Here is a 461373-nt window from a genome sequence, read left to right as displayed (position 1 = left end):
TTCTTTTCCGCTTCCTCTGCCCGCAGCACCTTGGCCAGCCACATCGGCGGCTTGCCCTGAAGCATTTCGACCAGCCGCTTCAGTTGCTCCTGGATAGGGCTGCCCGGCGGAACCTTCACCGGCATAATCTTCCGGCGTGTTACCCGCGCAGCGGCCGAAGCTCCGATCTGCATGATGAAGATCAGGGTACAGTCGCCTACGGAATCCAGGCGGCTGTCGATTTTGCCTGCTTCATCCTGGTTCGGCACAGCTGACAGCCTGCGCAGCTCCACCAGCTCGGCTCCTGCTTTCGTTACATTATATACAGCGAACATCGGACTCTGTCCGAAATGCGCATTCACACGGCTTCCATCATCTGTGGTGAACGCTACTTTCACGGCTGCCTGCCTCCCTTTGCATGAACAGATTCCCTGCCTTATTACTCCATTCCATCGCTCCCCGGTACCCTACGGAGACGGACATGTAAGCCCCAAGCTCATTCCAGACCGGGAACCCGGCCGGCATGAAGGCGGCACCCGTCCGCTGCGCCCCGGCGATCCCGTGGGAATTGCTGATCCACAGATCCGCCCCCTTGCCCAGCACCTCGGCATCATCCAAATCGCCCACCCATACCTCGCGCTCCATTCCGGCAATGAGCGGGGTCTCGAACGAAGTGATCAGCGCCTTCTGCTCTACGCCCAGCTCCTCCAGCCACCCCGAGACCGAATGCAGATGATCCGGTTCCAATGCGGCAACCACCGACATTCCGGCAAATTGAAAATGGGCGTCCAGCATGCTGTCCAGGAGATTCTCCCGCTGCCAGCAATACCGCAGCGGCACCGGCTCCCCGCTGATCTGATGCAGGAAATGCAGTAGTTCATCGGTCGCCTTAAGCCCCATTGCCCCTTCGAATACCTTATACGGAGTGCCTATGGCATTATGCAGCCGTCTGGCCGGACGTTCCATGCTGCCGCCCACGGCAATCGTCAGCCCGGACTGCAGGCTCTGGAGCATAGAGTCCAGCGGAACCCCGCCGCGCGTCAGCGGCGAGAAGCCGGTAAGCAGATGGCCGGACAAGGAGGTCGAGATATCCGGCAGCGCGATCACCTCGAAGCCGAAGGAGGAGATGATCTCCTTCAGTTCCATCACATCGGCCGGGGTTAAGAACGAGCCGGGCAGCAGGGTAATCTGCCGGGCATTCACGCTTCTTTGCCCCCGGTGTCCTACTTGCTGGATCATCTCGTCAATCATGGCCTCCACCGTAGAGCTGAAGCCCGATTCCAGCGATCCGCGAAAATCAGGCAGCACAACCGAGAAGGCGAGACCTCCGCGCAAATTCCGCTCTCTTTTATACGACTTAAGCATATTCTGATAATCCACACCGGCTACATCGGTCAATTCCGTCCCAATGATGCCGATAATATCCGGGCGGTGCTTGCTCAGCACCAGATTCAGCGCCTCCTCCAGATTGCGGTTGGCATCGAAGATGACATCCATCTCCTGCAGCGCCGAGGTCTGCACAGCAATCGGTTCCCGGAAATGACGGGTCAGGAGCGCCTTCGGAAAAGCGGAGCAGCCCTGGGAGCCGTGAATCAGCGGCATGGCCCGGTAGCAGCCCTGCAAGGCCAGTACGGCACCCAGCGACTGCCCGATCTTCATCGGGTTGACCGAGGCGGGCTTTTTTCTCCGGTTAACGGTCATAGGGCGGCGCCTCCTTATCCCAGGGAGCAGGGCTTGCCGCCAGCTTCCAGATCGGGTTCGCAAGCGAATAGGTCAGCTCTTTGGCCAGCCGCAACAGCCCTTCATATCCGGCATACGCTTTGTGGCGCTCCTGATTAATATCAATGAAGGGAATCTGCTCTTTCATCGCCACATACATATTGCGGCCGCCGGCAATCATAATATCCGCCTTGCGCTCTCTTACCGTCTTGATAATCCGGCTGGCCCCGCCCTCGGGAATGTATTCTGTATCATCGCCCACACGGTCGGCAATCCGCCGCACATCCTCCTCCGTGCTTTTGTTCGTGCCTACCCCGACGACCTGAACGCCCAGCTCCTTCAGGGCCGAGATGACGGACCAGCTTTTGACCCCGCCCGTATAGAGTACGGCCCGCTTCCCCCTCAGCAGCTTGCGGTAAGGCCGCAGCTCCTGGCTTAAGCGGGCCTCCTCCCGCTCGGTGAGCCGGTCCACACGCCGCTCCATCTCCCGGTCATTCATCAGATAGGCCATCTGGCGCAGCGAATAGGTCGTCTCCTTCGCACCATAGAACGAGCCTTCGAAATACGGGATGCTGTATCTTGACTCCATCTCCTTGGCAAGGCCCAGCAGCGCCCGGCTGCAGACCACCATATTCACTCTCGCCCGGTGTGCCCATGTAATCTCCTTATAGCGGGCATCCCCCGTAATCCGCGAGGTTACAGCGATCCCGGCGCTGTTCATCAGCTTCTCAATATCCCACATCTCACCGGCGATATTGTACTCCCCGATCAGATTCACCCCTAGATCCGTCTCCGGCTCCGGTTCTCCCGTCCCGATGACATACTGCAGCAGCGCATCCCCCGCCAGCCGGTTCCCTAGATTCTTACTCCCGACGAAGCCGGGACTGTTCACCGGGATCACAGGAATCCCGATCCGGTCCGCCGCCTCCTTGCAGACCGCATCCATATCTTCGCCAGTCAGTGCGGTCACGCAGGTTGAATATACAAATATTGCCGGAGGCGCAAAGCGCCCGGCAATATAATCAATGCTGTCCTTCAATTTCTTCTCGCCGCCAAAAATAATATCAGAATCCGTAAGATCCGTAGCGAAGCCGTATTGGGACAGGGAGGGGCCGCTGGACAACGTGCCTCTGCTCTCCCAGCTGTTTCCCGCGCAGGCAATCGGTCCATGAACCAGATGTGCAGCATCCATAATCGGCAGCAGCGTGATCTGGGCTCCGTCGAAGGAGCAGCCTCCAGCAGCTTCGCCCGGCTTGGGCCTCGGACAGGGCTTCGCCTTAGGCGCTATGCTCCCGCAAGCCTGGGAATCAAATTCATCTTGCCGTAAAGGGTCCATTGGCTCTTCATCTCCTTCGCTTAAGATGCTGGAATTCACGCCAGGCTTACGCGCAGTTAGCGCACCAGCTCAAAATTAAAGCCGGAGTTATGATCATCAAGCTGCTGCAGAATCGTGTTCACGATCAGACTGAGCAGATTGAGTGTTCCCTGATACCCGATAATCGGATAACGGTGCATGTGATGGCGGTCGAAGATCGGGAAGCCGACCCGCACCAGCGGTACCTCCGCATCCTTGGCGGCAAATTTCAGATGGGAGCTGCCAATCGCCAGATCCACCTTGTCATTCAGCAGCAGCGAACGCATATGCCACAGGTCTTTGCCGACATGCACAGTAGCCTCGGTGCCATACGGGCTTGCCGCCAGCAGCGCTTCGGCTTCGTCCTTGAACTTCACTTCATTGAAGTCCACATCACCGTTCGAGCAGATAATGTGCACCGGCTCCATCCCGGTCTCCAGGCAGAAGCCGATCAGGCCAATAAGCAGATCCGGGTCGCCTACCAGCGCTACCCGCTTGCCATGCAGGTAAGGGTGACTGTCCATCAGCGCATCCACGATACGGCCGCGTTCTTCCGTGAGCATTGCTGGAACCGGGAGGCCGGTCAGCTCGCTGATCGTAGCCAGCAGCGTATCTGTGCCCTTAATGCCCAGCGGTGTGGATAACGCTGCCAGCTGCTGGTTCCAGGTGCCGCTGATATATTCCTGGGTCTTCTTCAGCGTATACTTTTGCAGGGACAGGGTTGCAAGCGCATTGGCTGCCTGCGGAACATCCGCAAGCTTGGTGCCGCCGTAGTAGTATTCATACTCACCGGTTGCCGGTGAATCGTAGTTCCCGCTGTGGTCTCCAAGTATGGTGTACTTGGTATCGAAGGCTCCCAGAATCTTACGCAGCTCTGCAAAGTTGCCGGTGTACGGCTCAAAGCCCAGCATCACATTCAGCTTCTCTACGCTCTCCGCGCCGCTTCCGGGCTTGCCTCTGGTACCCGAACGGGTGTAGAGGTAGCTCAGGATCCCCTTGATCATGGCATCGTAGCCAGTGATATGTGAGCCGACGAAGCTTGGCGTGTTGCAGTAGGCCACCGGATATTCCTCACTGATCACCCCTTTAATGCGGGCATTGCCGATAAAAGAGTTCAGGTCATCCCCGATGACCTCAGCCATACAGGTGGTACAGATTGCAACCATCTCCGGTTTGTACAAGGCGACACTGTTCTCCAGACCGTCAATCAGGTTATTCATCCCGCCGAATACAGCTGCATCCTCTGTCATGGACGTGGATACGGACGGCGTAGGCTCCTTGAAGTGGCGGCTGAGATGGCTGCGGAAGTAGGCGTTGCAGCCCTGCGACCCGTGTACGAACGGCAGCGTCTTCTCGAATCCGAGTGCGGCCATGACTGAACCCAGCGGCTGGCACGCTTTATGCGGATTGATCACCACATTCTGGCGGCTGAAATTCTTCTCCATATATTCGGCGGACTTGGAGTAAGCGAGTGCTTCGGCGGTCTCCTGCTCGCTGCAGGGCGCTTCGAACTGCTTCTTGTTCTTCCGCTGCTGCACATAACGCTCTTCCTTGAACAAGCTGGTATTATCTTTAATATTCAGTTTATCCCTGCTCATACGCCCGCCTCCTCCGGCTTCCTTGTGCCTTGTCTGCCCACCAGATCCCATACCGGGCTGTTCACGGTCATATCCATATCCTTAGCGAACACCTTAAAGCCGTCAAAGCCGTGATACGGGCCACTGTAATCCCATGAATGCATCTGGCGGAACGGCACACCCATTTTGTGATAGACATATTTCTCCTTCACGCCTGAGCCCACCAGATCAATGTTCATCTTCTTCGTGAGCTCTTCCAGCTCATAAGCTGTAGGATCATCCATGACAATGGTTCCCTCGGCAAGCATCGGGAGCATCTTCTCATAGTCATCCTTGTGGGCGAATTCATAGCCGGAGGCTACGATATCCATCCCCAGATCTTCATAAGCTCCGATGGTGTGGCGGGAACGCAGGCCCCCGATCATCAGCATGACGGTCTTATTCTCCAGGCGCGGTCTGTATTTGCGGATCACCGCATCCATAATCGGCTTGTATCTGGCGATCATCTGCTCGCAGTTCTCCTGAATCGTGTCATCGAAAAGCGCTGCAATCGCCCGCAGGCTCTCATACGTCTTCGTAGGTCCGAAGAAATTGTATTCCAGCCAAGGGATGCCATAGGCCTTCTCCATATGATCCACCATATAGTTCATGGAACGGTGGCAGTGGATCAGGTTCAGCTTCGCCTTGTGGGCCACCTCAAGCTCATTTAGAGAGCCGTCGCCGGACCACTGGGCAATAACGCGCAGGCCCATCTCTTCCAGCAGGATGCGGGAGGCCCAGGCGTCGCCGCCAATATTATAGTCACCTATGATATTCACATCGTAGGGGCCGGTCTCCGCCAGCTCGGCACGGCCCATCACGAAGTCACGGATCGCATCGTTCGCAATATGATGGCCCAGCGACTGGCTGACCCCGCGGAAGCCCTCGCAGCGTACCGGAACAATCGGCATTTCCAGCTCCTTGGACATCTTCTTCGACACCGCTTCGATATCATCGCCGATCAGCCCGACCGGACATTCCGACTGGACAGAGATCCCCTTAGCCAGCGGGAACATCTCGGTAATCTCGCGCATAATGACGGCCAGCTTCTTATCCCCGCCGAACACAATATCCGTCTCCTGAAAATCACTGGTAATCTGCATCGCCGTAAAGTTATCGATGCCAAGCGTCCCATTCGCAAAGTTACGGCGTGAGCCCCAGCTATACTGTCCGCAGCCGACCGGACCGTGACTGATATGGACCATATCCTTGATCGGACCCCAGACCACCCCTTTGGAGCCGGCATAGGCGCAGCCGCGCGGGGTCATGACACCCGGACGGGATTTGATATTGGACTTCACCGCACAGGTGCTGCAATCAATAGCCTTTTCATCCGCCACCTGAAAATGCTTCTCGCGGTCCTTCCGCGCCTTTTTGGGATAGGCTTCCAGAATCTCCTCAACCAGCTTCTGATTCTCTTCAATACTCAGTCCCATGGTTTGACCCTCCTTTTTCTCTTCGCCTCAGAGCTTATTGCCCGGAAGCCTGCAGCTTCTTGATCGCAGCTTCTTCATCTTCAATGATGCCGAATTCCATCAGCAGCTCTTCCAGCTCTTCCATCGAGATCGGGGTAGGGATCGTCAGCATTTTGTTATTGAGGATTTTCTCGGCCAGTATTTCATATTCTTTCGCCTGCTGGTGCTCAGGATTATATTGGGCTACGGTCATTCTGCGCAGCTCGGCATGCTGAACGATGTTGTCGCGGGGAACAAAGTGAATCATCTGCGTGTTCAGGCGGCGGGCCAGCTCCATGATCAGCTCATCCTCACGGTCTGTATTCCGGCTGTTACAGATCAGGCCGCCGAGTCTTACGCCGCCGCTGGTCGCATATTTCAGGATACCGCGGGCGATATTGTTGGCTGCGTACATCGCCATCATCTCGCCGGAGCAGACGATATAGATCTCCTGGGCCTTGCCCTCACGGATCGGCATGGCGAATCCGCCGCATACCACGTCACCCAGTACGTCATAGGAGACGAAATCCAGATCCTGATAGGCGCCCTCCTGCTCCAGGAAGTTAATCGCAGTGATAATCCCGCGCCCTGCGCAGCCTACCCCCGGTTCCGGCCCGCCGCACTCTACGTTGATAATGTCGCCGAATCCTGTCTGCAGCACATCCTCAAGCTCCAGATCCTCTACGGAGCCAAGCTCAGCCGCCAGCTCCAGCACGGAGTTCTGGGCTTTGGTATTCAGGATCAGACGGGTGGAATCCGCCTTCGGGTCACAGCCTACGATCATGACTCTTTGTTCAAATTTGGTGGCCAGCTGAGCCAGGGTGTTTTGTGAAGTTGTCGATTTGCCGATACCGCCTTTACCGTAGAAAGCTATTTGTCTCATTGTTCATCATCCCTTCGAAATGTTTATATTTTCAAAATAAGAGCTGTACTTCACACTTTCGAGAATGGCTTCCTGAATGCCGCCTTTGCGGACAAGAGGCAGGACACCGATTTTGTTCAGGCTGGCCCTTGGGGCCTCGCCGATGCCGGAGCAGAGAAGAATGCGGCAGTCACTTAGAATCGATATAATTTCTTGCAGCGTAGCTGCTTTGTCACCGTTACAATCGGCCTTCCCATGGCAGTAGGCCTGGATCTTGCGGACACCCAGGAGCAGTACATCCGTTCCGTCGGTATCGTAGACCAGGAACTCAGTGGCATGACCGAAATGCTGATTCACCTTGTCGCCGCCTCTGGTGGCAACCGCAACCCGTGTCTTCGGCCCTCCGGCCTGAATGCGTCTGGCCTGTTTGGCTGAGACACGCTCGCGGATCTTGGTATCCAGCTCACTCTGGAACATCGCCCGGGCTTCTTCATTAATGACCGGCTCGGCCTCCATCGCTTCCAGCGGAAAATCGGGATTGCGGTCCTGGCCCAGCAGCCCGATCGCATCGGCCCGGCATTGCCGGCAGTGACGCATAACCTTCATCCCCCCGCGGCCCAGCTGCTCCTGCAAATTAAGCAATTCCTTCGGACGGGGCGCCTTGCGGCCATCCGCTTCATACTGGCTGCCCGGTGCGATAATAAGCGGTGTTACATTGTGCAGTGTAGCCCCGAGCTCTTTTACCCGCGCTGACACGGCAGTCAGATGATGATCGTTAACCCCCGGAATCATAATGGAATTCACTTTCACCAGAATCCCCAGCTTGGCCAGCATTTCAAGTCCCAGTAATTGACGGCTGATCAGCAGCCCGGCTGCCTCTCTGCCTTCGTACCGGACCCCTTCATCGAACACCCACGGATAAATCGCCTGGCCGACATCAGGGTCGATCGCGTTGATGGTGATCGTGACATGACGGATGCCCAGCTCCATAATCTCATCCACATGCCGGTACAGCGTAAGTCCGTTAGTGCTGAGACAGAGGGAGACATCAGGCACATGTTTCCTGACCCGGGCGAAGGTATCGAAGGTCTGCTCCGGGTTCGCCAGCGGATCTCCCGGTCCGGCTACACCCACTACCGAGAGCTGCATCAGTTGGGCCGCAACTCCCCGTACCTTGCGTTCCGCCTGCTCCGGAGTAAGCACCTCACTAACCACGCCCGGCCTGCTCTCATTTACACAGTCGAACTTGCGGTTACAGTAATTGCACTGGATGTTACAGGCGGGAGCAACCGGGATGTGCATCCGGGCATAAAACCGGTGAGCCTCCTCGCTGTAGCAAGGGTGGCGGCTAATTTCCTCCTCCGCTTCACTTGATAGACATGACGGCTGCATCATTTCCCACCTCCTAAAAGCTAAAAGTTTTATGGTTCAAATAGCCTTTGTTTTGGTTAATGTTATTTTAGTTAACATTTACTTAACTTGGCCGCTTTAATTAGTCTCATCATATTTTCATTACGGGGGATCGTCAATTAGTCAGACGTTCATTTCGTCCTTTATTTCCTTTTGTTTGCAGTTTCGCCATATCATATGTCAACTTATATAACTCATACTTATCATGTTTCCGTTTTCAGGCCTGTCACTTTCTAATGATATGTGTTCTCACAAAAACATTGACAATGTCTCTTAACTCGGATATGATACGTTTAGCCAGAAACGAATACTATAAAATTTCATATAATCCCGTAAAGGGGAGTAGCTGTTAGATAAAATCGTCAATACGAGAATATGAGGATATTCTCCGGTTTTATCGGCAATAGATTATTGTTAGCGAGACCTTTACCAACCAGGTTACCTTTATTCCAAAGGCTAATCTGTTTGGTAAAGGTCTTTTTTATATATATTTTTGGTTAAACTAATGGTATCACCGTTAGTTTCGCAAAAAGCAGCTAAACCCACTTGAGGAGGAAACAGCAATGGATTGGGGATTATTATTAGAATACGGATGGGTATTGCTCGTTCTCGTAGCACTGGAAGGGCTGCTTGCCGCAGACAACGCACTTGTACTCGCGATTATGGTTAAGCATCTTCCTGATGAGGAACGTAAGAAGGCATTGTTCTACGGATTGGCCGGAGCGTTTGTGTTCCGGTTCGGATCACTGTTCGTCATCTCCTATCTGGTAGACATCTGGCAGGTACAAGCCATCGGTGCGCTTTATCTGTTATTTATCGCGGGGAATCACATCTTCCGAAAAGTGTTATTCGCTAAGCCGGTCACGGAAGACGCCGCTGAAAGCGGAAGCCCTGGAGCTGTAAATAAGAAGAAAGCCAGCTTCTGGTTCACCGTACTTAAGGTCGAAGTAGCAGATATTGCCTTTGCTGTAGACTCCATCCTTGCAGCCGTAGCCCTGGCCGTTGCTCTTCCGGCAAGTGGTATCCGCAACATCGGCGGCCTCGACGGCGGACAGTTCCTTGTAATCTTTGCGGGCGGCTTCATTGGTCTCGTTATTATGCGGTTCGCTGCTTCCTTCTTCGTTAAGCTGCTTCACACCCGTCCGGGTCTTGAGGTTGCTGCCTTCTTCATCGTCGGCTGGGTAGGGGTTAAGCTCGCAGTCATCACACTGGCCCACCCTGCTCTGGGTGTATTGTCCGAAGACTTCGCACACAGCACCTGGTGGAAACTGACCTTCTATGTAGTTCTGATCATCATTGCAGCTACAGGCTGGTTCATGAGCAGTGTCAAGACCGAAGAGAATGTCGGCGAGAACCCGGTCAAGGAAGTTGATAAGCAGCTCGGTAAATAATCCGGGAAAGATCTTAAGCGCTTCTGTTATGCTTTAAACATACCAAAAAGCCCGTTTCCTCCATTTGGGGAAGCGGGCTTTATTGTGTTGAATGGTTATACTCTGCGGCTATCTCCGCCACTTCATGAATCTGTAATCCAGCACATCCACCAGCAGGAACAGCACGAATCCCACCAGACTGAACAGCATAATTCCGGCATACATCTCAGGGTAGTCCAGCCGCAGCCAGGCATCCATGATAAAGAAGCCCATACCATGCTCCGTACCGTAGATTTCGGTGAAAAAGAGTACTGAAATCGCTGTGCCCAGCGAAATACGAATCGTACTGAGGATCACCGACAACGCGCCGGGAAGCGTCACATTCCAGAATTTCTGCATCGTGCTGGCACCAATACTCGTCAGCACATCATAAGTACTCTCGGGGATGGCCTTCACACCATCACGTACCGAGATAATGACCTGAAACAGCAGGATCAGCATAATCATCAGCACCTTGGAGGTTTCTCCCAGGCCGAAGAAGAGCATGACCACAGGCAGCAGCGCAATTTTGGGAATCGGATAGGTCAGATAGACGACCGGGTCCAGTACCCGGTTCCAGAAAGGAGAGCGGCCCATCAGCAGACCGGCCAGCAAACCGAGCAGCAGAGCCAGCAGCACACCTTCAGTGATCCGCATCAGACTGTAGCCGATATTCAGCGCCACATCATGGGCCCCCAGCTGAAACATTGCCTTATAAACCGCGCCGGGGCTGGGCAGAATCGCGTGATTCATGAGCAGATAAGCGATATACCAGAGCGCATTCATTCCGGCAAAAACGAGCAGCAGGCGCAGCAGGTGAACAAAACGCCGTCGTTTTACCATTTCTCCATCATTACCTTTCGGATTCTCTTGGACTGCATAAAGTACTCCTCGCTCTCCCGCTTCTCGGAATGCTTCATTGCAAATACAGCAGCGTTATCGAGAATCTCCGGCGGCTCCTGCTGCCTGGGCAGCAGGATGATAATCTTCTGTCCCAGAAGAATCGCCTCCTCCACATCGTGGGTGACGAACAGCGTGGTCGCCGGATGCGCCTGCCAGTTGTCGATAAAAATCTGCTGCAGCCCTTCCCGTGTAATGGCATCCAGCGCCGAGAACGGCTCATCCAGCAGCAGAAGGGTCGGCAGAATGGCAAAGGCGCGGGCAATGGCCACCCGCTGCTGCTGACCGCCGCTCAGCGAGAGCGGAAACCGTCCGGCGAGCTGCGCAATTCCCATGGATTCAAGCCAATGCATAATTTGACGGTCCTGCTCCCGCCGATTGTGGCCTTCCCCGCCCGGACGGGCGATCCGCATCGCAATCCGGATGTTGTCACGGACCGTCTTCCAGGGCAGCAGGCCATAATTCTGCGGCACCAGCCCGATCAGCGTCTCCTTTTCATGGACAGATCTGCCATTGAAGAGCAGTTCCCCTTTGTAACCGGGCAGCAATCCGGCAATCGCCCGCAGCAGCGTGGATTTTCCGCTGCCCGAGGGACCGATCACCGTATAAATCCCGTGCTCCGGCAGGGTCAGGTTCATTTCACCCAGGGCCAGCTGCCCGTTCTGATAAGCTACATGCAGCTGATGAATGCGGAGACCGCTATTTTTTAAACTGGACATCGGAGATCACATCTTCAGCCGATAGCGTTTTGGTCAACAGTCCTTTTTCACGGGCCCAGGCAAAAGCAGCCTCCACTTCCTTCACATCCACCTGGTTCGCAGGCAGATACTCCGGCACCTTAATCTCATTCTTCAGCGTATCGGGATAGCCCACTTCCTTAATAATCAGGTCGATATATTCCGATTGGTCATGCGTCTTCATATAATCAACAGCCTCATCATAGGCGGCGTACATATCGCGGATTCCCTGACCCTTGGAATCGATGGCACTCTGCGGAAAAGCCAGCACAAACGGATTGATTCCCGCACTGTGGGTGGAGCTGAGAACGCGCAGACCGGCAGTACGGCCCATGGTTACAAAAGGCTCCGGCAAAACAGCCGCATCCGCCTTATGATTCTTAAGCAGCTCCAGACGCGTTGGAATCTGCGGCACTTCCGTTACGGTAATATCGGCTTCCGTCAGGCCGGCCTGCTTCAGCATCATGGCGACGGTGTACTGGGTTGAGGTATTTTTGGACAGGATGACGGTCTTCCCCTTCAGATCCTTTACCTCTTTCACTTCATCATTTCCGGTCAGCAGGTCGAATTCACCTGTGGTCGTACTGGTGATTTTGACATCGAGTCCTGCTTCATTATAGATCGAGATCGCCACCAGATCCGCACTGAGGCCATCTACCTTACCCGCCTGAAAAGCCACATCACGATCCTTCGCGCTCTTGAAGGTCTGGATATCCAGGTTCACATGATGCTTCTGATCAAATCCCTGCTCATGGGCAATAATAAAAGGAATCGCATCGATGGATGGCAGCAGTCCCAGTGATATCGTAACAGCCTCAGCAGGTGCAGCTACAGCAGCTCCAGTATTAGTATCTTTGGCATTTCCTGCCTGTTTTGCGCTACCGCATCCGGCAGCTACTACACTGACAGCAGCAGTCAGCACAACTAGCTTCATAAGGTGTTTCCAGTTTCTTGTCTTCATGAATCCTAATTCCCCCATCTCTTATCGGTTACGCTTCATGCGAATTTATTCACATACATAGTACACCCATTGTCCTATTTTGTATATTTATAAATTTAAGTATCAGTCTTCTAATGTCCAATATGTTCATGGAATTCTTTTGACAGCAGCACCCAATAATGACGCAAATATGCTATAATAACCTGTACCTATTCCGCAGGTATCCCCTCTTCAAGCAGCAGTCCTATTCCAACCCTATCTAAGGAGCTGTGCCCTATGAGCGATGTAATTCTCCAGCAGATTCTTGCCGAGCTGCAAGGAGTAAAGTCCGAAATTAACGGAATGAAATTTGAAATTGCAGGAATCAAATCTGAAATCACTGGAATGAAGTCCGAAATCGCAGGAATGAAGTCTGAAATCACTGGAATCAAGTCTGAAATTGCAGGAATCAAGTCCGATCTTAACAATCTTCAGTCAGAATTCGCTACATTCAAGTCTGAAATTGCTGCCGAGCTGGTGATCATCAAGGCCGACATTGAGAGCATCAAGGAAGATACGAAGCTAATTCCGCTTATTCAACAAGCGGTGTCTGAAGTCAACGCTGAAGTCGTTGCTGGCCGGGATTCTCTGGAGCGGATTGACCGGAGCCTGCGCGGACATGACGCAACACTGGATATACTGGCCCGGCGTTCTATAGATCAGGAAGCTGAATTGAAACGTTTAGCTGCTTCTGCATAACACCCTGCCCCGAAGCGACCGCCCTCCCGGCTGCCGCTTTTTTGTTGCCTCCATACAGTCCATCCTTCAAGGACATTGCTCTCTTATACAAACACAAACCCAGTAATCACGACATTATTCCTTATTTATTTGTCTTTTACAGGCGGACATCACATTGATTTATTAATTATCTATGCTATAATGAAAGCGTAACCAGGATAGATGTCCCAGAGGTTTATTACCGTATTTCATCGCCAAGGAGGATGAATGCAATGCTGGCAGGAATTAAGGAACTGAAGAATTGGGTAACCGGAATGTGGCAGCCGGGGATGGCTTCCGGAGAAGAAGATTACCGGAGAATGGAATACAGCGCACACCGCCATCTGCACACACCGCCAACACCAAGCCCGCTTACTTATGAGCAGGAATCGCGCATCAAGACCGTCAAATTTCACTAATCTCCAGTTAGATGTATATATAGAACACCCTTCACCTATCAGGTTAAGGCCGCTAAGGAACGGGAGCATCCCGGTTCTAGCGGCCTTTTATTTGTTGCACTAGATTCATTATCTCGCCAACCACCGCAGGATCGTCTGTGCTGCTTCCAGATAGCGCTGTCCTACGAGCAGGCCGGTATGGGTGGTGCTCCAAAGACCTGCATAGGCTGCGCGGAAATACGCTGCATTGGCTCTGCCCCGGCGCTCATCCTCATCACTGTTAACCGCATGGATCGCCAGACAAGGGCAAGTAATGGACCCGCTGTCTACAGATACCCCTGCTGCTCCGAAATGATAAGAAAAAGTTCGAAACGCCTTGGCGGACTCCATCGTCAGGTATTTGCGCTGAAACGCTATGTCTTCTGCCGTCTCATCCAGGCTGGTCTCCTCTTCGCGGACCGGAGCGGGCACTACATTACCTGGTACCGTTCTGACGATATCTGTATACGGCACCTCCTCATGAACCTCCCTGCATAGACTTGAATCCATCAGCACAAGCCCGGCCAGCCCGGCTGTCTCCGCCACCTTCTGGCTGAGGATCCCGCCCATACTGAACCCGATCAGGACAGGAGCAGCTCCGCATTCAGTCTGAATCAACTGCACTATCTCATGGATATCCTCCAGATAATCTTCAAAGGTAATCTGTGTCATATCCAGTACCCTGCTCCGGTAATGACTTCTCAGATTCATCACATAACACATCCAGCCTTCACGGATGAAATGGGGAAGGTACTTGCTCCACATCCAGCTTCCGGTATACGCACCGTGTACAAACAGCAGGGGTACCTTATCTTCCTGTTCTTGGTTTTCCAAAGACTCTTCTCCCTTGTAAATCTCCAGATACAGATCATGCTCACCGACATATCTCTCTGTATGCAGCAGTAACTCATCAGTGTAGTCTCTCATTGTAATGTCCTTTCCATAATTAGTTTGACATCAAACTATCATACAAATTTTTTAGAAATTATGATTGATTTTCATTAAAATCGTCAGCAAAGTCTTCTGCTCTTCTTCCGTGATATCGCGGTAGAACTGCTTCAGCATGGCAGAAGAGACCGATTCAAATACCGGCTCCAGCTCCTTCCCCTTCCCGGTTAGAGTAACATATACGTACCGGGTGTCCTCCTGATCCCTCTCCTTCATGACCAGCCCAAGCCGCACCAGCTTATCCACAAGTGCCGTAACTGTAGATTTGTCCTTATGAATTTTGGTGGAGAGCTCTGCCATAGTCAGTCTGTGTTTATGAAGCAGCGCATAGATAATATCCCCATGCGAAGTGCCGATCCCGTCTACTCCCTGCTTCACCATCTCTTGGATAATGAACCGGTTAACCTTCTCTCTGATCCTGGAGATCAGTGAAATAACGTCTCTAGTTTCCATACAAGGATTATAGTTTGATATCAAACCATTGTCAATCACATGGAACTCCATTGGAGCCGTCAAAAATATGGGGATGGATCACCCTAGCTATTCGTAAGACGCTGATTCCGGCGCAGCATTCTCTAAAAGCACTATAGCCTCACCCTGCTGCTGTCTCATTCTGATATTGGCCCTGCCCCATGAACACATGACATCGATGATTTCATTGGCTGTAATTCCATATTCCGTTATATAATATTCCACTTTGGGCGGCATCTGCTGATAGACCTGTCTGCCGATCATTCCGTCCTTCTCAAGTTCGCGAAGCTGCTGGATCAGGACCTTTTGCGAGATACCTGGGATATTGCGCTGCAATTCGCTTGTCCTTTTCTCGCCCGACATTAAATTACATATGATCAACGATTTCCATTTGCCGCCGAGAATTTCAAGCGTTGCTTCTATGCCTAAACGATATTGCTTCATACCTGCCACCTCATTCACACCGAATTAACTTTAGCTTATCGCATCTCATGATTTCTATCATGCCACAGATCCCGCAGAAGGCCAATGCACACCTGGAGGTAACCTGGTTACTTCATTGTGTGTATTTACATTTTCAGGAACTTACAAAATAATAGAAACAGCTGCACAACACAAATTATACACCGGAAAGGTGATCCATAATGACAACCCTGATAATTTTGGCACACCCCGATATAGAGGCTTCAAGAGTGAACCGGAGATGGAGACAAGAGCTGCTGCTGCATCCGGAGGACGTTATTGTCCACGAGCTTTACAAAGAGTACCCGGACTGGAGCATCGATGTTCCGCGGGAGCAGCGTTTATTGGAGGCGCACGACCTGATTATTTTCCAATTCCCCTTATACTGGTACAGCTACCCGCCTTTATTAAAAAAATGGCTGGACGATGTATTCACTCACGGCTGGGCTTACGGCTCAAACGGGAACAAGCTGAACGGGAAAAAGCTGGGCATAGCTATGACCATCGGTGATAAAAAGGAAAACTACCTGCCGGCAGGGTCCGTTTCTTTTACAGTAGATGAGATCATCGCCCCGTTCCAGGCCAGTGCCATCCATGTCGGCGCAACCGCCCTGCCGTACTTCGCCGTGTTCGGCGCTTCCTTCCAGGCGAGTGATGATGATATTAATCAAAGTGCCGTGGATTATTTGCGATATGTCAAACAAGATACAGGTCAATTTCTTCTATAGCAATGACTTCAACTTCATTACAGTAAAATTTAAATCGGCCCTCCTCTTCAAAATCTCCCACATGAAATCTATACGAGTCCCAGCCTCTATCGGAAATATCTAAAATCTGAAACAAACTCAATTGAACTGCCGCTCCTCCAGAAGCTAGCTGAAGGTTGCCTACATTGGTGAATTGAAGGGTGACCTTGTAGGTTGGTGCTCCCGTACGAATTAAAATAAAGTCTATCCGAAGCATGGGAATGTTATGTTCATCAAACAAATTCACTGTATCTATTTCAATCCAATATCTGAAATCCGTAATGAACTTAAAATCGTAAAAAGTGAAACGGTCTATCAGGCTGGTTACCAAGTCCAGTTTTTTTATATTCCGAGTCACACCTGTCCCTCCATTTCAATGGTCTGCAGATTTCGGCAATTGTCTTTGTTGCTCTTACCTAATCTTTATCGAAGCGATGACTGTCCAGGCTTGAAAAATAGACCAAATGATGCCTCCTTACCCGGACGGCAGTCACTTGGTCTATTCCTGTTTATTTTTCAAAATAATCATCCGAAACGATGATTCCATTTACTGAGAAAAGTTTGTTGAACGGATTATTTTGCTCAGAGACCTGTGTGGCAAACTCGCCTCCAAAATGCCCCATTTTGAACATATCGCGTAGTAACTTGGATTTCTGTGAGGTGGTACTTTGAGCAGCACCGTAATATTCACAGATGTTATGCACAGAGACGTAAGGCTCAAAGCTTTTATCAAATAAAAAGTTAATCGTGCCAATGGCGTGAATAATGCCTGCTGCCCAGATTTCCAGCTTTCCGCTCATAAAGGGAACTGTCCGTTTTCGTCCAAGCTTCTCTACCATTTTGCAGCACAGCTGTTCATAATCCTCATCCAGATATTCCTGGCAGAACCCCCGCACCAGTTGCAGCAGCTGTTCTTTCTTCTCTAACATCTTCGGATCTTTCATTCTCGGCCTCCCTATGTACAAATTTCGCATCACTACTATATCTTGGCAGCTATATTATCAGTGCGAACGCAACTCCATCTTTTGCATATCTACGATAAAACCATAAGTCTGCAAGATGTCTAGTCCAAGCAATCCTTTGTGAGACTTCGGAAGTATTCCCACATCAATCTCCACATCTTTAATTATAAATGCATCAATTTCAATTCGATCCATCACTTTAGTGTAAAAAGGTACCGTTCCCCCAACACCATATGCTTCATAAACAGGGTCTCCGTTTTCATAAGTTACACCTATCTCTTCGAGTACATCAGGACTAAACACAGTATGCGAGGAACCCGTATCAATAATAATATCTTTAATTTGCAGTGTTCTCCCTTGGTAGTATACGGAAATATCTATTGTCAGGAGTTGTCCATCATAAGCTATCTTCATGACCGCCGCCTCACTCTCATCAATGGGTCTCTGCGCAGATGAATAACGCACTCCTCATTGGCAGTGTGATAGACAAGATTGCCAGGTTCGGCGCTGAAAAATTCCTGGTTGGCGTTCTTCTCAGATACTGCACGAACAGGAGCTACTTCCGTTATAATTTTCTTATCATCTTCCTCACGATAGTCAAGAATGGAAAGCAAAACAAATTGGTCAGGAAACAATTCTCTTACTTGCTGCCATTTCATTCTTTCACACCTCCCGGGTAGCCATCGATAAAAAAGTGGTTCTAATGAATTCATTTTATCATAGTTTGAAATCAAATTGAGAGTTGGCAAACAACAAAAAACCTCCCCTCACCCGAAAGGGTAAAGGAAGGCTTAAACACATCACCTCTGAAGCACGGCAGCTAAATTCTCAGCTCTCCAAGCCTATTCAGTTAGGAATACCTGTTGCGAACGGCCTATACGTCAGCTGTACAGTGTTGTGCTGCTAAGATTACCTTCTCAGCTTCCAGAGTCAGCCGGTAGCCGTTCTTGCCCTCCCGGACAGCAAGTCCCCAGGCCTCGGCTGCTCTCCAGGCGGGATCACTCCCCAGCCGGACCTCGAAGGCCTGACAGGCTTCGGCCCGCCTGCGCAATTCTTCGCCTGCCCCGGGTTCAGCCGTTCCGGCAATCTTCTGCCGCAAGGCTCTCCACAGCTCTACATCCGCCAGGGCTCTGTGCAGCCAGGGGCCTGCTTCCGTCTGGAACTTGGAATTCTCCATTTCAAGCAGCCGGCAGGAGACGCTCTCCAGGCGGTCGAAATACGCGTCAAGCCAGCGGATATCTCTGCTGTGCACAGCCTCTTTCAGTTCCTCATATCCTCCGCTATAGAGCTGGCTGTTCAGATTCTGGCTACAGAAGAACATCATGTCGTCTGCCAGTTCTCCGGCGAATTCCCGGACCGACAGCTCCCAGGACAGCTCCGGCATATAACGCTCACTGTTCCACATATAGTCGGCCATGGTGTTCAGTGTAATCTTGGAGCATTCCCACTGCACCATCGGATTCGCTACCACGGCCTGATGTCCGGTCTGGTCAAGCCGGGAATAACGCCCGCGAACCGGGTCCAGAAACAGCCGGTCATAGTCGGCATCATTGACAGGGATGTTGTCCCACAGCCACAGCTCATGTCCGTAATGGCTGTAATTCTCCTGTGCCTGTCTGCTCCCGACCTGCCGGGCAAAGACGGCAGAGCCGGTCCAGAATACCTTGATGTCCGAATGCAGCTTCTCGCGGATATCCCGCTTATATTCGGTATCCCAGGAGGACCAATACTCAGAAGGGCACATTACCAGAGTAACCTTCTGCAATTGACGGCTTAGATAGTCATAGACACGGTTAGCCACATAGGCATGCGCCACTCCGGACCGTTCCAGGTAATGAAGGTTCTCCCCGGACAAGGCGTAGTCGATGTCGTCCATCAGCAGGGAGAAATGCCGGACACCAATAGCGATCATCGCGCTCAGCTTCGCCTCCAGACTGGCAAAATCATCTTCACTGCGAAACTGCAGATCGTTCCCCGGACTAATGCAATAATAGAAGTCCACCAGCTGCGTATCACATTCCTGCTTCAGCTCACGAATCTGCTCGAACAGATTCTCAGGATAAGGCTCACGCCATAGCTCGCGGTGATAGGGATCATCCTTGGGAGCGTGCATGAAGGTATTCATCCGGTGAGCTGCCAGATAGCGCACCGCATCCATCCGGTCCTCCCAGCTCCACGGCGTGCCATAGAAGCCTTCAATAATGCCGCGGACTGGAAAAGAGGGCTCATCATGAATAGTCGCCACAGGCAACCGGCACTTGCCTTCATCTACGCTCAGCAGCCGGTGCAGAGCATCCATTCCATACCGTAGTCCCCTCTTATTGGAGGCAGCTATCGTAACTGTGCCGTCCTTACGGATATCCAGCAGATAGCCATCCGCCTTAAGCGATCCCTCGTATTCCAGCTCCAGCTTGATATTGCCAGGGTCGGGTGTTTCCTCATTTTCTCCAGGCGGCTCAAGGATCACAATCGGGCCTTCGGCGGCAAGCGGCCACTCCCACTTCTGGATCAAGGAAAATTTTGAAGTCAGCCCGATTCTCAGCTGCTGCCCTTCCAGCACCAGCTCCTCACCCTGATCGTAGTAGTCCCGGAAGTAATACTGCCGTTCTCGTAACGGCATAGTCATAGTCATACTCACGCCCCCTTTAGCCTTCATAGCAAGTTAACTCTATTTCCCGGCTATTAGGCTTAATCCGTAACCTTCACGTTTCCGAACACAGCCTTGTTCCGCGAGTCATTCCCGGGATTGCTGAGGGCAATCCCGATATATACTTTGTGTTTCATCGGGATCTGAATGGTTCCGACCGTCTGCCAGCTGCTCCCGTTTGCCGAAATCGACCCTTTGAACGTATTTCCGGTTCTCGTCAGCTTCAGCCATTTCGGAGCCGAAGCAGCCGCAGTATGGTCAGCCATACTGCCTGCGGTTTCTGTACGATACTGGAAGGTGGCCCCATTCGAGGGGGTAAGCATCATATCCGCGTGCTTGGAAGTATGGCTCAGCGACTCCCGGATCATAATGCCGGCCTTGGCCCAGCCGTCCAGCCAGCTGGTGGACTGCACCTTAACCACGATCTCCGCATTGCCGCTCACGGGCTGATAGATATAATTCAGCTGATCCCCATTGCCCCAAATATCCGTAGAACTGCTGCTGAGTGTAAATTGCTTATTGGAAGCATTGTAGGTGGCGTTCCCCGGCATGGAGCCGATATTCCGCGCCTTCCATACTGCAGGCAGCTGGGCCGGATAATCTTGCTCTACCGGAGCCGTCCAGCCTGGCGTCGGCCAGGTCTCACGTTCATGGATGTTCGCCAGCTCCGCTTCCGGCCAGGCCCCGTAGGCAAAGAACGACAGGCGCTTCACGCCCGGATAATTCTCGCGGATTCCCTTGTAGACCTCCTGATATTGATCATCGGTCCAGTCATTATCCAGCGTGGCTACAATGTCCACATCACTGCCGCTGATCCGGTCGCTGGTATCCTTCAAGATACCGTAGGAGGTGCTGTATACCCAATCACTGTTGAATTCCCAGTCATCGAAGTACGCCATCGGTGCGACAAAGTCGATCTCGTCCTTGAACTTGGCTACATTCTGTCCAACCTCTGTAAATTCCGGAGGCAGAATAAACACACCAAGCTGCACATCCGGATTCGCGGATTCGGAAATGTCCTCACGGATATCGCCTACATACTGTCCGATTTGTTCGGTTCTCCATTCATTCCACTGCTGGCGCTGCGGCGAATCCGTATCGAAGTCAATGCTGAGCGGCGAATACCCGAACTCCGCCTGATACTTCGCAACCGTGTAATCACTGACATCCATGTTGTAATTGTCGAAGCGGATCCAGTCCAGCACAACGCCGTCCACATCATAATTCTCGATTACTTCCTGAATAATAGAACGCTCATACTGCTGCACTTCATGGTGAATCGGATTAACGAAATATTCGTTACCGTTAGAGCCCGTAAACGGAGTCTGAACCCCGTTCACCAGTGACTGCATCTGCCATTCATCATGAGCGAGGAAGGCCTGCTGGTCATGGAACTGGGGAATCCAGGCATGAACCTTGATGCCTGCGGCATGGGCTGCCGTGATGACAGCCTGCAGGGCATCGAAATTCTGGTAGCCTTGGGCAATGGGAGCGATATCACTCTGATAAAATACACTGCCGGACGGAACCTCATCATCTTCATCCTGCTTTACATTCATGCTGATGACATCGACCCCGTAGCTGGTGGACAGCGCAATGAAATTCTGGACATCCGTCATGTTCTTGAACTGGTTCACGGTCCGTACAATCACTTCCGTCTCAAATGGGGGATTGCTCTGCTCCTCGGCCTGAGCCGGAAGTGGAAGGGAACCCCCCGCTGCCGAAGAAACCAACACGATGCCTAATGCTGCCATGAACCTCGATCTCAATCCAAATGCCATAATATCGCCTCCATATCATAGTCTTATTGAACTCAGTGCTTCCTATATATCAAGAATTATTTCGTAGCGTTAATTTTCTTTACATTCTCCTGCCATTTTTCGGTTCTGAACTCTAGCAGCTTATCCAGCCCGGCTTTTGCGGTATTCTTTCTGGCGGTATCCAGTGCCGCAAGCACCTCTTCATCCGACTTGGCCTGAACCATCTGAGCATAAGCAAGGGTATAGATATCCGCGACATTCTGGGCGATAATGCCGGTCTCCGTATCCGGAAGCGGATCGGTATTTACGAATTGTGTAATGTCCAGCGCGGTTTTCCAGGTCACTGTGGACTGGGCCACGGTCTCCCATGATTTCTGGTTCGCGGAGAGCAGCGCCTCGAGACTCATTTTGGCCGTATCAATGAAAGTCGTATTCCCGGCCCAGTTAAAGTCCTCGAATTTCCGCATCGTATCCGTGCGCTCGTTAGCAGGCGTCGTCTTGTATTTCTCGTTCGGAATCGGCGCTCCATCCGCATCCTCTTCATCCCAGTACAAGCCCTTAGGGCCGAAGAACAGCACCTTCTGTCCCTCCGGACCCGTAATCCAGTCAAAATAAGCGAAGATCGCCTCCGGGTCCTTGGCTTGTTTGGTAATGACACTGACGTTCCAGCCCAGCGTCTCAAAGCCGCTTACAAATACTTTATTCTTATCAACTCCGGCTTTGTGGACCGGCCAGATAATCTCATAACCGCTGTCCGGATTGCTTGCTGTCAATGCCCGGTGTCCCTCGGCTCCATACGTAGTAATATTGGATTCGACCATGACTGCTACCCGGCCGGTATTGACCTTCTCCTTGACCGCATCCTGGGTTTGCTGCAGCGCATCCTGCGTAATCAGCCGTTCACGGTACAGCTTGTTGATGTACAGCACCATCTCCTCGTAAGCGGGATCATCCAGGATAGAGTTCAGCTTATCGCCATCCGGATAACCCATGAGTGTAACGAACTTGCTGGTGGAATTCTCCTTGAAACCGCCATACATAATTTCCAGACCTGCGCCCTTCTCCCCCACCTCCAGAGGAACTACGTCAGGATACTTTGCTTGCACCGTGTGCAAATATTGATACAGGTCATCAAAGGTCTCCAGCGCCGGCCGGCCGAGTGCGTTATAGATATCCTTATTCACCATCCATCCGCCGTTGCCGAATTGCCCGGAGGTATACCAGTTCGGGATTTGATAGATTTTCCCGTCATCGGAACGGAGCAGATTCAGTGTCGATTCCTTCACATATTTCTTGAAGTTCGGATATTTCTCATAGTAATCATCCAGTGCAACGAGCTGCCCGGCCTGCACCAGCCGTTCTACCGAAGATCCCCGGTCCGTAAAAATAACATCCGGCAAATCGCCGCCGACGATCATCGTGTTGAGCTTTTCTCCGGCCGCTCCTCCGGATTGGATCGGTTCAACCGTAACCTTGCGGTTCTCCTGAATCCACTTCGTCGCCTCGTTCTCCCCCCATGGTGATGTCGTGAGCCAGTCGTAGTTGCCATAGAAGCTGAAGGTGACAGGCTTGATCCCGCTGCCGTCATCTGTAGCGGCCCCGGTATTCAGATTGTTCTGTGAATTGTCAGAATTCCCCCCTCCACTGCAGGCAGCAAGCAGAAGCACTAGCGAAGTCAGCAACAGAGCTACCCATTTCAGGCGTTTGCGCATTCTTTTTCCTTCTTTCTACGTAAGATGGGGACTGCTATTCTTTCAATGAACCGACCATTACGCCCTTCACAAAGTACTTCTGGAGAAAAGGGTAGGTCAGGATAATCGGAATAGTAGCGATCATCATCGTAGCCATAGTCAGTGACTTCGTGGTAATCGTCCGATTCCGGTTCATATGATCGAGCGCAATTGCATTCGAGGAACCAATCTGGGTCATGATGTTGGAGTTCATTACCTGCCGCAGCAGCGTCTGTATAGGCAGCAGACGATCCTCGGTAATGTAGATCGCTCCCGTAAACCAGTCGTTCCAGTAACTGACTGCGGTGAATAAGGCTATCGTAGCCAGCACCGGGCCGGAGACGGGAATCACGATCCGGAAGAAAATACCGTAGTTGCTGCAGCCGTCGATTTTGGCGGATTCCTCCAGTCCCTCAGGCAGAGCATTGAAGAAGGTGCGGATGACAATCATGTTCCAGACGCTGATGATGCCGGGAATAATCAAAACCCAGAAGGTATCCAGCATCCCCAATGAACGAATCAGTAAATAACTGGGGATAAGGCCGCCGCTGAAGAACATCGTAATCATGAAGAACACCATATATTGTTTGCGGAAAACCAGAGACTTTTTGGACATACCATAGGCTAACAAAGCTGTGAAAAAAACGGATAATGCTGTGCCGCTGAGCGTTCTAAGAATGGTGATCAAAAAAGAATTCAGCAGGCGGTCATCCTGAAACACAATATAATAATTCTCCAGGGTAAATGCTCTCGGCCACAGGGTTACACCGCCGAGCGCCGTATCGCTCCCCAGATTAAAAGAAATGACGAGCGCATTCCAAAACGGGTACAGCATGAGTAGCGCCAGCAGTGCCAATAGGATATAAATACTCCGCTGCATCACTTTATCGCCCAGGCTTAGTCTCATTGTTCGGCCCTCCTAAAAGGTTTATGGAGCATTGTTGTGGTATCTACCAGAGACTTACATCTGCCCGGCGGGCGATTTTGTTGGCTGTCACCAGCAGAATGACACTAATTACCGCTTTGAACAGCCCTACCGCTGTCGCATAAGAGAATCTGGCATTTAATATCCCGACGCGGTACACATAGGTGTCGATCACATCGGAGTAAGGCCTGAGGATTGGATTGGTTGCAAGCAGCAGAATATCCTCGAAGCCCGCACTGAGCAGACCGCCGATGGCAAGAATCATAAAGATGACGATAATGGGGGTAATGCTGGGGAGTGTAATCAGGTGAATTTGCTTGAACCGGCTTGCTCCGTCTATGGATGCAGCCTCATACAGGGTCGGATCAATGCCGGCAATCGCAGCCAGATAGACAATACTTCCGAATCCGACTTCCTTCCACACATTTACACTTACCAGAATAGACCAGAAGTATTTGGGTACCGCAAGGAAGTTAACCGGCTCCTGGACCAGATTGAACCGCTCCAGCAGATAGTTCACCGTTCCGTTATCAACGGATAACAGCGAAAATACGAAACCGGATACAATAACCCAGGACAGGAAATAAGGTAAGTAGCTGACGGTCTGGATCACGCGCTTGAAGCCCATATGCCCGACTTCATTCAGCATCAGCGCAAGCAGTATCGGGGCAGGAAAAGAGATAATCAATTTTAACAGGCTAATTACAAGGGTGTTACGCATCACATTCCAGAACTCCGGCGCCTCGAAGAACATTCTGAATTGCATCCATCCCACCCAGGGGCTATTCATCATGCCGCCGAAAATATCGTATTGCTGGAACGCCATAACCACGCCATACATCGGAATGTAACTGAAAATGAATACAAAGATAATTCCCGGCCAAACCATAGACTGCAAATCCAATTGACTGTTAAATTTCTTCCACCTGCTCGGTTTCCCGGCCGTATTCATCCGCTTGACCTCCTCTGGACGATTCTATTGAAATAACGGCAAAAACGGTTTGTTCTTCTCCAGCATTTCATCCAGCAGCTGTTCAGCTACGGTGACCGAAGGCATGAGCGGATGATGAACCATCGCCTGCAAGGCCACATCCCGGTCTCCGTGCACAGCCGCCTCGATCGTAAGACTCTCGTATTGCTTGACCGCAGCCAGCAGGCCTCTGACAGACTGGGGCACCTTGCGCAGCGGAATCGGCAGCGGCCCCTGCTTGGTGACCATACAGTTCACCTCAATCGAGGCATCGTCCGGCAGGAAATCAATAATCCCGTTATTTCTTACATTCAGCGTCTGGATATCGCGGGAATCATTATGGATAGAGCGCATCAGCAGCACTGCCGCCTCCGAGTAATAGGCTCCGCCGCGCTGTTCCAGCTGCTTCGGCTTCTCCTTCAGCTCTACGTTCCGGTACAGCTCGAATAGCTCCTCCTCCACCTTCTTCACAACTTCAGCGCGTGATCCGGCCGTTGCCGCTGCTTCCTTCTGTTCCGCCAGCATCGCGTCCGTCATATAGTAATAGCTCAGATAATAGGAAGGGATAGCTTTCAGACCGTTCAGAAACCGGTAGTCCCAGGAATCAAACGGCACATTGCTTGCCTTATAGCTCTCGGGGTAATCAATAAGCTCCTGCAGCTTGCTCTTCCCGTCAATCACGACATCGGATACCCAGTGCAGATGGTTGATGCCGACAAACTCCGCATAGATCTTCTGCATGGGAAGCCCGAAGAATTCGGAGAGCCACTTCTGAAATCCGATCGGCGAGTTGCACAGGCCCACGCTTCTAACCGATGAATATTTGTGAACAGCTTCAGTCACCATCCCGGCCGGATTCGTAAAATTCAGCAGCCAGGCATCCGGGGCCAGCTCCTCGATATCCCTGCAAATGTCCAGAATAACCGGGATGGTCCGCAGGCCCTTCATCATTCCTCCGGGACCGGTCGTCTCTTGACCGATGACACCGTACTCAAGCGGAATCAATTCGTCCCATTTGCGTGCTTCAAGCATCCCTACCCGGATCTGCGTGCAGACGAAGTCCGCTCCGGCAATGGCCTCCCGGCGGTCAAGCGTCTCTGCAACGGTAATCGGCAGTCCGGACTCGGCAATCATCCGCTTGCTCAGTTCCGTAATCGTATGTAACTTCTCTCTTCCTTCTTCAATATCCACCAGCCATATTTCGCGGACAGGAAGCTCCTGGTGGTGCAGGATGATCCCTTCAATTAATTCAGGCGTATACGATGACCCCGCTCCGATAACAACCAGCTTCAATGTTTCCCCCATGATAATTGCTCCTCCTTACCCTGTGATAGATGATCAAGAACCTCCTGATTCACATGCAACCCGCTGCTTTCCATCGCCAGAACGACCGATCCTACAACCGGCTCCCGGGTTAAAATCCTTAATGTGCCGTCCGGGGCCGCCTGCTTCACTCTTCGCTCAATGGCCCGGCGGATAATGCCCGCACGGTCTCCCTTGGTCAGCAGGCTGCCTGCAAGCACGATGTCGAAGGACTCCTCCTCCATGGCCAACCGGCGGATAGCCGAGGCAGCCGCCAGACCCAGCTCATCCCCTTGCTTGACCAGCAGCCCGGTGGCCACCGGGTCCCCTTCCTCTGCCGCCTGAAACAGCAGCTCCGCAATTTGGGGAGGCAGGTCTCTGAAATGATCGAGGTAATCCTCTCGTAGATGCGGGACATTGGAATAGCCCAGCAACTGAGTTAAGCGTTCGCTTAAGACCGTCTTCTGTTCTCTTCCGTCATCCGCCCTGAGGACGCTGCGGAAAACCTCCATACTTAAGTCATAGCCGCCGCCGAAATCCCCGAACCGGTAGCCAAAGCCGCCGCATTGATAGGTAGCACCCGCCGGATTTTTGCCGCTGCAGTTCACGCCTGATCCGCAAATCAGCACGATCCCGTAATTCTTCTCTGTCCCTGAACGCAAGGCATTCCAGGTATCGCAGGAAATCTCCGTCCGGGGAAGGCCGAGGCGGCCGATGATGGGCCGTAAAATTCTAAAATCGGCCTCTCTGTCCGCTCCCGCCAAGCCGAACCAGGAGTAATCCAGCTGATCCCTGGTCAGTCCAGAGGCCTTAATGGCTTCCGATACAGCCTGCTGTAAGCTGTTCTCTGCCTGCTCACGGTCCAGTTGATGATTCCCGTTCCCGCCCTTGCCTACGCCGAGAAGCTTCCCCTGTTCATCTGCAATCATTGCGTAGGTCTTGCTGCCCCCTGCATCCACTCCCAAAAAATACTTCACAGATCATTCACTCCTAAATTTCAAGTTAATCGAACAGAAGCGGTAGATTCACGGATGAGAAGCTGAGGAGCAAGCTTCGTTACCGCAGGCGGCATCACCTCCCCATTGATCATTTTCAGCAGTAAGTCTACGCCGATATTGCCCATCTGCGCCTCCGGCTGTCTGACCGTCGTGAGCCGCGGGTAGAATTCACCTACGAACTGCTGATCATCAAAGCCGACGACTGAGATATCCTGAGGCACCAGAATCCCTTCCTCGCGCAGCGCTTGAACAACCCCGAGGGCAATAAAGTCGTCTCCCGAAAAAATGGCTGTAGGCAGCTTATCTTCACGAATCCATCGCTTGGCCACCTCATAACCGCTGCTTACCGTAAAGCCGCAATATTCCGTGCTAAAGGGCGTTAGTCCCGCTTCATCCAGCGCTTGGACATATCCCCGTTTGCGCTCCGTTACACTCAGGAACTCCGAAGGGCCGCCGATATAAGCGATCTGAGTGTGTCCAAGACTAATCAAGTGCCTTGTCGCTTCGTACCCTCCCTGGTAGTTATCCACGAGGACACTGGGAACATCCTCATGCTGGAACTGGTTATCGAGCAGAACAACCGGAATGTTCTTACGCTTCAGCTCCTCCACATATTCCTTCTCCTCCAGCGGAGACAACAGGATAATCCCGTCCACGCGGTCCTTCTGGAACAGGAAGTTCACCCCATCATCGTCATTCTCGGCGATGGACAGGGCCAGGAAGTACCCCTGCTCTGCCAGCTTCCGGTTCACTACGCGAATCACCCGGTCATAGAAAGAATCGTTAAAGTTGTTAATCGACATCCCGATGACTCCGGTCTTGCCGCGCACCAGACTCCGCGCCGCTGAATTGGGCTGATAATTTAATTCCTCTATCGCATTCAGCACTTTCTGGCGGTTGCCTTCACGTACAGAGGGTGAATTGTTAAGGACTCTGGATACGGTCACCACCGAGAGCCCCGACTTTTTGGCTACATCATGAATGTTCATTTAAGTATCTATGCCTCCACGTTCGAAAGTTTAAACGATTTAACTTTTAGAGAAATAAAAAAGATTTACTCAGTATGCTACAACTTACAGCATGACTGAAAAATCGGACATTGTACGTCAGCTTTGCATTTACCAAAAGCTTTAAAACCCTTTATAAAGTTTAAAGGTTTATACTTTACACAGATTTTACAACCAATTCCCCTATCCGTCAATCCATAAAATGCAGCCGGACTTGACTTAATATTTCGGGAGATTGGATCGCCGGGACTAGCTAAGAACAAAAAACCTCCCCTCACCCCGATGGGTAAAGGAAGGCTTAAACGCATCACCTCTGAAGCATGGCAGCTATATTTTCAGCTCCCCAAGCTTGATCAGCTCGACAACCGCTTGCGAACGGCCTTTTACGTTTAATTTTTGCATTACGTTTGAGATGTGGTTGCGGACGGTTTTTTCGCTGATGAATAACAGTCCGGCAATATCCCGTGTAGTTTTGTCCTGCACAAGAAGCTCGAATACTTCGCGTTCACGATGCGTCAGCAAAAATTTGCTATGATGTTCGTTGCCCTTCAATGGTGTCACCCCTCCTTGCCCTGGGTTTGTTTGGTATAACAAGGTAAAGGGATACAGTCAAAACATACTATGTGGAGGGGCAGTTAATGGTGCTGTCGCAGCATTAAATTGGGCGGGGGCAGGCGCGGAGCATGGACAAACCCGGTACTTCTGACCGGAATGCACACAAAAAACGGCTGCTGCTCCTTAGTCATCAAGGCGGCATCCGTCAGGCAATGTCTATAGAAACCACGCTGCTAAAGGGTTGCTCAGGAAAAAAATATTGCTGAACATCCTTCCTGCCCGCAGCGTGAAATGGCTAACGTTACCGGTCCGTCACGCCCTTGCGGTCACGCCGGTTTCTCCGGTAAGGCTTGTTGCACCCCCAGTGTAAAGTATGAAATGGATTCCATAGCAAGCTTTTTATCAGCCGAAAAGCTGTTCATTTCTATGTTAGAATAATGAAATAACAGTCTCACACAGGAGGCGCAGAGAAGCGTGGCTAATATTAAAGAAATCGCCCGGATGGCCGGAGTGTCTGTAACGACCGTCTCACGGGTGCTAAATAATCATCCGTATGTCAGCAAGGACAAAAGAGCCGCTGTACTGCGAACGATTGAGCAGCTCGACTATACCCGCAATATGAACGCCGTTCATCTGATTACCGGACGTACCGGTGCGGTGGCGGTGATTCTGCCGTATATTCATGCTTTTTATTTCTCGATTATTATGAATGGACTTGCCCACGAGGCGCTGCTCTCGCAATACCGGCTGATTCTGTGCCAGAGCAATTACCTGGAGGAAGAAGAAATCAAAGTGCTGGAGATGCTGCGCCATAAAGAGATTGACGGTGTCGTGATTGTATCTACTGCGCTGAAGCCGGACATCATCGAGGAGTATACGGCCTACGGTCCAGTTGTCACTTGCCAGGACAACGGAGAGCGGCGCTTCTCTTCTGTCTATATTGAGCATTATGCGGCTTTCAAGGAAGGGCTGGAGTACTTGACCGGCAAAGGCTACCGCTCCATCGGATATTGCGAAGGAAGGAGTAACGGCAGCAGCGCCGTGATCCGGCAGGCTGCTTACCGCGAATTCATTGCTGAGCATAAGCTGGCTTTTGAAGAGGAATGGATGATCTATGACTGTACAACGGAGGAAGACGGCGCAGCCGTTGCACAATCCCTGCTGAAGATGCCACAGCGGCCGGAAGCCATGATTATTACGGGAGACCATGTAGCTGCCGGGCTGATTATTGAAGCGCGCAGAGCCGGCCTCAGCATCCCTGGGGATCTCGCAGTTATGGGCTTCGATAACCAGCCGATTGGACGTCTGCTTCAAATCACCACCATGGACAACCACCTGTATGAGATGGGGGCCGCCGCCTTCCGCATTATCCATGAGCAGATTCACTCGGAGCACCCGAAGCCGGTCTACCGCAAGCTGGACTACCGGATTATTGAGCGGTCCACGGTGTAGTATAGATCAGCCGGAAATTCATATATACGAACTGCGTCTTCCGCCTGTCGGGAGGCTTTTTTTGCATTTTATTTGTGCGAATTAGCATGGATATGATAAATATCACTTTTTTATTGACAGCTAATAGACAGAGATTTATGATAAGTCCATCATTGATAACGATTATCATTTTCACAAATGAAAAGGGGTATCCATACAGATGAAAATAGGCTATGCAGTACCTGCGGGTCTGCTTGCAGCGTCCCTTCTGTTTGCCGGATGTGCGGGCAAGGACAACAGTAATAACGATGGCAACAATGGCAACAGTGGTAACAACTCAGGGAATAATGCTGCAGCCCAGGCAGGCAGCGGGGCAGAAAGTGTAGCGAAGGCCGGAGGTGAGACGAATGCAGATTTCACCACTGCCATCGACGAATACCGCAAATATGTCATTGAACAATGCGACGAGTTCGTTAAACAGACCGAGGGGTTCACGGATGCCGTCAAGGCGGGCAAGCTGGATGAAGCCAAGGCGCTGTATGCTCCGGCACGCATGCATTATGAGCGGATCGAGCCGATCGCCGAAGCGCTTGGGGATCTGGACCCGAACATTGATGCCCGTGAGAATGATGTAGATGCTGCGGACTGGCGCGGCTTCCATAAGATTGAACAGGCTCTCTGGCAGAACAATACAACGGAGGGCATGACGGATGTCGCGGACCGTCTGCTGAAGGATGCGCAGCTGCTGCGCGCCAAGGTAGAAACTGCCGGAATCGATGCCAATCTGCTCGTTACCGGGGCTGTTGAGCTGCTGAATGAGGTCTCCTCCTCCAAAGTAACGGGGGAAGAGGAGCGTTATTCCCATACGGATTTGTATGATTTTGTGGCGAATGTGGAGGGGGCACAGAAAATCTATGAGCTGCTGAAGCCGGAGCTGGCCAAAAAAGACCCGGCCCTTGAGCAAACCATCGGCGAACGGTTCACCGCCTTAATGAATGAGCTGGCGCCGTTCAAATCGGGGGAGGGCTACGTCTCTTACGAAACGCTCAAACCGGAGGAGGTCCGCAGGTTAAGCCAGAATCTTGACGCCTTGGCTGAGCCGCTATCCAACATGGGAACGATTCTGGGAGTGTGACGATATGAACAAGAAAGATAAGAATTCCCGGAGTCAAGCTGACGCGGATCATGGCATTCCTGCGCCGGAGACCCAGCTGTTCAACACCAAATTAAGCCGCCGCGATATGCTGCGGCTTACCGGTGCCTCGGGTCTCGGGCTGCTGCTCGGCGGAGGCGGTGTGGGCGGCATTATGGCTGCACGCCAGGCAGCAGGACGGGCGGTCCCGGCCGCCGCAGCCTCCGGGCAGAATGAAGAACAGGCGGATACGATCCCCTTCTACGGTAAGCACCAGGCGGGGATTCTTACCCCTGCGCAGAATTATCTATGCTTCGCTTCATTTGATCTGACGACTGCCAGGATCAGTGACGTGCAGAAGCTTATGCAAGCCTGGACTGCCGCCGCCGCTGCCCTGACCTCGGGCACGATGATCGGCACAGCGAACGACAAGCCCAATCTTCCGCCTACCGACACCGGCGAGGCGGATGGGCTCACCCCTTCCAAGTGTACGCTTACCTTCGGGGCAGGTCCGGCCTTGTTCGACAGCCGCTTCGGCCTCTCCGGCAAACGGCCCGCCTCCTTCACCGAGCTCCCGGCATTCACAGGGGACAGCTTGGAGCCGCAGTGGTGCGGCGGCGATCTCTGTGTGCAGGCCTGCGCGGACGATATGCAGGTGGCGTTCCATGCCATCCGCAATCTGGCCCGCATCGCCCGGGGCACGGCGGTGCTGCGCTGGACACAGGAAGGCTTCCAGCGCAGCGGCAGCGCCGATCCGTCAGGCGGCACCCCGCGTAATCTGCTCGGCTTCAAGGACGGCACGGGGAATCCGGACGTCACCGATGAGACGCAGATGCGAAATATCGTCTGGAGCGGCAGCGCCGATGGCCCGGCCTGGATGAACGGGGGCACGTATCTTGCGCTGCGCCGCGTCCGTTTCCGTATTGAGGTCTGGGACCGCTCCTCGCTGAGCGATCAGGAGGCCACCTTCGGGCGGCACCGGCAGAGCGGCGCACCGATTGGAGCCGGGGATGAATTCGCCGAGCTGGATCTGGAAGCAGCCGATGCTGCCGGCAAGCCGCTCATCCCGCCGGACTCCCATTCCGCTCTCGCCCACGGAGACGGCTCGGTCCAAATGCTGCGGCGCTCCTACTCCTATTCCAGCGGCATGGATCTTAAGACCGGACAGCTCGATGCCGGTCTGGTATTCATCAGCTTCCAAAAGGACCTGATGAAGCAGTTCGTCAGCATCCAGCAGCGCCTCGCCAAAAATGACCGGCTGAATGAATATATGGTTCACACCGGCAGCGCCGTCTTCGCCTGCTTCCCGGGTGTACGCGAAGGCGGCTATATCGGGGAGCTGCTGCTCGAGGGATGAAATGCCTAGGCTGTGACCGGTGACGCTGAGGAAGCAGGAGCTATGGGGATTGCGAGGCCGGAAGCGTAGCGGCCATTCGGGGACCGGAGAGGACGGAAAGGTAGCTGATCGTTACGGACTGAGAGGCCTTTATTTTCTCTTTTCGAGCATATTCAGCTACTTGAGCGGACTGCACGGCGCTTATTTCCGCTACAGCGGGCGTTTTCCTCCCAATTATTTGTACATAAGCTCCACTGAGTCCGTTTAACTTGCAGAAACGTTAATATTACTAAAATAAGCGCAGCTGAGTCCGTTGCAAGTGACCCCTCCTCGCTAAACTTGAAGGGAATGATCCCGATGATGATCACGGTTACACAGAGTCCATGGCGGCAGTTCAGGGCAGCGCTGCTGCTCCTCTGCCTGCTTGTGCTGCTGCCCGGCGCGCCGGCTTCTGCGTCAGGCGCGCCGGCTTCTGCGTCAGGCGCGCCGCTGGATGAGCTGCTGCCGCCTGTAGGCAGCGCGCTGGTCGAGGCCGGCCAGAGCCGCTGGGCGGAGGCGGCGGCCGATGTTGATTCGTTCGCGGCGCTGTGGCGCAGCGCGAACGAGAGCACACCGGACCCGGCACTCGCCGGTCCGGCTGCTGAAGTGGACGCCGCGCTGGCCGCCGCGGCGGAAGCCTTGGCGGGCGGCGGCGGAGCGCCCGCCAAGGCGGCCCTGTCCACGCTCGCCCGCAGCGTGGACGCGTTCGTCACCGCCGCCGCAGGCGAAGGCGGCGGTGACACGGGCGCCGCCGGACACGCAGCGGCGGCGAAGCTGCTGCCCGCGGCAGAGCGCACGCGGGATGCGGCGCGGAGCGCCGACTGGGCCGCGGCGGCGGAAGCCTACCGCGCCGTGGTGAACGGCTGGACGCCAGTGGAACGCGGCATCCGGGCGGACAATCCCGCCGTCTACGGCTTGCTGGAGACGAAGATGAGCCTGCTGCGCATTGCGCTGCAGGCAGAGCCGGTCCGCGGGGAGGCCGCGCAGGCGGAATCGGAAGCGCTGGTAACGCTGCTGTCCGGTTACAGCGAAGGCCAGGCCGTTGATACCGGTGGCGTGCCAGCGGAGCCGGCTTCCATTGAGGGGCTGATCAGCTATCTGAAGCAAGCTTCCACCGCCGCCCAGGCTGGTGACAGTGCGGCAGCCGCAGATGCAATGCAGCAATTCATCGCTGCCTGGCCTTCGGCCGAAGGCCAGGTTCAGCTGGCCTCACCCAAGGTCTATGCCAGCATCGAGAACGAGAGCACCGCCGTCACCGGTTATCTGCTCTCCAGCCCTCCGAAGCTGGACCAAGCGCTATCGCTGATGGACACAATGCTCTCTGAGCTGACGCCGCTGTCCGGGGAACGGACATATACCGCGTGGGATGCGGCACTCATTCTGCTGCGCGAGGGGCTGGAGGCGATTCTTGTACTCGCCGCTCTCCTTGCCTACCTGCGCCGGGAAGCAGAACCGGCGGCCCGCCGCTGGGTCTGGTCCGGCGCAGCGGCAGGTCTGGCCGCAAGCATCGGCCTCGCCGTATTGCTGACCTATTCCCTCTCCCAAGCCGCCTCCGGCGGAGCGCGTGAGCTGATCGAAGGCATCACCGGCCTCGTCGCTGTGGTCATGATGCTCACCGTCGGCCGCTGGCTGCACGGCAAATCCAGCACGGCAGCCTGGAACAAGTATGTGGACCGCCAGATGCAAGGTGCCCTGGCCAAAGGCAATCTGTGGTACCTGTTCTTCATCGCTGCGCTGGCCATTCTGCGCGAAGGGGCGGAGACTACGATTTTCTATGCTGGGATGGCACCGGCCATTGACACCTCTCAGCTGCTGCTCGGGATTGGCAGTGCACTGGTGGTCCTGATTATCCTCGGCTATGCCATGATTGCACTGAGCGCCAGATTGCCGGTTGCCGCCTTCTTCCGCGCTGCTACAGTGCTGATCTACTATCTGGTGTTCCGCTTCCTCGGTGAGAGCCTTCACGCCTTGCAGATCGCCGGCAAGCTGCCTGCCCATAACGGGCAAAGTCTGCCTTCCATCGGCTGGCTTGGCATGTATCCGACCTGGGAGACCACAATCCCGCAATTGCTCATTCTCGTCTTCATTCTATGGGAACTGCTGCGCGGCAGACGTCCTGCCAACAGGACAAAGGCTGCAAACGGGATCACGAAGTAAACATAATAGTAGAGCGCCAGACCTAAAGAAGTTGATGCAGTTCAACCATGCAGTGCTTTATGGCGTGTAGTTCCAAGTAGACATTCAGGGATAGTTGCATAATGTACACTTAAAAACAGCGAAAAAGAAGGCTTGCCTCTTATAGCTGTAATCTGTACAACTAAATCTGCCCCAACGGGTGGAAACTCGGGAAAGCGGGGGATTTTAATTGTACCAAATACAGCTAAACGTATGCTGGGGAGAAAACCAGACGTTTTAGTTGTACGAAATACAATTATGGCTATCGCCTATGAGTAGGTACGGTACTCGGGGCGTTGCAAAAATAACGGTTTTCACTAATTTAAATCTGATACTGTACTAGTTATGTAAAAGCTGCCATCTGTGCGTGTGCTCCTCAAACACGCAGATTGCAGCTTTTTGTATCTCCTGCCACTTGTCAAACCTTGCGGGATGCATTTTTCACAGTGAACTAATTGACAATGATCCTCATACAGGGATGTCCAAAGAGTTTTTGCTACGGTTCTAAAGTTTAATGAGCGCGATCTCCATCTCCTTAATTCAACCACAGACCAACCCCAAACCAAACTGCCTATTGCAACCTTCCGTAATTTGTTTTATTCTGATTATGAAAATATTTTTCTTTAATAACGTATTAATTGTGTAAAATAATTTCATAATCGCTACATTAGGCAAAGCTAAGTATATCCATACTACATGTCCATTTCTGAATTTTCATTCTATACGTAGAGAAAGCTACATGAATCTGAATCTATAGAAAAGAAGGTGAACGTTTGTCTCCCATTCTGCATGCTCTGGAGCATGGCAAGCCCAAGCTGTCGCAAATGGAACGCAAGCTGGCTGAACGCATTCTGGCCTCGCCCGGGGAAATTGTCCATATGGGCATCACGGAGCTGGCGGAGGAATGCGGCATCAGCACGGCGACGATTACGCGGTTCTGCAAAGCGCTGCACTTCAAGGGATATCCCGATTTCAAGCTCAAGCTGGCGGCTGAGCTGGCGCATAGCGATGGCTCGCCGGAGACCGGCAGCTCCTCTTATCAGGACATCGTGGCTGGTAATCCGCTGCCATTCATTGTAGAGGCGATGCAGGCTAACCACCTGGCCTCGATCCGGGACACTACCTCGCTGCTGGATCTGGGACGGCTGCAGCAGGTGATTGATCTGCTGTGCCGGGCGCGGCGGGTCGATCTGTACGGAATGGCCACCTCGTCCATCGTGGCCCAGGATTTCTATCAGAAGCTGATCCGCATCGGCGTGAACTGCACCGCTTTTGCCGATTCCCATATGCAGATTACTTCCGCTTCCTCACTCTCTTCCGGCGATGTGGCCTTCGCAGTCTCTTATTCGGGGGAAACCCCGGAGACGGTGGATGCCTTAACCTGTGCGGCCGCAAGCGGCGCAGCCACGGTGTCGTTAACCTCATACGGAAGCAGTACTCTCGCTACACTCGCTGATATTCCGCTGTTCTCCTCGTCTCTTGAGCAGGGCATGCGGCGCGGCGATATGGCGTCAAGAATCGCACAGCTGCATATTATCGATATTCTGTTCACCGGCATGGTCAGTACCCGGTTCGGGGATTTCATCCCGAGGCTTGAGCAGTCCTACAGGAACGTCCAACATTACCGTCATAAACGGGGAGGTCAAATCTAATGAATATTTTGAAATTTCAGCATGAAGAAGATTTCGCAGCTACAGGAGCCAACCTGATCGCCAGTCTGCTGCAGAGCAATCCCAGAGCCGTTCTGGGACTGGCTACCGGAAGCTCACCTGTCGGGGTATATGAGAAGCTGGTGGAGATGCACCGCAAAGGCAATGTCAGCTTCGCCAAAGCCTCGTCCTATAACCTGGACGAATATGTCGGGCTCCCTGTGGATCATCCGCAGAGCTATCGCAGCTTCATGAATGAGCATCTGTTCAACCATATTGATATCGACCTGGCACGCACCCATGTGCCTAACGGAAATGCTCCCGATCTCGAGGCCGAATGCCGTGCGTATGACAAGCTGCTGGAGGATAACGGTCCGGTGGATCTGCAGATCCTCGGCATCGGCAGCAACGGCCATATTGGCTTCAATGAGCCGGACGCCAGCCTGAGCAGCGGGACGCATGTGGTTGACCTGCTGGAAGAGACCCGGGAGGCCAATGCCCGCTTCTTCGAGCGTGTAGAGGATGTGCCGCGTCAGGCGGTAACAATGGGCATCGGCGGAATTCTTAAGGCGAAGCAGATTGTACTGCTTGTCCGCGGGGAAGAGAAGGCGGAAGCGGTTAAAAATGCGCTGGAAGGCCCAATCACTACCCAGTGTCCCGCCTCGCTGCTGCAGAGCCATCCGAATGTGGTCGTCCTGCTGGATGAAGGAGCTGCCAAATGGCTGAAATAAACAGTAAGGGCGGAGAACTGTTGTACGGCAGAGTGCTGACTCCTGACGGAATCATCGAGATGGGTGTAGTTGCCGTAGCGGAAGGCTTGATCCAATATGCCGGAGAAGCTTCCTGGCTGCCCGCAGCCTATGAGAGCTGGCAGACAATCACCCGGGAGCCGCAAGGTCTGCTGATTCCCGGATTCGTCGATGTGCATGTGCACGGCGGAGCCGGACATGACTTCATGTACAGCGATGCAGATGCTCTTGACGACATCACTCGGTTCCATGCCTCACACGGAACGACCTCTATGCTTGCTACAACCATGACGGCTGCCAAGGCAGATATCGATCAGGTGTTGGCTGAGGTGGACTCCTACCGCGCCCGTGAAGGCGGCATGCCTTATGCAAGGCTGGTAGGCGCGCATCTGGAGGGACCGTTCATCAGCGTAAGATGGCCTGGAGCGCAGAATCCTGAGCACATTGTTCCGGCTAATATAGAATGGCTGGAGGAATGGGAGGAAAAGTATCCGGGATTGATCCGTCAGGTCACCCTGGCCCCTGAGCGCGAAGCTGCCCTGGAAGCTATCCAGTGGCTGCGCAAGCATGGCATTACGGCTGCGCTCGGCCACACAGATGCCACATTCGAGCAAGTGATTACCGCTGCCGATGCCGGGCTGAACCAGGCGGTGCACATGTTCAATGCCATGACGCCGCTGCATCACCGCAAGCCGGGAACGGCCGGTGCCGTCCTGTTCGATCCCCGGATCAGAGCCGAGGTTATTGCCGACGGCATCCATGTTCATCCGGCAGCCATCAGCCTCATTACCCGGCTCAAAAACAATCATAATCTGCTGCTGATTACAGATGCCATGTCAGCAACCGGACTCAGCGATGGAGAATATGCCATCGGTGATCTGCCTGTGATCGTCAAGGACGGCATAGCCACGCTGAAGGAGCACCCCGAAGCGCTGGCCGGCAGCACACTGACGATGATAAGCGGATTCCGTTATCTGGTTCAGGAGGTTGGTCTCAGCCTGCTGGAAGCCTCACAGGCTGCCAGCCTTAATCCGGCGCTGTCACTCGGCATGCAGCGGTCTATCGGAACGCTTGAGGCAGGGAAGCGCGGCGATATTCTGCAGCTGGATCAAGACCTGAACCTGCGCGGTGTATGGATCGGCGGACGCAAGCTGGAGGCCTAATCCGGATAAGGTACAGCTTCGTATCCGTATAAACGCAGGCAATGCAGCCCTCTCACCCGGCTTTCCGGGTGCGGTGGCTGCATTGTTTGCGTCTATCTCTATTCACTGGTGCCCGTCACTTGAATAAGCCTCATATCCCTCTGGAATACTATCTACATTCAAGGCACAATGCTGTAGCGCTGCTTACTGTCCGCTGCGCGCAGGGAAAATCCGTTCCGCCATGATGCGGAATTCATTCGCGAAGCCTCTGAGCGGATGTCCGGCACGGAATTCCCGGGCATAATAATCGGCCCGTTCCACGAAATCCGGGTTCGCCGAGACATAGACATTGCTGACGTATGTGTTGCCTTTTTTAACCTCTGCGGCGATTTTGCTCTTGATCTCCCCGGGAAGCGTGTCTGTATCATCCCCCATATTGCTTCTGGTCATCAGCCCGTTATTGCCGTTCCCCGGATAATCTTCGGGAGCCGCCATACCTGTACCGCCAATGGTTCCAGTGCCAGTCATACTTCCCGGAATGCCCGCCATGGAGCCGCCTGTACCCGTCATTCCGGGAACACCAGCAGCCGTCCCTCTTCCGGTAGCCGTCCTGCTGGTGGTATTCCGGGTGTGAACACCGCCCGAAGTATTCTCCAGCATAACAGCGACATAAGCGCTTCTGCCAACCATAATGACATTAGCCGAACGGACTTCCGGCATCGCCGCAACACGGTCAGCCAATTCCTTGCTGATCTCCATGCTGCCGAAGTCATCGTCACGGTTCATGTCCCTTGCGGAGTTCACGTGGATTCGCCCGTCTGTCCCCCGTACACTTTTCGTCTGCATATTACCGCTATCTGCCGAATGGCCGGCACCGCAGCCAGTTAAACTCATGGCGCCGAGCAGCAAGGCTGCAGACACGGACAAGCCGAATTTCGATCGCAACATTCCTTCATCCCCTATCACAGAATAATGTAGTGTAGTGTGACAACCCTTAGCATGGCTCCTCCGCTGCCCGGTTATCCAGAAAGGATTTGGCAGAGCTGCCCCCACAGTCACATGTAAGAGAACTCCGGCGTATCTTATATAACAGCAGACTGTGTTTCTCCGCAGGCAGTTCAGATCAGGAGGGGTAAGCTTGAAAATACTATTTACGTTTTATGTACCGAGCGGCGGGGTTGAGACCCTGAACAGACTGCGGTGTGAGAGCCTTCAGAAGAACGGCATCGAATGCCATGTGCTCTATCTCATGCCGGGGTCCGGCACCGACAATAGTGTAAGCTTCCCGGTATTTATCACGAACCAGGATGAAGAGATCAGAACTGTACTGAATACCCATCATTATGACGCCATTATCGTAACCTCCGATTATCTGCTGCTGGAACGCCTACGCCGGTTGGGGTATGGCGGCATCCTGATCTACGAGTCCCAGGGTCTGGGAACACGAAGCGAAGCCCGCAATGTGATTATAGATTCCGTGCCATATCTGCAAGCCTTCTGCAATGCCGTGCTGATTCCCCCCACCGATCATTTACTGGAGCTGTTTATCGAGATCTGCCCTTGGCTGCAGCGCTATGTTATTCCGAATATTGTTGATGTGCAGGCCTTCCAGCATGTCCCCGGCGAAGCGCCCGTTGATCCGGTTATCGCCTGGGTCGGGCGGCTGGAACCTAACAAAAACTGGAGTGAATACCTGAAGGTTGCCCAGCAAGTCCGGCGGTTCAAGCCTAATCTTCATCTGTGGATGTTCCATGATCCCGCTCTTGCTACTGAAGGCCAAAGGGAGCAATTTGACAAAGAACTGCTGTCCCTTGGCCTGAATGACCGGCTGAATGTGTTCACGAATATACCTAACCAGATGATGCCTGTCTACTATTCATCGATTGCTGCTTCAGGAGGCTTCCTGCTGTCCAGCTCTGTCACAGAAGGCTTCGGATATGCCGTAGCCGAGGCTGTCTGCTGCTCCTGTCCTGTACTCAGTACGGATTCCGACGGGGTCAGATCCTTCATCACCCATAATATTACCGGCAAATTCTATCCGCTTGGCAATGTGGAGGCAGCTGTGAACGAAGGCCTGGAGCTGATGAATAACATTCCGCTGCGTGAAGCCATTTGCTATCAGGGCCGCCAGCATATGGTTACGCATTTCGGATTCGATCAGTATGCGCATTCCTTCCGCGAGATGATGAATTCCTTCTCTATCTTCTAACTATTGCAAGCTTCATATCCCCTGTCTTCCGGCAAAAAAACCTTCCCCCCCCAGCATCAGCCGGGGGGGGGAAGGTTTCTCTGTGTATGGCATTCTGCCCTGAGGCATTACGTGCCTTGTCTGGACACCATCTCAAACAGCTCAGCCTGGAAAATCTGCACGCTTCTCTCCCAGGTAAACTGTAAGGAATCCTGCTCTCCTCTGGCAGCCAGACGCCGGCGAAGCTCCCGGTCCTTAATGAGCGTCACGATATCCGCAGCAAGACGGTTCTCATGCCGATACGACATCAGGCAGTTCTGCCCGTGTGCGCAGTATTCGAGGTTCCCTCCTGAATATACGGTGACCAGCGCCGCACCGCAGCGCATCGCCTCCAGCCCCGGCAACGAACCGGCGTCATTGGTACTTGCGCTGACAAAAATATCTGTCTCATTATAGTGATAAGCCAGCTCATTGTCATTGCCGGGTGTCCTAAGCTGATAGCGCCCGGAGTTAAGCAAGTCCTGCAGACTCCTGGAAGCGGCATATTCCGCAGGGGGAGTCATAATATAGATCTCCACCTCAGGATGAAGCCGCTTGACCATGTCGAGCTGCTGAATCAGGTAATCCTGTTCCCGGTGACCGGAGAATCCGCCCTCGGGACGCCGCATAATGGCCGATACGATCAGCGGCCGGTTAGGGTTGTCGCGAAAATGCGTATTATGAAAATCCGGATCAACGCCGACCGGAACAATTCTGCCTTTAATGCCGTGATTGATCCGTATGACCTCCTGCTGCCAGCGCGACAGTACAAGCAGGTTGCGGGTAATGCCGTAGGAGGCGAACGACTGATTATTATCCGGCAGGAAATTCGGCTCATAGCATAAGGCCAGCCGGATATGCAGCCCTTTGCCCTGCCGGCTGGCACGCTCGGCAACCGGAACGGTTGTATAATAATTGGAGATAATGACATCCCCGTAGGGAAAATGATCTTCTGTAAGTACCGGGGCGGGCACAGGGATAATCGGACATTTCATCTCATACTCCACAATACCCAGGCTGGGCATAAGAACAACGACCTCATGGCCAATTTCAGCCAGACGGTTAGCCAGCTCGGTGATCATCCGCTGCGCGCCACCCCTGGATAAGGTCAGAACCGGAAAGGTCAGTTTCAATTCCTTCTCTCCTTTCTGAGCAGCTGTGTTAAATTGCCCCTGTGCATGAACTGCACCATTGCAATTTCCCGGTTCTGCGCTTCGTTGTGCAGGACCGAGCCCATCTCACTGTGAACACGGTAATCCAGCAGCGGCTCTTCTATATAAGACCATTCATAATGAGGCAGAATCCGCAGCCACATATCATAATCCTGTGTATACAGGAGACTCTCATTAAACCTGCCGACTTTGGAGAGAATCTCCATATCAAACAGCACCGTGCTGCCGTTCACCGGACAGCTGGACATCATGGTCTGTATGAGGGCCGGCCTGCTGCAGGCCGGCATTCGGACAATGTCCTGAATCCGTTGCCCGTGCTCATTAATATAGTAGTAAGCCGTATGATTGAAGGAGGTTCCTGAGCTGCGGAGAGCTTCTATTTGCTGTCTGATTTTATCAGGATGGAACAGATCGTCCGCGCTTAACCAGGCAAAATAAGCTCCGCTTGCTGCCTCTATTCCCTTATTGAGCGCCGAGCCGGTGCCTCCGTTGGTTTTGCGGACATATACAATCCGGCTTCTATAGGGATCAAGCTTCTCCGTATGGAGCGTTGAACCGTCATCCACCACGATCAGCTCGATATCCATGTAGCTCTGGGCCAGCACGCTTTCGACCGCCAGATGCACGTAGGGACAATTATAGAACGGAATCACCACCGAGACCTTGGTCTTCTGGTTCATGCCCCGGCCTCCTCCCTAAGTTCATTTATACTGTCTTGCAGGCGAGCAGGGCATCCAGCGGCGCATGATTCTCACCGAAGGCTTCCCGGAATGAAGGATTCTCCGCATGGTGAAAGCCCTTCAGTACGGTTACAGCGTAGCCCAGCTTCAGAAAATCCTCAGGCTCCCAGCCGCTCCAGTGTTTCTGGTAATACTCTCCATGCAGATTGAAATGGTCCTTGCCCTCCTGCGGGAAGAAGCCCCGCGGTGTAAATACGATGACACGGTTCGCAGCGATAAGCTCCGCCTTACGCAGCAGCTCCATGCCCTCACTCATCGAGAAATGCTCCAGAGAATCGATCAGAGTGACCGCAGAGAAGGTTCCCGGCAGGAACAGCTTATCGATATGGCCAGCATCGGCATGAACCGGAATGATATGGGGAGCCTTGTATTTACGGTGCAGCAGATAAGGCCTGTGGATATCCAGCCCCAGCACCACACCGGCTTCATACCGCTCCAGCAGCGTACCGGTACCGCTGCCGATATCCAGTATACTCTCGGAGAATTTCAGCTGCTCCAGCAGGACCGGCAGGAAGTCTTTCACTTCGATTTCCCCGTACATATGCTCTCCCTCCTAAGCGTTAGTTGCCTGACCTTGGGCTGTGCTGCCGTGCCGGCTGTGCGCTCCGGCATCTAGCCGCCCATGGAAGCAATCAAGGCGCTTAACGGAGCGTGATAACGGGCACTGGTTGCTGCAGCTTCGGCCATGATGACATCGTAGTGTCTGAGCGTGCCCATCCCCTCATGCCGGCGGTACGCCGTCAAGGACTGGTTCAGCATCACCGGCGCATAACCGTTCAGAATGGCCCGGTACCACAGATCATAATCATGGGTATACGGCAGCGCTTCATCGAACATCCCGATGGCTCCGAAGATCTCCCGCTTGAACATCACCGTACAGCCGTTGATGGGATTGCCGTACAGGAAGCAGCGCAGATATTCAAGCTGGTTCGGAAACACAGCCGCAGCATTCAGCTCCGTAGCCTGCGAGTTTCCGTTAATGTAGTTGAAGTTGGTATACGAGATTAGTAAACGATTCTGTTCCATGAACAGAACCTGATTATTGATCTTGTCACGATAGAACATATCATCCGAGCTAAGCCAGACTACATAATCTCCAGTGGCATGGGCAATACCGTGGTTAAGAGCCGAGGCGGTACCTCCGTTGGCTTTGCCCAGATAGTGAATGTACGGCTTATAGGGGGCGATTCGCTCAGCATGCATTGTGGAGCCGTCATCCACTACGATAATCTCATAAGGCTGCCAGGATTGGCTCATGGCGCTCTGCAGCGCCTGCTCAATATAAGGGCAATTGTAAAAAGGAATAACTACGGATACTCTGGGCTTCATAACAACCTTCCTTCCTTACCGGCCCTAGTATAGCCGATAATATCCGCCAGCGAACGGTCCAGCGCAATCTCCGGCATCCAGCCGGAAATAACAGCATAGTCCCCCGATTCTTCAGGCGGTACCTTACTATCAGCAGATTCAAATGAAGGCTTCGCCGGAACGGCAGGTGTCGGGGAAGGATTGCCCCGACTGCGCTCCTCCTGCGGGCCCCAGTCCATCGCAACCGGAGCTGCGGCATGGGCCAGCAGCTTCGCCGCAACCTTCCCCAGCTCCCGCTCTGTCCCGGAATCAATGCGGTAGATCCTTCCTGTCTCGCCTGAATCCAGAATGAAGCCATAGGCCCTGACCGCATCACGCACATCCAGAAAGTCACGCAGCGCATGGCGCGAGGAGAGCCGAAACGCCGCAGGTGCAGCCGATCCGGTTACAGCGGCTGCTTCACTGCGCACAATATGCTGTGCCAGCAGGGAACAGAAGCCGGTGGACGGACCCGGACCAATCAGGTTCGAGGGCTCCGCCATCAGCACCGGCTGTGCAAACAGCGTTCCCCAGGCCAGCGATACCAGCTCCTCCAGCGTCTTGCTAAGGCTGTAGGGGTGGGGCGGGTCTGCCGCACCCGGTCTATACTTAAGCCGGGAGCCGGCCACCAGAATACGGCTGGCCGGCTGGACACGCAGCGCCTCAAGCAAATATAGAGTAGCCATTACATTGGTTTCCATGTAGAGCAGCGGGTCCCGCCAGGACTCCGGGACCGAATTCTTGCCTGCCAGGTGCAGCACCTGATCCGGCTTCACCGCTCCAATCATTGCCGCCACAGCCCTGCGGTCCCCCAGGTCACAGACGTACTGCTGAACGCCTTCCGGAAACAACTCCGCAGCTGGCTTGCGGCGGACTACAGCAGTCACCTCCGCTCCTCCGGCGGCAAAGTAGGCCACGGCATGCCTGCCCGTAAAGCCGGAAGCTCCGGTAATAAGGAGACGCCGCCCGCTCATGTCAGCAGCTCTGAGCTGCGCATAAAGTCGGCAAGCTCGCTAAGCATCCGGGGATAGGAAGGCAGCTCAATCGTGACATCGCTTCTCGTACTGATCAGCGTCCGGTCCTGAACCGGCGTCTGCTCCGGGATGATCTCAACATCCTCTTTATGAAATGCGGTCTGCATCATCTGCAGCAGCTGATATTTGCTTACGGGCTGCGGGTGGGCCAGATGAATCAGCCCGGAGAGATCCGAGTCCAGCAGGGAATCAATGGCTTTGGCCAGCTCCAGGGTGGTGACTCCATTCCACATCACGCATTCATATCCGGTTACCCGGCCTTTCTGGGCCAGGAACCATTCCATGAGGCCGATTCCGCCGGAGCGGATCTCGGGCCCGATAATGGAGGTACGGATGGTGAGATGTCCGGGATCACGCACTTCTCCAAGACTCTTGGTGAGGGCGTAGACCGAGGTTCCATCCGCGGCATCCTCCTCCGTATATCCGCCGCGTGTTCCTTCGAACACGCAGTCGGAGCTGATATGGATGAGCCGGGCATGAATCTGGTCCGCTGCCCGCCGCAGGCGGTGGGGCAGAAATCCGTTGACATGATACGCGCCGATCCGGTCCGCTTCGGCGAATTGATTGAGTACCCCCATCGCATTAATAATGCAATGGGGGGAGACGATTTCAACCAGCTTCTCTACGCCGGCAATGTCGTCGGCGTCTACATACAACCCTCCAAGATCCTTCTTATCCCGGGTTGTATGGAAGATGTGGTGCTTGCCCTGGCGGCGAAAATACTCCGCCAGCATATGACCTGCCATACCATTTCCGCCGAGAATCAGGAGCTTCACTGGAGGAACCCTCCCCGGATCAGGATATCCTTGATTTCAGCCTGCTCCATCAGATGATTCTCCGAGCTGAAGCTGCTGAAGGACACATGGGGGTAATGACGGTAATGCTCCTTCAGCTCCGGCATATCGAGCGTGGGCAGAATAACCAGGTACTGCTCATCGTAGACAACCGTAGTCAGGCTCTCGAAATCGCTCATCAGGATCTCATGGATTTTCTCACCCGGGCGGATGCCGGTCTCGATCATACTGACATCCGTCCGGCCGGAAGCTTCGATCAGCACATCGGCCAGATCCACGATCCGGCAGGTCGGCATGGTCATGACGAAGATCTCGCCGCCGATACTGACATCGGAGGCCTTGAACAGCAGGGTAATCGCATCGCGCAGGGTGAAAAAGAACCGGGTCATGTTCATATCCGTTATCCTTACCTGTCCCTTGTCCTTGATCTGCTTCATGAACAGATGGACCACGCTGCCGTTCGTCCCCAGCACATTGCCTCCGCGCACGGTGACAAACTTGGTGCCTGAGCCGATCAGATTGGCATAGACAAACAGCTTCTCGCCGATGGCCTTGGTCATGCCGTAGAAGTTCGACGGATTAGCCGCCTTGTCGGTAGAGATATAGATCGCCTTCTCCACATTGTTGGCAATCGCAGCTTCAATGACATTCTGTGTGCCGACCACATTCGTCTTGAGCGCCTCATACGGCTGGTCCTCGCAGACAGGCACATGCTTGAGCGCGGCCAGATGAAAGACATAATCCACACCGCGGCAGGCAGCTACCAGCGCATCCTTGTCACGGATATCGCCAATGATGAAGCTGAGATGCTTATCTTCAAATTCACGGCTCATGGCTACCTGTGCAGACTCACTGCGGGAGAATACGATAATTTCTTTGGGATGCTGCGGCAGCAGCTGCCGGATCAGCTCATGCCCCCAGGAACCGGTACCGCCTGTAACCAGAATCCGTTTATTATTGAACATGCAGGTTCCCTCCAAGCAGAAATTTAACTACCTTTACCGAGACACCTTGGGCAAGATACCCTTCCGGCGCCTCCCAATCGGGCTTAAGCGACGTCATCAGCACGGTGCAGCGCAGGATGCTGTTCTGTTCTACCCCGGACACTACATTACTTCCGCAATCTACGGTCTCCGGGCGTTCTGTCGTCCTGCGTATGGTCACCGTAGGCACTCCCATCAGGCAACATTCTTCTTGAACGGTGCCGCTGTCGGTAATGGCGCACAGGGCATAACGTTCGAGATGAACAAAGTCAAAAAATCCGAAGGGTTCGTGAAACTCCACCAGCGGGTTCATACTTAGCGGGAACTCCTCCGTAAGCTTGGAGCGTGTACGGGGATGGATGCTGCAGATCAGGCGGAGTCCCAAATGCTCAGCCACCAGGTTCAGCCCGGACATAATCTGGAGCAGCGACTCCGGATCATCGACATTCTCGGCCCGGTGGGCTGTCACCAGCAGATACCGGCCGGCTTCCAGCTTCAGCCGGGACAGGATGTCACTGGCCGCGATCTGCTCGTCGTAATGCGTAATCACTTCATGGATGGGATTTCCGGTTAACACGATACGCTGGCTGGGGAACCCTTCGCTGAGCAGATGTCTCTTACTCTGCTGGGTATACGGCATATTTATGGTGGAGACGGCATCTATGACACGGCGGTTTTTCTCCTCCGGCACTTTCAGATCGTAACAGCGGTTGCCTGCTTCCATATGCACCACAGGGATGCCCATCCGCTCGGCCAGAATGGCACACAGCGCACTATTGGTATCACCCAGCAGCAGTACGCGGTCCGGCTTCTCCTGAAGCAGGATGCTCTCCAGGCTGCCGAACATGGCGGCCAGCTGGCCCCCGAGCCCGGCCTGCTTATCCTGCAGCACGTAGTCCGGTGCGCGGAGTCCAAGCTCCGCGAAGAATACCCCGCTGAGGCTGGCCGTGAAATTCTGTCCGGTATGCACCAGCACATGCCGCTCCGCATGCCGGTCCAGCAGCGGAATGATGACACTAAGGCGGATGATCTCGGGCCGGGTGCCCAAAATCGTCATGATCTTCATGGGTTCACTCCCCTTTGATTATGGCCTGCCCTCAGGAACCGGGCAGGCTGCTCAGGATGCCTTACGCCGCCGCTTGCTCCGGCGGCTTCCGGCCTGGCCCGCGCGGCGCTTCTTGCCGCCGCTGGCCCGACGGCGCGCGGAGCCTGCCGCGCGCTTCTTACGGCGCGGGCGCGTTCCCGCCGCGCCGCTCCGGGACTTGGCGCGGCGCAGCCTGCCGCGCCGCAGCTTCGCGGCCCGCAGCCGTGCGGCGCGGCGCCCGGTCTTGCCCCGCGTCGGCTGTGCCGCGGGGGCGCTCTTCCCGCCCGCCGGCGCAGCTGCGGGCGGGGCTTCCGGGCCGCCGATGAGCTGCGGCGGCTGGAGGCAGTAGCGGAGATGCCACCTCTCCGCTAAGCCTTGCAGCCGGGCGCGGTAAGCCGCCGGGCCGTAGACGGCCTCGATGCGCTCCCGCGCCTGCCGGCCAATGCCGGCCGCCATCGCCTGGTCGGCCAGCAGCGCGTTCACCCGCCCGGCCAGCGCATCCATGTCTCCCGCAGGCACGAGCAGCTCGCCGCAGCCTGCGGCGTCCAGAATCTCCCGCAGGCCGCCGGAATCATAAGCGACAACCGGCTTGCTGAAGGCATAGCCCTCCAGGGCCGTCATGCCGAAGCCTTCCCGGATCAGGCTGGGGACAACAAGCAGATCCATCGCGCAGTAAGCGGCCGGCAGACATTCTTCGTACCCGACAAACCGGAAGCGTGAGGTCAGACCCTCCAGCTTCACCTTGCGGACACAGCGCTCATAGTAGCTTTTATCCCCGGGAGTCCCCACTACAAGGTAGCGGGTAGCCGGATGCTGCTCATGCACCAGAACCGCCATCTTGACGAAATGCTCCAGCCCCTTCTCTTTATTAATGAAGGAAGAGACATAGCCGATCAGCGGGTCCCCCGGGGCGATCTTCAGCTCACTCCGCCGTTCCCCGCGCAGCTTGCTCCAGGCCTCGAACATCAAATCCGCGTCGCTCCATGACGGAGGAAGCTGGGTCACCTTGCTATCGCGGATCTCCTCGGGGAAGCACGCTGCCGCTGTCTGTGAAATCGCCAGAATCTCATCGCTGTTGTTGTGGATCAGCTCTACGCTGACCGGGGTGAACTCGTTGTCTGTAATGGTCTCCGAAATCTTCCAGATCACGGGTATGCCCATTGACTTCGCCGCGATTGGCGGCAGGGCATGCACACAGGTGCTGGTGATCACGAAGGACGGACGAAGCTCCGCAAGCCAGTGAGTCAGCTCATGATATTCCCGGCCCTCCTGCAGCTTGCGGATATCTGCCGGAAGACCGGCATAGGGAGTGTACACTCCATAGACCAGCGGAATAGACATCAGCCGGACTTGAAGGCCGTAGCTCCGGGCCAGCTGTGTCAGCTTCCCGTCCTGCGGGGCTACGAGGATACAATTGAAGTAAGGAGACAGCTCCCGGCTGAAGAATAACAGCAGCTTCTCCGCACCCGTAATACTGCGCGTGTTGGAGACATGGGAAAAGAGGACGATCGTCGCTTTGTCGGCCATGGTGTCTCGGCGCTCCCCTGCGAAGGGCTGTGGAGCAGCCATTCACCTCCTAATTTTGAATGCACACAATCTACTATCACTCAGCAGTGCTCCTACTTGGGACGGGTATATTAGCTGACAGGCTAACATCTCTGCCCGGTACTCCAGTATATTGAGGGGGCACAGCTGCCGGCACGACACCTGTCCCCTGTGATACGCACATTTGCTGACAGCCTGTTCTACGATTGCCCTGCTGGCTACCCGTAAATAATATTGAGCAGCTGACTAAGACGTCTGGTATACGTATGATCCCTGAGCGTCCGCTCGAAGGCGCGGAGGGACATCTCCCGGCGCTCTTCCTCATGCGTCAGATAGTACTGGATTTTGTCCATCAGCTCGCGAGAGCTGGAGAAGGTGTCGATCTCTTCGCCCACCTTGTAGAAGGAGCCGAGATCGTCACGGGCATCGCTGAGCTGCAGCGTGCCGCTGGCAGCAATCTCGAACGTACGCGGATTCGGCGATACGGCTGGAATATACAGTGCGTTGTTGTTGACTGCATCGTCAATGTGCGAGCGGTGAAGGTTAATCACAATCTTCGAACCGCTGTAGGCTACAGCCGTCTCCTGGGGGGACATCCATTTGCCGATCTCAATCCGGTCGCCATAGAGCGGCGCTTCCGGCAACCGGTCCCACCAGATTCCGTTAATGACCGTGTTATAGCTCATCAGCTCCGGCATAATATCGCGGAAGAAATTAATCCGGTTCCAGTAGGCAGACCCGATGAAGCTGACATCCCGGCTGACCGGCGAACGTCCGGTAGTCGGACGGTAATGCTCACGGTGTGCGGCAAAGGGCAGATAGTGGACCTCCGTGCAGCCAAGGCCGCGGTAGATCTCTACGCAATTACGCTCCAGTGTGAATACATAGTCATAGTGAGCCACAATCTTCATTGTGAAATCGGTGTAATACGGATCATCGGTCAGCCAGATCGCGGTCTTAATTCCCTGGCCCCGCAGAATAGCCACCTGCTCCAGCGGTAAATCCAGACCATCCAGTACCAGCACGAGGTCGGGACGCTGGGCAGAAGCCAGCTCCACCAGATTCTGCCGCACATCAGTAATCGTGACCTGAACCGTTAACCGCTGCAGCGCGAAGAGCACGGCATCATCCAGCGGTGAATACGGATAGCCCTTGCCTGAAGCCACGTACATCACATGGATATTCCTTACCGGCTGCGGCTCCTCCGGGCGTCCGTCCAGAACGGCCAGACGTCCCCGCAGATATCCTTCGTCATAGCCTCCCTTGAAGCCGGTCAGACGTCCCCGCAGCTTCTCTTCCTCCGCAGGGGTTCTCGGCAACGGCGGGGCAGGCATAATAAATTCGTTGTTCATGAGTATTCGCTCCTTTTGATCCATAATGAAATTCACCCTCTTGAAGTAAGAACACCCAGTAAATGAGGCAGACGCGAAGTAAAGGTATGCCGGCGCAGCGTGGTCTGCAGTCCCCGCAGCGCATACTGCCGGCGCTCCTTGTCGTGCTTCAGGTAATAATCAATTTTGCGCTTCAGCTCATCGGCAGAAGCGAAGGTCTCCAGATCCCGGCCCGGCTTGTAGTGAATATCCAGATCCTGCCGGATATCGGTCAGCTGCATCGTCCCGCAGGCGCTGACCTCATAGGTCCGGGGATTAATGGAGAGGGACGGAAGCTGGAACGTATTCCGGTTATCCATCCCTCCCTCCCAGGGCCGGTGGATATTAATGACCAGCTTCGCGCCGCTGTAATAATTGGCTGTCTCCTCCGGCGGGATGAAGCCCTCGCGGATGTACGGGGACAGCTCCTCGAAGTGGGCCAGCCGCTCCCAGAACCCGCCGGCGATCAGCACCTTCTTTCCACGCAGGAAGGGGACCAGTTCATCGAACAGCTCCGTACGGTTGCGGAAGGCGTTGCCGATGAACACGACATCATAGTGATATTGCGGTCCGGTGTGGCGCGGGTAGAACATCTGGGGGTTGACGCACAGCGGAAGGTAATGCACAGATGCCGTCCCCAGCGAACGGTAGAATTCCACACAGCCCAGTTCATGCGTGAACACATAATCGTAATGCCGGCAGATGACGGATGTGTCCTCGGTGAAATAAGGATCATCCACAAACCAGATCGCCGCCGGGATACCCAGCTGTCTTATTGCCGTAATTTGTTCCAGATGATTCTCCGGAAATACATGCAGCCCGTTCATCACCAGCACCGCCTCAGGCAATTCGCGCGATGCCACCTCCAGCATAGTTTCCGGAGGACAGATGATCAGCTCGCTTACCAGCAGCCGCAGCGCTTCTGCGACTCCCGCATCGATGGCCTGAAACCCTTGGGGAACATACATCAGTTTTAACGGCTGGCGTTCTCCCACTTCAGGAGTATTCAGGCGCTTCACGGCTTCGCACAGGCCGAGATGGTACCCTTGCAGATAGCCATCCCGGTAATCCCGTGGAAGCCCGCCTCTCTTTTTTGTTTTCACGGCCTTCACCCTGCCCCGTTATATTCTCAAGACAGTAGTACTATATGCGGAGTCAGCATCCGCCTCATGGACATCTGTCTGTATCACGCCGAAATTGGCATATGCCCCCCGGTCTTTCGCCCGCTTGGCCCGAACCTCTGCAGAATTCATCCACTCTTGTCCATGCAGAGCACGGCCTGCACACCGAAGCCTATTCTAGTACTTTGCGGGGACCCCATAACAGCCCCACAAAGTGAGGCCACACTCTGAAGCTTACTCAAGTACTTTGCGGGGGCCCCAAGAATCATCTACAATTAGGGAAAACCTACTGAGGAGGCACTAAGATATGAGTTCAATCTATGGTCCTATGCTGTATCTGCGCCATGTCGAGCTGCTGCGCGAGGCGGTCCCTTCCTTCGGAAGCTATCCGTTTCATCTGCCGGTGGTAAGAACCTTGGAACGGCTTGCTTTTCAGAAGCAGGTCACTTTTCTTGTAGGGGAGAACGGTAGCGGGAAGTCTACCTTGCTGGAGGGCCTTGCTGCTGCCTGGGGATTCAATCCGGAAGGAGGGACGCTGAATTTCTCATTCAATACCCATGCCTCGCATTCAAGCCTGTATGAATACCTGCGGATTGCCAGAGGCGTACGGCGGCCGAAGGACGGCTTTTTCCTGCGTGCGGAGAGTTATTACAATGTGGCTTCTTATATCGATGAGCTGGATGAGGAGCCGGGGGCGGGGAACCGGATTAAGGACTCTTATGGAGGGAGCTCGCTGCATGAGCAGTCGCATGGAGAATCCTTCTTCTCCACGTTCGTTCACCGCTTCAGCGGACAGGGCCTTTATATCCTGGATGAGCCCGAGGCGGCCTTGTCTCCTGTACGGCAAATGTCTCTGCTGGCGCGGATGCATGAGCTGGCTGAGCAGAATTCCCAGTTCATCATCGCCACCCACTCCCCAATTCTGATGTCCTATCCGGGTGCGGAGATTCTCCTGCTGGAGGGAGAGAGCATTACGCCTGTTGCGCTGGAAGACACGGAGCATTATACGGTCACCCGCGCCTTCATGACCGACCGGCAGAAGATGCTCCGCGAGCTGCTGGGAGATTAAAAAAGACACCTCAAGGCGTTGAACGCCCGAGATGTCTCTTGAATTGGCATAGCTGCTCTGTATTTCTCTAATAAAGCTGATCATCCTTCTCCGTATTACAATCACTGTATTCGTTCAGAAGCGCATCCAGCTTCACCGATTGGCGGAGTACCCGGACATCCTGCATCCCGTACTCCAAGGCCAGTTTGTTCAGTTCCTGTCTTGCCTGTTCGATCTTATTCTTGTATTCGTCATTCCCCATAGCGGCCCCCTTATAGGATGAGGCTGTATCAAGCCATTTCCACTCTTTTACTAAAGTTCCAAACACATTGTATTCTATAATCCGCTAGGGGTCAATTAAGGGTTTGACATGATAAGTTATTTCAGCAGCTTCGTCAGCTTATGCAGCGTCCAGCCCAGCATCGCTACCGCCATCATATCGAAGCAGACATTGAACAGGAACAGATGCTTGCCGATATCCGCGCGCCCGTCACCGAGGATCGGAACCAGGAACGAGAACAGCCCGATCAGTCCCAGCAGCATCATCAATTCTCCGGCAATCCGCCCTGCCGCCTCCCGCGTACGGAAGTATTGATAGAGCAGTCCGGCGTAATACACCAGGTAGAAAATCGCCAGGAATCCGAGGGAATGGGGCAGATGCTTGTTCTTGAGCTCGCTCCACCCGCTGTACATTCCCGCTACCGCGCCTGCAGGCTTGCCTTCGCTTTTCTCATAGCTTCCGAGATAGTAGGGACGGATGGACATGCTGTTAGCAGCCGCATACTTCATATTCTCTATTAACCGGCCGGGATGCTTCATATAAAAGAATAGCACATCCTTATGCGATACACGGTCATAGAAATCCGGGCCCAGCGATGGATCATCCTGCTTGATTGCCGTATCCCCCTGGAAATAATTCGTCCCCGCCAGTACCTCGAGGCGCTCCGGCAGCCCCAGGTCGCGCAGATCCCCGCGCACATCCGGTGACTCATTCAGAATGCCGAAGAACACCGTCTGGTACAGGTTGATATGCTTAAGCTCCTTCGGCGCAGTCACATACAGGACCACTGATACCAGCGCCGTGGCCATCCCTAAGCTAAGCGCCAGCTTGCGCCAGCTGCCTGTTCCATTCAGCGTACGCAGACGCAGGAAGATCAGCGCGAAGGCGAGGCCGACGGGGGCATTCTGGATTTTGGAGCAGACCAGAAATAGCACGGCAATGAAAAATAATACCAGCCCTTTCGAGGACGGCTGCTCCTGCCCGGTAAGCCTCAGACCCAGGGCGAATGTGAGCAGCATGAAGACCATCGATACGGGTTCGCCGAACAGGGAGTTGAAATAAGCCAGATAGCCGATATCGTAGAATACAAACAACATTCCCGCACCCAGCAGCAGACCTGTGGCATAGGAGCTCTTCGCACCCAGCTTGACGATCATCCACGTGGCAGCCAGCAGCAGCACTGCATATACAATTGCCAGAAGACGGATATCGAAGTAGCTGCCGTGAAATAAACCCGCAAGCAGCCTTGGCACCAGCACCAGCAAAATTTGCGAGGACGGATAGAAGCCCTTGAACAGATCATCATAAGCAAACTTAGAATGACTGTAGCTGAAGAAGCGGTCGGCATAGTCCTCCCCGGCATCAAAATAATTCAGTCCGACCGTATTCATCATCCGCAGGAAATCGCCGTTATCGGCAACGCCTGTGAAGGGCCGCACGAACAGCAGATAGAGGATCAGCACAGCGCCGGCCAGCGAGATGAGGTACTCGGGTTTCCATAGTCTTTTCATAACATTCTCCTAACGCTGCGGAAGCAGCTTCACATATTCATCAGATAAGCCCATCAGCTTCAGGATATAGTCGTAATCGCTCTGATAGGCACTGAAATCCTTCACCGGCTCATGCGTATCCAGCGAGACCGCCTCACCGTCCGAGAAGCTCTTACCGGGCACAAACAACACTTCATCATTAAAAAACGAGCCTGTCGGCAAATAATAGCGCATGCCCACCACGTTGCGGTCCACATTCAGCAAATCATGCCCGAACGCCGTGAACTCTTCGTCCTTCAGCGATACCCCGAGCAGATTGGCTACCGTCGGCAGCACATCCAGCTGTCCGCCGGTCCGCTCCACAACCTGTCCCTGCTTCATACCGGGCACGTGGATCACGAGCGGAATGTTGAACCGGCTGATCCGGTCATCATACTTGATGCCCAGCGCGTCCTCCACCTGCTCCGCCGGGACGTCCTTCGGCTGCAGGCCGAAATGGTCACCGTACAGCACCAGCACAGTATCCTCCCACATCCCCTGCTGCTTCAATCCGTCAATCAGCGTGCCTATCGCATAATCCGTATAGTTCACCGCGCTCAGATAATCGCCCAGCATCGTGCCCTGAAGCTTGTCCGGTACCTGAAGACGACGGAAGCTGTCCGGCACCTTGAACGGATGATGGCTGGAGGCTGTCACCAGCTGGGCGTAGAAAGGCGTTCCCTTCTGATGCAGCACCGACAGCTTCTCCACGGCAGTAGCATAGAGCTGCTCATCGGAAGCCCCGAACGAATTGAAATGGTCATTCTTGAAGGAGCCTTTGTCATAGTAGCCGTTGAAGCCAAGCGCCGGATATAGCTCATTCCGGTTCCAGAAGCCCACCTTATTCACATGGAACGTGTACGCCTCATACCCCTTATCCCGCAAAAGCCGCGGCAGTCCCGGCAGCTCCCGGTCCCCGAAGCCTGTGGACATGGCCAGCGAAGCAATCGGATAGATCGAGGTGTTGCTCATGAATTCCGCATCCGAGGTATTGCCCGGACCTACCTGCTGGTACACATGCGGGAAGTAGAAGCCCTCTGCGGCCAGTCCATTCAGCACCGGAGTCAGCTCCTGACCCTCCAGTGACTGGTGCAGCGGGAAATTCTGGAACGCCTCCAGTTGGATGATGATGACGTTTTTCCCTTTTTGCGATCCGAAATGCTCTGGCAGTCCGCTTGTCACAGCCTTGTATGGATAGGTAGCCTCCAGTGCCTGCACCTTGGCTATCGTCTCCTGAATATCACCGGTCCCGATGAGGCCGTTATCCTCCCGGGCCTTGATCGCTGCCACCACCTCATAATTCAGGAATCCGGCCGTCTCCGCCTGGACCAGCTCATTGGTAATTCCCCGGGCCGAATGAATCGAATACGCCGACAGCGAGCCGCCTCCAATGATTGCCACCAGCAGCACCACCAGATAGATGCTCCGGGTTCTGCGAGCAGGCTGGCTGACTCGCTGCCACCGTGCAGGCCCCCTCTTCCATCTGCGGAACAGCGAATAGACCATCACTATGATTAGATCGGCAAAAAACAGATAATCAACCCACTCAATCGTAGATTCCACACTCTCTTTGACCTGAAACACCTGGTTCAGCTCATAGAGCGCCAGATAGGTAGGCACCGAGCCGAAGTGATTGAAGTACACACTGGCCGCGAAGAGCAGCAGCGACAATAGCCCATTGAAGCTCCAGAAGACCCCTTTTCTCATCCGCCGGGGCGTAATTATAGCCAGCAGACCGAGCAGCAGGAGTACCGGCGCCAGATCCGCAGCGATCCACTCCCAGGCAATCCGGTCAAAGAACAGCCCTCTCAGCAGCAGCAGCTTCAGCCACAGCAGTCCCGCCACGATATAGAAATGAGCCTGCGCAGACGCAGGTTTGCCCTCTCTCATTGCAATCCCCTCTTACTCTCTTCATTAATAGTGGTGTAAAAACAATTCCTTATTTCTGTAAAAAGCTCACGTTGCTCTAGTATAGCAATACTTGTAGAGGGAATCAAAAGAGGGCCACCCTATTAAACAACTGAGCGGGAGAAAAGGTTCATTAAGGTCATTATCCTTACCGGGACAAAAAAAGCAGAGGCGCAAAGTCCCCTGCAAGTCTACAGTTTGAATCTAAGATGCTTCTGGGCCAGGCCGCAATCATGCCTCCGGTTACTATAGTCAGTTTGACTGGAACAACTGGCGTTGGAGCCCCTACCGCTCAGGATAGCCGCGCGCTGCCCAGCAGTCTTTTAATGGAAAGGTTCGCTTCATGAAGCACGACTTCCTTGTCGATGGTCTTCAGCAGCCCTGTGTGCATGAGAATCTCACCGTCAACCATCGTTGTCTCCACATCGGCACGGGTGGCCGAGTAGACAATCCGTGAGATCGGGTCCACATCATAGGAGGGGAAGGTATGGAAATTATAGAGATTAAGGATAGCCAGATCTGCCTTCTTGCCGACCTCGATGCTGCCAATCTGATCCTCCATCCCCACCGCCTTCGCGCCTCCGATGGTCGCCATCCGAAAGACGCTCCGGGCATCCATCGTAACCGGGCCATGCGCAGGCTTCTGGATGACTGCTGCCAGACGCATCTCGTTGAACATATCCAGGTTATTGTTGCAGGGCGCGCCGTCTGCACCCAGGCTGAGGTGAATATGGTCATGTAACATACCAGGCGTATCGGCAATGCCGGAGGCCAGCTTGAGGTTCGAGCCCGGGCAGTGGCTGACATGAACACCGCGGTCCCGCAGAATCCGCTTCTCCTGCTCATCCAGCCAGACACAGTGAGCCAGAATCAGACGTTCGTTAGCCAGCCCCAGGTGATCCAGATAGACGACATTGCGCATACCGGTCATCGCCTGCACAAGCTCGATCTCGCCCAGATTCTCAGAAGCATGGGTATGCACCTTCACCCCGTAACGGGCCGAGAGGCTCTGCACCTCCCGCAGCAGCGGCTCCGTACAAGAAATGACAAACCGCGGAGAAAAAGCATACTGAATCCGGCCATTCGCATATCCGTTCCATTTCTCCAGCAGATCCACACTCTCCTGCAGCGAAGCCGCCGTCTCCTCCTGCAGAGCCGCCGGTGCCTCAGGGTTCTTCCGGTCCATCATGACCTTCCCTGACAAGGCGCGGATACCGCTCTTCGCAATCGCCTGGAAGGCATAATCCGTATGATGTACCGTCTCCATATCCACGATGGTCGTTGTGCCGCTGGTGATTAATTCCCCAATGCCGAGCATGGCAGAATAGTACAGTGACTCCTCGTCATGCGCCGCCTCCAGCGGCCAGATCCGCTTGCGCAGCCAGTCCATCAGCTCCAGATCATCCCCTTTGCCGCGGAACAGCGTCTGGCACAGATGAATATGCGTCTGGATGAAGCCGGGAATAACCGTCCGGTTCTTAGCGTCTATGACAAGTTCATCCCCAATCCCTTCAAGACCGGTGCCGATTTCCACAATCAGATCGCCCTTGATACGGATATCGCCATATATAATGTCCTCCTGCTTGTTCATCGTAATAATCTCCGCATGCTTGATCAGGATATTCGCCATTGTCTTTTCCCCCTAGTCTTGTTGATGTCCGGCTGCCTGTAACACAAAAAGGCCACAAAAATATGCCTCAGCATATTTTCGTAGCCAGAAATTTACGGTTCCCGGTAGAGACCCTTAAACCAATTATTAAGGATATACGAAAAGGACTATTCCATTGCTTATGAATAATCCCATCATAGTCCAAAGACAACTTACCTGTCAATAAGAGTTATTAAAGTTAACACAAACATTCAATAAAGTGAGTTCAGGGCATGAGTAAACATTTAAATCACAGAAATTCAGCCTTCAATGTAATGTTAACTCACTTAAGCAGAAATCATCTCTCCATATTATCTGGCAGCACCTTCTCAAACACCGGAAAAGCAGCGGTACGGCCGGGAAAACAAATCTCGCCTCTCTGCGAATATCCGAGCGAAGGATACAGCTTAAGCACCCTGTCATTCTTCGCATATGTATCAAGCCGGATGCTTCTATAGCCGCTGCTGCGGGCGAATTCCTCAGCAAAGGCGATCAGCCGCCGGGCAATCCCTCTCCCCTGAATCTCGGGATGTACCGCAAGCCGGTGCATGATCAGATGCGGCCCCTGCTGCTGTTCCCATTCAATGCCTGCATACTGCTCCGCCTGGTTCTCATCCAGCACAAGAATCCCGGCAATCGCCTCATGCTCCAGGCAGACAAATAAGGTTCCCTTACCGATATCTTCACTAATGACTTGTCGGTTAGGGTACCCTTCATCCCATTGATCGCTTCCGCCTGCCTGCATAACTTGTACACATTTGGCAATCAGATTCATGATCTCCTGGATTTCCTCACTCCGCGCTCTTCGTATCTCATTCCCTATCATGTGTGTTCCCCGCTTTCCTGCCTGAATAGTGACACCGGTAAAGATTCTGTTAAGAAGTCTACCATATCCGGCCGGAAATTCCGAGAGCCCGTCTTATCCCAAAGTTCCCCATGTGCTATAGGGGCGGCGCAATATGCGCCAGCCCCTATATAACCGCAGCCCTGGTCCGCTGCTGTTCCTGCGGCTCTGTCAGCCAAGCTCCAGCTTATGCCCGTCCTCGAAGCCCTTGGCGAAACCGGCGTCGAACCCCACGTTGTATGCTTCGGTGTAGCCCTGCTGATAGGCGTCTCCCGGCGGCAGTTCCGGCGGGACGCCCAGATCCGGGGGGAGCGGAATCACCTGCGGCACCAATGGTGTTTCGATTGCCGGTATGACCTGCACAGCGCGCACCCTGCGCAACCGGCGGCGGAGCCTTCTTTTTTTGCGCAGCAGCAGGGATTTCTTCCCCAGCTTACCGGGCAGACCCTTGCGCGATTTGCGTCCGGGACCTTTGCGTATCCGTGTCTTCCGCGACAGCAGCGGTCTGCGTCTCTTGCCCTTGCCCTTGCCCTTGCCCGTGGAACCAAGCTTGCCCAGTCTCTTTCTCTTCATCATCTACGCCTCCTGTACTTCATCTACTTCTGGCGGTCCCCTCTGAGCAGACCTTGCTCAGCCAGGGGGCTGCAGGCACTCCTTCTTTGGGCTCATGCAGCGAAATACCGGATATCATCCGGCACATCGAACTCTGGTATCCGCTAAGAATCCTGATATTGTCGCTCAGCTTGCGGGCTGTCAGCTCCGATTGCCCCGTCACTTCAGCAATACTCTCGAGGATGGCTGCAAGCGCTGCCTGGCTGCGGGCGATCGAGCGGATCATCTCCAGCTTGACGGCATGTTCGGAGAGCAGCCCGCCGCTCATTTGCTGTCGTCCCCGAAGCTGAAGCCCTCGCCATCCCCGCCGAAATCGCCGCCCTCGTCTTCCCCGCTGCCCAGCACCGCCTTCAGGTTGCTGTACAGCCCGTTCTCCAGCTTCGTCAGTCCCTCTACCATTTCCACGATTACCTCGTGAATAGAGATGGATTCCTTCAACTGGTCTTCGTGGGAGTCGAACGCTCTAGCGTGGATGTGATGATGGGTCCACTGCTTCACTTTTTCCGCTTCCACCGCTTTGGCCTCGAGAATCATCGCGATGTTCCACTGGATGGCAGCGGTCGACTCCAGCATTTGCAGATATGCCTTTTCTCTGCTCATCCTCCGCCTCCTTGCTCAAGTTACACGACGTTTTTCTACTCTTCTTCCTGACCGTTTAATTCCTTGATTACCCTGCCTACTCCCTCAGCCATCGCCTCTTCGAGATCAGCAAGTGCATTGAGATAAGCAATGATATTTTTGTTGACTTGGCCTGAGCTTTCCACCAGCCCACTGAATCCGCCGAAATCAGGGTCCGCATCCGGCAGATCGTGAACTATTTGCGACATACGGACGGCTACGTGGCGTTCGGCGTCGAGAATCCGTGCCATTTGTTCGTGCGTATGGGCCATGTGCTGCAGGACTTTTGTAATTTTACTCTGCACCTTCATGTCTCCTTTGCTCAAACGCCCTGCTACAGCATATGCGGCATCCGCCTTGACGGTGCCGGAGAAGCGCCGCAAGTTGGGCTGGGACATGCCGCAAGATGACCATTAATTTCAATGTTCGAATCCCCGTGTCCGCTTCCGCTTCAAGGTACGGAGAAGGCTGCAAACTGGAGCATATTATTGACAAGGAACAGGACGGCAGACTATGCTTGGCTGAAAATACTTCCTAATGGTGTATGTCCGCATCTATGTACCCGGATTAGAACTGGAGGCAATCTATGAAACTTACAGGTGAACACCTGGACCTATCTCCTCTAAGCGCACCCGAGCTGGCGTTAGCCTTAGAGAATTACGCCGGGCTGGAGCAGGCGCTGGGCCTGAACGTGACGGCAACCGCAACCCTGCTGGACGATGAAGAGATGCGCTATGCGCTGCGGGTCAGGCATGCCAAGGTACTACAGGATGAAGAGAACTACTGCTGGCTGACCATGTGGGCCATCATCCACCGGGAGCAGCAGCAGCTCATCGGCTTCCTGATTCTCAAAGGCCGCCCGAACGAGCAAGGGGAGGTCATCGTAGGTTATGTCCTGGACGAGAGATATCGGGGCCAAGGCTATGCCACAGAAGCGCTGCGGCAGATCACCGCCTGGATCTTCAGCCATCCCGGCGCACGCTGGGTCACTGCAGATACCGAGAAGGACAACCTCGCCTCCCACCGCGTCCTGCAGCACCTGGATGCAGAGCTGTACCGCGAGACCGAGGATTTGTTCTGGTGGCGAATCGCCCGGCCAGCCAGTGACTGATGGCGATATACTGAAGACGTTTAGCTGAGGGCGTTGAGCTGAAGGTTGCTAGCTGGGGCGATATGCTGCGAACGATATGCTGCGAACGATATGCTGGTGGCTGCATGCTTGGGCAATAAGTAGAGACGTTTAGCTGAGACTGCTAGCTGGTGACGATAAGTTGAAGACGTTAAGCTGAGGCTGTAAGCTGGCGGCGATGAGTTGAAGACGTTAAGCTGAGGCTGCATGCTGGCGGCGATGAGCTGGCCGCTGCACTTCCCATCGGGGCAGCTCGAACGACTTTGGATCCCTGCGCCCGCTGGCGGCGGGTTCAGGGGCATTTGTGCCTCATTTCCGCCCAACCCCGAATTTTGCCCGATTCAAGGGTATTAGTGCTCCTCATTTCCGGCCAGCGCCAACTTTCTCCGGATTCAAGTGTATTTGTGCTCTTCATTTCCGCCGAACGCCAACTTTCTCCGGATTCAAGTGTATTTGTACACTTCATTCCAGCTTCCAGCCCACTTCCAGCGAATTCAGAGGGATTTATCCCTTTTATTCCAGCCGACAGCCCATTCCCGGCAAATTCAGAGGGATTTATCCCTTTTATTTCAGCCGCCAGCCCACTTCTAGCGAATTCAGAGGGATTTATCCCTTTCATTCCAGCCGCCAGCCCATTCCCGGCAAATTCAGAGGGATTTATCCCTCTAGTTACCTTTGACCACTCAAGTTTCCTGCCATCCTCAATCTCTTCCTATGTAGACCAACTAATTACTATTCCCTTCCCCCTTCTCTCTACCTCGCCTTCCCCACCTCTCCGCCGCCCTACATTAATCGCCCCCACCAAGCGGAAACGGCTTTGCCTTCCTTTTAATGGACAGTACCGTTTCGGCGAGAAATAGAAGGATAAGTTATCGTGTGAAGCATATAAATTCTTCTATTCCCAAAAAAACGCCGCCCCTCAGGGCAGCGTATCTCTCAGCTTATCTCCGGCTTCGCGCAGAGACTGGAAGGTTCCCGCGTCGCTCCACCAGCCTTGCAGCACATCGTAGCTCAGCTTGCGCTCGGCAGCATACAGGTTGTTCACATCGGTAATCTCCAGCTCGCCTCTTCTGGAAGGTGAAATCCGGCGGATGATATCGAATACTGCTTCATCGTACATATATATGCCTGTAACACAGAATTTTGTCTTCGGCTGCTCCGGCTTCTCTTCAATGTAAGCAATCAGGGAGGCATCGGCGCTGTCAAACACCGGAACCCCGTATCTGCGCGCATCCTCAACAGGCTTCAGGAGCACCTTCGCGGTCCCCGCCGGCTGCTGCAGATAACTCTTCACGTAAGGCTCCAGACTATCCTTGAACAGATTATCCCCCAGCAGCACGACAAACCGTTCTCCCGGCAGGATGAATCCTTCCGCCAGCTCCAGCGCTTCCGCGATGCCGCCTGCCGCCTCCTGGATTTTGTAAGTCAGCGATACGCCGAATTCCGCGCCGCTGCCCAAAAAGTCAGTGTACTGTCCTGCGGACTGTTTGCTGATGACCAGGAGAATATCGGTGATCCCCCCCTGGCGCAGCCGCTCAATCCCGTAGCACACCATAGGGTATTTGCCGACCGGAAGCAAATGTTTGTTCATCAGCCGGGTGAGCGGGTATAGCCTTGTTCCTGTTCCGCCAGCCAGTATGACTCCTTTCACTTACGTTCCTCCTCTTTCTCTACGTCTTTTACCTTCAGCCAGCGGCCTCAGATGAACTGCGACGGGTCCACTTGCCATTTCTCTATAAAAAACCTGCGGTTGCGCTCCACCAGCTCCTGCAATGAGGCGGAATAGACCTCCTTGAAGCTGGCGCTGCCTTCATGATGAACCAGGCAATCTCCGGCAATAAGCAGCCGGTATCCCTGCAGCCGGGCACGGTAGCAGTAATCGTCATCCTCATAATGGCCCGGCGAGAATCGTTCATCGAGCAGGCCGATCGCGTCCATAAGCTGTCTTTTGAATAAAAAGCACAGACCTACAAGCCTTCGGGTCTCCACCCACTTCGCTGCATCGGGAATATTGGCCCGGAGCGCCTCGGCATGGAAGCCTGCAATATCGGTATAGCCGGTCTGCACCTGCTGCCGTCCGCTGGCATAATTCGTCACCGGTCCGACAATTCCTATATCGGGGGCACTGTACAAGGCGCTCTTCAGATTATCCAGCCAGCCTTGCGACACAATGACGTCATTGTTCAGCAGCAGCAGTTCCTCCCCCGCAGCCAGCTGCAGCCCGATATTGCAGGCCAGCGGAAAACCGCGGTTCTCCGGGAGGGAAATGAACGTCAGCTTGCTGGCGCGGCAGTAAGCTTCGGTACCATCATCTGAGGCATTGTCCACTACAATAATCTCATAGGGGGACCGGGTATGCGCTCTGATCGATTCGACGCAGGAACGCAGCAGCCCAAGCCTGTTATACGTAGGAATAATAATGCTCGTCAGTGTCATAGCGCGTTTCTCCAGGCAGCAATCTGCCGGCGGTGCTCCAGCAAATTCTCGGCCGGCAGCTGCCCGCTGCTCTGCTGGTGGGCAATTACGCAGACCAGGGCTTCCGCGTGATCACCGGCAATCAGCTGCTCCATGGCATTGCCGGCTCCCGTGTTCCCCTGGCGCAGCCGGTTATGCTTGATCACATTCACCCCTCCGGCCTTCTCCACCCGCAGCCCGGCCATAATGGAGAGCGCCAGCGCCCGAGGCGGAACCATCAGCTCGCGGTAGCCGATTCTCTCCAGCGCCCGGCGGGATAAGGCATGCGGAACAGCCGTCATGGAGCTTGCTCCAAGTTCAGGGCGTCCCAGAACCTGATTCAGGTAGAGCTTGCAGCGGGTAACCGCATCACTTAGCCCGAAGGGGGGCAGGAGCGGATCAAGGTCATTGAGCGCCACATCCACCCCCCGGTCCACCGCAGCCACAAAAGAGGACAGCTGCCCGGCGGAGATCACCATATCCCCGTCCAGAAACAACAGGATATCTCCCCGGCTGAGCTTGGCGCCAAGAGAACGCCCTACATCATGTCCGGCAGATTCCGGAATGTACACTATACTCGCCTGAGCGCATAGCCGGGTCCGCTGAAAGCTGCGGTCATTACATCCATTGAGCACAACAATAATTTCTTGCGGCTTCAGGCGTTCCACCTGCTCCAACAGCTTCGGCAACGTCTGCTCCTCATTCCTGGCCGAGATAATTACCGACAGCGAACCCTGCGATGCCGGCAGGGTCAGATCCCTCCGCCCGGAAGCGGTCTTCCGCTTGGAGCGGGAGAGGCCAGGGCCCGCCGCCGCAGGCTTGTTGCGGCGCTTCGCGGACCGCCGCTTAGCCGCGCCTCCACGCACTACTGCGCTGCGTCTGGCGGCGCGCCCTGTAGAGCTGCTGCTTCCAGGCGCAGTACGCCCCGCTGAAGACCGGCCGCTGACGGATACTTCCCGCGCTCCCATCATCTCACCATCTCCCTTCGCCGGATGCCGTCCCCGAAGCCTGCCCGGCCGCCCTTGCGTTCCAGCACCATTGCTACGGCATCCAGGTGGTCTCTGAGGATAGCCTCCTGCAGAAGATCACTGCCGCTGCGCTTCCGGCGGACCGCATTCATCCTGCCCACAGGCACGTTATGCACTGCCTTCACCACCAGGCCCTCCAGCACCGCCTGCGCATGTGCGAGCGGCGGCCTCGACAGCAGACTGCTGCCCAGGACATCCAGCGCCCTGCGGCTAATCGCATGAGGAACGGCGGTCAAGGAGCAGCCCTTCAGCTCAGACCTTCCGAGCAGAAGATTCAGCACATGCTTGGATAACACCACCGGATGCGGAAATCTGCTGCGGACCGGGCCGGAATAATCATTCAAGGCCAGATCCGCTCCGCCGCTGACCGCGGTCACGAAGGGACGCAGCTGCGGGGCGGGGATCACCAGATCCCCGTCTGTGAACAGCAGAACCGCTCCCTTCGCCGCCGCCGCGCCTACGCTTCGCCCGACATCGTGTCCGAGCGGCTGTTCATACACAATTACGTTAGCTCCGCAGGAGCGCGCAATATCTGCGGTCTGATCCGCAGAACCGTTAACAATCACAATAACCTCACAGCGGGGATGAACGCCTCTGGCTCCGGCAATCACTGCGGCAATCGTCGCCGCCTCATTCATGGCCGGAATAATAACCGACACCTCAGGCTGCGGATGATTCACCGCAGGCGGCAGTGCAGCAGGCCGTACCGGCCTTGCCACCGGCCGCCGTGCTGTCCGGGTTGCCCGCCGCCCCGTGCGGCGGGCAGATGCTCCTTTTCTTTTCATGCTCATCCACCTTCCTTCACAGGGCTGCTCCCGGGCTGAGGGTTACACCATAGTCTATGTATCCCGCCACTCCCGGTAACGGCAAGTGTCTCCCTGAGCGCAGATAATTGGACAAATGCCGCTATGCGCCTCCGCCCGGCTGCCTTGCTTGTCCAATCAGCAGATTCATTCCGCCACCCGCCCCGGAAGAAATCGAAGGGAACCAGCTATCTCAGCAGCAAGCAATAGTAGGATAATGTATAGCGTCATGCCTATAAATGCTGGCGTAATCATGCACAAAATCACCCTGCGGGTGAACGATGCTAATGCCTCTCTCACCAGCCGTTTTTAAGGAGCAGTAATGTTGCACTTTTTTCAGGATTTCTCTATACCTTTTACGGGTTGAAGTACATTGTTGCATTATTTGCACAAATTTCGGTGTTTAGGGCAAGTTAGCGCTGAATTTGTTGCAGTTCGTGCAGGATTTCAGCATTGACCGCTTCTTTGGAGCAGTATTGTTGCATTATTTGCAGGATTCCTCTTAAAATGTTACTGCTTGTGATGTATGGGGCCTTCCCTCCGCACAGCGGCACAAAAGGCGCAACCCACGGCTGCGCCCCATGTACAATCTATTGTGCCCTGGATCAATCAATCAAAAGCACGATGCTCCACAGCAGGTTTGACCAGCGGAGTGCCGAGCGCGATCCACGACAGCACGCCATAGAAATGCTGGGTCTCGCGCAGCCGTACCACCTCAATCGTCGCTCCTCCGCCCGTTCTGTTCTTAAGCGAGGCATGGAAGTACGGCTGGTTAGCCATGGCAACCAGCACATAGCCGGTATGGCCGAAGCTCTCGTCAAAAGAAACCGTCACCTCCACACTATCCGCCTCACCATTGAACATGAACGCCGTCATCCCGAACTGCTGCAAAACATCGCGATTCCCGACACTCTGCACCGGATGGAAGGACAGATGCTCCGCATTGACTGATCCGGGCGCCAGATGATCCCCGTTCACTGCACCCTGAGCAATATGATGGCTCTGGATGCTGTCTTCTTCCAGATGCCGGGACTGGACGGCAAAGGGAGCGATTTTGGCAGCCTTCACCGCCTCATCCTGCAGTTCAGAGCTTCCTACCGCACCTTCAGCCAGATGGCCGGTGCCGACGCTGTGAATCGCAAGCTTCGCTCCGTTGACACTATGGTCCGGGAGCAGCTCTGAGGTCAGCGCATCCTCGGCCAGATGCTCCAGGCCGATGCTGCCAGGACGGATATGGCGCCCGTCAACGATTCCGGGAGACAGATGGCCCCCGTAGATGCTGCCCGGAGCCAGATGATTAGGCCCCACCGCTCCTGGCGCCAGCTTGCTGCCGTCTATGCTGCCTTCTCCCAGCAGCTCAGAGGTCAACGTGCCCTCGGCCAGATGCTCCCGCTGGATGCTGCCCTCACGCAGATGGCCGCTATCCACTGAATCAGGCGCCAGATGATCCCCGCTCACCGCACCCTGAGCAATGTGGTAGCTCTGCACGCTGTCCTCTTCAAGATGCCGGGACTGGATGGCGAAGGAAGCGATTTTGGAACCATCCACTGCCTCATCCTGAAGCTCTGAGCTTCCCACTGCGCCTTCCGCCAAATGCCTGGTTCCAATGCTGTGAGGAGCAACCTTCCCCCCTGTAATACTGCCATCTTGCAATAGCTCGGAAGTCCGCGCATTCTCGGCCAGATGCTCCAGGCCAATGCTGCCGCCTCGGATATGACGCCCGTCAACGGTTCCGGGAGCCAGATGGCCTCCGTAGACGCTGACCGGTGCCAGATGGTTAGATCCGACAGCTCCTTGCGCCAGCTTGCTGCCGTCTATGCTGCCTTCTCCCAGCAGCTCTGAGGTCAGCGTGCCCTCGGCCAGATGCTCCCGCTGGATGCTGCCCGCACGCAGATGGCTGCTATCCACTGAATCAGGCGCCAGATGATCTCTGTTCACTGCACCCTGAGCAATATGATGGCTCTGGATGCTGTCTTCTTCCAGATGCCGGGACTTGATGGCAAAGGAAGAGATTTTAGAGCCATCCACCGCTTCATCCTGAAGCTCGGAGCTTCCCACTGACCCTTCTGCCAGATGCCTGGTTCCAATGCTGTGAGGAGCAAGCTTCTCCCCTGTAATACTGCCGTCCTGCAAAAGCTCGGAGGTCCGGGCATCCTGTGCCAGATGCTCCAGGCTGATGCTGCCGGGACGGATATGACAGCTATCCACAGCTTCTGGCGCCAGGTGACCTCCGTAGATGCTGCCGGAAGCCAAATGGATAGAGCCCACAGAACCTGCGGCCAGCTTGCTTCCACTAATACTGCCATCCGGCAGCAGCTCCGCACTTCTGGTTTCCTCCGCGAGATGCGCCAGCCGGATAATTCCAGGCCCCAAATGGCGATCCCGGATTACTCCGCCTGCAAGATGTTCTGCGTTCACGCTCTGCGGCTGGAGATGCTGCGAACCCACTGCGCCTTCAACCAGCTTGCTTCCACCTATACTGCCATCCGGCAGCAGCTCTGCACTTCTGGTTTCCTCCGCAAGATGCGCCAGCCGGATAATTCCTGAGCCCAAGTGATGCTCCTGGATGGATCTACCGGCAAGATGTTCTGCGTCCACGCTCTGCGGCTGGAGATGCTGCGAATCCACTGCGCCTTCGGCCAGCTTGCTTCCACCTATACTGCCATCCGGCAGCAGGTCCGCACTTCTCGTTTCCTCTGCCAGATGCGCCAGCCGGATAATTCCTGAGTCCAAATGACGCTCCTGAATTACTCTGTCTGCAAGATGATCTGCGTCCACGCTCTGCGGCTGGAGATGCTGCGAATCCACTGAACCTTCAGCCAGCTTGCTTCCACCTATACTGCCATCCGGCAGCAGGTCCGCACTTCTCGTCTCCTCTGCCAGATGCGCCAGCCGGATAATTCCTGAGCCCAAATGACGCTCTTGAATCACTCCGCCCGCAAGATGCTCTGCATCCACGCTCTGCGGCTGGAGATGCTGCGAATCCACTGCGCCTTCGGCCAGCTTGCTTCCGCCTATACTGCCATCCGGCAGCAGGTCCGCGCCCCGCGTATCGGAAGCCAAATGACTGAGCTGAATGCTGCCGGCGCGGATATGCCGGCTGCTTACTGCATCCGCAGCCAGGTGGCCGCCATACACACTGCCTGCAGCCAAATGGAAGGCCCCTACCACTCCCGCCCCCAGCTTGCTGCCTGCGATGCTGCCATCCGGCAGAAGATCCGCGCTGCGCGTCTCTTTGGCCAGATGGGCCAGCGTAATCTCTCCGGCACCGATATGCCGGGCTTCCACCGCTCCCTGCGCCAAATGAACGGCCTGAACACTCGCTTCAGCCAAGTGAACCGACTCTACAGCACCCGCTGCCAGCTTCTCTGCGCCAATGCTTCCGTCGGGCAGTAGGTCCGCACTGCGGACCTCATCTGCCAGATGCGCCAGGCTAATGCCGCCATCCGCGAGATGCCGCCCTTCCACTGAGGCCTCAGCCAGCTCGCTTCCGCCTACACTGCCAGGAGTGAGATGACGGGAAGCTACAGCCCCCTCGGCCAGCTTGGTGCCGCTGATGCTGCCATCCTGAATCTGGATCGATGAGACAGAGCTTGAAATAAGATGTCCGTTGCCGATCGACATCGGCCGGATATGTGCTCCGCCCACGCTGCCAGCCGCCAAATGTCTGCCTTGCACAGACGTATCCTTAAGCGAATCCGGGCCGACCGCGCCTGCCGACAGATGCTCAGTCTGCACTGCTGAGGCTGCCAGCTTCTCCGCGCTTACACTGCCGTCCGCCAGCTTAATTGAAGTGACGGCCAGATCACCGAGTTTATCCGTTGAGACACTCTCCGGCGATAGCTTCAGCGAAGTGACTGCATAGTCGGCCAAATGATGCGGCTGTACAATCGCAGCAGTGAGATGGGCCTCCTTGACGGCACCGGAGGACAGCTTATCTGCCGTTACCGAACCGGATTGCAGCGCGGATGAAGTCACACTGCTGTCTCCCAGATGCCGGCGTTCTATGGCACCGGATGCCAGATGACCAGCATCTACAGCCTCCTCCTGCAGCACCCGTCCGCTGATGCTGCCATCCGCCAGGTGCTTCTCCTCCACGGCGCAGACCGCAATATGCTCTCCGCTGACCGCTTCTTTTGCCAGAATCGTCCCCCCGACCGCGCCCGTGGCCAGCTTGGCGGTAATGATGCTGCCGTCCGCCAGCTTGGCTGCAGTAATACTCTGGGGGCTAATATGCTCTCCTGTAACGGATTCATACCCCAGTTGTTCTTCCGTAACTGCTCCTTTGGCCAGATGGCCGGTCAGGACGGAATGCTCCTGCAGCTGGACTGAGCCTACAGACTCTGCGGCCAGATGAGAATGATCCACGGCCTCGCGCTGCAAATGTGCCGATGTGACAGCCTGCGCGGCAATCTGTGCGCTGCGCACTGCGGATTTCGCAATATGGCGCGTCATCACGGCTTCGTCAGCCAGCTTATGGGCCAGAATGCTCTGATCCGCAATTTTGGAAGAGGTAACCGCCTGCTCAATCAGCTGTGTAGTCCCTACCGCACCGTCCGTCAGCTTCACAAAAGAAATGCTGCGGTCTGCCAGATGACGGCTGCCGATTTCACCTTCGGCAATATGGTCGGCATGGATGCTCTCCGGGTTAATGTGCTGGCTGCGGATAGCCTTCGCCGCGATCTGCCGGGACCCGGTTGCCCCGTCTGCGAGATGCCCGCTCTCAATAATACCGGGCTGCAGCTGCTCCTTGCCGATCAGGCGCGCCGCCAGCTGCTCCCGTCCAATGGCGCCCGGTGCCAGATGCTTGGCAGTAATGACGCCTTCCCCCACATGCCGGCTCTCGATCACCGCATCACCCAGCTTGACACCGCTGATCTCGCCATCGGCGATTTTGTCGGCAGACACCGCTTCGTCAGCCAGCTTAGAGCGGTCAATACTGCCGTTACTGAGATGGCGGCTGTCAATGCTGCTGCTGAGAATCTTCTCACCAGTGACCGCCCCATCGTCCAGCAGCTCCGCTGTGATAATGAACTCACTGAGATGTCTGCTGCTAATGGCACCGTCGGCAATATGTCCTCCGCTGATCATCCGGTCTGCCAGCTTCTCCGGGCCGACGCTGCCATCCTTCAGCTTCTCGCCGCCGATGGAGTGATCCAGCAGCTTGCCCCCGCTGACACTGCTCTCCGCCAGATGCTCACCGGTAATGGACTCCGGCGCTATCTTCGAGGAGGTAACCGACCGGTCCGCAAGGTTGATGCTCTGCACCGCATAGTCCTGCAGCCAGGGTGTGCCGATGATGCCATGCTTTAGTCTGGACCCGTCAATGGTCCGTGGAGCAATCTTGGCACCGGTGACGGCGCCATCGGACAGATCATCGGTGTATACGGGCTGCAGGCGTTCTTTTTCCGGTGGAGCTGTTACCTCCGCTTCTGGCAGGGCAACAGTGCCTTCCTGCTGGCGCCCCTCTTCCGTCACGGCTTCCTGTTTCCCCTCCGGTGCAAGCACAATCTGCTGGAGTGGCGCGGTCACTTCCAGCATCTCCACCCCGCTCACCTGCAGGGCAAGGTCTTCTCCCTCTGCCACTTCCGTCCATTCCAGTTCCTGGTTTTTTTGTGTTTTGGGACTGCTGTCTAGCATGCTAAGTTCAGTCGTATCGGGATTATCCACGTAATAGAGCGGTCTTTTGGAACTGCGCTGCTGTTTTCGTTTGGGACTCTTCACTAGCAGTCTCCTCCTTCCATCTGTTGTATCTTCTAGGCATCATATGCAGCAGCATGGGCGGATGACACCCTTCCCCTTGCCAGTAATCCAATCTTCTCCTTTCAAAAAAGGGCATCTGCCGCCGCGCATCCGTCCAACCCTTACAGGCACGTACATACATACAATGACAGGAGACATAAAAACAGCCGGGAAGTACTTCAAGATAACAGGAGGAACGAACATGGGGCAAAAGCTCGTTGGGATACTGCTAAATGCCGCTATGCACGGGGGCGTTCCCCGGTTAAAAACCGGACAGGAATCTCTGGCCAACTACGAAGAGGCCGCCGCCGCATACGGATTAACCCCTTGCTTTGTGAAGCTGTCCGACATCGACGTGGCGTCCGGCTTCAGCAGTGTCTATATGAAGAAAGGTCCGCAAGGCTACCGCAGACAAATCGTCCCTACGCCGGAGGTCATCCACAACCGGGCAATCTATGATCCCCGCAGCACCGGCGTCGAGCGCCTGCTCCGGCAGGGAATTCAGGTCTATAACAGCTGCAACCGCTACGGCAAGGATCAGATTCACGGCCTGCTGGAGCGCAGCCGCGAACTGCAAGCTTATCTGCCGGTCACTGCAAGCGGACTCTCCGGTCTGAGGGAGATGATGGGCCGCTACCCGGATCTGATCCTCAAGCCTTGCCGGGGCAGCGTGGGTAACGGTGTGATGCGGCTCACCCGCAGCGGCGAAGGGCGCTGGCTCTGGAGCTACTCTCTCTCTGGCTCAAGACGCAAGGTTAGCAGAGCCGTTAACCCGGACGCCCTTCCCCGGGTCCTCCGCGCCCGGCTCTCTTCTGTGCCCTATCTGGTCCAGGAACGGATTCCGCTGGCTGAGATTAACGGACGCCCCTTTGACCTGCGTGTCACGGTACAGCGGGGCTGGGGCGGAGCGTGGCAGGTCACCGGCCTTTTCGCCAAGCTGGCTGCGCCCGGCGGCTTTGTATCGAACATTGCCAGAGGGGGCGAAGCCCTGAAGTCCTCTTTTGCCCTGGAGCAGGCATTCCCTGGAGAAGAGGCAGCCAGAATCCGTATGTCCGTCCTCTCCCTCAGTCTCGCCATCGCCCGTGAGCTGGAGAAGAGTCTGCCGGGGCTGGCCGATATCGGTCTGGACATCGGTGTCACGAAGCACGGACATCTGTATTTCATTGAATGCAACGGGCGCGACCAGCGTTACGGCTTCCAGAAGGCCGGACTGCGCGGGGTATGGAAAGACAGCTACCGCCAGCCTATGGGCTATGCCAGATATCTGTACGAAGAAGCATTAAGAATGAACTCTTATTGATTTGTCTCCTATTCTATGTCAATATAATGCAGAGCGGGTGGAGTCCCTTTGGCACGGGATAACACTGCTGCATGATGGAAGGGAGATGGGCATGGTTAAACAATTGCTGCGGCTGATGACCGAGCTATCCTCGCACAGATGGCTTTCCAGGTTGATGGGGGCTTTATCCCACAGCAGACTCAGCCGCCTTATGATTCCGGTATTTATTCGTTCCTATCAGATTCCTGCCGCCGAGGCGGAGAAGGCTGCCGGAGAATACCGTACACTGAATGAATTCTTCAGCCGCCGCCTGAAGCCGGGGACGCGCCCGGTGGCCAGCGGTGAGCATGCCGTAGCCAGTCCCGTGGACGCGATGATTACGGCAATGGGCGAAATCAACTGCGGCACGATAATGAATGTGAAGGGGCAGGATTATACGCTGGAGGATTTGCTTAATCACTCGCCACACCTCGAACTGTACAAGAAAGGCTATTATTTCGTCCTCTACTTAAGCCCTACCGATTATCACCGGATTCACTCCCCGTTAACCGGACAGCTCCGGGAGAGCGATTATATCCGCGGACGGGCTTACCCCGTGAATGATTTCGGCATGCGCCATATGAAGAGTGTCCTGAGCCGTAACGAACGGCTGATTACTTATATAGCCGGCAGCTATGGCGAGACCGCCGTGGTCAAGGTAGGCGCAATGAATGTGAGCAGTATCCGCTACACCGATGAGACGGCCAGAGAATGGCAGCGCGGCGACGACCTGGCATATTTCGAATTCGGTTCCACGGTAGTCCTGCTGATGGAGAGCGGCACCTTCACCCCTCGCCCCGGGCTTGCCCCGGATACGAAGGTGAAGATGGGCGAGCTGCTGGGAGAGATGCGGCGGCCGGTGTAAGAACAGGCGCTTCCAGCCTGCATAACGATGCTTAATCTATAGAATAACCCCCGCCTAAGGACACGAAGCCGTGTACCTTGGGCGGGGGTTATTTGGACTGTAATGAGGCTTCCAGGTGGGCGCATGCTTGCGTCCGCCGGAGCTTTTTAACGGATAAAGGTGTACCTTACGCGCTCCGATTTCCGGAAGTAGGCTGTCCATAACGCACAGGTGAATAATGCTCTAATCAGATAACGCACTGCTGAACGCAGCGCCGCTCCGGTTACTCCGTAACCTTGCTCTGGTTCGCCACCTCGCGGGCCTTCTGCTGCACCTCTTCCGGTTCGCCTAGATAGAAGCGGCTGATTGGCTTCACATCGTCGTCGAGCTTGTAGACCAGCGGAACGCCGGTCGGGATATTGAGATCCAGCAGTGCGGTCTCGTCGATATCCTCCATGTACTTGATCAGGGCCCGCAGTGTGTTGCCGTGCGCCGAGATCAGAACCCGCTCCTTCTTGCGGATCAGCGGTACAATCCGGTTGGTCCAGAAATCTCCAACCCGGTGCACGGTATCCTCCAGGCTCTCGCCGCGCGGGATGTCACCCGGACGCACTTCCTTGTAGCGGATATCATGTCTGGCATAACGCGGATCATCCGGCTCCAGCATCGGAGGGCGGACCGAGAGGCTGCGCCGCCAGATATGGAGCTGCTCCTCACCGTATTTAAGGGCCGTTTCACTTTTGCTGAGGCCCTGCAATGCACCGTAATGGCGCTCATTCAGCTTCCAGGATTTCTGCACAGGAATCCACAGCAGGTCCATCTCATCCAGCACATAGTTCAGCGTCTTGATCGAACGCTTCAGCACCGAGGCGAACGCCAGATCGAAGGTGTATCCGTTCTCCTTCAGCAGCCGGCCCGCTTTCTTGGCCTCCTCCACGCCCTTATCCGTCAGATCGGGATCACTCCAGCCCGTAAACAGATTCTGCCGGTTGTATTCACTCTCGCCATGCCGTATCAGAACGATTTCGTACATAAGTATTCTCCTTCTCCCGTGTATGATTGGCTTCTCTTGCTTCTATTCTGTCACAGCGCAGTGTGCGCTTCAACTTCAGGCCTGCCTTGCGGACTGGGAAGCCGCTATTTCAGCTATTCTGCCTGATCACGGAGGGCAAGCGGACTCAGATGCTCTTAAGTTAGCCCATACGCCTCTATTTCAGCCCCAATCAGTCAGATAACGGCCTCTGAGTCCGCAGCGGGGGGAATAAGTGACTTTTTCGCAAAATAAGGTCCGCACAGTCCGCATAGCGCACATGGTACACTTATCACACATAGCACACGTAGCACATAGCACACATAGCACACGTAGCACATAGCACACATAGCACACGTAGCACATAGCACACATAGCACACATAGCACACATAGCACACGTAGCATACATAGCACATCAAGCACCCAAAGCATACCCAGCATATCTAGCACCCGAGGTACCTATACCACACTCAGCACGATGCTCCCCCGCCGCTTCAGCGGATCTCTGACGGGCTCTTCCCGGTATGCTGCTTGAACTGGCGGCTGAAAAAGAAGATGTCCCTGTAGCCGAGCGCATCCGCCACCTCCGTGACGTTCATGCCCGCATACAGCAGCAGATGCTGAGCCCGTTCAATCCGTGCGCGGATCACATAGGACTGGACCGAGGAGCCGGTGATCTCCTTGAACTTGATCGAGAAGTAACGCGGGGACAGCCCCGCCCGGGCGGCCAGATCCTCTACCCGGTGCGCTGCTCCGGGATGCTGGCTGACATAGTTGGCGACCTCGTGGATCACCTCCGCCAGCTGGTTGCTGACATGGCGCTCGACCGGCCTTGCCTGATCCTGCCGCAGCAGATGAATCATGAGCTGCTTCAGAATCAGACGGCCCTCCTCCTCCGCAGCATAGGTCTGCACCAGGAACAGCCGGACATAGCGGGCCAGCAGATGCTCGAATTCCACCGTCTCGCTCAGCTCATGGTAGAACGCAGGCACCTCGGTCACCTCTTCGGTAACATCGAAGTGAATATATGTAAGCACAAGCGGCTTTTGCGGATTATGTGTGGCGCTGGTATAATCCCCCGGGCGGAACAGGAAGCAGCTTCCCTTCCCTACCTGATAGGGCACTCCACCGCGCACAACAGTCCCCTCCCCGCTCCAGACGTAGAATAAATCGTAATTTTGCAGCGGCTTCTCTCTTTTTTGCCACTTCCAGCCCGGTTCACAGACAATCTTCGCCAGAGCCGGGAGGATTACAAAAGAGGATGGCGATGCATGCAGCATATGATTCCCTCCTATAGATATAGCGTAAGCTTACTTTTCATAATACCTTGTCCGGTTCCCATTTGTACATCTTCCGGGCTACGTATGGGGACGGGACGCCGCTTCGTTTCCAAAACTATTTATGAAAACGCAGCATTCCTAAGTGACGGCGGCAATCCGCGGTGTTATAATGTTAGGCAATGTTAGCGTATATATCCCAGAAGAATACCGGAAGGATGAAACTGATGAATCCACTGGCTGGACAATTGAATGACAGCATCAAGGCAGGCAATGAACATGTATACGATATGCTCTCAAGTCTCGGTAAAGCGATTTATTTTCCCAAAGAGGGTATTCTGAGCCAATCTGCAGAGGCCACGGCTCATGCCAAAAAGTATAACGCCACCATCGGGATTGCTACCGAGAACGGGTTGCCGATGCACCTTGGCGTGATCCAGGATAAGCTCTCCGCTTACAGTCCCAAAGACCTCTACGGCTACGCACCTCCAGCAGGTAAGCCTGAGCTTCGCTCCGTCTGGCGGGAGAAGATGCTGCGGGAGAATCCGTCGCTTGAAGGCAAGTCTTTCAGTAATCCAGTCGTCACGAATGCGCTGACCCACGGGCTTAGCATCGTTGCCGATCTGTTCGCAGAGCAAGGGGATGCCGTCATTTATCCGGACAAAAACTGGGAGAACTACGAGCTGACCTTCGGCATCCGCCGCCAGACTGAAACCGTAAATTACCCGCTCTTCACGGAGGATATGAGCTTCAACAGCGAAGGGCTGCTGGATGCCCTGCTGGCCCAGAAGGACCGCGGCAAAGCCATCGTCCTCCTTAATTTCCCGAATAATCCAACCGGATATACGCCAGGCCTTGCAGAAGGCGAGGCCATTGTTGCCGCTATCCTGCGTGCTGCCGAAGAAGGCGTTAATGTGGTAGTGGTCAGCGATGATGCTTATTTCGGACTCTTTTTCGAGGATTCACTCAAAGAATCTCTATTCGGCAAGCTGGCGAATCTGCACCCGCGCGTACTGGCGGTCAAGATTGACGGAGCCACCAAAGAAGAATTCGTCTGGGGCTTCCGCGTCGGCTTCATCACCTACGCTTCGGAGAACAAAGAGCTGCTGGCAGCCCTGGAGCAAAAAACACTGGGCATTATCCGCGCCACTATCTCCAGCGGAGCACATCCATCGCAGACCTTTGTCCTGGACGCGCTGAAGGCGCCGGAATTCGCCGCACAAAAGGAAGAGAAGTTCCAGATCATGAAAGGCCGGGCCAACAAAGTGAAGGCGCTGCTGGACAGCGGTAAATACGGCGATGATGTATGGACGTATTATCCGTTCAACTCCGGGTACTTCATGTGCCTGAAGCTCTTTACCGTCTCTGCGGAAGATCTGCGGCTTCACCTGATCCACACCTACGGCCTGGGCACCATCGCCCTTGGCGAGAGCGACCTGCGCATTGCCTTCTCCTGTATCGAGGAGGATCAGCTGGAAGATCTGTTCGATCTGGTCTATGCGGGCATCCGTGATTTGGAGAAGGCCTGATCATCCGCCTTTGCATACCTGCATCAGTCCCGGAATGCCGGGGCTGATTTTTTTGCCCGGTGCTACGGCATTGGCCTATACACGTTCTGCCCTCCGCACATACAATACGATGTACTCAAGTACAACAACTCACACGCGAAAGGGGAATGAACATGAGCGAAGAAGTTAGAGGCGGATACGGATACGGCGGCGGGTTCACAAGCACTGGAGCGATTCTGGTTCTCTTTATCCTGCTGGTCATCATCAGCCGTTCACTCTTTGTCTAACAGGGAGTGAGTCCCCTGGAGGGAGCTGCGTGCTCTCTCCGATCCACGTGTTATAGCATTCCCTGCCACACCTGATATGAAGAGGGAATTCCCTTTTATACATTCTTATCTTCTGAAAATGGCCTCAGACTCCGCATCCGCGAGAGTCTGAGGCCATTTGTGTTAAGCATACCCGTTTGCGGGTACGCCTTGTCGGCTGCGGCAATCTGTTCTACAGGTCATCTTCATCCACACGCGCTTCCTTGCGGGTGGAGCTTACCTTGAACAGATACGCCAGCAGGAATCCGCAGGCGAAGGTGCCCAGCACTTCCAGCGGGCGCTGCCCGGCCTGAAGCAGGAGCGGCAATCCGGTCAGCAGCGCCAGGACCAGATGGACCCGGAATACAAACTGGATCGTTCCCTTGCCCTTGCTGCCCTCCGGCAGCGGGTAGACGGTCAGCCAGAACGATTCGCTGTGCAGCTTGCGCAGCGCCGTCAGCTGAATGCCCATCAGGAAGAGGAAGAATACATAGATGCCGATGCCGAGATAGCTGGCTTGCATCATCCACACCAGGAACAGGTCCAGCACAGCCATCCGCAGGACGATGCCGAAGACATCACCCCGGGCGAAGCTTTTGGTCAGGAGGAACCGGTAGGCGGAATCCCGCTGCCAGCTCAGACCGCTGCCCCAACGTGACAGATAACGGCGGGCATAGACCCGCTGCTCGCGTCCCGGCACATCGACGAACCAGCCGAGGACCATTAGCGCCCGGGTCCCCTGGTTCTTCTCCATGGTGATCAGGCGTTCCCACGGAACAGCGTGCCGGCCGGGAACGGCCAGCGCGGCCGCATAGGCTGCGGCCAGAATCAGGATGAAGATCAGGGCGCGCATGGATGGCTGCCATAACCAGGCGCCAACCATCAGAGCGCCGACTGCCCAGCGCAACAGGTTATAGCCTGCGGCAGCAGGGCGGGAGAGCATCGCCGTCTCCCGCCATAACCCGTAGCTGGATAACAGCTTGACCAGAATCAGCACCAGCAGGGTAGCCAGCAGACCTCGCGGTGACTCCTCGGTGCGTATGTACAGCGGCCATAATGTAATGAGGATAAAGGCCAGTCGCAGAATCTTCCACACATTGCCGCTGATCCAGGACGGGGCGAAATACTCTCTCATCCGGTGGCCCTGCGGCAGCAGGAAGATCGTATCCGGGGTCTGCAGATACGTCCGGAAGCTGCTGTGTACCGCTGCAAGCACCAGCAGGACGAACATAATCCAGCGGATCGGTAGGCCAGGCGGAATATCGCGCAGCAGCGCTGTGTACCAGGCGGAGAAGATGATCAGCACCAGCAGGAACACCATGGCGACACCGCTCTGAATGATATACCCCATATAAGGGACCAGGCTTCCTGTGAACCGGCTGCGCCGCTGCCGGCGCAGCTCCTTCAAATCCATATCATTTCCCTCCTTGAACCAGCTCGTAGAACAGCTGCTCCAAATTCAAGCCCTGCCGCCCGGCCTTCGCGGTCATCTCGGCGAGGGTTCCCTCCGCAATCACCTTGCCGCCGTGCAGCACAATGAACCGGTCACAATAGTTCTCAATCGTAGAGAGAATATGCGAGCTGAGCAGAATTGAAGCTCCCGACTTCTTCAGGTCCAGCATGAAATCCAGCAGGGAGCGGATACCCAGCGGGTCGAGGCCGAGGAACGGCTCGTCGATGACATACAGGGCCGGACGCGCTACGAATGCGCACATAATCATCACCTTCTGCTTCATGCCCTTGGACAGATGAGAGGACAAGGTATCCATCTTGTCCTCCATATTGAAGAGTGCAGCCAGCTGGCTGGTGCGTGATTCATAATCACTGCGCTCCACGCCATACGCTCTGGCAGTGAATTCCACATGCTCACGAACCGTCATTTCCTCATAGAGCAGAGGAGATTCCGGCACGAAGGACAGCGCACTGTGGTAGCTCTCAGGATCGCTGCTGCGCGTCTTCCCTTGTACCGTAATCTCACCCTTATGCGGGGACATTAGTCCCAGGATATGCTTCATCGTGGTGCTCTTGCCTGCACCGTTCAGTCCGATTAACCCAACCATCTCACCGGGCTGCACCTGCAGGCCAATGTCATGCAGCACCGGCTTGTTCAGGCTGTAGCCTCCGCTGAGGCCCGTAATTTCCAATACGGGAGCTGTATTCATTGACCGTCACCTCTCGGGGTTTTGTTCTTGAGCCATTTCGGGGCTCCCTTATTCTTGCGGTTCTGCTCCCGCTCCGCCTGGCTGCGGGCCTTGCCCCCGGGCCCCGCCGCGCTGCGCGTGCCGGCGCTCACTCCCGGCCGGTGCTGCCCGCGCCGCACCGTAACCCCACTACCTCCAGCCGCTGCGCCCGGCTGGCCTGCCGGCGCTTCGCCGCCGCTCCCTCCGGCTGCTGTTCCAGCCGCCTCGCTGCGCACCTGCGGCTTGCCGGTGCGCGGCGCTGCAGTTCCGCCGCGCGGTTCAGCCCCTTCGCGGCGCTCCTTCGCGCCGCCGCTGCGCAGCTCAGCGCGTCCGCCTTCCGCCAGCGCCTTGCCGAAGGCCATCTCCCGCTCGTCCAGCTGGATATCCAGCTCGCGGGCGAATTTGCGCATGATGAACGTCTGCTGCTCCGTAACGATCGTTACGGATAAGCCGCGTTTACCCATGCGCCCGGTCCGTCCGGCACGGTGGACATAGTGCTCGGAGTCAAAGGCCGGATCGAAGCTGACGACAAGCGTCAGATTCTCAATGTCCAGGCCCCGCGCTGCTACGTCACTGGCGACCAGCACCTTGAGTTTGCCGTCCCGGAAGCGGGTCAGCACGTTTGCGCGCGTCACCTTGTCCGCATCTCCATAGAGCGCAGCAGCCGGAAGCCCCAGATGGTTCAGCTTCGCAGTCACTTCAGCGATGTCGTCCGTAGCGTTCACGAACACAATGGCCCGGTCCGGCTTGTAGTGGCGGATGACCCGGCGCAGCATATCGATCTTGTTCCGCTCCTCGCACACCACATAGTGATGCTCCAGGCTCGCTGCGGTCATCATCTCCGGTTCAATGCCCACCTCCGCCGGATTCTTCATTTCCCGGTTTGCCAGCAGACGGGTCTCCGGTCCAATGGTGGCTGACAGCATGACCAGCTGCCGCGTACGCAGCGCACTACTGACGATCTTCGTCACTTCGCCCGCACCGCTAAGCTGGAACATCTGATCTGCCTCATCGAGAATAATCGTGCTCACCTCGTGCATCTTGAGCTTGCGCAGCCCGATCAGCTCACGTATGCGTCCCGGGGTGCCTACCACCAGATGCGGATGCTCACGCAGCTTGTCAATCTGGCGCTTGATCGCCGCTCCGCCAATCAGCCCCATGGCCCGGATGCCCCGGTGTGCCCCGTAGCGCTCCGCTTCACGGAGAATTTGCATCGCCAGCTCCTGGGTTGGGGCCAGCACCAGCTTTTGCAACGATTTCGAGTCCGGGTTAATCCCTTGCAGCAGCGGCAGCAGATAAGCCAGTGTCTTGCCTGTTCCTGTCTGGGATGCGGCCAGAACATCTCTTCCTTCCAGCAGAAGCGGAATCGTCTGCTCCTGTACAGGGGATGGTTCAGTAATGCCGAACTCAGACAATCGGGCAGCAAGGTCCTCCTGGATGCCGATAGCCACAAAAGAAGCTTTATTCATAATAGGGTTTCATCCTTTTCACTTAAGATAATATGTTCATTATATGCCAAAAAGGCCTCTCCACCAAATGGAAGGCCATAAAATCTAAGTTGGGGCCGTATTTAACACGGTCATACCAACCTGTATACCAAAGGGGGACAAGCCGTTCACGCCACAGACGGTAATTATGATCTATACTTATCTGGTCATTTTCTGTTCATCAGGTTATAGGTCAGCTTGTCTGCCAGCCGCGGGAACAGGCCATAGAGCCGGATGCCGAAGCCTGCCAGACCGGGCAGATCCACTTCCTCTTTGCCCTTGTCCATCAGCTTGACGATCTTCGCGGACACATGCTGCGGCGTCATCATGATCCGGCTTACGCTTCGTTCATAATTGCCTGAAGGGTCGGCGGTCTTGAAGAATTCGGTGGCGATTGGTCCGGGGTTCACAGCCGAGACAATAATACCGCTCTTACGCAGCTCCTGGCGGAGCGCATTGGTGAAGCCGAGAACAGCATGTTTGGTGGCCGTGTAGGACACTGAGCGTGCGGTTCCGATTTTGCCGGCCATGGAAGCCACATTCACAATCTGACCGCTGCCGCGTGTAAGCATATGAGGAACGACAGCCTTGGTGCAGCGTACAATTCCCATATAATTGACATTCATCATGTCAGCGAACTCTTCAGACTCCATCTCTGTAAAAGCCGCAAACTTGCCGTAACCGGCATTATTGAGCAGAATATCAATTCTGCCGTATTGCTCCAGGATCTCCGCAAAGGTATGCTTAACTGCCGTTTCATCGGTCACATCACAGACGAACAGCCCATGCTCCCCCTGAATGCCCGCCGCAACAGCCTGCAGCTTGTCCTTGGACCGGGCTAACAGAACAGGAACCGCACCATGCCCGCTAAGCATCTGCGCCGTAAGCGCGCCAATCCCGCTGGAAGCGCCTGTAATTACCACAATTTTGCCTTGTAATGCCATGGAATAGATTCAACTCCCGATTATCCGCCTAAGAGATCATAACCTGAATATCAAGCTCGCCGATCCCTTCCATCACAAGAGGAATACTCAGCGCTTTGCGCGGCAGAACAGACATGCTCTCGGACTTCATCAGCTTCGGCGGGGTAATGTCTACCGACACCCCTTGATTGGAGAGAATAGTACTGGCATTGCCGCTGATCATATTGCCCAGCTCGGAAATGGCGCTCTGGCCCATCTCATCCATCTCTGTTATCACATAACCGCCCATCATGGCCGACACCATCTTAAGTGCTACCGGTTCGGCAATCCCGAAGATAATATTCCCGCTGAGCTGACCTGTCATTCCCACTTGAATCCATATATGATTATCGATCAGTTCAATATCCTTAATCCCCAGCATACCGGTGGACGGCGAGACTTGGATCACCTGTTCAATTACAATGCGCGCAGACTCTAAAAACGGATTGATTACTTCTGCTTTCATGAAAGTGCTGTCCCCCTCGACCAGTCTTTAGTCATATACCAAAAGTCCTAAGCAATAAAATTTATTATACTTCATATATCGGCATTATTCACCAAAAATTAATGGTCTTGTCGAATGATTTCTGAAGATAGTTTGGAGCGCAACATTGCCCTCCCGGGAGGAATCTCCTATAATTTAATCAATAAACGTAAGATCTGCGGCGTCATACCCTCCGAGTGCAGCACTCACAGCGACCCTTGTACCTATCTACTTTGTCAGAATCCGCGGCTTACAGACTCTAATTCTGGAAGCCGGCATGTGCGCATATGCCCTCCGGAAAGCTGCGGCTTTCCCTGTTTGTACAAATATACGGCGGCACCATCCGGTAGCCATAAGGGGGACAGTCCATGAATATCAGCCAGCTCGAAACATTGATCACCATCTCCAAAACCATGAGCTTCCGCAAGGCGGGCGAGCTGCTCAACCTGACACAGCCGGCGGTCTCGGCCCAGATCAAAAGCCTGGAGGAAGAGTTCAAGACCCAGCTTGTTGACCGGAACCAGCCGGTGACGCTGACGGACAGGGGCAAGGTCTTCCTCGCCCACGCGGAACAGATTGTCGGAATCGTAGATGAGCTTAAGCAGCGCCTTGCCGATCTCGAAGAGAATCCTCAAGGGCATATTATTCTCGGTACGACCACCTCCATCGCCATCCAGATTCTCCCCCGGGTGCTCTCCTACTTCCAGGATCAGTTCCCTCATATCAAAACCTCGATCTCATCGATGTCCTCCTCCCAGATCTACCAGCAAGTCGAGAACGGGATTGTGGATGTCGGCATCGGCTATCTGATCGGCCGCAATCCGGGGATGACGACCTCGGTCCTGTATTATGATACTTTTGAACTGGTTGTTTCGCCCCGCCATCCGCTGGCCCAGGTCAAAACAGCCGGGATCGAGGCACTGGGCACCATCCCGCTCATCCTGCTCTCACCGGATACGGTCGGCCGGAAATTTGTCGATGAGGTGCTGGCGAGGCACGGTATTCAGCCGCTGGTAATTATGGAGCTGACCAGCAGTGAGGAAGTGAAGCGGATGGTCGAGCTTGATCTGGGAGCGGCGGTCATCTCCAAGCAATCTGTCACTGCCGAGGTCAGAAGCGGCACTCTGCGGATCGTCCCGATCATCGAGCTTGAGGTTACCCATCCTGTAGGTGTTATTACCAAATCCGGCAAGTATGTCAACTCTGCGATGAGACAGTTCCTGAGCGACCTTAAGGGAATGCCCGAGACCCAGTTCATCGGCTCAGAGTAACCTGCACCCTATTTCGCCATATTGGCCTAAGGAGATGTTCCCATTATGAAGTTCGACCTGCATACCCATCATTTCCGCTGCGGCCATGCTGACGGCACGATCCGGGATTATATTGAAGCCGCAATAGCGGCGGGGCTGGATGTCATCGGTATTTCCGATCATTCACCTTACTTCGGAAGCCCGTCCGAGCAGGCTTTTCCGCGCATTGCCATGGCCAAGTCCGAGCTGGTCCACTATGTAGAGGAAGTATTGTCGCTGCAAAAAGAATACGAAGGCCGCATTGATGTCCTGCTCGGCATGGAATCCGACTTCTTCCCGGAGCATGCGGAGCTGTACCGCAAGACCTACGCCGCATACCCGTTCGATTATGTGATCGGCTCCGTGCATCATGTGGAGGAGATCAGTATCTTCAACCAGGGCCGCTGGAAGGGACTTGACCCCGCGCAGAGGCTTGCCTCCAAAAGCAAGTACTACCGGCTGATTGCCGAATCCGCACGCAGCGGCATCTTCCAGATTCTCGGCCATATCGATGCCATGAAGGGGAACTATCCGCCGTTCTCCGAGATCGCTGCCCCCAAGGAGATTGACGAAGCCTTGCGCGTAATAGGCGAATGCGGCCCGGCCATCGAGATCAACACCTCCGGCGGCACCAAGCTGTGCGGCGGCTGGTACCCTTCCGATGAGATTCTGGAGCGGGCCCTGCACTTCGGCGTGGAGGTCAGCTTCGGCTCCGATGCCCATCTCCCTGCCCGCGTTGCCGACCAGCGCAATCAGGTGGCTGCGCGGCTGAAGGAGATTGGATTCGAATACTGGGTCTATTACAAGCGGCGAGAGAAGGTTAAGGTTGCGTTGTAGGCAGTGTAATGCAAAAACCTCGCTTTGCAAGAAATCTGGCAAGACGAGGTTTTTTATTGGCTTGAAGCGCTACCGTTAGAGCTCCTCCTCATACAACCAGCACCGCGCAAACAGGCAGCGTAACGGGACACTCCCCGTCACGCTGCCTGCTGCTGCGGTGCTTTTTTGCGCTGTACAGCTAATACTGTGCTTATTCCTTATTCAGATTCTCACAGGTGAAGCCCTGCTGCTTCAGCGTACGCTGCGAGTCCCCATACTGCGGATTCAGCACGTAGAAGCGGGAAATTATGCTGGTCCAGCTTCGCTCCGTCAGCCCCTGGGACTTGAGCAGCTCCCGGTGCGTCTCATTATATTCTTCGATCAAGTGTTGCTGATCCGGGTTATAGACTTCATCATGATATACAGCCGCTATAGGCAGGCGTGAACTCTTCGGCTGTTCTCCCGCCGGATAGCCAATGCAGAGGCCGACCACAGGGAATACATACGTTGGCAACTGAAGCAGTTCAATCACCCCTGCCGTGTTGCGCCGCACGCCCCCAATCGGGATAATCCCCAGCCCCAGCGACTCGGCAGCAGCTACTGCGTTCGATAGTGCAATGCCGACATCCGTAGCCCCAACGAGCAGCGCATCTATATCCGCAGCCGTTTCAAACGGCTGGCCTTCCAGCTCTGCCGCAAGCTTGGCCCGGTGAAAGTCCATGCAGAACACCAGGAATACCGGTGCTTCCGCCACATGCTTCTGGTTACCGCTCAGCGCCGACAGCTGCTGCCTGCGTTCCTCACTGCGTACCGCAATTATCGATACCTGCTGGCCATTCACCCACGACGGTGCCGCCTGGGCAGCTTCAATAATCGTCTTCAGCTTCCAAGGCTCCACCTCCTGCCCGCTGTAGTTACGGAATGAACGGTGGTTCATAAGTAATCTAATCACATCATTCAAAAGTTCATTTCCTCCCCCATCTATACTTGTCTTATCCATGTACCATTTACACTATCATAGCTCAATCCCCTTGGAGACTGCCAGTACAACAATGTTTGATGCCACAAGTATGGTCGCTACGAATTCAGGGGCACTAATGCTCCTCATTCGGCCCCTTAGTCAACTATTTACGAATTCAGGTGCACTAATGCTCCTCATTCAGCCACTTAGCCGACTATTTACGAATTCAAGTGCACTAATGCTCCTCATTCGGCCACTTAGCCGACTATTTACGAATTCAAGTGCACTAATGCTCCTCATTCGGCCACTTAGCCAACTATTTACGAATTCAGGTGTACTAATGCTCCTCATTCGGCCACTTAGGTAGCGTCAAGAAGTTTGTGTAAATGAGTAGAAGTATCTCCCCGGGGTTACGGGTTGGGGGTGTAGTGTTTCTGGGGGAGGGGGAACCCCGACCCCCAGAAACTGGATTCATTAGTTACTCTTCTTCGGCTGTCGGCAACGAAGGGTAGCGGGCTTCATAGAGCTGGCTGAGCTTCTTTTTCACCGTGTCCACCCCAAAGCCAGGGGTAACTCGCTGCCCAAACCTTTCGTTGTAGCCTAACATCTCCAGATACACGATTTTTTCTGCCGCATCCATGTTGGTCAGACTATTCATCGGCTTCAGGCGTTTACGGATTTCCTTGTTCATTCGCTCGATGGGATTGGACGTGTAAATCGCTTTTCGCATCGGTTCCGGGTACTTGTAGAACGTCAGTAACGTCGAAAGCTGCTCCTCCCAAGACCGCATTTCCTTCGGGTATAACGCATTCCACTTCGCTTTCACCGTGTCAAAGTTCGCCCGGGCCACGACCTCATCCGGTGCATCATACACGGTCTTCAGGGCTTTAATTACATCGGTTTTGTGCTCCACCCGGATTTTGGGTAACGTGGCTCGTACTTTGTGCACCACACAATGCTGCACATCCGCCTGCGGGTAGGTTTCTTTAAAGGCCGCATCTAGCCCCGGCAGTCCATCAAATACACCCAGCAGCACTTCCTGGGCCCCGCGTGCGTACAGATCTTTGAGCACCTCCCGCCAGCCATTCGAGCTCTCTTGACCCCCCACGTAGAACCCCAGGATTTGACGCTGACCTTCTTCGTCGATTCCCATGGCAAAATAGACGACTTCACCCCGGACCGTGCCCCGTTTCAGCTTCACGTACAGCCCATCCAGGTAAATCACAGAGTAGCGCTTGCTCAGCGGACGTTTCTGCCACTGGTGAATGTCCTCCAGCACCGTAGCGGTGATGTTACTGATGGTGGTGGGCGAGTAATGGCTGCCGAACATGCTTTCAATAAACCGGGCCACATCTCGGGTACCCATGCCGGATTTATACATCTGGATCACCGCCTCTTCCAGCCAGCCCTCCCGCCGCTGGTACGGTTCAAACATCTGAGTTTGAAAGAGACCCTGGCGGTCCCGGGGAACCTGAAGATCCTCAATATGGCCGTATCTCGTGTGCAGATCCCGTGTATAGTATCCGTTACGGCTATTGCTGGCACCGGCTTCTTCACTCGCCATAAACCCTTGGATTTCGGCACGCAGGAGCGATTCCATATTCTCTTTCATGAAGTCTTTAACAAGTTTTTCAAATAGATTATTTAGCATATGTTCGGGTACAATAGTCATCGAGTAGGGCTCCTTCTTGGTGTTGTGGTAAACCCGAGGATACCCTACTTTTTTGTTGCCTGGCTAGGCTCCAAATTGTGGTACACAACTTACTTTACGCCATCGCCACTTAGCCAACTATTTACGAATTCAGGTGTACTAATGCCAATGTCATTAAGATAAGTTCAAAGATAAGTTTGGAATTAATAAAGAGAATCCAAAACGGTATGGGGAAACGTCCTATGCCGTTTGTTTTTGGTGTAAGGAAGGAAAAAAGCGCATAGCAAACAAAGCGGATGGAAGATCCACTTAAAAAAATGTTCATGCGAACCGAATTATGCTACTCTGTAGACGAAGCTAATGGCGGATTTGCTACGTATTCTGCGTGTATTCCTTTGCCCAGGACGGGTGAGACGAATCGGCAAAATATTTTTGCGAATCAAAGCTTCCACATCAGGCGGGGGTCCATCGCCCTTGGAGCGCAGGAAATGTCTACAGACGTGAACGGCCACCGTGAAGTTGACTTGGTAGAGGTGCCGTTTATCCTTTTGGGAAATGACTACGTGCGAGGTAATCATTTCAGCGAAATTGTAGAGGATCATTCTTGCGAATATCTCTTGGGTAATGGACTCTTGCTTCTTTGCGTGAAAATGGGTCAGACCGATGGTGTATTTTAAGGCCCGGAAAGAGGTCTCAATCCCCCATCGCAGGTGATACAGTTCCCGGAGTTCATCCGGTGAGAATTCAGCAGCCGGTAGATTGGTAATGACGGTTTCATAATCGCCACTGGGCAGGAGGAAACGAACCACCCGAAAGGAAATCGGGTAAAACAGGTTCTTTTGCATGTCCAGAAAATCAAAGCTAGAGGTGGCCGGAAGAATTTTATAGATTTCGGGGTGATCCCTGAACGCTTTCGTTCGTTTTTTAGTCAGCGTCAGGTGAATCTCCTGATCAAACGCCCCTTCAAAGGTCAAGTGCAAGCCCGAAAGAATGCCATTCGAATGCAAATCCTTGACCCGTATGACGTACTTCCATCCTTTCCGTTCCAGATGCGCGAACGTATTGTAGCTTTCCAATCCTCGATCCGCCAACACAATGACGTTCCCCTGAATAGGGGACCGATCCACCATCGTGGACAGCGCCCTTCCTTCGTTGCGCAGCTTTCGAGGTTGAAGGATGGCGTCCACGTAAAGCCGGTTACAGAGGTCATAAGCAGCGTTCAAGTGCAGAAGGTTAAAGCCTTTCGAGTGGGGCTGACTTTGAGAATAGGTCAACGGGTCCGCAGGATCTGTTGCAATATGCAGATCGGAACCGTCAATGGCCAATAATCGATAGCCTCGATAATCCTTGAATTCCGTATGGGACGCGGTAAAGGTGTGAAACAAAGATTCGACCGCAGACGGCAAAATTTTATTTCTTTGCTGAACAAAAGCAGAAGAAGTTGCGGTGTTAACGTCATAGCCCTGCGATTCCAACAGTTCCTTATAGAGGCTGTTGCCGCCCATAAAGATCAGGGTTTGCATAACCATTTCAAAGGGTAGTTTTTTCGTTCGGGTAAAATCCTTTCCCGGGTTTCTGACGTAAGGCGCGGGGGCAGCCGCCATCTCACGGATGAGAGATGTCAGTCTGTCTTTCAGCGAATTTGCATAAGCATTCATTGGCGTAACCTCCTCGTTTTTTCAAGGGGCTTCGCCACACGTTTTCTACGGATTGTCAAGATTTTTTTGTGCAAAAAAAGAGCAGGCTATCTTTTCGATAACCTGCCTTTTTCTTGTTTTTGGCTCTATATCTTAACTTAATGACATTGGTACTAATGCTCCTCATTCGGCCACTTAGCCGACTATTTACGAATTCAAGTGCACTTATGCTCCTCATTTGGCCACTTAGCCGACTTCCAGCTGATTCAAAGGGATTTATCCTTCTCATTTCCTCATCCAGCCCACTTCCTGCCAATCCAAAGGGATTTATCCCTCTTATTTCACCGTTCAGCCAACTTCCAGCTGATTCAAAGGGATTTATCCCTCTCATCTCCCCGTCCAACCGACTTCCACCAGAAATAAAGGGATTTATCCCTCTCATCGGGAGCCCATGTCAGCACACGCCCAAAAAAAATGGACCCGAATCATCGGGTCCCAACAGCAGTTATATTTTCAAAAGGGGGTCATGTACTTAGTTTAACCGCTGACTGTTAGAGTTTGATAACGGCATTATTTCATTTGTATGACAAAGTGAATACTTTCATTACATCGCCCGAGCCGTCCGCCATCGGCAGGGTCCGCTCCAGGGACAGGCCGTTCCTCAGCATGACCTGAGCGGATCGGTAATTATCCCCCCGGCAGCGCCCCTCGACCTTCCTCAGGCCAAGTTCCCTGAAACCGTAGGCCAGCAGCAATCCCAGTGCCTCGGTCGCATACCCGCGACCCCACCATAACGGATTCAGCATATAGCCCAGCACCGCCTGGCCCTCCTGCCGGTTCCAGTTCTGCAGGGAGACTGAACCGATCAGCTCCGGCTGGCCTAAGATATAGATTCCTGCATGCAGCGCGCCGGGATCATAGCCGTGCAGCATCCGGCTCACCAGCTTATCCAGCACACCCTGCCGGGAAGTCGATGCATGGCGCAGCTGAATATGCGGCTGTACCTCCGGGTGGGAGAGCAGCGACTTCAGCAGCGCTCCGTCGCCGGACGCCATATTCTTCAGTTCTACCATAGAGCCTTGCAGTGACATCCCCATGATCATCTCATAAGTGCTCATGAACTTCTCCCTCTTCTTCCCCCGCCTATGGTGTCCCTCTCTTGCAGTCCGGCTACCCCCGGCGCAGAGTCAGCACAGTAAGCTCCGGGCGGCACAGGAAGCGCAACGGCATCAATGTCTCGCCGAACCCCCTGTTCACATACACTGGCATGGCCTTATTCTCTGTATAATACAAGCCGTCTATGTATTTCTGAGATCCGTAGGGCGTGAACGGCGCGCCGACCAGCGGCAGGCGAATCTGACCGCCGTGGCTATGCCCCGAGAGCTGAAGGTGAAACGGGTACGCTTCCGCCACCTCGGCGTAATCCGGCTCATGCATCAGCAGTACCGTGAAGATGCCGTCCGGAATATCCCGCACAGCTGCCTCCGGGTCCGGCTTGCCGTGCAGCATATCATCCAGTCCTGCTACAGCAATCGTCGCTCCGCCTTGCTTGATCAGATAGGACTCGTTCCGCAGGACGCGGAATCCGGCCTCCGTCAGCAGACGGGTCAGCAGCTCCGTATTCTTGTAATCATGATTCCCGAGGATGGCATACTTCCCAAGCGGAGCCTGTAGCTCTGCCAGCAAGGGGACTGAGTCGGTCAGATCCTCGGCATAGCTGTCTACGATATCCCCGGTGAAGCAGATCAGATCCGGCTGCTCTTCCTTGATATGCTTCGTCAGCCGGGCCAGATCCTTCGCATCCTTGTTGAAGCCCAGATGCACATCGCTGAAATGAACCAGCCGGGTCCCGGCGAACGCGGACGGCAGCTCCGCAAGCGGCAGCTCCCGGCGGGTCACCTCTAACCAGTTCGGCTCCCCTTGCCAGGCATAGCCGCCGGCGAGGAGACCCGCCCCTACCACCGCCCCTGCCCCCCGGGCCAGGAACTGGCGGCGGGTCATCTTGCGGCCGCTTCGGCCTTCCGGCAGCGGGGGGCCCGTTCCTGCGCCGTCTGGCGCAGCGGGAACTGTACGCCCGGGAGAGCGCCCGAACGGCTTTTTGCTCATAGGGAGATTCTCCTTTCCATCATGAAATTTATTGGGTTCATATTGCTTATTATTTCTGCCTGAAATCCTGCGTTCCCTGCTCCTCCAGCTCCTCTTCCTTATCCTCTACGGCTTCATCCACCTTATCATCAATATCTACTTCAATGGCCGCCTCAATCTCTTCCTCCGTGGTATTTCCCCCAAGAATCTTGCGGAACAAGCCCAGCATGGACAGCGCATAAGCGACCGTAATGAAGCTGAAGCAGATCTGCATAACTACAACCAGCCTTGAGGTATTATCTATGGGAGCTATATCCCCGTAACCGACTGTCGTAAAAGTAGCCACGCTGAAATAGAGGAATGTAATCAACTGGCTAAGCAGATCCTGGCCCAAGCCTTCTCCCTGGAACGAGGACTGTCCAAACAGCTTATAAATCGATGTATATACGACTGTAAAAAAAACAATGCAGGTGAACGCAGCGGTGCTGATCCGGACCAGCGTCTGCTGCAGCCTGACTTCCTTGCTGTTGGAATCCCTGATTTCATGGAAAATAAACAGAATATAGAACAGGACTGAAGCCAGGACAAAAAACAGAATCAGTCCGCGCAGTCCCCGGTTGCCGGGCACAATCGTCCCCAGATCGATCAGGTTCAGCAGATCCTCCACCGAGATCAGCGCATAGATCAGAATAGGAGCGAGCAGCACGCCTCTGCCCATCCAGTTCAGCTTCATCCGGCCAAACCTCAGTACCAGGAATACAATGACAATGATATTGAAGGCCCAGATCCACCATGCCATAGCCTTTACGCTCCTGTTCTAAGCTCCCGGCTTCCCGCCGGGAAGGTCCTCATCCGGTCCTGCCGGCACCCGCAAAGCAGCGGCTTGCCCGGACTTATACTACCCCTTAGTGTGCTGACCGGCTCCAGTCTTAGCCCGCGAGTCCTCCTCTGGTCCGCTAATGACCCTGATCCGGCATTCTTCCTCAGGAGCTTCGCGGTAGGCGCGGGCAATTCCCTTATCCTTAATGTCCGCCCGGCTGACCCGCCGCTGCTTGAAGCTTACTTCAACCTCCTGTGTGAACGGGAACGGAGTCAGGGTCAGCGTCGCACTGTCCTGCCACTCCGCCTCAATGGCACGGCCGGAGGTGAAGCTGAATTCCTCGCTGCCGGAGAAGCCGTCTACGAACCAGGGATGCTTCTCGGATTCGGCGCTGCCCGGCCTACTAAGCGCCAAGAACAGCGACAGATCATCGCAGAATTGCAGCAGTCTGGCGTCATAATACAGCTCGCCTTCTTCAAGCGGCTTGCTCTGCTCCAGCTCCCGGTGGATACGGGCGCGGCGGTCCGCTTCACCCTCCAGATATTCCGTCAGCTCCGGGCACTCCTCACCCGACACCTCAATCAGGCGTTCAAAATGCGAGCTGCACAGCAGCGCCCCGTATGGCGTCTTCGCTTCCACCTCATCGATTCCCCGTCTATAAAAGGTCAGCTTCGGCACAACCGGGAAATCGAGGAAGCTGTAAGGCAGCCCCTCCGCATCATTCCAGAACGGTGTCTCATCCAGATCAATCCAGCCCCGGTCATGGTTGCTTACTGCCCACAGTACCTCAGCCCGGCGGCCTTCGGCGGGTGTATGCTCTTCCTTGAACCACTTCGCAAATTCTCCTGCCAGCAGCCCGTGCTCATGCTGCTTCGTCATTACAAGCGTTCCATCCTGTTCACGGCAAATCACAGTCATTCCTCCCCGTTATCCGCTGTCAGGCGGCAATCTCCAAAATATAAGAATTTATAGGTTTTACGCTATAAATTATCCTTCTATTTCTCGCTGAAACGATACCGTCCTTAAAAGGACGGCAAAGCCGTTTCCACTTGGCTATGTAGATTATAACATATTCACCTATATTTATTGGAACCTGCACACGTATGGCTATTCTATGCAGCTACAGGCTCTTCATTACAGGCTGTCTACACATGTACCCTTTTTCCAGCCGACCAGAAACATCCGTACCTGTTATTATGCCAGGCGCAGCCAAACAGGCCACTCAGGAATGACACCTGAATGGCCTGCTACGATTCTCACTATAGAGAAATGGGCTGCACTGCCTCAGACACCCAGCCAGCGCTTGAACATATGCTTCGTTGTCTGCTTGTTGATCTCGGCAATGGAGGTCGTGAGCGGAATGCCCTTCGGGCAGGCCCGCACACAGTTCTGCGAGTTACCGCAGCCGTCGATGCCGCCGTCATCCATGAGCGCATCCAGGCGCTCTTCAGCATTCATCTCTCCTGTAGGGTGAGCGTTGAACAGGCGCACCTGGGAGATGGCTGCCGGCCCGATGAAGTCAGTCTTCTCATTGACATTCGGACAAGCCTCCAGACAGACGCCGCAAGTCATGCATTTAGACAGCTCATACGCCCACTGGCGTTTCTTCTCCGGCATACGCGGTCCCGGACCGAGATCATACGTGCCGTCAATCGGAATCCAGGCCTTGACCCGCTTCAGGGCATTGAACATCCGACTGCGGTCAATCACCAGGTCGCGGACGACCGGGAAGGTCTTCATCGGCTCAATGCGCACCGGCTGCTCCAGATTGTCGATCAGCGCTGCGCAGGCCTGACGGGGCTTGCCGTTGATCACCATGGAGCAAGCACCGCAGACCTCCTCCAGACAGTTGGATTCCCAGCATACAGGAACTGTATTATCGCCTTTCGCGTTCACCGGATTACGCTGAATCTCCATCAGTGCGCTGATCACGTTCATCCCCGGGCGGTAGGCAAGCTCGAACTCCTCCGTATAGGGGCTGGTCTCCGGTTCATCCTGGCGGGTAATAATAAATTTCACATTTTTGGGAGCTGCTGCTGTTTCCGCCATGTCAGTTACCTCCTAGAAAATTTGGTTAGTCTAACCGGTCAGTCCTTCGAGTAATCCCGCACGCGCGGAGGAATCAGTGATACATCGACTTCCTCGTAGGAGATCTGCGGGCCGTCAGCCGTCCAGGCCGCTTTGGTGGTCTTGAGGAATTCCTCATCATTACGTGTCGGGAACTCCGGCTTGTAATGTGCGCCCCGGCTCTCATTGCGCAGGAGAGCTCCGAGCGTCATCGCCTCCGACAGCTCCAGCATGTTCCACAGCTGGCGGGTGAAGGCCACGCCCTGGTTACTCCAGCGCGAAGTGTCGCTCATATTGATATTCTTGTAGCGTTCCTTCAGCTCTTTGATTTTGCCGATCGTCGCTTCCAGCTTCTTGTTCTCACGCACCACGGTCATGTTCGCCGTCATCCATTCGCCAAGCTCCTTATGGATCACGTAAGCATTCTCTGTGCCAGTCATCCCCAGCAGCGACTCATATTTATCGGTCTGCGTCTTGTGGAAGCTGTCGAACACCGTGGAGGAGATATCCTGCACCGATTTCTTAAGGCCCTTGATGTATTCCACAGCCTTCGGACCGGAGACCATCCCGCCATAAATGGCAGAGACCAGGGAATTCGCTCCCAGACGGTTGGCCCCGTGGTATTGATATTCACATTCCCCTGCCGCGAACAAGCCGGGAATATTCGTCATTTGATTATAGTCGACCCACATGCCGCCCATCGAATAATGCACAGCCGGGAAGATTTTCATCGGAATCTTGCGGGGATCATCCCCCATGAACTTCTCGTAGATCTCAATAATGCCGCCCAGCTTAACGTCAAGCTCCTTCGGGTCCTTATGCGACAGATCCAGGTAGACCATGTTCTCGCCGTTAATGCCCAGCCCCTGATCCACACACACATTGAAAATCTCACGGGTAGCAATATCGCGCGGCACCAGGTTACCGTACGAAGGATATTTCTCTTCAAGGAAGTACCACGGCTTACCGTCCTTATAGGTCCAGATCCGCCCGCCTTCACCGCGCGCCGATTCCGACATCAGCCGCAGCTTGTCATCGCCGGGAATCGCCGTCGGGTGAATCTGAATGAATTCCCCGTTCGCATAATGCACACCCTGTTGATACACGGCGCTTGCTGCGGTTCCTGTGTTGATGACCGAATTCGTGGTTTTGCCGAAAATAATCCCCGGACCGCCGCTGGCCAGAATGACCGCGTCCGCCGGGAAGGTCTGAATCTCCATCGTCTTGAGATTCTGGGCGCTGATACCGCGGCAGACCCGCTCGTCATCCAGAATCACCGAGAGGAATTCCCAGTTCTCGCTCTTGGTAACCAGGCCTTCCGCCTCCCAGCGGCGCACCTGCTCATCCAGTGCATAGAGCAGCTGCTGACCGGTAGTCGCACCCGCGAAGGCTGTACGGTGGCGCTTCGTTCCGCCGAACCGGCGGAAGTCAAGCAGCCCCTCCGGCGTACGGTTGAACATTACGCCCATCCGGTCCATTAGGTGAATAATGCCGGGTGCCGCTTCGCACATGGCCTTCACCGGAGGCTGGTTGGCCAGGAAGTCTCCGCCATATACGGTATCGTCGAAATGCTCCCAGGGCGAGTCGCCCTCGCCCTTGGTATTCACGGCGCCATTGATGCCGCCTTGCGCGCAGACGGAATGTGATCTTTTGACAGGGACCAGTGAGAATAGATGTACATGCGCGCCGGATTCAGCGGCCTTAATGGTAGCCATCAGGCCGGCCAGACCGCCGCCCACGATGATGATATCGGCTGATGCCATGATTGTTCCCCTCCTAAAAGTTTTGTGAGCGTGTCAGCAGCACAAGTTAACCGCTTCCACGCACCTCTATATTCTTAAATAAAACTGCGCACTGACTGCATCGCCGTAGCGGCAGTTTGGAATTCATCGTTACGGAAGGTAACCAGCGACAGGACGAACATGAAAGTAACGATAACGAAAATACCTAGGCAAAGTACGGACGATACTCTCTGCGAACGCGGACCCACCGTGATTCCCCAGCTGATCAGGAACGACCATAGACCGTTAGAGAAGTGGAAGCAGGCAGCCACGATTCCGACAATATAGAGAGTCATCAGCAGCGGCTGGGTCACAATGTTATGCATCACTCCGCCTAGCTGATCATGCTCCACCTTGCCGAGCGCTACCTGGACGCGGGTGTCCCACAGATGCCAGACAATGAAGATGAAGGTGACGACTCCGCTGATCCGCTGCAGCGTATAACGCCAGTTGCGCTCAAGATTATAGCGGTTCAGGTTCGGCTTGGACTGGTACGCGATGTACAGGCCGTAGACTCCATGGTACAGCAGCGGCAGCCAGATGCCGAACAATTCCAGGAAGAAGACAAGCGGCAGGCTGTTCAGCCACAGCACACTGTCTGTGAAACCAGAAGCGCCACCCTCTACTGCTGCGAAGTTCGTCAGCATGTGCTCAAGGAAGAATGCCCCGAGCGGGATAACGCCGAGCAAGGAATGAATCTTTCTGGAATAAAATCCTCTCATGCAAAGTGTCCCCTTTCCATATAAAACAGCGTTTTCACAAGTCTTTTTAAAGAGCATACACCGCCGGGAGTACAGTTGAAACAGGGCAGCGGCAGGCTTGATTTACCGGCTAATAGTCTGTTTTCACCACTATCCATTGTTTTCCCGGACTTTGCTGAATAATTCACAATATGTGAATATCTTGTGTCACTTTTCATGTTACTCTTTTTTTGCTTATAAGGGAATTGCAATCTAATTATTAATCGTTATACAATAATTGCATAAGAATATTTTTAATATGATAATAATTATCATTTAGCTTCATTAATAACTTACAATTTAGGGTTGCCTTCCTGCTCATCAGGAGAACCTTGGATCCTCGGCTATACTTTTTATCACAGTTGGATGGGAATTTGGGAGAGAGGAGCACTTTGAAATGTATGATGATTTAGATGCGTTTGCTGCGGTGGTGGAGCACTCCAGCCTGAACCGGGCCTCGCGCCAGCTCAACCTGTCCCAACCTGCCCTCTCCCGCAAAATCTCCAAGCTGGAGGAGCGGCTCGGCGTCGCCCTGTTCAACCGCTTCGGCAAGCGCCTGGAGCTTACAGAGGTTGGCCGGCTTACCTACACCTATGCGCTGGAGCAGCGGCAGCAGCGTTCCAAGTTCCTGGAAGCGTTATCGAAGTTCAAGGAGGGCGAGCCGCAGCTCGTAACCCTGGGCGCCAGCCTGACCACATTGCAGACCACCCTGCCTCCCCTCGTAAAAGCGTACACCGAGAAATATCCGGCAGCCGAGCTGAAGCTCATCACCGGGAAGACACATGAGATGGTTACCGCTGTCAGCGAAGGCAAATGCGATGTCGCCATTATCGCCTCCCAGGTCCGGGAGCCGGGGCTGCGCTGCATCCCGCTGTTCGAGGACCAGCTCCGGCTGGTCGTCTCCGAGCAGCATCCGCTGACCCTGACGACGCGGCTCACCATGGAGCATCTCTCCCGGCTGCCGATGATTCTTTTCTCCAAGGGAACCTGGTACCGCCGGACGACAGATGATCTGTTCCAGCGCTGCGGGGTTGATCCCGATGTACGGATGGAGATCGATTCCTTCGAGGCCATCGTCCGTCTGCTGCCCACCATCAAAGCTGCGGCCCTGCTGCCGAATTCGTATCTGCGCCCGGAGCTGCTGAACGGCGGGGGGCTGGTCTCCCTGCACATCAAGGAGCTGGAGCAGACGCAGCGGACCACTTGCCTCATCTACCAGAGCAGCGGCGGACTCAGTACGGCAGCGCGCTGCCTGGTACAGGTGACGGAGGATGTCTTCCTGAACAGCCGCGAGTAGCGGCGGGGAACACAGCAATCACCCGGCAAGCCTCCGTAATGCTACGGATCGGCCTGCCGGGTGAGGATACTGCCGGGTAATTCTTTTGCTATACTAAGCCAGGCTTACACCGAATTAACGGAACTTGCCTGCATCAATTGCCGCCTGCTTCTCATCCAGAATCTCCTGGTAGCCTGCCTCCAGATACGTCTTCTTGGCGGCTTCATACGTAGCATCGAATTCTGCCTCCGGAGCGAGCACCACCTTCACGTACAGCTCCTGGAACAGCGTATTCAGATCCGCCTTGTATTCGTTCACCTTCTCCAGCACCACATTGAACAGGGCATCCGGTGTACGGAATTCGGCAACCTCGTCATAATACTTCACCAGATCATCCGCCAGCGGCTCATAACCGGCCGGTGCCCAGTTGCGCAGGTTGGCCTTGCGGGTCTTGGCTTCATCCGGGTACTGGGCAATTTCCGTCACCAGACCCCAATAGTCCTTGTTATTGTTCTGTGCCAGCACCGCTTCGCCCTTATAATCCGGGTTCTTCAGCGCAATGCCGTCTGCGTCAAGCGTATAGTTCTCCCCTTCGATCCCGTTCTGGAACTTGAACAGGTTCTCCGGCTGGCTGAGCCATTCCAGATACATCCACACGGCTGCGCGTTCTTCCGGCGTGGATTCATAGTTAATTCCCATAATGAAGCCGAACGGCCAGTAAGCGCGTCCCTGAGGCTTATTGCCTTCCGGAACTCCCGCATACGGAGGCACTACGGCAAATTCAGCATCCGGATTATTCTGCAGCGTAGCCGCAAAGACATCGGTGTTGTTCGCCAGATAGAAGCCGAAGTTGCCGGTTTTGCCTGCCACGAATTCAGCCTTAATCTTCGGTTCATCGTTGCGCAGATAGAATTCCTTATCAATCAGGCCATTGTTATACTGATAATTGAGGTTACGCAGGTAAGCCTCAGTCTCCTCTGTAGTCAGATCGGCCACGCTGAGATCGGAATACAGCGCACGATATTTCGCATCCACCGGCCATTTACGGAACGGATAGTTGAAGTTGAAGAAGTTCTGCAGCAGGTTGCCACCGCTCACCCCGAGCCCGGCTTCTTTCCATTTGGCCAGCATCTCGTTATACTTCTCCAGCGAGGTCAGATCCTCAACCTTCATGCCTACCTTTTCCACCCAGTCCTTGCGGATAATGTTGACGAAGTTGTCGGCTTCAGGACGCGCAGCGAAGAAGAAGGTCTTCTGATCATCCACGGTACCATACTGTTCAATCGTCTCACCCATACTTTTCCAGTAGGTCGGCGCATAATTCTGAATCTCTGCATAGTCGAGCGGCTGCATCACATCCTCACCATAATAAGTAAGCGCTTGCGGCATATCATAGTGGAAAATAATATCCGGAGCCTTGTGCGAAGCCAGCAGCTGTTCGAAATCCGTTACTTCCTTGGAGCGGGTGATCGGCACATAATTAACCTCAATATTATATTTGTCGCCGAACTCCGCCTGCACCCAGCGGGTATAGTAGTTATCGGACACGTTCCAGCCTTCATAGGCACGCTCATAGACCGGAATGTCGAGCGAGACTTTTTTCTCGAAGCCCTTGGAATAATCAGGATAGGCTCCTTCGGCTTGGTTCGTAGCAGCGGCTGTCTCGGCCGGCTTACTGCTGGATTCGGCTGTATCCTTGGTGTTATTTCCCCCGGAACACCCGGCCAGCAGGCCGGCCGTCATGACGGATGCCATCATTAACGAATACACGCTTCTTTTACTCATTGCAATTCCCCCATTTTTTGAATTTTCGTGATTCCAAAGAATGACTATATACCAGGGACGCAGGATTACTCCTTGACGGCTCCGAGCATAACACCTTGAACGAAGTATTTCTGGACGAACGGATACACACAGAGGATAGGCAAGGTAGCGAATACAACGACTGACGCCTTCAGAACTTCGGGATTGCTGAGCTGCACCTGGCTGGCCTCCAGCTGGAAGCTTTCACTTGCCTGAATGACCAGATAATACAGCTTGAGCTGAAGCGGCCGGAGCGAGGTCTCATGCTTGATATAGAACAATGCGTCCTGATAAGCATTCCAGCGTCCCACTGCATAGAAGAGAGCGAGTGTCGCCATAATCGGCTTGGATAACGGCAGCACAATGCTGAACAGAATCCGGAAATGCCCGGCACCGTCGATCCGCGCAGACTCTTCCAGACTTACGGGAATCCCGTGCGTTAGAGAAGTCTTCATAATCAGCAGATTGAAGGCACTGAAGGAGAGGGGCAGCACCAGTGACCAGATGGTATCCATCAGCCCCAGATTATTGATGTTCATATAGTCGGGGATAATGCCCCCGCTGAAGTACATGGTGAACAGGAAGATGAAGGTGATCACCCTGCGGCCCTTGAACTGGGTTCGGGACAGCGGATAGGCGGCGCAGATGGTCAGGATCATGCCCAGAATGGTGAACAGCACCGTCACGATGACCGAGATATACAGGGAACGGAGGATGCTGGCATCCGCGAAGATTTTGTTATACGCTTCAATGGTGAAGCCCTGCGGCCACAGAAAGACCTTGTTGGCAATGACGAAGGAGTCAGAGCTCAGCGATTTCGATACGACATGAATGAACGGCAGCAGGCAGATCAATGAGATGATAATAATGACGAGGCGGATCAGCGTTTCCCAGATATCGATACGTGCTTTATGGGGGGCGGCAGTGCCTCCGGCAATTGCTTTCATGGTTCCTCTCCTTTCTACAAAATCCCATCCTCACCAAGCTTCTTGGCTACGCGGTCTGCGGAAATAACCAGAATAATCCCGATGACGGACTGGAATAATCCGATGGCGGTCGCCCGGCTGAAATTTCCGCTCTCAATCCCCCAGCGGTACACCAGAACGGGAATGGTGGTGGTGTACTCCGTGGTGGCCTTATTCTGCAGCGCATAGATACGCTCGAAGGAGCCGTCCATTACTTTGCCCAGCGCCATAATCAAGAGCGTCACAATCGTTGCCCGGATCGATGGAAGGGTGATATTCCATACCTTTCTCCAGCGCCCTGCCCCGTCCACCGTAGCCGCTTCATACATCTCAGGGTTGATGCCGCTCATCGCCGCCAGGTAGATAATCGTGCCCCAGCCCATGCTCTGCCAGACCCCGATCACGAGATAGCTAATGAGCCAATTCGTATCCTGCTGCAGGAACGGAATCCGGGTGCCTCCCATCAGCTCTATGAGGTTATTGACAACGCCGCCCCCCTCACTGAGGAGCTGATACGCGATGGCTCCGATAATGACCCAGGAGAGGAAATGGGGCAAATACAGCACCGTCTGATTGATTCTTTTGAACCGTACACTCTTGATCTCGTTCAGCAGCAGAGCCAGCACAATCGGCATCGTGAAGCTGAAGCACAGGTCAAGCACGTTCAGCAGCAGAGTGTTGCGGACAGCCCGGATGAAATCAGGCTTGGCGAACAGGTCCTGGAAGACCTGCAGCCCGGCCCATTCACTGCCCCAGAAACCTCTGGCAATCTTATAGTCCTTGAAGGCGATTACAAGTCCGGTCATGGGCAAATATTTGAATACGATGACAAAAGCCAGCGGAAGCATCACCAGCAGATAGAGCTGCCAATCCCGCTGTAAATAATAGCTGAACCCCTGTTTCCTTCTTAATAAAGGACTGTGATTCGTTTGTGAAGCGCTTGCAGCTTTCAACATATTCACCTCCTGCCTTGAATTCTTCTTGCCGGCTTCCGGCTCGTGTTCTCCGGCCTGGCTCCTATGCTACCGCCTTCGCCGGGGCTTGAATATCATGAGTATTGATGATCACCTATCACAATTGATTCACAAATGATTGTTGCCCGGCGCACAAAGCTTCAGGCCATGGTGAATAATCAAAACTGATAGGCATTCCCAAAATTAATAAAGCGCTTTCAATTAGTAGAGCAGGTACAAGTCGGATAGAAAGGCATGGCGAGGGATGGGGCCGGGGGAGATTAGCGGGGGATTACTCCTCATTCGCTCGTTTAGCCAACTTTCTCGGGATTCAGGTGCACTAGTGCTCCTCATTCGCTCGTTTAGCCAACTTTCTCGGGATTCAGGTGCACTAGTGCTCCTCATTTACTCGTTTAGCCAACTTTCTTGGGATTCAGGTGCACTTGTGCTCTTCATTTACTCGTTTTAGCCAACTTTCTCGGGATTCAGGTGCACTAGTGCTCTTCATTTGCTCGTTTAGCCAACTTTCTCGGGATTCAGGTGCACTAGTGCCAATGTCATTAAGATAAGTTCAAAGATAAGTTTGGAATTAATAAAGAGAATCCAAAACGGTATGGGGAAACGTCCTATGCCGTTTGTTTTTGGTGTAAGGAAGGAAAAAAGCGCATAGCAAACAAAGCGGATGGAAGATCCACTTAAAAAAATGTTCATGCGAACCGAATTATGCTACTCTGTAGACGAAGCTAATGGCGGATTTGCTACGTATTCTGCGTGTATTCCTTTGCCCAGGACGGGTGAGACGAATCGGCAAAATATTTTTGCGAATCAAAGCTTCCACATCAGGCGGGGGTCCATCGCCCTTGGAGCGCAGGAAATGTCTACAGACGTGAACGGCCACCGTGAAGTTGACTTGGTAGAGGTGCCGTTTATCCTTTTGGGAAATGACTACGTGCGAGGTAATCATTTCAGCGAAATTGTAGAGGATCATTCTTGCGAATATCTCTTGGGTAATGGACTCTTGCTTCTTTGCGTGAAAATGGGTCAGACCGATGGTGTATTTTAAGGCCCGGAAAGAGGTCTCAATCCCCCATCGCAGGTGATACAGTTCCCGGAGTTCATCCGGTGAGAATTCAGCAGCCGGTAGATTGGTAATGACGGTTTCATAATCGCCACTGGGCAGGAGGAAACGAACCACCCGAAAGGAAATCGGGTAAAACAGGTTCTTTTGCATGTCCAGAAAATCAAAGCTAGAGGTGGCCGGAAGAATTTTATAGATTTCGGGGTGATCCCTGAACGCTTTCGTTCGTTTTTTAGTCAGCGTCAGGTGAATCTCCTGATCAAACGCCCCTTCAAAGGTCAAGTGCAAGCCCGAAAGAATGCCATTCGAATGCAAATCCTTGACCCGTATGACGTACTTCCATCCTTTCCGTTCCAGATGCGCGAACGTATTGTAGCTTTCCAATCCTCGATCCGCCAACACAATGACGTTCCCCTGAATAGGGGACCGATCCACCATCGTGGACAGCGCCCTTCCTTCGTTGCGCAGCTTTCGAGGTTGAAGGATGGCGTCCACGTAAAGCCGGTTACAGAGGTCATAAGCAGCGTTCAAGTGCAGAAGGTTAAAGCCTTTCGAGTGGGGCTGACTTTGAGAATAGGTCAACGGGTCCGCAGGATCTGTTGCAATATGCAGATCGGAACCGTCAATGGCCAATAATCGATAGCCTCGATAATCCTTGAATTCCGTATGGGACGCGGTAAAGGTGTGAAACAAAGATTCGACCGCAGACGGCAAAATTTTATTTCTTTGCTGAACAAAAGCAGAAGAAGTTGCGGTGTTAACGTCATAGCCCTGCGATTCCAACAGTTCCTTATAGAGGCTGTTGCCGCCCATAAAGATCAGGGTTTGCATAACCATTTCAAAGGGTAGTTTTTTCGTTCGGGTAAAATCCTTTCCCGGGTTTCTGACGTAAGGCGCGGGGGCAGCCGCCATCTCACGGATGAGAGATGTCAGTCTGTCTTTCAGCGAATTTGCATAAGCATTCATTGGCGTAACCTCCTCGTTTTTTCAAGGGGCTTCGCCACACGTTTTCTACGGATTGTCAAGATTTTTTTGTGCAAAAAAAGAGCAGGCTATCTTTTCGATAACCTGCCTTTTTCTTGTTTTTGGCTCTATATCTTAACTTAATGACATTGGCACTAGTGCTCTTCATTTGCTCGTTTAGCCAACTTTCTCGGGATTCAGGTGCAATTGTGCTCTTCATTCGCTCGTTTAGCCAACTTTCTCGGGATTCAGGTGCACTTGTGCTCCTCAACCCGCCCATTTTCGGCTCCATCAGAGGGATTTTCCCCTTTCTTTCCCGCCGCCTACCCACTTTCCGCAGACAAGCCGAAACAACACGGTTCCTGAAAGGAGTTACCGTTCCGCCGGGGAGGGCTTTTATGGGCTTTTATAGGCTTTTATAGGCTTTTATGAACATCTATGAGCTCCTAGCTTCTAAGAACTCTTGCTCTTAGCCGATTTGTAGCCGCTCGGCGGCATGCCTTCATACTTGCGGAAAAAGCGGTTGAAGCTCTGCACATTGGCGTAACCAACCTCTGCGGCAATCTGCTTGATCGTCAGCCCCGAATCCAGCAGCAGCTCCTTGGCCTGCTCGATCCTTAGCTGGTTCACGAAATCAATCATGCTGCTGCCGGTCTGCTCATAGACAAGCTTGCGCATATAAGAGTAGCTGATGCCAATCTGCTTAGCCATGTCCTCGAAGACAATCTCTTCGCGGTAGTGCTGCTTCAGGTACTCCATGATCCGCTGCGTATAATTGGTCTCATGGGTGCTGCGGTCCAGGCTCTGTACAATCTCACAGTAAAAATCATACAGGTACTCCTCCAGCTCATCCAGCGTATCCATCGCGGCGAGAATCGAATACACGTTGCCCCGGCCCATAATCATCCTTCCGGTTCCGAGGTGGTTCTCCCGGAGATGCTTGATCGTCGCGCCCATCAGCTGATGATAGATAAACATAATATTATCGTAGGAGATATGTTCCTCTGCAGAGATCTGGCTGCGGATGCTCTGCAGCTCCTTGAAGATTCCCACCAGGTCGCCGGCATCCAGGAAATTCAGAATTCGCCGCTCGCTGCTCTCAGAGTCCACATACTTGCGGCTGTTATCCTCCCCGTCATGCCAGTACATGATGCTTCCGGCCCCCTTGATCATCCTGCGCTTAATCACCTCCATCGCCTCGAACAGCCGCAGCGCCACCCTCTCCGGAGCATCCGTCCGCTCACTCACCCCAATCGTGACCGAATGCTCCAGCAGTTCAAGAGACTGATCGCGGATCTCCTCCAGCGCCTGATGAATCAGAGTACTATGCGCCTCCCCCTCCTCCGGGGCAAAGTTCAGTACAATCACTGTGCAGCCCTCATTATGGTAGACACAGCGGGCCACCACCCCCTCAGCGAAAACATTCTCATACTTGGCACTCAGCAAATACCGGTGATAACTGCGCGTCTCCACATTGGTATGGCCCACGTATCTTCTATATTGGTCGATGGAGACCACCACCACTCTGTAACAGGCATGCGGAAAAACCTCCGTAATCCGCGGCGGAATCTCACCGCGCAGCAGACGGTGCACGGCCAAACTGCGGGTATCCTGTTCGCGCTCCTGCAGCAGCTGGAACAGACTCTCTTCCTCCTCCTGCATCCGTTTGAAGGCCAGATCCAGGAAGGCCAGCTCATTCTTGTTCACTACGCCCAGATCCAGCTTCGAGCGCATCGTCTGCACCAATTGCCTCAGGGGCCTGGATAGCCATGTGGCAAGGAAGATTGCCAGCAGCGTCCCCAGTACAATGATCGCCCCCGTCAGCAGAATAATATTTCCCTGCATCTCCCGGGACTTGGTCATTAGCTCATCCATGGAGCTCCAGCTGACATTCCACCACCCGGACAAGGAGGAGCGGCTCCAGGCATACACCGTCCGTTTGCCCTCCAGCTTGCGGAAGGTGTAGCCTTCACTGGCTTCCTGATTCAGAATCTCCTGTAAGAACGGCAGCTTACGGCTGTCGGAGAGCAGCATGGACCGGTCATTGAAGGAGATCACCGTACCCGCAGCGTCCAGCAGCAGGTAGTTGCTCTCACCCACCTCGGTAGCATGCAGATATTTGCCGATCTGGCTCTCCTTCATGTTGACGACAATCACTCCCCGGGTGGTGGTGGACAGGCGGTTGAGCGGGTACACATAAGACACCACATTCTCGCCCGACGCAAGCTTACGGGGCACCCATACCCCGCTGATCCCCCTGCGCCCCTTAAGCGCTTCTGTGATCCATCCGATAGGCTCATAGCGGGCAAGCGTCGTGATGCTGCTGTCGGTAGAGAAGACATAATCGGAATCCTCCAGGACAAAGAATGAAGAGTACACACCATCCACCCGGCGGTTCAGGTTCAGCAGCTCCTTGGTCACGGACAGCGCCAGACTTACATTGTTATAGTTGGCGTTAATCTCATCGTAGGTCTCGAAGCTGCGGATGCGGTCAAAAATATTCGTCGCCGCCAGACGCGATGTATCCTGGGCCAGATTGGCCAGCGCGTTCTCGTTCAGCCTGCGGTTGGCATTAAGCCCGGCCAGCGTGGATTCCCCGATAGCCGCTTCAGAATTCTGTATAATCTGTGACCCGCTGTACCAGGTCAGGACTGCTGTAGGAATAGCCATAATGCAGAATAGAATCAACGCCAGCTGCAGGATCATCGGTGTTTTTTTCATCACATATCCCCCTAAGCATTTCTATGTTACCGCTTACAATATTTTTATTTTATCATTTCAGGATACATTTTACATATGTGTATAGGAAAATTTTTCAACCCCCGCGCGGCATGTTACAGGCTGATGTGCAGGCGTTCTAATGTGCGGCTGCAGGCTTACGCCGAAACAGCAAAAACGCCTGGATGCATTGCCATCCGGGCGTTTGTAGCTTTCTTTTATCGGGATAGGCTGGCTGGCAGGAAGTCCTTACTCCGCATTCACCGCTTCATCCTCGAACTCCTCGATGCTGTCGTTGGAGCCGATTACCACCATGATGTCTCCCTGATGCACATGATCATGCGCTGTCGGGGCAACGATGATGCCATCCTCGCGGTTCAGGGCAATGATGCTGCAGCCGTATTTGGCGCGGGTGTTCAGCTCGGAGAGGCTTTTACCGTTCATGCAGGCGGGCACCGTCAGCTCAACGACCTTGTAATCCTTGGAGATCTCGATATAATCGAGCAGATTCGGCGTCACCAGCTGATGAGCCACGCGGATACCCATATCCCGCTCCGGGAAAATCACCCGGTCTACCCCCAGCTTCGACAGCGCGCGGCCATGCAGAATGGAGATGGCTTTGCCGACCACCTGCTTGACGCCCAGCTCCTTCAGCAGAATCGCGGCCAGAATACTCCGCTCCATATTATCGCCGATCGCCACAATGCCGCAGTCAAAGTTACGCACCCCGAGGGAGCGCATAATCCCTTCATCCGTAGCATCCGCCATGACTGCATGCGTCAGCCGTCCGGTCATCTCCTCCACCCGCTCCTCCTGGTGGTCAATGCCAAGCACCTCGTAGCCCATAGACATCAGCTCCAGCGCCAGACTTGAGCCGAAGCGGCCCAGGCCGATTACAACAAACTGCTGTGGTTTCATGACTTGATTCCCCTATCCAATTATCATTTTGCCTTCCGGATATTTATATAATGGTTTACCCTGTCTCGGACCGAGCGCATACGCCAGCGTCAGCAGTCCCAGCCGTCCGGCGAACATCGTCAGGCAGATCAGGATCTTGCCGACCTGTGTCAGCTCCGGGGTCAGTCCCAGACTCAGTCCGACATTGGCAAACGCTGAGATCGTCTCGAACAGAATCATCAGATACGGCAGCCCCTCGGTAGTCGAGAGCATCATCGAGACCGTAACGATCAGCAGCAGCGCCAGCAGTGTAATGGTCAGTGCCTTGAACACGCGCTCCTGAGCCAGCCGGTAACGGAAGAGCACGATGTCTTCGCGGCCGCGCAGCATGGAGATGACAGCTCCGATCATCAGCGTGAAGGTTGTGGTTTTAATGCCGCCGCCGGTAGAACCGGGGGAAGCCCCGATGAACATCAGAATCACGATGAAGAATTGGGTCGCCTGACGCAATCCCGTGATATCCAGCGTGTTGGCCCCTGCCGTACGCGGTGACACCGATTGGAACAGGGAGGCCCATAGCTTGCTCCCGAGGTTCAGCGGTCCCAGGGTCCGCGAATTGGTGAACTCGAAGATGAAGATGACCACCATTCCGGTCACAATCAGTCCGGCTGTCATCGACAGCACCACCTTGCTGTGGAGCGACAGCCGGCGTGTGCGGCGGTATTCGGCCAGGTCGGAGATGACGATGAAGCCGATTCCCCCGGAGATGATCAGGAACATAACGACCAGGTTAATGACTGGGTCTCCGACATAGCTGATTAAGCTATGATCATGCCCGCCGAACAGATCGAATCCGGCGTTATTGAACATCGACACCGCGTGGAACACCCCGTAGTAGACCGCGCGGCCCAGCGGCATATCCACCGCCCAGCGGATAGACAGGAGAAGCGCTCCCGCAGCTTCAATGACCAGGGAATAGAGCAGCACCTTGCGGATCAGCCGCACAATCCCTTCCATCGAGCTCTGATTCATGGCTTCCTGAAGAATCAGCCGGTCACGCAGTGAGATTCTGCGCCTGAACACCAGCGCAAACAGCGTGGCCATCGTCATGAACCCGAGCCCGCCAATCTGGATCAGCACCAGAATGACCGCTTGTCCGAATCCCGTAAGATGGGTACCGGTATCCACTACAGCCAGTCCGGTCACACAGGCGGCAGAGGTGGCCGTGAACAGCGCGTCCATGAAGCGGAGCGGCTGCCCGGGTACGCTGGATACCGGAAGCATAAGCAGCAACGTGCCGATGAAGATAACCGCAGCAAAACTCAGCACCAGGATTTGCGGAGGAGCCAGCTTCAGGAATCGGAAGCCGGTGATCTTGGAAGACGGTGACGCCAAACTTCTCATCCTTTCAGGGTTCCATATTAGAAGTTACGAATCGGTCAGTATCAGATAAGCATACAAAATTATATACGTTATTGCCTAACTTCACAAAGACTCATTTTGATAAGAAGACAAAAATAACAAGCCTTTAAGCATAAGCCGGGACTTCTTCACGTAAAAGGATAATAAGGCATTTCTTTGTACCTGCCCGGCATGTAATACTATAATGGATGGATGAGAGCATTTTATTTCAAGGAGGCGTTCCATGAATCCCGTCGGCCAGCCCCTGCATCAGCGGCCCCTTACTACCAAACTTATCCTTGCCGGAATTCTCGGACTCATTCTATTTGTCATGTTCCAGATCGCTCCCCAGCTTCTCTCCAGTTCAGACGGGGATACAGCCATTCTCAGCAAAAGCGAAATCCGGGAGAAGGCCGCCGCCTTCGCCGCCGGGCAGCTCGGCTATGAAGCCGCAGCCGGAGATGAATGGGTGATCCTGTACAAGACGGACTCTTCCTTCTACGGCTATATGTCCCGTGAGAAGCTGCTTCCGGACTATTCCAAGAATAAGCTGGACCAGCGTTATCCGTTCGATGTGTACCATGCGGTGCTCTATACGTCCGGAGAGGCGGCAGCCCGGCTGGCAGTCGATCTCAATATGTATACAGGCAAGCCTGTGGCTTTTGCTGTTGGCGCCGATGCCGATGCTGCGTCCGGGCTGAATTACGGGGAGCGGCCCACGGCGGCGGCAACCAAACGTACCGATCCTGCCAATCCTGTAAGCAGCATACCGGAGCTGAGCCTGGAGGCAAAAGAGAGGCTCGCCCTTCCCTGGCTGAAGCTATGGGGGGCCCATCCTGCCAAGCTGAAGATTGAGGCTAACCTTGAGGGATACGGGCTTGTCTATTCCGACAACTCCGTCACCATAGGTGAATTACCGCTTAAGTACCAATTCAATTATCTGAACGGCGAGGTCTCGTACTTCCGTGCAGGATTCTCGGCTCCTGCCTGGCATGATACTTATGTGGACGGGCAGACCTCGCTTGCCAAGAAGCTCACCTTGTTCGGCTACGGCCTGCCTACCCTGCTGCTCGGCATCCTGGCGATGATCTACGGCATTCTGCGCAGGAAGCATACTTCCTGGAAACGCGGAATTTTCCTGAGCTCCGTCCATTTCCTGATCATGATGGTCAGCAGCTACAATGTGGTATCCGAATCCGGCAGCGGCGGCGCTGAGGCAAGAGTTACAGCAGTAGTCATGTTCATCATCTACGTTCTGTACAGTCTGCTGATGTCGCTCCTGCTCTACTTCTCTCTGGTCGGAGGGGACGGCTTGTGGCGCTCTGAGGAGAAGCTGAATCCTTGGCCCCGGGCCTCCGAGCCCGGCTACGGCCACTATGTACTGAAGAGTATTCAGGCTGGTTATATCTGGGCCTTCATCCTGCTTGGCGTACAGACCGTCATGTTCATTATTCTGTCCTATACGCTGGATAACTGGTCCACCACTGACGCCAGCCAGTCGCCTTACAATATGAAATATGCCTGGCTGCTGCCGATTGTAGCCTGGCTGGCCGGGCTCTCGGAAGAGGCGGTCTACCGTCTGTTCGGTATCCGAATGCTGAAGAAGCTGGTCAAGAATACGCTCATCGCTTCACTGATCACGACCCTGATCTGGGCACTCGGACATACGCTCTACCCGATCTATCCCGTCATCTCACGGCCGATTGAGCTGACGGTCATCGGTCTTCTGTTCAGCTATATTTTCATCCGGTACGGGTTCATCGCGGTGATGTTCAGCCATGTGGTATTCGACAGCATCCTGATGGGCGCGACACTGATCTTCATGCAGGATAAGGTGAATATCGGCGCCGGCATCGTGACCATCATCCTGCCGTTCATCGTCGGTTATCTGGTGTATCGCTTCAACCCTCCACGGGAGCCGAAGCAGGCCGAACCGAATCCTACTCCATAAACACCAGAAGCGGCTGCGCCTCCTCCTCCGGGATAGCGCAGCCGCTTCTGTATTGTTATGCTGTCCAGACTGACTTGTGCATTCTGTGCATTAATAGACGGACAATTCCCATAAAGAGTAGCCATATTGTGTGCCGCGCTGCGTCCCGTTCACTTTCACGTACCGCGCACTGACCGGGGTGAAGCTGATATCGTCGATGTCCCCATCCCCGGTTGTTGTGGAATAGGCCGTTGTCCAGTTCGTGCCGTCTGCTGACGTCTCGATTGTGTAGGCTTTGGCATACGCGCCCTCCCAGTTCAGCAGCACACGGCTGACCGTTTGGGCAGAACCCAGATCCACCTGAATCCACTGCGGATCACTGAAGTCCGACTCCCAGCGGGTGCCAAGATCTCCGTCCACAGCACCGGCTGCGGGCTGCTTCGGATTCTCCGAAGCGGTCACCGCCTTGTTCAGCGCAAGGTTCACAGTTGGCGTTGTGCCGCCGGAAATCACCTGCTGCACCGAAGCATCATTATATCCGGCCGCAGTGACTGTAATCGTGTAAGTTTTCCCTGCAGGGAACAGCGCAGGGTTCAGGGTGATTGTACCGGCTGCCACGGTAACATTCGCTGCCGCTGCTGCCACTCCATCCACCCTCACCGCAGTAATTGCATTTCTCCAGGCCGCATTCTCCGTGAACGTCAGCTCAATCGGCTGGCCTGCTGCGTTCCCGGTGGTATCGGCTGTCAGGGCAGGCGGAGTAAGCGGTGTTACAGCGCTGCCGCTGCCGTACACTTCCAGTTCCCATAAGGAATACCCGTACGGCGTACCGCGCTCTGTGCCATTAACCTTCACATACCGCGCGCTGACCGGGGTGAAGCTAATGTCATCGATGTCCCCGTCTCCGGTTGTTGCCGAATAGACCGTTGCCCAGTTCGCTCCGTCTGCCGACGTCTGGATCGAGTAGGCTTTGGCGTACGCGCCCTCCCAGTTCAGCAGCACACGGCTGACCGTCTGGGCAGAGCCCAGATCCACCTGAATCCACTGCGGATCGCTGAAGTCTGATTCCCAGCGGGTGCCCGGGTTCCCGTCCACAGCTGCGGCAGCGGGCTGCTTCGGATTCTCCGAGGCAGTCACCGCCTTGTTCAGCGCAAGGTTCCCTGTCGGCGTTGTGCTGCCGGTAATCACCTGCTGCACCGAAGTATCGGTATATCCGTCTGCCGTCACTGTAACCGTGTAAGTTTTTGCCGTGGGGAACAGCGCGGTGTTCAGCGTGATTTTACCGGCTTCCACAGTATAATTCGCTGCCGTTGCTGTCACTCCATCCACCTTCACTGCAGTGATTGCATTTCTCCAGGCCGCATTGTCCGTGAACGTCAGCTCAATCGGCTGGCCGGCTGCGTTCTGAGTGGTATCGGCTGTCATGGCAGGCGGAGTAAGCAGCGTATCCGTGGTGACCTTCGTCGGGTCCACCTTCACCAGCTTCTTGGCTTCGACTACAGCCGAGCCTGTCACTCCTCCGCTGTTGCGGAACGTAACGGTTATGGCCGCATTCGTCGGATTCCAGACCAGCGCGCGGTAGGCGGAACCTTTTTTATATACCGTTGCACTGTAGCCGTTCTCCGCCCAAATGTCCTTGGTGCGTGATCCAAGTGTGGCCATATTGTGCACGAACCAGTACGTGTTGTACAATTCGTTCTGCTGCGGCAGTGCCGGATTCCATTTATTCAGCACCGCCTGCGGATCGCTCAGCGCCTGGATCGGCCAGACAATATGGTACCAGTCCGGTTCCGGCCCGCCGTTATCGGCCACGAAGCCGCTGTATAATCCAGCCGCCTTAGCCGTATCGAACCCGTAGCTGGTTAAATATTCTGCTGTAGGCAGCCAGTGGATGCCATAGACATACACCGGATTCCCGTTGAAAAAGGTGCCGAAGAAATTCGAGCTTCCGTAAATCTGGCCCACCGTTTTATGCGTATAGCCCGGCAGCCAGTTATCCTGGTCGTAGTTGAACCAGTACTGCTGTACTGCTCTAAGCTCCGTCGTGAAGCCCATAATGGACGCATCGCGGAAGGCTGTATTGCCGGTCAGCGTGCTCCACATATATTGGCCGACCCAGCCGAACAGCGATTCCCCTGCTGCTTCCTGGTTATTGCCGCTGTCATTGTCCGCATACCCGCCGGCCCATGAATGACCTTCATACGGGTCGAAGTTGCGGAAGTACGGGTACTTCGGGTCTGTCTTCGACGGATTGGCATAATCCCGGATCAGCTCATCGACCATTCCGCTGAATTTATTTCTGAAGTCGGTATCATAGGTGGCGAGCACAGCCGATGCAAAAACATAATAGCCATACGTGAAATGATGGTCCGTGATGCCGGAGTTCGCGCCGAACTCGCTGTTTTTATAGATCAATGTTCCCCAGTCAGAGTTGTAGTCGAAATAATAATCGGTTTCCCCCGAGGTGTACGTATACCAGTCTGTAAGCACCGTCTTCATCCGGGAGAGGAACAGATTCTTGTAGCTCTCATTGCCGATCTGATCGGCGATCAGCACACCCATGGCCAGCGGATGCAGCTTCTTGCCCTGCCAGTACGCATCGGCCTGCATCAGATTGGTGGCAGTGTCCGTATCCAGCAACGCCAGGTAATTCAGCAGATCCTGACGGGAATAGGTAGAATCGCCCGGCTCGGTGAACTGCGGCACAATGCCGTGGAATTTATCCGTAGTGGCGAACGAATTGCCCTCTGTCACCTTCATCGTTCCGCGGATGGACGGGAAGGAGACAGCGGTCAGCGGTGTTGTGGTCACCTTCCACTGGTGGGGAAGCTGGGCCATCAGCGTGGTATTCGGGAAGCCTGAACGCTTGAGTTCTGTTACCGCATTGAAGGTAGTTGTGACATCTGAGGTCGTCTCGTTGAAGGTATAGGCCACCTTCGTGTCCGTCACGAAGGCATAGCCGTGCTGGTAGAAATAATTCAGATTGGACGGTGCCGGAAAAGCCGACAGGGACAGGTAATTCTGGCCTCCTCCCAGCTGAATTTTGAGCTTGGCGCCGACCCGCTTGAAGGTTGTACCGGCCGGAGCATACAGCCCATAGTGTCTGGTTACCATTTCAGGCGTTGGCGCCCCGTTGGAATTGGTAACCGCAATGCCGATATGGTCTGCAGTCACGGTGTCGCCGTCTGCAGCCAGAATCGTAGTATTGCTGTCATTAAAGAAGCGGGCCCCGGCGGGCAGATACACTTCAGGACTGGACGGATCACTGAACTGCGAGTAGAGGTAAGGCGAGCCTTTGACGAACGTTGTCTTCAGCTTCTCCGCAGCGCCATCGCTTAACACCGCAGTCGCCGACCAGTCGCCGTAACCGGTAATCCGGTTCGACATCCCCGAAGTATTAATGTTGCCGGCCATCAGGAACAGGTCCGGGCTTCCCGCCGCTTCCTGCGCCTTGCCGTCGGCGCTTAAGTAGCCTGCACCCGGATTCAGAATGCTGAGGCCCTGCTTGGTATATTTCGATTTGAGCGGAAGCGTGATAATGCCGTTGCCGAGCTGATTGATCATAATGGACTGCCACCAGTCATTGGAAGGCAGCGGCGCAGTCAGCGCATCTGATTTGTACAGCGGATATTTAGGCTGGGGAACCGAGAGGTCATTCGCGGCATGGCTGCCTTGGCCTACGGGTACTGTGGTCAGTGTAGGCAAGGCCGGAATGTTATAGACCGGCTTGGGATCGCCTGCCACATAATCATAGGCTTGGAATTCAAAGATCGAGTACCCGAAGGAGGTGGCTCTGCTGATACCCTTCATCCGCAGATAGCGGCCGCTGGCATAGACCGGCAGATTAAGTGTGCCACCGTCGCCGTGAAGCTCGCGGTATACCGTAGTCCATGTGCTTCCGTCATTGGAAACCTGAATATCATAGATCCGGCCGGCAGCGGCCTCCCAATTAATGACCACCCGGCCCAGCGTACGTACGCTGCCCAGATCAACGCTCAGCCATTCATTATCGGTCGCGTTGGAAGACCAGCGTGTGTTCAGGTTGCCGTCTACCGCCAGTGCCGGCAGGGTAGAGCCGACAGGGAGATAGTCGGCCACCTGATAGGATGAAGCCGTCGCGGGCTTGTTCAAGGCCACATTCGGACCCAAAACTACCGGAGGAGGATTAACGCCGCCAGTGCCATAAACCTCAAACTCATAGAGGGAAATGCCGTATTGCGTCAGGTTCCGCTCTGTGGCGAATACCCGGACATAACGGCCGGTCCCGCTGAGTGTAATGTCATCCACACCGCCGTCTCCAGTAGTTGTGGAATAGATATCACTCCAATTCAATTCATCTGCGGATACCTGGATCTTGTAAGACTTGGCGTAAGCCCCTTCCCAGCGGAGCACAACGCGGTCTACCGTTGCAGTTGCCCCGAGATCCACATAAATCCAGTTCGGGTCCGTCCCCCATGAACTGCTCCACCGGGAACCTGTATTGCCGTCCACCGCCAGATCCGGGGTATTATTGCCCTCCGTGCCCGATGCATACGCGGGCCGGTCTGTGGAGAGCAGATAAGAGTCCGCGGCATATGCCCGTCCGGGCGGAAGAACCTGCACGAGACTCAGCAGCATGACGATGCTTAGAATAAGAGCGGTCCCGCTGATTCCCCTCTTGCGTCTTACAGATTTTGAATATACCATTCCCTTTATCCTCCTCTTTACGATTGGATTGCAGCTCTTCAGCCTGTAAACCTGACTTTTTCCGGAGTCCATTTCCCGGAGTCTGCATCAGCCCCTTACCCTGGTTCTGAAAGTCCACAGCTTTCACACAAGCGCTTTCATAGATTCATAATAAGCGTACCCCTTACCGAAACCGGTTGCAATTGGTAAAAGCGACGATTTATGCATAATATGAAGATTTACCTAATTGTGCAGCGACAGATTACGGAAATTCACCCCATTTGCGCATTATGTTCGGTTTTCCGCACACATTGGCCTTCCGGGAATGTAGCGGGATTTCTGAGAATACCATCCATTCCTGACCACAACCAAAGAAGCCGGCCCACATGGGGCCGGCTTCTGTTCCGTTACCGTTCACATCTATTTTAGATTGACGGCTCCTCATCCTTCAGCGCCTCCAGAATCTGACCGGCCAGCTTCTCGCCGATGGACAGCACCTTGAAATCCTCAATGGAGGCTTCCTTGATCTTCTTGAGTGACCCGAAATGCTTCAGCAGCAGCTTCCGGCGCTTATCCCCGATGCCCGGAATCGAATCGAGCTTCGAGGTGACCATTGACTTGCCGCGCTGCTCCCGGTGGAACGTGATCGCGAAGCGGTGAACCTCATCCTGGATACGCTGCAGCAGGTAGAACTCCTGGCTGTCTCTGGCGAGCGAGACCGGCTCGGCGGAGTCGCCGACCAGCAGCTGGGCGGTTCTGTGCTTGTCATCCTTGACCAGACCGCAGACGGGAATGAATAACCCCAGCTCATTCTGCAGAATATCGATCGCCGAAGAGATCTGGCCTTTGCCTCCATCGACTACGATCAGATCCGGCTGCGGCAGATTCTCCTTCAGCACCCGTTCATAACGCCGCCGGATCACCTCGCGCATCGTCTCATAATCATCCGGCCCCTGTACGGTGCGGACCTTATACTTACGGTACTCTTTGCGGGCAGGCTTGCCGTCGATGAAGACTACCATGGCCGAGACCGGATTGGCCCCCTGGATATTCGAGTTATCGAACGCTTCGATCCGGTTCAGCGAGTCCAGCCCCAGGCTCTGCCCCAGACTGCTGGCCGCCCCGGAGGTGCGCTCCTCGTCCCGCTCGATCAGGCGGAACTTCTCATTCAGCGCGACCCGGCTGTTCTGGCAGGCCATGCCGATCATCTGCTTCTTCAGCCCGCGCTGCGGCACCAGCACCTTAATGCCCAGCCATTCCTGCAGGGCGGCTGCGCCTCCGGCCGCATCTACGGTCCCTTCGGCAGCCGCCTCCTGCTCTGCCTGCTCCTGCACAGCTTCGGCAGCCGTGGAGAGATCAGCCGCAAGCATCTGACCAGCGGCGTCCAGCTCGCGCAACTCCTCTCCGGCCTCCGTCTCGTCCTCTGCGCCCAAGGCAGCCATCAGCGCCTGTCCGCTCGGCATTCCTACAGCCTCCGGTCCGCCGCTTCCCTGACCAGCGGCGCTGCCTGCTTCCGGCGGAAGCATTCCGGCGCTGGCCATATCCGGCAGCAGGATTTCCTGCGGCAGCGCGGGATTGTCGCTGTAATACTGCGTCACATAAGACATGAAGTCACTGTACGCCTCCCCGTAGAACGGAAAAGCCGACGAGTGGCGCTGAATCATTTTCCCCTGCCGCATGTACAGGATCTGCACACACATCCAGCCCTTGTCTACCGCATAGCCGAAGACGTCGCGGTCCTTGGTATCGGCTGTATTGATCTTCTGCTTCTCCATCACGGCATCGATGTGCTGAATCTGGTCGCGCAGCTCCTTGGCCCGCTCGAAATACAGCTCCTCGGCCGCCTCCTGCATCTTCTTCTGCAGATCCTTCTTCACCGCATCATGTCCGCCCCCGAGGAAGGAAGAGATATTCTGAATAATCTCCTCATAGGCCGACTTCGGCACTTCCTTCTCGCATGGCGCGAGGCACTGGCCCATGTGATAGTACAGGCAGACCTCCTTCGGCATCACCCCGCATTTGCGCAGCGGATACATCCGGTCGAGCAGCTTCTTGGTCTGCTGGGCGGCGTAGCTGTTCGGATACGGACCGAAATATTTAGCTTTATCTTTCAGCACCCGGCGGGTAACCTCCAGGCGCGGATGGGCTTCGTTGGTGATTTTCAGATAAGGAAAGGTCTTGTCATCCTTCAGCAGCACGTTGTAGCGCGGCATATGCTTCTTGATCAGGTTGCACTCCAGAATGAGTGCTTCCATGTTGCTCGACGTCACGATATATTCGAAATCAACAATATTGGCGACCAGCCGCTGCGTCTTCCCGTTGTGGCTGCCGGTAAAATAAGAGCGTACACGGTTCTTCAGTACTTTGGCCTTGCCGACATAGATGATCGTACCCTCTTGATTCTTCATCAGATAGCAGCCGGGCAGATCAGGCAGCAGCGCAAGCTTGTTGCGGATATTATCCATATAATCCATAAGTTCTCCCCCACCTGTTACTACACGGTTATAAGGTAAGTTTAGAATAGAATGTACTACACATTCAAGCCTTAATATAGAACATCCGTTTCTATAGGACAGACAAAGCGCCTTCGATAATCCGAAGGCGCTTTGTCTGAAAGGCCGCATGGCCCTGGTTACAGCAGGTTATAATCCATTATTGATGCTTGGCTACGATATTCTTAAGGGAGTCCTTGGAGTTCAGTCCTACGACTTTGTCCACAGGCTGGCCGTCTTTGAAGAAGATCAGAGTAGGAATACTCATTACTCCAAAACGGGAAGCTGTCTCAGGATTCTCATCAACATTCAATTTAGCGATCTTCACATCGTCACCCAGCTCGGTGGACAATTCCTCGAGAATTGGGGCAAGCATTTTGCAAGGGCCGCACCAAGGTGCCCAGAAATCTACTACTACAGTACCTTGACCTTCCACTTCATTCACGAAGGATTGGTCAGACACGTTCACGATAGCCATGATATTGTTCCTCCTTAAGATAAGTTTTGTGAGCTTAAGCTGTACGAAATAACTTCCGCTTCTATAGCCTGAGCCAAGTCCGCAGAATTTACTCCGAGATCATAGCGGGATAAAATGCTTCATGTAATATGATAACCAGATTATCATTTACCGACACATTCACAGTATAACATAAATACAATGCATTTGTTATATATTTCGAGAAATTATATTGCATAAAATTAATTTGTCTTTTAACGGTTTAGACTTTGTCCCTGAGATTCAGCTTCATCGTCCACGAGGTACCGGCTGTCCCGACATACTCGAAGCCGAGCTTGTGATATAACCGGACGGCCGCCTGATTCTCCGGATCAACACTGAGCGAAAGTGACGGGTATCCATCGGATACGGCTTGCTGTATGATGCCCTTCATAAGCCTGATTCCCAATCCCTGCTGCCTGTAGTCAGACCGAATAGCAACGCCTAATTCCGGGGTTGTAGCATCCACAAATCCGTAGCCCTGGTTCGTCTCGTCAAACAGCCTGTACCAGGCAGCACCTGCGGGCTGATTATCCACCAGTGCGATTACCGCCCTGTCGCCTTGTCTCCCCCAATGTTCGTTGTACTTCGCAATCCCCGGGGAATTCAGCAGCTCACTTCTGGGAGGCTTACCTTGTTCAATATGAATGGACTCATAATGCATATCCATAAGAAAATCATACTCCTGCGGTTCCATAGGTCTTATATTTAGCATAGAATCACCCTTTTGGCATACGATCTTATCTTTACAACTTCCCTGCATCTTCGTATACTTGAAGAAAGCGCATTAATTGTCAATGACTTCTCTCACATGTATAACTGTAACCCACTTCATGCAGTCATGCAACAGCAAGGAGGAAGAAGCGAATGGACGTCAATGTCAACGCACAGGTCCGTGACCCGCGGGAGCATATCAATGAGGAGCCCCGCAACGATCTCGGTGATCTGATGGCTGGTTTCTTCGGGATGACCGGCTTCATGACCGTGGTCTTCTTCGGAATGGTAATCATCAAGTATTTGTCCGAATAGCTGCTTAGGTGCAGTGTCCGGTATTCTTCGCCCAGGCCTGGGCGGGATGCCGGATTTTTTTTGCGTTCATTTTGCGATCCGTCAAGCGTCGTTAAGAATAACATAAATTTACAATTTAATAAAAAGAAAACACATTTTTGTTTCACAGGAGCCGTGTTACTCTGTATGCGAAAGCGCTCTTATACCCTATTTTGAGGAGGAAGGAACAATGAAAAAGCTTGTCAGCCTTGCTGTCGCAGGCTTGTTGGCTTCGGCGCTGTATTCCCCGGTATCGTTCGCTGACAACCCTGTTGTACAGACCATCTACACGGCAGACCCGGCCCCGCTTGTATACAATGATACGGTCTACCTGTACACCGGACATGACGAAGACAACTCGACCTACTATACGATGAATGATTGGAGGGTCTACTCCTCCAAGGACATGGCGAACTGGACCGATCACGGGTCACCGCTATCCTACAAGGCGTTCAGCTGGTCGAGCGGAGAAGCCTGGGCCAGCCAGGTGATTGAGCGCAACGGCAAATTCTACTTTTATGTCACGGCAAAAAGCACTTCGCTCGGACGGCCCGCCATCGGCGTCGCCGTTGCTAACAGCCCGACCGGCCCGTTCGTGGACGCTATCGGCAAACCGCTCGTCTCCAGCAGCTGGGGCGACATCGATCCTACGGTATATGTAGACAGTGACGGCCAGGCCTATCTCTACTGGGGGAATCCGACACTGAAGTATGTGAAGCTGAACCCGGATATGATCTCCTACAACCAGAGCACAGGTATTGTCCAGGTACCTATGACCACAGACAGCTTCGGTGTGCGAAACGGCAATGCTGACAGACCAACCCTCTACGAAGAAGGACCCTGGTTCTACAAACGCGGCAGCTTATACTACATGGTCTACGCCGCAAGCGGTATTCCAGAGAATATCACCTATTCTACCAGCTCTTCGCCTACCGGCCCATGGAAGTACAGAGGGATCATTATGCCTACCCAAGGCGGGAGTTTCACGAATCACCCGGGCATCATCGACTTCAAAGGGCGCTCTTATTTCTTTTATCACAATGGCGCGCTGCCTGGCGGGGGCGGCTTCACCCGGTCAGTGGGGGTTGAGCAATTCACCTACAACGCGGACGGAAGCTTCCCGGTCATCAACATGACAACCGCCGGGCCGCAGCCCATCGCCACCCTTAACCCCTATGTCAGAACACAAGCCGAGACCAGTGCATGGGCGGCCGGGGTAGAGACCGAGACCACCTCAGATACGGACGGGGGAATGAATGTCGGCTTCATCGATCACGGCGATTATCTCAAAATCAAAAATGTGAACTTCGGCGCCGGAGCTTCCGGCTTCGAGGCCCGGGTAGCGTCAGCAGGCAGCGGCGGTAATATTGAGCTGCGGCTGGACAGTCCGGCAGGAACGCTGGTCGGCACCTGTGCAGTGCAGAATACAGGGGGCTGGCAGAGCTGGGTGACCAAGACCTGCACGGTCAGCGGGGCAAGCGGGACTCATGACCTTTACCTGAAATTCACAGGCGGCAGCGGATATTTGTTCAATATCAACTGGTGGAAATTCAGCCCCAGCTAAATCCGGCTAACTCTTCACATAACAGTAAAAAGGGGCCCCAGCCATCACATCGACTGGGACCCTTTTTCTATTCATTACCCTCTGGCCCTGCCGCGCTGGTTCTCCCCATGCAGCGGAATCACCTCTACGAACGGGGCAATCCGGTCCATCAGCCGCTGGCCCTTGTAGACCTCTTCCCCGTCCTTGCTGGTGATGCTGAGATGCTTCTCCAGCCCGTCCAGCGGATAATTCGAGGTATAGAAGGTCGGCTTACGGTTCATCCGGTAATTCAGAATCGCTCCGAGCACATGGTCACGCGCCCAGGGATTGAGATTCTCGGCTCCGATGTCGTCGAAGATGAGCAGATCACAATTCTTCATCGTATCGACCATTTCCTTCAGCTTTTGGTTATCCATCATAATCAGCTTCAGTTCCTCGATGAAATCCGGCATATAGACAATCACGCCGCTGTAGCCCGAGATCGCCAGCTCATGGAGCAGATAGCACATCAGGAAGGTTTTTCCGGTCCCGAAGCTGCCCTGCAAATAAATGCCCCGCGAAGTCAGGCCCTCTGCCCGCACTGTTGCTATATAGTCAAATATTTTGTTCACGGCTGAGGCCCGCCGGGGGTCCTTGCCCATAATATCCATCTCATCATATCCGCCGTTCAACACCCGCTCGTCCACATAGAAGCTGCGAATCCGCTTGCGGACATTATCCTGATTATCCTGTGCAATCTTCAGCTTGCACGGTGTCTTGCGCTCATACAGATCCGTTACACCATTAACCGTCTCTACGGTAAGCTTGCTGTAATGCCCCTGGAAATCATTCGGGCAATTCGCCAGGCCGGGGCAGTTCTTACAATGCCGGTCCTCTTCGACATACTGGTACAGACGGCTTAAGTGCAGCCGCAGCCGGGACTCGTCCAGCTCGGGATGCTCAGCCTGAAGCTCCTTGACCAGGGGATGGTTCAGCAGGGTCTGCTCCAGGTCACGGGAGCGCTGGCGCAGAGCGGGGTTGTTCATCGAACGCAGCACTTCGCCCATGGACTCCATCGCTGCACCTCACTTTCTTCAGGGCGTTCTCAGAACGCCTTTTTTCTTGCTGGCCTTGATCTCGGCCGCTTTCTTCATCATCGCCGCGAATTCCTCTTCCGATACGGTTCCGGCGCTGCCGTCATCAAGCACAATCGGAATCTCCTGCTTGCCGGACCGCCCGCCGCTCTTCGTATATGAACGCGGACGGCTTCCCGTCGTGCCAGTGCCGGAGGAGGCGGAAGCCGCCCCCTTGCCCTTCACCTTGGACTGGTCGCGGATATAGCGCACGGCCTTCTCGTAAGTATTCACCTGCTTCACCAGCATATTGGAGGCAATCGCCTCCACGAAGTTGCGGTTCATCCGCTGATCGCCGCCGGAAGCTACCATCGTCATCAGATAATGGATCAGTACATTGATTACTTCACCGCTGAGCTTATAGTTCAGATCAATCTTCTCGAAAATATCCATCAGCTGGCCCGGAACCGCCCCCGGGAAGAACGTCTGCAATAGCCGTGTATAAGGCTCGTTGCGCAGCATCATATTATATTGGTGAATGTCGCATTTGGACAGAAATTGCGGAGGGACTTCTACATAGAACTCCATTTCGACAGCCTGCTCCACCGGCACTGCGGAGGGATCACTCTCTTCCTCAGCGGCGGAGCGCAGTGACACTACCTTGGAGGCAGCAATCTCTCTTTTCTCCTGGCGCTTCCTATCCTGACGGAAATGCTGGCTCGCCTTGTACTGCAGCGTATCCAGAATCACCTCTCCGTCCGGCGTGAAGACATCATCCTCATCCAGCAGACGGCATACATCCTGCGGGCCAAGCTCGTATTTGCGGGCCACATAATTAATGACACCCATCTGGTTATGGTCAAAACGCAGCTTCTCAACATGCGCACGGTTCACCGATTCACGCGGGAAGCGCAGGATAATATCGCTGTAGGCTATATTCGAATCAGCGTCCTGGGTGGTGCCGGGCTGACGCACGGAGGCTACCTCGGCCAAGGCCTGCTCCAGCTCATAGTCGATGACATGGGTATTCAGCTCAAAAATATCATAAAAGGGCAGTGAAATATTCTCTTTCCCGAGCGACCGCCCGCTCCATTCCTCGGGTTCCCGGTGCCAGAACTGCTCACGCAGCGACAGCACAGCGAACTTGCCGATCTTATCCCGGAGCAGCAGCGTCAGATGCTGGGTTGCAAAAAAATCAGCCGGCGACAGCGGCGGCATTAACTCGTATTCGTACATATAATCATCGTTCTCCGCGGCATACAGCCGGCAGGTCTGCAGCAGTCCCACCGCCTCCAGCCGGGAAGCCTGGTCTACCATATATTTACGGCCCTTCTCGTTGGGTTCAACGCCCAGGGTCATAAAGAGCCTGCGCTGCTGCTCCACACCGGAGTAACCGATAGATTCAGCCGGAATATGTTCGAACAGCAATCTGTACAGGCTGATGGCGAACGCGCCTACCATTGGCTGATAGACTGAGCCCAGCATACGTCCGTCCAGCTGGCTTAGACCGAATTCGCGGGACACGCAGTACCGGTGATGTTCAGTGAAATGATGCAGGTTGCTCATACGCATCTGCGGTTACCTCCCCCTCTTCTATACCAAATCATATAGATTTCTATTCTATCACAAAACACCCGGCCGGAAATGTAAAATAAAGATGAATTCTTGGGCTTTCTGGCGGAAAAGAAAAAAACGGCTCCCCCCCATTACAGGAGACTAGCCGTTTCTTGTTGTACCGCCCTTCAGGCAGCGTTTAGAACATTTTGTATCCGCCCAGCCGCAGCTTCTGAATCGTCCAGCCGCTCAGAACTGCCCCGGCAAGACCGGCTATGCCGGTAAGATAATCCACAATGTGGAAGGTAGAGAGGTGCTCCCATAGGGACATCGCGCTCCGGTCCCAGATGGAATAGACCACCACCGGAAGAATGACAATGACGAACAGATAGGCAGGGAACCAGGTAGTCTTCATCAGCATGTTAAGAATGAAGCCAATGCCGAACATCATCACAAAGAATAAAACGGCCAGAACAAACACCGGAATAAAGCCCATCGTACCGCCATCCCCTCTCTCTATAAAGAACCGCACACCCAAGCTTATATAATAGTAAGTTTACTAGAAAAAATGTAGCGAAGCAATGAACATTATCGTGCTACATACCGGAATTCGCATGAATGGGGGCCTCGGCGTTTGCTCTCTGCCGCCCGCTGCGCTACAATGCAAATAGCACCCGACCTATGTTCATACATATTTAAGGTATGCGGACAAAGAAGATTTTACGCGAGGATATTCCACCGATAACCTATAAGGAGTGAACAACTTGAACGAAGCCGCTTTGACACTGGAAGGCTGGTATGCGCTGCATGACTTCCGCTCGCTGAACTGGACAGCCTGGACGGCAGCCGATGACGAGGAACGGGCAGTGGCCCTGGAGGAGCTGCATGCCTTCATGCAGGAGTGGGGACCTGTCGAGGAAGCGAAGGAGGGCAGCTCTGCGGTCTATTCCATCGTGGGCCAGAAGGCTGATTTCGTGATGATGTTTCTGAGAGAGAGTCTGGAGGCGCTGAATGCGCTGGAGACCGCTTTTAACAAAATCGCCTTTGCCCAATATACAACGAAGGCCTATTCCTATGTGAGCATTGTTGAGCTCAGCAACTACGCCGCAGGAGGAAGCGCCGGAGACGGCAGCGACCCGATGCAGAACCCGCATGTGGCTGCCCGGCTGAAGCCTGTACTGCCGCAAATGAAGCATATCTGCTTCTACCCGATGAACAAGAAGCGTGAGCTTGCCGACAACTGGTACATGCTGGATATGGAGAAACGCCGGGAGCTGATGTATTCGCACGGCCTGATCGGACGCGGCTATGCCGGCAAGGTGAAGCAGATCATCACCGGCTCCGTTGGCTTCGATGACTGGGAGTGGGGCGTAACTCTGTTCGCCGAGGATGCCCTGCAGTTCAAGAAGCTCGTCTACGAGATGCGCTTCGATGAAGTCAGCGCCCGCTACGGCGAGTTCGGCCCCTTCTATGTCGGCAACCTGCTGAACGAAGAATCGTTCGAGGAGATGCTGAAGCTGTAACAGCATAAACGCAAATAGACCGCCCCCCTCTAGCAAAGGTATGCGGTCTATTTGTCGTATCCTATTTGTCCGAGGCCTACCGCCCTTAAAAGCGGCTATTGCACCCGAGAGCCGTGTTGCAAGCACGGCTCTCTTTGCATTGTACGTCTTTTCTACCTCCACTATACCACAAGTGGATTTAATAAATAAATATCTACAGCTTAAAATCACTTATGCCGAAGGTTCCTTATCGTCCTCTTCGTCCTCATCCCCGTCACGCAGACTCTCCAGATATTCAGCCGTCGCCCGGTCACGCGCGCGGCCCTTATCCTTCAGGCGTTCGATGGCCGGAAGAATGAGAATATCGATTTCCTTCTGGATATTGTAGGCCAGATCATACCGCGTCTGATCCTCCAGATAAGAGCCTACCTCAATCAGAGCATTATAGCGGTCCAGCTCCTCGCGCGTCAGCAGTCCGCGTACTTGCACGCTGCAGTGGCGCATCTTAGAGGAATCTTCCCTTCTTGAGGACGAGCGGGATGCCGCCGATGATGAGCAGGTAACGCATATCGACAACCTTCTTCAGCTGCGCCGCTGTCCAGCCTTTGTATGTCTTATCGCCGACTACGGCAATTCCCTGGCCTTTACCCAGCGAAGCTACGGTCCCCTTGTTGCTGAAGGCGAATTTCTTCGGCTGCTGGCTGCGGATGGCCGCTACCAGATTATGCGCACAGCATTCTCCCTGCTGCATGGCAATCTGTGCCGTCGGCGGGTAAGGACGCCCTTCCGGATTAATCATGAGGGAGCCGTCACCAATGATGAAGATGTTCTCATGTCCCGGAGCCCGCAGATATTCGTCTACCTTCACCCGTCCGCGCATCGCTTCGAAGCCGGCAGCCTCGATCAGACGGTTCCCGCGGATACCGCCGGTCCATACAATTGTGGAAGCCTTGATCTCTTCACCCGTGGCCAGAATCACGCCGCCAGGCAGGCATTCCTTGATCGCTACGCCCATCTTGAAGGTTACACCCTTCTTGGTGAGTACGGTCATGGCATGCTCAACCAGCTCAGGCGCGAACCCCGGCAGAGCCGTAGGCGCAGCTTCTATATTATAGATGTTGACCATACTTGGATCGACATCAAATTCTTTGCATAGTGCAGGGATCCGGTCAGCCAGCTCCGCTACAAATTCAATCCCGCTGAAGCCCGCACCGCCAATGACGAAGTTGATATGCTCCTGTGCATTATTCTCATTCTTGTATTTGGCGAACTGGTACTGGATATGCTCCCGGATCAGCCGCACAGAGTTGATGCTGCGGATGGTCAGCGCATATTTGTCGAGTCCCGGAATCCCGAACGTTTCAGGCTCACCGCCAAGGGCAATCACGAGGTAATCATACGAGAGCGTTCCGTCCTCCAGAATAACCTTCTTCTGCTGGGTGCGAATCTCCTGCACCGAGGATTTGACAAGATCGATCTTGAACTCATCGATTAATTTGGAGATAGACACGCGTGTATGCTCGATGCTGTCCGTGCCCGCTGCAGGCATATGCAGATGGGTCGTGAAATAGTGATATTCATGGCGGTTAACCAGGGTTACATCGGCTTCATTATAGTTCAAAGCTTTCTGCAGCCGCTGGGCGGTCAAAATCCCTCCATACCCCGCGCCTAGAATAACGATTTTGGGAATACTGCTCATGTTCCGGCTCCTTCCAACAGGTGAATCTGTCTATGTGTTATTTTTTGTAAAAAAATCAGGTTTCTTTTGTGAATTTATACACTTAAATTCAGAAGAATTTCCAATAAAACTTAAAGGATTTCTAAAATAACCATATCCATTGTAAACCTTAGTATCGTTTTAATCAAATATAATCATACAACAAAATGTCACATTTTTCATTGAAATCAAAGCCTTTGCAGGCAGGTGAGACTATGTTTATAATGAGTAGGTACGCTTGTATGGCAAATTGAAACTATCAACTCGGAGGTGTAATATTACGTGACATTAGAGCAAACCGTTCCTATGAGCGATCTGCTGATTATAGGCGGAGGTCCAGCCGGTATGTTTGCCGCTTTTTACGGCGGTATGCGCCAGGCTTCAGTAACCCTTATTGAGAGTATGCCCCAACTCGGAGGGCAGCTTGCTGCTCTGTATCCTGAGAAATATATTTACGATGTCGCCGGCTTCCCCAAAATTACCGCACAGGAGCTGGTGGATAACCTGTCCCGGCAGATGGAGCTGTTCCAGTCCGATATCCGTCTGGAGGAGAAGGTCGTATCGGTTGTGAAGCAGGGCGAGCGTCATTTCACCGTCACCACTGACAAGGCTGAATATCACAGCAAAGCCATTATCATCACGGCAGGCGTAGGCGCATTTGAGCCGCGGCGTCTTGAGGTACCTGATGCACAGCGCTTCGAGAAAGCCAACCTGCATTATTTCGTAAATGATCTGAATGCTTATAAGGATAAAAAGGTGCTGATCAGCGGCGGCGGCGATTCCGCTGTGGACTGGGCGCTGATGCTGGAGCCAATCGCTGAACAGGTAACCCTGATTCACCGCCGCGATAAATTCCGTGCGCATGAGCATAGTGTAGAGAATCTGATGGCCTCTAAGGTAAATGTGATTACGCCGTCCGAGATCACTGAGCTTCACGGTGAAGAATTCATTACCAAGGTCACCTTGTCCCATATCAAGACCAAGGAAACTCAAGAAATCGAAGTAGACAGCGTTATTGTCAATTTCGGCTTTGTCTCCTCTCTGGGCCCGATTGCCGAGTGGGGAATCGGCATTGAGGGCAACTCCATTGTAGTTGACTCCCGCATGGAGACCAGCATTCCGGGAATCTTCGCCGCTGGCGATATCACGACTTATCCGGGCAAGCTGAAGCTGATCGCTGTAGGATTCGGAGAAGCGCCGACAGCAGTCAATAACGCCAAGGTGTATATTGATCCGGATGCGAAGCTGTCTCCGGGACACAGCAGTAATCTTAAGCTCTAGGTTGTCTATAACCTTATAGCCATAATAAAAGGGTATCCTTTCAGGTTGATTCCACCTCAACTTGAAAAGATACCCTATTCCTTGATGCTTGCGGTTAATGAAGTCCAATGCTGCAGGATGTGCTCTGATCTTTAATGAAGAACCGCATGGTCTGGAGAGTGTAAGTTCCGTTTGCGAATTTCAGCGAGAAGCAGGGCGATGAAATCATGCTCCAAATGCAGCTCTATCGCTCTGTGATAAGAGTCTAGCAGCATCTCATCCGACAATTCAACCATAACGTTCACCTACCTTTCCTTTATTTGGATCTGAATCTATCATAGCAAACTATCATTATTCGAACAAGCGTTCTCATTATCCACAAGCTGCTGTGGAAATCCTGTGTATAATATGTGAGTAAGGGTTATAATGTCAGCAATTGCACAGTGGACTATGGGGATAACAGTTATACACAGGGCTGAAACCTGACATCTCCACACAAAAACTTTTTTAGAATGTTCATAATTGGCTGGGATATTTCTTGTTGTATTACCTCAAAATCTAAACAACTAAACGCAATATTAGCCTATTACTGTATTTATCGTCAAATATAAAAATTTTATTAATCATTTTGGTCTTGTATTTACTTCCAGAATCCATATCTTTCCCCGATGATCTACAGCATAGTCGAAGCCCAGTTCACCGATCCCCGGAAAATGCCGCTCCAGCAGCTCGGTACAGACTAAGGTCAGCCTGCGCATCTCCGCTTTTTTGGATGAGGTCCCCACTCTTGGCAATGATCTTCGCAGTCCCTGGCGGCAGCTGAGCATCGTTCCTCCTTTGCAGAGATTCGTAACGAACAATCCCGGCCGGGCTACTCTCCCTACCATAGATCGGAACTCCCAGTGCTCGCCGTTCTTCACTACTTTGACCCGGTAATCAATCGGACGCCCGGAGATCCGTGCAAGGGAAATGCCCTGCTGGATCAAATATTTCCGTTTCACCTTGAATCTGTCCAGTGCCTGGCGCATAGAAGTGAAGTCTCCATAGATACGTGTGCTCTTCATATACGTGAAGCCGTACCCCCTATGATCCCGGAACACCTTGATGACACCATATCCTCCTCCGCCTACAACCGGCTTGATGACAACATTGCCGTATCTTCCAAGCATCGCGGACAATCCGGCAGCACTATATTCCCGCGTTCTCGGAATGTAACCGGCAACCCGTGAATCGCTAAGCAGCGCCGCCGTCTTCAGCAGCTTGCTTGCCAGTTCTCTCCCCGCCATTATTTGCCCTCTCCTTTCGCATTCCCAGCCTACCCTATAGATTACTCACAAAAGGCCTTGCCCTCCTGTATGATTGTCCGTGGTATAGCTGGCCAGAGCAAAAAAGGGCATATGGCTGCGGGGCCTTATGTCCCTGGTACATTTGACTGGAAAACCTTTAAAATTCGTTGTATTATTGCCTGAAAGGGAGGGTTTCCTAATGGCTGAGTTTTTTGAAATCCTGTATTGGTTTGCGATGATCGGCATGTCTGTTGTACTGGCAGGAACGACAATACTCGTCTGTGCGCTTGGCTTCAAATTCATCAAGGACCGACGCAGAGTGCTCGGTGCCGGCTGCATCGCCTTTTCCCTGGGGGCCTCCGCCCTGATCGTGTTCATGATTAACCTGAAATTTATTATCCCCGCCTGAAGCATGTTCCCGGCAGCAGTGGCCCAGGAAGCGGATTGCGCGTTCCTCTGCCGTCATTGCTGCCTTCGGGCGGAACTCTTAAGCGTCATTCTTACACGATTCATAGATTCGCCCCGTTACATTATTCTATGAAAACTGCGCCAGGCTGGCCTGTGCGGACAGACGGCTTCATTCGCTGAGCAGGTTCCGGCCTATTCCCCACTTTTTCGCTCCCTCCCTCTCCTGCAAGACACTCCAATCTTTGAAATTTCCGTTCAGACAACAACTTTTTCACTTTATATCCGTAATATGTATGTGCAATAAATTGGAAGAGCTACTATTTTGAAAAAGGAGATTCTATCGTGTCGAAACCTGTGTACGGAAAACAGGCGGCTTCTGTCAAAGCTACGGACAAGCTTTCAGGGGCAGCTTGGATGCTTTGCGCTGCGTTCCTGCTGTTTTTTGGCTGGGCCGCTTTTCAGATCGGATTGTTCAACGGAATGACGGCGGATTTCGAGAAGCCCATTTATGTTGCCGCCTTATTAAGCTGCCTGCTCCTGCTGGCCGCTGCCGTCCTGTATTTCAGATCCTTCCGGCTGGAGGGACAGCGTGATCTGCTTACCGTAGCGGCCCTCCTGCTTCCCTTAACCTATGCGCTGTCGCTATTCGGCGCTGCTTCCCGGTATATGGCGATGAACATGCTGTTCACCCAGTTCACCTATGCCGCAGTCTTCATCATCAGCATCCTTCTGCTCCGGCACAAGCGGCTAAATTCCGCCGTCCAGCATGGTGTGCTTACCCTCGCTTACCTGATCGTAGGCTTTGGACTGCTCAACTGGCTCGGAAGCTGGAAGCTGGCTGGCAGTCTGGTGGGCTGGTTCTCGAAGACTGTCTATAGCGGCAGGTATAGCGAAGCGGTAATGACCGACTCGAACGGGCTCCGCCTGACCTCCATTTTCCAGTATGCCAATACATATGCAGCCTTCCTGATGGCGTTTCTGTTCGTGGCCGTCTTCGCGCTGATCCGCTCCCGGAAGCGGACCGGGCAGCTGCTGCACGGCTTCATGCTGGTGCCTATCATCGTCTCGCTGCTGCTTACCTTATCCCGTGGCGGACTCGTGCTGCTGCCGGTGGTCTTCATCCTCCTGCTGCTCTTCCTGAAGCCTGTGCAGCAGATTCTGTGGATTGTCCATCTTGCGATTGCCGGCCTATTCTCTCTGCTGATTACCAGCCCGGTCACGAGACTGGGCCTGGAGCTGAATACGGAGTTCAATTCGTCTGCTGCCCTTAAAGGCTGGGGCTATCTGCTGGGAGCATCTGCCTGTGCAGGCGTGCTCTGTCTGGTGGTTCAGCGTTACCTGGCACCTTATCTGAACCGCAAGCTCGGCGGACTGGAAGCCCGCCGCATGAGCGGATTATGGATTCCTGCCGTTTCGGTGGCTGGCGTTGCGATCATCGCCTTCCTGTTCATCGGCACCAGCGCTCGCAATATCCTCCCGGCGAATATCGGAACACGGCTGGAGAATATCAATTTCAGGCAGCACAGTGTCCTGGAACGGTTTACCTTTTACGAAGATGCCATGAAGGTCGTCAAGGATTATCCGGTACTTGGCACGGGCGGAGGCGGCTGGGCCACACTCTATGAGCATTATCAGAACAACCCTTATCTGAGCCGCCAGGTGCATAACTTTTTTCTGCAATATCTGATTGAAGTAGGCATTGTAGGCTTCCTGGTGTTCATGGGCTTCATCCTGTTTATCTTCTACAAATTCAGCAGGGAGTACCTGAAACGGGAGACCGATGACTATAGCAACGGATTCTTCTATCTCATTATCGCCTTGTCCATTCTCGTTCACAGCCTGCTGGACTTCAACCTCAGTTTTGCCTTCATGGGTATGCTCGTATTCCTCGCTCTGGGGGGAATGGCCGTGGCCATGGAGAGCAAGCCGCTCCGTCTTCAGTGGAACAAGCTGTGGATCAGAGCGGGGTATTTCACAATACTGGGCATTGGCACGGGCTATTTGCTCTTCCTGTCTCTGAGTTACATTCGTTCCAGCTCTGAAGCTAGTAGCGCCAAGAAGCTGATCCAAGTGAGCCAGTCCTATGAGGAGATCAAGGCCCCTTTCGTAAAAGCACTCAACATCCGCCCATACCACCCGGAATCCGCTGTGTACCTGTACCTGCTGGATCAGAAGGTGTATGAGCAGACCAAGGACGAGCAGTTCCTAGACGAGGCCTATGCGGTATTGACCCGTGCGCTGAAGGATGAGCCGTCCAACAAAGAGCTGCTGACCCAGCTCGCCAGCTACTATGATCTGAAGGGCCAGAGCGCCGAAGCCTATCAGGTCTACCTGGACAACGCGGATAAGTTCATGTGGGATATCAACTGGTATGCCGGACTGATCAGCCGGGCTTCCCTCCTTGGACAGCAGGCTTACTCCAAGCAGGATGAAGCCGGACAACAGACGTATTTCGCTTCCGCACTCTCCGCCTACAGACATGTAACGGACGGCATTGCCCATTTGAAAAGCCTCCCTCCCGAGCAGCTTCAGGGCCGTGAATTCTTCGTTACACCTACGATAGGTCTGAGCATTGCGAGAGTACAGCACCTGTCTGGAGACCAGGAGGACGCAGCCGCTGCACTGAAGCAGGGCTTTGCGGGCGGTTACGAGGATCTGACGGACAGCGGAAGCCTGTGGACGACCGCCTGGTACAGCGGAGTGATTGCCCGGTCCCAGGAGCTGGGAGCCGCAGCCCTGAAACGTTCGCAGGAAGCTGCGGCTGAGGGGAAGCTGGAGATCAGGGACCAGGAGACCCTTAACAAGCAGCGGTATTTCAAAACCGGCTTGGATGCTTATACTTACGCTATTGCAGACCGGGAAGCACAGCAGCAGGGAGTCACAGTAACACCGGAACTGCTGCTGAATACTGGTAAGCTCCAGTATATGTCCCAGGATATACAGGCCGCAGAAGCCACACTGAAGCAAGGCCTTAGTGAGGACTACAGCAGCCCTGTTAACCGCGAGCTTGCGCGGTGGTTGCTGGCAGTTCAGCAGCGGATGCAGAGCGCCCAGGATCAGGCGGTCTACCAGAAGCTGATCGCCGCTGATCCGGAAGAAGCGGCGAGGATTAATGAGATAGCGGGGATGCCGCTGTAACCGCCGCTTAAAGAACAGCAAAGAGCACCTGGCCGTTTAAGGCAGGTGCTTTTTGCTGTGTGCGGGGGCAGTGCTGCCATTTCATGGCTATTTCCCCCCTTTTTTTGCTGGATTTTTTCTGTTTTTGGTTCTGTTGTATTTCCTACAATAGATACCTCTGAAATTCACCCAAAAAGACAATCTATTGCACTTTGTACAGTAGAATTTCAGTAATTAGGCATTCCCAAACAAAAATCCAGAAATCAAATGTATCAAATACAGCAGATTGCATTTTAGTGTGAACTAAAGTGAAATCTATTGTATAAAATGCAATTAGAGTTGAAGATTTCCGGTCGCATTAGTCGCCATTAGCGAAAAACAATGAATGCAATATACTGCGCCGCTGTCAACGGTGCAGCCCCTTATACTCATCCTCCAGAATCGAATATTGATAGGAGTCCATCCACTTCTCTTTATGATACATATGTCCTCTAAGATGCCCTTCGTATGTCATGCCGAGCTTCTGCATCACGCGGGCGGAACCGATATTCCCCGGGCGGCAGGTCGCATAGATCCGGTGAAGCTCCAGCTTATGAAAGCCCAAGTCCAGCAGTACAGCGGCAGCCTCAGTTGCATATCCCTGTCCCCAGTACAGCCTGTTGTAGCAATAGCCGATCTCTCCCTGTCCTGTTCCGGTAATATGCAGGCCGCAGCCGCCGATCAGCAGCCCGTTCTCCTTCAGAACTACCGCATATTCAAATCCCCGGCGCGGCTCCTCCTGCTGCAATTCCAGCGTATGGCGGATATATTCGCGGGTATCCTCCAGTGAATTGGGCCCCCAGATTGAATGCGTCACTACTACGGGATCGGACGCATATTCATGTACCTGCACCATATCATCCTCGATGAATTCCCTGATGATCAGACGTTTGGTCTCAAACTCCATATGTCTGCGGCCTCCTTCAGATTCCCATATTAGTGTAAAACTCTACCACAAAAAGAACAGGCCTGCCACCGCTAATTGCGGCAACCAGCCTGTCCCATATGCTTCTCCAGCATTTATTCAAACACGTACTCGCCTTCACCGACAGTCAGGGTCTGTCCCTTCAGCTGGGGTGAATCCGTCCGGAACACAATCCGGCTGAGCCGGTTCTCTTCGCCTTGCACGAACTCAAACGTCTGATCTCCTGCCTTAAGGCTGTAGCTGCCATCCGAACCATCCGCAGGTGCGCTCACCGGAAGACCAAACAGTTCACTCCAGTGGCTAGCGGCAGCGGCCGGATCGCTGACCCGGAAGCCTGCACTGACGACCTCCACCTGGCCTGCAGGGTGAGGACGGTTGATTCCCGCACTGTTCAGACTAGCCAGCCGCTGCTCATCCCTCTCGTTCCACTGAATAATGAACGGATAGGGCAGTCCCTGGAAGTCACCGTCAATGGTCATCATCCGCCACTCGATCAACCGGCCCTGATCATCCAGACGGCGGCCGTCAATGACCGGCGACAATAACAAACCCGCTTTCCTCAGCGTTGCCTCAACAGCTTCAATATCATCCGTGCGCAGCACCACTCTGCTCAAGACTTCGTGCTCCGGCAGAACGGTAACGGCATCCCGCACAACCACGTTATGCTTGGTCGAACGCGCCAGCTCCAGGTTCTCGATCCCGAGGAACTCCAGGTAGGTGAGTCCAAAATAACTCAAGGCGTTATACGTTCCCCAATCCTTATGCGATCCTCCCCGGAAGGCTGTTAGTCCATGCTCCGCGAAGAGCTGAACCGGCTGGTCCAGATCATTCACATAATGTACAAGATGATCCCATTTCAGTACGGCCATTACTTCTTCACTCCCAGCTCCGTGGTCCGCTTCACCGCAGCCAGTACACTCCGCTGCAATCCGGCAGCGAAATCACTGTTGTTCAGCTCATACAAGCCGTGCATACCGACGCCGCCAGGCGAGTTGTTGATGTCCAGCAGTTGTCTTGGGTGCAGTCCGGTCTGCTGCAGCATAGCCACCGCTCCCAGCATATTCTCCAGCGCCACCTTCCAGGCTTGCTCCCGCGGCAGTCCGGCAAGAACTCCGGCATCCGTGAACGACTCAATGAAATAATAGATATAGTTCGGTCCGGCTACCCCGAAGCCTGTGAAGATATCAATATAGGATTCCTCCAGAACCTGCACCTTGCCGAAGCCCAGCAGGAATACTTCCACCTGCTCCAGAGAAGCGGCAGCATTCAGAGCTACACCGCTGTATCCGTAACCGGTATCGGTCAAGGTATTCGGGATCACCCGGACAATCGGACGTTCTGCTCCGAAATAATCTCCGAGCTGGGCTATTGTTACTCCCGCCACAATGGATACAATAACCGCAGACGGTGCAGCATACTCGCGAACCTGTGCTCCAAGTGCAGCCAGATCATCCTGTGGACGGACAGCGATGACGATCAGTTCTGCGCCGGAGAGAGCTTCTTGCTGCGTACTCTCCGTGTCTACGTTATATTTGCTTTTTAATAGCTGAAGCCGTCCTTCATGAATATCCGCTACACTGATCTGTCCGGCTGCCAGCGTACCGCCTGCCAGGCAGGCCCGGATGATCGCTTCCGCCATCTGCCCGCCGCCAATGAAATGAATCTTGCCTTTTGACACTTCCACTCACTCCCTGATTAGGTTAGTTATTGGCCCAGGCCTCCGGCAGAATGAACCCGGCATATTTCTCCTGTCCCAGGATGTATTCTTCGAACTCCTTGGATTCATAGGCAGCCTTCAGGTCCTTGGCCCACTGGGTATCCTGGTCCTTCTTGTTCACCGATACGATGATTCTATGCTGCATAGGCGTATTCTCAATCTTCAGCGCATCTGTAATCTTGCGGTCGGGAGCGTTAGCGATATAATTCCCGTTCACCACACCATAGTCAACATCCTGCAGCGAGACCAGAATCTGCGCCGGGTCCAGCACCTTCAGGTCAATCTTGAACTTGTCCGGCTCCACGCTGTTCACATTGAAGTCCGCTACCCCGGCGCCCTCTTTGATCTTGACCCAACCCAGCTCCTCCAGAATCCGCAGCGCACGCTCCTGATTCACCGGGTCGTTCGGAATCGCGACGGTAGTGCCGTCCTTCACATCGTCAAGCGTCGTGTGATTAACGGAATACAGCCCCTGCGGAGCGCCCGGAACATAGGCAATCCCCACCATATCGGCACCAATTTCCTTATTGATTGCATCCATATAGGCCGTACTCTGGAAGATGCTCGCGTCAATCGAGCCTTCCTTCATGGCCGGGTTGACCTGCATATTCTGTGAGAAGGTTTTGATATCTACAGTATACCCTTTTCCTTCCAGGATTGGGAGAATGGATTGCCGGAACTGCTCCTCATACGTGCCTACGCCGAATCCGACTGTGATTTCCTTTTTGTCCCCGGAGCTTGCCGCTTCCTTATTGTTACCGCAAGCCGCCAGCACCGCCATCGAACTAATCAGTAGAACCGCCAGTAATTTTCTCATCACTCTCATCCCCTATCCTAATACTGTGTTTTTAAAATGCACTAATGCCTCGTCTGTAACCGTCAGCGGAATGGCGCAGTTGGGCGACAGAATAAACGGCTGACCCTTCATCTTGGCCAAGGCTTCCTTGGCCTGCTGTTCAATCTGCTCCAGATCATTTCCGGCAAACAGCCCGTGATCCACTCCGCCCACCTTCGTAGCCTTGAGATCGGCGTCCAGCCCGGGATTGCCTTCGGCTACCGTATCCCAGCTGATCCCGTCAATCCGGTAATCATTGAATTTCGCAGGCTGGGCATGAGCACCGCAGGTATGTAAAATATTCTTGCCATAGCCCGCCGCCTCCAGAACGATAGAATCATAGGGTCTGGACAGCTCATCGAACATCGCTTCATCGAATAATCCGGGGTGGGCTGTGCCTGTCACCGCGTAGAACAGACCATCTGATCCCGCCTGCCGCAGCTCCTGCACATAATCGGCCAGGGTTAAGGCAATCGCATGCAGGGCATGATGCGCGGCGGCACGGTGTTCCTTGAAGAGCGAATCCAGCGTCACCGGCTGCTCGATCCCGAATACGGTCTCCGTAACATAAGCAGAACGTCCTACGATGAACAGCAATACCGTGAGCGGTGAGAATACCGTCTGAATCAGCGGCGTATCGGGCAAGCCCTGGCGGATCTTCCTTACAGCCTCCAGATGCTCCAGCAGCGAAGGGGTTTGTGCGGCTTTTTTCACCTCAAGATCCCAGAGATTCGCGGCTGCCGGAACGGCCGTAGTCAGCTGTCTCGGAAACACCGTCCGGTAATCTGCGAAGTTATACTCATTTCCCCAGGCTTCCGCCAGATAGGTCGCTCTCGGGTTGATTTTCACCCAGTCCCAATCATATTTCTCCGTAAAAGAAATCGTAGACGACGCTAAGTCCTCAGCGTTCTGCTCCTTGTCAATAAAGTGGCGCCATCCGCTGACCAGCGGACGGTCCGCAAGTTCCCCGGATAAGATCGCCTGAAAACGCTCCTGCTTGCTCCATACACTCATCTGCCTATCCCCTTTGTCTCGTAATCTCTAGTAACGGCGAATCTTGCGCGCCAATGTGTTGCCCAGGGACTGAATCCCCTGCACCAGAATGATCAGAATAATGACCGTCGCAAACATGACCACCTCGTCAAAACGCTGATAGCCGTACACGATTGCCAAGTCTCCGACCCCTCCGCCGCCTACTGCCCCGGCCATTGCCGTAGCCCCGATCAGCCCGATCGTCGCTGTGGTCAGGGAGAGAATTAACGAGCCCACCGCTTCCGGCAGCAGGAAGTACCATATGACTTGTAACGGCGTAGCTCCCATTGCTTCAGCAGCTTCGAGAATGCCCGGATTCACCTCCAGCAGCGAATTCTCCACCAGCCGTGCAATATAGGGTGCGATATAGATAATCAGCGGAACAATTGCGGCACTGGTTCCAATCGACGTATGAACAATTGCTCTTGTTAGCGGAATAATGGCAAATAGCAGAATGATAAACGGAACCGAACGAATGACATTAATTAAGGGATTCAGTAAGGTATACAGCCACTTGCTCTCCAGCACGCCGCCCGGACGGGTAATGACCAGCAGGATGCCCAGCGGAATACCCAGCAGCGAGCCGATGAACAGCGATACCCCCACCATCTGAATCGTTTCAATAATCGCCTTCAGGAATTGCTCACTTGTGATCGATGTCGAGAACATAGGACTTCACCTCCTCTATGCGGACCTCATGCTGCTTCATGTAATTCAAGGCCGCTTCCATCTGTGCCGGATCACCTTGCAGTTGAACGATAATCGTACCGAGCGTCGTCTCTTGAATCTCTGTCGTATTCGCAAACAGAATGTTGACCTTGACCCCGTAGGTACGGATAATCTCGTACAGCACAGGCTCAGAAGCGCTCTCCCCGGCAAAATTCAGCTTATACACCCGGCTCCCCTGCTCAGTCTTCAGAGTTCTGCGGACGCTTGTAGTCATGCTGTTCTGAATGACCGTCTTGACGAAATTCTGCGTTGTCAGATGCTTCGGTGCTCCGAACACATCCAGCACGCTGCCCTGCTCGATAATCCGTCCCTCTTCCATTACGGCTACCTTGTTGCAGATCTCCTGAATCACCGACATCTCATGCGTGATGATCATCACTGTGATGTTGTATTCCGCGTTGATCCGCTTGAGCAGCTGCAGGATGGACTGTGTCGTCTGCGGGTCCAGAGCGGAAGTAGCTTCATCGCACAATAGTATTGAAGGGTTCGAGGCCAGCGCCCGGGCAATCCCGACCCGCTGCTTCTGTCCGCCTGACAGCTCGCTCGGATAGCTTCCAGCCTTGTCGCTTAGCCCGACGAATTCGAGCAGCTCCTCCACCCGCTTGCGGATTTCCGCCTTGCTCTTTTTCAGCAGGATGAGTGGAATCGCCACATTGTCGAACACCTTTTTGGACTCCAGCAGGTTAAAATGCTGAAAAATCATGCCGATGTTTTTCTTGGCTGCCCGCAGCTCTTTGTCGCTGTACGCGCCCAGATCGTACCCGTCCACCAGCACCTGGCCCTCAGACGGCCGTTCCAGGTAATTGACCAGGCGGATTAATGTGCTTTTTCCGGCTCCGCTGTAGCCGATGACTCCGAAGATATCGCCCTTCTCCACCTTCAGGCTGATCCCCTTCAGCGCTTCAATCTTCACCTCTTTGCGGGTGAACGTCTTGTACACATTCCGTAGTTCAATCATAGTTGTTCCCCTCAATCATCTGGTAAATTTAGGATTCAGGATTCAAGCCTGCTGCTTCAGCTTCGCCAGTGCCCCCTCTGCCAGCAGAGCGAAATACTTGGCTGCCGGCAGGATGGCCGCCTCATCGACATCGAAGCGGGGATGATGCAGCGCATGGTTCGGGCCGGTTCCGATGTTCACAAAAGCACCCGGGATCTGCTGCAAATAGTAGGCGAAATCCTCTCCGCCCATCTGCGGCGGAATATCGTGTACCTCATAGCCTGATTGTGCCGCGACCTCTTTGGTGTAGTCTGTCCATGCTCCGTGATTAACCGTAGCGGGCGGGCCGGGATACCAGTGCAGCTTCGCCTCTGCTCCGGCTGCGGCTGCAATCCCTTCGATGATCCGCGTCATTTGGGCCGGGATGCTGCTGCGGATCTCTTCGTTATACGTACGTACTGTACCTTCCAGCTCCACCTTCTCCGGCAGCACATTCCAGGTGAAGCCCCCGTTGATCCGGGTCACACTGAGCACGACCGGCTCCTGCGTGTTATTCAGGCGGCTGACTACGGTTTGCAGCATCGTAATGATCTGCGCAGCGGTAACAATGGTGTCTACCCCTTTCTCCGGTGTAGCAGCGTGAGCGCCGACCCCTTGCACCGTAATCTCAAAGCGGTCCACCCCAGCCGTTAAAGCTCCCGTTCTGGTACCGAACGCCCCATTAGGCAGGTCCGGTGAATTATGTAATCCGAAGATAGCCTCCACCCCGCTTAGTCCGCCGGATGCCAGTACATCCTCCGCGCCGTGCCCCGTCTCTTCAGCCGGCTGGAACAGGATTCTGACCTTGCCCGGCAGTTCATGCTCACGCTGCTTCAGCAGGCTGGCCGCGCCCAGGATCACAGCGGTGTGGAAGTCATGGCCGCAGGCATGCATCGCTCCCGGAATCTCTGATGCGAACGGCAGGCCCGTCTGCTCCTCAATCGGCAGGGCATCGATATCGCAACGGATCGCTACTATGCTGCCGTCACCTTGTCCTACCTCTGCGATCAGTCCGGTCTTCAGAGGAAGGTCCAGCACCCGTATCCCCGCTTCACTCAGCCACCCGCGTAGCTTCTCTGTCGTTCTGAACTCTTCATTGCTAAGCTCAGGTTCACGGTGCAAGTTCCTCCGCACTTCGGTCAGCCGGGCTGCCAGTGCTTCTTCCGTCTCATGCTGTGGTCTCATAGGACTGCTCTTCCCCCTTCATTACGTATGTTCAATTCCTCTTATCCGCTCCAGTGCAGTCGCGAGGCTGCTCAAGATATGCTCCCGCATCGCCCGCTCCGCCCCCTCTTCATCCCTGGCTACAATCTTCTGCAGAATCACAAGATGCTCCTCATCCGCCTGCGTATTCCAGTCCCCGTGCAGAGAGACATAACGGCAATACCGGAGGGAACGGTCTCTTAGCTGGTTCAGCACCTTCTCAAAAGTCTTCAGCGCGCTGATCTCCCACAAGTAATCATGGAATTCGAAGCCATAGGATACAACATCCTGCTGATCCCCCATCTGGAAGGATTGCTTCAGCTTCTCCAGAATCAGCGTTAACCGCTGAATATCCTTGATCGTAGCGTTTCTGGCAGCGCTTCTGGCGATATGGCCTTCAAGCATGCTGCGGATCTGGAAGATCTCTTCGACCTCCTTAATCGTTAAAGGGGCTATCCGCAGCCTGCCGTTGGGCTGGCGTACCAGGAAATCCTCATTCTCCAGCCGCTGAATTGCTTCCCGTAGCGGAGTCCGGCTGACTCCGAGAAGTGCCGCCAGGCTCTCTTCGTTAACCGCCTGATCCGGCTCCAGCTCGCTATCTATTATTTTTTGCTTAAGTGCATAGTACGTATTATCCTTCGACAATCTTCGTGAACGCATTTCCATAGATTTCATTGCTCCTCGCCACTCATTTGCGGGTCGCCCGGTCAACTGTATAATTGTATACAATTATTAATGATGAGAGAGATTCAAGATAAAATGAAAGTATCAGTTGAAAATCTCTCTGTGCAATCAAGCTTTTTTCATACTATAATCCTATTAATCCCACTAGTCAAGTATGTTTTATAGGGGAATTAATAATCGACACGAATTGGACAAATAAATAACCCTCCAACACCTAATAGGTGTGGAGGGCTATTCACCTTACTAAAGTTCAAATACTATCTCATCACCTGTCTCACTCTTGTTGAACGGGTAGCTATATTCTTTGAACCTAAATTGAATTCCTGAAATCTCATCAGGTAATGGCGGAGAGACTACATATTTATATGATGCATGATCCGATCCGCTTCCACCATTAATCATTCGGCAGTCATATTGGTCATTAATATATAGTTCGTAATGGCTATGCTGATGAGAATTGGAGTCCATTTTCGGCTCATTGTCCCAATCTATATTCAGTGCTAGCACACTTGCATTACTGTATTGTCGTAAGGACGTTAGAGTATAAAAACGCTCCCCTTTCACGACTGACTTCAGTATTGCAATGTGTTGTCTAAATCCGGCTGGTTCAATCATTGGTTTATATTGTTCTTCATTCATCATACTTCCAAATAACGACATCAAGAATCCTTCATAAAGCCCAAGTTCCTCTGACCATTTAGAAATATACTCCAACGGAGGAAATCCTGGATTATTATCCGAGACCTCCTTTCTCTTCTTGATCAAAGAGCAAATTTCTTTATCGATATCCATAATTCGTTCATCATAATGCTCTGTTGGGCGTTCAAATGGCATTCGTATCATTTTTACCCTCCTCATAGCTCCATTAATTATTTCATCACCATATTTTAACATATAATGGTTTAAGTCAACATAAAAAAACCTCCTAATTAAGTACAGTTTGCACCATACACAATTAAGAGGTTTCGAAATCCGCAACCCAAGCTTACTTTATCAATAATTCAGCATTCACAAGCTTAGCAAGGCTCAGCCGCCGGATTCCCCGCCTCTTCCTTCGTGCGGAACGAGGAGCCGCAGCCACAGGTGGCGCTGGCGTTGGGGTTGTTGATGGTGAAGCCGCCGGTCATGCCGGATTCCTCGAAGTCGATCTCCAGGCCGTTGAGGTAACGGATATCGTCTTTGCTGACGACCACCTTCAGACCTGCAACGTCCATGTAGATGTCCTGCTCAGTCTCGGTGTCATCGAAGCCCATAGCGTACGAGAATCCGCTGCAGCCCCCTGCGGTTACGCCCAAACGGAGAAACATATCCGGCACTTCCTGCTCTGCAAGCATAGCCTTAATTTGGCCTGCCGCTGTCTCACTAATGTTAATCATAATTACAACCTCCTTAGGGATCACTGTATTGGAATCAAGCAGCCTTCAGGCTGTACGTAATGAAGTCAATGCCTTGCTTGAGAAAATAATGAGTATGATGTATATCATTTTCATCGGCTCTTTCAATCAGTATACTCCACTATTCTTCTGCCCTCAAGTCGTAAACCGGGCGCAGGTAAGCGATTTGTCCCGGAAGACCTGCCGTTTCTGGCGGTTGCTCACCCTACGGGAGAAGTTTATAATGAGAAAAGCGATAAAATTTCGATAAATTGTCACGGAGGTTGCAGTTAACCTCTATTTATAATGCCGGCTGCTGCCGGATATGCTCAGGTACACGATTATGCGATGCAATTGCCTCGCCAACCTTCAGGAGGAACTTATATGTCTACCCTTATTACACCCCACACGGATGCCCGGATGGCGAACATCATTGAGAAGGTTCGCGGCGGAGAACGATTGAATTTGGAAGACGGCGTTTATTTATATGAGAGCAACGATCTGTTAACGATCGGGCAACTCGCTAATGAAGTCAACATGCGAAAAAACGGGAATAAAGTCTATTTTATCGAGAACATGAGTCTATATTTCACCAATGTCTGCGAATCCCGCTGTGCCTTCTGCAATTTCCGCAAGGATGAAGGCGAAGAAGGGGCTTACACCCTCTCCGGCCAGGAGATGGTGGAGTATGTACAGCAGCATATTCATCCCGGCGTGCGCGAGTTCCATATTGTAGGCGGGCATAATGATAATGTGCCCTTCCAGTACTATGTTGATTCGCTGCGGGCTCTGAACGAGCATTTCCCCGAGGTGACTCTCAAGGCTTATACAGCGGCAGAGATCGACTTCTTCACCCGCATCAGCGGACTTAGTATCCGTGAAGTGCTGGAGCAGCTGCGCGCCGCCGGACTGAAGACCCTTACCGGAGGAGGGGCAGAGATTCTGTCTGACCAGTACCGCAAAAAAATGCGCGTCGACAAAGCCAATGTCGAGGAATATCTCGAGGTGCACCGCACCGCCCATCACCTTGGCATGAAGACCCATACCACGATGCTGTACGGTTCGATTGAGTCCCGTGAAGACCGCATCCGCCATATGCTGCAAATTCGTGACCTGCAAGACGAGACCGGCGGTTTCATGGTATTCATTCCGCTGTCCATGCAGCCTAAGAACAAGAATGCGGGCATTATGCGCCGCAACTCCGCGAATGAGGATCTGAAGACCATTGCCGTCAGCCGCCTGATGCTGGACAATTTCGATCATATCAAGGCCTACTTCATTAATATCGGGCCCCAGTTGACCCAGGTTGCCTTGAACTTCGGCGCTTCCGATGTGCACGGAACGATCCTGAAGGAACGGATCAGCCACGCTGCCGGCGCGCTGACACCGGAGGGCTTGACCCGGGATGAGCTGATCTGGCTCGTGAAGGGCGCAGGACGGATTCCTGTAGAACGGGATACCTTCTATAACGAGATCAAGGTATACGAATAAGAAAAGAACAAGCTTACCTCAGCCAGTGAACGCAGAACTGCCTTGTCCATTATGTACCCGAAAGGAAGATCAGTTGGCATGAGAACCCTACTTGTCTTGGGCGGCGGCTACGGCGGTCTTGCCCTCATTCAGCAACTGCTGGATAATCATCTCCCTCCTGATGTGGAAATCATCCTGGTGGACCGGATGCCGTATCAGGGGATCAAGACCGAATATTATGCACTGGCCGCAGGCACCGCCACCGATTACCATCTGCGGATTCAATTCCCGGTGCACCCCCGCCTGACCGTACGTTACGGGCAGGTGGGTTCCATTGATCTGGAGAGCAGGCTGGTCCTCCTCGATTCCGGGGAGCCGGTAGCCTATGATATCCTGGCGATTGCCCTCGGCTGTACGGATAATTACCATAACATTCCGGGTGCCGAGGAATACACCTGCAGTATTCAGAGCTTCGCCGGAACCCGGGAAACTTACCGCCGGCTGAACGATGTGAAGCCTTATGGAACCGTCAATATTGTCGGCGGGGGACTGAGCGGCGTAGAGATTGCCTCGGAGCTGAGGGAGAGCCGGCCGGATCTGAATATCTCTCTGATGGACCGGGGAGAACGTATTTTATCTTCTTTTCCGGCCAAGCTGTCCAGGTATGTCGAGGAATGGTTCAGTGAGCATCAGGTGGAGACGATTGGCGGGGTGTCGGTCTCTCATGTCGAGAAGGATGCCATCTTTAATGGCACCCAGGCTATTCCGGCGGATGTGACGGTATGGACTGCCGGTATTCAACCCGTGAAGGTCGTGCAGCAGCTGGAGCTTCCGAAGGACCGTGGAGGCAGGCTCATTGTGGGGGAGTATTACAATATAGCTGAATACCCGGAGGTCTATGTGATCGGGGACTGTGCCAGCCTGCCCTTCGCCCCCAGTGCACAGGCGGCGGGTGCCCAGGGCGAGCAGGTGGGACAGATATTACAGGCTTTATGGCGGGGCGAAACCCCGAAGCTGAATAAGATTAAGCTGAAGGGAACCCTCGGTTCACTCGGCAAAAATGCCGGCTTCGGCCTGATGGGCCGCCGCTCCGTCATGGGCCGGGTTCCGCGCCTGCTGAAGAGCGGCGTCCTGTGGATGTCCAAACGCCATTTCGGCTGAACAATCCCGGCTTGAATCCGGCTTAATCAATCTCCAGACTGTCCCAGGCCTCTGCTTCTTGTATAGCGGCTGCAATCGCCTCTTCCAAAGCAGCGGGGGAATCAGCTTCTATGATCTCCCCGTCAACCATGGCGAACGGCCGAAGATAACACTCTCCGCAGTTGTTCAGACAGCCGTACTCCACTACATCATATTCAGGGTTTTGCTCCAGCTTAAGCTTGAGCGGTTCAGTGCCGTGGCCGATGTTGCTGGCACAGAATTCTATAATTGGTCTCATGATGATCTCCCTATTCTGCTGTAACCATTTTATTTTTTAACTTTTTGTACTATAATAAACATACGAAAGGAGTGATTGAGAAATGAGTGAGAATGTACAAAGCGCAACCATGTACGATGAAGTACTGGAAGTCCTTGATAAACTTCGTCCGTTCCTGCAGCGCGATGGCGGTGACGTGGAACTGATTGATGTTGAAGACGGCATCGTTAAGCTGAAGCTTATGGGTGCATGCGGCAGTTGCCCAAGCTCCACGATCACGCTTAAAGCCGGGATCGAACGCGCCCTGATTGAAGAAGTAGAAGGCGTGGAAGAAGTCGTTCAGGTATTCTAATCCCGTTTCATAAACCATCCCGGCCTCCGCTAAGAGGCCGGGATTTTTTTTATTATAGAGGATTTCGCCTGCAGGATCAACCATCTGGATATTCAAAAAGACCAGAAGCCGCTCCGTCAGCCATTTCTGGCTACGGGCTTCTTCTGGTCTCATTAGATGATTCAACATCCCTAGGTTCAAGCTTAGAATGCCGGGATAATTGCTCCGTCATATTGCTTTTCGATGAATTCCTTCGCTTCCGGGGAAGTCAGCGCTGCTGCCAGCTTCTGAATAGCATCGGAATCCTTATTGTCAGGACGGGCTACCAGCAGGTTGGCATACGGGGAATCTCCGCCTTCAATGAACAACGCATCCTTCGTTGGAGACAGCTTGGCATCCAGTGCGAAGTTGGTGTTGATCAGCGCCAGGTCTACTTCATCCAGCTGACGGGGCAGCATGGCTGCATCCAGCTCAATGATATCCAGCTTCTTGGTGTTCTCAGTGATATCCGCTTTGGTGGAAGCAATATTCGTGTCATCCTTCAGCTTGATCAGACCGTTCTTCGCCAGCAGAATCAAGGCGCGGCCTCCGTTCGTTGCATCATTCGGAATCGCAACCTTCGCACCTTCTGCCAATTCATCAATCGATTTGATCTTTTTGGAATAGGCGCCAAATGGCTCTACATGAACAGCAGTTACAGATACGAGATCTGTGCCGTTCTTGGTGTTCTGATCATCCAGGTAAGGCTTGTGCTGGAAGAAGTTCGCATCGAGCTGCTTCTCGGCAAGCTGTGTATTGGGAAGAATATAATCTGTGAATTCTTTGATCTCCAGCTTAATGCCTTGGGCTTCAAGCAGTGGGGCAATTGCTTTGAGGATCTCCGCATGCGGTACAGGAGAAGCACCAATCACCAGGGTTACCGGGTCCGCAGCAGGCTCTGTAGTCGGCTCTGCAGCAGCCGCTTCTGTAGGTGCCGTTGTGGCAGCAGAATTCGTGGTGTTATTCGCCTTGTTGTTTCCGCAAGCGGCAAGCACCAATATCAAGGTCAGGCTGAAGAATGTAAGCAGTACTTTTTTCATCTGTAAATCCCCCTCTAATCCATATGGTTTATTGAATAAGGCTATATGTGGACGTACCTTATTTCCGTGTAAAATGTCTTACCAGCCGGTCACCGGCCATTTGCAGCAGCTGCACCAGAATCACCATCAGCGCTACCGAGATAATCATGACTTCCTTCTCATAGCGGTAATATCCGTAGCGGATCGCCAGGTCACCCAGGCCGCCGCCGCCGATCATGCCGGACATTGCGGTATACGAGACAAGGGTCACAACAGTAATGGTTACACCGGCAAGCAGACCCGGACGAGCCTCGGGCAGCAGCACGCGCATCACGATCTGCCCGGTGGACGCTCCCATGCCCTGCGCCGCTTCAATAATTCCCCGGTCAACCTCCCGCAGTGCCGTCTCTACCAGTCTGGCGAAGAAAGGCGCCGCGCCGATCACCAGTGCCGGAATCGTTCCAAGCACACCAATCGAAGTGCCCATAATGGCCTTGCTGAACGGAATCAGGGCAACCATCAGAATGATAAAAGGAACCGAACGCAGGATATTCACAACGAAGGATAATACCGAGTAAACCACCCTGATAATAACGTTATTCGACTTGCCCCATAAATATAACACAATTCCAAGCGGTAAACCAAGGATTATTGTAAATATTCCTGAAATTGCGATCATTTTGAGTGTAGCAATCGTAGCTTCCAGCATTTCTTCCCAATTGATTGTGCTAAAGTCCATTACAAAATCACCTCCACATCAAGACCTTGCGCTATGAGCTCAGTGAGCGTGGCTTCAACCGCACCCTCAGGTCCTTCGAACCGGACGATCAGCTGACCGTAAGGAACATCCTTGATTGTAGAGATGGTGCCATGGAGAATGGCGAAGTGAACCCCGGTTCCCTGAACCACCTGTGAGAGCGTCGACCCGTAAGTCTTTTGCCCGAGAAAAGTGATTTTGACCGACTTCGTGTAACCCGGCTGCACAGCATCAATCGCCTGCCGGAGCGGTCCGTCCGACTGGGTCTCACTGCGGATGAATTCTTTGGTCACCTCATGCTTCGGCTTCAGAAAGACCTCGGCCACTTCACCCTGCTCCACAATACCACCGCCATGGATCACGGCAACACGGTCACAAATGCTCTGAATGACATGCATTTCATGGGTGATCAGCACGATGGTCAGATGGAATCTGCGGTTGATATCCATCAGCAGGCGCAGTATGGAGTCTGTCGTCTGCGGATCAAGCGCCGAGGTCGCCTCATCGCATAACAGAACGTCCGGATCACTCGCCAGTGCCCGGGCGATTCCGACACGCTGCTTCTGTCCGCCGGATAACTGGGCCGGGTACTTATTCCAGTGCTCCTCCAACCCTACCAGGGCGAGCAGATCCTTAACCTTTTGTTCAATCTCGTTCCTTCCGGCTCCGATCAGCCGCAGCGGAAAGGCGATATTATCATATACTGTAGCCGATGAGAGCAGATTGAAATGCTGAAAAATCATCCCGATCTTGCGCCGCTGCTCCTGCAGTTGTCCCTGGCTGAGCGCTGTCAGCTCGACACCGTCCACCCACACCTCGCCCGCAGTCGGACGCTCCAGCAGATTAATGCAGCGGATCAGCGTGCTTTTGCCGGCCCCGGAGTGACCGATCACCCCGAAGATTTCACCCTTCTTAATCGACAGGCTCAGCGCAGAGAGTGCAGTTGCCTGCTTACTGCCCTTGCCATACACCTTGGTTATATCCTTCAATTCTATCAACCGCTGCGTCCCCCTTCTGTATTAACTTCCATCATTGCAATAAAAAAGACCCCCTACGATCCATGCAGATCGCAAGAGGCCCTGTGTGTATAATGACAATGCCTTCTCATCTGCCAAATACCCCTTAACCGGCGGCATTGTAGGAATTAGCACCATGACATTTGGATGCAGCTTAAGGCTGTATTCAAACCGGTTGCCGGGCTTCATCGGGCCTATCCCTCCGCCGCTCTCGATAAGATAATAGTATGAAGTTATATATTCCGTATCCTGTCAGAACTTAATGTATGCCTAAGTATATTCAGTTTCGAGTTTTTTGTCAAAGGTAAGTTTTTACGGACGGACATGCCCGGATTTCGGGCCTGGGGCCGCTTTGTTCTTGTGCCATTGTTCATTCCCGTACCTGTATGCGGCGGCCAGGGATTGGCATACCATCTCCAGGCTCTGCTTCAAATCCTCCAGGTGGCTGTCGAGATCCTCCAGACGAATCTTGTCATGCAATCCCTGGTGACGCTGCCAGAGGTCGTCGGTCATCTCCGCGTTCATGTAATGGATCTCAGCGTTGCGCCGCTTGCGCAGATTCTCCACCGGCTCCCGGTAGGAATTCCTGATTCGCTCCAGCTCATCCGCCAGCGGATGATGCGCATGCAGCAACTGAAATTGCCTCAGCACCGTGAAATAGGAGAAATGCGTCTTCACCTTGCCTGTATTGAGATTGTACAGATTATTCAGCACCGTGCCCAGCTTGTCCAGCAATGAGAAGACACGGATGAAGCCATCCTTGTAGAAATACACATATCTGGCGTACTCCCCCTGCTCCGTGGACGACATGTCGTCCATATAACCGGCTATCACTGACTTCCGGAAAAAGGCGGCTGCGAACCAGCTCTGCTCCAGCTCATCCAGAGAGGAGATTAGGCCGCGTGTCCAGATTTCCAGCTTGCGGTATTCATGGTCATGGTCTTCATGCGCCGCCATCTCCTTGCGCAGCACGGAGGCAGCCTTCGCCATGGACTCCATAGCTTCAGCCAGCACACCGCTGTTCACGCGGGGCGGCTCTCCAAGTAACGTCCGCAGCATATTTTGACCCTCCTTAAGTTCACTTCTACGCTAGAGGAAAATAACGGTTCCAGTTGCGGCCTACCCGCTTCGCAATATCCTCATTCGGAGCCAGCTCCTCCGGGTATCCCGGCTTCATCCGGGCATCTATAATAATCGGCAGCGTATAGCTGACGCTGCCCCGGTGTACCCCGGCCGCCGAATAGATATCATCTGCCGGATTGAAGCGGGTGAATACGGTCCACAGGAATGAGGTCTGCGTGCTTACCGCCTCTTCCGCCCGATCGACCAGCACAATCAGCGGCCAAGCGGTCTCCCTCTCCTTGAAGGCAGCCACCAGTCGCTCCGGCAGCTCCGGGTCCTCTTCATAGGATGCACCGGAAACGGCTAAACATCCTCCGCAATAAGGCACAGCGGCGGTGATTGATGGAAGCAGACCCTCTGTATAGGTCCTTGGCAGCTGACGGACCGGGCTGCCGATGCCCGCCATCACCGCCTTACTGCCATGATTCAGCTTACGTCCGGTATAATCCAGTGTATCCATGGAGGTATTGGCAAAGATCGTCAGATCCGATTGCGGATTGAAGCGCTCAAGCACCGTTTCCAGCAGCTTGGGGAAATCGGTAAGCTCCACCTGCACATTAGTCAGCAGCAGGAATTTGGTTAAGGAGAGCTGACCTTCCCCTAAGATACGAAACGCTGGCACCATATACTCGCGCGGATAGCTCTCCCTCACGACCGCTGAGGTCAGTGAATGCGAACCGGATTCGGAGTAGGACCACAGCGCTTTGACCGAAGGGATCAGCAGAGGATAGGCTGGAGCGAGCAGCCGCTGCAAATAATCCTTCAGATAATAATCCTCCTGGCGCGGCTTGCCGGTAATGGTCGCCGGGTAGATGGCATCCTTGCGGTGCCACATCCGCTGAACATGCATGACCGGGAAATCATGCTGCATGGAATAGTAGCCGGACTGGCTGCCGTACGGCCCTTCCGCTCTCCGCTCCAGCGGAGACACGCGCCCCCGGATGGAGAATTCCGCCTCGGCCGGAATCCGGTGCCCGCCCAAGGGGTCCTGCACCATAGGAAGCTTGCCGCCCAGCAGCAGCGAGGCCAGCAGCAGCTCCGGAATCCGTTCCGGGACCGGAGCCACTGCCGCCGCAATCAGCGCCGGCGGCCCGCCGATGAAGACAGACACCGGCAGGGTCTCGCCGAGATGCTCTGCCTGTGAGTGATGGAAGCCGCCGCCCTTATGAATCTGCCAGTGAATAGCTGTGGTGCTGTCGTCATACACCTGAATCCGGTACAATCCGAGATTATGATCCTTGGGGTTGGTGATACTCTCCGTATAGACCAGAGGAAGCGTGATGAACGCCCCGCCGTCCTTAGGCCAAGCCGTAATCCGGGGCAGCTCCTTCAGCGGGTCACTGCTGCTGCAGACACCGAGCACCGGAGCCTCTCCTTGCGGTATATTCTTGGTCCCTGCTCTCAGCAGCTCAAGCAGCACCGTTTTCTCCCGCCATAAACCGGCGGCTGAGGGCGGAACCAGCTGCTCCATCGCCGTTGTCAGCGACTTCAGCAGCTGCTCCGGTCTTGTCCCAAAGGCCTTGTTGACGCGTCGGACGGTACCGAACAGATTCGTAGCGACCGGGAACGGCGTTCCCTGCACGTTCGTGAACAGCAGTGCCGGGCCCTCCTCCTCCACCACCCGGCGGTGAATTTCGGCAAGCTCCAGATAAGGATCAACAGGGGTATCTATCACTGCCAGATCCTTATCCCTGCGGAGCTGCTCAATCCATTGTCGTAAATTACCGTATCGCACTATAGTGTTCCTCCTCAAACAGGACCTTATGCTAATCCCGTCCACCGTTGCCGTTACCTTATCACTTGCTGCCCCTGCCAGCTCCGCTTAACTGCCAGACCCTTACACTCATGTAGCACAGAACCCCGAAGAGTCCGGAGATCAGCACAATATGGGATAACGCAGCAAATATGTACAATCTTTCATTATTCAGTGTGTATACCACAGCCGCTCCGCTGAATACCTGCATCAGGCAGAGCAGAACTGCCGCCACGCCCAGAGCCCTCAGCTCAGGCAGCTCCTTATGCTTCCAGAAGGCCAGATGCCCAAGTATAGCAGTCAGCAGGAATAGAACCGCCGCTGCAATCCGGTGCACGAATACAATCCCTACTCCGCCGCTCATTTCCGGGATCCATTGTCCGTTACACAGCGGCCAGCCGGAGCACCCGCCCTGGGAGCTGGTGTGGCTTACGTAGGCCCCGATGTAGACAACGATATATGAATATACTGCAGTAACCCAGGTTAAGTTGCGGAAGGCTATACGGACTTTAGGACTTCCTGTGCTGAGTTCCGCTCCCGGAGAGAATGCCCGCCTAGTCCCAAGCGCCAGCATCAGCGAACCGGCGAAAGCAATCAGCGAGAAGCCCATATGCAGGGCCATAACCGCAGCCGACTGCGACTTCACAACTGCAAGCGCTCCCATCCCGCCTTGAATGATGACGAAGATCAGGGTCAGCAGGGCATAGGCCAGCAGATCCTTACGGTACCTGGCATAACGCCAGAAGGCAACCATGGAAGCCAGGGAAAGCAGGCCAGCCAGGCCGCTGAACAAGCGGTGGGTATATTCAATCAGAGAGCCAATTGTGTAGGCCGGAATCAGCTTTCCGTGGCACAGCGGCCACTGATTTCCGCATTCCAGTCCCGAGCCGGTCTTGGTCACCACAACCCCGCCGAACAGCGCCATGAACATAATGAGACAGGTCAGATAGCTGAGCCATTTTAATTGAATTGTCGTCAATAGTATCACCCGTATTGTATAGGAATGAGTATGAAACATATAAATGCTTATATGATTAGAAAAAAAGCACCGCTTCTGCTCGGATAGGGCGAAAGCGGTGCTGCGGAATTACTTGTGAATGCTGAGATAAACGTCCAGCGCCGTATCAAGAAACTTCTCGATTTCCTCCCGAGACTTCCGGAGCTTGTTCACGAACCGGACCAGTTCCCGTCCATCGGTGTACGCAACAAAGCTTGGAATGCCCAGTATATTCTGTTCCTGGCTGACATCACCTACGGCATCGACATCCACTTCGACCAGGGTAAGACGCTCTGCATATTTCTGTTCCACATCCGGCATGAACGGATCAATGAATTTGCAATCCACACACCAATCTGCCTTGAAGACTGCCACCGTCAGGCGCGGAGACTGAATTGCCACCTGGAACTGGGCAGGCGAGCTGATTTTGTCCATCAATTGACCATTCCCTTCTATCAGAGAGTTCCACACGAAGCTTGCTCTTTAAGTGAAGCAAAATGTACGGAATAAGTCAAACAATAATGACAAATCAAGACAATAGTCATATCATTATTCACCGGCACGCACACGGGCAGGCTGCAGTTTCATCAAAGGACCGAGCAGCTTGCGCAGCGGACGGGGATAACCGGCAATCTCCTGGCTGCTGAGTACGCCCAGAATAATCAGGAGAACCAGATAGACAATCACCACTGCCGCCCCAACCACCAGACAGGTAATCAGGAAGGCTAAGCGGGCCGGCATCAGATCAGTCATCAATAGGCCTGCTTCATTCAGACCATAGCCGATACCGGCCGAGGCCAGAACCGCAATGGAGAAGCCTCCCCAGCGTTTACCGAGAATGGAGAAGGGTACGATTTTTTTGAGCATCCGCAGATTCAGCAGTGTAATGACAATGAAGCACAATGCCGTAGAGCCGATAATGCCGTAGATGCCGAACCACTGGCTGAACAAGAAGTTAGAACCAAACTTCACGAGGATACCAACAAGTACATAATACATCGATATCCGCGATTTGCCCATTCCAAGCAGGATCGAGTTGGTAGTCATCATCGTAATCTGGAAAATGGTACCCAGCGTCAGCATCGCCACAATGCCGCTTCCATCGAGTGTTTTGAACAAAAGGCCATTCACAGAATAAGCAGCCACGACCAGTGAGAGGACAACCGGTGTGCCGGTCAGTATAGACACTCGCATGGCGAGTGTGACCTGACGCTGCAGGTGCTGTTCATCTTTGCGGGCGAAGGCGGCAGATATAATCGGAATCAGCGAGGCACTTAGGGCGATCGACAAGACCGGAGGAATCCCGGCCACACTCTGTGCCCGGCTGCCGAAGATCCCCAGTGTCCACGTAGCTTCCTTCAAGCCGATTTGCCCGCTAAGCAACGGCACAATAAAGGTAGTATCAATGAAGTTCACTACAGGCACCGTAACGGAAGACAATACAATCGGTATGGACAGCTTGAAAATATCCTTGTAAATCTTCAGCAGCGGGATACGGGCTTCACTCGATTCATATAATGCAACCTTCTCCTCGCTGCGGCGCAGCTTCATGGCATAATACAGCATCACACCGAAGGCGCCGATACTGCCGAGCACACTCCCGAAGGAAGCGCCTGCTGCCATCCAGGTGTTGCTGTAGCCCTGTCGCAGCAGAATGAATGCAAGCAGAATGGCCGTGGATACCCGGGCAATCTGCTCGACAATCTGTGAGATGCCGCCGGCCATCATATTGTTACGCCCTTGGAAATACCCGCGCATCATCGCGATCGCGGGGAATAGCAGCAGCGCCGGAGCAATCGCCCGTATGGCCAATGTACTCTCGGGAACCTTGCTGGATTCCGCATAATAAGGAGCAGCTATGTAGAGCGCCACACTCATAATCACACCAACCACAGCCGCAAAAATCAGCGCCGCCCGGTACACCTGCTGTGCTTCCTGCGGGCGGTTCAGCGCATAGCGCTCGGACACCATTTTACTAAGTGTGCTGGGTATGCCGGCTGTCGCCAGCGGCAGCAGCAGCAGATATACGTTGTTGGCTTGTGTAAACGCAGCGTTACCGACTTCATTGAATAAATGCTCCAGCGGCACCCGCTGGGCAAGCCCTAGGACACGGGCCACCAGCGCGGCTGCCGCCAGAATAAGCGTGCCTTTGACAAAGGATTCTTTCTTGGTGGACAAGCTGTTTCGCCTTCTTCACAATAAATTTAATTAGCTGTTGTTAAAATTTCCCCACCTCTAAAGTGGCGAGATGAATGACATTGTTTTAAGCTTGGAATTTTGAGGGAATTAGGTTATGCTATATAAAGCGAATATATGTTCTTGTAATGGTTTTAGTTGGTCTTTTCGGTGACCACATCCATGGTTCGTTTTTCAGCTGAAACTTTGTTCTATTCTGCGGACTCATCTTCTGTTTTAACAGCAAATGGAAGGCGATTATAGTACATAGGAGGCATACTTGTGCTCAAAGCGTTCAAATATCGCTTGAAACCCACAACACAGCAGGCGGAACTATTCGCCAAAACGTTTGGTTGCGTACGCAAAGTCTATAATCTCATGCTCCATGACCGGATTGAATCATACAAAAAGCATCAAGATACGGGCGAGAAAATCAAATTCCCAACACCGGCACAGTACAAGCACGAGTTTCCTTTCCTTAAAGAGGTCGATAGTCTGGCCCTCGCCAATGCGCAGCTCCATCTTAATGCCGCCTACCGCCAATTTTTCCAGCAGCCCGCCTCCGGGTTTCCCCAGTGGAAATCCCGCAAACATCCCGTCCAATCCTACACCACGAATAATCAGCACGGAACGATTGCAATTAAGGAGGGTCGTTACTTAAAGTTGCCCAAAACGGAGCCGGTGCGAATCAAATTACATCGACAGCCGCAGGGAGTCATCAAGTCTGCAACAATCTCCCTCACGGCATGCGGCAAGTATTTCGTTTCCCTGCTGTGCGAAATGAATATCCCGCCCAAACCCAAAACGGGTTCTGTAATTGGGATTGATCTCGGCCTTACGAATTTTGCGATTTCATCGGATGGAGTAAAAATACCGAATCCGAGGACTCTCTCCAAAACGGCCGTTACACTGGCAAAAGCGCAGCGCAAACTATCGCGCCGGGCGCAGCATGCGAAGAAGGACGGGCGTCCGCTTAGCGAGAGCCGCAACTACCAGAAGCAGCGGATACTGATCGCCAAGCTGCATGAAAAAGTGAGCAACCAACGAAATGATTTTCTGAACAAACTCAGCACGGATCTCATCAATAACCACGATGTAATCAGTGTGGAGTCGCTGAATGTCAAAGGGTTGGTGCGCAATCACAAACTCGCCCGGTCGCTTCATGACGTCTCGTGGTCCAGCTTTATATCCAAACTGACCTATAAAGCGGCCTGGTACGGCAAGCAAGTCGTGCAGGTGGAACGCTGGTTCCCTTCGAGTCAGCTGTGCTCAGCTTGTGGGCATAGAGGCGGGAAGAAGGCGCTCCGCATCCGGGAATGGAACTGCCCAAGTTGCGGCATACACCATGACCGTGACCTAAATGCGAGCTTGAACATTCGAGCAGAAGGGCTTCGCCTGCTGCAAGGTGCAGAAACACTTTAACAGGACAACGAACCGCAGGGACTGCGGGGATCGCTTGGGTAGCGCGTTGAGTTGGTGCGAAGGGAGGGGTTAAACCGCTCCATCCAATTGCTTAAGCGTGCAATAAATCTGACCTCTGCTCACGGGTTATGCTGCTTTGAGCAAGTGCGGGTTGTTTCCAAGAATCCGCCACCTCTACAGGTGGGGGGAGTTCACTAACGTCCGATCCAGATAAAGAAGAGGACGATCATCACAATCTGCAGAATAATCTTGACAACTGTGCTGCTGAACAGTCCTAGCAGCGCGCCAAAGCTGACCTTAACCGCTTTGCCCGCCTTCTCGCCGGCAATCAGCTCGCCGATGAAGGCACCCAGGAAGGGGCCAATCAGCAGGCCGAACGCCGGAATCAGGAACGGACCGGCAATCAGACCGATGGTGCTGCCGATCACGGAGGCGCGGGAGCCGCCGAACTTCTTGACGCCCCAGGCCCCGACCACATAGTCGGCAATGAACAACACCACAACAATCAGCGTCTCTGCAATCCAGAACCAGGGACCGAAGGAGCCGAAGGAAAAGAACCAGCCATATACAAAGAAAGCCAGGTAAATCGCAAGCGCCCCCGGCAGGATCGGATATACCGCCCCTGCCATTCCGATTGCGAACAAAGCAATGATCAGAATCCAGCCCAGAATTGTCAATTCCCTCAACTCCTTAATCTTAAGCTCGCTTGGATATGCGTCCGGCCGAGGTTCCGGCCTCTGTCAGGATGTACTTCTGAATCACTTCCGCGATCCCGTCTTCATTGTTCGCAGCTACTACCGCATCCGCTTCCTGCTTGACAGCCTCCTGGGCGTTGCCCATAGCCACCCCGAAGCCGGACTGCTGGATAGCCGCCAGATCGTTGAGGCTGTCGCCTACGGCAACAACCTGGGACATGCTAATGCCCAGCAGCTTGCATACTTCAAGTATCCCTGATGCCTTATTGACGCCCAGCGGATTGATCTCCAGGTTGAACGGCGAGGAGTTGGTGATCTCAAGCCCGCCCAGATCCTGCAGGCGCATAAGCAGCTTATGGCGGATATCGTTATCTTCGGTGGAATAACCGAATTTCAGCCATTCCCTGCTGTCAATCTCCCCGTCCCAGCTATCCCGGTTGTACACTTCATCTACGGAGTAGGCCCAGAACCAGATATCGAATTCCTCAGCAATCTTGTGCATCTCTTTGACCAGCTCCACATCCATCAGAGACCGGCGGTACAGCTCATGAGGCGCACGCCAGACTTCACTTCCGTTCACCATGATCATCGGAGTGTTCAGGCCAAGCTGTTCAGCATACGGCATCGCACTGCGCGAAGAGCGTCCGGTAGACAGGCAGACATGTACGCCGGCCTCCATCGCTTTTTTGATCCATTCCACCGTAAGCGGAGTAATCTTCTGTTCGTCGTTCAGTAGGGTTCCATCCATATCCAAGGCTAGCAGGCGGTATTTGGCATTCATTTGCCACCCCTCCATTCTTGGTTGCTCTTTCGTTTGAAGGCAACCGTATATTTGGTATTTCTCGCAGATCCATCTCCATCATGGCTATAATATCATCAGTTTGTTGCGGCAGTATTATCGGAACTGTCACCGGAAGCAACGCCGTCATTTGGATTCGCTGTTTTCAGGCTTTTCTTAGGCACGCCGTCCAGTCCGTACTCCCAATCATAAGCATCGAAAATTTTACGCGCAACCGGAGCGGCACTGTTGGAGCCGAATCCGCCTTCCGGAATGACCACAGCAACCGCTAACTTAGGATTATTACGCGGGGCGAAGGCAATAAATACCCCGTTATCGCGCAATTGCCCTTTACCAAGCTGCTGTGAGGTCCCTGTTTTACGGGCAAAATCATAAGGAAAATCTGCGAATGCGGAGACCTTACTGTTCATGCCCTTTTTAATCTCTCTCCAATAGGACTTGTCAAAGGTCGTCACTTCATCCAGCACCTCGCGCTCAAACTTCTTGACCACCTTGCCCGCTGAATCCGTGATCTTGCTGACAAGCTGCGGCTTGATCCGCACCCCTTCATTCGCAAGCGTCGAGGCATACTGGGCTAATTGCAGCACCGTATAACGGCCCTGCTGTCCGAAGGAGGCATAGACCAGAGCGGCTTGCGCACTGCCCGCTGCCTTAGTATCTGTGTAGTTGATCTGTCCCAGATATTCATTAGGGAGACCGCTCTGCGTAGAGACGCCCAGGCCGAATTCCTTCATATATCTATCCCAGATATCAATACCTTTAGCCTTATATTGCTCATAAAGCTTCTTGCCGATCATATCCACCATGAACACGTTGGAGGAATCCTCAATCGCCTTAGCCGGACCCATCCGGCCGTATACGTGACCCGAGGAATTTCGGACTGAGGATTTATCATCCTTACCGAAATAGGCAATCCCTTTGTCTGTGTACGTAGAATTAATGCCGAAGAAGCCTTCATTCAGACCGATCAGCACCGTCAGCGGCTTAATGGTGGAACCGAGCAGTACCGTGGAACCAAAGCCATGACCGGACAGGCCCGAGGAATAAGGGGTGATCGTCCCGTTCTGGTAGTTGCCCATGATCTTATTCCAGGTATCCGAATCCAGCTTCTCCGCTGTCCAGACATTGGTATCATAATCCGGCATACTGGCCATGGCCACGATATTGCCGGTATCGACCTCCATCGCCACCGCGTAGCCTGTCTTGGCGTCAGGATGGGTCTTGCCCTGTACAGAGTTGCGGTGCAGCCAATTAATCTGTTCGGTGATGGCCTGCTCCGTCTTAAGCTGAACATTCTTGTCAATCGTCATCCAGATATCATTACCCTTGACAGGCGGCACTACCTCTTCCACCTTCTCGGCCATGTTCTGCGGATTCACCGAGATGACCTGATAGCCGTTCTTGCCGCGCAGCTCCCGCTGATATTGCAGCTCCAGACCGTCGAAACCGACGAATTCATCGTCTTTATAATTCAGGCCGGGATCTGCGCCGATCTTCTTCATCGCGCTCTGAATATTCTTGTAGATGTTGAGCGTGTTGGAGGATTTGAAGGGCTTGATATAGCCGACCGTCTGCACGGCAACGGTATCCTTGTCATAATGGCGCACGCCTTCTTCCACGATCTCAAGGCCGGGGAATTCGCTTTTGTGCTCCATGAAATAAGCGATTTCCTTGGTAGTAAGACCTGATTTGATCTTGCGGGCCATATAGCCCGAATATTTCTTGAAATATAAATCCAGAGAATTAATCACTTCATTAACGGTCAGCTTCTCGCCGTTCGGGTCGCCATATTCGTCAAATTTCGCAACCAGATTATTCGCCAGCGCATACGCATTGGCTCTTGCCTCCGGCTTCAGCGAGCTAATGCCCGTCTCCTTATCCACTGCCTTGGCTGTATATTCCTTCGTAAGCGTAACATACAGAGTTTGAACGGAGGTAGAGTAGGCAATTTGCTCGCCTGCGGCTGCGCGGATGCCTCCGCGGATAGAGGCGAGAGGGACACTTTTGGTATCCCGACTGGTCTCCACCTCGGTCAGCGTCGGTCCCTCAACGAATTGAATAACTGCGAGACGAATAATAATGACACAAAAAATAACAAACGTGCTGAAGAAAAACACGTTAAGCCGCAGGCCAAGCGAGCTCTTGCTGTCCTTCTCTTCCGGGGGGGAGGCCTGCTTTCGGAAAACACCCACAGTTTTTCACTCCTCTACATCAAAATAAACCGTTTAATCCACCCTTGACTCTGGCACATTCTTCTTAGGGACTCCATCCAGTCCATACTCCTGGTCATAGGCTTCAAAGATCTGGCGGGCTACCGGTGCGGCACTGTTCGCTCCAAAGCCGCCTTCCGGAATAATCACGGCCACCGCCAGTTTAGGATGCTCACGCGGAGCATAAGCAATGAATACCCCGTTGTCTCGGGTGGCCCCAAAGGCTTCCATCTCGGAGGTTCCTGTCTTGCGGGCGAAGTCATACGGGAATCCGTCAAACGCCTTAACCTTAGTATTCATCCCGCGCTTGATCTCCTTCCAGTAAGCAGGGTGAAACGAGATGCTGTCCAGGACTTCCCGTCCAAATTGCTTAACCGTCTTCCCATCGGGATCTGTAATCTTACTGACGAGCTGGGGCTTAATCCGTACGCCTTCATTCGCAAGTGTTGCCGTATACTGGGCAAGCTGCAACGCAGTGTATTTCCCCTTCTGGCCGAAGGAGGCAAGTACCAGCGCCGCTTGGGTAGAGCCTGCCTTCTTGGGATCAAGATAATCGGCTACTCCGGCACTTTCACCGGGAAGCCCGCTTTGCGTAGACACGCCAAGGCCGAATGCCTTCATATATTTATCCCATATAGCAATGCCTTCCTTGGGATACTTCTTGTACAGTGCATTGCCGACCCACTCTACCATAAAAGCATTCGAGGACTCCTGAATAGCCTTCGCCGGACTAAGCGGGCCCAGAACATGGCCGGAGGAATTCCTCACCGAGGCGCTGTTATCCTTACCGTAATATGCGATTCCTTTATCCATATAAGTATCGCCGGTAGTGAATAAGCCTTCTTCCAGACCAATCAGGACACTTAAGGGCTTAATCGTGGAACCCAGGTAGATCAATGACTTCAGCCCGTTGCCGGAGAGACCGGAGGAAATATCGGTAATCGCCCCATTCTGATAATAGTCCTCAATTTTGGCCCACACTTCTGTCGGCAGCCTCTCGGCATTCCAGACATTCGTATCATAGTCCGGCATATTCGCCATTGCCACTACATTGCCTGTATCGACTTCCATCGCAACGGCATAGCCGGTGAGCGCATCCTTATGAAGCTTTCCCTGTACAGGGTTACGGTGCAGCCAGTTGAGCTGATCCATAATCGCCTGTTCTGTTCTCATCTGCACCTGCTTGTTAATCGTCATCCAGATATCGTTGCCCTTGACGGGCGGGACCAACGCGATAACCTCTTCGGCCATATTCTGGGCATTGACAGAGATCGTCTGATACCCGTTCTTCCCTCTAAGCTCGCGCTGGTATTGCTGTTCAAGACCATAGATGCCGACGAACTCATCTTCCCTGTAGCTAAGGCCCGGATCTGCACCCGTTTGTTTCATGGCGCTGCGGATATTTTTGTATAAATTATATCCTGTTTCTGTAGAACGGAATTGCTTCATATAGCCCACCGTTTGGACGGCCACCGTGTCCTTGTCATAATGGCGGATACTTTCCTCCACAACAGACACTCCGGGATAACGCTGCCTGTTCTCCATCAGATGGGCGACTTCCTTCATCGTAAGACCGGTCTTGATCTTGCGCGGGACATATCCCAGCGACTTTTTATAATCAAGGTCCAGCAGCTGGAGGATATCCTCCTTAAGCAGCTTCTTCGCAGAAGGATCACCATACTGTTCAAAAACGGATGACAGCCCCTCCACCAGCGCACTCGTATTCGCCTTGGCTTCAGCGGTGGGTTCATATAAGCCGGTCTTTTTATTCTTGACCTTGGCGGTGTATTCTTGGGTTAACGTAACGAACAGTGACTGAATCGGTGTAGAATGGGCGATATCTTCCCCGCCCGCCGCGTGAATAGTCCCCCGGATCGCCGCAAGCGGAACATCCTTGGTCTCCCGGCTGGCCTCCACCTCGCTAAGCTCGGGACTCTCCACAAACTGCAGTCCCGCAAGCCGGATCATAATGATTACAAAAATTAAAAAAGTGCCGAAAAAAAACAGATTTATGCGTAAGCTCTGGTAGTTACGGGTCTCTCCATTGCCCGGGCCGGAGCCCGGCTTACCGAACCATCTCACAGCAAGTCCTCTCCTTGTATGGTTTGCAGTGCTGCTTATCCGTCAGGTTACGGGCAAGAGCTAACGGGTACCGTCCTTTGAAAGGACGGCACAGCCGTTCCCACTTGCCCGCTGTTATTGTACCATAGATACAAGAGCATCCGCTCCTTCTCAGAGGATGTTCTCCTTGATATGTGTGGAGTCGAAATCCCCCGGATTGAACCAGTCGCCGCTGCTGGCCCAGGTGGAATCGAGCGGAATCCAGGCTGCGCTGCCGCTGATATAGACCTCATTCCAGGCATGCGGACCATAACCGCCTTGTCCGTCATAGCCCTTGCCGGTGACGACACGCACCTGGAGACCTTGCGAGCGGGCCATCATCGCATAGAGCCGCGCGTAATCAATGCATACCCCAAGCCGCGTATCCATCGTATCCTGCGGTGTCTGCTCATGCCAGATCCGTCTCTGTTCATAATTCTCCGCCTTGGTGTAGTCGTAGGCAATGCGCGAGCCTACCCAGTCATAGAGCAGTCTGGCCTTCTCTTCATCCCCGCTGGCTTGTCCGGCAATATCTGTGGCTGCACCGGCAATATCCGCCGATATATCATGGTCAATCACCTCATATTTGCGACGGAGAATATCACTCATCTCGGCGGCTACCGCTTTGGTCAGTACCGGAAGCTTGCCTCTGACCTGTTCACCAGCCAGCGGCTCAAATACCGCTTCCGCGCTCTGGCTGTAGACCGGCGAGGACTGCACATAACGGCTGAAGCCGCTGTCCGGGTTCAGGGCGACGCTGATGAACAGGACAAAGACCAGCACCAGGGCACGGGAAAGCCCTGTGGCGGTGCCAAGCACTGCCCCGACCAGCCGGCTGGCGCCTGTGATCCGCCCCGGCCCCCTCCCGGACTGGCGCGGCAGGCGGAACGGCAGCAGCAGGAACAGCAGGAACAGCAGCAGACGAATCAAGGTATAGCACAGCAAGAGCAGCAGCAGAAACCGCACTACCGGTGAATTCGCCAGTACAGAGGCACCGGTATAATATAGCTGCTGCCATTGGCTTAGCTTGTCCTCTGGTGGAGTAATGCCGGAAGCCCAGTTCCCGGCAGCAGGCGAGAGGTATACGGCTGCGGGAATCGCCATCACCAGCGAAGCTGCCGCTAGCACTCCTGATCCGAGCATGCCGAACAGCCCTCCGGCTGCTCTGCGGAAGCCCCGGCCCCAGCCCTGCAGCGCAGAGAAGAGAACTACCAGCAGCAGAACAATGGAGATGATATTGGCTTCACGAAGACTTTCTATCCAGCTATTCAATGAATCACTCCTCCTTCTGCTGCTGCAGGTAACCCTTAGCCCGCTGCACTATTACTTGCCCGCCTGCTTCCGGGCTTCGTCGATGAAGGTCTTGGTTGTATCCGTAACGCTCCACTTCCCGAGGCTGACTCCGCGGAAGACCACTTCCACCTTGTCCTCTGCGGCGGAGCCCTTCACCTCCAGATTAGGAGTAGTGATGGTGAAGGTACCGTCACCGCCAGAGGTATAGACCGCCTCCTGGGCTTCTTTGAGCATAACCTCCTGCGCCTCATTCTTCAGCGTACTGACCGTCCCGTCCGCCACTTTGTTAACGGCATTACCGATCTGATCCATGGTTACCCCGCTATAAATGAACAACCCTACCACAATAACGACGACGATAGCCCACTTCAGCATAGTCTTAACGATGTTAACGACTGCGAACAGCAGGACAAGCGCAATAACGATAACAAGCCAATTCTCTCTGATAAACTGTGACCACACTTCCGGATTCATCAATTTCACAACACCCCAATCGCAAATTTCGCCACGCCGGGACGCTGTCCCGTCAGACATTTCATTAATATTAATTATTATACATGAATGACCCTTATAATTCATGGTTGCCGGAATGCAGAACTGCATACAGGGGCTGGCCAAGAAAATGGTATAAGCCCCCGCTGCCGCACGTAAAGTACAAGTAGGCTGTTCCCTCTGCTGGAATCCTTTCCGTCATCAGCGGCTGGCCGCTAATCTGGAGGTGTTATCCGTGAAAACTGCAATGTGGCTGTACCTCTTCATGTTCCTGGCGTTCTTCGATTTACATGCCCAGTACCCTATCCTGACACCCTTTGCCATGTCCCTGGGAGCGGGCCCGGCCTTCATCGGCTGGATGATGGGGATGTATTCCCTGACCCACCTCCCGGGCAATCTGCTGGCCGGTGTACTTGTAGACCGCAACGGCAGCCGCCGCTATATCGTATTCGCCCTTACTGTTGCAGGACTGATCCTGCTTCTGCAGGCGCATGCCCAACTGCCCTGGCATCTGCTCCTGCTGCGGGCAGCGAGCGGGTTCGCCCTGGCGTTCCTCTCCCCTGCCTGTATGACCCTCTTGGCCTCGCTCTCGTCTGACCCTGCGACCCAGGGTAAATACATGTCAGGCAACGGAATTATTCACACGCTGGCTTCGGTCGTCTCCCCTGCCGCCGGAGCCTTCATCGTCGCCAAAGCTGGTTACTCCGGCACGTTCAGTACATTGGGCTGGCTCCTGATCTTCACCGGTGTGATGGCCTTCTTCAGCGTGCCGAAGCACAATCCGGCCCTGGCCCTGCATAAGCCTTCACTCCCGGTGAAGGAGAATCTGCCGCCTGGGGCGGCCGCCACCAACCAGCCTACTGTCTCCAGGCGTTATTATCTGCTGCCCTTCTTCGTATCCTGCTCCCAGGGCGTACTGTTCTTCGAGCTTCCGCTGTCACAAGGCCAAGACGGAATGGTCTCTACCGGAATTCTGCTCTCCCTGCTCAGCCTTGGAGCGCTGGCGACCCTCTGCCTGTTCTTCCTGAACCGCCTCTCGCCAGGCATCCGGATTGCCGCTGCCCTGCTGGGAATGGCTCTCTGCTTCTTCACCCTGGCTGCCTTCCGCAGCATCCCGGCAGGAGTGGTGCTCTTCCTGCTCGGCTCCGCCAAAGGCGTGCTGTTCCCTGCTATGGCCTCCCTCTTCATTAGTCTGGGCGGCGCAGGACGGCTGGGCCGGACCTTCTCGCTGCAATCCATCGCTATGTCCCTCGGGGCCTTCGCCGGACCCGTCGCTGCCGGGCAGCTAAGGGAGTATGTCTCCCCTTACTTCATCGCCTTCGTCCTGCTGATGACAGCTCTTATGCTGCTGCCTCCGGGCAGATCCGGCCGTCTCTCTTCCTACGCTCCCGGCTGGAACAGCCCTGCCGCCTGAATGCGACATTTCCCGGGGAATGAATACATATTGTTCCGCCCGGCTGTTAAAAATAGCGCAGCTTAGGTACAATATCGTCATAACAACTAAGATCCGGGGGCTGATTGCATATGTCCATCACCATTATTGTCGAAGGCAAGAACGACCGCAGCAGACTGAGGCGGCTGCTTGAACCGGAGGTCGACATTCTGTGCACCTTCGGTACGCTGAATACCCTGAAGCTGGAATCCCTGCGGAATACCATCCGGGACGGGGAAGTCTACCTGTATATGGACAATGACAGCTCAGGCAAAAAAATCCGCGCTGTGCTGCGCGACGCCTTTCCCGATGCCGTTCATATGTATACACGTAAGGGTTATGCCGGCGTGGAAGGGACGCCGGATGAATATAACATCACCCAGCTGGAGAAGGCCGGGCTTGAAGAGTACATTATCTACCCCCAGCCGTATCCTCAGGGAATAGAAGGATAATTCACCGCATGAAGCATATACATTCTTAACCATTCATCACAAAACGAGGGTGCCCTGTGCAGCAGCTCCACTGCTCCACGGACACCCTCGTTTATTTCATGCCTATGCTATTCACGGGCCAGCTTCTTGACCGTTCTGGCCAGGAACTCCGGCGTTACATTCTCCGTATCCCCGGCATCATACAATCCCCGAAGCTGGTTGTTCTTGTCCACCAGACCAATGAGGTTCGCATGAGCGAAATCATCCTTGCTCGTGCCGTAGATCAACACCTTGAAGGATTCCGCTGCGAGCTTGCGTACCTGCTCCTGATCCCCGCGCAGGAAGTACCACCCGCTGTAATCGGCATGGAACTTGTCGGCGAAGGCCTTGATGGCTTCTCGGGTATCATTCTTCGGATCGAAAGATATGGAGACGAATTCAACGTCCTTGCCGAAGCTGCCGTCCTTAACCAGGATATCCTGCGTCTCTGACAGCATATAGGTGGTAATCGGACACACATCGGGACAGACGGTGAAGAAGAAATAGACCAGCCTTGCCTTGCCGGCCGTATCCGCCAGACTGATCTGCTTCCCGTCCACATTCTCCAGGGAGAAGTCCTGTACCTGACCGATGACCGGCAGCTTCTCACCTCCGAAATCAAATGATTTGACTGCCAGATAGACCGCCATAATCACTGCAAGCAGCAGCAACAGCCAGGTCCATTTGTAACGTTTCAAGGTCTGCACAGGACACCTTCCCCCTCTATCCTAAGAATGCTTACACATGAATGGTATTCAGCACAAGGGCAATCAGACTTAAGGTCAGATAGTTAATGGAGAAGAGGAAGCTTTTCTTCGCCCAGACCTCATCATCCTTTGCCTTGAATCCGATGAGGGTTAAGTAGAGCCAGCCAACCGACAAGACCAGTGATACAATCAGATAATAAATACCTGCATAATCATAGGCATACATCAGCACCGGCACCGGCAGCAGCAGCGCCACATAAGGAATCATCTGGAATTTGGTGCGGCGCGTCCCCTTGACAACCGGAAGGAGCGGGAATCCTGCAGCCCGGTATTCCTCCTTGCGGCGGATGCCAAGCGCCCAGAAATGGGGCGGCTGCCACAGAAAGAGCATTGCGAACAGCAGCCAGGCGCCGAGATCCACTGTTCCTGTAACAGCCACATAGCCGATGACAGGAGGCATGGCCCCCGAGATCGCACCTACCGAGGTGCTCCAGGTAGAGGTTCTTTTGAGCCAAAGGGTGTACACTACAACATATACGAACATGCCGACTATGCCGAACAATCCGGCCAGCACGCCGCAGAATGCGAACAGTACGGCCAGCCCGGCAATGCCGAGTCCAATGCCATAGATAAGTACCGTTGTCGGCTTCAGCCTGCCTGTAGGCAGCCCGCGTTCCCGTGTCCGTTCCATCTTCATATCCAAATCGCGGTCAAAATAATTATTGAAGACACAGGCTGAAGCCATGACCAGCATGGTGCCGAGCAAAGTCAGAATCAGACGGCCATACTGTACATCCCAGCCTGATGCCACCCAGTAGCCTGCGAAGGCCGCAATCAGATTGGAGCGGATAATGCCGGGCTTCGTAACGGTAATAAAGTCGCGCCAGCTTGCACCTTCCGGTGGAGACTTGGCAGACATTGATGCGGAATCAGAAGAAGCTTGATATCTCAATTGATTGTCCACGTATCGGGTTCCTCCTTCTAGGGAACTTCTTACACTCCGCTATTAACTTTATCATAGCAAACTGGGAAAGACTTTGACAATCATTGACCAAGATGTTCATTAATTCGACAATTACGTGACGATATTTATTTCCCCGTCCTTAAATAACTTAGCCCAATAATGGGTAGTTATTAATAGAGAACTTCCGTACAAAGGAGATCTGACTAATGGATACTGCCACACATTTTGTTATGGGACTTGGACTTGCAGGTCTGTCCTTCGTCGATCCGCTCGTCGCTTCGAACGGTACGCTTGCCGGAGCGGTGATGGTAGCTACTGTACTGGCTTCTCAGGCACCGGATGCCGATACCGCCCTTCGTCTGAAGGATAACGCGGTATACATCCGCAATCACAGGGGGATCACCCATTCCCTGCCCTTCTTACTGCTGTGGCCGGCATTGATCACCGTGGTCATCGGGCCGTTGTTCGGCTTCACGGACCTGAGCACCTTAAGCCATATCGCGCTCTGGAGCTTCATCGGCGTTGCCGTCCATGTATTCTCCGATCTGTTCAACACCTACGGGACTCAGGCCGCACGCCCGTTCACCGAGAAATGGATCGCCTGGAACATCATCCATATCTTCGATCCGTTTATCTTCGGCAGCCATGCAGCGGCGATTATTCTCTGGATCAGCGGAATGGTGCCGCCCGCTCCCCTGTTCATCACCTTGTATGCCTGCATCGTCTTGTACTACATCTGGCGGACCCTCGTTCATGCCCGCATTACCCGCAGCATCAAGAACAAGGATGTTCACCATAGTGCAGGCGACCGTTACTATGTGATCCCGACCATTTCGCCAACGCGGTGGAATCTGGTCAAAGCCAAGCCGGACGGCAGCTACAATGTCGGGCTGCTGAACAGCGGGCGGCTGGAATGGTTCAAGCATGCGGTGTGCTCCACTCACCCCGCCGTCGAGCATTCCAAATCCCATCCGGATATCCAGGCCTTCCTGTACTTCACCTCGTACGCTGTCGCGGAGGTGGAGGAGCTGCCCTCTGGTTATATTGTACGCTGGGGAGATGTCCGTTATTTACACCGTAAGCAATTCCCGTTCGTGGCTGTGCTGGTCATGGACCATGAGTATAGACCGCTGAATACTTATGTCGGCTGGCTGAGCAGCGAGAAGCTGGATGAGCGCTTCGCCGTTGATCCGGGAACCGTCAAGCTGTAGCAGGTTAGCACAGGTTATCACTATGTAGAGGGCTGTCCCGGAAGCCAGGAATGAATTGGCTGCTTGGGGCAGCCCTCTTGACGTAACGGGACCGCATAAGGCACAATCAACAACAAAAGCGGTTACAATTCAAAGCCTATATACGCTCACTTTACGTAAAATCCCGGCATGCTGCGAGGCACACCGGGATTCACTTGTACACTATTTGAAGCAGAAAGGAAGGCTGGAATATATGGGTAAAGGTCTGTCACTGTGGTTCGCCTGCTCTTCAATTCTACTCCTCACAGCAGCTTCCATCTCGATCAGCTATAACATTTGGCTGGCGCTGCTGCTCGGCGCGCTGTGCGTGCTTAACATCGGCTGGGGCTTCATCGTCAAGGCCAGGCTGAGACGCAAGGCGGAGAGCAACCAGCCTGCCCCTTAACTTAACGGGTAGGCAGGAAGCCCATCCGTTCCTTCACGCCCTCCAGCGTACGGGCGGCACTTATGCGTGCACTTTCGGCACCCTGAGCGAGAATATCGCTGAGCATCCCTGAGCTCCGGATGTCCTGATATCTTTGCTGGATTGGCTCCAGCAGCGCTACGACCGCTTCAGCCAGCTCTTTTTTGAAGCCGCCGTACATTTGGCCTTCATATTTGTCGGCAATCTGCTGCAGGCTCATTCCCGAGCACTCGGCATAGATGCTCATCAGATTGCTGATCTCCGGCTTAGCCGCCGGGTCGAAAATAACCTCACGGCCGGAATCCGTTGTGGCCCGGCTAATCTTTTTGCGGATTACATCAGGCGGGTCCAGGAGTCCGATTCTGCTGCCGGGGTTGGGATCGCTTTTGCTCATCTTCTTGGTGCCGTCATCCAGGGACATGATCCGCGCCCCGACCTCCGGAATGTACGGCTCAGGGACGGTGAAGAAGTCACCGAACCGGTGATTGAAGCGTCCCGCCAGGTCACGTGTCAGCTCCAGATGCTGCTTCTGGTCTTCGCCTACCGGTACCAGATCCGCATTGTAGACCAGAATGTCGGCGGCCATCAGCGACGGATAGACGAACAGACCTGCGCCCACGGATTCTTTGCCGGCAGACTTATCTTTGAACTGTGTCATCCGTTCCAGCTCACCCATGGCAGTGAGCGTAGTCAGAATCCAGCCCAGCTCGGCATGCTGCGGCACATGGGACTGCATATAGACATGCGCGATCGATGGATCAATGCCTGCAGCCAGATACAGCGCGGCTACCGATTCCGAATTCTCACGCAGAGCTGCGGGGTCCTGGGCTACCGTAATGGCATGCAGATCGACCACCATGAAGTAACATTCGTATTCCTTTTGAAGCTTGACGAAATTCTTGATTGCCCCGATATAATTACCGAGTGTGAGTGAACCGCTGGGCTGTATGCCCGACAATACTTTTTTAGCCATCCTCTTATCCTCCATCATCATTATAATTGTCCGCTGGCGCAAGGAACGCAAAAAGGCCCCACATCCGCAAGGGACGTGAGACCGTGGTACCACCCTTATTCGCTGCCTGGAGTCCCCGGAGGGATCTATGCAAACAGCCTTGGCTTCCGTTAACGGGGAAGAGACGGCCGGTCTACTTAAGGCTTCTGCAGCCTGTTCGAGCGCGGCGCTCAAGGGTCCATTCAGTCAAAGGTGCACCACCGGTTCACATCAGCCACCGGCTTTCTGGAGGTACAGTCCATGCTTACTTGTCCCTGTCATCGCGTTACCTGTGTTAATTGATGCCTCCATCATAGATCGGCTCGGAGAAGTTGTCAAATCCCTAACCTCCGCCGGATAAATCTGGTATGATAAAGGTATTCGTGTGTATGTAATCTGATTACAGCTTATCAAAGGAGCATATCTCTTATGAAACAGGTGACCAAAGGGCAATGGAACGGTTATGATACGTATATTTTGCATAGCCGGGAACTGGAAGTCACGCTTCTGCCCCGGCTGGGTAATAACGTAATTTCATTATGGGACCGCACCATGGAGCGGCAGATCCTCCGTCAGCCTGAAGAAAGCGACTTGGCATCATATATGCAGAAGCCTTATCACTTCGGCCTCCCGCTTCTTGTGCCGCCTGGCCGCATACGCGGCGGAAGCTTCCTCTTCGACGGCACAAGCTATCAGTTCGACCGGAATGCGGGAGAACATCATATTCACGGGCTGCACCGTGCCCAGTCTTGGTGTGTCAGTGATATTGAGGAGGACGAGTTCGGCTGCGCGGTCACCACTGAGTTCATAACCACGGATGATCCCGAGTGGATCAGACAATTCCCCGAGCCGCTGAAGCTTGAAATGACCTTCCGGCTTCAGGATGACCGGCTGCAGCAGACGCTTAAGGTCACTCATCTCGGCAGCAAGCGTGTTCCTTTTGGCGCAGGCTACCATACCTGGTTCATGCTTGACGGAACCCCGTCCCGCTGGAATGTTACCCTTCCTGCCGGAGCCGTCTGCGAGCTGAGTGAGGATCTCCTGCCTACCGGACAGCTATTGCCGCTCGGAGAGCTTACGGGCCTGCACACCCGGCTGAATCTTCAAGGTGCGGACCTGGATACCATCCTGCGTATAGCAGAGGGCCAGCCTGCCGAGGCCGTGCTGATGCGGGATGATGGATACGGGCTGCGTTACTCAGCCGATCCTGACTTCTTCCGCCACTGGATTCTCTATACCAAAGGCGAGGCCGACCAGTTCCTGTGCATTGAACCGCTCACCTGGCTCCCGGATGCACCTAATCTCCAGCAGGACGCCTCCGCTACCGGGCTGATCACGCTTGAACCCGGACAGACGCTAGTGCTGGGAGGCACCCTGCAGATGATCTACCCGCAACTATAAATTTCATAATAATTACCATCCTATAAAACTTCAACATCCGTGCATGAATTCTCCCTCCCGCGCTCATACTATCTTCACAACGGGCGAAGGAGGTGAGCACACATGGGTCAAGCAGGTCAACAAAGTCGTGGTAGCCGTTCTAACAACCTGGTCGTTCCTCAAGCGAATGCAGCGCTGCAGCAGTTGAAATATGAAGCAGCACAAGAGCTTGGAGTAACTATCCCGGCTGACGGTTATTATGGGAACTATACTTCCCGCGAAACAGGTTCTTTGGGAGGATATATCACCAAACGTCTGGTGCAACTGGCAGAGCAACAACTGTCCGGTCGTTCGTAATCGCTACCTTATCTTTACAAACCGTCTAAGCCGTGAGGCATAGACCGAGCAGCTTCACAGCCCTCCCGCGCTTCTCGTCGAAGCGCAGGGGGGCTTTTCTATATGTATATAGAATCAGCCGAAGGATTGATCCGAGACATCGCCGTGGCTGCTGCGCGGATAGCGGATCATCAGATTCGCCATATTGTAATTGGACTCCAGCGTGGCATCTACCACCACCATTCCCTGGCGTACAGCAAATTCGTAGCTGATCTCTCCATGTGTCCACCGTTTCTTATATTTCAGGCTCTCCAGCGCCATGACGCGGAAAGAGGATTGCTGGCCTGAAGTCAGCCCCTCCTGCCCGGCTGCGAAGCTTCCGCTGCGTCCGGCGAGCGGATTGTGGCGGACCCCGAACTTGCCGATGATATTATTCCTGATCTGTACAAATACGGTCCCTGAATTCAGTCCTGACAATTCCTCCTGCAGCTCATGAAATACCAGATCCATCTGTCTTGCAAGCGATAATTGTTCCGTCCTCACATGCATTTCCTCCTAAAAGTCTTGTGGGTGATGCAGCCTCATGGCTCTGCTTCACACAACACTTGCTTCGTAAGCAGTTGTTTGAATTTTGTGGGTCTAGCAGCGCTTATATAAGGCTTTAGGCTCATTATAGGGTACTAATTAAACACGTACAACATTATTAAACATAATTGGGTTATAGTCCCTATAAATGCGCAAATTATTTAGTGTTAATAGCAAAATACAAACTTTTGTCGCCATTTATCGACAAATTAACAGCATAAAAAGACCCCGAAACCGGGGTCTTTTCGCATTCACACCATATTCAACCGCCATCATTTTACTGCAAAAAAACAATTCGTCTCATTTCCGACAAATTCTTAGCTGCGTTGTTCCGTCATTTCCAGGAATTCATGAATATCGGCAACGATTAAATCCGCCGCCCCCTGCCAGAAATCCGGCTTGGACAGATCAACGCCCAGATGCTTCGACACCAGATCCTCCAGCGTCATCACTCCGGTATCCTGCAGCAGGCTGTCATATTTACCGGCAAAGGAAGGCCCTTCCTGCAGCGCAAGCCGGTAAAGACCTGTGCTGAACATATACCCTACCGTATACGGGAAGTTGTAGAACGGCACATCTGTGATATAGAAATGAAGCTTGGATGCCCAGAAATGCGGATGATATTCGGAGAGCACCCCGCAGAAGGCTTCCTTCTGGGCTTCCTCCATCAGCGCAGATAATTCCTCACTGCTTACAAGGCCTGCCTTGCGCTTCTCATAGAAGCGGGTCTCGAACAGGAAGCGGGCATGGATATTCATGAAGAACGCCACACTGTTCTGGATCTTCGCTTCAAGCAGCGCCAGCTTCTCTTCGCTGTCCGACGCAGATTTCACCTGAGCATCCGACACAATGACCTCCGCGAAGGTAGAAGCTGTCTCCGCCACGTTCATCGCATAGTTCTGGTTGAACAGAGGCTGGTCCTCCAGCAGGAAGGAATGATAGGCATGGCCCAGCTCATGCGCAAGGGTGGACACATTGGATGGCGTACCGCTGTAGGTCATGAATATACGGGATTCCTTACTCTCCGGGAAGGAGACGCAGAAGCCCCCCGGACGCTTCGCGGCCCGGTCTTCGACCTCGATCCAATCCTTGTCGAAGGCGCGTTCGGCGAAATCCGCCAGCTTCGGACTGAATTTGCGGAACTGGGTCACGATGTCGGCGGCTGCCTGTTCATAGGGAATTTTGCCGGAGGATTTGCCCACTGGCGCATCCACATCGACCCAGGCGAGTGATTCCAGACCCAGAATTTCCGCCTTGCGCTTCAGATAAGATACCAGGGCAGGCTTGCTCTTCGTGATTACCTCCCACATGACATCCAGGGTCTCGCGGGACATCCGGTTGATGCCCAGCGGCTCCTTCAGCACATCCTCCCAGCCGCGGCCCTTGTACAGCTTCAGGCGGAAGCCTGCCAGATGGTTCAAGGTATCTGCACAATAGTCGGCCGCCCCGCCCCAGGCCTCTTCCCATTTGCGGAACATCGTACTGCGCACCTCAGGATTCTCATCCGCCAGCTTGTTGAAGGCTTGCCCGGCAGAGAGCAGCTTCTGCTCCCCGTCTTCTTCACAAGGAATCTGGATCTGTCCGACAATCGTCTCATAATGCTCGCTCCAGCCATGATAGCCGTCAACGGCAAGCTCAAGCGCCAGGCTCTCCAGCTCCGGGCTCATCTTCTCACGGGCCAGATTCCGGCTCTCACTGAGCACGAAATTCAGCGGGGCAATCTCCGGCCGGGCCATCCACTCGGCCCATACCGCGTCAGATGTCTGACGGAGCACGTTATCGAAGGCAGCGCTGATGCCCTCATAACCGGCGCGCAGCCCCGTTACCTTGGAGGACAGTCTCACCGCCCCTTTGTCGAGCTGATTCTGTGCTCCCAGACAACCGGCGAATTCCGAGGCCTGTGTAAGGCGTCCGGCACAGCTCTGCAGCAGCCCAATGACCGGGTCCAGCCCCTTCGTTGAAGCCGCATCAGCCGGTGCGGCAGCGGCAGCCACCTGTGTGCGCAGGCGCTCAATATCGGATTCGAGCTGGCTGAGGAAGCTCTCAAACTGCGGGGAGGCAGAGCCTCCCGGAAAAATCGATTCCAGCTCCCATGTCAGTGATAACGGTTGTTTCATGTATACTCACCATTCCTTCGTTATAGAGTAGTTTTCTTTGTATTTGCGGTACAGCCATGGTAAAGTGAATCATGATACTCCACTAATTGTAAGGAGGGCATCCTAATGAAGCCACTGCAAATATCGCCGGAGACGGCCATCACCTTATCGAAACAACTCGGCGTTCCGCTGGAACACCTGATGCATATGCCCCAACATATCCTGCTGCAAAAGATCGCTGAATTATCCAAGAAAGCTGCTAGCGAGACCCCCGAAGGCAGCGTGCCTGCTCCCTCTGACGAGAAGGACAAGCAATGATCCCCTTCAGCCATACCTGGCCTTATGACATTATTCTTGGCGACATGTACGTGCAATACTGCCCCTTCTGCGACCATGAGAATGTTCTTCTGCCGATGAAACCCAAGGAGCTGCAGCACGTGCGTGACGGCAAAAAAAAGCTGCTGGTCTTTCCCTGCTGCAGTGCAAGTCCCACCGTCATTGACAATGACAATGACTACCTGCTGTTTGACCGGGCGGTCCGCTAAACGCGGTTGTCCGGCAGTTCGCCCCGCTTAAGCGGGCAGAGGCGTAGAAGGGGCATCCCTTCTACGCCTTTTTGCGTTCCGGTATACCGGATAGACACTCTGACACCCTCACTCCGCCTTCTATGTACCTGCGGGAAGCCCGTCCGGATCAACGTCCAGCCCGCGCATCTGCTCACGCAGAATGGCCCACTGCTCGCGCGAAGCCCGGATCATGGCCGCGTCCGTAATCCGCTGGTCATTAATGACCCTTGAGAACCACCGCACAGCAGCGGCGAACTCCCCGATCCGGCGGTTCAACTCACCAATCAGATACATCAGCCGCGCATCATTTCCACCGGATGAATCATTCTCGAACACCTTCACATACTCGTCCAGCGAATAGGCCAGGAAACGCTTCTCCTGCACCGAATCCCCTTGATAACGGTACAGCCAGGCAATATGGTGAAGCAGGCTGGCAATAATACGTTCCTTGTCCTTAATGCTCTGCGCGCAGATCAGCGCCAGCTTGTACGTCTCCAGAGCCTCCTCCCAGCTACGCTTCTCTCCGAAGTCGCGGGTTTGCCACCGTCTTCCTACTTGTGCATCGAAGGACTTCCGCTGCCAGTCAGCCAGCTTGTCCGCTGAATTCTCCGTGGAGGCAAAGCCGCACTTCGGACAGACCCGGACCACATAATAATCGGGATTCTCCGCCTTGTAATAGGAGCAGAAGTCCGCATCACGGCGGATGGCCTTCTTCAGGCTGGGACGTACTCTTGAGGTTGAAAATTCATGTTCACAGTTACAGCAGGTAACCTTAATCGAGTAAAGCGGTATTAATTCCGGCACGGGTGCCCTCATCCTTTCACAACTACACTTTATTCATGGGGCATATTGACAAAATGATGGGCGGGACCCGCCAGCCGGCTCAGGACAAACGTACGCAGGGACTCCTCCACACCAATCTCCTCCAGCGCCGCCTTCATGCAGGCGAGCCAATCCTCCGCCAGAGCAGGAGTGATGGGGACATGCATATGTCTGGCTCTCATCATGGGATGGCCGTGCTGCTCGGAAAACAGGGCAGGGCCTCCAAAGAATTGGCTCAAGAACTGATATTGCTTCTCCAGCACCGGAGTAATATCTTCAGGGAATAACGGGCTGAGCTGCGGGTGAAGCTGCACCTTGGCATAGAACAGAGTCACCAGACGGTGAATTCCCTCAGCGCCTCCCAGGCTGTCATACAGGCTCTCTTTCGGATTCATTTGGAGGTTTCGCCTTCTTCCGTATTAATCTGATAAGCAGTTGCTTATTATTATACCAAAAAACAGGCTGCACAGTTATCCCTGCCTTAAGACATGCCTGCTAAGCCTATGAAAATAAAAATTTGAACAAAAAAAGGCGCCAAACCGGAGTTCAGCGCTCGTAAGCTAATCAGTATGTTCTAAAATCTTCATCACCAGGCGGGACAAGGGAGACCCGGATCACATATACAAAAGCACAAACGAGCACTCCGGCAACCACACTCATCACCATCACTCCATCCCTGAAAATCCATCTCAACAAGATGTGCATTAATTAAGTTTATAATACCATAATTTCAGTGAAAAAGCACCGGTAAATGTAACCGTTTTCCTCGTTTTTTTGTGCTGTTTGTCCAGCTTTCGGCATACAACTAAGCATAGAACTGGAGGCGAGAAACCGATGACTCTGAACAAAATCGCAAGCCCGCTGCTCGGGATCGTGCTGGCGGGCTGTATGCTGCTGATGCTGGTCCATCCCGCTAGCTCTCTGGATGCGGCGCTGCGCGGGCTCGCCGTCTGGTGGGATGTGCTGTTTCCCTCGCTGTTCCCGTTCTTCGTCATCTCTGAAATTATGCTGGGCTTCGGCATCGTCCATCTCTTCGGCGCTCTGCTTGATCCGCTGATGCGCCCGCTCTTCAATATACCCGGCAGCGGCGGCTTCGCCCTAGCAATGGGATATGTATCAGGATACCCTGTCGGCGCGAAATTAACCGCCAAGCTGCGCGAGCAGGGAATGATTAGCAGAATCGAAGGCGAGCGGCTCGTCGCCTTCACGACCTCCTCGGACCCGATTTTCCTGCTGGGTGCGGTCTCTGTCGGATTCTTTCACGATGCCTCTCTGGGGCTTGTGCTTGCCCTTGCCCATTACGGGGGAGGGCTCATCGTAGGTCTGCTGATGTCCTTCCATGGCCGGGGCGGGCCGGAAGCAGCAGCTGAGAACACCGCCCTCCCCCATTCAGGCAGCTCTTCTGCATCTCCGGAAGGACAAGGCCCCGGAAGGCTGCGGACTGCCCTGAACGCGATGGCACATGCACGCCGGGTAGACGGCAGAAGTCTCGGCGAGCTGCTGAAGAGTGCCGTTACCTCCTCACTCCAGCTTATTATTGTTGTCGGCGGCCTGGTTGTCTTCTTCAATGTGCTGATGGAGCTGCTCGCCCGTGCCGGCGTAATGTCCTCTCTGTTCAGCATGACCGGACGCCTGCTGTCGCTGGCCGGCTTCCCGCCTGAGCTCTCAGCCGCCTTGGTCAGCGGCTTATTCGAGGTGACGCTCGGCGCCCGGTCGGCGGGCGAAGCTGCCGGAGGCGTTCCGCTGCAGTTCAAGGCAGCGGCGGCAGCGTTCATCCTCTCCTGGGGCGGCTTGTCGGTTCATGCGCAGGTCGCCAGTATCTTGAACGGTACCGGTCTTCGCTATCTCCCGTTCATGGCCGCCCGCCTGGTGCATGCCCTGCTCTCAGCGGTTCTGCTTCTCCTGCTCTGGAAGCCGGTAGTCAGCTCGGGACTGGCCGGTCAGTGGTCCGTACTACCCGCCGCTTCCGGGCTGGCCGCTCCAGAAGCTGCACTGATCAGCAGCATCAGCCTGCTCTGCCTTCTGCTTGCAGTCATGCTGGCCCTGTCACTGGTAGTCTTTCTGCTGGGGAAGCTGTGGCGGCAATCTTATGCGCACCGCAGCTAATTCGATATGTCACGGCTCTACTGATGCAGCACTGAAGCGGATTCCGGCTTTTCACAGCGCTAATATTGTGTTCCGGGTCAAGATTGATTATGATCGGTGTATGACTGAATTACACAAAGGAGCCTGTACACCTTGAGATATTATGTTCTGGACCGCGGAGATGAATTATCCATCCAACTAGCGGAGCAATTTCACAAGCTGGCGCAAGGCCGGAATCTGGAGCTGGATGCCAAGTCACCGGAAATCGTGATCTCTATTGGCGGTGACGGCACGATGCTGCACGCTTTTCATACGTTTATCGATCAGATCCCGAACCTCGCATTTGTTGGCGTGCATACCGGCCATTTGGGCTTCTATGCGGACTGGCAGGCCGAAGAGCTGCCGTCCCTGATTGATTACATGTGCGGAGAGGTTGGGCCGCATAAACCCCGTATCGTACAGTACCCGCTGCTCGAACTGGAAATACATAAGAAATCCGGCTCCAGCAAGCACATTGCCCTGAACGAATTCACCCTTAAGGGCGTGGACGGGACGGTTGTGATCCAGGTGGATATTAATGATGTGACCTTTGAGATGTTCCGCGGGGACGGCCTGTGTGTATCCACACCCTCCGGCAGTACCGCTTATAACAAAAGTCTGGGAGGCGCTATGGTGCACCCCTCGATCGAGGCGCTGCAGATTGCTGAAATTGCCTCCATTAATAACCGGGTATTCCGCACCATGGGCTCGCCGCTAATGCTGCCCAAGCATCATCACTGCGATATCTTCTCGCGCAAGGATCAGCGCCTGCTGCTGACCATTGACCATAATAATATTCCGGTGGATGATCTGATTTCGGTACGTGCTCAGGTCGCGGATCACAAAATCAGCTTCGCCCGTTACCGCCCTTTCCCGTTCTGGAACCGTGTCCGGGAGGCCTTCTTGGTCTAGTTAGTATATGCCTGTAAAGCCGGAGATGCCCCCGATCTCCGGCTTTATCATGCCGGCTGACGGCAACTCTATTGAGCCTGGAAGTAACCCTTAGAATAAATAGACAGACGGAATTTCCAAATGGTATAATGGTTCTATTTTACAAAGTTTTCTATTTGAAGGAGCGAATCTATTGAAGAAATTAGTATCCCTGCTAGGCATCAGCCTGCTGGCTCTTGTGCTGGCGGTTCCCGCTTTTGCCGCAGACAAACCCATTAAAGTGTATATTAACGGCAGTAATCTTGCCTTCACAGCAGGCACTCCATATCTGAAGAATAATACGGTGCTTGTGCCTTTCCGCGTTGTTTTTGAGAAGCTTGGCCTGCAGGTGCTGTGGGACTCCAAGACGGGCACGGTAACCGGCACCGGAACAGGGCTGGATATCAGCCTTAAGGTAGGCAGCAAGCGGGCCAGCGTCAACGGAACCGTCAAGCAGCTTACAGTCGCTCCTGTATCGAACGCCGGGACCACTTACATACCCTTGCGCTTCATTGCCGAAGCCACCGGGGGCACAGCGGTCTGGGATGCAGCCAGCCGTAGCGTGAAGATCACCGTATCGCCGTCCTCCGCCTCCAGTGAGCAGGAGATCAAGGCTATCATTCAATTAGCTAACCAATATTATAATGAAGAGAAGGCCAGCAGCTTCTATTCGCTTGTCGATGCAGGAGCCGACAAAACGGAAGCTGTAAGCAATATGAATGCCCAGTTCGAGCTATATGACATCAAGAACACGATTGAGAGTCTTAAAGTTCTCAGTGTTACAGGCAATGAAGCTACGGTCTATACTGTCGAAAAAGCAGTACGAACCGGCGGTTATTATACTCCGGATGAGCAGTATGAATATTTATATACACTGTTCCGTCAAGACGGCGCGTGGAAGATCTCCGAAATGGAGCTGCAGGAATCCTCTGTGCTGCTGACGCGCGAACAAGGCATGAAGCCCGCTGTGCTTCCACAGGATGATCAGACCGGGATTAAGGATACGCTGAGCAAATACTACCAGGGTATGAATGACCGTAATATAGATAAAGTCCTTGCCGTGATGACCTCGTACGGGGAGGAGAATGATAATTCGTACAAAGATGAGCTGCGTGATTATTTCATCAGCTACGAGCTGAGTTATACGGTGTCCGCCTCCAATGTCTTCTACTACACTGACTATGAAGCAGCAGTCTATGCGGAAGTGGTAATTACGGATGGTGAATCGAAGGAGACCTATACCGAGTCCCTGATCCTCCTGCTCTCGAAGCCGGAGAGCGGTGCCTGGACGATCGACACTACTTATCATATCGGCTTCGACGCGCAGTCCTAAATTCAAAAATTCATCTAAAGGATGTAATGAACTCATGAAATCAGCCAAAATCGTTACCGCACTCTTAAGCGGCTGTCTGGCGCTATCCATCGCCTGGGCCCCTGCGGCTTCAGCGGCAGATGCTGCTGCCTCTACAGAAGCGGCGCAAGCCTCGAAGACGGAGATCATCAATGAAATTATGCAATATCTGGAGTATTACAACGTTGAGGGTGTGGACCAGGATACACTTATCCGCGGTGCAATTGACGGTATGGTAAGCACATTGGACGATCCTTATAGCCAATACTTCACGAAGGAGGAGGCTGCTGACTTCGGTCATCAGGTCGATCTGGAATATGTCGGCATCGGTGTCCGGCTGATGTATACGGCCAAAGAGCTATATATTGAAGAGGTCATGAGCGGTTCACCGGCCGAGGCCGCGGGGCTAAAGCGCGGCGACTCCATTCTCAAGATCAACGGCGTGCGGGTGGCTGATACGAACGGCGATGAGCTGAGCGGCAAAGCGGGCACGAAGGTCTCTCTGCTGATTCAGAGAAACGGAGCTAACAAATCCTATACGGTTACCCGCAGCGAGATTGCTACAAGCTCCGTAACCAGCAAGATGCTTAGCTCCAAAATCGCCTACATCTCCATCAACGGCTTCACCCAGACTGCCGATGAGGAATTCTCCGCAGCGCTGGACAAAATGCGTTCAGGCGGTATGAAATCGCTGGTTCTTGATCTGCGAGATAATACGGGCGGTTACATGGACAGCGCCCAGAATATCGTCTCGAAATTCATGGATGCCGGCATTATGATGTACACCTCCGATCAGACCGGTACACTGAAGCCGGTCGCAATTACGAACGGCAGCAAGATCGGCGTGCCTGTGGTTGTATTGACCAATGAATATACGGCCAGCGCCTCCGAAGCCTTAACCGGTGCGCTTCGTGACAACAAGCTGGCTACAGTTGTAGGCACGCGCTCCTACGGAAAGGCCAGGATTCAGAGCCTGATTCCCATGTCCGGAGGCGGCGAGCTGAAGCTGACCACCATGAAGTATCTGACTCCGAACAAGGAGGACTTCAACCATATCGGGCTTGCGCCTGATATCGAGGTCAAGGGCAAAACTGCCCAGTTGATTACCGCTCTGCAAATTGCCGGAATGAAAGAGATTGTCGCGTCTGGTGACCATCATATCCTGGATATCAACGGCACTGCTTTTGCCGGTAATGTAGGTCTGATCAAGCAGGGCGATAAGGTGTATGCCGCCTCCCGTGTCCTCGCCGCGCTAGTGGAGAATGAGGTCTCCTGGGATGCCAAGAACAAAAAGGTAATGCTGACCACCGGCGCCGGTAACGTATCCGGGTTCACCCTGGCCTCCAAGGAGGCGCTGTTCCAGGACGGAGAGTCCTTCATCGAGCTGAATGCCTTCAAGAAAAAGTTCCCTGCGCTCGTATGGAGCTACAATGCTTCACTGAAACAGCTGAAATTAGCTGTGAAATAGAATCTGCCCGCTTACGGGGGCATCCGGTAAAAACAGGGGCATTAGTGCCCCTGTTTTTGCTTATTTGTGCTTCGTTCGGCCCATGCGCGGTAGCATCAGCTCACCGACTGTATGCTGTTTTTCGCATACAGTCGGGCTAAACGCCTGCGCGCCAGATAATATATACTGTTTTTCACATACATTCGGGCCATACGCCTGCGTTCCAGAAAATGTATACTGTTTTTCACATACATTCGAGCCACACGCCTGCGCGCCAGAAAATGTATGCTGTTTTTCGCATACATTCGAGCCACATGCCTGCGTGACAGCAATTGTATGCTGTTTTTCGCATACATTTGGCCCGTGCCCTCTCGCCCGCCCATTGAATTAGAAAAAGCCCCTTCAGCTAATGTGCTGAGGAGGCTTTTTGAGTTACATTGAGAAGCCGGGGGTACATGCTGTCACCCTTGGCTATCGTTCTAGTTGTCCTGTTTGCTCTGGTTATTGTCTGGTCTGTCCTGCTTGTTCTGGTTACTATCCTGTCTGTTCTGGTTCTGGTTCTGGTTGTCCTGCTTCTCCGGTCTATCCTGCTTATTCTGATTCTGGTTATCCTGCCTGTTGGGTCTTTTCGGATTGTGTTCTCTGTTTTGCTTAGAGTTAGGATTACCCTGATTTCCGCCCTGGCCTCTGCCCTGGAACTCTTTATGGTTCTTCTTGCCCTGGCCTTCTTTGTTGCGGTGATTGCGGCTCTGGTGCTCACGCACCGGTCTGTCCTTGGTTGCATGCTCCCGGCCAGAGCCGCCTGCGGCATCCCTGTCCCGGCCTGTACCCTTCGTCTGCGGCTCCCGGTGTTCTTTTACCGTTACCACCTGTTCAGCATCCTGCTCCAGATCCTCGTCTAGCCCCGGCTCCGGGATTTCCTTGATCAGAATATCCTTGAAGCTTCCCTCCTGCGGAGACTCCTTCAGCTTATGCAGCACAAAGTACGCACAACCAAAGTTACAGTATTCGTTAATATAATCCACCATGCCTGAGATGGCCGTGTCGCGGTTCACTTTAGGGTGATTATCCCGGTAAAAGCCTTTGAGGCGCAATTGGCTGTAGCCCCAGTCACCGATGATATAATCGTACCGCTCCAGCACTTCGCTGTATCTTCCGCGAAAAGCCTCCGGGTTCCAGCCATCCTTATGATCGAGCATCAGCTCGTAACCTTTTCCACCTATAACGATCAAGCGTGTGTCGCCTGCCTTTCAATGAGAAATGGGGGGGCGTTGATAAGCCGTCATTCCGCGGGATTTTGAATTTCCGGCCGCTGTTGTGGTCTGATTTCCTCATTTAACCGCTGAGCGGTTGAAATCAGACCACAAAGGCGGACGCTGCCGCTCCTACAATTTCAAAATCCCTCTCCATGACTCCATCAACGTGAGGGGGGGTGCAAACGTCACCCAAGAACCTCGCCGGCTATCGCGGCATTGGTTCTTTCGACCCTTCAACCCCTTTTAAAAACAAACCTAAACCTTAAAACCTAAAACAAAAAGCTTAAAACCTAAAAACATAAAAAACCAAAACCTATCTACTGTGACTCCGTCACGCGGCAAACTTGTTTACACAAGTTTTTATAAAATCGAACCCAACGCAAATAGACTAAAAGACCTACCTATGCCTGTGAAACGGAACGCGCCTCACGGGCCACGGCAGCAGACTTCACCTGCTCATGGGCACGATAAGAGCTGCGCACCAGCGGGCCGGCCTCCACATGGCTGAAGCCGCGCTTCAGGCCCTCTTCCTTCAGCACCGCGAACTCCTCGGGCGGATAGTATTTCTCCACATTCAGATGCTTCGGCGAAGGCTGAAGATATTGTCCTAATGTCAATATATCACAATCTACGGCTCTAAGGTCATCCATCGCCTGCAGAATCTCATCCCACTCCTCACCGACGCCAAGCATAATACTCGATTTGGTCGGAATCTCCGGCTTCATCTCCTTGGCCCGGCGCAGCAGCTCCAGGGAACGGCGGTATTTGGCACGGGCCCGGACACGGTCTGACATCCGCTCCACGGTCTCGATATTGTGGTTCAGGATATCCGGACGGCTGTTCATCACGGTCTCCAGACTCGCTCGGTCTCCCAGGAAATCAGGAATCAGCACTTCAATACTGCATAGAGGAAGGCGCTTACGGATCGCGGACACAGTCTCGGCAAAGATTGCAGCACCTCCATCCTTCAGATCATCGCGGGCCACGCTCGTAACCACACAATGCTTAAGCTGCATCCCCTCGGCAGCCTCTGCCACACGTTCCGGCTCCAGCAGGTCCAGCTCGGTCGGCAGGCCTGTATTCACCGCACAGAAGCGGCAAGCGCGCGTACAAATATCCCCCAGAATCATGAAGGTCGCCGTGCGGTTCGCCCAGCATTCATAAATATTCGGGCAGCGTGCTTCCTCGCATACGGTATGTAACGTCTTCGAGCGCATCATACCCTTGATTTCCTGATATTCCTCACCGGTGGTTAACTTGATTTTGATCCAGTCTGGCTTGGGCTGTTTGGCTGTTCGATTAGTCAAAGTGATGAGACCCCGCTTTCGATCTGAATGTCATGTCAATTTATTTCACAGTCAAAAGTTGCTGCCTCATATTATAGCATGTGAAGTAGTCCTTTGCCTGTTTTTGTGAACCTTGGAGCAGTCATGGATAAAAAAAGTCCTTTTGCTTCAATCTAAAGAAAAGCACCTGGCCCGGGTGCCGCTTCCGCAAACATATATGCAATTCATGCGTCCAAACGCAGGAGGATGAGATCATGCTGGCCTTATTAAATAGCCCCTACACCCGCAGAACCTTGATGTGCATGTCTGCCGCCGCCCTGCTCTGGAGCGGTAGTCCTGCCGAAAGCACCCAAGCTGCCCGTTATCATAAAATTCCCGAACTGAGCTCGGGCAGTCCTGCTCCCGCAGACAGCAAAGAGACTGCCGCCGCTGACCGCAAGCAGCTCTTTGAGCAGATGGGCGCGGCAACCGGCATTCCCTGGTACCGCTTCGCTGCCATCGATCAGTACGAACGGTCCATCGCCAGGAAAAGCAAAAAAACAGCCGCCGCAGAAAGCCCTTCTGCAGCGGCTAAGCCACGGCTTACCGGAATTATGATTCCGGCGCCCGTATGGTCCGGTCCGCTGAATCCGGATCAGGACGACAAGCAGCCGGAGTCGATCCGCTTCTTCGGCGGCTTCGGGCTGGACGGCTCGGGAGACGGCATCGCCGATCCAGAGAGCGATGCGGATGTGCTCTACAGCATGGCCCGCCACTTGCTCAAGTACGGGGATTCCGCTACAGATTTCAATATAGGGATCTGGGAGTATTATCACAACGGTCGGGCCGCCCAGCGCGTCTCCCAGTTCGCCAAGCTATATGAGCATTTCGGACGGCTGGACCTGTCCGGCAGTGCATTTCCGCTGCCGATCGGGACCAATTATGCCTACCGCAGCACCTGGGGAACCGGCCGGAGCTGGGGCGGCGCGCGCATTCACGAAGGCACGGATCTGTTCGCGCCGCATGGCTTGACGGTGCGCAGCACCTGCTTCGGCATTGTGGAGACCAAGGGCTGGAACCGCTACGGCGGATGGCGCATCGGTATCCGCGATATCGAGAACCGCTACCATTATTATGCCCACCTGATGGGGTATGAGAAGTCCCTGCTGCGCGGGGATATTGTCACTCCGGGACAGACCATCGGCTGGGTCGGCAGCTCAGGCTATGGCAGCCCGGGCACACAGGGCAAGTTCCCGCCCCACCTGCATTATGGCATTTACCGTGACCGCGGCATTACGGAGTGGGCCTTCGATCCTTACCCGCTGCTCAAGCAATGGGAGAACAAGGAATTCCGGCTGCTGAGACTGAACAAAAAGAAGAAATAACACCTGCCTGCTGCGCCCCTCAGAGTCCGTTACTCTTTTACCGTGGACAGAGGTTACAGGTTAGTGCAGCATCAGACAGCCAAACGGCTCAATCTCCACAAGAAGCTTGCTTGAGCTGCGGAGGGTGAGTCCGCTTAACAGCTCAGTCAGTACTTTGGTGTCCGAACGGTAGGCGGGCAGCTCCAGATGGTAGCGGTTGGGGGAGTTATTGATAATCAGCCCCATCCGGTCCTGCCCGCTGCGCCGGACATAGCCCAGGACACCGCGCGTCTCATCTGTGAACCACGGGCGGAAGGCCCCTCTGCGCAGCACTTCATGCTCTGTTCTCAGCGAGATCAGCCGCTTGTACCAGTCCAGCAGTCCGGTATGCTGAGCCTGCTCCTCCCAGAGCATCGGCCGCCGGCAATGCGGGTCTGTAGCGCCTTCCATTCCTACCTCATCCCCGTAATAGATCATCGGCAGCCCAATATAAGTCATCTGGAAAAAAACAGCCAGCCGCATCCGGCTCATTGCCGTAGCTTCCCGGTCCCAGCCCCGCCCCCCCTCCTTGCAGGCGGTCAGGAAACGCAGCGTATCGTGGCTGCCCAGCAGCTGGAACATTGCCGAATTGGCCTGATCATTGTACAAGGCTTCCTGATGCAGCAGCTGCTCCATGAACCGGGACGGCCCCGCAGACTGCGCTGCAAAAAACTCCAGCACCGCATCCCGCAGCAGGTAATTCATGCCGCCGTCGAACTGGTCTCCCCGCAGCCAAGGTCCGGAAGCATGCATAATCTCGCCAATGAGCAGCAGGTCCGGGAATTCCGCCTTCAGCTCCCGCCGCAGTCTTGTCCAGAAGGCCGGAGTCACTTCGTTAGCCACATCCAGTCTCCAGCCGTCGATCCCGGCTTCCCGCACCCAATACCTGGCAACGTCCATCATGTAATCCGCTACCTCAGGGTGATCCATATTCAGCTTCGGCATACTCGACTCCGCCTTGGCGAAGGTCTCATAGCCGGGAGCCGGCTTAGTGCTGACCGGGAAGGAATGAATAAAGAACCAGTCCTTATAGCGTGAGGCCTCCCCATGCTCCAATACATCCCGGAAGGCAAAAAAGGTATCGCCGGAATGGTTAAAGACCGCATCCAGCAGAACCTTCATCCCCAGCCGATGTGCAGTCCCGACCAGCATCTTCAGATCCTCAAGCGTCCCAAAGCCGGGGTCTACCTTATAGTAATCGGAAGTATTATACTTATGCCCGGAAGGCGATTCAAAGATTGGCGTCATATAAATAGCAGTCACGCCAAGCTCTTGCAGGTATGTAAGCTTGTCTGTAATGCCTTGAAGCGTCCCCTGATGATAGCTCTCGGGGTAAATCTGATAGACCACCGCGTCTGAACTCCAGGCAGGCAGCGCGATAGCCTGCGGGCGGTGAATATAGGCATATTGAAAGGCACCCGCCTGGTCCCTGTTCTCCGAGCTTCCCCGCTCCCCATACCATATGTATTCACCTGCGGGATTCCCGATGTGGAACAGATACCGGCATTTGCCAGTCTCGGCCGGAATAAGGGCTTCATGAATGTCATACGCTCCGGCACAGCCGATCCGCTCCATCTCTTGCGGAAGCTCATGGCCGGGTGAATCATAACGGTCAGCGTGGACAACCGTGCAGGACAAGGACTGTCCGCTCTGCACGAATAGTCTGAGTTTAAGCAGGCGGGGGCCTGCAGGGAAGGCAAAGGGGTCCTCCGCTGTGTGATATACGAATAACCGGGTAAGCATACTGTATACTCTCCTTTTATGCCGCATAGAGCAGCCTCAGCAACTGTGTTATTATGACAGGTAGAACAAAGTTCGCCATTAGGGCGTACCATACCGTAAGGACGGGAGGGAAAGCTATGAAAGTTACTATTAAGGATATCGCCCAGGCAGCGGGTGTCGCGAAATCCACTGTATCCAAGGTCATGAACGACTCTCCCAAAATATCCGAGGAAACGAAGGCCAGGGTCCGGGACATCATCAAGCAGATGAACTATACCCCGAGCAGCATCGCCACCGGACTTGCCAGACAGAGCAGCAATACGATAGCTATCCTCATTGATATGTCCAAGGAAAGTGAGTTTCTCAATCAGTTCTTTTATAACATTATCGGCGGGGTGGAGAGCATCATTGGTCCTCTGAAATATGAGCTGACCATTGCCAATATCCAGCATGACCATGCGGAGGGGCATTTCCTGCAGAGGCTGGTGCTGAATAAGCGGGTGGACGGCATTATTGCCAACACCTCGGTGCTGACTCCTGAGCTGTGCGCGGAGCTGAACCGGCTTGAGTTCCCCTATATCTCCATCGGTGAGATCAACGCTCCGGGAATCTGGGTCGATTGCGACAATGAGCTGGGCGGATTCATGCTGACCCGGCATCTGCTGGACCAGGGCTACCCGTCTGTGGCCTTCATCGGCGGCGAGAAGGATGAGCCGCTCTTCCTGCGCCGTGCAGCCGGCTATCAGCGGGCACTCGGCGAGGCGGGAATGGCTGTGCAGAGCGGCTGGATCATCAATGGCCGGGCGGCCCAGGAGGATGGCTATCAGGCAGCCAAGCAGCTCCTGCGAAGTGCAAATCCCCCCGGCTCCATCGTCTGCATGAGCAACTTCTCTGCTTACGGCGTGCTGCAGGCGGCCCGGGAATTGAATATCTCCATTCCTTCACAGCTGGGCATTGCCACGTTCGATGAATATCCCTTGTCCCCCTACACCACTCCTCCGCTGACTTCACTCGATATGGATACCTTCCAGCTCGGCGCATCCGCAGGACGATTATTAATGGACAAGCTGGATAACAAAGAAGCTGCCGTGAGCGGACAACTGCTGGAGCCGGAGTTGATTCCCCGGTTATCTTCCAAGCGAAGCGGCGGGGCTGCTGCGGAATAACTAACGGAATCAGGCAATAACGGAATAGAAGAATAGAGGGAGGACGGTAATCATCCTTTTCAATAGGAAACCGGTTTCCTTAAGCTGAAAATACCACGCCCCCTCCTCAATGTCAACGTATAATCATAGAAGCAGCGACAGACCGAAGAACCCTTTCCAGTGCTGGAAGGGTTCTTCGTTTACCCGGAATCGCCGGCGCGGCGGATAAACCGGAGCACTTCATCCATCATGGCGGGACTCTCCGCGCTATGGCAGACCATATGTCCGCTTTGCTCCATAATAAGCACCTGTCTGCGTTCCGAGGGAATCGTCTGCCGGAGATAGTCCGCACTTTTGAATTTCACCAGATGATCCCGCCTGCCCTGTACAATCAAGGTCGGTACCTCCAGCTGCGGATAGACCTCGAAGCTCTCACGAACCAGCCGCTGGAACTCCCGTGTGGCCCTCATGGGTGTAGAACCCCATTTGCTGAGATAATTCCTGAGCATCTCCGGGCGGACCAGCGTACGCAGAATCTCGGCCGGGTTGAGCGGATACACCGGGGTTGACAACAAGGTGAGCGACTGAATCCTGGAAGAATATTGAACCGACAGCCGCGACGCAATCAGCGCTCCGGTAGAGAAGCCGATCAGATGTACTTTGTCGGAGCTTGAGAATAGCTGCTTCAGTTCCTCCTCGGCGCTTAGCTGCCAGTCCTCCCGGCTTGAATGGAGCAGCTCCCTTCTGCCGCCTCCATGTCCATGCAGGGTAAACATTCTGGACACATAACCGTTCGCCTCCAGAAACTGCGCAAGCGGAGAAATCTCGTATTCGCCTCCGGTGAAGCCGTGTATAAACAGACAGCGCTCCATGCTTCCTCCTCCCCAATCCTCTAATTCATCCATTTATAGAAAAATAAACCTTAGTCACCCTGAAGTCAAGTGGGCTCGGCTCTGCCGTGCTCTAAGCGACAGTACCGTTTCAGCAAGAAATAGAAGGATGTCTAGCGTGAAACAGCTATAGAGGTGCTTAAGCACCGGCCTGCTATCTCTCCCACCAGTTCAGGCTTAACGCAGATATAATTGTCCCGACTGCCGCGCTTGAGGAGCTTACGCTGATGCTGATGACATTGTTCGGAGGGACAATAATGCTGCCGGTAAAAGCCGGGCTGAACACTCCCGGCGCAATCTGAACATTCGCCAGCACAGTGCCCCCGGAAATAGCTGCGGTGGAGGATTGGACCGTCATGCTGCTTGCAGCCGCGCTGGCCAGATTATTATTCACCGGCGTCACCGTGGACGGCGAAGAAATCGTGCCTCCCTTGACAATGCTAAAGCTGCCAGAGATTGAGGTCAGCACCGAGGTGCCGCCGATACTGCCGCTGATCCGGGACAGATACAAGGTCCGGCCGCTGCCCGCAGGATTACTGATGCGGACTGAAATAACAGCCGAGAGAAGCGACAGCACGATCGTTGCTGAATTCGAGGCATTCGCCGAGAATAATACGGCTGCCTGCGAAGCGCTCATCTCAGGCGGGGCGCTGATATCCGGGGCACGGAAGGTATTCGTCATTTCCACATAGACCGGCTGGTCATTGTCATTGATCACATAATTATTGGGCATGGTTCATCCCTTCTCCTTCCGCTCTAAAATTCCCACCAGCTGATATTGCCTGTTGCCGAAGTGCTCCCTGACGCAATCGTTACCGATATCGTAAGCGAGTTGCCGGGCGGCAGAATAATCCTGCCGTCCATATTAAGGATGACCGGACCTATAGCCAGCAGCATCGACATTAATGTCGCCGGGGAACCTGTAGGTGCAGCCGTAGCGGTCCGGGCAGTACTGACGCTTGTGACCGCACTCCCGAAGTTATAGTTAACCGGAGTGACCGCCATGCCCCCCACCGTTGCATTACGCAGCAAGGTTAAGGTGACTGACGCTGTTCCCGTGCTTGCGATGATGCGGGAGATATACAAGGTACGTCCGCTACCGCCGGGATTAGCTATCTGCATGACAAGCGGGGTTGAAGTACCCACCGTGGAGGCAAAAGGAATCCCAAACAATAAGCCTGACATCGCGGCTCCCGCTTCAGGCAGAGTGTCGATCCCGGGTGCAATATAGGTGTTCACCTGCTCGGTATACAGCGGCTGGCTATTCTGGTTAAACACAGTCTCATTTGGCATATTCTCACTCCTTCTGTCGGTCTAGCATATTTTCATAGTATGCGAAGCTGTCCGGCAGGTTGTTTGGCGGCTGCGTATTTTTGCAGAGTTAACCCAGTCATTCTCTTAAAAGCTCCATATCCTAATATCACACCATTCGAATGGTCCTCCCCAACTCATGCTTCTCTCTATTAACCCGGCAGCCTATACATGCTTATGGACCCAGACGACGGTTTGGGTCTTTTCATGAGCAGGCTGACGGTAGAAATTGCCCACAGAAAGGATGACTCTATTTTGCCAAATTTCAGTTCATTTCAGGCGAATCCGGATAATTTGCGCACACTTATTTTTGGCCGGGACCCCTCGACCCTGATCGACCGGCCGCTAACCACGGATGCCAGCGGGAATCTGACCACCGTCATCTTGAACGGCACCATCTCTAGCATACTTGGCACGACTATTACAGCTGGTACATTAACCTCGGCCGGTACAATCACGAACATCCTTGCGGGTACAATTACTAGTGTGCTTGGTGCGACGATCACTGCTGGTACATTAACATCTGCGGGTACAGTGACTAACCTCTTAGACGGTACGATTACTAGCATACTTGGCACGACTATTACAGCTGGTACATTAACCTCGGCCGGTACAATCACGAACATCCTTGCGGGTACAATTACTAGTGTGCTTGGTGCGACTATTACTGCCGGTACTCTATCATCCGCTGGTACAGTGACCAACCTGTTAGATGGTACGATTACTAGTGTGCTTGGCGCAACTATTACTGCCGGTACATTAACATCTGCGGGTACAGTGACTAACCTCTTAGACGGTACGATTACTAGTGTGCTTGGTGCGACTATTACTGCCGGTACATTAACATCTGCCGGTACAGTGACTAACCTGTTAGACGGTACGATTACTAGCGTGCTTGGCGCGACTATTACTGCCGGTACATTAACATCTGCGGGTACAGTGACTAACCTCTTAGACGGTACGATTACTAGTGTGCTTGGCGCGACTATTACTGCCGGTACATTAACATCTGCTGGTACAGTGACTAACCTCTTAGACGGTACGATTACTAGTGTGCTTGGCGCGACGATCACTGCTGGTACTCTATCATCTGCTGGTACGGTTACGAACATCCTTGCCGGTACGATTACTAGCGTGCTTGGCGCGACGATCACTGCCGGTACGCTGAGCAGCGTAACCTCTATTTCCCAGCGCAGCTTTATTGAGCTGCCTACTACCGCAATTGCTACCTCAGATACCTATACGCCTCTACCAGCCAACAATACTAGCGTCCTTGGCACCTATTCCTACTTCATTGTGAATACCGGAGCCAATCCGGTAAATACACGGGTCGAGATCAGTGCAGACGGAACCAACTATTTCGTCGATACGACTGGAGACAATCCGTTGGCAGCAGGTTCTGTAGACGTAATTGTGCCTGCCCGGTTCCTGAAATACACCCGCCTTTCCTATCAATCCGCCACGCCAGGCGCAGCTTCTACGCTTAATGTTATTTTTGATGCACAAGGAACGTAAGTATAGTTTCCGTCATACGATGCAAAAGCCAAGAGTGCATGGGTACCCATGTACTCTTTCCTGTGCGGTATTCCGCACCTACATATGACGGCAGCGGCTTTACATGCTCATTTTGCAGAATACCCGGAGGAACTAAGGCCCGCGAAGGAGGAACGATCTTGAATCCATCTGCCAAACCTACACTCGGCGTACAGCTCATTGTCAACAATGAAGCCGAGCTGCTCCCACGTTGCCTAGCTAGTCTGCAGGGCGCCGATGAAATCATAGTGGTCGATACCGGCTCCACGGACCAGTCCGTGGAAATCGCCCGGAGGTACGGGGCAACGATCATTGAAGCCCAGTGGAACCACCATTTCTCAGAGGCACGCAATACCGGTCTCTCCCATGCAGCCAGCAGCTGGATACTGGTCCTCGATGCCGATGAAATCCTTCAGACTTCCATAGAGTCAATTAAGGAGATTCTCGGAGACAGCACAGCTGAAGCCTACACGGTGCGTATAGAGAACCTGCTGGGAAGCAGGCCGGAGGATCGTCTGTATCACCATCCTGTGCGGCTGTTCCGGGGTGGGCAGGGCTATCTTTTCAGCGGAAGAATTCATGAAAGTGTAGAGTCCTCTATTCTCATAAAACATGGGTCCGCCGCCATCGTGGCCAGTCCAATAGAGATTCTTCACTTCGGCTACCTGCCCCCGGTCATGAGCGCCAAGCATAAAGTCAGCCGCAACGAGCAGCTGCTGCGTCTTGCACTTGCAGAAGAGCCTGACGATGTGTTCGCCCGTTATAATCTGGCGGTCACCTGCTGTCAGGATGGAAGGCTGGAGGAAGCCGGAGAACTGCTGCGCCAGTGTCTTACCCTCGCTCCGCTTCAAGCCTCTTACCGTCCCTCGATCATTCGCGATCTGTGCAAAATCGATCTGGCCGCCGGTCATGTAAAAGCGGTCGACAGCCTGCTGACCCGCGAGCTGACACGTTATGGAGATTATCCCGACCTGCATTACATGCAGGGCCAGTCCTGGGAGAGCCAAGGATTCTATGAACGCGCCGTCCAGTCTTACCAGCACGCCATAGATACCTCGTCTGCCACGGCTCCGCGCAGAGCCTACGTCACCGAACAGGGCATGGACAGCTTCCGCCCGCTGCACCGGATGGGGGTCATCTTCCAGCAGCTCGGGAAGCAGAAGGAGGCCGCGCAGCTGTTCCATCGTGCGCTCCAGCAGCACTCTCTGTATCTCCCCGCTCTGGAGGGGATCGCCTCTGCTTTTCAGGAGCTGGAGGTGCCAGAGGGAGAGATTGCCGCGCTGTTGATACAGCTGACCGGTACAGCGCAGCGTGCTTCGAGAACCGCAATGATCGGTACTTTATATCAGTTAGGCGCTTATAAGACGATTGCAGAGCTGCCGTCCGCGGTCTGCCCGCTGGAAGAGGACACCTTGCTGTTCCTGCTGTCTTCCTGGATCATTACCGGAAAATATCATTCGTTCAGGAAGACAGCCGCCAAGCTGCGGGCCGGCACTCTACAGCTCTCAGCCGGAGGATTGGACACAGAAACGTTGCGGCAGCTATGGCTTCTTGAAGCCATGGTGACATGGGAACTGGGCGAGAAGCTGCAAGAGGAGTTGTGGCAGCAATCACCTGCGGAGGTGCGTTCCGCATTGCTGGAGATCGACGCAAGGTTGGCGTCCGATGCTGCCGTGCAGCAAGCGGAGTTCGCCGCCTTCGGGGAATCCACTCTGCTTGCCGAGGTGATCCGGCTCACTGTGAAGCACCAGTTCATCGCGCTGGGCAAGCGGCTGGTTGAACGCTTCCCGGCACATACAAGCACTCTGGCAGAAGCGCTCTATGAGGAAGGCTGGCGTGCAGAGGCGGGGGAACTGTTCATCGGCCTTGCAGGCAGCAAGGAAGCTTCAGGCGCAACCCTGCGGTATCTCGGAGAACTGCTCATCGATAACGGGCATTATGCGGAAGCTGCCGGCTGGTACCGGCTTGCCCTGGGGGAATCCCCTGCAGACGATGCAGTTAGCACCGGACTGGCGCTCTGTTATCTGCATCTGGCGGAGCAGCGTCTCGCAGAAGCTGTAGAACGTCTCCAGGGGGTGGGACAGCCGGTTCAGGGTCCGCTTCAGGAGGACAGGGCAGCGGTTGCCCAATCCATCTCTGTGCTGCGCTGCACCCTCTGGCATACGAAGTGGAATTACACGCAGCGGCAGAGAGGAGCGGATCTGAGCTTATGACCACGAAACCGCAACAACCGCTGATTTCCTTGTGCATGATCGTCAAAAATGAAGCCGACAACCTGGCCCGCTGTCTGCGGAGTGTACGCGGAGCTGTGGATGAAATTATCATTGTAGACACTGGCTCTACCGACACCACCTGTTCGATTGCCCGCAGCTTCGGTGCCCGGATTATCGATTACCCGTGGAACGGGGATTTTGCCGCCGCACGCAATGCCGGTCTGTCCCTGGCACGCGGCACCTGGATTCTGGTGCTGGATGCAGACGAGGAGCTGGATCCGGGGAGCCGGGATGAGCTGCTGGTGTGCGCGAAGCATACGGAGTATGAGGCTTTTTTTGTGCGGATTCATAATCATCAGGGGACAGAGCGTGCTTCGCAGACGCTTACGGTTAACCCGATCCTCCGAATGTTCAAGAACCGCCCGAATTATCGCTTCAGCGGCATTATTCATGAGCAGATTGCGGCTGTCATTGTGCAGGAGACCCCGGATGCCGCGATGCATATGGGCACCGTCATTGTCCATCACTACGGCTATGCCGCCGGGGTCGTGGAGCGAAAAGATAAAATCAGCCGTAATCTCGGATTGCTGAAGCAGCAGCTGGAGGAGAGTCCTGGAGATGCTTTTCAGCATTTCAATCTGGCAGTTGAGTATATGCGGCTTGGCGATTACGGGCAGGCGCTGGAGCATATCGGCACCTCACTGAACCTGGCCGAGCCGGGCACCAGCTATATTCACCTGCTCTATAAATACAAAGCCCGCTGCCTGGCGGTAACCGGTGATTACCCGGGTGCGCTGGAGGCGTGCGGGCAGGGAAGCTCGATCTTCCCAGACTATCCCGATCTTCACCATCTCAAAGGTGCGCTGCTGCTGCAGGTCTCAGCCTTAGCCGAAGCCAAGGCGGCGCTGCGCAGGGCACTGCAGATCGGTGCCTCACCTCCCCTCTACCATACGGAATCCGGGATAGGCACCTATCTCACCCACACACTACTGGGTCAGGTCTGCCAGCAGATCGGCGAAGACCATGAAGCGGCAGCCTGCTTCACCAGGGCAGCCCAGCTCCAGCCGGACCCCTGGCTGCTGATCCCCCGGCTTACGCGCTTATTCAAATGCACGGGCCGCGAGCCAGAGCTCCACGGCTGGTTGGCCGGACAGTTGCCCAGCATTCTGTCGGAACAGCGCCAGGAGCTACTACGCCTGCTGGTAAGGGATGGCTGTTACACAGCGGCTGCTGATATGCTTGGGGTCGGGGTGAGGGCTGGTGTGGCAGCGGGAGAGATGGATGGCGGGGTGCAGAATGCGGGTGAGATAGATACTGTGATGCGGGATGCGGGAGCATCGGGTGCAACGATGCAGAGTGCAGGTGAGATCGATGCGGCGGTGCAAGATGTGGGAACGGTGGATGCTATGACGCAGAGTGCAGGTGAGATCGATAGCGTGATGCTAGGTGCGGGAACGGTGGATGCTACGGCGCAGAGTGCGGGTGAGATTGATAGCGTGATGCAAGATGCGGGGGCGGTGGATGATGCAGCGCAGAGTGCAGGTGAGATCGATAGCGTGATGCAAGGTGCGGGGGCGGTGAATGATGCAGCGCAGAGTGCGGGTGAGATCGATAGCGTGATGCAAGGTACGGGGGCGGTGGATGATGCAGCGCAGAGTGCGGGTGAGATCGATAGCGTGATGCAAGGTGCGGGGGCGGTGAATGATGCAGCGCTTGAGGTGCCGCCTACTACTGATTTGTTGGAGCTGTTGCAGCGGGCAGAAGCAGCTTCCGCAGCTGAGCTGGGCTACGATGATATCACCGGGTTGCTTAGTCATCCTGCAGTTGTCCCGGCGGACCGGAATACCGAAGTCCCTTTATCTGCTATTGCTGCGGCTGTGCAGCCCTGGATTCTTTTGGCTGACAAGGTTCTGGCTGCACTCATAACTTCGGCCATATATTCACCGGCGGCTGCGGCTGCGCGCCTCTCTCTACCGCTTCCCAGATCAGCCGATTAGTGTATCACCAGATGATGGGAGTTACCTCTTTATAGTTCATTTTTTCAGGAGAGTGCCGGTGTGACAGAGCGTTGCGGACTGAGGATCGTTTATTTTAGAGAAAACGCATGCTTGGGAAGGGTTACGGACTCCAGTGCGCTTAAAGGCGGATATGCTGCCCAAAATCATCGGTTAGAGAATCAATAGGGTCCTCTCAGTCCGCCACTCCGTCAAAAGTACTGTTTTTGGGGAAATAACGGCTCTCCAGTCCGGCAGGAATATACCCGCTCCGCTTGCTGTGCACTCCCACTTTTTCAATCAAATACTGTTAGAAAGGAGCTTACAGACCATGGATACTCCCGGGATCTCGCTGTGCATGATCGTCAGGAATGAGGCGCAGCATCTGGAGCAATGTCTGCTGTCTGTTCAGGGTATGGTCTCGGAGATCATTATCGCTGATACCGGATCAGAGGATAACAGTATGGCTATCGCCCGCAGGTTCGGTGCCCGGGTGGTCAGCCTGCCCTGGGAACACGATTTCTCCAAAGCCCGTAATCATACCCTGCAGCTGGCCTCCTATGGCTGGATTCTGGTACTGGATGCAGATGAAGCCCTTGCTGACTGGAAGGCGGAGGAGTTAGAGCGTCTGCTGGAATCGGAGCGTGCGGACGGATATTTCCTGCCTTTTATCCATTATGTAGGAGAGGACGCCGGGTGCGAATACACAACAGACAATGTGTGCCGGCTGTTCCGTAATGATTCACGTATTTGTTTTCGCGGGAGCATTCATGAAGAGGTGGCCTCCAGCATCTGGAGCCTCCCCGGAGGACATATCGCTTATGCCCGTCTAACTGTACACCATTACGGCTATCTGGATGATGAGCTTCAGCGCAAAAATAAAGCCAGCCGCAATCTGGAGCTGATCCGCGCTGCTCTGCGGCTTGAACCGGACAGCGTTCCTCTGCGGTATGCACTGGGCACGGAATATTACCAGCAGGGGCAATATCAGGCTGCGTCGGACCTGCTGCTGCCACTGCTGGAAGAAGCTCAGCCCGACTCCGGCTATACCGCCGACCTGTATCTCAAGACAGCCTTCGCCCTTCAGGCGGGAGGTCGGCCCGAAGAGGCGGAGGCTATCTATGAAGCCGGGAGTATCAGATATGCAGATTTCACTGATCTGCTGGAGAGCTATGCGGGGCTGCTGATGGAGCAAGGGCAGGTATGGCGGGCGTATCCTCTGCTCCAGCGGGCGCTGGATAGCGGGGATACCGCGCATAAATACCCTTCCTCCTCCGGCAGCGGAACCTACCGCACCCGCCTATTCGCCGGGCGGGTCTGCGAGCGGCTCTTCCTCTACGCGGAAGCCATAGAGCATTACAGGCAGGCGATCGGCTACTCGCCTGACGATCTTGCCGCCTGGGAGCAACTGGCCGCGCTGTGCCTGCTGTCCGGCCAAGCGGAGCAGCTGACGGTGTTCACGCGTCAGATGCTCCCTGCCCTGCCCCGGCGAGTGCTGAGCAGGCTGGTGCCTGCCGCACTCAATGCCCGCGCCGCCCCCTGGCTGGCGGCGCTTCTCGCAGCACCGCAGCTGCCGGAGGATATCCGGCAGGTGCTTCAGGTGCTGCTGGGGACGCTGTTCCGGGACCCGGAACAGCCCGGGGACGCATCCGCCGCGCTTGCGCGGATGCGGGAGGATTCGCCGGATTACCCGTGGGTATCCGGCTATCTGTGGGCCTTGTCCTGCCGCAGCGGCGGGATCGCCACGGCAGGACAAGGCTTGGGGCGGCTGGCGGAGCTGCCGCCCGGGCTCGCAGCCGCGCATCGCCGGCTCGCGCAGCAGCAAGCCTGCCCTGCGGAGCATCGGGCAGGCTCTAACCGCATGCAGGAGCGCCAAGTCGCCTCCTCCCACGCTGAAACCAGCCATTCCAGGCTGCCACAATACCAAACCGAAGAGCAAGAAGACCCTTCTGTTCCGGCAGAAGGTTCCTTCCCGGCCCCCGATATCGGCAGCTTAGCCGATTCGGAACACCGCGCAGACGCACCGCTTCGCTCTACAGATTGTTCCTACGCAGCCCAACTGCTGCTTCAAGCAGGCGCTTGGGACACATTGCTTCTGCTTGGCAGGCTTACCGGCGCTGCGCGCTTTCTCTGGAGCAGACTTCCACTGCCGTTGCTGCGAGGACTACTGGATGCACCCGCTTCATTTAGAATGCAATGGTGTGCGAATTACATCGAGCAATCACAACACTATAGCCTTCCTGGTGACGCTGCGGAATGGCTGCTCTATGCAGCCATCGCTCAGTCTTGCGAGCAGGTCCCGCAGCTTACGTCCACCGATGAACAGACACTGCTGCAATCCGGCAGCGCTGCCGCAATCACTGGCCTCAGCTATCACATGCTGCTTCTTGCCGCAGAGGTTCACCCGGAGAGCAGCATCCCCGCTACCGGCAGCATACCGTGGTTATTGCTTGTGAAATCGGCGCTACAGGGTAGGGGATGACAGGAGATAACAATGTCTGGGGCTAAGCTTGGTTTCAAAGCTTTACTCATTCTCTTCAAACGCTCATAGAAACGAAAGACCCTGAGGGATAGCTCCCTCAAGGTCAACTTTACAACGTTCTGCTCAGTTATAAATATTATACTCCTTAGCAATTACCCATCCATTAAGACCATATGAAGCGGAGATCACATAATAGTTGTAATTTTTATGTAGTAAATATTCAAGCAAATCCTCTATTTTGTCATAATACACCGGCCAAGCGGAGTCCTTTTGCTTCTCTAATAACTCCTTGTTATTTGTGACAAATAAACTTATTTCGAATTGGCTGATATCAAGAAGAATACTCCCTAGCAACTGTGTTTCAAAAAAATAAGCCAAGACTTCAATAAACTCAATTATGACAGGAACCTCATTGTCTTTGCCGCCCAAAGTTTGGAATGTAATTTTGGCATTTTGTAAATCAACATTATAGGAAACAATTTCATTATCATGAACACTTGGCATTCCCCCTACCTCCCAGTGAAAATCCTGCTCAAAATACAACATTCCCCTGCTCATCCCGGCTACATTCCAATATTGTTGCATAAAAAGCAGGATTTTTCATCCTCCAAACGCTTAGCGGGGGGCAATTCTTGCATTTTATACAACAACTCTATTAAATCCCCCGATATCCAGGTCTCCGAGTTGCAATATGTACAACATTCTGGGAATACAGTGGTGAAAAACATTAATTGAATGAAGAGTCCCTCCAGCAACACGACAAAAGAGGCCCTGTCATAAGCCAAGGCCTCACTCCTCCTGTATTCACCTAAGATAAGCCGACAAGCTTACCACCGGTCGGTCATCCTTACCGGCTTAATGGCCCCGTCAGCGAATTCCAGTCTGTCGATGCATAACATGCGGTTGCCCGGCTCCGGGTCGCCGATGAGTCTGCGGTGATAGACGATCAGCCATTCATCGCGTTCCGGCAGATGCAAATATCCGTGATGTCCGGGGCCTTCCGCCACGGGCTCCTGCCTCTCCAGTATGGTCCCCAGGTTCGCGAACGGTCCCAGCGGGTTGTCGCTTACGCCATAAGCGACCCTGTAGGTCCCGTTGGTCCACCCGCCCATCGACCACATCAGGTAATACAGGCCGTCTTTCTTGATCATACACGGCCCCTCCACATAACCCGGCGGGGTGACGGAACGGATGACCTCTCCGTCCGGGAACGGAACAAACCCCGTCATCTCCTCATTCATCCGGGCCACGTTGCAATGTCCCCAGCCCCCGTAGTACAGGTAGATTGCACCGTCCTCATCCTTGAACAGATGAGCGTCGATCGGCTGGGCGCCGTGAATGAACCCGCCGATCAGCGGGCGGTGGAGATACCCCCGGTAGGGGCCTTCGGGAGCATCCGCAACAGCAATCTCCAGCCCGCCGGCTTCGCCGTCCTTCTGGATATCGTTGGAGGCAAAGACCAGATAATGCCGGCCGCCCTGCTCAATCTGGGTCGGAGCCCATACCGCTCTCCAGATCCAGGGGAAATCATCCATTTCGATGATCCCCTCGTGGGTCGTCCAATGAACCAGATCCGTAGAACTGAAGACCTCCAGGTTCATCTGCCGGGTATATTCCGTAAAAGATCTGGTGGCATACACATAATGCCTGCCCTCATAGGTTCTGGCCTCCGGGTCAGCATACCAGCCCGGGATAACCGGGTTCGTAATTCCGCGCAAGCGAATCTCCTCCTTTGCTCTGCACTAGCGAATTCAATAGCCGTACAGGCCACTTCCTTCCCGTTCCCGGACCCAGACCTGCATGAATCCGGGCTCCCTGTTATCCCAGGCATAGTATGGGATGAACCGGAGCGGCCTGCCGTCTTTATCCCGGCTCAGCAGCACCGTTACCCCGCCCAGCAGCTCCGGCAGGTGCTCCACCCGGAACTTCGCCCCGGACGGCATGGAGTATCCATCATACGATAATCCGGGATGGTCCGTCTGCTCCAGACAATATACAACGGGTCCCCGCTGCACGGCAACACGCCCTCGGTCGGCCTCCACCTCCGGCCGGGCCCGCACCTTATTCACGGGCATATCCAGCTCAAGCACAACCTTATCTCCCGGAGACCACTTCCGGTCCAGCACCAGATACCCCTTATCCGTCAGGGCTTCCGGTCCGGCGCCTCCCGCCTCTACCCGGTATCCGCTGCACCACTCCGGCACCCGCAGCCGGATACTGAATTCTGCGCTTGCAGCAGGGTTCACCTCAAGCTCTATCCGGCCATCCCAGGGATACCGGGTGCTTAGCTTCAGCCTGACGTCCAGCCCGCCGGCAAGCCTAAGCTCCGCTTCGCTGTTCATATATTGATTCACCGCAAGGCCGTCCTCTGTAACAGCATAGGCGTATTGGCCCAGGGAAGGCAGGAAGCGGGCCAAATTGGTCGGACAGCAGGAGGTTTCAAACCACGGCACACGATGATGCCCGCCCTGTGAAGCCAGCGGATTCTCATAGAAATACTGATCCCCGGACAGGGAAATCCCCGACAAAGCGCCGTTATACATCTCACGTTCTACCACATCGGCATATTTGCCGTCCCCGAACGTCAGGTTCATCCGGTGATTCCAGAACACCATGGCAATGGCGGCGCAGGTCTCGCAATAGGCGGTCTCATTGGGCAGGTCGTAATCGGAAGTGAAGCCTTCATTATGTCTCGACGGCCCAATGCCGCCCGTTACATACATGTTCCGCTCCACCGTATGTATCCAGACCCGGTGCAGAGCCTCCGCATAAGCGGAATCGCCGGAAGCATGGACAATATCCGCCATTGCCGTATACAGATATACCGCCCGGACGGCATGGCCGGTGACCTGCTTAATCTCGCGGACGGGAACATCGTCCTGGCAATACGGCAGTCCCCACTCCGGGTTGTCCCAGATCGCGCCCTTGCCGTGACCATGGCCGCGCTCCTCCAGCAGCCACAAGGCCAGCTTCCAGTAGCGCTCCGTCCCTGTGGCGCGGTACAGCTTCACCAGTGCCAGCTCGATCTCCTCATGTCCTTCCACCCAGTGCCGCTTGCCGGGGCCGAACACCCCGTCGATATGATCGGCCAGACGGCAGGCCACCTCCAGCAGCTCACGCTTGCCGGTCGCTTCATAGTAGGCAACCGCCGCTTCGATCAGATGGCCGCCGTTGTACATCTCGTGCTTCTCCATGTCCGTCCATTTGCCCTCCGGATTCTCCAGGGTGAAATAAGCGCACAGGTAACCGTCTGCTTCCTGCGCAGCCGAGATCAGCCCGATGATCCGGTCGGCCTCCGCCTCCAGCGCCGCATCCCGCTCTGACATCAGGACATAGGCCACGCCTTCAAGCACCTTGTAGACATCCGAATCATTATAATACTTTCCTTCGTAATGCCCTTCCAGCAGTCCCCCGGCCTTGGCGAAGTTATTGATGCGGCCGGTCTCCTCACATTTGGACAGGCAATCCGGCAGCGTGGTCTGCCGGAGCACCTTCAGACGCGGCAGCCAGAACTGATCATCTATCGTGACTCCCGTAAAAGACACGCCCTGCCAGGCATGAATTCTCGCTTGTTGCTCTGCCATTTCCGTTTCCCGCCTCCTTTATCCTTTTAATCCCGTTAAGGTTATGCCCTCCAGAAAGTAACGCTGTCCGGCCAGAAATACAATAACACAGGGCAGCACGACCGTGGCCGAGGCCGCCATCAGCAGATCCCACTGCGCGGTGTAGGTCCCCTGGAACATTTGCAGGCCCAGCGCGAGGGTGAAGAGACTGTCGCTTTTCAGATAAATCAGCGGGCCCATGAAGTCATTCCAGGAGGCCAGAAAGCTGAACAAGGCGACCACAATGATGGCAGAACGGCTTAAGGGAAAGATAATCCGGGTGTAGATCTGCCAGTAATTCGCCCCGTCCACAAAGGCCGCTTCATCGAAATCGCGCGGAATCGTCAAATAGAATTGCCGGAGCAGGAAAATATTGAAGATTCCTCCGCCGAAATAAGCGGGTACAATCAGCGGGTACAGCGTATCGTATAACCCCATCATCTGCCAGCCGAGGAAGCTCGGGATAATCGTGACCGCCGCCGGCAGCATCATGCTGGTCATCAGGATTGCGAACACCGTATCCCTGCCCTTCCACTGAATCCGTGAGAATCCGAACGCTCCGATGCTGCTGGTAATCACGGTCCCCACAAGCACCGTAACTACGATAATCAGCGTGTTCTTGAAGAACACATCGAACGGCAGCACCGTCAGCGCCTTGTGAAAGTTGCTCCATTGAAACGGCTTCGGTATCCATTCGGGAGGCATGGTAAATATCTGTGATAAATTCATCAGCGAGCTGCGGATCAGCCAGACAAATGGAATGATGAACATGCCGGAGATCAGGATCAGCGCTCCGTAGCCTGCGGTAAGTGAAAGCTTCGATGGCCTCAAGTCCGGTCCCCCCCTTCGTAATACACCCACGACTTCGAGGTTCTGAACACGATGAATGTGAAGAACAGAATGATGATGAACAAGATCCAGGCCAGCGCAGACGCATAGCCCATTTCGGCATCCCGAAAGCCCGTTCTCCACAGATAAAATACATAGAACAGACTCTGGTTGTTCGGTCCGCCCTGCGTCAGAATGTAAGCTTCGTTGAAGACCTGAAAGGAACCGATAATGGTCATGATGGTATTGAAAAAGATCGTCGGGGTGACCATCGGAACCGTCACATGGCTCAGCTTGCGGAACCAGCCGCCCCCGTCCACCTCAATCGCTTCGTAATACTGCCGGGGGATGCCGGAGAGTCCGGCGAGGAAAATAATCACCGTACTGCCGATCCCCCACAGCGTGGTAAGTACGACCGAGGGGATAACACTCCCTTCCCCGTACAGCCAGTTGCTGGTCGGCAGATGCAGGCGGCTCAGCAGCGAATTGATGAGGCCCAGATCGGGGTTAAGCAGCCACATCCAGATCATGGCCGAGGCCACCGCCGGAACGATGCTCGGAAGATAGATGATCGTACGGAAGATCGCCCTTCCCTTCACATTGAGATTCAGCAGCAGCGCAATCCCGAAGGAGAGGAGAATCACCGCAGGGACACGCAGCACGACGAAATAGAAGGTGATCCCCAGCGATTTATAGAACAGCTCATCCTCACCTGAGAACAGCCGTGTGAAATTATCCAGACCCACAAAGGCGGTCTGTTCCTTGAACACATTGTAGTCGGTCAGGCTGAGCACCAGACTGGCGATCATGGGACCCAGCGTAAAAATGGCAAATCCAAGGATGGCGGGGGCCGTGAACAACAGCCCATAGAACATTCCCTTTCGCATACCGGCCTCCAGTCTCGAAATCGCATATCCATTCTTTCAGTGCACAAAAAGCGGCGAACGAGGCAACGGACGCCGCTCCATGCTGTGATTTCGCAGTTGATTATTCCTTGATATCGCGCCGCCCCTTAATCTGGGCCTGGGCCTTCGCCGCGATGGAGTCCATCGCCTCCTGGGCCGTCTGCTGGCCGAGCCATACCTTATCCAAGGCGGGATTGACGAGGTCCATAATATTGTTGAAGTTCTTCACATATCCGGTCGGCGTCTGATGACCCTTGCTCAGAATCACATCCACGATGGCTTCTTTATAGCCGGATGGTCTGGCATCCAGATTCTCTGTCCATTTGGCCAGCAGTGCAGGATCGGTGTACCAATCCTTAGGTGAAGGCATCCAGGTTCCGGCTGTCAGCATATCAATGGAAGCTTCAGGATCGAGCAGCGCCTTCAGCAGCTCCCAGGTCTCCTGGGGATGCTTCGTGGATTTGAAGATGGAGAACATGCCGCAGACCACGGTGGTAACCGGTTCCTTCATGACAGGCATCACTCCGACATTGAAGTTGAACTTCGATTGGGCGAGGCCTGCGCTTGCCCATTGCCCGTCTACAGTCATCGCCACCTTCTTGGTCTGAAGAGCCACATTCGTTGCCGGAATATTTTTGGACTGCACAGGTGAAGGGGAGACATGATGCACATTCATCAGATCAGATATTTTCTGGAGAGCTTCCACCGCCTCCGGCTGGTTCAGGCCGAAGGTTTTGCCGTCCGCCGAGATGAAATCCCCTCCGTTGGAGTAGATAAAGTTGCTGTATACCCCCCACCAGGTGGAGATATTTGCGCCGTATTGCTTGATTTTTGCCGGATTGAAGCCCTCCTGGTCTGCCGTCTTGCCGTTCGTGTCTACTGTGAGCTTCTTCGCGACTTCGACGAATTCATCCCAGGTCCAGGCATCGGCCACATTCGACGGGGGAGGCTCAATTCCGGCTTCCTTGAAGATATCCTCATTGTAGAACAGGCCGAAGGATTCAGGCCCCGGACCGATCCCGATAACATTGCCCGGCTCTAGCGAGTAGGTAATATTGGGAACCAGCGTATCCGGACTGATATCGGCATCCGTATCCAGGAATTCCTGAAGATTATAGAATTTGCCCTGCTCCGCCATCGGAAAAGCAATTGTGCCCGATTCCATCATGGCAATGTCCGGAACATCATTCCCGGCGACCATAGTCGTCAGCTTGGTATCATAATCGGCGGCAATATGCTGAAGCTCGACCTTAACGCTCGGATGCTTGGCCTCGAAATTCTGAATCGCTTTTTTATAAGGAGCCACTTCCTCCGGTGAGCCCCAGACCGTCATCCGCAGCTTAATATTCTCCTTCGATCCGGAATTCCCGGAAGATGCGGAAGTGTCAGGGCTTGCAGTATTAGACTTCGAGCACGCAGACAGCACGGCGGCAAGCATTAGAACCAGAGCCAATGTGATGAAGACTGATTTCCTGGGTTGCGACATATTCCAAGCCCCTCTCGATTTCTAAGTTCAACGGGTTCATAGCTGCAGTCTATGATGCCTTTATTATAAAATATAAGATAGCGCTTACATAACCCTAATCTCTTTGGATTGGTGGACCGGGATTGGCTTATAGCGGCAAAGTAATCACTACCTTCGTGCCCGTTCCCGGAGTCGAGAAGATGGATATCCCGTACTCGCCCCCGTAGGTCATCTGAATGCGGTCAATAGTATTCTTAATGCCCACGGAGGAAGATTTCTGATACAGAATCCTGTGTACCGTCTCCGCACTCATGCCCCGGCCGTTGTCAGCTACCTCGTAATGCCGGGTTCTGCCGTTAATCCAGCCGCGGATACCGATAATGCCGCCTGACTCGGTCCGGTCGAAGCCGTGAAGAATCGCATTCTCCACAAAAGGCTGGAACAGCAGCCGCGGCACATCGTACTCCAGGAGCCGAGGGTCCATATCATACTCCACGGTGAACTTGTCTTCGAAGCGGATCGACATAATATAGAAGTAATTACTCATCCAGCTCATCTCTTCGGACAAAGGTACGGCGTCCCATGTCTTCCGGGAGGTATAATGCAGCATGTTGGACAGACAGACAAGCATCCTGCTAAGCTCCTGCTGATCATTCTCAATCGCCGTCCAGTTCATCACATTCAACGTATTGTACAGGAAGTGCGGATGCATCTGCATATTCAGCGCCTGTATCTCGGCCTCCTTCTCCTTCAGCTTGATCTCGTAATTCTCCGTCACCAGCAGGTGAATCCGGTCATTCATCCGGTTAAAGCGCTGGGTCAAAATGCCGAACTCGTCATGGCTCACCACATCCACGCGGGTCTGGAAATCTCCTTCGCCCACCGATTTCATCGCGCTTAGCAGCCGCTTGATGGGCTTAGTGATTTTACCTGCAATGAAGAAGGCGAAGACCAGAGCCACGATCCCCATCACAACGGCCAGCACGGTAATCGAGGTGCGGATCACCGGCACGAAGCTGCTCACCAGCCCTGCCTCCGGTATCCACACCACAGACATCCAGCCGGTCACCTCCGAACGGTCGAAGCAGACGATCACCGCTTCGCCGTCCAGCTTCATTCTCCGTGCCCCGCTGTTCTCCCGCTGCAGCTTGTCCAGCCCTGCCTCCTTATAGATCTGTGCAACCTGACCCGGCTCACTGCTGGCAACTACCCTGTCCTGCGGATCAAGCACCATGTAGCGCGAGTTTCCCGGAAGGCTGTCTGCATACAAGGATTTAAGCACCTCGGATTTGAAGCTTATGGCAAGTACGGGGCGTTCCACTCCGGCATCCATTTTGGCAAGCTTCGTATTGCTCAGATAGGTGAAATCCAGCAGGCGTGTAGCCGAGAAAAGAAAACGGAACTCCAGATTCCCGCTTTGCAGATAGGGCTGGTTGAACATGGACGCGAACTCATAAGTCGGTATCCACACCAGCTTCCCTCCGGCCTGCCGGGCCATACGGTAGATATCCGATTGCGTCGGCTCTCCTTGAGGCAGGGGTTGTCCGAAGGTGAAATAAGAGGTCCACAGCTGGTAGGCAAAGATATCCTGGTTCTGGGAAAAGGTTTTGCCGAGCACCGCCGTCACCTGCCGGTCGGCTGCGAACAGCTCCGCTTCATTCGCGGGGTCCAGCTGGTTGAAGATGCGGAACAGATCCTTATCGAGGAACAAGGACATGCTGTTCTGGTCCACGATCCGCAGCTTGGTGTCCATAACTTCATTGTTCTTCCTGACAATCTCATACACATTCTTCTGCGCCTGCTCTGTAATAATCTTCAGGCTGGTCCGGTAGAACAAAGCCCCCAGAACGAGCAGGGGAATCGCGATCAGCAGGATGTAGCTGGCCAGCAGCCGGTATCGGAAGGTAATCTTCATGCTTCCCGCTTCCTTTGCGACAGCGCGTGCTTATAGGCTTTGGGCGACATGCCGTAATACTTCTTGAATACGCGGCAAAAATATTTCGTATCCTGAAATCCGCATTCCAGGGATATCTCATATATTCGGAGCGGCTCCCCGGCAAGCAGCACCTTGGCCCGCTTCATCCGGGCCGCCGTCACATGCTCAGAGAACGTTTTTCCCGTCCTGTTCTTGATCAGTGTACTGAAATAGGAGGGGTTAAAATGGAAATGCTCGGCTGCCCGCTCCAGTGTGATGTTCTCTCTCGTATGTTCCTGTATCCAGCCCAGGCATTCAGCAGTCACCACCTCGCCTTTATCCTGTCTGAAGCAGGCCAGGGCAAGATGCACTTCCCGGAGCGCATTCTCCAGATGGTCCACCAGCTCCGGGTACGAGCGGCAGGAGCGGATAAGCATCGCAGCCGTACCGGTCAGCTTCTGCTGTGCTCTCTTATCCAGAATGTCCTGATGCTCACTCCGGATCTGCAGCAGCATCAGCGATGCCTGCTCCTTCAACTGCATAGGACTGGCATGTCCACCGTCCGCAAGCTGACAGAGGGCTTCCCCGCAAGCTTCCAGAACAAACGCAGCATCATCCATTTTCAACGCCTCATAGACCTTGCTCCAGTCAGGAACGGCCTCGCGGGAAGAAAACCTGATCTCATCAGAAAACAGCAGCCCCTGCCGGAAATCATAGAAGTTGTAACTGTTGGCCGTTCTGGCCGCCAGATAGGACCGCGGCGCTTCCTCCCGGAGGGAACGGCATTCCGGGCCAATCCCGTGGGTGAGCTGTCCGGTATGCGTCCAATCCGCCGCCAAGGAATGAGCGATGGACCGGGCTTCTTCCCGCTTGTCCCCGGTAAGGGCTTCCAGGGTAATCAAGGTAACGGCGGCAAGAGGGCCTTCCTCCGTCATCCCGCTCAAGAGAATCGTGATGGCTTCCCCCCACCTGCTCCAAGCCTGCTCCAAAGCACGGATGAACACGCCGCTGTCCTGCCTCTCCCCGCTGTCCCCGCAGAAGTTCAGCTCCGAATACACTGCGACACCGCTCTCCCGCAGCCAATCATAACCGTCCAGCTCCGCCAGCTCGGCCAAGGACGCACTTCCGTTCAGCCAGGACAGCATGAGCCGGTTCAGGTAGGCGGAAGAAGCGAGCTTAAGCCGGTGCTGCATCTCTTCCTCTTCACGGCGCTGCCTCTGTTCCGCTGTCAGCAGAAGGTCAATCCGGCTCAGGACATCTGCTACTTGACCAATCTCCACCGGCTTCAGCAGGTAATCATAAGCCCCATAATGGACTGCCTTCTGCGCATACTCGAACAGATTGTAAGCGGATACCATTACAACCCTGGTCTGGAACCCTTCGTGCTTAAGCCGTTCAAGAAATTCAAGCCCATCCATTCCGGGCATGCGAATATCCGTCAATATGGCTTCGGGCCGGTGAGCCTTCACCATCTCCATAGCCGACAAGCCATCCTTCACCGCCACCACCTGATCCTCCGGCCGAAGGCGTCCGATCAGATTCACCATCCCCCTCAGATGCCTGGGCTCATCATCTACAATCAATATTCTCATTAGTCTCAGCCCCCCAAGATTGGCTTACAGCCCCTGTCAGCCGCAGCGTTGCCCTTATTATAGAAGTCCATCCGGCTGATTCATAGTGCATTAATATTGTATAGGTGGACTATAATTGGGAGGAGTGTGGAGGCAAAGAGAACAAAAACCTTAGGACCACGCACCTCGTGCTATCACAATGTATTCGGTTTTCCGCATACATTCCAGGCTCCCCATTTTACTGAACAAGTGGAAACGGCTTTGCCGTCCTTTTAAAGGACGGTACCGTTTCGGAGAGAAATAGAAGGATAATTTGTAGCGTGAAACATATACATTCTATTTTAATAAAAGAACCGCCTGTTCTTGGCGGTTCTTCTTGGCTTCTGGATGTATAGCGTGCGGCTGAAGCCTGCTATTCTCCCGTATTCTTTTCACCATACTAATTGTCTCCGCCCGCATTGCCGTCTCCCCCGGACGCATCCGGCACAGCAGTAACGCCTGCGGAAGGCGCGGGGCTCTCCCCGCTGCCCGCATGTCCGCCTGATCCGCCGGAGCCCGAGCTGCTATTGCCGCCGCCTGCTGGTGTGCTGTCCACGCCGGTGCTGCCCTTCTCCGTACTCAGCGAAGGGGCCGGGATGGCGATGCCCGGGGCGCTGCTGCCGTTCTCGCCGACAGGCTTGCCCTGATTGTCATAGTAGTACATTGGAACGTCACCGACTACCATAAGGTAGGAGACGGGAATCTCGGTATCCACCACCTGCGGCTCCATGTCAAATGGAATTACAACCGCTACCTCGGTCACAATATGAATATAGACCTCAACCAGAATCATATTGATTCCGGCATTTTGCTGCCGGGTGTTCAGCTCTACCTTCACGGCCCCCTGAGGCTCGATCTTGATCGGGATATCGGGTCCAAAGGAGGCAATCAGCGGGCTGCCGAGCGCCTGGCCCAGCGGTATACGCTCGCTGCGGTTGTGCAGCTCCTGCAGCGTAGACTGTATCACCTCGGCGGCCTGTGAGGTGATTCGCATATGCTCCTTGTAGTTGAGCATGAAGCCGGAGATTTTGCCGTTCTTGTCTGTCTTCCAGTCAATCAGCGCTTCGGCATTCCCGCCGTCCGCCACCTGGGACGTAATCGCCTTGTTAATCGATTCCGTGGCGATCTGCTTCACCCGGATCTGTGCCAGATGGAGGATCGGCGGCTTCATATGCTGCTCCACATAACGCAGCCCCTGCAGCACCGCCAGAATCAGCAGCAGGCTTACGATGATCCAGAATCTGCCCCGTCTGCGCGGCTTCTGCCCCTTGCCTCCGGCAGCCTCCTGCCGCTTCCCATCCCTGCTGCCGAACAGGCGGAACCCGCCGCCCGCACGCCCGGCCTTGCGCCAGAACCGCTGGCCCGGAGCCCCCGCTGCTCTCCCGGACGGCTTCGCTGTCCCGTAATCCGCTCCGCTCCCGTCCAGCCGGACGCCGGACCTGGAGGGCTTCGCCACGAAGCCCCCGCTCCGCCCCCAGCTCCGGCCAGCCAGCCCGACGCCGGGTCTTGACGGCTTCGCTTCGAACCTTGCTCCCGAACCCGCGCCCGGCGGCCGGATTCCCGCTCTGGACGGTTTGGCCTTGAAGGCCTGGCGGCGCCCGCCCGGCCCCCTCAGACCGCTTCCGCTGAAGTCCGGCAGACGCAGACGCCCGAAGAGCGGTACGCCTGTGCTCCGTTTCCCCCATTTTCTGATTCTGCCCATGCCCTGCCGTCCCTCCCGACATTCCTGCGGTCAAGCCGCCCCTGTACTACTAAGCTATTCAGCATCCGTACGAAATAACCCCACAAAGTGGGGCTTTCGCTTTGATGTTCCACTTTCAGATCATTCACAGGCTCCTCCTCCCAACTCTATGCCCGCCTTAAAACAACAAAAAAAGAACATCCCCGCGGCAGAACACCGCAGCAACGTTCTTCTAATGCCCCGCCCGCTTGCGCTTATCCTCCTGAAGATGCCCCCAATGCAGCCGGACAAAGATAGCAAGCAGAATCAGCATAAATACGCCATACCACAACAGAAAACCGTTCCAGTCCTCACGCGGGACAATGAGCGAGGAGCTGAGCGTACCGAACAGCCAGATAAAAGACAGATTGCCGAGCACCGTCCCCCAGACATACGCCGCCGGCTTCATCGGAGACACGGCTGACATCAGATTGATGATATTGCTGGGCACCACCGGAATCGTACGCAGCAGCACCAGGGTCCAAATCCCGTAACGGTCCAGATAGACCTGCCATTTCTCATACTTCTTGAGCTTGTAGCCCCATTTGCGGTCGAACCAGTCGAAGAGATAGCGCCGGAAGAGAAAATAGACGACTACCGCGCCCAGGTTGCAGGCCAGCCAGCTGACAGCCATCCCGCCGATCACTTCGAATACAGAAACATGGAGCACAATCAGAATCGCCAGGGGGAAAAATCCTAACAAGCTTTGCAGCACGGCGAGCGGAAAGGTAGCAAAAACAATATACGGCCCGCTAAGTCCCAGACTTTGCAGCAGCCAGTCAATCCAGGCATTGATGATTTCGGTCATAGAGCGCTCTCCTTTCCTGACTCTTAGCAGCATGTAAAGGAACCGCTCATTAACGTTGAAGAAAAACACCCCTTGCGGGGTGTTTATTGAACATCTAACTATAGATTCTGCGACATAAGCGTACAAGTTACAGAATTGTTGCTTATTTTCTCTCATCATAGCACACATCGGTCATCGCCGCCAGATCACTGAACCCTACAGAGTTCACTTAAGCAGAGATGCCAGCCGTCCACTCATTAACCTTGGCTTCATTACTCTCTACCCATTCCTTGGCCGCTTCTTCAGGCGATTGTCCGCCCTGAATCTTGACCATAACCTGCTCCATATCCTCTGCAGTCCATTTGAATTGGCTCAGGAACTTGTGTACATCCGGCATATCTTCCTTCAGACCTGAGCGGACCATGGTATGAATCTGCTCGGCACCGCCGTAGACATTCTTCGGATCGTCCAGGTACTTGAGGTCCATATTGGCGAACATCCAGTGCGGCGTCCAGCCTGTCACTACAATCGGTTCATTCTTGTCAAAAGCCTTCTGCAGCTCCTGCGCCATCGCTGCCGATGAGCTCTCCAGCAGCGTATAATCGCTCAAGCCGTAGGCTTCGAGCGCTTTTTCGGTAGCCGTCATAATTCCGGCCCCCGGCTCAATTCCGATAATCCGCTTATCCAGCGTTGCCGCTACTTCCGAATTATTCAGATCTTCAATGGAGTTGATCTCCATATAGGCCGGAACAGCAAGCCCAGTCTTCGTTCCATCCAGATTCACACCGGCATCCTCAATGTCCTTGCCGTATTTCTCCAGATAAGAAGCATGGGTGCTTGGCAGCCAGGCGGCTACCATAGCGTCTGCACTTCCGTCCGCAATCCCGGCCCACATCGGCCCGGCATCGACCTGCAGCATCTCCACCTTCACGCCGAGCTTCGTTTCCAGCACTTCCTTGACTACGTTAGTACTGGCGATCTCGGAATCCCAGGCCACATAAGCCAGCTTCACCGTACTGTTAGTATTGGACGAACAACCAGCTACGAGAATTACAGCCATTAGCAGCATGAGCATCATTAACGGTGTGCGCTTCATCGAATGAGTTCTTTTCATATTAATCATACACTCCTATTCTTGTGGTTTGGATTTGAACAGCTTCTGGGTCAGACGATCCAGCAAAATGGCAATAATAACAATCGCAATCCCCGCCTCGAAGCCCGCACCCGTCTTCGCCTGTGATACTGCACGGTATACATAGGCACCTACACCCTGGGCACCGATCATGGACGAGATGACGACCATAGACAGCGAGAGCATAATCGTCTGGTTAATCCCGGCCATAATGGTCGGGAGCGCGATCGGCAATTGCAGCTTGAACAGCTTCTGCCCTGCGGTTGAACCGAAGGCATCCGCCGCTTCCACCAGCTCCGGTGAGACCTGGCGAATCCCCAGGTTCGTTAACCGGATCGTTGGCGGAATAGCAAAAATAATAGAAGCAATGACGCCGGGAACGACGCCCAGCGAGAAGAACGACACGGCTGGAAGCAGGTATACGAACGCCGGCATCGTCTGCATGAAGTCTAAGATAGGGGTGGCAATGTTCTGGAACGTCCGGCTCTGTGCACACAGCACTCCTAGCGGAACCCCGATCACTACAGCCAGCAGAGAGGCTGTCAATACCAGGGCCAGCGACTGCATCGACGGCCCCCATAATCCAAGATTGTCAATCAGGAGCAGTCCGACCACCGCAAACAGCGCCATCCGCCATTTGCCGATCCAGTAGGCCAGAGCAGCGATCAGAAGGGTCAGCACCATGGCGGGCAGGAAATTCAGCGCCGCATCAATCCCGCTCACCATTCCGCCAATCACAGCATGAATGATATCAAATACAGGGCCGAAGTAGGTCGTGAGCCAATTTTCAATCCATTCTACGCCCTTTCCGAGCGGTATTTTGGGTAAATTCATGAACCAATTCCTCCTTCAGGAACCGCGTTACCGGCCAGGGCAGACAACACGGCCCCTTTGATAACAATGCCCTTCAGCTTCTCGCCTTCCCCCACTACAGCAACGGGCAGATGCGTCTCCGACATCAGCTCGAACAGATCATTCAGCAGGGTATCCGGCTGAACCCGGGGAATGTCGCGCAACATCACATCCAGAATACTGCGGTTCTCCTTCAAGGCCTGTGAGGCATTATCCGCTGTCAGCAGACCCTGCAGCCGCATCTCATTATCTGCGACATACAGGCTGGAGACCCCGCTGTCCCGCATGAGCTGCAGGGCTACCCGGGGACCGCGTTCCGGGCGGATCATCTCCGGCTGGCGCATGACATGGGAAGCGGTCAATACTTTGGACAGATCCACATCCTCTACGAAGCGTTCCACATATTTGTTCGCAGGCTGAATCAGAATTTCTTCCGGCGATCCGATCTGGACAATGACCCCGTCCTTCATCAGGGCAATACGGTCCCCGATCCGCAGCGCTTCATCCAGATCATGCGTGATGAAGACAATCGTCTTCTTCACTCTGGATTGCAGCTCCAGCAATTCCTGCTGCATATCCTTACGGATCAGCGGATCAAGCGCACTGAAGGCTTCATCCATCAGCAGAATGTCAGGATCATTGGCCAGACCGCGCGCCAGGCCGACACGCTGCTGCATGCCTCCGCTGAGCTGATCCGGACGGTGATTCTCCCAGCCCTTTAGCCCCACAAGCTCAAGAGCCTCCATCGCCAGGCGGGTTCGTTTGCTTCGCTCCACACCCTGGACTTCCAGTCCGTATTCTGCGTTAGCCAGCACACTGCGGTGCGGGAACAGCGCGAACTTTTGAAAGACCATGCCGATATTCTTCCGCCGGAATTCCCGAAGCTGCTCCGGATTCATCTTGACAACATCCTTACCCTTGAACAGCACCTGTCCTCCGGTAGGCTCAATCAGCCGGTTCAATAGACGGACAAGCGTGGACTTACCACTGCCCGACAATCCCATAATGACAAATATTTCTCCCTCTTCAATGCTGAATTCGGCTTTATTAACACCGACCGTCAGCTTGGCTTCCCTGGCGATCTTTTCTTTAGACCAGCCTTGTTCTAATAATGGAAGCGCCCGTGCTGCATCATGACCGAATACTTTGGTTAACTGTTTCACCTCTATAATTGCCATGGTGACCTCCTTCTCTCCCTTTACTTTCGGGTTAACGCTACTGACCTAGTGTAACGGACTTACGAAAAAATAAGCAAAGCGCATATTCGGTTAAAATTTAGTGTACAGTTTTAACTTTACAAACTTTACGTATAGAATACTCTGTTTAACGCCGGATTCCGTTCCGGATGAATTCTTTACTTCTGGATAGGGATTTGATTACAATACAGTAGGAGAGGCATGTAGCCTGTCAGCCTATTCCTCAGGAGGGACATCATGAACGATTTAGAGGGGCTTTTGCCCGAGCAAATAGAAAAAATCAACAAAGCCCGTGAACGGGTCATCGACTCTATCGGCAAAAATATGGATTTATACGGCATCACCTTGTCCATCGGGCATTTATACGGTTATATGTACTTTAATGAGGGCCCGGTTACACTGGATGAGCTAAGCAGCACCATGGGCATGAGTAAGACCTCCATGAGTACTGGAGTACGTACCCTGCTGGATTTGAAGATGATCGATAAAGTCTGGGGCAAGGGCACCCGCAAGGATCTGTTCGAGGTGGTTCCCGACTGGCATCAGAACTTCAGCGATTACTTCTCTATTAAATGGAGAAAAGCAGTTGAAGGGAATATGACCGCCCTTAACAAATCACTCGCCGAAATCCGGCAGATGCAAATCGATTACGCGGACGAGCCCGACCTGTCGCGCCTGCTCCACACCGACGAGCTCAAGATTGAGGAAGCCATTAAATATTACCGCTGGCTGCTGAAGCTGATCGAAGCGCTGGAGACCGGCAAGATTTTTGAATTAATCCCTAAAGAATAATATCAGCTATTGGCATTCAAACTATTCTGCTCATGCTGAAAAGGCTGTCCCAAAAGGGGATGTTCCATAAGCCATGAAATGGCAGGGACACCCCTTGTTTTGGAGTTGGATGGACGTTTGCGCTCGGTGAGGACGCTCCGCGAACGAAACGTTGTTACAATCGCTGTGCTCGTAAGAATTTTTTTCATTCCCCTATTCGGTGAAAATCCGGAGACCAAGGCGACCGCTATCGCTTCTCCGCGGGTCGTTTCGTCCTCTCCACTGTTTAAGCAGGAAATGGAACTACCAAAGACTTCAAGGGAACCTAGCCCCGCATACATTTGAGCCATCGCCTACGTTTGAGCACAATGTATGCTGTTTTCCGCATACATTCGGGCCATCACATGCGTTTGAGCACAATGTATGCTGTTTTCCGCATACATTCGGGCCATCGCCTGCGTTTGAGCACAATGTATACTGTTTTCCACATACATTTGGTCCATCACCTGCGTTTGAGCACAATGTATACTGTTTTCCACATACATTCGGGCCATAGGATGCTCCACCAGGGAAACTATAATTTCCATGTAAGTATCAAAACGGCCGCGACCCTTGAATTCAAGGATTGCGGCCGTTTTCACTTGCTATGGTTCGTTCTTTCGTTAGCTTACGGGTTCTCGATCAGACTGACATCATCGATGAAGATATGATTGCCTGCTTCGATAGCGGCATTCGTCTCTGGACTGTTGCCGGGATTCAGCCCCAGCAGAAAGACCAGATGAACACCTGCATCCGTTCCGCCGTTCATGGTAAAGGTGTAGCTGAAGCGCTGCATGTCGCCTGTCAGAGCCGTCGCCGTCACCGGCAGATATTTGGTGTAATCGCCGCCGTTATGCTCAACTGCCACCTCAATCAGCCGGTTGATATCCGAACGGGCGCTGAAGGCCAAGGTATAGCTTTTCCCCTGAGTCAGCTTCAGATCCCTGTAATCTACCTGGGCGGCGTAGTTGGCAGATCCCGTGAAGCCCAGCGACACCTCAAGCTCTCCATTCTGGACTGCGGCATTTCCAGCAGCCTCGAAGTACTGGGTCCAGCCCTTAAGAGCCGGCTGCGCATCGAATGTGCCGTTATCCAGCGTGCCGCTGGCAGGCTCAGTGTCCGGTCCGTCCGTTACCTTCCTAAGCAAGATATCGTCAAAAGAAATCGTATGCGCTGTATGGTTCGCCGTCTTATCCTCACCCAGCGTGGCTCCGATCAGATAATTCAGCTTCAGCGGATTGTTATTCGTCACACTGAACTGTGTGCTATAGGTCGCCCATGTAGCTGTTATGTCGAACTTCGCTTGGGCTACCTGGGCAGAGGTTCCGCTATACTCCACGACAATCTGCCGGGGAACGGTAGATTTCGCTCTGAAGCTGAGCTCATAGGTTGCGCCTGCTTCAAGCGGGATTTTCTCCTGATAGAGCTGGGTATGCCAGGCTTGTGACCCGGCCGCCGTGATCAGCACCTCCGCTGCTCCGTTCACCACTTGGAAGGACGAGGCTCCGCCTTCGCCGGACCAGGTTGACCAGCCTGAGCTGCCGCTGGTGAATGAGCCGTTAACGACCAGATTGTTATCATTCGCCAGTATAGTCTGAACCACACTGGCGTTGACATACCCTTCGGCTTCCACGGTAATGATATAGCTTCCCTCTGCCCGGAAGGCGGCAGGCTGAATTGTAATTGCTCCCGTTCCTACATGGTACAGCTCCGCCGCAAGCGTAACGCCATTCACCTTAACGGACTTAATGCTGCCTGACCATTCTGGCTTATCGATGAAGATAAGCTCAATCGGCTGTGATACCCGGTTGGCTGTGGAATCTGCAAGCAGTTCCTGCGGCTTCGCCGGGGCGTCCTTAATCTCGAATCTGACATTGTCAATAATGATGTCATGACTCTGAGGAACACTCACTCCGCCTACCTTGCCGAGCAGGAATTTCAGCGAGAGCATATCATTCGCCCCCTGCCGGAATTCGAACCGGTAATGCTTCATCTCTGGTGTCAGCTCCACCGTCTTATCGATGGAAGGGGAATAGCTCGCATTCTCTGCCTTCACATTGATCTGCCGGGCCACGCTGGCACTGGCGTCGAATTCAACCACATAATTGAGGCCCGCCGCTGCCTTCAGGTTATTCTGGAAAAGCATCACCGAATACGCCTGATTGCCGGTGTTCGTAATGCTGAATTTCGCTGCCCCATCCGCCGCTGCCGCAGTGCTCTGGCCGCCGTCTTCTGTCAGCAGCCGCTCCCAGCTCGTAAGCCCGAAGCTGAAATCCCCGTTCAAGAGCGGGTAATAGGTCAGATCAGGATCATAATAGGAGCTGGTGCGTACCAGCACGAATTGATCCAAATGGACCGTTCCGGTGCTCCCGCCAAGCCGCAGCACGAATTGTCCGAGATGATCCGTAGCTCCCGCGAGATTCTTGAACACCGCCTCAACCTGCTGAGGTCCCGCACTCAGCTGTACCGGCTCCGAAGCATAGACTTCGCCGTCATGGCCGCGCAGTTCAATAATTGCTGTCCGTGCAGAGGAGCTATCCGCCTCGAAGGTCAGCTTATAATCCTGGCCTTGCACCAGGAAGATCCCCTTTTGTTGCAGCGTAATCTCGCTGCCGCCAGTGTCCGCGTCTGTAATGTCCAGCTTCAGGCGGCCGTCAGTCTCAACCCCCGGGGTAACCTCCGCACCCCCTGAAGCATCGATATGCCAATAGCTCATCCGATCCGGTTCCCCCAGATCGAAGCTGCCGTTGTACAGGTGGTTGCCGCTGCCGAGCGGCGCCTTGGCGCTGTCATGATCGAAGGGAATACTGCCGATCTCTTCAAGCCGTGCATTGCCAAGCCAGACCGGGGAAGTGTTGGTCCCCAGATTGAACTCAATCCGCGCGGCATTGTCCGAGCTCTCCTTCATCTGGAACATCGTCTCGTAATGCTGAAGCTGCGGGGTCAGCACCGCCTTGAACGCCGGAGAATAGGACGGGAAGCCCAGCGGTGCGCCACCTGTCAGCCGGGCAGTGAACTCCCTGGCTGTATCCGTTCTGGCATCGAAGCTCAGCTTGTAGTATCTGCCCTTCGCCAGCGAGACAATGGCCTGCGGCTGAATCGAATAGGAATTGCCGCCCGGCTTCAAAATGTTTACCTTCAGGAGATTCACGCCGCCGGCCTGCTCCAGAGAAAGAGCCGCATCCGCGCCTTCATCCTTATACAGTACCCAGTGGGCTGTATTCGGGATGCCCAGCCCGGGATCTCCCTCCACCTGCTGCGTGAACCCGCTGTTATAAATGAAGTTGCCGTCTGCAAGCGGCGGCTTCGCCCCCTCCTGATAAGGCTCCTTCGCCAGCTCCACCGGTACCGGCTGCCGGTATTCGCGTCCGGTCAGCTCATAGATTCTGACATAGTCAATTTCCATTGAACTAGGAAATACTGTCTCATCCGTAGGATTACCGTCAAAGTTGCCGCCGACTGCCAGATTCATCAGCAGGTGGAACTTCTGGTTGAACGGTGCCGGATACGCATTGATAGCCGGCTGTCCGCTGCTCTTGCTGTACCAGTCATTCTTGGTCGAGAACAGTACCCCGTCCACATACCAGCGGATCTCCCCCGGCTCCCATTCAATGGAATAGGTGTGGAACTCTTTAATAGTGGAACCACCCGGCAGCTCATATTCCTTGCCGGAATAGACATTATCCGGCCACTGGGAACCATAGTGGATCGTTCCGGCAACTACATTCGGACGGCTGCCCCAGCCTTCCATAATATCCAGCTCCCCGGAGGCCGCCCAATTGCCGTACACATAATTCTCCGGCAGCATCCAGATCGCCGGCCACAGCCCCTTGCCTGCCGGTGCCTTCGCCCGGATCTCGAATTTGCCGTACATTTTGCTGTACAATCCATTCGTCTTAATTCTTGTGGAAGTGTACGGCTTGCCGCCCACCGCTTCTTTATGCGCAGTGATGATCAGCTTGCCGTCCTGCTCCTTCACATTCTTCGGATCATTGGTGTAATACTCCAGCTCATTATTGCCCCAGCCCGGATTCCCGACAGCGGTGCCATCTCCGAGATCATAGGTCCACTTCGCGGGATCAATGACATTGTCATCGAATTCATCATTCCACACCAGACTCCACGGATCACTGGTCGGCGCTGGTGTGGGTGTTGGACTTAGTGTTGGTGTCGGCGTTGGGGTGGGCTCCGGTGTAGCCGTCGCCGTCTCTCCGCCACCGGCAGCAACAGGCGGCTGGCTGGCCTGCGGCGAGGCCAGATTGAGATTGCTGCGGCTGCCCGGCTTGAGAGCGACGCCCCCGGCTGTGACACCTTCGGCCTGATTCAGCACGGTGCCAAAGCTGCCGCTGCCCAGAATCACGGTGCCCCGGGCACCGGCTGTAAGGAGCAGCTCAGCCACCTGCGCCTGATTCATCAGCACCAGCTTGCCGGGAGTGCCCCAGATCAGCTTGGATAGCTTGCCTGACAAGCTCAGCGTGAGGTTGCCTCCAGCCGCATCAGCGGTGGATACCACCCCATAATTGCCAATAAGAGTGACCGCCTGCTCCCCTGGCGGGAGGACAACACCAGCGAATCCTTCCCCGGTAAGCGCACCTTCTTCAAGGATAGCACCGGAATCAAGCTGCACTGTTCCGGCTGTTGTCGTCCCGCTGGCAACGATGCGGACAATCCCCTTCGGCTTCGCCACCTGCACAGCCCCAAGGCTGCTGTCCGCAAGGCTCACTCCCTGCCCTCCGCCGCCGCGAATATAGGTTGTGCCTGTAACCTGCACCCCCTGAAGCCGGATCACTCCTTCCCCGATCCCCTCGGTAAGATAGAGATTTCCTTCTATGATAGTGTCCCTGAGTGTAATATCCTTATGGCTCAGCACCACATTACCCTTCACCCTGCCCAGCTTCACTTCCCCGGCGGCGGAGCGCAGCTCCGTCACCAGTGTATCCGCCAGCTTCGCCAGCTCGGCACGTGTAATCCTCCCGCCCGGCTTGAATAAGCCTCCGGGATAGCCTTGCATATAACCGGCTGCCGTAAAAGCATCCGCCGCAGCGCTAACTGCGCTGTCGGCTCCCGCCAGGTCGCTATACATCCCCTTCGCTTGACGCTCTGTCTCCAGCCTCAGTATCCGCTGAAGCGCAAGGACCGCCTCCCCGCGCTTGAGCGGAGCCGCAGGTTCGATTCGCTGATCTGCGCCAGCGCTCAGATACCCCGCCGCTACCGCTTTGGCGATATCGTCCTTATACCAGGCGGCCGCCGGGACATCTGCCGGAAGCACAGCCGCCATGTCCGTATAGCCGAAGATACGGTTAATGATTGCCGTGAATTCTGCCCGGGTTACCTGCTGCTCCGGCCGAAAGCTGCCGTCCCCGTAGCCGGAGATCACCCCGCTGCGGCTCCAGCGCTGCACTGCATGTGCCGCCCAGCTGCCCTCTTTTACATCGGTAAACGCTTTCAAATCACTAGCAGCCAAGCTCCCGCTCTGCAAGGCGGCCGTGGTCTCCGCAGACGCTGTCAATCTACCCTGAACAGATTTCGCCTCAGCCCCGCCGCTGCCCAGCGGCGATAGAAGTCCGGTAACGATGACAGCGGCCGCTAACAACGCTGATAGATTTCTTTTCATTCCGTGTATGCCTCCTCAGGATTTGAGTCTCCTCTTACCGCATTTCCATCGCCCCGCGCCTTCAAGCTGCTCTCAGCTCCATCTACAGTACCCTCAAGCTCCCTAATCGAAATCGGTTTCGATTTTCTCCATGCCATTCCTCTGAACGCAATTAACCTTTGACTTGTTTCGGCAAGTTGAATAGACTCTAGAAAGGACTGCTGTTTGACAGCAGAGAGCGTCCAAGTGAACGGTCAGTAGCCTTGAGAAACCCTGGCATACCCGTCTTTTGGCCCTGTTATAACTATGAAGCGGGGGTGAGCATAGCCATGCAAATGAATATCAAAAAAATTGCCGAAATGGCCGGGGTCTCTGTATCGACTGTCTCCAAAATCATGAACAATTACAGCGATGTATCCGAAAAAACGAAACGAAGAGTGCTCGAAATCATCGAACAAACCGGATATACCCCCTCAAGCTCCGCCAAGACGCTGGCTACCAAGAAGTCGAATCTGATCGGGGTTATTTTTGCCGGTGAGCTGAATGTGGAATTTACCCATCCTTTTTTTGTAGAGGTGCTGAATTCGTTCAAGAAGCAGATGGGCGTACTGGGGTATGACCTGATTTTCTTCTCGAATGAGAAGTTCATTAACAGCGGCGATTACTACTCGCGTTGCCTGCATTTCCATGTGGACGGCTGTGTCATTATCTCGGGAGAACAGATGGAGCCTGCGATACAGGAACTCGACCGGAGCCATATTCCCTGCATCGGCGTTGACCTGGAGCTGACCGGCAGGAAATCCGGCTATGTCATGTCAGATAATTACCAGATTGCTTCCAAGGTGGTGGAGCATTTCTACCTGCTCGGACACCGGGAGCTTGGCTTCATAGGCAGCAGAGCGGATTCGGATATCTCCAACCGGCGCGAAGCAGGGTATGTCAGAGCCATTGCAGGCTTCGGCCTGGTCATGAATCCTAAGTGGTTCGTGCATGGTGACGATTTCTTCGAGCCCAGCGGTTATGCGGCAATGAACTCGTTAATTGCATCGGGAGATTTGCCAAAAGCGGTCTTCGCCGCCTCCGATCTCCTCGCTCTCGGCGCAGTCCGTGCCTTGAAGGAGCAGGGTCTGCGTGTTCCCGAGGATGTGGCCATCATCGGCTGTGACGATATCGAGGCCTGCCAGTATACCAGCCCTACGCTGACGACCATCCGCCAGAACAAAGAACGCCTGGGTGTGCTCGCCGCCCATATGCTGTTCGATCTCATCAATAACCAGTCTGAAGGCGGCTCATTTGTAGTTGAACCGGCGTTAATCGTCCGTGAATCCTGCGGCAGCGGGCTGAAACACTTGAACCGGTAAACGGCTAAATCCCTGAATTACTGAATTACTGAATCGCTTGAATCGCTTGAATCACTGTACTCCTGCTTCTCCCGGAATTGCCCTTCAATCCCTCCCCTCCAGCCCAGAACTTCGCTTGGCTGCACTATGCACCCACCCGAAAACGCTTTCGATACTATAATCGCTCATTTAACGGACTGCTTCAAGGCACCGTTTTTCTGGTTTTGGGGACCATTTTTCGGCTTGGCCCCCACATTGGCCTGTCCTTGCTTCTCTATCCTGTCCGCATTACAGCGGAGCAGGCTCGGCTGCCTGAGGGTCCAGCGACAATCTGACCAGTTGACCCGCATGACTAAGACCCGCACCGAAGCCGTACAGCAACACCTGCTGGCCGCTGCGCACCTTCCCTTCGCGGATGCCCAGATCCAGCGCAAGCGGAATACTGGCAGCCGAGGTGTTACCGAAGGCTTCAAGACTGTACAGTGCCTGCCCGAGCGGATAGTTCAGCCGTTCACAGATGGGTTCAATCATCCGCAGATTGGCGCTGTGCGGAATGAACCAGTCTACTTCCGCAAGCTCTGCTCCGGCGTTCTTCAGCACCTGCTGTACTCCCTGCGGAACCGTACGGACCGCCCACTTGAAGACTTCACGCCCGTTCTGTACCAGCATGCCTGAACCGGCAAGCTCCACTCCGTTCACCTTCTCCGCCAGCCCTGTGCGATAGACATGCTGCGCTCCGCTTCCGTCACTGCCTAGGTGGTATCCCATGAAGTCGTCTGACGCCCCGCTCCCGCTGCTCTCCACCAGCACAGCCCCTGCTCCATCCCCGAACAGAATGCAGGTACTGCGGTCCGTATAATCGGTGATCTTGGATAGCGTGTCGGCACCGATGACCAGCACCTTATGATGCAGTCCCGAAGACACCAGCGCATGAGCCGTATGCAGAGCATATACGAATCCGGCGCAGGCGGCGCTCAGATCGATCGCTCCCGCAGTCAGCGGAATGCCAAGGGTATTCTGCACAATGGACGCCACAGATGGAAAAGAAAAGTCAGGCGTGCTGGTCGCCACAAGCACCATATCGACATCCTGCACGCTTTTGCCATAACGCTTCATCATATCCCGGACGGCAGCTGCACACAGATCACTGGTATATTCATCCGCGCGGCTGATCCTGCGCTCCCGGATACCCGTCCGCTGCACAATCCACTCATCATTGGTATCCACCATCTGCTCCAGATCCTGATTCGTAAGTCTGCGGGCCGGCACGTAAGATCCGATCGCTGTTATTTTTGCACCTGTCATGTGAACCACCTCAGCTTTTCAGTTTATTAGTATCTGATATTAGTACTTGGTACTAATTATAACCTGCTCCTGACTATTTTGCAAAATGTATACCCGGAATCGCCCGTCTGCAATCACATCTTAACATTGTAAAGATCATAAACACATGCTACAATCTTTACAATGTTAAGATGACAGGCAAGTATGAAAGGAAGCATGCATACCTTGAAAGATAAACCCTACCACCGCGGCAATTTACGCAACCAGCTGATCGAAGCCGGCATCAAGCTGATTAACTTGGACGGCATGAATAGCTTTTCCCTGCGCAAAGTAGCCGCCGAATGTGCAGTCAGCCATACCGCCCCCTACAGCCATTTCAAAAATATAGATGAACTGGTAGCCGCCATGGGGGAACATGTCACGAGCCAGTTTATGGACACCCTGCATGCCTCCGTTCAAGGACAGGCGGAGAACCCTGATACGATTATCCTGCTGGGGCAGGCCTATATTGATTTTTTCATAGAGCATCCACAGTATTTCCAGTTTCTGTTCTACCATTCAGGCATCGTTATTGATCTGGACAACTACGATTCTGACAGCTATCCGCCATTTGCCCTGTTCCGGACAACGGTCTATGAAGTGTTCCGCAGCAGCGGGCTGCCGGAGCCGGAATTCACCAGGCACTTAGTTGCACTCTGGTCCATGGTGCATGGAATTACGGCTTTGCTTACCAATAACGGAGTGCGTTATTCGGGCAACTGGCGCGATCTGCTGGAGCTTAAATCTATCTTTTAGGGAGATGAAGTCTTGAGAACGATCATACACGATCTGCAGGAGCAAGAATTCGCGGGCTGGCTGGGGGATACGGCGCAAGAGGAAGTAACGGTCATCTCGGATAGCGGTGCGATCCGTTCGTGCATGGGCTGCTTCGGCTGCTGGACCCGGACTCCCGGGACATGCGTCATTAAGAGAGATGGCTACGACAATCTGGGGGAGCTGTTCTCCCGCAGCGATGAGCTCATGATCATCAGTAAATGTATGTACGGCAGCTATAGCCCCTTTGTGCTGAATGTGCTGAACCGGAGTCTCTCCTACATGCTGCCCTATTTTGTCACCACACACGGGGAGACACATCACCGGCCCCGCTATCAACACCAGTTCACATTATCCGTACATTTCTATGGCAGTGACCTTACGGAGGCTGAGCAGCATACGGCCCGAATGCTGGTCGCGGCAAACGGCCTGAATCTGTATTCGTCAGAGAACAACGTCTATTTCCACACCAGCCCGCAGCACATTAAGGAGGCCCTCCAATGAACATCGCACTGATTAACGGCAGCCCCAAGCCAAACGGCAGCAACTCGGGCATACTGCTGTCCATGCTGGAGCCGCTGATTGCGGACGGGAACGAACTGCACACCTATACGCCGAATAAAAGACCGCTCGCCCCCGAGCAATACAGCGAGCTATGCGGCATGGATGTGCTCGTTCTGGCCTTCCCGCTGTATTATGACGGAATTCCGTCACACTTGTTCCAGCTGCTGGTTACCCTGGAAGGATATTTGAAGACCGAGCGCGAACGGGAGATTTACGTCTATACGCTGATTAACAACGGCTTCTATGAGGGACAGCAGAACCACATTGCGGTGGAAATCCTTAAGAATTGGTGCGCGCGCGCCGGTGTTCACTTCGGGCAAGCCATAGGCCAAGGCGCCGGGGAAATGCTGGGCTCCCTGGATAAGGTTCCTCTGGGCCGGGGGCCGCTGAAGAATCTGGGCCGTGCCATGCATAGCCTGGCCGAGAGCATCCAGTCCAGAAGCGCCGGAGAATCCCTGCTCTTCAGTCCGAACTTCCCTCGCTTTGCCTGGAAATTCTATTCCACCCGTTCCTTCTGGCACCGCACAGCCAGGGAGAACGGGCTGAAGCCGAAGGATCTGCGGCGGAGGATGTAGCGAATAGTGTAACCCATTGCATACTGGTGGGTTGCCGTACCCGATTACGATACGAGTGGAGGACTTAATATAGGGCTTAGTTGCACTCCGTACACTTAAATCACCTGATATTGCACCAATGATGCGTTTAGTTGTATTTCGTACACCTAAACTCCATCAATACCAGGCTTCTTCCCATTCGGGCAGATTTAGTTGTACAAACTACATTTAGAAGCGGCGAACCTTCCTTTTCACTGTTTTTAAATGTATGGAATACAACTATCCTTATCCGCGATTGAAAGAAACGTAGTGCGATCTACGCCTTGAAAATGCAGGTTAATTAGAACAAACTTCTATTTAACCTTAAAAGCCCGGTCCCCCAACAGGGACCAGGCTCTTTCACTTACAAATTCTATTCCCACGCCCAAAGGAATGCCTCCCCCTGATCTCACCAGGTCTCACCGGCCCCCCAGGCTTTTATCGTTCCGCCAGCGACACTGTAACCTGTTCCACCAGCTTCTCCGGCTTGGCCGTGTTCCTGGAACGGCAGTTCAGAAACTCCACTTCTTCCCCGTTCTCAATATAAAAGGCCGGGCCGTCGTGGTTCTCAATTGTGACCTGCTGGAACTGCACCTCGCGGACATTGCCGAGGAAGAAGCCCCGGCGCTGCATGTCCTGAAGCCCTGCCATCATGTCGGGCTGACCGGGCACGGCTTGCTCCGCCATTGAGATATCAATGTTGGTGAAGGTGATTTCCGAGACGGCTTGCTCCGCCAGCCCGTACAGGAATCCGGCGGCGGCATGGACGTTGCGGGCGGTAATGTTGGCGTAATGAATCCGCCGGAACTGCGGCGTCTCCTCCGTCACCGGATACGGGTTCTTGTCCCAGACGTATTTCTCCTTACCCCGGGGTCCGCAGAAATAATAGAGATTCAGCGTGAAGGGGCAGATCACATCCTCCATCACTATATTGCTGATCCGGATATCCTCAATAATCCCGCCCCGTCCCCGCCGGGACTTCATGCGGATGCCGCGGTCCGTCTGCTTGAATACACAGTTGCTGATCGTCACATTGCGGATATCGCCGCTCATCTCACTGCCCAGCACCACCGCTCCGTGGCCGTGAACCATCACGCAGTTCGTAATCGTGATATTCTCGCAGGGAATCCGCTCCCGGGTATCCTCGGTGCCTGCCTTAATGGCAATGCAGTCATCACCGACATCGATATGGCAGTTGCTGATACGCACATCGCGGCAGGATTCGGGATTAATTCCATCGGTATTCGGGGAATCTGCAGGATTCAGAATCGACAGATTATCGATCATCACATTGCTGCAATTGATCGGATTCACGGTCCAGCTTGGGGAATTCATCAGCGTCAGATCGCGGAGGGTGACCCGGCTGCAATCATCGAAGCCAATTAGTCTCGGGCGCGGATACTCCAGCTCTTCCGGGCGGCTGTGGTGCTTCTCCCACCAGGGTTCCCCATTCCCGTCAATGGTTCCGCTCCCGGTAATCGAGACATTAGTCAGGCCCGCTCCGTAGATGCAGGCGGCATGAACCTCCCGCTTCACCCCTTCCCACCGCGATTCCACAGCAGGATAATCCGCCGGATCGGTGCTGAAGGACAATACCGCACCGGGGCTTAGATACAGCTCAATGTTACTGCGCAGACGCACCGCTCCGGTCAGGAAAGTGCCAGCCGGAATATACACTGTACCTCCGCCGTCACGGTCCGCCGCTTCAATCGCATCCGCAATCGCTTGCGTTGCCGGTACTCCGCTGTCCCGCTGCGCTCCATAATCCACTATGTTATACACTGTCCACCTCCATTCTTGTCATCCGCTGCCGGGCTGATCCAGGCAGCTTCCGGCTCTATTGTGCCTGTGTCTGAACCGGCAGCCCTCTAACTCCACTCCGCTTATGCCTTATACAAATCCTGCATCTCCACACAAGCCATCACCAGCGCGCCCACGCCGTGCAGATCATTGCTGACCTTCGGACGGGTTACATAGTTACGGTAATCTCCCGCCGAGGTCCCGATGCAGATATCCGGCAGCAGCAGCCGGCCCTGCTCATCCCACTGGAGCACCTGAATTAAGCCTTCGTAGCCTTTACGCGCGGCTTCCGCCGCTTCATCCGCTACTTCAGCCGGAAGGATACCAAGCTTCACGGCTCTGGCAATCGTGTAGACGAACAGACAGGAGCCGGAGGTCTCCAGCCAGTTGTCCGGCTCATGTCCCTTATCCACGACCTGATACCACAGGCCTCTCTGCGGGTCCTGATAGCGGATTAATGCCTGTACGAATCCGCTCAGCTCGGCAGCAAGCTCCGCCCGGCCCGGATCAGTCTCCGGCAGTTCATCCAGGAACTGCGAGACGGCAAGTCCGTACCAGCCAAGCGAACGGCTCCAGAACTCCGGCGAGCAGCCGGTGGCGGGATTCGCCCATGGCATGCGACGGCTCTCATCCCAGGCATGGTAGAGCAGGCCGGTCGCCTCGTCCTTCATGTATTTGCGCATCAGGCGCTCCTGGTGCAGCACCTCGGCCCGCAAGGCATCGTCTCTATAAATATTCGCGTACTTCAGCGAGAACACCCCGGCCATGTACAGTCCGTCCAGCCACATCTGGTTCGGATATTTGTCCTTATGCCAGTACCCTCCTTCGGAGGTCCGGTTCAGCGTCAGCAGCAGATGGCGAAGCTTGGCCGCCGCCTCCCGGTATTTCCGCTTGCCGGTCCGTTCATACAGCGTGAAGAGCAGCAGCCCCGCCTGGACGGCATCCAGCTCATCCCGGGCAAAGTCGAAATTCCCCTGCTCATCCACGAGATCATCCACATACTGCTTAATATAATCGATATAGCGGTCCTCCCGGAGCGTCTTCCACAGCAGCTCCATCCCGCACAGGAATACGCCCTGATGATAATGCCAGCGGTGCGCAGGCGGGAGTTCCCACGCCTGATACGTATCCATTAATGAATCACAGGCTTTTTGCGCCCATTCAATTGGTGTTTGCGGCAGACTGCCAATCATGATAATACCCCTTTCATCGTTTAGAAGGTCCCACCGTCCCTCGGCGTCCGTCAACATCTGTCAGTCATCAGCCCTTCATCGAGCCCAGCATCGCACCCTTGGCAAAATGCTTCTGCAGGAACGGGTACACCATCAGAATCGGCAGCGTAGCGACCACGATAACCGCCATCTTGATCGTCTGATCCGGCGGCGGAACCGTGCCGTCCAGTGTCGCACTGTGATCCATTCCGCTGGCCAGCACGACAATCTGCCGCAGCAGGACCTGAATCGGCCATTTGGCGCTGTTATCCAGATAGAGAATGGCACTCATATACGTGTTCCAATATGTCACGGCGTAGAACAGAGAGATCGTGGCAATCGCCGGCAGCGACAGAGGCAGCACGATTTTGAACAGAATCCCGAAGTCATTGCAGCCGTCAATCTTGGCCGATTCCTCCAGCCCCTCAGGAATGTTCTGAAAAAAGTTCTTGAGGATAATCATATTGAACGCACTGATCGCGGAAGGAAGAATCAGTGCCGCATACGAATCGATCAGCCCCAGTTCCTTCACCACGAGGAACGTAGGAATCATTCCCCCGTGGAACAGCATCGTGAACACTACCAGGAAGTTGAACACCCGGCGGCCGTCCAGATCCCTGCGGGAGAGACCGTAGGCCATCAGCGCCGTAATGAACATACTGAACAGTGTGCCTATCAGCGTGACTCCAATCGATACCCCTAAGGCTCTGAAGATCGTATTTGTGGAGAAAATAAATTTGTACGCCTCTAAGCTCCACACCTTCGGAATCAGCACAAACTTGTTGGCAGCCAGCTCAGCACTGGTTGTGAAGGAGCCTGCTACCACGTGGATGAACGGCAGCACCGTTACCAGTGCGATCAGGGCAAGCAGTATAAAGTTGACGGCAGAGAATAGTCTGCCGCTGAATGTGCGGTCTTCTACCATTTGAATTCCTCCTGCGGCATTTTAATATACGCCTTCTTCTCCTATTTTCTTGGACACCTTATTGACGGTCATGACCATAATCAGGCCCACAATCGACTTGAAGAAGCCGATGGCTGTACTGTAGCTGAACTGCCCTTGCCGCAGACCGGCGGTGTAGACATACGTATCGATAATTTCCGCAACCTCGCGGTTCATGGAGTTGAGCAGCAGGTAGACATGCTCGAAGCCCAGGTCGAGAACGGAACCTATTTTCAGAATAAACAGGGTGATGATCACTCCCCGGATGGCCGGAAGCGTAATATGCCAGACCTGTCTGAGCCGTCCGGCTCCGTCCATACGCGAAGCTTCATAGAGCCCCGGATCAATAGCCGCAATGGAAGCCAGATAGATAATCGTCCCCCAGCCTGCTTCCCGCCAGATGACCTGAAGGATATACATCGGCCGGAACCAGCCCGGACTCAGCAGGAAATTGATCTTGGCGAATCCGAAGTAAGCCAGCAGCTCGTTGATAATCCCCCCGTCCATCGTCACCATAACGAAGGAGATCGAGACGACGATCACCCACGACATGAAGTGCGGCAGATAGACCAGGGTCTGGAAGAATCTTTTGAAGAAGGTGCCTCTGAGTTCATTAAGCATCAGGGCCAGAATAATCGGAATCGGAAAATAAATCAGAATATTCATCCCGAACAGAATCAGCGTATTCGCCAAAATGTTCAGGAAATCAGGCTCGGTGAACAGCCGGCTGAAATGCTTCATGCCCACCCATTCGCTCCCGGTAATCCCTTGGTAAGGCTTGTAATCCTGGAAGGAAATAATCAGTCCGTACATGGGTAAGTATTTGAAGATAATGAAATACAGCACGCCGGGGATCAGCATCACATAGAGTAATTTGTTGCGCCACAGCCGCTTCTTCAGCTCACTGCTGCTCTTGTATTTCTTCGGCTGCGGTTCGGGAACTACGCGGGGCGGGGCGGTTACTTCCTGCATGATTCTCTTCCTTTCTCTGTAAATTATTCTATAGTGGAAAAAAGGCCGCCGGAGCGCTAACCCGGGGCAGCCCTCTTCCTGTGTTCAGTCCGCTGTTATCGCGGCTGCGCTCTGTTTATTTTTTGTACGCGGCATTGTATTCTTCGATGATCTTCGCCCCGCCCCGGCTCTTCCAGTTCTCGACTTCCTTCTCGAAGCCGGCTTTATCCAGCTGACCGTACATGTACTTGTATGTCGCATCCGCAATAATCTGCTGAAGCTCAACGCCCTTGGACGTATAGGTAGCCGAGTCGAGCGCAGCCGTAGGATCTGCGACCCCGTATTTCACATTCTCCAGCACCAGCTCCTCCGCATGAATCCGGCCCGGCAGCACGTTCAGACTCTGATACATGCCGTTCGTTTCGTATTCGCCGATAACGCTGTCCTTGAAGCCTTTGACTTCGCGTTCAATGAGCTCTTTATTGTCGGTCGCTTTGGCTTTGCCGTCCACCACGGTATAGTGTGTGCCTTCAATGCCCCAGTACATCAGGTTGGATACTTCAGGAGTCATCATGTAATCGAAGAACTTCAGGATCTTCTTCAGCTCCGCTTCATCCTTCACCGCCGATTTCGGGAACAGCACTACATTGTTATAGCCGGGAATCATCCACTGGGCGAACTTGCCGTCAGCTCCAGCCACCATACTATGCGTATCCAGCACGGCATCCGGCACGTTCTTGATCAGGTCCTTATTCAAGGAATCGATATCCTGCATTGAGCCGCCGATATACAGCCCGGCTTTGCCGCTGGTGAACATATTAACCGCATCCGTCTTGCTGGTTGCTGCGAAGTCCTGGTTCATGTAACCGCCTTCACGCAGCTTTTTGAAGAAATCCATGGTATCGATATATTGCGGAAAAGTGAACTCCGGCGCAAGCTGGCCGTCCTTCTCGGCCCAGTTGTTCGGGGTGCCGAACCAGGAGGAGACGGTTTTGAACGCACCATATACCAGCTCGTTGCGGTCAACAACACCGATGGTATCCTTTTTCCCGTTGCCGTCCGGGTCCTGCTCGGTAAAAGCCTTAGCCATCGCGAACAATTCCTCCGTGTTGGCCGGCGCTTTCAGTCCCAGCTTATCCGCCCAGTCCTTGCGGTAGATGATGCCCTGGCGGGCCAGCGGACGGCCGATATACAGGGTATACAGCTTGCCGTCTACCTTGGTGTTATTCAGGATCTCCGGCTTCAGCTTATTCAGGTTAGGGAATTCGCTGAGCAGCGGCCCGATCTCCCAGAACTGCCCGTCCTTGATCGCTTCCTTCATCTGCAGGAAGGTCGTCTGATTCTTCAGATACGTCACCTGCGGCAGGGAGCCGGTGGCGAACGAGGAGTTCAGCTTCTCCTCATACGTATCGGCCGGGAAGAACTGGTAGGTCAGCTTTGTATTCGTCAATTTCTCCACTTCATTCTTGATCGTATCCGGTGGAGTATCTGTCGTGTTCAGCGGGAGCATGATTTTGATCTCAGTCGGCTTCTCCGGCTCAGCAGTGGCCGGGTCCGTGGTTGCGGTGGTGTTGGTCCCGGTGCTGGCGCCCGGGTCTTTCGTAGCTGCCGCCTCTTTGTTGTTGTTACCGCCGCAAGCGGACAACATGCTGAGGGTCAGCAGCGAGCTTAGGAGCAGGGTGAAGGATTTTTTCGTCATTCCTTTTTGACCTCCGTTTAACTTGTATTGGTTACAAGCCTCACAATACAGGGCACGAAGGATTACGAATACAATCATTTGCTCATAAAGGTGCGCTGCGGCGGGAGGTGTGGGTTAATGATTATCGTGTGATGGGGGGGATAGGCATTGAAAGCTAGAGCGTGGGAATGGTGTTGGCATGACGGAAATGGCGGCGGGCGGAACTGTGTTGCGGGCGGGTGCGGCGGTGGGTAGGTGCGGCGGCGGGTAGGTGCGGCGGCGGGTAGGTGCGGCGGCGGGTAGGTGCGGCGGCGGGTAGGTGCGGCGGTGGGCGGGACTGCGTGAGCTTTGGACTTCCGGCCGCTGTTAGGTTTGGATTTCCTGATTCGGACCGCTAGTTGCGGTAGAAATCCAAACCTAAAGGCGGACGCTCCCGCTCCTCCAGTTCCAAACCTCCCTCCGTCCCTTTCTGCCGCCCCAGATTGGGGGCTTTCAAGGCCTATCCTTGAAAGGGGCAAAGGGAATAGCCCCGCCGCTTCGCGCGGCGGGGCCTTAGTAGATAAGGAGGCTGATTAGTCCGCTATTACTCAAAAATCCTGCACAAATTACAACATTCCACTCATAAAACTAACCATAATCCAAAAATGTTGCAGAAAAAGCAGCATTCTTTCTCTTCTAAGCAGCCCAAAGAGAAAATTCCTGCATTTCGTGCAACATTCCTTTGTAGTGTGCTGATATAGGCGATCCAGAGATGCATTAAGTGCAACATTTTAATGCAATAGCTTAATGTGCATCGCTTTACAGATCATAGTTTGGTGCGTATTCCGTGTTCACTTTATTTAGATTCCTCTTGCAGCATTCTTTATATAACTCTTCGCTTCAGCCAGGGTTAACTGTGTGGATGTAATGGTTACCTTTAATTCTTCTTGAGTTGTTTCATTGTATAGTGATTTTTCACCCAATGAATCAAGATCTCCAATTAATTTGTTCAATAAGGAAGGGAGTTTACTTTGAACCTCTATAATGGAGAAATAATTATCTTCAGTCTGTACAGCAAAGAAACCTAACCGTCTATACTCCACATACACTTGACCCTTCATTTTCGGCTGAAAAGATAGATCAATCATAAGCGACCTTATTGACTTTTTGTTGCCACATAAATATACTTATCATGGACACAAAAAGTGGGGTGAAGCGATGTCGTCCAAAAAGATGGGGCGTCCACCATCTGACAATCCCAAAAGTGAATTGATTCGGGTACGTGTCGATCAAGAAATTTTGAGCAAGCTTGATGCCTGCACTGAGAAGCTCCAAACGACCCGTTCCGATGTTATCCGCAAGGGAATTGAAAAGGTGTTTGACGAGCTCCAAAAATAAAGAAGGAAGCAGCGTGAGTCCCGCAAAGAACATCGCTACTTCCTAACCCGCAACCGCTTGGATAAGCAGACTGCATAAATATCCTACCATGTGCAGGTATCTCATTCAAGCGCTGCGATGATAACAATGGGAGGACAAACATGAAAACAATTTTGGAAGCCCTGTACCATGGGAAGCTACAACCCAATATGACTATTGTGCCGTCACATCCAGAATATCGTTCCGCATGCAGACAGGTAACAGCAGAGACACAGCAATGGCGTGAACGTTTAGGGGAAGAAGTGTTTCGAGGGCTAGAGGAATATTTGGACTTGTGCGACAGCGTGAACAGTATGCATGTGGAAGCGGCCTTTATTGAAGGGTTCAAGTTAGGAGCAAACCTACTGATTGAAACGATGAGTAGTCGGCCATAAGCCGTTGAGAATATATTCGGATTAGTTACATATCTAAGCCCCACCGCTGAAGCGGCGGGGCATTCTTTTACTTCAACATCTCAATTCTGGGAATAGGGATATTTCTGAAAATCGTTCAGGTGTGTGCTTGAAGTCTGCTGGGAGTGGGGGACGACGGTGATTGGATGCTTAGAGTAAAGATCAGCGGGTACATGGGGCTGAGACAATTTAAGTTAGGGCTTTAACATTTGAGTTACAGTCTTTCCTTGTTCCATCTGTTGAATGGATTACTTTAACCATTTGAGGTTGGATGGATTAATCAGCCTTCCCCGTGATTGAATAATGAAATTCCAGGAGAGCTAGGCACGCTTGGCCCTACCACAATCGGTACTAAAACAATGCTAAGAACCGTAAGAAGTATAACGACCCTTTTCTTCATGAGAATCTCCTCCCAAAATCAGCTAACCGTCACCATGGGTATATAAAGTTATGCCAGACGAAATTGGTATGCTTGGTACTGTCACAATTGGTACGAAAATAATACTAAGAACCGTAAGAAGTATAACTGCCTTTTTCTTCATGAGAATTCCCTCCCAAAAGTAAAGTTTGATATTGCTCCCTTATCTCTTGACTGGCAATATTTCTAAACCTTTCAAACAGAGTTACACTTTCCAGTATATACTTCTCATTGTTTATCTGCTGGAAATTTTCTATTGTTTTTAACAACAAATCAAAACCTTTAGGATAATCGCCTTTATGCAAATGGTAAAATGCAAGTTCATACATTAATGTAGCCCGACGATCAAGTGCCAACTTCCGGTTATATCTCCCCGCTATTAGTTCACTGATATCTTCTTGAATTTCTTGATTGAAATAATTTAGTATATCATCAACATTTAATTGATACTTATTAGCTACCCTAACAACATTTAGAAGCCCCGTTACCTGTTCTTCTTTATGCTTCTCTATATAAATTTTATATCGTTCAATAATTTCCTTTTCCCCGCTCCAAAGCCTTGCTAGACAAGTATTAGCCTCGGACCATTCCATAAACAGACTCTTCCAACGCTCGACCTCATCTTCCTGCTCTCTCACCCAGCCCAAATCAGCATAACGGCTTATGTAACCCAAAGCTCCCTCATAATCCCCAAGCTCATCACAAACATTCCCCCGCAACAAATCACTGTATGCAATGTAAAAGAACAGCGGTCTGCCGGGGAGCTTAACGGGCTCTGATGCTCTGTGTTCGTGCTGGACCTTCAGGTCATACTGTATTCTAGCCTTGTGCCCCATCTTGGCTGCATATTCATCGACCTTATCCCAGAGCTGTAAGGACCGGTATGTATTGGCGAGTTCCTTCAGTGCATCCAACTGATCAACTTCATCCAACCGTTCGACATAAGGCTCAAACCGGTTGGCTGCCCACAGGTTCCGGTTCTGGTCATCACTGAGCGAAATGGTGAACAGCCTGAACTGGCATAGCGCCAGCCGTTCCGAATGCTGATAGCGTTCAGCCTCGGCAACAATCTCATAGATTGCGGCAGCGGCTTCCTTTTTCCCGGCCATGAAGAGTTCTTCTGCACTATCAAACAACAGGGGAGCGTACATCAGATTGTCCATAATATGGCGGGCCATTCGCTCAATACTCTCCAGCTTGTTCAGTTCGGCACAGCGGAGCAGCAGCGGTCCAATCCTCCGCCAGTCGGAAGAGCCGCCGATAATATAGTCATTAATGTACAAGTCGTAGAAATACCCTTCCTCCTGTCCCATGGCCTGAGTAATCCGGTCCAACTGCTGCATCGCAATAGGCCGGTGCCCGCGAAGAATATTGCTGAGTGTTCCGGAATGAAGCTGAGAACGCTTAGCGAACTGGGTAATTGTCAAGTCCTTCTGCCGCAAATACCCCTCCAGTTCCGATAATATAGTAGTCGTTGCCTGCAAGTCCTAACCACCCTTCCTCTTCAATTTGTGATTTATAGAATAAAATTCCTTTTATGTTATACAAAATATACCAGTGGTAGATTCATTAATAAAGTACTAATTATGTATTTTTCCTAAATTTTAAAATTTTGGCATTACGATTGCCACTATGGGCATCCTCGTCATACAACATAGCGTAATGTATAGTTTTGGGTGCAAAAAAAGACCCCGAGAATTGGCTCAAGGTCTAAGAAAATGATTTAAATTTCTTTCGTATATTTTATGGATGGATCAGAATTTTAACGTTTAGTTCTGCCTTCCTCCTGATGCAAAATGCTAATTAGTTCATTGATTTCAAAGTAATTTCTGAACGCCCATTGCATCTGCCTTGACTCTTTGTTTAGAACGTCTTTATAGTCTCCATACAATTGAATCACTACTGTTTTGTTACTGAGTGTCCGGATGTTAAAAGCCTGATCAAACTCCAGCAAACGCTCATAAGGGATAAACTGAAAATAGTCTGGTCCAAACCACATCATCCAAGTAGAACCAAACCAAATATCTTTGACATAGGAAGAGTGTCCGGGAAGAGATGTAGGATCAATTGCTACTGTAACACTATCCATTTCCTTAAGTTTTAAATCATCCGTTGACTTGCCGTACTTCTCATATTGCCCTAAATCAACATTCTGCTGCCAAAAATAATCATCTTCAGGATATATGCAAGCTACAATTCCAATATTCTCTTCAAAAAAGGTAACTGCATAGGCTACCCACTCTTCCAGTTTTATTTCATTGCTGGTATTAAGGCCAATAATCAGGGAGGCAGCGTCCCTGCCTTTGTTGATCATGATCTGATTACCATTGGAATCGATAACAGTTATAAAGACAGGAGCTTTTTTGCGCAGCTCTTTTGTAAAACAAACAGAAAAATCCTTTTCGTTATAATTTAAAGCCTCACCTTTTGTTACTACATCAGACTTAAATTTTACTGGATTAAATCCAGGAGCCCTTTTGATCCAATCTATTACATTTCCTAATTCCAGATATTTGTTTTCAAAAATAACTCTTAATTGGGTCTCAGACATATGCAGCACCTGCTTTAGCAAAGAATATAACTAATAAAACCTCACATCGTATACGCCAAAATAATATCCCCGTTATCTTCAAACTCCCCAGTCTCGGTGAATCCTACACTCTTATAGAGCTTATTAGCCGCTAGATTAATCGGTATATGCGATACCCTAATCTGTGTGCAATCCTCGCGGCTGCTCAGCATCTTAATGACCTCTTTAATTGCTGCTTTCCCGTATCCTTTACCCTGAAATCTCCCGTCAATCATAAATCTCATAATCCAATAGTAACCATCTGTATATCTCTCATTATCAAACAGAATAAATCCGACCATCTCTTCTTCATTGAAAATACCATAGGGTACAGAGGTAGGTTCGTTGGTCGCATGTTCAAGTGAGTCGGCATTACTTGCCACCAAATCAAGTTGCCCGGCGCTTACGCTCAATTGGGTGCACTCGTGTTCCAACTCAGGGGTAATCTTATGTAATTGAATATTCACGGTGTAATCTACCTCCATTATGAATAAACTTTTATTTAATGTATTCATGTTTATCGTATACTATCTTTTCTCTAGCTTGCTTAATATACTTTATCTTTTCAATATCAACTAATCGTCAAAATCATTAAGCCAATACACCGACTTTTCTGTAGTAGGTAAGGATTTAAGTAAATTTAGTGTTTCTTGCTTTTTCAGCTTAAGTGTATCTTGCAGTTTTTCAGGAACTGTATCCCGTATATCCTCCAACATACAGCATTCTTCAAACAATTCAACTATTTCCTTATTGGCTTTATTTTGTTCTAGTACTTGCGATACATATGGACGATAGATGTACTCATATGCATCTTCAAGTGTTAATGGCCCATTTAGCAAGGCATCCAGCATTCCAACATTTAATATACATAAAAGCTTTTGAATTTCATCTGGATGCTCCAATTTAATTTGCAAATTCAATAGTTCACTCCTAATTAAGACACTTTTTATAGAAATATTATACTGGCTGATGAGGGTTATATTCTTTCTGAACTTGCCGCCCAATCATTCGGCACTGGAAGTGGCCCTCACTCCTCCCCCTCCCGCGCCTTCGCCCCCGCCTCCCCATACTCCTGAATAATCAGGCTGCCGCCGCTGGTCTTCCATTTCTCAACCTCTCCGGCGAAGCCGGCGGCGTCGATATTACCGAGAATATAATTGTAGGTGGCATCCACGATGATGGCAGACAGCTCGGCGTTCTTCTCGTCATAGGTCGGCGAGGTGAGTGACACGGTGGGGTCATCGACGAGAAACTGCTCGTTATCCCGGCTGAGCTGGTCGGCCAGGGCGGTGAGCTGCTCCTTTTGTGCGACCTCCTTGATATGGATATTGCCTACATCAGCGATCATAAGGGAATTGAGCGGATTGACCTCATACACCCGCAGCTGGGACGTTTCTTCCGGAAGAATCACTTTGCCGTATACATCCAGCTTATAATGACGGCCCTCGAAGCCGTAAGCCATCAGGTTAGCTACATCCTCATCCATCGTGCGGTCGAAGAATCCGAGCACCTGCTTCAGCTCCTGCTCGGTAGCAATGGCTTTACGTGAAAAGAGGTACAAGCCGTTGTACTTGGGTATGGACCATACCTTATATCCGTCCGGCCCCTTAATCCGGTTAATCAGCGTCAGCTCTGCCTTAGGGTTGATCGCCTTGGCCTCAATGGAGAGCCGCTGCACATCCGTCATGCTCCCGATGAAGATCCCGGCCGTTCCCCGGATGAATTTATCCCGCTGCACTTCCTTGCTGGTCAGGGCGAAATCCTGGTTAATGATCCCCTCCTTGTATAATTTGCGCATGAAGTTCATCGTGTCCATATATTCAGGGGTGGCGAATTCCGGGATGAACTGTCCATCTTCGATTTTCCAGTTATTCGGCGTGCCGAAATAGGAGCTTAACGTCTTGAATACCCCGTACACCAGATCGTTGCGGTCCACCAGTCCGAGGGTGTCTGCCTTGCCGTTGCCGTCCGGGTCATTCATGGTGAATTGCTTCATCACCTCATACAGCTCCTCCAGCGTTCCGGGGGAACTGAGGTGCAGCTTCTCCAGCCAGTCCTTGCGGATAATAATGCCCTGCCGGGAAGCCGGTCTTTCGGTATACAGGCCATAGATTCCTCCGTCCACCGAGGTCTGCTTAAGAATCGCCGCATTCAACTGACTGAGATTCGGAAATTCTGCCAGATAGGGACCAATCTCCCAAAAAGCGCCCGAGCGGATCATATTCTTGACCGGATTATAATCGGTGAATTTCACGAACGTTACTTTGCCGAGGGAGCCGGTGGTCAGTGCGGTATTCATTTTGTCCGTGTAGACGCCCTCCGGCACCCAGGTAATATCAAGCTGAGTCCCGGTCAGTCTCTCAATCTCGGCGATCAGCTCCGCTGAAGGCGTCTGCGGAAAATGCAGCGGTGCCAGAATCGAGATCGGTGCCGGTACACCCGCTGAATCGGAACGCCCAGACTTATCCCCGCTGCAAGCGCTTAACATAATGAAAGATAAGAATAGGATGAAGCACCCTGCAAGAGCTTTCTTCCTGCCCGTTAACCGGTTGAACATTCCATAACCCCCTGAAGCGTAATATTTATCTGCCTTAGAAGCCTATCTATTGAATAATGTAGCTTATGTATGAATGATTAGAGAAAATGATTATTGCGGCACCAGATGATTATTGTTATTATCCTTCGTGATGCATACACTTAAGACAGTGATTTCCTATTTCATGCAAAGGTGCTGAACGCTGTTGAAACATCTTAGCTTTCTCAGTAAATTAACTATGTTCGCATTCGCCATCAGCATCCTGCCGGTGCTGTTTATTGGTTCGTTCTCCTATTTCACATCCTCCAGTGAAATTCAAAAAAATGTTAACGAAAGCAAAAAGGAGCTCATTTTACAAATTACCTCAAATGTAGAGCATAAGCTGAATACTGTCAACCAGACCTTGAACCAGGTCGTGAACTCTTCGGTGCTGAAGAAGGCGCTGAACAACCCGCTTAGTGAAAACGATTTCATTTTATATAACGACATCCGCAATGAGATCCGCAATATGCAGTCCTTCGATACGAAGCTGGAGGATGTCATCCTGCTCAATCAGCGCCAGAACTGGATGATCAAGAATTCCGGGCTCTACCGGCTGAATGAATACCGCAATTACGAGCAGCTGACGAATCTGCTGAATGTGGAAGGCAGCTCTTCTTGGGTGCTGAACCCCTCCTCCCTGTTCTACAGTGAAGAGAGCATTAACGTGACCGGCTGCAATTACAGCATCAGCCTGATTAAGAAGCTGCCGGTGACCAAGCTGCAGAAATACGGACTGGCTCTGGCCAATATTCCGGCCTGCAGTCTTCAGGACTTCATTAATCCCGATATGCAGCCGCTGGACAGTATTATGGTGCTGGACAAGAGCGGACGGATTCTGCTGCATCCGGACCGCAAGCTGATCGGAGAGCCTGCCGCAGCGGCCGGATTCACGGGATTCGAGCAGATCGCCGCTGCCACTGAGCCATCGGGACAATTCAAGACCAAGCTTAATGAAGCCGATTACTCGATCACCTATATGCGTTCCCAGTTGAACGGCTGGATCTATCTGTCGGCCACCTCCATCAAGAGTCTGACCCGCGAATCCGGCAAAATCGGCACTTACACGGTATTTGTCTGCACGTTCATGCTGCTCTTGTCTGTGCTGCTTGCCTGGCTAGGCTCCCGGCGTATGTACACCCCCATCGAACGGCTGCTGACCCAGATTGGACTGCGCCGTCCCGGTCTGCGGGCAGGGCGTACGGATGAATTCCAGCTCATCGGTGAGCAGGTCCATTCCCTGTTCCAATCCAAGTCACAGCTGGAGAAGGAGGTCAGCCAGCATCTCGGACAGGTGCGGACCTTCTTTCTGATTCAGGCGTTCGGAGGCAATCTGAGAAGACGCGAGCTGATGGAGGAGCTGGAGCAATACGGGTACGGCAAGCAAGTCGAGGAATGGAAGACGATGGCTGTCATTACGCTGAGCATCGACTTCTCCGAGGAGAACAGCTATGAGAAAAAGGATCTCAATCTGCTGTTATTCGCAGCGCATAATATGACTCAGGAGCTGGTCTCTGCGCAGCACAGGCTAACCCCTGTGATGATGGGCCATGCCCTGGCGGTCTTAATCGGCAGCCCCGATGAGGACACGGAAGCTTTTCACCGGATGCTCTATGCGCTTACGGAGAAGCTCCAGCAGGAGATTAACGGGGTCCTGAAGCTGCAGGTCAGCATTGGGCTGAGCCTGCCGTTTCATTCGTTTGACAAAATGTCCATTGCCTACCGGGAAAGCCTGGAGGCCCTGAAGCACCGGATTACCCTGGGCAAAGGCATCATTATCCAGTACGAGAATATCAATTCAGGCAAGCATTATCTCAATTTGAACTACCCGACCCACACGGAAAATGACCTGATGGATGCCATCAAGCTGGCTGACAGCGATAAGGCGAAGGAGCTGCTGCATAAGCTGTTCAAGTGTATTTTTGCGCTGGGACTGTCGCCGCAGGAATATCAGATTCCGCTGACCCGGCTGCTGAACAATACGCTCATTATGATGCAGGAATCGGGAATTACGCTGAACCAGATCTACCACGCGGGCGGTTCCCTGTTCGAGGAGCTGACCGATCTGCATATCGTGGCCGAGATTGAAGACTGGTTCTGGACCATCGTCATCCAGCCGGTCATCGTCATCTTCCACAGCAGGCAGAACGCCCAGTATCATAATATCTCCGAGAAGCTGATCGACATCGTCCAGCATGAGTATGACCAGGATCTGACGCTGGAGGAGTGTGCTTCCCGGCTGCATTATAACGCCAACTACATCAGCAGTGTGTTCCGCAAGGAAACGCAGTATTATTTCAGTGATTACCTGACTATGTACCGGTTCAAAATGGCCAAGAAGTGGCTGGAGGAGACCGATATGCCCGTGAAGGATATTGCCTCCCGCCTGAGATACAACAATTCACAGAATTTCATCCGTTCCTTCCGCAAGCAGGAGGGGATGACCCCCGGCCAGTACCGTGACAGCTTCCACACGAAGCTTAGAGCGGTCCCGGACGATGAGTAGGCGCAGGCCCTTCAGGCGGGGTCTTGGACCTCTTCAGCTTTCTTTTTCTGATAAACCATGTAAGAAGTACAGCCAGAATAAGCAAGATTCCGCCCGCAGTAATCGCAATATTCCTGATATCCGGTACATAGACCACCAGCTGAATCGGCTCGGAATCCGCAAGGGACACATGCCAGGTTAACGTGTTGCCGTCTTGCTCGGCCGCATTATTAGCCCCGTATAGATCATAGGGAATCGTTAATTTGAAATCGGCGGAGAAGCTGCCCATCAGCAGCCGCACCAGGGACTTAGGGACATTTAAGCTGCCAAGGCCGTCAATAATCTCATCCGTGTAGGCATTCAGCTTAGGCTGGGCCACCACATCGTATTTGGTATACAGCCACCTGTCCGTCTGTCCCACCTTGGCCTCTACAATATCGAAGCCGCTGCTGCTGTTCTTCAGCTCCTCCATCGAAGCATACGATTTATGAAATTGATATTCCGTTGATTTGCCGCTTGCTGTCTTCTTCAGCTCTATGCCTGCGGCCGCCAGCCGGGTGGTTAGGAGCTCCTCCACCTTGCCGCTGACCAGCTTCTCAGCCCGGGCATCCAGCAATAGACTGAAGGCCAGATCCAGGGAGCCGTCCTTCTTCACGGTTACATGGGCCGTGCCTTGCGCGCACCCTGTAAGCAGCAGGACAAGCATAAGCATCATCAGTATTGCCTTAATTCGAGTCCCGTTCAACCTGCGTTTCTTCAACCTCTGTCCCTCCATCCGCTGACTGTTGCTACTAGCTTAACCCAACCTTGAAGAAGCAAATCTGCACTTATGGAGTCAAGCTTATCACATGCCGGGGAGGTACAGAAAGCCCCCAGCCTGCGGATATCCGTAAGCTGGAGGCTTCCATGCGCATAATCCTGTTATTTTTTCAAATGATAAGGAACGGTAGTGATAATGACATTGCGCCGGTACAGCAGATGTGCGCGGATCAGCAGACTGGACTGGTTATGCAGAATGTTATGCCAGCCCTTCTTCGGTATGAATTGAGGGACAATGACGGTCACCTGATAATTCGACTCGCTGGCCTTGCGCTGAACCGTATCTATGAACTTGGTCAATGGATGAATGATGCTGCGGTAAGGCGAATACAGCGTCACTAACCGCACCTCCGGGTGGAACTTCTTCCACTTCTCTTCGAAAATAGCGTCATCCTCCCGCTCGAACGGGATGTGGACGGCGATAATCTGCTGCGCACTCAGCGACTTGGCATACCGCAAGGAATTCTCCACCACATGGGTAATCCCTGCTACCGGCAGGATGATGATATTCCCTTCAATCGCAAGCGGGGGCTCCCCGCAGGTGGCTACCCGCAATTGGTCGGCGACCGATTCATAATGCTTGTAGATGCGGTAGAAGAACAGGATAATCAGCGGCAGGAAGACCAGGACCGGCCAGACCTGCGTGAATTTGGTCAGGAAGAACATCATCGTGACAATGAAGCTGATCAGCGCCCCGATTGCATTGATGATCAGCTTAGGCAGCCAGCCCTCCGGCTTGTGCCGGAGCCATTTGACGATCATGCCTGTCTGCGACAGGGTGAACGGGATGAAGACCCCGACTGCATACAGCGGAATGAGATGCTCCGTCCGCCCCTCAAAGGCAATGATCAGGATAATCGACAAGATGCCCAGGCTGAGAATGCCGTTCGAGTACCCCAGCCGGTCTCCGCGCACGGTGAACATCCGGGGAATGAATTTATCCTTCGCCAGATTCACAGCCAGCAGCGGAAATGCGGAATATCCGGTGTTCGCCGCCAGAACCAGAATTAAGGCTGTCGTGCCCTGCACGACATAATACATGAAGTTGCGGCCAAAGACATGCTCGGCAATATCGGACACCACCGTGACCTGTTCACGCGGAGCAATGCCGTAATAATACGCCAGGAAGACGATGCCTGAGAATAACAGCGCGAGCAGAATTCCCATCGCCGCTAAGGTTTTGGCTGCATTATTCGGTGCCGGTGCCTTGAAATTGGGGATCGCATTCGATATGGCCTCCACCCCAGTCAGCGCCGAGCTGCCTGAGGAGAACGCCCGCAGCAGCAGGAACAGGCTGATTCCGGCCACCGGTGTTCCCAGTGAGGTGTGAAGCTCCGCAGGTACTCTTCCGGTCAGCACATTGAACAGGCCCAGCCCGATCATAATGAACATCGCCAGGACGAACAGATAAACCGGATACGCCAGGAAAGAGGCAGACTCGGTGACCCCACGCAGATTCAGGGTCGTGATCAGCAGGACGAAGATGATGGCAATCAGCACATTATAAGGATGCAGACCCGGAAAAGCTGAAGTAATCGCATCCGTTCCCGCAGAGACACTGACCGCTACGGTTAGTATATAATCGACGAGCAAGGAGCCCCCCGCAATCAGACCCGGATATTTACCCAGATTCTCCTTGGATACGACATAAGCCCCGCCGCCTTGGGGATAGGCAAAGATGATCTGCCTATAGGAGAGTATCAGGGCCAGGAGCAGCACCAGCACCCCCCCTGCAATCGGAATGGAATACCAGAATGCGGCTGTACTAACGGTGATCAGCACCAGCAGAATCTGCTCCGGGCCATAGGCCACAGAGGATAAGGCATCCGAGGACAGAATGGCTAGGGCCTTGGTTTTGTTAAGCTTCTGTTCTCCCAGCTGATCGGACTTCAGCGGCCGTCCGATCAGGAACCTTTTTACCGAAGACATCATTATCACTCACCGACTTTTTTTGTAGTTATATTACCCCTGGTGCACGAATAAAATCTGGACCTATAATTGGATACAGACACTATTTTTGCTGCCGTTCGATACTACATTAATTCTTTTATCACCATCTGTATATATGCAGATATCCTAGACAAACCCCAAACCATGAATAACAAATGATATTCGCCGAAAGACACAGCAAAAGGGACCAAGCAGGCTTTCCGCTTCGTCCCGTTTGCTTATTTCAGCTTTTTTTGCTATATTCAGCCATTTTCAGGAAGTCTCAGAGCCAGTCCTGTGTAAGCAGCGTCCGCAGCAGCTCCACCTGCTCCCTGCCGATCCGGGCCGTGATTTCGGCTTCAATATTCTGCTTGATCTCCAGCATACTCCGGCAAGCCGCTGTCCCCTTCGCAGTGAGCACGATAGGCTTGTCCCGGCTGTTCCCTTCCTTAGCAGAGGTACCCACGTAACCTTCGGCCAGCAGATTGTTAATCGTCTTCTGCGTGCCCTGGCGGGAAATGCTGATCAGCCTGCTGAGCTCCGAGATGGACAGAACGCCGTGCTGCTCCAGCATCGCCAGAATATGCGTCTCCGTCTTATTCAGCGGCTCGCCGCTCATCTGGTTTACCTTGTCCCGCAGCATCTTATGCTTCTCGCTGATCATATCGACCAGATTCAACCCGCTCATATACTCCTTCATTTACAAGACCTCCATTAGAGAAATGCCGTTCCGCCTTACCGGGAATCTCTGTTGCCTTAATTGTCAACCAAGTTGACAATAATCCCTCCCACTGCTACTATAAGTGAAGTTTGATAAACTTACATTTAAGGGAGTTCGGAAACATGGGCAGCAACAAAAAAGAAGCTTTAATTTTCACCAGTATGATGTGTTTTTGCATGGTCGTCTTTATGTCTTTCTATAATGTAATTATTTCTAACGGATTCAACAGCAGGCTGTTCACGGATGTGGCTGTGGGCTTGCTCCCGGCACTTGCCGTTGCCCTGTTCTGCGATATTGTGGTGGTTGGCAGAATTGCCAAGGGCCTGGCCTTCAAAATAGTGAAGCCTTCCGCCCCCCAGTTCCGCAAAGTGCTGACGATCTCGTGCCTCATGGTCTGCGGCATGGTCATTCTCATGTCTCTATACGGCACACTAGCACACTTCGGATTCAGGGACAACTTCTTCCGTCATTACTTCTCCATCCTGGGGCTTAATTTCATCTGCGCCCTGCCGCTCCAGCTGCTGGTGGCCGGTCCGCTGACCCGGTTCCTGTTCAGCCGGATGTTTCCGGTTCGTACGGCAGCACCGGGCGTCTAAGGCTGGCGTGGACCGGTGCCGCCATACCAAAAAGGGTGTTCAGCCAGCCATGATCTCATGGCTGTGCGGAACACCCTTGTCCGGGATTCATTCTATTGATTATTTATTCCATGAAAGACAGGCGCCCGCCCTGGAGCTGTACACTGCCGCCCTTAGCATAGAAGCTTAGGCCCGAGCAGATGCCTCCAGGGAAGACCAGGCTGGTGATGGCGGCGAGGCCGTCATTGGCGAACACCTCCACCGAACAGGCATCCAGCAGGATACGCAGGCTCTTCAGGCTGCCGATTCCCCCCGTGCTCTGGAGATCGGGAAATATGTCCGAGAAGCCGGTCTCGCCGGACTGATCTCTGTGCAGGGTTAGAGTGTCTTCAGCAGCAGAGTAGATGAGTTCAGTATACTCAGTAGCTGTATGATGAATAATAAGACCGAATTCTTCCGCTTCAATCCGTGTCATGAAGTCACTTAAGAACAGAGGAATCAAGGTGCCGGAGCAGGTAGCGGTCTGCGGCTTCGACGATGCCTCGGAATCCCGGATCATCGAACCCCATCTGACAACGGTTCATATTTGGCCGATCTGGTAAAGGTCAGCGACGAGGAGCTGCAGCTGATTACAAGCGAAGCGGACCGTGATGCCGCCCTTGATATGCTGCATGAATGGGGAGCCGGAGCAGTAGCCGTTACTCTGGGCAGAGACGGCACCCTGATCTCCTCCCCGGACTCCCGGCTGCTGATTCCGAGCATCACCGTGAAGTCCATCGATTCCACCGGTGCCGGCGATGCCTTCATCGGAGCGCTGCTCTGCCGGATCAGCCAGCTGGCCCATCCGGCAGACTTCACCCGCAGCGCGGAGCTGCAGCAAGAATTCGTCACCTTCGCCAACCGGGTGGGGGCGATGGTCTGCACCAAGGTCGGGGCGATTGCCGCGCTGCCGACACTGGACGAGGTCCAGGAGTTTGCCGGGTAAGCTGCGGAGCTGCTGCTAAACCAATCTTTACCTGCTGTTTTCATCACAGACAGGGGAGCACGGCACGTAATATGATAAGCACATTATCATATGGTTGAAGGAGCAGCTTTTGCATGACGATGAAACAAGAATTCGATAATCTCATGGCGTTTGCCAAGGATTTAATTAATGAGAATCTCGGCTTTTATTATGATATCAATTATGGTTATTTCCAGCCCGAGACCCACCCGGTTGTGGACTTCATCCGGCTGATCGGCAGACGCATTCAGAGCCAGCTCATGCTGATGCCCGCGCTCTACGGGGAGGTCGACCAGATGGAGCGGATGTTCTCGGACAACCTGTTCTTTGATGAATGGGCCGAGGTTACGCTGGACGGACGGAGCTTCCACTTCCTGATGCGGCAGATTGACAACAGCAGCAGAATCATCAACCTTGCACGTGACCTGGTCTTCCCCTCCCCCTGGATTCCCCGCAAGCTGCGCGACAGTCTGATCCGCATCGGTGAAGGTACCCTGAACGGAAGCTGGCGGCAGGATAAGGATCATCAGGTTACCCTCTGGCTCCCTCTTGGCATCTCCTTCGTGGAAGGCTCAGGGCATCATTCCATAACAGCGGGGATCGCCAAGGGCGAAGGGGAGCTCTACCCCACCTCGGTGTATGACATCAGCCTTATCTACGATCACGTGTATACCGACGGCAGGTATTACTACAGAACGCACGACCATTCGATTATCTCCGAGGTTCATTTCGTGGAATGCGCCGCCATCTTTGAGATCGGCCGGATCATGGCGGCGCAGAAGATTATTTTCTGAGGGACGACATCCGTTTCAGCAAGTGCAGCTCAAACAAATCACCCTGACGGGTGAACGATGTTAAATGCCTTATGCCGCTCTTAAGAGGCTTTTCACTTTTCTCCCTCCGGCCGCTTTTAAGGAGCAGTAATGTTGCTCTTTTTGCAGGATTCCTCTATATCTTTTACGGGTTGAAGTACATTGTTGCATGATTTGCACAAATTTCGGTGTTTAGAGCAAGTTAGCGCTGAATTTGTTGCAGTTCGTGCAGGATTTCAGCATTGACCGCTTCTTTGGGGCAGTATTGTTGCATTTTTGGCAGGATTCCTCTTAAAATGTTACTGGCTGTGATGCATGGGGCCCTTCCCTCCGCGCAGCGGCACCCATTGTATTCGGTTTATCTGTGAAAATACGTCTCTTGCGATAAACGCACGGCCTACGTGGCGCTCCCGGTCCCATTGTGTTCGGTTTTAAGCATACCCTCAGCCTTCAGTCACATTCAGCATCAAAGTCATTCTACGAATCATTCAAAGAACTCTTATCCACAAATTTACACAAACCTTTTCCACAGCAGAAGGAAGCTATAGTTTCCTATACAAGCACAAAAGCCGCGATCCCGCCCAAATCGGACGGTTCACGGCTTATTCAAGTAGTAGCTCTCTGTACGAGCTGGAATTCAAGCTGCTGCTGCCCGGCTTCTGTTCCCCCCAGCTTGCCGAGAATCAGATAGAGCGCATTCTGGGCCTGTGCGGCAATCGGATTATCAATCGAGGTGATTCCCAGCGTATGGGCCAGCTCCGTATTGTCGAATCCAACAATCGCCAGCTCCTCCGGCACCTTCACCTTAAGCCTGCGGGCCTCGCTCAGTATCCCTGCCGCTACCATATCATTGGCGCAGAGGATGACATTCGGACGCTCGCCGGACCTCAGCAGCAGCTCCCGGATCAGCCCTTCGCCCTGGCGGATGGAGTGGATGCCCGTCTGTGACCAGTCCGGGTTAACCGTCAGAGCGTGTGTGCGGGCTGCATCCTGATACGCCTGTATCCGCCCGGAGGTATTCATACTGGTCGGCCTGCCCCAGGCATTGGCAATCCGCGTATACCCCCGTCCGATCACATGCTCAAGCCCCAGCATGTACCCGTCATATTGATTCATGGCGACACTCTGAATCTCCGGAAGCTCCATCCGCTGCCAGGACACAATCGGCCCGTATTTGCAATAGGAGCCAAGGAGCGCCTGATCGTTGACGCAGGTGCTGATCACCAGCGCATCAACTCTTTTGCGCCGCATATCCTCGAAGGCTTGCAGCTCTTTGGCCGGATCGCCCCCGGAGGTATAGATGATCGTCTGATATCCGTGCCGGCTCGCAGTCTCCACGAAGCTGTTCAGAAAAGGCAGCATCACCTCGTTGATCCCCTCTGTAACCATCCCGATCTGCATCGTCTGTCCTCTGGACAAGGAAATGGCATTGCCGTTCGGCACATAGTCCAGCTCTTCCATAATCTTCAGGATGCTCTCCCGCGTCGCTTGACTTACATGGGGAGAACGATTCAGTACTCTTGATACCGTAGCCTTGGAGAATCCCGACAGTTTGGCGATTTGATCCAGATTCGACATGATGGCACTCCTTACATAAATTCTGATCTTTTAAATAATACTTGACATGTAACGCGTTACAACATTTAGCATGGAATTATGGGACATATTAATAGCTTACCATATCTGACCATAACTATAAAAAGGCGGGATTATCCATGAGTACTCCATTTCCTGAAGGCTTCCTGTGGGGCGGCGCAGTAGCTGCCAATCAATTGGAAGGTGCATATAACGAGAACGGCAAAGGCCTGTCCACTCAAGATGTAGCTCCGCAAGGAATCAAGGGCCCCATCACCGAGGTGCCTACCGAGGATAATATGAAGCTGGTCGGGATCGACTTTTACCACCGGTACAAAGAAGATGTTAAGCTTTTTGCTGAAATGGGCTTCAAGGTCTTCCGCACCTCCATCGCCTGGTCCCGGATCTTCCCGAACGGTGATGAGCTGGAGCCGAATGAGCAAGGCCTGCAATTCTATGATGACCTGTTCGATGAATGTCACAAATACGGCATTGAGCCGCTGGTGACCCTCTCCCACTACGAAACGCCGCTGCACTTGTCGAAGCAGTATGACGGCTGGGTCAACCGCAAATTAGTCGGTTTCTATGAACGATATGCCAGAACGGTATTCACCCGCTACAAGGATAAAGTGAAGTACTGGCTGACCTTCAACGAGATTAACTCCATCCTGCACGAACCGTTTATGAGCGGCGGGATCTATACACCGAAGGACAAGCTGAGCAAACAGGATCTGTATCAGGCGATTCATCATGAGCTGGTAGCCAGTGCTACTGCGGTCAAGATTGGACATGAGATCAACCCCCAGGCCCAGATCGGCTGTATGATCCTCAGCATGCCAACCTACCCGCTGACACCTAACCCGGACGATGTGATTGCAGCGATGAAGTCGGAGCATATGAACTACTTCTTCGGGGATGTTCATGCGAGAGGCGTATATCCCGGCTACATGAAACGTTATTTCAGAGAGCACGGCATTGAGATTCACATGGAGCCCGGAGATGCAGAAATCCTCAAGCACACCGTAGATTTCATTTCTTTCAGCTACTATGTGAGCATCTGTGAGACGGGAGACCGCAGCAAACGCACCCAGGAAGGCAACCTGATCGGCGGCGCGCCTAACCCATACCTGAAGGCTTCCGAATGGGGCTGGCAGATTGACCCGCAGGGTCTGCGTTATGTGCTGAATATGTTCTATGACCGTTACCAGAAGCCGTTGTTCATTGTAGAGAACGGACTCGGGGCCAAGGATGAGCTGATCACCGGCGAAGACGGCGTGCCGACCGTTAATGACGACTACCGGATTGAGTACCTGAACGACCATCTGGTGCAGGTGGGCGAAGCTATTGAGGACGGCGTTGAAGTCATGGGCTACACCTCTTGGGGCTGTATTGACCTGGTCAGTGCGTCAACCGCTGAACTAAGTAAACGCTACGGCTTCATCTACGTAGACCGCCACGACGACAATACAGGAACACTGGAGCGCTACCGCAAGAAATCCTTCCACTGGTATAAGGATGTTATTGCTACCAATGGACAGAGCCTGCGGCGCTCAGGCGAATAGAATAGCCAGACCATATATAGGGTTGTCCCGAAAAGCCTAAAAAAGGCTGATTGGGACAGCCTTTTTTCTTAGAGAAAGATAACATCTTGCGTTCTTCATGCGCCCAACCGGGTTGGACTGTAAGAATGGTAGCGACAGCGGCCCATTCCGCCGGTCTTGCCTGCCCCTCCCCCGATAACTGAAGATATCAATTTCAGTTGAATGTACTTAACACAAAAAGCTGGGAAGGAGCGGAGGGGAAATTTGGAACTGTAGGAGCGATAGCGACCGCCTTTATGTTTGGATTTCTACCGCGCCCAGCGGGTTCAATCAGGAAATCCAAACATAACAGCGGCCGGAAGTCCAAATGTTCACCGCAGCGACGAGTTTAAGCTTTGCGTTACTGCCCTTCCATCTTATATCCCATCTCAGATTTATATCTTCAGTCAGCTCCTTTACCATTTTGAAACTAATTGCCCGAAAGGTTAGGATATACTAGCCACAGATGAATCCTAAGGAGCGTAACTGCAATGAACAAATATACCTTCGGCCTCAGCAGCCTCTTATTCTTAAGCCTGATCGCCTCCGGCTGTGGTACCATGAAGACGCCGAGCGATCTGCTTCAAGCCCCCGCACAGGGGAATAGCGACGGGAATCTTACCGGAATCGTCAAATCCTTTCTACCGGCCAACGCGCATTTAACGGTTCCCATCCACTCGGAATCCGGCAGTGCGATTCAATTACAGGATCTGGACAAGGACGGGCAGGAGGAGCTTCTGGCCTTCTACAAGACAGACAAAACCGATTACGAGATTAATACCCTCCTCCTCTCACAGCAGAACGGCAAGTGGACCAAGCTGGCTAACCTTACCGGAGTAGGCAGCGAATTGAATGAAGTGTCCTTCACAGATGTTACCGGTGACGGAGCGGAGGAGCTGCTGCTCGGATACGGCGGCGGGGAGGGCTTAAGCAAAGAGCTGGCGGTCTACAGTCTAAGCAGCGGTAAGCTGACCGAGCTGCTTAAGCAGCCTTACGACCAGCTGGTCCTTGGCGACCTGACCGGAAGCGGGCATACCGACATTGCCTTGCTTCAGAGTACCTACACCACAGATAACCTCCGTGAGACCCATCTCCTGTTGCTCCGGCTCAAGGACGGTACGCTGCAGACCTTATCTGACCAGAAGCTGGATGGTAATGTCATCGAAGCCCAGTTCGGCAAGGCGTCCCCTACCCGGGACGCAATCGTCATCGATGCCGCCATTGGCGCACATGCTTCCTATACTTCACTGCTGACTTGGGAAAAAGACAGGTTTACTGATATACTGGCAACAGATGATTATCAGCGTACCGCGCTCGCAGCAAGCAAGGATCTGGTGCTGTCTCCGCCAGCTGTCTCTCCTGAGCTGCTTGGCAGCAGCAGTATTGCAATTAAGGACTACCCGCAGTCCAGCCTGGATGTGAATAATGACGGGATCTTGGAATTCGGCTTCCTGGTGCCGCCAGCCGGTACGGAGAGCATGGCTCCCTTGGCGACCCCATTCATCACCAAATATTATCAGTGGGACGGACAGACCGGCCTGACCTTCGTGCAGGAGCAGTTCGACCGCTGGGGCTTCAACTTCCGTATTCCCAAGTCCTGGGCGGGCCAGACCCTGCTGGAGGTTCCGGGAGAATCACCCCAGCCCTGGGAGAAGCTCCAGTTCAGCTACAAGAATACCGGGTCTGCTGTGAAGGCTCCGCTGCTGGAGCTTCGCCTGCTGACGAAGAAAGCCTGGTCTGCCGCAGAAGTCCAGCTGAAGGCTGAGAATAGAGAGTATAAGCTGCTGTATGAGCAGGGGAACTCTAACAATGACACGGAGCCTACTCTATTCGTTGCCGTAATGCCTGCAGCGGATGCCGCCGGCAAGCTGCAGGGGGCCGATCTGCAGAATTATAATCAGCTGAAGCTGACACTGGATGAAGTCGTTCAGCTGGCCGGCATGCCCCAGAAGCCGCGGCAATAAGAAGGAGAGCTGTTCATGAAAGTGCTGATACTGGAAGATGAGAAGCCTATCCGTGATCTGCTGTGCATCAACCTTAAGCGGGCAGGCTTCGAGACCGCGGAGGCTTCTACCGGTGAAGAGGCGCTGCGCATTGCAAGAGAGCAGAGGGATTTTGACATCGCGATTCTCGACCTGATGCTGCCCGGACTTAGCGGGTTCGAAGTGTGCACCCTTCTGCGGACACACTTCCCCCGGCTGGGAATCATTATGCTCACCGCCAAAAGCCAGGAAATCGACAAGGTCATGGGCCTGGAATCCGGCGCAGATGACTATGTGGTCAAGCCCTTCAGTCCGGTGGAGCTGGTTGCCCGGGTTCGCTCACTCTACCGCAGGATGTATCCGGGAGAAGCACTGCCGCAGGAGAATCTCATCGAGCTTGCGCCTTTTACCCTAATGCTGGATGAACGGAAATTATTGAAGGACGGGCAGGATATCCCGCTGACCCCGACCGAGTTCATGATCGTTAAGCTGCTAATGGAACAGCCGAACAAGGCCATGAACCGGGATGATATTCTGACAGCCGTATGGGGGCAGTACTTCATGGGAGATCTTAAAATTGTAGATGTGAACATCAGCCGAATCCGCCAGAAGATCGGACAGGAGTCCTCCGGGCCGCAGTTCCTCGAGACCGTGTGGGGATTCGGATATATTTGGAGGGGCTAATTGTGCTGAAGGGAATCAGGTCCAGACTTATCGTCTATATTACCCTTATGCTGCTCCTGATCGTGCTGCTGCTGGAGGGAGTGTTCATCGCTGCTGTCCACTATTATTATCTGGGCAGTGCGATGGAGACATTGAATACAAGGGCCACGACTTCAGCGACCTTTTTCAATAAGTATCTGGAGAGTTATAGCTTGAATGAACGGGCGCGTTATATTCTGGAGAATCTCTCCCCTGAGGAGAGCAGTAAGGTGGAAGTGCTGAGTCCAGCCGGGCATGTGGTCATTAATTCCTTCGGCTTCTCCAGTACAGAGCAGGTGAGTACCCCTGATGTGAGAGCAGCCCTGGCCAACGGCAAAGGAAGCTTTCAGAGCATCAAGCCAGTGAACGGGGAACGAATTATGGCAGTCTCTATCGCGCTGAAGGAGTCGGGGAGCACGATCGGCTTGCTGCGCTACTCGGTTTCAGCAGAGCCTTTATATAACGTTATTCTCAAAATTGCGCTGAATGCAGCCATCGTCGGGCTGCTCGTTATTGGATTCGGCTTCATGCTCAGCCTGATTATCGCCAAACGGATCGTAGGGCCGATCCAGCAGCTGACCGGGGTCGCCAAGGAAATGGCCACCGGTAATTTTGCCGTCCGGGCAAAGAGACGGTATGACGATGAAGTCGGCACCCTTGCGGTAACGCTGAATTATATGTCGGAGGAGATCCTCAAGAGCGAGAAGCTCAAATATGATTTCATCTCCTCCGTCACCCATGAGCTGCGGACCCCGCTTACCTCCATCAAAGGCTGGGGGGAGACCCTGCTGGTTGGTGATCTATCGGATAAACAGGAGACCCTGCAGGGTCTTGAGGTTATGACCGGGGAGACAGACCGGCTGATCGGCCTGGTGGAGGATCTGCTGGACTTCTCCAAATTCCAGGCCGGAGAGATCCGCATTGTGCGCCAGCCGTATGATCTTAGAGGCCTGCTGGAGGATCTGCTGCTGCAGTTCAGATACCGGGGGCAGACAAAGCAGATCCGCCTCTACGCCGACCTTCCCGATCAGCCGCTGCCGGTGGACGGTGATTTTAACCGGTTGAAGCAGGTGTTTGTCAATTTGCTGGATAATGCCTTCAAGTTCACCCCTGCGGAGGGCGAGGTCCGCCTTACAGCCGTACTCGAAGGCGAGCGGATACTCGTCACAGTCGCCGACAACGGCGAAGGTATCGAGACTGAGGATCTGGCACAGCTTGGCACCAAATTCTTCAAAGGCCGCTCCCGCCAGTCCGGAAGCGGCCTGGGCCTCGCCATCTGCAAAGAAATTATCGAGCTGCATGACGGGCAGCTGCGAATCGAGAGCGAATTCACCAAGGGAACCACAGTAATTGTAGAGCTGCCGCGTTACGAGGTGGAGCAGCATTTTGCCTCACCAGTGTAGCTCTAGCTCTGTATCCCGCTGTGCTTCTATTACTCTACCCGGGCTTGTCCGCTCCCTCGCGCGATTTCCACAACTGGCTTAGTCTCTATAGAGACGTTACCGGCCACGGCTCTGGAGATCATACAGGAGGCTTCAGCCTTATGTGCCAGCCGCTCTGCCATCTTCAGCTGTGCCGGTGCCGCACCAGCCTGGAGCACAATGCTAGGCTTGTGAACAATCTTTTCGTACGTGAACACATTATTCGTGACATCTACTGTCGCTTCAGACGCTAAGGTCAGCTCCTCTGGAACAATCTCCGAACGCTCCAGCATTGCGGCCAGGGTAATCAGGTAACAGGTCGCTGCTGCACCCAGCAGCATCTCATCCGGGTTCGTGCCGGTTCCCGGTCCGCCCATCTCCTGCGGAATCGATATAACCGTCCGCAGTCCGCCCGCATCAATATGCCCTTCGCTGTTCCGTCCTCCATTCCATACCGCCTTCAGGTGAAAAGGATGCTTCATCTCACTCCGTCCTTTCTTTTCTTCATATCAAATAAGTACTATTCTCTTGTGTCACTCCTGGGGCTAGATACGCCCGATCCGTCTGGTCTCCAGCCGCTGGTCTGCCTGCCTATACACATGGCAAGTCATCTCCGTCAGATTCACCAGCCCAAGCGACCTTTCTTCAAGTATCGGGTAGGTATTAGACCCCAGATCGCAGTTCATCCTGACGCCGTCACCATAGATCCGTTCAACCGGCGTATGCCCGTGAATCACCGGCCTGCCATTCGTTAAGGCCAGGAGCGCTTCACGCGGCTGGCGGTAGAATTCATATTCTGTCATCCATAGAATCTCCCGGCTCTGCTCCTCCAGAGGCTGCTCTGTATACAGTCCGGCATGTGTATATACATATTCATCATCCTCAAAATACAGCGGCAAAGAATAGGCCCATTCCATCAGCTCCTGCCGTTGTTCCGGGTCGGGATAAGCCTGCTTCAGGCTCGCCAGCGTCTCTCGCCTGCCATGGCTCAGCCAAAGCTTGTCTCCGCTTTTTATATAATCCCCCATCATTTCTTCATGATTGCCAATCAGCGCATGGACCTGGCCCGGATGCCGCTCTGTAAGCTGCTTAAGGTAACCAAGCACTCCGGCCGAGTCCTTGCCCCGGTTGATCATATCTCCGCCGATGACCAGCTGGTCCTGCGCCCAGTTCATTCCAGACTGCCGGAGCAGAAGCTCCAGACCCGTCTTATCGCCATGGATATCCGTTATGAAGAATTTGCGCATGAACTCCCTCCTTCTACAGCATCCAGTCTATCTTTATTGCAGCTTAATCTCTTCAAAAAGCCCCGTCTGCGGATCAGGCTGATCCAGGTGTCCAGCCTCGTTCGCTGGACCGCTTCCACCCAGATATTTAACAAAGAGCGCCTCAATCTGGGCCATAGTGGCCGGCTTTGCGGAATCCTGCAGTTCATATCCAAGCTGTCCGTTGGGCTCAATCGTCGCTGTTTTGACATCGCTGAGCCTGGAGATGCCCTGTCCCCGCAGGCTCATCTCCAGCTCATCGACGGTTAATCTCAGCTTCCGCAGATTCTTAGGCTGAAGCTGTCCCTCCGCAATAACAATAACCGCAGGCCCCTTGATCAGCCGCTCCAGAGCACCCCAGCGGACCTGCAGCCATTCCACTACAATTAACACTATGATGAATACGGCTGCTGCAACTATGGTAATCAGAATACTATGATCGGCGATCGGCTGCACAATAATCGTCCCAATTGAGATCATGGCGATCGTCGTAGGAATCGTCATCTGCGAGATCGATTTGCGGCCGGCCAGCCGCAGCACCAGCATCCCGACAATGATCAGCACCAGCGCCTTCCAGATTTCGCTCCAGATTTCATGCATCGCTCCGTCTCCTTTTGATAGTAGATAGGCTAGCTTTTGTCTTACAGGAGGCGAATATGCATCTCTAGAGAATCGGAGCCCGGCACACGCCCGCCGGAATCCCCAACCGGTTGTAATGCTGTTTGATGTTGACAAGCGCATGGCCGCTGAACACCTGCGCCACTATGTCCTCCAAAGGTCCAGCCTCCACCTGCTCCTTCCGCAGCAGACGCTCCACCGCGCTCTTGATCTCCAAGGGGTACAGATTTCCGGCCACACTGGAGAGACCATTGCAAGGGCCTGCGGCGAAATTCTCCACAAGCCTCATATCCCCTGCTGCAAAAAGAATGAACCCCTCCGGATACTCTACTCCCACATGCCGCTGCAAATCGCCTGTTTCTTTGTAGCCTACAATATTCGGGTGGCGGCGGATTAACGTGTACAGCGACTCCGGCGCCAGATCGAATCCGGTCCGGCCGGGATTATTATACAGCGCTACCGGCTTGCTCGTATGGCTAAGCAACTCCTCCACATAAGCAACCGCCTGTTGCTGCGTAGGCCGGATGTATGGCGGGAAGCCAATCATAATGGCATCGATTACCGATGTCTCCAGCGCCTGAACCAGCGTTACCGCGTCCCGGGTTCTGATGGCAGAAGCCCCGAACACCAGCTCTATCCCCTGGAAGCGCTGCTGATTGAAGTACTCAATGATCTCCAGTCTCTCTCCGATACTCAGCGAATGCTGCTCGCCAGTGCTTCCCGAGATCAGCAGCGATTCGATACCGTTCTGCTTCTGGTAGGCGACAATGGCTTCGAATCCTTCTACATTCAGACCCTCATCACTGTGAAAAGGTGTAGGGATCGCTACATTTAATCTTTTCATATTACACTCCTTTTGGAATAGACCTCGCATCTTCTAACTCCAATGTAACAAAAAATCCTGATGAATCAAGAAATACTTGATCATCAGGACAGATTCAGTTCTATAGCAACACGGCTTCCCGCTTATTTAGCCTTACCGGCAGGCTCATAGATCAGACAACGCAGCTGCTTACCCGGATAGCGTAATTCCGCATTATATTTGCTGCCGTCTTCCAGCAACAGATCCACGGCCACCATCCCGCGTTTATTGTTTACCTCGGTGTTCGTGAGATACGCCTTCACTATCTTTCTTTTCTCTCCCTGCTTGTCCTTTACAATCCGGGTAGCTTCCTTTATCCAGCTGTCATCCTTCTTCATGGCAGCCGCTGCTGCCGCGTCGATCGGGGTTCTTTTTATAATAGAGTTAAAAGCTGTTGTATCTACCACCACCCCGGTGTCAGGATCGATCTGTACACTATATTGCCAGTATTCCTGACCTTGTCCAAGCAGAGTAAGCGACTTATATGGTGCAGAATGAACCGACCAAAATGAGGGGATGCCATAACCCGGTTCATGCAGCATAACATTTGTTTGCAGCTTAGAGATATCGGCATCGAACAGCTTGCGCACACTTTCAGCCGCCCGTGCCTGTACTTCAGTCTTGCTGAATTTCTCCGGTATGGCCACGGCAGGAGCAGTTATATTACGTTTGGATGACAGAAGATTAAGCCGGTAGTACCAGTCAATCATTTGCAGCAGCTCTTCATCCGTCCAGGTGCGCTCCGGTTGATGATACGTATTGGTCTTTATATCGAGATACAATTCTCCTTGACCCGCCTCTAGCGGCAAAGGCTTCTGCGGCCGCACACCATCATATACATACTTATCCTCCAGCACCCGCCTGCGGTTAATCTCCGCATCGCTCATCGCCCGGCCTGAAATATGGGGATCGCCTGGGAGCTCTAGATAGTCGTAGATTTGCTGGATTTGTTCCTCTGTCATCTGCTTCAGCAGCAGATCATCATTCACGGTAGATACCGGCACGGGTGCCTCCACCTTCAGTACAGGAACATCGCTTCCTGCCGGACTTGCCTTAGCACTGACCTGAGCTGCCGTACTGTACTTCGCGACGACTGCTGAGTTCGCCAGACTGGGGACAAGGAGTCCGCTGAATGCGAACATACCGCCTGAGCATAGGACAACTGCCATAGTAACAGACCACTTTTTCTTGTTCAATTGTATTACCTCCATCAGGATTCAGGATATTAACTCTATCCATAGCTTAATCCCGGGATATTATAGAGTAGAGGAGCAGTTGTTATGGAGTTGTAAAATAGCTTCACACAGTAGAGCTTAAAAAAAGCCGGATGCTCGTCCCCTCACCCGGAGCAGATAGCAGCTCAATTCTGGCATGATGCGCTTCAGCAATCTGGCGGCATAGAGAGAGACCCAGACCTGCATGGCCATAGGACCGCGAACGTGAAGGATCTGCACGGTAGAACGGCTCAAATGCCCGCCTGCTCTGCTCTTCTGTCAATCCACTCCCGCTGTCCTGTACTTCAAGCACCCCTGCTCCGTCCTGCTGATAGGCCAGCACACGGATCGTATGCCCTGGCCGGGACACCGGAATCGCATTCTCGATCAGATTCACCAGCAAAGCTGCCAGAAGATCAGCATCTCCCCATACGGCAGGAATGGAGCTATTCAGCTCCAGCAGTAATCCGTTATCTGTTACCCTCTGCTGTTCGGTCTGGGCCACTGTGTCGAATAGCGAAGCCACGTCTACCTCTGCCAGCATCAGCGGCTGATGCCGCAGAACGGACAGATCCAGCAGTTTGAAGGCCAGATTCTTCAGCCTCACGGTTTCACTAAGAATATAATGGCCCGCCTTGACCTGATCCTCCTGATCTATGTTAGCTGTGGTCAGCAGCTCCGCGAATCCCTGTATACTGGTCAGCGGTGTCCGCAGCTCATGAGCCAGATTATCGACCATCCGCTGCTTATCCTCAGCCATGCCTGCGAGATCGCTCATCCGCTGCTCGATCACTGAAGCCATCCGGTTGAAGTTTACGGCCAGCTCCCCGAATTCATCCCTGCTGTTCAGCTCCACACGGTTGGAATAATCGCCTTCGGCTATCGTCTTCGTTGTCTCCGACAACAGCTTGAGCGGCTTGGTCAGATGCCGGATCAGAAGATAGAGCAACCCCACGAGGAGCGGACCGACAATCCAGTTAATCATCACAAAAAAACGGTTAAGCTCCTCCTGCTGAGCGTACAGCCCGCTGATATCGCGCTTGTATACCAGCTCCAAATGTTGATAGGGAGCAGGGAGCGGCATCGCTAACGTCATGATATGTTCTTCCTGTGCTGCACGCTGTTCTTTCTCACCAGGATAGAGCAGCAGTCCATCATCCCGCAGCTCCAGCTCTATCCCCTGCTTACGGTAGTGTTCTCCATAGGACTTAGCCACACTGACCAGCAGTGCCGGGGTAAGAGAGACGCCTCTTGCCCGAATGGAATCCAGATTCTCATAGATATTATTCGTAATTAGCAGCTGTTCGCTGGCCGCACGTTTGCTCTCACTGGCCATGTTCAGCTGCCAGCTTTTTTTCATTACCATCACGACACTTACATCAAGTGCCGCTATAAACAGCACCAGGACAGCAAGGAGAATCTTATGCCAGAACCGCATGGCTAGACCTGAACTTCCAGCCGGTAGCCCAGCTTGAACACGGTTTTGATCCGTTCTTCCCAGCCCAGTTTTTTGCGCAGCTGCCGGATATGTACATCCACGGTACGGGTATCACCGGCATAATCATAGCCCCAAGCCAGCTCCAGCAGCTTCTCTCTGGAAAGAGCAATATTCCGGTTGCGAATCAGCACTTCAAGCAGCTCGAATTCTCTGGCCGTCAGATCCACCAGCAGCTGTTCCACCCACACCTGACGCTCCTTGAACCGGACTTCAACCTCATCGCATACAAAAGCAGAGGCAGCCTGCTCATTCCTCCGCAGCACAACATTAATCCGGGCCAGCAGCTCCAGAATCTCAAAGGGCTTGATAATATAATCATCCGCACCCAGCTCGAATCCCCTGATCCGGTCTGAGAGTGCATTCCGGGCCGTAATCAGAATGACCGGAATCTTAAGCGGAGCAATCTGCTGCATCACCCCGAACCCGTCCAGACCGGGAAGCATGACATCCAGCAGGACGAGATCCGCCCGTTCCTTCTCCAGCAATTCCGCAACCTCTGAGCCGGTATAGGCTTTGGAATACGTATGTCCCACCAGCTTAAGGTTCATAGTTATTAAATCATTAATCGCCTGTTCATCCTCAACAACAAGTATATGAGCCATCTATCGAATATCCTCCTAACTCTGTAGCCACAGGGTACCCGTACACAGGTAACCTAATCTTAATCATACCAGATTCCAGAGCATCCATAACCTATAAGCCGAACCTGACCTTACACACCCGCCTGCCAAAAAATCCCGACGAATCAAGAACTGCTTGATCGTCAGGACTAGTTAGTTCATTGAACATAAGCTTCCCGCTTATTTTCCCTTATCGGCAGGCTCATCAATAGGCGTTCTTATCGCTGCCAAATTAACTGCTCTCGTATCCACAACCACTGTGGGCTCCGGTGCTTTCGGGACGACAACAGTCTCTACCACTACCCTACTCTCTACATGTTATAGAGTAGAGTGACAGTTGTTATGGAATTGTAAAAAGAAACAGGGCCTCTCTGCTTCCCGGGCAGTGTCCAAGCTTTCCCGAAAATACAAAAAGACCACTGTCTGAGAATCAACAGTGGTCTTGTGTGCTTGGCAACGTCCTACTCTCCCAGGACCCTTCGGTCCAAGTACCATCGGCGCTGGAGGGCTTAACGGTCGTGTTCGGGATGGGTACGTGTGGAACCCCTCCGCTATCGCCACCAAACGGGCATTTACAGCGTAAATGCTTCAGGAATTTGATTCCTGAAAACTGAATCCGAAACGAATTTGTGTGTTTAGTGTGTTTGGATAAGCCCTCGACCGATTAGTATTGGTCAGCTCCATGCATTGCTGCACTTCCACCTCCAACCTATCTACCTCGTCGTCTTCAAGGGGTCTTACTAATTGGGAAATCTCATCTTGAGGGGGGCTTCACGCTTAGATGCTTTCAGCGCTTATCCCGTCCGTACGTAGCTACTCAGCCATGCTCCTGGCGGAACAACTGATGCACCAGCGGTACGTCCATCCCGGTCCTCTCGTACTAAGGACAGCTCCTCTCAAATTTCCTGCGCCCACGACAGATAGGGACCGAACTGTCTCACGACGTTCTGAACCCAGCTCGCGTACCGCTTTAATGGGCGAACAGCCCAACCCTTGGGACCTACTTCAGCCCCAGGATGCGATGAGCCGACATCGAGGTGCCAAACCTCCCCGTCGATGTGGACTCTTGGGGGAGATAAGCCTGTTATCCCCAGGGTAGCTTTTATCCGTTGAGCGATGGCCCTTCCATGCGGTACCACCGGATCACTAAGTCCGACTTTCGTCCCTGCTCGACTTGTAGGTCTCGCAGTCAAGCTCCCTTATGCCTTTGCACTCTGCGAATGATTTCCAACCATTCTGAGGGAACCTTTGAACGCCTCCGTTACTCTTTAGGAGGCGACCGCCCCAGTCAAACTGCCCGCCTGACACGGTCCCCGTACCCGCTAAGGGCACTAGGTTAGAACCTAGATACGATCAGGGTGGTATCCCAACGGCGCCTCCGCAGAAGCTTGCGCTCCTGCCTCACCGGCTCCCACCTATCCTGTACAGATCGTACCCAAATTCAATATCAAGCTGCAGTAAAGCTCCATGGGGTCTTTCCGTCTTGTCGCGGGTAACCTGCATCTTCACAGGTATTAAAATTTCACCGGATCTCTCGTTGAGACAGCGCCCAAGTCGTTACGCCATTCGTGCGGGTCAGAATTTACCTGACAAGGAATTTCGCTACCTTAGGACCGTTATAGTTACGGCCGCCGTTTACTGGGGCTTCGGTTCACAGCTTCGGGTTACCCCTAACCGCTCCCCTTAACCTTCCAGCACCGGGCAGGCGTCAGCCCGTATACTTCGCCTTGCGGCTTCGCACAGACCTGTGTTTTTGCTAAACAGTCGCTTGGGCCTTTTCACTGCGGCCCCCTCGGGCTATTCACCCTACCGAGGCACCCCTTCTCCCGAAGTTACGGGGTCATTTTGCCGAGTTCCTTAACGAGAGTTCTTCCGCGCGCCTTAGAATTCTCTTCTCGCCTACCTGTGTCGGTTTGCGGTACGGGCACCTTCTCCTGACTAGAGGCTTTTCTTGGCAGTGTGAGATCATGACCTTCGCTACTATAATTTTCGCTCCCCATCACAGCCCAGCCTTACGATGTGCGGATTTGCCTACACACCAGCCTCACTGCTTAGACGGACATCCATCAGTCCGCGTCACTACCCTCCTGCGTCACCCCATCGCTCATAGCGGATTACGGTGGTACAGTAATTTCAAACTGTTGTCCTTCGACTACGCCTGTCGGCCTCGCCTTAGGTCCCGACTTACCCTGAGCGGACGAGCCTTCCTCAGGAAACCTTGGGCTTTCGGCGGATCAGATTCTCACTGATCTTTTCGTTACTCATACCGGCATTCTCACTTGTGTAGTGTCCAGCGCTCCTTACGGTACACCTTCAACCCCTACACAACGCTCCCCTACCCCAGATACAAAGTATCTAGCCATAGCTTCGGTGGTGTGTTTAGCCCCGTTACATTTTCGGCGCAGAGTCACTCGACCAGTGAGCTATTACGCACTCTTTCAATGGTGGCTGCTTCTAAGCCAACATCCTGGTTGTCTGTGCAACTCCACATCCTTTCCCACTTAACACACACTTGGGGACCTTAGCTGATGGTCTGGGCTGTTTCCCTTTTGACAATGGATCTTAGCACTCACTGTCTGACTCCCGGCAAGAAGTAAATGGCATTCGGAGTTTGACTGAGCTTGGTAACCCTTGCGGGCCCCGCACCCAATCAGTGCTCTACCTCCACCACTCCATTCACCGAGGCTAGCCCTAAAGCTATTTCGGGGAGAACCAGCTATCTCCGAGTTCGATTGGAATTTCTCCGCTACCCCCACCTCATCCCCGCATTTTTCAACATGCGTGGGTTCGGGCCTCCAGTGCGTGTTACCGCACCTTCACCCTGGACAGGGGTAGATCACACGGTTTCGGGTCTACGTCCACATACTCAGTCGCCCTATTCAGACTCGCTTTCGCTGCGGCTCCGGCTTCTCACCTTAACCTTGCATGTTAAACGTAACTCGCCGGTTCATTCTACAAAAGGCACGCCATCACCCATAAAGAGGGCTCTGACTTTTTGTAAGCACACGGTTTCAGGTTCTATTTCACTCCCCTTCCGGGGTGCTTTTCACCTTTCCCTCACGGTACTGTTTCACTATCGGTCGCCAGGTAGTATTTAGCCTTAGCAGATGGTCCTGCTGGATTCATACGGGGTTTCACGTGCCCCGCACTACTCGGGATCCGTCTCGGAGAGAACACAGTTTGGGCTACAGGGCTTTTACCTCTATCGCGGGCCTTTCCAGACCTCTTCACCTACTCTATTCCTTTGTAACTCCATGTGAGACGTCCCACAACCCCAAGAGGCAAGCCTCTTGGTTTAGGCTGTTCCGCGTTCGCTCGCCGCTACTGACGGAATCACTATTGTTTTCTCTTCCTCAGGGTACTTAGATGTTTCAGTTCCCCTGGTCTGCCTCTGCGTATCCTATGTATTCAGATACGAGTAACTGCGAATTACCACAGCTGGGTTTCCCCATTCGGACACCCCCGGATCAAAGCTTGCTTACAGCTCCCCGAGGCAGTTTCGTTGTTCGCCACGTCCTTCGTCGGCTCCTGGCGCCTAGGCATCCTCCGTGTGCTCTTAGTAGCTTAACCAATGCGTTTTCCCTAAGGAAAACCGCTTAGCATCGCCATTAATTCAAAACTTGTTTACACAAGTTCAGCTTAAAGGAATGTTCTAAAACGCAAATTCGTTTCGGTATCCAGTTTTCAAGGATCAAGTTGAGAGCTTAAACTCTCAAAACTGACCAACGAGTGAGTAACTAGCCGACCGGCTAGATTTAAGATTTGAATGTCTTCATTGCAGAAGACGATTCTCCATAGAAAGGAGGTGATCCAGCCGCACCTTCCGATACGGCTACCTTGTTACGACTTCACCCCAATCATCTACCCCACCTTCGGCGGCTGGCTCCCTTGCGGGTTACCCCACCGACTTCGGGTGTTGTAAACTCTCGTGGTGTGACGGGCGGTGTGTACAAGACCCGGGAACGTATTCACCGCGGCATGCTGATCCGCGATTACTAGCAATTCCGACTTCATGCAGGCGAGTTGCAGCCTGCAATCCGAACTGAGACCGGCTTTGCTGGGATTGGCTCCACCTCGCGGCTTCGCTTCCCGTTGTACCGGCCATTGTAGTACGTGTGTAGCCCAGGTCATAAGGGGCATGATGATTTGACGTCATCCCCACCTTCCTCCGGTTTGTCACCGGCAGTCACTCTAGAGTGCCCAGCTTCACCTGCTGGCAACTAAAGTCAAGGGTTGCGCTCGTTGCGGGACTTAACCCAACATCTCACGACACGAGCTGACGACAACCATGCACCACCTGTCTCAACTTTCCCCGAAGGGCACCTGATGCATCTCTGCTTCGTTAGTTGGATGTCAAGACCTGGTAAGGTTCTTCGCGTTGCTTCGAATTAAACCACATACTCCACTGCTTGTGCGGGTCCCCGTCAATTCCTTTGAGTTTCAGTCTTGCGACCGTACTCCCCAGGCGGAGTGCTTACTGTGTTAACTTCGGCACCAAGGGTATCGAAACCCCTAACACCTAGCACTCATCGTTTACGGCGTGGACTACCAGGGTATCTAATCCTGTTTGCTCCCCACGCTTTCGCGCCTCAGCGTCAGTTACAGCCCAGAAAGTCGCCTTCGCCACTGGTGTTCCTCCACATATCTACGCATTTCACCGCTACACGTGGAATTCCACTTTCCTCTTCTGTACTCAAGTCACCCAGTTTCCAGTGCGACCTCAGGTTGAGCCCAAGGTTTAAACACCAGACTTAAATAACCGCCTGCGCGCGCTTTACGCCCAATAATTCCGGACAACGCTTGCCCCCTACGTATTACCGCGGCTGCTGGCACGTAGTTAGCCGGGGCTTTCTTCTCAGGTACCGTCACTCCGGTAGCAGTTACTCTACCGGACGTTCTTCCCTGGCAACAGAGCTTTACGATCCGAAAACCTTCATCACTCACGCGGCGTTGCTCCGTCAGGCTTGCGCCCATTGCGGAAGATTCCCTACTGCTGCCTCCCGTAGGAGTCTGGGCCGTGTCTCAGTCCCAGTGTGGCCGTTCACCCTCTCAGGTCGGCTACGCATCGTCGCCTTGGTGGGCCGTTACCCCACCAACTAGCTAATGCGCCGCAGGCCCATCCCCAAGCAGCAGATTGCTCCGCCTTTCATTCTCTCCTCAGGAGAAAAAAGAAATTATCCGGTATTAGCTACCGTTTCCGGTAGTTATCCCAGGCTTGAGGGCAGGTTGCCTACGTGTTACTCACCCGTCCGCCGCTAAGTCTGAAAGGAAGCAAGCTTCCTCTCAAACTCCGCTCGACTTGCATGTATTAGGCACGCCGCCAGCGTTCGTCCTGAGCCAGGATCAAACTCTCCAAATTGGTATTTAGAAAGAGCGATTGCTCATTTTGAAACATCTGACGAGAATTTACATTCTCTCATTTTGGATCTCACCGAAGTGATTTCCGATACTCACTCGTTGTTCAGTTTTCAAAGATCAAGCTCGTTGTTAGCGACGATTACCGCGTCACCAGCAACTTTTATAATATAACATGGATCAAACAACTATGCAACTATTATTTCAAAAGTTCTTGCTGAAGCAATACCATCAGCTCTTCCGCAGTATCCCAAACCAGCGGACGTATCTCCTGAAGATGGATCCTTAATGTATCTGCCTCATCGCTTCTGACCGTCCAGATTACCGGAATGTTCAGCCCAAGCGCATAGCCCGCTGCCAGATACACCTCAGATGACTGGCCTGTGAGGTCCGCAATAACCAGCTTGCTGTCCGCCACAGGCACCAGCGAATTCGCAGCTTCGTTCTTGCTGGCAAGCAAACGAGGGAAATAGCCAAACTGCTCGATTTTGGCCCACAGCTTGTCCTGCCATTCCGCCTGCAGCTTCTCATCATCCGGCAGAAGAACCAGACATTGTTGTAAAATCCGGCCTCCTGCGTTTGCAGAAGCTTCCTCCCACCCCATAGGGGTCAAAGAGAAGTTCATACCTTCCCGGACTAACAGATTCTCATTTTGCAGCCTGTCAATAATATAGACCAGCTCCTGCAGATTGGGAGAATACGTCAGATTGTAGCTGCGGGACAGGGGATGAATCACTACGGGCTCCCCGGGGCCACTAGAATGCCTATACAGATACTGCAACAGCCGGTCCCCTTTATCCTCAGCCGTTACCGGAATACCCGGGGCATTCACAATATCCTCCAGATCGCTGAACGCAAGGATCACCTTCTCGCCACAATCCGTCTTTTCACGGATATAACCTGAGATCAGATGCAGCATGTCCCGCTTCTGCTGGAACGAGAGCGCCAGAATTGATTCATAGCTATCTCTAAGCAGACCGTAGCTTCCGCCAGGAGAGCAGGAGCAGTCGATATACTGATCGTACTCGCCGTCTGCTGTAATGCGGACAATCTGATCGCAGAATGCACAATGTTTCTTTTGCATAATCTTCACCTCTTCAGAATAGCAGTCCCCCTACCTTACCAAGAATGTATTGAAAAGTGGACCGGAAATTCCTTCCTACCCGACAGCTTGACATGCCTGATGCCAAGGAGATTGCCGAAGTTGATCATCGGAGTTCTCCACATTTTAATTAAACTGCCAGCAGCTCAAGCTTAGATTACCATACTGATAACTCCGGTGAAGCAGCTGCGCATTACGCCCCGTGTCTCCCGCTCCCATAGCGATGAACAGCGGAATAAAATGCTCACTCGTTGGGACCGCCATCTCCGCATAAGGAGCAAGCTCCTCGTATTGGAACAGCGCTTCTGTATCCCATGCTTCCACCTTCTCCTGAATCCAATGATCGAACTGCTCGGCCCACCCGTTGATCTCATCCGAATTCCAGTTTAACCTCCGCAGATTATGAACGGTTCCCCCGCTGGCGATGATAAGCACATCCTGTTCACGCAGCGCCGCCAGCGCCTTGCCGATCTCATATTGCCGGGCATTAGACAGATCACGATTCACAGACATCGCCACAACCGGAATATCCGCTTCCGGGTAGAGGAGCTTCAGCACTGCCCATGCGCCGTGATCTAGTCCTCTTTGTTCATCCCTGACATTCTTCACCCCTCCCGCGGTCAAAAGCTTCTGAATCTGCTCCGCGAGAGCCGGATCGCCATGTGCCGGATACGTCATCTGGTACAGCTCGTCCTGGAACCCGCCAAAGTCATAAATGGTATCATACGTTGCCGCCGCGCCCACGGACTGCACGGATTCCTCCCAATGAGCCGAGAAGAGAACGATGGCTTTCGGTTTAGGCATATGGTCTTTGAACTCTTTCAGCAGCTTGGTGTAGGCATTATCTTCAAGGACAATAGATGGAGCTCCGTGAGCAAAAAAATAGGAAGGCATCATCGATAATCACTCCTTTTTAATGGTTAATCCGGCGTCCTGCTTGAGCCACTGCAAGAAATCATGCTGGTTCTCTTCAGTTACGCCATGGTCGGACGGATATAGTCTGAAGGTCAGCCGTTCGGTTTGCCCCTCCAGATAGGCGGCAGTCTCATGTCCAATGCGCGGCGGGAACACCGAATCGTATTCACCATGCGAAGCGAAGACAGACACGTTCTTCAGGCTACGAAGCTTGTACTCCGTTTTCACAAATTCGGGAATATATCCATTCAGTGCGACAATCCCCTTCAACTGCTCCCCCATCGTAAGCGCAAGCGTCATGGACAGAATGGCCCCTTGGCTGAAGCCGAGCAAATAACGTCTGTCCGGATCGACCGGATACTGCTGCGTTGCATAGTGAATGAAAGCCTCAAGATCGCTGACAGCTTGGTCAAACATCTCACGGATGGGGTTGCCCAGGCTTTTCAAATCATAATATTGATACCCCGTACCCAGTGCCAGATTCCCGCGAACCCCGATAATAATGAACTCCTCAGCCAGCGGCGCCACCAGACCGAACATATTGCGCTCATTAGAGCCCTTGCCGTGAAAAGTAAAGATCACCGGGTACTTCCTGCCTTGCTCAAGCCCATCCGGTAAATGAATATTATATGAATACTTAGGGTTCATCTTATCTTCCTCCATACTGAAGTTCCTCGTTTAAATATTAGTTATAATAATATATTTTCTATATGAGTAATTTAACGCAACCCACATTGACTTGTCAATCATGAAATTGTTAATATGAAAATAAGTTTAGTATTACAAATATTACGAAGGTGTGATCCTATGGATATCGGTGCTACAATACGGGCAATCCGCAAGCGGAAAAATATCACCATCGCGCAAATATGCGACACTACCGGCCTCTCCCAAGGCTTCATGAGCCAGGTCGAAACCAATAAGACCTCACCTTCCATCGCTACACTGGAGAATATCGCCCAGGCTCTGAAGGTTCCGCTTGCTTATTTGCTGCTAAAAAAGGAAGAGCGCATGCAGATTGTCCGCAAGGATGAACGGAGAATCACCACCAGCGGCGCAGCTGAGCTAAAAGTCGAACACCTCAGCTCCACCCAAAATGTACGGATGTCGATCGTCGAGTTCCCTCCCGGTGCCATGATCGGCGATGCCCCCCATGCGCATGAAGGACAGGAGGTCCATGTCGTCATTAAAGGGACTATCTATGCGCAGCAAGGGGAAGACGGAGCCGAATTTACCGAAGGTGATTCCTTTAGCTGGAATGCCTGCACCCCCCATTCCGTCAAAAATACCGGAGAAGACACCGCGATTGTGCTGATCTCCATCTACACCGAAAGCGAAAACGGACAGGATGTCCTCTGAACATTCAAAAGCCCGTACTCTGGCCGGATAGGCGGAGTGCGGGCTTCTTTTAATCACATATTCACTATCTCATTATATTCAGCATGCTTCTCAATCTCCGTCACGATCATCTGCTGATTGATCTTTTGTATCTTATAGGCCTTGGCCTGTTCTCTGGAAGAGATCACTTTATACCCATCATCTTTATAAATAATGGCGCAGTGATTCTCAATGGCTACGCCAGTTGTATCCATTCCCTTAACCATTTCCAAGAAATCTGCCTCGCGGTTGTCTTCATTATAATGAGGACAGTGAATCCCTGGTAATATCCCCATCGCCTGCAATTTGATATAGATCCATTCTCCATTAGTATCGAACGCCTCTGTGTCACTATGACCGTATTCGTACCAGCAGATCGAACCCGCACTCATTCCTGACAACACAACCCCCGAGGCGTACGCTTGCTTCAGCAAAGTATCCACACCATGCTCCCGCCAGATGTCCAGCATCTTCCTCGTATTACCGCCACCCACATAGATTAAATCGGCGGATAAAATCATATTTTCTATTTCTTCTGGTGCATATGTATTTTTCGTCAGCAGCAAATGCTTAATCTCACACCCCAACCGGTCACCATATACTAATTGAAAAGAGTCACAATATCCTTCCGCATCCATACTGGCTGTAGGGATGAACAATGCTTTGGGATTCCTTTTATTCGTTAAACCTACAATCGTTTGATCGATTGCCAAAGTCTCTAATTCGCTAATCTCTCCTCCGCCAATCGCCACAATAATCCCCATATTCATCACTCCTATTCATAGTATTGAAGCTGAAAAAGAATACAAAAAAGCCCCGGATGCATTACGTCTTATTCAGACACACCGGGACTGACTCTGTTGTGAAAGTTATAAAGGTTGGTTAAGATAATTCCCCCGCTGCCGCATCCCCTCAAACAGCAGGATCGTTGCAGCCATCGCGGCGTTCAGCGATTCGGCACGGCCGGCCATCGGGATGAGGATGCTTTTATCGACCATTGCGGCCGTCTCCGGGGAGATCCCCTGTCCTTCGCTGCCGATCAGCAGCCACTGACTGCCGTGAAAATCATGGGTGTAGCAGGAATCCTCGCCCGTCAGCGAAGTGCTGACAAGCAGCGTACCACGCTCCCGTGCCTGTGGCAGAATCGTGCCGAGCTCTCCCTCCACTACGGGGAGATGGAACATCGAGCCCATTGTGGACCGGATGGTCTTGGGATTGAACAGATCGGCGCAGCCCTGGCCGAGGATTACGCCGTCCGCGCCCGCCGCATCCGCGCTGCGGATGATAGTGCCTACATTGCCGGGGTCCTGGACCCCGTCCAGCACCACAACCAGGCTGTCCGGCTTCGCCAGAATGGCCTCTATCCCCTTCTGCTCCTTCCGCACAATGGCGAACACCGGCTGCGGGGTACCCGTGCTGCTGCACTTGGCAACCACCGCCGCCGATACGCCGATGACCTCCATGCCCTGTACGGCCTGAAGCAGCGGCTTCAGCTCAGACGGCATCCCTTTATCGAGGTCGTACGCTAGGCATTCCACATCCGCTTCGGCTTGCAACGCCTCCTGCACTAGATGAATGCCTTCTACGATATATTTGCCGGACCGGTCACGGTGCTTCTTCTCCTGCAGTCCGGCCCATTCCTTCACCCGCGTGTTCTGCGGCGACATAATTTCCATAGGGTCCTACCTTTCTGTTGCTTACAGATTCCTATTGATAAGCCATTTCCAGCTTCGTCAGATTATCCTTCCGTCCGACAATGACAAGGACATCACCCTCGGTCAGGCGGTCCTCCGCTCTGGGGGAGATATTCATTTCCTCGCCCTTACGGATCGCCATAACATTACACCCATATTTGGCGCGTATATCAAGCTCCTGCAGGTTCTTGCCCAGCATCGGTCCTGAGACCTTCATGTCCAGAATGCTGTACTCCGGTGACAGCTCGATGTAATCGAGGATGTTCGGAGAAGCGAGATGATGCGCCACCCGCATCCCCATGTCCCGCTCCGGGTAGATCACCTTATCTGCTCCGATTTTACCCAGCACCTTGCCGTGCAGCTCGCTTTTGGCTTTGGCGATAATCGCAGGTACGCCCAGATCCTTCAAAATCAGCGTTGTCAGAATGCTGGCCTGAATATCCTCACCGATGGCAACTACCACCACATCGAAGTTACGGATGCCAAGTGCACGCAGCGCCTCTTCATCCGTGGAGTCTGCAGATACGGCATGGGTCACAATATTGGAGATTTCCTGGGTGCGCTGTTCATCTGCATCAATGGCCAGCACCTCATAGCCCATCCCGCTGAGCGCCTTGGCCACACTTGAACCGAAGCGGCCCATGCCGATGATGGCATACTGTTTTTTTGCCATTAAGCCTTGTCCCTCCCGCACGTATAATACATCTCACACAGTATAGCATAAGCCGTTATAAACTTGAATGTTCAGCGCTCCCGCAGGGCACCTTATAAGAAGGCTGCTTACCTGACTAAGCCCCTGCTTTCGAAGTCAGTTTTGCGATGCTGATTCAGGAAGCAGATGCTCACAAAACTTTAAGGAGGCCGATTATGCCAGTCACCCTTGATTTGCGCCAGGCCATCATTCACAAGGTGCACGGCCAGTCCGAAGAAGGTCTGCGGGAGGTCATTGAGAATTCCGTAGACGGGCCGGAAGCCGCGCTTCCCGGACTGGGTGTCGTCTTTGAGATGATCTGGAAGGACCTCGACCCTGCGAAGCAGGACCGGGTTCTCTCTATGCTGCACAGACATCTGGACAAGCTTACCCCAGGGTCCATCACCTCGTAGAGGAGACCCATCCCGTCAAAAACCTCCGCACCCCACCATGCTGCTGCACAGGTGGAGCCGGAGGTTTTTTATAGCCTAATCGTACATATGCTTAACTGCTCATCCTGCTTCTATTACACCCTTCAAGGCGCAGTCTCCAGGAACTTCGCGGTCGGATTCTTCTCCATCGCGGTCCGCATGGCGTATTCGTTCTCGAACAGCACTACGTAATTACCCTTCTTGTCCGTAACCAGAGTGGAGTTGATCCGGAACTTACTGGCATCCGGCTTGTTCTCATCCACGATCCAGCGTGCGAACTGGTAGCTCATCCGCTGCAGCTGCACATCCACGCCATACTCACCCTTCATGCGGTATTCGAACACCTCGAACTGCAGTTGTCCGACTACACCCAGCAGAATGTCATCGAAGTTGACGGTACGGAACACCTGGATCATGCCCTCTTCGGTCAGCTGGTCAATCCCCTTCTGGAATTGCTTCGACTTCAGCGCATTCTTAATGGTGACTTTGGAGAAAATCTCCGGCGAGAAGGTCGGCAGCTCATCGAATTCAATATCTCCGGCCTGGCTGAGCGTGTCGCCAATCCGGAAGATGCCCGGGTCGAACAGACCGATAATATCCCCCGGATACGCCTCTTCCACAATGTCCCTGTCCTGGGCAAGGAACTGCTGCGGCTGGGAAAGCTTGATGTCCTTGCCGGCACGCACATGCTTCACACTCATTCCACGCTGGAACTTGCCGGACACGATACGCAGGAAGGCGATGCGGTCACGGTGTGCGGGATTCATGTTCGCCTGGATTTTGAATACATAGCCAGTGAATTTCTCATTCGTCGGTTCTACAGCACCAGCTGTACTGCGGCGTGGTTCAGGCTTCGGTGCAAGCTCCAGGAAATTATCCAGGAACGTCTGTACACCGAAGTTGTTGATAGCACTGCCGAAGAATACCGGAGTAATCTCCCCGCGCAGCACCTTCTCATAGTCAAACGGATCGCCCGCTACATCCAGCAGCTCCAGATCCGCGCATAGCTGATCATGCAGGTACTCCCCCGCCATCTCCCGGATAATCGGGTCGCGGTAGCTCTCCACCTTCTGTACTTTAATTACGGAATGGTCATCGCCCTGGAACAGCTCGACCTGATTCTTCATCCGGTCATACACGCCGCACAGCTCACGGCCCATCCCAATCGGCCAGTTCATCGGCACCGAGCGGATGCCCAGCACATTCTCCAGCTCCTCCATCAGATCAAACGGGCTGCGGCCTTCACGGTCCAGCTTATTAATGAAGGTGAAGATCGGAATGCCGCGCTTCGCGCAGACCTGGAACAGCTTGATTGTCTGTGTCTCCACACCCTTGGCTACGTCGATCAGCATCACCGCGCTATCAGCCGCAGTTAGCGTACGATAGGTGTCTTCACTGAAATCCTGGTGACCCGGAGTATCCAGAATGTTCACCCGGTGGTCCAGGTAATCAAACTGCATCACAGAGGACGTAACCGAGATTCCGCGCTGCTTCTCAATTTCCATCCAGTCACTGGTGGCGTGCTTGCTTGCCTTACGGGCTTTGACTGTACCTGCCAGACGGATGGCACCTCCGAAGAGCAGCAGTTTCTCTGTCAGTGTAGTTTTACCCGCATCCGGGTGGGAAATAATCGCAAAGGTTCTGCGTTTGTCTACTTCACTCTGAAGCTTATGGTCCGTTGCTTTATTCATTGCACATATCCCTTCATCTATAAATTCATGCTTACTTCTGCCTCTATTGCCGGATCGATCAAATCGGACTGCTATTCATGGATTCAGATCCTTTCCTTAGAGATTCAACGTCTATTTCTTGAACGTAACGTTTACCATGTATAGGATCATCTATAGCGCTAGGCTTAGAAATCTTTATGTTGAAAGCATCCTTCTCAGTATAGCAAAATCCGGCAGAGATTATCTACAAAAAAGCGCCTGTAGTGAAATATCTTGTAATATAAATTCACGATTCAGCAAAAAGATCCCCCCGCAACGAGATGCAGGAGGATCTGTAACAGTTCTTCTTCAGGGACTAGCGGTTAACCTGCCAGACCACATTGTCTTCATCCTGGCCGTTGACCGGCCACCAGTGGAAGCCTTCTCCGGCAAGCAATTGGTCGGCTTCAACCGGACCCCAGGAGCCCGCAGGATAGGAAGCCAAGTCGTTGCTCTCTTCCTTCCACGCCTTGGCAATCCGGTCCACGAAGGACCAGGCCGAGGACACTTCATCCCAGCGGGTGAAGTAGGTGGAATCGCCGCGTGCAGCATCATGCAACAGACGCTCATACGCTTCCGGCGAGTTGATGCCGATCATGCAGCTCTGGCAGAAATCCATGGCCAGCGGCTGAATCTCGGATTCCGAGCCCGGCTTCTTCGCATTGATCTTCACGTAGATGCCTTCCATCGGATTGACACGGATGACGAGCAGGTTCGGCTCGAGCTTGTGCTTCTGGCCCAAGTAGACGTTGGTCGGCATTCCTTTGAACTCTACAACCACTTCGGTGGTCTTCACAGGCAGGCGTTTGCCGGTACGGATATAGAAAGGAACTCCAGCCCAGCGGAAGTTATCCACGAACACACGGGCTGCGAAATACGTCTCTGTATTCGATTCCGGGTCCACTTTGTCTTCCTGGCGGTAAGCCGGAAGCGTCTTGCCCTTGTAGAGACCTTGAGTGTATTGGCCGCGAACTACGTTCTCGCGGACTTCATCAGCGGTCGCGTAAGGACGCAGCGAACGTAGAACCTTCACCTTCTCATCACGGATATCTTCAGCCAGCAGACGGCTAGGCGGTTCCATAGCGATCATCGTCAGCAGCTGCAAAATATGGTTCTGGCCCATATCGCGCAGCGCCCCCGCATGATCGTAATACCCGCCGCGTTCTTCCACGCCCACCGTCTCGCCGAGTGTAATCTGAATGTTGGCGATATGCTTGTTGTTCCACAATGGCTCAAAGAAGGCATTGGCGAACCGGATCACTTCAATATTCTGAACCATTTCCTTACCCAGGTAGTGGTCAATCCGGTAGATCTCCTCTTCCTTGAAGACTTGGCGGATCTGTTCGTTCAGTTCCTCAGCGGATTCGAGATTGTAGCCGAACGGCTTCTCGATGACCAGACGGTTCCAGCCTCTGGCCTGCAGCATCCCGCCTGCCTTGAGGTTGAAGGATACGCTGCCGAACAGCTCAGGCGCAAGCGCCAGATAGAACATGCGGTTGCCCGGAATATGGAACTTCTCTTCCAGCCGCTCCGTCTGCTCATTCAGCTCACGGAAGCCGTCAATATTATTGATGTCGAGTGACTTGTATTCAAAATGCTGTACGAACTCGTTCCATTCCGCAGCATCACCTGCCTGATAACGGCAGAATTCGCGGATGGATTCCTTCACATCTTCCCGGAATTCATCCTGGGTGCGGGGACGCCGAGCCACGCCAATGACCGCAAAATCTTGGGTCAGCTTGCCTTCACGGTACAAACTGTAAATCGCCGGAAAAAGCTTACGCCGGGCCAGATCTCCGGTTGCCCCGAAGATAAAGAATACAGCACCGGGTGTATGCAGTGCATCAAGGGTTTGATTTTCAGCCATGGCTCCTCATCTCTCTGTATGTAATATAGTTGACATTCATTCTCATCGCCTGGTATGAAACAACATACGACTATAGGCGTGATGTCATTTTATCATAATTGCACGGAGGATGCCATCACATTCCTGACAGTTTTTCTCGGGATTTCGCACTTTTCCATTACTCTTTCTTATGCCTTCACCGGATTACGCTTATATTCCTAGCATCTCACATCTTTTCTTGCCAAGGAAGTACACCACCATTATAACGTCACAACATACATCCAACAATTCAAAGCCTAATATTCTATAGTAATAAGAGGGAGTCCGATTGTCACCCTATTGCTGTTATCCTTGTCATTTTTATGTACAGCCATTTGCATGCCAATCTTATGGTCACCGCTGTTCACGAACCGTTTGATACCTGGAACCGCATAGGATCGGCTGATCGTGGACACATCCTCATAACTTTCTACTGCATGCAATCCACTCTTTTCTGCTTCAATAGTACCTTCAATTGCTGTAATTGCCTCCCCAGGTGATTCCAACGACGAGGCTGTGCCCTGTAAAGATGCGTTCCATTCTGGCGTGATTCCAGCCGCCATCATCAGTTTACCCGTTTTCTCTGCCGCATCCTGAGACCATTCTGCCTTCAGCGGATTCTGGGTTTCGAAGGTTACAAACACATAACTTCCACCCTGTTCCAGATTAGTCCAGAGCATGGATAGCTTGCTGAAATCACCTTGGGAAGCAGCGGCTCTATACGTCATATACCCATCCTTATCACTTCTGGCAACCTTTCCGAGACCAAGCTGTTCTGCCAGCATGGTGGCATTCTCTTCCGATTCATCGCTATCCCCGCTGTATTGTCCCTGCCATTTAAGGACAACACGTAACGTTGTACCTGGAACTATTACCTCTTGCCCAACTGATGATAACAGAGACAACGACTCCGGCAGACCGGCAAAAACTGAAGATTCAGAATCAGTAGCTGATGATACTATGGCTGTGAGCTGTTTATCTCCACTACGGAATCCGGCCAGCATAAACAAAGTTAGACAAAGACAAAACATCAGCAGTGCCAGCTTCCCTTTATCTTGACTGCAACCCCGATCATTCTGCTTCATCTATTCATCTTCCTCTCACTGACTCTAGCAATCTACTACATAGGATAGCCAGAAACAGTAGAGGGTATACGCAGAAAACACATTTTTGTTAATAAAGATTGAGGACTGCTGATCAGCCATTGTTGGGTTTTGATACCGCTAGATATACCTTCCATGTTAACCTGTAAATAAACAAAGATTAGCTCGATAGTTTTCAAGTTCTGGGAAAGGCTGGATCGAGATCCACACCAATAATATTCAAAACAACAAAAAACAATACATAATTACAGAGGCTGGAAAGGAAAGTGCATTGTTAGAATTAAAAAGACTTCATTCACTCTACCAGTTAGGACTTCAAACTATTGAGGAGGCTGAAACATGAAAAAAAGTGTCTTTAAAGTCTTTATTAATGCTCTCGAAAGTCAGGAAAAATGGCTTAATTCTATGGTAACTGATGGCTGGCGGCTGGTTCAGGTTCGAGGGTGCTTTTACAGTTTTGAAACCTGCCATCCGAGAGAGTATGTTTACAGAATACAGTTTGTAGCCGATCAGTCTATTCAGCAGTTGGACCAATATAAAGAATATTTAGATGACTTAGGTTTAACTCATTTTTCTCAGAGCTTGAACATCGGGAAGTTTGCGATAGGCAATAAGCGTTGGCGTCCCTATGGGAAAGGAGCTACTTCATTTGCAGGTTTGCCTGGAAACATTAATTCCGAGCTATTGATTCTGGAAAAAAAGAACGACGGAACTCCCTTAAATATTTTCACTGAACGAACGGAAGCGATTCAGTATTACACCAAAATAAGGAATGCCTTTGCTATTGCCTCAATTCTTCTTGCACTCACCTTTTTCGTAAGCAATCCTTCACTTTATTCCCTTATCGCAGATTTATATGAAAACGGCACTGCGGATTGGCGGATTTTTTTAAAATTTTTAATCTTCCTCCTACTTGTGCCTTTCTGCTGGACTGTGTTTACCTTCACCCGTAAAATAATAAACATCAAGCATGAGAGTCATACATACGAATAGCTTTATCATAAATAAAAAAACAGACCACGGTATCTTGAGCATACCTGGTCTGTTAATAAATTCCTATTGTTATAGTAAGTAAACTCCTACTTAGCTTACTCCGCCAGTCCATTCTTATATGCATAAATAGCCGCCTGGGTCCGGTCTTCAACCCCCAGCTTGGCAAGAACATTCGTGACATGGAATTTCACCGTCTTGATTCCAATAATTAATTGATCGGCAATATCCTGGTTGGATTTGCCCTGGGCTAACAGCTTCAGCACTTCCATCTCGCGTTCAGTAAGCTCTTTGTAAGCCGGTGCCTCTCCTCTTGCATTGGAACGGAACCGGTTCATCATCTTGGAAGCCACCTGCGACTCCAGCACTGACTGGCCTCTGGCGGCTGCCCGGATCGCATCAGCGACTTCGCTGGCCCGTGAGGTCTTAAGCAGGTAACTGAAGGCTCCCGCTTCAATCACCGGATACATCTTCTCATCATCTAAATAACTGGTCAACACAATCACCTTGCAATCCGGGTACAGCTTCAGCAGCTGTCTAGTCGTCTCGATTCCGTCCATGCCGTCCATGACCAGATCCATCAGCACCACATCCGGTGTATACTCCTGGGCCAGACGGATGCCCTCTTCGCCGCTTCCGGCTTCACCTACGACCTCGATTCCATCCTCGGTGCCAAGCACCGCAGCAAGTCCGATCCGGACCATCTCATGATCGTCTACAAGCAGGACCTTGATTGCTTCCGCTTCATCTATCTCCATGGTTACAACTGCCCTCCTATTCATTGACTACCGGTACGGTAATATCGATCCGCATTCCTTTGCCGGGGGCGGTGATGAACTGGATCGAGCCCCCGATCTCTGTGATCCGCTCCTGCATATTCGACAGCCCGTAGGATGTCTGTTTGCTGTCATCCATCTCGAAGCCGATTCCGTCATCACGCAGCGTCAGCCGGACGGTGTCGCCGCGGCGGTGCAGGCGGATCTCCATCTTCTCCGCTTTGGCATGGCGCAGCGTATTGGAGATCGCCTCCTGCACAATACGGAATAAATGATTCTCCACGCCCTTCAGCAGCTGTACGCCCTGATCCATCTCGAACACAATATCAATCGGCACCTTGATCTTCAGTTCCTTAATCAGCTCCTGGAGACCTTCCTCCAGCCCCTTGCCTTCCAGATACACAGGTCTTAGATGCAGCAGCAGTGCCCTCATCTCCGACTGGGCTACTGCTGACATCTCCTCGATCAGCGCGATTTGCCGCTGTGCCTTGTCGAAGTCCTTCTCCAGGGTCCGGCCTACTGCCGTTGCCGTCATGGAGATGGCGAACAGCTGCTGTGATACCGCATCATGCAGCTCCCGTGCCAGCCGCTGCCGCTCCTCGATAATTGCCGTAACCCGCGCCTGCTCGGCAAGCTTCGCATTATTGGTGGAGAGCCGCTGCAGCGTGTTCACCTGATTCTCCCATTTGCCGCTGATCCGCCCGAGCTGTTCCCCGAGCCGCCCCAGCTCATCATTGCCGAGGTCCGGCATGGCCGGGGTGAGATTGCCTTTCTCCCAGGCGACCAGGGTGGCCCGCAGTAATTCCAGCTTGCGCTTGCTGCGGAAGCCCTGATAGAAGCCGTACCCGATTCCGAAAGCCAGCGGCAGCAGAATCAGCGTCAATCCTGTCCTTACGCCAATCCGCCAATCCTCGAACGGCCGTAGTAGCCCATATGTATACATAATATATGCAATAACGAGCAGCATGAACAGAGAGAACAGAGCTCCCTCACCCATACTGCGCGTTACCATGTTACTGCTTTTTTTGTCCATGCCGGGAGCTCTCCCTTCTCTCTTGGTCTAACATACTCTTAGGGGAAGCGTATGTCCAGATCCCCCATCAGATAAGAAATGTTAAACTTCACTTTATGCTCGCAGCTGTCATAGTTAGGTGACTTCCAGTTCAGCCGGTTCAGCATCCCCGTATCGCGGTTACTGCCGGTCTCAATCGAGCCGAACAGCACGAATGCCTCAATCTCCACCCCGTAATCCTCAGACAGCAGGATATCCACATCACCAAAAATCCCCTGATACAGCATAATCGTCTCCTGCTCTTCCGCCATGGCCAGGGAAAGATCCACATCCACCTCACCCAGCACATGCCAGGCGCTCAGGCTGCGCATCACCCAAGGCGAGAGATCCCAGTCGAATCGGGAAGAAAAGCTTTGCTTCTGCACAAACCCCGCCTTGCGCTGCATTCTTTTCGATTTGACAAAGAACATCCCCAGCGAAAGCAGGCAGATGCCAAGCACCAGCAGCAAATGATCCAGCAGCAGCAGTACCGCTCCGACTCCCATTAGCTTATAGCCTTGCTTGACCCTGCCCGACGTCGTCCGGTAGATTCCCAGCAGCAGGAACAGGAGTGCGACAATGGAGAAGAAGCCGAGCCATTTGCCAAATATCATCAAGCAGCCTACACCAATCAATCCGATGGCAATCAAACGGTTCCGTTTATCCATTTCCGCACCTCCTGCGCAGCATATCAATTCTTATATTTGAAGCAAAACTGACCTCATAAGCATTAGCTGAAGTATCGCGAAGCTACATCTTCAACATACTGCATCCGCTACAAAAGCCATACCGGTATGGAGAATCCATACCGTATGGCTTTACCTTGATCAGCATATCATATCCGGCTGTTCTTTAGGAACAGGGATTATTGTTCTTTTTTATTCAAAGGAGGGGCTGCTGGAGTTGAGTTCAGCTTGTTCTTGAGTGCGGCAAGCTGCTCCTCTACTTTCAGTTCCTTCTCAGGATCTACCGGCTTAGCATATGCGGTTGCCGAAGGACTATACGGAGCGCGCATGACATCTGCTTCCGCTTCAAGCTGCATGATCTTTTCTTCCATACGGTGGAAGCCAAGGGAGGCACTTCCGCTTTCGATGGAATGTACGCTGCTGATCTGGGACATTTGCTTCTTGGCCTTAGCCATCTGAGCGCGGGATACCAGTTCATTGCGTTTGTTGCGCATTTTGTAGAACTCATCCTTCATATCATGAAGCTGCTGCACCAGTTCCTTGGCCTGTACTTCAGCCTGTGCGTGAAGCTCGCCATACTCGGTAAACTTCTGGTCGAAGTAGATCTTCTCTTCCAGCAGCTTACGGGTAACTTCCTCCTGCCCGTTCTTCAGCGCAAGCTCAGCCTGTGCCCCGCGTTGTCCGGCTACCTTGGCAGCTTCGTCCACACGCTGTTTCATACGGCGTTCATTAGCCATTTGCTTCGCTACCGTTACTTCAGCCTCATGAATCTCAGCCTCCATATCGCGCAGATACTGATTCAGCATCACAATCGGGTCCTCTACCTTATCCAACATATCATTTACCGACGCCTTAGTCATATCTTTAATCCGTTTGAATACTCCCATAATTTACACTTCTCCCTTCTCGTATTTAGCAAGTTTTTGTTTGAGCTCTTCCACTTCTTTTTGCAGTGCCTTCTTCTCGATATCCTTCATCATGGCATCCAGGCCAGAATCGGGAGCTGTGTGAGCACTTGCCTTGTCATAGCTGGGATTGTAGCCCGGCTGTCCGCCATAGGGGCCATATCCCTGAGGTCCTTGGTGAGGAGCCTGTGGTCCGCGGCCATATTCAGGTCCGCCGGAGTAAGGTCCGCCGTACGGGCCACCCGGCCCACCCGGTCCGGGACCGAAGGGATTGTACTGGTTAGGCTCCTTGGCAATCACCATTGCTGCGATAAAGTATACGAGGATTGTAGCTCCACCGCTAAATGGAATACTGATCACCAGCAGAATCCGGAACAGTGTAGAGTCAATGCCGAGAGTCTCGGACAATCCGCCTGCCAGCCCAGTCATTACTTTGTCTCTTGTTGAACGATACAATCGGGTCATACTACTACTCCTTTCTGCCATCATTGTTCAGCTTCTCCTTTAGACGGGCCATTTCTCTTTCGAGTACGGTTGCCACGGTCTCTCCGGCCTGCACCGCATATTCCTGTCCCATCCGGCGCAAGTCGCTCAGGCTTTTGGCTTCAAGCTCCCAATCGTTCATCTTGTCTTCCAGACGGCCGAACATTTTGGGAACATCTCCGCCGCCGCCATAAGCACCGGCTCTTTGATTCATGCGCTGCTGCAGCCGCAGCGACTCCATCCGTGCTGCATAGAACTGGCGTTTGCTGTATACCGTCTGATACTCCATTTTGAGCTCGTTCAGCTGGGATTCCAGTTCGAAAAGTGATTGCTGGCTCGTCTCCAGCAGCCCGCTGTATTGCTCCAGCTTTTCCTCGTGGATAATTTTCTCCTGCAATGCCAGCTTGGCCAGATGATCTTCGCCTGCCTTGAGTGCGAGGAGCGCCTGCTCTTCACGTTTGTTCCTCATGGCGGTGGCCTGATTCACCTGCTGCTGCAATTGCTTCGTATGAGAAGCGTACTGCTGGTACAGCCGTTCGGCCTCCCCGATCTCTTCACGGGTTGAATGTAGAAATTGATCAATCAGCTTCACCGGATCTTGGCTCTGCTCCAGGCGTTCATTCAAGTTGGCTACGGTGATGTCCCTCATTCTGCGAAAAACACTCATGATTTCCTGCTCCCTCCCTGCTTCTTAATAAGTATGGACTGTGTGTATTAGTATGTTCTGCTTTGTTTGCCCCTCAGTACCGAGATGCCCCACACTACCAGAGCAATACCCAGCAGCGGACCGATAATCCAGGAAAGCTTGGAGATCAGGGACATGACACCGATGAACAGCACCACCCAGCCGATAATCTTGCGGCCGCTCTTAATTCCGTAGTATCCGAGCACAACCAGCACTGCCGGGAACAGGATACCGAAGATTCCTGAAATCAAGTGAGGCAGAATGCCAAGCAGCATTACCGCTCCGATTACAATCAGCGCAATCGCAAGTCCGTTACCTTTGTTTCTTTGCATTTGTTATCACCGCCTTTCGCTGCTCTCTTTCTTATACCCTTATTCTAGGGCAATCCCGCATCTTTCAAAACAGACTGTGGACGGTTTTATGTACTGGACCTTAGTCGGGGATGGTTGCAGGACTGGGAAGGTCTAGCCAATGCTCGTCGGTCGAAGGGCTGCATGCACATGGGGTAAAGGCATACCAAAAAGCCGGATGCTCTGTTAGAGTACCGGCTGTTGATACGTCCTTACTATTAGTGTAACGGCCGCTGCTGCGGTTGTATATCAAGCGCTGCTTGAGTAGCCGCCGGCTGTGGCTTACTTCGGAAAAGAGTTACCAAAACCACAGCCCCGATAATGATCACGGCTGCGATCAGGGTGTTCAGGGTAAGCTGTTCGCCTACCAGCAGCCAGCCAAGCAGCACAGCGACTACCGGATTAACGAAGGCATATGTGGAGACGAGGGTAGCGTCAGCATTCTTAAGCAGCCAGATATAGGCTGTGTAGCCGACAATGGAGCCGAAGGTGATCAGGTAGGCCAGAGCCAGGTACGAGCGCATAGAAATGCCAGAGATATGAAGTGTGGACCAGTCGCCGGTAAAATAAGAGAAAATCACCAGCAGCGCGCCTCCCGTTAGCATCTGCGCCGCTGTCGCCATCAAGGGTGAACCCGGCATGGTCGCGCTTCGGGAATACATGGACCCTGCTGCCCAGCTTATGGAAGCTGCCAGCACGGTAATAATTCCGATCAGATCGGTAGCGGTCCCCGTCTCTCCCTTCCCCGGCTGGAAGACCAGTACGGCGATACCGAGCAGTCCAAGAACGATTCCTGCGATAACTCCGGTATTCGGCCGTTTGCCGCCGCGCCCAAGCCAGCCCATCAGCATCATCCAGACAGGCACTGCCGCCACGATGAGCGAAGCGATGGAGGAAGAGACTCTTTGCTCTGCCCAGGCCACAACCCCGTTGCCCCCAAGCAGCAGCAAGGCGCCGACAATCGCAGAGGCACGCCATTCACGCCCGGCCGGACGCTTCGCTCCGCTTACTCTGGCAATGAGGTACAGGACCACACCTGCCGTGAAAAAGCGGACCCCTGCCATCAGAAAAGGCGGCATCGTCTCGATGGCAATCTTCATGCCGACATAGGTGCCTCCCCAAAATAAATACACAAATAAGAGCGCTATTCCCACCACGTACACCGGGTTAGCTTTTTCTTTCGATTTCATCCCGTCTCGTCCCTTCTTCCCCAAAAATAGATATGCCGCCGGTCCGGCGGCATCTGCCCGAATATGTAATTGCCTTCTACTATCCTCATTCTATAACATAATCACTCCAATATATTACTAAATGGTATAAATCTGAGTTCAGAAGGATGAATTAACAGCGTTAACATCAGCTAAGTCCCATTCGCGCCAATCAGCTACTCCGTCTTCTCTCCTCCCGGCAGCCCGCCGCCGAATATCGCCCCCTCCGCAAGCCCCGACACGAACCGCTGCAGCCAGGCATAGTACTCGGCCGCATGCTTCAGCTTCTCCAGATCTCTGAGGCAGGCCTGCCGCTCCTCTTCGGGTGTGTCTGCTGCATGGGCCAGTGCCTGGAGGCCCGGGACCCCGGCTCCCATCGCTTCCTGCATCATATCGATCTCCCGCTGAAGCTTCAGGGTGAAGAAGTTCCGGAAGGCCTCGAAGAAGTCGGTCTCCGCTGCGTACAGCTCCTTCCTCTCGCGCTTCTCGGGAAGCTTCGTGACCATCCGGGAGGCGATCAGGGAGCGGACTCCGTAGCTCATATTGCTTTTACTCATATTCATGACCTGCTTCATTTCCTCCAGCGTCATCGGCTTGTCCTCGAAGAACATCACCCCATACAGCTGCCCGAAGGAATAATTCGCTCCATATAAATCCATGGTCTGTGCTATGGCATCGATCACCGGGCCGAGCAGCTGCTCCCGGGGCGAACGGTGCAGATTTTCCTCGCCGAATGCGGCCTGCTTCATCAGGTGGCACCTCATTTTCACATAGAATCGTTCTCTCTACCTTACACAATACCGCAGCTTTACGGCAATCATCCTACAAATTTTACAGAAAATCCGAACGGGCTTTACACCCGCTTAACCACAAGCCTGCCTCATGAGTGTACAATTTTTTTTGAACAGAGGAGCTGTCCTCTGCATTATACCGCATCAACCAATGTGGAGGAAATGGAGAATATGGACGAAAATGACACGTTCAAAGTTATTCAGCGGCTTGAAGCCCGTGCTGTTCACTCTGCCGGCCATGATCCCGTTCGCCGTGTTCTGGCTCACGCCGCTGCTGTATGTGCTGTATCTCAGCTTCACGGAATGGGATTTCATGAGCCCGGAGAAAACCTTTGTCGGCTGGCAGAACTATACCGATCTGCTGGGCAACCCGGCTTTTTACAAAGCGCTGAGGGTGACCGTTCTCTTCTGCCTCGGCAGTGTGCTACCGGTGATCCTGCTCGGACTGGGTCTGGCCCTCCTCATGAACAGAAAGCTGAAGGGCTCAGCCCTCTATCAGATCCTGCTATTCTCGCCTTGGGTGACACCGACCGTCGCTGTGTCTATCGTCTGGTCCTGGATTTATCAGCCTGAAGCCGGACTTGCCAATGCGGTGCTGAACTTCTTCGGTCTGGACTCCATCGGCTGGCTGCAGGACCCCAAATGGGCATTAACCGGCGTCCTGCTGGTCACGATCTGGAAGTCGGTCGGCTGGGCAATGATCTTCTATCTGGTGGCGCTGCGCAATGTGCCTTCCGACCTGCTGGAAGCCGGGGAACTGGACGGGGCAAGTCCGGTGCAGAAGTTCCTGCGGATTACATGGCCGCTGATCTCGCCGACTACTCTTTTCTTATTCGTGGTGCAGCTAGTCTCGGCGCTTCAGGCCTATGACCAGATTAATGTGCTGACCCAGGGCGGCCCGTCCGGCTCTACCCGCACTCTGCTCTATCTGTATTATCAGTCCGCCTTCGAATCGTTCCAGATCGGAGAGGCTTCTTCTGTAGCTGTCGTCCTGGTCTTGATCTGCATGCTGCTGTCTGTCCTCTCCTTCGGGATCAGCAAGCGGACCACTCATTATCAATAGAAGCTATCCCATGCACTCCTAAGGAGGTCTCACCGCTTGTCTATATTCACACGTATCAGCGGGCTGGTCCGCCAGATTTTTTTCGCCGCGCTTGCTCTTCTGATGGCCTTCCCGTTCTATTGGATGGTTACGAGTGCCCTCAAGACCAATGATGAAATCTGGCGTTCCCCGCCCACGCTCTGGCCTGAGGTGCCGCTGTGGGGCAATTTCGCCGCAGCCTGGAACGAAGCGCCGTTCGCCAGATATATGGGTAACAGTATCTTCGTCGCTGTCTCCATTGTCATCCTGCAATCGATCAATTCCGGGATGATGGCTTATGCGCTGACGCATATGAAATTCCGCCTGAAGGGCGTTTTTGCCGGAGTGATTCTGTTCGGTTATATGGTTCCTGCAACGGCAGTCTACCTGCCCGGATACCTGGTCCTCTCTGAGCTGCACTTGCTGAACTCCTATGCGGGCCTGATTCTCTCCAACTGTGTGAGTATCTTCTCGATCTTCCTGATTAGGCAGGCCTTCCTTCAAGTCTCGCATGAGCTGGTGGAGGCCGGTGAAGTGGACGGTGCCTCGCATATGCGGATTCTATGGACGATCCTTGTGCCGGTCACAAGATCCTCATTCGCCGTACTGGCGCTGATTACCTTCATTGACCAGTACAACAATTACTTCTGGCCGATGCTCATTACGAAGGAGCCCAGCTTGCAACTGGTCTCGGCCGGTCTGCGCAGCTTCTTCGTGGAAGGAGGTGCTTACGGACTGAAATGGCCGCTCATCATGGCCGCCAGCGCCTTCACGATTGCCCCGCTGCTGCTAGTCTTCCTGCTGGCGCAGAAAACGATAATGCAAAGTGTCAACATGACCGCAGGCTCAAGCAAAGGCTAATCCCTAAACTTCAATATCCAAGAGGAGAATGATGATGAACGTATTCAAAAGGTTATCTGTAGCATCCCTGATCGCCGGACTTTCCGTGCTCACCGCTTGCGGCGGAAATGCCGCTCCCGGCAATGCATCCACTGCGGACGGCGCAGCCGCCGCAGTCCCTGCTGCCAATGCTGCTCCGGCAGGAGGCGCACCGGTCACGATTGAATTCTGGTATGGGCTCGGCGGCAAGCTGGGTGAAAATATGGAATCGCTCATTCAGAAATTCAACGCCTCCCAGCAGGAGGTCATCGTCAAGGGGATCGTGCAGGGGGATTATACAGAGACCGAACAGAAGCTTCAGGCAGCGATTGCTTCCGGGCAGGTCCCGGCGGCGGTCCTCTCCTCCAATATAGATTGGGCGCGCAAGGGTTATTACGCCCCGATGGATGAGCTGATTGCCGGGCAGCCGGACTTCAACAAAGAGGATTTCGTCCAGACCTTCCTGAACCAGGGCCAGGTGGACGGCAAGCAGTATTTCCTCCCGATGTATGGATCGACCCAGGTGATGTACTACCGTAAGGATGCTTTTGCGAAAAGCGGTATAGACGCCAACCAGATTAAGACCTGGGAAGACCTCGCTGCGGCCGCGAAAAAGATGACCGTCTCCGAAGGCGGCAAAACCACCTTCTACGGCTGGGAACCGATGTGGGGCTCCGGCAATATGATTGATGCCGCTCTCAGCAAAGGAGGCAGTATTCTTAGTGAGGACGGCACCCAGGTCACGATTGATTCCCCGGAGTGGATCGACACCTGGGAGTTCTTCCGCAAAGCAATTCATGAGGACAAGACGATGCGCATTCATTCGGGCGGACAAGGCTGGGAGTACTGGTACAAGACCATTGACGATGTGATGAAAGGCCAGGCGGCCGGATACACCGGTTCGAGCGGCGATCAGGGCGACCTTGATTTCAGCGTCGTCTCCGCTATGGAGCAACCGGGCTGGGCCGGAGCCGGCGAAGGCAAACCTGTCGCCGGGGCGAGTATGGCCGGTATTCCTGCCAAAGCCGGAGACGCTGAGAAGCAGGCAGCGATGAAATGGCTGACCTACTTCACAAGCTCCGAGAATACGGCCTTCTGGTCCATCCACACCGGATATATTAGCGTCCGACAGTCTGCGCTGGAAGATCCGGCATTCGTCGCCTTCAGTGAGAGCAACCCGCAGATCAATATTCCATTGCAGCAGGCGGCTCATGCTTCCGCTCCGTTCCAGGACCCGACCGGCGGCAAGATCAACGATGCCTTGACCATCGCTGCGGATAAGGTGCAGATTGAGAATATTCCGGCAGCCGAGGCGCTGAAGGAAGCACAGCAGACGGCTCAGGCGGCACTGGATAAACTGAAATAGAATTGCTGAACAAATTTCTATTAATAAAGGGGGACGCTGCGTGATTGAGCTTAACACTCCGCAAGGGAACTATCCCGTATCGGCCATCCTGTTCGACAAGGATGGAACCTTACTACAGTTCGTATCCCTCTGGGGGAGCTGGGGCGAGTGCTTCCTGGACCAGTTCGCCCGCAAGCTTGAGCAGCACGGACTGAGCTTCCCTGAGCAGCACCGGGCCTCCCTGCTGGGAACAGTTCATGATGCCGCAGGGAAGATCACCGATTACGACCGTAACGGTCCACTCGCCATGGGTACGATGAGCGATCTGTATGCCATTGCGTCCTGGCAGGGTTATTCTCTCGGCCTATCCTGGGCCGGAGCGGTCGAACTGGTGGACTCCTGCCGGAATGCAGCGGATGCGATGCTGGAGCAGAGCCGTCCGGTCCGTCCTCTTCCCGGGCTGGTGCCCTTTCTGGACGCTTGCGAAGCCCAGGGCATACCTCTGGCCGTAGTGACTGCCGATGAAACGGCGGCAGCCGAGAGTCATCTGCGCTGGCTGGGCATCCGCCAGTATTTCACCGCCGTGATCGGCACCGATCAGGTAGAGCGGGGCAAGCCCTTCCCCGACATGGCGCTGCTGGCCTGCCAGCGGCTCGGGGTATCTCCGGCTGAAGCCGCCGTGATCGGCGATACGAACGGAGATATGCGGATGGCGAAGGCAGCGGGCGCTGCGGCTGCCATTGGGATTGCCGGCGGAATTACCGCCGGGCTGGCGGCTTCAGCTGCGGCGGCAGGACCGGCCGCAAATGCGGGCGGGGACTGGCAGGCGGCGGCAAACCGGGTTATTGCGGCGGCAGACACACGGGCTGCCGGGACTCTTTTGCAGGATGCAGATTGTATCGTGTCCTCTTATGCAGAGCTTGGCGTACGAAGGATGGCACGATGAAGGCCGAAGGGGCATTAGCCTAACGATTATAAAATATTTCAAGGAGGCTTCGCTTGCTATGAATACATCTTCCATACCCGGCGTTACTGAACCGCTGCTGACGTTCCAGATTATCACCGATACCCATGTCACCGCCGATCCGGAACACGAGTACAACCAGAACTTCGGGCGGGCATTGCAGGATTTGGCCTTACACGCACAGGGCAGCAGCGGCATCATGCATATTGGAGATATTACGAACAATGGATTCCCGGAGGAGTATGAGGAGGTCCAGCGTATTCTTGAACAGCATCAGGCTTCGCTGCCGCAGATTCGTTACACTCTGGGCAACCATGACGTCGGCCTCGGCCATTGGGATTCCCGTCTTGCGATGTATACTTCCCGCATGGGGATGCCAGGTCCTTATCATGATCACTGGATCGGCGGGTATCATTTCATCTTCCTGGGTACTGAGGAAGGCCTGCAGACATTCTGCAATCTATCCGACGGACAGCTCCAGTGGCTGGACCGGAAGCTTGGGGAACAGGCGGCAGCTTCCGCGCAGGATCAGCCCGTCTTCCTCTTCCTGCACCAGCCGCTGAAGGATACGGTAGCCGGTTCGCTGGAGTCTCAGGAATGGTACGGAGTCACTCAGGATCAGGAGCTGCGCACTATTCTGTCGCGGCACCCGCAGACCCTGCTGTTCACCGGGCATACCCACTGGGAGCTGGAGGTCGGCAATACGATGTATCCAGGCAACGGACAGACCGCCACGATGTTCAATGCAGCTTCTGTAGCCTACCTCTGGACGGATGCGGATGAGCACAAGAGCGGCAGCCAGGGCTATTATATAGAAGTCTATGCTGATAAAGTGCTCGTGCGGGGACGGGACTTCACTACAGGGACCTGGATTGAAGCAGCGCAATATGAGGTGGCGTATCCCGTTAACGCTCTACGGTAAATTAGGGAATCATTGATGTATCAAGCAGGAGCAATGTGCTTCCTGCGCAACAAAAAACGGCCCTCTCTCCCAAGAGAAGGCCGTTTCTCTTCTATTTAAATGCAGGCAGCGCGATGTCCGCGTAATTATCCTCCAGGAACTTCTTCACTTCCGGGCCGCTGATCGCCTTCGCCAGCTTCTGGATGGCCTCGGAATCCTTGTTGTCCTCACGGGCAACGAGGGTGATGGTGAAGGCGGAATCTTCACGCTCGGTGATCAGCGCATCCTTCTTCGGAGTCAGGCCCAGCGGGCTGGCATAGGCCGGCGTCATCGCTACCAGATCGGCATCATCCAGCATCCGGGCCAGCATCAGCAGATCGACTTCCTCGAACTTATAGTTCTTCGGATTGGCAGTAATGTCAGCTTGGGTAGCCTGAATTCCTACCCCATCCTTCAGCGTGATCAACCCGGCATCTGCGAACATTTGCAGCGAGCGTCCAATATTGGAAGGATCATTCGCCATCACGAGCGTTGCTCCCTCGGGCAGATCAGCAATATTCTTGAAGCGTTTGGAGTACCCGCCGTAGATGGCATCATATACAGGCTGAACCGGCACCAGCTTTGCCCCTTTGCTGGCATTGAACTGTTCCATGTACGGGACATGCTGGAAGAAGTTCGCATCCACCTCTTTGTTCACCAGTGCTTCGTTCGGCTGCACATTATCAGACAGCACGACAACCTCCATATCTACGCCTTCTTCCTTCAGAATCGGCTTCACGATGTCGAGGATATCCGTCATTGGCGGAATCAGCGAGGCTACCTTGATCTTCACAGGCCCGGTGCTGGTTGCCGCCGGTGTCTCTTCCGCTTCTTTGCTGTTGCCGCAGCCTGCAAGTGCAAGCGTCAATACAAGCAGTACCAGTGCAAACGTGGTGGTCATTCTTCTTCCTGTTCTCTTCATGATATCTCTCAAGCCCCCATTATTGTATAGTATTCTAGCGTTTGTCCAGCAGTCTGGCTATCGTGCTTCCCGTGAACTGGATGAGCTGCACCAGCACAATCATCACGAGAATGGCGTAGATCATCACCTCGGTCTCGAAGCGCTGATACCCGTAACGGATGGCGAAATCGCCCACCCCGCCGCCGCCGACAACCCCCATTACGGTTGAAAAAGAAATGAAGCTGATCGTAGACGCCGTGAGTCCCAGCACCAGCCCCGAACGGGCCTCTACATATAGAAACTTGAAAATCATTCCCGGCTTCGATGCCCCCATCGACAATGCCGCTTCAATCGTTCCCCGAGGAACCTCCAGCAGTGATTGCTCTACCAGCCGTGAGTAATAAGCAATGGCAACGATGGACAGCGGCACCGTGGCCGCCAGTGTGCCAATCGACGTACCTACGACCAGCCGCGTGAACGGAATCAGCGCCACCACCAGCAGCAGGAACGGAAACGAACGTATGACATTGACAATGCTGTTCAGCACCAGAGACAGCCCTCTATTCTCATACAACTGGCCTTTGCGGCAAAAATACAGCAGTGTCCCCAGAGGAAGCCCCACCAGCAGTGCAGCGCCTATGGCAATGCCGACCATGACAAAGGTCTCGCCGATAGACTGCCACATCTGATCCTGGTATTTCAGCATACTCTCAAACATGGGCCTCCCCCGTTCTGCCGGTGATCCGCTCCCGGAAGGAGCCTGAATGCGTTGCCGGCGGAAGGAAGCCGCCCTCGCCGCGGGAGAAGGAATCTACGATCCGTCCGCCCTCCATGACGGATACCTCAGAACAGATGCTCCGCACAACGTCCAGCTCATGGGTAACGATCACGATGGTTACGCCCAGGGAAGCATTGATATGGCGCAGCACCTCCAGAATATCCGCCGTGGTGCCCGGATCAAGCGCAGATGTCGGCTCATCGCACAGCAGCAGCTTCGGACTATTCGCCAGTGCGCGGGCAATCGCTACCCGCTGGCGCTGTCCGCCGCTGAGCTGGGCCGGATATTGCCCGGCCTTATCCGCAAGGCCGACGAATTGCAGACATTCCTCCACCCGCTTCATCCGCCCTGCACGCGGCACTCCGGCAAGTTCCAGAGAGATCGCCACATTCCGGCTGACAGTGGCATTGCCGATCAGATTGAAATGCTGAAAGATCATACCGATTCTCTGCCGCTGCCGGCGCAGCTCCTTGTCCGGCAGCTCCGTAAGCCGTTGCCCGTCAACCGTAACCGTTCCCTTATCGGGCCGTTCCAGCAGATTGATCAGCCGCAGTAGCGTGGACTTCCCCGCGCCGCTGGTGCCAATAATACCGTGAATGGCACCCGCCTGGACTTCAAGCGATACCTGATCGACAGCCGTATAAGGGCCGTCCTTCAGAGTGAAGCTCTTGCTAACCTGACTCAGCGAAAGAATATGAAGCCCTCCCTTACAGACTGCCTGAACGTACTCTCTGAACTTCAGGACTTATTGTACTATAATTATTTAAAATCTGTTTCATTAAAAATCTCTTTAAATAATAAGGTATTTCTTACGCTGTGTCATCATTTTTTTCAAAACGATTGCTAAGTCCTTGGAAGAGCAGAGCATTATAAGGATGCTCGGGGCTCTATGAGATTATTCAAGAGACGCAGAATCATAGCACAAAAACGGGTGCGGCCCCTGGTAGGACTGCACCCGTTTTGCTATTTTGCATACATAAGTCTATTCGCTCTGAACGCTTATTCTTTCACACTGCCGACATTGAGGCCCACTACGAAATACTTCTGCATGAACGGATACACCAGCAGTATAGGTACAGAGGCGACCACGGTGATAGCTGCCCGGATTGAAATCGGCGTGACCATCGCCCGTGCTGAATTCTGATCCATCCCCACCCCGTTGGTTACGGTAGGATTCCCGTTAGAGTTCATCGTTGAAGACAGCAGCTTCATCAGCTCATACTGCAGTGTACTCAGATGCTGCTTGGAGGAGGTGTAGATGAAAGCGTCGAACCAGGCATTCCAGGCTCCGACCGCCACGAACAGTGCAATGGTCGCCAGCACCGGCTTACAGAGCGGGAAGACCACCCGCATGAATATTTTGAAATCCCCGGCCCCGTCGATTCTGGCCGATTCCATCAGACTCTCCGGTATAGTCCCGATGTAAGTGCGGATGACGATCATGTTGAACGCGCTGATCATCGATGGAATAACATAGACCCAGAAGCTGTTCAGCAGGCCCAGGTCCTTAATCAGGAAGTAGTTCGGGATCAGACCTGCGCTGAAATACATCGTCAGCACGAAGACTACAGTAATAAACTTACGGAATACGTACTCCCTGCGGCTTAAGGTATACGCCAGCATGGTGGTCAGAAAAATATTAAGCAATGTAGAAATCACTGTACGTGCCACTGAAATCAGGAAAGCATCAAAAATCGTTCCGGTGGCAAAGATCGCTTTATAATTCTGAACGGTCCATTCTCTTGGCCATAAATAAATACCGCCGCGGATCGTATCATTCCCTTCATTAAATGAAACAGCAATCGTATTGATAAATGGATATAAAGTCACAACCACCAGACAGACCATGAAGACCGTATTGAAGGAAGTGAACAAAAACGGTTCAAGTCTGCCGGTGCCCAGATTTCTTTTCGCCGTAAAGCCTGCTTTGTGCCCAGGGCTAATCTGCCGGTTATCCGCCATTATAACAACCTCTCTTCCCCAAGCCGCTTGGAAATCCCGTTAGCCATAAGCAGCAATGTCACGCTGACCACCGTTTTGAAAATCCCGCCAGCGGTTGCGAGTGAATAATTCCCTTGTGCAAGTCCGTATTTAAGCACGAAAATATCTATCGTTTCGGCCCAGTCTACTACCAGTCCGTTGCCGAGCAGGTATTGCACTTCAAAGCCTGCTTCCAGCACATGTCCTATGGACATAATCATCAGAATAACAATGGTTGCCTTGATGCCAGGCAGGGTTACGTGCATCATTTTCTTATAACGGTTCGCACCGTCAATCTCTGCAGCCTCATACAGGGCAGGGTCAATGGAAGCGATGGCTGCCAGATAAATAATGGTATTCCAGCCTACTTCCTTCCACACATGTGAAGCCCCTACGATTCCCCAGAAATATTTGCCTTCACTGAGCCACAGAATCGGCTCTTTAATCAGATGCAGCTTCATCAGAACGATATTTACAATCCCGTCATTGATGGACAGCGAGGTCGCCACAATACCGGTAACGATAATCCACGACAGGAAATGGGGCAGATAAGAGATCGTCTGCACGGTTCTTTTCCAGAATACTTTCTTAATCTCGTTAAGCAGCAGGGCCAGCACGATGGCTGTAACGAAGCCGAGGATCAGATTGATAACCCCCATGGCCAGCGTATTGCGCAGGACACGAATGAAGTTATCATCGGTGAACAAAAACTTGAACTGCTTCAGTCCCACCCATTCCTGCTCGCCGAAGGACTTGGCCGGTCTGTAGTTCTGGAACGCCATGGTCCAGCCCCACACAGGAACGTAGGCAAAAAGGATAATGTAGAGCATTAAAGGCACAGACATCCAGATCAGCTGATTCTGATTCTTAATCACACGCCAGGTAATCGGCTGCTTTTTCCTCTTGTTCTTCTTCGGACGCCGGACGCCAGTATCTATTTCTAAGGTCTCATCCATATTCGTTGTCTCCTACTCCATCAAATTAATGTAAGGCGGAAGGCCGTCACCCGGCCTTCCACCTTCTAAAACCCGGTACCAGACCTTACATTATTTACTCCAGTTCTCAATTCTCCACTTAATCTGCTCATTGATCTTGTCTTCGTAAGCCTTCACATTGGCTTTCTCGATTTGTTCCGTATAATCGGTCCATACGGAATCGAATTCGGCCGGCTTGGCAAGAATGGCTTTCGGCAGGAACTTGGTCTGCAGCTCATTTAGCTTGGTACTGGCGATTTTGGCATCCGAGCCTTCAATCAGGTCGATGGACCAGGCAGGATAATAAACAGGGTTTGGCGGCGGATCGCTGAAGAAGTCAACGTAGGAATTGAAGCCATAAGCATCCAGAACTTCCTTATCGTACGGCTTCAGACCTGCTTTGTATTCTTCCGGCTGTGCAGCAGCATCCGTGGAGTTGCCGTCGCTGTAGCTTCCTTCGGTCTTAGGCAGATATTCGAATAATGATTTGGCCTTGTTGGCCAGCTGCCAGGTGGCATCGGCTGCATCATCACGCTGCTTCTGGGTTCTCATGAATCTGCCGTTCTCAACAATATAATCCTCGCCTTCTACACCCCAGGAGAACAGCTTCTGCCACTTCTCATCCATCAGGGTGTCGAGCAGCTTGATAATCTTCACCGGATCTTTGGCATTAATGCTGATGCCGAAGCCATTGTTAAGATTGAGCACCGCAAGATCGCGGTAGTGGTCTTTGGTCGACTCATCGTATACCAGCGGAAGACCTACATAAGTGCGTTCAATTTTATTCTGAGTCGTCAGTGAATCCTCAGCAGCGTTGAAGTTCCAGTGCTGGTCGAACATCCCCAGAACGGTTCCGCTGGACAACTTTGCCATATACTGGTCGTAGTTCTGCACGAAGGTTTCTTTATCGATAATGCCCTTCTCGTTCATCTCATTCAGCTTCTTATAGTACTGCTTGGCATAATCCTTATTGGCAAATACCTCGGCTACGCCGTCTTTCACGACTACGCCGCCATCATTCGGATGTCCGATCAGATGCTGCGGAGCGTTGAACAGGCCCCAGTTTTTCCAGTCATAGTTCAGAATTTCGAACCCGATGGTCGGGCTTCCGTCAATTTTCGGATACTTTGCTTTATATTGCTCAATCAGGTCAAAGTACTGATCCAGTGTCTTAACCTTCGGATAATTGAATTCCTTAAGCACTGCTTTTTGAATCCAGAAGGCCGGTCCCGAATACCATGAGCTGTTGACCTTACCGTTATATACACCGTAGTTAGGCAGAATATAAATATGTCCGTCATTCGGGTCCTTCATCATGTTCCAATATTCTGCATAATGCGCTTTCAAATTCGGCGCATGCTCTTCGATCAGGTCTTCAAGCGGGATATAAGCCCCTGCTGCTGTAAGCTTGGTGCTCCCGGTCATAAGATCCGGATAATCCTGACCGGCAATCATAACGCCCAGCTTCTGGTTAATGTCGCCTGCTAAGAATTCCATATCGAAGCTGGCACCGGTCTCCTCTTTGATCTTCTTGTAGATCTTGTTGTCCGGTGTCGGCTGTTGCCCGGCTACTCCGATAAATGCGCTAACCTTGAACGGTTCAACCTTTCCTCCCGTGTTAGCTGAAGCAGAATCCGCTGCTGTAGTCGCCTTTGCTTTGTCAGTTGCAGCAGCATTCTTGTCGTTGCCCCCGCCGCAGCCTGACAGTGCGAAGCTAAGCGTTAACAGCGCAACCAGGGAATACTTAAACGTCACTTTCGACTTGCCCCCCATAAAGCACCTCCATAGTGTTTGTCTTTAATTTGTAAGCACTTACACAAGTAAATTATAGAGGTGAACTGTCCGCTAAAATACGACCGAACTAAAGGTGTACCCCCGAAAATTTTAGAACTTGGCATGCCGGTACTCATTCGGGCCCATGTGCAGCTCCTTCTCGAACCGCTTCAGAAACTGTCCGTAATTGGCATAACCGACACGTTCGGCAATCTCTGAGAGCTTCAGCCTGCTCCCGCGCAGGAGCTCAGCCGCAGCCTGAATCCGCAGATGATGCAGCTGCTCATTGAAGGTCATCCCGTTCTTCTTAATCAATAATTGCCCCAGGTATACCGGATGCAGGAAGAAGATCTCGGCCAGCTTCTGAATGCTCAGGCTCTCCTGATAATGCTCCCCGATGTATTGGTTGATCTCCCGGACAATCCCATGCGATTTATAATTCTGCTCTTGCACCAGCAGATCTATGGCCTTCCCGCCGTAGGACAATAAGCGGCTAAGCAGCCCGCTCAGCGGGGTCATCGCCTGCTGAATCTCTGATACCTCAACACCTGAGGCCACTCCGCCCTCCTCGCCTGCGGCTTCTGCCCCGGGTGCGAGTGCGAATATCCGGTACATGAGGTGGATTACGAATTTGCGTACTACCTCCGGCGCCACCTGCTGTTCCCGGAAGCTGCGGGCCGCCGCCTCCAGCGCCTCGCGGTAGCCGTCCGCGTCCAGGAGATTCACGCAGTCCAGCAGGGCATCCATCAGCCCGATATGATCATAGTGATAACTGAAGGGCTTGTCCTGTACCGCGCTGTAAGCCAGCGCCCCTGCCTGCTCCGGCTCGTAAAAGAAATGGAGCAACGTCTCTTTGGCCCGGCCATAACTGCCCTCTATAGACAACAAGGAGTCCTCCGGGGTTCCCAGCGCGATGTGAATCTTCCCTCTCCCGTACTCGCGCAGCAGGATATTCAGCACTTCAGCTATTCCGCCGTCTTCCCCGCTGCCTGCCGTCATGCCGTACACGATCCCGAGCAACCCTGCTTCCAGATCGATCGTCACGAGTGCCTGATATCCGGCCAGCAGGGAGACTATGCGGCTCCGTACCTCTGTGTACAGCTCCGGGACCGTCCGGATCAGGCAAATATTCCACGAAGGACTCTCCTTGAAGCCGGGCAGAGTCTCCAGCCATTCCATAAGCTCGGGTTCTCCCTTTTTGCCATGAAGCAGCCCCTTGATTAGGGTTGCCGCCTCTTCCCCGGAAGCGGTCTCATGGATTCTTCTGCGGTTCGCCTCCTGCTCCAGCTCCAGGCGGATCTCCCGCAGCTCCTCGGCAGCTTCCTCCGGGAAGACCGGCTTCAACAGATAGTGATTGATTCCGTAGCTGATGGCCGTGCGGGCGTATTCAAACTCACTGTAGCCGCTCAGAATGACGAACTTCGTCGAATCCGTCCCCTCCTGCCGCCATTCCCCGATCATCTCCAGACCATTCATCAGCGGCATATGGATATCGGTTATGACCAGATCCGGCTGAAGCTGCTTCATCATCTGCAGCCCCTCCCGGCCGTTGCCGCAGGTTCCGCACAGCTCGAAGCCCAGCTCCTGCCAATCGATCCACATCTCCATCCCTTCCAGAGCGCTCGGCTCATCATCGATTAATAATACTTTGTATTTCATCCTCTATACCTCTCTTTCCATGGAGTAATTCTTCTCAAGCAGCTTCAGGGGAATACCAAAGGTCACTACCGTTCCCTGACCCGGCGTACTGGATATCTCGAAGCGTACCTGATCCGCGTAATTCAGCTCCAGCCTGCGGTATACATTGCGGATACCGATGTTGGTCCCGGAGTAATCCTCCTTGCGGACCGCGAACATCAGCTCCTTCAGCTTCTCCGGCTCCATACCTTTACCATTATCAGATACTGTAATCTGCAGCCTGTTATCCAGCACGGCCGCAGCCACCTTGATGACCCCCAGTCCCTCAATCGTCTGCAGGCCATGCTTGCAGGAATTCTCGACCAGCGGCTGCATGCTCAGCTTCGGTATTTTATAATCCAGGGACTGCTCATCGATCTCAAAGGTATAGTCGAATTTATCCCTGAACCTGAATTTCTCAATCCGCAGATACATGTCGATAAATGCGATCTCCTCGCGCACCGGCACCAGATCCTCCTTCCAGCTCAGCAGTCTGCGCAGCAGCTTCGACAGGCTTTTCACAATATCAGTTACATCGTTATATTTATTCTTGGTGCAGACCACCAGAATCGCATTCAGCGTGTTGAACAGGAAGTGGGGGTTCATCTGGCTCTGCAGGAAATTAAGCTCCGCCCTGACGCGCTCCATCTCCAGGTTCTTGCTCTGGATCTCCAGCTTGTACACATCGTTGATCAGGGAGTGAATTCTGGAGGTCATCCGGTTAAAATTGTGGATTAGCCCGCCGATCTCATCCCGGCCCTCATCGATGGCGATCAGCTCGAACTTCTCGTTCGTCACCTTCTGCATATGCCGGGACAGGCGTTTCACCCGGTAGTTGTAGGAGCGCAGCATGATATATATGAATATGCTAGTCAAAAGAGTAAGTGTGGTGGCTAGGCCCGCTGCGTACAGCCGGATATCGAGAACCGCCTGGGAGATCCGCTCCCCCTGCGTAATTCCGACAATCCGCCAGCCTTTGAGATAATTCGCCGTCCCTACAGCCATTACCCGAACCCCCTCGCTCTCGTCCTGACTGTCCCCCCACTGATCGAATACCGGATAGGGATCATCCGTAATGTGCTGATAGCCGCTGTCCGCTGACATCACGATCTTGTTCTCCCCATTGATCAGATAGAGGCTCAGGTAATCCCGTTCCCGGACGATAATGTCATAGATCTCACTGAGGTCCAGATCGATCCGCAGCACCTTCTCATAGTTGTTCAGATTACGGTAATTGTCCATAGTCTCAATAATGCTGAGCGTCGGGGTGGATGAAGCCAGATTCTTGTTCTCCATGATCCGGTAAGCAGCAACATAGACCTGGGTAGTGGCCTTCTTGGCCTGCCGGTACCAGTCACTGAACCATACTTTATCGTTCATTACCTGATAATTCCCCCCGGATACAACCGTCTGGTTGTTCGTGAATATACTGATTCGTTCCAGCTGGTTATTGACAGGCATATAGCTGTTCATCCGGTCTCTCAATTGTTCGTTGAACATACTGTAGAATTCGATAGAGTCCGTATAGGTCCGGTCCAGCATCTCGTACAGATTCTTATCCGCAGCCAGCGTGTAGCCGACAGAGACTCCCCCTTCAATAAAATCATGAATATCCTTCCGCGCCCGCTCCATGGAAATCTCCAGATTCTGCTGCTCCCTCGATTTGATGAGATCTGTAATCCGCTCCAGGAATACCAGATTCAGCACCATGATCGGCAGGAGCACACCCACAATGTAGATGAGATAGAACTTGTAGCTTAGCGGAATATCATTAACGATGGTGCCGAATTTAAACCGTTTTGTCGCCATCCCTCACACACACCCGGCTTTCTTAAGATTTCGGTATCTGAGTAACCTTCGAAGCCACAGCTCCACTTTGTGGGGTTATTTTAGAGCTGTTTATTGTTGTGGGCATTCTTGTACACCGAAGGTGATGAACCCACCTTATTCTTGAACTTGTCGATGAAATAATCGGTATTGGAAAAGCCCACCTGCACCGCGATATCCGATATCTTGAGCTGGGTGCGCTTGAGCAGGCTTTTGGCCGCTTCGATCCGCTTCTCATTCAGATAATCGCTGAAGCTGCGCCCCGTCTCCTTGCGGAACAGCTGGCCCAGATAGGCTGAATTCATATGAAACTGTCTGGCAAGGTCCTGGAGCTGCAGCTTGCTGCGGAATTCCAGATCTACGTATTGGATCACATTATAGATGGTGTTCCCCTCATTATTGGCCCGCAGCTCGGTGAGGTACGCTGCGGTCTCCAGGCAGAGCCGGTCCACATACAGGCTAAGCTTGTAATAGTCCGTGAGTCCGCCCAAGTTGCCGTACTCCTTGTGCATCGCACACATGATCTGGTCGGGGTCTCCCTGCATCTCGGCAATACTCCGGCATAAGGTCATCTCCAGATGGGCTACCTCAGCCTGTGCAGCGTCAATACTCACCCTCTTGGCGGTCATGGCTGCGAAGGCTTCCCTGGCAGCGGCCCGGATTCTCTCAGGCACGCCTTCCTTCACCTCATCCAGCACGCGCGTAAAGTGCCCGTCAGTGAATTCGGGAGACAAGCGGGCCGTACGCAGATCGTTGTAGTAGAAAATTCCGCCCCGCTCCTTCCGGTATTTAAGCCCCCAGACCTCAAGCGTCTGGGTGTACAGCTCCTGGACGGCGCGCAGGCCGTTCCCCCGGCCGCTGATCATTACAGCCACCGGTACCCCCAGCTTCGCTGACTGCACCTTCTGCACCTGAGCGGCTGCTGCCTCCAGCGCTTCCGTGGACAGTCCGGCTGAGCGAATCAGAAGCCCGGCCCTTCCGGCCGGGTCCTGGAACACATAGCCCAGGTGATCCGGGAAGCCTTCGGTATCCCCTTCATTCAGGCTCACCGTACCTGAACCTGATATGGCAGCAGCAAGTATGCATTGCAGCTCTGTATCAGGCTGAAGCCCCAGCAGACCGCAGGCGGCGTGTTCCAGCTCTTCACTCCAATCCCCCTGGACACAACGGCTGATCAGATTATGCACCAGAATATTATGCTTCTTCCGTTCCTCTATTCTGGAAGCGGTTTCAAAACGGATAATAGCTCGGATCTTCCCGAGCAGCTCCTCGATCTCCTCATCATCCACCGGCTTCAGCAGGTAGCCGTCCACCTTGTGGCGCAGTGCAGTCCGGGCATAGTTGAAATCGTCATACCCGCTCAGGATCACGAACCGGGGCGGCGGGTCCACCGTCTCCTTCACCGCCGCAATCAGCTCCAGGCCGCTCATCACCGGAAGATTGATATCCGTCAGCAGCAGATCCGGCCTGTGCTCCCGGATCAGCCGCAGCGCCTCCCCGGCGCTAAGCGCTTCAGCGCATACCTCGAATCCGCACTTTTCCCAGTCCACCATCGTCCGGAGTCCTTCCAGAACCCAGGGTTCATCGTCCACAATCATGACTTTCAGCATGAGCTCCGCTCCCCTCTCCATAATCAAAATTTGGTAAGTAATAGAATTACAAGTAATGCTAACATACAAGTTTAATCCTGTGAATGTTAAGTTGAGCGAGGCTTTCTTTAAACGAAACAGGGAAGTCCGCAGCCAGTATGGTTTGGCTGTAGACTTCCCTGTTATCAACTTACCTTCTTAACGGCCTATTGTATTCGGTTTTTCACATACATTCGGCAAACTTTCCTTCCCATACAAGTGGAAACGGCATTGCTGTCCTTTTTAAGGACGGTACCGTTTCGGCGAGAAATAGAAGGAAAATTTGTAGGGGGAAACCTATAAATTCTTATATTTCGAGAACAAAATGTCTGCGGCATCCCCATTGTAATCGGTTTTTCGACCATATTCGGCCCACGCGCCTCTGCCGCACCGAATGTGATCGGTTTTTCGACCATATTCGGCCCACGCGCCTCTGCCGCACCGAATGTGGTCGGTTTTTCGACCATATCCGGCCCAGACGCCTCTGCCGTGCCGAATGTGGTCGGTTTTTCGACTACATTTAGCCCAGATGCTCACGCGCTGCCCATTTTGTCCGGTGAAATCAGCGAAGTACATAAGACACTTCCACATTGGACGCAAATCATCATTTCCTAATCAACAAAAAAGCCGCTCAATCGCACCGGATGTTTTCCTCTGAAAACATCCGGTGCGAGGCGACTTCATAAAAAGCCTCAACTATAATTAGTATTTGTATTATCCCTGTTTCGCTTCCCCCAGCTCCGCCCGCAGCTTCAGGAACACCTGATAGCTGCGCTCCGCGACCTCAGAAATGGCGATCGGGTGGAAGCCTGGCAGGTCTGCATACAGCAGGTCGTTCAGCGGTGCGGTCCATTGGACCGGCAGCTTGGCAGCCCCCAGCTTCGCTCCCATAATAGAGCCGACGGTGGCCCCGTTGCAGTCGGTATCCATTCCGGCTGATACGGAGGTGACCACCGCTTTCTCGAAGTCATCGCCGCCGTAGATCAGCGAGGCGGCCACAATGGCTGCGTTGTTGTTCGTATGCACCGGGTCGTAATGGCTGAACTCGTTCCAGAGGGTGCTGACCAGTTCACGCTCACTGCCTGCCTGCTGTGCAATTTCTACGCCCCGCAGCACATCCTTAGCCAGTCTGCTCGTCTGTGGAATCTCGCTCAGGCCAATCTGCACAATCTCTTCATTACTGAGACCCGCGAATGCCGCTGAGATCATCGCGGCATTGAACATTTCGCCGTAGATCCCGTTCTTCACATGTGAGAAGGAGGCATCCCGCCAGCCCAGCTCTGCCGCCAGTTCGGGATGTCCGGCCGCCCCGTAAGCCAGGCCGTCCGCACGGATTGCTGCACCGATCCATTCCCGGTACGGATTCAGATGCATCCGTACCCGCTCCTGCCGCAGCGGCCAATCCGCCGGCTTCTCCCCGTGCAGATGGGAGGTCTCCTGAGCAAAGTTCATATAGCTCTGTGTTTCCGCCGTACAGACCTGACTGTAGGTCAGATGCCCGTGCCACAGCTTGCCGATATCCCAGGAGTCCCAGTTCAGCCCTTTTTGCTCCAGCAGCATCAGGCCAAGCACGGTATAACGGATATCATCATCGCTCTCCATGTAGCTGATTTTCTCACGTGTGCTGGTGAACGACCAGTCGCTTAAGCCCAGGCCGTATTCCTCCCGGGCCGTAGAGAATTCCGGGGTATAGCCTGTAATCGGCCAGGCATCCGCACCACGGAACCACAGCTCGATATTCTCCCAGCCGGTCCGGCCGTCCTTCCCGTACAGATAGTCCCAATATTCCAGCGGCTTGCCCAGCGCGCAGCCTACACTTCGCCCGAGCCAAGCCCCGTAGAACCTGTCTCTCCATTGGTCCGGCGTCCAGTCCAACGCAAGCTTACGCGGTCCCTCCGGGCGAAGCTGCCGGATCGCGTCCAGATCCGACGGCTCCTGGTAAGGGAAGCCTCCGTCCACGGGAAGTGCCATCAGCTCCCGGTATACCTCCATCAGCTTGTCCTCATCGCTCCCGGCCGCATCCAGCTTCTCCGCCAGACTGCCCGGCTGGCAGCCTTCCTCGATCCGCTGCTGCAGCTCGAACCTTACCGTCTCCTGCAGACGTTCCCAGCCCGCCATCCGCTAGGATTCTCCTGCCGGAGACCCCAGTTGCCGGTCTAACCGTTCCAACGAATCGAACAGCAGCTTGATGAAGGCTTCGCGGTCTACACCAAGCAGTACCTCCGTATTCGCAGGCTGGTCCGGCTTCTTGCGGCGGTCTGCCACAGTCATGCCGCGGGTAAGCTTGCCTTCGGTCTCTACTGTTACATACAGGTGCTCGGATTCAAACAGCCCCGGGTGCAGCAGCCAGGCAATGGCGCAAGGGTCATGCAGCGCATTGCCGACAAAGCCCATTTTCTTCCCGTAGATCGAATAGAAATCCAGCAGCTCACCGACCATGACGGACACGGGACCGCGCGTCTTAAGCTCCTGAATCTCCTCTTCGAAGATCGCCGCTTTATCTGTCACATCCAGTCCGCTCATGACAATCGGAATGCCGGATTCGAAAACGATCCGCGCCGCCTCCGGGTCTACATAAATATTGAACTCCGCTGTCCGGGTCACATTGCCGTAAGCCAGTCCGCCGCCCATTAGCGAGATCTTCTCGATCCGCTCCTTCACTTCCGGGTAAGCGGTAATTAGCAGAGCGATATTCGTCAGCGGGGCGGTAGGCACCAGAGTGATTTTCTCATCTGAGGCGCGGATAATCTCCAGCATGAATTCTACTGCCCCCTGCTCTACGGGCTTGAACTTGCTCGCCGGCAGCGCCGGGCCATCCATGCCTGACTCCCCGTGGGCTTCCTCTCCGGTAACAAGCTTGCCCAGCAGCGGCGCAGCAGCGCCCTTGGCTACTGGAATATCTGCATTTACAAAGCTGAGAATCTTAAGCGCATTGTCGGTGATTTTATCCAGAATCTGGTTGCCGCCAACGGTTGTAATCCCCCGGATATCCAGCTCTCCCGGATGTGCCAGCGCAAGCAGAATGGCAATCGCGTCGTCATGCCCCGGATCGCAGTCAATAATGATAGGTGTTGGCATCGTTGTCGCTCCCTTTGATTAGTTGTGAATGGCTAGATAAGACGCACTTAAGAGTTGAACTTGAAGCTTGGTCGAAGCTGCGGTGAACATTTGGACTTCCGGCCGCTGTTGTCACCAGATTTCTTGATTTTGAACCGCTCTTCGCGGTAGAAATCCGGTGACAAAGGCGGACGCTATCGCTCCTACAGTTCCAAATTTCCCCTCCGCTTCTTTTTGCTTTTCGCTAATTTCTTTCGTGTGCCTTATCTACCTTGTTTATTTCGTAACAGTAGCCTTAAGCTTCTTGTTCTTCTTCCGTGTCTCCGAGACCGCATAGATAATCAGACCGATCACCGTTGCCACATAAGGCAGCGTAGCGATCAGCTCAGCCGGAATCTTCAGCACCTGCAAAGCATTGGAGAGCGCGTCAGCTGCGCCGAAGAGCAGCGAGGTCAGCGCTGTGCCCACGGTGGTGCTCCGGCCCATGGATTCAGCAGCGATGGCAATCCAGCCCCGGCCGGCAATCATATCGCGGGTGAACAGCGACAGATAGCCCATCGACATATAAGCTCCGCCCAGGCTGGCGAAGAAGCCGCTGAGCAGCAGCGCGCTGTACTGGATGCGGACCACACTGACGCCCACTGATTGGGCCGCATGCGGATTCTCGCCTACGGAGCGGATTCGCAGTCCAAGCGGTGTACGGTTGAGCAGATAATAGACTACGAGCACTGACAATATAGAGAAATACGTCAGAATGTGGTGCCCCGACAGAATCGGGCCCAGCACCGGAATATCCTGCAGGAGCGGAATATCTATACTCGGCAGCACTTTACTCGCCAAGGAGGTGGAAGAGCCTTTGTCACCGCTCAGCAGATACAGAATAAATACCGTACCGCCGGAAGCGAACATATTGATCGCCACCCCGCCGAGAATAATGTGGGTCTTGAACTTTAAGGTGAAAAAAGCCAAAATGCCCGCAATCAGCGTTCCCGACAGCACCGCCCCAAGCAATCCCACCCAGGCGCTCTGCGTATAGGCACTCACGATAACCCCGGCCAGCGCCGAGACCAGCATGATCCCTTCCATCCCGATGTTGATGATTCCGGCACGGTTCGAGATCAGCGCCCCCAGTGCAGCGAACAGTATCGGCGTGGTTACACGCAGGACAGAGAAGGCAAAATCCGTCGTCAGAATGACATTCAGCAGACTGTTCATGCTTCCTTCGCCTCCTTCAGCAGCATGCGGTTCTTCCAGAACTTGAGGAACTGCTCAGCGGATATCAGCAGAATAATGACAGCCTGGATAATCGAGATCATCTCGGACGGCACATCGGAGAGGCGCGACATCATATCGGCGCCAATGCGGATATAGGCCAGGAAGAGCGCCGAGACAATGACGGAGAACGGATTATTCTTGGCCAGCATGGCCACCAGAGCACCATCCATACCGTAGCCCGGCAAGGAGGTCCACTGAAACCGGCTGTACATCCCGAGCACCTCCACCGAGCCGCCCATACCGGCAATGAACCCGGCGATCAGATGGACCAGAATGATTACCTTGGCCGTCTTCATGCCTGAATAACGGGCGAAGTCCCGGTTAACCCCGGTCATCCGCAGCTCATAGCCCCATTTGGTCCGGTAGAGGAACAGATGAGCGAGCACAATGAGCACCAGCACAATAATAAGTCCGGTGTGAATCCGCGTCCCGGCGAACAGCTTGCTGAGCTGGGCCGTTTTCTCGAATTTAAAAGAAACGTTGGCAAAGGCCTTGGCATCCCGCAGATGGTAGTTCAGCAGGTACAGCCCCACCCCAAACAGGATGTTATTGAACATCAGCGAGGTCACCAGCTCATTGGCGTTCCACTTCGCTTTGAGAATACCGGGGATGGCTGAGAGCAGTGCCCCTACGATCGAGCCCGCAAGAATCGCCACTACCGGATGGAACCAGCTGTTCAGGCTGAGATGAATCGCCAGCGCAGTAGTCACGACACCGGAGAAATAGAAGATCCCCTCCGCTCCCAGGTTGAACATATTGGCCCGGAACAGCAGGGAGACCGCAAGGCCGGTGAACATCAGCGGAATCGCCATTTCAATGACATTGCCGACATGGCCCTTCGTGGACAACGGCTCCCAGAGGAAGATTCCGATTGTCTTCACCGGGTGGTCACTGACCAGCGAGATGATCAGGAACGCGATAATAAGTGCAATGACGATGACCGCCGCTGTGCGGATCGCCTCGAAATATTTGACTTTAAACATGATATGCGGCCCTCCCGGTCTGCTCTTTGTCCTGCCGGTTAATGCCCAGCATGTAGAGCCCCAGCTCTTCCTCACCGACTGCTGACGGATGTTCGAAATAGGCAACAATCTGGCCCTCATACATCACGAGCAGACTGTCACTCAGCTCCAGAATTTCATTCAAATCCGCTGATACCAGCAGCGTGGCACAGTTCGCCGAGCGCAGCTCCAGCAGCTTCTGGTGGATGAACTGGGCAGCCCCGATATCCACGCCCCGGGTCGGCTGCTCGGCGATCAGCAGCTGCGGATTCGTGGAACACTCCCTGGCTACGACTACCTTCTGCATATTACCGCCGGACAGCATGCCGATCGGCTGCTGCGGGCCGGAGCAGCGCACCTTGAATTCCTCGACCAGCGCAGAGGCCAGCGCAGCAATTCTGGACCCGTGCAGGAAAGGCCCTTTATTCATATCCTTCTGACGGTAGCGCGTGGAGATCAGATTGTCGGCAATGCTGGCTTCTCCGGCAGAGCCCTGGCGCATCCGGTCCTCAGGGATATAGGATACCCCCAGGTTGCGGATGTCCAGAATATCCAGCTCACGGATATCCTTCCCTTTCACCTGTACTGACCCGCTGCCGCCAACCCCGCGCAGGCCGCCGGTCAGCGCCTCGATCAGCTGTGTCTGTCCGTTCCCTTCAACGCCGGCGATGCCGACAATCTGGCCTTCACGGACCGAGAAGCTGAGCTCGGAGAGCAGCGCTTTTCCCTGGCTGTCTGAGACGCTCAGCCCTTCCACTGTAAGCACCGGCTTACCGTAGGGAAGATCGCTTTTGTCATACTTCAGCACCACATCCCGCCCGACCATCAGCCGCGAGATCTCCTGCTCCGTTACTTCCTTGGTCTCGAAGACGCCTTCACTCCGGCCGCCGCGCATGATGGTAATCCGGTCACAGATGGCTTTGACCTCCTTCAGCTTGTGCGAGATGAACACAATTGTGTGCCCCTGCTCCTTAAGCTGCTGCAGCTCATGGAACAGCTCCTCCGTCTCCTGCGGAGTCAGCACTGCCGTTGGCTCATCGAGAATGAGAATCTTGGCCCCGCGTACCAGCGCCTTCAGAATTTCCACCTTCTGCTTCATGCCGACACTCAGGTCCTCCACCTTCGCCTTGGCATTCACTGAGAGATTATATTTACGTGCAGTTGCTTCCGTCAGGCGTACGGCCTCTGCATAATTGAAGCCAACGCCCTTCTTCGGCTCCATACCGAGCACCATATTCTCCGCCACCGTAAAAGAAGGCACCAGCATGAAATGCTGATGCACCATACCGATACCGCGGTCAATCGCGTCCTGCGGGGACTGCAGCTTCACTTGTTCTCCCCGGATGTAGAGCCCGCCTTCGCTTGGGCTCTCCATTCCGAACATAATTTTCATCAGAGTCGATTTACCGGCTCCGTTCTCACCCGCAATCGCATGGATCTCGCCTTCGCGCAGGGAGAACTCAACGTCCTTGTTGGCAACCACACCGTTCGGATACACTTTGGTGATTCCCCGCATTTCCAGCAGAGCATTTGCCATGGGTCATCAACGCCTTTCAACCAAAGTTTTATTCATGTCCTTAAGGTTTAACAGCATTACGGATGGCTTCCACTTCAGAAGTCTCCATACCCATTGCGTTATCCACCTTAATTTCCTTATTGATCAGCTTCTGCTTCACTTCTTCAATCTTGGTCTGCAATTCCGCCGGGAAAGCCGCCTTGTAGATCTCGTTCTCGGCAATGCCTACGCCGTCTTCAACGAAGCCAAGCACATCGCGTTTACCCATTTCAAGCGTGCCGTCCTGCAGCTTTTTCACTGCGCCAAGAATGGCGGAATCGATCTTTTTAATCGCGGAAGTAACGATCAGGTTGGCCTTCGCACTATCCGTATCCTTGAGCAGCATCGCCTGGTCAGAATCGACGCCGATTGCATATTTGTTCTTTTCCTTCGCTGCATCGAAGATGCCAAGGCCCGTACCGCCCGCCACGTTGAAGATAATATCCACGCCCGAGTTATACTGGATCAGCGACAATTCCTTGCCCTTGGCAGGGTTTACGAAATCTCCGGCATAAGAGACAGCTACCTTCACTTCCGGATCAACATACTGTGCTCCCTGAATGTAACCAACCAGGAAGGCATTGATGCCGGGAATGTCCATTCCGCCCAGGAATCCGATCACATTGTCCTTGTTGGCATTAGGCATATCAGACTGGGTAGCAAGCGCCGCAGCCGCTCCGGCCAGGAAGGAGACCTCATTGGTCGAGTAAGACATATTGTACATATTGGCAGGCGCTTCCTCGATGTCGGTGTCATAGTTGATGAATTTTTTATCGGGATTTGCTTCTGCCGTTGCATTGAACATTTCTGTAATTTCCGAGCCGCCGGAGATGACAACATCCCAATCCTCAGCAGCGATATCATTAAAAGTCGGCTCCCATTTCGTCTTGTCAGCGCCCATTTCCACAACCTTCGTCTCTGCGCCAAGCTCGCTTTTCACCTTCTGCAGACCATTGTTCGCCGCATCAAAAAACGACTTGTCCCCCAGCGTCCCCGGAATCAGCAGCACCACCTTGAGCTTGTCCCCCGCAGCCGCGCCGCCTTCCGCATCCGTTCCCGGAGTTGCTGCCGCACCATTCCCGTTCCCGGACTTGTTGTTCCCGCATGCAGCGACCAGTACCATAACTGCCAGTAACATTAAAGTGAGCATTTTCTTTTTCATTTTTCTAAGTTCACACCCCTATTTGTAATAGATCCACCCTGCTGAATAGCATAAAATCCCAATTACACGTTTTGTTGGTTCCTTCGAATCGGGCAGCATGAATAAGCGACTGTTGAAATTCTGAAAATAAGCAATTTACTCTGAAAACCAAACATTTCATGTTACATTTCGCTAAAAAACCGTAAAATATCCGAACAAGATGGCCAGTCCAGTTGAGAATCTTCGGTTTTATTGATAAGATCATATCAAATGAAAACATAAATATTTATATATTTTCGGTCATGTTTTTGTACGATTCGGCTAAATGACGATCAAGGGAGGCTCATCATGGATCGTGTCCTATATATTGTAAATGCAGAACATGAAGCAGGTACCTATATCCCTCCGCACCAGCATGAGTGCTTCGAGCTGGTCTATTACATCCACGGTCAGGGCACCTGCAGCATCGGCCAGCGCAGCTATCACTTCCGGCCCTCTACCTTCGCCCTCATTCCGGCTGGCTTCAAGCATGATGAGAATCATCAGCCCAGCCCGGAGGTGCTGTTCGTCGGCTTTCACTGCGGCAATCCGGTGATCAATTCACTGTCCGGTGTGTTTGACGATGATAAAGAGCACACAGTACTACAGACCCTGCAGCGGATGAGCGCTGAGTTCAAGCGCAAGCGCGACGGGTTCAGCGAGCTGCTGAATCTGCAGATGAGTGAAATTACCGTCTATCTCCAGCGGCTGCTCAGTGCCTCCGATTTCCATTCCCCGGCAGAGGATCAGATGCAGTATGTGCTCAATTATATGAACGAGCATTACCGCCACAAGCTCTCGGTAGCCTCGCTGGCAGAGATGTCCGGCTACAGCTACGATCGCTTCCGGCATCTGTTCAAGGAGCGGTTCATGCACTCCCCCCACCGTTATCTTTTACTAAAACGCCTGGATTATGCCAAGTCGCTCCTCCTGCACAGCCAAATGCATATTTCCGAGGTCTCGGCTGCAGCCGGATTCGTCAACGACGCCCAGTTCTGCAATATGTTCAAACGGGAGATCGGCCTCTCCCCGCGCACCTTCCGCATTCAGAGCAGAGTCATATAGGGAATAGTCCCCTCCCCTGTCACAAGTAGCTTTTGTACACGAATCTTGCATTTGTTCACTGCGCTGGGGTCCGGCCTGTTCACTGTTGTAAGCTTGTTCCACTGTCCTGTTCATAGGCTGGAGCTTATAATCGTACTATGAACATTTACGACAAGGACGGTACCCGCAAGAATACACAGTGAGTCAGGGGGCTACTTTGGATGAGACTGAACAAGATCGGCAATCAACGGGCACTGTACAGCAGACTGCTAGTCAGCATTACGCTTTGCGTCTCCTTAACCTTTCTGGTCTCCACCATCATTTATTACAACTACTATATCGGCGTAGAAAAGAAACAGACCTTCCAGTCCGACCTCGGCAACCTCACACAGACCAGCCGGGAGGTCGTGAACATGACGGATGCTGCGCAATCGCTTTCTTTTCAAATCTACCGCAACAGCACCATCTCCAAAATCGTATTCTACGATAAGCCGGACATCTACGATGTCACCGCCGCCATGTCCGAGCTGGGCAACTATCTAAGCTCCATGCCTTATATCGAATCCATCTATGTATATAATCCCAAAGGCGGGCAGCTGTATGTTGCCTCCTCCCATGGCCAGAACGGTGTGTATACCGAGAAGGAGCTGGTCGATACCTCCATTCTGGATATCCTGAGCCACTATCAGAACTATAAGGCGTTCACTCCCATTCCTAGAGTCTATTCCAACGGCGCACAGGAGAACGATCAGGTCCGTGCCTACACCTTCCTGTGTCTGGATGCGATCGGCTGGGACCGGGCTATTAATTCGGCGGTAATTGTGAATATTTCGGCTCCGTGGATCAACAAAGAGATCGCCAGCCCGGCGGATTCCACCAGCGCGACCTATATTCTGGATGATCAGGGCGCCTTCCGCTCCAGCAACAGCCTGAAGCAGCAGGAGCTGACCCCGGAGGAAGCAGGATTCATTGAGCAGCGGATCAAGGGCCGGGAGGCCGGGTATTTCATCGCTCCCTTCGGGGGCGTGAACTCGCTGATCTCTTATACGGCACCGGATGATTTAAGCTGGCAGTATGTACGAATTACGCCCTATGAGATCATTACGAAGCAGACCAACAACATCCGCAACACCACCTTGCTGATCGCAGGTCTGGTGCTGGTGGCCGGCATCGGCCTCTCCTGGATCATGTCCAGAAGCCTCTACCTGCCGATGAACCGGATTGTCAGCGAGATGCATATTCTGGAGACAGAGAAGCGCGACAGCATGTTCATGATCCGGCAAAATACACTGCGGGACCTGATCCTCGGCCTGAAGCCGCTGCAGTCCATGCAGCAGGTAGAGAAGCTGCGCCAGCTGGGCATTCATTTCACCTTCAATGATGATTACCGGCTGATCCTGCTGCGGATTGACCGTTACCGGGAGTTCCGGGAAGCCCGCTCCTCTTATCTGCTGGCCTCCAAGTTCGCCATTATGAACATCGCCTCCGAGATCTGCGGCCAGACCTACCGCGTGGAGACCGTAGATATGAACGATGATGGTATCCTGGTGCTGCTGAACATTATCGATCCCGTGGAATATACGGATACCGGCCTAATCGAAGCCCTGCTCCGGCAGATTCAGCAGGCCTGCTCCGACTATCTGAAGATCAGCCTTACCCTGACCTACAGCCATATTGACCGTAATGCCAGCCAGCTGCATCAGCTCTATCAGCAGGTCCGCGAGGCGTCGAATCACCGCCTGTTCTATGGGCATGGCTGTATCCTGAATGCCCGGGACATCTGTGCGCTGGAGTCCAGCACTTATCATTATCCGGCGGACAAGGAGAAGAAGCTGGCGGATGCATTGCTGAGCGGTAGAGTGGACGATGCCGCCGAACAGTTCAGCTCGATGATCCGCGAGACCGGGGCCTTTCCTTACCAGACCGCGCAGTTAACCGTGTCCAGACTTAGCGTCACTGTCAGAGAGATCGTAAATTCGATCCAGAAGCGTAACCGCTTACAAATTGATGGGTTGGCCGAGCTGCCCAGCCTGGATGCCATCGAGACGATAGAGGAGCTGGAGGCGGCTTTCGCCGCCCTCTTCCATACCCTGCAGGAGCAGCTGGCCGGCAAAAAGAACACCAAGCAGCACGACCTCATCTGCCAGATCAACGCCAAGATCAACGAGGATTACATGAAGCCTCATCTGAGCCTGAACCAGATCGCCGATGAACTGGACATGTCACCCATCTATATCAGCCGCCTCTACAAGCAGCAGACCATGAACAGCATCGTCGATGTCATCCTGGAGGTGCGGATGCGCGAAGTGTGCGCCTTGCTGGAGAACACCGACCTGCCCGTCACCGCCATCGCCGAGCGCTGCGGCTTCACCAGCAGCAGCTACCTGCACCGGATGTTCAAGCGCAGCTTCGGCACAACGCCTACCGATTATCGCCGTTTGAAGAGTGTGCGGATGGATTGAATTTCGGACATGAGGATGCACCTCTGGCAGTTGCTCTTGGTAACCTTAGTTGTACTATTGTGGTGGTTACGCTAATTAGCTGCAGCAGTCATCTGTACCGCCAGCTGGCGCTATCATCCACAGTAGCTACTACTACCGCCAGCACTCGCTTTCAGCCGCAGTAGTTACCACTAACTTTTCAGTTTAGTCCACACCCCAGAGGCCGCATGCCAGCAGAAGCCTGAGATTCTCAAGCTCATACACACCAGCAAGTCGAAATGTTGCAAGATTTGCAACTTAGATTTTTAATCCTGGGCTATTCCTATGAATTGTTGCACAAAATGCAGCAATAGCCTCGGATATCGACCATTTCCAGACAAAATCCTGCCTTTCCTGCAACAATCCCTGCTTTGAGCCGATATCTCCGAGGTAATGTTGCAATTTGTGCAGGATTTTTGCATAGAGGGTCTGCCCGCTTCGGTGCCTTGCCTTTTTGCTTTGGTGGAACACCAAGCCCAGTTCTTTGCCCTTACCAGTTGTTTTTGGCTATGGCAGTTCCCGCTTTGGTGGAACACCAAGCCATTCTTTACGCCTTGCGTTGCAGTTCGCGCTTTTGTGGAACACCAGCCCGTCTCCAGACTCGTGGAGACGGGCTTTTCTGCTCTTCCCTCCTGCCCCGGAGGCCGTAGGGCTGACGCAGCCTCCGCAGTTGCGCTCCGGTTGCGCCTAACGCTTAAACAGCGGAGAAAACGGAATGAATGTGGAGAAGCGGAGCGTTCGCCTTTGTGTCCGGATTTTCACCGCTAAGGTAGAATAAATAAAAATCCGGACACAACAGCGATCGGAACATCATTCCGTTTTCGGAGCGTCCACCCAAGCGCCATCGCCACTCCAGCACCAACTTCGGCTCCAGCCCCACCCCAGCACCCTCGGGCACACAAAAAGCCCCAAAAGCCATACGGCTCCCGGGGCTCCCCTCATCTACTTAAGACCTTTCTCCGCCACATAAGCCTCCCACTGCTTAGTCCACTCCGCCTGAATCTTCTCCAGGCCCGCCTGCTTGGCCTTCTGCATGAAGGTCTCCAGGCCCTTATCCACATCATCCACCAGTCCGGCCTCCAGCGGGAACAGGTACTGCTTCTCTACCTGCTCAAGCGCAGCCTTCTCTGCCTGATAAGAGCTGTAGTCCTCGGCGAAGCCCAGGAACAGGTCCGGCTTCTGGATTTTATCCAGCTCATCAAAGATCGCCTTGACCCCGTCAAATCCCTTGTCAAACAGCATGAACTCCGGATTTCTCCACGCCCAGCCGTTCATGCCCTCACGGGTGAATCCATTGGAGGTACTGGTGCCGACCAGCTTATAATAGCCGTCTTCTACCGTGTAGTTCTTGCCTTCAATGCCGTATTGCGTCAGCTGATTATACCGTTTGTCGAGCACCATCTTCTGATAGAAGGCAAGCGCCCGCTCCGGGTTCTTGCTGCTCTTCGGAATAGCGAACCCGTTGTGAATCGGATGTACAGGGGTCGCATAGCCGGTGGTTAAGCCGAATGGAGAATACGCCAGCTCCCAATCCGGATGAGTCGTGCTGATCTTCATCTTCATATCATTGAACCGGTTAGGATTGTCCCCGAACATGCTGGCCGCTTTACCTGAAGTGACCGGGTCCTGCATCGTATCCTTAATATTCAGCACATTCTTTGGAATGAAGCCTTTATCGGCCCAGCGCTTCATCATCTTCAGCTCTTCTTTTTGCTCCTCGGAGCCCCAGTAGGAGTAGACCGTGGACGGAGAATCATATTTCACACCCATGCCGTACGGCAGCGCGCCGACCATTTTATGCAGCTCCGTATAGATATAATGGAGATTGTTGCCCACATCGCTGTTGAGGGACATCGGCATCATATCCGGCTCGTTTTTGACAATGCCGTCCATGTAAGCCTCATAGCTGGCCAAGTCCTTGGGCTCCGGGAGATTGTATTTCTTGCGCAGATCCTCGCGGTAGACGAACCCGTTGGTTACATACTCCTTGAAGGTCGCCGGAACCGTGTAGATTTTACCGTCAACCTTAACATCCTCCCACATTTTCTCAGGGACGAACTTCTGCAGCTCGGGAGCCGCCTTCGGCAGCAGATCATCCAGTGCCAGGAAGGCACCGCGCTTCGCATAGGATTGATATTGCGTCCAGTCCGCTGTAAAAATCAGATCTATCGCCTGCCCGGAGGACAGCAGCAGCTTATACTTCTGATCCCAGTCCGTCCAGCTGGTGAAGTTGAACTTCACCGTGGCGTTCAGGTCCGCTTCAGCCATTTTGTTAACCTCCGCCTGGATGGCCGGAAGATCCTTAGGAGCATCGCCGAGCATATAGAATTGCAGCTCCACCTTCTTCGAGGTGTCGATCCCGGTATCCGCTGCCGGGGCAGCTCCCTCTGAAGCAGCCGGAGTGCCGGGATTTCCGTCTTTTCCAGTATTACCGGCGCTGCCAGTGTTGCCGTGGTTTCCCCCGCCGCAGCCGGCCAGGAGCGATAGAGCGAGCAATCCCGTTGTAAGCGTAACCAAAGATCGTCTGCCTGCTTTCTTTCTCATGAATGAACCCTCCTAGAATTTGTTGTAAGCCCACGCTTCCCCGATGCCCTCGTGCAGTTCTCTCCCCGGAAGCATACCATCCTTGTGTGTGACTCTATGTTAGCCGATATAGCAGATGTACGGTAAGGAACAATCTGCCAGCCGGTTCTAACCTTTGACCGCTCCGATCGTCAGCCCCTTCACGAAATAACGCTGGATGAACGGATACAGGAACAGAATCGGCCCCGTGACCACAATCGCCATCGCCATCTTGGTAGATTCTGTAGGCAGATCACTGCCTAAGCTGACCCCGGTTCCCGCGCCCATATTGGCGATGAAGGAGGCCGAGTTGATGACATTGTACAAGTGGAACTGCAGCTGATACTTATGCGGATCATTAATGAACAGCGACGAGGAGAACCAGTCGTTCCAGTAAGCCAGCGCAAGGAACAGGCCTACCGTAGCAATTCCGGGCATCGAGAGCTGCAGCACAATGCGCCAGTATATTTTGAAATCCCCCGCCCCGTCAATCTTGGCCGATTCGAACAGCTCCTCCGGCACCGCCGAGCGGATGAAATTCTTCATCAGAATAATCAGGAACGGTGTCATCAGCCCCGGAAAAATCAGCGCCCCATAAGAGTCGGTCAGATGCAGATACTTAGTGATCATAATGTACCAGGGCACCAGCCCCCCGCCGAACAGAGTCGTGAAGTAAATATAGAACGAGAAGGTATTGCGGTATTTGAAATCCTTGCGGGCCAGCACATATCCGGCCATCGTCATGAAGAACAGTCCCAGCGTCGTCCCCGTCACCGTTGTGAACAGCGTCACCCCATATGCCCGCAGCACCTCATCAGGGAAGGTGAATACCGTCTTGTAGCCCTCCAGCGAGAACTGCGCCGGGATGAAATGATAACCATCCTTGATGATGGACTCATTAGCCGTCAAGGAAGCCGAAATAATCAGCAGGAACGGAATCAGACAGGCTAAGGAGCCCAGTATAATTACCGTGTAAGCCACTCCCTGGAGTAGCCTGGTGTACGAGTCGTCTTTGATTTGCATGCTCTTTCTCTCCTTCCGCAGCAGGTTCCGCACAACCTAGAACAAGGCGTAATCGTCATTTATTTTACGGATGATATAGTTGACCGTCATGATCAGGAAGAAGCCGAACAGCGATTGGTACAGGCCGGCCGCCGTTGCCATCCCGACATCGAAGGTCACCTTGAGCGAGCGGAACACGTACGTATCCAGAATATCCGTTGTATTGTACAGCACCCCGTTATTGCCAATCAGCTGGTAAAAGAGGTCAAACTGCCCCTTCATAATACTCCCCAGCGAGAACAGCAGCAGCATGACGAAGGTTGATTTCAGCATCGGCACCGTGATATACCAGATCCGCTGAAAAATGTGGGCACCGTCAATTTTGGCCGCTTCATAATATTCCTCGCTGATGCCCGTGATGGAGGCCAGGTAGATGACCATGCTGTAGCCGAGATTTTTCCAGAGATAAAAGAGAATGATCAGGAAAATCCAGATGACCGGATTATTATAGACATCCACAGGATTCGCCCCGAACTGCGTCAGCAGCGTATTCAAGAAACCGTTATCATAATTGAACACATTGTAGACGATAACGCTTAAGATAACGAACGATACGAAGTACGGCAGGAACATGACCGACTGGGTCAGCTTCTTGAACCACTTCACCCGCAGCTCGCTGAGCAGAATCGCACAGATAATCGCCAGCACATTTCCGAGTAAAATAAAAGCCAGATTGTAGCCGATCGTATTGAGCGTCAGCTTCACCAGCGTGCCGGATTTCCAGAGGAATTCAAAGTTCTTCAGCCCCACGAAGGGAGCATCGAACAGCCCGGAATTGAAATCAAACTGCGTGAACGCATAATAGACCCCGACCATCGGAAAATACGAGTTAATTAGAAAGAACAACAGCGTAGGCAGCAGCATCAGGAACAGAATCCGGTTATGGACCAGCTCATGCACGAAGCCCTTCTTCCTTGTCTTCCGGGTGCCGGACTCAAGCTGCGGGGACAGCCCGCCCGTTCCCTTCAATGGAAGCTGGGTGACTAGCGGTATCCCGGTCTTGCGTTTGCGGTGTCTCAAAGCCTTCACTCTCCTATGCCTATAGATAAGTTGCCGCGTCACTGGGTTCGAAGCCTCTGTCCTTGGGCCTTGATGGCCCCTGCGGCTTCGTGGAATCCAATGTATGACCTGAGTATAGAAGAAGCCTCCAGCGGCTGAACAGTGAAGCTTCGGGATATTCCTGTACTTTACGGCTAACCTCACTGTGCACTTATCATACATTTGTGCAGTAATCGCAAGTTCAACGCAAATAAGCCCCCGGAGTACTCCTTAAGGAGAAGAATCCGGGGGAATTCGGGTGGTCGCGCTGGACCTATCTATAGCCTTACGATTTAAACTTGCCTGTAATAAATTATAGGTGATATACTCTGGGAAATGTACTAATTCTCCAACCTAAACTTTCAATATCCAAACTTTCTTCAGGAGGCCAGCCCATGAACCCGCTTCTGTTCCGCATCCCTCCCCTGCCGCATTATATAGCCAGCGGCCTCAATCACTGCCAGCCCGGCTATCAGCACCGGAGCCGCCAGCAGATCAAGGTATTTGACTTGCTCATTGTCCAGCAGGGATGCCTGTATATCGGCGAGGAGGAGCAGCGCTTCACCGTGAAGGCAGGCGATGCCCTGATCCTTCGCCCCGACTGCCACCACTTTGGAACCGAAGGCTGCAAGGAGGATACGGCCTATTATTGGCTCCACTTTCAGACCTTCCATGACCTGCCCGCCTTATCGGTGACAGGGTCCGCTTCCGGCAATCTGACTGAGACTTCAGGAGAGCTTCCCGCTTCTCTATTCGATATCAGCTCCTTCAATCTGGTGTTATCGCAGTTTGTTAACTTACTTCTGCCGGACAGAGCTTACGAGGTATTGGAGCAGCTCACGCAATTGCAGGCCACCGCCCACCTCGAAGCCGTCCGCTTCCGGCAGCAGCTCCTCTTCCAGGATCTCCTGCAGCAGCTGGCCGCTTCTGTGAACCCGGAGCACCGCAGCTCTCAAACCACCCTATGTGCCGAGCAGGCCGCCTCCTATCTCCGCACCCACTACCGTGAAGAGATTACAACCGCCATGCTGGGAGACAGCCTCAACTTCCATCCGGTCTATATTGCCCGTTGCATGAACAAGGTATATGGCTGTTCACCCATGGAATATCTGCTCCGCTACCGTATCGGACAGAGCAAGCTGCTGCTGATGCAGACCAGCTTCCCGATCTCCCGGATTGCCGGAGAGGTCGGCTTCAACCAATCCTCCTACTTCAGCTCCAGCTTCATGAAGCTGGAGGGGTTGTCACCGCGCGAATACCGGCAGCGCTTCTCATGACACAGGCCATCAGCGAAGGATACGCTGATGGCCTGTTTACTTAGTGATTATTACGCCTCCGGCAATGCCGCCGTCAGCGTGAACTCGAATTCCAGCCGCTGACCGGCTGCGATCCGGTATTCCGGATGCACCGGCGCCCCCCAGCTGTCATCCCCGCCCACACCCATCTGCTGTGCCGCGAGGGTGACAACCGTGTAGTGCACCTTAGGCAGCTCATAAGCATGTGCTGCCTGCTCCAGCTCGAACGCTGTATACGGTGACAGCGTACATTCCAGCGGCTGTCCCGCAGCCGCCTGAACCTGCAGCCCATACCCCCGGCTGTCCGTGATGCTCACCTCACGGACGCCCGTCCGGTTGCCGGATTCCTGCGGCACCAGATACGGTGACGGCAGCTCCGTCACCTTACGCCGGAAGCGGGTGAGCCGCGCTCCATGTGCGCGGTCACTGTAGTTCTCTTCCGGTCCGCGGGCATACCACTCGGTGGCCTCGTAGTCTGCCGGCATCCGGAAGAATACCGCCACTACCGGCACATCCGGCAAGCCGTCTGCTCCGGTGTAGACCATCCGGACACGGACGCTGCCGTCGGCATGGACCGTGTATTCAATGCTTGCCTTCAGCTCACTGCTGATGCTGAAGGCATAGTCGAAGCTGACCTTAGCCCGGTCTGCTTCGGTGTGCAGGCTGACCGCCGTACACTGGCGGGCCAGACTGGCCGCGAACCAGCCGCCGGCATGGTACCCCAGCGCGGTCCCTTTATCATTGTCGGTGGTGGCCCGCCAGAACAATGGAGCCGGCGGAGTCGCAATCATCTCATGCCCACCGTAGCAGAGCGACACCAGGGAGCCGGCCTGCTTGGAGAACAGGGCGGAGAAGCCGCGTCCGGTGATTCCGATGTTTACATCCCCTTCAATGACGCCGAACTCCCCGGACGCAGGCAGCAGTGCCTTTTTCCCGCCTGCCGTTACCCCGGCTGCTTCTACGTGGAACACATGCTCTCCATAAGCGGTCTCGAACCCGGAATCGGCCCATAGTTCAGCTTCCTTCAGCACCAGACTTACCGCCAGCGTGTACTCCCCTGGAGCTGTGGATACATCCGGCAGTTCCAGCGGAATCTGTGATTCCTCCTGCGCGGCCACGTTAACATCCTGCTGCCTCTTGAAGATCTCCCGTCCCTCCCGTAATAACCGGTACTCCAGCAATAGCCGCTCCGTTCCCTCGAACAGATTGCCGTTAATCACCGTCACGGCGTCCCGTTCAGGAACGAGCCGGATGTTCTGATAGAGGAACTTCACCTCCTGCATCTTCGGCGTGAGGGTCCGGTCCGCGAAAACGATCCCGTTGCCGCAGAAGCTGTAGTCCGTCGGCCGGTCGTCGAAATCCCCGCCATACGCCAGATACTCTTCACCGTACCTGTCCTTGGCCACCAGCGCCTGATCGATGTAATCCCAGATGAAGCCGCCCTGATACAGCGGATACCGGCTCTCCAGCTCAATATATTTATGAAGTCCCCCGACCGAATTACCCATAGCATGCATGTACTCACAGCTGATATACGGCTTATCCGGCTGGCTCTCCAGATATTCTATAATATCGGCAGGCTTGGCATACATCCGGCTCTCCATATCGCTGCTGTCATTATATTTGCGGTTATGGAAGACCCCTTCATAATGCACCAGCCGTCCACGATCAGCCTTGCGGAAGTAATGGGACACCTTCAGAATAACCTCACCCGCATAGGATTCATTGCCGCAGGACCAGATCAGGATCGACGGATGATTTTTATCGCGCTCCAGCATCGACACCGCCCGGTCCATGACAATCCCCTCCCACTCCGGCTTATCCCCGGGGATGTTCCAGGATGGCTCAACGGCGCCCATCTTCTGCCAAGAGCCATGGGATTCCAGATTCATCTCATCAATCACATACACCCCGTATTCATCGCACAGCTCATACCAGAGCGTCTGATTTGGATAATGCGAGGTCCGCACTGCGTTGATATTATTCTGCTTCAGGATGATGATATCCTTGATCATATCTTCCTTGGAAATGTTCCGTCCTGTACGGGGGTTGAACTCATGGCGGTTGACGCCTTTGAACATGATCCGTTGGCCGTTCAGCAGCATCAGCTTGTCCTTCAGCTCGAACACGCGGAAGCCCGCCCGCTGCACAATCGCCTCCACCAGTTTCCCTTCGCCATTACATACAGAGATACAGACGTTATACAGGTACGGATTCTCCGCGCTCCACAGGAACACCTTGCCTGCATCCATACTCAGAGCCGCCTTGCCCGCCACTGCCCGTCCTTCTGCTTTTGCCACCACAGTCCCGGCCGCATCCTTCAGCTCCATTCGGATCACAGCTTCGGCCTCTGACGCCATGCGAAGTTCAGCCGTTAACCTGCCCTGCTCATAGGAAGCATCCAGCCCCGCCTGAATCCGCAGATCCTGTACATGCAGCTCAGGAACCGTATACAAATACACCTCACGAAAAATCCCCGAGAACCGCCAGAAATCCTGATCCTCCAGCCAGCTCCCCGTACAGCGCTGATAGACCTCAACCGCGAGCTTATTGGCTCCTTCCTGCAGATAGGGTGTCAATTCAAATTCCGCAGGGGTGAAGCTGTCTTCACTGTAGCCGACGAAGTGCCCGTTCAACCAGACATAACAAGCCGCCTCTACCCCCTGAAAAGAAATAAAGACCGGTCCCTCCCCCATATTCTCCGGCACCTCAAAAAACTTCACGTAGCTGCCCACTGTATTACTGCTCACCGGAATCTCCGGCGGTCTTACAGCATCCAGACCGTCCCAAGGGTACATCGTATTCGCATATTGAGGCCTGCCGTACCCCTGAAGCTGAATATGACCCGGCACCTGGATGTCCCCCCAGCCTCTCGTATCATATTCCGTCTTATAGAAATTCTGCACACGGGCTGCCACATTCACTGCATAACTGAATTTCCAGTCTCCGTTGAGCGAGTGGCGCAGCGCCATGGGGGCTTGTCTCTCCGCTTCCTCCATCGTTCTATAATAGCGGTGGTCCGAATGCGCTTCCAACCGGTTCACCTTAAATACAGATACATCGCTTAGCCAATCCAGACTCGGTTCATTGCCTGACATTATATGATCCTCCTTCATCTTCTTTCGGTGAATCTGGCTCTTATTCTATCCCAAGTTCACGCTAGTTCCCAGTGCAGGATTACAACTTAGATGCAGTTAACTGACTTTCAGCTGGTTTTATGATTTCCAGAGGCTTCCGCTTCATTCTCCATTGAAGCAAAATAAGCAATCTTATGGTCAATCTTCCGGGCAAAGCTCTGAAAGAACTTAATCTTCTCATCGATATGCTGTTTATGCTCCTGCAGCAGCTTGCGCTGGTCGGGCAGACGGTCCCTGCCTTCCTGCGAGAACGCAATGAATTGCTTAATGTCCGCTATAGCCATTCCGGTATCCTTCAGGCAGCAGATTAGCGAGATCAGCTCCAGATCCTCGTCATTGAAGCAACGGTTACCGTTCACATCCCTTGCCACAACCGGCAATACACCCTCCCGTTCGTAGTAACGCAGCGTATATTGGCTCAGTCCGCTTTTTTGTGCTATGGTTTTGATACTGTATCCCATCCGTACAAGCTCCTCTCTGCCAGCCGTTGCCGGCTTCACCTATATGTAAAGGTAACACCAAACCGTTTCTATGAACAGCCACTCTATGATTCTATTGACTTACACCTAACTCTAAGGTCTAAGCTTACACTATACCTTCATTTAAGGAGTGAATAATTAATGGTAAAAAGAATTAATGTGGCTAACGGTACACTTGAGGTGTCCGAGATTTCACTCGGCTGTATGCGGATCGCTGACTTGTCTCCCAAAGAGGCTGAAGTCCATATCCACAGCGCCCTTGAGGTCGGCATAGACTTTTTTGACCATGCAGATATTTATGCCGGCGGCAAAGCGGAGGAAGTATTCGGGGATGTACTGGCTGCAAATCCCGGCATGCGCGACCGGCTGATGATTCAGGCCAAATGCGGCATCAGGAATGGCTTCTTCGACTTCTCCAAGGAGCATATTGTCAGTTCAGTAGAGAATAGCCTGAAGCGGCTGCAGACCGATTATGTAGATGTCCTGCTCCTCCACCGTCCTGACACCTTGATGGAGCCGGAAGAAGTAGCCGAAGCCTTCGATGATCTGGAGCGCAGAGGGCTGGTCAAGCATTTCGGCGTCAGCAATCAGAACCCGCTGCAGATTGAGCTGCTCAAGAAGAACGTCAAGCAGCCCCTTCTGTTCAACCAGCTTCAGCTCAGCATCATGGTTACCGGCATGATTGATGCCGGCTTCAACGTCAACATGACGAATTCCGGTTCTGTAGTCCACGATGGCGGCATCCTGGAGTACAGCCGCCTGCACGATATGACCATCCAGCCATGGTCGCCGTTCCAGTACGGCTTCTTCGAGGGCGTATTCCTCGGCAACGAGAAGTTCCCTAAGGTGAATGAAGTGATTAACCGTCTCGCCGCAGAAAAAGAGGTAACCGATACCGCCATTGCGACCGCCTGGCTGCTTCGCCATCCGGCTAAGATGCAGCCGATTGTCGGCACCACCAACACTGCCCGCCTGCTCGACATCGCCAAGGCCTCAAGCATCACCCTCAGCCGCGAGGAATGGTATGAGATTTACCGCGCAGCCGGGAATGTGCTGCCTTAAACCAGACCATCTGTATGAAAGACCCGCAAATCTCCCCTTTAGAAAGGGATTTGCGGGTCTTTTTGTATTTGCACCCAGGGCTTCAAGCAAGTTTTATAATAGGCTCTTGCAAAAAAATTTATATCATAATACGCTTTTCACAGACATCGATGTACTTATTGTTTAGAAGGAGAACAAGTATGAATAACAGAATTCTAGATTTCGAGAATCTGATTAAAACAGAGTATGGTAATATTGCTGGTATTGTAGTACTGCTCGGCAGCGAAAAGGTATATGAAGGCTATTTTGACGGCTACACCGCTGACGATCCGATCCATATTGCATCGGTGACGAAGAGCGTTGTGTCTGCACTGATCGGCATTGCCATAGACAAAGGCTATATTAAAAGCATTGACCAGAAAGTATTGGAATTTTTTCCTGATTACACGGTCAAACGCGGTGAAAAAACGATACAGAATATCACAATAAAAAATATACTGACAATGACCGCACCGTATAAATACAAGTCGGAGCCATATACAAAGGTCTATACCAGCGAGGACTGGACCAAAGCTGCACTGGACTTGTTGGGTGGCAAGGACGATCCTGGAGGATTCAAGTATTCCACAATCGGCCTACAGGTCCTGTCGGGAATCCTCACCAATGCAACCGGCCAATCTGTACTTGATTTTGCCACAGAAAATCTGTTTGAACCACTGGGGATCAAAGCGCCCCCTAATGCGAATATACATTGTAAAGAAGAGTATTTGGCGTTCCTCAAAGATAAATTTGTTAATGGTTGGATCATAGATCCCAAAGGGACGAGCACCGCCGGTTGGGGACTTACCTTAACCCCCTTGGATATGGCAAAGATCGGTCAGCTATACCTAAATGAAGGTTTGTGGAACGGCAAGCGAATGCTATCCGCAAAATGGATCAAGGACAGTACCCAAGAAAACAGCCGATGGGGAGAGTTACCTTACGGGTATTTATGGTGGATTGTTAACAATGAGGGACAAGGTTGTTATGCGGCTTTGGGCGACGGCGGAAATGCGATTTACGTAAATCCCGACAAGAAAATCGTAGTTACGATTGCTTCGCGTTTCATGCCGCGTGCGAAGGACAGAATTGAATTGATTACAAAGTATATCCTACCGTTGTTTGAGCCGACAAAGGAGTAACCGACATCGCCCTCAGCCACGAGGAATGGTACGAGATTTACCGCGCAGCCGGGAATGTGCTGCCTTAACGAAGATAGCAGCAAAACACCACCAGCTTTAGACAAAGAGTCTAAAGCCTGGCGGTGTTTTTTTAACTACCTCACGATTGGACTCGCTTTTTTACCCATCCTATAAATTCCGATCCAGGCTACCATTAATACGATCTGAGCCAGAACGACCAGCCACAACACTTCTGTGAAACCTCCTATGAGGCAAAATATAGTGTTAACCAGCGGGAACCCTACGAAAGTAAACATGATCGGAAAATCTTTTTTGGGAGTGATTGAATAGTTAGCCTTCCGGTCCCAGAACTTGGTGAAAGCTAATGCTAAAACTCCGATTGTAATGACAGAAAGTGCAATCAACATCACCCATTGCATATTAGATTCTCTGGCGAAGAACGGCCCCATGTAATTAAAGAAGTTGGATAATGGGGAGAACATACAAGCCAATGACGCAAGGGCCGCCAGGAACGGATAGATATAACCCACGGTTTTACTATAGCCTTTCTTTTTATGCCACCATTCACCAATTAGAATAAAGACGGTCCAATATCCCGCGATATAAATCCATCCTGTAAAATTCATCACGGGTTCCCCATAAATTTGAGGTTCACCGGCCAGCGGATAATAAGTCCATCTTGCAATGGTTCCATCCATGGTCTCAAAAATCTGTTTAACGGCCACCGGGTCGAGTGAAAAGTCAAACACCATCGCACTTAATCCCGTAATAAACGGTTTCGTCCAGGACGGTATATTTACAGACTTTAGCACACGCAAGGTGGAATAAATGATCAGAAATTCAATAATAGGCACAGTAATAGGGATATTAAATAACATTAAAATACTCCGCCCATAGGCGTAGAAACCTTCCCCAAGCGATGAAGCAGTAATTTCAAAAACGGCGGCGTAAAAAAATACAAAACCTATAAATTGCAGTAAAACCGTTTTGGGATGTGTTTCCTTATCAAGGATATAGAACACCATTAGGACAGCAGCAATTAAGACAAGAATGTCTTGAATAACCCATACAGGCACTACAGTTATACTACCCATTTTCTTCCTCCAATTAATTTAATTTGAATCGAATGTTTAAATAAATTATAATATCATTATGTTAGTTAAACAACAGACTGTTCGTTTGGATTATGTTAGTTATTATACAATTCATATTAGATTTGTTCATTTACTATTTTATTATTTTAAATTAGGAGGATACGATGTCAGACAAAAAAACAGATCACCGGGTCAGATATACAAAAATGGTTATCAAAGAAAGCCTGTTGAAGCTGCTGACAGAGCGGTCTATTAATAAAGTTACCGTGACCGACATTTGCAGTGAAGCAAATATTAACCGCAACACCTTTTATTCACACTATGCTAATCAGTTCGAGCTTCTTTCGACGATCGAAAATGATCTTTACGAAGACATTAAGCAAGTTGGGATGAGTTCGTCCAATCCTCAAAAGCTATCTTATGAATTATGTAAGTATATAAAAGCGAATAAAACGATATGTGAGGTTCTGTTCTCTGAGCATGGCGATAAAGAACTATTAGAAAGAATCCTTTATATCAGTCACGATCTAACGATTGAGCGATGGAAGCAGGAATTAAAATATTTTGATCCGCAATTATTTGAGTCCTGGTATACGTTCACCGCTCATGGCAGTATAGCCATTATTAAAAAGTGGGTCAGTAGCGGTCTGAAGGAAAGCCCGGGTAAGGTTGCAGCTTTTATTGATAAAGCCACAGAGGCCGTATCCAAAGCATTTTATGCTGAGGAATTATAATCATAAAAAATGAAGCGTCCCTCTTTTTTGAAGGCCGCTTCTCTTTTTCCCAATATTCATTTTCTTCCTGTTCATTCCGATTGATCTGATTGATCCTTTGCTTGTTGTTGTATAAGTGCGGCCTCTTGAGCGGAAAGCTCATTTAAAGTTGTAAAAAAGGGTTCAATCGGTACCATTACACCACAGGTTGAACCTAATCCCAACATCAATCTGAGATAGAATTGAACCTTCCTTTTCTCCCTGGCAATCTGCTGTAATTCGGACATGTCCGGGTTTTTCTTCTTCATCAGCCGATGCTTCCTTCCATTTCAATCTGTAGTGTCCTCATTCTCCGATCCTTCCCTTGCGTAGTATTTTTCAGCACGCGCCAACAGATCACCCATGAATTTCCCGATCGTCTGTAACTCAGTCTCTGAATAAGAGTCAATGAACTGGTAAAAGCTCTCTTCTTTCTCTTGATGCATCTTTTGGTGCAGTTGATATACCTGTCTTCCCTTATCCGTTAGAGTGAAATAACTTTCCTTCCGGTTGTTGTTCATTTGATTTCTCACAATGAAGCCCATCTCCAATAACTTTGAACTAATATTTGTAATACTTGCTTTAGACAAATTCATTCTTTTGGTAATTCCGGTATGGTTGATTGGCTCATGATCACCAATGCAATCAATAACGTGCACACTGGTAATATTATTGGAGAGCATATCAATCTGAAGCTTCTGGGCTTGCTCCCGAAACATGTTAATTTCATGTTCTGTATATAATTCGTTCAAATGCAGCATTCGGATATACTGCTCGTACAGGTGACCTTTAGAATGATTTGGAAACTCCAATTTACTTCTCTCCTCTCATGTATTTAGTTGCAGACCTTATTCGATGCAGCGATAGATTGTTCTTCTTTTTTGTTCAGCACTGAACAAAATCATATTAGCACGACTGATATTGAGAATCAATATCATTTTCATCTTTTCAAGCCAAAGGTAATCTGCTATAATTCAACCAAAGTACCAAACATCCTACGTTTGTAAAGGAATGATTCGATTGTTAGCTCAGACTCAACGTTTAACCTTGGTGGAACAGGTGGCCTACCAGATCCAGGAGAAGATCGAAAGCAATGAATGGCAAGTAGGGACGCGTATTCCTCCAGAGCCGGAGCTAATGGAGCAGCTTCAAGTCAGCCGTAATACCTTGAGGGAAGCGATTCGGGCTCTAACGTATGCAGGTCTGCTGAAGACCAGACAAGGAGATGGGACGTATGTCTGCTCCTCCAGTGTTTTGGGGTCAGTCATTAGAAAAGTGGTTCAGCATACCGATAAGCTTGAGAGCCTGGAGGTCCGGTATGCATTAGAGAGAGAGGCGGCTGCACTGGCTGCGCTCAGAAGAGGCGAGGAAGATCTGGCGGCAATTCGGACATGTCTGGACCAGTGCAGACAAGCAGCCAGTCAGAATGATATCAAGGCTTATGCTCACTGGGATGTCGAGTTTCACAAAATGGTAATTTCTGCTTCACATAACCAATTGATGGCGAATTTGTACAATCATATTTCCGGGGCGCTGCAAAACATGGTTTTGGAAACGAAGGATCTCAAAAACGTGGATTTTTATCTCGACTCTCATGCCCTGCTCTATCAAGCCATTGCCGATCAGAATAGTTATCAAGCCGAAGAGGCTGTCCGTTTATACATTGATAAAGCCCGCACACAGGAGGAACATCTATGAGCTCATCAGAACAATTGTTAAACAAGCAGGATGGAATATCCAATACCAGAATTCGTAAGCAAGCGACACTCTGGTTCATGATCATAGGAATAATTTTTATCGCTGCGAATCTGCGCGCTCCCCTCACATCCGTGGGACCCTTGGTCAGTCTTATTAGAGACAACGTGCATATTTCAAATACTTTAGCAGGCCTGATTACCACTGTTCCACTAATTGCATTTGCTTTGTTATCTCCTTTTGTGCCGAAATTAGGACATAAATATGGGGTAGAACGTCTTATCCTGGTTTCGCTTATTTTTTTGGCCACCGGTATTGTTATCCGGTCTTTATCCGGAGCAGTGACCTTGTATGTTGGAACGGCAATTTTAGGATTTGCTATTACGATCTGTAATGTATTACTTCCCAGCCTGATCAAACGGGAGTTTCCGCAGCAAATGGGTACGATGACAGGGGTGTATTCGGTTTCGATGAATCTATGCGGGGCGATTGCTTCCGGGATCAGTGTTCCCTTAGCTGTGGGGGCAGGCTTGAGCTGGCAAGGGGCCTTAGGAATATGGGGGATACTCAGCGTGATCTCCATTCTCTTCTGGATACCGCAGCTCAAGACTCCAGTGAAACCAGCCGCTGCTGCTGGCAGTGCAGGTAACAACCATCGGGTTAAAATATGGCGCTCCCCATTAGCTTGGCAGGTGACTTTCTTTATGGGAATACAATCAGCCATTTTCTATGTGCTGGTGGCCTGGATGCCTGAAATACTCAAAGATCAAGGCATCAGTTCAAGTCAATCCGGCTGGTATCTCTCCGTTCTGATTATGGCTTCCCTCCCCTTTGCCTTTATCGTTCCTGTGGTGGCAGGCCGCATGTCTAACCAGCGGTTGCTAGTGGGGATTACAACCATTCTGCTTTTGATTGGAACACTTGGACTTATCTATAGCAGTATCCAACTGCTTCTGCTTTGGGTGATTATTCTTGGAATCGGATCAGGCTTTGCTTTTGGCTTGTCCATGATGTTCTTCGGCTTGCGTACCCAAAGTGCCCATCAGGCGGCTGAATTATCGGGCATGGCCCAATCCATCGGATATCTGCTGGCAGCTACCGGCCCGGCGCTGATTGGATACTTGCATGATGCCAGTCATAGTTGGGGCGCTCCACTTCTGATATTAGTCGGCGCGTCTGCTCTCCTCGGCATCGTTGGTCTCGGTGCGGCCAGAAATCAATTTGTGGGTTCGTCGGAAGATCGGCGCGCAAAAAATTAAAAGATTGTCGGTACCATTCCCCCATCTATTCGGATCGGGGATCCTTTGAAGGCGGAGGCCATCGGACTGCACAGGAAAGCAGCCAACCGGCCAATCTCCACTGGTCGGATAAACCGCCCGATTTCGGATTGAGGCAGGTTCTTCGTCATAAAGTCCTTCTCTTTAGCCTCGAACATCATCTCTTCGTTCGAATATATGCTCTCGATGATTTTAAGCACATTCTCGGAGAGGGTCGGTCCCGGCAGGATCGTGTTCACTGTAACTTCGGCGCCACGGGTCAGCTTGGACAAGCTCTTGGACAATGACAACAGCATGGATTTGGTCACACCGTATTGAGGCATCTGTCCTGAAGGCATAACGGCTTCCTCACTCGCGATGAAGATAATACGGCCATATTCACGACTCAGCATGGAAGGCAAATAAAACTTGGTTAAGGCGTTGGCGGCAAGAAAGTTTGTGCGGAAGTACTTCTCCCATACGGCATCGTCTACGTAGTCATAGGACATGATCTCATAGATGCCCATGCTGTTGACCAGGATATCGACGTGGGGAAAACTTGCGAATAAAGCTTCTCTTTGCCGCGAATCGATGAGATCAGCGGTTGCATTCCGCGGTTCCGTTTCCGGGAACGCTGCTTGAATCTCAGCTACCGTACGCTCTACGTCATCATTGTTGCGGCCATTTATGAGAACATGAACACCTTCCCTGGCAAGTTCACAGGCGATCGCTTTTCCTATGCCTTTAGTTGATCCCGTTACTAAAGCTGCCTTGTTCTTTAATCCCATATCCATCTGTCTGCACTCCTTGTGTCTAAGATAGGGATCATATTACATCGTTTCGTCTACTCGGTAACTAGCATAGAGCGCCAATTATCTTGCGTGACGCGCCAATTGGCAGGAGTCTCCCCTGTCCATGCGCGAAAAGCGCGATAAAACGAATTTTGGTCCTCGTAGCCGATGAGAAAAGCGACCTCTTTGATCTCCAATGCAGGGTCTGCCAAGTAAGCAACGGCCATCTCCCGCCTCGTTTTCGCCAGCAGCTGCTTGAAGCTCCCGCCTTCTTCCGTCAGCCTGCGCTGCAAGGTACGCTCGCTCATCCCCAACTCGGAGGCTACGGAGTGGATATCGATTTTCCCTTGAGTCAGGCACCGTGAGAGAATCCACTGCACCTTAGCGCTCGTCGTGAGCTGGCTCTGTCGCTCTTCCAGCGTACGATCCAAGGAGGGGGTCAGAATCTCAAGAAGTTCCTCATTGTACGACGTGAAGGGGCGATCCAGATCTTCGCGATTAAGCGTTAGCTGATTGCGCTCCGTCCCCGTCCGTACTCGACAGCCGAAGTAACCTTCAAGGGCTTGAACGTCGCCCATATAGTTAATGAATTCTACGGAATGTGCCTTAAGGAAACGGCCGGTTCCCCGGCGTCCGAGCTCAAGCAGGTAGGCGAGCGTAATGCCGACAAGCACCGGCGGTCCGGATAGCTCGGCATGCTGCCATTCCAATTCAATCGAATATAGCTCGCCTTCTTCCTGAATCCTCAAGTTTTCCGGGGGGCACAATTGCTTATAACGCGCCATTCGGTTTAGCGCGTCCCGGTAATTGCGAGCGTGAAAGGTCGCCAAAGCAGCCGGCGGATATTGAGTTGTCTTGTATGCGGCCGCAAGCTTGACGATTCCCGTAGCGATGTCTCCGACTAGTTCGGAATAGGCTTGCCAGATCGAATAATATTGGGCGGTCGTGACTACCGGTTCGGTGATGATGGTTAGCGGCAGGCATGCCTTGCGTGCTACATCAATAGGTTCTACCCCTATTCCCTTCAGGCTGGTCCAGAAACCGGGCGCGATCTTAATACGGTCTGCGAAAGGTGCATTCATGGCTGTCGACCTCCAAGAACTAATTTCAATTGCAATGATCCATCAATCGTAGATCATTGATTCTTCTGATTATAGCCGATCGAAATAATAAGATCGGTGCAATAAATATAAAAAAGCTCATTAGAATTATTCTCTAATGAGCTGTCTGTTATTAATATGATACCGGCGAGAGGACTCGAACCTCCACGGTTTCCCACTCGATTTTGAGTCGAGCGCGTCTGCCATTCCGCCACGCCGGCGTACTACATATATAATTCCAAAAAAATAATGGAGGTGCCACCCAGATTTGAACTGGGGATAAAGCTTTTGCAGAGCTTTGCCTTACCACTTGGCTATGGCACCACATGAAATGGAGCGGACGACGGGAATCGAACCCGCGACCCTCGCCTTGGCAAGGCGATGCTCTACCGCTGAGCCACGTCCGCATATAATGGCTGGGGATATAGGAATCGAACCTATGAATGACGGAGTCAAAGTCCGTTGCCTTACCGCTTGGCTAATCCCCAACATCTTATTAAATAAAAATGGGGCGACTGATGGGTCTCGAACCCACGAATGCCGGAACCACAATCCGGTGCGTTAACCCCTTCGCCACAGTCGCCATATGAAGCTTTTAAGTTGTATTGCTATGTAATTCTTATAAAAGAAATGGGGCGACCGATGGGTCTCGAACCCACGAATGCCGGAACCACAATCCGGTGCGTTAACCCCTTCGCCACGGTCGCCATATGATTCTTTTATATGAAATTACTTGGCAGGGGCAGCAGGAATTGAACCCACACCAACGGTTTTGGAGACCGTTGTTCTACCTTTAAACTATGCCCCTAAAAAATGGTGGAGGCTGATGGATTCGAACCACCGAACACGTACGTGAGCAGATTTACAGTCTGATGCGTTTGGCCACTTCGCTAAGCCTCCACGGTATGGTGCCGGCGAGAGGACTTGAACCCCCAACCTACTGATTACAAGTCAGTTGCTCTACCAATTGAGCTACACCGGCATATTAAGTTGTGTATGGTGGCGCGGGAGGGAATCGAACCCCCGACACAAGGATTTTCAGTCCTTTGCTCTACCGACTGAGCTACCGAGCCATAAAAGTAATTTTGTAAAGATGGCGGAACCGACGGGATTCGAACCCGCGATCTCCTGCGTGACAGGCAGGCATGTTAGGCCAACTACACCACGGTTCCAAATTAAAAGTACTTATGGGGTCCCCGGAAAGTATTCGGAATATGCTACAGAGCACATCTTCACTTTGTGGGGATTAATTGCGGGGGCAGGATTTGAACCTGCGGCCTTCGGGTTATGAGCCCGACGAGCTACCGGGCTGCTCCACCCCGCGTCATTGTACAAAATCTATTCGGTTAAGATAGATGGTGGAGGCTGAGGGGTTCGAACCCCCGACCCTCTGCTTGTAAGGCAGATGCTCTCCCAGCTGAGCTAAGCCTCCATATATCAGTTCCAAAAAAATGGTGACTCGTATGGGATTCGAACCCATGTTACCTCCGTGAAAGGGAGGTGTCTTAACCCCTTGACCAACGAGCCATGCTATACAGTTATTTCCTTTCCCTTTCCAGGGAGGTAACGCTACGGAGAGAGAGGGATTCGAACCCTCGAGACGCTTGTGGCGCCTACACGATTTCCAATCGTGCTCCTTCGGCCAAACTCGGACACCTCTCCATATGGCTCCCCGAACAGGACTCGAACCTGTGACAACTCGATTAACAGTCGAGTGCTCTACCAACTGAGCTATCAGGGAATATACATATCAAGCTTGATCGCCTGAAAACTGAATCCGAAACGAATTTGTGTGTTAGTGTGTTTGGATAAGCCCTCGACCGATTAGTATTGGTCAGCTCCATGCATTGCTGCACTTCCACCTCCAACCTATCTACCTCGTCGTCTTCAAGGGGTCTTACATACTGGGAAATCTCATCTTGAGGGGGGCTTCACGCTTAGATGCTTTCAGCGCTTATCCCGTCCGTACGTAGCTACTCAGCCATGCTCCTGGCGGAACAACTGATGCACCAGCGGTACGTCCATCCCGGTCCTCTCGTACTAAGGACAGCTCCTCTCAAATTTCCTGCGCCCACGACAGATAGGGACCGAACTGTCTCACGACGTTCTGAACCCAGCTCGCGTACCGCTTTAATGGGCGAACAGCCCAACCCTTGGGACCTACTTCAGCCCCAGGATGCGATGAGCCGACATCGAGGTGCCAAACCTCCCCGTCGATGTGGACTCTTGGGGGAGATAAGCCTGTTATCCCCAGGGTAGCTTTTATCCGTTGAGCGATGGCCCTTCCATGCGGTACCACCGGATCACTAAGTCCGACTTTCGTCCCTGCTCGACTTGTAGGTCTCGCAGTCAAGCTCCCTTATGCCTTTGCACTCTGCGAATGATTTCCAACCATTCTGAGGGAACCTTTGAACGCCTCCGTTACTCTTTAGGAGGCGACCGCCCCAGTCAAACTGCCCGCCTGACACGGTCCCCGTACCCGCTAAGGGCACTAGGTTAGAACCTAGATACGATCAGGGTGGTATCCCAACGGCGCCTCCGCAGAAGCTTGCGCTCCTGCCTCACCGGCTCCCACCTATCCTGTACAGATCGTACCCAAATTCAATATCAAGCTGCAGTAAAGCTCCATGGGGTCTTTCCGTCTTGTCGCGGGTAACCTGCATCTTCACAGGTATTAAAATTTCACCGGATCTCTCGTTGAGACAGCGCCCAAGTCGTTACGCCATTCGTGCGGGTCAGAATTTACCTGACAAGGAATTTCGCTACCTTAGGACCGTTATAGTTACGGCCGCCGTTTACTGGGGCTTCGGTTCACAGCTTCGGGTTACCCCTAACCGCTCCCCTTAACCTTCCAGCACCGGGCAGGCGTCAGCCCGTATACTTCGCCTTGCGGCTTCGCACAGACCTGTGTTTTTGCTAAACAGTCGCTTGGGCCTTTTCACTGCGGCCCCCTCGGGCTATTCACCCTACCGAGGCACCCCTTCTCCCGAAGTTACGGGGTCATTTTGCCGAGTTCCTTAACGAGAGTTCTTCCGCGCGCCTTAGAATTCTCTTCTCGCCTACCTGTGTCGGTTTGCGGTACGGGCACCTTCTCCTGACTAGAGGCTTTTCTTGGCAGTGTGAGATCATGACCTTCGCTACTATAATTTTCGCTCCCCATCACAGCCCAGCCTTACGATGTGCGGATTTGCCTGCACACCAGCCTCACTGCTTAGACGGACATCCATCAGTCCGCGTCACTACCCTCCTGCGTCACCCCATCGCTCATAGCGGATTACGGTGGTACAGTAATTTCAAACTGTTGTCCTTCGACTACGCCTGTCGGCCTCGCCTTAGGTCCCGACTTACCCTGAGCGGACGAGCCTTCCTCAGGAAACCTTGGGCTTTCGGCGGATCAGATTCTCACTGATCTTTTCGTTACTCATACCGGCATTCTCACTTGTGTAGTGTCCAGCGCTCCTTACGGTACACCTTCAACCCCTACACAACGCTCCCCTACCCCAGATACAAAGTATCTAGCCATAGCTTCGGTGGTGTGTTTAGCCCCGTTACATTTTCGGCGCAGAGTCACTCGACCAGTGAGCTATTACGCACTCTTTCAATGGTGGCTGCTTCTAAGCCAACATCCTGGTTGTCTGTGCAACTCCACATCCTTTCCCACTTAACACACACTTGGGGACCTTAGCTGATGGTCTGGGCTGTTTCCCTTTTGACAATGGATCTTAGCACTCACTGTCTGACTCCCGGCAAGAAGTAAATGGCATTCGGAGTTTGACTGAGCTTGGTAACCCTTGCGGGCCCCGCACCCAATCAGTGCTCTACCTCCACCACTCCATTCACCGAGGCTAGCCCTAAAGCTATTTCGGGGAGAACCAGCTATCTCCGAGTTCGATTGGAATTTCTCCGCTACCCCCACCTCATCCCCGCATTTTTCAACATGCGTGGGTTCGGGCCTCCAGTGCGTGTTACCGCACCTTCACCCTGGACAGGGGTAGATCACACGGTTTCGGGTCTACGTCCACATACTCAGTCGCCCTATTCAGACTCGCTTTCGCTGCGGCTCCGGCTTCTCACCTTAACCTTGCATGTTAAACGTAACTCGCCGGTTCATTCTACAAAAGGCACGCCATCACCCATAAAGAGGGCTCTGACTTTTTGTAAGCACACGGTTTCAGGTTCTATTTCACTCCCCTTCCGGGGTGCTTTTCACCTTTCCCTCACGGTACTGTTTCACTATCGGTCGCCAGGTAGTATTTAGCCTTAGCAGATGGTCCTGCTGGATTCATACGGGGTTTCACGTGCCCCGCACTACTCGGGATCCGTCTCGGAGAGAACACAGTTTGGGCTACAGGGCTTTTACCTCTATCGCGGGCCTTTCCAGACCTCTTCGCCTACTCTATTCCTTTGTAACTCCATGTGAGACGTCCCACAACCCCAAGAGGCAAGCCTCTTGGTTTAGGCTGTTCCGCGTTCGCTCGCCGCTACTGACGGAATCACTATTGTTTTCTCTTCCTCAGGGTACTTAGATGTTTCAGTTCCCCTGGTCTGCCTCTGCGTATCCTATGTATTCAGATACGAGTAACTGCGAATTACCACAGCTGGGTTTCCCCATTCGGACACCCCCGGATCAAAGCTTGCTTACAGCTCCCCGAGGCAGTTTCGTTGTTCGCCACGTCCTTCGTCGGCTCCTGGCGCCTAGGCATCCTCCGTGTGCTCTTAGTAGCTTAACCAATGCGTTTTCCGTTAGGAAAACCGCTTAGCATCGCCATTCATTCAAAACTTGTTTACACAAGTTCAGCTTAAAGGAATGTTCTAAAACGCAAATTCGTTTCGGTATCCAGTTTTCAAGGATCAAGTTGCTGTAAGTTCGGGTCGAACACAACTGTGTCGATTGAAGTTACAGCCGGTTGAGAGCTTAAACTCTCAAAACTGACCAACGAGTGAGTATTCGAACCCAAGGGTTCTTTGGTGGAAGCGAAGCTTCCGATTTGAATGTCCTCATTGCAGAGAACGATTCTCCATAGAAAGGAGGTGATCCAGCCGCACCTTCCGATACGGCTACCTTGTTACGACTTCACCCCAATCATCTACCCCACCTTCGGCGGCTGGCTCCCTTGCGGGTTACCCCACCGACTTCGGGTGTTGTAAACTCTCGTGGTGTGACGGGCGGTGTGTACAAGACCCGGGAACGTATTCACCGCGGCATGCTGATCCGCGATTACTAGCAATTCCGACTTCATGCAGGCGAGTTGCAGCCTGCAATCCGAACTGAGACCGGCTTTGCTGGGATTGGCTCCACCTCGCGGCTTCGCTTCCCGTTGTACCGGCCATTGTAGTACGTGTGTAGCCCAGGTCATAAGGGGCATGATGATTTGACGTCATCCCCACCTTCCTCCGGTTTGTCACCGGCAGTCACTCTAGAGTGCCCAGCTTCACCTGCTGGCAACTAAAGTCAAGGGTTGCGCTCGTTGCGGGACTTAACCCAACATCTCACGACACGAGCTGACGACAACCATGCACCACCTGTCTCAACTTTCCCCGAAGGGCACCTGATGCATCTCTGCTTCGTTAGTTGGATGTCAAGACCTGGTAAGGTTCTTCGCGTTGCTTCGAATTAAACCACATACTCCACTGCTTGTGCGGGTCCCCGTCAATTCCTTTGAGTTTCAGTCTTGCGACCGTACTCCCCAGGCGGAGTGCTTACTGTGTTAACTTCGGCACCAAGGGTATCGAAACCCCTAACACCTAGCACTCATCGTTTACGGCGTGGACTACCAGGGTATCTAATCCTGTTTGCTCCCCACGCTTTCGCGCCTCAGCGTCAGTTACAGCCCAGAAAGTCGCCTTCGCCACTGGTGTTCCTCCACATATCTACGCATTTCACCGCTACACGTGGAATTCCACTTTCCTCTTCTGTACTCAAGTCACCCAGTTTCCAGTGCGACCTCAGGTTGAGCCCAAGGTTTAAACACCAGACTTAAATAACCGCCTGCGCGCGCTTTACGCCCAATAATTCCGGACAACGCTTGCCCCCTACGTATTACCGCGGCTGCTGGCACGTAGTTAGCCGGGGCTTTCTTCTCAGGTACCGTCACTCCGGTAGCAGTTACTCTACCGGACGTTCTTCCCTGGCAACAGAGCTTTACGATCCGAAAACCTTCATCACTCACGCGGCGTTGCTCCGTCAGGCTTGCGCCCATTGCGGAAGATTCCCTACTGCTGCCTCCCGTAGGAGTCTGGGCCGTGTCTCAGTCCCAGTGTGGCCGTTCACCCTCTCAGGTCGGCTACGCATCGTCGCCTTGGTGGGCCGTTACCCCACCAACTAGCTAATGCGCCGCAGGCCCATCCCCAAGCAGCAGATTGCTCCGCCTTTCATTCTCTCCTCAGGAGAAAAAAGAAATTATCCGGTATTAGCTACCGTTTCCGGTAGTTATCCCAGGCTTGAGGGCAGGTTGCCTACGTGTTACTCACCCGTCCGCCGCTAAGTCTGAAAGGAAGCAAGCTTCCTCTCAAACTCCGCTCGACTTGCATGTATTAGGCACGCCGCCAGCGTTCGTCCTGAGCCAGGATCAAACTCTCCAAATTGGTATTTAGAAAGAGCGATTGCTCATTTTGAAACATCTGACGAGAATTTACATTCTCTCATTTTGGATCTCACCGAAGTGATCTCCAGATACTCACTCGTTGTTCAGTTTTCAAAGATCAAACTCATCTTTCGTCGCCGCTTTTTGTCTCAGCAGCGACCTTTATAATATATCACAGCGCCCTCGTTTTAGTCAACCTTTTTTTTAATTTCTTTTTTCGGCTGATTTACGACTGCATTGCTGCGCATCGTTATGTCAGAGGGACGAGTTATAATTTATCATAAGAACTGCACCCTAGTCAACCCTAAATATTCAGCTTCCCTGCAAACCCGGGCAAATAAAATAACCCCACAAAGTGAGGCTTTAGCGTAGGTGATGACTCAGGTACTTTGCGAGGGCCCCAAACATATTTAAATTCTATAAAAAAAGAGAGTACATTCACCCTCTCCATTCTCCCGCTAATGCTATCTATATAGAGCTGTTACCGCCAGTAGGCGATTTGTTAACTTAAAGGGTATAACGAATAGCATGACCATCCCCGGCATCAACTGCCCACGAGGCGATCTCCCGGATTAATGAACGGGATACCAGCTTGCGAAGCACAAGCGGCAACTCTGCCTGGAGCGGGCTGAGCCCTGAATGCTGCAGAAGCTCCTTAATGCTCCACGCCTCCTTACGGCTGCCCAGGATATGAAGCAGCATGATACAGCAATCCTCCATTTTTGACATAAGGGCAAATTCACAGGCAAGCAGGATCAGTTCGATTCTCTGGTCCAGTGTCTCTGTGCTGATAGTCAATTCTTCATATAGCTTATGGACCGGGGAGTTCAGGCTTTTCACCTGTCCCCATACTGCCGGTTCCGGGAAATACCCCGCTTCACTCACTTCAATGCGCGCCCAATGATACAAGGCAATGAGTACGCAATTATAGGCATCCATGGTACAGCCTGCTTCAATATAACGCTTGGACTTAATATACATATGTAAAAAACGGGAGAATTCCATGAACAGCACCCGTTCTTTAAGCGGGCCCTCAAACTGGGTGAGCTGCTTACGCATCTCCGCCAAGATCCCCTTCGGGTCCCAGAGTACCTCTCCGGATATCAGGCTGCTAAGAAGCTCGTTGTTATCTCCGGCCATGACAGCACGTTCCAATGCAGATAGACCTACATGCACCGATTGTGTCCGCTTATCACCGGCAATGCTATGGGTTATGATGCGTTCCGTTTCCTGTTCCTCATGCAGCAGAAGGACCACCATATCAAAATCGTGCAGCAGCGCACTTTGAAACGTGGCATCTCCTCTTTGCCGCCAAGCAACGGCTCCAAGAACATTCTCCTCAAATGTCTCCCCGCTTAATAGGGTCAAATTGGACAGTTCCATACTTCCCTCCATCAAATTTGGCGATTTTGCGTCCGTCAGTTATAATCTCTATACATAAGCTTATTCTACATATTCATGCCAGTTCCTCCTGAACAACCGAACTATATTTCAGTTAGGAGATCGTACTCATGAAATTTAAATCGGCCAAAATCAATGCTTTTCGCACCTGGGGACTGCTTCTGACCATGCTTGGCATGGGTCTCATGATCATGGGAACCGCAGGTATTGTATTCTGGGGATCTGCCGGCAAAGTCGTTGCTGCTGTCGGTCTTGTCATTGGACTCGTCTCCATGATGGCCAGTCTGGCTATTTATTTCTGGGCGGGCATGCTCTCAACCAGTGCGGTTCAGGTGGAATGTCCGGAGTGTCATAAGCTGACCAAAATGCTGGGCAAAACCGACCGCTGCATGTTCTGCCACACCATCCTCACCATGGACCCTGCACAAGCTACCATTACTGCCGAAGAGCTGGAAGCCCAGCAACTGAAACACTAATCCTATCCAAGCCGTGCTTACTGACATTATGCATTTATTAAGAGACAAGGTAATGTAAGAATAGTATTGTCTGCCAAAAAAGGTGTTGTCCACTGTAGGACAACACCTTTTTATATTGAGATCCTCTTATTTAATAATTCCCTTCAATGCTTCCCATGCTTCCGGACTGGCGAAGCTGCGGTTCCAGGCTGCCACACCGCCCAGCTTCAAGGACTGGGCCAGCTCTACCCTGGCTGTGAGCGAGGTGGTGTCCTCGATCCAGATTTTGCGGAGAACATCCTCTTCCTTATACTCCACGTAGTTCTGTCCGGCTTCCTTATCGAATACGGGTGTCAGCTTCTTCTCGGCGATAATCTCCTTGACCGCATTCATGCTGACAGCCTTGGAGCTTACCTTGGTCTTCCCCTTCTCGGTAGCTTCCGTCCAGATCCGCGTATAGAGCGGCACTCCCAGAATCAGCTTCTCAGCCGGCACCTCATCCTCCTCGATAATCCGGTTCATAGAGGTCTTAACCCACGGTAGAGAGGCTACTGATCCTGCAACCGGACTGGCTGCCCAGTGCTCGTCGTAGGCCATTACAACCAGGAAGTCGGATACGGCGGCAAGCGCCCGGCGGTCGAGGAACAGGGACCACATCTCGCTCTTGGACTTCGGCGTAACATCAATAGAGACAATCAGATTCCGGCTCTGGGCCATCGGCTTCAGTTCCCGCATGAACTGCGTTACGTTCGGTCCATCCTTGGTGTACACATTCTCGAAGTCGATATTAATCCCGTCTAAGTTATACAGGTCTGCATACTTTAGCATCTGAACAATGGCATTCATCCGATTGTCATATGTGGATAAGGCTTCAGTAGTCAAATCGGGTTCAAAGCTGTTGCTGAGCAGCCCCCATACCTCCATCCCTTGATTATGCGCCCAATCCACATAAGAGCGGTCTGCCTGGCTGCGCACATTCCCCTTCACATCAATAATGCTGAACCAGGTGGGGCTAACCACATTAATTCCAGGCAAGGCTGCGAATTTGGCGGGATTCGGCTTGCGTTCGTACACAGCTTCCCAGAACATATTAACCGGCTTATCCTTCCAGCTGCGCTGCGCACGTGTAGGTGTTTCGGGCTTTTTCTCTACAGTTCGGGTACCGTCTTCGGTAATATCATCCGCCTGGGCGTAACCCGAATAACCATTATCAAGCTGAGCGAATACCCAGTCCTTCGTGTCCGTGTTCCAGATTCGTACGACATCCCCGGGGTTCATATCAGCAAAAATCGGTGCATGCACCGAGGGTTCACTGCGCAGGGCTTTCGTTTTCCCGCCTTCTTTGCCCTTCACCTTGCCAAGCGGAACCGATTCACCTGCAGTCATTAGCAGCACTGCACCGGTATTCGTATCCTCTTCGATCTCGAAGCCGTACAGATTCTCCAGTGTATCTGCCGGAAGATAGGTCACTTTATCTTTAACCTCGGGAGCAAGGCGAAGCTGCAGAGGTTCATTGTTCAGCGCTGCGGCTGTTGATTCCTCCTGCATGTACAATAGACTGCTGTCCGTTGAGAGAATAACTGATTTGCTTTCTTTTTCATAACGGATAGAAGAATCTACATATTCCTGCAAAAAAGGCAGCGGTAAAAGCAGCCCGTCCCCCGTACCCGATGCTGAATAGCCGGTAAGCTGTCCCTTCACAAATATCGGCTTGTCCAGCCCCTTCCAGTCCGGGTCCACATGCTGGCGGTTCGGCAGTACATAATAAACAACCCAAAAGGCTGCGGCGGCTATAATGACAAGTCCCAATAAGCGGCGAGTAAGACTTCCACGCTTCGTGACGCGTCTTTGTCTCTGTCTTCTGTCCAAAATAGGTCCTCCAAACCATTCGTTGATTTTTAAAAGCAGGCATCACTTCTGTTAAGTATACGCCATGCAGCCGAGCTTGGTTGCGCGAATCTCTTGGAAGGTTTGTATTTTTGTAACAGCATCTTTCTCTCTCCTTACAAAAAAGCGTGCAGAATCCGCATTCGGACTCTACACGCTTATAGGTGTTATTCCATTCAGTGCTGCTTCTCGCTGCAGCCTTTGCACACACCGTACAGCTCCATACGCAATCCATGAATCTTGAAGCCCGTGGCCCGTTCGGCCTGCTGCTCTACCTCATGAAGAGTAGAATAGCTGAAATCCTCAATCTTGCCGCATTCCTGGCAGATAACATGATAATGATCAGATACATTGGCGTCGAAACGGCTGGAATTATCACCGTAGGTCAGCTCACGGACCATACCTGCTTCCATGAACATCTTAAGATTGTTATACACAGTTGCCACACTCATACTCGGAAACTGAGGCTCAAGTGCCCGGTAGATATCGTCTGCCGTAGGATGATTCATCGCTTCCATCAGATACGTTAGAATCGCATGACGCTGAGGCGTAATACGGACACCGGTTGTCTTGAGTTGCTCCAATGCATGCTGTACGCCACTACCCATCCATGCCACCGCCTTTGATTATACAACTTAATAATAATTCTAATGTAATTGTATGACTCTGCTTTCAACGTTGTCAATGAAGTCATTACATTATATTCATTATTATATAATAAAAATTCCTTATTTCAATATTTGCTCACATTTAAATTGCTGTTTCCGTCTACACGCAGCTTGAATTCACCAGTTCCGATCTGGCCGGAAAGCACCTTTTTGTCAATCACGAGCCCTGGCAGGTCTGTTACGATATCTCCATATCCGCTGGAGCCCTCCACCGTATAATTACCTGTTAGCGGCAGGAACAGTTCAATATCCCCCACTGCACTGTATACATCCCAGTCTCCCCCGAAATCCCCGGAGCGGATGCTGATCCGGCCGTTCAGGGATTCGGCATGCAGCTTGGATCTTGCTCCGGATACCTCTACATTGCCATTCTTCGTGGACAGATCCAGCGTATCCCCGCTGTCATATGCCGTGATGTTGCCGACCGCCGTTGACAGCTTCAGGGCCCCTCTAACGTCCCAAGCCCCCATATCGCCTCCGCTTGTCCCCAGCTCCACATTGCCCAGGACATCTCTGGCGCGCACCGCACCGTTTAGGGTTTTACCTTTTACATTGCCGTAAATGCGGTGCAGAATCAGCTCCCCGTTCCCGGTCTCCAGCGAGATGTCGGCAATGGCTTCCACATTCTGCAGGGTAATTCCGCCATTCATCGTACGGACGTTCAGGTCGAACCGCCGGTCTTCCGGCAGGGAGATATCCAGGTTGATCCGCGGCTGGCGTTTGCCGGATTCACCGTACGCCTTACTCTGGGGTGTGATCTTGATCGTTGCTCCCTCTGTCACCTCGACAAAAGACTGGTCGGCTATAGATTCAGCCAGTACCCCGTCCAGCTGGTCCACCCATACGGTTGCGGTAATCTCGATATCCTCCACAGCAGCCCGGTGAACGAGAATGTCTCCATTAATAGCGTCAATATTGACCTTGGAGGTGTTCAGTTCGACCGGAACCATCAGCGGAGCCTTCTGATAAGAGCTTCCTTCCGCTTCCCCGTAATCGACTGCCGCCACGGTCAGATTAAGACTCACCTTGTTCCACAGATGCAGATAGTGCTCCTGCTCGGTTACGATAAACACACAGGCTGCCAGTATTACCGCAGAGAACAATCCCCGCAGATCCATCCGCGCTCTTCCGGCAGTACCGCTCTGCTTCAGACGGCGGAAAAGAATATAGATCAGCAGATACTCTACTCCCCATAATACCGGAATGATAGGCCACCATTTGAGCAGCAGCATCATATAATCTGTTCCATCACGCCAGTCCAGGAGAAGCAGGATTCCGACAGCAGCCAGTGTTACTGAGGCCGTATATCTGCCGATCCGCCGTTTCTTCCGCTCCTTGTCCTGACGCGCCATGGAGTCCCTGGCCATCTCTCTGATCCCCATAAGAAGGCCGAGGCCTATCAGCACCACGGAGGCGGCAGCACCGGCAGAGGTCTCAATGAATCCCCGAAGCCAGGGCGGCTTTTGCTGGAAAAGAAAGAGCATCGCCCCGCCGATAAGCAGCAGGAGGCCAAAAGATATCCCCGGCTCGCTGATCCTTACCCGGCGTCTTGAGGTTGTTGTACTGGATTGGATGGTCTCCAGCTCTTCAAGATCATGCTCATCAGGGAACCGCAGAATCCGGTCTGCGTTCTGAAGCGCGTCAAACACATTATAGAAGTATAACACCGGAATCAGCAGCCCCAGTAAAATCAGCAGCGGTACATTAATTTGCATCCCGATCGATGAGAAATACAGCAGTGCCACAATATCCAGCACAATAAGGAAAATGACAGAAACCCCTTTGCGGAGCAGCCCGAGATAGAGATGTCCCGTGCCGGGAAGCACTGCAGCAAGCAGGCCGGCTATAAATTTACGTTTACGCGGACGGCGTTTGGGACGGGGAGGGATGTAGGGATGGTTCAATTCTACGTCAGCTTCAGACAGCGGCAAGTCTGCCTCATTCTCTTCTTCCCGCACGGGAAGCTCCTCATGATTCTGATGGCCGGAACTCATTCTCGGTACTCCTCCTTTCTAAAATGGGATGTACTTGTCATTTCAGCCTGCCTGTCCGGTGGAATTCCAGCAGCTCTACTCCCGGAACCACCTCTTCGGACCCGGCAGCAATGAACCCGTGCTTGGTATAGAGCGTCACTGCCGGAAGGTTCAGCTTCCCCGTAGATACGATAAACTGCTCCATCTCCGCATAACGGTCAAAGATAAATTCCAACAGTCTTCCGGCCACGCCTTGGCGGAAATGGTCCGGGCTGACCATCATCCGGGTAACGGTTAGCTTGCCGGGAGACTCCTCTATGACTGCAACAGCGCCGAGCAGCTCCTCCGTCTCATCGAAGCAGCCGTAGAACTCCTCTGTAACCCGGCTGAGCATGTCCCTCGTCTCCAGCAGCGGCGGTATGTCACGAAACCCGATGATCTCCGCCTCCAGGCGGTATGCCTTATGCTGAAGGCTCCACAGCTCATCCAGTGTGAACTCATCCTGCAGATTCAGCTTCACGATTGTATCCATCCGTATATTCCCCTTATATACCGCACAGAGCCTGCCGTTGCCGACAAGCCCTGTGCCCAAGATTCTATGATCTATTACCCAAAAGCAGTCTATCTGTTCAGCACTTCTGTGAGCAGAGTGTTCGCAAGCCCCGGGTTAGCCTTCCCTTTGCTTGCCTTCATGACCTGTCCTACAAGGAAGCCGATCGCTTGTTTTTTGCCTGCCTTGTAGTCTTCGACCGATTGCGGGTTGGCCGCGACCACTTCCTCCACAATCCGCTTGATCGCCCCTTCGTCGCTGATCTGAACAAGGCCTTGCTCTTCTACAATTACCGCCGGCAGCTTCCCGTTCTCCAGCATTTCTTTGAATACGGTTTTGGCGATTTTGCTGCTGATGGTTCCGCCTGCGATCAGACCGATCATCTCGCCCAGTCCCTGCGGCGTAATCTTCACCTGGGATAACTCCAGATTATTGCTGTTCAAATACCCCAGCAGATCGCCCATCATCCAGTTGGCGACAGCCTTGGCATCCTGCGTGAAGGCAAGACTGCCCTCGAAGAAGTCTGCAAGCGGCTTGGAGGAGGTAAGTACTCCGGCATCATAGGCAGTCAGACCAAACTCCGCACTGTACCGGGCCTGCCGGGCATCCGGCAGCTCAGGGATCGTGGAGCGGATCGCTTCCTTCCAGTCCTCGCCAATATGCAGCACAATCAGATCCGGGTCCGGGAAATAACGGTAATCATGGGCTTCCTCCTTGCCGCGCATGGACAAGGTCTTGCCTCCGGCTTCATCCCAGCGGCGGGTCTCCTGTACAACGGTTCCCCCGTCATCCAGAATCTCCCCCTGACGGAACTGCTCATACTCCAGCCCGCGCAGAACCCCGCGGAAGGAGTTCATATTCTTCAGCTCCGCACGGATACCGAATTCTTCCTGGCCTGCCGGCCGAAGGCTGATGTTGGCATCACAACGCATGGAGCCTTCCTCCATCTTCACATCGGACACATCGCAGTACTGCATAATGGCGCGAATCTTCTCCAGGTAAGCACGTGCTTCCTCCGGTGAACGCAGATCAGGCTCGGAGACAATCTCAATAAGCGGAGTGCCTACCCGGTTGAAGTCAACCAGTGAAGCAAATCCTCCATCCACGTGAGTCAGCTTGCCCGCATCTTCCTCCAGATGAAGACGGGTGATTCCGATCCGTTTGGTCTCGCCGTTCACTTCAATATCAATCCAGCCGCCGAGGCCGATAGGCTGATCATATTGCGAGATCTGGTAGGCCTTCGGGGAATCGGGGTAAAAATAGTTTTTGCGGTCGAATTTGCTGACATCGCCGATCGTACAGTTCAGAGCCATTGCCGCTTTCATGGCATACTCCACCGCTTGGCGGTTCAGTACCGGCAGTACACCGGGGTGACCAAGACAGACCGGACAGGTGTGCGTATTAGGCGGCGCGCCGAATTCAGTCGAGCAGCCGCAGAAGATTTTGGACTTGGTATGAAGCTCCACATGAACTTCCAGCCCGATGACCGTTTCATATTTAGACATAGATAATCTCATCCCTTAAAAGTTTATGGTCAACTACTTCAAGCTACAGTTGCGGGCGGGCCTTGTGATGCTCTGTATGCTGTTCAAAGGCATGCGCAACGCGCAGTACCGTACTCTCATCAAACTCCTTGCCGATAATCTGCAAGCCGACAGGCAGGCCTTCCGCGAAGCCGCAAGGGATGCTGATGGCAGGAATACCCGCCAGACTCACAGGAATGGTAAGGATATCATTTAAATACATGGTCAGCGGATCTTCAGTCTGTGAGCCCAGCTTAAAGGCTGTGGTTGGCGCAGTCGGCCCGATCACGACATCATATTTCTTGAACACTTCATCGAAATCCTGCTTAATCAAGGTGCGAACCTTCTGCGCCTTCAAATAATAAGCATCATAATATCCGGAGCTGAGCGCATAGGTGCCGAGCATAATCCGGCGTTTGACTTCAGGACCGAAGCCTTGACTGCGGGAGTTATGGTACAGATCCAGCAATCCGCCTCCATCATCCACACGCGTCCCGTAACGGACACCGTCAAAGCGGGCCAGGTTGGAAGAAGCCTCCGAGGAGGAGAGCAGATAATAAGCGGCTACGGCATATTCGGTATGCGGAAGCGAGACCTCTTCCCACACGGCGCCAAGACCTTCCAGCACCTTAAGCGCTGACAGCACCGACTCGCGGACCGAAGCCTCCACGCCTTCGCCGATGTACTCCTTCGGCACAGCAATGCGCAGACCGGAAATATCACCGGTGAGTGAGCTCAGGTAGTCCGGGATGCTGACCTTCGCCGAAGTGGAGTCCTGGGCATCATAACCGGCAATTGCCTGCAGGACGTATGCGGAATCCTCCACAGTACGGGTAATCGGACCGATCTGATCCAGGGAGGAAGCAAAAGCGACAAGTCCGTAACGGGAGACCAGGCCATACGTAGGCTTGAGGCCGACCACTCCGCAATAGGAGGCTGGCTGGCGGATGGAGCCGCCTGTGTCTGAGCCGAGAGTGAAGAAGACTTCCCCGGCTGCAACCGCTGCTGCCGAACCGCCGCTCGAACCGCCGGGAACACGTTCCAGATCCCATGGATTGCGCACAGCGCCAAAGCTGGAATTCTCATTGGAGCCGCCCATGGCGAACTCGTCCATGTTCAGCTTGCCGATCGTTATCGCATCGGCCTGGCGCAGCTTGGAGACTACTGTGGCATCATAGATTGGCTGGAAATTGGCCAGGAACTGGCTGGCACAGGTGGTGCGCAGACCTTGGGTCACGATATTATCCTTAATACCGGCAGGCAATCCGAACAGCAGCCCTCTTGCAGCACCGGTTGCCAGCTTGTCATCAAGCTCGCGCGCCTTAGCACGGGCCCCCTCTTCATTCAGTGTCAAAAAGGCATGAACCTTGCTGTCACGCTCTGCAATGACGGACAGCGATTCCTCGGTCAGCTCACTGACCGAGACCGCTTTGGTGTTCAGCATGTTATGTACTTCAGGTAATCGGTATTGAAACAGGCTCAACTTGCTTCCTCCTCTCAGGTATGGGGTTATTCCAGAACAGCGGGAACCTTGAAATGTCCTTCTTCGTCTTCAGGTGCGTTAAGCAGGGCTGCCTCCTGGGTCAGGCTCTCCTTCACCACATCGTCACGCATCACATTGCTGACCTGCAGCACATGGGTGGTCGGCGGAACGTTCTCGGTATCCAGCTCATTCAACTTCTCGGCATATTGTAAAATAGCATTCATTTGTTCGGTGAAGGTAGCCTCTTCTTCCGGGCTTAATTGCAGGCGGGCCAGCTTGGCCACATGCTGCACATCTTTGACGGTGATGCTCATAATGAATATCCCTCCTGTTTAAAGGGCTAAAGCGCCCGGATAACGTTTTTAATTATAGGGTAGACGGCCTTACAATTCAATGCGCTTGTCGATTGAGGGAGATATATGCAGCAAAAGACCCGCACCTGCTGATTGTGGCAGGAAGCGGGTCTTGACGGATGAAGCTTACTCCGTCTAATGATTCAACCGGTAATACAGGTCATTCCAGCGCAGCTCATTTTCGAGTGAGGTAAAGGTACTGGAGGCGTCGATGACGAGACACTCGATTCCTGCCATGCGCGCCCAATCCCGGAGCTGTTCACTTGTTGTATGGAAGGAAAAGGCGAAGTGATGTGCACCCCCGGCCAGAATCCAGGCTTCCGATGCACGGGTCAAGGACGGCTCCGGCTGCCAGAGGAGACGCGCTACCGGCAGATGAGGCATTCTATGTTCATTCTGTACGGCATTCACTTCATTGACGATCAGGCGGAACCGGTCGCCCATATCCACCAGTGTGGCATTGATTCCTTTGCCGCTGGCTCCGTTAAATATTAGACGCGCAGGAGCTTCCTTGCCGCCGACAAACAAGGGATGCACTTCAATCCTTGGTCTGTCCGCAGCCAGGGACGGGCAGATCTCCAGCATATGGGAACCCAGTACCAGTTCATTGCCCTTTTGCAGATGATACGTATAATCCTCCATGAAAGAGGTCCCTTGATTACCGGCCATAATCTTCATCATCCGTACCAGCGCGGCCGTCTTCCAGTCGCCTTCACCGCCGAAGCCGTAGCCTGCCGCCATCAGCCGCTGAGCCGCCAGCCCCGGCAATTGCTTCAGTCCATGCAGGTCCTGGAAGCTGGTCACGAACGCTGTATACCCGCCCTCCTCCAAAAATTCGCTCAGCGCAATCTCCATCCGCGCCTGTTCACGAATGGCTTCCCGTTCAGCGCCATCGGCGCGACCCTGATCCGTAAAGTCATATAATTCGGCGTATTCATCCATCAGCGTACGCAGCTTGGCATCACTTACACTCCGAACCCGTTCAGCCAAATCGCCGGCCGGATAACCGTTGACCGTCCACCCCAGCTTGATTTGCGCCTCCACCTTATCGCCTTCTGTCACCGCGACATCACGCATATTGTCACCGAACCTGGCGATTCTCATCGTCTGGCTCCCGGTATAGCCCGCCGCCGTCTTCATCCACCCTCCGATTCTTGCACGTACCTCTTCATCCTTCCAGTGGCCTGCAATAATCTTTCTGGGCATGCGCAGGCGGGCGCCGATGAACCCGAACTCACGGTCACCGTGCGCCGCCTGGTTCAAGTTCATAAATTCCATATCAATACTGTCCCAGGGAATCTCAATATTGTATTGGGTATGCAGATGGAGCAGCGGCTTGCGCAGCTGGGCCAGCCCCGAGATCCACATTTTGGCCGGCGAGAAGGTGTGCATCCAGGTGATCACCCCTGCGCAGGTCCCGCTGGAATTGGCTTCAAGGCAAACCCGCAGAATCGCTTCCGGAGCCGTGACGGTTTCGCGGAACTCAATCGGATACGGAAGGCCTCCTTCGCGGTTTAGCTCCTCCACCATTTTCCTGGAATTCTCTTCTACTTGCTCAAGTACATCCTCTCCGTACAAACCTTGGCTCCCTGTTACAAACCAGAATACATATGGCTTAGCTTGCAGCATATCTAATTCCTCCGTTAGTTCAGTTCGTTTTGAATTTCATTTCAATCCCGTAATGAACGGCTTCTCCAGGCTCCAGCAGTTGCAGCGAATCTGCTTCGCGTTCTTCCGCTCTCCCCCGTGTCCAGCAATTGGACGGCTCAAGTCCCAGCACATGTTCACCTGCTCCGGGCATTCTCCACTGCACCAGTCGGGGCAGCGTCCGCTGATCCCACTTCAGCTCTACCGTCAGGCCTCCCGATGAAGAGGATAAGCCGGGGACAGGAAAAGAAGGGCTGCTGATTTGTGCGCAAATGTACGTTTGCCGTTCCAAGGGCTCATGGTAATACACTTGTTCCTTAAAACTCTGATCCGGCGCCTGCCATTCATCTATCCGCGACATCTCCATGCTGCCGTCTCGCGGAACACTGTTACGCTCCGGCAAGATGATCCTGGTATCCTCCGCAAGCAGCGGAAAACCAAAGTTGAAATGATACAGCATCAGATGCGGGGCAGGTGTGAACCCTGTATTCTCCACAATATCGCTAAGCTGCAAGCTGTTCTCTCCAAGCCTGCTTGTAATCGTGCGGGTCAACCGCAGCTTATGTCCAAAAATAGATGTTTCCTCCACGACTCCCCGCAGGCGCAATTCATATTCATTGCCTTGCCATTCCGCCTGATACGAGGCCTGGCGTGCCGGCGTATGGTGGATTTGTCCATGCAATCCATAAGCTCCGTATTCGTCCTGGCCAGCTGCACCTGCTTGTGATAATCCGCAAGTCATCAGCAACCCGCCGGAAGCCGTGTGTAGCCAGTGATTCCCCTCATCCCTGAAATAAGCGGCATGGGGATCGCCGTTGGCGGCAGACCAGCTAACCGGAATCCCGCAAAATTCAGCCAAAGAGATATCCATTCCCTTGCCGGGATGCACCCAATAGGAGAGGCCAGAGCCGGTCCGCACACGGAACACTTCCTGACCGGCCTCCGGCCCTTCTCTCATTACAAAGGGCTGCACTCCCGCAAGCTGCTCTATCCGGCCAACTCTGGCCTCCAGCTCGCGCCGGGTCCATTCTCTGCCATAAAGTCTTGCCATACCACCATTCCTCCTGCACCCGGGAAGGCAAGCCTCATGCTTGTCCGGCACTCCCGAAAATTCTCATCGTGCGCACAATATCCTGCTGCACTGCTTCCATAGCCCATCTGGATATGTCATGATAATAGCTTTTGTGCTGCTGCGCGCTGTTGGCCGCCAATTTTGCCTGGAGGGTATTGGCCACTTCATGCGCCATATTGGAATAATAGTTAAGCTTGCGGATGCCGCACTGTATGGAAGTTACATAGGCGGCTTCATCCAGTCCAGACCCGCCATGCATCACCAGCGGCAGGCCGGTAAGCTCTTTGATGAGCTTCAACCGCTCAAAATCCAGAACCGGTTCTGTCAGATAAACACCGTGCGCGGTCCCGTAAGCAACGGCGAGCGCATCGACATCAGTATGTGCAATAAAGGTTTGTGCTTCTTGGGGATTGGTGTAAACATCGTCCGGATCATACTCTTCTATCTCTTCCTCGTCTCCGCCGCCTTCCGGACGCAGAATCTTGCCAAGCTCAGCCTCTACTGAAACGCCGAGCGCCTTGGCGATTTTGCTGATCTCATTGGTCTGGCGGATATTCTCGGCCAGCGGCAGATGCGCGCCGTCGAACATCACCGACGAGAAGCCGAGCTGCATCGCCCGGATCAGAATTTCGTGATCCTGGCCGTGGTCCAGGTGTACTGCAACGGGAACCCGTGCTTGCCTCGCAGCCGCCAGTATAATGGGAGCGATCACCTCCAGCGGAACAAGCGGAATATGTACTTCCGCAAAGGACAGAATGACCGGTGAGCGCGCCTCCTCAGCCCCGGCAATGATTCCCCGGATCATCTCCAAATTAATCACATTGTACGCGCCGACGGCATAACGTTTGGCTTCGGCATCCTTCATTAACTCTTTCAGGGTCACTAATGGCATTCTTCAGCATCTCCTATGGGTTCGACATGACGTTATTCACTGCTTGATACAGCCGTTTATATTTGGCGTAATTCTCGTCATAGTGCCTGCGGTTCTCCGGGCAGGGATAGAAGGTAGTGCCCGCCTTCACCAAACAGCGGGCAGCTTCTGCATAGGAAGGGAACACTCCCAGCGCCACCCCGGCCAGAATAACCGCTCCGAGAATACCTGCCTCTTCGATATCAAGGGCGATGACGGCCCTGTTCATGATGTCCGCCTTGATTTGCAGCCACAGGGCGGACTTGGCACCGCCGCCGCAGGCTTTTAGTTCCCTGATACTCATACCCGCCTGCTCCAGGCAATCCAGATTGAGCCTCATCTCATAGGTGACGCCTTCCATCAAGGCTCTGTACAGTTCACCCTTCGTGGTGTTGAAATTCAAGCCCGCGATGACCCCAACCGCAGCCGGATTCATGTATGGAGTGCCTGAGCCGGCAAAATGCGGAAGTACCAAGATGTCCGTGGGACCTTCTCCGGCGCTCTCGCCCATAATCTCATAGACACTCCGGCCGGACTCATCTGCCGCACATTTCTCTTCATAACCGAACTGGTCCCTGTACCACTTGAGCAGGGAGCCTCCGGTGAAATTAAAGGCATAGGTGGTATAACTCCCCTGGATATAAGGAACCAGTGCCAGCTTGCTGGCAGCAAGCGCCTTGTCATTGACCCGCATTTTATGGAAGACCGGCGTGATGCACTCTACGGTACCGATGCCGTCCACCGCCGAGCCTTCTTCCGTAATTCCCGCGCCTATGGTGGCACATACCTGGTCATGTCCGCCGAGCACCAGCTGGAGGTGCACAGGCAGCCCCAGCGCCTCAGCCGCTGCGGGTGAAATCCGGCCCAGTCGTGATCCAAGCTCCAGCGCCCGGGGAAATATGCCCGTCTGTAACCGTGCCGCCCGGATAATATTTTCATCCCACTCAAGCCGGTGGACATCAAAGGCCATCGTTCTGGACGCCAGCGAATAGTCGATTACCGGTCCTGCACCCAGCTTATAGAGAATAAATGATCCAAACGGCAGAAAGGTATGAAGCCGCTCATAAATGTCCGGCCGCTCTTCCCTGTACCACATCAATTTGGAGAGGGTGTACATCGGATGGGGATGAAGACCCGTCTTGCCAATGATATTCTCTTCTCCGATATGCTCCACCAAAACCTCCAGTTGCCCGCTTCCCCGCTTGTCAATATACAGCAGGCTGTTTCCAAGCACGCATCCCCCGCTGTCGAGTAGAACGGCAGCCTCCCCAAAGGAAGAAACGGACAGGCCGGCAAGCATGGCAGGCGGCCTGTCATACTTGTTCATTGCGGAACTTATCACAGCTACAACCGCTTCCCATACCCGCTGCGGATTCAGCTCATAACAGCCGCTTTCCGGCGATTCCATGGGATATTCCCTGTATGCCTGGGCCAGCACCTCGCCCGTTGGAGCCATGATGAGGCATTTCGTGCCTGTTGACCCGATATCCAGGCCTATGAGATCGACGGCCATGTCCCCGATTCAGCCCCTCTCCCCATCCGGGACGTATTTCACACCGGCTAGATTATAGCGCTCAGAGATTTTCTTCTGATCCTCTATGCTCAGACCACCTGCTTGAGTTACCTGTATCCGGGCAAAAGGCAGGCTCTCAGTAATCACCGCATAGCTGACTGCATCATCACATAAAAGCGAGCATTCCCCTGCTTCCGCACCGTACAGAACAGGCTCTACATTAAAAACGGTGTCGTCCCGGACACACAGAACGGGCTCTGCCCAAGGAATCAGCGCGCCGCGCTTGATATATAGAGGCACTTCATCCTCTGCAACCTGGCGCGAAACCCATTGTCCGCCGCTCAGCCACTCCCCGGTCAGCCATTCGTACCAGCGTCCTTCGGGCAAGTAAATTTGACGGGTGCTGCCGTTGCCGTAGACAACAGGAGCAGCCATAAGATCTTCTCCCACCATGAACTGATCGAAGCAATCCAGCACCTCACGGTCATCCGGGTAATCCATCACCAAGGGACGTATAGGCGGTACCCCCTGCTGGCGGTATCTGCCAAATGCGGCGTACAGGTACGGAATGAGACTCATCCTGATTTGCATAAGCTTTCTGCATTGCTGCGCCAGCTGCGGCCAATCCTCCAGCCATTCACCGGCATGGTTCTTGTCATGATCGAATTGTTTCCATGGTGGCGAAGGAATCATATAACAGTTAAGCACCGCCAGAGGCGAGAAAATCACAGCGCCAATCCGGCGCAGCAGCTCCTCCCTCGTAGCTGTCTGGCGGACCTCCGGCGACCAGAGGAGACCTGAGAAGGACGCTGTGGCCAGCCCCCGTACGAAGTCTTCATGGTCGTACAGGTCGCTGTACAGTACATAGGGATAGGGCGCAGCGAGCGCATGGGAAGCGCGCACCTGTCCATAGGTCCGGCGGTCCGCTGCCTTGAACGGGGCGAGCATCGTCTGCTGATAGAGCTGGCCGAATAAGCTGTGCATCTGCTCACCGTCCGCGCCTCCCGGAAAACGGGCGAAATCGGGAAAACCCCAGTTGCCGATATAATCGCCGTTGTCGCATTCATCCAGCTTGAAGCCTGACAACCCGGCCTCAATGAAGGGCTGATGGATGTCCGTGAAGGCTTTCCGGGCCTCAGCTTGCGTGAAATCCGGCACCAGACCGTCCCATACATAGCTGTCGGCCGAATAAGGCTTCAGCTCCGGGAAGACAGGACTATCAGGATGCACATACGCATGCTCCCACAGATTGAGCCGGTACCCCATGCCATTAAGATCCTGGATCAGCTTTTTCTCATCCGGAAATCTGTTGCTGTCCCACACATAGGTACAGGAGTAGGCGTTCGTCTGCCAGCCGGGCTCCAGGCCAAACATGTCGCAGGGCATTTCATCTTCTCTGATCTGCCGGGCCAGCTGCAGGACATCCTCCTGATCCGCATGCCAGTCGGCACGGTACATCATACCCAATCCCCACATCGGCGGTAACGCCCCGCCGCCGCTGAACAGATTATAGCGGCAGACCGCGTCCTTCATATCCCCGCCGCAAAAAACATAAATATCTACTCCTTGCGCCGCGGGGATGTCCACCAGCATATTGCCGCTTCCTTTTTTCACTTCCCAGTGGCCCTTCTCGGTGCCTGCCGATTCGAAGCCTTCCAGATCCTGCTTGCTGCCAACTCTCTTGCACCCTCCGCTGAAAAAGGTGGCGTACCGGGCTGTATCCACCAGAATTCCATAACCGGCAGTGCTTACATAAAAGGGAACCGGCGCATGGGAATCGCCCAGATCCGCAGAGGGGTCTGAATTCGTGCGCAGCTTCTTCTTGCTGCCGCTCTGCCTGAACGATTTAAGCTGCAGGCCGAGGCCGTATACTTCCTCTTCCGGCTCCAAGGGAATTTCCAGCAATACCGAGCCTTGACGAGGCTGAAATTGAATGTCCTCCCTAAGAAAGGGAAGCGGATGATCTTCAAGCGCATTCAGCGCTTCGAGGCATGTGACAGGCTTCAATACTGATACCGGTGTAAATTCTTCGGGTGTTCCGAAGGTCAGCTTAAAGATTCCGCTGGCAATTTTCTGCATAATCCACTTCTCCTACTGTAAATAGTTTTTGGAACTATCCCTTCACGCTTCCCAGGACGAGACCAGACACGAAATAACGCTGTAAAAAAGGGTATACACACAAGATGGGCAACGTGGCCAGAATGATCTGCGCGCTCTTGGTCGTGCGCGGTGAGATGCTGGCCAGGAGTGCGGCATCCTCAGACCTCACATTGCTGAAATCGAAGCTGACAATAATGGAGCGCAAATAGGTGGCGAGCGGATAGTTCTCGGTCTGGTTCATGAAGATCATTCCGTCAAACCAGCTATTCCAATGCCCTACCATAGCCAGCAGCAGGATGGTCGCAAAAGCAGGCAAGGACAGCGGGAAATATAACCGCCACAGGATGGTCCAGTGTCCGGCTCCATCTATGCGGAAGGACTCATCCAGTTCCCGGGGCAGTCCTCTGAAGAAATTGATCATCAGAACGATGTTGAAGACCGCCAGGGCTGTCGGCAGAACCAGTACCAGCATGGTATCCAGCATGTGGAGGGATTTCACCTGCATGTACAGGGGAACAATGCCGCCGCTGAACAGGATGGTGAACATGAAAAACCATACATAAAACGTCCGCATGCTGAAATCCCTGTTCTCCCTGGAAAGGGGATAAGCCGAAATAAAGGTAACCAGCATCTGCAGGGCGCTGCCGATAAGCACCCGGATCACAGCCACGCCCAAGGATCTTAGAAATTCCGGACGGGTAGCGATAAATTTATAAGCGTCCAGTGAAAAGTCCGACGGAAAAAACCGTACCTTCCCCATCGCCACCGCCGAGGCGGAGCTGAAGGAAATGGCTAACGTATTGACAATCGGCGCAATGCAGAGGATTCCCAAGAGAATGAGAAATACTGTGTTGAATACTGCGAACACGGTGCTGCCGTTCAAACGATATTTCACCCTTGCTCCCCCTTTCAGAAAATGCGGTAATCGGCAAACTTATAAGCCATATAGTATGAAACTGAAATAAGCACTCCGGACACCAGCGATTTAAACAGTCCTACAGCAGTCGCTACACTGTACTGTGCCTGATTGAACGCCAGCCGGTAGACCAGTGTATCCAGAATATCGCCGGAATCGACAACCAGCGGATTGAGCAGCATAAATACCTGCTCAAACCCGGCGTTCAGCACATTGCCCAGACTGAGCGTAGCCAGCAGAATGATCGTGGGCCGGATGCCGGGCAGCGTAACATGCCAGATCTGCCGCCAGCGGCTGGCTCCGTCAATCATGGCCGCTTCATATAAATCGGGATTGATGGAGGTTAGCGCAGCCATATAAATAATCGTATTGAAGCCAAAGTTCTTCCATACTTCAGTAGTGACCAGTACACCGGGGAACAGCCGGTTGCTGGACAGGAAGCCCACCGGCTCTCCCCCAAAGGCCTGGATGAGGCTGTTAATCACCCCCTCCAGACTGAGGACATCCAGAATGATGCCGCCGAGCACCACCCAGGACAGGAAATAAGGCAGGTACATCGCAGTTTGCAGCACCCTTTTCAACCTATGGCTGCGCATTTCGTTCAGCAACAGGGCAACCACAATGGGCACAAGCAATGAAAATACGATTTTTAAAATGGAGATATAGATCGTGTTATACATGACTTGCCCGAAGCGGGGCATGGAAATAATATATTTGAAATTGTCCATCCCGACCCACGGACCCGCAAGCCAGCCCTTGAACACGCTAAAGTTCTGGAAGGCCATGACAATCCCCATCATCGGAATATAGCAGAATAGAACAGCCAGAATAATTCCCGGTATCAAGAACAGATGGTACGGTAATTCATGTCTGAAGCGGCTCTTCAGGTGCAAAGCTCTCACAATAGGCTACCCCTTTCATCACAAGCTGGCGTTGATCTCGTCCAGAATCTGCTGGCCGCCCAGCTTGTGCCACTCGGATACGAAGGTATCGAAGGCGTCAATAGGCTCCGCACCCATGATGATCTTCGTGAAAATTTCACGTTCATAATCGCCCAGAATGCCCATCTTGTTCAGCATCGTTTCCGTGGTGCCTCCATAAGCCTGGGGAATCAGACGATCCGTGCCATAGCCCTCCACAATCGTTTTGAAGGCTTTGACCTGGTGATACTCCATATAGCCGGTCCCCTTGCCGTCCAGATAAGCTACACTCGGTTCGTATTTCCCCGTCTCGGTCAGCGCCTGATCCAGCTTGCTGGGATCGCGCTTCTCGATGGCTTCGATCAGGTATTCCAAAGATTTCACGGTGGCATCATCGGTCGTAAGGGTCCGGGCCAGAGACAAGTGCCCCTGTTCCACAATGGTCTGCCCTTTTTCGAAAGCAAAGAATTTCTTGACCTCGGGATCATTCCGGTTCGGACCGTAAGCCATCTCGTTGTAATCATTCAATAATTGGACCAGGATCTCCGGATGCTTGTAATCTTTGTTCACGGCATAGTAGCTCACCACGGTTGTACCTACATTGGCGAACACATCCTGCCCGTCGGCGCTCGGGGCCGCCACTGGAGTCCAGACCATATCCGGCTGGCCCTCCAGGCCCGTACCGTACATGTATACATTCCAGCAGCGTCCATAGCTGATGCCATATTTACCGCCGCTGACCTCCTCCGTCACCTTGGTCGTATCCTTCATGCCGAACTCCGGATCAATCAGGCCGGCCTGATACATTTCTCTGAGCTTCGCTAAGGCATTCTTCATTTCAGGCTGCACACTGCCGTAGGTGATCTTGCCGTCATCTCCTTTGAGCCAGCTCTGCGGATAGGCATGATAGCCGTTGAAGAATCCGGTGGTGGAGGTAATCCCGTCGAATAGCCAGTTACTGAATGCCAGCCCGCCGGTATCGTCGATGCCGTTGCCGTCCGGGTCCTGCTCCTTGAAGGCCTTGGCCACCGCAATCACATCATCGATGGTCTTCGGCACAGGCAGGTTCAGCTTATCCAGCCAGTCCTGCCGCACCCACAGCAGGCTGGGTTCATAGATGACCGAGGTCGTGTAAGGCAAGGCCATGAGCTTGCCGTCGAAGGTGGCCGAATCCATCGCCAGGCCGCCGTCACCGGTGAGAATCTCTTTGGTCAAATCAGAAGCATGCTCCTCGAAAACATCAGTCAGATCCGCTGTCATCCCGGCCTTTACCATGGTCTCCAGCTGGTTGGTTGAAGCTTCGATGACGATATCCGGAATTGATCCCGAGGCAATGACGATATTCAGCTTCTCATTGTATTCATTCTGCAGAGCGGTCCATTCGTGTATGACATTCAGATTGAATTTGTCTGCATAATGCCGGTACCAGATGTTGTTCGCAAAATCATCCCCTGCGGGATACCCCCACGTGGGCAGGGAATAACGGCCTACCCGCAGGTCAATGGGTTGCTTCGGATCGGCACTGGAACTGGCAGTGTCTTTGGTATTAGTATTGGCTGGAGAGCTGCAGGCTGTCAGGGCCAAAAGAACGGTGCTAATAGATAAAGCGGCAATTTTTCTCATGATTTTGCTTCCCCCTCATATTCGGTTTCTGCATGATCTCTTTATTGCACAATCAGAGCCGGCTGGCCCCAGAAGGCCCTGTCATATCCGTAGTCGCCCAAAGAATCAGTGATCAGGGTGATGATGACCGAAGTTCCGGCATATTCGGCCAGCGGGATACTGAACGGCGTCCAGGCCCCACCCGGCATGATATCCTGCGACCACTGTACCGTTCCGTTCACCGCTATGCGGAAGCCGGCGCCCTGGGAGTCAGCCGATCCGTCCTTAATGCCGGCGAATCCCTGCAGTACAGCCTGCGTGTCTGCGGGCAAATTCAAGGCATATTCAATATGCGTCTGCCCGTGCTGCGGCGGGTGGGCATCCAGCCCCTGCTTCTCAACGCCGAGTACAGAGCCGCTTCCCGGGAATCCGCCGAACGGAGACTGGGCTTGCCTTTCGCTTCCGTCCTCGAACACCAGGCTCGAATGATATGGAGCTTCGGGTAACGATAACGGCAGCTGTACAGGAGCAGACACGTTGTGAAGCAGATACACCGTACCCGAGGCAGGTGCTGTAATTTCGTAGTGATTGTTACCTAGACTTACAGACGAGGCTGCTCCGTAGCTGGATTGCACCACAGTTAAGGGCAGCGGGCTATTCACCTTGAAGCTTACGCTGCGGTTGCCGCCGTAAGTTGCAACGGCTACCGTAGGTGCCACCCATACAGCAGAATCGTTGTCCACCGTTACTCCAGGATGCGTCTCCAGCCTGAGGGTTACTTCTTTGCCTGCTAATTCCGACAAATCCAGCTCCATGGCTGTAGGTGAGGCACTTCTGCTGAACTGCTCTTCACTTAGCACCGTACGGTCCCCAGGCGCTTCTGCCTTATCCCAAGCGGATACCTTGAAGGTGACACCGTCACTGCTCGCAACGTTCTGCTCGGAGCCCAGCTGTACACCCGCTTGAAAGCTCGCAGCCGCTGCTGCGGGCAGACTGATGTCAAATTCCAGCCAGGTATGCCCGCCTTGCCACTGTCCTGCATAAGGCGGATGGGCCAGAATCCGGTCGCCCCAGTGCTGCACAGTGCCTCCTCCGGGGAAGGAGTAGGAGAATCCGCCCGTGGTAGGGAACGGGGCTTCGGTTGTATGGACAGTACCGTCTCCCAGGACCTCTCCTGCTCTCACCGGTCCTTCGTAATTCAGCAGATCTATATCCCCGGACTGAAGCTTGTCGTCCATAACGATGGTGGTGTGGGTGGACCGGCTGGACAGCCGTTTTAGCGCCACATCCTCCGGCCACTCATAGACATGGAATCCCTCGGGATCGCGGACCTGGTTCAAATACAGATACGTTTTGTCCGGGTCCAGCCCGAACAGCTTCTGTTCATCATAGAGCAGCCACCCCGGAATGCTTCCCGGCAACGGATAGGTCTCTGCCCCGTACAAATAACGCATGATGTCGGTGCCCCCGCCGGAAGGGTTCCCGTCGTAGGCGGTCAGCTTCTCGCCATAGGAATCGCGCACATATTTGGCACTGCCGCCATTAGCTGTCCTGAAAGCAAACAAAGTGGGATCTGACATATTGCTGAAATCAGCTGTAGGCTGTGCACTCTGGTACCAGGCCGCTTCATCCAGCAATTGTTCCATCAGCGGGGTAGGATTGGCGATCTGGCCCAGATTGGGTCTTGTCAGCATCGGAATAGCCCCGAGCCGGTTCTGAACAACCTTATGCCAGGCCATGAAATAATCCTCCGTGATCGGATTCGCATGATCGGGATGACCGTAAATGGTCGTATAGGGTGCAAAAATCGCTGAGCTGGCCGGAACCACCTGATTGATTTTGCTGTCATCCCACGTTCCGCTCGCGGAGAAGATGCCATAGGCATGGCGCTGCGCAAAGGACTCATACCGTGTCGTGATTTCGTTCAGGCTCTCCCCGCCCAAGGCGATATCCGGCAGCGCTTCTCTAAGCTCGCGGTGCAGGGCGATATTGCCTTGCATCATGTTGTTGCCGTCAATCAGGCCGTTGGCATCGTTATACATGAGCAGCGACTGGTCCAGGTGCAGCGCGTCCGGTCCGACCTCATTCACCAGGGCAGTCATCTTGTTAACGAAGAGTTCCCGCCACGCCTCCGCCGCCGGATTAATAACGGCGAATGAAATCTGTTCCGAGCCTGCGGTATACTCCCAGCGCTTCCGCTCCAGCGTGAACGGATCTTTCACCTGATAGGGCTGCATCTGTGTGTAATTCTCGTTGTTAAATGATGTTCCGAATATGTTTACATACAGCATCACGCGGAATCCCAGCGCCTGGGCGGCATCGATCCTGGCTGCGATATCCGGCTTAGGCTCATAATTGGGAAAATTCACATCATAGGGGTCCGCCCTCCAGCCAGGAACCACCAGCAGTGTCCGCTCTGCATCTACCCGCTGTGCAAGCTCCTCCAGCATCGGCTGGTCTTCCAGATCCGTCAGCACCGTGAATCCGATATCCTTGGCCCAATCCGGTGCGTTCGCGGAGGATTCAGACAACCCGAAGGCACCATCTGCCCAATCCCGGTACATCGCCGATCCGTTTGCCCAGTCACCGGCGTAGGCTTTAAGCCGCCAATCGGTGGATGCCGCCTTAGTCGTCTGCTGAAATGGAGCGGGCGCTTGCGTCTCTATCCCTACATAGAAGCTGCCGTTCTCATGCTTCACATGCAATGTTTTGAAGTACGCCGCATTGTCATCCGCATGAACCAGCAGCCCGCCATCCGCCCCCTGCACAAGAAACATCTGTGCCTCCCAGACATCGGGGTAGGTGAACTGGGAGAAGCCATAGGCGGCGTCCGGTGATTCGGCAGTGAGCCGGATCCCGCCCAGTGCGGGAATAATCAGATCATACGTATCCGGGATAATGAATCCCCATTGCACGCCCGATATGCCGGGCTGCTGAGTCTGCGCATACTGGCTGACAGTCAATGTACCATCATATTTACGGGCAACCGTCGTCTCCAGTTCAGCCAGCGAAGAACCTGAGCCCCAGGTGTGTTCATAAGTGACATGCCCCTTCTTCGCGGACACGGCGGAAGCTGCTGCATCATTCCACAGATTGTTCTGCGCCAGATGGCGGATACCGGTCAGCTTGCCTTCGTTGCCGCGGGCCAGATTTATCGTTCCATAGGTGAAGTCGATGGCTGCTGTGCCGGAATCAATCGTCACCTTCACATTAGCTGTATCTGCAAAACTAAGACCCGGCAGACTGCCACACAAAAGGATACACGCCACACATACCATCACTGTTCTTCTGACAACATTGATCATTACCTATCCCCTCTCTTCATCCGGATTGGAATGGACCTACATTGCAAACTGCCTGGTAATGAATTCCGCACTCCCCTCACTCACGAACAGCCCCATCCCTCCTTGCTGGAAATCGTACAGCCGCGTGCTTAACGCGAGTTCTTCGTTTACATAGACTACGCATACCTGATCCTCCAGATATATGCTTAACGAGCAGGCGGTTCCGGGCAGCAATTGCAGCGGCCGCTCCATGCCGACGGCGTAGGGGACATCTCCCTTCCTCGGCCACTGGTCAACGACAATCCGGTTCCGGCCCGGCTCCAGCCGGATCATATACCCCTGCCCGAACTCCTGATCGGTCCGCAGAACAATGCCGCAGCCCCGGGTGCCGGGAGCGAACGTTACCGTTACCTCCAGCTTGCAGGGGCCGTCCGGTAATACCCCTGCATAGGCACCGGCGAAGGAATCGGCTGCCGTAACCGCGGCCGTGCTGCCGCTGAACTTCCAGCGTCCGAGCACTTCGGTGAAGGATAAAGCGCTTTCCTCACTGAACGCAGCATTCAGGGTATCCGGCGCTTTTACAAGCAGTGCACCGTCCGCGCCCTGGACTATCTCATGCACAACCAGATGCCCGCCCCATTGCCAGGTGCCCCCGTCATGCTCATCTTCCCGTGTCGGGTTCCATCCGAATGCATAACGCCGCTCACCGTCAGTCCAGGTCTTGGCGGCATAGAATGCCCGCGTATCAAGTGCATCGTTCTCGGGCGCCAGCCAAGGCCCCTGCAGTGAGCGGCTCATCCGGTAATGCGTGACCGTACGGTCCGAGAATGTCGAGTACAGAAGGTACCACCAGTCCCCCATCCGGAACAGATCCGGGCATTCGTGAGTCGTATACAAGTAGGGAGCCCAGAACGGATCGCGTACCTCCCAGCCGGTCAAGTCCTTGGAGGCGCATAGGGCTACGCAGCCGCGGCGACCCGCGGGACCTTCCTTCAACCGGGCGGCAAGCAGCATCCAATATTCTCCCGCCTCCTCGTTCCAGAACACAAACGGATCGCGCCAGTCATGCTCCTCGTAGCTCTCCGTTGGTGCGTAGAAGGCATCCTCCGGCCGTTTCTCCCAATGTACAAAATCGCTGCTGACCGCATGCATCACTGCCTGCTGCGCCTTGCCCTCCGCCGGATAATGAAAATTGTTGCCGGTATAGAAAATATGATAAAGTCCGTCTTTCTTCAGCACGCATCCCGTATAGATATACAGGTCCTGCTCGGATACCCCGCCCCTCGGCAGAACCTCTCCGTATTCCTTGTAGTGAATAAAATCCTGGGTCCCCAGCAGAAACCAGGGCGTACCTTCACCGTGTCCTTCTCTGTCGCGCCAATCTTTCAGATACAGCAGCTTGAACTCGCCGTCTTCATAGAACGGGATAACGTCGGCCAGCCAGCCGTCTTCAGGCTTGTAGAATAATTTGCTCATGCTGCTCGTTCACTCTCCTCCATACGGTTCATTAATTTCTTCCAGGATCGCCTTACCGCCAAGCCGGTTCCAATCCGTTACGAATCTATCGAATTCATCAATGGAAACCGCACCCATAATAATTTTGGTGAAGGTTTCTTTCTCGAGTCTGTCCAGCATGGCCCACTTCTCTGTCATCGTAGGGGTCTGTCCGCCAAAGGCAGTCATCAGCAGCCGGTCGCCGCTATAGTGGTCCATGGTCGTCTCGAACCCGAAGTATTGATGGGCAACGGCCCAATTGTCCATATTCCCGGTTGTCAGGTAATCAAGAGTTGGCCCGTATTTGTCGGTTTCGGTGAGCGCATCCTTCAGCAGGCTTCCATCCTCGTTCCTGATGGCCTCGCGCAGTAACGACAACGACTCTGCCACATCCTCGTTGGATACACCGGATTGGACAAAGGACAGCCTGGAGGTGTTGATCCGTCCGCCGGCTTCTTCCACGGTAATGAATTCGCCTTCGCCGCGTCTTGCGCCATGAACCACCTCTTCATGCAGGTTCAGCATTTTCACCACTGCCTCCGGGTGCTGATAGCCTTTGCGTACTACGACATATCCGCTGGCCGAGAAGCCTACGCTGGCCTTGGCCGGCACGCCATCCACCGAAGGCACCGGATACGGCTTCCACTCCATTCCGGGGTTTTGCCGTACAGCATCCAGGAATACATAGGGATTCCAGTTGGCGCCGAACGTCATGCCGAGCTTGTTCGAGGAGATATCCTCCACCACCTGGTCGCTGTCCTTGACACCGAATTCCCGGTCCAGCTGCCCGCTCCTGTACATCTCCTGAAGCTTGCCCAGCGCACGCTTCATCTCCGGCTGAATGGAACCGTACATCACTTGACCGTTCCCGTCCTTAATCCAGGTCTGGGGATAAGCGTGATACGCATTGAAGAATCCGGTAACCGAGGCAATGCCGCCATACAGGTAATTATTGATGGCCAAGCCAAAGGTATCCTGCTGGTTGTTGCCGTCGGGATCTTGCCCCGTAAATGCATCGGCAATCGCAAACACCTCCTCCAGCGTTTTGGGCTCAGGCAGACCTAATTTGTCCAGCCAGTCCGTACGCACCCACAGCAGATTGGCTTCGTAGATCGGAGCATTGACGATGGGAATGGCCAGCAGTTTGCCGTTGAACGTAGCGGAAGCCAAGGCCGCACCGCCGTCTCCCATCTGCAGTTTTTTGGTGCGGCCGGAAGCGAAGCGCTCGTATACCGCCGTCAAATCCTCCAATTGGTCCGCATCCGCCAGCTGTTTGAGCTGGCCTGCCGAGACGGAGAACATCTCCGGCAGACTGCCCAATGCGATCAGGACATTCAGCTTGCGGCTGTACTCGCCCGGTAAGGCGGTCCAATCGTGTATAATTTCGATGCCCAGCAGCTTGCGGTACTCCCGGTACCAGATATTATCTTCAATGCTGTCACCGCCGGGATACGTCCAGGTCTGATCGACCGGACGCGCGATATGAAGCTGAATCGGCGGATCGTATTGTCCAAACGGGTAGGCCTCATATTCCACAGAGTTCAGGCTTCTGTTCGTTCCGGGACTGCTCGCGCTCAGCAGAAGCGACAGAACGATTCCATAAGACGTCAAGACTGCTAATCTCTTTCCCTTCACTTCTTATCCCCCTAATCTCGGTGGGCCGTTCGTGAAAGTTCGCCTTATTTAGCATTATTATAGGCTCGCTTCCCCTGGCCCCTCTACTCGCCGATTTTCACTTTTGATTATCCGATTTGGATAAGGTATGCCGCTCTCTGTATTCCTGGGGAGTAATGCCGGTCTCCTTCTTGAAAAAGCGGTAGAAGGATTGCTCCGTCATAAAGCCGACCGCTTTCGAAATGTCCTGAACAATCAGACTGCCGCCCTCCAGCAGCTTCCGGGCTTCAGCCAATCGGGAAGAAGCCACGTAATCCGGCAACGACTGGCCCGTTAAACGCTTATACAACCGGGTCAAGTAATACGGATTGTAGCCGACGACATCACCGATCCGGGTCAGTGACAGATCACCGGCCAAATGGTGCTCCACGTACAACCGGACGCGGGTAATCAAATCATGCTCGCGGTAGACCTGGTCATCCTGCTTTTGTTCAAACAGCTGCATGGCCAGCGCCGACAAATAATCTTCCGCGCTCTCCCAAGAAGGGTGAGCCTCACATCTTGTAAGCTTGTCCAAATCAATGGACTCTCCGATGACCTCATGCAGTTCCCAGCGGTTCATATAAGACAGCAACAAACACATGAGCGAATAGTAGATCTCCAGCTTCAGCCGGTTGTCGGTGCCACGCGCAGGGGAGGCCAAAGCTGCCAGTTTGCCGAATTCGAGAAAAAAATGCTCCTGCTGTCCGTTGTCCAAATAAGCCGCCATGGCTCCCAGCTTCCCCAATTGGCTGCTAATCTCATGATTGTGCAGCTCTGCCTGCTGCGCCTCCTCTCCAGCTTCCTTGCGCTGTTCGATCAGAACAAGCTCCTTGCCCATGCCGAGTCCCCGGCCCAGCAGCGCCTTCAGGGTGCTGAACTGCCGGGGCGCCTCCTCCCAGGGGCGAAATGCTGCACCGGCCGAGAACGACAGCCGCAGCTTCAGCAGCCGCTTGCAGCTCATGGCGATCGTCTCAAGCGTCCCATGGATGAACCGGAGCGCCCGCGCCCTGTCCTCCGAAGCGTCTGCCATAGGCTGCAGCAGCCACAGCAGCTTGTTCTTCTCATAACGCAGACTGAGGCAGCGCACGGAGGGGAGCCAATATTCTTCGGCAATATTCCGGATAGCGTACAGCATCAGCTCCCTGTCTGCTACACTAAGCTCGTCCCGCCAATCGTCCACACGCCCGATCGTGAGCAGTACGCCGCGGGCGGCATCCAGCGGACACTCCAGCTCCTGGAATTTATGTGCAAGCTGGCTTACGCCCGGGCTATCCCCCTGCATCAGCTCCAGCAAATAATCGCCCAGCAGCAGCGGACGGACAAGCTGTAGCTGCCGGTGCGCGCGCTCGATCAGCTCCTCTGCTTCCACCGCCGCATCCAATTGCGCAGCGGCCTGCTCCACAGCGTGAAGAATCGCTTCCTCGCCTTCTGTCTTCAACAGGTAGTCCACCCCGCCGCCACGCATGACTTGCTGTATATAATCAAATTCGTTATATCCGCTCAAAAAAATAATTTTGCACCACGGCCAGTGACGTCTGATTTCCTGCTGCAGCTCCAGCCCGTCCATTCCCGGCATACGGATATCGGACAATACAATATCGAACTTCATCTTTCCGAGCTGCTCCAGTGCCTCCGCAGCGGAATACGCACCGTATACCTCCAGCTCCAGCTTGTCCCAATGCCCGAACAGATCAAGCAGGTTCCGTACAATCCACCTTTCATTATCGACAATCAGCAGTCTGATCATGGCTGTCTCCCTTCTTCCCGTCTTATCATCAGCAGCACCTTCAATCCGCCCAGCCCGCTGCGTGACACCTCAATTCCGAACGCCGGACCATAGTTCAACTGAAGCCGGCGGTGCACATTGAGGATTCCTGTCGTCTCCATGGCTTCTTCAGCAAGAGCCAGCGTGCTGCGCAGCGCATTCAGCTGTTCATCGTCCAGCGATTCGCCGTTGTCTTCCACCCCGATGACCAGCCGGTCCGCCTCTTCCTCCCGGAAGGTTACCCGCAGCATCCCTTCAGCCAGCTTGTTCTCCAGCCCGTGGGCATAAGCATTCTCAATTAATGGCTGGACAATGAGCCGAGGCACCATGGAAGCCTCCCACCCCTGCGGTATGGGCTCCAGTTCGGCTGTGACCGTACCGGCGAAGCGTATATTCTGAATCTCCACATAAGACCATGCGTGCTTCATCTCGGCAAGCAGACTGACCTGTTCTGCTCCACTACGTGTAATAAACTGAAAATAGCCGCTGAGATGGTGAAGCATCCGCTCAGCTACTTCATGTTCCCTCATACGAACGAGACCCTGCAGAATGAAGAAGGTGTTGTAGAAAAAATGGGGGTTAATCTGCGATTGCAATTGCTTAAGCTCGGATTGCTGGGATCTGATTCTCTGCTCATACACCTCATGAATCAACTCCTGAATCCGCTCCAGCATATGGTTGAAGTGGTTATATACATAATTGAATTCATCCTGATTACCGTGATACAGCCTGACACTCAGATCACCCATCTCCACTCTCCGGAAGGAAGTAATCAGCCGCCTCATCGGCTTATGAATAAACCTGTATATCCAGTAAGAGAAAACTACGGCGAGCAGCAAAGCGACCAGCGACTCTCCCCAAATCCAGTTGCGGTGCTTGTTCAGCGGCTGGAGAACCGTTTCCGCAGGGACAAACACGGCCAAAGTCGTTCCCAGCAGCGGTGAATATTCACTGGCTCCAAAATAATCAATGCCTGCTGACTCCAGCCGGTATTGGCCGGACTCGCCGCTGTCGTCGAGCAATTCTCCCCGCAGTGCTTCCCCGAACGCAGCAAGCAGCGAGTCCTCCACACCGGAGGCAATCTGCCACTGACCGCCGGTGTCCATCCATACAGCTCCTCCGCCCTCCCCCTCCGCCATGCTGGAGAGTGAGCGGAGAATCTCCGGGCGTGACAGCTCAATTTCGATGGCCAGCACAGGCGCCCGGCCGGCGTACACCGCATCGGGGTACACGCCGCTCATCAGCAGCTTCCCGCCCATGCCGAAGATCGGTGATTTCATGTGGGCCGGGTTCAGAATGTCCTCCAGTTCTTCAAGCGGCATCGCGCTGTCGAAATTGTTGGCATTGATGCTTCGGTCCAGGGAAGGAATATACAGCTTAACGTTCTCCACGAACGGGCTGGAGCTTTTGAGCAAATACAATTTACTCTTGGCGGATAACAAGGCGCGGGTCCGTTCATAATCGTTCAACTGGTTCGGAACCGTCGCCAGCAAGAGCAAATCATCGTCATTGACATACTCCAGCTTCAGCCGCGTAAGACGGGTAAGCTCTGTCTCCAGCGAAGTCAGATAGAAGTGGACACGGCTGGCCATGGATTCGGATATTTGCTTCTGGACAACCTCCTGTCCGGATTGATTCATGACCAGACCCCACAGGTAGAGCGGAATAATGACAAGCAAGAAAGCCATAACAAGTTTGGGATAAATTGAAAGCGTTCTCATAAATCTGATCAACAGCATCTCTCTCCTTCCACAAGCCTCCCCTGTAGTCCCATCATACCTCTGCAGCAGGCCCTTAAACAATAATAAAGAGAGGCTGTTAGCCTCTCACATTTCAAGCAGAAATTGTATGGTCTTGTCCTCGAAGCCCGGCAGCCGTTCATGGATAAAATCGGGATAGATCTCCAGTTTTTTGTCGCAGCGGAGGCGGTTATAGGCGGCGAATTGCGTCGAAGGCGGACACACCGTATCCAGTAATCCTACCCCCATCATCACTTTCCCGCTGATCCTGTCCGCCAGGTGTTGAACATCAATATAGCCGAGCCGTTCAAAAATCTCATCCTCCCGCAGGTGCTGGGGATCGCGGTGACGGAAAAACGTCCGCAGTTCCTCGTAGGCATCTCGGGCCAGGTCCATTTCCCATACCCGTTTATAATCACACAGGAACGGAACACTGGGTGCAGCCCGGTTGATCCGCGGCTCAAGCGCCGCACAGGCCAGCGCCAGCCCCCCTCCCTGCGATCCGCCGATGGCACCGACGCGGGCGGCATCCACTTCCGGCATGTCCATTACAATTCCAGCCAGCTGCGCCGCATCAAGATAGATCTGCCGGAACAGCAGCCGTTCGGCCGCATCATCCAGTCCGCGGATCAGATGCCCTTTAAATGTAGTTCCTTTGACCCCGCCAATATCTTCGGACAGTCCTCCCTGGCCTCTGCAATCCAATGTGGCTATAGTAAAGCCCAAGGAAGCATAGATCAGCTTGTCGGCCCAGTCATCCGAATGGTGGGCGTACCCATGGAACTGCACGACCGCGGGGTGCGGACCGGCAACATGCTTCGGCTTGATCAGCTTCGCGTGGATACGCGCTCCGCCTGTCCCTGTAAAATACAAATGGAAGCATTCGGCGAATGGAACCTGAAATTCGCTCCTCACCAGTTCAACGCAGGCATCCGTATTTCTCATCTCTTGCAGTGCCTGCTCCCAATAAGCCTCGAAGTTGGCCGGACGGGGATTCCGTCCCTCATAAGTTAATAATTGCTCTAGCGGCATATCAATTAGCGGCATTAAAAAGCACCTCCGTCACTCTTTGTTTGTGTGTCCTATATCAAATACAGTACAATGTTGCCAGCAACGCAGATCCACCGGAAGAAGAGGAGGCCGCACCATGAGCTTGTTGTTCAACCTGCCCGAAGTCAAGGAATTACTGCGCAATTTCTATACATTGACCGGTATTCGCACCGTGATTTTCGACAATTCCTTCACTGAGCTAGCTGCCTATCCCACCCGCCATTCGACATATTGCCATATCATCCGCAGTGATCCGCGCGCGGAGGCCCAGTGCATCCTCTGTGACCAGGCAGCCTGCACCCAAGTGAAAAAGGAGAAAACCCTTTACACCTATCAATGTCATGCCGGACTTACCGAAACGGTGGTTCCTATTCAAACGGACAATCAGGTCATCGGATATATTATGTTCGGCCAATTGCTGCAGACGGGGTCCCGCGATGAGTTATGGGAGAAGGTCTGTGAGAATTTAAGCCCCTATAATGTGGATATGAACAAACTATACAGCGCCTTCCAGCGCAAAAAATACATCTCCAAGGAAGTCATTGATGCTTACGCCAAAACCATGGAGATGAGCGCCAGCTACCTGTATCTATCCCGGATGCTGGTGCTGAAGGAGGATACGCTGGCACTAAAGATCGAGGGTTATATTACAGAGCATATTAAGGAACCGCTGTCCGTTCCCGTTCTGTGCAAAGAATTCAGCATCAGCAAATCCCATCTCTACAAGCTCTCGGAGCAGAATTTTGGCATGGGCATGGCGGAATATATCCGTAGCCTCCGTATCCAAATGGCCAAAAGGCTGCTGGGTGACACCGATAGTCCGATTTACGAAATTGCGGAGCAGGTCGGCATTCCCGATTATAATTACTTTACCAAAGCCTTTAAAAGGGTCACCGGCACATTGCCCAGAGTCTACCGTAAAGAAAACACGTTACAAGGACGCACTCTGGACCGGTTCTGATTGCACCCGTGTGGAAGCGTATACAGCAAAGTAGGGCCATGGCAGCTTCCTGCAATAGCCACTGTTCATCACCCCCGGCCTATAGCAATATTGCCCTGCTCTTTGCTGATCTTATCATCCGGTCCATAGACCGAAATAGTAATAATCGTCTCAAATAATAGTCATTTTGTTCTCGAAGGTGTGCACTCCAAACGGCGTGCCTGGCTTGTCACGGACAAAAAAAAGCCGGCATTCGCCGGCTCTTACTTAAATCCAAGCGCGAAGATTCACCTGCTTGATGAAATCCGCCTGGGACAAACTCTCTTGGGATGCAGCCTCTATCTCTTCAACCTCAACTTCTTCACCGTTCATCAGATGATGAAACAGCTTCTCGTTGTACGTTGACAGTGCATAATCTATCAGCGCTTCGTGCGTGGCTCGTTCAGCTTCCAGTACCAGCAATTGTTCTTCAGCCTCAATATCCTCTGCCGTAACATAGAAATTTCTATTGGCCTCGGGAACACGAATGACATAATCAAACGCATTATCTGGATTGCGGTCGTAAGCTATAAGGTAACCATAGTCTCCGATAGGAAGACTCTGCTCAAAAGCGTCCGCGACAATGACAATCTTCTCTCCTAAACGCAGCATCGTCCTACCTCCTGACCAAAATCTATCATGATTCTGCTTGTTTCAACAGTCTACTAAAAAAAAATAGAGCTGTCCAGTCGCAGGAGAGTAGTCGAATGAATTTCCGCAGAAAATACTCTGAAAATTCTTGAAAGATCGCATACTTATTGCAAAGCTCGCTAGATTGGCAATTTATTCCTCCCAGCCAGCAGTGAGGCACCGGCAATACAAATAATAATCAGGAGCACTGCGGAGACAATGGGCGCCAAGCTCACTCCGGTGCCTCCATCTGCAAGCACACCGGCAGACATTCCCGGCAGAGAAGCAGGCATCCAGTTCAGCTTAACTGGCAACAGGCCATGAACGAGGCTCATGACCGCTGCCAGCAGGAGAGATAGGCCCGCAGCAGCAGGCCCGCGCAACCAGGCACTGAAGAGCAGCGTAAGCGACACCGCACAGAGCAGCCACAGTGCATACAGTCCGGATGCTGCAATCACATCCCGCCAGGATAAAGCCCCCATAAGCTGTACTGTATAATAAGCCGCTCCTGCTGCCCCCAGCCCAATTGCAATAACCAGCACTGTGAAGTTCGCGGTCCATTTGGCTGCAACAACGGATATAGAGGAGACCGGCTTCGCCATTAACAGTTCAGAGGTGCCGCTGCTGCGCTCTCCTGCCAGGCTGTTCATCGTTCCCAGCACCAGAATCAGCATCCCAATTGTTCCATACTGGCCCAGGGCCTGAGCCATTACAGAGGACGCGGCCGGTCTCTCCATATTCTCCATCAATCCAGCCGGAACATTGGAAGACAACGCTAGGATATCCGCCATATAAAAGCTGACCAGCGGCTGCATAATTCCCAGAACAATAAACACCACCGGAATCCAAATCAGCTTATAGCTGCGCACACTCTCCAGCATCTCCTTCAAATACAGAGCCCAAAGCTTCCTCATGTTCCCACCACCTTCATGAACAGGTCCTCCAGTGTTGATGAGCCTGCTTCAAATTGCAGCAGCGGAATATCCAGCTCCACAGCTTCCTGCAAGAGCGTCCGGCGGGCGAGTTCTACATCTGTGACGTTGAACACGGCCTTGCCATCCGAAATTAGCGCTTCTTCAATAAAATCCTTGTGTCTAAGCGCTTCAAGCCAGCGGATAGCCGAATCCTCCTTCCCTGTAGTGAGTCGGATTACCGGCAGGCTGTACTCTGCGCGGAGACTGGACAAGGTTCCTTGAACGGCTATAGTCCCCTTGTTCATCAATATGACATCGTCGCATATCTCTTCCGCATCATGCAGCACATGTGTGGAGAAAATAACAGTTGTCTCCTCCCGGATGTCCCTAAGCAGCTCCATGACTTCCCGGCGTCCGATAGGATCAAGCGCGGAGACAGGCTCATCCAGCAAAAGCAGGCGCGGTCGGTGTACCAGGGCCTGGCCCAGCCCGAGGCGCTGCTTCATTCCCCCGGAATAACCGCCAATCCGCCGCCGTGCCGCAGAGCCTAGTCCCACACGCTCCAGCACAGCGCCCGATGCCGCCGCAGCCTCCCGTGCACTCATGCCGCTCATCCTGGCAGCAAATAAGATGTATTCGTGCCCGCTCATCCAGTTGTAAAAAGCCGGGGCTTGGGGAAGATAGCCCAAATACTGACGGTAATCCGTCCCCGGAGAGCTCCCGCCAAAAGTGATCGTTCCGGCAGACTGCGTCAGAAGACCGGCAAGCATACGCAGCGTTGTAGTCTTCCCGGCTCCATTGGGTCCGAGCAGCGCGACACAGCGTCCTGCTTCAATATCAAAGCTGATGCCGTTCACCGAGGGATGCCCCTTAAAGCTCTTGTGAAGATCCTTGACCTCAAGCAGCGGCATCAGAATTCTTTCCTTCCCAGTGTGAAATAAGCCACGCTGCCCAGCAGGTTGCCAAAAATCAGGAACAGAACCCACATCCATTTCGGTCCGCGTACTTGCTCTGTCTTGCTCAATGAAATCAGACCGATGATTGCCAGCACTACCTGCAGTGCAAGCAGCGGCCCAATCAAACCCCAATTCAAATTCAATTCATTCATAGCCATATCCTCCCTTATCTCCCGTATCTCCCGGACAATGGGCTATAGTCTCAGCGGTTCCTTCCAGCCTTCCGTTTGCGCTTATCTGGAAGAACTACAAACAGCAGGTAACATACTGCCGGTGACGGTGCACCGGTAAGTCCCCAGATTCCCCAGAACCAAGCCTTCATCCCCTGACCTCTGTCCCTGGCATCACGGAACAGCCAGGTTCCCTGCAGCAGCAGCACAGCTGCAAGTATTATCCAAATCCAAACAGGTATCTCCTGCAGCTCCTTCACGCTTATGATTCCTCCCGCCCGTGTCTGATCCGCGCTGCTCCCAGGCTGCCAAGTGCGCTCAGAATGAACACTGCCTGCAGACTCCAATACAGCACCGGCGCCGTACTTAGAATAGAAATCACTATGGTAACCAGCACAAGAGCCACTAGAATGAATAGCAGCAGTTCCTTACGGTGCCGCTTCCTCCGGCGGACAGCTTCCCCGGCAATTAGCTGCTCCAGCTCCGGCAAGGAGGGCGGAGTAACATCGGCATACAGCATATCCAGGTGATCCAGCTCTGCGGACAGCTTATCCAGCAGCTCCTCGTCACTCTTAAACCTCATCCTCATTCAGCTCCTTTCGCAGTTGACCCAGTCCGGCAGCTACCCGTGATTTGACCGTTCCGGAAGGGATCTCCAGCATCTCCCCGATCTCATCGTAGCTGTATCCGTAATAATGCTTCAGCAGCACAGCTATCCTATGCGCAGTGGATAGGCGCGACAAGGCATCTAGCACTTCACTCCACTCCATATTCCGGCTCTCAAAGCTCCAGCGTACCCTGCGGTTCCCCTGCTCCTGCATCTGCCCTTCCCGCCACTGTGCCTCCCGGCTCCAGCGCCGCTTACGGTCAATGTACAACCGGCTGCCAATGGTGATCAGCCAAGAAGAGAATGCCGAGGTCCCATTATAAGTCCCGATCTTCTCCATGCATCTGACCATCGTGTCCTGAGCAATCTCTTCGGCAAGCAAAGGGTCAAGTGTCGCTTTGATCAGATACTTGTACAGGAAGGGATAATGCTCCCGCAGCAGCACGGCCAGTGCAGCAGCGTCACCCTGCTGTGCCTGGCTGATGATCTCCAGCGTCCTGTCGCCCATAGCCCCTCCCCTTATCTCTTCTGTCACACCTGTAATACGTCTATGTAATAGTTATCGTTCATTCCGAGTCGGAATTATTCTGCAGCTCCCACAGTCTGCGTCTCCATGGCTGAATAGCCCCCTTGCCTCCCGGAAAGCTCCAGAACAGCGTATACTTAGTATCACTCTTCCCGGCCAGATCATTCACTTCATTCCGCTCCGCTATCAATGAATCTTTCGCTTCTAACTCCCCGTAATCCAACTGGCAATGCATATTATCCTTCATTCTGCTTCCCCCAATAAAATTCATATCTATAGGCAAAAAAAAGAACGCAAACCGGGATTATTCCACAGTCTGCGTGCTTCGCGAGGTAAATGTTACATTTAATTAACCATATTGTAACAATCCGGCCCCGGCTTGTCTACCTCTAATTTCCCGGTTTGTGTCAAATCCGGCCAAAAGATGTCGTTACACGGCAAACGGAAACGGCTTGGGCGTCCTCTTACATCGGGACATAAGGGTTGTGAAGCTTCTCATAGCCGATGGAGGTTCGCGGACCATGTCCGGGGAACACTCTCACTTCCTCATCCAGCCGGTAGAGCTTGCCGCGGATCGAGTCAATCAGATCCCGTTCTCTGCCGCCCGGAAGATCGGTACGTCCCACTCCCATTTTGAACAAGACATCACCGGCGAACAAATCATTCCCGCATAAAAAGCTGACGCTGCCCGGTGAATGTCCCGGCGTATGCAGCACCCGGAAAGAAAGGCCCAGCAGCTTCAGAATCTGGCCTTCCGCCAGATCGTATTCTGCCGGATCTGTGCTGATGGGAGGCGTGGTATCAGGCCACATCAAGGAGCCGTTCAGCTTCGGGCTGCCCAGCCACTCGCTCTCCAGCGGATGGATATAGACCGGGCAATTCTTCGCTTTGCGGACCTCGTCCAGTCCGGCAATATGGTCGAAATGGGCATGCGTCAGCAGAATCGCTTCAATCTCCATTCCCTCAGCACCGCGCAGAAGACCCGCAGGATTAGCACCCGGATCAATGATGACACCGCGCTTAGGATCTGCCCCCGTCAGAAGGTAGGCATTGGTCTGGAGTGCTCCCAGATTATAAGAACGAATATTAAGCATCGGCATTAGAATCCGGAGATCAGAGCGCGCAGCTCTTTGGCGATAACTGCGTGTGATTCCGTTCCTTCTCCGTAGGCTTGCCCCATTGCTTTGCGCACTTCGGTAATTTTGCTGTCATAGTCCGCTGCTTCGCGGTCCGGGTTCTCCCGTTTGAATTCTCTCATCAGGGTCTGGACATGCTCCGGACGCGGCCCCCACTGTCCCAGTACATAACCTCCGGTGTCCGCAAAAATCACGATGGGAACAGAACGGCCGCCCATGGTCAGGAAGTTGTCCATCAGCTCCTGGTTCTCTTCGAGAATCAGCACTTCCGTCTTGATACCCGCAGTCTCCAGAATCCGGAAGACCACTGGGACATTGCGGACCACATCTCCGCACCAGTCCGCAGCCAGAATCAGCACACGCAGATCATCACGGTGATTCAGACTCTCGAAATATTCGCGGTCACTCTCGTCTTCCCAGGTGAACTTCTCATACCAGGATTCAAAAGCCTGCTGGTTCTTCGTCATGGCTTCCACGAACTGGCGCGGAGTCAAACCTTGGCCAAATTTGGATGCTACATTCTGCTTCATACTGCACTACCCTTCTTTTTGGATTTGTACCACTTGAACAGGAAATACAGAATAATTACCGCAATAGCGCCAAGAAGAATCTCATGAGTGTACTTGGCTGCGACCTCATCAATGGTCTCCCACTTGTCTCCAAGCGTATACCCCAGATAGACAAACAACGCGCTCCATGGAATGACTGCAAGGGTTGTCAGCAAAGTGAATTTGCCCAGCGGCATGCGGGAAATACCGGCCGGGACCGATATGGCATGGCGGACAACCGGGATAAAGCGGGCTGTGAAAATCACACCGGTTCCATACTTCTGAAACCATTCTTCAGAGTGGTCAATATGCTTTTTGGAGATGAAAATGTACTTGCCGTACTTCTCCAGCACAGGTCTGCCGCCATAACGGCCAATCCAATAAACAAAGATCTGGGCGATCACTCCCCCGACGGTACCGAACAGCACGGCGCCAAAAAAGTTAATATCGCCTTGTGAGACCAAATAGCCGCCAAAAGCCAGGACAATCTCACTTGGAATGACTTCAATCATGAGCCCGATCATAATCCCAAAGTAGCCCAGAGACTGAATCCATTCAAACAAATGTGAAATGACATCAGATATAAAGTGCACTGCAGGTCTCCTCCCGTATGGCGTAATAGCCTGGTATTCTGCTGGCAGAACCCATCTGCTTAGCCGCTCTATGTATCCAGCTTCTCCTAGCCTATTCTAGCATATGCAGGCTTACGACTTCTACTTAAGGAATATGAACAACCCCCTCCTGAAACAGATGTGAGTTTCTGTATTGACGAAGATTGGAATCGAGTCATATTATATATTTAGATAATTATTTAAATATCGAAAGGAGGACATGGAGTTGAATGAATCGTTCAAAGCGCTCGCCGACCCGACCCGGAGACAAATTCTCCGGTTATTGCGTGAAAAGGACCGGACGGCCGGGGAAATCGCCGATTTTTTCAATATGACGAAACCCAGCATCTCTCACCACCTCAATGCGCTCAAGCACGCCGGGCTGGTGCAGGACGAACGTAACGGGCAATTCATCGTCTATTCGCTGGACTCCACGGTACTTGAAGAGGTGCTTGGCTGGTTCCTGGAATTGACGGGTACGGGCAAGAGCAGTACGGACAGCAAACCGGAGGTTCAGACGGATGCTAACCCAAAGGGCTTGCGGGCTAAGGGGAAAAGTGGTCCGGGCACTATTAAACATACGGAGGATGAATCTTGATGAAGAATTTCACATGGAAATGGCAGGATACGCTGGTTGTCATTCTTGGGTTTCTCTCACTGGGCTATGCGCTGGTGAATTACGGCAGGCTGCCGGATCAGCTGCCCGCTCAATTCAGTATAACCGGCAAGGTCAATACTTACTGGAGCAAGGGTTCGGTTATTGCCTTGTTCTCTTTTATGGGCTTGATTTTTCCGCTCGCTACGCAGTTCATTCGCAATATTGACCCCAAGGGAGAGAATTACAATAAGTTCCCGGGGGCTTACAAAATGGTCCGTCTCACCGTTGCCGTCATCTGTGATGCCGCCCTTGTCCTGTCGGTCAGTTATGGGCTGGATGTGCAATTTCCTGCCGGAAAATGGGCTACTGTAAGCATAGGGCTGCTGCTGGCTGTAATCGGAAATTTCCTGCCGCAGATCAGGGATAATTATTTCACGGGAGTCCGCACGCCTTGGACGCTGCATAACCCTGCCGTATGGCGGAGAACCCACCGTTTCTCCGGAAGAATGTGGGTGACCGGCGGTCTGCTGATTGCGCTTGCAGCCTTCATGCCCGCTACGCTGTCGATCAGCATGATCATCACCGCTCTGGTAATCATGACTATTGTCCCTATTGTGTACTCATGGCTGATCTCACGGCATGTTAAAGCCTGAGACTAGTCGGGGGATGGCTCGGGGGATGGGAAGACAACGGGCAGTCCTAGTATAGCAGTCATTCGGATGCTGCAGGCGCTGGATCGATAGTAACTGCATTTTGTACAATGGAATACTGTAAAAAAGGCTTCGAAATAGAATCTATTGTATTCGGGAGACAATTTCATAATTCAAAACCCTTGCTATACCTGGTTTTTTTGAGCATAGAAAAAGGAGTACCTCCCCAAATTCTCGAAGTTATAGGCGACGAAACCAACACCCGAGAAGAAAAGAGGTAATCCCCATCTATTCTATTCGACAAGAAGAACTGTTTTCCTTCGAGGAATTGCTCCAAATGAGTCCAGAAGATAAATACAGCCAAATCTTTGAACACTTACATTTAGCTCCAGTTCTGTTCGCACTAGGGAAAAAGAGCCATCGCGGACGGCCTGAAAAATTAAATGTACCTGCCATGATCTACTCGCTGCTGATTGCAAAAATGGAGAACATCGAGTTTGTCTCTGCCTTGGTCCGGCGACTGAATCATAGCAACGAATTTCGAGTCCAGTGCCGGTTCACCGGCTCGGATAACATTCCAAGTCAGGCCTCCTATTCCCGTTTGATTCATGCGCTGGAGCAAACGGGAATGCTGGAACAACTTCAGGATCGCCTAGTCACGTCTGCCCTAGAAGAAGGCTTTGTGAGCGGAACCCATCTGGCTGTGGATTCCTCCATGGTCGAGGCTTGGGATTGCCAATTTAGCGAATCGGCCTCCAAGCGTCGTGCGGCTCGCCGGGGGCAAAAGAAAGGCGAAGCTTCGGTGGCCGAGCAAATTCAGCTCGAACATCCCGAGCCTGAGCCTAAGGTGGCGAACGAGCCGCTGAAGAAACCCAGATATAGCAAGCCCGGCCGTCCATCCCAGGCGGAAAAGGAACGTCGGCGCGAGGAAATGGAAGCCTATGAACAAAGTCTCGGACCGTTCCAGAAAACCATTGAAGCGATGTTGCCGTACCCGTACGATGAACTACTGACCGCGTTGCCCCGGCATGCTGCGCGTTGTGACAAGAAAAATACGAAGGGCCGAATGACCAGCTATTACGGGTTCAAGGCGAATCTGCTGGTCGACACGGACAGCCAGTATATCCTCAGCGGCCTCTTTAGTTCGGCCAATCCGAATGACCAGCGTATGGCGGTCGTCCTTCTCAAAGGCCTGCTCCTGAAGTTTCCGATGCTAAAGGTCAGGCATATCTTGGGCGACAAGGGGTACGATTGCGCGGCGGTCTACCAGCTGATTCATTCGCTCGGCGCCTATCCTGCGATTTCCCTGATTCACCACAAAGACCCGCCTGCGGGAATGAATCTGGATTACACGCCGGTGTGCGCTCAAGGGCATGCGTACCGTTACGACAGTTTTGATGCCAAATATGAGACCCTGAAGTACACCCGGCCTAGTGAATGCAAAGGCTGTGCGCTTTCCGGTACCGAATGCCAAAAAGTGTTTAAAATTCGAATCCAAACGGATTTGCGTTTACACACCTATCCCGCCAGAGGTAGCGAAAGTTTTACAACACTGTACAAGAAGCGTACGGCCGTGGAGCGTGTATTTGCCTATCTCAAAGAGTATTTCGGGATGAAGCGCACACGCCACCGCGGTGTCCGGGCAAGTGTCGATTTCCAGCTCAGTACGCTCGCGTACAATTTGAGTAAGTTTGCGTTAGACAAATTGAACCAGCAGTTGAGGAATTCCCAGCAAATCGCCTGATTTTTTAAAAATGTGACCTTAGATTTTGGCCTAATCTTGCTATTTAACAAATTGAATTATGAAATTGACTCTTCGGTACAATTGAATGTTGAACAAAGGCCAGTTTTCACCCAAAACACAACATTCTACTGTATGAAATACAATAGAATCTCATTCTACGGCCAGTAATCCATTTTCTATTGCAGGAAATACAATCACCTTCTTGAATGCAAGAGTAGAAGGCTGCAACGGGTGCAGCATCAGTTTAAAATCAGCTCGACGTTCATGGATGTTCATGCTCAGACGTTAACACTCCTGAGGTCTTTCTTACAGTTTTAAAGCTGATGGGCTACTAGTACAGTGTCAGATTTAAAAGGGTAGATAAGCTTGTGAAACTCAGGGGTTCGTGTAATGAAACTCTATCATCCCAAAAAATCTAACGGACCGAAAAGACCTTATTCCCACGAGGACGCCACCTTTTGCAGCGTAACGGACTCAGGCGACCTTATCGTCCTTCTACGAGTCGTTTTGGAGCTGAATGGCAGGGGATATGGACCTTGCGGTCCGTTAATCGCCCAAGTGACGACTTTCTTCCCGGATAAGAGCACCTCTGTCCGTTACGCTAAGCCAAACGCCCCTAAAAACAACCCCCGCTTGGAAAAGTTGCAATTTGAAGGGGAGTTGCTTCTGCTCCACTATTTTAAAGCTGATGGGCTTCTAGGTCGAAGCTGCGGTCATTGTGCTGATAGTTTTACCTCAGTCGCGATCAAACTTCGGGTTCCATACTGAGGTACGTCTTATTTATTATTGGAGCTAAAGGCCGCCTGGGACTGTAAATGTGTTAACTCAAGATAGATCCCTTCGCTCTGCGGAAGTAAGGTGAAGCTGCGGTCATTATGCTGCGGTCCTCTGTCCTGCTCCTTGGTGGTCAGCAGGCTGTATTGCCGCAGCAGCTCTAGTCCCGCAGCCGCGCTGTCCGCCGCTATACGTCTGTCTCCCTCTGCCAAGCTGCGTTCCCCCATCTCAAGCATTCCTCTTAATGCAGCAAGCCTTCTGGCAGCATTAAAATGATCCGTCTGTTGACTGCGGCGGACCCAGTACAGCGCTTCTCCAGGATCACTGCCCCGCAGATAATTTGACGCAAGCTCCCCATGCAGAGCAACATCCCCCGGAGAGAATGACAGGCTTCGCAGGAGCAGATCAACCCCCTGCTTCTGTGGGAGCAGCCGCGATAAAGCAACCGCAGTCTGCGGCTCTCTCGGGTTCCATCTCATTGATTGCTTCAGCAGTATAATTCGTGCGGCTGGGTCATTCTCTCTGACCGCCTGCTTGAATAGAGCAGCTCCCTTCATGGCCTGGAAGGAAAGGCTGCTGTACAGGAGGGTCAGCCCACAGACAACGGTTATGCCTGCATAAACCCATAATCGGCGCGGCCGCTTCTTCGGCTTCGGCCGGCCTATCGGCTGGATGCGGTATAGCGAGTTACGCAGAGCTAGAGGGACAGACGTCCTAGCGGTCCGGCTGTTTGCTTCGGCCATTGCCCAGGCGGGCAGCAGGAGCAGCAGCAGCCAGACCAGTCCATAGCTCCAGTCGAAATCGGCTGCGCTATGCAGAATAATCACCAGCAGAGGCGGAAGCAGCCTTGGTGACGCCTTGAATACCAGCGCTCCTGCGGCCAGAAGCAGCAGGAGGACCGCAGCCAGACCCGCCATCCCGAGGTTCAGCAGGATGTCGAGGTACCCGCTGTGCACCTGGCTGCCCACGTAGGGGCGGGACTGGGCGGCAAGGTACATATGCCGCCAGGTCTCGCCCCCGCGCCCCAGCCAGGGCGCTTCTGCCGCGAGCTTCCAGGCGTCGCGGTAGAACAGCCCGCGCGCGTCGGCGTCGGTGACGGCCCGGTGATCCGCGCGCGTACCAGCAGCAGGACGGCGCTGGCCGCCGCCGTCCAGCCCGCCGCCGCCAGCGCCAGCAGGGCGGCGTGGTGCCCGCCCGCCGCACGGCAGCTGCGGCGGTGCAGCCACAGGCCGGCGAGCCACGCGCCGGCCCAGAGCCCGGCCAGCAGCAGCAGGCCGGGCAGGGGCTCTGCCGCCAGCCCGGAGCGGGCCAGCTGGCGGTAGAGCAGCGCCGCCGCGGCAACGGGGGCGGCGCCGGTGATTAGAAGCGGCACGAACAGTTGCCGCTTCAGGAGAAGGGCTGCGGCACCGGCGGCAGCCGCAGCCATCCATGCGCCGCGCGACTCGCTGAGCAGCAGCGCGGCGGCGTACGGGAAGAGCGGCAGCAGGCGCGCCGCTCTTAGCCAGTGCGCAGCGGACCAGTTTCCGGTCCGCTGCGCACTGGTGCCTGCATATCCTGCACCTGACTCACCCGCTCCGCTGACACCCGAACGTACCGAATTATTGCCCGCACCCGCACTTTCTGCACCTACCTCAGCCGCTCCACTTACATCCGAACTTACCGCACTATTGTCTCCACCCGCACCTTCTGTATCTAACTCACCCGCTCCGCCGACACCCGAACGTACCGAATTATTGCCCGTATCTCCCTGAGAATCTTCAGGCCAGAAGCTATAAGCAGCAGCAAACAGCCGTTCCAGCAAATACACAGCCATTACCGCACCAAAGGCATTCGGATACTGAAGCAGCCCGGCCAGCCTAGCACCAGTGGCACTGACTCCGGGCGACTCAGTATACGCCACCGCATAAGGAACCGGCAGACCTCCGCAGACCGCCAAAAGGGCAGACAAACTGATAGTGATTCCAAGCAGATGCCACACTGCTGCAAGAAGAGTTCCTCCCCGGCGGGTTCGCGCCGCCAGCAAAGCGAATGTAACAAAGCTAGTGTAGAAGCCCCAGCGCAGCATCTCATTCAGTGTTCCTTGCGCAGATACGGGACTGCCAAGTGCATGGATAGCATACAAGAAACAGAGGAGCACACAACTGCTAAGCAACCCCCATACAACCAGCCTGCTCCCGCTCTCGTTCCCTCTTCTCCTACTGCCCGCCAACTCCCGTGTATTCTCTCTGTGTTCAGACTGCTCCTCTACTTTCGACCTAATCAAGGAACTGCCAGACCACTTCCGATCTTCCCAACGCAGCTTAAGCCTGGCCCCTCTACCAGTAGCCATATAGATAAGTACCAATCCCAGCAAGACTCCGCACAAGCCAAACCACACCGTCAGGAACAAATACATCTCCCCGGTGAAAAAGAACCCTCTCAGCACACAGGACGCCATCCCAGCTGATATCAAAGCCAACGCGCAGACCAAAGTAACCAACCAATCACTTTGCCGTCCGTACCTGTTCACCTGCATCCTAAATCTCCTATTGCTCATGATGCTTAACAGTCTGCCCATATTTACCGGAAAACAGAAGAGGGAGCTGATTCCCCCGACTAGCTCACACGCTCAAATGAAGAGCACTTATGCACCTGATTCCACCCAAAGTAGCTCAATCACTCAAAATGAAGAGCACTTGTGCTCCTGATTCCACCAGAAGTAGCACCAACGCTCAAATGAAGAGCACTTGTGCTCCTCATTCCACCCGAAGTAGCTCACACGTTCGAATGAAGTGCAATTGTGCACCTGATTTTGCTCATTTGGCCTCCCCCGCCGGTGGAGGAGCATCTCGCCTCTTATGTGCTATCCTAGCCAGGATACGACCCACGCAACACCACATTGTGTTCGGTTTTCCACACACATTTGCCCCGCAGCCGGTAAAAGCCGTAGGCAGGGGCACGCCTGCCTACGGCTCTCCTCCAGCTTTGCCCCCGCCTCTCCTTCGGCCCATTCCGCCCCCATTTCCACAAACCGCAAATAAAACAGCCGCCCCCATCAGGAAGCGGCTGTTCTGTCATACCCTAAACTATTCAACACATAAATTAACCTTCCGCACTGCCGGCGGGCAGCAGGTCGGAGCAGACGCGTTCCAGGTAAGGCTTGGCACCGAGGAAATCGCGGAATGCGGTGTATTCGCGCCATTTGGCGGCCTGGTCGCCGCTGTCGCTGCGGACGGCGCGGATCAGGATGTTCTTCGGAGTGTGCTCCATGTCGATGAATTCCAGCAGCTGGCTGCGGTAGCCCATCAGGTCCAGCAGCTTCGCCCGGATTGCATCGGTGGCGAGCGCCGAGAACCGCTCCTTCAGGATGCCGTGTGACAGCAGCGGATTCAGTACCTCACTCTCGACCTGCGCGAACAACTCATGCTGGCAGCAGGGCACTGAGAGGATGACCGATGCGCCCCAGCGCACCGCCTTCTCCAGTGCAGCATCGGTGGCGGTATCGCAAGCATGCAGTGTGACCACCATGTCCACCTGATCCAGCTCATTATAGTCGGCGATATCCCCCACCAGGAACTTCAGCCGGTCATAGCCCAGCTTAGCAGCCAGCGCATCGCAGTGCGCAATGACATCCGCCTTAAGGTCAAGGCCGACAATATTCAGCTCCCGCTGCTCGCGGACGGCGAGATAATGGTACAGCGCGAAGGTCAAATAAGACTTGCCGCAGCCAAAATCAACAATCGTCAGCGGCCGGCCTGCCGGCAGATCGCCCAGCACATCCTGAACCATCTCCAGGAACCGGTTGATCTGGCGGAACTTATCATATTTCTTGGCCAGCACCTTGCCCTCGCTGTTCATAATGCCAAGCTCGACCAGGAACGGCACCGGCTCGCCCTCATCCAGCACATACTGCTTCCGGCGGTTGTGGGCCAGATCCGGCGCTTCCTGCTTGCTGGCTGATTTGGTCAGAATAGATACCTTGTATTTCTTGCTGATCAGCACCTGATAGTCGGCACCGGCAGTACACAGCAGACCTTGGCGGAAGGTGTCCCTCAGCAAAGAGAGCATCTCTTCAGCAGCATCCTCTGCGGGAATGTTGCGGTGCTCCACCTTAGGGCCGATATAATAGGCAAACTGATAATGCAGCTTCCCTTTTAACTCAACAGGCTTGACCTGCACTTTATTGTAGGGGGCATCGCCCTTGCTGCGCAGTTGGCTTAGTGTAGCCGTAATCAGAGTGCGGCCGCTCATCACTTGCTCGATCAATTCCTTCAAAGCTTCCAAATGGGTACATCTCACTTTCGGGTTTATAAAATAGAGCACTTAGTCTCCTGAATATCGTTACATTATAGCATTAACCTTAAGCCTGCTCCATTCTTCCATGCCCTGCTGCACTTCTTCTAGTGGAAGACCGCCCTGGGCTAACTGCTCCGGCTTTAAAAGCAGCAGCCGTCCGTACAGCTCCCGGCCTTCCTCCGCCACATTCTCCCCCTGCTCCCAGAGCCGGTAGAGACTGTTCTCCGCCTTGGCGTAATGTCCCCGGGATTCGTGGTAAGCCATCAGGAGGCGTTCGGTCTTGGCGGGAAGGCGGTACGGCTCCACTTCCTCCAGCAGCTCATTGATCTCTTCCGTCATGTTCAGCAGCTCACGGTCCGCGCCATGAAGACCGGCATAGATGAATAAATGCAGGGAACGCATCGCCCTGAACAGGGCTGCATCCCGGTCTCCTTTGGCCGCGTAAATCCCGCCTTCCTCCTTCAGCAGCCGGGCTACCCCTTGCAGCTTGTCGGCCTCAAGCACGCCCCCAAGACGAAACATATCAATAATATCCTCTACAGACAACGAATTGAGCAGACGCGAATTCAGGCGAAAATGCCGCATCAGCAGCTCATCTACCTCCCACAGGGCCTCCGTTGTTTTTTTATCCTGCTTCAAGGTCAGCACCTTGGCGACCATTGCCGTCATATCCTCAATCATCCGTACAATATAATCTCTCCGGAACATACCGAGCTCCTTTCGTTACGCAGCTGCTTCTCCTTTGTCTCCTCTGCTTGCTGTTGGACTCATCTTAAACCATTCGTCCCTCCGGCGCCACTCTGCGGAGTTAAGTCTTGACCCCACTATAATGATGAACTATAATTCAGCTATCCGATCTGTATTACAGATTGAACTATTTAACAGATCGATAATTGGATACAGACTGTATACATGTTAATACGGACCCTACAGAGGAGGCTTATTGATGACCAAGCCAACCGGCAAAATGCAAGACTCGACCACAGCAGCCGTTTCAGATCAACAGGATCTGCAGACAAGCAACCAGCTTTTGAACGTTACGCCGGAACAGGATAAGCTGCTGGAGAGCGCCTTACGGATTAAGATTATGCACACGCTGTCGGCAGAGCCGCTTACATCCAAGCAGGTTGCGGAGAAGCTGAACAAGACTCCGGGTAATATTCACTACCATATCGTCAAGCTCTATGAGGGCGGTCTGCTGGAGCTTGTCCGTACAGAAGCCGCAGGAGGCATCATTCAGAAATTTTACCGTTCCAAAGGTACGATGTTCCACTCGGAGGCGCTTCGCAGCCTTCACTTCCGCAAAGAAGACCAGACCCGGCATTTCACTACCAGACTTACTCTCTCTCCTCAGGAGCTTGCGGAATTCCACCAGGAGCTGCTGGAGCTGATTACCGCCTGGGAGTCCAAGGTAACGGAAGGTGACGAATACGGTGTGGAAGTGATGCTGGGTCGTCTGCAGTCTGCCGATGCAGCTGCACAGCCGGAAGGGGAGGCACAGTAATAGATGAGCACCGCTGGCCCTTCCGGACAACCGAAGCATCATCCGCTTGAGGGCTTCGCTGCCCCTTTCCGGCAATCCCGCGCCTTTCCTTACCTGTGGCTGGGACATTTAGTTTCTTTTTTGGGCAGCTCGGTAACCATGGTTATCCTGCCTGTCCTGGTCTATTCCCTGACCGGCTCCACCACCATTATGGGGATGGTCATGGCCGCCTACATGCTGCCTAATGTAATCATGCTGCCGGTCTCTGGACATATTGTCGACCGCTACGACCGTGTACGGATTATGATGCTGGCCGATATTGCCCGGTTCATCGTTATGATTACGACTGCTGTGCTGTCCTTGACCGGAGTGCTGAGCATTCCGTTGCTCTATGGACTCGTTGCCTGCTACGGCCTGCTGGACGGCTTATTCCAGCCCGCCTACGCTGCCGTCCGCGCTACCGTATTCACTCCGGATATCCGCGTAGCAGCGAATTCTTTAACTCAGATCACAACCCAATCCGTGCGGCTGATCGGTCCCGCGTTAGGGGGACTGCTGATTACCCACCTGTCCGCGGGCTTCGGCTTCGGAATTGATGCCTTCACCTATCTTATCTCCCTCATCTGCCTGGTCTATCTGCGCAGAGTGATGATGACCCGGCTGCAGTCTGCTGCCGCTGAGACTGAAATCCTGGCTAAGCCTGCTGCCGGGACCTCTCCCGCTCCGCACTGGAGGAAGGATTTCGCCGAAGGGATACATGTTCTGCGCAGCCAGCCCTGGCTCTGGATTACAATTCTCGCCTTCTGCTTCGTCAATATATGTTATACGGGCGTAATCAGCGTCCTTCTTCCCTGGCTGTTCAAGGTCCATCACGGCTGGCCTCCTTACCTCTATGGCCTGGCCGTTACGTTCTCCGGTGTCGGGGCCATAGCGGCCGGCCTGCTGTACGGCCTGCGGGCGAAATGGTATCACCGCGGCATCCTGGCTTACGGCGGCGCCATGATCAGCGGGGCTGCTCTGCTGCTGCTCCCGTTCGCAGGCACTCCGGCAGCAGCCATCACCTTATTTGCCGTGGAAGGCTTCGGATTAATGATCTTCGGGCTGATCTGGGAGATCAGCCTGCAGGAGCTCGTTCCGAAGGAAGCCTTCGGACGGGTTGCCAGTCTGGATATGTTCGGGTCCTTCGCCCTGCTGCCGGTCGGATATATCTTAGTCGGCTGGCTGGCCGACCTGATCGGAGGAGTACCGACCATTATTATTTTTTCCAGCCTGGGCCTCTCCTGTGTTGCCCTGGTGCTGTGCGTTCCGGCGATCCGTAAGTTTCAATAAAATATATAAATTTGCACAGCAAACAGAAGGCAGCACCCGCCGGAGAGCGGAAGTGCTGCCTTCTGTCCCTATTACCTGATGTAATTTACTTCTTCACAGGCGAATATACGAAATCCTTAATAATCTTCGCCAGCTGCTCCGGTGCTTCGAACATGCCCATGTGGCCTACACCCGGCAGTGTCACCTTGGTGATGTTCCGGTTATCTGAGGTGAAGGTACGCTCCGGTGTCACCTTAGAATCCTCTGCTCCCGCAACCAGCAGCACCGGCAGCGCCGTTGCCGAGATCACATCGCGGCGGTCCGGGCGCTCCCGCATAGCCAAGGATGCGCCAACCGCGCCTTGCGGCGGAGTCTTATAGCCAATCTCCTTGGCACGTTCCAGCAGCCGGGGGTCCGCTCCAGGGGCAAAGAGTCCAGGCACCAGCTGATCCACAAAAGCAAAGATGCCTTCGCTCTGGATCATGGTGACGCTCTTCAGCCGGTTCTCCTTGGCTTCTTCACTATCCGGATAACCGGAGGAATGAATCAGCCCGAAGCCCTTCAACCGGGAGGCATGGCGCTGGGCAAACGACAGGGTAATATAGCCTCCGAGCGAATGTCCCAGCAGATAACATTCCGGAATCTCCAAGGCATTCAGCAGCGACAGCAAATCATCAGCCATCTGCTCGATGGTATAGGCTCCAAGCGGAGCATCCGAAGCCCCGTGCCCGCGCAGATCCGGGGCAATGACCCGGTAATGGGCAGCCAGGCTTGGAATCACCTTTTCCCAGTACTCGGCACTCCCGCAGAATCCATGCAACAGTACGATTACATCCCCTTTGCCTTGATCACTGTAGCAGATGTTGCTTCCCTCGCATCGAACATTTTCCATGGCTGCTTACCCTCTTTCTATGTAGTGGTCTATATTAATAAGCTAGAACAGCTGATTTGAAACGCTCTCAATCCGTAAGTCCGAATCCCTGTGCGGCTGCCTTGGCAATCTGCTCTGCCATAACCATTACCCGGTAGAGCGGGGTAGTCTGTATCGTCCGGTAAGGACGCGGACTATTCACATCAACGATCGCCGCCAGACTGTAATTCCCTACAGCAGGCAGGAGTCCTCCTACCGATTCTGCCGGACGCAGCGGCTGCGCTGCCGCAAAATAACAGCCCAGTGCGGCCGGCGGTCCCAGGCAGGCATCAACAGCGATAATAATCTGCCCTTCCGGAATCTCTGTTATCCGCTGAACCAGATTATCCGCATCACAGGGCGCCGGAAGCGTACCCGTTACATTCGGAAATCCGTACTCCAGCAGGCGGCTTCCCGTCAGCGGCCCCAGTGCATCTCCGGTGGAGCGGTCTGTTCCGATACAGAGGAAGGTCAGCTGCTCAGCGGAATACTCGTCTGCGATCCCGCGGAAGAAAACCGCCAGTCCCCCGGCATCCATTTTACGCCGTTTTCTGCTCTCTTCTTCTCTGATAGCCAAAGACTCTCCCCCTTACTCAGCAGCCTGTTATATTTACCTTTAATTTAACATGTTTGCGTGATCTGGACAAAAAAATGGTCATCCCCTGCCCAAACATGATAAGATATTTGAACTATACCAGTTCACATTCTATATTACTCAGGGAGGATGGTTATACTCAATGGATTTGTCAAACCCAAGCCAGGAGAACGTTGAATATATGATTGAAGGCATCAAAAACAAGCTGAAAATGGCCAGTGCCGCTGCGATGCAGGCGTCAGCCTTCTCGGTGGAGCAGTATGAGGATATTCAGGATATATACGAGGTTGCGATGGGCAGTGACCGGCTCAGTATCTCCCAGGTGGAGGCGCTCGTCTCAGAGCTTGGCCGCCTGCGCAAGAAATAGCACCAGCAGTCCGTATACAATATAAAGCCCTTCAGCTTCATTGTCCGTAAGACGGGACGTTGAGCTGAAGGGCTTTTGTCTGCTGCAAGAATAATCTTACTGTCATGCTCCGGCGGCTACGGGAGATCAATCAGAATGAATTCTGCATCTCCTGAGCTGCTTATGCCTTTGAGCGTAAGCTCACAGCTCTTGCGGATACGCGCCGCATCCCCCTGCTGGAGCTGGAATACACCGTCCGCGCATGAGATCTCCAGATTCCCGGAAATGACATACAGATGGGTTCGCCGCTCCTCCTGCTGGGGATAGCGCAGCTCCCGGTTCGTCTGCAGAACGGACAAGTAGATGTTAACATCATTGTCCAGCTGCAGCGAGCCCTGAGCCCCCTCCCCTGAAGCAACAGGCAGCAGGTGGTTAAGCTTAAGCTCGGCCGGAAAGAACCGGGCATCCCATTTCGGGGTCTTGCCGGGCCGGTCGGGCAAAAGCCAGATCTGCAGGAACCGGACATCCACATGATCTGACGGATTCGTCTCCGAATGGTTAATGCCTGTTCCTGCGCTCATCAGCTGCACACTGCCTGCCTGCAGATCTGCATGATTCCCCAGATCATCCTGATGCTTCAGCACACCGGATACCACATATGTGATAATCTCCAGATTATGATGCGGGTGCTCATGCATGCCTTGCTCAGGCTTCAATTCATTGTCGTTATGCGCCAGCAGTGCGCCGAAATGGGCGTTGCTGGGATCATCATAATCGGCAAACGAGAAGCTGAATTCACTGTGTATCCATTCTCTATTCGAAGTATGACGCTCGGCTGCTGTGACTACTTTTATCATAATATTGCACCTCCATAGATGTTGGAATCTTATCAATATCCTAAACAGGGGCATGAATGCTCTTCGATACGGGATGTATAGATGCGCTATGATTAACTATTTCTTACCCCCTTCCCTTCGAGATCAATCAAACTTGTAAAGCCGCATATTCACCGAATTAGGTATGAAAAAACACGTTTTCGGCTGGGATGCTCCCTTATGCTCCGGCAATCTTTGCCAAGCTATTCCGCTGTTTCAGCACATAGCCCAAAGTGTATATACGAAGTAAGAACATTCAGGCTCACCTGAAATTGAATGACAATTCTGATAAGGAGTGATTGATAATGAATAAAGCAGAGAAGGAATTTCCGGTAGAAAGCGGCAGCACATTCTTTAAAGGGATCTTCATCGGCGGTCTGCTCGGAGCAGCAGCGGCACTGTTATTCGCACCGAAGCCGGGCCGTGAAATGCGCAGTGACCTGTCCGATAAGTTCACAGTAGCTACAGATAAGACAAAAGAGGTTGCCGGAGCCGTAACTGACAAGACCAAGACGATTGCTACGACCGTAGGTGAAAAAGCTACCGACCTGGCAGGCACCGTGTCGGCCAAAGCCTCCGATATCTTCACCACAGTCAGTGACAGCAAGCAACAAATTGCAGCTACTCTGGCGGAAACCGGCAAAAAGATTGGCGAAACGGTAAGCGATGCCTCCAAGGACATCACGGGCAGCGTTAAGGATGCCTCCCAGGACATAGCGGTTGAAGCCAAGGATACCTCCAAAGAGGTTGCCGACAAGGCGAAGGACGCTTCCAAGGAAATCGCAGGCGCAGCGAAGGATGCCAAGGATGAAGTTAAATCCTCTTATTAATCCCGGATGTTCAGGCTGATTATACATTGAAGGGAGCGGCCAGATCTTCCGTAGCTGGCCGCTCCCTATTTATGCATGTCTTATATTTCAATAAAGCCTGATTCAGGCTACAGAAAGCAGGTACGCCTTATGGGAGAAGCGGACAACAGAACCAAAGCTTATGATGTAGATGAGCATCCCTTCGAGCTGCGGCATGAGGTCAAACGCTTGAATGCGAGGCTCGACAAAATCGCCGACTCACTGGAGAAATCTGAGTTCAAGGATATCCTGGAGAACTATACAGACCCCAAGAAGCGGATTATCACCAATCTGATGGCCGGGATCTCCAGAGGCCTGGGCCTCTCACTCGGTACCTTTGTCATTCTTGGTATCCTCGGCTATATCCTCAGTTTGTTTCTCAATGTACCGGTTATCGGGGAATATCTTGGAGAAATCAAAAAGTATATAGATGCTAACTAAACACATTTCCCGCGCATCCCTCCTGCAGCCTACTCTACCGCGAATAGACTCCAGGAGGGATGTTGCTCATGGCCGAATAACCCTGCCTTGCGGCGGGGAGCCCAAAAAAGGGCAGGTTTCATCCCAAAGGGATAGAGCCTGCCCTGAATTATAATGACATTGATAATTAATAGGATGAATTAGCCATGATCTGCTTCAGCTTCTCGGTGGCCCGCTTCTGGATACGGGAGACACTCATCTGCGAGACACCCAGCTTCTGGGCAATAGCCCGCTGGGATTGGCCATCCTGGAAGGCCAGCAGCAGCACCTGCTGCTCCTGCTCCTTCAGCTGTCCGAGCGCCTGCTGGAGATCCATACGCTTCTCCACCGTCTCGTAGTCATTCGCATCGGAGCTGATCAATTCACCGAGTGTGGCCCCGCTCTCTTCCTGGGAGAGCGGGGAATCCAGGGAGACATAATGATAACATTCTCTGCCGGCCAGTACTTCCACAGTTTCCTCTACGGTGAGATCCAGATAGTGGGCAATCTCTTCAACCGCCGGAGAACGTTCGAGCCGAATGGTCAACTCATCAATGGCCTGCTGAACAAGCGCGCCTTTTTCCTTAATCCGCCGTGGAACCTGTATGTACCAGGATTTATCACGCAGGTAGTTTTTCATATGTCCAATCATGCTCTTCATCGCATACGGCTCGAAGGGAATCCCCAAGCTGATGTCGTATTGCGCCAGCAGCCGGATCAGCGCCATTTGCCCTACCTGATACAGATCCTCATAGAGATCCGGACGGTTACGGGCAATTTTGCCGGCTGCCATCTTCACCATAGGTTCATATTTGCGGATGAGCACTGTTGCGATTTCATTGTCTTTCGTCTGCTGGTATTCCCAGATCAGGCTTACTGCTTCATTCATGGACTCTGGGGGAGTCACTTTGTCATTCATACTTTCTCCTCGCTGAAATTGAGCCGTTTAGTCAGGGTAACGACTGTCCCTTTCCCTGATTCGCTAACAACGCTAACGTCATCCATCAGCGCCTGCATTAGATAGAAGCCCAGTCCGCCCACTTGAACATCATTCAGCTCCTTGTCATGAAGCGTCAGACGTTCCCCGGACGCATCCAAACCGTCAAAGCTCTCCCCCTCATCTTTGACAGTAATGGATAAGACACTTGATCCTACCTCAAAGATTACATCAACCATACCGTCCGCTTGCCCATAGGCATAGAGCACGGAGTTATTACATGCTTCCGAGACGGCTACCTTCATATCTTCAATGTCTTCATAAGTAAAACCCATTTTGGAGGCAATGCCGTATAAATTAAGTCTGACAATATCGACATATTCTGCACTGGCGGGTAACTGAAGAACTACTCTTTGTATGTCATCACTCATTCTTAGTTCGATCCTTTCCTAGTGGGTATTCTCTTGGGAGGCAAAAAACTTGGAAATGCCGGTCATGTCAAAAAGCTTCTGTATTTGCGGGGGAACTTCAGCAACGGTGAACTTGACGTCCATTCCATGTCTTGCTTTGAGGATCGACAACAGAATTCCGATACCTGTGCTGTCAATATACTTCAGATCCTTCAGATTAATCACGAGATCAAGCCCCGTGTCTCCCACTAGCGGTTCCATCACCAGACGAAAGTCAGGCGCCACAGACAGATCGAGTTCACCTACCAGATAAACAGTGCATACCGAACCAACGGTTTCGGTCTTTGCGTGAAACTTTTCGCTTTTATGTGTATTCATAGACAACTCTCCTGGTTAAATGTTTTCTTTACCAATAACCCTAATAGCACAGGGTTGAAACAACAAAGAGACAATACGGCACTGGTAATTCATGGGTCATGCGTTGAAAAGCGAAGTGTTCCGTGCGGTTGCGGGGTTATCCCTGCCTGAATATCTGGAGATCATTTGTTTGATGCTGCTTAGCTTGAGCGGCTTGCTGATGTAGCCGTCCATTCCGGCAGCGGTGCAGCGGTCCTGAATCCCCTCCATCACATTCGCAGTCATCGCAATGATCACTGTCTTGTCAGGCGAACCGCTGCTCTCCTCACGAATCAGGGAAGTGGCTTCAAGACCATCCATCACCGGCATCTGCAGGTCCATGAAGATAAAATCGTACTCGGATTGCCGGGCCAGTTCTACAGCCTGGTTCCCGTCCTCAGCAACATCGGCACGATATCCGAGCTTATCCAGCATGCTAACCATAAGGCGCTGATTAATCGGATGGTCATCCACAATCAGCACTTTGCTCCGGCTTGCTTCATCTACCTCGTCCGCTGTACCTTCCTCTTCCGGGCAGCCGCCTTCCAGCTCTTCCTCCGGCACGGCAACCTGGATAGTGAATACAAAGGTAGCCCCCTTCTCTTCCATCGACTCTACACGGATATCTCCGCCCATCATGCCCACGAGGGACTTGCAGATGGCGAGGCCGAGACCTGTGCCTCCGTATTTACGCGTCATGGAGGAATCAAGCTGGGAGAAGGGCTGGAACAGCCGGTCACATTTCTCCGGTGAAATTCCAATGCCTGTATCCTTAACGGTAAATTCTATTACCAGCTTATTATCCACTGCAGGCAGAATGGAAGCAACTAAATAAACGCCGCCCTGGTTGGTAAATTTCACCGCATTGGATACGAGGTTGATCAGCACCTGGCGCAGCCGGGCCATATCTCCATAAATCAGCCGCGGCAGCTTCTGGTCGATGAAATAGGCCAGCTCCAGATTTTTTTTGCCGGCTTCTGCCGAGAACAGACTAAATACCTCCTGAATGGTGGTATGCAGCTCGAATAATTGCTCTTCCATTTCCATTTTACCCGATTCCATCTTGGTGAAATCAAGGATATCGTTAATCACGGTTATTAGCGTGTCCGCACTTTTACGGATAATCTCGGTATATTCCTTCTGCTCAGGAGCAAGCTGGGTCTCCATCAAAAGATCAATCATGCCCACTACGCCATTCATCGGCGTGCGGATCTCATGACTCATCATCGCCAGAAATTCGGTCTTGGCCTTAGCCGCGATCTCCGCCTCTTCCTTGGCTTTGATCAGTTCACCGTTCATGCGCTCAAGCTCCAGCGTCTTTTGCTGCAGCTGCATCGCCTGAATCTGCTGCTTCTTGCTGGTCAGATGCATATTCACAAAGCCTTCAATCTTCGACTTCAGAATCTGCGGGATAAACGGTTTGACCATATAATCAATAGCACCGGCAGAGTACCCTGCGAAGAGATGCTCCGACTCCCTGCTGTTGGCAGAGATGAAGATGATCGGAATATCCTTGGTTTTCTCCCTGGCCTTGATTAACTTGGCGGTTTCGATCCCGTCCATACCCGGCATCTGAACGTCCAGAACAATCACGGCGAATTCATATTTCAACAAGCACCGAAGTGCTTCTTCTCCAGAATTGGCTTTGACAAGCTTGTAATGCTGACTCTCAAGGACGGCTTCGAGTGCCAGCAAATTCTCGGGACGGTCATCAACCAGCAGTATATGAATCGGTTCCTGAACCCCCATAGGTCCCTCCTTACCCGCTATTTATTTTTGCGGTATATTTTCTCTACCCGGTCCAGAGGCTCATAGCTGTCACTGTAGCGTGTGAAATGAATAGATTCCTTGGAACCGAGGACCAGCACTCCGAACCGGCTGAGGCTCTCATGGAACAAGCCATGCACATGATCGCGGAGCTCGTCGTTGAAGTAGATCATTACGTTCCGGCACAGGATCACATTGAATTCGTTGAAGGAAGTGTCCGTTGCCAGATTATGCTCTGCAAAAATGATGTTCTTGCGCAAATACGGCTGCAGGATCACTGAGTTATATTTCGCTGTATAGTATTCCGAGAAGACACCCGTGCCTCCGGCCTCAAGGTAGTTCTTGGTGTATTGCTTCATCTTGCCGATCTCGTACACGCCTTCTTTGGCCTGCTGCAAGGAACGGGCGTTCATGTCCGTGGCATAAATTCTAGCCTTGTCATATAACCCTTCCTCATGCAGCATAATTGCCATCGAGTAGACCTCTTCGCCTGTCGAGCAGCCGGCATGCCAGATCCGGATATAAGGATAGGTCCGCAGGAGCGGAATGACCTTCTGGCGGAAGGTCAGGAAGAGTCCGGGATCACGGAACATCTCTGTCACAGGGATCGAGAGGCTATACACGAACCGCTCGAAGCATGCACGGTCATGCAGCACCTTTTCCTGCAGGGCAGAAATAGTGGGTAAGCTCTCCGCATGGACATGATGCCAGATGCGCCGCTTCAAGGAAGGCAGGGCATAATTCCTGAAATCATATCCATACAAACGGTGTACTCCGTTCAGAAGCAGCTCAATCTCAATCTGTTCAAGCTCCTGCTTGCTCTCCGGCGGATTCCCCTGACCCTCATATCCGTGCTCCATCGCTGCCATTGTCATCAATACTCCCTTGCCTGCGCCTTATTTCCGTACTTGGTTTGAACCTGCTGTATAGCTATTACCCCGAAATCACCCTTACGAATACAACCAGACGCGCATTAACGAAAGAAGCTGATCCGTGCTGATCGGTTTCTTCATATAATCGGAGGCTCCGGCTTCAATACACTTGGCCCGGTCCTCCTTCATAGCCTTGGCTGTGAGGGCGATAATCGGCAATTTCTGGTACTGCGGCATCTGCCGGATGCGGCGCATAGCTTCATATCCGTCCATCTCCGGCATCATCATATCCATCAGCACCAGATCATAATCACTCTGTTCGACAAGCATGTCGATGGCCTCGCGGCCGTTCTCGGCAAATTTCACTTCCATATGATAGCCTTCGAGCACGCTGGAGAGGGCAAAGACGTTGCGGATGTCGTCATCGACGAGCAGAATTTTTTTACCTTCAAACAGTTCCTCTTTATTGTGCAGCTTTTGCAGGATTTTACGCTTATCTTCCGGCAGATTTGCTTCTACCCGGTGCATGAACAGCGTTGTCTCATCCAAAAGCCGTTCCGGCGAGCGGACATCCTTGATAATAATGGATTCCGCATATTTGCGCAGCTTGGTCTCTTCCTTGCTGTCCAGATCCTTGCCGGTATAAATAATAATCGGCAGATCGTTCAGCTCCTCATCGTCGCGGATCTGATCCAGCAGCTCGAAGCCGGTCATATCATCCAGCATCAGATCAAGCACCATACAGTCATATCTCTGCTTGTGCAGCTCATTCAGCGCCTCTTGGCCTGAAGACACCGCCGTAATCACTACATCGTCATGTCCGATAAGCTCCTCGATGGAACGGCGCTGGATATCGTCATCCTCGACAATCAAGAGATGCTTCATCGTGCTGGCGGTGTAGTTCTCAATCTGCGAGAAGGCCCGGTCCAGCGCTTCACGGGAGGACGGCTTTCTGAGGTAGGCCATCGCTCCCATCATGAGCCCCTGCTTCATCTCATCATTCACAGAGATCACGTGCACCGGAATATGGCGCGTCTGGGAGTCGCTCTTAAGCTCCCTCAGAATCGACCAGCCGTCCATAACCGGCAGCTGGATGTCGAGGATGATCGCGTCCGGCAGCAGGGTCTTGGCCATCTGCAGGCCGATATCACCCTGCAGGGCTACCAGCCCCTTGAAGCCGCGTCCGCGGGCCATGCCCAGCAATATCTTGGCAAAGCTCTCATCATCCTCAATAATCAGCAGCACCTTGTCGCCGCTGGCAAGGGATTCCCGGTCATCTTCCACAACTACAGGCTTAGCAGGTGTAGGCGTGATATCCCCTGCCTGATCCCATGAAAGTTCCTCCCGGAACTCCTCAAGCTGCAAGGGCTCCCCGGCAGGAGCGGCTTCAACCGCTCCCGGCAGCAGGCTAAAGTTCCCCTGAACCGGCAAATACAGTGTAAATATGCTGCCTTGTCCTTCACGGGACTCCAGTCCGATGGCCCCGCCCATCAGGCGGGCTAATTCGCGGCTGATCGACAGGCCAAGCCCCGTGCCGCCATATTTGCGGCTCGTCGTACCGTCAACCTGCTGGAACGCCTCGAAGACGATATCCATCTTATCTGAAGGGATGCCGATCCCGCTGTCCTTGACGGATATGGCAATATAATCATAATCATGCGGCAGATAGGCAGGCAGCCGCTTGACGTCCGCTCGGCTGACAGAGAACTCAACATACCCTTCGCTCGTGAATTTGAAGGCATTGGACAACAGGTTACGCAGGATCTGCTTCAGTCTGTGACTGTCGCTATATACGCTGTCCGGAAGCGGCTCGTCAAAGGACAGGCGCAGCGACAGCCCCTTCTGGGAAGCCAGCGGAGCAAAGTTCTGCTTCACGAAGGTCTTCAGCTCGACGAGCGGAATTTCTTCATGATTCAGCTCCATTTTGCCGGCATCGACCTTGGACAGATCGAGAATCTCATCAATCATCTTAAGCAGATCCGCACCTGACATATAGATGGTATGGGCGAATTCCACCTGCTTCTCGCTCAGATTGCCTTCCTTATTCTCCGTAAGGAGCTGGGAGAGGATCAGCAGGCTGTTCAGCGGAGTGCGCAGCTCATGGGACATATTGGCAAGAAACTCGGATTTGTATTTACTGGTTACTGCAAGCTGCATAGCCTGCTTCTCCAGCTGCATACGGGCATGTTCAATTTCATCCTTCTTCTCTTCAACCTCTTGCACCTGATCCTGCAGGGCACGTGTCTTGGAGACCAGCTCTGTATTGTAATGCTCCAGCTCCTCCTGCTGGCGCTGCAGCAACTCCTCTGAACGCTTCAGGGCATCCGTCTGCTCCTCCAGATTCTCGTTGGAACGGCGCAGCTCCTCCTGCTGGGTCTGCAGCTCCTCCGACTGGCATTGCAGCTCTTCCGTGAGCGCCTGCGATTCGCGCAGCAATTCCTCAACCACAAGCCTGCGGCTGATGTTGTTCAGAATAATCCCCAGATTATTGGAGAGCTGATGCAGCAGTTCATTCTGCAGCACCGAGAATGGCGTGAAGGAAGCGAATTCCACAACACCCAGAATCTCATCCTCGAATAAAAGCGGGTGGATCGATATATAGCTTGGATGCGATTCCCCGAATCCCGAAGACACCGAGATATAGTTGTCAGGCGCCTCAGTCAGCTTGATCGGCAGCTTATCCAACGCGCTCTGTCCGACCAGTCCCTGACCGATCTCGAAGCTCTCCTTGGGCGTAATCCCCTCCTCACCGGCATAAAAAGCGCTGCTGACCAGCAGGTTCGGATTATCCTGGCTCTTCAGATAGACGGCACCATACTGCGCTCCAAGCACAGGCGTGAACTCACTGATGAAGGTCTGGGCTACCTGATCCAGCGAGCTGACACCGCGCAGCAGCTCCGTAATCCGGGCAATATTGGCATTCAGCCAGGCCTGATCGCTCTGTGCCTGGGCATAGGATCTCTCGAGCTGCTGCTTCTGCTCAATATCCTCGGCCATCCGCTGGAATACCCGGGCCACATCGCCGATCTCATCCTTGGACTTCACCTTGATCCGGCGGATCGCCCGCATTTTGCCGTTGCCGAAGCTCGTAATCATCATGGAGACGACACTTAGGCCGCGCGTGATGCTCGGTATCACCCACAGAATGACACCCAGCCCCAGCAGCAGCCCCAAGACCATAATCAGGGTGACCATCTGAATCGATCGGCTCGAAGCCTCCTGGGCGTTAGCAGTCTCCTCCGTCATCCGGAAGGCATTGTAATCAGACAACGCATTCAGGCTGTTCAGCACCTCGTTCTGAATATCCTGTCCTTCTGCATTGCGGTACGTATTGGCATTCTGAAAGTATCCGGCGCTCAGCATCTCCAGGACCTTGTCCTGATAATTCAGATAGCCGGAATAGGCATTCTCAATCCGGGATAACATCTGCAATTCCTCTGCCGTCTTCAGCGAGGCCTTAATATTCTCCAGATGTTCCGCAGACTTCAGCACCTTGCTGTCAATTTCCGCCTTCTGCGCTTCCAGGGTTACAGTATCGGCATTAAGCATGGAAGTGGTCAGTATCCGTGCCATGTCGTTCACTTCCCCGCGAAGTCCCGAAGAAGCACGGCCTTTGCTATATCTCTCCTGGTAGCTATCCAGCTGATTGCTCATATAATGGAGCCTGTCATACCCGATCAGGGTAAGCGCCAGCATAATCGCCAGCATGGCACTGAATCCGATCAGCAGCTTAGCCTTAATCTTCATTCCTTATCGGTTCCTTTCTTCAGCGAGATCCACACCAGGCATTTATCGTCATCACGTTCCGAATTGACCGGCTCGCTCAGGAAGGCAGCGCGCACCAGGTCTTCCTGCCAGTCATGAGTGGCATTCAAATGCCCGACCATGAATTTCAGCTGCTCCTCCTGCTCGCCCTCCACCATCTCCATGAGTCCGTCCGTGAACAGCACCAGATGACCCTCGTCTTCGTAGCTGAGGCTCTGCTGCTGGATATCGATCCGGTCAAACAGCCCGACAGGGTGGCCGTTGCTCTCAAGCAGGACAGGCGTCTTGGCCTCCCCTTCAAAAAACAGCGCCGGCGGATGCCCGGCATTCACATAATTAATCCGCTTCATGCGGGTATCAATGACAAGATAGATCGCCGTGAAATAATACTGGACCAGCTGCTTCTCAATGTGCAGCTGGTTGAAACGCCTGTTAAGCTCCTGAATGACCTTCTCCGGCTCCACATAGGTGGTTACGGTATCCTTCAGGACCGAGGCCAGGAACATGGTAAACAAGGAGGACGAGATACCGTGGCCCATCATATCCAGCAGGATGACAGCATAACGCCCGTCTCCCAGCGGATACCAGGCATACAGATCCCCGGCCAGCTCGAAGGAAGGCTGGTAAATCGCATGTACCTCCAAGGTCTCCTCGGCAAGCGGCAGACTGAGTACCGCATTCTGCACCAGCGCAGCCAGCTTCAATTCATCCTGTATCCGCTGGTCCCGCTCCTTATGCCAGTCCTTCTCGCGCTTCAGCCGCAGCGCGAGGCGGATACGGGCCATCAGCTCCACCTTGTTAATCGGCTTCGTAACATAATCCACCGCTCCGGCATCCAGCGCCTCCGCAAGCTTCTTCGAGTCACCTACAGCCGTAACCATAATAATAGGAATATCCTTCAGATGCTCATATTGCTGGACCACACGGCAGGCTTCAATCCCGTCCATTTCCGGCATCATCATATCCAGCAGAATGAGATCCACATCGGACGGCCGGGGCTGCCCGCTCTCTTCCCCTGCACCGACGCCCAGCAGCTTCAGCATATCTTTGGCGGACGAAGCCGTTATAAAATTCCGGTAATCTTCCTTCTTGAGGATCTCACGGATAATAATTACATTAGTAGGATTGTCATCTACGATTAATATTCTCAAGCTCCCTCACCTCACGCGAATAATGTGTTAAGGCCATACACCCGCAGCACTCTCATTCTATCATACGATATTTATACGGCCTGTTACCAACCAGCTAGATATTGGCATAAAGCAGGTCCCGGCTTCAACAAAGTAACCTCCAGCTCCACTAACATCTAGTGGGACTGGAGGTTACGCTATTGTACTATTAAGGTCAGCGAAGACGACCCGCGATTATTGTGGGTTTCTTTTGGCAATGACCAGAACCTTGCCTGTATCAAGCTCTTTCTCGTAAAATGCCGCCTCCGCTGCGCTGAAGCCCAGTGAAGTAATCTTGAAGCGTAAAGCGTCGCCGCGCGAACGGAAAAGGTTGGCAATGGCACCGAACAGCCCTTCTTCACTCAGCCCCACTTCATTAGTATCTGCGGCGTCCACGATACGCCCTTCGCGGTCTTCATCGTGACTGATCACATAAAGATCCTCTCTGGTGTAGCCGCTGCTACGGAGCCGATTCACTTCTTCGATCGCCTGAACGCCGTTCTCCAGCAGCTTGGCATAAGCCTGTGTACCTGTTGAATCCATGAGATCACTCTCCTTCATAATGAATAAAGGCCCAGCCACCGGATGGATGACTGAGCATTCATTAACCCAAATCGTCGCGCTTGAAACAGCTTCAGAAGGAATAAGCGTCGAATAAATCCAGCCCGGCCCATTCACCGCTCTCCGTATTGCGGTAGATCTTGAGCGCAGCCTCTCCTCTAATATAAACGTCCCCATCCTCAGCTTCAAAATCAGGCGCTCCCAGCATATCCTGCACGTTCATGGCCTGCGGATCAAGCACCCGTCCATTGAGGCTCAGACCGTATTGTCCGGCCTGGGAAGGCGAAGCATGAACATACAGGACAACACCGCCGCATACCCCCGCCGAGCTATCGGCATACTGATATTCCAGGCAGCCCGCCCAAGGATCTTCAGTAATCTGCTTAGGAGTTCCCTTAGCCTGCCGCAGCTCCTCTTCCGACATATATAAGCTAATACCGGACAAGGAGTCGAAGCTGCTTATGTAGAGATCGGCAACTGCGCTATGCTCGAAGGCGAATATTACCGGCAGCTGTGCAGCGGTGCTAGGAGCGGGAGAAACAGTCTCATCCTGCGGCGGTGCAGAGATGAAGGGAGCAAGCAGACTAAGCAAGAGAATAACCATTTTCATAGGGTTCCCGCCTTTCATGAGCTGGTATTGCCCCGTCCTGAGCCCCGCCGTATTTCATTCCATTGTATTAATGGCGGAATTTCTGCCAGATTGCAGCGGCTGCATCCACGCCTTTGAGGGCTGAGGCTATCTTGCCCTTAGATTTGCTTGAACTCACTGCCTCATAGGATTGCACGGTTCTCTCCTCGGCCGGTGTTAACGGGGCTTCTGCGATGGATACCGATTTTGCCTTATCCTTCAGTTCACGTGATTTACGGAATTTCTCAATTACCGTTACAGATACCTGCTTCACGGTCAATGTCAGCTCGTTCATGACATCGCCCAGATTCTTCACGGAATCCACGATCGGGTCAATCTTCTGAATTTTACCCTGCACATCCGCTGTGATGTCATTGGCATGCCGGACGGTTGTTTTGACTTCATAGGTAAGCTCATCAATCGTCTTCTGAACCTCCTGCAGAGTCTGACTGACCTTGTCGAGCGATTCCTTCGCTGACTTCAAAGTTTTGATTAAGAAGAATACGAGTACTGCGAATGCGATAGCAGCCAGTGCTACGCTAAGTTCAATGATCATTGTGGATAACCCCTTCCAAGTGTCTAAATTATCGGTTTGCACTGTCTGATACTGCATAGTTACCCTTACAGAATTGGGCCGAAACAAAGGCCAAGCCCCTGGAATCCTCTTCCTTTCCTTCCTGTTTCAAATGGATAAGCCCCGTTTAAACAATGATTACATCAACGCACAGAAAGGATGACATCTCATGCTAAGATGGTCAATAATTCTGCTGGTAGTGGCCCTGATTGCCGGTATCTTCGGATTCTTCAATATTGTGGCGGCGGCTGTCGGCATCGCCAAAGTATTGTTCTACATCTTCCTGATCCTCTTCGTGGTCTCACTCTTTATGGGGCGCAGGGGACGATCTATGTAGGCAAGCCCACGTTAGCTGACTGCCAGGCAGGCAGTGCTGCAGGCCCGGAGGCCTCCGTCAGGAGATCTCCGGGCCTCTTGCTGTTCACGCCAGTCTTATGTAGTGTTGAAATGGGCTTCATTCCCCTTCAAAAAGTATAGGCCTTTCCGCTCAGGTTGTCATCCGTGATTCAGTTCGTAATGAGGCGTTCCCCGCTAAGGCCGGACAAGAAAAATAAAATTTATTGATGCCGCTGGTTCATTCAATGCAATTTATGTTTACATCCTTATTAGCACAGCATGAACATAGAACATCTCACCATCATACCTAGGAGGAATCATCGATGAAAAAATTAGCCAGTTTAACAGTAGCAATGGGTCTTATGGCTTCCTTGGCAGCAACAGCTTCCGCAGCTGAGGTAGTAACAGGAACAACAGAAACTACCAAAACCACTTCTTCCGATGCAGTAACTACTGTAACCGGAGTGACTTACCTGAACCCGGCAGACCCGATAATTACACAAGCTGACATCAAGCCAGCAACACCTCAGGTCATTCTGACCAAACTCACAGCATTCCATCTTTCTGCGGGAAGCACAACTGCTATTGGCTGGTTGGGTGCACAGACTGTTGATACTACTGGTGTGATCACAAAAGACGCTATGGGCAACGAATGGAGAGAAATCTACACTTGGCTGGGTAAAGCCTGGATCAAGGTTCCTGCCTCTGCATACGTAATCAATCCATAAGCGATTGGACATATAGGAGTCATAGCTGCTCCACTCATATGTTGCAGCTATGACTCAACGGATGTACCTAACAAGGCACGTGGACGCCAATCCAAACGGCCTTTTTTTGCGTCTAATGGATGCTAAATCCCCCACAAAAGCATATAAAAAGGGTTATCCCTTCAGTAGAAGATTCTACTGAAGGGATAACCCCGCCATACATCCGCTTGTAGTTCACCCGTCACAAACTTGTATTGCCTGTCGCTTCTTGCTGTCCTAGCTGTATATATTAGCGGATGACCGAGCCTCCGTACAGGAAACGGTTCATCCAAGAAGCGCTAAGATTATCCACTCTTACACCGCCGGAGCTTACTGAATAGGTATGCAGCAGCTTCCCGTCACCCAAATACATGGCGACATGCGTAATTCTTGCCGTAGATTTGTTGATTCCGGTATAAGCAGAGGGAGAAGTTCCTTTATAATCCATGAAGAACATCAGATCTCCCCGCTTCAAGCCGGATACATCCGTAACTGCACCACTGTTCTGCTTCACCCAGTCCCCTTGCTGCCGGGAATCGGCAGGCAGCTTCAAGTCCGCTGCATCCATGAAGATCTGGCGGATGAAATCCGAGCAGTCGAAGGTACGCGTATCATTACGGCTGGAACCGAATTCATACGGTGTTCCCAGATAACCCATCCCCGCTGCGATCACACGTTCAATCACAGCAGTCTGCCCGGCTGAAGGTACAGGTGCCGGAGCTGGTGTTGGAACCGGTGCCGGCACCGGTGTCTGAACAGGTACAGGTGTTGGAGCTGGAGTGGCTGGAGCAGGCAGCGATGAAGCACCCGCTGTAATATATTGATCGGATGAGCTTGTATAACCCACCGTCCCATTTGCCGTTCTTATTTTGTACCAATAGCTGTTAGTCTCTTCGAGAATGGTTACCTGATCATTCTTATAGAGATATCCAACCACTTGACCGCTGGTTGCAGGGGTCTCCCTTACACGGACCGTGGCCTGAATCACCGCTGTCCGGGACGCAGGTGCGGAAGCTGTAACTACCCGGATATAGGAATCCCCCGAGCTCATATACCCCACAATTCCCTCTGCCGTTCTTACTTTGTACCAGTAGCTGTTCGCAGCTTCCAGAATAACGACCCGGTCGCCTTTATTCAGATATTTCAGTACCGTGCTGCTGGTAGATGGATCTGTACGCAGCCGTACCGAAGCTTCAATAATGCCTGTCTGTCCAGCGGACGCCGCCAATGTTGTAATCGAAGAATCCGTTGCAGCGTAAGCCTGCCCGGGACTGAACACTCCCAAGGATAATGCCAGTGATGCGGAAACCCATAACGATGCTGTAAGTTTCTTGCGTGATACGATCATAGCGTTCCCCCGCTTAGCGTATTAAGAAATACAACAACGGCGCGCGCTACGTTTGTTGCTTTCTGCCCTCATTATAGGCTGGCCCGGGATTTGGAACATGCTCCAAATTTCACAAAAAACCTTTCCATCTTATGGTAACATGCAGGTCTATAGTCGCGATTTCTCCTTGGATTTGGTGGAAATTACAGCTAACTAGGAGAAATCATGGAATGTTAGTCCTTGGGCTCCACGTGAACTTGCACATGCATGATGTTGTGCAGCTTGGTCATCCGTTCTTCAATAGAGTCGCTGATCTCATGCCCTTCCATCACCGTCATGCGGGCATTCACCTCTACGACAACATCCACCAGCACATGATTGCCGTGTACACGGGCCTTCAGATCCTTGATGCCCTCTACGCCCGGTGTACGGGCAATGGTGCTGCGCAGGTCCAGCAGCTTGTCTTCGTCAAATCCGTCAGTCAGCCGGTACGTCGAATCGCGGAAAATATCCCAGGCGGTCTTGATAATCAGCAAGCCGACTCCGATGGCAGCCGCGGAATCGATCCACGGCAGTCCGAACTGTGCCCCTACAATCCCTACAGCTGCACCTACGCTTACGATAGCATCCGAGAAATTATCCTTAGCAGCAGCCATCAGCGCATGATTATTGATCCGCTTCGCCAGACGCTTGTTATATATATATACCCCCATCATCGCTACGGCACACACCAGCGCCACTCCGGCCGACCAGAGCTGCGGTACAGCCTTGCTTCCCTCAAACAAAGAGCGTACCGCTTCCACTATCACCTGGATGCCCACCAGCGCCATAATGAAAGAAGCCATCAGCGCGGCAACCGTCTCGGCCCGGAAATGTCCGTAGGTATGATCGGAATCCGGCGGCTTCCGCGAGATGCGCAGCCCGATCAGCACCGCCAGCGAGGCTACAATATCGGTTAAGTTATTGAAGCCGTCTGCCAGGAGCGCACTGGAAGCGAACAAGTAGCCGCAGATCAGCTTGAAGGCAGACAGAACCAGATAAGCAGCAATGCTGACCATCGCACCCTTTTCACCCTTGCGTATATCCTCATAAATATCGGTCATTTCTGCCGCCCCTCCCATCCTTTGCCGCATAATTACAGGAAAACTTTCTTTGAGTTATTCTTGCCCTTGTAGCAGCATTTAAAAACAATTAGAATAAGGAATAAGGACTTGCTGCCTAAGGGGGTAACATAATGAGCGAGAACACTGAGAAACCAAAAATTAATTTGGCTGATGCCATCCGCCAGAAGCTGGAGCAGAAGAAACAGCATGCTTCAGGAAAACCGGGTTCAACCTTCCAGGCCGGCTCCGCGAAGCCGCTGAAAAGCCAGAATAACAAGAAGCCTAACAATCAGCGCCGCCGGACTGGCGGTTCCTAGACTTCCAGGTTGTTGCCTATGGTGAACATAAACGGCTGCGTAATCCCTCCGGGGACGACGCAGCCGTTTTCATATGAACTCATAACTGTTCATTCTGCCTATATCTAGTTCTTAAGCCTCTACAGGGTACATCCGGGCACGCATTTCCTTGATCTCCGGGTTCTCCAGATACTCGTCATAGCTCATCGTACGGTCAATGATTCCAGCCGGAGTAATCTCAATAATACGGTTGGCAATCGTCTGGATGAACTGATGGTCATGGGAGGTGAACAGGATCGTGCCGTCAAAGTCGATCAGGCCGTTATTGAGCGCGGTGATCGATTCCAGGTCCAAGTGGTTGGTAGGCTCATCGAATACCAGCACGTTGGCTCCGTTCAGCATCATCTTGGCCAGCATACAGCGGACCTTCTCGCCCCCGGACAATACGCTTGCCTTCTTCAGTGCTTCTTCGCCGGCGAAGAGCATCCGGCCCAGGAAGCCGCGCAGGAAGGTCTCATCCTGATCCTTGGAGTATTGGCGCAGCCATTCGACCAGGTTCATGTTCACCCCGTCGAAGTAGCTGGAGTTATCCTTAGGGAAATACGCCTGGGTTGTGGTCACTCCCCAAGTGTACTCACCCGCATCCGCTTCCTTCTCGCCCATAATCACATCGAACAGCAGCGATTTAGGCTGGGAATAGGGTCCAACAAATGCGATTTTATCCCCTTTGTTGACTACAAAGCTGACTTCATCCAGCACCTTCTCGCCGTCCACCGACTTGGTAAGGCCGCTGATCGTGAGCAATTGCTTGCCGGCTTCACGCTCCGGCTTGAAGTTCAGGAACGGATATTTACGGTTGGACGGACGGATGTCATCCAGGGTAATCTTCTCGAGCTGCTTCTTACGGGAAGTCGCCTGCTTCGATTTCGAGGCGTTCGCCGAGAAGCGCTGAATGAAGGCTTGCAGCTCCTTCATCTTGTCTTCCTTCTTCTTGTTGGCATCGCGCTGCAGCGCCTGAGCCAATTGGCTGGACTCATACCAGAAGTCGTAGTTGCCGACATACATCTGGATTTTGCCGAAATCGATATCCGCAATATGCGTACAGACCTTGTTCAGGAAGTGACGGTCATGGGATACCACGATAACGGTGCCTTCGTAGTCCATAAGGAAATTCTCCAGCCAGCCGATCGATTCGAGATCCAAATGGTTGGTAGGCTCATCGAGCAGCAGGTTGTTCGGACGTCCGAACAGGGCCTGGGCCAGCAGGACCCGCACCTTCTCGTTGCCGCTGAGTTCGGCCATTTTCTTGTCATGCATCTCACGCATGATGCCAAGACCGATCAGCATGGCGGCTGCGTCAGGCTCGGCGTCCCAGCCGTTCAGCTCCGCGAATTCGCCTTCCAGCTCACCGGCACGAAGTCCGTCCGCTTCGGTGAAGTCGCTCTTGGCGTACAGGGCGTCCTTTTCCTTCATAATTTCATACAGGCGGGTATGACCCATGATTACGGTCTCCAGCACCTGGAACTCGTCATACTCGAAATGGTTCTGCTTCAGTACGGCCAGACGTTCACCGGGTGTGATGTGCACATCGCCGATGTTCGCTTCGATCTCTCCGGACAGAATCTTTAGGAAGGTCGATTTGCCGGCGCCGTTCGCGCCAATCAGACCGTAGCAGTTGCCGGGTGTGAATTTTATGTTTACATCCTCAAATAGTGCGCGTTTTCCGTAGCGGAGTGTTATACCGCTTGTGCTAATCATTAAGCATTACCATCCTTTTCACATAGGTTCCGGCTCATTATAGCATAAAATCAAGCAAAATGGCCCTTATTACGGCTCTTATTTAAGTAGAAGTGTTCAATACAAGCCTTCTCCGGGTTATTGCCCCGCCGGGCGTTCCTCGGGCTGGACGACCAGCGTCTCCCCATAGCCCAAAGTACGGATACGCTCCTCGCCAAGCCCCTGCGCCACCCTCGCCTGCTCCATCCGGTCCAGCGCTTCGCGGGCGGTATCATCGGCCAGCCTGAAGGTTCCGAAGTGCATCGGAATCATCAGCTCTGCCCCTACATCAAGGAAGGCCTGCACAGCCTCCTCGGGATTCACATGCTGGGAGTTCATGAACCATTCAGGTTCATAAGCGCCAATCGGCATCAGCGCAACATGCAGCTTGAAGCGTCTGCCGATCTCCTTGAAGCCCGGGAAGAAGCCGCTGTCTCCGGCAAAATAGAGGTTTGGCGGAAGCAGCTTATGCTGCGCCTTGCCCTCCTCCCCCTCCGGATGCTTCTGCGGGTCTGCCGGCTGAAGCACATAACCGCCCCAGTGCGAGGAATTCGTATCGAACGGCGTTCTCCGCGTCCAGTGCTGGGTCGGGACAAACGTCAGCTTGACAGCGCCCAGCGTAATCTCCTGCCACCACTGCATTTCCCGGCAGTTCGGGAAGCCTTTGCGGAGCATTTTGCGCTTAAGTCCGGCAGGCACGACAATGGTTGTTCCTGCCCGGTACAGCTTGCGGATGGACGCAATATGCAGGTGATCGTAGTGGGAATGGGAGATCAGGATCAGATCGATGGGCGGAATATCCGCGAGCGGAATGCCCGGCTGCCCGATCCGCTTCTCGAAGCCCAGCCGCCGCGCCCAGATCGGATCGGTGATAATATTAAGCCCTTCGTATTGCAGAAAAAAAGTCGAGTGCCCGATCCACGTGATCGTCGTCTCCAGCCGGTTCCCGGCCAGATAGTCGAGCCGCGGCGGATGATTCGGCACCTTATAGGTGTAATCCTTCTTCTTCCGGCGGCGTTCCTCGCGCCATTGGCGGAATTCCTTAAGCGTTTTATCGGTGCTTACATTGTCGATATTGTTATAACGTATTCTGGCCATAGCAAGAACCACTCCTTATAGCAGATTTGCCATTTCTGTTGCCGGGCGGCAAACCACATATCTTAACTATAGGGTTCCGCAGAATCATTTGCAAAATTGCAGGGCCCTGCAAAACCTGCAAACCCCATAGAAACTACAGGGCGCTCATTACAAATTGTACCCAAATGGCTGAGCGGGAAACGTCCGGGCTTCTTTTGGCAGGCAGGATGGTAAATGATGCGGATTAAGCGGGCGGTAGCTGAGAGATATGGGAGTAAGTAGTGACTTTGGCAGCTGCTTCGACTGATGGATTCGATAAAATCCTGCACGAATTGCAACATTCTCTCCCAATCTCAGCCTCATATCCAGGATTGTTACATAAATGTCAGCAATTCTCCTCCACCATGAGGCCTAAGCGGGACAATTCCTGCATTTCATGCAACATTCCCCTAACACCCCGGTTATTTAAGAAGTCAAAATTGCAAAATGTGCAACATTTCCGTTTGCGTTGCTGTATCAACTAATTCAACTATTTAAAATTTTAGCGGGTTCAGGCCTCCGCCCTTTGTATTCACCTGCTCAAATGAGGTAAAATGCGGGTAAAGCAAACGGTGCTTACTACTTCAAACGAGGAGCTGACGTATGAAGATTACATTTATCGAACCGACACCCAGTCCAAATACGATGAAGCTTCACCTGGACGAAAGTCTTGAACCCGGCATCCGCCGGACGTATACCCCGGAGACCCGGCGCTCCGCCCCTTCCTGGGCGCAGGAGATGCTGGAGATTCCGGGCGTGACCAGTATTTATCATGCCGCTGACTTCGCCGCGCTGGAGCGCAAAGGCAGCGCGGACTGGGCTGCAATTCTGCGCGAGGTCCAGAACCGCTTCGGAGCGGACGGCCTCAGCGCGGAATACAGTCTCGGCGATGAGAATGACGGTGCCCACTTCGGGGAGTCCCAGGTGTTCGTGCAGATGTTCCGCGGCATCCCGATCCAGATCCGCGTCAAGACCGGCGCGAAGGAGGAGCGCATCGCCCTCTCCAGCCGCTTCACCCAGGCGGTGACCGATGTGGCCAGCGCCGTGATGATCAAGGAGCGCAAGCTCAGCGATTACGGCGTACGCTACGGCGAGCCGCCGGAGATTGCCCGCGAGGTCGAGCAGGAGCTGGAGGCGGCGTATCCGCAGGAACGCCTCGACTCCCTCGTGCAGCAGGCCATCGCGCACGGGGCTGCCGGCGAGTTCGTCGAGCAGCGGCATAAGAAAGAGCAGGCCGAGCTGCTGCGGGACCTGCAAGCTGAGGATTGGCGCGTGCGCTACGCCGCGCTGGAGGATCTGGCGCCGGGCGAGCAGCTCCTGCCGGAGCTGCGGGCGGCGCTGCACGACCCCAAGCTGCAGATTCGCAGACTTGCGGTCGTGTACCTGGGCGACATCCGCACGCCAGGTGCGATGGAGCTGCTCTATGAGGCGATGCAGGATCGCGCCCCGGCCGTGCGGCGCACAGCCGGGGACACGCTCTCCGACATCGGCGACCCGGCGGCGACGCCGGTGATGACGGCGTCGCTCAGTGATGCCAGCAAGCTGGTGCGCTGGCGGGCGGCACGCTTCCTGTATGAAGTCGGGACAGCCGAGGCCCAGGACGCGCTGAGCGTTGCTGCCGAAGACCCCGAATTCGAGGTGGGGCTGCAGGCCAAGATGGCGCTGGAGCGGATTCTGTCCGGCGAGGAAGCGGCGGGCACCGTCTGGCAGCAGATGTCAGAGCGCCGGCGGAGCTGACGCCAGCCTGCCGTATTTTGTCATTGCCTGAGAAGCCGGTATGCATTATACTGATTCCTGTTGTTCATATCGTTCAAAGATAGCCTCATCATACCTAGGATGAGGTAGAGGTCGCGGATAAGAAGAGTAAGCGCGTGGAGATGCCTAAGAGCCATCGGTGATACGCGCCCAAAGGAATATCCGCCGAAATCGTAGCTGCTGCTCTTAGTCCGCAGCTACGATTGGGGCCGTTTGCCGAAAGGCGCGGAACTGTCACTGTGTATTGCCGCCTGCCAGGAGACTGCGGGAGCTGCACTGTGTTGCGCTATCTTAACAGGGAGTATGATGCGGAGCCTATAATCAGGAAACCGCAGCGTCCGTCTGCGGTTTTTTTGCGTGCAGCATGCCGGGAAGAAAACACTGGCACATGCAGGCAGCGGCACTCCCCCTGTGAACAGAACCATCAATCTAAAGGGAGTGTCTTATTCATGCAAGCACAGCAGCCTAAACGGCCGGCAGTACAGGCGGGCAACGCCAATACGCCGGGCCTGCGCAAATCCTTCAAAGCAAGACATCTGACCATGATCGCCCTCGGCGGCTCGATCGGAACCGGATTGTTCCTCGCCAGCGGCGGGGCCATCGCCTCCTCCGGTCCGGGCGGAGCACTGCTCGCCTACACGGCCGTCGGCATTATGGTCTATTTTCTGATGACCAGCCTTGGGGAGCTGGCAACCTATCTGCCCGATTCCGGTTCCTTCAGCACCTACGGTACAAGGTTTGTCAGCCCCGCCTTCGGCTTCGCTATCGGTTGGAACTTCTGGTACAACTGGGCGGTGACCATTGCAGCCGAACTGTCAGCAGCCACCGTTATCATTAAGTACTGGTTCCCGGACAGCCCTTCGTTCCTGTGGAGTCTGCTCTTCCTGGCGCTCATGTTCGGCCTGAATTTCCTGTCTGCGCGGGGGTACGGCGAGTCGGAATACTGGTTCGCCATTATCAAGATTATTACGGTGGTCGTCTTCCTGACGGTCGGCGTCCTGATGATCTTCGGGATTCTGGGCGGCAAGGCCGTGGGCTTCAGCAACTTTCAACTCGGAGGCAGCTCGTTCCATGGCGGCTTCTTCGCCTTCGTCGGGGTTTTCATGGCCGCCGGGTTCTCCTTCCAGGGAACAGAGCTGGTCGGTGTCGCCGCCGGAGAGAGCGAGAATCCGCGCCGCAACGTGCCGATCGCGATCCGCCAGGTGTTCTGGCGCATCCTGATCTTCTATATTTTCGCGATTGCCGTCATCGGCCTGCTAATTCCTTATACGAATCCCGACCTGCTCCGCGGCGGTATTGATGATATTGGCGTCAGCCCGTTCACCATCGTCTTCAACAAAGCAGGGCTGGCGATTGCCGCCTCAGTCATGAATGCCGTGATCCTCAGCTCCGTGCTGTCTGCCGGGAACTCCGGGATGTACGCCTCCACCCGTGTCCTGTACGCCATGGCCAAGGATGGAATGGCACCACGCGCGCTCGGCAAGCTGAACCGCAGAGGTGTTCCTGTAGGCGCACTGCTCGTGACAACCGCTGTCGGCATGCTCGCCTTCCTTGCCTCCTTCTTCGGAGACGGCGCGGTCTACAATTGGCTGCTTAACGCATCCGGGATGTGCGGCTTCATCAACTGGCTCGGGATTGCCGTCTGCCATTACCGGTTCCGCCGGGCCTTTGTGAAGCAGGGCCATTCCCTGGAGGAGCTTCCTTACCGGGCTAGATGGTTCCCGTTCGGTCCGCTGTTTGCCTTCGCTCTATGTATGGTAGCCGTATTCGGCCAGAACATGGGCGCTTTCACCGGTGCGAAGATCGACTGGTACGGCATTCTGGTCTCCTATGTCAGCGTGCCGCTGTTCCTGCTGATCTGGCTGGGCTATGGCTGGTTCCGCAAGAGCAGCCTTATCCCGCTGGAGAAGTGTGATCTGAGCACGCACGCGGACTGATTCATTGCAGCAGAAGTGGAAACGGCATTGCCGTCCTTCTAAGGACGGTACCGTTTCAGCAAAAGACCGGTTTTGATCCCGCAGCAACGGGCCAAAACCGGTCTTTTGAGTATCGGTAGCTTAAGTTTGCTTCTATTCCTGAGGAACCCCTGCTACTGCTGTTTATGCCCAGGTTGTAATCGTCTCGACTGGCAGACGGTAGGATGGATACCCCTCTTTGGCGGCTTTGCCGATCGAGATCAGCATGACCGGCTGGAACCGTTCTTTGTCCAGGCCAAAAGCTTCTGCAATATGCTCCTTGTCATACCCGGCCATCGGATTGGTATCGTATCCGTGCGCACGGGCTACAAGCATCAGCTGCATGGAGATAAGTCCCGAGTCGATCAGACTCACATCCCGCAATTCAGACGCGGCAGCGTTGGCATAATAAGGCTTAATCTGTTGCAGCTGCATATCCATTACGTCGCGGGGCATGTATCCAAGTTCCACGGCTTTGCTGAAAATTTCATCCATATATTCACTGTTGTCCGCATCATAAAATACCGCAATCACAGCCGAGGAGGTTAACGCTTGTGTCTGGTTGAAGGCGGCCAGCGGCGCCAGCTTCGCTTTGCCTTCAGCGCTGTCAATGACCAGGAACCGCCATGGCTGCATGTTAATGGCTGAGGGGGCCCGGGAGGCTTCTGCCAATATCTCGGTCATTTCTTCCCTGCTGATTTTCACCTCAGGATCATAGATCTTCACGGAACGGCGCTCCAGGACGATCTCATTGAAATCATTGGTTGTATGGTATTTCTTCGTCATTGTATTCATGTGCATTTCTCTCCCTTTATATATGTGTAATGGTGCTGTAGAACGTTGAACATATTCACCACTAGGAGAATTGTAAACTATAAAGTATACTTCATAGCAAGAACAATAAATGGGGGATTGCCATGAAAACCAGCGAAGTCGCCATAAGGGCTGACCTTCCGATATCAACCCTGCGCTACTATGAGAAAATAGGCCTTATTACGGAGGAGTACATCCTCAGAGAAGAGAATAATTACCGGAATTATGCCCCGGAGATTATTCCTTACCTTGAAGTTATAAAGAATAGCTTAGCTGTTGGATTCTCAATCCAGGATATTAAATCGATGATCTCCAAGCAGGGAATATCGAAAGATGAACAAAAAAGGATCATCACCGACAAAATTACGGAAATTGAAGCTGCGCAAAAAAACCTGGAGACTTCCAAGCAGTCTCTTTACCAGCTTCTCGAAATGAATATTACCTGTGAGAACGGGTACGGAAAATACTAAAACCCGGAGCTGTGCTCTAGGGAGTCGTATAAAGACACGGGTGCCGGGGGACGCTAACCTGTAATTCCAGCTCAAGGAGGCCTTTATGAAAAAAATATGGACAGTAGCCTTGTTGACGTTAGCCCTGGTCCTGAGCAGCCCGTTAAGCCGGAGCTCCGCTGCACCTGACTATGCCCGGTGGGGCACTATCGCCGTAAAGGAGACGCAGCAGAAATACAACGCCGAGATCATCGATTACAAGCACATCGGCCGGACCCAGATCAAGCCGAAGCTTGCAGAAGAGAAGTTCAAGCTGCTGGTCCGCAGCAAGGCGGGCCGGGAATTCGGCGTAGTCGTGATGGTCCGCTTCAATCCTTCAACAAACAAGCTTCAGACCATCCAATTCCTGGAGACCAAAGCCTGAAGTGCACCCTGGCTGGTTCGCAGGGGTAGCTGACACTATTTTATTTCCAGGTCACATATACCTTAAGATCTCCTGTATTCTCGAACGGCGAACTGTTGAAGGCCAGGTTATTCAGTCCCAGCCCATAGAGCACCTGCAGATCCTGCCTCAGCAGTTTGTCGCTTCCGCGATAGCGGAAGAGCAGCGACTGCTGTCCGGCCTCTGCCGCCTGCTTCGCAAGCTCCTTAAGCTGTTCCGCCGACGAAACCACCTGATTCTCCTCGTACAGCCAGTAGTTCAGGTCCTTCTGCAGCGTCTTGTAAGCCTCCACCCCCTGCCCCCCTTGATTGACCAGCTTAGTCAAGGTCTGGGCATAACTGGTGGAGGCCGCCGGATAGGACTTCGTCCAAGTGTGGTCAAGCCGCATCTGGGCATCCGTCCTCATATAATAGAGCGTGCTGATTCCGCCCTCCGGACTCGGGTCCGGGTCATCCCAGGTGGTGTCGAGATGATACCATGCTCCGTTCAAGAGCACCAGATTCCAGGCATGCGACTGGGTCACACCGTCTGCCGCCCTGGCTGTCCCTTCCACAATTCTGTTCGGAATCCCCGCCCCGAGCAGCAGCTTATAGGTCAGCAGGGTATAGCCCTGGCAGACCGCACTCCCGGTCTGAAGTCCCTCATAAGCGGTGTATTTGCGGTGCGAGTGATCATATTCCAGATTCAGCACGACCCAGTCGTGGATCGCTTTTACCTTCTGGTGATTGTTCATCCCCGGTGTTAAGATCTGCTGCAGAATAGCCTTCACCTGCTTGTTCACATAGGCCGTCTGCTGCAGCGTCTCCCGGTATTCCACCTGAACCGTCACATGAACAGCCCGCGTGCTTCCGCGGTATGAGAAGGCATAGCTGTCAATAATATAATACAGGTACGGGTCGCTCCCCATTGCCTGATTGATCGCTGTCTGGATCTCACTCTTCAGCTTGGCGGTCTTGCCCTGATAAGTGAAGGTAATTGTCTCTCTGCGGTTACTCATCGCTCCGGCCAGCTTCTGCGTCATCCCTTGCGTGGTCTGCACCACCGCCGAATCCGATGCAGCATACGCATGCTCGTATCCCCAGTACGTCGCAGGCGGTAAAGCAGCAAACACAAGCATAAGTCCAACCGCCGTCTTCATCAGCGATCCCTGTCTTTTCCCCATATGATCCGCGCGCCTCCTGCAATCTATATCATCGGCCACAGCCGTATACTCTATAGTAAATGCCAATCATGCCATGTTTACAACTTCAACCTGAAGAACGGGAATTCATACCTTGTCCGTCACGCCCATGACGACCTCTTTCACCAATCCTACGGTAAACGCCCGCACTACTTCCATTGTAAGCGAAGATAACAAAAAACAGGTCAATCTGGTTGTATCTGACCATAATCAACCTGATTTATGTAACGGACTGTTATTTGGGTTATATGTTTATTGTTTGAATGAACTTTAATCAACCTTCAAACCTAAGATGTATTCTACCCTTGACTTAGTAGCAAAGCTTGTTTCCCTAATTTCATATTCATCTTTACTATTAATTAACCTTTTACAAATTTGAATGTCTTGCAAAAGCTTTTCAATGTCATTTTTATCTATGTTTTCTTCAAATCCAACGTTTTTTAGGTAAATATCCAATTGGTTATATATAAAATCAGCAATTTCTTTATATTTCAAACTCTCAATGGCTATAGAAATAAAATATAATGTTTTAGTAAATGAACTATCGTTTACTCTTCTCCATTCTTCTTCTAAAATTTTCGCTGAAGCCTGTGCTACATTTAAACCCTCTTCATCTATATATTCCTCAAAGCCGAATACTACTGAATCTTTAATCCTTTCATAGCCCATAATGTTCATACTATCACTCCTCATCTCATACTTTTAGAATTAACATTTAACTGAATATTCGGGAACTTACGTCTAAATTCCATAATTAAGTTTGAGCAACTTTGACATGCATCTAATTCAGTAAATAAATCTATTTGACCTTTAACATTAGGGTCTTTTATTTGAGAAGCAATATCCTCAAGAATCTTTGCCTCCGTGTCATTAAATCGTGGAAATTGATCATCGACATAGCTTTCCAATGATTTATCTACTTTGGCATAACTTAAATCTCCAACATTACTTCCCACGCCATCAGAGGAATGAATTTGACTATGTGCTTGAAACTCTTTCTTAATACCCGGAATGTTTACATCTGCTACAGCGACATTTCCAAAATTTAGATTATCTAGTTTCCTATCAAGTTTTTTTCTTTGTGTATTTGAAAGGTTCATGTATTCGTCAGAATTTCTTATTTTTTCAATTTCTTTATTAATATCATTTCTGATATTTTGCGTTCTCTCATAAAGACTGTCAATTAATTCATTAGATATCTTATCTTTACTTGTCCCCTCAACCCTACCACCCCCACCATCCACCGCATCCATATACTTCTGCTGCACCAGTGTCTTCGGCAAGGCTGGAGTATCTGGGATCTCTCCTATCTTAAACACAAACCCTTCCGGCGTCAGCACTACCGGACCCAGATCCGGGAGCTTTTGCCTGATCCCTTGCAGGGCATCCTTCGCCGCTTGGCTGACGACCTCTTCAACCTCGCCCAGGACTTTACCCACTTTACCGGCTTTCGTGACCTGGAGTCCAGGAACCAGGATGGAAGCGACCGCACCCAGCATCTTCGCCTTCTCTTCCGGGGTGCCCTCATCAAATTGATGATACGCCATCTTCGCCGCTTCCACCAGCACTTCAGGATGGTCAATCAGATATTTCGCCTGATTCTTCATGTCTGTGGTGGTCTTGACCGGGTCCACAACTAGCTTGAAAGCAAAGGTTGCCGTGCCCGCTACACCCATGACGACCTCTTTCACCAAGCCTTCGGTAAAAGCCAGCACCACCGTATCCGCCTGACGAACCCGACTCTCCCATTTCGTCAGCCCGTAGGTATCCTCCAGCCACCCCAGATAACTGGTGTACATCGGGGTGAGAGATTCATTTGGCACATAGACTTTAGCCTGATAAAAGTCCCACGTAGTCTCATTTTCCTTGTTATCTGCGGTAATTGGCGTGCTGTCCGGCAGCGTGAGCGGTGGGCCGTTCAACCGCCGCTCTGCTTCGATCTGCTCTTGAACCTGCTTAAGAGCCGCTGCGATCTGAATTTCCTGCCGCTTCGCCGCAAGCTGACTCCGCGCATAGGCTCCGGCGGCGGTCTTCTCCATGGCCAGCCGCAAAAGCAGTAAATATTCTTCGTTATGTAGTAAGGGAACCTTCTCCGCCGTAATTGACGGATCATGCTCACAGGCGGTAACCGCTGGTTGCTTATAATGGGCGCTTAGATCCTTGCCCGGTTCATAGTAGATCTTGGCTACGTCTAGAGAAGCCAGCTTCTGCCGGGCTTCTTCGGCCTTTGCATGAACTGTCTTCATCTGCGCCTGATTGCCGAACGCCTGATACACCTTGAAGGCCATCTGTGCCTTGGCGATCTGATTCCGCGCTGCGAAGATATCGTTCAGCTTGCTTTGCGCAGCGATACTCTCTACGGTCAGCAGGCCGGAGGTCTGAATGACATTCCTGAGCTGCTGCACCACCGGGTCCCTGCTAAGCTCATCTTTTCTGGGTAGAGCAGCAATCGAAGTGATGAGGTTCGTCGCACTTCGCTGCACAAATTCGGGGATGGAGAACCGTCCGGCGGCTGGTTGCAGCCCCAAACTTCCGAAGGCCGCGAGCAAAAGATTAAATTGCCCCGTCAGCTTGTCCGCCTCCCGCTTATTCTCTTCCTGCAATTCCGAGACGCCTCTCAGGGCGACCCGGATGATATCCTCTAATTTCTCCGCTTCTACGGTTAATTCATTGATCAGAACCTGGGCCTTGACCAGATGATCGCCCATGGGAATGCCGCCCCAGCCGCTGGACTGGCCCTTCAATTGAAGGTACAGCCTGTTGGTGTCCTGGCTCACCTGGCCGATCTTCGTCTGCAGGCGCCGGACTTCATCTTCGTTAAATACTAGCTTCGTTGACGCCATAGCCACCCTCCCCGCCGGACACTAGTAGAGCATCAGATTTAATTCTGTGCATAGGCTTAAATCCCGGAAGCTCCGAAAAACGGAACTACACCGGCTGGACGAGTGTGCTCCTAACGGACCTGAGGGACTCTATTCCCAGGAAAACGTCACTTTTTGCGGTTTAACGGACGGAGTGGACCTTATCGTCTCTCTACGAGAGGTTTAAGAGTAGAATTCCAAGAATAAGCGCTCTGGGGTCCGTTATGTTGCCCAAGTGGTGACTTTCATCCGGAATAAGCGCGCCTCAGTCCGTTACGCCGGGCCAAATGCCCTAATGAACAACTCCCATCTTGATCTGGGAATGGCATCTGAAGGGGGGAGCTCCACTCCTGTACTCCTTCAGGCATTATAGAGCCCCATCCACTTGTTTAAATCTGACTTTGTACTAGAACTCTGGCTTCCACTTCATCTATAAATATCACTCAGTTATACAGGTTACCTCCTTTTATTATCGGGTTTATTTCCCACTAGATTTATAGTTTTCCATTTTTCCTTCAATTCCCCTAATCATCACAGCCCTACCGAGTAAACCCCGCCAGCCGTAACCTCAATCGCACCGTTCAGCGGCTGGACACTCCCATCTCCAAGCTTCAGCTTCAGCTCTTGCGAATAGCCGAGGCGCAGTGTTCCATCGAACCGGGCTGTAATCCGCGCGGATACCAGAACCCCAGCCTGCCATTCGATGTCCACCTCATACCCTCCGCGCGCCTTCAGGCCGCTGATACGGCCGTTCTTCCAGACTCCCGGAAGTGCCGGAAGCAGCGTAAGCTCCCCCAAATGGCTCTGCAGCAGCATCTCTGCAATGCCGGCGGCCGCGCCGAAATTACCGTCAATCTGAAACGGCGGATGCGCATCGAACAGGTTGGGATAAACGGAGCGGGTTAGCAGCGTGCGTACATAACCGTAAGCTGCATCGCCGTCTGCGAGCCGGGCGTAGAGGTTAATCAGCCAAGCACAGCTCCAGCCCGTATGCCCTCCACCGGAGGCAACCCGCTGCTCCAGCGTTAAACGGCTAGCCTCCAGCAGCTCCGGCGTGTCCCGCCGGTTAATCCGGTTGCCCGGATACAGGCTGTACAGGTGGGAGACATGGCGGTGCCCCGGCTCGGCTTCAGCGAAGTCATAGAGCCATTCCTGCACCCGTCCATCCTTGCTAATCTTCAGCGGAGACAGCCGGGCGAGCGTCTGCTCCAGCTCCTCCTGAAGCTCAGCGTCCACGCCGAGAATGCGCGCAGCCTCCAGGCAGTGCTGCATCAACTCAGCGATCAGGCTCATATCCATGGCTGAACCCATAGATATACTGCAAGCTCTGCCATCCTCCGTGATGAACCGGTTCTCCGGCGAAGTAGACGGACTGGTAACCAGCCGGCCCTCCGGTCCTTCCACCAGCCAATCCAGGCAGAATAGAGCGGCTCCCTTCATTAGGGGATACGCGGTGTCCTCCAGATAAGCAGCGTCGAGAGTGAATTCATAATGCTCCCACAGGTGGCGGCATAGCCACACCCCGCCCATTGGCCAGAAGGCCCAGCTGGCATCTCCGCCGGACGGTGTGGAAGTCCTCCACAGATCCACATTATGATGGGCTACCCAGCCGCGCGCCCCGTAATGAATAGCTGCGGTTCTGGCACCGTTCTCACTAAGCTCCTTAATCAGCTCAAAGAGCGGCTCATGGCATTCGCTGAGATTGCAGACCTCGGCCAGCCAGTAGTTCATCTGTGTATTGATATTGGTCGTGTAATTGCTGTTCCATGGCGGCTGAACATGTGGGTTCCAGATCCCCTGCAGATTCGCTGCCTGGGTTCCGGTCCGTGAGCTGCCCATCAGCAGATAGCGGCCATATTGGAACAGCAGCGCTTCGAGCGCCGGATCTTCCGCTCCGTCCTGATATGCGGCCAGACGTTCATCAGTGGGCCGCTCATCTGCCTCGTGACCGCCCAGATCCAGATCCATCCGGCGGAAGATCGCCTGGTGATCCTCAGTATGCCTTCTCCGCAGCTCCTCATAAGTCTTACCAGCCGCAGCACTTAATCTGCCGGCGCATAGCTCCGCCGGGCTTACCACTGCTTCCAAATGTTGAGCAGCCGAAGCAGTCCTATGGCTTGCTCTGGAGCGCACCTCCTCATAGTCCGTTCCGGCAGCCAGCAGCAGCAGCACACGGTCCGCGCCACTGATTACCAGCTTGCCTGCGGAATACCGGATACTTCCCCCGGTTACCTGTACACGCAGGTGCAGCTCGAATGCTACTCCAAGCCCCGCTTCATATAGCACCGCGAGCGGATGATCCTGGTGGTAATTATCGGCAATATGCGAGGGGCAACGGCCCTGCATTACAAGCCCGTTCCCCTCCCCCGGACTGACGCTATGCTGTAATTGGCTGTCCAATTCCAGCTCTACCTGAATTCCCCCCGGTTGACCGCTTGTCAGATGCACGACACCGACCTGGTCTGGTGTGCTGATGAACACCTCACGGGTGAAGTTGCCCTGCTCCGTCTGATAGGTCACTCTGGCAACTCCGCTATCCAGATCAAGCTCTCGTTCATAGGCTGTGCAATGCTTTGCGCCCGGCTGCGTAAGAATCAGGTCCCCGAGCGGCATATAGGCCTGGGCGTTGACCCCCAGCATATGGGCGTTCACCATATCCTCAGCCTCACCATACTGACCTGCAGCGATTAACTCCCGGGTTCTCTTCAGATACCTAAGTGCTTCATAGTTATTGGTATCCCGGGGAAACCCCGACCATAAAGTATCTTCATTCAGCCGGATCAGCTCTCTACCCGTTCCGCCGAATACCATCGCTCCCATATGCCCGTTCCCAAGCGGCAGCGCCTCTTCCCAGACGGCTGCGGGCTGGCGGTATCTAAGCTTCCATGCGGAGTTCCTTTGTTCAGTTTCCATATTCTACTCACCTTTCGTACTAAGTTCTGAATATAGCAAAAGGCCCTGACCTAAGTCGGGCCCTTCTGCCTTCTGCTGTACATTTGATCATGCTACATCCTATTAGGATTTACAGATTTTTGCCTGTCCACAGGGATACTCTCTTCTTCACCAGCTCAGTGAATTCTTTTTCCATATCCTGAGCGCCGGCTTTATCCAGCTCAGCGAGGAAGGCGTCATAGACTTTATCGAAGTCAGCCGGTTTGGACAGAATCGCTTCCGGGATACGTTTACGTACGATATCCTGGGTCTTTTTGAAGATGACCTGATATTTACCGTCTGTCGGAACCGGCAGGTTGTACAGGGCGCCTGTTTCTTTTACAGGGAATTCATCCTCTTTCGGGAACAGGTCCTTCCAGGTAGTCGCCTTATATCCGGCAAGGGATTCCTTCTCGGCTTCTGAGTACGAAGCAACAATCTGCTCAGGGAAGCTTGTGGTGTAGTAGTTGTCTGTTGAATCCTTCATCCCGTCGCCATACCGTGCACCGAAGATCAGGTACTGGCCGATCCCGGTTGTTTTTTGAGTGTTCGCGGTATCATTGGCTAAGCCGTCACGGATCTCAGGCAGAACCTCGCGCTTGCCATTCGCATCCACAGTATAGTGCTTGTCTTTAATCCCCCAGGTTCTGAGGATCTGGCCTTCATCGGAGGACATCCAGTCCAGCCATTTGATGATCCGCTCAGGATCTTTGGCAGCCGTAGTGATTGCAATCCCGTAGCCGTCGATACCGGTCTGCATGAAGGAATGATCCTTATACTCTTCGGTCAGGGTTACAGGGAAGTGTCCATAGGTGTACTCGTCTTTGCCGGCAGCCTTCAGGGCATTCTCACCGTCGGAGTATTCCCATTCCTGGGAGATCAGACCAAGCACACGGCCGCTGGCCACTTTCGCTTTGTATTGGTCATCCTTTTGTACGAAGGTATCCTTGTCGAGCAGGCCTTGATTGTACATACCGTTCAGCCAGCGGAAATATTCCTTTTCTTCGGCGCGTTTGTAGTGAAGCTTCGCTTCGAAGGTCTCAGGGTCCACATAATATTCACCATCATCCGGTGCGCCGGTTGTAGTGAAGGCCGGGTTCGTCACGGTGATCATAATCTTCCAGTCATCGGCGTTCAGCGTCAGCGGAATGGTAGGCTGTCCATCGGTTTCCGGATGCAGAGCGACATAATCCTTAAGCACCTTTTCAAAATCAGCTACAGTCCGCACTTTCGGATAGCCAAGCTCTTTGAGTACACGATGCTGGATTTCAAATCCGCCTGTGGCATCGAAGGATTTCTGGCCGACACCCATATTCGTAGGAATCTGATAGATACTCTGGTCGTCCAGGCTGTACTTCAGACGGTTCATATTCTCGCCGTAGACTTTCTTGAGGTTGGGGCCATATTTGTCAATCAGGTCCGTCATATCAAGGATCAGACCGGCATCCACCAGGGTACTCAGACTTCCTTTAGCGAAAATAATATCAGGAACGTCGCCGCTCGCCGCCATCATCGCAATCTTCTGGTCGCCGCCGCCGCTGCCTACATCGAATTCAGCTTCAAGGGTTACGCCTGTCTTTTCCGTAATAGCTTTACCGACATCATCCTGCATCTTGTTCCAGTTAGGGCTGGCATCTGCTCCGAAGAAGGTGAAGGTAGCCGGTGAGGTATCTAGAGCCGTATCATCTGCTGCAGCAGTAGCATCTGGTGTAGTTCCTGAGTTGTTAGGCGTCGTATTGTTGGCTGCATTATTGCCGTTCGCTCCACAACCGGCGATCAGCATCGAGCTCATCAGCAGGAGTGTGAAGATCGTCTTGGTACTCTTGCGGTTCATTGTGTATCCCCCTTGTATCTTAATATGTTGCCTTTATGCATATCAGGTGAGACCTGAATATACCATTGTGAACGCTTGCAAAACTACCACAAATATAAATTTCCATAAATTAACACTTGGCTTAAGCGGGTTGGCTGCCAGGTTCTGCACTGAACCCGGCAGCTTCTCCTGCCCTGGGGAATGAAGGCTTAAGCCTTGACTGCACCCAGCGTCATACCTCCGACAAAATACTTTTGCAGGAACGGATAGACCACGAGAATCGGCACGGTTACGACAATCGTAATCGCCATCTTGATCGACTCCGGTGAAATCTGCGCCATCTGTCTGGCCATATCATTCGCATTTGCCATGCCGCTGCCCTGATTGGTCGAAGACAGGACCTTCATCAGCTCGAACTGCAGCGTAGTCAGATGCGGCTTGTTGCCGTTGTAGAGATAGGTGGTGAACCACTCATTCCATTGCCCCACGGCCAGGAACAAGGCGATGGTAGCCAGCACCGGCTTACAGAGCGGAAGAATGATTTTGTAGAAAATCATAAAGTCATTCGCGCCGTCCAGCTTGGCGGATTCCTGCAGAGCAAACGGCAGCCCGTCCATGAAGGAGCGGATAATGAAGACGTTGAACGCGGATACCATACCCGGCAGGATGTAGATCCAGAACGTTCCGATCAGATTCAGGTCCTTCATGAGAATGTACATCGGCACCATACCGCCGGAGAAGTACATGGTCAGGGCCAGGAATACCGAGACGAATCTTCTGGCTCTGAACTCCGGACGGCTGAGCGTAAAGGCCAGCATGGAAGCACTGATCAGCCCCAGAAGAGTACCGGAAAGGGTACGCAGAATCGATATTTTGAAGCCTTGAATCAGGCCCGTATAGCTGAATATCCGCTGGTAATTCTCCAGAGTCCAGACCCGCGGGAAGATATAGATGCCGCCCCGGACTGTATCTGTAGATTCATTGAAGGAAATCGCCAGCACGTTCAGAAAGGGATATAACGTCACAATCATAATCAGAATTAGAGCGATGTAGAGAAAAATATCGAAAATACGTTCACCTTTTGACATTTGAAAAGCTTTGCTGCTCATGGATGATCCCCTCCTTACATAATGCTTTCTTTGGCAAATTTCTTCATCAGACCGTTGGCGGTAAACAGCAGGATGACACTCACTACCGAGGTGAACATGCTTATCGCCGTACCGTAGGAGAACCGTCCAATCTGTATCCCGTATTTAAGCGCATACAAATCCAGCACTTCCGAATAATCGGTAACCATATTGTTCTGCAGCTGGAATTGCTTCTCGAAGCCGATGCCGACAAGATGGCCGATATTCATAATCAGCAGCACCATCACCGTTGTGCGGATACCCGGCAGCGTAATATTGAACATCTGCTTGACCCGTCCTGCACCGTCCACTTTGGCCGCTTCATACAGCTCTTTATCAATGCCTGTAATCGCTGCCAGATAGATGATCGCGTTCCAGCCCGTTTCCTTCCAGATGTCAGCAGCCGTTAAGACTCCCCAGAAGTATTTCCCTTTGGCCATGAACTGAATCGGCTCATCAATCACATTCATCCAGAGCAGCAGATCATTCACGATCCCCCCGTCAATCGCAAGCGTCTTGTAGACAATCCCGCCTACAACGACCCAGGATACAAAGTGGGGCAGGTAAGATATCGTCTGGACCGATCTCTTGAAGACGTTGCCGCGCAGCTCATTGAGCATCACGGCGAACAGGATAGGAACCACGAAGCCGAAGATCAGTCCCAGCATGCTCATCGCCAGTGTATTTCTTAATACGAGGTAGAAGCGTTCATCCTGGAACAGCTCCCTGAAGTTGTCCAGTCCGACCCATTTCTGCTCGCTGAACGACCTGACCGGCTTATAATTCTGGAAGGCCATTAGCCATCCCCATATGGGCACATAGCTGAATATAAATACCCAGATTACGAATGGAAGGGACATCAGGTATAAGTACTTTTGCTGGAGTACGCTTTTCCAAAATCCACTATTCCGTTTCGCAGGTGGGCGGGGGGTTACGCTTTCATTTGCTGTAACACCGCTTTCAGTGAGCGCTTTCACGATCATTATTCCCCCTTCGCTTTGATAGCTTTATCTTATCCCAGCGCCGGGGGCGAGAATACCCAACAGATTTCACGTAAAAACCTATAGAAATTAGACATTCTCCCCGCCTGTATCCCCTTAAGCCTTCAAATCACTGCCCTTAGGGATTGAAAATGTAATCCGGGTCCCCTCTCCCTCCCGGCTGGAGATGTTCAGCCCATGCTCTGCTCCGTAATACAGGGTCAGTCTCTGCTGCACATTGCGCAGCCCGATCCGGCCCTGCTCTTCTTCCTCTGCCTTGGTGATGACCTCCATAATCTCGGACAGCCGTCCTTCCTTCATGCCGATCCCATCATCCATTACAATCACCTGAATCTCCTGATTCTCCCTGAGGGTAATGGCGATACTGACATGCACCGTGCCTTCCTTGTTCTCCAGACCGTGAACGACAGAATTCTCCACCAGCGGCTGGATAATCAGCGGCGGGATCATCACCTCAGCGGCGGCGGGATCGAAGGTAATCTCATACTCCAGCCTGTCCTCGTACCGGAACTTCTGAATCTCCAGATAGGAGCGGATCATCTCAATCTCTTCCTTGATCGGCGCTCTCTCCCGGCCTACTTCCAGATTCTTGCGCATCAGCTTGCCCAGTAGCCTGACTATATTGGCGATCTCCTTCTCTCCCCGCAGATGGGCGTTCATCCGGATCGACTCCAGTGCGTTGAACAGAAAATGCGGATGAATCTGGCTGGCCATCATCTTCAGCTTAATCTCCCGCTGCGCAATCTCCAGCGTGCTGTTCTTCTCATTGCTCTCTATCACCTGGGTAATCAGCTGGTTGATGCTGGCTACCATGTAGTTGAACTGGCGCGACAGCTGGCCGATCTCATCTGTTCCGTCAATGTGGGAGACGACGTTCAGGTTCCCGAGGGCCACTTGATTGAGCTGGCGGCTCAGCCGCAGCAGCCGGTTGCTCGTCAGCAGCGAGATAGTATAGACCAGTACAAGCGCAACCAGCAGCACCCCGATTACGATAAACAGACCCAGCTGACTCACCTTATTGGCATCGCTCAGAATGCTTTTGGTCTCAAACACGGAAATGATCTTCAGCTTGCTGACACTCAGCTCAGGGATCATCTCATCGATCATGACGTAGGAATCCTTATCCTTCACCTGGGTCATGAACACACCTTTGGATTGCGACTGCACATTTATCCCTATGTCAAAAGTATCCACCGTGCTGCCTACCAGCTGCGGGTTTTTGGCGGACACAATATAGCCCTGCTCATCGACAATGATGGTCTCGAACGGCTCCTGGTGCAGCATCTGGTTCAGCTCATCCTGATTCACCTGCACCATCAGCACTCCCGACTTGCTGTATTCAGGGTAGGGCACCTGGCGGACCAGGCTCAGCTTGTTGATGGTCCCTTTGGGGCTGTTGATATAAGGGTCCTTGTCGTGGATATACATCCAGTAGATCTGATTGTTCTGCATAGCCTGTGTATACCAGTTTCTCGTACGGATCTCCGGCGTTACCGGCGCGATGGACATATCATCCACCAGTGTGGGATTATCGATGAAAAAGCGGATATTGGAGATTTCCCGGTACCGCAGCACATATTCCTTGAGGTCGGTATAATTCAGATAAGCCTTGGTCAGCTCCAGGATACTCGGATAATGCGTATTGACCAGCCGCTCCAGATCCTCATCGAAATAGAGCAGATTCGAAATATCTGTAGGGACACGCAGCTTGCTGTACAACTGGCTTTTGATCTTTTCCACGTTGTTGGTGGCCTGATCTATCGCTCTGTTCAAGGCGCCTTCCCGAAAATAATTCGTCAGAATTACCCCTGCAATCAGCACGGGAATCATCACCACTATGATATAAAAGAAGATCAGCTTGTATTTCAGCTTCATGTTATTGACCATCCGCACCAGCTTCTTGATATCAATCTCCCCTCTCTATACAAACAGGCTGCTCCCGGTCTTCTGCAAGAAGGGGAACAGCCTGTATATCATAAGCCTCATACCTGATTTTCTGCAAGCTTGACGCTGGTCTAAATAAGGCCCACTAAAAGATTTGAACTCTAAGCTTGGTCGTCACTGCGGTGAACATTTGGACTTCCGGCCGCTGTTGTCTCCAGATGTTGTTAATTATATTGCTTGCAGCAGATAACATCCGGAGACAAAGGCGGTCGCTAACGCTCCTACAGTTCCAAATTTCCCCTCCGCTTCTTTTTGCTTTTCGTTAAGTGCTTTAGCGCTTCTTAGATAAGACTAGTTCTCCTTGCGGTAGGCGCTTGGGGAGACGCCGACATATTTGCGGAATTTGGCGTTGAAGTAATCGGAGTTCATGTAACCGACCTGCTCGGCCACCTCATAGACCTTCATGCCCTGGGTCAGCAGCTGCTTTGCCTTCTCGATCCGCACCTTATCCAGATAGGTGTTAAAGTGCTCACCCACCTGGTTCTTGAACATTTTACCCAAGTAGGCGCTATTGTAGTTAAAAATCTCCGCAAGTGTGCCCAGCTTCAAATTCTCCTTATACCGCCGCTGGATCAGATCCGTGATCCGCTTAATCTCATCACCGCGTCCGCTTCCGCTGCCCGTCAGCCTGGAGAGCTGCTCCATATAGCCCGACACCAGCCGCTCTGCATCATGCAGATACCTGCTGCTGTAGACCTCGCCCATCGGCGAGGCTTGTCCGGCAATTAGCGGGCGCAGCTCGGGACTCGCCGCCTCCAGCCGGGCAATCGTGCTGCTGACAATCCGCAGCAGCTGGTCCTTGATATAAGTCTCGTCCCGCTGGGTATGCACCAGCTGGCGGATAATCTGCAGCGTAAGCTCCCTGGCCACCTCGCTACTGCCAGCCTCTACTGCCAGCAGCAGCTGCACCTCGATATCACGCTCGGGGTCCAGCTCCTCCTCCGGTTCAACCGCGCCTTGTGCAGACTCCTCCCACAGGTCCGGCATTCCACAGAGAAGTGTGTTCTTCTGCCCGAAGAAGGCATCCTCCAGCCGGGCGCGCGCAGCCCCGAAGGACTCTCCGGCCTCCTCCGGCCGGACAGCCGCTCCGCCCGTTGCGGCCACGAACTCCAGACCCTCCTTCGAGATCAGGTAGTGCAGCTCCTGCCAGAGCGCCGCCCGGGCGCGTTCATCCCCGAGCGGCTCCTTCAGCAGAATTCCCATATACGGGGGGAGGGTGAAGAAGAAACCGCGCTCCTCCTGCTCCTGCCAATGCCGCTCCATCAGCCCCTTCACCGACTCTTCGCGGGCATCCTCCCCCTTGTTAAGCCCTTTCAATTCCAGCAGCACTACTTCGCAGCTGCTGTCCCCCAGGCCCAACTCGGCAGCCGCCTCTCCGGCTTCCTTCGACTGCAGCAGCTCCCGCACCAGCACCTCGGTGGTTCTTACCGGCTCCAGAGCCTGCCATTCGTTGATCCGTTCTTCCAGGCTGATTTTCTCCCGCAGCTCCTGTAGATAGCTGATCAGCTCCTCCTCATCCACCGGCTTGAGTAAATATCCGTCAATATGATAGGAAATAGCCTGCTTCGCATATTCAAAATCGGCATAGCCGCTCAGAATCAGCACATGGCAGCCCGGATTCTCCTTGCGCAGCTCAGCAATCAATTCCAGCCCGCTCATCCCCGGCATACGAATATCTGCAATTACAAGTCCAGGGTCCAGCTCACGGAATTTGTCCAGCGCTTCATAACCGTTAGCCGCTGTCGCCACCACGGTATACCCCTCTTCCTCCCAGGGAATCAAGGTGCGCATCCCTTCCCTCAGCTTGGGCTCATCATCCACAATCAGTACTTTGATCAATAGGGTGCCTCCCTTCACAGAGCTTATAACAGATTCTACAGCAAAGCTTATACCATAACGCGTATAAAGAAAACAAGCTGCCACCCTATACAGGATGGCAGTCATTCCATGCGGATATTCTATTTGCGGTAAGAGGCCAGCTTCTCATTCAGCCCGCGGGTCTGTCCGTATACATCCTGGTACAAAGCGAAGATCCCGTCATAGAGCCCCGCCTGCTCTGCGTTAGGAGTATAGGTCTCTGCCGGACGGATGAAGGCTTCCGCACATTCACCCAGGGACTCGAACCAGCCTGCGCCATAGGCTGCCAGCATAGCTGCGCCCATAGCCGGACCCTGCTCGCTCTCCAGCTTGATGATCGTAGCGCCGAAGATATCAGCCTGCATCTGCAGCCAGGCTTCATTCTTCGCACCGCCGCCGATCGCCACGACCTCGGTAATCTCTTTGCCGGATTCACGCACAATCTCAATCGATTCACGCAGCGAGAACGTGATGCCTTCCAGCACAGCCCGGGTAAAGTGGGACAAGGTATGTCCGGAATCCATACCGATGAAGCTGCCGCGGATGCTCGCATCCGGGTGCGGTGTACGTTCCCCGCTGATGTACGGGGTGAACAAGAGACCGCTGCTGCCAGCCGGGATTTCGTTCACTCCCCGCAGTAATTCGTCGAAGCTCTTGTCTGCTGCAAAGGTCTCCTTGAACCAGGTCAGGCTGTGTCCTGCTGCCAAGGTAACACCCATAATATAGAAGGCATCCTTCTCACTGTGGTTGAAGAAATGCACTTTGCCTTCGAGGTTAAGATCCTTGTTACTCTCGTAGGACAATACCACACCGGAAGTGCCGATACTGCACATCGTCCGGCCTTCACCCAGAATGCCGGCACCCAGTGCGCCGCAAGCATTGTCTGCCCCGCCGGCGAACACCTTGGTGGTAGGAAGCAGACCGGAGGCTTCGGCCACCGCCGGAAGCAGGGTTCCGGTCTGCTCGAAGGATTCCACGAGTCTCGGGCAGAGAGAGACCGGCAGATCGAACGCTCCGGCAATCTCTGCACTCCACTGCTTCGCTCCTACGTCGAGCAGCAGGGTTCCGGCTGCATCGGAGTAGTCCATGGCGTAGTCACCTGTCAGGTGGTAGCGCACATAATCCTTCGGCAGCAGGAACAATGCAGCCTTCGCGAGCACCTCAGGCTCATGCTCCTGGACCCACAGAATCTTCGGAAGCGTGAAGCCTTCGAGCGCGCGGTTGCGGGCGATATCGATCAGCTTGCTGCCGAGCTTCTTCTCAATCTTACGGCACTCCGCAGTCGTACGCGTATCATTCCATAAAATGGCGGGACGCAGCGCCTTGCCTTCACTGTCAACAAGCACAAGCCCGTGCATCTGGCCGGAGAAGCTGATGCCGTCGATCTGTGCAGGCTCTGCACCCGATACTTCCATCAGACGCTTCAGGCTGGCGATGGTTCCCTTCACCCAATCCTCCGGGTTCTGCTCACTCCAGTTCGGTTGGGGTCTGCTGAGCGGATACGCTTCAGAGTGCTCGAAAGCAACCTTGCCCTGGGGATCTACCAGTACAGTCTTTACCGCGCTGGTTCCAAGATCGACACCGATTACATATTTCATAGTTAGCCTCCTAAAAGTTTTGCGAGCTTCTGCTTCCTGTAGTCACTTCAAGCAAAACTCGCTTCGTAAGCATCTGCTTAGTTATATGAAGCATTACTTCTCTTGGAACATCTCCGCAATATAACTGGTACAACTTCAGAACTATAGAAGTGAATTCAGTTCAGCCGTACAGCTATTTATGGATTGTGGTTCCAAGTGAACATGCAACGAGATGCTTCACCTTATAACAAGCGCCTCCACATAAGGGTCCGGCTAAGGCGATTGTATTTCCTGCAATAGATTCCACTTAAATCAGCCGAAAATCGTGAGCTATTGCATTTTGTACACTAGAATTCCTTGAAAAGGCTGTTCTGAACATGATCCTCAAACATCTATTGTACGAAATACAGCAGAATGCTATTTTCCAGCGAAAGCAGGGCATTCTATTGCACAAAATACACTCACACATCCCTGCTACTCAGGTTACCCCGCTATTCCGTATTAAAAAGGGGCTGCCGAAGAATGCTCTCTTCAGCAACCCCCGTTGCGTGTATGCTCTAATGAATCTGCGGGCAATCCCGCAAATCCGGCAGCGTCTTACTCAGCAGTCAGGATGTACTGGTTAAGTGTAGCTCTCAGCAGTTCCTGACGTCCGGATTTGTTCGGACGCGGGCTCTCGTTGTTCAGCGCGTAGTCAGCCAGCGAAGCAAGTGTCGCTTTGCCGGATACGATGTCAGCGCCAACGCCTTCGTTGAAGCTGCTGTAACGCTCAGCGATGAAGTTCTCGAATACGCCGTCTTCAAGCAGCTTGGCAGCTACCTTCAGGCCCTTAGCGTATACGTCCATACCGGAGATGTGTGCCAGGAACAGATCCTCAGGCTCGAAGGAAGGACGGCGTACTTTGGAGTCAAAGTTGATTCCGCCTTTGCCCAGACCATCGTTCTTCAGTACTTCATAGAGAGTCAGTGTAGCATCATAGATGCTTGCAGGGAATTCATCTGTATCCCAGCCGAGCAATGGATCGCCCTGGTTCGCATCCAGTGATCCTAGCATGCCGTTGATACGGGCTACATGCAGCTCGTGCTCGAACGTGTGGCCAGCCAGTGTAGCATGGTTAGCTTCAAGGTTCAGCTTGAAGTGCTTATCCAGGTTGTACTTCTGCAGGAAGGCGATGCAAGTTGCTGCATCGAAGTCATACTGGTGCTTGGTAGGCTCTTTCGGCTTAGGCTCGATCAGGAACTGGCCGTCGAAGCCGATTTCCTTCGCATAATCAACAGCCATGGTGAACAGGCGGGCAATGTTGTCCTGCTCCAGCTGCATATTGGTGTTCAGCAGTGTCTCATAACCTTCACGGCCGCCCCAGAATACATAGTTGTCAGCGCCCAGACGTTTACCCACTTCCAGACCCTTCTTCACTTGTGCAGCAGCGTGTGCGAATACGTCAGCGTTGCAGGTGGAGCCTGCACCGTGCATGTAGCGCGGGTTGGTGAACATGTTGGCAGTGTTCCACAGCAGTTTTTTGCCGGAAGCCTTCATGCCTTGTTCAAGGATGTCTACGATGGTATCGATGTTGCTGTAGAATTCACGCAGGGACGCGCCTTCAGGAGCGATGTCCACATCATGGAAGCAGTAGTACTGCAGGTCCATCTTCTCCATGAATTCGAATGCTGCTTCTGCACGGGCCTTAGCCTTGTCTAGTGTGCTCAGTTTGTCCCAAGCACGGACTGCAGTTTCAGCGCCGAACGGGTCGGAACCGCCAGCTGTTAATGTATGCCAGTAAGCCATTGCAAATTTCAGGTGTTCTTCCATTGTTTTGCCGGCTACGATTTCTTTCGGATTGTAGAATTTGAATGCATAAGGGTTGGTGGAACGGCTTCCCTCGTAAGAGATCTTGCTCACTGTTTCAAAATAAGCCATTTGTAAAATCCTCCTCGATATTTTGCTTCGCCCGCAAGCGTTTACAGCATCATCTTAACACATCTCTTTGACTTTGTATATTGGTTAAACAAAGTTTTTTTATTTTTATTTTTCCCGCTGTTTCGCGTGTCTACCGGAGCTTATATTCACCTTTATAAGTTCCAGTTATTTAAAAATATGTAACGTTCGGATCGTCCTGATCCAACGGATACAGTTGCATTTTTACGCTCTTCATTCTAGACTAGGGGGCATACCCGCGCAGCGGAGAGCGGCTTCACAGCTACCCTCTTCCCGTCTGTGCAAGGGCCCCGTAATCTGTCGGTTCTATTCTGATAAATTCTTATATTGTAAAAGGAAGTGTGCTGCTTGAAAGTTACCGGTGATCAGGCGCTGGTCAAAAAAATAAACAAATCGATTATTTTACATACCATCCGTATGCATTCCCCCATCTCGCGGGCCAAGGTATCCGAGGTGACAGGCCTGAATAAAGCTACCGTCTCCAATCTGGTAGCCGAGCTATGCGGGCAGTCGCTGGTTACTGAGGCCGGACCCGGAGAATCCAGCGGCGGGCGTAAGCCGCTGATGCTGCATTTTAACGAAATGGCGGGTAGTGTGATCGGGATCGAGCTGCGCGTGAAACAGCTTAAGGCCGTACTCTGCAACCTGGGGGGCGGCATTCTTCATGAACGGGACAGTGTGCTGGAGAATCACGACTTCCCTTATGTGCTCGGGCAGATGCAGCAGATGATCTCGGAGCTGATCGCTACGGCTCCGCCTTCTCCTTACGGACTCGTCGGCATCGGTGTCGGTGTCCCGGGAATGGTCGATGAGCAAGGCGTTGTCCTGTTCGCTCCCAACCTGGGCTGGGAGATGGTAGACCTGCGTTCGATTCTGGAAAGCGCCTTCGCGGTGCCGGTCACCATTGATAATGAGGCCAATGCAGGCGCCCAGGGTGAGCTGAACTTCGGGGCGGCGCGTGATGTGCGCCACCTGCTGTATATCAGCGCCGGCTCGGGGATCGGGTCGGGGATTATTATCGGCGGAGAATTGTATAAGGGTGCGCGCGGCTATGCGGGTGAGACTGGACATATGACGATTGAAGCGGAAGGCAAGCCTTGCAGCTGCGGCAGCCGGGGCTGCTGGGAGCTGTACGCCTCCGAGAAAACCTATGATAACCCCGGCCTCTCCCTCCCGGCCCGCACAACGACCGGACTGGTCAAGTATGCGCTTGAGGGGCAGCCCGATACGCTAAGCCATTTCAACTCCATCGGCGAGTATCTGGGGATCGGAGTGACCAATCTGATCAACAGCTTCAACCCTGAGCTGATCGTGATCGGCGGCGCTCTATCGGAGGCGGAGCCATGGCTCGGCGAGCCGCTGCGCCGGGTCGTAGCTGAGCGTACCCTCCCCTACCACAAGCAGCAGCTTGAAATCACCTTCTCCAGGCTGGGAAGCCGGGGAACCATGATTGGAGCGGGTTTTTCAGCGGTGATGCATTTTCTGGGCAACATCCGCGTCACTCTATAGACTCTTAAACTCTTATATTTCTTAAAATCGCCGCATTTTTTTCTGCATTTCCTGCTCTAAAAGGAGTGGCTATCCTATATAATAAGGATACTTGTGTGACATTTGTCACCACACCCTTTTTTCTGAAATGGAGAGAGAATCCATGACTTATGTTGATACGTCTGATATTTCGGCGAAGATGTTCATCGCGGTGCTGCTGCTGCTGCTCATCATTGCTCCGCTCGTCAGCCTCGGTGTCCTGCGTCTGTTCCAGTCGCGGAAGAAATCGGGATTCCTCCTTATCGCCAGCGGCATTGCCGTCTATGCTGTCTTTCAGATGTTCATGTCTCTTACCTGAGGCCTGCAGGCAGACAGGAATGACGCAAGCAAGTGGAGAAGCAGCATTTAAGATTGTTCATATTCGCTGAAGCAGGCCAACGGGCAGATTTAAATGTTGTTTTTCCTTCGTACGCACGCAAAAAGCCGCCTCCCTCCGGGAAGCGGCTCTATTTATTTCAGGACTGCCGGCTATTATTCTGTTGCAGCCAAAGCCTTGTCGAACTTGGTCTTGTTCATACCGACGATCTTCATATCCCCGATCACCGTAATCGGCACAGCTCTCATGCCCATATCCCACACCTGCTGGGCGTACTCTTCATTCTGCTCGATGTTGCGTTCTTCGTACGCTACTCCTTTATCGCTCAGGAAGCTTTTCACCTGACGGCAATGCGGGCAATTCGTCGATGTGTACACAATTACATTCTCCATAGTATGATTTCCTCCTCGTATCTAAGTATTAGACTCTGAGCTCTATTGTAGCACCGGAATCCCTGCTTCTCCAAATGCAGGACTTACATAATTACTGCGCTGTGCTCCAGACTCTCGATATATTTCTCGGCATCCATAGCCGCCATACAGCCGCTGCCTGCCGCCGTAATGGCCTGTCTGTAACGGGTATCCTGCACGTCGCCGCAGGCGAATACGCCGGGAATGTTCGTCTCGGAGGTTCCGGGATTCGATACGATATAACCGTTCGCATCTGTAGTGATCTGTCCGCCCAGGAATGACGTATTCGGATGATGGCCAACCGCCACGAATACCCCGCTGGCTTCAATGAACTCTTCCTCGCCAGTCTCGTTGTTGATCACCTTCAGACCGGTTACCCCCTTGTCTCCGGCAATCACTTCAACAGGGGTACGGTTCAATCCCCAGGTCACTTTGGCGTTATCGCGGACACGGTCCTGCATAATCTTCGAGGCCCGCAGCTCTTCACGGCGGTGCACCAGGGTTACCTTGGAAGCAAAACGCGTCAGGAAGCCCGCTTCTTCAAGCGCGGAATCGCCGCCGCCGACCACCACGATCTCTTTGCCGCGGAAGAAAAATCCGTCACAGGTAGCACAAGTGCTGACCCCGCGTCCGATGTTATCCTGCTCCCCGGGAATGCCGAGATACTTAGCTGTGGCACCCGTTGAGATAATCAGCGTATCCGTAATCAGTGTGCCCATACCCTCCACGTTCAGCTTGAACGGACGGTCGCCCAGCTCCACGCTGTTCACCCAGCCGGTCACGAACTGTGCGCCGAAACGCTCAGCCTGCTTGCGCATATTATCCATCAGATCGGGACCCAGAATGCCTTCCGGGAATCCCGGGAAGTTCTCGATCTCCGTTGTAGTCGTAAGCTGTCCGCCTGGCTGCGGACCTTCGATCACGAGCGGGTTCAGGTTCGCCCGGGCCAAATATATAGCAGCTGTCAATCCGGCCGGTCCAGTACCGACAATAATTGATTTGTACATGATGATATCCCCCTTGAGATGGACGGAAAAGACGCCATTCCTTATTTAAAATAATTATAATCTAGTATTTATTATGATCACCTCAAGGGGAGTTGTCAATATGCCAGACCCGTTGTAAACGCTCCTTTTTGTGAACAATTCAATTTTAAGCAATCTAAAGTGTTAACGCAAAAGACGCAGGCCGTTAAGGATGACGAGAATCGTACTTCCCTCATGCCCGACCACCCCGAACGGCAGCGCAATCCCCTGCACAAAGTTGCTGATCATCAAGGCGGCAATGACCGTTACGGCAAAAATCATATTCTGCTTCACAATCCGCTGCGTCCGGCGCGCCAGGGCAATCGTCCCGGCAATCTCCTCAATGTTGTCATTCATCAGCACCACATCGGCAATCTCCAGAGCAGCCCCGCTGCCCTTCATCCCCATGCCCATGCCAACTGTTGCGGTTGCGAGCGCAGGCGCATCATTCACCCCGTCGCCTACCATGATGACATGACCGTATTGCTCCCGCAGCGCCTTGATGTGTGATACCTTATCTTCCGGCAAAAGCCCGGCGAACACGAGATCGACGCCGCTCTCACCCGCAATGACCCGGGCTGTAGCCTCGCGGTCACCGGTCAGCATCGCTACCTTGATCCCCAGATCATGCAGCTTGCGCACGGCCGCTGCCGCCTGGGGGCGCACCGTGTCCTGCAGAGCAATCATTCCGGCGATGGTCTCTCCGGCAAGGATCAGCGATACCGTTTTGCCTTCCTGTTCGAGCTTGCTGCGCAGAGTCTTCCAGTCTTCCGTATCCGCCCCGGCAGCCTCCCCTTCCGCTTCATCCAGCAGATTCGACTTGCCGATCCTCCACAGCTGGCCGTCTATGACGCCTTCAATTCCCCAGCCGGTGACCGACTGGCTCTCTTCAATATCCCGCAGTCCGATCTGTTCCGCTTCCGCCAGCGCGACAATGGCCTCTGCCAGCGGATGCCCCGACAGCTTCTCAATGGAGGCGCTCACGGCCAGCAGCTCTTCCCGCACATAGCCTTCTCCGGCGATGAAGTCCGTGACCTGCGGGATGCCTTCCGTCAGGGTACCGGTTTTGTCAAAAGCAACGACCGAGGTCCGCGCCATATTCTCCAGATGAACCCCGCCTTTGAACAGGATGCCTTTGCGGGCGCTCTTGGAGATGGCTGACAGCATAGCGGGCATGATTGAGGATACCAGCGCACACGGGGAAGCCACGACCAGGAACACCATGGCCTTGTAGAACGTATTGCTCCAGCTCCAGTCCAGCACAAACGGCGGCAAGGTGATCAGCAGGACTGTCGCAGCCACGACAATGCGGGCATACACGGATTCGAGCCGTTTGATAAAACGCTGCGAATCCGGCACTTCGTTCTCTGCCTCTTCCACCATGCGGATGATTTTGGCGAACAGCGTATTCTCGGCAGTCTTCGTCACTTCTATATAAAGAGGGCCTTCTCCATTAACAGTACCGGCGAATACTTCACTGCCGGCAGTTTTGTCTACGGGAAGCGATTCTCCCGTGATGGAGGCCTGATTCACAGACGACTCCCCCCGGCATACCTTGCCGTCAGCAGGAACCAGCTCACCCGGACGGATCAGCAGCAGATCTCCCAGCATGAGCTGATCAATAGCTACCTCACTCATCGCGCCCTGCTCAATACGGACCGCTGTGGCAGGCTTGAGGGCCAGCAAGGCGGAGATGTCCTTCTTGCTGCGCTCCATGGTGTAGCTCTCCAGCGCCCCGCTCAGGGCAAAGATGAAGATCAGCATTGCCCCTTCATTCCAGTACCCGATTGAGGCGGCACCCAGCGCAGCGGCAATCATCAGCAGATTGACATCCAGGTCACGTTCCTTGACCAGCGTCTCCACGCCTTCCTTCGCCTTCATCCAGCCGCCCAGGGTGTAAGAGATCACATAGAGAATTACGGATAAGACCTCCGACCAGCCGCTGACGGCCCAGGCTATGAGCATAATCAGCCCGCTCCCCAGAGCAGCCTGCATTTCGGAGTTGCTGAGCATCGCCAGCGGATCGAAGCGGCGCGGTCCCGGAGTGCGGGGCTGCTGCGCCCCTCCTTGACGCGCTATGGATTTGGGCATTGATTTCGAGGTTGCTTGCATGAACAATCACCTTCCTAAATGGTTTTGGTTAAGCGCACACTTGAGAATGAGAGCCATTATTAACACCCTTAAAATGACACATGCTGCCCCGGCATCGCCGGGACAGCATGTTGAATGGGTATGGTAGTTGAGGATAATGACTGAGAGATAAATGAGAATGATAATCATTGTTGCAATAGAGCAACTATATTTCCTTCGTGCAACTTATAACTATACTATACCATGCAAAGCGTAAAAGTAAACCGGGGGCAAGCCTGAATTTGGTTGGAAACAGAAAAAAAACAATTGCACGGAGATTGCAGGTATTTGTGAACGGAGACCGTTAAATCCAGAAGGTTCAGAAAAGCGAATGAAACTAAAAACCGGCGCATACTCTAAATTTAATAACTGTACAAATTTGTCAAGCGGAGGAAATCGTATGAATCAGGCTTTTGATTATAAAAGGTATTGGGAGCAGGCGTATCAATCCGGAGAGACATCGGGAAGAGGCTCATATGGCATACTGGCTGAATTCAAGGCAGAGGTGGTCAACGGACTGATTCAACGCGAGAACATTGCCCGCGTGATTGAGTTTGGTTGCGGGGACGGCAATCAGTTGCAGTATATGAACTATAACGAGTATCTGGGAGTAGATGTATCGGTCACCTCGGTGGGGCTCTGCGCCTCCAGGTTTGCCGATGATTCCTCCAAAAGTTTCATGCTGTATACACCAGGCCTGTGGATTAACCGCGGATTCCTGCAGGCCGATCTAACCGTATGTCTTGATGTGCTGTACCATATTACGGATGAAACCGATTTTCGCAATACGCTCCGTGACATCCTGCACTCTTCGACAGAGTGGGTTGCCCTATATACCCGGCTGGAAGAAACCGAAAATTCGGGTGTCAGTACGATCCAGGACCGCAATCTGTTTCATTATTTGCTTGAATATCCCGAGTTCAACGTGCATGAGATTATTCCGCAGCGGTATCCTGATCAATCCTCGGCTGACTTTGTCATTCTGAGACGCACTCCTTCCAGCAGAGCATAAACAAATATGAGCCTGGAGGGAGATTGTTCATTTCAGCGTGGAGGCAGGTGCTGCAGCACTTCCTGAGAATCCAGAGAGAATCACACGATTCCTGAACATCCAACAAGTCCCGCCACAGCTCTGCTCCTTGCAGCTGGCGGGACTTTTGGTGTGAATGATGCATTTACATAACTTGAGTTAAAGGACAACCTCCACCTTCACCGAACCTCTGCCCGGATATGGGGGGATAACCGTTCCTTCCAGCAGTTCGCCGTCCACCCGGATCTCCCGGACGCCTGAACAGACACGGCTGTTGTTCTTCACGGTAATTTCATACTCACAGCCACGGAAGCGCCGGGTGACCGAGAAGCCCTCCCAGGAAGACGGGATGCACGGGTTAATGGACAGTCCGGCCAGCACCGGCTTGATGCCCATAATGTATTGCGTAGCAGCTACATACATCCACGCGGCCGTACCGGTCAACCAGGATACATTCGCCAGACCGAACCGGTCGGACTCCGGCCCGAACAGGTTCGAGGCATAGACATACGGCTCCGCTTTGTAGCGCCGGATTCCGGCCTGCTCCATGGCGATGTTCGGGATGAGCTGGCGGTAATATTTGTACGCCTGGTCCCCTCTGCCCAGCATACATTCCGCAATGATCGCCCAGGTATTGGCGTGGCAGAAGACGGCTCCGTTCTCCCCGGTTCCTTTGTTATAGTTGGTTAACGGATCGGCGGGATCGGGGAAGTTCGTGATGGACGGATGCAGCTTTCGGATGCCCAGCTCTGTATCGAGAATGTCGCGCACACTGTCCATCGCCTTCAGCCCCTTGTCAGGCTCAGCCATCCCGGACAGGGTCGCCCAGGTCTGGGCATTAAGCCAGATCTGGGCCTCCTCATGCTCAGCGGTACCCAGATACCGCCCGTCATCCATCACCGCCCGCCGGAACCATTGCCCGTCCCAGCCCAGCGTGTTCACGAGCGACTTCTGCTCCCCGTAGAGCCGGTCATAGTCCGCCGCATGCTCCGGGTAACCGGAGGCCGCCGCCAGATCCTTCATCCGCAGCAGCACCGTCCCGAACTGCATCGCTGTCCAGATGCTCTCCCCTCTGCCCTCACGGCATACCCGGAAGAGCTGATCATTCCAGTCCGAGCGCAGCATCAGCGGGAACCCGTTCGGCCCCAGATTGGAGACGGTGAAGTCCACCGCCCGCTTCAAATGATCATAGAGCGGCGCCTCACCGCCGTCATAGAACGGAATATTTTCCTGGAGGAATTCCGCGTCTCCGGTCTCGGCAAGAATGTCCCATACGGCCAGCGCCGTCCACAGGTGATCATCCGAATGGATGCTGGTGACCGGGTCCCAGCCCTCATTCGGGAAAAAGTAATGATTCACATGCCCGTCCTGATACTGCTGCCCCAGGAGCAGGCGGACTTTATCCTTGGCTGCTTCGGGATCGTACGGTACGACTGCCAGAATATCCTGAGCGGTATCCCGGTAGCCTACGCCCCGGAAGGTGCCGGTGGCATAATACGAAATATTGCGCGAGAAAAGGAAATTCCGCTGCGACTGGTACGGATTCCAGGTGTTGAGCATACGCTGCGCATCCTGATCCGGCAGCTCACAGCTCCAGGCCCCGAGGTAATGCTCCCAGTTCTCCTGAAGCGCCGCATAGGAACGGGTGACGAAATCCGCCTCCCGCGATTGATCGATGGCCCGTTCAATCTCGGCTTCGTTCATGGCTGTCCCGAGAAAAAAGTTCACGGTGCGGGTCTCGCCGGGCGCAAGTCTTACCCGGACCTGAAGTGCGCCGCAGGGGTCGCCTCCCAGAATCGTTGATCCAGTGCAGCCCCCCTGCTCAATCGCGGCCGGATTGGATTCACTGCGGTAGCTGCCGATGAATTCTTCACGGTCTCCGTCATACCCGGCAAGCGGTGCATCGGACATCATATAGACGAGTGGTGTTTCGTCCGGCTTGGGCTGATTTTCCACCCCGTATTTGTAGATCAGCGCTTCCTTGTCATGGTACTGCACCGACACCTGATGCTTGTTATAGCATTGCCATTGCAGCTCGCGCATGAACTCCATCATCCCAAATTCGGCGTAGGCATACACGTTCAGCTCTTTGACCTCGCTGCTATTGTTCGTCAGCGTCAGATTCCAGATCAGGGAATTCTCATAGGGCCCGACAAAATAAACCGTCTTCGCCGCCAGCTCATCCGCCTGCGCTTCAAAGCGGGTATAGCCCATGCCATGGCTGCTCCGCCACTCCTGCGCCTTCCGGAAGGCCGGCTCATACGTGGGACACCAGTAGCTGCCTGTTCCGGCATCCTGCAAGTAAATATACGGGCCGGAGCGGTCGGTGGGCAGATGGAAGAAACGGTAGCGGGTAATCCGCCAGATCTGCGGAGACTTATAGAATGATAGTCCGCCGCCCGCATGGGACAGCATGGTATGGAAGGTGCCGTTGGATAAATAGTTCAGCCAGGGGGTCGGCATATCATGCCGCTTAAACTCCACCTCCCTCGCCTCATCGTTGAAGGCAAAATACTGGTCCAGCTCATTTGTACGCGCAAGTAGACTGACCCCATAAGGCGGTTCTACAGCCTTGTTACTCTGTGCGCGGCCGGAAGGGCCTGCGGGTGGCGTGGATGATGCGGAAGGTGCGGATGATGCGGAAGGTGCGGATGATGCAGATGCTGCGGATGGTACCGGTCCATTGGTGTTCATATCGGTCTGCTCCTCTCCATTGATCTTGCTCATTTGGGCTCCACCTCGTCCATTGTCAGGCGGAACTCCAGATCATTCATATACGTGCCGTCTGTATTCAGGAAAACCATGCCGAAGGCGATATCCTCCTGCGCTCCCCGGACGATGGCGATCAGGCGGTTGATCCCGCTGGCCAGCGTAATCTCTTGTTCAGGCTCCGGCACCAGCCTGCCATTCATATAGATGTCAAAAGCGCAGGCCGAGTTCACCCGGAGTCTGCCGGTTCTCGTTCCGCCCGGCTTCCCGCTGCCTGCGGCTGCTTCGGTTGCATCCGCCGTCTCCGGCAGATGCACGAAGCAGCTCAGGAACAGGGGCCGGCCCTCCGGTGCGGGGATGAGGAAGGTTCCGTCTGCGCGCCGTTCTTTTTTCTTCATCCAGCCATATAGGCCTTCCCCCAGATTGTTCAGAGAGAATTCGGGGTCGGTATAGTAGTCCTTCATCGCCTCGTAGTCGGTATGCGGCGGACAGAACAGTGTCATTACGGCCTCCACCGCCCACTGCGCATCTCCCTTGTCATGAAGCAGCAGCTCATCGGCAAAAGCGGCTCCGAGATTGCCGAGCAGGCGCGTGTAGAGCCTGAGACTCTTGTCGCTATCCGGGTCGGCGAGCAGCTGCGAGCAGAGGATCTCTCCCGCTCCGGCCGCCTGCCGGATCACAAAAGCTCCCGGGGCAGCCGCCTTCCTGCGGTTCAGCTCGACCAGAGCCAGCCTGCTGTATTCCGACGTATGCTGTCCGGCGAAATAGTCCTTCCAGGCTGTGCCTTCGACGCTGGTGCACAGCACCTCAGCGCCCGGCACCTCCAGCCTGTAAGCGGCCAGCTCCCGGTTGACGACATCCCGGGGCGAGAGATGCACCTTATCGAAGCCGAACAGGTCGACCGGGCTGATGCCCTGCACGGCGGCGTGCGCATAGTCCGCCGCCAGATGATACGTCCCGTGCGGCGCAATGCGCACGGGAGCGTCCAGCAGGCGGGCGAGTGCCTCCTGCCCGCCGGGCTCGGCCGGCAGCACCAGCACGCTGCCGCCGGCCAGGGCCGCCTGGCGCACGGCTTCCGCCGCGCCCGGCGTGCCCAGCAGTGCGGCCTCCACGACGAGGAGGCCGGGGGTCAGGCCGGACAAGCCTGCGGCGCTGTCCAGGCTCTGGCCCTTCAGGCGGAGCTTGCCGAGCAAGGCTGCCGCCGGACTGTCGCTGCGGACCCAGACCGCAGCGGATTTTGCCGCGGCTGGCGCAGGCGCGGATACGGTAGCCGGCGCGGCGTGCCGGGCTGCGGCGCTAGCCTTGACGGCGGCGGCAGCGATAGCCCCGGCGGCGGTAGCCGGTGCGGTAGCCGCCGCAGTAGCCGCCGCAGCGGCGGAGGGCCCGGATATGGCGGCAGATGCCGGGGCTGCCGCGCGGCCCGCATACTGCAGCAGGCTGCGCAGCAGCAGCTGCGCCTGGGGAACCCGCTGGAGATGGTCCATGATCTCCAGCTGATTCGCCAGGAGCATGCCCGCACCGCTGCGGTATTCCAGCAGCGGCGACCACAGATCGCCGCCGTCTCCGAAGTCCCCTGCGCTGCATTCCAGCAGCAGGGTGAAGTCGCCGGTCACCGGCTTCTCGAACGCCGCCCGGATGATCGGCAGCGGCCCGTCCTCGCGCAGCTCCTCATGCCAGTACATCAGGTCCTCCGCGCCTAATCCCCGGAGCACCGGATGCCCGTAATCCCCGCTATGTGCGCGGATGAATTCCCGGCGGGTGAGCGGCAGCCTGCCGGGAGAGAGATGAAGCTGCTCCAGCAGCAGCAGCCGGCCCCCCCGCTGCACGAATCCTCTCAGCCTCCGGTCCAGCGACCCGTCCTGATCCTCCACCTTGCTGCCGACAATCAGCAGGGTTCCGGCCGCAAGCTTATCTACAGCTTCCGGTTCTGCCCGGACCAGAGCGGGCACCAGCGCGTGAATCGCCTGGAAGTCCCGGTCAGAGCCGATGTAAGCTGCTGACAGGGCGATCTCTACCGGCTCTGTCCGGCAGCTCCCGGACAGCAGGCGGTAGCTTACCTCAAGCTCATGCATCAGCTCGCCGCCATGGAACAGGCGGGCGGACAGAGTGGCTTCTCCTTCACCTACCGGTGCGCCTACTCCTGCTCCCTCTCCTGCTCCAGCTCCTTCGCCATGGACTGCCTCCGGCATCCACTCCAGCCGGATGCTCTGGCGTGCAGCAGGCTCATGCCGGAAGCGGAAGGTCTCGCTGTGCACCCTGCGCCCGCCCTGCATGACTTCACATTCAATCAGTACTTCCTGCGCTGACAACGTATCGTTATAGACATCGAAGCTGCGGGAGACCCGCGCATCATCGAAGAAGCAGCGGTTGTATTCCGCAGCAATCAGCGTGACCGGCTTGAAGGCCGCGGCCATAATGGCAAAAGCAGGATTAGGCCTGTAGACCGGATACTCCTCCGGCAGCAGCCCGTTGTTCAGCGAAAGCGAGTAGGCCGGAATCACAGCAGGCTTGGGGCCGGGTGTGGTCAGGTCGGCCTGCGGCAGCTTCAGCTCCTGCTCCGGCATCGCCCGCATGAAGTAATGGACAAAGTTAAAGGTAGAGATGCCTGAGACGCCCTGCCGCCGTGCATATTCCACGAACAGCCGCTCCTTGTGGGCCAGCCCGGCAGCACTGGCATCCGAATCCTTATATACCTCCATTCCCGAGTACATGCTGCTGTTCTGCGGACAGATGTACCACCACCCGCCATGCTCGCCGAAGGTGAGCGGAACCTTCCGGTCCCACTGCGCGATCGTGCCGTCAATATTGTAGTGACGGCTCTCCACCTCGGTCTGCCGCCTGGAGACCAGGCGATTGTCCCCTTCCACCATGACCGGGCGGGTGGCATCCAGCGCCTTCATCAGCCCGATCAGGCCGGGGATATGCTGCTTGTAATGATCCCGTCCGTCCACCCAGCGCATCTCGTTCTGCACGCTCCACAGAATGACCGAGGGGTGATTCTTGTCCCGCTGCACCAGCCGCTGCACATGCTCACGGCAATTGTCTATAAAGTCGGGATGGGCGGCATCCATGCTTTTGCTGGAACCGTAGATGGCCGTCTCATCGACAATCAGCATCCCCTCCTCATCGGCAATCCGCAGATAATCGGAGGGATACGGCTGCGCATGCAGCCGGATGCTATTAATGCCCGCCTGCCGGCACATCCGGTACCAACCCCGGATATAGTCCTCTGTCTGCTGGGCCGCCCCCTGAAAATGCCAGGAGTCCCCCCGCAGATTAACGGGAATCCCGTTCAGCATAAACTGCGGCCCCTCGCACCAAAACTCCCGGAAGCCAAAGGTCTCGCTCCGGCGGTCCAGAACCACATCGCCCGATTGAAGCACAAGCTCCAGCTCATACAGGACAGGAGAATCCGGGCTCCACAGCATAGCCTCCTGCCAGGGCAGGCTGAATGCCGCTCCGCCCCACACCCGGCTGCCGGTATTGCTGCATAACTGCCGCCCGGCAGCATCCTCCGCAGGGCGGGGCGCTACTGCTGCTTCCGCTTCAAGGACGGGCAGCGAACGAGCGGCCGCCAGCGGCTGCGGCCGATTCGGCGGCTCTGCCAGCGCGGACAGAACGCCGGACTTCCGCTCCCTGACATGCAGGAGCACCCGCAGACCTTCCGGTAAGGGACCCTCTTCTGTGCCGCTTATCAGGGCATCCACTTCCAGCCTTCCCTGCCGGACAGAGGTGCGGATCGTAAGATCCTCCAGCGATACTGGCGGATAGGCCTCCAGGAAGACATCCTGCCAGATGCCCCGGGCGATTCTGCCGAACCAGGAGCCGGAGAGTCCGGTGATTTTGGTCTCCCCGGAGGGAAGCACCGCCGTGTCGAAGCTGCCGCAGACCACATGCAGATGCTGCTCCCGGCCGGGCTTCACCAGCGCGGTGATATCCAGCCGCAAGGGCAGGAAGCCGTCCTCCCAGAGTGCAATCCGCTCGCGGTCCAGATAGATTGCCGCTTTTTGCATAATGCCCTCGAACCGAAGTACAACCCGCTGCTCCAGCATCGTCTCCGGCACCTGAAAGCTGCGGTGAAGCACCCCGGCTTCGGCTGCATTCCATTCCTCCGGGTAGCTGTATACATCAAAGGGCTGGAAATTATGGTCGGCGACTTCGCCGAATTTGCTGCCCGAAGGCGCAGTATAGCTGTAGCGCCAGCTCGATGGAACCTGTATTTTGCGGGCCTCGTATTGCAATCTCTCCGGAAGGGCACGAGTGCGCGGCTGGTCATAGAGCGGCATGAAATCCCACTCGCCATTGAGACATATGGATGTACGTAACATATTCATTCTCCTTTTCCTGTATGGGGGCGTGGGATGGCTAGGACGAGCACAAGCTTTTTCCAAATGGCCTGGTCCGGCTGCATCCCACTCCATTTCCTGAAATGCGGGTCCATCACCTCACCCCAGTTCTCCGGCCGGAGATTCGTGGCAAGCTTCCCGGCGTACGGGGCAGGCTCCACCGTTGCAGGCAGCTCGGAATAAAAGAACAGCAGGTTCTCATGCAGCCCGATAATCCCATATTTGTCGCCGTCCCCCGGACGCTCCTCCTGATACTGATAATGGTGATACACATAGCTTGCGACCTGCTCCGGCTTCAGTGCCGCCACTCTTCCGTAGGGGGTTCCCGCCGCATGACTGCGCTTCCAATGCTCTGCGGAGACCGGCTGCTGATAATGGAAAATGTCCATCATAGGCACCCACAACCGGGGCTTCTCCCCTCCCGGCCACTCCTTGAGCATCTCTGCCGCACCCTGAAATAACTGCTCCGGCCCTACCTCCCGGCTAGTGCACTCATAGTACAGAAACAGCTCCTGACCATCCTGAAAAATACTCAGCCGTTCAAGGTCCAGCCTGTCCATGCGTTCATTCAGTAACTGGGTCTGTGCATCCCAGAACGCAGATGGATTAGCATCCTCCCTGCACTCGGCTCTATATAAACAACGCTGCATCGTGTCCCTCCAACCTTATGTCATCTACCCTTCTAGAGTAACGTATCCGGCGGGCCGCTTCCTTGACGATCATGCCCTTCTTTAGCATAATAACGACATGCGAAAATGGAGCTATAAACTCCATGTGATGCGGCAGCGGAATCCGGCTTACTCTCAGCGCAATGCAGATGGCCCGGCGATGGTTGAGGAATGAAGGAGGGGCTAGTTACGGGAGATAGTTACGGGAGAAAAATGAGATGCTGATCGAGGCTTGCCAACGGTGGCGTTGGGGGCACATATACACTTCGCTCGTGCGCCAATGGAGGATTTACGGGGATGTGGTGTATTTGTACCCTTCATTCGCGCACCAACGGCGGATTTCCGGAAATGTAGTGTATTTATACCCTTCATCCGCGCTCCAACGGCGGATTTACGGAAATGTAGTGTATTTATACCCTTCATTCGTGGATCAACGACGAATTTCCGGAAATGTAGTGTATTTATACCCTTCATTCGTGGATCAACGACGAATTGGCGGAAATATAGTGTACTTATACCTTTCATCCGCGCTCCAATGGCGGATTTACGGAAATGTAGTGTATTTATACCCTTCATCCGCGCTCCAACGGTGGATTAGCGGAAATGTGGTGTATTTATGCACTTCATTCGCGCTCTAACGGCGGATTGGGAGATTGGGGGCTTGGGCTTGGGGTTGGGGTTCGCGGGTTTGCGGGTTCGCGGGTTCGCGGGTTTGCAGGGTTGCGGGTTGCGGGTTGCGGGTTGCGGGTTCGCGGATTGTCCCAATGTAGTGTATTTACAACAGCGCCTCCGAACATAGCACACGAATAAGACGGCCAGGTTCCCCGGCCGTCTTATTACACACCTAGTAGCTCCACCAACTATCCCTATAACCAACTATCCTTCTAGCTGTTCCATTGCGCCCGCTAACGCCATGCATCCATGATCCTACCCCTCCCCATCACTATCACTATCACCATCACGCAGAGGACTGCCCTGGGCTTTGCGGTATTCGCCCGGCGTGATGCCTTCGAGCTTCTTGAAGACGCGGATGAAGGACATGGGGTACAGATACCCCACGCGCTCCGCGATGCTCTGCACTGGTTCGGAGGTTCCGGTCAGCAGGCGCTTGGCCTCCTCCATGCGCAGGCGGGCCAGATAATCGACGAAGTTCTCGCCGATCTCCTCCTTGAAGATCCGGCTTACCGTCTTGGTGTTCATGGCGAAGCTGTCGGCAACATGGGTCAGGGAGAAGTCGGGGTCCGCGTAATTGCAGCCAATGTATTCGCGCACCTTATTGGCGAGTGTGTACTGCTCACGGTTCATCCGCAGGCTGCGCAGCGCCTCCTCCATCTCCTCCAGCGAAGAGACCAGTTCCCCGTGCAGCTCCTCAATCCATTCAAAAGACTCCGGTGAATGCGGAATGCCCCGCAGCCGTCCGTTATTCCAGATCCCCTTCATCTCCGGCGGCAGCTCCTGCATCTCCCGGGACAGCCCGGTCTCCAGCAGCCTCAGCAGCCGGACGATATCCTCCTTGGAGTAGTTGCCGCCTGCCAGCAGCTCGAAAATCCGCTCGATCAGCGGCTTCCACTCTGCGTTCCCCAGCCGGTACAGCTGGGGAACGGCACCGATGGCCTGGACCAGCACATCCATTCCTTCAGCCGGAGGCAGCGGGCTTCCGGCAGGCGCCGCATAGACGCGGCCCGGGCCAGCGGTTATTTTGCGGTCCAGCGCCCCCAGGGCCTGGCGGTACGCACCCGATAAGCCGCCGAGACCGGCGGCAGGTCCGCTGATGCCGAAGGTAGCCGTGAACTTGAGATGCTGCTTCACCCAGGAGCAGGCACTCTCGGCAATCATTAGGGCCTTCTCCGCCGCACCATCAGCGTTCTCCCCGCCCGCAGAGCGGCGGAACAACAGTCCCAGACGGCCCGGTCCGATCCACTCAGTCCACAGGGACACCCCTTCCTTCTCGGAGATCTCCTGAATCACACTGCGCAGAGTGAATTTGAACAATGCCTGATCCCGTGCCGAGTAACCTGCGGCAAAAGCCTCATAGAAATCAATCTCGGCAATGCCCACCACCGCACCTGCGAATTCACCGTCCATCCCGATCCGTTCCGCTTCCCTGACCCAGTTATCCGCCGACATCTGGCCGCTGTTCTCCAGCAGCTCCTTGAATAACTGATTCCGCCTGTGCAGAATCCCCTCGGCCTGCTGCTGCTCATAGCTGTTGGTCTGCTCGATCAGGCTCTCCAGCGCATGGCCGATGAAGGCAAATTCGTCGCCTTCCTTGCTCTGCGGCTTCCAGCCGAAGGAACGGTCCTCTCCGAACCTGTAGATCCGGCTCATGACCTGCTCAATCGGACGGTAATTCCGGTGGCTGATATAGGTCATGGCCGCAATCCCGCCAACGACAGCCGCAAAGCCCAGAATTGCCCAGATATTGGAGAAGGCCGACAGCAGCGAGAAGGCCTCCGCCCGCGCCATTCCAACCTTGATCGTCCAGCCGGTATAGGGGGACATCCGGCTAACCGCCCGATCCTGAACCTGCGGGTCAGAACAAGTATCCGCACCTGCAAAAGCACGCCCTCCGGCATCCTTCAGACAGATTTCTGTATTCGCCATGTTCATATCCTGAATCAGCGCCTGCAGAGATTCCTTGCGCACATTAATGACAATCAGCCCCTGCTCGCCGGAGAAGTAAGGCACCTGCTCCACAAGTGAAATGACCGATTTCGGCCGGTCCTCCCCGGAGAAAAGCTGCAGGTCACGGATTCCGCTCCAGGTATAGCTGGGGGCATTTCCCATCGCAGTCTCAATAAAGCTGCGGTCCCCGAAGTCCGTCAGGCGGGAGGCGAAATGCTGCATCAGCACCTTGCCGTCGGCTGCGCGGTACAGATAGACCGAATCAATCATCGGCAGCGGCGACATGAAATCGAGCAGCACCTCCGCGACCCCGTAATCCTGATAAGGGTCAAGCTTCCCCGGCCGGTCGAAATAACTGCCAACCTTCTCCTCCAGCAGCAGGCTTTTGATCGTGGTGGTCTCCAGGTTGCGCAGGGTGGTGTCCACAATCTGCAGCACATTTTCCGCGTACACGCCGTTTGCCTGAGCCGTCTGTCTCTCCATCGCTTCATTTAAGGTCAGGAAGAACAGAATAATGAGGCAAAATACTACGGCAAACAGGATCGGCAGGTAGGAAAGAATCAGTCGGTACAGCCATTTCTTATGCATCGGTGTCATCCCCTGTAAGTCCAGATGTTGGCTATCTCATTAATGATATGGGCTGCGCACCCGGATTCATAAGCTTATGCTGTCAATATCCCAGCTCTGTGCTCGCATTGCGGGAGACCAGCCCGAAGTACCCTGCTTCACCAATCGCCCCTGCGGCGGTGTCCAGATAATTAAAGATCTGCACCCCGTTAACCTTCAGGATCAGACGCACACCCCCGGATTCTTGAAAAGCACCCAGCTGAACGCGGCTCTGCACCCCGAAGGTGATCGCCGTATTCGGAATCGCCGGCCCGTCGAGGCTGGTCAGGCCGTCAATCTTGCCGTAGATCACGGTTCGTACCCCCTCGTTGAAGCGGTGCAGCTCGATGCCCGATGTCCCTATGACCACCAGATACATGCTGCCGGTGCTATAGCTCAGCTCCTTGCTCTGGTTATTGAGCATCAGGGCGTACCAGTTGGAGGAGGCCGCGCTGTCATTGATCTTCATTTTGAAATCCAGCAGCTCATTCTGATACTTGCGGTTCTGGTAGATGATATGCCCTCCGGGGGCCCTCAGCGTAAGGCTGTCTTGCCCGGTCTCCTTCAGCCCGTTCGCCGTTGCCGATACGTACCAGCCATCAGGGTCTTGCAGTTCCGCCGTCAGGGGATGTTCGTATTGGCTGACCTCATTCCATACCTTAACCTCATATTGCCCCTGAGTCACGGTGCCCAGATATTCGGCCGATAACGTGAGGGTGGCCGAGCCGGTCTGATGCCCCGTCAATAGGCCGGTGCCGCTGACGCTGACGATGGAAGGATCGCTGCTCGTATAGGTGACTTCTTCCAGCTCCTCGCGGTTGCCGAACAGCGTCTCGCCGTAAGGCTGCAATTGCAGGCCGGTGCCTTCACGGATATACGCCACATTGCCGTCATGCCCCTCCAGGCGGACCGTGGCTAAGGTATCGCCCACGTATACATCCGTTGTGATTGTCCGCAGAATGGAGCCGTTAATGATGTTCACGATAAGCTTCGTCTGTCCCTGGGCCAGTCCGGTGACCACGCCCGAGCTACTAACCGAGGCTACTGCCGGATTGAGAATGCTGTAATAGAAGCTGCTGGTTTCCTTGCCCAGCGGCTGGTCTTTGCCGTTCATGGCACGGACGGAGACCTGTCCGCTGCCGCCTGCGGCCAGCTTGAGCGGATCAAGCTTCCAGCGGCTGACCTGCCCTTCTGCTGCAGAGGCATATTCCGGCTCCAGCCCGGCCCGATCAATAATCGAGCGTGCCGCCTGAGGCCACTCTGCATCCGGCTGGACCGTATTGTCCGCAAACAGAACATTGCGCCCGTTGTTGGTATAGCCGTCTGTAGTTGTATAGTTGTTCACGAAATCTACATCATGGATGGTCGGCACATAGGCCATCGCCCAGCGGAGCGGGGAATGCCACAGCGGCGTATCCTTTAGGTCGATCACATTGTGCTCAAATTTCCAGTAGGCGGAGCCTTCATCCGTGTACAGGGCGGAATTGCCGTCCATCTGGTTGCGGATGTAGTTGCCGCTGACCAGATTTTTGTCCTCTGCGGTGGCTCCGGTAGGTCCGAGACTGTAGATGGCGCCTCCGTCACGCAAGCCCATTCCCATGAGATCATAGATCAGGTTATCCTGAATCTTCACGTTCCGGGTAGCGGCATCGAACAGCTTATCCCAGCCATATCCGATATGCGTTCCGCTGTAGGGCAGATTGTACATTTCATTATGGCTGATGTCCATATCTACCGGATACCCCGCAGATACGGCGGATGCCGATTTGTAGTCAATCCCGATATCATGAATCACATTGTTCAGCACATCATTATTCTTCATCAGCAGCCTGGGGTCTGCCGGATGATAGATATTCCGGTCGGTGGAATTCGGCTGTCCCACGTTCAGCGCACTGCCCGAAATATCATAGAAGCGGTTGCCTTCCACCAGGCTGTTCTGAACGCCGTTCTGCATACGCAGGGCTGTAATGCCCAGCTTGGTGAATTGATTGTTGCGGAAATTCACCGTATTGGCCAGCTCCAGCATCACCGCCGCATCGGTCAGCTCATCGGGGATCGACGGATAACGCAAATGGTTGTTCTGGGAATCGGAGTGTCCCGCTGCTGTACTCGGACGGTTCCAGGTGGTGTACATGAATTTCAGGCCTTCAAAATTCAGATTGCGCACCGGCTCGCCGGCCGATCTGCCATAGACTGTGGCGAGCTGCTCCAGTACAGGAACCACAACCCCGGCCGTGGACAGATTCTCCCAGGCACGCGGTTTGTAATACAGCATACCTTCATTCCGGTTATAGTACCATTCCCCGGCCTCATCCAGCAGCTCCATAGCATTCTCGTAATAGACGGGTACAGTCGCCGAGGTTAATCCCCGGTTAAAGACCGCGCTCCGGCCCGGCTCCTGCAGGACTATCTGTGCTTTGCCGCCTGAAGCGGTTACCGACTCTACCTTAATCCGGGAATTCGTCCACAGCTCATTGAATACCAACTCCATATCGGACGTATTGCTCCACCCGGCCAGCTCCGTATTATCCGAGGTATAGCCGGTTGCCGTCTTCAGCGGATTCACGAGTCCCGCTGTGCTCCGGGCCCGGACTGCCCGGATACCATCCACGAACAGCTGCCTTGTCTGAAGGCCGGTTCCGACATTCGCCCGGTAGATGCCCTTAGCGCTGTCGAACACCGTCCAGCCTGTGACGGACCGCCCGCCGCTGATGGCTGCCTGCTCCCCGGGATAGCTGCGGTAGGTGACAAAATAGCCGTTCGTCCCCGAATCCTCCGGTGTGAACTCCAGCGGTTCCGTCAGCGTGTAGGTCCCTTCCCGCAGATTGACGATGATATCAGCGTCCATATCCTCATTCAGCTGCCGTACCTCGGCCTGCGCCCGGGCAATCGTCCGGAAGGGCGAGGCTTCCGTGCCGTCATTGTTGTTGTCGTCCCCGCCCGGAGCGACATACAGCTCCTGTCCGGTCGTCCGCCCGGTGACGGTGACATCCGTCTCGGCCCGGACGCTTCCGGTCTCATCCGTGACGAACACGGTAGTTGTTCCGGCGCTTACCCCCGTCAGCTCTCCGTAGCGGTCAATCACGGCGATGCTCTCATCCTCCGTTCCCCACAGGATGCCTGTATCCGTATTGTCTTCCGGTGTTACTGTTGCCTGTAACAGCACACGGGAGCCTGCGGGAACCGCCCGCTGAAGCGGAGCCAATACAATATCCGTGATCGGATCTTCGTAGACGGCTACTGTCGCAGTGACGGCCGGAAGCTCCTCATTCGGCTGGGCTGTCACCACGGTCGTTCCCTGACGGATGCCTGTGACCAGGCCGTTGCCATCCACGGTAGCGACCTCCCCGTCGCCGGAAGACCACACAGCCGTCTGATCTGTAGCATCCGCAGGAGTGAACTGAAGAGGCAAGGACAGCTTCTCCCCCCTTCGCAGCCCGTAAGACTGCTGGGTGAAGGCTGCACTTACCGCCTGTTTGTATCCGCTTACAATAAAATTGTCAAAGCCTATCTTCCCTGTGCTGTCTTTATAGAATCCCATATAGAAGGAGGTTAACGCCCCTCCCTCGGCCATCGGCTCCTTCGTCAGCAGACGGTTGCCGTCAATGGACAGATCGAAGGTGTGGCCGCCGCCGTCGAGCGACAGGCGCACCTCATGCCACACGCCTGCCGATACCGGCAGGACGGAGGTCCAGGAGCCGGCCCCTTTTTTCATATAGCTGAACGCCCCGTTGTTAATGGCGAACTTCACCAGCGGAACGGACCCGCTCTGCGGGGTGGGCAGGTAGATCACCGCTCCGGTCTGCTCGGCTCTGAACGAATAGCTGAACATGCTTCTATACGTCACATCTGTAACAGATTTGCTGATGCTGTAGCTGCTGGCAAGCTTGCTCGTTTGCTCTAGCTCCAGCAGCTTGCCGGGATACCCCTCCCAGGCCTGCACCCCCACACTCACTCCCTGGGGAGGTGTCTTGATCGTCCATCCGGCCGGCTTCGCACCGGTGCTATACGTCTCAAAGGTCTCTTGCAGCCTGTAATCACTGTCCGCCCGGGCAACAGATCCAAGGTCTGCCGGGAAAAGGCCCAGCAGCAGAACCATAATGATAGCGTATACATAAAACGGCTTTCGGCTTGATTGTCTCATAATAGCCACCTTTCCGTATGGAAGCAAGTATAGTGTTCCGGTAGAGCATGTTCGATGTGGACATTCAGAGATAGTTGTATTCTGTACATTTAAAAACCGCGAAACGGTAGAATCTGCTCAGCTAACTGTAGTCTGTACAACTAAATCTGCCCCATGGGGTGAGAATCCGGGGGCAGATGGGAATTTAATTGTACGAAATACAGCTAAACGGATATTTGGCGGTACAGCGGACGATTTAGTTGTATGGAGTGCAATTAAGCCTACTGCTTCCGTCTGCCCCTTAATCGGGACACGGCAAACCCTGCGGCTGCCCGCTTGAAATGCGTGGCTTGGTTAAGTTGGTTAAGGGGCGTACGGATCAACGTTGAGCTGAACCGGCGGCTGGTGGCCCGCAGTCAGCACAATGCTCCGCACTAAGGCCCACGGCTCGCGCGGCACCTCCCGGTCATCCCTCAGCGTATCCTCAACCGTCACCGTATCGAGCAGCTTCTGGATGTCCGCTGACTCCGCAGCTTCGTCCAGACATACCACCGCCCAGCCTGCTTCCAGGCGGGCCTGCGCCAGCATCGAGCCGCTGCCGGAATAAAGCACCTGGCGGAGCTTGATTCTTCCCTCCTCGCGAACAACAGTGACAGGCAGCGGGGCTCGGGCACCTGCCCCGGCAGCAATGCCTTTGAGCGCCGTGACCGCCACCGCACAGCCCGGATAACGCAGCACGAGCCATTCCCGGTCCCCGGCGGCATTCACTACCCGCTCCACCTCACCGTCATAGCGGTGGATGACCCATTCATCCGCGATCTCCGCGGCCCGGTTATGCAGCCGGGTCATCGAGCGGACCACCACCAGCGTATTCGCCTGCTGTGCGGAGCGCGTCTCCACCTCCGGGTACAGCGGCTCGGCGAACAATGCAGGCATCAGATAGGCGCTGCGGTATTCCTCCGCCGGATGCGTCCGCACGACGGCGGAATCATCCACGTACCACCGCAGATAGGATACCTGCTGATCCCTCACGCTGAAGCTGACCGGGAAGCTCTGCCAGCCCAGTCCCCAGGTGGGATGCTGGTAGCTGCCCGGCATCACCGGGAAGCGGTTGATGCTGCCCAGCCGGATACGCTGCCCGATCCAGGTATAGGCACGCGAGGCATCGAAGATCCGCTCCTCACGAATCCGCGGTACCGGCAGCGCGGCCGGGGTGTTCTCCCGTGGCTGCAACTCCTCCGCAAACAGGAGGAACCCCGCCAGGTCGTTAAGCGAGAAGGTCTGCTCCGCCAGAGCGCTGACCCCCGTCACACCGGCAACCGTCCACAGCAGGCTCTGCCGCCAAGTCTCTCCCCGGAAGTTATAGCTGCGGATTGAGGGAACGAATTCCTCCCCGTCATGGAAGAGGAGCAGCTGCTTCAGGACATCCATCTGCATGGACAGCCGCCCGGCCAGCTCACGGTCATGCTCCTGCAGCACAGAACAGGCAATGCTCAGCGCGTTCATCATCACCCCCTGATAGACAAGGCTGATATTCTCCCCCCAGCCCCAGCCCCGGCGGGCCGTATATTCCTCCCACCTCTTGAAATAGGCGGTTGCCGTCTGGAGATAAGCAGGTTCTCCGAGAAAGTGGGCCACCGCCAGCAGCATCGCCCCGTCGCTCATCGTCTTGTTCGGGTAGAACAGCTCCGGGTTCCGGCATTCCCTGGAGAACCAGGCCGCCGCATGACGGAACATGCGCTGCATGCTCTCCAGATGGCTGGCCGGGAAGACGCCGGGACTGCTGAGACGCACCGCCACCAGCGGCATGAGAATGAAGAAGGCCGCATTGGAATCCTGAATCACACTCTCCTCCCGGTACCAGAGGAATCCCCCGTAATCCGGATGCTCCGGGTCAGTGAACTGGAGTGCTGCAATCGCTTCCAGAATCTCCAGTCCCGCCGCTTCATCCAGCCGTCCCAGCAAGGTGCCGTACGCATAATATCCGGCCGAGAACCGGGCCTCATGGCAATACGCCAGCTGAGCAGCCTGCCGGGTATGCCCGGGCCGGTCATAGCGGACCAGCCCGGCCTCCACTACACTATCCGCCAAGGCGGCGGTATAGCTCTTTTCTAGAATCTGTCTCACCTCATGATTCAACGCTGCCCGCCCCCTGTGCTTGTATTCATCTGTTACTCCACCTCACTCAATTGTTTGCCCATCTCATAAATATCCTTCAGCATAATGGCATCCGCTTTATGGTCCTGATACCAGGAAGCATAGAATTCATCGACCTTGGTTCCGCCTGCCTTCTCCCAGACGCCCTTGGCTTCTTCAATGAACTGGTCCACCGAAGCCGGATCGGAGCTGACGATGGCCTGCATGGCCCGGTCGAGAATCGTTTTATTCGCATTGGTGTTGATCTGAGTCAGATCCTGCGGCAGCAACGGGAGGAAGGCCTTCTGCGTAATCCCGACAATCGGGCGGTCCGGGTTCATATACAGCTTCTCAGCCATTTCATAGATTGCGATAAAATCCTGCTCCGCCTTTGTAGGATTCACCTTGTTCTTCAGCCCGTAATTCTTGCCGATCAGCGGGGTGAGCATCCCCATATCGCGGTTGTACTCCAGTTCCTTCTTGTTCTTCTCCGGGTCGATTACCTCTGCACGGCCATCGGCGGTTTTCTTGTAATGCACACCTTCAATGCCGTTCTGGATCGTAGTGGTGTACTGCTCCGTAACCATGAAATCTATCATTTTTATTACAGACTCAGGGTCCTTGGCCGCTGCATTCACCATACCGGTCATCTGAATCGGAGAAGTCAGGGTCGGGCTGAACTGGCCGAATTCTGTCGCTGGCAGGGCAATCGGGATCACCTCAGCCTCCGGAGAGTTCTTCTTGAGCGTCTCATACGTGCTGACATCAGCCCCGTTGCCGCCGTAAATGCCCAGCTTGCCGGAGATCCAGTCCTGCTTCTGCTTCTCGCCGTTCTTATCGGTCACGAAGTCCTTATCCACCACCCCGGCCGCATACAGCGCCTTCTGGAAGGAGACCGCCGCCTTGATCCGGTCCCAGTCATGCACAATCTTGTCGTTCTCCAGCACCCAGGGATACTGGTCTTCGCCGAACAGCGTGAACCCGGTGCCGAACATGTTGTTCAGAATAATGCCGGCCACGAAGCTTAGCCCGGTTCCATACGTGTCCGCTTTGCCGTTGCCGTCCGGGTCCTGCTCTGTGAAGGCTTTCGCGACCTTCAGCAGCTCCTCCGGTGTGGTGGGCACTTCCAGATTCAGCTTCTTCAGCCAGTCATTGCGGATAAACAGATAATGCTGCGGGCCGAACTGGACCGGACGCCCCACCGTATACAGCTTGCCGTCCGCCATGGTGCCTGCCTTGCGCAGCGCCGGATATTTCTCCAGCATCGCCTTATATTCTGTACTGCTGCTGTCAATCAGGTCATCCAGCGGCAGAAGCTGCTTCTGGTTATAGAGCTGGCCCTGGTAAGCGGTATCAAATTCAAAGATCAGGTCGGGGGCCGACTTCGACGCGAACAGCACATTGAACTTTTGCAGGGATTCGAAGCGCGGAACGGTAACGTATTTGACGTTCACCGGCCCGTTCTCGTTTACCCACTTCGTCCAGCGGTTGTCGCTCATTGTCCCCTCTTCTGCGGGTACCGAGCCGCGGTCATACAGCGAGACGGTGATGGTCCCGCGCTTCCCGGAGCCCTCTCCCTTGTCTGTTCCCTGCGTGGCGGCATTATTGCCGCCGCAGCCTGTAACCGCGATGGCGAGCAGCAGGGAAGCTGCACCGGCAGCGGTTGTTTTTCTTAGCCGAGGTGATGTGTGCATATGATTATGACCCTCCTATAATGGCGTTCTTGTACTTGCAGGTATGGTGCAGCAGGGGTCAGCCCTTGATGGCACCGATGGTTACGCCTTTGACAAAATAACGCTGCAGCAACGGATACACGATCAGCATCGGAATGACCATCACCATAATCCCTGCGGCCTTGATGCCCTCCGGTGTAATATTGACAACCTCCTGCGAGTTCATCGTATTCAGCTCCTGCAGGACAGCCTGGCTCTTCACCATCTGCTGGATGAGCACGGTCAGATTGATTTTCTCCGGGCTGTTCATATAGATCATGACGTTAAAGAACGAATTCCAGTAATACACGCCGTAAAAGAGGCCGATGGTCGCCAGCACAGGCAGGGACAGCGGCAGAATAATACCCGCCAGCAGCCGCCATTCGCCGGAGCCGTCTATTCGGGCCGCTTCCACCAGCTCCTCCGGGATGTTCTCGAAAAAAGACCGCATGATCATCATATTATAAGTGCTGACCAGAGCGGGCAGCCACAGGGCTGCGTAGGAATCCACCAGCCCGAGACTGCTGACCACGAGATAGGTCGGGATCAGACCGCCGGTGAACAGCATCGTGAACACAATCGCCAGCGTCAGCGTACGTCTTCCGTAGAAATCACGGCGGGACAAGGGATATGCGGCGAAGATGGTGAACAGCATGCTGGCCGCCACACCGACCAGGGTAATCAGCAGGCTGTTGCCAAATGCGCGCACCACCGGCGTTCCCTCGAAGAGCATGGTATAAGAGCTTATTGTGAAATCAACCGGCCACAGGGTGACAAAACCGGAGAGCACCGCGTCCTTGCCGCTGAGGGACAGGGAGGCCAGATGGAGCAGCGGCAGCAGGCAGAGAATGCCTGCGAGCGTCAGCAGCAGATAGTTGAAGCTGTAGAATACTTTTTCACCGTTTGTACTTTGCATAGTGTCCTCCTGTTACCACAAGCCTTTATTGAAGCGCCGGGCAATGGCGTTGGATATCAGCACCAGGGTCAGTGCCACGAGGGAATCGAACATCCCCAGCGCAGCGGTCAGGCTGAACTGCCCTCCCTGTAGTCCTATCGCGTAAATATACGTACTTATAACCTCGGAGATCCCCGATACAATCGAATTTTGCAGCACGTACACATGGTCAAAGCCTACCTCCATGACCCGCCCCATGGCCAGAATCAGCATAATAACGATGGTTGGACTGATCCCGGGCAGCGTGATATGGCGGATCTGCTTCCATTTGCCCGCTCCGTCCATACTCGCCGCCTCATAGAGACTGGGGTCGATGGAGGTCAGCGCAGCCAGATAGATAATTGCATTGAAGCCCGCATCCTTCCAGATTCCCGAGCCGAGGAAGATCGAGACCCAGGACCACTCTTTGAACAGGAAGGGAAAAGCCTGGCCGGTCAGCTTCTCAACCACCGCATTGGCTACCCCGGTCTGGGCAAAGATTGTCACCACCAGCCCGCCGACAATGACCCAGGAGAAGAAGTACGGGAGGTAGACGAGAGTCTGGACCGATTTTTTGAACCACTTGTTCCTGACTTCATTTAGCATAATCGCCAGGGCAATCGGGAACGGAAAGCTGACCAGCACCGACAATATACTGAGCACCAGCGTATTG

385 protein-coding genes, 16 tRNA genes, 5 rRNA genes, 2 pseudogenes and 3 riboswitches (2 of these 411 running past the window's edge) are annotated in these 461373 nt (G+C 53.6%); of the genes and pseudogenes, 102 read left to right on the top strand and 306 right to left on the bottom strand.

Going from position 1 to position 461373, the window contains the following annotated elements:
• The 7 genes in view from nifX to nifB are tightly spaced (at most 56 nt apart) and all read right to left on the bottom strand, a layout consistent with a single transcriptional unit that may run on beyond the window.
• Positions 1-377 carry the 5' portion of a nitrogen fixation protein NifX gene (gene nifX, locus MKY96_RS02815; protein ID WP_340938484.1) on the bottom strand. The gene continues 34 nt to the left of window position 1, outside the view, so the window shows 377 of its 411 coding nt (coding positions 1-377); its start codon is at positions 375-377; its stop codon lies off the left edge, out of view.
• Positions 352-1680 carry a nitrogenase iron-molybdenum cofactor biosynthesis protein NifN gene (gene nifN / locus MKY96_RS02810; protein WP_340938481.1) on the bottom strand — a complete coding sequence of 443 codons (1329 nt, stop codon included), beginning with the start codon at positions 1678-1680 and terminating at the stop codon, positions 352-354. The genes nifX and nifN overlap by 26 nt, the downstream gene beginning before the upstream one ends.
• Positions 1670-3034, bottom strand: coding sequence for a nitrogenase iron-molybdenum cofactor biosynthesis protein NifE (nifE, locus tag MKY96_RS02805; protein ID WP_340938479.1), 1365 nt, complete (start codon positions 3032-3034; stop codon positions 1670-1672). Before nifE ends, nifN begins: the two co-directional genes overlap by 11 nt.
• A gap of 56 nt (positions 3035-3090) precedes the next feature.
• Positions 3091-4650 (bottom strand): nitrogenase molybdenum-iron protein subunit beta, encoded by a 1560-nt coding sequence (nifK, locus tag MKY96_RS02800; RefSeq protein ID WP_340938477.1) that lies wholly within the window; start codon positions 4648-4650, stop codon positions 3091-3093.
• The gene (gene nifD, locus MKY96_RS02795; RefSeq protein ID WP_340938474.1) at positions 4647-6104 is read right to left on the bottom strand and encodes a nitrogenase molybdenum-iron protein alpha chain; all 1458 of its coding nucleotides are present in this window, start codon (positions 6102-6104) and stop codon (positions 4647-4649) included. Before nifD ends, nifK begins: the two co-directional genes overlap by 4 nt.
• A gap of 34 nt (positions 6105-6138) precedes the next feature.
• Positions 6139-7005, bottom strand: a complete 867-nt coding sequence (gene nifH, locus MKY96_RS02790; RefSeq protein ID WP_036695744.1) for a nitrogenase iron protein — start codon at positions 7003-7005, stop codon at positions 6139-6141.
• A 6-nt stretch (positions 7006-7011) separates the two neighbouring features.
• Positions 7012-8379 carry a nitrogenase cofactor biosynthesis protein NifB gene (nifB, locus tag MKY96_RS02785; RefSeq protein ID WP_340938471.1) on the bottom strand — a complete coding sequence of 456 codons (1368 nt, stop codon included), beginning with the start codon at positions 8377-8379 and terminating at the stop codon, positions 7012-7014.
• 578 nt (positions 8380-8957) lie between these two features.
• On the opposite strand from nifB, the gene MKY96_RS02780 reads away from it, so the two are divergent.
• Positions 8958-9785 carry a TerC family protein gene (locus MKY96_RS02780; RefSeq protein WP_076083072.1) on the top strand — a complete coding sequence of 276 codons (828 nt, stop codon included), beginning with the start codon at positions 8958-8960 and terminating at the stop codon, positions 9783-9785.
• 108 nt (positions 9786-9893) lie between these two features.
• Here MKY96_RS02780 and MKY96_RS02775 read toward each other — a convergent pair whose 3' ends face one another.
• Genes MKY96_RS02775 through MKY96_RS02765 form a run of 3 tightly spaced genes read right to left on the bottom strand, consistent with a single transcriptional unit; the run spans position 9894 to position 12401 of the window.
• Positions 9894-10646, bottom strand: a complete 753-nt coding sequence (locus MKY96_RS02775; protein WP_340938470.1) for an ABC transporter permease — start codon at positions 10644-10646, stop codon at positions 9894-9896.
• On the bottom strand, positions 10640-11422 hold the full coding sequence (locus MKY96_RS02770) for an ABC transporter ATP-binding protein (RefSeq protein WP_340938468.1): 783 nt from the start codon (positions 11420-11422) through the stop codon (positions 10640-10642). Before MKY96_RS02770 ends, MKY96_RS02775 begins: the two co-directional genes overlap by 7 nt.
• The gene (locus tag MKY96_RS02765; RefSeq protein ID WP_340938466.1) at positions 11403-12401 is read right to left on the bottom strand and encodes an ABC transporter substrate-binding protein; all 999 of its coding nucleotides are present in this window, start codon (positions 12399-12401) and stop codon (positions 11403-11405) included. The genes MKY96_RS02770 and MKY96_RS02765 overlap by 20 nt, the downstream gene beginning before the upstream one ends.
• A 255-nt stretch (positions 12402-12656) precedes the next feature.
• On the opposite strand from MKY96_RS02765, the gene MKY96_RS02760 reads away from it, so the two are divergent.
• The gene (locus MKY96_RS02760) at positions 12657-13118 is read left to right on the top strand and encodes a histidine kinase (protein WP_340938463.1); all 462 of its coding nucleotides are present in this window, start codon (positions 12657-12659) and stop codon (positions 13116-13118) included.
• A gap of 251 nt (positions 13119-13369) precedes the next feature.
• A complete protein-coding gene (locus MKY96_RS02755; protein ID WP_036723496.1) occupies positions 13370-13555 on the top strand; it encodes a hypothetical protein in 186 nt (61 codons plus the stop codon).
• 108 nt (positions 13556-13663) lie between these two features.
• On the opposite strand, the gene MKY96_RS02750 is transcribed toward MKY96_RS02755, so the two are convergent.
• From MKY96_RS02750 to MKY96_RS02740, 3 genes are all read right to left on the bottom strand, one after another.
• On the bottom strand, positions 13664-14500 hold the full coding sequence (locus MKY96_RS02750; RefSeq protein ID WP_340938461.1) for an alpha/beta hydrolase family protein: 837 nt from the start codon (positions 14498-14500) through the stop codon (positions 13664-13666).
• A 51-nt stretch (positions 14501-14551) separates the two neighbouring features.
• Entirely contained in the window at positions 14552-14974 is a 423-nt protein-coding gene (locus MKY96_RS02745; RefSeq protein WP_340938459.1) for a MarR family winged helix-turn-helix transcriptional regulator, read from the bottom strand.
• Between the two features lie 87 nt (positions 14975-15061).
• Positions 15062-15436, bottom strand: coding sequence for a winged helix-turn-helix transcriptional regulator (locus MKY96_RS02740; RefSeq protein ID WP_340938457.1), 375 nt, complete (start codon positions 15434-15436; stop codon positions 15062-15064).
• A 200-nt stretch (positions 15437-15636) separates the two neighbouring features.
• Between MKY96_RS02740 and MKY96_RS02735 the strand changes: the two genes are divergently transcribed.
• On the top strand, positions 15637-16182 hold the full coding sequence (locus tag MKY96_RS02735; RefSeq protein WP_340938455.1) for an NAD(P)H-dependent oxidoreductase: 546 nt from the start codon (positions 15637-15639) through the stop codon (positions 16180-16182).
• Here MKY96_RS02735 and MKY96_RS02730 read toward each other — a convergent pair.
• The 13 genes from MKY96_RS02730 to MKY96_RS02670 all read right to left on the bottom strand — a co-directional run bounded on the left by MKY96_RS02730 (position 16151) and on the right by MKY96_RS02670 (position 29053).
• Positions 16151-16558 carry a hypothetical protein gene (locus tag MKY96_RS02730; RefSeq protein WP_340938453.1) on the bottom strand — a complete coding sequence of 136 codons (408 nt, stop codon included), beginning with the start codon at positions 16556-16558 and terminating at the stop codon, positions 16151-16153. The two genes, MKY96_RS02735 and MKY96_RS02730, sit on opposite strands and share 32 nt — an antisense overlap.
• A 151-nt stretch (positions 16559-16709) precedes the next feature.
• Entirely contained in the window at positions 16710-17144 is a 435-nt protein-coding gene (locus tag MKY96_RS02725) for a DUF6398 domain-containing protein (RefSeq protein WP_340938451.1), read from the bottom strand.
• A gap of 57 nt (positions 17145-17201) precedes the next feature.
• Positions 17202-17576 (bottom strand): retropepsin-like aspartic protease, encoded by a 375-nt coding sequence (locus MKY96_RS02720; protein ID WP_340938449.1) that lies wholly within the window; start codon positions 17574-17576, stop codon positions 17202-17204.
• The gene (locus MKY96_RS02715) at positions 17573-17821 is read right to left on the bottom strand and encodes a hypothetical protein (protein ID WP_036723516.1); all 249 of its coding nucleotides are present in this window, start codon (positions 17819-17821) and stop codon (positions 17573-17575) included. The genes MKY96_RS02720 and MKY96_RS02715 overlap by 4 nt, the downstream gene beginning before the upstream one ends.
• Before the next feature lie 215 nt (positions 17822-18036).
• Positions 18037-19794 (bottom strand): protein O-GlcNAcase, encoded by a 1758-nt coding sequence (locus tag MKY96_RS02710; protein ID WP_340938446.1) that lies wholly within the window; start codon positions 19792-19794, stop codon positions 18037-18039.
• 56 nt (positions 19795-19850) lie between these two features.
• Entirely contained in the window at positions 19851-21590 is a 1740-nt protein-coding gene (locus tag MKY96_RS02705) for a family 10 glycosylhydrolase (protein WP_340938445.1), read from the bottom strand.
• A gap of 56 nt (positions 21591-21646) precedes the next feature.
• Positions 21647-23281, bottom strand: coding sequence for an extracellular solute-binding protein (locus MKY96_RS02700; protein WP_340938441.1), 1635 nt, complete (start codon positions 23279-23281; stop codon positions 21647-21649).
• Between the two features lie 34 nt (positions 23282-23315).
• Positions 23316-24206: a carbohydrate ABC transporter permease gene (locus tag MKY96_RS02695; protein WP_340938439.1), complete on the bottom strand. Its 891-nt coding sequence runs from the start codon at positions 24204-24206 to the stop codon at positions 23316-23318.
• A gap of 43 nt (positions 24207-24249) precedes the next feature.
• On the bottom strand, positions 24250-25176 hold the full coding sequence (locus tag MKY96_RS02690; RefSeq protein WP_076083030.1) for an ABC transporter permease: 927 nt from the start codon (positions 25174-25176) through the stop codon (positions 24250-24252).
• A gap of 24 nt (positions 25177-25200) precedes the next feature.
• A complete protein-coding gene (locus MKY96_RS02685; protein ID WP_339311401.1) occupies positions 25201-26499 on the bottom strand; it encodes a 6-phospho-beta-glucosidase in 1299 nt (432 codons plus the stop codon).
• The gene (locus tag MKY96_RS02680) at positions 26484-27473 is read right to left on the bottom strand and encodes an N-acetylglucosamine kinase (protein WP_340938436.1); all 990 of its coding nucleotides are present in this window, start codon (positions 27471-27473) and stop codon (positions 26484-26486) included. The genes MKY96_RS02685 and MKY96_RS02680 overlap by 16 nt, the downstream gene beginning before the upstream one ends.
• Positions 27474-27493: 20 nt before the next feature.
• Positions 27494-28483 (bottom strand): LacI family DNA-binding transcriptional regulator, encoded by a 990-nt coding sequence (locus MKY96_RS02675; RefSeq protein ID WP_339311404.1) that lies wholly within the window; start codon positions 28481-28483, stop codon positions 27494-27496.
• Positions 28484-28828: 345 nt separating this feature from the next.
• The gene (locus tag MKY96_RS02670) at positions 28829-29053 is read right to left on the bottom strand and encodes a helix-turn-helix domain-containing protein (protein WP_019908812.1); all 225 of its coding nucleotides are present in this window, start codon (positions 29051-29053) and stop codon (positions 28829-28831) included.
• 477 nt (positions 29054-29530) lie between these two features.
• Here MKY96_RS02670 and MKY96_RS02665 point away from each other — a divergent pair, with 477 nt between their 5' ends.
• From MKY96_RS02665 to nagA, 7 genes are all read left to right on the top strand, one after another.
• Positions 29531-30508 (top strand): LacI family DNA-binding transcriptional regulator, encoded by a 978-nt coding sequence (locus tag MKY96_RS02665; RefSeq protein WP_340938433.1) that lies wholly within the window; start codon positions 29531-29533, stop codon positions 30506-30508.
• Positions 30509-30707: 199 nt separating this feature from the next.
• Positions 30708-31622: an iron uptake system protein EfeO gene (gene efeO, locus MKY96_RS02660; protein WP_340938430.1), complete on the top strand. Its 915-nt coding sequence runs from the start codon at positions 30708-30710 to the stop codon at positions 31620-31622.
• 4 nt (positions 31623-31626) lie between these two features.
• Positions 31627-32976, top strand: a complete 1350-nt coding sequence (gene efeB, locus MKY96_RS02655) for an iron uptake transporter deferrochelatase/peroxidase subunit (protein WP_340938427.1) — start codon at positions 31627-31629, stop codon at positions 32974-32976.
• A 327-nt stretch (positions 32977-33303) separates the two neighbouring features.
• Positions 33304-35151, top strand: coding sequence for an FTR1 family iron permease (locus tag MKY96_RS02650; protein ID WP_340944424.1), 1848 nt, complete (start codon positions 33304-33306; stop codon positions 35149-35151).
• Positions 35152-35942: 791 nt separating this feature from the next.
• Complete coding sequence (locus tag MKY96_RS02645; RefSeq protein WP_340938425.1) at positions 35943-36821, top strand: MurR/RpiR family transcriptional regulator; 879 nt, start codon at positions 35943-35945, stop codon at positions 36819-36821.
• On the top strand, positions 36821-37549 hold the full coding sequence (gene nagB, locus MKY96_RS02640; protein WP_340938422.1) for a glucosamine-6-phosphate deaminase: 729 nt from the start codon (positions 36821-36823) through the stop codon (positions 37547-37549). The genes MKY96_RS02645 and nagB overlap by 1 nt, the downstream gene beginning before the upstream one ends.
• Positions 37537-38730: an N-acetylglucosamine-6-phosphate deacetylase gene (gene nagA, locus MKY96_RS02635; protein WP_340938421.1), complete on the top strand. Its 1194-nt coding sequence runs from the start codon at positions 37537-37539 to the stop codon at positions 38728-38730. The genes nagB and nagA overlap by 13 nt, the downstream gene beginning before the upstream one ends.
• A 183-nt stretch (positions 38731-38913) precedes the next feature.
• Here the strand turns inward: nagA and MKY96_RS02630 are convergent, their stop codons facing one another.
• Complete coding sequence (locus MKY96_RS02630; RefSeq protein ID WP_340938419.1) at positions 38914-39657, bottom strand: YhcN/YlaJ family sporulation lipoprotein; 744 nt, start codon at positions 39655-39657, stop codon at positions 38914-38916.
• A 190-nt stretch (positions 39658-39847) separates the two neighbouring features.
• Here MKY96_RS02630 and MKY96_RS02625 point away from each other — a divergent pair, with 190 nt between their 5' ends.
• Entirely contained in the window at positions 39848-40918 is a 1071-nt protein-coding gene (locus MKY96_RS02625; RefSeq protein ID WP_340938416.1) for a glycosyltransferase family 4 protein, read from the top strand.
• Positions 40919-41025: 107 nt separating this feature from the next.
• Here the strand turns inward: MKY96_RS02625 and MKY96_RS02620 are convergent, their stop codons facing one another.
• The 11 genes from MKY96_RS02620 to MKY96_RS02570 form a co-directional block, all read right to left on the bottom strand.
• Positions 41026-42069, bottom strand: coding sequence for a glycosyltransferase family 4 protein (locus tag MKY96_RS02620; protein ID WP_340938414.1), 1044 nt, complete (start codon positions 42067-42069; stop codon positions 41026-41028).
• On the bottom strand, positions 42066-42788 hold the full coding sequence (locus MKY96_RS02615) for a glycosyltransferase family 2 protein (protein ID WP_340938413.1): 723 nt from the start codon (positions 42786-42788) through the stop codon (positions 42066-42068). The genes MKY96_RS02620 and MKY96_RS02615 overlap by 4 nt, the downstream gene beginning before the upstream one ends.
• A 25-nt stretch (positions 42789-42813) precedes the next feature.
• Positions 42814-43389, bottom strand: a complete 576-nt coding sequence (locus MKY96_RS02610) for a class I SAM-dependent methyltransferase (RefSeq protein ID WP_340938411.1) — start codon at positions 43387-43389, stop codon at positions 42814-42816.
• Between the two features lie 71 nt (positions 43390-43460).
• Positions 43461-44177 (bottom strand): glycosyltransferase, encoded by a 717-nt coding sequence (locus MKY96_RS02605; protein ID WP_340938409.1) that lies wholly within the window; start codon positions 44175-44177, stop codon positions 43461-43463.
• Complete coding sequence (locus MKY96_RS02600; RefSeq protein WP_340938407.1) at positions 44174-45169, bottom strand: NAD-dependent epimerase/dehydratase family protein; 996 nt, start codon at positions 45167-45169, stop codon at positions 44174-44176. Before MKY96_RS02600 ends, MKY96_RS02605 begins: the two co-directional genes overlap by 4 nt.
• Positions 45166-46005, bottom strand: a complete 840-nt coding sequence (locus MKY96_RS02595) for a dTDP-4-dehydrorhamnose reductase family protein (RefSeq protein ID WP_340938404.1) — start codon at positions 46003-46005, stop codon at positions 45166-45168. The genes MKY96_RS02600 and MKY96_RS02595 overlap by 4 nt, the downstream gene beginning before the upstream one ends.
• Positions 46002-46988, bottom strand: a complete 987-nt coding sequence (locus MKY96_RS02590; RefSeq protein ID WP_340938402.1) for a polysaccharide biosynthesis protein — start codon at positions 46986-46988, stop codon at positions 46002-46004. Before MKY96_RS02590 ends, MKY96_RS02595 begins: the two co-directional genes overlap by 4 nt.
• Positions 46978-48072, bottom strand: coding sequence for a non-hydrolyzing UDP-N-acetylglucosamine 2-epimerase (wecB, locus tag MKY96_RS02585; RefSeq protein WP_340938401.1), 1095 nt, complete (start codon positions 48070-48072; stop codon positions 46978-46980). The genes MKY96_RS02590 and wecB overlap by 11 nt, the downstream gene beginning before the upstream one ends.
• Before the next feature lie 51 nt (positions 48073-48123).
• The gene (locus MKY96_RS02580) at positions 48124-49617 is read right to left on the bottom strand and encodes a glycosyltransferase family 4 protein (RefSeq protein WP_340938400.1); all 1494 of its coding nucleotides are present in this window, start codon (positions 49615-49617) and stop codon (positions 48124-48126) included.
• A 236-nt stretch (positions 49618-49853) separates the two neighbouring features.
• On the bottom strand, positions 49854-50987 hold the full coding sequence (locus MKY96_RS02575; protein WP_340938399.1) for a CgeB family protein: 1134 nt from the start codon (positions 50985-50987) through the stop codon (positions 49854-49856).
• A gap of 32 nt (positions 50988-51019) precedes the next feature.
• A complete protein-coding gene (locus MKY96_RS02570; RefSeq protein WP_445322032.1) occupies positions 51020-52117 on the bottom strand; it encodes a CgeB family protein in 1098 nt (365 codons plus the stop codon).
• 316 nt (positions 52118-52433) lie between these two features.
• Here MKY96_RS02570 and MKY96_RS02565 point away from each other — a divergent pair, with 316 nt between their 5' ends.
• Entirely contained in the window at positions 52434-53195 is a 762-nt protein-coding gene (locus MKY96_RS02565) for an AAA family ATPase (protein ID WP_445671412.1), read from the top strand.
• Positions 53196-53262: 67 nt separating this feature from the next.
• On the opposite strand, the gene MKY96_RS02560 is transcribed toward MKY96_RS02565, so the two are convergent.
• From MKY96_RS02560 to MKY96_RS02520, 9 genes are all read right to left on the bottom strand, one after another.
• Positions 53263-53436 (bottom strand): aspartyl-phosphate phosphatase Spo0E family protein, encoded by a 174-nt coding sequence (locus MKY96_RS02560; RefSeq protein ID WP_340938395.1) that lies wholly within the window; start codon positions 53434-53436, stop codon positions 53263-53265.
• 116 nt (positions 53437-53552) lie between these two features.
• Positions 53553-54965 (bottom strand): glycan biosynthesis hexose transferase WsfD, encoded by a 1413-nt coding sequence (gene wsfD, locus MKY96_RS02555; RefSeq protein ID WP_340938393.1) that lies wholly within the window; start codon positions 54963-54965, stop codon positions 53553-53555.
• A gap of 9 nt (positions 54966-54974) precedes the next feature.
• Entirely contained in the window at positions 54975-56873 is a 1899-nt protein-coding gene (locus MKY96_RS02550; RefSeq protein ID WP_340938391.1) for an LTA synthase family protein, read from the bottom strand.
• A gap of 310 nt (positions 56874-57183) precedes the next feature.
• Positions 57184-58521 (bottom strand): 5'-deoxyadenosine deaminase, encoded by a 1338-nt coding sequence (locus tag MKY96_RS02545; RefSeq protein WP_340938389.1) that lies wholly within the window; start codon positions 58519-58521, stop codon positions 57184-57186.
• A 61-nt stretch (positions 58522-58582) separates the two neighbouring features.
• A riboswitch (purine riboswitch) is annotated at positions 58583-58681 on the bottom strand.
• 156 nt (positions 58682-58837) lie between these two features.
• On the bottom strand, positions 58838-59365 hold the full coding sequence (locus MKY96_RS02540) for a GNAT family N-acetyltransferase (RefSeq protein ID WP_340938387.1): 528 nt from the start codon (positions 59363-59365) through the stop codon (positions 58838-58840).
• Positions 59366-59554: 189 nt separating this feature from the next.
• Complete coding sequence (locus MKY96_RS02535) at positions 59555-59956, bottom strand: hypothetical protein (RefSeq protein WP_340938384.1); 402 nt, start codon at positions 59954-59956, stop codon at positions 59555-59557.
• Positions 59957-59975: 19 nt separating this feature from the next.
• Positions 59976-60263 (bottom strand): hypothetical protein, encoded by a 288-nt coding sequence (locus MKY96_RS02530; protein WP_036701531.1) that lies wholly within the window; start codon positions 60261-60263, stop codon positions 59976-59978.
• Positions 60260-60595, bottom strand: a complete 336-nt coding sequence (locus MKY96_RS02525) for a hypothetical protein (RefSeq protein ID WP_036727122.1) — start codon at positions 60593-60595, stop codon at positions 60260-60262. Before MKY96_RS02525 ends, MKY96_RS02530 begins: the two co-directional genes overlap by 4 nt.
• 35 nt (positions 60596-60630) lie before the next feature.
• Complete coding sequence (locus MKY96_RS02520; RefSeq protein ID WP_081751236.1) at positions 60631-60924, bottom strand: nucleoside-diphosphate sugar epimerase; 294 nt, start codon at positions 60922-60924, stop codon at positions 60631-60633.
• 275 nt (positions 60925-61199) lie between these two features.
• Here MKY96_RS02520 and MKY96_RS02515 point away from each other — a divergent pair, with 275 nt between their 5' ends.
• Positions 61200-61724: a GNAT family N-acetyltransferase gene (locus tag MKY96_RS02515; RefSeq protein WP_340938383.1), complete on the top strand. Its 525-nt coding sequence runs from the start codon at positions 61200-61202 to the stop codon at positions 61722-61724.
• Between the two features lie 937 nt (positions 61725-62661).
• On the opposite strand, the gene MKY96_RS02510 is transcribed toward MKY96_RS02515, so the two are convergent.
• The 5 genes from MKY96_RS02510 to MKY96_RS02490 form a co-directional block, all read right to left on the bottom strand.
• Positions 62662-63393, bottom strand: coding sequence for a sugar phosphate nucleotidyltransferase (locus MKY96_RS02510; protein ID WP_339250824.1), 732 nt, complete (start codon positions 63391-63393; stop codon positions 62662-62664).
• Between the two features lie 47 nt (positions 63394-63440).
• Positions 63441-64178, bottom strand: coding sequence for a glycosyltransferase family 2 protein (locus MKY96_RS02505; protein ID WP_340938380.1), 738 nt, complete (start codon positions 64176-64178; stop codon positions 63441-63443).
• Complete coding sequence (locus MKY96_RS02500) at positions 64175-65167, bottom strand: glycosyltransferase family 2 protein (RefSeq protein WP_340938379.1); 993 nt, start codon at positions 65165-65167, stop codon at positions 64175-64177. The genes MKY96_RS02505 and MKY96_RS02500 overlap by 4 nt, the downstream gene beginning before the upstream one ends.
• Positions 65164-66009 (bottom strand): glycosyltransferase family 2 protein, encoded by an 846-nt coding sequence (locus MKY96_RS02495; protein WP_340938377.1) that lies wholly within the window; start codon positions 66007-66009, stop codon positions 65164-65166. The genes MKY96_RS02500 and MKY96_RS02495 overlap by 4 nt, the downstream gene beginning before the upstream one ends.
• A gap of 627 nt (positions 66010-66636) precedes the next feature.
• Positions 66637-71751 carry a WIAG-tail domain gene (locus MKY96_RS02490; RefSeq protein ID WP_340938375.1) on the bottom strand — a complete coding sequence of 1705 codons (5115 nt, stop codon included), beginning with the start codon at positions 71749-71751 and terminating at the stop codon, positions 66637-66639.
• Between the two features lie 220 nt (positions 71752-71971).
• Between MKY96_RS02490 and MKY96_RS02485 the strand changes: the two genes are divergently transcribed.
• A complete protein-coding gene (locus MKY96_RS02485; RefSeq protein ID WP_340938372.1) occupies positions 71972-73069 on the top strand; it encodes a YheC/YheD family endospore coat-associated protein in 1098 nt (365 codons plus the stop codon).
• Between the two features lie 91 nt (positions 73070-73160).
• On the top strand, positions 73161-73952 hold the full coding sequence (gene asd / locus MKY96_RS02480) for an archaetidylserine decarboxylase (protein ID WP_340938370.1): 792 nt from the start codon (positions 73161-73163) through the stop codon (positions 73950-73952).
• A gap of 146 nt (positions 73953-74098) precedes the next feature.
• Here the strand turns inward: asd and MKY96_RS33860 are convergent, their stop codons facing one another.
• The 3 genes from MKY96_RS33860 to MKY96_RS02470 form a co-directional block, all read right to left on the bottom strand.
• A complete protein-coding gene (locus MKY96_RS33860; RefSeq protein WP_445671411.1) occupies positions 74099-74191 on the bottom strand; it encodes a DUF2569 family protein in 93 nt (30 codons plus the stop codon).
• Positions 74192-74214: 23 nt separating this feature from the next.
• Complete coding sequence (gpmA, locus tag MKY96_RS02475) at positions 74215-74964, bottom strand: 2,3-diphosphoglycerate-dependent phosphoglycerate mutase (protein ID WP_340938368.1); 750 nt, start codon at positions 74962-74964, stop codon at positions 74215-74217.
• Between the two features lie 493 nt (positions 74965-75457).
• Entirely contained in the window at positions 75458-76243 is a 786-nt protein-coding gene (locus MKY96_RS02470; RefSeq protein ID WP_076082292.1) for a helix-turn-helix domain-containing protein, read from the bottom strand.
• 224 nt (positions 76244-76467) lie between these two features.
• Here MKY96_RS02470 and MKY96_RS02465 point away from each other — a divergent pair, with 224 nt between their 5' ends.
• Together MKY96_RS02465 and MKY96_RS02460 are read left to right on the top strand one after the other, a co-directional pair.
• Positions 76468-77769: an aminotransferase class I/II-fold pyridoxal phosphate-dependent enzyme gene (locus tag MKY96_RS02465; RefSeq protein WP_340938366.1), complete on the top strand. Its 1302-nt coding sequence runs from the start codon at positions 76468-76470 to the stop codon at positions 77767-77769.
• Positions 77770-77921: 152 nt separating this feature from the next.
• Positions 77922-78035 carry a YjcZ family sporulation protein gene (locus MKY96_RS02460; RefSeq protein WP_209875980.1) on the top strand — a complete coding sequence of 38 codons (114 nt, stop codon included), beginning with the start codon at positions 77922-77924 and terminating at the stop codon, positions 78033-78035.
• 211 nt (positions 78036-78246) lie between these two features.
• Here the strand turns inward: MKY96_RS02460 and MKY96_RS02455 are convergent, their stop codons facing one another.
• From MKY96_RS02455 to MKY96_RS02435, 5 genes are all read right to left on the bottom strand, one after another.
• Positions 78247-79467 (bottom strand): ABC transporter permease, encoded by a 1221-nt coding sequence (locus MKY96_RS02455; protein WP_340938364.1) that lies wholly within the window; start codon positions 79465-79467, stop codon positions 78247-78249.
• Between the two features lies 1 nt (position 79468).
• Positions 79469-80215: an ABC transporter ATP-binding protein gene (locus tag MKY96_RS02450; protein WP_036701580.1), complete on the bottom strand. Its 747-nt coding sequence runs from the start codon at positions 80213-80215 to the stop codon at positions 79469-79471.
• Positions 80212-81702 carry a DEAD/DEAH box helicase gene (locus tag MKY96_RS02445; RefSeq protein ID WP_340938363.1) on the bottom strand — a complete coding sequence of 497 codons (1491 nt, stop codon included), beginning with the start codon at positions 81700-81702 and terminating at the stop codon, positions 80212-80214. The genes MKY96_RS02450 and MKY96_RS02445 overlap by 4 nt, the downstream gene beginning before the upstream one ends.
• A gap of 185 nt (positions 81703-81887) precedes the next feature.
• Complete coding sequence (locus MKY96_RS02440; protein WP_340938362.1) at positions 81888-82664, bottom strand: SDR family NAD(P)-dependent oxidoreductase; 777 nt, start codon at positions 82662-82664, stop codon at positions 81888-81890.
• Positions 82665-82692: 28 nt separating this feature from the next.
• Entirely contained in the window at positions 82693-83148 is a 456-nt protein-coding gene (locus tag MKY96_RS02435; RefSeq protein ID WP_340938361.1) for a chemotaxis protein CheX, read from the bottom strand.
• 386 nt (positions 83149-83534) lie between these two features.
• Between MKY96_RS02435 and MKY96_RS02430 the strand changes: the two genes are divergently transcribed.
• Both MKY96_RS02430 and MKY96_RS02425 read left to right on the top strand, forming a co-directional pair.
• Positions 83535-84437, top strand: a complete 903-nt coding sequence (locus tag MKY96_RS02430) for a LysR family transcriptional regulator (protein WP_036701586.1) — start codon at positions 83535-83537, stop codon at positions 84435-84437.
• Between the two features lie 45 nt (positions 84438-84482).
• Complete coding sequence (locus MKY96_RS02425) at positions 84483-85292, top strand: histidinol-phosphatase (protein ID WP_340938360.1); 810 nt, start codon at positions 84483-84485, stop codon at positions 85290-85292.
• Between the two features lie 190 nt (positions 85293-85482).
• Here the strand turns inward: MKY96_RS02425 and MKY96_RS02420 are convergent, their stop codons facing one another.
• From MKY96_RS02420 to MKY96_RS02375, 10 genes are all read right to left on the bottom strand, one after another.
• The gene (locus MKY96_RS02420; protein ID WP_340938359.1) at positions 85483-86208 is read right to left on the bottom strand and encodes an NADPH-dependent oxidoreductase; all 726 of its coding nucleotides are present in this window, start codon (positions 86206-86208) and stop codon (positions 85483-85485) included.
• A 502-nt stretch (positions 86209-86710) separates the two neighbouring features.
• On the bottom strand, positions 86711-87904 hold the full coding sequence (locus MKY96_RS02415) for an IS256 family transposase (RefSeq protein ID WP_076086938.1): 1194 nt from the start codon (positions 87902-87904) through the stop codon (positions 86711-86713).
• Positions 87905-88218: 314 nt separating this feature from the next.
• A complete protein-coding gene (locus MKY96_RS02410; RefSeq protein WP_076086935.1) occupies positions 88219-89541 on the bottom strand; it encodes an IS4 family transposase in 1323 nt (440 codons plus the stop codon).
• Positions 89542-90095: 554 nt separating this feature from the next.
• On the bottom strand, positions 90096-90638 hold the full coding sequence (locus tag MKY96_RS02405; protein ID WP_340938356.1) for a GNAT family N-acetyltransferase: 543 nt from the start codon (positions 90636-90638) through the stop codon (positions 90096-90098).
• Positions 90639-90690: 52 nt separating this feature from the next.
• On the bottom strand, positions 90691-91626 hold the full coding sequence (locus MKY96_RS02400) for a metallophosphoesterase (RefSeq protein WP_340938354.1): 936 nt from the start codon (positions 91624-91626) through the stop codon (positions 90691-90693).
• Positions 91627-91675: 49 nt separating this feature from the next.
• On the bottom strand, positions 91676-92404 hold the full coding sequence (locus tag MKY96_RS02395; RefSeq protein ID WP_340938353.1) for an ion channel: 729 nt from the start codon (positions 92402-92404) through the stop codon (positions 91676-91678).
• 99 nt (positions 92405-92503) lie between these two features.
• Positions 92504-93337, bottom strand: a complete 834-nt coding sequence (locus MKY96_RS02390) for a DUF3891 family protein (protein ID WP_340938350.1) — start codon at positions 93335-93337, stop codon at positions 92504-92506.
• A 372-nt stretch (positions 93338-93709) separates the two neighbouring features.
• Positions 93710-94474 carry a succinate dehydrogenase iron-sulfur subunit gene (gene sdhB / locus MKY96_RS02385; RefSeq protein WP_036727090.1) on the bottom strand — a complete coding sequence of 255 codons (765 nt, stop codon included), beginning with the start codon at positions 94472-94474 and terminating at the stop codon, positions 93710-93712.
• A 38-nt stretch (positions 94475-94512) separates the two neighbouring features.
• Positions 94513-96255: a succinate dehydrogenase flavoprotein subunit gene (sdhA, locus tag MKY96_RS02380; protein WP_036701593.1), complete on the bottom strand. Its 1743-nt coding sequence runs from the start codon at positions 96253-96255 to the stop codon at positions 94513-94515.
• A 74-nt stretch (positions 96256-96329) separates the two neighbouring features.
• On the bottom strand, positions 96330-96995 hold the full coding sequence (locus tag MKY96_RS02375) for a succinate dehydrogenase cytochrome b558 subunit (RefSeq protein WP_076162220.1): 666 nt from the start codon (positions 96993-96995) through the stop codon (positions 96330-96332).
• A 415-nt stretch (positions 96996-97410) separates the two neighbouring features.
• Between MKY96_RS02375 and MKY96_RS02370 the strand changes: the two genes are divergently transcribed.
• Entirely contained in the window at positions 97411-98310 is a 900-nt protein-coding gene (locus tag MKY96_RS02370) for a LysR family transcriptional regulator (protein ID WP_340938347.1), read from the top strand.
• Positions 98311-98424: 114 nt separating this feature from the next.
• Here the strand turns inward: MKY96_RS02370 and MKY96_RS02365 are convergent, their stop codons facing one another.
• From MKY96_RS02365 to MKY96_RS02335, 7 genes are all read right to left on the bottom strand, one after another.
• Positions 98425-100074 (bottom strand): ABC transporter substrate-binding protein, encoded by a 1650-nt coding sequence (locus MKY96_RS02365; protein ID WP_340938346.1) that lies wholly within the window; start codon positions 100072-100074, stop codon positions 98425-98427.
• 65 nt (positions 100075-100139) lie between these two features.
• Positions 100140-101039, bottom strand: a complete 900-nt coding sequence (locus MKY96_RS02360; protein WP_340938344.1) for a carbohydrate ABC transporter permease — start codon at positions 101037-101039, stop codon at positions 100140-100142.
• Positions 101040-101053: 14 nt separating this feature from the next.
• Positions 101054-102013, bottom strand: coding sequence for an ABC transporter permease (locus MKY96_RS02355; RefSeq protein ID WP_340938342.1), 960 nt, complete (start codon positions 102011-102013; stop codon positions 101054-101056).
• A 718-nt stretch (positions 102014-102731) separates the two neighbouring features.
• Complete coding sequence (locus tag MKY96_RS02350) at positions 102732-104054, bottom strand: IS4 family transposase (RefSeq protein WP_076086935.1); 1323 nt, start codon at positions 104052-104054, stop codon at positions 102732-102734.
• Positions 104055-104504: 450 nt separating this feature from the next.
• Positions 104505-106772, bottom strand: coding sequence for an AraC family transcriptional regulator (locus MKY96_RS02345; RefSeq protein ID WP_340938340.1), 2268 nt, complete (start codon positions 106770-106772; stop codon positions 104505-104507).
• A 246-nt stretch (positions 106773-107018) separates the two neighbouring features.
• On the bottom strand, positions 107019-107687 hold the full coding sequence (locus MKY96_RS02340; RefSeq protein WP_036721939.1) for a potassium channel family protein: 669 nt from the start codon (positions 107685-107687) through the stop codon (positions 107019-107021).
• Between the two features lie 12 nt (positions 107688-107699).
• Positions 107700-109070, bottom strand: a complete 1371-nt coding sequence (locus tag MKY96_RS02335) for a TrkH family potassium uptake protein (RefSeq protein WP_340938338.1) — start codon at positions 109068-109070, stop codon at positions 107700-107702.
• Between the two features lie 241 nt (positions 109071-109311).
• On the opposite strand from MKY96_RS02335, the gene MKY96_RS02330 reads away from it, so the two are divergent.
• Positions 109312-111018, top strand: a complete 1707-nt coding sequence (locus tag MKY96_RS02330; protein ID WP_340938336.1) for a CPBP family intramembrane glutamic endopeptidase — start codon at positions 109312-109314, stop codon at positions 111016-111018.
• Positions 111019-111108: 90 nt separating this feature from the next.
• Here MKY96_RS02330 and MKY96_RS02325 read toward each other — a convergent pair whose 3' ends face one another.
• The 4 genes from MKY96_RS02325 to MKY96_RS02310 form a co-directional block, all read right to left on the bottom strand.
• Positions 111109-115683, bottom strand: coding sequence for a galactose-binding domain-containing protein (locus tag MKY96_RS02325; RefSeq protein WP_340938335.1), 4575 nt, complete (start codon positions 115681-115683; stop codon positions 111109-111111).
• A 404-nt stretch (positions 115684-116087) separates the two neighbouring features.
• Positions 116088-118136, bottom strand: a complete 2049-nt coding sequence (gene uvrC, locus MKY96_RS02320) for an excinuclease ABC subunit UvrC (RefSeq protein WP_340938334.1) — start codon at positions 118134-118136, stop codon at positions 116088-116090.
• Between the two features lie 178 nt (positions 118137-118314).
• Positions 118315-118632, bottom strand: coding sequence for a thioredoxin (trxA, locus tag MKY96_RS02315; RefSeq protein ID WP_036701616.1), 318 nt, complete (start codon positions 118630-118632; stop codon positions 118315-118317).
• A gap of 241 nt (positions 118633-118873) precedes the next feature.
• On the bottom strand, positions 118874-119320 hold the full coding sequence (locus MKY96_RS02310) for a GNAT family N-acetyltransferase (RefSeq protein ID WP_340938333.1): 447 nt from the start codon (positions 119318-119320) through the stop codon (positions 118874-118876).
• A 197-nt stretch (positions 119321-119517) separates the two neighbouring features.
• Between MKY96_RS02310 and MKY96_RS02305 the strand changes: the two genes are divergently transcribed.
• On the top strand, positions 119518-119679 hold the full coding sequence (locus MKY96_RS02305) for a YqzM family protein (RefSeq protein ID WP_143803803.1): 162 nt from the start codon (positions 119518-119520) through the stop codon (positions 119677-119679).
• Between the two features lie 208 nt (positions 119680-119887).
• Positions 119888-121261 carry a glycoside hydrolase family 43 protein gene (locus MKY96_RS02300; protein ID WP_340938331.1) on the top strand — a complete coding sequence of 458 codons (1374 nt, stop codon included), beginning with the start codon at positions 119888-119890 and terminating at the stop codon, positions 121259-121261.
• 74 nt (positions 121262-121335) lie between these two features.
• Here the strand turns inward: MKY96_RS02300 and dnaI are convergent, their stop codons facing one another.
• The 3 genes from dnaI to MKY96_RS02285 form a co-directional block, all read right to left on the bottom strand.
• Entirely contained in the window at positions 121336-122295 is a 960-nt protein-coding gene (dnaI, locus tag MKY96_RS02295; protein ID WP_340938330.1) for a primosomal protein DnaI, read from the bottom strand.
• A gap of 18 nt (positions 122296-122313) precedes the next feature.
• Complete coding sequence (locus tag MKY96_RS02290; protein WP_340938328.1) at positions 122314-123864, bottom strand: helicase DnaB; 1551 nt, start codon at positions 123862-123864, stop codon at positions 122314-122316.
• Between the two features lie 181 nt (positions 123865-124045).
• A complete protein-coding gene (locus tag MKY96_RS02285; RefSeq protein ID WP_025707684.1) occupies positions 124046-124342 on the bottom strand; it encodes a YuiB family protein in 297 nt (98 codons plus the stop codon).
• A 268-nt stretch (positions 124343-124610) separates the two neighbouring features.
• Between MKY96_RS02285 and hemQ the strand changes: the two genes are divergently transcribed.
• Positions 124611-125369 (top strand): hydrogen peroxide-dependent heme synthase, encoded by a 759-nt coding sequence (gene hemQ / locus MKY96_RS02280; RefSeq protein ID WP_340938327.1) that lies wholly within the window; start codon positions 124611-124613, stop codon positions 125367-125369.
• Between the two features lie 210 nt (positions 125370-125579).
• On the opposite strand, the gene MKY96_RS02275 is transcribed toward hemQ, so the two are convergent.
• A complete protein-coding gene (locus tag MKY96_RS02275) occupies positions 125580-125852 on the bottom strand; it encodes a hypothetical protein (RefSeq protein ID WP_340938325.1) in 273 nt (90 codons plus the stop codon).
• Position 125853: 1 nt separating this feature from the next.
• On the bottom strand, positions 125854-127047 hold the full coding sequence (locus MKY96_RS02270; RefSeq protein WP_173131751.1) for an NAD(P)/FAD-dependent oxidoreductase: 1194 nt from the start codon (positions 127045-127047) through the stop codon (positions 125854-125856).
• A 324-nt stretch (positions 127048-127371) separates the two neighbouring features.
• On the opposite strand from MKY96_RS02270, the gene MKY96_RS02265 reads away from it, so the two are divergent.
• Positions 127372-128346 (top strand): NAD(P)/FAD-dependent oxidoreductase, encoded by a 975-nt coding sequence (locus MKY96_RS02265; RefSeq protein WP_340944420.1) that lies wholly within the window; start codon positions 127372-127374, stop codon positions 128344-128346.
• Between the two features lie 131 nt (positions 128347-128477).
• Here MKY96_RS02265 and MKY96_RS02260 read toward each other — a convergent pair whose 3' ends face one another.
• Positions 128478-128621 carry a sporulation histidine kinase inhibitor Sda gene (locus MKY96_RS02260; RefSeq protein WP_036721967.1) on the bottom strand — a complete coding sequence of 48 codons (144 nt, stop codon included), beginning with the start codon at positions 128619-128621 and terminating at the stop codon, positions 128478-128480.
• A 327-nt stretch (positions 128622-128948) separates the two neighbouring features.
• Entirely contained in the window at positions 128949-129611 is a 663-nt protein-coding gene (locus MKY96_RS02255; protein WP_340938320.1) for a YheC/YheD family protein, read from the bottom strand.
• 199 nt (positions 129612-129810) lie between these two features.
• Here MKY96_RS02255 and MKY96_RS02250 point away from each other — a divergent pair, with 199 nt between their 5' ends.
• Both MKY96_RS02250 and MKY96_RS02245 read left to right on the top strand, forming a co-directional pair.
• A complete protein-coding gene (locus MKY96_RS02250; RefSeq protein WP_036701644.1) occupies positions 129811-130020 on the top strand; it encodes a hypothetical protein in 210 nt (69 codons plus the stop codon).
• Positions 130021-130361: 341 nt separating this feature from the next.
• Entirely contained in the window at positions 130362-133157 is a 2796-nt protein-coding gene (locus tag MKY96_RS02245) for an O-antigen ligase family protein (protein ID WP_340938318.1), read from the top strand.
• A 385-nt stretch (positions 133158-133542) separates the two neighbouring features.
• Here MKY96_RS02245 and MKY96_RS02240 read toward each other — a convergent pair whose 3' ends face one another.
• The 11 genes from MKY96_RS02240 to MKY96_RS02190 form a co-directional block, all read right to left on the bottom strand.
• A complete protein-coding gene (locus MKY96_RS02240; protein ID WP_340938315.1) occupies positions 133543-134082 on the bottom strand; it encodes a GNAT family N-acetyltransferase in 540 nt (179 codons plus the stop codon).
• Between the two features lie 113 nt (positions 134083-134195).
• Complete coding sequence (locus tag MKY96_RS02235) at positions 134196-134969, bottom strand: VOC family protein (RefSeq protein ID WP_340938314.1); 774 nt, start codon at positions 134967-134969, stop codon at positions 134196-134198.
• Positions 134969-135778 carry a pyrroline-5-carboxylate reductase gene (proC, locus tag MKY96_RS02230; protein ID WP_340938313.1) on the bottom strand — a complete coding sequence of 270 codons (810 nt, stop codon included), beginning with the start codon at positions 135776-135778 and terminating at the stop codon, positions 134969-134971. Before proC ends, MKY96_RS02235 begins: the two co-directional genes overlap by 1 nt.
• Before the next feature lie 22 nt (positions 135779-135800).
• Complete coding sequence (locus tag MKY96_RS02225; protein ID WP_036721985.1) at positions 135801-136634, bottom strand: MetQ/NlpA family ABC transporter substrate-binding protein; 834 nt, start codon at positions 136632-136634, stop codon at positions 135801-135803.
• A gap of 12 nt (positions 136635-136646) precedes the next feature.
• On the bottom strand, positions 136647-137666 hold the full coding sequence (locus MKY96_RS02220; protein ID WP_340938311.1) for a uroporphyrinogen decarboxylase family protein: 1020 nt from the start codon (positions 137664-137666) through the stop codon (positions 136647-136649).
• Positions 137667-137693: 27 nt separating this feature from the next.
• Complete coding sequence (locus MKY96_RS02215; RefSeq protein WP_076081622.1) at positions 137694-138353, bottom strand: methionine ABC transporter permease; 660 nt, start codon at positions 138351-138353, stop codon at positions 137694-137696.
• Positions 138328-139371 carry a methionine ABC transporter ATP-binding protein gene (locus MKY96_RS02210; RefSeq protein ID WP_340938308.1) on the bottom strand — a complete coding sequence of 348 codons (1044 nt, stop codon included), beginning with the start codon at positions 139369-139371 and terminating at the stop codon, positions 138328-138330. The genes MKY96_RS02215 and MKY96_RS02210 overlap by 26 nt, the downstream gene beginning before the upstream one ends.
• A gap of 42 nt (positions 139372-139413) precedes the next feature.
• Positions 139414-140574 (bottom strand): amidohydrolase, encoded by a 1161-nt coding sequence (locus tag MKY96_RS02205; protein WP_340938306.1) that lies wholly within the window; start codon positions 140572-140574, stop codon positions 139414-139416.
• A 21-nt stretch (positions 140575-140595) separates the two neighbouring features.
• Positions 140596-141258: a GntR family transcriptional regulator gene (locus MKY96_RS02200; protein WP_340938305.1), complete on the bottom strand. Its 663-nt coding sequence runs from the start codon at positions 141256-141258 to the stop codon at positions 140596-140598.
• Positions 141259-141519: 261 nt separating this feature from the next.
• On the bottom strand, positions 141520-142110 hold the full coding sequence (locus MKY96_RS02195) for a hypothetical protein (protein WP_340938304.1): 591 nt from the start codon (positions 142108-142110) through the stop codon (positions 141520-141522).
• 182 nt (positions 142111-142292) lie between these two features.
• The gene (locus MKY96_RS02190; protein ID WP_076081607.1) at positions 142293-142652 is read right to left on the bottom strand and encodes a HesB/IscA family protein; all 360 of its coding nucleotides are present in this window, start codon (positions 142650-142652) and stop codon (positions 142293-142295) included.
• 381 nt (positions 142653-143033) lie between these two features.
• Between MKY96_RS02190 and mqnE the strand changes: the two genes are divergently transcribed.
• Together mqnE and MKY96_RS02180 are read left to right on the top strand one after the other, a co-directional pair.
• Positions 143034-144140, top strand: coding sequence for an aminofutalosine synthase MqnE (mqnE, locus tag MKY96_RS02185; RefSeq protein WP_209875907.1), 1107 nt, complete (start codon positions 143034-143036; stop codon positions 144138-144140).
• 78 nt (positions 144141-144218) lie between these two features.
• The gene (locus MKY96_RS02180) at positions 144219-145280 is read left to right on the top strand and encodes an NAD(P)/FAD-dependent oxidoreductase (protein ID WP_036722010.1); all 1062 of its coding nucleotides are present in this window, start codon (positions 144219-144221) and stop codon (positions 145278-145280) included.
• A 22-nt stretch (positions 145281-145302) separates the two neighbouring features.
• On the opposite strand, the gene MKY96_RS02175 is transcribed toward MKY96_RS02180, so the two are convergent.
• Positions 145303-145557, bottom strand: a complete 255-nt coding sequence (locus tag MKY96_RS02175; RefSeq protein WP_340938300.1) for a YuzB family protein — start codon at positions 145555-145557, stop codon at positions 145303-145305.
• 82 nt (positions 145558-145639) lie between these two features.
• Here MKY96_RS02175 and MKY96_RS02170 point away from each other — a divergent pair, with 82 nt between their 5' ends.
• Positions 145640-145888 (top strand): NifU family protein, encoded by a 249-nt coding sequence (locus MKY96_RS02170; RefSeq protein WP_036701687.1) that lies wholly within the window; start codon positions 145640-145642, stop codon positions 145886-145888.
• Positions 145889-146070: 182 nt separating this feature from the next.
• Here the strand turns inward: MKY96_RS02170 and MKY96_RS02165 are convergent, their stop codons facing one another.
• The 8 genes from MKY96_RS02165 to MKY96_RS02130 all read right to left on the bottom strand — a co-directional run bounded on the left by MKY96_RS02165 (position 146071) and on the right by MKY96_RS02130 (position 154748).
• Positions 146071-146946, bottom strand: a complete 876-nt coding sequence (locus tag MKY96_RS02165; protein ID WP_340938298.1) for a MetQ/NlpA family ABC transporter substrate-binding protein — start codon at positions 146944-146946, stop codon at positions 146071-146073.
• 58 nt (positions 146947-147004) lie between these two features.
• Positions 147005-147664, bottom strand: coding sequence for a methionine ABC transporter permease (locus MKY96_RS02160; RefSeq protein WP_340938296.1), 660 nt, complete (start codon positions 147662-147664; stop codon positions 147005-147007).
• Positions 147664-148680 carry a methionine ABC transporter ATP-binding protein gene (locus tag MKY96_RS02155; RefSeq protein ID WP_340938294.1) on the bottom strand — a complete coding sequence of 339 codons (1017 nt, stop codon included), beginning with the start codon at positions 148678-148680 and terminating at the stop codon, positions 147664-147666. Before MKY96_RS02155 ends, MKY96_RS02160 begins: the two co-directional genes overlap by 1 nt.
• Positions 148681-148783: 103 nt before the next feature.
• Positions 148784-148919, bottom strand: a riboswitch (SAM riboswitch).
• A 91-nt stretch (positions 148920-149010) separates the two neighbouring features.
• Positions 149011-149757: a Cthe_2314 family HEPN domain-containing protein gene (locus MKY96_RS02150; RefSeq protein WP_340938291.1), complete on the bottom strand. Its 747-nt coding sequence runs from the start codon at positions 149755-149757 to the stop codon at positions 149011-149013.
• A 25-nt stretch (positions 149758-149782) separates the two neighbouring features.
• The gene (locus tag MKY96_RS02145; protein ID WP_340938289.1) at positions 149783-151555 is read right to left on the bottom strand and encodes a UbiD family decarboxylase; all 1773 of its coding nucleotides are present in this window, start codon (positions 151553-151555) and stop codon (positions 149783-149785) included.
• 61 nt (positions 151556-151616) lie between these two features.
• A complete protein-coding gene (locus MKY96_RS02140) occupies positions 151617-152552 on the bottom strand; it encodes a COX15/CtaA family protein (protein ID WP_340938286.1) in 936 nt (311 codons plus the stop codon).
• Positions 152553-152660: 108 nt separating this feature from the next.
• Entirely contained in the window at positions 152661-153005 is a 345-nt protein-coding gene (locus tag MKY96_RS02135) for a thioredoxin family protein (RefSeq protein ID WP_036722030.1), read from the bottom strand.
• 114 nt (positions 153006-153119) lie between these two features.
• Positions 153120-154748 carry a putative polysaccharide biosynthesis protein gene (locus tag MKY96_RS02130; RefSeq protein ID WP_340938284.1) on the bottom strand — a complete coding sequence of 543 codons (1629 nt, stop codon included), beginning with the start codon at positions 154746-154748 and terminating at the stop codon, positions 153120-153122.
• A 279-nt stretch (positions 154749-155027) separates the two neighbouring features.
• On the opposite strand from MKY96_RS02130, the gene tnpB reads away from it, so the two are divergent.
• Positions 155028-156167: an IS200/IS605 family element RNA-guided endonuclease TnpB gene (gene tnpB, locus MKY96_RS02125; RefSeq protein WP_445668035.1), complete on the top strand. Its 1140-nt coding sequence runs from the start codon at positions 155028-155030 to the stop codon at positions 156165-156167.
• A 194-nt stretch (positions 156168-156361) separates the two neighbouring features.
• On the opposite strand, the gene MKY96_RS02120 is transcribed toward tnpB, so the two are convergent.
• The 6 genes from MKY96_RS02120 to MKY96_RS02095 all read right to left on the bottom strand — a co-directional run bounded on the left by MKY96_RS02120 (position 156362) and on the right by MKY96_RS02095 (position 163738).
• Positions 156362-156844 (bottom strand): DUF456 domain-containing protein, encoded by a 483-nt coding sequence (locus tag MKY96_RS02120; protein WP_340938282.1) that lies wholly within the window; start codon positions 156842-156844, stop codon positions 156362-156364.
• A gap of 19 nt (positions 156845-156863) precedes the next feature.
• Positions 156864-157643 (bottom strand): Cof-type HAD-IIB family hydrolase, encoded by a 780-nt coding sequence (locus tag MKY96_RS02115; protein WP_340938281.1) that lies wholly within the window; start codon positions 157641-157643, stop codon positions 156864-156866.
• A gap of 95 nt (positions 157644-157738) precedes the next feature.
• Complete coding sequence (locus MKY96_RS02110) at positions 157739-159853, bottom strand: peptidoglycan D,D-transpeptidase FtsI family protein (protein ID WP_340938277.1); 2115 nt, start codon at positions 159851-159853, stop codon at positions 157739-157741.
• Positions 159854-159886: 33 nt separating this feature from the next.
• Positions 159887-161953, bottom strand: a complete 2067-nt coding sequence (locus MKY96_RS02105) for a peptidoglycan D,D-transpeptidase FtsI family protein (protein WP_340938276.1) — start codon at positions 161951-161953, stop codon at positions 159887-159889.
• A 150-nt stretch (positions 161954-162103) separates the two neighbouring features.
• A complete protein-coding gene (locus MKY96_RS02100) occupies positions 162104-163243 on the bottom strand; it encodes a transglutaminase domain-containing protein (RefSeq protein WP_340938274.1) in 1140 nt (379 codons plus the stop codon).
• Between the two features lie 51 nt (positions 163244-163294).
• Positions 163295-163738, bottom strand: coding sequence for a hypothetical protein (locus MKY96_RS02095; RefSeq protein WP_036722049.1), 444 nt, complete (start codon positions 163736-163738; stop codon positions 163295-163297).
• Positions 163739-163991: 253 nt separating this feature from the next.
• Between MKY96_RS02095 and MKY96_RS02090 the strand changes: the two genes are divergently transcribed.
• Positions 163992-165170 (top strand): MFS transporter, encoded by a 1179-nt coding sequence (locus tag MKY96_RS02090; protein ID WP_340938271.1) that lies wholly within the window; start codon positions 163992-163994, stop codon positions 165168-165170.
• Positions 165171-165280: 110 nt separating this feature from the next.
• Positions 165281-165640 carry a DNA primase gene (locus tag MKY96_RS02085; protein ID WP_340938269.1) on the top strand — a complete coding sequence of 120 codons (360 nt, stop codon included), beginning with the start codon at positions 165281-165283 and terminating at the stop codon, positions 165638-165640.
• Between the two features lie 107 nt (positions 165641-165747).
• Here MKY96_RS02085 and MKY96_RS02080 read toward each other — a convergent pair whose 3' ends face one another.
• Both MKY96_RS02080 and cyoE read right to left on the bottom strand, forming a co-directional pair.
• Entirely contained in the window at positions 165748-166365 is a 618-nt protein-coding gene (locus MKY96_RS02080; RefSeq protein WP_143803800.1) for an SCO family protein, read from the bottom strand.
• Between the two features lie 31 nt (positions 166366-166396).
• On the bottom strand, positions 166397-167329 hold the full coding sequence (gene cyoE, locus MKY96_RS02075; protein WP_340938268.1) for a heme o synthase: 933 nt from the start codon (positions 167327-167329) through the stop codon (positions 166397-166399).
• Between the two features lie 206 nt (positions 167330-167535).
• On the opposite strand from cyoE, the gene MKY96_RS02070 reads away from it, so the two are divergent.
• Positions 167536-168540: a metal-dependent hydrolase gene (locus tag MKY96_RS02070; protein ID WP_340938266.1), complete on the top strand. Its 1005-nt coding sequence runs from the start codon at positions 167536-167538 to the stop codon at positions 168538-168540.
• A gap of 232 nt (positions 168541-168772) precedes the next feature.
• Positions 168773-168964 carry a hypothetical protein gene (locus tag MKY96_RS02065; protein ID WP_340938264.1) on the top strand — a complete coding sequence of 64 codons (192 nt, stop codon included), beginning with the start codon at positions 168773-168775 and terminating at the stop codon, positions 168962-168964.
• A 1-nt stretch (position 168965) separates the two neighbouring features.
• On the opposite strand, the gene trpS is transcribed toward MKY96_RS02065, so the two are convergent.
• Positions 168966-169955: a tryptophan--tRNA ligase gene (gene trpS / locus MKY96_RS02060; protein ID WP_340938262.1), complete on the bottom strand. Its 990-nt coding sequence runs from the start codon at positions 169953-169955 to the stop codon at positions 168966-168968.
• Between the two features lie 447 nt (positions 169956-170402).
• Here trpS and MKY96_RS02055 point away from each other — a divergent pair, with 447 nt between their 5' ends.
• Both MKY96_RS02055 and MKY96_RS02050 read left to right on the top strand, forming a co-directional pair.
• Positions 170403-171374 (top strand): aldose 1-epimerase, encoded by a 972-nt coding sequence (locus MKY96_RS02055; RefSeq protein ID WP_340938260.1) that lies wholly within the window; start codon positions 170403-170405, stop codon positions 171372-171374.
• Positions 171375-171476: 102 nt separating this feature from the next.
• A complete protein-coding gene (locus MKY96_RS02050; protein WP_036701727.1) occupies positions 171477-171710 on the top strand; it encodes an alpha/beta-type small acid-soluble spore protein in 234 nt (77 codons plus the stop codon).
• 114 nt (positions 171711-171824) lie between these two features.
• Here MKY96_RS02050 and MKY96_RS02045 read toward each other — a convergent pair whose 3' ends face one another.
• Positions 171825-172238, bottom strand: a complete 414-nt coding sequence (locus MKY96_RS02045) for a hypothetical protein (RefSeq protein ID WP_036722066.1) — start codon at positions 172236-172238, stop codon at positions 171825-171827.
• 353 nt (positions 172239-172591) lie between these two features.
• On the bottom strand, positions 172592-174391 hold the full coding sequence (locus MKY96_RS02040) for a M3 family oligoendopeptidase (protein WP_340938258.1): 1800 nt from the start codon (positions 174389-174391) through the stop codon (positions 172592-172594).
• A 105-nt stretch (positions 174392-174496) separates the two neighbouring features.
• Here MKY96_RS02040 and MKY96_RS02035 point away from each other — a divergent pair, with 105 nt between their 5' ends.
• The gene (locus MKY96_RS02035) at positions 174497-174688 is read left to right on the top strand and encodes a YycC family protein (RefSeq protein ID WP_036722071.1); all 192 of its coding nucleotides are present in this window, start codon (positions 174497-174499) and stop codon (positions 174686-174688) included.
• Positions 174685-174915: a hypothetical protein gene (locus MKY96_RS02030; protein WP_340938257.1), complete on the top strand. Its 231-nt coding sequence runs from the start codon at positions 174685-174687 to the stop codon at positions 174913-174915. Before MKY96_RS02035 ends, MKY96_RS02030 begins: the two co-directional genes overlap by 4 nt.
• A 120-nt stretch (positions 174916-175035) precedes the next feature.
• On the opposite strand, the gene MKY96_RS02025 is transcribed toward MKY96_RS02030, so the two are convergent.
• Positions 175036-175752 (bottom strand): DUF2225 domain-containing protein, encoded by a 717-nt coding sequence (locus MKY96_RS02025; RefSeq protein ID WP_340938256.1) that lies wholly within the window; start codon positions 175750-175752, stop codon positions 175036-175038.
• 17 nt (positions 175753-175769) lie between these two features.
• Entirely contained in the window at positions 175770-176153 is a 384-nt protein-coding gene (locus tag MKY96_RS02020; protein ID WP_340938255.1) for a globin domain-containing protein, read from the bottom strand.
• A gap of 439 nt (positions 176154-176592) precedes the next feature.
• On the opposite strand from MKY96_RS02020, the gene ylbJ reads away from it, so the two are divergent.
• From ylbJ to MKY96_RS02000, 4 genes are all read left to right on the top strand, one after another.
• Positions 176593-177864: a sporulation integral membrane protein YlbJ gene (ylbJ, locus tag MKY96_RS02015; protein WP_340938254.1), complete on the top strand. Its 1272-nt coding sequence runs from the start codon at positions 176593-176595 to the stop codon at positions 177862-177864.
• Between the two features lie 132 nt (positions 177865-177996).
• On the top strand, positions 177997-178794 hold the full coding sequence (locus MKY96_RS02010) for an NAD kinase (RefSeq protein ID WP_076081552.1): 798 nt from the start codon (positions 177997-177999) through the stop codon (positions 178792-178794).
• Positions 178795-178966: 172 nt separating this feature from the next.
• Complete coding sequence (locus MKY96_RS02005; protein ID WP_340938252.1) at positions 178967-180145, top strand: stalk domain-containing protein; 1179 nt, start codon at positions 178967-178969, stop codon at positions 180143-180145.
• A 34-nt stretch (positions 180146-180179) separates the two neighbouring features.
• Positions 180180-181631, top strand: coding sequence for a S41 family peptidase (locus MKY96_RS02000; RefSeq protein ID WP_340938250.1), 1452 nt, complete (start codon positions 180180-180182; stop codon positions 181629-181631).
• A gap of 458 nt (positions 181632-182089) precedes the next feature.
• Here MKY96_RS02000 and MKY96_RS01995 read toward each other — a convergent pair whose 3' ends face one another.
• Entirely contained in the window at positions 182090-182842 is a 753-nt protein-coding gene (locus tag MKY96_RS01995) for a YutD family protein (protein ID WP_340938248.1), read from the bottom strand.
• 425 nt (positions 182843-183267) lie between these two features.
• Positions 183268-184173 carry a lipoyl synthase gene (gene lipA, locus MKY96_RS01990; RefSeq protein ID WP_340938246.1) on the bottom strand — a complete coding sequence of 302 codons (906 nt, stop codon included), beginning with the start codon at positions 184171-184173 and terminating at the stop codon, positions 183268-183270.
• Between the two features lie 233 nt (positions 184174-184406).
• Here lipA and MKY96_RS01985 point away from each other — a divergent pair, with 233 nt between their 5' ends.
• On the top strand, positions 184407-185516 hold the full coding sequence (locus tag MKY96_RS01985; RefSeq protein ID WP_340938244.1) for a M23 family metallopeptidase: 1110 nt from the start codon (positions 184407-184409) through the stop codon (positions 185514-185516).
• Positions 185517-185576: 60 nt separating this feature from the next.
• On the opposite strand, the gene MKY96_RS01980 is transcribed toward MKY96_RS01985, so the two are convergent.
• Positions 185577-187277, bottom strand: a complete 1701-nt coding sequence (locus MKY96_RS01980) for an alpha amylase N-terminal ig-like domain-containing protein (protein WP_340938242.1) — start codon at positions 187275-187277, stop codon at positions 185577-185579.
• A gap of 116 nt (positions 187278-187393) precedes the next feature.
• On the opposite strand from MKY96_RS01980, the gene MKY96_RS01975 reads away from it, so the two are divergent.
• Positions 187394-188422: a LacI family DNA-binding transcriptional regulator gene (locus MKY96_RS01975; protein ID WP_340938240.1), complete on the top strand. Its 1029-nt coding sequence runs from the start codon at positions 187394-187396 to the stop codon at positions 188420-188422.
• A gap of 179 nt (positions 188423-188601) precedes the next feature.
• Here the strand turns inward: MKY96_RS01975 and MKY96_RS01970 are convergent, their stop codons facing one another.
• The 3 genes from MKY96_RS01970 to MKY96_RS01960 all read right to left on the bottom strand — a co-directional run bounded on the left by MKY96_RS01970 (position 188602) and on the right by MKY96_RS01960 (position 190584).
• Positions 188602-189273, bottom strand: coding sequence for an alpha/beta hydrolase (locus tag MKY96_RS01970; RefSeq protein WP_340938238.1), 672 nt, complete (start codon positions 189271-189273; stop codon positions 188602-188604).
• A 172-nt stretch (positions 189274-189445) separates the two neighbouring features.
• Positions 189446-190024 carry a hypothetical protein gene (locus tag MKY96_RS01965; protein WP_340938237.1) on the bottom strand — a complete coding sequence of 193 codons (579 nt, stop codon included), beginning with the start codon at positions 190022-190024 and terminating at the stop codon, positions 189446-189448.
• A gap of 23 nt (positions 190025-190047) precedes the next feature.
• Complete coding sequence (locus MKY96_RS01960) at positions 190048-190584, bottom strand: hypothetical protein (RefSeq protein WP_340938235.1); 537 nt, start codon at positions 190582-190584, stop codon at positions 190048-190050.
• A gap of 273 nt (positions 190585-190857) precedes the next feature.
• On the opposite strand from MKY96_RS01960, the gene MKY96_RS01955 reads away from it, so the two are divergent.
• From MKY96_RS01955 to MKY96_RS01940, 4 genes are all read left to right on the top strand, one after another.
• Positions 190858-192117 (top strand): DUF6385 domain-containing protein, encoded by a 1260-nt coding sequence (locus MKY96_RS01955; RefSeq protein WP_340938233.1) that lies wholly within the window; start codon positions 190858-190860, stop codon positions 192115-192117.
• Positions 192118-192275: 158 nt separating this feature from the next.
• Positions 192276-194348: a glycosyltransferase gene (locus MKY96_RS01950; protein ID WP_340938231.1), complete on the top strand. Its 2073-nt coding sequence runs from the start codon at positions 192276-192278 to the stop codon at positions 194346-194348.
• The gene (locus MKY96_RS01945; protein ID WP_340938230.1) at positions 194345-196345 is read left to right on the top strand and encodes a glycosyltransferase; all 2001 of its coding nucleotides are present in this window, start codon (positions 194345-194347) and stop codon (positions 196343-196345) included. Before MKY96_RS01950 ends, MKY96_RS01945 begins: the two co-directional genes overlap by 4 nt.
• A 328-nt stretch (positions 196346-196673) precedes the next feature.
• A complete protein-coding gene (locus MKY96_RS01940) occupies positions 196674-198824 on the top strand; it encodes a glycosyltransferase (RefSeq protein WP_340938229.1) in 2151 nt (716 codons plus the stop codon).
• Positions 198825-198947: 123 nt separating this feature from the next.
• Here MKY96_RS01940 and MKY96_RS01935 read toward each other — a convergent pair whose 3' ends face one another.
• The 13 genes from MKY96_RS01935 to MKY96_RS01875 form a co-directional block, all read right to left on the bottom strand.
• Positions 198948-199370 (bottom strand): hypothetical protein, encoded by a 423-nt coding sequence (locus MKY96_RS01935; RefSeq protein ID WP_340938227.1) that lies wholly within the window; start codon positions 199368-199370, stop codon positions 198948-198950.
• Positions 199371-199651: 281 nt separating this feature from the next.
• A complete protein-coding gene (locus MKY96_RS01930; RefSeq protein WP_340938226.1) occupies positions 199652-200542 on the bottom strand; it encodes a glycoside hydrolase family 43 protein in 891 nt (296 codons plus the stop codon).
• Between the two features lie 33 nt (positions 200543-200575).
• Positions 200576-202408 (bottom strand): glycoside hydrolase family 127 protein, encoded by a 1833-nt coding sequence (locus MKY96_RS01925; protein ID WP_340938225.1) that lies wholly within the window; start codon positions 202406-202408, stop codon positions 200576-200578.
• 18 nt (positions 202409-202426) lie between these two features.
• The gene (locus tag MKY96_RS01920) at positions 202427-203197 is read right to left on the bottom strand and encodes a carbohydrate ABC transporter permease (RefSeq protein ID WP_076085052.1); all 771 of its coding nucleotides are present in this window, start codon (positions 203195-203197) and stop codon (positions 202427-202429) included.
• Positions 203198-203253: 56 nt separating this feature from the next.
• Entirely contained in the window at positions 203254-204141 is an 888-nt protein-coding gene (locus MKY96_RS01915; RefSeq protein WP_076085002.1) for a carbohydrate ABC transporter permease, read from the bottom strand.
• Positions 204142-204241: 100 nt separating this feature from the next.
• Positions 204242-205645, bottom strand: a complete 1404-nt coding sequence (locus MKY96_RS01910) for an ABC transporter substrate-binding protein (protein ID WP_340938224.1) — start codon at positions 205643-205645, stop codon at positions 204242-204244.
• Positions 205646-205772: 127 nt separating this feature from the next.
• Positions 205773-207539, bottom strand: a complete 1767-nt coding sequence (locus MKY96_RS01905) for a sensor histidine kinase (RefSeq protein ID WP_340938222.1) — start codon at positions 207537-207539, stop codon at positions 205773-205775.
• A complete protein-coding gene (locus tag MKY96_RS01900; protein WP_340938221.1) occupies positions 207536-209131 on the bottom strand; it encodes a response regulator transcription factor in 1596 nt (531 codons plus the stop codon). The genes MKY96_RS01905 and MKY96_RS01900 overlap by 4 nt, the downstream gene beginning before the upstream one ends.
• Positions 209132-209549: 418 nt before the next feature.
• Positions 209550-210383: a sporulation protein YunB gene (gene yunB / locus MKY96_RS01895; RefSeq protein WP_340944416.1), complete on the bottom strand. Its 834-nt coding sequence runs from the start codon at positions 210381-210383 to the stop codon at positions 209550-209552.
• Between the two features lie 679 nt (positions 210384-211062).
• Complete coding sequence (locus MKY96_RS01890; RefSeq protein ID WP_340938219.1) at positions 211063-211677, bottom strand: TVP38/TMEM64 family protein; 615 nt, start codon at positions 211675-211677, stop codon at positions 211063-211065.
• Positions 211678-211885: 208 nt separating this feature from the next.
• Positions 211886-212770: a glycine betaine ABC transporter substrate-binding protein gene (locus tag MKY96_RS01885; protein WP_340938217.1), complete on the bottom strand. Its 885-nt coding sequence runs from the start codon at positions 212768-212770 to the stop codon at positions 211886-211888.
• A gap of 15 nt (positions 212771-212785) precedes the next feature.
• The gene (locus tag MKY96_RS01880; protein WP_340938215.1) at positions 212786-213622 is read right to left on the bottom strand and encodes an ABC transporter permease; all 837 of its coding nucleotides are present in this window, start codon (positions 213620-213622) and stop codon (positions 212786-212788) included.
• Positions 213619-214818: a quaternary amine ABC transporter ATP-binding protein gene (locus MKY96_RS01875; RefSeq protein WP_076085023.1), complete on the bottom strand. Its 1200-nt coding sequence runs from the start codon at positions 214816-214818 to the stop codon at positions 213619-213621. Before MKY96_RS01875 ends, MKY96_RS01880 begins: the two co-directional genes overlap by 4 nt.
• A 255-nt stretch (positions 214819-215073) precedes the next feature.
• On the opposite strand from MKY96_RS01875, the gene MKY96_RS01870 reads away from it, so the two are divergent.
• On the top strand, positions 215074-215628 hold the full coding sequence (locus MKY96_RS01870; RefSeq protein ID WP_340938214.1) for a GbsR/MarR family transcriptional regulator: 555 nt from the start codon (positions 215074-215076) through the stop codon (positions 215626-215628).
• 646 nt (positions 215629-216274) lie between these two features.
• Here MKY96_RS01870 and MKY96_RS01865 read toward each other — a convergent pair.
• A complete protein-coding gene (locus MKY96_RS01865) occupies positions 216275-221260 on the bottom strand; it encodes a carbohydrate binding domain-containing protein (RefSeq protein ID WP_340938211.1) in 4986 nt (1661 codons plus the stop codon).
• Positions 221261-221574: 314 nt separating this feature from the next.
• Between MKY96_RS01865 and MKY96_RS01860 the strand changes: the two genes are divergently transcribed.
• Positions 221575-222600, top strand: a complete 1026-nt coding sequence (locus MKY96_RS01860) for a LacI family DNA-binding transcriptional regulator (RefSeq protein WP_076085058.1) — start codon at positions 221575-221577, stop codon at positions 222598-222600.
• 267 nt (positions 222601-222867) lie between these two features.
• On the opposite strand, the gene MKY96_RS01855 is transcribed toward MKY96_RS01860, so the two are convergent.
• Positions 222868-223884, bottom strand: a complete 1017-nt coding sequence (locus MKY96_RS01855; protein WP_340938208.1) for a ketoacyl-ACP synthase III — start codon at positions 223882-223884, stop codon at positions 222868-222870.
• Positions 223885-224088: 204 nt separating this feature from the next.
• Between MKY96_RS01855 and MKY96_RS01850 the strand changes: the two genes are divergently transcribed.
• From MKY96_RS01850 to MKY96_RS01840, 3 genes are read left to right on the top strand one after another with little or no spacing between them, the layout of a single operon-like run.
• Positions 224089-224658 (top strand): TetR/AcrR family transcriptional regulator, encoded by a 570-nt coding sequence (locus MKY96_RS01850; protein ID WP_340938206.1) that lies wholly within the window; start codon positions 224089-224091, stop codon positions 224656-224658.
• Between the two features lie 12 nt (positions 224659-224670).
• Complete coding sequence (locus MKY96_RS01845) at positions 224671-225180, top strand: flavodoxin family protein (protein WP_340938204.1); 510 nt, start codon at positions 224671-224673, stop codon at positions 225178-225180.
• Positions 225177-225815: a hypothetical protein gene (locus tag MKY96_RS01840; protein ID WP_340938203.1), complete on the top strand. Its 639-nt coding sequence runs from the start codon at positions 225177-225179 to the stop codon at positions 225813-225815. The genes MKY96_RS01845 and MKY96_RS01840 overlap by 4 nt, the downstream gene beginning before the upstream one ends.
• Positions 225816-226271: 456 nt before the next feature.
• Here the strand turns inward: MKY96_RS01840 and MKY96_RS01835 are convergent, their stop codons facing one another.
• The 6 genes from MKY96_RS01835 to MKY96_RS01810 all read right to left on the bottom strand — a co-directional run bounded on the left by MKY96_RS01835 (position 226272) and on the right by MKY96_RS01810 (position 233516).
• Positions 226272-227615 carry a glycoside hydrolase family 28 protein gene (locus MKY96_RS01835; protein WP_340938201.1) on the bottom strand — a complete coding sequence of 448 codons (1344 nt, stop codon included), beginning with the start codon at positions 227613-227615 and terminating at the stop codon, positions 226272-226274.
• A gap of 101 nt (positions 227616-227716) precedes the next feature.
• Complete coding sequence (locus MKY96_RS01830) at positions 227717-228826, bottom strand: glycoside hydrolase family 88/105 protein (protein ID WP_340938198.1); 1110 nt, start codon at positions 228824-228826, stop codon at positions 227717-227719.
• Positions 228827-228893: 67 nt separating this feature from the next.
• Positions 228894-229769 carry a carbohydrate ABC transporter permease gene (locus tag MKY96_RS01825; protein WP_340938196.1) on the bottom strand — a complete coding sequence of 292 codons (876 nt, stop codon included), beginning with the start codon at positions 229767-229769 and terminating at the stop codon, positions 228894-228896.
• Positions 229770-229790: 21 nt separating this feature from the next.
• On the bottom strand, positions 229791-230759 hold the full coding sequence (locus tag MKY96_RS01820; protein ID WP_036732542.1) for an ABC transporter permease: 969 nt from the start codon (positions 230757-230759) through the stop codon (positions 229791-229793).
• Between the two features lie 115 nt (positions 230760-230874).
• Positions 230875-232437 carry an extracellular solute-binding protein gene (locus MKY96_RS01815; protein ID WP_340938193.1) on the bottom strand — a complete coding sequence of 521 codons (1563 nt, stop codon included), beginning with the start codon at positions 232435-232437 and terminating at the stop codon, positions 230875-230877.
• Between the two features lie 818 nt (positions 232438-233255).
• The gene (locus tag MKY96_RS01810) at positions 233256-233516 is read right to left on the bottom strand and encodes a hypothetical protein (protein WP_340938191.1); all 261 of its coding nucleotides are present in this window, start codon (positions 233514-233516) and stop codon (positions 233256-233258) included.
• 97 nt (positions 233517-233613) lie between these two features.
• Here MKY96_RS01810 and MKY96_RS01805 point away from each other — a divergent pair, with 97 nt between their 5' ends.
• Positions 233614-233793, top strand: a complete 180-nt coding sequence (locus MKY96_RS01805; RefSeq protein WP_209879168.1) for a CopG family transcriptional regulator — start codon at positions 233614-233616, stop codon at positions 233791-233793.
• A gap of 140 nt (positions 233794-233933) precedes the next feature.
• Positions 233934-234206 carry a DUF6809 family protein gene (locus MKY96_RS01800; protein WP_340938190.1) on the top strand — a complete coding sequence of 91 codons (273 nt, stop codon included), beginning with the start codon at positions 233934-233936 and terminating at the stop codon, positions 234204-234206.
• Positions 234207-234728: 522 nt separating this feature from the next.
• Here MKY96_RS01800 and MKY96_RS01795 read toward each other — a convergent pair.
• From MKY96_RS01795 to MKY96_RS01775, 5 genes are all read right to left on the bottom strand, one after another.
• Entirely contained in the window at positions 234729-236126 is a 1398-nt protein-coding gene (locus tag MKY96_RS01795) for a helix-turn-helix domain-containing protein (RefSeq protein ID WP_340938189.1), read from the bottom strand.
• A gap of 278 nt (positions 236127-236404) precedes the next feature.
• Positions 236405-237193: a hypothetical protein gene (locus MKY96_RS01790; RefSeq protein ID WP_340938186.1), complete on the bottom strand. Its 789-nt coding sequence runs from the start codon at positions 237191-237193 to the stop codon at positions 236405-236407.
• Between the two features lie 41 nt (positions 237194-237234).
• A complete protein-coding gene (locus MKY96_RS01785; RefSeq protein WP_340938185.1) occupies positions 237235-237726 on the bottom strand; it encodes a GNAT family N-acetyltransferase in 492 nt (163 codons plus the stop codon).
• A gap of 60 nt (positions 237727-237786) precedes the next feature.
• Positions 237787-238131 carry a DUF3969 family protein gene (locus MKY96_RS01780; RefSeq protein WP_340938183.1) on the bottom strand — a complete coding sequence of 115 codons (345 nt, stop codon included), beginning with the start codon at positions 238129-238131 and terminating at the stop codon, positions 237787-237789.
• A gap of 107 nt (positions 238132-238238) precedes the next feature.
• Entirely contained in the window at positions 238239-239768 is a 1530-nt protein-coding gene (locus tag MKY96_RS01775) for an extracellular solute-binding protein (RefSeq protein WP_340938182.1), read from the bottom strand.
• A gap of 217 nt (positions 239769-239985) precedes the next feature.
• On the opposite strand from MKY96_RS01775, the gene MKY96_RS01770 reads away from it, so the two are divergent.
• Positions 239986-242292, top strand: coding sequence for an AraC family transcriptional regulator (locus MKY96_RS01770; RefSeq protein ID WP_340938181.1), 2307 nt, complete (start codon positions 239986-239988; stop codon positions 242290-242292).
• Here MKY96_RS01770 and MKY96_RS01765 read toward each other — a convergent pair.
• From MKY96_RS01765 to MKY96_RS01755, 3 genes are all read right to left on the bottom strand, one after another.
• Positions 242267-243031, bottom strand: coding sequence for a hypothetical protein (locus tag MKY96_RS01765; RefSeq protein ID WP_340938180.1), 765 nt, complete (start codon positions 243029-243031; stop codon positions 242267-242269). The two genes, MKY96_RS01770 and MKY96_RS01765, sit on opposite strands and share 26 nt — an antisense overlap.
• Positions 243032-243192: 161 nt before the next feature.
• Positions 243193-245022 (bottom strand): APC family permease, encoded by a 1830-nt coding sequence (locus MKY96_RS01760; protein ID WP_340938179.1) that lies wholly within the window; start codon positions 245020-245022, stop codon positions 243193-243195.
• 280 nt (positions 245023-245302) lie between these two features.
• Positions 245303-245719 carry a MarR family winged helix-turn-helix transcriptional regulator gene (locus tag MKY96_RS01755; RefSeq protein WP_340938176.1) on the bottom strand — a complete coding sequence of 139 codons (417 nt, stop codon included), beginning with the start codon at positions 245717-245719 and terminating at the stop codon, positions 245303-245305.
• A 143-nt stretch (positions 245720-245862) separates the two neighbouring features.
• Here MKY96_RS01755 and MKY96_RS01750 point away from each other — a divergent pair, with 143 nt between their 5' ends.
• Entirely contained in the window at positions 245863-246336 is a 474-nt protein-coding gene (locus tag MKY96_RS01750) for a DUF2798 domain-containing protein (protein ID WP_340938174.1), read from the top strand.
• A 103-nt stretch (positions 246337-246439) separates the two neighbouring features.
• Here the strand turns inward: MKY96_RS01750 and MKY96_RS01745 are convergent, their stop codons facing one another.
• The gene (locus MKY96_RS01745) at positions 246440-246781 is read right to left on the bottom strand and encodes a GH32 C-terminal domain-containing protein (protein WP_445671463.1); all 342 of its coding nucleotides are present in this window, start codon (positions 246779-246781) and stop codon (positions 246440-246442) included.
• A 1-nt stretch (position 246782) separates the two neighbouring features.
• Here MKY96_RS01745 and MKY96_RS01740 point away from each other — a divergent pair.
• From MKY96_RS01740 to MKY96_RS01730, 3 genes and pseudogenes are all read left to right on the top strand, one after another.
• Positions 246783-246905, top strand: a pseudogene (locus MKY96_RS01740) (substrate-binding domain-containing protein); the annotation flags it as partial.
• A gap of 5 nt (positions 246906-246910) precedes the next feature.
• Positions 246911-247300, top strand: coding sequence for a carbohydrate kinase family protein (locus MKY96_RS01735; RefSeq protein ID WP_340944413.1), 390 nt, complete (start codon positions 246911-246913; stop codon positions 247298-247300).
• 113 nt (positions 247301-247413) lie between these two features.
• Complete coding sequence (locus MKY96_RS01730; protein WP_340938170.1) at positions 247414-248112, top strand: DUF6710 family protein; 699 nt, start codon at positions 247414-247416, stop codon at positions 248110-248112.
• A gap of 624 nt (positions 248113-248736) precedes the next feature.
• Here the strand turns inward: MKY96_RS01730 and MKY96_RS01725 are convergent.
• Complete coding sequence (locus MKY96_RS01725) at positions 248737-249708, bottom strand: LacI family DNA-binding transcriptional regulator (RefSeq protein ID WP_340938168.1); 972 nt, start codon at positions 249706-249708, stop codon at positions 248737-248739.
• Positions 249709-249845: 137 nt separating this feature from the next.
• On the opposite strand from MKY96_RS01725, the gene MKY96_RS01720 reads away from it, so the two are divergent.
• The 4 genes from MKY96_RS01720 to MKY96_RS01705 all read left to right on the top strand — a co-directional run bounded on the left by MKY96_RS01720 (position 249846) and on the right by MKY96_RS01705 (position 255372).
• Complete coding sequence (locus MKY96_RS01720; protein ID WP_340938166.1) at positions 249846-251267, top strand: glycoside hydrolase family 1 protein; 1422 nt, start codon at positions 249846-249848, stop codon at positions 251265-251267.
• A 509-nt stretch (positions 251268-251776) separates the two neighbouring features.
• Positions 251777-253249 (top strand): hypothetical protein, encoded by a 1473-nt coding sequence (locus MKY96_RS01715; RefSeq protein ID WP_340938164.1) that lies wholly within the window; start codon positions 251777-251779, stop codon positions 253247-253249.
• Between the two features lie 15 nt (positions 253250-253264).
• On the top strand, positions 253265-253951 hold the full coding sequence (locus tag MKY96_RS01710; RefSeq protein WP_340938162.1) for a response regulator transcription factor: 687 nt from the start codon (positions 253265-253267) through the stop codon (positions 253949-253951).
• Positions 253952-253953: 2 nt separating this feature from the next.
• Positions 253954-255372, top strand: a complete 1419-nt coding sequence (locus MKY96_RS01705) for a sensor histidine kinase (RefSeq protein WP_340938160.1) — start codon at positions 253954-253956, stop codon at positions 255370-255372.
• Between the two features lie 29 nt (positions 255373-255401).
• On the opposite strand, the gene MKY96_RS01700 is transcribed toward MKY96_RS01705, so the two are convergent.
• From MKY96_RS01700 to MKY96_RS01640, 13 genes are all read right to left on the bottom strand, one after another.
• Complete coding sequence (locus tag MKY96_RS01700; protein ID WP_340938158.1) at positions 255402-255872, bottom strand: OsmC family protein; 471 nt, start codon at positions 255870-255872, stop codon at positions 255402-255404.
• A 63-nt stretch (positions 255873-255935) separates the two neighbouring features.
• The gene (locus MKY96_RS01695; protein ID WP_340938157.1) at positions 255936-256637 is read right to left on the bottom strand and encodes a metallophosphoesterase; all 702 of its coding nucleotides are present in this window, start codon (positions 256635-256637) and stop codon (positions 255936-255938) included.
• Positions 256638-256670: 33 nt separating this feature from the next.
• A complete protein-coding gene (locus MKY96_RS01690) occupies positions 256671-257255 on the bottom strand; it encodes a DUF421 domain-containing protein (RefSeq protein WP_340938156.1) in 585 nt (194 codons plus the stop codon).
• A gap of 64 nt (positions 257256-257319) precedes the next feature.
• Positions 257320-258117 (bottom strand): dihydrodipicolinate synthase family protein, encoded by a 798-nt coding sequence (locus MKY96_RS01685; protein ID WP_340938155.1) that lies wholly within the window; start codon positions 258115-258117, stop codon positions 257320-257322.
• Between the two features lie 122 nt (positions 258118-258239).
• Positions 258240-259331, bottom strand: a complete 1092-nt coding sequence (locus MKY96_RS01680) for a hypothetical protein (RefSeq protein WP_340938154.1) — start codon at positions 259329-259331, stop codon at positions 258240-258242.
• A 103-nt stretch (positions 259332-259434) separates the two neighbouring features.
• Positions 259435-260787 carry a HAMP domain-containing sensor histidine kinase gene (locus MKY96_RS01675; RefSeq protein ID WP_340938152.1) on the bottom strand — a complete coding sequence of 451 codons (1353 nt, stop codon included), beginning with the start codon at positions 260785-260787 and terminating at the stop codon, positions 259435-259437.
• A 2-nt stretch (positions 260788-260789) separates the two neighbouring features.
• A complete protein-coding gene (locus MKY96_RS01670; protein ID WP_340938150.1) occupies positions 260790-261449 on the bottom strand; it encodes a response regulator transcription factor in 660 nt (219 codons plus the stop codon).
• Between the two features lie 466 nt (positions 261450-261915).
• Positions 261916-262032 (bottom strand): 5S ribosomal RNA (gene rrf / locus MKY96_RS01665).
• A gap of 79 nt (positions 262033-262111) precedes the next feature.
• Positions 262112-265037, bottom strand: a 23S ribosomal RNA gene (locus MKY96_RS01660).
• Positions 265038-265265: 228 nt separating this feature from the next.
• A 16S ribosomal RNA gene (locus MKY96_RS01655) occupies positions 265266-266826 on the bottom strand.
• The 16S, 23S and 5S rRNA genes sit together here, the layout of an rRNA operon.
• Before the next feature lie 195 nt (positions 266827-267021).
• Complete coding sequence (locus tag MKY96_RS01650; RefSeq protein ID WP_340938148.1) at positions 267022-267906, bottom strand: hypothetical protein; 885 nt, start codon at positions 267904-267906, stop codon at positions 267022-267024.
• A gap of 144 nt (positions 267907-268050) precedes the next feature.
• The gene (locus MKY96_RS01645; RefSeq protein ID WP_340938144.1) at positions 268051-268821 is read right to left on the bottom strand and encodes a dioxygenase family protein; all 771 of its coding nucleotides are present in this window, start codon (positions 268819-268821) and stop codon (positions 268051-268053) included.
• 6 nt (positions 268822-268827) lie between these two features.
• Complete coding sequence (locus tag MKY96_RS01640) at positions 268828-269487, bottom strand: alpha/beta hydrolase (protein ID WP_340938142.1); 660 nt, start codon at positions 269485-269487, stop codon at positions 268828-268830.
• 159 nt (positions 269488-269646) lie between these two features.
• On the opposite strand from MKY96_RS01640, the gene MKY96_RS01635 reads away from it, so the two are divergent.
• Positions 269647-270198 carry a helix-turn-helix domain-containing protein gene (locus MKY96_RS01635; RefSeq protein WP_209878909.1) on the top strand — a complete coding sequence of 184 codons (552 nt, stop codon included), beginning with the start codon at positions 269647-269649 and terminating at the stop codon, positions 270196-270198.
• A gap of 53 nt (positions 270199-270251) precedes the next feature.
• Here the strand turns inward: MKY96_RS01635 and MKY96_RS01630 are convergent, their stop codons facing one another.
• The 3 genes from MKY96_RS01630 to MKY96_RS01620 form a co-directional block, all read right to left on the bottom strand.
• On the bottom strand, positions 270252-270980 hold the full coding sequence (locus MKY96_RS01630; RefSeq protein WP_340938138.1) for a Type 1 glutamine amidotransferase-like domain-containing protein: 729 nt from the start codon (positions 270978-270980) through the stop codon (positions 270252-270254).
• Positions 270981-271085: 105 nt separating this feature from the next.
• Positions 271086-271892, bottom strand: a complete 807-nt coding sequence (locus MKY96_RS01625; protein WP_340938136.1) for a TrmH family RNA methyltransferase — start codon at positions 271890-271892, stop codon at positions 271086-271088.
• Between the two features lie 31 nt (positions 271893-271923).
• Positions 271924-272583 (bottom strand): potassium channel family protein, encoded by a 660-nt coding sequence (locus MKY96_RS01620; protein WP_340938132.1) that lies wholly within the window; start codon positions 272581-272583, stop codon positions 271924-271926.
• 194 nt (positions 272584-272777) lie between these two features.
• On the opposite strand from MKY96_RS01620, the gene MKY96_RS01615 reads away from it, so the two are divergent.
• A complete protein-coding gene (locus tag MKY96_RS01615) occupies positions 272778-273014 on the top strand; it encodes a small acid-soluble spore protein SspI (protein ID WP_036700271.1) in 237 nt (78 codons plus the stop codon).
• A gap of 122 nt (positions 273015-273136) precedes the next feature.
• On the opposite strand, the gene MKY96_RS01610 is transcribed toward MKY96_RS01615, so the two are convergent.
• The 3 genes from MKY96_RS01610 to MKY96_RS01600 form a co-directional block, all read right to left on the bottom strand.
• A complete protein-coding gene (locus MKY96_RS01610; RefSeq protein WP_340938131.1) occupies positions 273137-274723 on the bottom strand; it encodes a peptide chain release factor 3 in 1587 nt (528 codons plus the stop codon).
• Positions 274724-275057: 334 nt separating this feature from the next.
• Positions 275058-276608 carry a glucose-6-phosphate dehydrogenase gene (zwf, locus tag MKY96_RS01605; RefSeq protein ID WP_036731156.1) on the bottom strand — a complete coding sequence of 517 codons (1551 nt, stop codon included), beginning with the start codon at positions 276606-276608 and terminating at the stop codon, positions 275058-275060.
• Positions 276609-276883: 275 nt separating this feature from the next.
• Positions 276884-277711 (bottom strand): YwmB family TATA-box binding protein, encoded by an 828-nt coding sequence (locus MKY96_RS01600; protein WP_340938128.1) that lies wholly within the window; start codon positions 277709-277711, stop codon positions 276884-276886.
• Positions 277712-278068: 357 nt separating this feature from the next.
• On the opposite strand from MKY96_RS01600, the gene MKY96_RS01595 reads away from it, so the two are divergent.
• Positions 278069-278722, top strand: coding sequence for a DUF2812 domain-containing protein (locus tag MKY96_RS01595; protein WP_340938125.1), 654 nt, complete (start codon positions 278069-278071; stop codon positions 278720-278722).
• A gap of 95 nt (positions 278723-278817) precedes the next feature.
• Here MKY96_RS01595 and MKY96_RS01590 read toward each other — a convergent pair whose 3' ends face one another.
• The 9 genes from MKY96_RS01590 to MKY96_RS01550 all read right to left on the bottom strand — a co-directional run bounded on the left by MKY96_RS01590 (position 278818) and on the right by MKY96_RS01550 (position 285612).
• Positions 278818-279477, bottom strand: coding sequence for a response regulator (locus MKY96_RS01590; protein WP_173140636.1), 660 nt, complete (start codon positions 279475-279477; stop codon positions 278818-278820).
• 16 nt (positions 279478-279493) lie between these two features.
• Positions 279494-280528, bottom strand: coding sequence for a sensor histidine kinase (locus MKY96_RS01585; RefSeq protein WP_340938120.1), 1035 nt, complete (start codon positions 280526-280528; stop codon positions 279494-279496).
• 38 nt (positions 280529-280566) lie between these two features.
• A complete protein-coding gene (gene liaF / locus MKY96_RS01580; RefSeq protein WP_076081998.1) occupies positions 280567-281214 on the bottom strand; it encodes a cell wall-active antibiotics response protein LiaF in 648 nt (215 codons plus the stop codon).
• 197 nt (positions 281215-281411) lie between these two features.
• Entirely contained in the window at positions 281412-282119 is a 708-nt protein-coding gene (locus tag MKY96_RS01575) for a PspA/IM30 family protein (protein WP_036700284.1), read from the bottom strand.
• A 3-nt stretch (positions 282120-282122) separates the two neighbouring features.
• Entirely contained in the window at positions 282123-282602 is a 480-nt protein-coding gene (locus tag MKY96_RS01570) for a PspC domain-containing protein (protein WP_076082064.1), read from the bottom strand.
• A gap of 4 nt (positions 282603-282606) precedes the next feature.
• Complete coding sequence (locus tag MKY96_RS01565; RefSeq protein WP_340938118.1) at positions 282607-283287, bottom strand: PspA/IM30 family protein; 681 nt, start codon at positions 283285-283287, stop codon at positions 282607-282609.
• 47 nt (positions 283288-283334) lie between these two features.
• Positions 283335-283637 carry a LiaF transmembrane domain-containing protein gene (locus tag MKY96_RS01560; RefSeq protein ID WP_036731138.1) on the bottom strand — a complete coding sequence of 101 codons (303 nt, stop codon included), beginning with the start codon at positions 283635-283637 and terminating at the stop codon, positions 283335-283337.
• Positions 283638-283873: 236 nt separating this feature from the next.
• Complete coding sequence (locus MKY96_RS01555; protein WP_340938115.1) at positions 283874-284845, bottom strand: EamA family transporter; 972 nt, start codon at positions 284843-284845, stop codon at positions 283874-283876.
• A 194-nt stretch (positions 284846-285039) separates the two neighbouring features.
• Complete coding sequence (locus MKY96_RS01550) at positions 285040-285612, bottom strand: GbsR/MarR family transcriptional regulator (RefSeq protein WP_340938113.1); 573 nt, start codon at positions 285610-285612, stop codon at positions 285040-285042.
• A gap of 223 nt (positions 285613-285835) precedes the next feature.
• Here MKY96_RS01550 and MKY96_RS01545 point away from each other — a divergent pair, with 223 nt between their 5' ends.
• Genes MKY96_RS01545 through MKY96_RS01525 form a run of 5 tightly spaced genes read left to right on the top strand, consistent with a single transcriptional unit; the run spans position 285836 to position 290845 of the window.
• A complete protein-coding gene (locus MKY96_RS01545; protein WP_340938111.1) occupies positions 285836-286717 on the top strand; it encodes a carbohydrate ABC transporter permease in 882 nt (293 codons plus the stop codon).
• Between the two features lie 36 nt (positions 286718-286753).
• Positions 286754-287596, top strand: coding sequence for a carbohydrate ABC transporter permease (locus tag MKY96_RS01540; protein ID WP_340938110.1), 843 nt, complete (start codon positions 286754-286756; stop codon positions 287594-287596).
• Positions 287597-287630: 34 nt separating this feature from the next.
• Positions 287631-288980: an ABC transporter substrate-binding protein gene (locus tag MKY96_RS01535; RefSeq protein ID WP_340938108.1), complete on the top strand. Its 1350-nt coding sequence runs from the start codon at positions 287631-287633 to the stop codon at positions 288978-288980.
• 40 nt (positions 288981-289020) lie between these two features.
• Complete coding sequence (locus MKY96_RS01530; protein ID WP_340938106.1) at positions 289021-289905, top strand: HAD family hydrolase; 885 nt, start codon at positions 289021-289023, stop codon at positions 289903-289905.
• Positions 289906-289963: 58 nt separating this feature from the next.
• Positions 289964-290845 (top strand): metallophosphoesterase family protein, encoded by an 882-nt coding sequence (locus tag MKY96_RS01525; protein ID WP_340938105.1) that lies wholly within the window; start codon positions 289964-289966, stop codon positions 290843-290845.
• A 91-nt stretch (positions 290846-290936) separates the two neighbouring features.
• Here the strand turns inward: MKY96_RS01525 and MKY96_RS01520 are convergent, their stop codons facing one another.
• The 15 genes from MKY96_RS01520 to MKY96_RS01450 form a co-directional block, all read right to left on the bottom strand.
• Positions 290937-291764 carry a MetQ/NlpA family ABC transporter substrate-binding protein gene (locus MKY96_RS01520; protein ID WP_445671462.1) on the bottom strand — a complete coding sequence of 276 codons (828 nt, stop codon included), beginning with the start codon at positions 291762-291764 and terminating at the stop codon, positions 290937-290939.
• 55 nt (positions 291765-291819) lie between these two features.
• On the bottom strand, positions 291820-292482 hold the full coding sequence (locus tag MKY96_RS01515) for a methionine ABC transporter permease (protein ID WP_340938103.1): 663 nt from the start codon (positions 292480-292482) through the stop codon (positions 291820-291822).
• Entirely contained in the window at positions 292475-293236 is a 762-nt protein-coding gene (locus MKY96_RS01510; protein WP_340944412.1) for a methionine ABC transporter ATP-binding protein, read from the bottom strand. The genes MKY96_RS01515 and MKY96_RS01510 overlap by 8 nt, the downstream gene beginning before the upstream one ends.
• Positions 293237-293541: 305 nt before the next feature.
• Complete coding sequence (locus tag MKY96_RS01505) at positions 293542-294504, bottom strand: carbohydrate ABC transporter permease (protein WP_340938102.1); 963 nt, start codon at positions 294502-294504, stop codon at positions 293542-293544.
• Positions 294504-295478, bottom strand: a complete 975-nt coding sequence (locus MKY96_RS01500; protein WP_076081983.1) for an ABC transporter permease — start codon at positions 295476-295478, stop codon at positions 294504-294506. The genes MKY96_RS01505 and MKY96_RS01500 overlap by 1 nt, the downstream gene beginning before the upstream one ends.
• 90 nt (positions 295479-295568) lie before the next feature.
• Positions 295569-297269, bottom strand: a complete 1701-nt coding sequence (locus tag MKY96_RS01495; RefSeq protein ID WP_340938101.1) for a sugar ABC transporter substrate-binding protein — start codon at positions 297267-297269, stop codon at positions 295569-295571.
• Between the two features lie 111 nt (positions 297270-297380).
• Complete coding sequence (locus MKY96_RS01490) at positions 297381-298928, bottom strand: response regulator transcription factor (RefSeq protein WP_340938100.1); 1548 nt, start codon at positions 298926-298928, stop codon at positions 297381-297383.
• A 3-nt stretch (positions 298929-298931) separates the two neighbouring features.
• Positions 298932-300755 (bottom strand): sensor histidine kinase, encoded by a 1824-nt coding sequence (locus tag MKY96_RS01485; RefSeq protein ID WP_340938099.1) that lies wholly within the window; start codon positions 300753-300755, stop codon positions 298932-298934.
• An 80-nt stretch (positions 300756-300835) separates the two neighbouring features.
• Positions 300836-302383 (bottom strand): response regulator transcription factor, encoded by a 1548-nt coding sequence (locus MKY96_RS01480; RefSeq protein WP_340938097.1) that lies wholly within the window; start codon positions 302381-302383, stop codon positions 300836-300838.
• Between the two features lie 732 nt (positions 302384-303115).
• The gene (locus MKY96_RS01475; protein ID WP_340938096.1) at positions 303116-304519 is read right to left on the bottom strand and encodes an ADP-ribosylglycohydrolase family protein; all 1404 of its coding nucleotides are present in this window, start codon (positions 304517-304519) and stop codon (positions 303116-303118) included.
• Between the two features lie 3 nt (positions 304520-304522).
• Positions 304523-305479 (bottom strand): nucleoside hydrolase, encoded by a 957-nt coding sequence (locus tag MKY96_RS01470; protein WP_340938095.1) that lies wholly within the window; start codon positions 305477-305479, stop codon positions 304523-304525.
• 255 nt (positions 305480-305734) lie between these two features.
• Complete coding sequence (locus MKY96_RS01465; protein ID WP_076085634.1) at positions 305735-306673, bottom strand: ABC transporter permease; 939 nt, start codon at positions 306671-306673, stop codon at positions 305735-305737.
• Positions 306670-307716, bottom strand: coding sequence for an ABC transporter permease (locus tag MKY96_RS01460; RefSeq protein WP_340938094.1), 1047 nt, complete (start codon positions 307714-307716; stop codon positions 306670-306672). Before MKY96_RS01460 ends, MKY96_RS01465 begins: the two co-directional genes overlap by 4 nt.
• The gene (locus MKY96_RS01455) at positions 307709-309271 is read right to left on the bottom strand and encodes an ABC transporter ATP-binding protein (RefSeq protein WP_076085631.1); all 1563 of its coding nucleotides are present in this window, start codon (positions 309269-309271) and stop codon (positions 307709-307711) included. The genes MKY96_RS01460 and MKY96_RS01455 overlap by 8 nt, the downstream gene beginning before the upstream one ends.
• Before the next feature lie 40 nt (positions 309272-309311).
• Entirely contained in the window at positions 309312-310427 is a 1116-nt protein-coding gene (locus MKY96_RS01450) for a BMP family ABC transporter substrate-binding protein (RefSeq protein ID WP_340938093.1), read from the bottom strand.
• 351 nt (positions 310428-310778) lie between these two features.
• On the opposite strand from MKY96_RS01450, the gene MKY96_RS01445 reads away from it, so the two are divergent.
• Positions 310779-311534: an AraC family transcriptional regulator gene (locus tag MKY96_RS01445; protein ID WP_076085625.1), complete on the top strand. Its 756-nt coding sequence runs from the start codon at positions 310779-310781 to the stop codon at positions 311532-311534.
• Positions 311535-311734: 200 nt separating this feature from the next.
• A complete protein-coding gene (locus tag MKY96_RS01440; RefSeq protein ID WP_340938091.1) occupies positions 311735-313975 on the top strand; it encodes a helix-turn-helix domain-containing protein in 2241 nt (746 codons plus the stop codon).
• A gap of 960 nt (positions 313976-314935) precedes the next feature.
• Here the strand turns inward: MKY96_RS01440 and MKY96_RS01435 are convergent.
• The 3 genes from MKY96_RS01435 to MKY96_RS01425 all read right to left on the bottom strand — a co-directional run bounded on the left by MKY96_RS01435 (position 314936) and on the right by MKY96_RS01425 (position 318481).
• Positions 314936-316537 carry an extracellular solute-binding protein gene (locus tag MKY96_RS01435; protein ID WP_340938089.1) on the bottom strand — a complete coding sequence of 534 codons (1602 nt, stop codon included), beginning with the start codon at positions 316535-316537 and terminating at the stop codon, positions 314936-314938.
• Between the two features lie 147 nt (positions 316538-316684).
• Positions 316685-317578, bottom strand: coding sequence for a carbohydrate ABC transporter permease (locus MKY96_RS01430; protein WP_036700398.1), 894 nt, complete (start codon positions 317576-317578; stop codon positions 316685-316687).
• A 36-nt stretch (positions 317579-317614) separates the two neighbouring features.
• A complete protein-coding gene (locus tag MKY96_RS01425) occupies positions 317615-318481 on the bottom strand; it encodes an ABC transporter permease (RefSeq protein ID WP_235192047.1) in 867 nt (288 codons plus the stop codon).
• A gap of 569 nt (positions 318482-319050) precedes the next feature.
• Between MKY96_RS01425 and MKY96_RS01420 the strand changes: the two genes are divergently transcribed.
• On the top strand, positions 319051-319932 hold the full coding sequence (locus MKY96_RS01420; RefSeq protein WP_340938088.1) for an AraC family transcriptional regulator: 882 nt from the start codon (positions 319051-319053) through the stop codon (positions 319930-319932).
• A 50-nt stretch (positions 319933-319982) separates the two neighbouring features.
• On the opposite strand, the gene MKY96_RS01415 is transcribed toward MKY96_RS01420, so the two are convergent.
• Positions 319983-323048, bottom strand: coding sequence for a glycoside hydrolase family 2 TIM barrel-domain containing protein (locus MKY96_RS01415; protein WP_340938086.1), 3066 nt, complete (start codon positions 323046-323048; stop codon positions 319983-319985).
• Positions 323049-323155: 107 nt separating this feature from the next.
• Positions 323156-323548 carry a MerR family transcriptional regulator gene (locus MKY96_RS01410; protein WP_340938085.1) on the bottom strand — a complete coding sequence of 131 codons (393 nt, stop codon included), beginning with the start codon at positions 323546-323548 and terminating at the stop codon, positions 323156-323158.
• A 159-nt stretch (positions 323549-323707) separates the two neighbouring features.
• On the opposite strand from MKY96_RS01410, the gene MKY96_RS01405 reads away from it, so the two are divergent.
• Entirely contained in the window at positions 323708-324628 is a 921-nt protein-coding gene (locus tag MKY96_RS01405; RefSeq protein WP_340938084.1) for an aldo/keto reductase, read from the top strand.
• Between the two features lie 179 nt (positions 324629-324807).
• Complete coding sequence (locus MKY96_RS01400; RefSeq protein ID WP_340938083.1) at positions 324808-325788, top strand: serine hydrolase domain-containing protein; 981 nt, start codon at positions 324808-324810, stop codon at positions 325786-325788.
• A gap of 134 nt (positions 325789-325922) precedes the next feature.
• Here MKY96_RS01400 and MKY96_RS01395 read toward each other — a convergent pair whose 3' ends face one another.
• Complete coding sequence (locus MKY96_RS01395; RefSeq protein WP_340938082.1) at positions 325923-326882, bottom strand: carotenoid biosynthesis protein; 960 nt, start codon at positions 326880-326882, stop codon at positions 325923-325925.
• 164 nt (positions 326883-327046) lie between these two features.
• Between MKY96_RS01395 and MKY96_RS01390 the strand changes: the two genes are divergently transcribed.
• Complete coding sequence (locus MKY96_RS01390; protein ID WP_340938081.1) at positions 327047-327616, top strand: TetR/AcrR family transcriptional regulator; 570 nt, start codon at positions 327047-327049, stop codon at positions 327614-327616.
• Between the two features lie 71 nt (positions 327617-327687).
• Here the strand turns inward: MKY96_RS01390 and MKY96_RS01385 are convergent, their stop codons facing one another.
• Together MKY96_RS01385 and MKY96_RS01380 are read right to left on the bottom strand one after the other, a co-directional pair.
• Complete coding sequence (locus tag MKY96_RS01385; protein ID WP_340938080.1) at positions 327688-327903, bottom strand: hypothetical protein; 216 nt, start codon at positions 327901-327903, stop codon at positions 327688-327690.
• Between the two features lie 21 nt (positions 327904-327924).
• Positions 327925-328446 (bottom strand): MarR family transcriptional regulator, encoded by a 522-nt coding sequence (locus MKY96_RS01380; protein ID WP_340938079.1) that lies wholly within the window; start codon positions 328444-328446, stop codon positions 327925-327927.
• Positions 328447-328645: 199 nt separating this feature from the next.
• Here MKY96_RS01380 and MKY96_RS01375 point away from each other — a divergent pair, with 199 nt between their 5' ends.
• Both MKY96_RS01375 and MKY96_RS01370 read left to right on the top strand, forming a co-directional pair.
• Positions 328646-329332: a FadR/GntR family transcriptional regulator gene (locus tag MKY96_RS01375; protein WP_445671410.1), complete on the top strand. Its 687-nt coding sequence runs from the start codon at positions 328646-328648 to the stop codon at positions 329330-329332.
• Positions 329329-330588, top strand: a complete 1260-nt coding sequence (locus MKY96_RS01370) for a CynX/NimT family MFS transporter (protein ID WP_340938075.1) — start codon at positions 329329-329331, stop codon at positions 330586-330588. Before MKY96_RS01375 ends, MKY96_RS01370 begins: the two co-directional genes overlap by 4 nt.
• Here MKY96_RS01370 and MKY96_RS01365 read toward each other — a convergent pair.
• The 21 genes from MKY96_RS01365 to MKY96_RS01265 form a co-directional block, all read right to left on the bottom strand.
• The gene (locus tag MKY96_RS01365) at positions 330585-331379 is read right to left on the bottom strand and encodes an SDR family NAD(P)-dependent oxidoreductase (protein WP_340938073.1); all 795 of its coding nucleotides are present in this window, start codon (positions 331377-331379) and stop codon (positions 330585-330587) included. The two genes, MKY96_RS01370 and MKY96_RS01365, sit on opposite strands and share 4 nt — an antisense overlap.
• Positions 331380-331429: 50 nt before the next feature.
• Complete coding sequence (locus MKY96_RS01360) at positions 331430-332458, bottom strand: helix-turn-helix transcriptional regulator (protein ID WP_340938071.1); 1029 nt, start codon at positions 332456-332458, stop codon at positions 331430-331432.
• 160 nt (positions 332459-332618) lie between these two features.
• Positions 332619-332697: transfer RNA gene (locus tag MKY96_RS01355), tRNA-Leu, on the bottom strand.
• Positions 332698-332726: 29 nt separating this feature from the next.
• Positions 332727-332800, bottom strand: a tRNA-Cys gene (locus MKY96_RS01350).
• Between the two features lie 8 nt (positions 332801-332808).
• A tRNA-Gly gene (locus MKY96_RS01345) sits at positions 332809-332883 on the bottom strand.
• Between the two features lie 6 nt (positions 332884-332889).
• Positions 332890-332964: transfer RNA gene (locus tag MKY96_RS01340), tRNA-Gln, on the bottom strand.
• 19 nt (positions 332965-332983) lie between these two features.
• Positions 332984-333059, bottom strand: a tRNA-His gene (locus MKY96_RS01335).
• A 48-nt stretch (positions 333060-333107) separates the two neighbouring features.
• Positions 333108-333183: transfer RNA gene (locus tag MKY96_RS01330), tRNA-His, on the bottom strand.
• Positions 333184-333210: 27 nt separating this feature from the next.
• A tRNA-Trp gene (locus MKY96_RS01325) sits at positions 333211-333284 on the bottom strand.
• 6 nt (positions 333285-333290) lie between these two features.
• Positions 333291-333376: transfer RNA gene (locus MKY96_RS01320), tRNA-Tyr, on the bottom strand.
• Positions 333377-333382: 6 nt separating this feature from the next.
• Positions 333383-333458, bottom strand: a tRNA-Thr gene (locus tag MKY96_RS01315).
• Between the two features lie 15 nt (positions 333459-333473).
• Positions 333474-333549: transfer RNA gene (locus MKY96_RS01310), tRNA-Phe, on the bottom strand.
• 21 nt (positions 333550-333570) lie between these two features.
• Positions 333571-333648: transfer RNA gene (locus MKY96_RS01305), tRNA-Asp, on the bottom strand.
• 78 nt (positions 333649-333726) lie between these two features.
• Positions 333727-333800: transfer RNA gene (locus tag MKY96_RS01300), tRNA-Met, on the bottom strand.
• 32 nt (positions 333801-333832) lie between these two features.
• Positions 333833-333908, bottom strand: a tRNA-Val gene (locus MKY96_RS01295).
• Positions 333909-333928: 20 nt separating this feature from the next.
• Positions 333929-334003 (bottom strand) — tRNA-Glu (locus MKY96_RS01290).
• 45 nt (positions 334004-334048) lie between these two features.
• Positions 334049-334138, bottom strand: a tRNA-Ser gene (locus tag MKY96_RS01285).
• A gap of 3 nt (positions 334139-334141) precedes the next feature.
• Positions 334142-334217, bottom strand: a tRNA-Asn gene (locus MKY96_RS01280).
• A 63-nt stretch (positions 334218-334280) separates the two neighbouring features.
• Positions 334281-337206: ribosomal RNA gene (locus MKY96_RS01275) — 23S ribosomal RNA — on the bottom strand.
• Between the two features lie 294 nt (positions 337207-337500).
• Positions 337501-339061, bottom strand: a 16S ribosomal RNA gene (locus MKY96_RS01270).
• A 506-nt stretch (positions 339062-339567) separates the two neighbouring features.
• A complete protein-coding gene (locus MKY96_RS01265; RefSeq protein WP_209880024.1) occupies positions 339568-340443 on the bottom strand; it encodes a nucleotidyltransferase-like protein in 876 nt (291 codons plus the stop codon).
• 128 nt (positions 340444-340571) lie between these two features.
• On the opposite strand from MKY96_RS01265, the gene MKY96_RS01260 reads away from it, so the two are divergent.
• The gene (locus MKY96_RS01260) at positions 340572-340937 is read left to right on the top strand and encodes a DUF2614 family zinc ribbon-containing protein (protein ID WP_340938068.1); all 366 of its coding nucleotides are present in this window, start codon (positions 340572-340574) and stop codon (positions 340935-340937) included.
• Positions 340938-341063: 126 nt separating this feature from the next.
• Here MKY96_RS01260 and MKY96_RS01255 read toward each other — a convergent pair whose 3' ends face one another.
• The 21 genes from MKY96_RS01255 to MKY96_RS01155 all read right to left on the bottom strand — a co-directional run bounded on the left by MKY96_RS01255 (position 341064) and on the right by MKY96_RS01155 (position 371018).
• On the bottom strand, positions 341064-342785 hold the full coding sequence (locus tag MKY96_RS01255; RefSeq protein ID WP_340938066.1) for a glycosyl hydrolase family 18 protein: 1722 nt from the start codon (positions 342783-342785) through the stop codon (positions 341064-341066).
• A 194-nt stretch (positions 342786-342979) separates the two neighbouring features.
• On the bottom strand, positions 342980-343411 hold the full coding sequence (perR, locus tag MKY96_RS01250; protein WP_340938063.1) for a peroxide-responsive transcriptional repressor PerR: 432 nt from the start codon (positions 343409-343411) through the stop codon (positions 342980-342982).
• Between the two features lie 125 nt (positions 343412-343536).
• Positions 343537-345465, bottom strand: coding sequence for a DUF4097 family beta strand repeat-containing protein (locus MKY96_RS01245; protein ID WP_340938061.1), 1929 nt, complete (start codon positions 345463-345465; stop codon positions 343537-343539).
• 37 nt (positions 345466-345502) lie between these two features.
• Positions 345503-345976, bottom strand: a complete 474-nt coding sequence (locus MKY96_RS01240; RefSeq protein ID WP_340938059.1) for a GNAT family N-acetyltransferase — start codon at positions 345974-345976, stop codon at positions 345503-345505.
• 89 nt (positions 345977-346065) lie between these two features.
• Positions 346066-347511: an Asp-tRNA(Asn)/Glu-tRNA(Gln) amidotransferase subunit GatB gene (gene gatB, locus MKY96_RS01235; RefSeq protein ID WP_340938058.1), complete on the bottom strand. Its 1446-nt coding sequence runs from the start codon at positions 347509-347511 to the stop codon at positions 346066-346068.
• A 31-nt stretch (positions 347512-347542) separates the two neighbouring features.
• Positions 347543-349000, bottom strand: a complete 1458-nt coding sequence (gene gatA / locus MKY96_RS01230) for an Asp-tRNA(Asn)/Glu-tRNA(Gln) amidotransferase subunit GatA (RefSeq protein WP_340938057.1) — start codon at positions 348998-349000, stop codon at positions 347543-347545.
• Between the two features lie 26 nt (positions 349001-349026).
• On the bottom strand, positions 349027-349314 hold the full coding sequence (gene gatC / locus MKY96_RS01225) for an Asp-tRNA(Asn)/Glu-tRNA(Gln) amidotransferase subunit GatC (RefSeq protein WP_340751676.1): 288 nt from the start codon (positions 349312-349314) through the stop codon (positions 349027-349029).
• 174 nt (positions 349315-349488) lie between these two features.
• A complete protein-coding gene (gene araA, locus MKY96_RS01220; RefSeq protein ID WP_340938055.1) occupies positions 349489-350982 on the bottom strand; it encodes an L-arabinose isomerase in 1494 nt (497 codons plus the stop codon).
• A 19-nt stretch (positions 350983-351001) separates the two neighbouring features.
• Positions 351002-352051: an aldose 1-epimerase family protein gene (locus MKY96_RS01215; RefSeq protein WP_340938053.1), complete on the bottom strand. Its 1050-nt coding sequence runs from the start codon at positions 352049-352051 to the stop codon at positions 351002-351004.
• A gap of 34 nt (positions 352052-352085) precedes the next feature.
• A complete protein-coding gene (locus tag MKY96_RS01210; RefSeq protein ID WP_340938051.1) occupies positions 352086-352964 on the bottom strand; it encodes a class II fructose-bisphosphate aldolase in 879 nt (292 codons plus the stop codon).
• 13 nt (positions 352965-352977) lie between these two features.
• A complete protein-coding gene (locus MKY96_RS01205) occupies positions 352978-354495 on the bottom strand; it encodes an FGGY-family carbohydrate kinase (RefSeq protein WP_340938050.1) in 1518 nt (505 codons plus the stop codon).
• 9 nt (positions 354496-354504) lie between these two features.
• Entirely contained in the window at positions 354505-356574 is a 2070-nt protein-coding gene (locus tag MKY96_RS01200; RefSeq protein ID WP_340938049.1) for a TIM-barrel domain-containing protein, read from the bottom strand.
• A 34-nt stretch (positions 356575-356608) separates the two neighbouring features.
• Positions 356609-357490 carry a carbohydrate ABC transporter permease gene (locus tag MKY96_RS01195; protein ID WP_340938047.1) on the bottom strand — a complete coding sequence of 294 codons (882 nt, stop codon included), beginning with the start codon at positions 357488-357490 and terminating at the stop codon, positions 356609-356611.
• Between the two features lie 14 nt (positions 357491-357504).
• On the bottom strand, positions 357505-358413 hold the full coding sequence (locus MKY96_RS01190; protein WP_340827593.1) for an ABC transporter permease: 909 nt from the start codon (positions 358411-358413) through the stop codon (positions 357505-357507).
• Positions 358414-358431: 18 nt separating this feature from the next.
• Entirely contained in the window at positions 358432-360054 is a 1623-nt protein-coding gene (locus MKY96_RS01185) for an extracellular solute-binding protein (RefSeq protein WP_340938046.1), read from the bottom strand.
• Between the two features lie 41 nt (positions 360055-360095).
• Positions 360096-363338, bottom strand: a complete 3243-nt coding sequence (locus MKY96_RS01180; protein ID WP_340938045.1) for a DUF6259 domain-containing protein — start codon at positions 363336-363338, stop codon at positions 360096-360098.
• 36 nt (positions 363339-363374) lie between these two features.
• A complete protein-coding gene (locus tag MKY96_RS01175; protein WP_340938044.1) occupies positions 363375-364793 on the bottom strand; it encodes a family 43 glycosylhydrolase in 1419 nt (472 codons plus the stop codon).
• A gap of 9 nt (positions 364794-364802) precedes the next feature.
• Positions 364803-366446 (bottom strand): extracellular solute-binding protein, encoded by a 1644-nt coding sequence (locus tag MKY96_RS01170; RefSeq protein WP_340938043.1) that lies wholly within the window; start codon positions 366444-366446, stop codon positions 364803-364805.
• A 97-nt stretch (positions 366447-366543) separates the two neighbouring features.
• Positions 366544-368214, bottom strand: a complete 1671-nt coding sequence (locus MKY96_RS01165) for a response regulator (protein ID WP_340938042.1) — start codon at positions 368212-368214, stop codon at positions 366544-366546.
• The gene (locus MKY96_RS01160) at positions 368211-369920 is read right to left on the bottom strand and encodes a sensor histidine kinase (protein WP_340938040.1); all 1710 of its coding nucleotides are present in this window, start codon (positions 369918-369920) and stop codon (positions 368211-368213) included. The genes MKY96_RS01165 and MKY96_RS01160 overlap by 4 nt, the downstream gene beginning before the upstream one ends.
• A 138-nt stretch (positions 369921-370058) precedes the next feature.
• Positions 370059-371018, bottom strand: coding sequence for an acetylxylan esterase (locus MKY96_RS01155; protein ID WP_076080495.1), 960 nt, complete (start codon positions 371016-371018; stop codon positions 370059-370061).
• A gap of 100 nt (positions 371019-371118) precedes the next feature.
• Between MKY96_RS01155 and MKY96_RS01150 the strand changes: the two genes are divergently transcribed.
• Entirely contained in the window at positions 371119-371982 is an 864-nt protein-coding gene (locus MKY96_RS01150; protein ID WP_340938037.1) for a PocR ligand-binding domain-containing protein, read from the top strand.
• A 246-nt stretch (positions 371983-372228) separates the two neighbouring features.
• Here the strand turns inward: MKY96_RS01150 and MKY96_RS01145 are convergent, their stop codons facing one another.
• From MKY96_RS01145 to MKY96_RS01095, 11 genes are all read right to left on the bottom strand, one after another.
• Positions 372229-372612, bottom strand: a complete 384-nt coding sequence (locus MKY96_RS01145) for an ATPase (protein WP_211721149.1) — start codon at positions 372610-372612, stop codon at positions 372229-372231.
• 158 nt (positions 372613-372770) lie between these two features.
• Entirely contained in the window at positions 372771-373544 is a 774-nt protein-coding gene (locus MKY96_RS01140; protein WP_340938031.1) for an ABC transporter permease subunit, read from the bottom strand.
• Positions 373541-374455 carry an ABC transporter ATP-binding protein gene (locus MKY96_RS01135; RefSeq protein WP_340938029.1) on the bottom strand — a complete coding sequence of 305 codons (915 nt, stop codon included), beginning with the start codon at positions 374453-374455 and terminating at the stop codon, positions 373541-373543. The genes MKY96_RS01140 and MKY96_RS01135 overlap by 4 nt, the downstream gene beginning before the upstream one ends.
• Positions 374455-374652 (bottom strand): PLD nuclease N-terminal domain-containing protein, encoded by a 198-nt coding sequence (locus tag MKY96_RS01130; protein ID WP_076080487.1) that lies wholly within the window; start codon positions 374650-374652, stop codon positions 374455-374457. Before MKY96_RS01130 ends, MKY96_RS01135 begins: the two co-directional genes overlap by 1 nt.
• A gap of 50 nt (positions 374653-374702) precedes the next feature.
• The gene (locus tag MKY96_RS01125) at positions 374703-374930 is read right to left on the bottom strand and encodes a hypothetical protein (RefSeq protein ID WP_340938028.1); all 228 of its coding nucleotides are present in this window, start codon (positions 374928-374930) and stop codon (positions 374703-374705) included.
• Positions 374931-374932: 2 nt separating this feature from the next.
• Positions 374933-375253, bottom strand: coding sequence for a YxlC family protein (locus MKY96_RS01120; protein WP_340938026.1), 321 nt, complete (start codon positions 375251-375253; stop codon positions 374933-374935).
• Positions 375243-375785, bottom strand: coding sequence for an RNA polymerase sigma factor SigY (sigY, locus tag MKY96_RS01115; protein ID WP_340938024.1), 543 nt, complete (start codon positions 375783-375785; stop codon positions 375243-375245). Before sigY ends, MKY96_RS01120 begins: the two co-directional genes overlap by 11 nt.
• A gap of 58 nt (positions 375786-375843) precedes the next feature.
• Positions 375844-376050, bottom strand: coding sequence for a hypothetical protein (locus tag MKY96_RS01110; RefSeq protein ID WP_036726218.1), 207 nt, complete (start codon positions 376048-376050; stop codon positions 375844-375846).
• Between the two features lie 217 nt (positions 376051-376267).
• A complete protein-coding gene (locus tag MKY96_RS01105) occupies positions 376268-376897 on the bottom strand; it encodes an MBL fold metallo-hydrolase (RefSeq protein WP_340938021.1) in 630 nt (209 codons plus the stop codon).
• A 5-nt stretch (positions 376898-376902) separates the two neighbouring features.
• Positions 376903-377469, bottom strand: coding sequence for a thioredoxin family protein (locus MKY96_RS01100; RefSeq protein ID WP_340938019.1), 567 nt, complete (start codon positions 377467-377469; stop codon positions 376903-376905).
• Positions 377466-378080, bottom strand: a complete 615-nt coding sequence (locus MKY96_RS01095) for a DedA family protein (RefSeq protein WP_036726220.1) — start codon at positions 378078-378080, stop codon at positions 377466-377468. Before MKY96_RS01095 ends, MKY96_RS01100 begins: the two co-directional genes overlap by 4 nt.
• A gap of 244 nt (positions 378081-378324) precedes the next feature.
• Here MKY96_RS01095 and MKY96_RS01090 point away from each other — a divergent pair.
• From MKY96_RS01090 to MKY96_RS01080, 3 genes and pseudogenes are all read left to right on the top strand, one after another.
• Positions 378325-378585: pseudogene (locus tag MKY96_RS01090) on the top strand (autorepressor SdpR family transcription factor); the annotation flags it as partial.
• Positions 378586-378695: 110 nt separating this feature from the next.
• Positions 378696-379349: an SdpI family protein gene (locus tag MKY96_RS01085; RefSeq protein WP_340938018.1), complete on the top strand. Its 654-nt coding sequence runs from the start codon at positions 378696-378698 to the stop codon at positions 379347-379349.
• A 334-nt stretch (positions 379350-379683) separates the two neighbouring features.
• Positions 379684-381090, top strand: coding sequence for a transposase (locus tag MKY96_RS01080; RefSeq protein ID WP_340938016.1), 1407 nt, complete (start codon positions 379684-379686; stop codon positions 381088-381090).
• 776 nt (positions 381091-381866) lie between these two features.
• Here the strand turns inward: MKY96_RS01080 and MKY96_RS01075 are convergent.
• The 3 genes from MKY96_RS01075 to MKY96_RS01065 form a co-directional block, all read right to left on the bottom strand.
• Entirely contained in the window at positions 381867-383090 is a 1224-nt protein-coding gene (locus MKY96_RS01075; protein WP_340938015.1) for an O-antigen ligase family protein, read from the bottom strand.
• Positions 383091-384945: 1855 nt separating this feature from the next.
• On the bottom strand, positions 384946-386127 hold the full coding sequence (locus MKY96_RS01070) for a class I SAM-dependent methyltransferase (RefSeq protein ID WP_445671409.1): 1182 nt from the start codon (positions 386125-386127) through the stop codon (positions 384946-384948).
• A 57-nt stretch (positions 386128-386184) separates the two neighbouring features.
• Entirely contained in the window at positions 386185-386847 is a 663-nt protein-coding gene (locus MKY96_RS01065) for a DUF6483 family protein (protein ID WP_340938011.1), read from the bottom strand.
• Positions 386848-387085: 238 nt separating this feature from the next.
• Here MKY96_RS01065 and MKY96_RS01060 point away from each other — a divergent pair, with 238 nt between their 5' ends.
• The gene (locus tag MKY96_RS01060) at positions 387086-387643 is read left to right on the top strand and encodes an ArsR/SmtB family transcription factor (RefSeq protein WP_340938009.1); all 558 of its coding nucleotides are present in this window, start codon (positions 387086-387088) and stop codon (positions 387641-387643) included.
• A 3-nt stretch (positions 387644-387646) separates the two neighbouring features.
• Positions 387647-388951, top strand: coding sequence for an MFS transporter (locus MKY96_RS01055; RefSeq protein ID WP_340938008.1), 1305 nt, complete (start codon positions 387647-387649; stop codon positions 388949-388951).
• An 85-nt stretch (positions 388952-389036) separates the two neighbouring features.
• Here MKY96_RS01055 and MKY96_RS01050 read toward each other — a convergent pair whose 3' ends face one another.
• Both MKY96_RS01050 and yyaC read right to left on the bottom strand, forming a co-directional pair.
• A complete protein-coding gene (locus MKY96_RS01050; RefSeq protein ID WP_340938006.1) occupies positions 389037-389822 on the bottom strand; it encodes an alpha/beta fold hydrolase in 786 nt (261 codons plus the stop codon).
• Positions 389823-389889: 67 nt separating this feature from the next.
• Positions 389890-390417: a spore protease YyaC gene (gene yyaC, locus MKY96_RS01045; protein WP_340938002.1), complete on the bottom strand. Its 528-nt coding sequence runs from the start codon at positions 390415-390417 to the stop codon at positions 389890-389892.
• 160 nt (positions 390418-390577) lie between these two features.
• Here yyaC and MKY96_RS01040 point away from each other — a divergent pair, with 160 nt between their 5' ends.
• The gene (locus tag MKY96_RS01040) at positions 390578-390802 is read left to right on the top strand and encodes a DUF1128 domain-containing protein (RefSeq protein ID WP_340751658.1); all 225 of its coding nucleotides are present in this window, start codon (positions 390578-390580) and stop codon (positions 390800-390802) included.
• Positions 390803-390918: 116 nt separating this feature from the next.
• Here MKY96_RS01040 and MKY96_RS01035 read toward each other — a convergent pair whose 3' ends face one another.
• The gene (locus tag MKY96_RS01035; protein ID WP_340938001.1) at positions 390919-391638 is read right to left on the bottom strand and encodes a pirin family protein; all 720 of its coding nucleotides are present in this window, start codon (positions 391636-391638) and stop codon (positions 390919-390921) included.
• A gap of 323 nt (positions 391639-391961) precedes the next feature.
• Between MKY96_RS01035 and MKY96_RS01030 the strand changes: the two genes are divergently transcribed.
• Together MKY96_RS01030 and MKY96_RS01025 are read left to right on the top strand one after the other, a co-directional pair.
• On the top strand, positions 391962-392486 hold the full coding sequence (locus MKY96_RS01030; protein ID WP_340937999.1) for a YtxH domain-containing protein: 525 nt from the start codon (positions 391962-391964) through the stop codon (positions 392484-392486).
• Positions 392487-392615: 129 nt separating this feature from the next.
• Positions 392616-392945, top strand: a complete 330-nt coding sequence (locus MKY96_RS01025; RefSeq protein ID WP_036694977.1) for a DUF5665 domain-containing protein — start codon at positions 392616-392618, stop codon at positions 392943-392945.
• A 166-nt stretch (positions 392946-393111) separates the two neighbouring features.
• On the opposite strand, the gene MKY96_RS01020 is transcribed toward MKY96_RS01025, so the two are convergent.
• From MKY96_RS01020 to MKY96_RS00975, 10 genes are all read right to left on the bottom strand, one after another.
• The gene (locus tag MKY96_RS01020; RefSeq protein WP_036730293.1) at positions 393112-393882 is read right to left on the bottom strand and encodes a sigma-70 family RNA polymerase sigma factor; all 771 of its coding nucleotides are present in this window, start codon (positions 393880-393882) and stop codon (positions 393112-393114) included.
• Positions 393879-394331 carry an anti-sigma B factor RsbW gene (gene rsbW, locus MKY96_RS01015; RefSeq protein WP_036730295.1) on the bottom strand — a complete coding sequence of 151 codons (453 nt, stop codon included), beginning with the start codon at positions 394329-394331 and terminating at the stop codon, positions 393879-393881. The genes MKY96_RS01020 and rsbW overlap by 4 nt, the downstream gene beginning before the upstream one ends.
• 18 nt (positions 394332-394349) lie before the next feature.
• Positions 394350-394688 (bottom strand): STAS domain-containing protein, encoded by a 339-nt coding sequence (locus MKY96_RS01010; protein WP_340937997.1) that lies wholly within the window; start codon positions 394686-394688, stop codon positions 394350-394352.
• Positions 394689-394784: 96 nt separating this feature from the next.
• Positions 394785-396455 carry a response regulator gene (locus MKY96_RS01005; RefSeq protein ID WP_340937995.1) on the bottom strand — a complete coding sequence of 557 codons (1671 nt, stop codon included), beginning with the start codon at positions 396453-396455 and terminating at the stop codon, positions 394785-394787.
• A 17-nt stretch (positions 396456-396472) separates the two neighbouring features.
• Positions 396473-397342: a CheR family methyltransferase gene (locus tag MKY96_RS01000; RefSeq protein ID WP_036730299.1), complete on the bottom strand. Its 870-nt coding sequence runs from the start codon at positions 397340-397342 to the stop codon at positions 396473-396475.
• Between the two features lie 81 nt (positions 397343-397423).
• A complete protein-coding gene (locus tag MKY96_RS00995; RefSeq protein WP_340937992.1) occupies positions 397424-401092 on the bottom strand; it encodes a response regulator in 3669 nt (1222 codons plus the stop codon).
• Positions 401089-402261 carry a fused response regulator/phosphatase gene (locus tag MKY96_RS00990; protein WP_340937990.1) on the bottom strand — a complete coding sequence of 391 codons (1173 nt, stop codon included), beginning with the start codon at positions 402259-402261 and terminating at the stop codon, positions 401089-401091. The genes MKY96_RS00995 and MKY96_RS00990 overlap by 4 nt, the downstream gene beginning before the upstream one ends.
• 213 nt (positions 402262-402474) lie before the next feature.
• Positions 402475-402822 carry a general stress protein gene (locus tag MKY96_RS00985; protein ID WP_076080447.1) on the bottom strand — a complete coding sequence of 116 codons (348 nt, stop codon included), beginning with the start codon at positions 402820-402822 and terminating at the stop codon, positions 402475-402477.
• A gap of 91 nt (positions 402823-402913) precedes the next feature.
• A complete protein-coding gene (locus tag MKY96_RS00980; protein WP_340937988.1) occupies positions 402914-403450 on the bottom strand; it encodes a hypothetical protein in 537 nt (178 codons plus the stop codon).
• Positions 403451-403517: 67 nt separating this feature from the next.
• A complete protein-coding gene (locus tag MKY96_RS00975; RefSeq protein ID WP_036730309.1) occupies positions 403518-404024 on the bottom strand; it encodes a DUF948 domain-containing protein in 507 nt (168 codons plus the stop codon).
• A gap of 187 nt (positions 404025-404211) precedes the next feature.
• Between MKY96_RS00975 and MKY96_RS00970 the strand changes: the two genes are divergently transcribed.
• A complete protein-coding gene (locus tag MKY96_RS00970; RefSeq protein ID WP_036694965.1) occupies positions 404212-404379 on the top strand; it encodes a DUF1328 domain-containing protein in 168 nt (55 codons plus the stop codon).
• Positions 404380-404701: 322 nt separating this feature from the next.
• A complete protein-coding gene (locus MKY96_RS00965; protein ID WP_340937986.1) occupies positions 404702-405106 on the top strand; it encodes a hypothetical protein in 405 nt (134 codons plus the stop codon).
• Between the two features lie 268 nt (positions 405107-405374).
• Here MKY96_RS00965 and MKY96_RS00960 read toward each other — a convergent pair whose 3' ends face one another.
• On the bottom strand, positions 405375-406472 hold the full coding sequence (locus MKY96_RS00960) for a C40 family peptidase (protein ID WP_340937984.1): 1098 nt from the start codon (positions 406470-406472) through the stop codon (positions 405375-405377).
• A 212-nt stretch (positions 406473-406684) separates the two neighbouring features.
• Entirely contained in the window at positions 406685-407554 is an 870-nt protein-coding gene (locus MKY96_RS00955) for a cation diffusion facilitator family transporter (RefSeq protein WP_339251314.1), read from the bottom strand.
• Positions 407555-407685: 131 nt separating this feature from the next.
• Here MKY96_RS00955 and MKY96_RS00950 point away from each other — a divergent pair, with 131 nt between their 5' ends.
• The gene (locus tag MKY96_RS00950; RefSeq protein WP_340937983.1) at positions 407686-407871 is read left to right on the top strand and encodes a hypothetical protein; all 186 of its coding nucleotides are present in this window, start codon (positions 407686-407688) and stop codon (positions 407869-407871) included.
• A 111-nt stretch (positions 407872-407982) separates the two neighbouring features.
• On the opposite strand, the gene MKY96_RS00945 is transcribed toward MKY96_RS00950, so the two are convergent.
• On the bottom strand, positions 407983-409608 hold the full coding sequence (locus tag MKY96_RS00945) for an ABC-F family ATP-binding cassette domain-containing protein (RefSeq protein ID WP_340937982.1): 1626 nt from the start codon (positions 409606-409608) through the stop codon (positions 407983-407985).
• Between the two features lie 117 nt (positions 409609-409725).
• Entirely contained in the window at positions 409726-410724 is a 999-nt protein-coding gene (locus tag MKY96_RS00940; RefSeq protein WP_339251317.1) for an MBL fold metallo-hydrolase, read from the bottom strand.
• Between the two features lie 621 nt (positions 410725-411345).
• Here MKY96_RS00940 and MKY96_RS00935 point away from each other — a divergent pair.
• On the top strand, positions 411346-412479 hold the full coding sequence (locus MKY96_RS00935) for a virulence factor (RefSeq protein WP_340937981.1): 1134 nt from the start codon (positions 411346-411348) through the stop codon (positions 412477-412479).
• A 97-nt stretch (positions 412480-412576) separates the two neighbouring features.
• A riboswitch (Lysine riboswitch) is annotated at positions 412577-412794 on the top strand.
• Positions 412795-412946: 152 nt separating this feature from the next.
• Positions 412947-414434: an amino acid permease gene (locus MKY96_RS00930; protein ID WP_340937979.1), complete on the top strand. Its 1488-nt coding sequence runs from the start codon at positions 412947-412949 to the stop codon at positions 414432-414434.
• A gap of 162 nt (positions 414435-414596) precedes the next feature.
• Here MKY96_RS00930 and MKY96_RS00925 read toward each other — a convergent pair whose 3' ends face one another.
• Positions 414597-415238, bottom strand: coding sequence for a nitroreductase family protein (locus MKY96_RS00925; protein ID WP_445671461.1), 642 nt, complete (start codon positions 415236-415238; stop codon positions 414597-414599).
• Between the two features lie 131 nt (positions 415239-415369).
• Between MKY96_RS00925 and MKY96_RS00920 the strand changes: the two genes are divergently transcribed.
• Entirely contained in the window at positions 415370-415735 is a 366-nt protein-coding gene (locus tag MKY96_RS00920; RefSeq protein ID WP_340937975.1) for a MerR family transcriptional regulator, read from the top strand.
• 85 nt (positions 415736-415820) lie between these two features.
• A complete protein-coding gene (locus MKY96_RS00915) occupies positions 415821-416138 on the top strand; it encodes a DUF3889 domain-containing protein (protein WP_076080423.1) in 318 nt (105 codons plus the stop codon).
• A 40-nt stretch (positions 416139-416178) separates the two neighbouring features.
• Here MKY96_RS00915 and MKY96_RS00910 read toward each other — a convergent pair whose 3' ends face one another.
• From MKY96_RS00910 to xylA, 11 genes are all read right to left on the bottom strand, one after another.
• Positions 416179-417318 (bottom strand): transglutaminase domain-containing protein, encoded by a 1140-nt coding sequence (locus MKY96_RS00910; RefSeq protein ID WP_340937974.1) that lies wholly within the window; start codon positions 417316-417318, stop codon positions 416179-416181.
• 288 nt (positions 417319-417606) lie between these two features.
• A complete protein-coding gene (locus MKY96_RS00905; RefSeq protein ID WP_340937973.1) occupies positions 417607-418014 on the bottom strand; it encodes a hypothetical protein in 408 nt (135 codons plus the stop codon).
• Positions 418015-418025: 11 nt separating this feature from the next.
• Positions 418026-420179, bottom strand: coding sequence for a deaminase domain-containing protein (locus MKY96_RS00900; RefSeq protein ID WP_340937969.1), 2154 nt, complete (start codon positions 420177-420179; stop codon positions 418026-418028).
• Positions 420180-420728: 549 nt separating this feature from the next.
• Entirely contained in the window at positions 420729-423110 is a 2382-nt protein-coding gene (locus tag MKY96_RS00895; RefSeq protein WP_340937968.1) for a glycoside hydrolase family 95 protein, read from the bottom strand.
• A 109-nt stretch (positions 423111-423219) separates the two neighbouring features.
• On the bottom strand, positions 423220-424962 hold the full coding sequence (locus tag MKY96_RS00890) for an ABC transporter substrate-binding protein (protein ID WP_340937966.1): 1743 nt from the start codon (positions 424960-424962) through the stop codon (positions 423220-423222).
• Between the two features lie 188 nt (positions 424963-425150).
• Positions 425151-426050: a carbohydrate ABC transporter permease gene (locus tag MKY96_RS00885; protein ID WP_340937964.1), complete on the bottom strand. Its 900-nt coding sequence runs from the start codon at positions 426048-426050 to the stop codon at positions 425151-425153.
• Positions 426051-426064: 14 nt separating this feature from the next.
• Positions 426065-427051, bottom strand: a complete 987-nt coding sequence (locus MKY96_RS00880; RefSeq protein WP_081751337.1) for an ABC transporter permease — start codon at positions 427049-427051, stop codon at positions 426065-426067.
• Between the two features lie 114 nt (positions 427052-427165).
• Positions 427166-428944, bottom strand: coding sequence for a cache domain-containing sensor histidine kinase (locus MKY96_RS00875; protein ID WP_340937963.1), 1779 nt, complete (start codon positions 428942-428944; stop codon positions 427166-427168).
• 360 nt (positions 428945-429304) lie between these two features.
• Positions 429305-430852, bottom strand: a complete 1548-nt coding sequence (locus MKY96_RS00870; RefSeq protein ID WP_340937962.1) for a response regulator transcription factor — start codon at positions 430850-430852, stop codon at positions 429305-429307.
• Between the two features lie 119 nt (positions 430853-430971).
• A complete protein-coding gene (xylB, locus tag MKY96_RS00865; RefSeq protein WP_340937960.1) occupies positions 430972-432468 on the bottom strand; it encodes a xylulokinase in 1497 nt (498 codons plus the stop codon).
• Between the two features lie 576 nt (positions 432469-433044).
• The gene (gene xylA / locus MKY96_RS00860) at positions 433045-434364 is read right to left on the bottom strand and encodes a xylose isomerase (protein ID WP_340937959.1); all 1320 of its coding nucleotides are present in this window, start codon (positions 434362-434364) and stop codon (positions 433045-433047) included.
• A gap of 366 nt (positions 434365-434730) precedes the next feature.
• Here xylA and MKY96_RS00855 point away from each other — a divergent pair, with 366 nt between their 5' ends.
• Together MKY96_RS00855 and MKY96_RS00850 are read left to right on the top strand one after the other, a co-directional pair.
• Positions 434731-435891, top strand: coding sequence for an ROK family transcriptional regulator (locus tag MKY96_RS00855; RefSeq protein WP_340937958.1), 1161 nt, complete (start codon positions 434731-434733; stop codon positions 435889-435891).
• 142 nt (positions 435892-436033) lie between these two features.
• Positions 436034-436228 carry a hypothetical protein gene (locus MKY96_RS00850; RefSeq protein ID WP_036694925.1) on the top strand — a complete coding sequence of 65 codons (195 nt, stop codon included), beginning with the start codon at positions 436034-436036 and terminating at the stop codon, positions 436226-436228.
• A gap of 173 nt (positions 436229-436401) precedes the next feature.
• Here MKY96_RS00850 and MKY96_RS00845 read toward each other — a convergent pair whose 3' ends face one another.
• The 3 genes from MKY96_RS00845 to MKY96_RS00835 form a co-directional block, all read right to left on the bottom strand.
• Positions 436402-436638, bottom strand: a complete 237-nt coding sequence (locus MKY96_RS00845) for a glutaredoxin family protein (RefSeq protein WP_036694922.1) — start codon at positions 436636-436638, stop codon at positions 436402-436404.
• 83 nt (positions 436639-436721) lie between these two features.
• Positions 436722-437663 (bottom strand): thioredoxin-disulfide reductase, encoded by a 942-nt coding sequence (trxB, locus tag MKY96_RS00840; RefSeq protein WP_340937956.1) that lies wholly within the window; start codon positions 437661-437663, stop codon positions 436722-436724.
• Between the two features lie 162 nt (positions 437664-437825).
• A complete protein-coding gene (locus MKY96_RS00835; RefSeq protein WP_445671408.1) occupies positions 437826-439772 on the bottom strand; it encodes a heavy metal translocating P-type ATPase in 1947 nt (648 codons plus the stop codon).
• A 439-nt stretch (positions 439773-440211) separates the two neighbouring features.
• Between MKY96_RS00835 and MKY96_RS00830 the strand changes: the two genes are divergently transcribed.
• Positions 440212-440823: a class I SAM-dependent methyltransferase gene (locus MKY96_RS00830; protein ID WP_340937952.1), complete on the top strand. Its 612-nt coding sequence runs from the start codon at positions 440212-440214 to the stop codon at positions 440821-440823.
• Positions 440824-441000: 177 nt separating this feature from the next.
• On the opposite strand, the gene MKY96_RS00825 is transcribed toward MKY96_RS00830, so the two are convergent.
• From MKY96_RS00825 to MKY96_RS00785, 9 genes are all read right to left on the bottom strand, one after another.
• The gene (locus tag MKY96_RS00825) at positions 441001-443568 is read right to left on the bottom strand and encodes a GH36-type glycosyl hydrolase domain-containing protein (RefSeq protein ID WP_340937951.1); all 2568 of its coding nucleotides are present in this window, start codon (positions 443566-443568) and stop codon (positions 441001-441003) included.
• The gene (locus MKY96_RS00820; RefSeq protein WP_340937948.1) at positions 443565-447878 is read right to left on the bottom strand and encodes a glycoside hydrolase family 2 TIM barrel-domain containing protein; all 4314 of its coding nucleotides are present in this window, start codon (positions 447876-447878) and stop codon (positions 443565-443567) included. Before MKY96_RS00820 ends, MKY96_RS00825 begins: the two co-directional genes overlap by 4 nt.
• 2 nt (positions 447879-447880) lie before the next feature.
• Entirely contained in the window at positions 447881-448546 is a 666-nt protein-coding gene (locus tag MKY96_RS00815; RefSeq protein WP_340937947.1) for a hypothetical protein, read from the bottom strand.
• A gap of 945 nt (positions 448547-449491) precedes the next feature.
• Positions 449492-451777: a helix-turn-helix domain-containing protein gene (locus MKY96_RS00810; RefSeq protein ID WP_340937945.1), complete on the bottom strand. Its 2286-nt coding sequence runs from the start codon at positions 451775-451777 to the stop codon at positions 449492-449494.
• An 82-nt stretch (positions 451778-451859) separates the two neighbouring features.
• Positions 451860-455939: an Ig-like domain-containing protein gene (locus MKY96_RS00805; protein ID WP_340937944.1), complete on the bottom strand. Its 4080-nt coding sequence runs from the start codon at positions 455937-455939 to the stop codon at positions 451860-451862.
• A gap of 342 nt (positions 455940-456281) precedes the next feature.
• A complete protein-coding gene (locus MKY96_RS00800; RefSeq protein WP_340937942.1) occupies positions 456282-458045 on the bottom strand; it encodes a hypothetical protein in 1764 nt (587 codons plus the stop codon).
• A 44-nt stretch (positions 458046-458089) separates the two neighbouring features.
• On the bottom strand, positions 458090-459748 hold the full coding sequence (locus MKY96_RS00795) for an extracellular solute-binding protein (RefSeq protein WP_340937938.1): 1659 nt from the start codon (positions 459746-459748) through the stop codon (positions 458090-458092).
• A 58-nt stretch (positions 459749-459806) separates the two neighbouring features.
• Complete coding sequence (locus MKY96_RS00790; RefSeq protein ID WP_340937937.1) at positions 459807-460682, bottom strand: carbohydrate ABC transporter permease; 876 nt, start codon at positions 460680-460682, stop codon at positions 459807-459809.
• Positions 460683-460694: 12 nt separating this feature from the next.
• A protein-coding gene (locus MKY96_RS00785) for an ABC transporter permease (protein WP_445322037.1) crosses the window boundary here: on the bottom strand, positions 460695-461373 show its 3' portion. The gene runs 293 nt beyond the window's last position; 679 of the gene's 972 nt are visible here — the last part of the coding sequence; the start codon falls outside the window, past its right edge — the gene reads right to left on this strand; its stop codon occupies positions 460695-460697.

Source organism: Paenibacillus sp. FSL R7-0302 (assembly GCF_038006885.1).
Classification (GTDB): Bacteria; Bacillota; Bacilli; order Paenibacillales; family Paenibacillaceae; genus Paenibacillus_AQ.
The sequence above is the reverse complement of the archived record's forward strand: the minus strand, read 5'-3'. Positions and strand labels throughout refer to the sequence as shown.

Bases quoted from the DNA above. Each gene is read 5' to 3' on its own strand.
- MKY96_RS02325 (WP_340938335.1), bottom strand. From the start codon at position 115,683: ATGGTATATTCAAAATCTGTAAGACGCAAGAGGGGAATCAGCGGGACC.
- MKY96_RS01815 (WP_340938193.1), bottom strand. From the start codon at position 232,437: ATGACGAAAAAATCCTTCACCCTGCTCCTAAGCTCGCTGCTGACCCTC.
- MKY96_RS01040 (WP_340751658.1), top strand. From the start codon at position 390,578: ATGGATTTGTCAAACCCAAGCCAGGAGAACGTTGAATATATGATTGAA.
- MKY96_RS02095 (WP_036722049.1), bottom strand. From the start codon at position 163,738: ATGAATCCGGAAGTGTGGTCACAGTTTATCAGAGAGAATTGGCTTGTT.
- MKY96_RS01490 (WP_340938100.1), bottom strand. From the start codon at position 298,928: ATGAAATACAAAGTATTATTAATCGATGATGAGCCGAGCGCTCTGGAA.
- MKY96_RS00950 (WP_340937983.1), top strand. From the start codon at position 407,686: ATGAGCGAGAACACTGAGAAACCAAAAATTAATTTGGCTGATGCCATC.
- MKY96_RS02395 (WP_340938353.1), bottom strand. From the start codon at position 92,404: ATGGCATGGTGGATCTGGGCCTTCAATATCATTGTCATTGTATTCCTG.
- nifD (WP_340938474.1), bottom strand. From the start codon at position 6,104: ATGGGACTGAGTATTGAAGAGAATCAGAAGCTGGTTGAGGAGATTCTG.
- MKY96_RS02615 (WP_340938413.1), bottom strand. From the start codon at position 42,788: ATGAACCAGAAGACCAAGGTCTCGGTGGTGATTCCGTTCTATAATTGT.
- MKY96_RS01455 (WP_076085631.1), bottom strand. From the start codon at position 309,271: ATGGCAAATGCTCTGCTGGAAATGCGGGGAATCACCAAAGTGTATCCG.
- MKY96_RS01570 (WP_076082064.1), bottom strand. From the start codon at position 282,602: ATGACCCGATTGTATCGTTCAACAAGAGACAAAGTAATGACTGGGCTG.
- gatB (WP_340938058.1), bottom strand. From the start codon at position 347,511: ATGAGATTATCTATGTCTAAATATGAAACGGTCATCGGGCTGGAAGTT.
- MKY96_RS00790 (WP_340937937.1), bottom strand. From the start codon at position 460,682: ATGCAAAGTACAAACGGTGAAAAAGTATTCTACAGCTTCAACTATCTG.
- MKY96_RS00900 (WP_340937969.1), bottom strand. From the start codon at position 420,179: ATGGCGTCAACGAAGCTAGTATTTAACGAAGATGAAGTCCGGCGCCTG.
- MKY96_RS02755 (WP_036723496.1), top strand. From the start codon at position 13,370: ATGCTGGCAGGAATTAAGGAACTGAAGAATTGGGTAACCGGAATGTGG.
- MKY96_RS02435 (WP_340938361.1), bottom strand. From the start codon at position 83,148: ATGAAAGCAGAAGTAATCAATCCGTTTTTAGAGTCTGCGCGCATTGTA.
- MKY96_RS01245 (WP_340938061.1), bottom strand. From the start codon at position 345,465: ATGAGTTCCGGCCATCAGAATCATGAGGAGCTTCCCGTGCGGGAAGAA.
- MKY96_RS01120 (WP_340938026.1), bottom strand. From the start codon at position 375,253: ATGAGGTTTAAGAGTGACGAGGAGCTGCTGGATAAGCTGTCCGCAGAG.
- MKY96_RS01110 (WP_036726218.1), bottom strand. From the start codon at position 376,050: ATGAAGGATAATATGCATTGCCAGTTGGATTACGGGGAGTTAGAAGCG.
- MKY96_RS01940 (WP_340938229.1), top strand. From the start codon at position 196,674: ATGGATACTCCCGGGATCTCGCTGTGCATGATCGTCAGGAATGAGGCG.
- efeB (WP_340938427.1), top strand. From the start codon at position 31,627: ATGAACAAGAAAGATAAGAATTCCCGGAGTCAAGCTGACGCGGATCAT.
- MKY96_RS01435 (WP_340938089.1), bottom strand. From the start codon at position 316,537: ATGAGAAAGAAAGCAGGCAGACGATCTTTGGTTACGCTTACAACGGGA.
- MKY96_RS02470 (WP_076082292.1), bottom strand. From the start codon at position 76,243: ATGCTGCATGCATCGCCATCCTCTTTTGTAATCCTCCCGGCTCTGGCG.
- MKY96_RS01810 (WP_340938191.1), bottom strand. From the start codon at position 233,516: ATGAAGGGTCAAGTGTATGTGGAGTATAGACGGTTAGGTTTCTTTGCT.
- MKY96_RS00945 (WP_340937982.1), bottom strand. From the start codon at position 409,608: ATGATTAGCACAAGCGGTATAACACTCCGCTACGGAAAACGCGCACTA.
- MKY96_RS01685 (WP_340938155.1), bottom strand. From the start codon at position 258,117: ATGAAAAGATTAAATGTAGCGATCCCTACACCTTTTCACAGTGATGAG.
- MKY96_RS02235 (WP_340938314.1), bottom strand. From the start codon at position 134,969: ATGGCCGTACTGAAATGGGATCATCTTGTACATTATGTGAATGATCTG.
- sdhA (WP_036701593.1), bottom strand. From the start codon at position 96,255: ATGGCATCAGCCGATATCATCATCGTGGGCGGCGGTCTGGCCGGCCTG.
- xylB (WP_340937960.1), bottom strand. From the start codon at position 432,468: ATGAAATATGTAATCGGTGTCGATCTTGGAACCAGCGCGGTAAAGACT.
- MKY96_RS01020 (WP_036730293.1), bottom strand. From the start codon at position 393,882: ATGAATGACAAAGTGACTCCCCCAGAGTCCATGAATGAAGCAGTAAGC.
- MKY96_RS02720 (WP_340938449.1), bottom strand. From the start codon at position 17,576: ATGAAGATAGCTTATGATGGACAACTCCTGACAATAGATATTTCCGTA.
- MKY96_RS01400 (WP_340938083.1), top strand. From the start codon at position 324,808: ATGAATAACAGAATTCTAGATTTCGAGAATCTGATTAAAACAGAGTAT.
- MKY96_RS02520 (WP_081751236.1), bottom strand. From the start codon at position 60,924: ATGAAGGTGCAGAGTAAAATTACAAAAGTCCTGCAGCACATGGCCCAT.
- nifK (WP_340938477.1), bottom strand. From the start codon at position 4,650: ATGAGCAGGGATAAACTGAATATTAAAGATAATACCAGCTTGTTCAAG.
- MKY96_RS02290 (WP_340938328.1), bottom strand. From the start codon at position 123,864: ATGCGTATGAGCAACCTGCATCATTTCACTGAACATCACCGGTACTGC.
- MKY96_RS02355 (WP_340938342.1), bottom strand. From the start codon at position 102,013: ATGTTGAAAGCTGCAAGCGCTTCACAAACGAATCACAGTCCTTTATTA.
- MKY96_RS02610 (WP_340938411.1), bottom strand. From the start codon at position 43,389: ATGTACGGGGAAATCGAAGTGAAAGACTTCCTGCCGGTCCTGCTGGAG.
- MKY96_RS02330 (WP_340938336.1), top strand. From the start codon at position 109,312: ATGAATCCCGTCGGCCAGCCCCTGCATCAGCGGCCCCTTACTACCAAA.
- MKY96_RS01480 (WP_340938097.1), bottom strand. From the start codon at position 302,383: ATGCTGAAAGTCATGATTGTGGACGATGAACCCTGGGTTCTGGAAGGA.
- MKY96_RS02530 (WP_036701531.1), bottom strand. From the start codon at position 60,263: ATGAGCGGCGGGCTGCTCTCCGAACATGCCGTCAAGCTGGAGATGATC.
- MKY96_RS02560 (WP_340938395.1), bottom strand. From the start codon at position 53,436: ATGGGGAATGACGAATACAAGAATAAGATCGAACAGGCAAGACAGGAA.
- MKY96_RS01700 (WP_340938158.1), bottom strand. From the start codon at position 255,872: ATGAAGCATCCTTTTCACCTGAAGGCGGTATGGAATGGAGGACGGAAC.
- MKY96_RS01935 (WP_340938227.1), bottom strand. From the start codon at position 199,370: ATGTTGTATTTTGAGCAGGATTTTCACTGGGAGGTAGGGGGAATGCCA.
- MKY96_RS02400 (WP_340938354.1), bottom strand. From the start codon at position 91,626: ATGAGCAAAAAGCCGTTCGGGCGCTCTCCCGGGCGTACAGTTCCCGCT.
- MKY96_RS02000 (WP_340938250.1), top strand. From the start codon at position 180,180: ATGAAATCAGCCAAAATCGTTACCGCACTCTTAAGCGGCTGTCTGGCG.
- MKY96_RS01595 (WP_340938125.1), top strand. From the start codon at position 278,069: ATGAAAAAAAGTGTCTTTAAAGTCTTTATTAATGCTCTCGAAAGTCAG.
- MKY96_RS02735 (WP_340938455.1), top strand. From the start codon at position 15,637: ATGACAACCCTGATAATTTTGGCACACCCCGATATAGAGGCTTCAAGA.
- MKY96_RS01555 (WP_340938115.1), bottom strand. From the start codon at position 284,845: ATGAAATCGAAAGAAAAAGCTAACCCGGTGTACGTGGTGGGAATAGCG.
- MKY96_RS01370 (WP_340938075.1), top strand. From the start codon at position 329,329: ATGAGCTCATCAGAACAATTGTTAAACAAGCAGGATGGAATATCCAAT.
- MKY96_RS02200 (WP_340938305.1), bottom strand. From the start codon at position 141,258: ATGGAAATGCGTTCACGAAGATTGTCGAAGGATAATACGTACTATGCA.
- MKY96_RS01025 (WP_036694977.1), top strand. From the start codon at position 392,616: ATGGGAGAAGCGGACAACAGAACCAAAGCTTATGATGTAGATGAGCAT.
- MKY96_RS01140 (WP_340938031.1), bottom strand. From the start codon at position 373,544: ATGAGGAAGCTTTGGGCTCTGTATTTGAAGGAGATGCTGGAGAGTGTG.
- MKY96_RS02365 (WP_340938346.1), bottom strand. From the start codon at position 100,074: ATGAGTAAAAGAAGCGTGTATTCGTTAATGATGGCATCCGTCATGACG.
- MKY96_RS02675 (WP_339311404.1), bottom strand. From the start codon at position 28,483: ATGAACATTCATGATGTAGCCAAAAAGTCGGGGCTCTCGGTGGTGACC.
- MKY96_RS00995 (WP_340937992.1), bottom strand. From the start codon at position 401,092: ATGAAGATTAAGGCTAAGCTGCTGATCGGATTCAGTGCCATGCTGGCG.
- MKY96_RS02030 (WP_340938257.1), top strand. From the start codon at position 174,685: ATGATCCCCTTCAGCCATACCTGGCCTTATGACATTATTCTTGGCGAC.
- MKY96_RS01870 (WP_340938214.1), top strand. From the start codon at position 215,074: ATGAACGATTTAGAGGGGCTTTTGCCCGAGCAAATAGAAAAAATCAAC.
- MKY96_RS02170 (WP_036701687.1), top strand. From the start codon at position 145,640: ATGAGTGAGAATGTACAAAGCGCAACCATGTACGATGAAGTACTGGAA.
- MKY96_RS01690 (WP_340938156.1), bottom strand. From the start codon at position 257,255: ATGCATGAAATCTGGAGCGAAATCTGGAAGGCGCTGGTGCTGATCATT.
- liaF (WP_076081998.1), bottom strand. From the start codon at position 281,214: ATGGATAAACGGAACCGTTTGATTGCCATCGGATTGATTGGTGTAGGC.
- MKY96_RS01715 (WP_340938164.1), top strand. From the start codon at position 251,777: ATGAACAAATATACCTTCGGCCTCAGCAGCCTCTTATTCTTAAGCCTG.
- MKY96_RS01050 (WP_340938006.1), bottom strand. From the start codon at position 389,822: ATGGAAAATGTTCGATGCGAGGGAAGCAACATCTGCTACAGTGATCAA.
- MKY96_RS02725 (WP_340938451.1), bottom strand. From the start codon at position 17,144: ATGAAAGATCCGAAGATGTTAGAGAAGAAAGAACAGCTGCTGCAACTG.
- MKY96_RS01910 (WP_340938224.1), bottom strand. From the start codon at position 205,645: ATGTCGCAACCCAGGAAATCAGTCTTCATCACATTGGCTCTGGTTCTA.
- perR (WP_340938063.1), bottom strand. From the start codon at position 343,411: ATGGGTAGTGGCGTACAGCATGCATTGGAGCAACTCAAGACAACCGGT.
- MKY96_RS00915 (WP_076080423.1), top strand. From the start codon at position 415,821: ATGAAAAAAATATGGACAGTAGCCTTGTTGACGTTAGCCCTGGTCCTG.
- MKY96_RS01625 (WP_340938136.1), bottom strand. From the start codon at position 271,892: ATGGAAATTATGTCGCCGCAGAACACGCGGGTGAAGGAATGGGCCGGA.
- MKY96_RS02535 (WP_340938384.1), bottom strand. From the start codon at position 59,956: ATGAAGAGAAAGAGACTGGGCAAGCTTGGTTCCACGGGCAAGGGCAAG.
- MKY96_RS02175 (WP_340938300.1), bottom strand. From the start codon at position 145,557: ATGAGACCAATTATAGAATTCTGTGCCAGCAACATCGGCCACGGCACT.
- MKY96_RS02350 (WP_076086935.1), bottom strand. From the start codon at position 104,054: ATGAATGCTTATGCAAATTCGCTGAAAGACAGACTGACATCTCTCATC.
- MKY96_RS02360 (WP_340938344.1), bottom strand. From the start codon at position 101,039: ATGAAAGCAATTGCCGGAGGCACTGCCGCCCCCCATAAAGCACGTATC.
- MKY96_RS02405 (WP_340938356.1), bottom strand. From the start codon at position 90,638: ATGAGCACTTATGAGATGATCATGGGGATGTCACTGCAAGGCTCTATG.
- MKY96_RS01500 (WP_076081983.1), bottom strand. From the start codon at position 295,478: ATGGATGAGACCTTAGAAATAGATACTGGCGTCCGGCGTCCGAAGAAG.
- MKY96_RS02340 (WP_036721939.1), bottom strand. From the start codon at position 107,687: ATGAAACCACAGCAGTTTGTTGTAATCGGCCTGGGCCGCTTCGGCTCA.
- MKY96_RS01485 (WP_340938099.1), bottom strand. From the start codon at position 300,755: ATGGCGACAAAACGGTTTAAATTCGGCACCATCGTTAATGATATTCCG.
- MKY96_RS00935 (WP_340937981.1), top strand. From the start codon at position 411,346: ATGAAGATTACATTTATCGAACCGACACCCAGTCCAAATACGATGAAG.
- MKY96_RS02270 (WP_173131751.1), bottom strand. From the start codon at position 127,047: ATGAGCAGTATTCCCAAAATCGTTATTCTAGGCGCGGGGTATGGAGGG.
- MKY96_RS02695 (WP_340938439.1), bottom strand. From the start codon at position 24,206: ATGAGACTAAGCCTGGGCGATAAAGTGATGCAGCGGAGTATTTATATC.
- MKY96_RS02190 (WP_076081607.1), bottom strand. From the start codon at position 142,652: ATGATTAACATTAGTGAGACAGCGGCAGGCCAAATTAAGGCTATGCTT.
- nifH (WP_036695744.1), bottom strand. From the start codon at position 7,005: ATGAGACAAATAGCTTTCTACGGTAAAGGCGGTATCGGCAAATCGACA.
- MKY96_RS01265 (WP_209880024.1), bottom strand. From the start codon at position 340,443: ATGGAACTGTCCAATTTGACCCTATTAAGCGGGGAGACATTTGAGGAG.
- MKY96_RS02220 (WP_340938311.1), bottom strand. From the start codon at position 137,666: ATGAGTGTATGGAGCAAGCAGGAGCGTTTTCAGGCGATCTTATCCGGG.
- MKY96_RS01525 (WP_340938105.1), top strand. From the start codon at position 289,964: ATGAATACATCTTCCATACCCGGCGTTACTGAACCGCTGCTGACGTTC.
- MKY96_RS01475 (WP_340938096.1), bottom strand. From the start codon at position 304,519: ATGGCGGGCTGGGAACGTCTGCAGGAGACGGTAAGGTTCGAGCTGCAG.
- MKY96_RS01760 (WP_340938179.1), bottom strand. From the start codon at position 245,022: ATGATGTCTTCGGTAAAAAGGTTCCTGATCGGACGGCCGCTGAAGTCC.
- MKY96_RS02165 (WP_340938298.1), bottom strand. From the start codon at position 146,946: ATGAAAAAAGTACTGCTTACATTCTTCAGCCTGACCTTGATATTGGTG.
- MKY96_RS02460 (WP_209875980.1), top strand. From the start codon at position 77,922: ATGAGCGAAGAAGTTAGAGGCGGATACGGATACGGCGGCGGGTTCACA.
- MKY96_RS02685 (WP_339311401.1), bottom strand. From the start codon at position 26,499: ATGGGGGAAACATTGAAGCTGGTTGTTATCGGAGCGGGGTCATCGTAT.
- MKY96_RS01825 (WP_340938196.1), bottom strand. From the start codon at position 229,769: ATGGTAGAAGACCGCACATTCAGCGGCAGACTATTCTCTGCCGTCAAC.
- MKY96_RS00985 (WP_076080447.1), bottom strand. From the start codon at position 402,822: ATGGATTCAACAGGTACACAGGCTTATGCCAAGCTGCTGGAGAACGGC.
- MKY96_RS01415 (WP_340938086.1), bottom strand. From the start codon at position 323,048: ATGTCAGGCAATGAACCGAGTCTGGATTGGCTAAGCGATGTATCTGTA.
- MKY96_RS01545 (WP_340938111.1), top strand. From the start codon at position 285,836: ATGACACGTTCAAAGTTATTCAGCGGCTTGAAGCCCGTGCTGTTCACT.
- MKY96_RS00805 (WP_340937944.1), bottom strand. From the start codon at position 455,939: ATGAGACAATCAAGCCGAAAGCCGTTTTATGTATACGCTATCATTATG.
- MKY96_RS01420 (WP_340938088.1), top strand. From the start codon at position 319,051: ATGAACCCGCTTCTGTTCCGCATCCCTCCCCTGCCGCATTATATAGCC.
- MKY96_RS00875 (WP_340937963.1), bottom strand. From the start codon at position 428,944: ATGAAGCTGAAATACAAGCTGATCTTCTTTTATATCATAGTGGTGATG.
- sigY (WP_340938024.1), bottom strand. From the start codon at position 375,785: ATGGGCGACAGGACGCTGGAGATCATCAGCCAGGCACAGCAGGGTGAC.
- MKY96_RS00970 (WP_036694965.1), top strand. From the start codon at position 404,212: ATGCTAAGATGGTCAATAATTCTGCTGGTAGTGGCCCTGATTGCCGGT.
- MKY96_RS01185 (WP_340938046.1), bottom strand. From the start codon at position 360,054: ATGAGAAAAATTGCCGCTTTATCTATTAGCACCGTTCTTTTGGCCCTG.
- MKY96_RS02565 (WP_445671412.1), top strand. From the start codon at position 52,434: ATGAGTTCAATCTATGGTCCTATGCTGTATCTGCGCCATGTCGAGCTG.
- MKY96_RS01830 (WP_340938198.1), bottom strand. From the start codon at position 228,826: ATGATTGGCAGTCTGCCGCAAACACCAATTGAATGGGCGCAAAAAGCC.
- MKY96_RS01495 (WP_340938101.1), bottom strand. From the start codon at position 297,269: ATGGGGGGCAAGTCGAAAGTGACGTTTAAGTATTCCCTGGTTGCGCTG.
- MKY96_RS00830 (WP_340937952.1), top strand. From the start codon at position 440,212: ATGAATCAGGCTTTTGATTATAAAAGGTATTGGGAGCAGGCGTATCAA.
- rsbW (WP_036730295.1), bottom strand. From the start codon at position 394,331: ATGAGTGATGACATACAAAGAGTAGTTCTTCAGTTACCCGCCAGTGCA.
- MKY96_RS02700 (WP_340938441.1), bottom strand. From the start codon at position 23,281: ATGCGCAAACGCCTGAAATGGGTAGCTCTGTTGCTGACTTCGCTAGTG.
- MKY96_RS01675 (WP_340938152.1), bottom strand. From the start codon at position 260,787: ATGCGGTTCTGGCATAAGATTCTCCTTGCTGTCCTGGTGCTGTTTATA.
- MKY96_RS01725 (WP_340938168.1), bottom strand. From the start codon at position 249,708: ATGTCGAATCTGGATCAAATCGCCAAACTGTCGGGATTCTCCAAGGCT.
- MKY96_RS02600 (WP_340938407.1), bottom strand. From the start codon at position 45,169: ATGAGCGGGCGGCGTCTCCTTATTACCGGAGCTTCCGGCTTTACGGGC.
- MKY96_RS01405 (WP_340938084.1), top strand. From the start codon at position 323,708: ATGGTAAAAAGAATTAATGTGGCTAACGGTACACTTGAGGTGTCCGAG.
- MKY96_RS01890 (WP_340938219.1), bottom strand. From the start codon at position 211,677: ATGACCGAAATCATCAATGCCTGGATTGACTGGCTGCTGCAAAGTCTG.
- asd (WP_340938370.1), top strand. From the start codon at position 73,161: ATGGTTAAACAATTGCTGCGGCTGATGACCGAGCTATCCTCGCACAGA.
- MKY96_RS00910 (WP_340937974.1), bottom strand. From the start codon at position 417,318: ATGGGGAAAAGACAGGGATCGCTGATGAAGACGGCGGTTGGACTTATG.
- MKY96_RS01585 (WP_340938120.1), bottom strand. From the start codon at position 280,528: ATGGACAAAAAAAGCAGTAACATGGTAACGCGCAGTATGGGTGAGGGA.
- MKY96_RS01840 (WP_340938203.1), top strand. From the start codon at position 225,177: ATGAACATCGCACTGATTAACGGCAGCCCCAAGCCAAACGGCAGCAAC.
- MKY96_RS01695 (WP_340938157.1), bottom strand. From the start codon at position 256,637: ATGCGCAAATTCTTCATAACGGATATCCATGGCGATAAGACGGGTCTG.
- MKY96_RS01565 (WP_340938118.1), bottom strand. From the start codon at position 283,287: ATGAGTGTTTTTCGCAGAATGAGGGACATCACCGTAGCCAACTTGAAT.
- MKY96_RS02425 (WP_340938360.1), top strand. From the start codon at position 84,483: ATGAAGTTCGACCTGCATACCCATCATTTCCGCTGCGGCCATGCTGAC.
- MKY96_RS00820 (WP_340937948.1), bottom strand. From the start codon at position 447,878: ATGTTACGTACATCCATATGTCTCAATGGCGAGTGGGATTTCATGCCG.
- MKY96_RS01430 (WP_036700398.1), bottom strand. From the start codon at position 317,578: ATGCAAATCAAAGACGACTCGTACACCAGGCTACTCCAGGGAGTGGCT.
- MKY96_RS00825 (WP_340937951.1), bottom strand. From the start codon at position 443,568: ATGAGCAAGATCAATGGAGAGGAGCAGACCGATATGAACACCAATGGA.
- MKY96_RS02050 (WP_036701727.1), top strand. From the start codon at position 171,477: ATGGGTCAAGCAGGTCAACAAAGTCGTGGTAGCCGTTCTAACAACCTG.
- MKY96_RS01150 (WP_340938037.1), top strand. From the start codon at position 371,119: ATGAGCTTGTTGTTCAACCTGCCCGAAGTCAAGGAATTACTGCGCAAT.
- MKY96_RS01785 (WP_340938185.1), bottom strand. From the start codon at position 237,726: ATGAATACATTAAATAAAAGTTTATTCATAATGGAGGTAGATTACACC.
- MKY96_RS00960 (WP_340937984.1), bottom strand. From the start codon at position 406,472: ATGATCGTATCACGCAAGAAACTTACAGCATCGTTATGGGTTTCCGCA.
- MKY96_RS01620 (WP_340938132.1), bottom strand. From the start codon at position 272,583: ATGGCAAAAAAACAGTATGCCATCATCGGCATGGGCCGCTTCGGTTCA.
- MKY96_RS02410 (WP_076086935.1), bottom strand. From the start codon at position 89,541: ATGAATGCTTATGCAAATTCGCTGAAAGACAGACTGACATCTCTCATC.
- MKY96_RS02040 (WP_340938258.1), bottom strand. From the start codon at position 174,391: ATGAAACAACCGTTATCACTGACATGGGAGCTGGAATCGATTTTTCCG.
- MKY96_RS01855 (WP_340938208.1), bottom strand. From the start codon at position 223,884: ATGACAGGTGCAAAAATAACAGCGATCGGATCTTACGTGCCGGCCCGC.
- MKY96_RS02345 (WP_340938340.1), bottom strand. From the start codon at position 106,772: ATGAAAAAAACACCGATGATCCTGCAGCTGGCGTTGATTCTATTCTGC.
- MKY96_RS02195 (WP_340938304.1), bottom strand. From the start codon at position 142,110: ATGCCATTTGAACGCCCAACAGAGCATTATGATGAACGAATTATGGAT.
- trxA (WP_036701616.1), bottom strand. From the start codon at position 118,632: ATGGCTATCGTGAACGTGTCTGACCAATCCTTCGTGAATGAAGTGGAA.
- MKY96_RS02745 (WP_340938459.1), bottom strand. From the start codon at position 14,974: ATGGAAACTAGAGACGTTATTTCACTGATCTCCAGGATCAGAGAGAAG.
- MKY96_RS01520 (WP_445671462.1), bottom strand. From the start codon at position 291,764: ATGACCACCACGTTTGCACTGGTACTGCTTGTATTGACGCTTGCACTT.
- MKY96_RS01100 (WP_340938019.1), bottom strand. From the start codon at position 377,469: ATGAAGCAGAATGTAGCATCCAAATTTGGCCAAGGTTTGACTCCGCGC.
- xylA (WP_340937959.1), bottom strand. From the start codon at position 434,364: ATGGCTTATTTTGAAACAGTGAGCAAGATCTCTTACGAGGGAAGCCGT.
- MKY96_RS02455 (WP_340938364.1), bottom strand. From the start codon at position 79,467: ATGGATTTGAAGGAGCTGCGCCGGCAGCGGCGCAGCCGGTTCACAGGA.
- MKY96_RS01460 (WP_340938094.1), bottom strand. From the start codon at position 307,716: ATGTTTAAAGTCAAATATTTCGAGGCGATCCGCACAGCGGCGGTCATC.
- MKY96_RS02540 (WP_340938387.1), bottom strand. From the start codon at position 59,365: ATGATAGGGAATGAGATACGAAGAGCGCGGAGTGAGGAAATCCAGGAG.
- MKY96_RS02465 (WP_340938366.1), top strand. From the start codon at position 76,468: ATGAATCCACTGGCTGGACAATTGAATGACAGCATCAAGGCAGGCAAT.
- MKY96_RS02495 (WP_340938377.1), bottom strand. From the start codon at position 66,009: ATGAAAAGAAAAGGAGCATCTGCCCGCCGCACGGGGCGGCGGGCAACC.
- uvrC (WP_340938334.1), bottom strand. From the start codon at position 118,136: ATGGATTATATGGATAATATCCGCAACAAGCTTGCGCTGCTGCCTGAT.
- MKY96_RS01750 (WP_340938174.1), top strand. From the start codon at position 245,863: ATGGGCAGCAACAAAAAAGAAGCTTTAATTTTCACCAGTATGATGTGT.
- MKY96_RS01925 (WP_340938225.1), bottom strand. From the start codon at position 202,408: ATGGCAGAGCAACAAGCGAGAATTCATGCCTGGCAGGGCGTGTCTTTT.
- MKY96_RS02305 (WP_143803803.1), top strand. From the start codon at position 119,518: ATGGACGTCAATGTCAACGCACAGGTCCGTGACCCGCGGGAGCATATC.
- MKY96_RS01730 (WP_340938170.1), top strand. From the start codon at position 247,414: ATGACGATGAAACAAGAATTCGATAATCTCATGGCGTTTGCCAAGGAT.
- MKY96_RS02780 (WP_076083072.1), top strand. From the start codon at position 8,958: ATGGATTGGGGATTATTATTAGAATACGGATGGGTATTGCTCGTTCTC.
- MKY96_RS02250 (WP_036701644.1), top strand. From the start codon at position 129,811: ATGGCTGAGTTTTTTGAAATCCTGTATTGGTTTGCGATGATCGGCATG.
- MKY96_RS01060 (WP_340938009.1), top strand. From the start codon at position 387,086: ATGACCAAGCCAACCGGCAAAATGCAAGACTCGACCACAGCAGCCGTT.
- nagA (WP_340938421.1), top strand. From the start codon at position 37,537: ATGGCTGAAATAAACAGTAAGGGCGGAGAACTGTTGTACGGCAGAGTG.
- MKY96_RS01440 (WP_340938091.1), top strand. From the start codon at position 311,735: ATGAGACTGAACAAGATCGGCAATCAACGGGCACTGTACAGCAGACTG.
- MKY96_RS00885 (WP_340937964.1), bottom strand. From the start codon at position 426,050: ATGAGCAGCAAAGCTTTTCAAATGTCAAAAGGTGAACGTATTTTCGAT.
- MKY96_RS02515 (WP_340938383.1), top strand. From the start codon at position 61,200: ATGAAACTTACAGGTGAACACCTGGACCTATCTCCTCTAAGCGCACCC.
- MKY96_RS01360 (WP_340938071.1), bottom strand. From the start codon at position 332,458: ATGAATGCACCTTTCGCAGACCGTATTAAGATCGCGCCCGGTTTCTGG.
- MKY96_RS01610 (WP_340938131.1), bottom strand. From the start codon at position 274,723: ATGAATAAAGCAACGGACCATAAGCTTCAGAGTGAAGTAGACAAACGC.
- MKY96_RS01630 (WP_340938138.1), bottom strand. From the start codon at position 270,980: ATGGGGATTATTGTGGCGATTGGCGGAGGAGAGATTAGCGAATTAGAG.
- MKY96_RS01450 (WP_340938093.1), bottom strand. From the start codon at position 310,427: ATGTTACTGGCAGTTATGGTACTGGTCGCTGCATGCGGGAACAACAAG.
- zwf (WP_036731156.1), bottom strand. From the start codon at position 276,608: ATGGCTGAAAATCAAACCCTTGATGCACTGCATACACCCGGTGCTGTA.
- MKY96_RS01200 (WP_340938049.1), bottom strand. From the start codon at position 356,574: ATGCAGAAAATTGCCAGCGGAATCTTTAAGCTGACCTTCGGAACACCC.
- MKY96_RS02285 (WP_025707684.1), bottom strand. From the start codon at position 124,342: ATGGGCTTTATTCCGGTGTTTGTTCTGGCCGTTTTATTCTTTGTGATG.
- MKY96_RS01000 (WP_036730299.1), bottom strand. From the start codon at position 397,342: ATGGCAGCGATGGAGCACGGATATGAGGGTCAGGGGAATCCGCCGGAG.
- MKY96_RS02630 (WP_340938419.1), bottom strand. From the start codon at position 39,657: ATGTTGCGATCGAAATTCGGCTTGTCCGTGTCTGCAGCCTTGCTGCTC.
- MKY96_RS02575 (WP_340938399.1), bottom strand. From the start codon at position 50,987: ATGAACAACGAATTTATTATGCCTGCCCCGCCGTTGCCGAGAACCCCT.
- MKY96_RS01770 (WP_340938181.1), top strand. From the start codon at position 239,986: ATGTTCGCATTCGCCATCAGCATCCTGCCGGTGCTGTTTATTGGTTCG.
- MKY96_RS02115 (WP_340938281.1), bottom strand. From the start codon at position 157,643: ATGAATGCCAAATACCGCCTGCTAGCCTTGGATATGGATGGAACCCTA.
- MKY96_RS00815 (WP_340937947.1), bottom strand. From the start codon at position 448,546: ATGCAGCGTTGTTTATATAGAGCCGAGTGCAGGGAGGATGCTAATCCA.
- MKY96_RS01590 (WP_173140636.1), bottom strand. From the start codon at position 279,477: ATGGAGATAGATGAAGCGGAAGCAATCAAGGTCCTGCTTGTAGACGAT.
- MKY96_RS01165 (WP_340938042.1), bottom strand. From the start codon at position 368,214: ATGATCAGACTGCTGATTGTCGATAATGAAAGGTGGATTGTACGGAAC.
- MKY96_RS00975 (WP_036730309.1), bottom strand. From the start codon at position 404,024: ATGATCATTGAACTTAGCGTAGCACTGGCTGCTATCGCATTCGCAGTA.
- MKY96_RS01600 (WP_340938128.1), bottom strand. From the start codon at position 277,711: ATGAAGCAGAATGATCGGGGTTGCAGTCAAGATAAAGGGAAGCTGGCA.
- wecB (WP_340938401.1), bottom strand. From the start codon at position 48,072: ATGAAGATCATGACGATTTTGGGCACCCGGCCCGAGATCATCCGCCTT.
- MKY96_RS02265 (WP_340944420.1), top strand. From the start codon at position 127,372: ATGAGCGATCTGCTGATTATAGGCGGAGGTCCAGCCGGTATGTTTGCC.
- MKY96_RS02310 (WP_340938333.1), bottom strand. From the start codon at position 119,320: ATGGATATGCATTATGAGTCCATTCATATTGAACAAGGTAAGCCTCCC.
- MKY96_RS02045 (WP_036722066.1), bottom strand. From the start codon at position 172,238: ATGCATGTGAGGACGGAACAATTATCGCTTGCAAGACAGATGGATCTG.
- MKY96_RS02180 (WP_036722010.1), top strand. From the start codon at position 144,219: ATGAGAACCCTACTTGTCTTGGGCGGCGGCTACGGCGGTCTTGCCCTC.
- MKY96_RS02445 (WP_340938363.1), bottom strand. From the start codon at position 81,702: ATGAATAAAGCTTCTTTTGTGGCTATCGGCATCCAGGAGGACCTTGCT.
- MKY96_RS01410 (WP_340938085.1), bottom strand. From the start codon at position 323,548: ATGGGATACAGTATCAAAACCATAGCACAAAAAAGCGGACTGAGCCAA.
- MKY96_RS01805 (WP_209879168.1), top strand. From the start codon at position 233,614: ATGTCGTCCAAAAAGATGGGGCGTCCACCATCTGACAATCCCAAAAGT.
- MKY96_RS01960 (WP_340938235.1), bottom strand. From the start codon at position 190,584: ATGCCAAATGAGACTGTGTTTAACCAGAATAGCCAGCCGCTGTATACC.
- MKY96_RS01800 (WP_340938190.1), top strand. From the start codon at position 233,934: ATGAAAACAATTTTGGAAGCCCTGTACCATGGGAAGCTACAACCCAAT.
- MKY96_RS02545 (WP_340938389.1), bottom strand. From the start codon at position 58,521: ATGGCGAATATCCTGATCAAGCATGCGGAGATTATTACGATGAACAAG.
- MKY96_RS01775 (WP_340938182.1), bottom strand. From the start codon at position 239,768: ATGTTCAACCGGTTAACGGGCAGGAAGAAAGCTCTTGCAGGGTGCTTC.
- MKY96_RS00930 (WP_340937979.1), top strand. From the start codon at position 412,947: ATGCAAGCACAGCAGCCTAAACGGCCGGCAGTACAGGCGGGCAACGCC.
- MKY96_RS01885 (WP_340938217.1), bottom strand. From the start codon at position 212,770: ATGAAAAGAACTCATTCGATGAAGCGCACACCGTTAATGATGCTCATG.
- MKY96_RS02740 (WP_340938457.1), bottom strand. From the start codon at position 15,436: ATGAAGCAATATCGTTTAGGCATAGAAGCAACGCTTGAAATTCTCGGC.
- MKY96_RS02205 (WP_340938306.1), bottom strand. From the start codon at position 140,574: ATGAGACCACAGCATGAGACGGAAGAAGCACTGGCAGCCCGGCTGACC.
- MKY96_RS01970 (WP_340938238.1), bottom strand. From the start codon at position 189,273: ATGGAGCGCTGTCTGTTTATACACGGCTTCACCGGAGGCGAATACGAG.
- MKY96_RS01900 (WP_340938221.1), bottom strand. From the start codon at position 209,131: ATGAGAATATTGATTGTAGATGATGAGCCCAGGCATCTGAGGGGGATG.
- efeO (WP_340938430.1), top strand. From the start codon at position 30,708: ATGAAAATAGGCTATGCAGTACCTGCGGGTCTGCTTGCAGCGTCCCTT.
- MKY96_RS01375 (WP_445671410.1), top strand. From the start codon at position 328,646: ATGATTCGATTGTTAGCTCAGACTCAACGTTTAACCTTGGTGGAACAG.
- MKY96_RS01575 (WP_036700284.1), bottom strand. From the start codon at position 282,119: ATGGGAGTATTCAAACGGATTAAAGATATGACTAAGGCGTCGGTAAAT.
- MKY96_RS02765 (WP_340938466.1), bottom strand. From the start codon at position 12,401: ATGAAGACAAGAAACTGGAAACACCTTATGAAGCTAGTTGTGCTGACT.
- MKY96_RS02085 (WP_340938269.1), top strand. From the start codon at position 165,281: ATGTCCATCACCATTATTGTCGAAGGCAAGAACGACCGCAGCAGACTG.
- nifE (WP_340938479.1), bottom strand. From the start codon at position 3,034: ATGGACCCTTTACGGCAAGATGAATTTGATTCCCAGGCTTGCGGGAGC.
- MKY96_RS01615 (WP_036700271.1), top strand. From the start codon at position 272,778: ATGCCAGTCACCCTTGATTTGCGCCAGGCCATCATTCACAAGGTGCAC.
- MKY96_RS02525 (WP_036727122.1), bottom strand. From the start codon at position 60,595: ATGAGCAGAGAAAAGGCATATCTGCAAATGCTGGAGTCGACCGCTGCC.
- MKY96_RS01215 (WP_340938053.1), bottom strand. From the start codon at position 352,051: ATGGCAAGACTTTATGGCAGAGAATGGACCCGGCGCGAGCTGGAGGCC.
- nagB (WP_340938422.1), top strand. From the start codon at position 36,821: ATGAATATTTTGAAATTTCAGCATGAAGAAGATTTCGCAGCTACAGGA.
- MKY96_RS01240 (WP_340938059.1), bottom strand. From the start codon at position 345,976: ATGGATACAATCGTGAAGCTGAATCTGCAGGATGAGTTCACACTGGAT.
- MKY96_RS02160 (WP_340938296.1), bottom strand. From the start codon at position 147,664: ATGGACTTTAGCACAATCAATTGGGAAGAAATGCTGGAAGCTACGATT.
- MKY96_RS01515 (WP_340938103.1), bottom strand. From the start codon at position 292,482: ATGTTTGAGAGTATGCTGAAATACCAGGATCAGATGTGGCAGTCTATC.
- MKY96_RS02710 (WP_340938446.1), bottom strand. From the start codon at position 19,794: ATGACTATGACTATGCCGTTACGAGAACGGCAGTATTACTTCCGGGAC.
- MKY96_RS01535 (WP_340938108.1), top strand. From the start codon at position 287,631: ATGAACGTATTCAAAAGGTTATCTGTAGCATCCCTGATCGCCGGACTT.
- MKY96_RS02605 (WP_340938409.1), bottom strand. From the start codon at position 44,177: ATGAAGCCCAGAGTATCCGTAGTTATTCCTTTTTACAATTGCCCTTAT.
- MKY96_RS01920 (WP_076085052.1), bottom strand. From the start codon at position 203,197: ATGTTCATCATTCCATTTGTCTGGCTGATCCGCAGCTCGCTGATGAAT.
- MKY96_RS02020 (WP_340938255.1), bottom strand. From the start codon at position 176,153: ATGAATCCGAAAGAGAGCCTGTATGACAGCCTGGGAGGCGCTGAGGGA.
- gpmA (WP_340938368.1), bottom strand. From the start codon at position 74,964: ATGTACGAAATCGTTCTGATACGGCATGGCGAGAGTGAATACAACCGG.
- MKY96_RS00955 (WP_339251314.1), bottom strand. From the start codon at position 407,554: ATGACCGATATTTATGAGGATATACGCAAGGGTGAAAAGGGTGCGATG.
- MKY96_RS01505 (WP_340938102.1), bottom strand. From the start codon at position 294,504: ATGGCGGATAACCGGCAGATTAGCCCTGGGCACAAAGCAGGCTTTACG.
- MKY96_RS01820 (WP_036732542.1), bottom strand. From the start codon at position 230,759: ATGCAGGAAGTAACCGCCCCGCCCCGCGTAGTTCCCGAACCGCAGCCG.
- MKY96_RS02650 (WP_340944424.1), top strand. From the start codon at position 33,304: ATGATCCCGATGATGATCACGGTTACACAGAGTCCATGGCGGCAGTTC.
- MKY96_RS02485 (WP_340938372.1), top strand. From the start codon at position 71,972: ATGGGGCAAAAGCTCGTTGGGATACTGCTAAATGCCGCTATGCACGGG.
- MKY96_RS01105 (WP_340938021.1), bottom strand. From the start codon at position 376,897: ATGCTTAATATTCGTTCTTATAATCTGGGAGCACTCCAGACCAATGCC.
- MKY96_RS01980 (WP_340938242.1), bottom strand. From the start codon at position 187,277: ATGCTTACCCGGTTATTCGTATATCACACAGCGGAGGACCCCTTTGCC.
- MKY96_RS02415 (WP_076086938.1), bottom strand. From the start codon at position 87,904: ATGACTATTGTACCCGAACATATGCTAAATAATCTATTTGAAAAACTT.
- wsfD (WP_340938393.1), bottom strand. From the start codon at position 54,965: ATGAAAAGACTATGGAAACCCGAGTACCTCATCTCGCTGGCCGGCGCT.
- MKY96_RS02705 (WP_340938445.1), bottom strand. From the start codon at position 21,590: ATGGCATTTGGATTGAGATCGAGGTTCATGGCAGCATTAGGCATCGTG.
- trpS (WP_340938262.1), bottom strand. From the start codon at position 169,955: ATGGCTAAAAAAGTATTGTCGGGCATACAGCCCAGCGGTTCACTCACA.
- MKY96_RS00925 (WP_445671461.1), bottom strand. From the start codon at position 415,238: ATGACGAAGAAATACCATACAACCAATGATTTCAATGAGATCGTCCTG.
- MKY96_RS02500 (WP_340938379.1), bottom strand. From the start codon at position 65,167: ATGATGGGAGCGCGGGAAGTATCCGTCAGCGGCCGGTCTTCAGCGGGG.
- MKY96_RS02715 (WP_036723516.1), bottom strand. From the start codon at position 17,821: ATGAAATGGCAGCAAGTAAGAGAATTGTTTCCTGACCAATTTGTTTTG.
- araA (WP_340938055.1), bottom strand. From the start codon at position 350,982: ATGCTGCAAGCTAAGCCATATGTATTCTGGTTTGTAACAGGGAGCCAA.
- MKY96_RS01425 (WP_235192047.1), bottom strand. From the start codon at position 318,481: ATGCTGCTGCCTACGCTGTTGTTCTTTCTAATTAACTCGTATTTTCCG.
- MKY96_RS01710 (WP_340938162.1), top strand. From the start codon at position 253,265: ATGAAAGTGCTGATACTGGAAGATGAGAAGCCTATCCGTGATCTGCTG.
- MKY96_RS00895 (WP_340937968.1), bottom strand. From the start codon at position 423,110: ATGGAAACTGAACAAAGGAACTCCGCATGGAAGCTTAGATACCGCCAG.
- MKY96_RS02750 (WP_340938461.1), bottom strand. From the start codon at position 14,500: ATGAGAGACTACACTGATGAGTTACTGCTGCATACAGAGAGATATGTC.
- sdhB (WP_036727090.1), bottom strand. From the start codon at position 94,474: ATGGCGGAAACAGCAGCAGCTCCCAAAAATGTGAAATTTATTATTACC.
- trxB (WP_340937956.1), bottom strand. From the start codon at position 437,663: ATGTACAAATCAATTATTGTCGGTACTGGACCGGCCGGATTGACAGCT.
- MKY96_RS02505 (WP_340938380.1), bottom strand. From the start codon at position 64,178: ATGACACTGACGAGCATTATTATTCCTACGTATAACAGGCTTGGGCTG.
- MKY96_RS01035 (WP_340938001.1), bottom strand. From the start codon at position 391,638: ATGATAAAAGTAGTCACAGCAGCCGAGCGTCATACTTCGAATAGAGAA.
- MKY96_RS01470 (WP_340938095.1), bottom strand. From the start codon at position 305,479: ATGCCAACACCTATCATTATTGACTGCGATCCGGGGCATGACGACGCG.
- MKY96_RS01645 (WP_340938144.1), bottom strand. From the start codon at position 268,821: ATGATGCCTTCCTATTTTTTTGCTCACGGAGCTCCATCTATTGTCCTT.
- MKY96_RS00795 (WP_340937938.1), bottom strand. From the start codon at position 459,748: ATGCACACATCACCTCGGCTAAGAAAAACAACCGCTGCCGGTGCAGCT.
- MKY96_RS02210 (WP_340938308.1), bottom strand. From the start codon at position 139,371: ATGATTGAACTACGGAATGTGTACAAGACGTTCACCCGCAAAGAGGTG.
- MKY96_RS01875 (WP_076085023.1), bottom strand. From the start codon at position 214,818: ATGGCAATTATAGAGGTGAAACAGTTAACCAAAGTATTCGGTCATGAT.
- MKY96_RS02300 (WP_340938331.1), top strand. From the start codon at position 119,888: ATGAAAAAGCTTGTCAGCCTTGCTGTCGCAGGCTTGTTGGCTTCGGCG.
- MKY96_RS01030 (WP_340937999.1), top strand. From the start codon at position 391,962: ATGAATAAAGCAGAGAAGGAATTTCCGGTAGAAAGCGGCAGCACATTC.
- MKY96_RS01065 (WP_340938011.1), bottom strand. From the start codon at position 386,847: ATGTTCCGGAGAGATTATATTGTACGGATGATTGAGGATATGACGGCA.
- MKY96_RS01865 (WP_340938211.1), bottom strand. From the start codon at position 221,260: ATGAAAAGAAATCTATCAGCGTTGTTAGCGGCCGCTGTCATCGTTACC.
- MKY96_RS01210 (WP_340938051.1), bottom strand. From the start codon at position 352,964: ATGCCATTAGTGACCCTGAAAGAGTTAATGAAGGATGCCGAAGCCAAA.
- MKY96_RS02275 (WP_340938325.1), bottom strand. From the start codon at position 125,852: ATGCGCCACTGCAGCGTGCAAGTACGCGGACTGCTGACGCGCGAGGAG.
- MKY96_RS01915 (WP_076085002.1), bottom strand. From the start codon at position 204,141: ATGCGAAAGGGAATGTTCTATGGGCTGTTGTTCACGGCCCCCGCCATC.
- MKY96_RS01155 (WP_076080495.1), bottom strand. From the start codon at position 371,018: ATGCCGCTAATTGATATGCCGCTAGAGCAATTATTAACTTATGAGGGA.
- MKY96_RS02550 (WP_340938391.1), bottom strand. From the start codon at position 56,873: ATGAGAGAGGGCAAACCTGCGTCTGCGCAGGCTCATTTCTATATCGTG.
- MKY96_RS01130 (WP_076080487.1), bottom strand. From the start codon at position 374,652: ATGAATGAATTGAATTTGAATTGGGGTTTGATTGGGCCGCTGCTTGCA.
- nifN (WP_340938481.1), bottom strand. From the start codon at position 1,680: ATGACCGTTAACCGGAGAAAAAAGCCCGCCTCGGTCAACCCGATGAAG.
- MKY96_RS01395 (WP_340938082.1), bottom strand. From the start codon at position 326,882: ATGGGTAGTATAACTGTAGTGCCTGTATGGGTTATTCAAGACATTCTT.
- MKY96_RS02025 (WP_340938256.1), bottom strand. From the start codon at position 175,752: ATGAGGGCACCCGTGCCGGAATTAATACCGCTTTACTCGATTAAGGTT.
- MKY96_RS01145 (WP_211721149.1), bottom strand. From the start codon at position 372,612: ATGCTGCGTTTAGGAGAGAAGATTGTCATTGTCGCGGACGCTTTTGAG.
- MKY96_RS02260 (WP_036721967.1), bottom strand. From the start codon at position 128,621: ATGGTTGAATTGTCGGATGAGATGCTGCTAGACTCTTATCACAGAGCG.
- MKY96_RS02770 (WP_340938468.1), bottom strand. From the start codon at position 11,422: ATGTCCAGTTTAAAAAATAGCGGTCTCCGCATTCATCAGCTGCATGTA.
- MKY96_RS00890 (WP_340937966.1), bottom strand. From the start codon at position 424,962: ATGAACCGCAAGAGTACCAAGACGATCTTCACACTCCTGCTGATGAGC.
- MKY96_RS02135 (WP_036722030.1), bottom strand. From the start codon at position 153,005: ATGGACAAAATCAGCTCGCCTGCCCAGTTCCAGGTGGCAATTCAGTCT.
- MKY96_RS02370 (WP_340938347.1), top strand. From the start codon at position 97,411: ATGTATGATGATTTAGATGCGTTTGCTGCGGTGGTGGAGCACTCCAGC.
- MKY96_RS01560 (WP_036731138.1), bottom strand. From the start codon at position 283,637: ATGCAAAGAAACAAAGGTAACGGACTTGCGATTGCGCTGATTGTAATC.
- MKY96_RS02215 (WP_076081622.1), bottom strand. From the start codon at position 138,353: ATGTTCTCGACATCGATCACAAGTGAGCAATTCCTGAAGGCGATTATT.
- MKY96_RS01385 (WP_340938080.1), bottom strand. From the start codon at position 327,903: ATGAAGAAGAAAAACCCGGACATGTCCGAATTACAGCAGATTGCCAGG.
- MKY96_RS01905 (WP_340938222.1), bottom strand. From the start codon at position 207,539: ATGAAGATTACCTTCCGATACCGGCTGCTGGCCAGCTACATCCTGCTG.
- MKY96_RS01550 (WP_340938113.1), bottom strand. From the start codon at position 285,612: ATGAAGCAGGCCGCATTCGGCGAGGAAAATCTGCACCGTTCGCCCCGG.
- MKY96_RS00965 (WP_340937986.1), top strand. From the start codon at position 404,702: ATGAAAAAATTAGCCAGTTTAACAGTAGCAATGGGTCTTATGGCTTCC.
- MKY96_RS01365 (WP_340938073.1), bottom strand. From the start codon at position 331,379: ATGGATATGGGATTAAAGAACAAGGCAGCTTTAGTAACGGGATCAACT.
- MKY96_RS01945 (WP_340938230.1), top strand. From the start codon at position 194,345: ATGACCACGAAACCGCAACAACCGCTGATTTCCTTGTGCATGATCGTC.
- MKY96_RS00920 (WP_340937975.1), top strand. From the start codon at position 415,370: ATGAAAACCAGCGAAGTCGCCATAAGGGCTGACCTTCCGATATCAACC.
- MKY96_RS01880 (WP_340938215.1), bottom strand. From the start codon at position 213,622: ATGAATTTACCCAAAATACCGCTCGGAAAGGGCGTAGAATGGATTGAA.
- MKY96_RS00940 (WP_339251317.1), bottom strand. From the start codon at position 410,724: ATGGCCAGAATACGTTATAACAATATCGACAATGTAAGCACCGATAAA.
- MKY96_RS00810 (WP_340937945.1), bottom strand. From the start codon at position 451,777: ATGCATAAGAAATGGCTGTACCGACTGATTCTTTCCTACCTGCCGATC.
- gatC (WP_340751676.1), bottom strand. From the start codon at position 349,314: ATGAGCATCACCGTCAAAGATGTGCAGCATGTGGCCAAGCTGGCCCGC.
- MKY96_RS01670 (WP_340938150.1), bottom strand. From the start codon at position 261,449: ATGGCTCATATACTTGTTGTTGAGGATGAACAGGCGATTAATGATTTA.
- MKY96_RS00850 (WP_036694925.1), top strand. From the start codon at position 436,034: ATGACTTATGTTGATACGTCTGATATTTCGGCGAAGATGTTCATCGCG.
- MKY96_RS00835 (WP_445671408.1), bottom strand. From the start codon at position 439,772: ATGCCCAAATCCATAGCGCGTCAAGGAGGGGCGCAGCAGCCCCGCACT.
- MKY96_RS01005 (WP_340937995.1), bottom strand. From the start codon at position 396,455: ATGGGGGTTCAGGAACCGATTCATATACTGCTGGTTGATGACCGTCCC.
- MKY96_RS01260 (WP_340938068.1), top strand. From the start codon at position 340,572: ATGAAATTTAAATCGGCCAAAATCAATGCTTTTCGCACCTGGGGACTG.
- MKY96_RS01650 (WP_340938148.1), bottom strand. From the start codon at position 267,906: ATGCAAAAGAAACATTGTGCATTCTGCGATCAGATTGTCCGCATTACA.
- MKY96_RS01180 (WP_340938045.1), bottom strand. From the start codon at position 363,338: ATGATCAATGTTGTCAGAAGAACAGTGATGGTATGTGTGGCGTGTATC.
- MKY96_RS00980 (WP_340937988.1), bottom strand. From the start codon at position 403,450: ATGAAAATGGTTATTCTCTTGCTTAGTCTGCTTGCTCCCTTCATCTCT.
- MKY96_RS02590 (WP_340938402.1), bottom strand. From the start codon at position 46,988: ATGTTCAATAATAAACGGATTCTGGTTACAGGCGGTACCGGTTCCTGG.
- MKY96_RS01965 (WP_340938237.1), bottom strand. From the start codon at position 190,024: ATGCCCAATAATTATGTGATCAATGACAATGACCAGCCGGTCTATGTG.
- MKY96_RS02580 (WP_340938400.1), bottom strand. From the start codon at position 49,617: ATGGCCGACAAAGCGACGATCGTCCTCTTTTCCCATGTCTCCAACACG.
- MKY96_RS01055 (WP_340938008.1), top strand. From the start codon at position 387,647: ATGAGCACCGCTGGCCCTTCCGGACAACCGAAGCATCATCCGCTTGAG.
- MKY96_RS02255 (WP_340938320.1), bottom strand. From the start codon at position 129,611: ATGGCGGGGAGAGAACTGGCAAGCAAGCTGCTGAAGACGGCGGCGCTG.
- MKY96_RS01445 (WP_076085625.1), top strand. From the start codon at position 310,779: ATGGATCGTGTCCTATATATTGTAAATGCAGAACATGAAGCAGGTACC.
- MKY96_RS01080 (WP_340938016.1), top strand. From the start codon at position 379,684: ATGAGTCCAGAAGATAAATACAGCCAAATCTTTGAACACTTACATTTA.
- MKY96_RS01635 (WP_209878909.1), top strand. From the start codon at position 269,647: ATGGATATCGGTGCTACAATACGGGCAATCCGCAAGCGGAAAAATATC.
- MKY96_RS01390 (WP_340938081.1), top strand. From the start codon at position 327,047: ATGTCAGACAAAAAAACAGATCACCGGGTCAGATATACAAAAATGGTT.
- MKY96_RS02690 (WP_076083030.1), bottom strand. From the start codon at position 25,176: ATGAATACGGCCGGGAAACCGAGCAGGTGGAAGAAATTTAACAGTCAA.
- nifB (WP_340938471.1), bottom strand. From the start codon at position 8,379: ATGATGCAGCCGTCATGTCTATCAAGTGAAGCGGAGGAGGAAATTAGC.
- MKY96_RS01135 (WP_340938029.1), bottom strand. From the start codon at position 374,455: ATGCCGCTGCTTGAGGTCAAGGATCTTCACAAGAGCTTTAAGGGGCAT.
- dnaI (WP_340938330.1), bottom strand. From the start codon at position 122,295: ATGGAGTCCATGGGCGAAGTGCTGCGTTCGATGAACAACCCCGCTCTG.
- MKY96_RS02440 (WP_340938362.1), bottom strand. From the start codon at position 82,664: ATGGCATTACAAGGCAAAATTGTGGTAATTACAGGCGCTTCCAGCGGG.
- MKY96_RS00905 (WP_340937973.1), bottom strand. From the start codon at position 418,014: ATGAACATTATGGGCTATGAAAGGATTAAAGATTCAGTAGTATTCGGC.
- MKY96_RS01160 (WP_340938040.1), bottom strand. From the start codon at position 369,920: ATGGCTTTCTTGCTTGTCATTATTCCGCTCTACCTGTGGGGTCTGGTC.
- MKY96_RS01640 (WP_340938142.1), bottom strand. From the start codon at position 269,487: ATGAACCCTAAGTATTCATATAATATTCATTTACCGGATGGGCTTGAG.
- MKY96_RS01755 (WP_340938176.1), bottom strand. From the start codon at position 245,719: ATGAAGGAGTATATGAGCGGGTTGAATCTGGTCGATATGATCAGCGAG.
- MKY96_RS01205 (WP_340938050.1), bottom strand. From the start codon at position 354,495: ATGGCCGTCGATCTCATAGGCCTGGATATCGGGTCAACAGGCACGAAA.
- MKY96_RS02450 (WP_036701580.1), bottom strand. From the start codon at position 80,215: ATGAATACAGCTCCCGTATTGGAAATTACGGGCCTCAGCGGAGGCTAC.
- MKY96_RS02065 (WP_340938264.1), top strand. From the start codon at position 168,773: ATGGGTAAAGGTCTGTCACTGTGGTTCGCCTGCTCTTCAATTCTACTC.
- MKY96_RS02150 (WP_340938291.1), bottom strand. From the start codon at position 149,757: ATGCTGCGGACGTTACTTGGAGAGCCGCCCCGCGTGAACAGCGGTGTG.
- MKY96_RS02430 (WP_036701586.1), top strand. From the start codon at position 83,535: ATGAATATCAGCCAGCTCGAAACATTGATCACCATCTCCAAAACCATG.
- MKY96_RS01985 (WP_340938244.1), top strand. From the start codon at position 184,407: ATGCTGGCCTTATTAAATAGCCCCTACACCCGCAGAACCTTGATGTGC.
- MKY96_RS01465 (WP_076085634.1), bottom strand. From the start codon at position 306,673: ATGAACAGTCTGCTGAATGTCATTCTGACGACGGATTTTGCCTTCTCT.
- MKY96_RS01175 (WP_340938044.1), bottom strand. From the start codon at position 364,793: ATGAGCAAATTATTCTACAAGCCTGAAGACGGCTGGCTGGCCGACGTT.
- MKY96_RS02375 (WP_076162220.1), bottom strand. From the start codon at position 96,995: ATGAGAGGATTTTATTCCAGAAAGATTCATTCCTTGCTCGGCGTTATC.
- MKY96_RS01860 (WP_076085058.1), top strand. From the start codon at position 221,575: ATGAATATCAAAAAAATTGCCGAAATGGCCGGGGTCTCTGTATCGACT.
- MKY96_RS01010 (WP_340937997.1), bottom strand. From the start codon at position 394,688: ATGAATACACATAAAAGCGAAAAGTTTCACGCAAAGACCGAAACCGTT.
- MKY96_RS02035 (WP_036722071.1), top strand. From the start codon at position 174,497: ATGAAGCCACTGCAAATATCGCCGGAGACGGCCATCACCTTATCGAAA.
- MKY96_RS02420 (WP_340938359.1), bottom strand. From the start codon at position 86,208: ATGAACCACCGTTCATTCCGTAACTACAGCGGGCAGGAGGTGGAGCCT.
- MKY96_RS02760 (WP_340938463.1), top strand. From the start codon at position 12,657: ATGAGCGATGTAATTCTCCAGCAGATTCTTGCCGAGCTGCAAGGAGTA.
- MKY96_RS02070 (WP_340938266.1), top strand. From the start codon at position 167,536: ATGGATACTGCCACACATTTTGTTATGGGACTTGGACTTGCAGGTCTG.
- MKY96_RS02775 (WP_340938470.1), bottom strand. From the start codon at position 10,646: ATGGTAAAACGACGGCGTTTTGTTCACCTGCTGCGCCTGCTGCTCGTT.
- ylbJ (WP_340938254.1), top strand. From the start codon at position 176,593: ATGACTCTGAACAAAATCGCAAGCCCGCTGCTCGGGATCGTGCTGGCG.
- MKY96_RS01975 (WP_340938240.1), top strand. From the start codon at position 187,394: ATGAAAGTTACTATTAAGGATATCGCCCAGGCAGCGGGTGTCGCGAAA.
- MKY96_RS02225 (WP_036721985.1), bottom strand. From the start codon at position 136,634: ATGAGAAAATTACTGGCGGTTCTACTGATTAGTTCGATGGCGGTGCTG.
- MKY96_RS01085 (WP_340938018.1), top strand. From the start codon at position 378,696: ATGAAGAATTTCACATGGAAATGGCAGGATACGCTGGTTGTCATTCTT.
- MKY96_RS01790 (WP_340938186.1), bottom strand. From the start codon at position 237,193: ATGTCTGAGACCCAATTAAGAGTTATTTTTGAAAACAAATATCTGGAA.
- MKY96_RS00845 (WP_036694922.1), bottom strand. From the start codon at position 436,638: ATGGAGAATGTAATTGTGTACACATCGACGAATTGCCCGCATTGCCGT.
- MKY96_RS01720 (WP_340938166.1), top strand. From the start codon at position 249,846: ATGAGTACTCCATTTCCTGAAGGCTTCCTGTGGGGCGGCGCAGTAGCT.
- MKY96_RS00880 (WP_081751337.1), bottom strand. From the start codon at position 427,051: ATGATCGTGAAAGCGCTCACTGAAAGCGGTGTTACAGCAAATGAAAGC.
- MKY96_RS02055 (WP_340938260.1), top strand. From the start codon at position 170,403: ATGAAACAGGTGACCAAAGGGCAATGGAACGGTTATGATACGTATATT.
- MKY96_RS02335 (WP_340938338.1), bottom strand. From the start codon at position 109,070: ATGAGAAGTTTGGCGTCACCGTCTTCCAAGATCACCGGCTTCCGATTC.
- MKY96_RS02240 (WP_340938315.1), bottom strand. From the start codon at position 134,082: ATGGAGTTTGAGACCAAACGTCTGATCATCAGGGAATTCATCGAGGAT.
- mqnE (WP_209875907.1), top strand. From the start codon at position 143,034: ATGTCTACCCTTATTACACCCCACACGGATGCCCGGATGGCGAACATC.